Annotated in this window: 417 protein-coding genes, 4 tRNA genes, 1 other RNA gene and 1 pseudogene (1 of these 423 running past the window's edge); 204 read left to right on the plus strand and 219 right to left on the minus strand. The window is 67.3% G+C overall.

Annotation, left to right across the window (positions count from 1 at the left end):
- Positions 1 to 704: the 3' portion of an amino acid ABC transporter substrate-binding protein gene (locus tag ACG01O_RS07890; RefSeq protein WP_394383279.1), read on the plus strand. Its footprint begins 208 nt before the window's first position; the window shows 704 of its 912 coding nt (coding positions 209–912); its start codon lies beyond the left edge, outside the window; it ends in the stop codon at positions 702 to 704.
- 63 nt (positions 705 to 767) lie between these two features.
- On the opposite strand, the gene ACG01O_RS07895 is transcribed toward ACG01O_RS07890, so the two are convergent.
- Together ACG01O_RS07895 and ACG01O_RS07900 are read right to left on the minus strand one after the other, a co-directional pair.
- Positions 768 to 2108, minus strand: coding sequence for a sigma-54-dependent transcriptional regulator (locus tag ACG01O_RS07895; RefSeq protein WP_394383281.1), 1341 nt, complete (start codon positions 2106 to 2108; stop codon positions 768 to 770).
- Positions 2101 to 3993 carry a sensor histidine kinase gene (locus tag ACG01O_RS07900; RefSeq protein WP_394383283.1) on the minus strand — a complete coding sequence of 631 codons (1893 nt, stop codon included), beginning with the start codon at positions 3991 to 3993 and terminating at the stop codon, positions 2101 to 2103. Before ACG01O_RS07900 ends, ACG01O_RS07895 begins: the two co-directional genes overlap by 8 nt.
- A gap of 296 nt (positions 3994 to 4289) precedes the next feature.
- On the opposite strand from ACG01O_RS07900, the gene ACG01O_RS07905 reads away from it, so the two are divergent.
- From ACG01O_RS07905 to ACG01O_RS07920, 4 genes are read left to right on the plus strand one after another with little or no spacing between them, the layout of a single operon-like run.
- Complete coding sequence (locus tag ACG01O_RS07905; RefSeq protein WP_394383286.1) at positions 4290 to 5213, plus strand: branched-chain amino acid ABC transporter permease; 924 nt, start codon at positions 4290 to 4292, stop codon at positions 5211 to 5213.
- 13 nt (positions 5214 to 5226) lie between these two features.
- Positions 5227 to 6309, plus strand: coding sequence for a branched-chain amino acid ABC transporter permease (locus ACG01O_RS07910; protein WP_394383289.1), 1083 nt, complete (start codon positions 5227 to 5229; stop codon positions 6307 to 6309).
- A 13-nt stretch (positions 6310 to 6322) separates the two neighbouring features.
- Positions 6323 to 7108, plus strand: a complete 786-nt coding sequence (locus tag ACG01O_RS07915; protein WP_394383291.1) for an ABC transporter ATP-binding protein — start codon at positions 6323 to 6325, stop codon at positions 7106 to 7108.
- Positions 7109 to 7125: 17 nt separating this feature from the next.
- A complete protein-coding gene (locus tag ACG01O_RS07920) occupies positions 7126 to 7848 on the plus strand; it encodes an ABC transporter ATP-binding protein (RefSeq protein WP_394383293.1) in 723 nt (240 codons plus the stop codon).
- Positions 7849 to 7977: 129 nt separating this feature from the next.
- Here the strand turns inward: ACG01O_RS07920 and ACG01O_RS07925 are convergent, their stop codons facing one another.
- From ACG01O_RS07925 to ACG01O_RS07935, 3 genes are all read right to left on the minus strand, one after another.
- Positions 7978 to 9030: a Leu/Phe/Val dehydrogenase gene (locus ACG01O_RS07925; RefSeq protein WP_394383294.1), complete on the minus strand. Its 1053-nt coding sequence runs from the start codon at positions 9028 to 9030 to the stop codon at positions 7978 to 7980.
- 94 nt (positions 9031 to 9124) lie between these two features.
- Positions 9125 to 9853, minus strand: a complete 729-nt coding sequence (locus ACG01O_RS07930; RefSeq protein WP_394383296.1) for a 2OG-Fe dioxygenase family protein — start codon at positions 9851 to 9853, stop codon at positions 9125 to 9127.
- 11 nt (positions 9854 to 9864) lie between these two features.
- Positions 9865 to 10893 carry a CDP-6-deoxy-delta-3,4-glucoseen reductase gene (locus ACG01O_RS07935; protein WP_394383297.1) on the minus strand — a complete coding sequence of 343 codons (1029 nt, stop codon included), beginning with the start codon at positions 10891 to 10893 and terminating at the stop codon, positions 9865 to 9867.
- 77 nt (positions 10894 to 10970) lie between these two features.
- On the opposite strand from ACG01O_RS07935, the gene ACG01O_RS07940 reads away from it, so the two are divergent.
- Positions 10971 to 11831: an SDR family oxidoreductase gene (locus ACG01O_RS07940; protein ID WP_394383299.1), complete on the plus strand. Its 861-nt coding sequence runs from the start codon at positions 10971 to 10973 to the stop codon at positions 11829 to 11831.
- An 8-nt stretch (positions 11832 to 11839) separates the two neighbouring features.
- On the opposite strand, the gene ACG01O_RS07945 is transcribed toward ACG01O_RS07940, so the two are convergent.
- Positions 11840 to 12418, minus strand: a complete 579-nt coding sequence (locus ACG01O_RS07945) for a rhomboid family intramembrane serine protease (protein ID WP_394383301.1) — start codon at positions 12416 to 12418, stop codon at positions 11840 to 11842.
- 96 nt (positions 12419 to 12514) lie between these two features.
- Positions 12515 to 12599, minus strand: a tRNA-Leu gene (locus tag ACG01O_RS07950).
- 90 nt (positions 12600 to 12689) lie between these two features.
- Between ACG01O_RS07950 and cysM the strand changes: the two genes are divergently transcribed.
- The 3 genes from cysM to ACG01O_RS07965 are packed head-to-tail and all read left to right on the plus strand — an operon-like array spanning position 12690 to position 14348.
- Positions 12690 to 13586 (plus strand): cysteine synthase CysM, encoded by an 897-nt coding sequence (gene cysM / locus ACG01O_RS07955; protein WP_394383302.1) that lies wholly within the window; start codon positions 12690 to 12692, stop codon positions 13584 to 13586.
- Positions 13583 to 14116 carry an NUDIX domain-containing protein gene (locus ACG01O_RS07960; RefSeq protein WP_394383304.1) on the plus strand — a complete coding sequence of 178 codons (534 nt, stop codon included), beginning with the start codon at positions 13583 to 13585 and terminating at the stop codon, positions 14114 to 14116. Before cysM ends, ACG01O_RS07960 begins: the two co-directional genes overlap by 4 nt.
- Positions 14117 to 14120: 4 nt before the next feature.
- On the plus strand, positions 14121 to 14348 hold the full coding sequence (locus ACG01O_RS07965) for a sulfurtransferase TusA family protein (RefSeq protein WP_394383306.1): 228 nt from the start codon (positions 14121 to 14123) through the stop codon (positions 14346 to 14348).
- On the opposite strand, the gene galU is transcribed toward ACG01O_RS07965, so the two are convergent.
- Positions 14345 to 15238, minus strand: a complete 894-nt coding sequence (gene galU / locus ACG01O_RS07970; protein ID WP_394383308.1) for a UTP--glucose-1-phosphate uridylyltransferase GalU — start codon at positions 15236 to 15238, stop codon at positions 14345 to 14347. The genes ACG01O_RS07965 and galU overlap by 4 nt on opposite strands.
- Before the next feature lie 85 nt (positions 15239 to 15323).
- On the opposite strand from galU, the gene ACG01O_RS07975 reads away from it, so the two are divergent.
- The gene (locus tag ACG01O_RS07975) at positions 15324 to 16274 is read left to right on the plus strand and encodes an NAD(P)-dependent oxidoreductase (RefSeq protein WP_394383310.1); all 951 of its coding nucleotides are present in this window, start codon (positions 15324 to 15326) and stop codon (positions 16272 to 16274) included.
- Positions 16275 to 16335: 61 nt separating this feature from the next.
- Here ACG01O_RS07975 and ACG01O_RS07980 read toward each other — a convergent pair whose 3' ends face one another.
- Entirely contained in the window at positions 16336 to 19149 is a 2814-nt protein-coding gene (locus ACG01O_RS07980; RefSeq protein ID WP_394383312.1) for a valine--tRNA ligase, read from the minus strand.
- Between the two features lie 194 nt (positions 19150 to 19343).
- Here ACG01O_RS07980 and ACG01O_RS07985 point away from each other — a divergent pair, with 194 nt between their 5' ends.
- The 4 genes from ACG01O_RS07985 to ACG01O_RS08000 are packed head-to-tail and all read left to right on the plus strand — an operon-like array spanning position 19344 to position 21886.
- Positions 19344 to 19799: a Spy/CpxP family protein refolding chaperone gene (locus tag ACG01O_RS07985; RefSeq protein ID WP_394383314.1), complete on the plus strand. Its 456-nt coding sequence runs from the start codon at positions 19344 to 19346 to the stop codon at positions 19797 to 19799.
- Positions 19799 to 20086, plus strand: a complete 288-nt coding sequence (locus ACG01O_RS07990; RefSeq protein WP_394384195.1) for a 4Fe-4S dicluster domain-containing protein — start codon at positions 19799 to 19801, stop codon at positions 20084 to 20086. The genes ACG01O_RS07985 and ACG01O_RS07990 overlap by 1 nt, the downstream gene beginning before the upstream one ends.
- A 7-nt stretch (positions 20087 to 20093) precedes the next feature.
- Positions 20094 to 20813, plus strand: coding sequence for a response regulator transcription factor (locus tag ACG01O_RS07995; RefSeq protein WP_394383317.1), 720 nt, complete (start codon positions 20094 to 20096; stop codon positions 20811 to 20813).
- On the plus strand, positions 20810 to 21886 hold the full coding sequence (locus ACG01O_RS08000; protein ID WP_394383319.1) for a HAMP domain-containing sensor histidine kinase: 1077 nt from the start codon (positions 20810 to 20812) through the stop codon (positions 21884 to 21886). Before ACG01O_RS07995 ends, ACG01O_RS08000 begins: the two co-directional genes overlap by 4 nt.
- Here the strand turns inward: ACG01O_RS08000 and ACG01O_RS08005 are convergent.
- Positions 21879 to 23375 carry an amidase gene (locus ACG01O_RS08005; RefSeq protein ID WP_394383321.1) on the minus strand — a complete coding sequence of 499 codons (1497 nt, stop codon included), beginning with the start codon at positions 23373 to 23375 and terminating at the stop codon, positions 21879 to 21881. The two genes, ACG01O_RS08000 and ACG01O_RS08005, sit on opposite strands and share 8 nt — an antisense overlap.
- An 85-nt stretch (positions 23376 to 23460) precedes the next feature.
- On the opposite strand from ACG01O_RS08005, the gene ACG01O_RS08010 reads away from it, so the two are divergent.
- The gene (locus ACG01O_RS08010; RefSeq protein WP_394383323.1) at positions 23461 to 24687 is read left to right on the plus strand and encodes a phospholipase D-like domain-containing protein; all 1227 of its coding nucleotides are present in this window, start codon (positions 23461 to 23463) and stop codon (positions 24685 to 24687) included.
- A gap of 63 nt (positions 24688 to 24750) precedes the next feature.
- Here the strand turns inward: ACG01O_RS08010 and ACG01O_RS08015 are convergent, their stop codons facing one another.
- Positions 24751 to 25728, minus strand: coding sequence for a GMP reductase (locus ACG01O_RS08015; protein ID WP_394383325.1), 978 nt, complete (start codon positions 25726 to 25728; stop codon positions 24751 to 24753).
- A gap of 156 nt (positions 25729 to 25884) precedes the next feature.
- On the minus strand, positions 25885 to 27195 hold the full coding sequence (locus ACG01O_RS08020; RefSeq protein WP_394383327.1) for a DUF3422 family protein: 1311 nt from the start codon (positions 27193 to 27195) through the stop codon (positions 25885 to 25887).
- Positions 27196 to 27327: 132 nt separating this feature from the next.
- Between ACG01O_RS08020 and ACG01O_RS08025 the strand changes: the two genes are divergently transcribed.
- Positions 27328 to 28473 carry a beta-ketoacyl-ACP synthase III gene (locus tag ACG01O_RS08025; protein WP_394383329.1) on the plus strand — a complete coding sequence of 382 codons (1146 nt, stop codon included), beginning with the start codon at positions 27328 to 27330 and terminating at the stop codon, positions 28471 to 28473.
- Between the two features lie 29 nt (positions 28474 to 28502).
- Here the strand turns inward: ACG01O_RS08025 and ACG01O_RS08030 are convergent, their stop codons facing one another.
- Together ACG01O_RS08030 and ACG01O_RS08035 are read right to left on the minus strand one after the other, a co-directional pair.
- Positions 28503 to 30041: a methyl-accepting chemotaxis protein gene (locus tag ACG01O_RS08030; protein WP_394383331.1), complete on the minus strand. Its 1539-nt coding sequence runs from the start codon at positions 30039 to 30041 to the stop codon at positions 28503 to 28505.
- Positions 30042 to 30051: 10 nt separating this feature from the next.
- Entirely contained in the window at positions 30052 to 30852 is an 801-nt protein-coding gene (locus tag ACG01O_RS08035; RefSeq protein ID WP_394383333.1) for a transporter, read from the minus strand.
- A 97-nt stretch (positions 30853 to 30949) separates the two neighbouring features.
- On the opposite strand from ACG01O_RS08035, the gene sbcB reads away from it, so the two are divergent.
- Entirely contained in the window at positions 30950 to 32386 is a 1437-nt protein-coding gene (sbcB, locus tag ACG01O_RS08040; RefSeq protein ID WP_394383335.1) for an exodeoxyribonuclease I, read from the plus strand.
- A gap of 33 nt (positions 32387 to 32419) precedes the next feature.
- Here the strand turns inward: sbcB and ACG01O_RS08045 are convergent, their stop codons facing one another.
- On the minus strand, positions 32420 to 33775 hold the full coding sequence (locus ACG01O_RS08045) for an amidohydrolase family protein (protein ID WP_394383337.1): 1356 nt from the start codon (positions 33773 to 33775) through the stop codon (positions 32420 to 32422).
- Between the two features lies 1 nt (position 33776).
- The gene (locus ACG01O_RS08050; protein ID WP_394383339.1) at positions 33777 to 36869 is read right to left on the minus strand and encodes an amidohydrolase family protein; all 3093 of its coding nucleotides are present in this window, start codon (positions 36867 to 36869) and stop codon (positions 33777 to 33779) included.
- 128 nt (positions 36870 to 36997) lie between these two features.
- Here ACG01O_RS08050 and ACG01O_RS08055 point away from each other — a divergent pair, with 128 nt between their 5' ends.
- Complete coding sequence (locus tag ACG01O_RS08055; RefSeq protein ID WP_394383340.1) at positions 36998 to 37930, plus strand: GGDEF domain-containing protein; 933 nt, start codon at positions 36998 to 37000, stop codon at positions 37928 to 37930.
- 115 nt (positions 37931 to 38045) lie between these two features.
- Positions 38046 to 38318, plus strand: a complete 273-nt coding sequence (locus tag ACG01O_RS08060) for a flagellar basal body rod protein (protein ID WP_394383342.1) — start codon at positions 38046 to 38048, stop codon at positions 38316 to 38318.
- A gap of 38 nt (positions 38319 to 38356) precedes the next feature.
- Here the strand turns inward: ACG01O_RS08060 and ACG01O_RS08065 are convergent, their stop codons facing one another.
- Entirely contained in the window at positions 38357 to 38809 is a 453-nt protein-coding gene (locus ACG01O_RS08065; protein ID WP_394383343.1) for a MerR family transcriptional regulator, read from the minus strand.
- 63 nt (positions 38810 to 38872) lie between these two features.
- Here ACG01O_RS08065 and ACG01O_RS08070 point away from each other — a divergent pair, with 63 nt between their 5' ends.
- Positions 38873 to 40111, plus strand: a complete 1239-nt coding sequence (locus ACG01O_RS08070) for an NADH:flavin oxidoreductase/NADH oxidase family protein (protein WP_394383345.1) — start codon at positions 38873 to 38875, stop codon at positions 40109 to 40111.
- Between the two features lie 76 nt (positions 40112 to 40187).
- Here the strand turns inward: ACG01O_RS08070 and acnB are convergent, their stop codons facing one another.
- The 6 genes from acnB to ACG01O_RS08100 all read right to left on the minus strand — a co-directional run bounded on the left by acnB (position 40188) and on the right by ACG01O_RS08100 (position 46390).
- The gene (gene acnB / locus ACG01O_RS08075; protein ID WP_394383347.1) at positions 40188 to 42785 is read right to left on the minus strand and encodes a bifunctional aconitate hydratase 2/2-methylisocitrate dehydratase; all 2598 of its coding nucleotides are present in this window, start codon (positions 42783 to 42785) and stop codon (positions 40188 to 40190) included.
- 29 nt (positions 42786 to 42814) lie between these two features.
- The gene (locus ACG01O_RS08080; protein WP_394383349.1) at positions 42815 to 43234 is read right to left on the minus strand and encodes a type II toxin-antitoxin system VapC family toxin; all 420 of its coding nucleotides are present in this window, start codon (positions 43232 to 43234) and stop codon (positions 42815 to 42817) included.
- Positions 43231 to 43476, minus strand: a complete 246-nt coding sequence (locus ACG01O_RS08085) for an AbrB/MazE/SpoVT family DNA-binding domain-containing protein (protein ID WP_394383351.1) — start codon at positions 43474 to 43476, stop codon at positions 43231 to 43233. The genes ACG01O_RS08080 and ACG01O_RS08085 overlap by 4 nt, the downstream gene beginning before the upstream one ends.
- Before the next feature lie 106 nt (positions 43477 to 43582).
- On the minus strand, positions 43583 to 44218 hold the full coding sequence (locus ACG01O_RS08090; protein ID WP_394383353.1) for a hypothetical protein: 636 nt from the start codon (positions 44216 to 44218) through the stop codon (positions 43583 to 43585).
- Between the two features lie 116 nt (positions 44219 to 44334).
- Complete coding sequence (locus ACG01O_RS08095; RefSeq protein ID WP_394383355.1) at positions 44335 to 45345, minus strand: HpcH/HpaI aldolase/citrate lyase family protein; 1011 nt, start codon at positions 45343 to 45345, stop codon at positions 44335 to 44337.
- A 58-nt stretch (positions 45346 to 45403) separates the two neighbouring features.
- Positions 45404 to 46390 carry a malate dehydrogenase gene (locus ACG01O_RS08100; RefSeq protein WP_394383356.1) on the minus strand — a complete coding sequence of 329 codons (987 nt, stop codon included), beginning with the start codon at positions 46388 to 46390 and terminating at the stop codon, positions 45404 to 45406.
- An 86-nt stretch (positions 46391 to 46476) separates the two neighbouring features.
- Here ACG01O_RS08100 and ACG01O_RS08105 point away from each other — a divergent pair, with 86 nt between their 5' ends.
- The 10 genes from ACG01O_RS08105 (at position 46477) to gntR (ending at position 55594) form a co-directional block, all read left to right on the plus strand.
- On the plus strand, positions 46477 to 47193 hold the full coding sequence (locus tag ACG01O_RS08105; protein ID WP_394383358.1) for a GntR family transcriptional regulator: 717 nt from the start codon (positions 46477 to 46479) through the stop codon (positions 47191 to 47193).
- A gap of 93 nt (positions 47194 to 47286) precedes the next feature.
- A complete protein-coding gene (sdhC, locus tag ACG01O_RS08110) occupies positions 47287 to 47715 on the plus strand; it encodes a succinate dehydrogenase, cytochrome b556 subunit (RefSeq protein ID WP_394383360.1) in 429 nt (142 codons plus the stop codon).
- A gap of 24 nt (positions 47716 to 47739) precedes the next feature.
- The gene (gene sdhD / locus ACG01O_RS08115) at positions 47740 to 48099 is read left to right on the plus strand and encodes a succinate dehydrogenase, hydrophobic membrane anchor protein (protein WP_394383362.1); all 360 of its coding nucleotides are present in this window, start codon (positions 47740 to 47742) and stop codon (positions 48097 to 48099) included.
- Positions 48099 to 49889: a succinate dehydrogenase flavoprotein subunit gene (gene sdhA, locus ACG01O_RS08120; RefSeq protein ID WP_394383364.1), complete on the plus strand. Its 1791-nt coding sequence runs from the start codon at positions 48099 to 48101 to the stop codon at positions 49887 to 49889. Before sdhD ends, sdhA begins: the two co-directional genes overlap by 1 nt.
- A 29-nt stretch (positions 49890 to 49918) precedes the next feature.
- The gene (locus tag ACG01O_RS08125; RefSeq protein WP_394383365.1) at positions 49919 to 50623 is read left to right on the plus strand and encodes a succinate dehydrogenase iron-sulfur subunit; all 705 of its coding nucleotides are present in this window, start codon (positions 49919 to 49921) and stop codon (positions 50621 to 50623) included.
- Between the two features lie 5 nt (positions 50624 to 50628).
- Entirely contained in the window at positions 50629 to 50904 is a 276-nt protein-coding gene (locus ACG01O_RS08130; protein WP_394383368.1) for an FAD assembly factor SdhE, read from the plus strand.
- 27 nt (positions 50905 to 50931) lie between these two features.
- Positions 50932 to 52242 (plus strand): citrate synthase, encoded by a 1311-nt coding sequence (gltA, locus tag ACG01O_RS08135; protein WP_394383370.1) that lies wholly within the window; start codon positions 50932 to 50934, stop codon positions 52240 to 52242.
- 61 nt (positions 52243 to 52303) lie between these two features.
- A complete protein-coding gene (locus ACG01O_RS08140) occupies positions 52304 to 53227 on the plus strand; it encodes a ribokinase (protein WP_394383372.1) in 924 nt (307 codons plus the stop codon).
- A 21-nt stretch (positions 53228 to 53248) separates the two neighbouring features.
- On the plus strand, positions 53249 to 54559 hold the full coding sequence (locus ACG01O_RS08145) for a TRZ/ATZ family hydrolase (protein WP_394383374.1): 1311 nt from the start codon (positions 53249 to 53251) through the stop codon (positions 54557 to 54559).
- A gap of 6 nt (positions 54560 to 54565) precedes the next feature.
- The gene (gntR, locus tag ACG01O_RS08150; RefSeq protein WP_394383376.1) at positions 54566 to 55594 is read left to right on the plus strand and encodes an HTH-type transcriptional regulator GntR; all 1029 of its coding nucleotides are present in this window, start codon (positions 54566 to 54568) and stop codon (positions 55592 to 55594) included.
- A gap of 45 nt (positions 55595 to 55639) precedes the next feature.
- Here gntR and ACG01O_RS08155 read toward each other — a convergent pair whose 3' ends face one another.
- A complete protein-coding gene (locus tag ACG01O_RS08155; protein ID WP_394383378.1) occupies positions 55640 to 58480 on the minus strand; it encodes a gluconokinase, GntK/IdnK-type in 2841 nt (946 codons plus the stop codon).
- Between the two features lie 228 nt (positions 58481 to 58708).
- Between ACG01O_RS08155 and purL the strand changes: the two genes are divergently transcribed.
- Positions 58709 to 62677 carry a phosphoribosylformylglycinamidine synthase gene (gene purL, locus ACG01O_RS08160; protein ID WP_394383380.1) on the plus strand — a complete coding sequence of 1323 codons (3969 nt, stop codon included), beginning with the start codon at positions 58709 to 58711 and terminating at the stop codon, positions 62675 to 62677.
- A 93-nt stretch (positions 62678 to 62770) separates the two neighbouring features.
- On the opposite strand, the gene ACG01O_RS08165 is transcribed toward purL, so the two are convergent.
- Positions 62771 to 64105: an MFS transporter gene (locus ACG01O_RS08165; RefSeq protein WP_394383382.1), complete on the minus strand. Its 1335-nt coding sequence runs from the start codon at positions 64103 to 64105 to the stop codon at positions 62771 to 62773.
- 155 nt (positions 64106 to 64260) lie between these two features.
- Between ACG01O_RS08165 and cyoA the strand changes: the two genes are divergently transcribed.
- The 7 genes from cyoA to ACG01O_RS08200 all read left to right on the plus strand — a co-directional run bounded on the left by cyoA (position 64261) and on the right by ACG01O_RS08200 (position 71126).
- Positions 64261 to 65295 carry a ubiquinol oxidase subunit II gene (gene cyoA, locus ACG01O_RS08170; protein ID WP_394383384.1) on the plus strand — a complete coding sequence of 345 codons (1035 nt, stop codon included), beginning with the start codon at positions 64261 to 64263 and terminating at the stop codon, positions 65293 to 65295.
- A 3-nt stretch (positions 65296 to 65298) separates the two neighbouring features.
- Complete coding sequence (gene cyoB / locus ACG01O_RS08175; protein WP_394383385.1) at positions 65299 to 67329, plus strand: cytochrome o ubiquinol oxidase subunit I; 2031 nt, start codon at positions 65299 to 65301, stop codon at positions 67327 to 67329.
- 17 nt (positions 67330 to 67346) lie between these two features.
- The gene (cyoC, locus tag ACG01O_RS08180) at positions 67347 to 67970 is read left to right on the plus strand and encodes a cytochrome o ubiquinol oxidase subunit III (RefSeq protein ID WP_394383387.1); all 624 of its coding nucleotides are present in this window, start codon (positions 67347 to 67349) and stop codon (positions 67968 to 67970) included.
- A complete protein-coding gene (cyoD, locus tag ACG01O_RS08185) occupies positions 67970 to 68362 on the plus strand; it encodes a cytochrome o ubiquinol oxidase subunit IV (RefSeq protein WP_394383389.1) in 393 nt (130 codons plus the stop codon). Before cyoC ends, cyoD begins: the two co-directional genes overlap by 1 nt.
- 175 nt (positions 68363 to 68537) lie before the next feature.
- The gene (locus ACG01O_RS08190; RefSeq protein ID WP_394383391.1) at positions 68538 to 69245 is read left to right on the plus strand and encodes an SURF1 family protein; all 708 of its coding nucleotides are present in this window, start codon (positions 68538 to 68540) and stop codon (positions 69243 to 69245) included.
- Positions 69245 to 70579, plus strand: a complete 1335-nt coding sequence (locus tag ACG01O_RS08195; RefSeq protein ID WP_394383392.1) for an ATP-binding protein — start codon at positions 69245 to 69247, stop codon at positions 70577 to 70579. Before ACG01O_RS08190 ends, ACG01O_RS08195 begins: the two co-directional genes overlap by 1 nt.
- Entirely contained in the window at positions 70563 to 71126 is a 564-nt protein-coding gene (locus tag ACG01O_RS08200) for a response regulator transcription factor (protein WP_394383394.1), read from the plus strand. Before ACG01O_RS08195 ends, ACG01O_RS08200 begins: the two co-directional genes overlap by 17 nt.
- Positions 71127 to 71195: 69 nt before the next feature.
- On the opposite strand, the gene ACG01O_RS08205 is transcribed toward ACG01O_RS08200, so the two are convergent.
- Genes ACG01O_RS08205 through ACG01O_RS08220 form a run of 4 tightly spaced genes read right to left on the minus strand, consistent with a single transcriptional unit; the run spans position 71196 to position 73556 of the window.
- Positions 71196 to 72227: an LLM class flavin-dependent oxidoreductase gene (locus ACG01O_RS08205; RefSeq protein ID WP_394384198.1), complete on the minus strand. Its 1032-nt coding sequence runs from the start codon at positions 72225 to 72227 to the stop codon at positions 71196 to 71198.
- The gene (locus tag ACG01O_RS08210; RefSeq protein ID WP_394383396.1) at positions 72224 to 72694 is read right to left on the minus strand and encodes a GNAT family N-acetyltransferase; all 471 of its coding nucleotides are present in this window, start codon (positions 72692 to 72694) and stop codon (positions 72224 to 72226) included. Before ACG01O_RS08210 ends, ACG01O_RS08205 begins: the two co-directional genes overlap by 4 nt.
- A 56-nt stretch (positions 72695 to 72750) precedes the next feature.
- Positions 72751 to 73305 carry a GNAT family N-acetyltransferase gene (locus ACG01O_RS08215; RefSeq protein ID WP_394383398.1) on the minus strand — a complete coding sequence of 185 codons (555 nt, stop codon included), beginning with the start codon at positions 73303 to 73305 and terminating at the stop codon, positions 72751 to 72753.
- Complete coding sequence (locus ACG01O_RS08220) at positions 73302 to 73556, minus strand: DUF2917 domain-containing protein (RefSeq protein ID WP_394383400.1); 255 nt, start codon at positions 73554 to 73556, stop codon at positions 73302 to 73304. The genes ACG01O_RS08215 and ACG01O_RS08220 overlap by 4 nt, the downstream gene beginning before the upstream one ends.
- Positions 73557 to 73688: 132 nt before the next feature.
- Here ACG01O_RS08220 and gcvA point away from each other — a divergent pair, with 132 nt between their 5' ends.
- Positions 73689 to 74630 carry a transcriptional regulator GcvA gene (gene gcvA, locus ACG01O_RS08225; protein ID WP_394383402.1) on the plus strand — a complete coding sequence of 314 codons (942 nt, stop codon included), beginning with the start codon at positions 73689 to 73691 and terminating at the stop codon, positions 74628 to 74630.
- Here the strand turns inward: gcvA and ACG01O_RS08230 are convergent.
- The 3 genes from ACG01O_RS08230 to ACG01O_RS08240 form a co-directional block, all read right to left on the minus strand.
- Positions 74609 to 75322, minus strand: coding sequence for a YebC/PmpR family DNA-binding transcriptional regulator (locus tag ACG01O_RS08230; RefSeq protein WP_394383404.1), 714 nt, complete (start codon positions 75320 to 75322; stop codon positions 74609 to 74611). The genes gcvA and ACG01O_RS08230 overlap by 22 nt on opposite strands.
- Positions 75323 to 75413: 91 nt before the next feature.
- Positions 75414 to 75701 carry a DUF2695 domain-containing protein gene (locus ACG01O_RS08235; RefSeq protein ID WP_394383406.1) on the minus strand — a complete coding sequence of 96 codons (288 nt, stop codon included), beginning with the start codon at positions 75699 to 75701 and terminating at the stop codon, positions 75414 to 75416.
- Between the two features lie 22 nt (positions 75702 to 75723).
- The gene (locus ACG01O_RS08240) at positions 75724 to 76806 is read right to left on the minus strand and encodes a S1C family serine protease (protein ID WP_394383409.1); all 1083 of its coding nucleotides are present in this window, start codon (positions 76804 to 76806) and stop codon (positions 75724 to 75726) included.
- A 75-nt stretch (positions 76807 to 76881) separates the two neighbouring features.
- On the opposite strand from ACG01O_RS08240, the gene ACG01O_RS08245 reads away from it, so the two are divergent.
- Genes ACG01O_RS08245 through upp form a run of 5 tightly spaced genes read left to right on the plus strand, consistent with a single transcriptional unit; the run spans position 76882 to position 80462 of the window.
- On the plus strand, positions 76882 to 77496 hold the full coding sequence (locus ACG01O_RS08245; RefSeq protein WP_394383411.1) for a DUF4124 domain-containing protein: 615 nt from the start codon (positions 76882 to 76884) through the stop codon (positions 77494 to 77496).
- A 7-nt stretch (positions 77497 to 77503) separates the two neighbouring features.
- Positions 77504 to 78220: an acetyltransferase domain-containing protein gene (locus ACG01O_RS08250; protein WP_394383413.1), complete on the plus strand. Its 717-nt coding sequence runs from the start codon at positions 77504 to 77506 to the stop codon at positions 78218 to 78220.
- Entirely contained in the window at positions 78220 to 79020 is an 801-nt protein-coding gene (locus ACG01O_RS08255) for a polysaccharide deacetylase family protein (protein WP_394383415.1), read from the plus strand. The genes ACG01O_RS08250 and ACG01O_RS08255 overlap by 1 nt, the downstream gene beginning before the upstream one ends.
- A 23-nt stretch (positions 79021 to 79043) precedes the next feature.
- A complete protein-coding gene (gene rlmB / locus ACG01O_RS08260; RefSeq protein WP_394383417.1) occupies positions 79044 to 79796 on the plus strand; it encodes a 23S rRNA (guanosine(2251)-2'-O)-methyltransferase RlmB in 753 nt (250 codons plus the stop codon).
- A 33-nt stretch (positions 79797 to 79829) separates the two neighbouring features.
- Complete coding sequence (gene upp, locus ACG01O_RS08265; RefSeq protein WP_394383419.1) at positions 79830 to 80462, plus strand: uracil phosphoribosyltransferase; 633 nt, start codon at positions 79830 to 79832, stop codon at positions 80460 to 80462.
- 55 nt (positions 80463 to 80517) lie between these two features.
- Here upp and ACG01O_RS08270 read toward each other — a convergent pair whose 3' ends face one another.
- Positions 80518 to 81699 carry an acetylornithine transaminase gene (locus tag ACG01O_RS08270; RefSeq protein WP_394383420.1) on the minus strand — a complete coding sequence of 394 codons (1182 nt, stop codon included), beginning with the start codon at positions 81697 to 81699 and terminating at the stop codon, positions 80518 to 80520.
- Complete coding sequence (locus ACG01O_RS08275) at positions 81696 to 82334, minus strand: DJ-1/PfpI family protein (RefSeq protein WP_394383422.1); 639 nt, start codon at positions 82332 to 82334, stop codon at positions 81696 to 81698. Before ACG01O_RS08275 ends, ACG01O_RS08270 begins: the two co-directional genes overlap by 4 nt.
- 72 nt (positions 82335 to 82406) lie before the next feature.
- Here ACG01O_RS08275 and ACG01O_RS08280 point away from each other — a divergent pair, with 72 nt between their 5' ends.
- Entirely contained in the window at positions 82407 to 83366 is a 960-nt protein-coding gene (locus ACG01O_RS08280) for a GlxA family transcriptional regulator (RefSeq protein WP_394383424.1), read from the plus strand.
- A gap of 2 nt (positions 83367 to 83368) precedes the next feature.
- On the opposite strand, the gene ACG01O_RS08285 is transcribed toward ACG01O_RS08280, so the two are convergent.
- From ACG01O_RS08285 to ACG01O_RS08295, 3 genes are read right to left on the minus strand one after another with little or no spacing between them, the layout of a single operon-like run.
- Positions 83369 to 83908 (minus strand): chromate transporter, encoded by a 540-nt coding sequence (locus ACG01O_RS08285; RefSeq protein WP_394383426.1) that lies wholly within the window; start codon positions 83906 to 83908, stop codon positions 83369 to 83371.
- Positions 83905 to 84453, minus strand: coding sequence for a chromate transporter (locus tag ACG01O_RS08290; RefSeq protein ID WP_394383428.1), 549 nt, complete (start codon positions 84451 to 84453; stop codon positions 83905 to 83907). Before ACG01O_RS08290 ends, ACG01O_RS08285 begins: the two co-directional genes overlap by 4 nt.
- The gene (locus ACG01O_RS08295) at positions 84450 to 85457 is read right to left on the minus strand and encodes a D-2-hydroxyacid dehydrogenase family protein (protein ID WP_394383430.1); all 1008 of its coding nucleotides are present in this window, start codon (positions 85455 to 85457) and stop codon (positions 84450 to 84452) included. The genes ACG01O_RS08290 and ACG01O_RS08295 overlap by 4 nt, the downstream gene beginning before the upstream one ends.
- Before the next feature lie 81 nt (positions 85458 to 85538).
- Here ACG01O_RS08295 and ACG01O_RS08300 point away from each other — a divergent pair, with 81 nt between their 5' ends.
- The 7 genes from ACG01O_RS08300 to ACG01O_RS08330 all read left to right on the plus strand — a co-directional run bounded on the left by ACG01O_RS08300 (position 85539) and on the right by ACG01O_RS08330 (position 94616).
- The gene (locus ACG01O_RS08300) at positions 85539 to 86048 is read left to right on the plus strand and encodes a DUF1993 domain-containing protein (RefSeq protein ID WP_394383431.1); all 510 of its coding nucleotides are present in this window, start codon (positions 85539 to 85541) and stop codon (positions 86046 to 86048) included.
- Positions 86049 to 86200: 152 nt separating this feature from the next.
- Complete coding sequence (locus ACG01O_RS08305; protein ID WP_394383433.1) at positions 86201 to 88012, plus strand: O-linked N-acetylglucosamine transferase, SPINDLY family protein; 1812 nt, start codon at positions 86201 to 86203, stop codon at positions 88010 to 88012.
- A complete protein-coding gene (locus ACG01O_RS08310) occupies positions 88013 to 90373 on the plus strand; it encodes a type I secretion system permease/ATPase (protein ID WP_394383435.1) in 2361 nt (786 codons plus the stop codon).
- Complete coding sequence (locus ACG01O_RS08315) at positions 90370 to 91569, plus strand: HlyD family type I secretion periplasmic adaptor subunit (protein WP_394383436.1); 1200 nt, start codon at positions 90370 to 90372, stop codon at positions 91567 to 91569. Before ACG01O_RS08310 ends, ACG01O_RS08315 begins: the two co-directional genes overlap by 4 nt.
- Positions 91570 to 91635: 66 nt before the next feature.
- Positions 91636 to 93051 carry a TolC family protein gene (locus ACG01O_RS08320; RefSeq protein ID WP_394383438.1) on the plus strand — a complete coding sequence of 472 codons (1416 nt, stop codon included), beginning with the start codon at positions 91636 to 91638 and terminating at the stop codon, positions 93049 to 93051.
- Positions 93052 to 93090: 39 nt separating this feature from the next.
- Entirely contained in the window at positions 93091 to 93504 is a 414-nt protein-coding gene (locus ACG01O_RS08325; protein WP_394383440.1) for a sugar 3,4-ketoisomerase, read from the plus strand.
- Positions 93505 to 93512: 8 nt separating this feature from the next.
- Entirely contained in the window at positions 93513 to 94616 is a 1104-nt protein-coding gene (locus tag ACG01O_RS08330; protein WP_394383441.1) for a DegT/DnrJ/EryC1/StrS family aminotransferase, read from the plus strand.
- 130 nt (positions 94617 to 94746) lie between these two features.
- Here the strand turns inward: ACG01O_RS08330 and ACG01O_RS08335 are convergent, their stop codons facing one another.
- The 4 genes from ACG01O_RS08335 to ACG01O_RS08350 form a co-directional block, all read right to left on the minus strand.
- Positions 94747 to 95922 carry a radical SAM protein gene (locus ACG01O_RS08335; RefSeq protein ID WP_394383443.1) on the minus strand — a complete coding sequence of 392 codons (1176 nt, stop codon included), beginning with the start codon at positions 95920 to 95922 and terminating at the stop codon, positions 94747 to 94749.
- 149 nt (positions 95923 to 96071) lie between these two features.
- On the minus strand, positions 96072 to 96773 hold the full coding sequence (locus ACG01O_RS08340) for a class I SAM-dependent methyltransferase (RefSeq protein WP_394383445.1): 702 nt from the start codon (positions 96771 to 96773) through the stop codon (positions 96072 to 96074).
- On the minus strand, positions 96770 to 97381 hold the full coding sequence (locus ACG01O_RS08345; RefSeq protein WP_394383447.1) for an HAD family hydrolase: 612 nt from the start codon (positions 97379 to 97381) through the stop codon (positions 96770 to 96772). The genes ACG01O_RS08340 and ACG01O_RS08345 overlap by 4 nt, the downstream gene beginning before the upstream one ends.
- Complete coding sequence (locus tag ACG01O_RS08350) at positions 97378 to 98334, minus strand: ATP-grasp domain-containing protein (RefSeq protein WP_394383450.1); 957 nt, start codon at positions 98332 to 98334, stop codon at positions 97378 to 97380. Before ACG01O_RS08350 ends, ACG01O_RS08345 begins: the two co-directional genes overlap by 4 nt.
- Positions 98335 to 98453: 119 nt before the next feature.
- On the opposite strand from ACG01O_RS08350, the gene ACG01O_RS08355 reads away from it, so the two are divergent.
- Both ACG01O_RS08355 and ACG01O_RS08360 read left to right on the plus strand, forming a co-directional pair.
- Entirely contained in the window at positions 98454 to 99794 is a 1341-nt protein-coding gene (locus tag ACG01O_RS08355; RefSeq protein WP_394383452.1) for a hypothetical protein, read from the plus strand.
- A gap of 2 nt (positions 99795 to 99796) precedes the next feature.
- A complete protein-coding gene (locus ACG01O_RS08360; RefSeq protein WP_394383454.1) occupies positions 99797 to 100471 on the plus strand; it encodes a hypothetical protein in 675 nt (224 codons plus the stop codon).
- Positions 100472 to 100556: 85 nt separating this feature from the next.
- Here the strand turns inward: ACG01O_RS08360 and ACG01O_RS08365 are convergent.
- A tRNA-Ala gene (locus ACG01O_RS08365) sits at positions 100557 to 100632 on the minus strand.
- A gap of 44 nt (positions 100633 to 100676) precedes the next feature.
- On the opposite strand from ACG01O_RS08365, the gene ACG01O_RS08370 reads away from it, so the two are divergent.
- The 3 genes from ACG01O_RS08370 (at position 100677) to ACG01O_RS08380 (ending at position 102651) form a co-directional block, all read left to right on the plus strand.
- Positions 100677 to 101573: an alpha/beta hydrolase gene (locus ACG01O_RS08370; RefSeq protein ID WP_394383456.1), complete on the plus strand. Its 897-nt coding sequence runs from the start codon at positions 100677 to 100679 to the stop codon at positions 101571 to 101573.
- Between the two features lie 73 nt (positions 101574 to 101646).
- Positions 101647 to 102066: a rubrerythrin family protein gene (locus tag ACG01O_RS08375; RefSeq protein ID WP_394383458.1), complete on the plus strand. Its 420-nt coding sequence runs from the start codon at positions 101647 to 101649 to the stop codon at positions 102064 to 102066.
- 6 nt (positions 102067 to 102072) lie between these two features.
- Positions 102073 to 102651 (plus strand): DUF3501 family protein, encoded by a 579-nt coding sequence (locus tag ACG01O_RS08380; RefSeq protein WP_394383460.1) that lies wholly within the window; start codon positions 102073 to 102075, stop codon positions 102649 to 102651.
- Positions 102652 to 102739: 88 nt separating this feature from the next.
- On the opposite strand, the gene ACG01O_RS08385 is transcribed toward ACG01O_RS08380, so the two are convergent.
- From ACG01O_RS08385 to ACG01O_RS08415, 7 genes are all read right to left on the minus strand, one after another.
- Positions 102740 to 103360 (minus strand): DUF6198 family protein, encoded by a 621-nt coding sequence (locus ACG01O_RS08385; RefSeq protein ID WP_394383462.1) that lies wholly within the window; start codon positions 103358 to 103360, stop codon positions 102740 to 102742.
- On the minus strand, positions 103357 to 103575 hold the full coding sequence (locus ACG01O_RS08390) for a DUF2788 domain-containing protein (RefSeq protein ID WP_394383464.1): 219 nt from the start codon (positions 103573 to 103575) through the stop codon (positions 103357 to 103359). Before ACG01O_RS08390 ends, ACG01O_RS08385 begins: the two co-directional genes overlap by 4 nt.
- A gap of 11 nt (positions 103576 to 103586) precedes the next feature.
- Positions 103587 to 104381, minus strand: coding sequence for a DUF2189 domain-containing protein (locus ACG01O_RS08395; RefSeq protein WP_394383466.1), 795 nt, complete (start codon positions 104379 to 104381; stop codon positions 103587 to 103589).
- An 80-nt stretch (positions 104382 to 104461) separates the two neighbouring features.
- Positions 104462 to 105511: a tRNA 2-selenouridine(34) synthase MnmH gene (gene mnmH, locus ACG01O_RS08400; RefSeq protein ID WP_394383468.1), complete on the minus strand. Its 1050-nt coding sequence runs from the start codon at positions 105509 to 105511 to the stop codon at positions 104462 to 104464.
- On the minus strand, positions 105508 to 108096 hold the full coding sequence (locus ACG01O_RS08405) for a [protein-PII] uridylyltransferase (protein ID WP_394383470.1): 2589 nt from the start codon (positions 108094 to 108096) through the stop codon (positions 105508 to 105510). Before ACG01O_RS08405 ends, mnmH begins: the two co-directional genes overlap by 4 nt.
- 16 nt (positions 108097 to 108112) lie before the next feature.
- A complete protein-coding gene (gene map, locus ACG01O_RS08410) occupies positions 108113 to 108931 on the minus strand; it encodes a type I methionyl aminopeptidase (RefSeq protein WP_394383472.1) in 819 nt (272 codons plus the stop codon).
- 12 nt (positions 108932 to 108943) lie between these two features.
- Complete coding sequence (locus ACG01O_RS08415; RefSeq protein ID WP_394383474.1) at positions 108944 to 109768, minus strand: undecaprenyl-diphosphate phosphatase; 825 nt, start codon at positions 109766 to 109768, stop codon at positions 108944 to 108946.
- A gap of 126 nt (positions 109769 to 109894) precedes the next feature.
- Between ACG01O_RS08415 and ACG01O_RS08420 the strand changes: the two genes are divergently transcribed.
- The 3 genes from ACG01O_RS08420 (at position 109895) to ACG01O_RS08430 (ending at position 112756) form a co-directional block, all read left to right on the plus strand.
- On the plus strand, positions 109895 to 110536 hold the full coding sequence (locus ACG01O_RS08420; RefSeq protein WP_394383476.1) for a TetR/AcrR family transcriptional regulator: 642 nt from the start codon (positions 109895 to 109897) through the stop codon (positions 110534 to 110536).
- 42 nt (positions 110537 to 110578) lie between these two features.
- On the plus strand, positions 110579 to 111232 hold the full coding sequence (locus tag ACG01O_RS08425) for a protein-L-isoaspartate O-methyltransferase family protein (RefSeq protein WP_394383478.1): 654 nt from the start codon (positions 110579 to 110581) through the stop codon (positions 111230 to 111232).
- A 177-nt stretch (positions 111233 to 111409) separates the two neighbouring features.
- On the plus strand, positions 111410 to 112756 hold the full coding sequence (locus ACG01O_RS08430; protein ID WP_394383480.1) for a TolC family outer membrane protein: 1347 nt from the start codon (positions 111410 to 111412) through the stop codon (positions 112754 to 112756).
- Positions 112757 to 112768: 12 nt separating this feature from the next.
- Here the strand turns inward: ACG01O_RS08430 and ACG01O_RS08435 are convergent, their stop codons facing one another.
- Positions 112769 to 113293 (minus strand): Lrp/AsnC family transcriptional regulator, encoded by a 525-nt coding sequence (locus tag ACG01O_RS08435; protein WP_394383482.1) that lies wholly within the window; start codon positions 113291 to 113293, stop codon positions 112769 to 112771.
- A 109-nt stretch (positions 113294 to 113402) separates the two neighbouring features.
- Here ACG01O_RS08435 and ACG01O_RS08440 point away from each other — a divergent pair, with 109 nt between their 5' ends.
- Positions 113403 to 114311 carry an EamA family transporter gene (locus tag ACG01O_RS08440; protein WP_394383483.1) on the plus strand — a complete coding sequence of 303 codons (909 nt, stop codon included), beginning with the start codon at positions 113403 to 113405 and terminating at the stop codon, positions 114309 to 114311.
- On the opposite strand, the gene ACG01O_RS08445 is transcribed toward ACG01O_RS08440, so the two are convergent.
- On the minus strand, positions 114280 to 115143 hold the full coding sequence (locus tag ACG01O_RS08445) for an MBL fold metallo-hydrolase (protein WP_394383484.1): 864 nt from the start codon (positions 115141 to 115143) through the stop codon (positions 114280 to 114282). The two genes, ACG01O_RS08440 and ACG01O_RS08445, sit on opposite strands and share 32 nt — an antisense overlap.
- Positions 115144 to 115198: 55 nt before the next feature.
- On the opposite strand from ACG01O_RS08445, the gene ACG01O_RS08450 reads away from it, so the two are divergent.
- From ACG01O_RS08450 to ACG01O_RS08470, 5 genes are read left to right on the plus strand one after another with little or no spacing between them, the layout of a single operon-like run.
- Positions 115199 to 115522: an ArsR/SmtB family transcription factor gene (locus ACG01O_RS08450; protein ID WP_394383486.1), complete on the plus strand. Its 324-nt coding sequence runs from the start codon at positions 115199 to 115201 to the stop codon at positions 115520 to 115522.
- On the plus strand, positions 115519 to 115947 hold the full coding sequence (locus ACG01O_RS08455) for a YeeE/YedE family protein (RefSeq protein WP_394383488.1): 429 nt from the start codon (positions 115519 to 115521) through the stop codon (positions 115945 to 115947). Before ACG01O_RS08450 ends, ACG01O_RS08455 begins: the two co-directional genes overlap by 4 nt.
- Before the next feature lie 10 nt (positions 115948 to 115957).
- Positions 115958 to 116374, plus strand: coding sequence for a DUF6691 family protein (locus ACG01O_RS08460; protein ID WP_394383490.1), 417 nt, complete (start codon positions 115958 to 115960; stop codon positions 116372 to 116374).
- A 16-nt stretch (positions 116375 to 116390) separates the two neighbouring features.
- Positions 116391 to 117170: a peroxide stress protein YaaA gene (gene yaaA, locus ACG01O_RS08465; RefSeq protein ID WP_394383492.1), complete on the plus strand. Its 780-nt coding sequence runs from the start codon at positions 116391 to 116393 to the stop codon at positions 117168 to 117170.
- A complete protein-coding gene (locus ACG01O_RS08470) occupies positions 117167 to 118009 on the plus strand; it encodes a 2OG-Fe(II) oxygenase (protein WP_394383494.1) in 843 nt (280 codons plus the stop codon). The genes yaaA and ACG01O_RS08470 overlap by 4 nt, the downstream gene beginning before the upstream one ends.
- Positions 118010 to 118060: 51 nt before the next feature.
- Here the strand turns inward: ACG01O_RS08470 and ACG01O_RS08475 are convergent, their stop codons facing one another.
- Positions 118061 to 118615, minus strand: a complete 555-nt coding sequence (locus ACG01O_RS08475) for a LuxR C-terminal-related transcriptional regulator (protein ID WP_394383496.1) — start codon at positions 118613 to 118615, stop codon at positions 118061 to 118063.
- A gap of 81 nt (positions 118616 to 118696) precedes the next feature.
- Between ACG01O_RS08475 and ACG01O_RS08480 the strand changes: the two genes are divergently transcribed.
- From ACG01O_RS08480 to ACG01O_RS08500, 5 genes are all read left to right on the plus strand, one after another.
- Positions 118697 to 119404: a CoA transferase subunit A gene (locus tag ACG01O_RS08480; RefSeq protein WP_394383498.1), complete on the plus strand. Its 708-nt coding sequence runs from the start codon at positions 118697 to 118699 to the stop codon at positions 119402 to 119404.
- Positions 119405 to 119406: 2 nt separating this feature from the next.
- A complete protein-coding gene (locus tag ACG01O_RS08485; RefSeq protein ID WP_394383500.1) occupies positions 119407 to 120045 on the plus strand; it encodes a 3-oxoacid CoA-transferase subunit B in 639 nt (212 codons plus the stop codon).
- Positions 120046 to 120149: 104 nt separating this feature from the next.
- Entirely contained in the window at positions 120150 to 121925 is a 1776-nt protein-coding gene (locus tag ACG01O_RS08490) for a DUF1800 domain-containing protein (protein ID WP_394383501.1), read from the plus strand.
- A 12-nt stretch (positions 121926 to 121937) separates the two neighbouring features.
- Positions 121938 to 123323 (plus strand): DUF1501 domain-containing protein, encoded by a 1386-nt coding sequence (locus ACG01O_RS08495; RefSeq protein ID WP_394383502.1) that lies wholly within the window; start codon positions 121938 to 121940, stop codon positions 123321 to 123323.
- Between the two features lie 26 nt (positions 123324 to 123349).
- Positions 123350 to 125134: a gamma-glutamyltransferase family protein gene (locus ACG01O_RS08500; RefSeq protein ID WP_394383504.1), complete on the plus strand. Its 1785-nt coding sequence runs from the start codon at positions 123350 to 123352 to the stop codon at positions 125132 to 125134.
- A gap of 32 nt (positions 125135 to 125166) precedes the next feature.
- Here ACG01O_RS08500 and ACG01O_RS08505 read toward each other — a convergent pair whose 3' ends face one another.
- Positions 125167 to 125658, minus strand: coding sequence for a disulfide bond formation protein B (locus ACG01O_RS08505; protein WP_394383506.1), 492 nt, complete (start codon positions 125656 to 125658; stop codon positions 125167 to 125169).
- Positions 125658 to 126122 (minus strand): RidA family protein, encoded by a 465-nt coding sequence (locus ACG01O_RS08510; RefSeq protein WP_394383508.1) that lies wholly within the window; start codon positions 126120 to 126122, stop codon positions 125658 to 125660. Before ACG01O_RS08510 ends, ACG01O_RS08505 begins: the two co-directional genes overlap by 1 nt.
- A gap of 83 nt (positions 126123 to 126205) precedes the next feature.
- On the opposite strand from ACG01O_RS08510, the gene ACG01O_RS08515 reads away from it, so the two are divergent.
- Positions 126206 to 128671 (plus strand): DNA internalization-related competence protein ComEC/Rec2, encoded by a 2466-nt coding sequence (locus tag ACG01O_RS08515; protein ID WP_394383510.1) that lies wholly within the window; start codon positions 126206 to 126208, stop codon positions 128669 to 128671.
- A gap of 42 nt (positions 128672 to 128713) precedes the next feature.
- Here ACG01O_RS08515 and ACG01O_RS08520 read toward each other — a convergent pair whose 3' ends face one another.
- The 6 genes from ACG01O_RS08520 to ACG01O_RS08545 all read right to left on the minus strand — a co-directional run bounded on the left by ACG01O_RS08520 (position 128714) and on the right by ACG01O_RS08545 (position 134890).
- Positions 128714 to 129094 carry a VOC family protein gene (locus ACG01O_RS08520; protein WP_394384200.1) on the minus strand — a complete coding sequence of 127 codons (381 nt, stop codon included), beginning with the start codon at positions 129092 to 129094 and terminating at the stop codon, positions 128714 to 128716.
- A gap of 160 nt (positions 129095 to 129254) precedes the next feature.
- Positions 129255 to 129860: a TetR/AcrR family transcriptional regulator gene (locus tag ACG01O_RS08525; RefSeq protein ID WP_394383512.1), complete on the minus strand. Its 606-nt coding sequence runs from the start codon at positions 129858 to 129860 to the stop codon at positions 129255 to 129257.
- Positions 129857 to 130948, minus strand: a complete 1092-nt coding sequence (gene mltB, locus ACG01O_RS08530) for a lytic murein transglycosylase B (protein WP_394383513.1) — start codon at positions 130946 to 130948, stop codon at positions 129857 to 129859. Before mltB ends, ACG01O_RS08525 begins: the two co-directional genes overlap by 4 nt.
- Positions 130945 to 132978, minus strand: coding sequence for a transglutaminase TgpA family protein (locus ACG01O_RS08535; RefSeq protein ID WP_394383515.1), 2034 nt, complete (start codon positions 132976 to 132978; stop codon positions 130945 to 130947). The genes mltB and ACG01O_RS08535 overlap by 4 nt, the downstream gene beginning before the upstream one ends.
- Positions 132975 to 133952 carry a DUF58 domain-containing protein gene (locus tag ACG01O_RS08540; RefSeq protein ID WP_394383517.1) on the minus strand — a complete coding sequence of 326 codons (978 nt, stop codon included), beginning with the start codon at positions 133950 to 133952 and terminating at the stop codon, positions 132975 to 132977. Before ACG01O_RS08540 ends, ACG01O_RS08535 begins: the two co-directional genes overlap by 4 nt.
- Entirely contained in the window at positions 133952 to 134890 is a 939-nt protein-coding gene (locus tag ACG01O_RS08545; RefSeq protein WP_394383519.1) for an AAA family ATPase, read from the minus strand. Before ACG01O_RS08545 ends, ACG01O_RS08540 begins: the two co-directional genes overlap by 1 nt.
- Positions 134891 to 134921: 31 nt before the next feature.
- Here ACG01O_RS08545 and ACG01O_RS08550 point away from each other — a divergent pair, with 31 nt between their 5' ends.
- Both ACG01O_RS08550 and ACG01O_RS08555 read left to right on the plus strand, forming a co-directional pair.
- Entirely contained in the window at positions 134922 to 135857 is a 936-nt protein-coding gene (locus ACG01O_RS08550; RefSeq protein ID WP_394383521.1) for a histone deacetylase family protein, read from the plus strand.
- Positions 135858 to 135951: 94 nt separating this feature from the next.
- On the plus strand, positions 135952 to 137235 hold the full coding sequence (locus ACG01O_RS08555) for a mechanosensitive ion channel family protein (protein WP_394383523.1): 1284 nt from the start codon (positions 135952 to 135954) through the stop codon (positions 137233 to 137235).
- 39 nt (positions 137236 to 137274) lie between these two features.
- On the opposite strand, the gene ahr is transcribed toward ACG01O_RS08555, so the two are convergent.
- Genes ahr through ACG01O_RS08570 form a run of 3 tightly spaced genes read right to left on the minus strand, consistent with a single transcriptional unit; the run spans position 137275 to position 139682 of the window.
- Positions 137275 to 138288: an NADPH-dependent aldehyde reductase Ahr gene (ahr, locus tag ACG01O_RS08560; protein WP_394383525.1), complete on the minus strand. Its 1014-nt coding sequence runs from the start codon at positions 138286 to 138288 to the stop codon at positions 137275 to 137277.
- A 22-nt stretch (positions 138289 to 138310) separates the two neighbouring features.
- Positions 138311 to 139234 (minus strand): CE1 family esterase, encoded by a 924-nt coding sequence (locus ACG01O_RS08565; protein ID WP_394383527.1) that lies wholly within the window; start codon positions 139232 to 139234, stop codon positions 138311 to 138313.
- Complete coding sequence (locus ACG01O_RS08570) at positions 139227 to 139682, minus strand: GNAT family N-acetyltransferase (RefSeq protein ID WP_394383529.1); 456 nt, start codon at positions 139680 to 139682, stop codon at positions 139227 to 139229. The genes ACG01O_RS08565 and ACG01O_RS08570 overlap by 8 nt, the downstream gene beginning before the upstream one ends.
- A 144-nt stretch (positions 139683 to 139826) precedes the next feature.
- On the opposite strand from ACG01O_RS08570, the gene ACG01O_RS08575 reads away from it, so the two are divergent.
- Positions 139827 to 140138 carry a hypothetical protein gene (locus ACG01O_RS08575; RefSeq protein WP_394383530.1) on the plus strand — a complete coding sequence of 104 codons (312 nt, stop codon included), beginning with the start codon at positions 139827 to 139829 and terminating at the stop codon, positions 140136 to 140138.
- Positions 140139 to 140183: 45 nt separating this feature from the next.
- Here the strand turns inward: ACG01O_RS08575 and ACG01O_RS08580 are convergent, their stop codons facing one another.
- Both ACG01O_RS08580 and ACG01O_RS08585 read right to left on the minus strand, forming a co-directional pair.
- On the minus strand, positions 140184 to 141725 hold the full coding sequence (locus tag ACG01O_RS08580; protein ID WP_394383532.1) for a fumarate hydratase: 1542 nt from the start codon (positions 141723 to 141725) through the stop codon (positions 140184 to 140186).
- Between the two features lie 21 nt (positions 141726 to 141746).
- On the minus strand, positions 141747 to 142376 hold the full coding sequence (locus ACG01O_RS08585; RefSeq protein WP_394383533.1) for a TIGR00645 family protein: 630 nt from the start codon (positions 142374 to 142376) through the stop codon (positions 141747 to 141749).
- Positions 142377 to 142495: 119 nt separating this feature from the next.
- On the opposite strand from ACG01O_RS08585, the gene acs reads away from it, so the two are divergent.
- Entirely contained in the window at positions 142496 to 144457 is a 1962-nt protein-coding gene (gene acs, locus ACG01O_RS08590; RefSeq protein WP_394383535.1) for an acetate--CoA ligase, read from the plus strand.
- A gap of 187 nt (positions 144458 to 144644) precedes the next feature.
- On the opposite strand, the gene xdp1 is transcribed toward acs, so the two are convergent.
- The 4 genes from xdp1 to ACG01O_RS08610 form a co-directional block, all read right to left on the minus strand.
- Complete coding sequence (gene xdp1 / locus ACG01O_RS08595) at positions 144645 to 145523, minus strand: exosortase-dependent surface protein XDP1 (protein ID WP_394383537.1); 879 nt, start codon at positions 145521 to 145523, stop codon at positions 144645 to 144647.
- 156 nt (positions 145524 to 145679) lie between these two features.
- Positions 145680 to 148490, minus strand: coding sequence for an XrtA/PEP-CTERM system TPR-repeat protein PrsT (gene prsT / locus ACG01O_RS08600; protein ID WP_394383539.1), 2811 nt, complete (start codon positions 148488 to 148490; stop codon positions 145680 to 145682).
- A gap of 69 nt (positions 148491 to 148559) precedes the next feature.
- A complete protein-coding gene (locus ACG01O_RS08605; protein WP_394383541.1) occupies positions 148560 to 149222 on the minus strand; it encodes a retropepsin-like aspartic protease family protein in 663 nt (220 codons plus the stop codon).
- Entirely contained in the window at positions 149222 to 149710 is a 489-nt protein-coding gene (locus ACG01O_RS08610) for a YajQ family cyclic di-GMP-binding protein (protein ID WP_394383543.1), read from the minus strand. The genes ACG01O_RS08605 and ACG01O_RS08610 overlap by 1 nt, the downstream gene beginning before the upstream one ends.
- A 40-nt stretch (positions 149711 to 149750) precedes the next feature.
- On the opposite strand from ACG01O_RS08610, the gene murB reads away from it, so the two are divergent.
- Together murB and ACG01O_RS08620 are read left to right on the plus strand one after the other, a co-directional pair.
- Positions 149751 to 150830: a UDP-N-acetylmuramate dehydrogenase gene (gene murB, locus ACG01O_RS08615; protein WP_394383545.1), complete on the plus strand. Its 1080-nt coding sequence runs from the start codon at positions 149751 to 149753 to the stop codon at positions 150828 to 150830.
- On the plus strand, positions 150830 to 151645 hold the full coding sequence (locus tag ACG01O_RS08620; RefSeq protein WP_394383547.1) for a DNA ligase: 816 nt from the start codon (positions 150830 to 150832) through the stop codon (positions 151643 to 151645). The genes murB and ACG01O_RS08620 overlap by 1 nt, the downstream gene beginning before the upstream one ends.
- Positions 151646 to 151837: 192 nt before the next feature.
- Here the strand turns inward: ACG01O_RS08620 and argG are convergent, their stop codons facing one another.
- The 3 genes from argG to ACG01O_RS08635 are packed head-to-tail and all read right to left on the minus strand — an operon-like array spanning position 151838 to position 153992.
- Complete coding sequence (gene argG / locus ACG01O_RS08625) at positions 151838 to 153154, minus strand: argininosuccinate synthase (protein WP_394383549.1); 1317 nt, start codon at positions 153152 to 153154, stop codon at positions 151838 to 151840.
- A 14-nt stretch (positions 153155 to 153168) separates the two neighbouring features.
- The gene (locus tag ACG01O_RS08630; RefSeq protein WP_394383551.1) at positions 153169 to 153435 is read right to left on the minus strand and encodes a GNAT family N-acetyltransferase; all 267 of its coding nucleotides are present in this window, start codon (positions 153433 to 153435) and stop codon (positions 153169 to 153171) included.
- Positions 153432 to 153992, minus strand: a complete 561-nt coding sequence (locus ACG01O_RS08635) for a YaeQ family protein (RefSeq protein ID WP_394383553.1) — start codon at positions 153990 to 153992, stop codon at positions 153432 to 153434. The genes ACG01O_RS08630 and ACG01O_RS08635 overlap by 4 nt, the downstream gene beginning before the upstream one ends.
- A gap of 106 nt (positions 153993 to 154098) precedes the next feature.
- Here ACG01O_RS08635 and ACG01O_RS08640 point away from each other — a divergent pair, with 106 nt between their 5' ends.
- From ACG01O_RS08640 to ACG01O_RS08650, 3 genes are all read left to right on the plus strand, one after another.
- Positions 154099 to 154761, plus strand: coding sequence for a hypothetical protein (locus ACG01O_RS08640; RefSeq protein WP_394383555.1), 663 nt, complete (start codon positions 154099 to 154101; stop codon positions 154759 to 154761).
- A 77-nt stretch (positions 154762 to 154838) separates the two neighbouring features.
- Complete coding sequence (locus ACG01O_RS08645; RefSeq protein WP_394383556.1) at positions 154839 to 156878, plus strand: M3 family metallopeptidase; 2040 nt, start codon at positions 154839 to 154841, stop codon at positions 156876 to 156878.
- 143 nt (positions 156879 to 157021) lie between these two features.
- Positions 157022 to 158005 carry a hypothetical protein gene (locus ACG01O_RS08650; RefSeq protein ID WP_394383558.1) on the plus strand — a complete coding sequence of 328 codons (984 nt, stop codon included), beginning with the start codon at positions 157022 to 157024 and terminating at the stop codon, positions 158003 to 158005.
- 63 nt (positions 158006 to 158068) lie between these two features.
- Here ACG01O_RS08650 and ACG01O_RS08655 read toward each other — a convergent pair whose 3' ends face one another.
- The 10 genes from ACG01O_RS08655 to ACG01O_RS08700 all read right to left on the minus strand — a co-directional run bounded on the left by ACG01O_RS08655 (position 158069) and on the right by ACG01O_RS08700 (position 169471).
- Positions 158069 to 158839, minus strand: a complete 771-nt coding sequence (locus ACG01O_RS08655) for an ABC transporter ATP-binding protein (RefSeq protein WP_394383560.1) — start codon at positions 158837 to 158839, stop codon at positions 158069 to 158071.
- Between the two features lies 1 nt (position 158840).
- On the minus strand, positions 158841 to 159956 hold the full coding sequence (locus ACG01O_RS08660) for a succinylglutamate desuccinylase/aspartoacylase family protein (RefSeq protein ID WP_394383562.1): 1116 nt from the start codon (positions 159954 to 159956) through the stop codon (positions 158841 to 158843).
- Between the two features lie 6 nt (positions 159957 to 159962).
- Positions 159963 to 160649 carry an ABC transporter permease gene (locus ACG01O_RS08665; RefSeq protein WP_394383563.1) on the minus strand — a complete coding sequence of 229 codons (687 nt, stop codon included), beginning with the start codon at positions 160647 to 160649 and terminating at the stop codon, positions 159963 to 159965.
- Positions 160646 to 161338, minus strand: a complete 693-nt coding sequence (locus ACG01O_RS08670; protein WP_394383565.1) for an ABC transporter permease — start codon at positions 161336 to 161338, stop codon at positions 160646 to 160648. Before ACG01O_RS08670 ends, ACG01O_RS08665 begins: the two co-directional genes overlap by 4 nt.
- Before the next feature lie 85 nt (positions 161339 to 161423).
- Positions 161424 to 162209, minus strand: a complete 786-nt coding sequence (locus tag ACG01O_RS08675; RefSeq protein ID WP_394383567.1) for a lysine/arginine/ornithine ABC transporter substrate-binding protein — start codon at positions 162207 to 162209, stop codon at positions 161424 to 161426.
- A 33-nt stretch (positions 162210 to 162242) separates the two neighbouring features.
- Complete coding sequence (locus ACG01O_RS08680) at positions 162243 to 163193, minus strand: alpha/beta fold hydrolase (RefSeq protein WP_394383568.1); 951 nt, start codon at positions 163191 to 163193, stop codon at positions 162243 to 162245.
- 22 nt (positions 163194 to 163215) lie between these two features.
- On the minus strand, positions 163216 to 163956 hold the full coding sequence (locus tag ACG01O_RS08685; protein ID WP_394383569.1) for a sulfurtransferase: 741 nt from the start codon (positions 163954 to 163956) through the stop codon (positions 163216 to 163218).
- A gap of 42 nt (positions 163957 to 163998) precedes the next feature.
- The gene (locus tag ACG01O_RS08690; protein WP_394383570.1) at positions 163999 to 165102 is read right to left on the minus strand and encodes an HD-GYP domain-containing protein; all 1104 of its coding nucleotides are present in this window, start codon (positions 165100 to 165102) and stop codon (positions 163999 to 164001) included.
- Complete coding sequence (locus tag ACG01O_RS08695; protein ID WP_394383571.1) at positions 165099 to 167114, minus strand: hybrid sensor histidine kinase/response regulator; 2016 nt, start codon at positions 167112 to 167114, stop codon at positions 165099 to 165101. The genes ACG01O_RS08690 and ACG01O_RS08695 overlap by 4 nt, the downstream gene beginning before the upstream one ends.
- Positions 167111 to 169471, minus strand: a complete 2361-nt coding sequence (locus ACG01O_RS08700; protein ID WP_394383572.1) for a hybrid sensor histidine kinase/response regulator — start codon at positions 169469 to 169471, stop codon at positions 167111 to 167113. Before ACG01O_RS08700 ends, ACG01O_RS08695 begins: the two co-directional genes overlap by 4 nt.
- A 150-nt stretch (positions 169472 to 169621) precedes the next feature.
- Between ACG01O_RS08700 and ACG01O_RS08705 the strand changes: the two genes are divergently transcribed.
- The 5 genes from ACG01O_RS08705 to feoB all read left to right on the plus strand — a co-directional run bounded on the left by ACG01O_RS08705 (position 169622) and on the right by feoB (position 177968).
- Positions 169622 to 170788, plus strand: a complete 1167-nt coding sequence (locus tag ACG01O_RS08705) for a response regulator (protein WP_394383574.1) — start codon at positions 169622 to 169624, stop codon at positions 170786 to 170788.
- 3 nt (positions 170789 to 170791) lie between these two features.
- On the plus strand, positions 170792 to 171994 hold the full coding sequence (locus tag ACG01O_RS08710) for a transporter substrate-binding protein (protein WP_394383576.1): 1203 nt from the start codon (positions 170792 to 170794) through the stop codon (positions 171992 to 171994).
- Positions 171991 to 175743 (plus strand): response regulator, encoded by a 3753-nt coding sequence (locus ACG01O_RS08715; RefSeq protein ID WP_394383578.1) that lies wholly within the window; start codon positions 171991 to 171993, stop codon positions 175741 to 175743. The genes ACG01O_RS08710 and ACG01O_RS08715 overlap by 4 nt, the downstream gene beginning before the upstream one ends.
- Before the next feature lie 97 nt (positions 175744 to 175840).
- Positions 175841 to 176101 carry a FeoA family protein gene (locus ACG01O_RS08720; RefSeq protein WP_394383580.1) on the plus strand — a complete coding sequence of 87 codons (261 nt, stop codon included), beginning with the start codon at positions 175841 to 175843 and terminating at the stop codon, positions 176099 to 176101.
- Complete coding sequence (gene feoB, locus ACG01O_RS08725; protein WP_394383581.1) at positions 176094 to 177968, plus strand: ferrous iron transporter B; 1875 nt, start codon at positions 176094 to 176096, stop codon at positions 177966 to 177968. Before ACG01O_RS08720 ends, feoB begins: the two co-directional genes overlap by 8 nt.
- 57 nt (positions 177969 to 178025) lie before the next feature.
- Here feoB and ACG01O_RS08730 read toward each other — a convergent pair whose 3' ends face one another.
- The 5 genes from ACG01O_RS08730 to nth all read right to left on the minus strand — a co-directional run bounded on the left by ACG01O_RS08730 (position 178026) and on the right by nth (position 180948).
- Complete coding sequence (locus tag ACG01O_RS08730) at positions 178026 to 178970, minus strand: peptidylprolyl isomerase (RefSeq protein WP_394383583.1); 945 nt, start codon at positions 178968 to 178970, stop codon at positions 178026 to 178028.
- 53 nt (positions 178971 to 179023) lie between these two features.
- The gene (locus ACG01O_RS08735; protein WP_394383585.1) at positions 179024 to 179494 is read right to left on the minus strand and encodes an EVE domain-containing protein; all 471 of its coding nucleotides are present in this window, start codon (positions 179492 to 179494) and stop codon (positions 179024 to 179026) included.
- A gap of 283 nt (positions 179495 to 179777) precedes the next feature.
- On the minus strand, positions 179778 to 180077 hold the full coding sequence (locus ACG01O_RS08740) for a cell division protein ZapA (RefSeq protein WP_394383587.1): 300 nt from the start codon (positions 180075 to 180077) through the stop codon (positions 179778 to 179780).
- Positions 180074 to 180289 carry a DUF904 domain-containing protein gene (locus ACG01O_RS08745; protein ID WP_394383589.1) on the minus strand — a complete coding sequence of 72 codons (216 nt, stop codon included), beginning with the start codon at positions 180287 to 180289 and terminating at the stop codon, positions 180074 to 180076. The genes ACG01O_RS08740 and ACG01O_RS08745 overlap by 4 nt, the downstream gene beginning before the upstream one ends.
- Before the next feature lie 14 nt (positions 180290 to 180303).
- Positions 180304 to 180948 (minus strand): endonuclease III, encoded by a 645-nt coding sequence (nth, locus tag ACG01O_RS08750; RefSeq protein WP_394383590.1) that lies wholly within the window; start codon positions 180946 to 180948, stop codon positions 180304 to 180306.
- A gap of 130 nt (positions 180949 to 181078) precedes the next feature.
- Here nth and ACG01O_RS08755 point away from each other — a divergent pair, with 130 nt between their 5' ends.
- Positions 181079 to 183346, plus strand: coding sequence for an Orn/Lys/Arg family decarboxylase (locus tag ACG01O_RS08755; protein WP_394383592.1), 2268 nt, complete (start codon positions 181079 to 181081; stop codon positions 183344 to 183346).
- Positions 183347 to 183425: 79 nt separating this feature from the next.
- Here the strand turns inward: ACG01O_RS08755 and fabI are convergent, their stop codons facing one another.
- Positions 183426 to 184208 carry an enoyl-ACP reductase FabI gene (fabI, locus tag ACG01O_RS08760; protein ID WP_394383594.1) on the minus strand — a complete coding sequence of 261 codons (783 nt, stop codon included), beginning with the start codon at positions 184206 to 184208 and terminating at the stop codon, positions 183426 to 183428.
- Between the two features lie 262 nt (positions 184209 to 184470).
- Here fabI and rimP point away from each other — a divergent pair.
- The 13 genes and pseudogenes from rimP to ACG01O_RS08825 all read left to right on the plus strand — a co-directional run.
- Positions 184471 to 185010: pseudogene (rimP, locus tag ACG01O_RS08765) on the plus strand (ribosome maturation factor RimP); the annotation flags it as partial.
- A gap of 92 nt (positions 185011 to 185102) precedes the next feature.
- Complete coding sequence (nusA, locus tag ACG01O_RS08770) at positions 185103 to 186581, plus strand: transcription termination factor NusA (RefSeq protein WP_394383596.1); 1479 nt, start codon at positions 185103 to 185105, stop codon at positions 186579 to 186581.
- Between the two features lie 50 nt (positions 186582 to 186631).
- Positions 186632 to 189640 carry a translation initiation factor IF-2 gene (gene infB, locus ACG01O_RS08775; protein WP_394383598.1) on the plus strand — a complete coding sequence of 1003 codons (3009 nt, stop codon included), beginning with the start codon at positions 186632 to 186634 and terminating at the stop codon, positions 189638 to 189640.
- A 98-nt stretch (positions 189641 to 189738) separates the two neighbouring features.
- Positions 189739 to 190122, plus strand: coding sequence for a 30S ribosome-binding factor RbfA (rbfA, locus tag ACG01O_RS08780; protein WP_394383600.1), 384 nt, complete (start codon positions 189739 to 189741; stop codon positions 190120 to 190122).
- Positions 190115 to 191098, plus strand: coding sequence for a tRNA pseudouridine(55) synthase TruB (truB, locus tag ACG01O_RS08785; protein WP_394383602.1), 984 nt, complete (start codon positions 190115 to 190117; stop codon positions 191096 to 191098). The genes rbfA and truB overlap by 8 nt, the downstream gene beginning before the upstream one ends.
- A 25-nt stretch (positions 191099 to 191123) precedes the next feature.
- On the plus strand, positions 191124 to 192947 hold the full coding sequence (typA, locus tag ACG01O_RS08790) for a translational GTPase TypA (RefSeq protein ID WP_394383604.1): 1824 nt from the start codon (positions 191124 to 191126) through the stop codon (positions 192945 to 192947).
- Positions 192948 to 193058: 111 nt separating this feature from the next.
- Positions 193059 to 193937 carry a DMT family transporter gene (locus ACG01O_RS08795; RefSeq protein ID WP_394383606.1) on the plus strand — a complete coding sequence of 293 codons (879 nt, stop codon included), beginning with the start codon at positions 193059 to 193061 and terminating at the stop codon, positions 193935 to 193937.
- Positions 193934 to 195052 (plus strand): enoyl-CoA hydratase/isomerase family protein, encoded by a 1119-nt coding sequence (locus tag ACG01O_RS08800; protein ID WP_394383608.1) that lies wholly within the window; start codon positions 193934 to 193936, stop codon positions 195050 to 195052. Before ACG01O_RS08795 ends, ACG01O_RS08800 begins: the two co-directional genes overlap by 4 nt.
- Entirely contained in the window at positions 195049 to 197010 is a 1962-nt protein-coding gene (locus tag ACG01O_RS08805) for an acyltransferase family protein (protein ID WP_394383609.1), read from the plus strand. The genes ACG01O_RS08800 and ACG01O_RS08805 overlap by 4 nt, the downstream gene beginning before the upstream one ends.
- Positions 197007 to 198041: a tRNA dihydrouridine(20/20a) synthase DusA gene (gene dusA, locus ACG01O_RS08810; protein ID WP_394383611.1), complete on the plus strand. Its 1035-nt coding sequence runs from the start codon at positions 197007 to 197009 to the stop codon at positions 198039 to 198041. The genes ACG01O_RS08805 and dusA overlap by 4 nt, the downstream gene beginning before the upstream one ends.
- A 33-nt stretch (positions 198042 to 198074) precedes the next feature.
- Positions 198075 to 198641: a methylated-DNA--[protein]-cysteine S-methyltransferase gene (locus ACG01O_RS08815; protein WP_394383613.1), complete on the plus strand. Its 567-nt coding sequence runs from the start codon at positions 198075 to 198077 to the stop codon at positions 198639 to 198641.
- A gap of 83 nt (positions 198642 to 198724) precedes the next feature.
- Positions 198725 to 199975: a DEAD/DEAH box helicase gene (locus ACG01O_RS08820; RefSeq protein WP_394383614.1), complete on the plus strand. Its 1251-nt coding sequence runs from the start codon at positions 198725 to 198727 to the stop codon at positions 199973 to 199975.
- Positions 199965 to 200435: a CYTH domain-containing protein gene (locus ACG01O_RS08825; protein WP_394383616.1), complete on the plus strand. Its 471-nt coding sequence runs from the start codon at positions 199965 to 199967 to the stop codon at positions 200433 to 200435. Before ACG01O_RS08820 ends, ACG01O_RS08825 begins: the two co-directional genes overlap by 11 nt.
- Before the next feature lie 37 nt (positions 200436 to 200472).
- On the opposite strand, the gene ACG01O_RS08830 is transcribed toward ACG01O_RS08825, so the two are convergent.
- Together ACG01O_RS08830 and ACG01O_RS08835 are read right to left on the minus strand one after the other, a co-directional pair.
- Positions 200473 to 201468, minus strand: a complete 996-nt coding sequence (locus ACG01O_RS08830) for a recombination-associated protein RdgC (RefSeq protein WP_394383617.1) — start codon at positions 201466 to 201468, stop codon at positions 200473 to 200475.
- Positions 201469 to 201573: 105 nt separating this feature from the next.
- Positions 201574 to 202215, minus strand: a complete 642-nt coding sequence (locus ACG01O_RS08835) for a DsbA family oxidoreductase (protein WP_394383619.1) — start codon at positions 202213 to 202215, stop codon at positions 201574 to 201576.
- Between the two features lie 138 nt (positions 202216 to 202353).
- On the opposite strand from ACG01O_RS08835, the gene ACG01O_RS08840 reads away from it, so the two are divergent.
- The 5 genes from ACG01O_RS08840 to ACG01O_RS08860 are packed head-to-tail and all read left to right on the plus strand — an operon-like array spanning position 202354 to position 207285.
- Complete coding sequence (locus tag ACG01O_RS08840; protein ID WP_394383621.1) at positions 202354 to 203646, plus strand: hypothetical protein; 1293 nt, start codon at positions 202354 to 202356, stop codon at positions 203644 to 203646.
- A gap of 4 nt (positions 203647 to 203650) precedes the next feature.
- The gene (locus tag ACG01O_RS08845) at positions 203651 to 204103 is read left to right on the plus strand and encodes a hypothetical protein (protein ID WP_394383623.1); all 453 of its coding nucleotides are present in this window, start codon (positions 203651 to 203653) and stop codon (positions 204101 to 204103) included.
- Positions 204100 to 205764 carry a diguanylate cyclase domain-containing protein gene (locus ACG01O_RS08850; RefSeq protein ID WP_394383624.1) on the plus strand — a complete coding sequence of 555 codons (1665 nt, stop codon included), beginning with the start codon at positions 204100 to 204102 and terminating at the stop codon, positions 205762 to 205764. Before ACG01O_RS08845 ends, ACG01O_RS08850 begins: the two co-directional genes overlap by 4 nt.
- Before the next feature lie 16 nt (positions 205765 to 205780).
- On the plus strand, positions 205781 to 206659 hold the full coding sequence (yghU, locus tag ACG01O_RS08855; RefSeq protein ID WP_394383626.1) for a glutathione-dependent disulfide-bond oxidoreductase: 879 nt from the start codon (positions 205781 to 205783) through the stop codon (positions 206657 to 206659).
- Positions 206656 to 207285: a glutathione S-transferase family protein gene (locus ACG01O_RS08860; RefSeq protein WP_394383628.1), complete on the plus strand. Its 630-nt coding sequence runs from the start codon at positions 206656 to 206658 to the stop codon at positions 207283 to 207285. The genes yghU and ACG01O_RS08860 overlap by 4 nt, the downstream gene beginning before the upstream one ends.
- A gap of 28 nt (positions 207286 to 207313) precedes the next feature.
- Here the strand turns inward: ACG01O_RS08860 and ACG01O_RS08865 are convergent, their stop codons facing one another.
- The 7 genes from ACG01O_RS08865 to ACG01O_RS08895 form a co-directional block, all read right to left on the minus strand.
- Positions 207314 to 208309, minus strand: a complete 996-nt coding sequence (locus tag ACG01O_RS08865) for a succinylglutamate desuccinylase/aspartoacylase family protein (RefSeq protein WP_394383630.1) — start codon at positions 208307 to 208309, stop codon at positions 207314 to 207316.
- Positions 208306 to 209157 (minus strand): PIG-L deacetylase family protein, encoded by an 852-nt coding sequence (locus ACG01O_RS08870; protein ID WP_394383632.1) that lies wholly within the window; start codon positions 209155 to 209157, stop codon positions 208306 to 208308. The genes ACG01O_RS08865 and ACG01O_RS08870 overlap by 4 nt, the downstream gene beginning before the upstream one ends.
- A 31-nt stretch (positions 209158 to 209188) precedes the next feature.
- Positions 209189 to 210076: a DMT family transporter gene (locus tag ACG01O_RS08875; protein ID WP_394383634.1), complete on the minus strand. Its 888-nt coding sequence runs from the start codon at positions 210074 to 210076 to the stop codon at positions 209189 to 209191.
- Positions 210077 to 210140: 64 nt separating this feature from the next.
- Entirely contained in the window at positions 210141 to 211310 is a 1170-nt protein-coding gene (locus ACG01O_RS08880) for an esterase-like activity of phytase family protein (protein ID WP_394383636.1), read from the minus strand.
- Between the two features lie 65 nt (positions 211311 to 211375).
- On the minus strand, positions 211376 to 212692 hold the full coding sequence (gene aptA, locus ACG01O_RS08885) for an omega-aminotransferase AptA (protein WP_394383637.1): 1317 nt from the start codon (positions 212690 to 212692) through the stop codon (positions 211376 to 211378).
- 38 nt (positions 212693 to 212730) lie between these two features.
- Positions 212731 to 213648 (minus strand): DMT family transporter, encoded by a 918-nt coding sequence (locus tag ACG01O_RS08890; protein WP_394383639.1) that lies wholly within the window; start codon positions 213646 to 213648, stop codon positions 212731 to 212733.
- Entirely contained in the window at positions 213648 to 214433 is a 786-nt protein-coding gene (locus tag ACG01O_RS08895; protein ID WP_394383641.1) for a ferritin-like domain-containing protein, read from the minus strand. The genes ACG01O_RS08890 and ACG01O_RS08895 overlap by 1 nt, the downstream gene beginning before the upstream one ends.
- A gap of 42 nt (positions 214434 to 214475) precedes the next feature.
- Here ACG01O_RS08895 and ACG01O_RS08900 point away from each other — a divergent pair, with 42 nt between their 5' ends.
- Positions 214476 to 215000, plus strand: a complete 525-nt coding sequence (locus ACG01O_RS08900) for a gamma carbonic anhydrase family protein (protein ID WP_394383643.1) — start codon at positions 214476 to 214478, stop codon at positions 214998 to 215000.
- Entirely contained in the window at positions 214997 to 215953 is a 957-nt protein-coding gene (gene hslO, locus ACG01O_RS08905) for an Hsp33 family molecular chaperone HslO (protein ID WP_394383644.1), read from the plus strand. Before ACG01O_RS08900 ends, hslO begins: the two co-directional genes overlap by 4 nt.
- On the opposite strand, the gene ACG01O_RS08910 is transcribed toward hslO, so the two are convergent.
- From ACG01O_RS08910 to mutS, 8 genes are all read right to left on the minus strand, one after another.
- Positions 215947 to 216462, minus strand: a complete 516-nt coding sequence (locus ACG01O_RS08910; RefSeq protein WP_394383646.1) for an AAA family ATPase — start codon at positions 216460 to 216462, stop codon at positions 215947 to 215949. The genes hslO and ACG01O_RS08910 overlap by 7 nt on opposite strands.
- Positions 216459 to 217082 (minus strand): nicotinamide riboside transporter PnuC, encoded by a 624-nt coding sequence (pnuC, locus tag ACG01O_RS08915; RefSeq protein ID WP_394383648.1) that lies wholly within the window; start codon positions 217080 to 217082, stop codon positions 216459 to 216461. Before pnuC ends, ACG01O_RS08910 begins: the two co-directional genes overlap by 4 nt.
- A complete protein-coding gene (locus ACG01O_RS08920; RefSeq protein ID WP_394383650.1) occupies positions 217082 to 217375 on the minus strand; it encodes a septum formation initiator family protein in 294 nt (97 codons plus the stop codon). Before ACG01O_RS08920 ends, pnuC begins: the two co-directional genes overlap by 1 nt.
- Before the next feature lie 3 nt (positions 217376 to 217378).
- A complete protein-coding gene (gene eno / locus ACG01O_RS08925; RefSeq protein ID WP_394383652.1) occupies positions 217379 to 218665 on the minus strand; it encodes a phosphopyruvate hydratase in 1287 nt (428 codons plus the stop codon).
- Between the two features lie 81 nt (positions 218666 to 218746).
- A complete protein-coding gene (locus ACG01O_RS08930) occupies positions 218747 to 219034 on the minus strand; it encodes a DUF1330 domain-containing protein (protein ID WP_394383654.1) in 288 nt (95 codons plus the stop codon).
- Between the two features lie 71 nt (positions 219035 to 219105).
- Positions 219106 to 219963: a 3-deoxy-8-phosphooctulonate synthase gene (gene kdsA, locus ACG01O_RS08935; protein ID WP_394383656.1), complete on the minus strand. Its 858-nt coding sequence runs from the start codon at positions 219961 to 219963 to the stop codon at positions 219106 to 219108.
- Positions 219963 to 221612 carry a CTP synthase gene (locus ACG01O_RS08940; RefSeq protein ID WP_394383658.1) on the minus strand — a complete coding sequence of 550 codons (1650 nt, stop codon included), beginning with the start codon at positions 221610 to 221612 and terminating at the stop codon, positions 219963 to 219965. The genes kdsA and ACG01O_RS08940 overlap by 1 nt, the downstream gene beginning before the upstream one ends.
- Before the next feature lie 93 nt (positions 221613 to 221705).
- Positions 221706 to 224315 carry a DNA mismatch repair protein MutS gene (gene mutS, locus ACG01O_RS08945; protein WP_394383660.1) on the minus strand — a complete coding sequence of 870 codons (2610 nt, stop codon included), beginning with the start codon at positions 224313 to 224315 and terminating at the stop codon, positions 221706 to 221708.
- 9 nt (positions 224316 to 224324) lie between these two features.
- Here mutS and ACG01O_RS08950 point away from each other — a divergent pair, with 9 nt between their 5' ends.
- Positions 224325 to 225926 carry a tyrosine-type recombinase/integrase gene (locus ACG01O_RS08950; RefSeq protein ID WP_394383662.1) on the plus strand — a complete coding sequence of 534 codons (1602 nt, stop codon included), beginning with the start codon at positions 224325 to 224327 and terminating at the stop codon, positions 225924 to 225926.
- Complete coding sequence (locus ACG01O_RS08955) at positions 225926 to 226600, plus strand: helix-turn-helix transcriptional regulator (protein ID WP_394383664.1); 675 nt, start codon at positions 225926 to 225928, stop codon at positions 226598 to 226600. The genes ACG01O_RS08950 and ACG01O_RS08955 overlap by 1 nt, the downstream gene beginning before the upstream one ends.
- 97 nt (positions 226601 to 226697) lie before the next feature.
- On the opposite strand, the gene ACG01O_RS08960 is transcribed toward ACG01O_RS08955, so the two are convergent.
- The 3 genes from ACG01O_RS08960 to ACG01O_RS08970 form a co-directional block, all read right to left on the minus strand.
- On the minus strand, positions 226698 to 227012 hold the full coding sequence (locus tag ACG01O_RS08960; RefSeq protein WP_394383666.1) for a single-stranded DNA-binding protein: 315 nt from the start codon (positions 227010 to 227012) through the stop codon (positions 226698 to 226700).
- Positions 227013 to 227094: 82 nt separating this feature from the next.
- On the minus strand, positions 227095 to 227733 hold the full coding sequence (locus tag ACG01O_RS08965) for a hypothetical protein (protein ID WP_394383667.1): 639 nt from the start codon (positions 227731 to 227733) through the stop codon (positions 227095 to 227097).
- A 71-nt stretch (positions 227734 to 227804) separates the two neighbouring features.
- Entirely contained in the window at positions 227805 to 228824 is a 1020-nt protein-coding gene (locus tag ACG01O_RS08970; protein WP_394383669.1) for a hypothetical protein, read from the minus strand.
- A 1237-nt stretch (positions 228825 to 230061) separates the two neighbouring features.
- Between ACG01O_RS08970 and ACG01O_RS08975 the strand changes: the two genes are divergently transcribed.
- A complete protein-coding gene (locus tag ACG01O_RS08975; RefSeq protein ID WP_394383671.1) occupies positions 230062 to 231336 on the plus strand; it encodes a hypothetical protein in 1275 nt (424 codons plus the stop codon).
- A 29-nt stretch (positions 231337 to 231365) separates the two neighbouring features.
- On the opposite strand, the gene ACG01O_RS08980 is transcribed toward ACG01O_RS08975, so the two are convergent.
- The 10 genes from ACG01O_RS08980 to ACG01O_RS09025 all read right to left on the minus strand — a co-directional run bounded on the left by ACG01O_RS08980 (position 231366) and on the right by ACG01O_RS09025 (position 242277).
- Positions 231366 to 234536: an efflux RND transporter permease subunit gene (locus tag ACG01O_RS08980; protein WP_394383672.1), complete on the minus strand. Its 3171-nt coding sequence runs from the start codon at positions 234534 to 234536 to the stop codon at positions 231366 to 231368.
- On the minus strand, positions 234533 to 236080 hold the full coding sequence (locus ACG01O_RS08985; RefSeq protein ID WP_394383674.1) for an efflux RND transporter periplasmic adaptor subunit: 1548 nt from the start codon (positions 236078 to 236080) through the stop codon (positions 234533 to 234535). Before ACG01O_RS08985 ends, ACG01O_RS08980 begins: the two co-directional genes overlap by 4 nt.
- Entirely contained in the window at positions 236077 to 237312 is a 1236-nt protein-coding gene (locus ACG01O_RS08990; protein ID WP_394383676.1) for a TolC family protein, read from the minus strand. Before ACG01O_RS08990 ends, ACG01O_RS08985 begins: the two co-directional genes overlap by 4 nt.
- Positions 237313 to 237390: 78 nt before the next feature.
- Positions 237391 to 237774, minus strand: a complete 384-nt coding sequence (locus ACG01O_RS08995; protein ID WP_394383678.1) for a hypothetical protein — start codon at positions 237772 to 237774, stop codon at positions 237391 to 237393.
- 70 nt (positions 237775 to 237844) lie between these two features.
- On the minus strand, positions 237845 to 238180 hold the full coding sequence (locus tag ACG01O_RS09000; RefSeq protein WP_394383680.1) for a copper-binding protein: 336 nt from the start codon (positions 238178 to 238180) through the stop codon (positions 237845 to 237847).
- Between the two features lie 12 nt (positions 238181 to 238192).
- Positions 238193 to 238651: a DUF411 domain-containing protein gene (locus tag ACG01O_RS09005; protein ID WP_151124970.1), complete on the minus strand. Its 459-nt coding sequence runs from the start codon at positions 238649 to 238651 to the stop codon at positions 238193 to 238195.
- Positions 238648 to 239145: a cupredoxin domain-containing protein gene (locus ACG01O_RS09010; RefSeq protein WP_151124969.1), complete on the minus strand. Its 498-nt coding sequence runs from the start codon at positions 239143 to 239145 to the stop codon at positions 238648 to 238650. Before ACG01O_RS09010 ends, ACG01O_RS09005 begins: the two co-directional genes overlap by 4 nt.
- Before the next feature lie 14 nt (positions 239146 to 239159).
- Positions 239160 to 240527: a multicopper oxidase family protein gene (locus ACG01O_RS09015; protein ID WP_151124968.1), complete on the minus strand. Its 1368-nt coding sequence runs from the start codon at positions 240525 to 240527 to the stop codon at positions 239160 to 239162.
- Between the two features lie 14 nt (positions 240528 to 240541).
- Entirely contained in the window at positions 240542 to 241942 is a 1401-nt protein-coding gene (locus tag ACG01O_RS09020) for a TolC family protein (RefSeq protein ID WP_394383682.1), read from the minus strand.
- Positions 241939 to 242277: a hypothetical protein gene (locus tag ACG01O_RS09025; protein WP_151124966.1), complete on the minus strand. Its 339-nt coding sequence runs from the start codon at positions 242275 to 242277 to the stop codon at positions 241939 to 241941. Before ACG01O_RS09025 ends, ACG01O_RS09020 begins: the two co-directional genes overlap by 4 nt.
- Positions 242278 to 242511: 234 nt before the next feature.
- On the opposite strand from ACG01O_RS09025, the gene ACG01O_RS09030 reads away from it, so the two are divergent.
- Positions 242512 to 242772 carry a hypothetical protein gene (locus ACG01O_RS09030; RefSeq protein WP_231067674.1) on the plus strand — a complete coding sequence of 87 codons (261 nt, stop codon included), beginning with the start codon at positions 242512 to 242514 and terminating at the stop codon, positions 242770 to 242772.
- Positions 242773 to 242837: 65 nt separating this feature from the next.
- On the opposite strand, the gene cueR is transcribed toward ACG01O_RS09030, so the two are convergent.
- Positions 242838 to 243293, minus strand: a complete 456-nt coding sequence (cueR, locus tag ACG01O_RS09035) for a Cu(I)-responsive transcriptional regulator (protein WP_151124990.1) — start codon at positions 243291 to 243293, stop codon at positions 242838 to 242840.
- A 180-nt stretch (positions 243294 to 243473) separates the two neighbouring features.
- Here cueR and ACG01O_RS09040 point away from each other — a divergent pair, with 180 nt between their 5' ends.
- From ACG01O_RS09040 to ACG01O_RS09070, 7 genes are all read left to right on the plus strand, one after another.
- Positions 243474 to 243752: a heavy-metal-associated domain-containing protein gene (locus ACG01O_RS09040; RefSeq protein ID WP_151124964.1), complete on the plus strand. Its 279-nt coding sequence runs from the start codon at positions 243474 to 243476 to the stop codon at positions 243750 to 243752.
- A 60-nt stretch (positions 243753 to 243812) separates the two neighbouring features.
- Positions 243813 to 244316 carry a hypothetical protein gene (locus tag ACG01O_RS09045; RefSeq protein ID WP_151124963.1) on the plus strand — a complete coding sequence of 168 codons (504 nt, stop codon included), beginning with the start codon at positions 243813 to 243815 and terminating at the stop codon, positions 244314 to 244316.
- Between the two features lie 15 nt (positions 244317 to 244331).
- Positions 244332 to 244571, plus strand: coding sequence for a DUF2933 domain-containing protein (locus ACG01O_RS09050; protein ID WP_394383685.1), 240 nt, complete (start codon positions 244332 to 244334; stop codon positions 244569 to 244571).
- Positions 244552 to 245217, plus strand: a complete 666-nt coding sequence (locus ACG01O_RS09055; protein ID WP_151124989.1) for a methyltransferase family protein — start codon at positions 244552 to 244554, stop codon at positions 245215 to 245217. The genes ACG01O_RS09050 and ACG01O_RS09055 overlap by 20 nt, the downstream gene beginning before the upstream one ends.
- A gap of 19 nt (positions 245218 to 245236) precedes the next feature.
- Positions 245237 to 245488, plus strand: coding sequence for a DUF2933 domain-containing protein (locus ACG01O_RS09060; protein WP_394383687.1), 252 nt, complete (start codon positions 245237 to 245239; stop codon positions 245486 to 245488).
- Between the two features lies 1 nt (position 245489).
- Entirely contained in the window at positions 245490 to 245792 is a 303-nt protein-coding gene (locus ACG01O_RS09065; protein ID WP_394383689.1) for a hypothetical protein, read from the plus strand.
- Positions 245793 to 245880: 88 nt separating this feature from the next.
- Positions 245881 to 248343: a copper-transporting P-type ATPase gene (locus tag ACG01O_RS09070; protein ID WP_394383690.1), complete on the plus strand. Its 2463-nt coding sequence runs from the start codon at positions 245881 to 245883 to the stop codon at positions 248341 to 248343.
- Positions 248344 to 248382: 39 nt separating this feature from the next.
- On the opposite strand, the gene cadR is transcribed toward ACG01O_RS09070, so the two are convergent.
- Positions 248383 to 248838, minus strand: coding sequence for a Cd(II)/Pb(II)-responsive transcriptional regulator (gene cadR / locus ACG01O_RS09075; RefSeq protein ID WP_394383692.1), 456 nt, complete (start codon positions 248836 to 248838; stop codon positions 248383 to 248385).
- Positions 248839 to 248914: 76 nt separating this feature from the next.
- Between cadR and ACG01O_RS09080 the strand changes: the two genes are divergently transcribed.
- Positions 248915 to 251296 (plus strand): heavy metal translocating P-type ATPase, encoded by a 2382-nt coding sequence (locus ACG01O_RS09080; protein WP_394383694.1) that lies wholly within the window; start codon positions 248915 to 248917, stop codon positions 251294 to 251296.
- 75 nt (positions 251297 to 251371) lie between these two features.
- On the opposite strand, the gene ACG01O_RS09085 is transcribed toward ACG01O_RS09080, so the two are convergent.
- On the minus strand, positions 251372 to 251803 hold the full coding sequence (locus ACG01O_RS09085) for a MerR family transcriptional regulator (protein WP_394383696.1): 432 nt from the start codon (positions 251801 to 251803) through the stop codon (positions 251372 to 251374).
- A 402-nt stretch (positions 251804 to 252205) separates the two neighbouring features.
- On the opposite strand from ACG01O_RS09085, the gene ACG01O_RS09090 reads away from it, so the two are divergent.
- Complete coding sequence (locus ACG01O_RS09090; RefSeq protein ID WP_394383698.1) at positions 252206 to 252541, plus strand: YnfA family protein; 336 nt, start codon at positions 252206 to 252208, stop codon at positions 252539 to 252541.
- Between the two features lie 66 nt (positions 252542 to 252607).
- Here ACG01O_RS09090 and arsA read toward each other — a convergent pair whose 3' ends face one another.
- The 6 genes from arsA to ACG01O_RS09120 all read right to left on the minus strand — a co-directional run bounded on the left by arsA (position 252608) and on the right by ACG01O_RS09120 (position 257053).
- Positions 252608 to 254638: an arsenical pump-driving ATPase gene (gene arsA, locus ACG01O_RS09095; protein WP_394383700.1), complete on the minus strand. Its 2031-nt coding sequence runs from the start codon at positions 254636 to 254638 to the stop codon at positions 252608 to 252610.
- A gap of 15 nt (positions 254639 to 254653) precedes the next feature.
- Positions 254654 to 255022 carry an arsenite efflux transporter metallochaperone ArsD gene (arsD, locus tag ACG01O_RS09100; protein ID WP_394383703.1) on the minus strand — a complete coding sequence of 123 codons (369 nt, stop codon included), beginning with the start codon at positions 255020 to 255022 and terminating at the stop codon, positions 254654 to 254656.
- Positions 255023 to 255085: 63 nt separating this feature from the next.
- Positions 255086 to 255733, minus strand: a complete 648-nt coding sequence (locus ACG01O_RS09105) for an aquaporin (protein WP_394383704.1) — start codon at positions 255731 to 255733, stop codon at positions 255086 to 255088.
- A gap of 2 nt (positions 255734 to 255735) precedes the next feature.
- Positions 255736 to 256224, minus strand: a complete 489-nt coding sequence (locus ACG01O_RS09110) for an arsenate reductase ArsC (protein WP_394383706.1) — start codon at positions 256222 to 256224, stop codon at positions 255736 to 255738.
- Complete coding sequence (locus ACG01O_RS09115; protein ID WP_394383708.1) at positions 256224 to 256721, minus strand: arsenate reductase ArsC; 498 nt, start codon at positions 256719 to 256721, stop codon at positions 256224 to 256226. The genes ACG01O_RS09110 and ACG01O_RS09115 overlap by 1 nt, the downstream gene beginning before the upstream one ends.
- Before the next feature lie 11 nt (positions 256722 to 256732).
- Entirely contained in the window at positions 256733 to 257053 is a 321-nt protein-coding gene (locus tag ACG01O_RS09120) for an ArsR/SmtB family transcription factor (protein ID WP_394383710.1), read from the minus strand.
- A gap of 234 nt (positions 257054 to 257287) precedes the next feature.
- On the opposite strand from ACG01O_RS09120, the gene ACG01O_RS09125 reads away from it, so the two are divergent.
- From ACG01O_RS09125 to repC, 5 genes are all read left to right on the plus strand, one after another.
- A complete protein-coding gene (locus ACG01O_RS09125) occupies positions 257288 to 257929 on the plus strand; it encodes a hypothetical protein (RefSeq protein ID WP_394383712.1) in 642 nt (213 codons plus the stop codon).
- Between the two features lie 65 nt (positions 257930 to 257994).
- A complete protein-coding gene (locus ACG01O_RS09130) occupies positions 257995 to 258582 on the plus strand; it encodes a helix-turn-helix domain-containing protein (protein ID WP_394383714.1) in 588 nt (195 codons plus the stop codon).
- A gap of 174 nt (positions 258583 to 258756) precedes the next feature.
- Positions 258757 to 258963, plus strand: coding sequence for a helix-turn-helix transcriptional regulator (locus ACG01O_RS09135; RefSeq protein WP_394383715.1), 207 nt, complete (start codon positions 258757 to 258759; stop codon positions 258961 to 258963).
- Positions 258956 to 259840, plus strand: coding sequence for an AAA family ATPase (locus tag ACG01O_RS09140; protein WP_394383717.1), 885 nt, complete (start codon positions 258956 to 258958; stop codon positions 259838 to 259840). The genes ACG01O_RS09135 and ACG01O_RS09140 overlap by 8 nt, the downstream gene beginning before the upstream one ends.
- Positions 259837 to 260919: a replication protein C, IncQ-type gene (repC, locus tag ACG01O_RS09145; protein WP_394383719.1), complete on the plus strand. Its 1083-nt coding sequence runs from the start codon at positions 259837 to 259839 to the stop codon at positions 260917 to 260919. Before ACG01O_RS09140 ends, repC begins: the two co-directional genes overlap by 4 nt.
- A 508-nt stretch (positions 260920 to 261427) precedes the next feature.
- Here repC and ACG01O_RS09150 read toward each other — a convergent pair.
- Positions 261428 to 262141: a hypothetical protein gene (locus ACG01O_RS09150; RefSeq protein ID WP_394383720.1), complete on the minus strand. Its 714-nt coding sequence runs from the start codon at positions 262139 to 262141 to the stop codon at positions 261428 to 261430.
- A 166-nt stretch (positions 262142 to 262307) separates the two neighbouring features.
- Between ACG01O_RS09150 and ACG01O_RS09155 the strand changes: the two genes are divergently transcribed.
- The 12 genes from ACG01O_RS09155 (at position 262308) to brxL (ending at position 287026) form a co-directional block, all read left to right on the plus strand.
- Complete coding sequence (locus ACG01O_RS09155) at positions 262308 to 262517, plus strand: hypothetical protein (RefSeq protein WP_394383721.1); 210 nt, start codon at positions 262308 to 262310, stop codon at positions 262515 to 262517.
- A complete protein-coding gene (locus ACG01O_RS09160) occupies positions 262514 to 263314 on the plus strand; it encodes a hypothetical protein (protein ID WP_394383723.1) in 801 nt (266 codons plus the stop codon). The genes ACG01O_RS09155 and ACG01O_RS09160 overlap by 4 nt, the downstream gene beginning before the upstream one ends.
- Positions 263304 to 263867 carry a BREX protein BrxB domain-containing protein gene (locus ACG01O_RS09165; RefSeq protein WP_394383725.1) on the plus strand — a complete coding sequence of 188 codons (564 nt, stop codon included), beginning with the start codon at positions 263304 to 263306 and terminating at the stop codon, positions 263865 to 263867. The genes ACG01O_RS09160 and ACG01O_RS09165 overlap by 11 nt, the downstream gene beginning before the upstream one ends.
- 39 nt (positions 263868 to 263906) lie before the next feature.
- Positions 263907 to 267368: a BREX system P-loop protein BrxC gene (gene brxC / locus ACG01O_RS09170; RefSeq protein ID WP_394383728.1), complete on the plus strand. Its 3462-nt coding sequence runs from the start codon at positions 263907 to 263909 to the stop codon at positions 267366 to 267368.
- An 82-nt stretch (positions 267369 to 267450) separates the two neighbouring features.
- Positions 267451 to 270831 (plus strand): Eco57I restriction-modification methylase domain-containing protein, encoded by a 3381-nt coding sequence (locus tag ACG01O_RS09175; protein WP_394383730.1) that lies wholly within the window; start codon positions 267451 to 267453, stop codon positions 270829 to 270831.
- Complete coding sequence (locus ACG01O_RS09180) at positions 270831 to 272558, plus strand: ATP-dependent nuclease (RefSeq protein ID WP_394383732.1); 1728 nt, start codon at positions 270831 to 270833, stop codon at positions 272556 to 272558. The genes ACG01O_RS09175 and ACG01O_RS09180 overlap by 1 nt, the downstream gene beginning before the upstream one ends.
- Positions 272558 to 274465 (plus strand): ATP-dependent helicase, encoded by a 1908-nt coding sequence (locus ACG01O_RS09185; RefSeq protein ID WP_394383733.1) that lies wholly within the window; start codon positions 272558 to 272560, stop codon positions 274463 to 274465. Before ACG01O_RS09180 ends, ACG01O_RS09185 begins: the two co-directional genes overlap by 1 nt.
- A gap of 18 nt (positions 274466 to 274483) precedes the next feature.
- The gene (locus tag ACG01O_RS09190; RefSeq protein WP_394383735.1) at positions 274484 to 276172 is read left to right on the plus strand and encodes a DUF262 domain-containing protein; all 1689 of its coding nucleotides are present in this window, start codon (positions 274484 to 274486) and stop codon (positions 276170 to 276172) included.
- Between the two features lie 49 nt (positions 276173 to 276221).
- Complete coding sequence (locus ACG01O_RS09195) at positions 276222 to 281156, plus strand: AAA domain-containing protein (RefSeq protein WP_394383737.1); 4935 nt, start codon at positions 276222 to 276224, stop codon at positions 281154 to 281156.
- Positions 281153 to 282643: a hypothetical protein gene (locus tag ACG01O_RS09200; protein WP_394383738.1), complete on the plus strand. Its 1491-nt coding sequence runs from the start codon at positions 281153 to 281155 to the stop codon at positions 282641 to 282643. The genes ACG01O_RS09195 and ACG01O_RS09200 overlap by 4 nt, the downstream gene beginning before the upstream one ends.
- Positions 282644 to 282653: 10 nt before the next feature.
- On the plus strand, positions 282654 to 284978 hold the full coding sequence (gene pglZ, locus ACG01O_RS09205; protein WP_394383740.1) for a BREX-1 system phosphatase PglZ type B: 2325 nt from the start codon (positions 282654 to 282656) through the stop codon (positions 284976 to 284978).
- A 2-nt stretch (positions 284979 to 284980) separates the two neighbouring features.
- The gene (brxL, locus tag ACG01O_RS09210; RefSeq protein WP_394383742.1) at positions 284981 to 287026 is read left to right on the plus strand and encodes a protease Lon-related BREX system protein BrxL; all 2046 of its coding nucleotides are present in this window, start codon (positions 284981 to 284983) and stop codon (positions 287024 to 287026) included.
- A gap of 741 nt (positions 287027 to 287767) precedes the next feature.
- Here the strand turns inward: brxL and ACG01O_RS09215 are convergent.
- A complete protein-coding gene (locus ACG01O_RS09215) occupies positions 287768 to 288670 on the minus strand; it encodes a hypothetical protein (RefSeq protein ID WP_394383744.1) in 903 nt (300 codons plus the stop codon).
- Between the two features lie 793 nt (positions 288671 to 289463).
- Between ACG01O_RS09215 and ACG01O_RS09220 the strand changes: the two genes are divergently transcribed.
- From ACG01O_RS09220 to ACG01O_RS09245, 6 genes are all read left to right on the plus strand, one after another.
- Positions 289464 to 289661, plus strand: coding sequence for a hypothetical protein (locus ACG01O_RS09220; protein WP_394383746.1), 198 nt, complete (start codon positions 289464 to 289466; stop codon positions 289659 to 289661).
- 3 nt (positions 289662 to 289664) lie between these two features.
- Positions 289665 to 289820, plus strand: coding sequence for a hypothetical protein (locus ACG01O_RS09225; RefSeq protein ID WP_394383748.1), 156 nt, complete (start codon positions 289665 to 289667; stop codon positions 289818 to 289820).
- 287 nt (positions 289821 to 290107) lie between these two features.
- Positions 290108 to 290410 carry a hypothetical protein gene (locus ACG01O_RS09230; RefSeq protein WP_394383750.1) on the plus strand — a complete coding sequence of 101 codons (303 nt, stop codon included), beginning with the start codon at positions 290108 to 290110 and terminating at the stop codon, positions 290408 to 290410.
- A gap of 804 nt (positions 290411 to 291214) precedes the next feature.
- A complete protein-coding gene (locus ACG01O_RS09235; RefSeq protein ID WP_394383752.1) occupies positions 291215 to 291799 on the plus strand; it encodes a hypothetical protein in 585 nt (194 codons plus the stop codon).
- Positions 291800 to 292223: 424 nt separating this feature from the next.
- Positions 292224 to 293240 (plus strand): hypothetical protein, encoded by a 1017-nt coding sequence (locus ACG01O_RS09240; RefSeq protein WP_394383754.1) that lies wholly within the window; start codon positions 292224 to 292226, stop codon positions 293238 to 293240.
- 82 nt (positions 293241 to 293322) lie between these two features.
- Positions 293323 to 293886, plus strand: a complete 564-nt coding sequence (locus ACG01O_RS09245) for a patatin-like phospholipase domain-containing protein (protein ID WP_394383756.1) — start codon at positions 293323 to 293325, stop codon at positions 293884 to 293886.
- A 67-nt stretch (positions 293887 to 293953) separates the two neighbouring features.
- Here the strand turns inward: ACG01O_RS09245 and ACG01O_RS09250 are convergent, their stop codons facing one another.
- Together ACG01O_RS09250 and ACG01O_RS09255 are read right to left on the minus strand one after the other, a co-directional pair.
- On the minus strand, positions 293954 to 294244 hold the full coding sequence (locus ACG01O_RS09250) for a hypothetical protein (RefSeq protein ID WP_394383757.1): 291 nt from the start codon (positions 294242 to 294244) through the stop codon (positions 293954 to 293956).
- A 63-nt stretch (positions 294245 to 294307) separates the two neighbouring features.
- The gene (locus ACG01O_RS09255; RefSeq protein ID WP_394383759.1) at positions 294308 to 295123 is read right to left on the minus strand and encodes a hypothetical protein; all 816 of its coding nucleotides are present in this window, start codon (positions 295121 to 295123) and stop codon (positions 294308 to 294310) included.
- Between the two features lie 310 nt (positions 295124 to 295433).
- Between ACG01O_RS09255 and ACG01O_RS09260 the strand changes: the two genes are divergently transcribed.
- Positions 295434 to 296924 carry a hypothetical protein gene (locus tag ACG01O_RS09260; RefSeq protein WP_394383761.1) on the plus strand — a complete coding sequence of 497 codons (1491 nt, stop codon included), beginning with the start codon at positions 295434 to 295436 and terminating at the stop codon, positions 296922 to 296924.
- 32 nt (positions 296925 to 296956) lie between these two features.
- Here ACG01O_RS09260 and ACG01O_RS09265 read toward each other — a convergent pair whose 3' ends face one another.
- The 4 genes from ACG01O_RS09265 to ACG01O_RS09280 all read right to left on the minus strand — a co-directional run bounded on the left by ACG01O_RS09265 (position 296957) and on the right by ACG01O_RS09280 (position 300065).
- The gene (locus tag ACG01O_RS09265; protein ID WP_394383763.1) at positions 296957 to 297385 is read right to left on the minus strand and encodes a DUF5615 family PIN-like protein; all 429 of its coding nucleotides are present in this window, start codon (positions 297383 to 297385) and stop codon (positions 296957 to 296959) included.
- Positions 297386 to 297464: 79 nt separating this feature from the next.
- Positions 297465 to 298142 carry a DUF433 domain-containing protein gene (locus ACG01O_RS09270; RefSeq protein ID WP_394383765.1) on the minus strand — a complete coding sequence of 226 codons (678 nt, stop codon included), beginning with the start codon at positions 298140 to 298142 and terminating at the stop codon, positions 297465 to 297467.
- A gap of 441 nt (positions 298143 to 298583) precedes the next feature.
- Positions 298584 to 298898: an energy transducer TonB gene (locus ACG01O_RS09275; protein ID WP_394383767.1), complete on the minus strand. Its 315-nt coding sequence runs from the start codon at positions 298896 to 298898 to the stop codon at positions 298584 to 298586.
- Between the two features lie 219 nt (positions 298899 to 299117).
- Entirely contained in the window at positions 299118 to 300065 is a 948-nt protein-coding gene (locus ACG01O_RS09280) for an inositol monophosphatase family protein (protein WP_394383769.1), read from the minus strand.
- A 109-nt stretch (positions 300066 to 300174) separates the two neighbouring features.
- On the opposite strand from ACG01O_RS09280, the gene ACG01O_RS09285 reads away from it, so the two are divergent.
- Positions 300175 to 300909 carry an RNA methyltransferase gene (locus ACG01O_RS09285; RefSeq protein ID WP_394383771.1) on the plus strand — a complete coding sequence of 245 codons (735 nt, stop codon included), beginning with the start codon at positions 300175 to 300177 and terminating at the stop codon, positions 300907 to 300909.
- 105 nt (positions 300910 to 301014) lie between these two features.
- Positions 301015 to 304326, plus strand: a complete 3312-nt coding sequence (locus tag ACG01O_RS09290; protein WP_394383773.1) for a two-component regulator propeller domain-containing protein — start codon at positions 301015 to 301017, stop codon at positions 304324 to 304326.
- 25 nt (positions 304327 to 304351) lie between these two features.
- On the opposite strand, the gene mog is transcribed toward ACG01O_RS09290, so the two are convergent.
- Together mog and yjgA are read right to left on the minus strand one after the other, a co-directional pair.
- The gene (gene mog, locus ACG01O_RS09295; protein WP_394383775.1) at positions 304352 to 304939 is read right to left on the minus strand and encodes a molybdopterin adenylyltransferase; all 588 of its coding nucleotides are present in this window, start codon (positions 304937 to 304939) and stop codon (positions 304352 to 304354) included.
- The gene (yjgA, locus tag ACG01O_RS09300; protein WP_394383777.1) at positions 304932 to 305465 is read right to left on the minus strand and encodes a ribosome biogenesis factor YjgA; all 534 of its coding nucleotides are present in this window, start codon (positions 305463 to 305465) and stop codon (positions 304932 to 304934) included. The genes mog and yjgA overlap by 8 nt, the downstream gene beginning before the upstream one ends.
- A 79-nt stretch (positions 305466 to 305544) precedes the next feature.
- Between yjgA and pmbA the strand changes: the two genes are divergently transcribed.
- From pmbA to ACG01O_RS09330, 6 genes are all read left to right on the plus strand, one after another.
- The gene (gene pmbA / locus ACG01O_RS09305) at positions 305545 to 306912 is read left to right on the plus strand and encodes a metalloprotease PmbA (RefSeq protein ID WP_394383780.1); all 1368 of its coding nucleotides are present in this window, start codon (positions 305545 to 305547) and stop codon (positions 306910 to 306912) included.
- Between the two features lie 59 nt (positions 306913 to 306971).
- Positions 306972 to 308123, plus strand: a complete 1152-nt coding sequence (locus ACG01O_RS09310; RefSeq protein WP_394383782.1) for an ABC transporter substrate-binding protein — start codon at positions 306972 to 306974, stop codon at positions 308121 to 308123.
- A 65-nt stretch (positions 308124 to 308188) separates the two neighbouring features.
- The gene (locus ACG01O_RS09315) at positions 308189 to 309070 is read left to right on the plus strand and encodes a branched-chain amino acid ABC transporter permease (RefSeq protein ID WP_394383784.1); all 882 of its coding nucleotides are present in this window, start codon (positions 308189 to 308191) and stop codon (positions 309068 to 309070) included.
- An 8-nt stretch (positions 309071 to 309078) separates the two neighbouring features.
- Complete coding sequence (locus ACG01O_RS09320) at positions 309079 to 309933, plus strand: branched-chain amino acid ABC transporter permease (protein WP_394384204.1); 855 nt, start codon at positions 309079 to 309081, stop codon at positions 309931 to 309933.
- Between the two features lies 1 nt (position 309934).
- Positions 309935 to 310702, plus strand: coding sequence for an ABC transporter ATP-binding protein (locus ACG01O_RS09325; protein ID WP_394383786.1), 768 nt, complete (start codon positions 309935 to 309937; stop codon positions 310700 to 310702).
- Complete coding sequence (locus tag ACG01O_RS09330; protein WP_394383788.1) at positions 310699 to 311412, plus strand: ABC transporter ATP-binding protein; 714 nt, start codon at positions 310699 to 310701, stop codon at positions 311410 to 311412. Before ACG01O_RS09325 ends, ACG01O_RS09330 begins: the two co-directional genes overlap by 4 nt.
- A gap of 10 nt (positions 311413 to 311422) precedes the next feature.
- Here ACG01O_RS09330 and ACG01O_RS09335 read toward each other — a convergent pair whose 3' ends face one another.
- The 4 genes from ACG01O_RS09335 to ACG01O_RS09350 all read right to left on the minus strand — a co-directional run bounded on the left by ACG01O_RS09335 (position 311423) and on the right by ACG01O_RS09350 (position 313912).
- On the minus strand, positions 311423 to 311767 hold the full coding sequence (locus ACG01O_RS09335) for a protein tyrosine phosphatase family protein (protein WP_394383790.1): 345 nt from the start codon (positions 311765 to 311767) through the stop codon (positions 311423 to 311425).
- A gap of 10 nt (positions 311768 to 311777) precedes the next feature.
- Entirely contained in the window at positions 311778 to 312224 is a 447-nt protein-coding gene (locus tag ACG01O_RS09340; RefSeq protein WP_394383792.1) for a GatB/YqeY domain-containing protein, read from the minus strand.
- Between the two features lie 98 nt (positions 312225 to 312322).
- Positions 312323 to 312535, minus strand: a complete 213-nt coding sequence (gene rpsU, locus ACG01O_RS09345; RefSeq protein ID WP_012346814.1) for a 30S ribosomal protein S21 — start codon at positions 312533 to 312535, stop codon at positions 312323 to 312325.
- Between the two features lie 156 nt (positions 312536 to 312691).
- Positions 312692 to 313912, minus strand: a complete 1221-nt coding sequence (locus tag ACG01O_RS09350) for a BaiN/RdsA family NAD(P)/FAD-dependent oxidoreductase (RefSeq protein ID WP_394383796.1) — start codon at positions 313910 to 313912, stop codon at positions 312692 to 312694.
- Positions 313913 to 314140: 228 nt separating this feature from the next.
- On the opposite strand from ACG01O_RS09350, the gene ACG01O_RS09355 reads away from it, so the two are divergent.
- The 3 genes from ACG01O_RS09355 (at position 314141) to ACG01O_RS09365 (ending at position 320121) form a co-directional block, all read left to right on the plus strand.
- Complete coding sequence (locus tag ACG01O_RS09355) at positions 314141 to 315154, plus strand: sensor domain-containing diguanylate cyclase (protein WP_394383798.1); 1014 nt, start codon at positions 314141 to 314143, stop codon at positions 315152 to 315154.
- Between the two features lie 105 nt (positions 315155 to 315259).
- The gene (dnaE, locus tag ACG01O_RS09360; RefSeq protein ID WP_394383799.1) at positions 315260 to 318805 is read left to right on the plus strand and encodes a DNA polymerase III subunit alpha; all 3546 of its coding nucleotides are present in this window, start codon (positions 315260 to 315262) and stop codon (positions 318803 to 318805) included.
- A 29-nt stretch (positions 318806 to 318834) separates the two neighbouring features.
- The gene (locus ACG01O_RS09365) at positions 318835 to 320121 is read left to right on the plus strand and encodes a patatin-like phospholipase family protein (protein ID WP_394383800.1); all 1287 of its coding nucleotides are present in this window, start codon (positions 318835 to 318837) and stop codon (positions 320119 to 320121) included.
- Here the strand turns inward: ACG01O_RS09365 and ACG01O_RS09370 are convergent.
- Positions 320095 to 320388, minus strand: coding sequence for a ComEA family DNA-binding protein (locus ACG01O_RS09370; RefSeq protein ID WP_394383802.1), 294 nt, complete (start codon positions 320386 to 320388; stop codon positions 320095 to 320097). The genes ACG01O_RS09365 and ACG01O_RS09370 overlap by 27 nt on opposite strands.
- Positions 320389 to 320400: 12 nt before the next feature.
- Complete coding sequence (locus ACG01O_RS09375) at positions 320401 to 322149, minus strand: ABC transporter ATP-binding protein (RefSeq protein WP_394383804.1); 1749 nt, start codon at positions 322147 to 322149, stop codon at positions 320401 to 320403.
- A gap of 33 nt (positions 322150 to 322182) precedes the next feature.
- On the opposite strand from ACG01O_RS09375, the gene ACG01O_RS09380 reads away from it, so the two are divergent.
- Positions 322183 to 323322: a glycosyltransferase gene (locus tag ACG01O_RS09380; protein WP_394383806.1), complete on the plus strand. Its 1140-nt coding sequence runs from the start codon at positions 322183 to 322185 to the stop codon at positions 323320 to 323322.
- On the opposite strand, the gene ACG01O_RS09385 is transcribed toward ACG01O_RS09380, so the two are convergent.
- From ACG01O_RS09385 to gyrA, 13 genes are all read right to left on the minus strand, one after another.
- The gene (locus ACG01O_RS09385; protein WP_394383808.1) at positions 323273 to 324235 is read right to left on the minus strand and encodes a glycosyltransferase family 2 protein; all 963 of its coding nucleotides are present in this window, start codon (positions 324233 to 324235) and stop codon (positions 323273 to 323275) included. The two genes, ACG01O_RS09380 and ACG01O_RS09385, sit on opposite strands and share 50 nt — an antisense overlap.
- Entirely contained in the window at positions 324232 to 325224 is a 993-nt protein-coding gene (locus tag ACG01O_RS09390; RefSeq protein ID WP_394383810.1) for a glycosyltransferase family 32 protein, read from the minus strand. The genes ACG01O_RS09385 and ACG01O_RS09390 overlap by 4 nt, the downstream gene beginning before the upstream one ends.
- Positions 325221 to 325934 carry a glycosyltransferase gene (locus tag ACG01O_RS09395; RefSeq protein WP_394383812.1) on the minus strand — a complete coding sequence of 238 codons (714 nt, stop codon included), beginning with the start codon at positions 325932 to 325934 and terminating at the stop codon, positions 325221 to 325223. Before ACG01O_RS09395 ends, ACG01O_RS09390 begins: the two co-directional genes overlap by 4 nt.
- A 102-nt stretch (positions 325935 to 326036) precedes the next feature.
- A complete protein-coding gene (lapB, locus tag ACG01O_RS09400) occupies positions 326037 to 327179 on the minus strand; it encodes a lipopolysaccharide assembly protein LapB (protein ID WP_394383814.1) in 1143 nt (380 codons plus the stop codon).
- Positions 327169 to 327471 (minus strand): LapA family protein, encoded by a 303-nt coding sequence (locus tag ACG01O_RS09405; RefSeq protein WP_394383816.1) that lies wholly within the window; start codon positions 327469 to 327471, stop codon positions 327169 to 327171. The genes lapB and ACG01O_RS09405 overlap by 11 nt, the downstream gene beginning before the upstream one ends.
- Before the next feature lie 16 nt (positions 327472 to 327487).
- Positions 327488 to 327787: an integration host factor subunit beta gene (locus ACG01O_RS09410; protein ID WP_056202110.1), complete on the minus strand. Its 300-nt coding sequence runs from the start codon at positions 327785 to 327787 to the stop codon at positions 327488 to 327490.
- Between the two features lie 106 nt (positions 327788 to 327893).
- On the minus strand, positions 327894 to 329606 hold the full coding sequence (gene rpsA, locus ACG01O_RS09415) for a 30S ribosomal protein S1 (RefSeq protein ID WP_394383819.1): 1713 nt from the start codon (positions 329604 to 329606) through the stop codon (positions 327894 to 327896).
- Between the two features lie 163 nt (positions 329607 to 329769).
- Positions 329770 to 331770 (minus strand): bifunctional 3-phosphoshikimate 1-carboxyvinyltransferase/cytidylate kinase, encoded by a 2001-nt coding sequence (locus tag ACG01O_RS09420; protein ID WP_394383821.1) that lies wholly within the window; start codon positions 331768 to 331770, stop codon positions 329770 to 329772.
- Positions 331770 to 332666, minus strand: coding sequence for a prephenate dehydrogenase (locus tag ACG01O_RS09425; RefSeq protein WP_394383822.1), 897 nt, complete (start codon positions 332664 to 332666; stop codon positions 331770 to 331772). Before ACG01O_RS09425 ends, ACG01O_RS09420 begins: the two co-directional genes overlap by 1 nt.
- Before the next feature lie 3 nt (positions 332667 to 332669).
- Positions 332670 to 333767, minus strand: coding sequence for a prephenate dehydratase (pheA, locus tag ACG01O_RS09430; protein WP_394383824.1), 1098 nt, complete (start codon positions 333765 to 333767; stop codon positions 332670 to 332672).
- Positions 333760 to 334857, minus strand: coding sequence for a 3-phosphoserine/phosphohydroxythreonine transaminase (serC, locus tag ACG01O_RS09435; RefSeq protein ID WP_394383826.1), 1098 nt, complete (start codon positions 334855 to 334857; stop codon positions 333760 to 333762). Before serC ends, pheA begins: the two co-directional genes overlap by 8 nt.
- Before the next feature lie 9 nt (positions 334858 to 334866).
- Positions 334867 to 335460 (minus strand): DUF2059 domain-containing protein, encoded by a 594-nt coding sequence (locus ACG01O_RS09440; RefSeq protein ID WP_394383828.1) that lies wholly within the window; start codon positions 335458 to 335460, stop codon positions 334867 to 334869.
- A 1-nt stretch (position 335461) separates the two neighbouring features.
- The gene (gyrA, locus tag ACG01O_RS09445) at positions 335462 to 338101 is read right to left on the minus strand and encodes a DNA gyrase subunit A (protein WP_394383829.1); all 2640 of its coding nucleotides are present in this window, start codon (positions 338099 to 338101) and stop codon (positions 335462 to 335464) included.
- A 266-nt stretch (positions 338102 to 338367) separates the two neighbouring features.
- Between gyrA and ompA the strand changes: the two genes are divergently transcribed.
- The 6 genes from ompA (at position 338368) to ACG01O_RS09475 (ending at position 343566) form a co-directional block, all read left to right on the plus strand.
- Positions 338368 to 339024: an outer membrane protein OmpA gene (gene ompA, locus ACG01O_RS09450; protein WP_394383831.1), complete on the plus strand. Its 657-nt coding sequence runs from the start codon at positions 338368 to 338370 to the stop codon at positions 339022 to 339024.
- A 76-nt stretch (positions 339025 to 339100) separates the two neighbouring features.
- Positions 339101 to 339802 (plus strand): bifunctional 2-polyprenyl-6-hydroxyphenol methylase/3-demethylubiquinol 3-O-methyltransferase UbiG, encoded by a 702-nt coding sequence (gene ubiG / locus ACG01O_RS09455; RefSeq protein ID WP_394383832.1) that lies wholly within the window; start codon positions 339101 to 339103, stop codon positions 339800 to 339802.
- A gap of 17 nt (positions 339803 to 339819) precedes the next feature.
- Positions 339820 to 340485, plus strand: coding sequence for an HAD family hydrolase (locus tag ACG01O_RS09460; protein ID WP_394384206.1), 666 nt, complete (start codon positions 339820 to 339822; stop codon positions 340483 to 340485).
- Positions 340486 to 340498: 13 nt separating this feature from the next.
- Positions 340499 to 340871: a transfer-messenger RNA gene (ssrA, locus tag ACG01O_RS09465) on the plus strand.
- Between the two features lie 323 nt (positions 340872 to 341194).
- Positions 341195 to 342481 (plus strand): hypothetical protein, encoded by a 1287-nt coding sequence (locus ACG01O_RS09470; protein WP_394383834.1) that lies wholly within the window; start codon positions 341195 to 341197, stop codon positions 342479 to 342481.
- Positions 342478 to 343566, plus strand: coding sequence for a hypothetical protein (locus tag ACG01O_RS09475; protein ID WP_394383836.1), 1089 nt, complete (start codon positions 342478 to 342480; stop codon positions 343564 to 343566). The genes ACG01O_RS09470 and ACG01O_RS09475 overlap by 4 nt, the downstream gene beginning before the upstream one ends.
- A 187-nt stretch (positions 343567 to 343753) precedes the next feature.
- Here the strand turns inward: ACG01O_RS09475 and ACG01O_RS09480 are convergent, their stop codons facing one another.
- The 8 genes from ACG01O_RS09480 to lexA form a co-directional block, all read right to left on the minus strand.
- Positions 343754 to 344947, minus strand: a complete 1194-nt coding sequence (locus tag ACG01O_RS09480; protein ID WP_394383838.1) for an AAA family ATPase — start codon at positions 344945 to 344947, stop codon at positions 343754 to 343756.
- Positions 344944 to 345411, minus strand: coding sequence for a CHC2 zinc finger domain-containing protein (locus ACG01O_RS09485; RefSeq protein ID WP_394383839.1), 468 nt, complete (start codon positions 345409 to 345411; stop codon positions 344944 to 344946). Before ACG01O_RS09485 ends, ACG01O_RS09480 begins: the two co-directional genes overlap by 4 nt.
- A 49-nt stretch (positions 345412 to 345460) precedes the next feature.
- The gene (locus tag ACG01O_RS09490; protein ID WP_394383841.1) at positions 345461 to 345712 is read right to left on the minus strand and encodes a helix-turn-helix transcriptional regulator; all 252 of its coding nucleotides are present in this window, start codon (positions 345710 to 345712) and stop codon (positions 345461 to 345463) included.
- A 154-nt stretch (positions 345713 to 345866) separates the two neighbouring features.
- Positions 345867 to 346553: a hypothetical protein gene (locus ACG01O_RS09495; protein WP_394383842.1), complete on the minus strand. Its 687-nt coding sequence runs from the start codon at positions 346551 to 346553 to the stop codon at positions 345867 to 345869.
- Between the two features lie 174 nt (positions 346554 to 346727).
- On the minus strand, positions 346728 to 348164 hold the full coding sequence (locus ACG01O_RS09500) for a hypothetical protein (protein ID WP_394383843.1): 1437 nt from the start codon (positions 348162 to 348164) through the stop codon (positions 346728 to 346730).
- Between the two features lie 131 nt (positions 348165 to 348295).
- Positions 348296 to 348853 carry a hypothetical protein gene (locus tag ACG01O_RS09505; RefSeq protein ID WP_394383844.1) on the minus strand — a complete coding sequence of 186 codons (558 nt, stop codon included), beginning with the start codon at positions 348851 to 348853 and terminating at the stop codon, positions 348296 to 348298.
- Positions 348854 to 349031: 178 nt separating this feature from the next.
- Entirely contained in the window at positions 349032 to 350354 is a 1323-nt protein-coding gene (locus ACG01O_RS09510; protein ID WP_394383846.1) for a tyrosine-type recombinase/integrase, read from the minus strand.
- A 209-nt stretch (positions 350355 to 350563) separates the two neighbouring features.
- Positions 350564 to 351235: a transcriptional repressor LexA gene (gene lexA, locus ACG01O_RS09515; protein WP_394383848.1), complete on the minus strand. Its 672-nt coding sequence runs from the start codon at positions 351233 to 351235 to the stop codon at positions 350564 to 350566.
- Between the two features lie 146 nt (positions 351236 to 351381).
- Here lexA and ACG01O_RS09520 point away from each other — a divergent pair, with 146 nt between their 5' ends.
- Entirely contained in the window at positions 351382 to 352236 is an 855-nt protein-coding gene (locus tag ACG01O_RS09520; protein ID WP_394383850.1) for an asparaginase, read from the plus strand.
- 21 nt (positions 352237 to 352257) lie between these two features.
- Here the strand turns inward: ACG01O_RS09520 and ACG01O_RS09525 are convergent, their stop codons facing one another.
- The 3 genes from ACG01O_RS09525 to ACG01O_RS09535 form a co-directional block, all read right to left on the minus strand.
- Positions 352258 to 353709 (minus strand): esterase-like activity of phytase family protein, encoded by a 1452-nt coding sequence (locus ACG01O_RS09525; RefSeq protein WP_394383852.1) that lies wholly within the window; start codon positions 353707 to 353709, stop codon positions 352258 to 352260.
- A gap of 162 nt (positions 353710 to 353871) precedes the next feature.
- A complete protein-coding gene (locus tag ACG01O_RS09530) occupies positions 353872 to 354306 on the minus strand; it encodes an organic hydroperoxide resistance protein (RefSeq protein WP_394383854.1) in 435 nt (144 codons plus the stop codon).
- Positions 354307 to 354341: 35 nt separating this feature from the next.
- Positions 354342 to 354830: a MarR family winged helix-turn-helix transcriptional regulator gene (locus ACG01O_RS09535; protein WP_394383856.1), complete on the minus strand. Its 489-nt coding sequence runs from the start codon at positions 354828 to 354830 to the stop codon at positions 354342 to 354344.
- 129 nt (positions 354831 to 354959) lie between these two features.
- Here ACG01O_RS09535 and ACG01O_RS09540 point away from each other — a divergent pair, with 129 nt between their 5' ends.
- Positions 354960 to 355322 carry a DUF1304 domain-containing protein gene (locus ACG01O_RS09540; protein WP_394383857.1) on the plus strand — a complete coding sequence of 121 codons (363 nt, stop codon included), beginning with the start codon at positions 354960 to 354962 and terminating at the stop codon, positions 355320 to 355322.
- Positions 355323 to 355329: 7 nt separating this feature from the next.
- Here ACG01O_RS09540 and ACG01O_RS09545 read toward each other — a convergent pair whose 3' ends face one another.
- The 9 genes from ACG01O_RS09545 to ACG01O_RS09585 all read right to left on the minus strand — a co-directional run bounded on the left by ACG01O_RS09545 (position 355330) and on the right by ACG01O_RS09585 (position 365931).
- A complete protein-coding gene (locus ACG01O_RS09545; protein ID WP_394383859.1) occupies positions 355330 to 357282 on the minus strand; it encodes an ATP-binding cassette domain-containing protein in 1953 nt (650 codons plus the stop codon).
- A complete protein-coding gene (gene prmB, locus ACG01O_RS09550) occupies positions 357279 to 358151 on the minus strand; it encodes a 50S ribosomal protein L3 N(5)-glutamine methyltransferase (protein ID WP_394383861.1) in 873 nt (290 codons plus the stop codon). Before prmB ends, ACG01O_RS09545 begins: the two co-directional genes overlap by 4 nt.
- Complete coding sequence (locus ACG01O_RS09555; RefSeq protein WP_394383863.1) at positions 358148 to 359320, minus strand: PilT/PilU family type 4a pilus ATPase; 1173 nt, start codon at positions 359318 to 359320, stop codon at positions 358148 to 358150. Before ACG01O_RS09555 ends, prmB begins: the two co-directional genes overlap by 4 nt.
- A gap of 2 nt (positions 359321 to 359322) precedes the next feature.
- Positions 359323 to 360147 carry a 2,3,4,5-tetrahydropyridine-2,6-dicarboxylate N-succinyltransferase gene (gene dapD, locus ACG01O_RS09560; RefSeq protein ID WP_394383865.1) on the minus strand — a complete coding sequence of 275 codons (825 nt, stop codon included), beginning with the start codon at positions 360145 to 360147 and terminating at the stop codon, positions 359323 to 359325.
- On the minus strand, positions 360147 to 361349 hold the full coding sequence (dapC, locus tag ACG01O_RS09565; RefSeq protein WP_394383867.1) for a succinyldiaminopimelate transaminase: 1203 nt from the start codon (positions 361347 to 361349) through the stop codon (positions 360147 to 360149). Before dapC ends, dapD begins: the two co-directional genes overlap by 1 nt.
- A 66-nt stretch (positions 361350 to 361415) precedes the next feature.
- Entirely contained in the window at positions 361416 to 362891 is a 1476-nt protein-coding gene (locus ACG01O_RS09570; protein WP_394383869.1) for a protein kinase domain-containing protein, read from the minus strand.
- Positions 362891 to 363667, minus strand: coding sequence for a metallophosphoesterase family protein (locus ACG01O_RS09575; protein ID WP_394383871.1), 777 nt, complete (start codon positions 363665 to 363667; stop codon positions 362891 to 362893). The genes ACG01O_RS09570 and ACG01O_RS09575 overlap by 1 nt, the downstream gene beginning before the upstream one ends.
- Positions 363668 to 363766: 99 nt before the next feature.
- Positions 363767 to 364729, minus strand: a complete 963-nt coding sequence (gene argF / locus ACG01O_RS09580) for an ornithine carbamoyltransferase (RefSeq protein WP_394383873.1) — start codon at positions 364727 to 364729, stop codon at positions 363767 to 363769.
- On the minus strand, positions 364726 to 365931 hold the full coding sequence (locus ACG01O_RS09585; protein ID WP_394383874.1) for an aspartate aminotransferase family protein: 1206 nt from the start codon (positions 365929 to 365931) through the stop codon (positions 364726 to 364728). The genes argF and ACG01O_RS09585 overlap by 4 nt, the downstream gene beginning before the upstream one ends.
- Before the next feature lie 150 nt (positions 365932 to 366081).
- On the opposite strand from ACG01O_RS09585, the gene ACG01O_RS09590 reads away from it, so the two are divergent.
- Together ACG01O_RS09590 and ACG01O_RS09595 are read left to right on the plus strand one after the other, a co-directional pair.
- A complete protein-coding gene (locus ACG01O_RS09590; RefSeq protein ID WP_394383876.1) occupies positions 366082 to 366420 on the plus strand; it encodes a DUF3579 domain-containing protein in 339 nt (112 codons plus the stop codon).
- The gene (locus ACG01O_RS09595; RefSeq protein ID WP_394383877.1) at positions 366417 to 367337 is read left to right on the plus strand and encodes an alpha/beta fold hydrolase; all 921 of its coding nucleotides are present in this window, start codon (positions 366417 to 366419) and stop codon (positions 367335 to 367337) included. Before ACG01O_RS09590 ends, ACG01O_RS09595 begins: the two co-directional genes overlap by 4 nt.
- 123 nt (positions 367338 to 367460) lie before the next feature.
- Here ACG01O_RS09595 and rpsT read toward each other — a convergent pair whose 3' ends face one another.
- Positions 367461 to 367757 (minus strand): 30S ribosomal protein S20, encoded by a 297-nt coding sequence (rpsT, locus tag ACG01O_RS09600; protein ID WP_394383878.1) that lies wholly within the window; start codon positions 367755 to 367757, stop codon positions 367461 to 367463.
- Between the two features lie 118 nt (positions 367758 to 367875).
- Between rpsT and murJ the strand changes: the two genes are divergently transcribed.
- The 10 genes from murJ (at position 367876) to ACG01O_RS09650 (ending at position 376978) form a co-directional block, all read left to right on the plus strand.
- Complete coding sequence (gene murJ / locus ACG01O_RS09605) at positions 367876 to 369438, plus strand: murein biosynthesis integral membrane protein MurJ (protein ID WP_394383880.1); 1563 nt, start codon at positions 367876 to 367878, stop codon at positions 369436 to 369438.
- Entirely contained in the window at positions 369438 to 370295 is an 858-nt protein-coding gene (locus ACG01O_RS09610; protein ID WP_394383882.1) for a SirB1 family protein, read from the plus strand. Before murJ ends, ACG01O_RS09610 begins: the two co-directional genes overlap by 1 nt.
- A gap of 85 nt (positions 370296 to 370380) precedes the next feature.
- Complete coding sequence (locus ACG01O_RS09615) at positions 370381 to 371439, plus strand: AI-2E family transporter (RefSeq protein WP_394383884.1); 1059 nt, start codon at positions 370381 to 370383, stop codon at positions 371437 to 371439.
- Positions 371440 to 371445: 6 nt separating this feature from the next.
- Positions 371446 to 372144 carry an HdaA/DnaA family protein gene (locus tag ACG01O_RS09620; RefSeq protein ID WP_394383885.1) on the plus strand — a complete coding sequence of 233 codons (699 nt, stop codon included), beginning with the start codon at positions 371446 to 371448 and terminating at the stop codon, positions 372142 to 372144.
- Complete coding sequence (locus ACG01O_RS09625; RefSeq protein ID WP_394383887.1) at positions 372125 to 372793, plus strand: histidinol-phosphatase; 669 nt, start codon at positions 372125 to 372127, stop codon at positions 372791 to 372793. The genes ACG01O_RS09620 and ACG01O_RS09625 overlap by 20 nt, the downstream gene beginning before the upstream one ends.
- Positions 372790 to 374391, plus strand: coding sequence for a polynucleotide adenylyltransferase PcnB (gene pcnB / locus ACG01O_RS09630; protein WP_394383888.1), 1602 nt, complete (start codon positions 372790 to 372792; stop codon positions 374389 to 374391). Before ACG01O_RS09625 ends, pcnB begins: the two co-directional genes overlap by 4 nt.
- Positions 374388 to 374864 (plus strand): 2-amino-4-hydroxy-6-hydroxymethyldihydropteridine diphosphokinase, encoded by a 477-nt coding sequence (folK, locus tag ACG01O_RS09635; protein WP_394383890.1) that lies wholly within the window; start codon positions 374388 to 374390, stop codon positions 374862 to 374864. The genes pcnB and folK overlap by 4 nt, the downstream gene beginning before the upstream one ends.
- Positions 374865 to 374884: 20 nt before the next feature.
- A complete protein-coding gene (locus ACG01O_RS09640) occupies positions 374885 to 375241 on the plus strand; it encodes a DMT family protein (protein ID WP_394383892.1) in 357 nt (118 codons plus the stop codon).
- 69 nt (positions 375242 to 375310) lie between these two features.
- A complete protein-coding gene (locus tag ACG01O_RS09645; RefSeq protein WP_394383893.1) occupies positions 375311 to 375958 on the plus strand; it encodes a DUF47 domain-containing protein in 648 nt (215 codons plus the stop codon).
- 9 nt (positions 375959 to 375967) lie between these two features.
- Complete coding sequence (locus ACG01O_RS09650; protein WP_394383895.1) at positions 375968 to 376978, plus strand: inorganic phosphate transporter; 1011 nt, start codon at positions 375968 to 375970, stop codon at positions 376976 to 376978.
- Here ACG01O_RS09650 and ACG01O_RS09655 read toward each other — a convergent pair.
- Positions 376972 to 377397: an NINE protein gene (locus ACG01O_RS09655; RefSeq protein WP_394383897.1), complete on the minus strand. Its 426-nt coding sequence runs from the start codon at positions 377395 to 377397 to the stop codon at positions 376972 to 376974. The two genes, ACG01O_RS09650 and ACG01O_RS09655, sit on opposite strands and share 7 nt — an antisense overlap.
- Positions 377394 to 377939, minus strand: coding sequence for a GNAT family N-acetyltransferase (locus ACG01O_RS09660; protein ID WP_394383900.1), 546 nt, complete (start codon positions 377937 to 377939; stop codon positions 377394 to 377396). Before ACG01O_RS09660 ends, ACG01O_RS09655 begins: the two co-directional genes overlap by 4 nt.
- A gap of 177 nt (positions 377940 to 378116) precedes the next feature.
- On the opposite strand from ACG01O_RS09660, the gene rpsP reads away from it, so the two are divergent.
- The 9 genes from rpsP to ACG01O_RS09705 all read left to right on the plus strand — a co-directional run bounded on the left by rpsP (position 378117) and on the right by ACG01O_RS09705 (position 384424).
- A complete protein-coding gene (gene rpsP, locus ACG01O_RS09665) occupies positions 378117 to 378386 on the plus strand; it encodes a 30S ribosomal protein S16 (RefSeq protein ID WP_394383902.1) in 270 nt (89 codons plus the stop codon).
- Positions 378387 to 378482: 96 nt separating this feature from the next.
- Positions 378483 to 378998, plus strand: a complete 516-nt coding sequence (rimM, locus tag ACG01O_RS09670) for a ribosome maturation factor RimM (RefSeq protein WP_394383903.1) — start codon at positions 378483 to 378485, stop codon at positions 378996 to 378998.
- 12 nt (positions 378999 to 379010) lie between these two features.
- The gene (gene trmD / locus ACG01O_RS09675; RefSeq protein ID WP_394383905.1) at positions 379011 to 379763 is read left to right on the plus strand and encodes a tRNA (guanosine(37)-N1)-methyltransferase TrmD; all 753 of its coding nucleotides are present in this window, start codon (positions 379011 to 379013) and stop codon (positions 379761 to 379763) included.
- A 131-nt stretch (positions 379764 to 379894) separates the two neighbouring features.
- Entirely contained in the window at positions 379895 to 380248 is a 354-nt protein-coding gene (gene rplS, locus ACG01O_RS09680) for a 50S ribosomal protein L19 (protein ID WP_394383907.1), read from the plus strand.
- A 120-nt stretch (positions 380249 to 380368) separates the two neighbouring features.
- Positions 380369 to 381052 (plus strand): CoA pyrophosphatase, encoded by a 684-nt coding sequence (locus tag ACG01O_RS09685; protein WP_394383909.1) that lies wholly within the window; start codon positions 380369 to 380371, stop codon positions 381050 to 381052.
- Positions 381053 to 381075: 23 nt separating this feature from the next.
- Entirely contained in the window at positions 381076 to 382065 is a 990-nt protein-coding gene (locus tag ACG01O_RS09690; protein WP_394383911.1) for a CobD/CbiB family protein, read from the plus strand.
- A gap of 12 nt (positions 382066 to 382077) precedes the next feature.
- A complete protein-coding gene (gene cobT, locus ACG01O_RS09695) occupies positions 382078 to 383106 on the plus strand; it encodes a nicotinate-nucleotide--dimethylbenzimidazole phosphoribosyltransferase (RefSeq protein ID WP_394383913.1) in 1029 nt (342 codons plus the stop codon).
- Between the two features lie 3 nt (positions 383107 to 383109).
- On the plus strand, positions 383110 to 383871 hold the full coding sequence (gene cobS / locus ACG01O_RS09700; RefSeq protein ID WP_394383915.1) for an adenosylcobinamide-GDP ribazoletransferase: 762 nt from the start codon (positions 383110 to 383112) through the stop codon (positions 383869 to 383871).
- Positions 383872 to 383890: 19 nt separating this feature from the next.
- Complete coding sequence (locus ACG01O_RS09705; RefSeq protein WP_394383917.1) at positions 383891 to 384424, plus strand: histidine phosphatase family protein; 534 nt, start codon at positions 383891 to 383893, stop codon at positions 384422 to 384424.
- On the opposite strand, the gene ACG01O_RS09710 is transcribed toward ACG01O_RS09705, so the two are convergent.
- From ACG01O_RS09710 to ACG01O_RS09725, 4 genes are all read right to left on the minus strand, one after another.
- Complete coding sequence (locus tag ACG01O_RS09710; RefSeq protein ID WP_394383919.1) at positions 384399 to 386399, minus strand: S9 family peptidase; 2001 nt, start codon at positions 386397 to 386399, stop codon at positions 384399 to 384401. The genes ACG01O_RS09705 and ACG01O_RS09710 overlap by 26 nt on opposite strands.
- A 148-nt stretch (positions 386400 to 386547) precedes the next feature.
- On the minus strand, positions 386548 to 387426 hold the full coding sequence (locus ACG01O_RS09715) for a Tim44 domain-containing protein (protein WP_394383920.1): 879 nt from the start codon (positions 387424 to 387426) through the stop codon (positions 386548 to 386550).
- A gap of 46 nt (positions 387427 to 387472) precedes the next feature.
- Positions 387473 to 388186 carry an SDR family NAD(P)-dependent oxidoreductase gene (locus tag ACG01O_RS09720; protein WP_394383922.1) on the minus strand — a complete coding sequence of 238 codons (714 nt, stop codon included), beginning with the start codon at positions 388184 to 388186 and terminating at the stop codon, positions 387473 to 387475.
- 1 nt (position 388187) lies between these two features.
- The gene (locus tag ACG01O_RS09725; protein ID WP_394383924.1) at positions 388188 to 388799 is read right to left on the minus strand and encodes an RluA family pseudouridine synthase; all 612 of its coding nucleotides are present in this window, start codon (positions 388797 to 388799) and stop codon (positions 388188 to 388190) included.
- 61 nt (positions 388800 to 388860) lie between these two features.
- Here ACG01O_RS09725 and ACG01O_RS09730 point away from each other — a divergent pair, with 61 nt between their 5' ends.
- The gene (locus ACG01O_RS09730; protein WP_394383926.1) at positions 388861 to 389847 is read left to right on the plus strand and encodes a quinone oxidoreductase family protein; all 987 of its coding nucleotides are present in this window, start codon (positions 388861 to 388863) and stop codon (positions 389845 to 389847) included.
- A 3-nt stretch (positions 389848 to 389850) separates the two neighbouring features.
- Here the strand turns inward: ACG01O_RS09730 and ACG01O_RS09735 are convergent, their stop codons facing one another.
- The 9 genes from ACG01O_RS09735 to ACG01O_RS09775 form a co-directional block, all read right to left on the minus strand.
- Positions 389851 to 391317: a hybrid sensor histidine kinase/response regulator gene (locus tag ACG01O_RS09735; protein WP_394383928.1), complete on the minus strand. Its 1467-nt coding sequence runs from the start codon at positions 391315 to 391317 to the stop codon at positions 389851 to 389853.
- Positions 391318 to 391380: 63 nt separating this feature from the next.
- Complete coding sequence (locus tag ACG01O_RS09740; RefSeq protein ID WP_394383930.1) at positions 391381 to 392193, minus strand: DUF2189 domain-containing protein; 813 nt, start codon at positions 392191 to 392193, stop codon at positions 391381 to 391383.
- Positions 392177 to 392668 (minus strand): signal peptidase II, encoded by a 492-nt coding sequence (lspA, locus tag ACG01O_RS09745; protein WP_394383932.1) that lies wholly within the window; start codon positions 392666 to 392668, stop codon positions 392177 to 392179. The genes ACG01O_RS09740 and lspA overlap by 17 nt, the downstream gene beginning before the upstream one ends.
- Positions 392669 to 392670: 2 nt before the next feature.
- Entirely contained in the window at positions 392671 to 395502 is a 2832-nt protein-coding gene (gene ileS / locus ACG01O_RS09750; protein ID WP_394383934.1) for an isoleucine--tRNA ligase, read from the minus strand.
- Positions 395503 to 395575: 73 nt separating this feature from the next.
- Positions 395576 to 396610: a bifunctional riboflavin kinase/FAD synthetase gene (locus tag ACG01O_RS09755; protein ID WP_394383936.1), complete on the minus strand. Its 1035-nt coding sequence runs from the start codon at positions 396608 to 396610 to the stop codon at positions 395576 to 395578.
- A gap of 5 nt (positions 396611 to 396615) precedes the next feature.
- Positions 396616 to 397347 (minus strand): pseudouridine synthase, encoded by a 732-nt coding sequence (locus ACG01O_RS09760; RefSeq protein WP_394383938.1) that lies wholly within the window; start codon positions 397345 to 397347, stop codon positions 396616 to 396618.
- Positions 397348 to 397383: 36 nt separating this feature from the next.
- Positions 397384 to 398511: an acyl-CoA dehydrogenase family protein gene (locus ACG01O_RS09765; protein ID WP_394383939.1), complete on the minus strand. Its 1128-nt coding sequence runs from the start codon at positions 398509 to 398511 to the stop codon at positions 397384 to 397386.
- A 17-nt stretch (positions 398512 to 398528) separates the two neighbouring features.
- Positions 398529 to 399728 (minus strand): acyl-CoA dehydrogenase family protein, encoded by a 1200-nt coding sequence (locus ACG01O_RS09770; RefSeq protein WP_394383941.1) that lies wholly within the window; start codon positions 399726 to 399728, stop codon positions 398529 to 398531.
- A 142-nt stretch (positions 399729 to 399870) separates the two neighbouring features.
- Positions 399871 to 400170, minus strand: a complete 300-nt coding sequence (locus ACG01O_RS09775) for a c-type cytochrome (RefSeq protein ID WP_394383943.1) — start codon at positions 400168 to 400170, stop codon at positions 399871 to 399873.
- A 60-nt stretch (positions 400171 to 400230) separates the two neighbouring features.
- Here ACG01O_RS09775 and ACG01O_RS09780 point away from each other — a divergent pair, with 60 nt between their 5' ends.
- From ACG01O_RS09780 to ACG01O_RS09840, 13 genes are all read left to right on the plus strand, one after another.
- Positions 400231 to 400491: a TIGR04438 family Trp-rich protein gene (locus tag ACG01O_RS09780; protein WP_394383945.1), complete on the plus strand. Its 261-nt coding sequence runs from the start codon at positions 400231 to 400233 to the stop codon at positions 400489 to 400491.
- Between the two features lie 124 nt (positions 400492 to 400615).
- Positions 400616 to 401599 (plus strand): tetratricopeptide repeat protein, encoded by a 984-nt coding sequence (locus tag ACG01O_RS09785; protein WP_394383946.1) that lies wholly within the window; start codon positions 400616 to 400618, stop codon positions 401597 to 401599.
- 79 nt (positions 401600 to 401678) lie between these two features.
- The gene (lgt, locus tag ACG01O_RS09790; protein ID WP_394383948.1) at positions 401679 to 402494 is read left to right on the plus strand and encodes a prolipoprotein diacylglyceryl transferase; all 816 of its coding nucleotides are present in this window, start codon (positions 401679 to 401681) and stop codon (positions 402492 to 402494) included.
- Positions 402495 to 402497: 3 nt separating this feature from the next.
- Positions 402498 to 403226 (plus strand): DNA polymerase III subunit epsilon, encoded by a 729-nt coding sequence (gene dnaQ, locus ACG01O_RS09795; protein WP_394383950.1) that lies wholly within the window; start codon positions 402498 to 402500, stop codon positions 403224 to 403226.
- Between the two features lie 55 nt (positions 403227 to 403281).
- A tRNA-Val gene (locus ACG01O_RS09800) sits at positions 403282 to 403356 on the plus strand.
- Between the two features lie 46 nt (positions 403357 to 403402).
- A tRNA-Val gene (locus ACG01O_RS09805) sits at positions 403403 to 403477 on the plus strand.
- A 110-nt stretch (positions 403478 to 403587) separates the two neighbouring features.
- Entirely contained in the window at positions 403588 to 403764 is a 177-nt protein-coding gene (locus ACG01O_RS09810; protein WP_394383952.1) for a DUF2256 domain-containing protein, read from the plus strand.
- Positions 403761 to 405299: a cryptochrome/photolyase family protein gene (locus tag ACG01O_RS09815; protein WP_394383954.1), complete on the plus strand. Its 1539-nt coding sequence runs from the start codon at positions 403761 to 403763 to the stop codon at positions 405297 to 405299. The genes ACG01O_RS09810 and ACG01O_RS09815 overlap by 4 nt, the downstream gene beginning before the upstream one ends.
- Entirely contained in the window at positions 405296 to 406495 is a 1200-nt protein-coding gene (locus tag ACG01O_RS09820; protein ID WP_394383955.1) for an FAD-binding domain-containing protein, read from the plus strand. Before ACG01O_RS09815 ends, ACG01O_RS09820 begins: the two co-directional genes overlap by 4 nt.
- 122 nt (positions 406496 to 406617) lie before the next feature.
- Positions 406618 to 406995, plus strand: a complete 378-nt coding sequence (locus ACG01O_RS09825) for a response regulator (protein ID WP_394383957.1) — start codon at positions 406618 to 406620, stop codon at positions 406993 to 406995.
- 74 nt (positions 406996 to 407069) lie between these two features.
- Positions 407070 to 410558 (plus strand): response regulator, encoded by a 3489-nt coding sequence (locus ACG01O_RS09830; RefSeq protein ID WP_394383959.1) that lies wholly within the window; start codon positions 407070 to 407072, stop codon positions 410556 to 410558.
- On the plus strand, positions 410558 to 411406 hold the full coding sequence (locus ACG01O_RS09835; RefSeq protein WP_394383961.1) for a CheR family methyltransferase: 849 nt from the start codon (positions 410558 to 410560) through the stop codon (positions 411404 to 411406). Before ACG01O_RS09830 ends, ACG01O_RS09835 begins: the two co-directional genes overlap by 1 nt.
- A 5-nt stretch (positions 411407 to 411411) precedes the next feature.
- Complete coding sequence (locus ACG01O_RS09840) at positions 411412 to 412629, plus strand: hybrid sensor histidine kinase/response regulator (RefSeq protein ID WP_394383963.1); 1218 nt, start codon at positions 411412 to 411414, stop codon at positions 412627 to 412629.
- Here the strand turns inward: ACG01O_RS09840 and ACG01O_RS09845 are convergent.
- The 27 genes from ACG01O_RS09845 to mutL all read right to left on the minus strand — a co-directional run bounded on the left by ACG01O_RS09845 (position 412601) and on the right by mutL (position 443495).
- Positions 412601 to 413530 carry an ACP S-malonyltransferase gene (locus ACG01O_RS09845; protein ID WP_394383965.1) on the minus strand — a complete coding sequence of 310 codons (930 nt, stop codon included), beginning with the start codon at positions 413528 to 413530 and terminating at the stop codon, positions 412601 to 412603. The two genes, ACG01O_RS09840 and ACG01O_RS09845, sit on opposite strands and share 29 nt — an antisense overlap.
- 108 nt (positions 413531 to 413638) lie before the next feature.
- Positions 413639 to 414481: a triphosphoribosyl-dephospho-CoA synthase MdcB gene (gene mdcB, locus ACG01O_RS09850; RefSeq protein ID WP_394383967.1), complete on the minus strand. Its 843-nt coding sequence runs from the start codon at positions 414479 to 414481 to the stop codon at positions 413639 to 413641.
- Positions 414478 to 415155, minus strand: coding sequence for a malonate decarboxylase holo-[acyl-carrier-protein] synthase (gene mdcG / locus ACG01O_RS09855; protein WP_394383968.1), 678 nt, complete (start codon positions 415153 to 415155; stop codon positions 414478 to 414480). Before mdcG ends, mdcB begins: the two co-directional genes overlap by 4 nt.
- An 11-nt stretch (positions 415156 to 415166) precedes the next feature.
- Positions 415167 to 415868, minus strand: coding sequence for a biotin-independent malonate decarboxylase subunit gamma (locus ACG01O_RS09860; protein WP_394383969.1), 702 nt, complete (start codon positions 415866 to 415868; stop codon positions 415167 to 415169).
- Complete coding sequence (locus ACG01O_RS09865) at positions 415868 to 416728, minus strand: biotin-independent malonate decarboxylase subunit beta (protein ID WP_394383971.1); 861 nt, start codon at positions 416726 to 416728, stop codon at positions 415868 to 415870. Before ACG01O_RS09865 ends, ACG01O_RS09860 begins: the two co-directional genes overlap by 1 nt.
- Positions 416725 to 417039 carry a malonate decarboxylase acyl carrier protein gene (gene mdcC, locus ACG01O_RS09870; RefSeq protein ID WP_394383973.1) on the minus strand — a complete coding sequence of 105 codons (315 nt, stop codon included), beginning with the start codon at positions 417037 to 417039 and terminating at the stop codon, positions 416725 to 416727. The genes ACG01O_RS09865 and mdcC overlap by 4 nt, the downstream gene beginning before the upstream one ends.
- Before the next feature lie 8 nt (positions 417040 to 417047).
- Complete coding sequence (gene mdcA, locus ACG01O_RS09875) at positions 417048 to 418718, minus strand: malonate decarboxylase subunit alpha (RefSeq protein ID WP_394383975.1); 1671 nt, start codon at positions 418716 to 418718, stop codon at positions 417048 to 417050.
- Positions 418719 to 418728: 10 nt separating this feature from the next.
- Entirely contained in the window at positions 418729 to 420087 is a 1359-nt protein-coding gene (locus tag ACG01O_RS09880) for a TRAP transporter large permease (RefSeq protein WP_394383976.1), read from the minus strand.
- Entirely contained in the window at positions 420084 to 420656 is a 573-nt protein-coding gene (locus tag ACG01O_RS09885; protein ID WP_394383978.1) for a TRAP transporter small permease, read from the minus strand. The genes ACG01O_RS09880 and ACG01O_RS09885 overlap by 4 nt, the downstream gene beginning before the upstream one ends.
- Before the next feature lie 5 nt (positions 420657 to 420661).
- Complete coding sequence (gene dctP, locus ACG01O_RS09890) at positions 420662 to 421681, minus strand: TRAP transporter substrate-binding protein DctP (protein ID WP_394383980.1); 1020 nt, start codon at positions 421679 to 421681, stop codon at positions 420662 to 420664.
- Positions 421682 to 421798: 117 nt separating this feature from the next.
- Positions 421799 to 422725: a LysR family transcriptional regulator gene (locus ACG01O_RS09895; RefSeq protein ID WP_394383982.1), complete on the minus strand. Its 927-nt coding sequence runs from the start codon at positions 422723 to 422725 to the stop codon at positions 421799 to 421801.
- Between the two features lie 26 nt (positions 422726 to 422751).
- A complete protein-coding gene (locus ACG01O_RS09900; RefSeq protein WP_394383984.1) occupies positions 422752 to 423330 on the minus strand; it encodes a DUF4337 domain-containing protein in 579 nt (192 codons plus the stop codon).
- A gap of 3 nt (positions 423331 to 423333) precedes the next feature.
- A complete protein-coding gene (locus ACG01O_RS09905) occupies positions 423334 to 423828 on the minus strand; it encodes a dihydrofolate reductase (RefSeq protein ID WP_394383986.1) in 495 nt (164 codons plus the stop codon).
- Positions 423825 to 424631, minus strand: a complete 807-nt coding sequence (locus ACG01O_RS09910; protein ID WP_394383987.1) for a thymidylate synthase — start codon at positions 424629 to 424631, stop codon at positions 423825 to 423827. Before ACG01O_RS09910 ends, ACG01O_RS09905 begins: the two co-directional genes overlap by 4 nt.
- 85 nt (positions 424632 to 424716) lie before the next feature.
- Positions 424717 to 427488 (minus strand): XrtA/PEP-CTERM system TPR-repeat protein PrsT, encoded by a 2772-nt coding sequence (prsT, locus tag ACG01O_RS09915; RefSeq protein WP_394383989.1) that lies wholly within the window; start codon positions 427486 to 427488, stop codon positions 424717 to 424719.
- Between the two features lie 177 nt (positions 427489 to 427665).
- Positions 427666 to 428463 (minus strand): PEP-CTERM sorting domain-containing protein, encoded by a 798-nt coding sequence (locus ACG01O_RS09920; protein ID WP_394383991.1) that lies wholly within the window; start codon positions 428461 to 428463, stop codon positions 427666 to 427668.
- 203 nt (positions 428464 to 428666) lie between these two features.
- On the minus strand, positions 428667 to 430478 hold the full coding sequence (locus tag ACG01O_RS09925; RefSeq protein WP_394383993.1) for an ABC transporter transmembrane domain-containing protein: 1812 nt from the start codon (positions 430476 to 430478) through the stop codon (positions 428667 to 428669).
- Positions 430479 to 430516: 38 nt separating this feature from the next.
- Entirely contained in the window at positions 430517 to 432685 is a 2169-nt protein-coding gene (locus ACG01O_RS09930) for an acetyl-CoA hydrolase/transferase C-terminal domain-containing protein (RefSeq protein WP_394383995.1), read from the minus strand.
- 45 nt (positions 432686 to 432730) lie between these two features.
- The gene (locus ACG01O_RS09935; protein WP_394383997.1) at positions 432731 to 433912 is read right to left on the minus strand and encodes a DegT/DnrJ/EryC1/StrS family aminotransferase; all 1182 of its coding nucleotides are present in this window, start codon (positions 433910 to 433912) and stop codon (positions 432731 to 432733) included.
- Positions 433913 to 433932: 20 nt separating this feature from the next.
- Positions 433933 to 434979 (minus strand): lipocalin-like domain-containing protein, encoded by a 1047-nt coding sequence (locus tag ACG01O_RS09940; protein WP_394383999.1) that lies wholly within the window; start codon positions 434977 to 434979, stop codon positions 433933 to 433935.
- Positions 434976 to 437528, minus strand: a complete 2553-nt coding sequence (locus ACG01O_RS09945) for an FtsX-like permease family protein (protein ID WP_394384002.1) — start codon at positions 437526 to 437528, stop codon at positions 434976 to 434978. Before ACG01O_RS09945 ends, ACG01O_RS09940 begins: the two co-directional genes overlap by 4 nt.
- Positions 437518 to 438171: an ABC transporter ATP-binding protein gene (locus ACG01O_RS09950; protein ID WP_394384004.1), complete on the minus strand. Its 654-nt coding sequence runs from the start codon at positions 438169 to 438171 to the stop codon at positions 437518 to 437520. The genes ACG01O_RS09945 and ACG01O_RS09950 overlap by 11 nt, the downstream gene beginning before the upstream one ends.
- A complete protein-coding gene (locus ACG01O_RS09955; protein ID WP_394384006.1) occupies positions 438168 to 438377 on the minus strand; it encodes a type II toxin-antitoxin system antitoxin in 210 nt (69 codons plus the stop codon). The genes ACG01O_RS09950 and ACG01O_RS09955 overlap by 4 nt, the downstream gene beginning before the upstream one ends.
- 10 nt (positions 438378 to 438387) lie before the next feature.
- Entirely contained in the window at positions 438388 to 439272 is an 885-nt protein-coding gene (locus ACG01O_RS09960) for an SPFH domain-containing protein (RefSeq protein ID WP_394384007.1), read from the minus strand.
- A 75-nt stretch (positions 439273 to 439347) separates the two neighbouring features.
- On the minus strand, positions 439348 to 440295 hold the full coding sequence (miaA, locus tag ACG01O_RS09965) for a tRNA (adenosine(37)-N6)-dimethylallyltransferase MiaA (protein WP_394384008.1): 948 nt from the start codon (positions 440293 to 440295) through the stop codon (positions 439348 to 439350).
- Positions 440262 to 441581 carry a pseudouridine synthase gene (locus tag ACG01O_RS09970; RefSeq protein WP_394384009.1) on the minus strand — a complete coding sequence of 440 codons (1320 nt, stop codon included), beginning with the start codon at positions 441579 to 441581 and terminating at the stop codon, positions 440262 to 440264. Before ACG01O_RS09970 ends, miaA begins: the two co-directional genes overlap by 34 nt.
- A 12-nt stretch (positions 441582 to 441593) precedes the next feature.
- On the minus strand, positions 441594 to 443495 hold the full coding sequence (gene mutL / locus ACG01O_RS09975; protein WP_394384011.1) for a DNA mismatch repair endonuclease MutL: 1902 nt from the start codon (positions 443493 to 443495) through the stop codon (positions 441594 to 441596).
- A gap of 223 nt (positions 443496 to 443718) precedes the next feature.
- On the opposite strand from mutL, the gene ACG01O_RS09980 reads away from it, so the two are divergent.
- From ACG01O_RS09980 to ACG01O_RS10000, 5 genes are all read left to right on the plus strand, one after another.
- The gene (locus ACG01O_RS09980; RefSeq protein WP_394384012.1) at positions 443719 to 444345 is read left to right on the plus strand and encodes a PEP-CTERM sorting domain-containing protein; all 627 of its coding nucleotides are present in this window, start codon (positions 443719 to 443721) and stop codon (positions 444343 to 444345) included.
- 118 nt (positions 444346 to 444463) lie between these two features.
- Positions 444464 to 445111, plus strand: coding sequence for a DedA family protein (locus ACG01O_RS09985; protein WP_394384014.1), 648 nt, complete (start codon positions 444464 to 444466; stop codon positions 445109 to 445111).
- A 63-nt stretch (positions 445112 to 445174) separates the two neighbouring features.
- Entirely contained in the window at positions 445175 to 448531 is a 3357-nt protein-coding gene (locus ACG01O_RS09990) for a S41 family peptidase (protein ID WP_394384016.1), read from the plus strand.
- 64 nt (positions 448532 to 448595) lie between these two features.
- Positions 448596 to 449963, plus strand: coding sequence for a cache domain-containing protein (locus tag ACG01O_RS09995; protein WP_394384018.1), 1368 nt, complete (start codon positions 448596 to 448598; stop codon positions 449961 to 449963).
- On the plus strand, positions 449960 to 450589 hold the full coding sequence (locus ACG01O_RS10000) for a response regulator transcription factor (protein ID WP_394384019.1): 630 nt from the start codon (positions 449960 to 449962) through the stop codon (positions 450587 to 450589). The genes ACG01O_RS09995 and ACG01O_RS10000 overlap by 4 nt, the downstream gene beginning before the upstream one ends.
- Positions 450590 to 450596: the final 7 nt, after the last annotated feature.

Below are 450596 nucleotides of genomic sequence, written 5' to 3' on the forward strand. Positions count from 1 at the left end.
TGGGTGCCGTGCGCCAGAAACTGCAGTTGCCCGATTTGGAGGTGCGCCGCGTGGAGGTGGCCTCGGCCACGCGCATGCCGCTGGTCATCAACGGCACGCTGGACCTGGAATGCGGCATCACCACCCACACCGCCGAGCGGGCGCGCAGCCAAGCCTTCTCGTTGACCATCTTCGTGGCCGAGACCCGGCTCATGACGCGGGGCGGCGAGCGGGTGCGGGGCCTGTTTGACCTGCGCGGGCTGCCGGTGGCCTCCACCATCGGCACCACCAGCATCCAGCACCTGGCCAAGGTGAACGAGCAGCAGGGCCTGGGCATTCGCATCCTGGGTGGCTTGGACGACCCGGAGGGCTTCCAGATGCTCAAGAGCGGCCGGGCTTCAGCCTTCCTGATGGACGACGTGTTGCTGCGCAGCTTGCTGGCGCAGCAAGGCCCGGGGGCGGATGACTACCGCATCTCCGACCAGGCGCTGACCGTGGAGCCCTACGCCATCGGCCTGAAGCGAGGCGACCCGCAGTTCAAGGCGCTGGTGGACGAGGTGCTGACGGGCCTGTACCGCAGCGGCGAAATCCACGCCATCTACCGCCGCTGGTTCGAGTCGCCCCTGCCGCCGTCGGGCCTGAACCTCAAGCTGCCGATGAGCGCGGCCTTCCGGCGGGTGATTGCGAACCCGACGGATTCGCCAGACCCTGAGCGATATCGCTGAACGGAACGGCTCGCGGGCTGAGCCGCATTGCCGGCGTTCAGCCGGCGCAACCCGGGCGAGGGGTCAACGGAAGGCATCCAGCTGGATGCCATGCCGATTCAGCTTGTCGTACAGCGTCTTTCTTGGCGTGCCCAGCAGCTCCATCGCGGCGGGCACCTTGCCGCCGCAGCGGCGCAGGGCCTGTTCGATCAACGTCTTCTCGATCAGGTCCATCTGTTTGGCCAGGGGCAGGCTGGGCAGGGCCTGCAGCGCGGCTTGGGGGTCCAGGTCGTCCAGCGCGAGCACAAAGCGGTCTGCCGCGTTGCGGATCTCGCGCACGTTGCCGGGCCAGTCGTGCGCCATCAACTCGCGGAGCTTTTCAGGCGTCAGCTCCGGGGCGGTGCGTTCGTAGCGGGCGCAGGCCTGGGTCACGAAGTGCTCGAACAACAGCGGGATGTCCTCGCGCCGCTCACGCAGCGGCGGCAGGTTCAGCGTGGCGATGTTGAGCCGGTAGTACAGGTCGTTGCGGAACTCGTTGCGCTGCGCCTGCTCCCGCAGGTCGCCCTTGCTGGCGGCGATGAAGCGCACATTGACCGGCAGCTCCTCGTTGGAGCCCAGGCGCTCGATGCGGCGCTCCTGCAGCACGCGCAGCAGCTTGATCTGCAACGCGATGGGCATGGTTTCAATCTCGTCCAGCAGCAGCGTGCCGCCGTTGGCGTGTTCGATCTTGCCGATGCGGCGCTTGGCCGCACTCGTGAACGAGCCGGGCTCGTGGCCGAAGAGTTCGCTCTCGAACAGCGCCTCGGGCAGGCCGCCGCAGTTGATGGCGACGAAATGCCGGTCACGGCGCGGGCTTTGGTCATGCAGGCAGCGGGCCACCAGTTCTTTGCCGGTGCCGGTCTCACCGACGATGAGCACATCGGCCGAGGTGCCCGCCAGGTTCAGCACCTGGCGGCGCAGTTGCTGCATGGCCGGGCTTTGCCCCAGCAGTGCGGCCTCGATGCCACTGGCGCGCTGCAGCTGGGCGCGCATTTCGTCGGCCGAGTGCCGCAGCGTGCGCAGGTCCAGCGCCCGCCGCGCAACGTCGATCAGCCGCTCGGGCGCGAAGGGCTTCTCGATGAAGTCGTAGGCCCCGGCGCGCATGGACTGCACTGCCATGGCCACGTCGCCATGCGCGGTGATGAGGATGGTGGGAATGCCGGCGTCGGTGGCCTGCACATGGGCGAGCAGGGCGCGGCCGTCCATGCCGGGCAGGCGCACATCGGTGATGACGATGATGGGTGCGCCCGGTTGGATGTGGGGCAGGGCTTCTTCTGCGCTGCGGCAGGGAACGACCGTGAAGCCCTCCAGCTCCAGCGTTTGCGTGAGGCTCACGCGCACCGGCAGGTCGTCTTCGACGAACACCACCTTGTAGCCCTCAAACATCGTGTGTCTCCGGTGTGGCCGTCCAGGTGTCCACGGCCAGGTCGAACTCAAAACTCATGCCCCTCAGCTCGCCGGTCGCGCGCTCGGCGCGCAGGGTGCCGCCCATTTCGTGCACGATCTTGGCCGAGATCACCAGCCCCAGGCCCAGCCCTTCGCCGGCGGGTTTGGTGGTGAAGAAGGGTTCGAACAGGCGCGGCAGGTCGGCGTCGCTCACGCCGGGGCCGCTGTCTTGCACGCGCACGCGGGCACGGCGGCCTTGGTCCAGCGCGTCCACGGCCACGTGCAGCTGCCGCACCGGTTCGTGCTGCATGGCGTCCAGCGCGTTGCCGATCAGGTTCACCAGCACCTGCTCCAGCCGATTGCCATCGGCCAACACGCGCAGGCCGGCGGGCAGGTCGAGCTGGGCGTGCACGTCCAGGCTGCGGCTGCGGTGCTCCAGCAGCAGCAGCGCGTTGCGCACGCAGTCCAGCAGCAGCACTTGGCCGGCCACCGGCTCGTCGGCCTTGCGGGCAAAGCTCTTGAGCTGGCGCGTGATGCGGCTCATGCGCTCGACCATGTCGTCCATGATCTGCAGGTTGCTGGCCACCGCGTCGGTGCGGCCGCCCTCCAACAGGCGGATCGAGTTGCGAGCCAGGGCGCGCAGCGCGGTGAGCGGTTGGTTGACCTCGTGCGACAAGCCGGCCGACATTTGACCCAGCACGGCCAGCTTGCTGGCTTGCAGCAACTCGCCTTCGGTCTGCAGGCGCTGGGCGATCTGGGTCTTGAGGGCGTCGTTGGTCTGGCGCAGTTCGGCGGTGCGGCTGTCCACCAATTGCTCCAACTGGGCATGGGCTTCCCGCAGGGCTGCCTGCGCCTGGGTGAGTTGGTGCAAGGCGCGCCGGCGCGACGACAGGTACAGCACCAACAGCCCGATGCTGGCGCCGAAGGCTGCGCCGCCCCAGGCCGCGTACTGGGCGCGTTGCCGCACTTCGGTCAGGTCGGACAGCGCCACCAGGCGCAGCCCCAGCGGCAGGATCTGGCGCTGCTGGGCCAGCATCGGCTTGGCGGCCGTGGCGGGGGCTGGGCCGCCCGGAGGCGGCACGGCGAGCTTGACCTGCTGGCCTTGGTGCACCTCCAGCGTGGCGGGCAACTCGAGGTCGGGGCCGATGGCCTGCGGGTAGCGGGCACTGGCCTCCAGGGCCTTGCGGCGGGACGGGTCGGCATGGTCCAGCACGGCGTATTTCCAGGCCTGCACCGAGCTCATGATGACCACATCCTGCTCGTCGGCCACCAGGATGCGTTCGCCTTGCGAGCGCAGGCCCAGGTCCACCCAGGTCGCTTCCAGCGGCGCGAGGTTGAAGCGCACCACCACCACGCCCGCCACCGCGTTGGACTGCCGCAGCGGGTGCAGCAGGTAAAAGTCTGTGCTGCCGGTGTGCGGATCGGCCGCGAAGAAGTGCACCCGCCCTTGCGCCACCGCCTCGGCCAGGCGCACCGGCGGCGTGAGCGGTTCACTGGCGGCCAGCACTTCGCCTTGCGGGGTGGCCACAAAAATCTGGTGTGTGCCGGCCCGCACGTTCACCCGGGCCAGCATTTGGTGCGCGGCCTGGCGGGCCGCCTCGTCGCCCGGGCTTTGCATCAAGGTTTGCAGCGTGGGCGCGATGGCCAGCAGGCTGGGCAGCGACGCATGGCGGCCCAATTCGGCGGCCAGGTTGGAGGCGTACAGCTCCAGCCGTTCGGTGCTGAGTGCAGACAGCTGGTCGCGCCCGCTGCGCTCGCTGATGCGGTGCGCCAACGCAAACCCCAGCAGCATCAGCAGGCCGGTGAGGAAGAAATGAAAGCTCGGTCGGCTCAACAGCCGGAGCAGGCGCAGCGCGCGGGGGCGGAGAGGGTCAGACGCAACCATGTCGGGGCCACGTAGTGTGCCCATGGTGCGCCAGCGTTGACAGGTGCGAATGCGGTTTTTTCGGCCCTGGCGAAGAACCGCCCGCGGCGTGTGCGGTTTGTGCGGATTTCCGCCCAGTTTCAGTGGGGCGACACTCGTGATTTCTGTCCTTGACCACCCGCGTGGGTCGCATCAAACGCTTGGCGGTTTGGAACCGTCGGTGAATACCCTTGAAACGCCAGGATTGGCACGAGGGTTGCGATTTATGACGGGTCGCGTGGCGCATGCTGCGCCCAACAAACCCTTCTGGAGCCCTCATGGAGACTCTGATTCAACAGATCATCAACGGCCTGGTGCTGGGGAGCATGTATGCCCTCGTCGCCCTGGGTTACACGATGGTCTACGGCATCATCAACCTCATCAATTTCGCCCACGGCGAAATCCTCATGGTCGGCGCCATGGTCAGCTGGACGCTGGTCACCGCGCTGGCGGATTCCGGGCTGCCGGGCTGGCTGCTCATGATCATCGGGTTGGCGGCCGCCATCGTGGTGTGTGCGGTGCTGAACTACTCGGTGGAGAAGATCGCGTACCGCCCCTTGCGCAACGCGCCGCGTCTGGCCCCGCTGATCACGGCCATGGGCATGTCGCTGCTGCTGCAGGTGCTGGCCATGATCATCTGGAAGCCCAATCCCAAGCCCTTCCCGCTGCTGCTGCCCACCACGCCGTTCGACCTCGGCGGCCCGGTGATCACGGTCACGCAGTGCCTGATCCTGGGGCTGACGGTCGCCATCCTGGCGGCGCTGATGTACCTCGTGAACTACACCAAGCTGGGCCGCGCGATGCGCGCCACGGCGGAGAACCCGCGCGTGGCCGGGCTCATGGGTGTGAAGCCGGACTTCATCATCTCCACCACCTTCGTCATCGGCGCCGCCCTGGCGGCCGTGGCCGGCCTGATGTGGGCGGCCAACTACGGCACCGTGCAGCACACCATGGGCTTCATGCCCGGTCTGAAGGCCTTCACGGCTGCGGTGCTGGGCGGCATCGGCAACCTGGCGGGTGCAGTGGTGGGCGGCGTGCTGCTGGGCTTGATCGAAGCCATCGGCGCCGGCTACCTCGGTGACCTGACCGGCGGTGTGCTGGGCAGCCATTACGCCGACATCTTTGCCTTCGTGGCCTTGATCCTCGTGCTGACGCTGCGCCCCTCGGGCCTGCTCGGCGAGCGTGTGGCCGACCGCGCCTGAACGGAGCCCTGACATGCAATCCAAGAAACTCTTCACCTTCCTGGCGGCGGCCGTGGGCCTGCTGCTGGTGCCGCTGTTTGCGCAGCAGCTGGGCAACGGCCCGGTGCGCATCATCGACCTGGCGCTGCTTTACGTGCTGCTGGCCCTGGGCCTGAACATCGTGGTGGGCTACGCCGGTCTGCTGGACCTGGGCTACGTCGCGTTCTACGCGGTGGGTGCCTACATGTTCGCGCTGCTCTCCAGCCCGCACCTGGCCGAGAACTTCGAGAACATCCTGGCGGCGTTCCCGAACGGCCTGCATTCGCCAATCTGGCTGGTCATCCCGATGGCCGCAGGCTTGGCGGCGCTGTTCGGCGTGGTGCTGGGTGCCCCGACGCTGAAGCTGCGCGGCGACTACCTGGCCATCGTGACGCTGGGCTTCGGCGAAATCATCCGGGTGTTCATGAACAACCTGGAGTACCCGCTCAACATCACCAACGGCCCGCGCGGCATCGGCCAGATCGACTCCTTCCACTTCTTCGGGGTGGACCTGGGCAAGTCGCTGGAGGTGTTCGGCTTCACGCTGCCCTCGGTCACGCTGTACTACTACCTGTTCCTGGCGCTCGTGGTCATCAGCGTGATCATTTGCTATCGCCTGGAGCAGTCGCGCATTGGCCGCGCCTGGATGGCGATTCGTGAAGACGAAATCGCGGCCAAGGCCATGGGCATCAACACCCGCAACCTGAAGCTGCTGGCCTTCGGCATGGGCGCCACGTTTGGCGGTGTTGCGGGCTCGATGTTCGCGAGCTTCCAGGGCTTCGTCTCGCCTGAGTCGTTCAGCCTGCAAGAGTCGGTCATGATCGTTGCGATGGTGGTGCTTGGCGGCATCGGCCACATCCCGGGCGTCATCCTGGGCGCGCTGATGCTGTCGGCGCTGCCGGAAGTGCTGCGCTACGTGGCCGGTGACATCCAGAGCATGACCGGCGGCCGCATCGACGCCTCCATCCTGCGCCAGCTGCTGGTGGCGCTGGCCATGATCGCCATCATGCTGATCCGCCCGCGCGGCCTGTGGCCGTCGCCCGAGCACGGCAAGTCTGCCCCCACCCCCGTGAAGTGAGGAGGCCCGCACCATGAGCACTCAAGACAACATCGTTCTCAACGTCAGCGGCGCGTCCAAGCGCTTCGGCGGCGTGCAAGCCCTGTCCGACGTCGGCATCCAGATCCGCCGCGGTCAGGTCTATGGCCTGATCGGCCCCAACGGCGCTGGCAAAACCACGTTCTTCAACGTCATCACCGGCCTGTACACCCCCGACGGCGGCAGCTTCTCGCTGGGCGGCACGCCCTACAAGCCGCAGGCGGTGCACCAGGTGGCCAAGGCCGGCATTGCGCGCACGTTCCAGAACATCCGTTTGTTCGCGGAAATGACCGCCATCGAAAACGTGATGGTGGGGCGGCACATCCGCACCCAGTCGGGCTTGCTCGGCGCTGTGTTGCGCACGCCCGCATTCAAGGCCGAGGAGGCCGCCATCCGCGCCCGCGCACAGGAGCTGCTGGATTACGTCGGCATCGGCAAGTACGCCGAGTTCAAGGCCCGCACGCTGAGCTATGGCGACCAGCGCCGCCTGGAGATTGCACGCGCCCTGGCCACCGACCCGCAGCTGATCGCGCTGGACGAACCGGCCGCTGGCATGAACGCCACCGAAAAGGTGGTGCTGCGGGAGCTGATCGACCGCATCCGCAAGGACGGCCGCACCATCTTGCTGATCGAACACGACGTGAAGCTGGTGATGGGCCTGTGCGACCGCGTGACCGTGCTGGACTACGGCAAGCAGATCGCCGAAGGCACGCCGGCCGAGGTGCAGAGCAACGAGAAGGTGATCGAGGCCTACCTGGGCGCCGGTCACAAGGCCCACTGACCCCGCGGAACCAAGACATGACTCAAGTGAAGCAAACCCTGCTCAAGGTCAGCGGCCTGAAGGTGGCCTACGGCGGCATCCAGGCCGTCAAGGGCGTCAACTTCGAGGTGCGCGAGGGCGAACTGGTGTCGCTCATCGGCGCCAACGGCGCGGGCAAAACCACCACGCTGAAGGCCGTCACTGGCCTGCAGCCCATTGCTGCAGGCGAGGTCACCTACCTCGGCGAGCCCATCAAGGGCAAGGGCGCCTGGGACCTGGCCAAGAAGGGCTTGGTGATGGTGCCGGAAGGCCGTGGCACGTTCACACGCATGACCATCGTCGAGAACCTGCAGATGGGCGCCTACAACCGCAACGACGGTGAGATCGAGGCCGACATCGACAAGGTCTTCGCGCTGTTCCCGCGCCTGAAGGAGCGTGCCAAGCAACTGGCCGGCACCATGTCGGGCGGTGAGCAGCAGATGCTGGCCATGGGTCGCGCGCTGATGGCCCGCCCCAAGGTGCTGTTGCTGGACGAGCCTTCCATGGGCCTGTCGCCCATCATGGTCGACAAGATCTTCGAGGTCGTGAACGACATCCACCAGCAAGGCGTCACCATCCTGCTCGTCGAGCAGAACGCCAGCCGTGCGCTGCAACTGGCCAACCGAGGCTACGTGATGGAGTCGGGCGAGGTCACGATGGACGGCGAGGGTCAGGCCCTGCTGAACGACCCGAAGGTGCGTGCTGCCTACCTGGGCGAGTAAACAGCCCACCCCCGAGGCGCTCACGCGCCTCCCCCTCAAGGGGGCGCCGCCAGTGGCCTGGCAAAGCCAGTTCCACGGCGGCTGCTGGATGAAAAAACGCCCGGCACTGCCGGGCGTTTTGCTTGAAGGTCAGAGAGTCCGAACCAGCTTGCTGCGCGCCCAGTCGTCCGCCACGCGCGCGGGCGTCGAGTCGGCGGCCTGCACGCGCTGCAGCAGCTCTTCCACGCGCTCGGCGATCTTGCTGACCTCGGCCATCACGGCGGTCTCTTCGCCTTCGTTGCGGTACTCCCGCGCCACGCTGATGATGCCGCCGGCGTTCACCAGGTAGTCCGGCAGGTAGCAGATGCCGCGGCGCTGCAGGGCGTCGCCATCGGCCGGCGTGGCCAGCTGGTTGTTGGCGGCGCCGGCAATCAGCTTGGCACGCAGCGTGGGCACGGTCTGCTCATTGAGCGAAGCGCCCAGCGCGCACGGCGCCAGCACGTCCACGTCCGTCGAGAGGATGTCGGCCACGCCCACGGCGGTAGCGCCGAACTGGGCCACGGCGCGCTCCACCTTGGCTGCGTCCACATCGGCCACCACCAGCTTCGCGCCTGCGCGGTGCAGGAACTCCGCCAGGTGCCAGCCCACGGCGCCCAGGCCTTGCAGCGCCACGCGCACGCCGTCCAGCGAGCTGCGGCCCAGCACCAGGCGGGCACCGGCTTGGATGGAGACGAACACGCCCCAGGCCGTCTTGGGGCTGGGGTCGCCGCCGAAGGCGCCTTCACGCGGGATGCCGCTGACGAAGGGCGTCACGGCTTGCATGCCGCGCATGTCGGCGGTGGTGGTGCCCACGTCTTCGGCCGTGATGTAGGCGCCTTGCAGCGACTGAACGGCGCGGCCAAAGGCGGCGAAGAGGGCGGGGCGGTCGAACGCGCCCTGCGGCTTCAGGATCACGGCCTTGCCGCCGCCAAACGGCAGGTCGGCCAGCGCGTTCTTCAGGCTCATGCCTTGCGACAGGCGCAGCGCGTCATTCAGCGCCGCGGCTTCAGATTCGTAGTGCCACAGGCGGCAGCCGCCGAATGCGGGGCCGCGCGCGGTGCTGTGAACGGCCAGGATGGCCTTGAGGCCCGTGGCCGGGTCGGTGGCGAGCAGCACGCGCTCGTGGGGGGCTTGCTCGGGCAGGCCGAAGAGGGAGGTCGTCATCTTGAAGGGCGCTGGGTAAGCGCAGCAGTGAAAGAAGAACGGCCACGCTTGTGGCGTGGCCGAGCTCAATTTTACGGAGGCTGGGTGGGGCCGGTCACGGCCCTTGGAAGCCGTCCCTTCGCAAGGTGATGACCAGGGTGTCGCGCCAGCCGCGCTCGCCCGGGTCCAGCGGCTGGATGGGCGTGGTTTCGTGGATCACGCGCTCGTCGTCCAGCAGCAGGGTGGTCCAGGGCTGGGTCATGGTGAAGCGCTGGCCCGCCGGGCCGTGGGCCTCGAACACGCGGGACTCGCCGCCCTTGATCTGGTGGCGGCCCACCATCAGCACGGCCACCAGGTCCACGCCGTCCCGGTGGGCGCCCTCGGGCGTGGGGCGGCCGATGCCGTCGCTGGTGTCGATGCGAAACGGGTGCGCCTCGATGAACCACGGCCGCTCGCCCTTGAGCGCCGACGTGACGCGGGCCAGGCCCACGAGCAGGGCGTTCCAGGCGGGCGAAGTCACCATCTCCTGCGCCAGCGGCACGTACCAGCGCTGGATGCCGCCGTGCAGGGCGTTGTAGTCCAGAGGCTGCCAGTGCGCGCGGTGGGGGCTGAGCGTCACCGCATCCCCGTCCACGACGAAGCAGCCGTGGCGGCGGAACCGGTAGCGGCCGCCGTCGCGCAGGTAGCCGTCAGGCGGCAGGTCGTCCCAGCAGGGGCGCAGGGCTTCGAGGCCCTCTGCGCTCACGCCCAAGACGCCAAGGGATGCGGGCGCCAGCACGGCCTCGCCATCCCGCTTCAGGGTGCCGACGACATCGGCCGGGTCGGTCCAGGGCGGCTCGAACATCGTGCGCCGCCTCAGCCGGCTGCGTGCTTGTCGGCTTCGGACGTGAACGCGTCCGCGTAGAACTCGTCGCCGGGCAACTGACACTGCGCCACGAAGTCGCGCTGCGCCGACTCCACCATGATGGGCGCACCGCAGGCATACACCTGGTGACCGGACAGGTCGGGCAGGTCGGCCATCACGGCGCGGTGCACGAACCCGGTGCGGCCCGTCCAGCCTTCATCGGGCTCGGACAGCACGGGCACGTAGGTCAGGCCCGGGATGTCGCGCGCGGCCTGCTCCGCCCAGGCGTGCAGGTAGAGGTCGGCCTGCTTGCGAGCGCCCCAGTACAGCACCATGGGGCGGGTGCTGCCGATGTGCTGCGCGCGCTCGATGATGGCCTTGATGGGGGCAAAGCCCGTGCCGCTGGCCAGCAGCACGATGGGCTTGTCGCTGTCTTCCCGCAGGAAGAAGCTGCCGAAGGGCCCTTCCATGCGCAGGATGTCTTTTTCCTTCAGCGCGCTGAACACGTGGTCGGTGAACTTGCCGCCGGGCATGTGCCGGATGTGCAGCTCGATCTGGCCTGGCAGGCTGTGCGGCGCGTTGGCCATGGAGTAGCTGCGACGGGCACCGTCCCGCAGGATGAATTCAACGTATTGGCCCGCGCGGAACTGGAAGTTCTGGTTGGCCGCCAGTTGCATCGTCAGCACCGCCACGTCGGCGGCGGGGCGGCTGATGCTGACCACCCGCGTGGGCAGCTTCAGCACCGGGAATTCGCCGGCGCCGGGCACTGTGCGGGCTTCCAGCGTGCAGTCGGTTTGCGGGCGGGCGCAGCAGGTCAGGACGAATCCGCTGGCTTCTTCTTCGGCCGACAGCGCCTTGGCCTGGTGCGGGCCATGCTCCACACGGCCGTCCAGCAGCTTGCACTTGCAGGAGCCGCAGGCGCCGTCCTTGCAGCCGTAGGGCAGGCCGATGCCGTTGCGGATGGCGGCGGCGAGCAGCGTGTCGTCGCCTTCGGTCGCGTACACGCGGCCAGCGGGTTGGATGGTGATCTGGAAGGACATGGGTTCCTGAAAAGGCAGCGGCCCCGCAGAGATGCCTCGGGGCCGTAGACTGCGCCGCATTTTGCCGTACCCCTGAGATGACCCCAAACCTGTTGATCATTGGCTGCGGCGACGTGGGGCTGCGGGTGCTGCGGCACTGGCCGGGTGCGGGCCGGGTTCGGGTGCTGACGTCCAGCCCGAATCGCGTGGCCGGGCTACGGGCCGCCGGGGCCTTGCCGCTGCGGGGCAACCTGGACGACGCGTCCAGCCTGCGCCGTTTGGCGGGGTTGTCCAACCGGGTGCTGCACCTGGCGCCGCCGGCCCCTCAGGGGGTGACGGACGAGCGCACCCGGCGCCTGCTGGCGGCTCTCAGCCACCGGCCGCCCGAGGTGCTGGTGTACGCCAGCACCACCGGGGTTTACGGCGACTGTGGTGGCGCCTGGGTCGATGAAACACGCACGCTTCGCCCCGGCACCGACCGGGCTCGCCGGCGCGTGGATGCCGAGCGGCAACTGCGGGCCTTCGGCCGCTGCACCGGCACGCGCGTGGTGCTGCTGCGCATCCCGGGCATTTACGCGCCCGATCGCGAAGGCGGCCACCCGCGCGAGCGCCTGGCGCGCGGCACGCCCGTGCTGCAGGCGCAAGACGATGTGTTCACCAACCACATCCACGCCGACGACCTGGCGCGGGCTTGCGTGCGCGCCTTGTGGGCGGGGCGGCCCCAGCGGGCAGTCAACGTGTGTGACGACAGCCAACTGCGCATGGGCGACTACTTCGACCTGGCGGCCGACCTCTGCGGTCTGCCGCGGCCCGCACGCATCTCACGCGAGGCGGCGGCGGAGCAAATGAGCCCGATGCAGATGAGCTTCTGGAGCGAGTCGCGCCGGCTGCGCAACGCGCGCATGAAGCAGGAACTGGGGCTGCAGCTGCACTACCCGACGCCGCGCGACGGGCTGTAGGCGCGCGCTCAGCGACGGCGGCTGCTGCGCCAGTGGCGGATCAGCAGCCAGGCGCCCAGCATGCCGCCCAGGTGCGCAAAGTGCGCCACGCCGCTGCTGCGGCCGAAGCCCATCACCAACTCCAGCCCGCCGAAGATGGCGACGAAGACCTTGGCCTTCATCGGGATGGGCGGAATCAGCGGCACGATGATGCGGTTCGGGAACAGCATGCCGAAGGACAGCAGCAGGCCGAAGATGGCCCCCGACGCCCCGACCGTGGGTGCGCCGGTGCCAATCGCCCAGGTGAACAGCAACTGCACCAGCGCCGCGCTCAGCGTGCTGGCCAGCAGGATTTGTGTGTAGCGGCGGGCGCCCCAGACCCGCTCCAACTCGCCGCCAAACATCCACAGCCCCAGCATGTTGAACAGCAGGTGCGTGAAGTCGCCGTGCAGGAATGCGTAGGTGAGCAACTGCCAGGGCATGAAGGCGCCGGTGGCCAGCGGCCAGAGCTCGAACCACCAGGCCAGACCCGGGGCCAACTCGAACAAGCAAAACACGCCGACGCAGGCGAGCAGGAACGCTTTGGTGACGGGAGGCAGGGGCGGCATGAGGGTCGGGGTCAGCGCGCGGAGAGCGCGGGGCCGGCGAGGGAGTCGCGGCTTGCCGATTCAGTGTATGCCAGGGGGAGAGCTTGCCGTTTCGCCTGGTGCCCGGGGCCGGACTCGAACCGGCACACCTTGCGGCGGGGGATTTTGAGTCCCCTGCGTCTACCGATTTCGCCACCCGGGCCCGTCGGAAACAGCAACGCGCTTTCGGCGCGAGGGGCGCATTATGCACCGACGCAGGCGCGGTCTGAGGCGTCGCTGCCACAATCCTTGCATGACCTATCCGACCCTTGAAGATGTCATCGGCGCCACGCCCCTGGTGCGACTGCAGCGTTTGCCCGGCGCAGAACCGCGCGGCAACGTGGTGCTGGCCAAGCTGGAGGGCAACAACCCGGCCGGCTCCGTGAAGGACCGCCCGGCCATCAGCATGATCCGCCGGGCCGAAGAGCGCGGCGAAATCAAGCCCGGGGACACGCTCATCGAAGCCACCTCGGGCAACACCGGCATCGCCCTGGCCATGGCGGCCGCCATTCGCGGCTACCGCATGGTGTTGATCATGCCGGAGGACCTCTCCATCGAACGCGCTCAAACCATGAAAGCGTTCGGGGCCGAACTCATCCTGACGCCCAAGGCAGGCGGCATGGAATACGCGCGTGACCTGGCCGAGCAAATGGCCCGTGAAGGCAAAGGCCGGGTGCTGGACCAGTTCGCCAACGCCGACAACCCGCGCGTGCACTACGAGACGACCGGCCCCGAGCTGTGGACGGCCACGCAGGGCCGCATCACCCATTTCGTCAGCGCCATGGGCACCACAGGCACCATCACCGGCGTGTCGCGCTACCTGAAGGAGCAAAACCCGGGCGTGCGCGTGATCGGCGCGCAGCCGGCTGAGGGTTCCCGCATTCCGGGCATTCGCAAATGGCCCGAGGCCTACCTGCCCAAGATCTACGACCCCCAGGGCGTGGATGAACTCGTGTTGGTGAGCCAGAGCGATGCCGAGGACATGGCGCGTCGGCTGGCGGCCGAGGAGGGCCTGTTCGCCGGCATCTCGGCTGCGGGTGCGTGCTGGGTGGCCTTGCAGATCGCGCGGCGCGTGGAGAACGCGACCATTGCGTTCATCGTCTGTGACCGCGGCGATCGTTACCTCTCCACGGGCGTATTTCCCGCATGAAGCTGCCGCGCTTCTGCCCCGATTGCGCCAGCGAGCTGGCGTGGATGGCGCGCGCAGAAGATGGCGGCGAGAAGACGCGCCTGCGTTGCCCGGCCTGCGAGTTCACGCACTGGAACAACCCCACGCCGGTGCTGGCGGCGGTGATCGAGTGCGCCGACCGCGACGGGCAGGTGCTGCTGGCCCGCAATGCCGCCTGGCCCGGCCGCTTTTTTGGCCTCGTGACGGGCTTCCTGGAGGCCGGCGAGGCGCCCGAAGACGGCATTCGCCGCGAGATTGCCGAGGAAACCTCGCTGCAGGTGACGGCGCTGAACCTGCTCGGCGTGTGGGACTTCCAGCGCATGAACCAGATCATCATTGCCTACCACGCGCAGGCGCAGGGCGAGATTTGCCTGTCGCCGGAGCTGGCCGAGTACAAGCTGCTGGCGCCGCAAGACGTGCGGTGCTGGCCCCAGGGCACGGGGCAGGCGTTGGCGCAATGGTTGCGCAGCCGCGGCATCGAGCCGCAGTGGATGGACCTCAAGCGAGAATAGACAGATGGACGTTCAACGTGAGATCGACACCCGGGGGCTGAACTGCCCGCTGCCCATCCTCAAGGCCAAGAAGGCGCTGGCGGAAATGCAGAGCGGCGAGTTGCTGCGCGTGGTGGCCACCGACCCCGGTTCCATGCGCGACTTCCAGGCCTTTTCCCGGCAGACCGGCAATGCGCTGGTGGCGCAGGACGTGGCCGGCGCCGAGTTCGTGCACGTGCTGCGTCGGCGTTAAAGCGCCAGCCCCTGCAAGAACTCGCGGAAGCCGGCGCCCAGTTGCGGGTGCGCCAAGGCGAGTTCCACATTGGCCTGCAGGAAGCCTTCTTTGCTGCCGCAGTCGTAGCGCTTGCCGTCGTAGCGGTAGGCAAACACCTTTTCCCGGCGCAGCAGGCCGGCGATGCCGTCGGTGAGCTGGATCTCGCCGCCCACGCCGCGCGGCTGGTTCGCAATTTCATGGAACACGCCAGGCGTGAGGATGTAGCGGCCGGCCACGCCCAGGCGTGACGGGGCGGCCTCAGGGGCGGGCTTCTCCACGATGCGATGCACGTCCATCAGCTGCTCGCCCACGGCCGTGCCGGCCACGATGCCGTAGCGGCGCGTGTGCTCGGCCGGCACCTCTTGCACCGCGAGGATGGAGGCGCGCCACTCCGCAAATTGTTCGACCATTTGCTTCAGGATCGGGCGGTCGGGCGTGGGGCCCACCATCAGGTCGTCGGCCAGCAGCACGGCAAAGGCCTCGTTGCCGATCAGCCGCTGGCCGCACAGCACCGCGTGGCCCAGGCCCAGGGCCTGGGGTTGGCGCACGTAGATGCACTCCATGTCGTCGGGCTTCACCGAGCGCACCACGTCCAGCAGCTCCTGCTTGCCGGCTTGTTCCAGCGCCACCTCCAGCTCGAAGGTCATGTCGAAATGGTCTTCGATCGGGCGCTTGTGGCGGCCGGTCACGAAAATCATCTCCCGCACGCCTGCGGCGTAGGCCTCTTCCACGGCGTACTGGATGAGCGGCTTGTCGACCACCGGCAGCATTTCCTTGGGCTGCGCCTTGGTGGCGGGCAGGAAGCGTGTGCCCAAGCCGGCAACCGGGAAGATGGCTTTGGTGATCGGGGCAGGGGTCGGCGTGGGCATGAACGTAAACTGAAACGACAAGTTCCAAAGATTCTGTCATGCGGGTTGTGACCGTCTGTGCAGGACGCCGCCGGGAGGCCACGACATGACCGTTCTCATCCTTGAACCGCTGGAAGCTGACGTGGTGCAGTGGCTGGCCGAACGCCACGATGCGCGGTTCGCGCCTGAGCTGGTGGGGGACACCGAGGGCCTGGTTCAGGCCTTGCAAGCCGCACGTGCCTTGATCGCCCCGCCCGAGGTCGGCATTGACGCGGCGCTGCTGCGCCGGGCGCCCACGCTGCGCGCCATCGGCCGGGCCAGCGGCGGGGCGGACAACGTGGACGCCGACGCCTGCCGCGCGGCGGGGGTGGACGTCGTGCGCTCGCAGGCCTCCACGGCCAGCGCCGAGGCGGAATTCGCGATCGGGGCGTTGTTGAGCCTGCTGCGCCGCTTGCCGGTGCAGGGCAGCGACGGCTTGCTGGTGGGCCGCGAGCTGGGCTGCTCCACCATCGGGCTGCTGGGGCTGACGCCCACGGCGCGGGTGCTCACGCAGCTGCTGCAGGCGTTTGGCGCGCGGGTCATCGGCTACGACCCGTCCTTGCACCCCAACGACCCCTTGTGGGCTCGCTGGGGCATCGAGGCCGTGGGCCTGAACGCGTTGGCCGAACAGTCCGACGGGCTGGTGCTGCTGCTGCCGTACTTCGATCGCTACCGCGGCCTCTTGGGCGAGCGGCAGCTGGACCAGGCGCGGCCCGGTCAGGTGCTGGTGGTGTTGAGCCCATCGGGCCTGGTGGCCGAGGCGCCGCTGGCCCGGGCCTTGCGCCAGGGCACCGTGCGTGCCGCGTGGTTCGATGGACTGGAGCCCGGCTGGCTGGAGCCCGGCAGCCCGTTGCACGGCTTGAGCACCGTGCAGGTGACGCCCCGTGTGGCGGGCACGACCCGAGAGTCTCGGGTGCGGGCGGCCTGGGCGGTGGCCCGGGGCATCGACGCTTTGCTGTCGGCGGCCGATGCGGAGGCGGCAGCCGCGCAGGATTACGGCGCGCGGCTGCCGGTTTAACTAGCCCGCGGGCTTCACCGGAGCGTCAGGCCCGCTTGTCAGGCCTGACGGCTGAACCCGATCAGCCGGCCAGTCGCGCCAGCTGTTCGCTCAGGCGGGCCACGGTTTCCTTGAAGCCGGCCACGCGGCCGCGCTCTTGTTCCACCACGGCAGCCGGCGCGCGGGCCACAAAGCTCTCATTGCCCAGCTTGGCCTCGGCCTTGGTGATCTCGCCCTGCAAGCGGGTGATCTCCTTGGTCAGGCGGGCGCGCTCGGCCTCGACGTCGATCTCCACCTTCAGCGCCAGCTTGGCCGCGCCGTGCACCAGCACGGGCGAGGTGGCGCTTTGCTTGGCGAACTCGGCCTCGTCGGCAATCAGCTCGACGGCGCTGAGCTTGGCCAGCACCTTCAGCACGGCGGCGGCCTCGGTCAGGAAGCTCAGGTCACCGCCCACCAGCAGCGGCACGCGCTCGGCGGGGCTGAGGTTCATCTCGCTGCGCAGGCTGCGGGTGGTGCCCACCACGTCCTTCAATTGCGCCACCCAGGCGTCAGCGGTCGCGTCGATGCGCTCCGGCTGGGCGACCGGGTAAGTCGCCTGGCCGATGTAGTCCACCGTCTTGCGGCCGGCGATCGGGGCCACGGCCTGCCAGAGTTCCTCAGTGATGAACGGGGCGATCGGGTGCAGCAGGCGCAGCGTGGTTTCTAACGTGCGGATCAGTGTGCGGCGCGTGGCGCGCTGCTGGCTTTCATCGCCGGTCTGGATCTGCACCTTGGCGATCTCCAGGTACCAGTCGCAGTACTCGTCCCAGACGAAGCTGTAGATCGCGTTGGCCACGTTGTCCAGGCGGTACTCGGCGAAGCCCTGGGCAACAGCGGCTTCCACGCGCTGCAACTCGCTGGTGATCCAGCGGTCGGCCTGGCTGAAGGTGTTGTAGCCCGGCGGGCAGTTGCCGTCGGTGTGGGCCAGGCCGCAGTCCTGCCCCTCGGTGTTCATCAGCACGAAGCGCGTGGCGTTCCAAAGCTTGTTGCAGAAGTTGCGGTAGCCCTCGCAGCGCTTGGTGTCGAAATTGATGTTGCGGCCCAGCGTGGCGTAGCTCGCCATCGTGAAGCGCAGCGCATCGGCGCCGTAGGCCGGCATGCCGTCCGGGAACTCCTTCTTCACACGGGCGGCCACCTTCGGAGCCGTCTCGGGCTTGCGCAGGCCGACCGTCGACTTGGCGGTCAGCGTCTCCAGGTCGCAGCCCTGGATCAGGTCCACCGGGTCCAGCACATTGCCCTCGGACTTGCTCATCTTCTGGCCCTGCGAGTCGCGCACCAGGCCGTGGATGTAGACGTCCTTGAACGGCACCTGGCCGGTGAAGTGGGTCGTCATCATGATCATCCGGGCGACCCAGAAGAAGATGATGTCGTAGCCGGTCACGAGCACCGACGACGGCAGGAAGAGCTCTTGCTCCAGCGTCTTCTCGGGCCAGCCCAGCGTGGAGAAGGGCACCAGGGCCGACGAGTACCAGGTGTCCAGCACGTCGGGGTCGCGGCTCAGCTCGCCGGTGTAGCCGGCGGCCGTGGCCTTGGCGCGGGCTTCGTCTTCGCTGCGCGCGACGAACAGCTCGCCACCCGTGCCATACCAGGCCGGAATCTGGTGGCCCCACCAGAGCTGGCGCGAAATGCACCAGTCCTGCAGGTTGTTCATCCAGTGGTTGTAGGTGTTGACCCATTGCTCCGGATGGAACTTGACCGCGCCGGTGTCCACTGCGGCGATGGCCTTGTCGGCAATGCTCTTGCCGTCCGCGCCGGGCTTGGTCACGGCCACGAACCACTGGTCGGTCAACATGGGCTCGATGACCTGGCCGGTGCGCTCGCAGCGCGGCACTTGCAGCTTGTGCTTCTTGACCTCGACCATCAGGCCCAGGGCCTCCAGGTCGGCCACGATCTTCTTGCGGGCGACGAAGCGATCCAGGCCGCGGTAGACCTCGGGCGCGTTGTCGTTGATCTTGGCCTGCAGGTCCAGCACCGAGATCATGGGCAGCTTGTGGCGCTGGCCCACGGCGTAGTCGTTGGTGTCGTGGGCGGGGGTGACCTTCACGACGCCGGTGCCGAACTCGCGGTCCACGTAGTCGTCGGCGATGACGGGGATCTCACGGTCGGTCAGCGGCAGCTTCACGAGCTTGCCGATGAGGGCTGCGTAGCGCTCGTCTTCCGGGTGCACCATCACGGCCACGTCGCCCAGCATCGTCTCGGGCCGCGTCGTCGCGACGACCACCGAGCCCGAACCGTCCACCAGCGGGTAGCGGATGTGCCACAGCGAGCCGTCCTCCTCCTCCGAGGCGACTTCCAGGTCCGACACGGCGGACTGCAGGATCGGGTCCCAGCTGACCAGGCGTTTGCCACGGTAGATCAGGCCTTCGTCGAACAGGCGAACGAAGGTTTCCACCACCACCTTGGACAGCTTTTCGTCCATGGTGAAGTACTCATGGCCCCAGCTCACCGAGTCGCCCAGGCGGCGCATCTGGCTGGTGATGGTGTTGCCGGACTCTTGCTTCCAGTCCCACACGCGGGCGACGAAGTTCTTGCGGCCCAGGTCGTGGCGGCTCTGGCCCGCGGCCTGCAGCTGGCGTTCCACAACGATTTGCGTGGCGATGCCGGCGTGGTCGGTGCCCGGCACCCACAGCGTGTTGTGGCCCTGCATGCGGTGGTAGCGCGTCAGCGAGTCCATCACCGTCTGGTTGAAGGCGTGGCCCATGTGCAGCGTGCCCGTCACGTTGGGCGGCGGCAGCTGGATGCTGAAGGACGGCTTGGCCGGGTCCAGCGTCGGCGCATACAGGCCGGCGGCTTCCCACTTGGGGCCCCAGTGGGCTTCCAGGGCGGCGGGTTCGAAGGACTTGGCAAGTTCGGTCACGGGCAGGTCTCGGCTGGCGCTCCGTGCGGCGGCGCACGGGGCTTGTCTCAGGGGAGGGGAGCCGGCGATTTTAAGGGTCACCCCCGATACAAAACGAAACCCGGCGATACCGCGGCGAGATGCGCCGCGGCGGGCCTCCCGGAATCATGGAAACACCTCAACCCCCGGGCCTCGAGCGCCCTCAGAGCCACTCCATGAACTTCCTTCGCCGCTGGCATGCACACCACGAATTTCGCCACCACTTTGGGCACGGCCACCACGGCCATCGCGGCCACCCTTTCGGCCGCCACGCTGACGCTGGCGGCTTTGCCGACCACCTCGTCGACCGCGCCGCCGCCAAGCTGGACCTCGATGACGAGCAGCGCCGCCGCCTTGCCGCCTGGGTGGCCCAGCTCCAGCAGCAGCGCCAGGCGCTGAAGGGTCTGGCGCGCGGCCCCGAGCTGACGGGCCTCTTGGCCGGTGATCAGTTCCCGCGCGAGTCGGCCCAGCAGCTGCTGGACGCCAAGCTGGATGCGCTGCGTGCGGCCGGCCCGGGCGTCATCGGCGCGTTTGCTGAGTTCTTCGATGCGCTGGACGCGGAACAGCGCCAGGTACTGCGCTTCACGATGCGCCGCTTCGGCCTGGCGCGCCGCCGGGGAGATGCCGCGTGATGGACGTGCACTGCGGAAAGCAGCCGCCCGGGCGCTTTGAGCCCCACATCGACCGCAACCGGTGCGAAGGCAAGGGTGACTGCGTGGCCGTGTGCCCGCACGGCGTGTTCACGCTGGGCACGCTGGGCTTGTTCGACCGGCGCTCGCTCAGCCTGTTGGGCCAGCTCAAGGGCTGGGCACACGACTGGCAGCAGGCCTTCACGCCCCACGCCGACGCCTGCGAGGCCTGTGGCCAGTGCGTGACGGCGTGCCCGGAGCGGGCCATCACGCTGGTTCGGGCCAAATAATTGCGCCATGCACCGATTGCTGCTCCTTGACGACGACGAAGCCCTGGCCGGGCCGCTGGCCCAGTACCTGGCCCGGTTCGATCTCCAGCTGCACGCCGTCACGCGCCCGAGCGAGGCACTGGCGCGGCTGGCGGCGGAGCGGTTCGATGCGCTCATCCTCGACGGCATGCTGCCGGAGATGGACGGCTTCGAGTTCTGCAAGCGGCTGCGCACCGGCACCGACCCCTGGCGAGACATGCCCGTGCTGATGCTGACTGCCCGCGGCGACCTGACCGACCGCGTGGTGGGCCTGGAGCTGGGCGCGGACGACTACCTGCCCAAGCCCTTCGAGCCGCGCGAGCTGGCGGCGCGGCTGCAAACCATCTTGCGGCGCACGCGGCTCACGCCGGTGGCAGCCCCGGCGCCTCAGCCGGCCGCCTCGCCCAGCAAGCTCAGCTTTGAGGGGCTGGAGATCGACACCACCCGCCGCGAAGTGCGCTGCGCCAGTGGGCTGATCGAGCTCACCGGCACCGAATACGAGCTGCTGCTGATGCTGGCCCGCGAACCGGGGCGCGTGTTCTCGCGCGACGACATCCTGAACCGATTGCGCGGGCAGGAGGCCGACCTCTACACCCGGGCGGTGGACATCCTCGTGAGCCGCCTGCGCCGCAAGCTGGAGCCGCTGGCTGCGCTCAAGACCTTGCGCAACGCCGGCTACTGCTTCGCACTGCCGCCGAGGCTGGCATGAGGCGCCACCCCTACGACCACCGCTGGCGCGAGCGCTGCGAGCGCAAGCAGAAAAAGCGCATGCAGCGCATGAGCCGGGACTGGGAGTACCGCTGGCGCGTGCGCCACCGCTGGCACCAGCGCTGGCACCATCAGCACAAACGCTTCAAGCATTCGTTGGGTGCGAGGCTCATCACCATCTTCGTGATGCTGGCGCTGGCCAGCAGCGCCATCTGCTGGACGGCCATGGGTAGCCCCTACGGCCTGCTGTGGGCGGTGCCGGCCCTGCTGCTGGTGACGGGGCTGGCCTTCGGCATGATCCGCCACATGGTGTGGCCGCTGCATGCGCTGGCGGTGGGGGCCGAGGCCTTCCGGCGCGGCGAGTTCTCGCACCGGGTGCCGGTGATTCACGGCGACGAAATTGGCGATCTCGCGCTGCGCTTCAACCAGATGGCGGCCGACATCCAGGCCATGCTGGACGGCAAACGGGCCTTGCTGCTGGCCCTCAGCCACGAGCTGCGCAGCCCGCTCACCCGGGCCCGGCTGCATGCCGAGCTGGTGGAGGAGGGCCCCTCGCGCGACGCCCTGATGCAGGAACTGGGGCAGATGCGCGACCTGATCAGCGCCTTGCTGGAAAGCGAGCGGCTGGACAGCGGCCACAGCGCCTTGCAACTGGCGCCGTGCGACCTGGGCGCCTTGGCGCAAGAGCAGGCACAACCCGGCTTGGCGGTGTGCGCCGACCCGGACCTGCCCGTGCTGCAACTGGACCGCCTGCGCGTGCAGTTGCTGCTGCGCAACCTCGTGCACAACGCGCTGCGCCACAACGACCCGACCCTGGGCGAGGTGCAGCTCAGCGTTCGCCGCGAGGGCGACGCGGTGCGTGTGACGGTGCGCGACTTCGGCCCCGGCGTGCCCGAAGACGCGCTGCCTCAGTTGGGCCTGCCGTTTTACCGGCCCGATGCCGCCCGCACGCGGCACGAGGGCGGTGTGGGCCTGGGCCTGAGCCTGTGTCGGCTGGTGGCTGAGGCCCACGGCAGCAGCCTGGAGTTGCGCAACGCCGAACCGGGCCTGGAGGCACAGGTGCGCTTCAGCTGAACGCCGGCGGCAGCCGGTGAAACCACGGCTGCGCGGCTTCCAGCTCGGCGGCCAGTTGCAGCAGCAAACCCTCTTGCCGAGGCGGCGCCACGAACTGCACGCCCAGCGGCAGGCCGTCGCGCGTCCAGTGCAGCGGCAGGGACACCGCCGGGGTGCCGGTGAGGTTCGCCAGTTGGGTGAAGGGCACGTGGCGCAGGCTGTCGGTGGCGATGCGCTGGATCAGCCCATCCAGCGCGCCGCTGCGCTTGAGCAGCCCCAGCAGGCCGATGCGGCGTGCGCTGTCCAACAGCACGCGCTGCAGCGCAGGCAGGTCGCCGGTGCCGTGCAGCACCGGGGGCGCGGCCAGCGTCGGGGTCAGGTACAGGTCGAAGCGCGCATGCAGCGCTGCGAGCGCTTGCGCAAACCCGTGCCAGCGCAGCAGCGCCTGGGTCATCTGGCTGGCGCTGGTGGCCCGGCCCAGGGCGGCGATGAGGCGGGTGAGGGGCTCGAACCCGCGCTCGTCGGCCCCCTGCGCGCGGGCGCGGTCCAGCGCGGCGGGCACCTGGCCCAGGTAGATGTGCAGGTAGCTGTGCGCCAGCGCGCGGCCGTCGAGGGCCGGGGACGCCGGTTCGGTGTGGTGCCCCAGCGCCTGCAGCAGTGCCACGGTGCGCTCCACGGCGAGCCGGGCTTCGTCGTGCACCGGTTCACCCAAAGGGGAGTCGTGGCACCAGGCCACGCGCAGGCGGCGCAGCGGGTGCCGCGACTGGGCCACAAAGCCGGGGTGCGGCACGGGCAGGGCCGCAAGGTCGCCAGGCTCAGGGCCGGCCAGCACCTCCAGCGCCAGCGCCGTGTCGCGCACCGAGCGGGTCAGCACGCCTTCGGCACTGGCGCCAAACCACACCTCGCCCGCCGCCGGCCCCGAGGAAATGCGCCCCCGGCTGGGCTTGAGCCCCACCAACCCGCAACACGCCGCCGGAATGCGCAGCGAGCCGCCGCCATCGTTGCCCGCTGCCAGGGGTACGACACCCGCGGCCACGGCCGCGGCCGCACCGCCGCTGCTGCCGCCCGGCGTGCGGCGCACATCCCACGGGTTGTTCGTTCGGCCGAAGGCAACCGGGTCGGTGACGCCTTTCAAGGCCAGCTCGGGGGTGTTCGTCTTGCCGAAGATGATGCCGCCCGCCTCGCGCAGCCGGCGCACGACATGCGCGTCAGCCGTCGCCGGTGGTAGCGCTGCCAGGGCGCGGCTGCCCCACGCGGTGGGGTGGTCTGCCACGGCGTGCCCGGCGTCTTTCACCAGCAATGGCACGCCCGCGAGCGGGCCCGGGCGTGGGGTGGTGGTGGCGCGGCGTGCGTCGGCCTCCATCAAGTGGCACACCGGGTTCAAGGCGGGTTGCACTTGGGCCAGGCGCTGCAGAGCCAGGTCCAGCAAGTGCGGGGCCGTCACGCGGCCGGCAGCGTGCTCGGCCGCCAGAGCGGTGGCATCCAGTCTGCGGTAGGTGGCGAAATCCATGACGACCAGCCCGGCTGACGGTGCGCCGCTACAGTGCGCGCGGCGCGTTGTGCGCTACTTTGCCGCCTGAATGCGGCGTTCGCTCATGCTGTTTTCCCGCCGATTGTGGGTGGCTGTTGCGTTGGCGTTGTCGGGCGCTGCGGCCCAGGCCGATTTCGCCATTCCCGGTTACGAGTTGGTGCACACGGTGCCGGTGGAAACCACGCTGGCCACGCCCGATTTGCGGGACCCCGTGACGGTGTGGCGCGAGATGTTCGACGCCGCCCGGCAGCGCATCGACATCGCGCAGTTCTACGTGTCGGGTGAGCCGGGCGAGCCGCTGGACGCGGTGATGGAGCGACTGGAAGCCGCCGCCGCGCGGGGCGTGAAGGTGCGCTTTTTGTTGGAAGACAAAGGATTGCGGCTTTCGGTGCCGGCGACGCTCGCGCGGCTGCGCGCCATTCCGGGCATCGAGTTCCGCGTGCTGGACTTCAGCAAGCTCAGCCCGAGCGGGATCATCCATGCGAAGTATTTCGTGGTGGACGGCCAGGCGGCGTTCGTCGGCAGCCAGAACTTCGATTGGCGGGCGCTCAAGCACATCCATGAAACCGGGTTGCGCATCACCGAGCCGCGGTTGGTGGGCCAGGTGCAGGCCGTGTTCGACCACGACTGGCAGGCCCAGGCCCAACTGGCGGCGGGGCAGCCAGTGGCAGCGCCCGCACCTGCGCCGGGTGCTGTGCCGTTCGATGTGATGCAGCCGGCGTTTCTGGTGGCCAGCCCCCGGGCCCACAACCCGCCGGGCGTGGGCGATGCCGAGGAGGTGCTGCCGCGCCTGCTGGCCGCGGCCCGGCGTGAGGTGCGGGTGCAGTTGCTGGACTACGCGCCGCTGAGTTATGCGCCCGGCCGAAGGCCGTTCTATGCGGTCATCGACAACGCGGTGCGCGCGGCGGCCGCGCGTGGGGTGCGGGTCAAGCTGATGGTGTCGCACTGGAACACCGAGGCGCCGGCGATTCAGCACCTCAAGAGCCTGGCGATGCTGCCCGAGGTGGAGGTGCGGGTGGTGACCTTGCCGCAAGCGCAGCAGGGCTTCATCCCGTTCGCGCGGGTCATTCACACCAAGGCCATGGTCATCGACGACGAAGTGGCCTGGGTGGGCACCAGCAACTGGGCGGGCGGCTACCTGGACAAGTCGCGCAACCTGGAAGTGGTGTTGCGCAACCCGGCGATGGCGGGCCGGCTGGCGGCCCTGCATGAGCAAACCTGGGCGTCCACCTACGCGCAGCCGCTGGACGTGAACCGGCAGTACCCGAAGCCGGCCAAGGGCGAGCCCTGAGCGGCGCGGGTTGAGCGCGGAGCTCGCGCCCACGCGCTCGGTGAAAGCCTGCTGCGCAGGCCTTCACATGAACAAATGTTCACCCGCGTTCTCACCGCCCAGGATGACGTAGTTGACCTTTTTGAGGTCGGACAACTGCGTGCCGCCCGCGTACGAGATAGAGCTTTGCAGGTCTTCCTGCATCTCGCGCAGCGTGTCGGCGAGGTGGCCCTTCACCGGTTCGAGGATGCGCTTGCCTTCCACATGGCGGTACTCGCCCTTGTTGAAGTCGCTCGCGGAGCCGTAGTACTCCTTGTAGCGGCGACCGTCCACTTCGACGGTGGCGCCCGGAGATTCCTCGTGGCCCGCGAACAGCGAGCCCACCATCACCATGCTGGCGCCGAAGCGCACGCTCTTGGCGATGTCGCCGTGGTGGCGAATGCCGCCGTCAGCCACGATGGGCTTGGTGGCCACCCGGGAGCACCACTTCAGGGCCGACAACTGCCACCCGCCGGTGCCAAAGCCCGTTTTCAGGCGGGTGATGCACACCTTGCCCGGGCCCACGCCCACCTTGGTGGCGTCCGCGCCCCAGTTCTCCAGGTCGATCACGCCTTCCGGGGTGCCCACGTTGCCGGCAATCACGAAGGCCGACGGCAGGTGCTGCTTGATGTGGGCAATCATGCGCTGCACGCTTTCGGCGTGGCCATGCGCGATGTCGATGGTGAGGTAGTCGGCGCCAATGCCCTCAGCGGCGAGTTGCTCCACCAGCGCGTGGTCGGCCGGCTTCACGCCAACACTCAGCGACACCATCAGGCCTTGCTCTCGCATGCGCCGGGCGTAGGCCAGGCTGTCCAGGTCGAAGCGGTGCATCACGTAGAAGTAGCCCTCCCGGGCCAGCATCTCGGTGATGGGCTCGTCCACCACGGTCTTCATGTTGGCGGGTACCACCGGCAGCTTGAAGCGGTGGGGGCCGAACTGAACGGACGCGTCGCAGTCGGAGCGGCTTTCCACGCGGCATTTGCGCGGCAGCAGCAGGATGTTGTCGTAGTCGAAGATTTCCATGGTCCAAGTCGCATTGATCGGCACGCGTTGGCGCAGTGCGTGCCTGTCTGCGAGCGCTTGACTTGGCTCCGGCCGGTCTCCGTGGCGACGAAAGACCAAAAAAAACCGGACGCCAAAATTTGGGCCCGGTGATTGATTCTACGCGGCTGCTCGCGCTCAGTGCCCGAAAAACCGCTGGTGGATGCGGCGCGTCGTCCACCACACACCGGCCAACACCAGCGGGATGGCCGCGCCCACCGCCAGCTCGGGGCTCACCGGCAGCCAGCCCTCGTGCTTGAGCGCTTTGAAGCCATAGGCCAGCAGGCTGACCACGTAGTAGGTGATGGCAGCGAGCGACAGCCCTTCCACGGTGGCTTGCATGCGCAGCTGCGTGCGTTGGCCTTCGCCCAGTTGGGTGAGCAACTGCTGGTTCTGGGCCTCGGTGGCAATGTCCACCCGCGTGCGCAGCAGGGCGCTGGTGCGCGAAATGCGCTGCGACAGCCGCGCTAGGCGCTGCTCGGTGGCCGTGACGGTGGCAATGGCGGGCGAGAGGCGGCGCTGCATGAACTCGCCCAGGGTTTGCGTGCCGGCAACCTTGCCCTCGCGCAGTTCGTCCAGCCGGGCCTGCACGATGCCGTGGTAGGCCTGCGTGGCACTGAACCGGTACTGTTGTTCGGCGGTGGCGTGCTCGATGCGGGCGGCCGTGGAGATGAGGTCGTCCAGCAGCTCGGCTTCCGAGGCGCCCCGGGCTTGCAGCCGCGCGGTGATGCCGGCCAGCGTGCTTTCCACTTCGGCCAGGGTGGGCGCCAGCGCCTTGGCCGCAGGCAGGCCGCGCAGGGCCATCAGCCGGTAGGTCTCCAGCTCCAGCAAGCGCTGTGAGATGCGGCCCACGCGCGTTTCCGGCGTGCCCGGTTCGGCCAGCACCACCAGGTGCTCGAAGCCGCTGGCCCGCAGTTGGAAGTCCGTCACCACCATCGAGTGGCCGCCGCCCATGGTGGAGGCCACCACCGGGTGCTCACCAAACCACGCACCCGCTTCCGGCAATGCCAGGGGCGGCAGTGTGAGCGTGCGCTGCAGCAGCACCATTTTGATGGCCGCAAAGGTGCGGCCGGGCAGGGCGGCCAGCCACTCCGCCGAGACGGCCAGCGGCAGGCCGTCCAGCGCCTCCGGGCTGGCGGGCAGGTCAGCGGGCAGCGGTTGCACCACCGAGTAGCGCGTGAACTCGCTGTGCCGCTCCCATTTCACCGAGAACCCGCCGCAGCGCAGGCGCAGAAAGTTGCCGTTCAAGGCGTCCTCCGGCAGCCCTGCCTGGCCGGGCAGTTGCCGCAGGACGGCCAGCTCGTCCTGTCGGGTCACGCCCTCGTTGAGCACCGCCACGTAGACGATGGCCGCGGGCAGCCGGATGCGGGCCTGGGGCCGCGCGTGCACCTCGTTGTGCAGCACATGGCGCAAGGGGTCGTCGGCGGGTAGGGTGCTGAGGTCGGACATGGCAGCCTTGGAGACGAAGGGCGGTGAACCGGCAGGGTGGGGCACGGCGAGCCGAGCGCGGGTTGCACCAGGGTGGGTCGATAAAATCATGCCCTTGTTCCAACACGGGGCGGCGGCGAGCCCTTCTCAATCATGCAAGCTTCATTCCCAACGGTGGTCATCAGCGGCACCGGCCTGTACCGCCCGCCGCACGTCATCACCAATGCCGAGCTCGTGACGGCGTTCAACGCCTACGCCGACCAGCAAAACGCCCTGCATGCCGACGCCATCGCCCGGGGTGAGCGCCAGCCGATGACGCACTCCAGCGTGGAGTTCATCGAGAAGGCCTCGGGCATCCAGCAGCGCTACGTCATCGACAAAGAGGGCGTGCTGGACCCCACGCGCATGTACCCGCGCTTTGCGCCGCGTGGCGACGATCAACTCTCGCTGATGGCTGAGATCGCCGCCGACGCGGCCCGCCAGGCGCTGGCCCAGGCCGGCAAGACGGGCGCGGACATCGACGCGGTGCTGTGTTCGAGTGCCAACATGCAGCGCGCCTACCCGGCGATGGCGGTCGAGATCCAGCAGGCGCTGGGTGCCGGCGGCTACGGCTTCGACATGAACGTGGCCTGCTCGTCGGCCACGTTCGCGCTGGAACAAGCCTTCAACGCGGTGCGCTCTGGCGCCAGCAAGTGCGTGCTGGTGGTGAACCCGGAAATCACCTCCGCCCACCTAGAGTGGCGCGACCGCGACTGCCATTTCATCTTCGGCGACGTGTGCACGGCGTTGATCGTGGAGCGCGCCGACACCGCCAGCGGCCCGGACCAGTGGGAAATCCTGGGCACGCAGCTGGCCACGCAGTTCAGCAGCAACATCCGCAACAACTTCGGCTTCATGAACCGCGCCGAAGACCGCGACCCCAACGCCCGTGACCTGACCTTCTATCAAGAAGGCCGCAAGGTGTTCAAGGAAGTGGTGCCCATGGCCGCCGCCCACATCGAGGCGCACCTGGAGAAGCTGGGCCTGGAGCCGACGCAGATGCGCCGCTTCTGGCTGCACCAAGCCAACCAGGGCATGAACCAGCTGGTCATCAAGAAGCTGGTGGGCGCCGAGGCCTCGGCCACCGCCGGCAGCGAGATCGCGCCGTTGATCTTGAACGAGTACGCCAACACGGCGTCGGCCGGCTCCATCATTGCCTTCCACCACCACCGGGCCGACTTGAACGCGGGCGATGCCGGCGTGATTTGCTCGTTCGGTGCCGGCTACTCCATCGGCAGCGTGGTGGTGCGCAAGCGCTGAGTGCCGCCCGGTGCAGCCAGGCGGCCGCGTCAGCGCGGCAGCTTGAACTGCGCCACCAGCGTGGCCAGCCGTGCGGCCTGTTCTTTCAGGCTTTCGGCGGCGGCCGCGCTTTCTTCCACCAAGGCCGCGTTCTGTTGCGTGGTTTGGTCCAGCACGTGAATTGCACCGTCGATTTGGCCGATGCCATCGCTTTGCGCGTGGCTGGCGTCGCTGATCTCACGGATCAGGTCGCTCACCTTGGTCACCTCGGTGACGATGCTGCGCACCGTCTCGCCGGCGCGGCCCACTTGCACCGTGCCGGTTTCCACCCGCTCCACGCTGCTGCCGATCAGGGCCTTGATCTCTCGCGCCGCCGTGGCGGAGCGCTGGGCCAGCGTGCGCACCTCCGACGCCACCACCGCAAAGCCGCGGCCCTGCTCGCCAGCCCGCGCCGCTTCCACGGCGGCGTTCAGCGCAAGGATGTTGGTCTGGAACGCGATGCCGTCGATGACCCCGATGATGTCGGCGATGCGGCGGGAGCTTTCCGAGATCTGGCCCATGGTGTCGATCACTTCGCCCACCGCGCTCCCCCCGCGCTGCGCCACCTCGGCGGCCGACTGCGCCAGCTCGGTGGCGCGTCGGGCCACCTCCGCGTTGTTGCGCACGGTGGCGGTCAGCTCCTCCATCGCCGCGGCGGTTTCCTCCAGGCTGCTGGCCTGCTCTTCGGTGCGGTGACTCAGGTTGAGGTTGCCCCCGGCAATTTCGGCGGAGGCGGTGGCAATCGACTCTGCGCTCTCACGGACCTGGCCCACGATATGGGCCAGCCCGCTGCCCATTTGTTCCAGGGCGGTCAGCAGGTGGCCGGTTTCGTCGCGGTCATGCCCCTCCACATGCCGGCTCAAGTCGCCCGCCGCCACGGTTTGCGTGTGGCGCATGGCGCGGTGCAGCGGGCGCGTGATGTGCCCGGCTGCCACGATGCTGAGCGCCATCAGCAAGCCGATGCCGAGCACCGTGGCCCCAATCAGCAGCCATCGCGCGGTGGATGCCGCGGCGGCGCCTCCAGCGTCGGTTTCGCGGGCGTGGTTGTGGATGACATCGCTCAGCTCGGCCATGTCCTCTTCCAGCACCTTGAAGGCGCGGTTGAACCCTGGCATGCGGCCCTCCGCACCGGCGAGGTCTTTGTCAGCCAGTTCCACCACATCGTTGGCGGCACGCAGGTAGGCCGTCATCAAGCCCTTGGTTTTCTCCACCGCAGCGGAAATCGCTGGGCTCAACGCGAGGGCCTTGAGTTCGTCGAACTGTTCGTTGAAGGTCTTGGTGTGTTCCGCCAGGTCTTTGCGCACGCTGGCCACTTCGGCCGCATCGCCTTTGGTGCCCGCCAGCATGGCTCGCAGCACGTCGCCCCGCAGGGCGTCGTGCATCATGTCAGCCTCCAGCTGCGACCGCAGCGCGGTGTTGGACGCCGACACCGCCGTGGCGGTGCCGGTCATCATGCCCAGGGCCACAAAGCCCACCCCGCCCACCAGGGCGACGAAAAACGCGCTCATCAAGCTCAGCGCCATCAGGCGCCCGCGGATGCTCAGCTTCATGGAGGCCTCCTCAGAAGCGGGTCGACAGACCGACGGTCCAACTCCAATCAGGCGCGGCGGCGTTGACACCCCGCGACACGGCGGTGTCCAGCTGCAGATCGCGCGTCAGCAGCCAGGCCACGCCCGCGTCCAGCGTGACCACCCGCCCGCCGTGGCGCGCTGCGGCGAGCTGCTGGCCTGACAGCTCCACAAATCCGCGCAGCGTGTCGGTGAAGGATTTGCCCACCACGGCCGCCAAGATGGCGCCGGTGTAGTGATGGCCGTTTTCGTCGCGATCGCGGTACAGGCCGGGCATCACGCCGAGGGTCCAGCCGCCCGCGAATTCCCATTCCGCCACCATGCGCAGCGAGGGACGCACGCCCTGACCCCGAAATGCACCGGAGCCGCTGTCCAGGTCCGCGTGCAGCAGCCAACCGATGCCCGGTGTGCCCGCCGCCTCGTCGCCATCGCGTTGGTGCCATTTCACGCCGACGGCCAGGTCAGACCAGCCTCGCGTGGTGCTGGAGCCGGTGCTGTCGGTGCTGCGTTGTCGCAGCCGTCCATCGGTCTCGAATCGCAATTCCCATGCGTCTGCCACGCCGATGCGCAGCAGCGTGGGCGTGCTGCCCAGTCGCGTTCGGGTGCCGCCTTGGCGGTCGCGCTCCCACGCCAAGCTGGTTTCCAGCTGGATGCGGCCTTTGCCGACTACATCGCTGGATTCCACGAAATCGGGTCGGTCGGTGGCGATGGACTCGTCATCGGCCCACGTGGGCAGGCTGCAAGTCAAACCCAGGGCCCACAGGCCCAGGCCTAGCGCTGAACGGGTATTCACATTGGACTCCCTGAACCATTCGGCTTGCACTCCACTCTATCGAAGCGTTCGCAACTTGGCCAATCTGGCGTGTCAGGCCTTGCGCTATCGTGACGGAATGAGCGAATTGAGCTTTTTCTGGCACGACTACGAAACCTTTGGCCGCGTGCCGCGCCGCGACCGCCCTGCGCAGTTCGCGGGGCTGCGCACCGATGCCCAACTCAACGAGGTGGGCGAGCCGCTGATGCTGTATTGCCAGCCCGCGCCCGATTACTTGCCCGACCCCGAGGCCTGCCTGCTGACGGGCATCCTGCCTCAGCACTGCGCCGAGCGCGGCGTGCCCGAGCACGAGTTCGCCGCCGCTATCGAGACCGTGTTGGCCCTGCCCGGCACGGTGGGCGTGGGCTACAACTCCATCCGCTTCGACGACGAAGTCACCCGCCACCTCTTCTGGCGCAACCTCATCGACCCCTACGGCCGCGAGTGGCAAAACGGCTGCGGCCGCTGGGACTTGCTGGACGTGGTGCGCTGCGCCTACGCGCTGCGCCCGGACGGCCTGGAGTGGCCCAAGCATGAAGACGGCCGCCCCAGCTTCAAGCTCGAACACCTGACCGTGGCCAACGGCGTGGCCCACGAGGCGGCGCACGATGCGCTGTCCGACGTGCGCGCCACCGTGGCGCTGGCGCGCAAGCTGCGCAACGCCCAGCCCAAGCTGTGGGATTTCTGCGTCAAGCTGCGCAGCAAGCAGGCCGTGTGGGACGAGATTGGCGTGGGCAAGCCCTTCCTGCACATCAGCGGCATGTACGGCCCCGAGCGCGGCTGCATCGCACTGGTGTGGCCGCTGGCCCCGCACCCGACGAACAAGAACGAGCTCATCGTCTGGGACTGCGCGGCGGACCCAACCGAGCTGCTGACGCTGAACGCGGAGGCCATCCGCACCCGCATGTTCACCAAGCAGGACGCGCTGCCCGAGGGCGTGACGCGGCTGCCGATCAAGACCATCCACGTCAACAAGAGCCCCATCGTCATCAGCAACCTCAAGACCTTGAGCCCCGCGATGGCCGAGCGCTGGGGGCATGACGTCGAAGCGCAGCTCGCCAACGCCCGCGTGTTGGCGGAGAAGGGCCGGGCGCTGGACGGCCTGTGGCTGGAGGTCTTCCAGCGCGAGCCCTTCGCCGCAGCGGATGTGGACGAAGACCTGTACGGTGGCTTCATCGGCACCGAGGACCGCCGCGCACTCAACCGCGTGCGCACCATGACGCCGGAGCAGTTGGCCGAGCGCGCCGCGCAAGGCAAGCTGGCGTTTCAGGATGCGCGGCTGGACGAGCTGGTGTTCCGCTGGCGCGCGCGCAACTTTCCCGTCACCCTGTCTGCGCAGGAGATGGAACGCTGGCAGGCCCATTGCGGGGCGCGGCTGCACGAGGGTGAGGGCGGCGCCCAGACGCTGGCGAACTTCATGGAGCGCATCGATCAACTTGGCGAAACGGCCGAGGACGAGCGCAGCCAGGACATCCTGGGCGCGCTGTACGACTACGCCGAACAGATCGCGCCTTGACCTGAGCCCGGGCGTGGCTGCGCCCCGGGGCGTTTAACGGTTGAGGTACTTGTCCCGCAGCGCCGTCTGCCGGTCGCTCAGTTCCACCTCACGGCCGCGCACGAACACGCGCTCGATGCGGGTGCTGGGTTCCAGCGGGTCACCGTCGGCGATGAAGAGCGTGGCCAGCTTGCCGACCTCCAGCGAACCCAGCTTGTCAGCGATGCCCAGGATCTGCGCCGGGTACAGGGTCACGGATTTCAGCGCTTCGTCGTCGGACAGGCCGAAGGCCCGTGCGTGCGCGGCCTCGAAGGGCAGGTTGCGGGCGTTGGACGAGTCGCGGCCGCCCTCGGCGATGCAGTAGCGCACGCCGGCGGCGGCCAATTGAGCCGGCAGGCTGAACAGCGCATCCGGCGGGTCGTCACGGCGCATGGGCAGGCGCAGCAGGCCGCCGATGATCACCGGCACCTGGCGTTCGCGCAGGGTGTCGGCCACGCGCCAGGCGTCGGCGCCGCCGTGGAGGATGAGCTTCAGGCCATGGCGCGCGGCAAAGTCCAGCGCGAAGCGAATCTGTGCGAGGTCGTCCGCGTGCATCACCACCGGCCGCGCCGGCGTGGCGCCCGGTGCGGCCGGCAGCACGGCGCGCATGGCCTCCCAGCGCGTGTCCACCGGCGTGGTCGGGTCGGCGGCGCGGGCCAGGGCGTAGGCTTTGGCGGCATCGAAGGCGTCGTCCAGTTGCTTGAGCCGGGCCTCGGTGGAGCGGCGGATCTCAGCCAGTCGGGCCTCAGGCTGGTTCGGGAACAGCGCTGCGTTCAGGCGCAGGCGTGGCACGGCGATGTGCAGCCCGAACTCGGGCACCAGGGCCATGTCTTGCCAGTTCCAGCCTTCCAGTTGCAGCAGGGCGGAGGTGCCGGTGATCAGCCCCGTGCCTCGTGCGCCGGGCACGGAAAGCGCCGTCAGCACGCCGCCGGCGCGCGTGACGGGCAGCAGGTCGCTGTCGGCGTTGAAGGCCACCAGCGCGCGGGCGTTGGGGTTCAGCGCGCCGGCCTCGGCCACGTCGGTGGAGGCCAGCACGGACTGGATTTCCGCCAAGCCCAGCACGGTGTGCGCCGCGACGAAGCCGGGGTACACGTGCCGCCCTCCGAGGTCGACCGTGCGGGTGCCGGGCGGCGTGGCCAGGTCCGCACCCCCGACGGCGCGGATGAGGCCGCCCTCGATCAGCAGGCTGCCGTCTGGCACAGCGGGGCCACTGACCGGGTGCAGTGTGGCGTTGCGCAGCAGCAGCGGCTCGCGTTGCGCGGGAGGCGGGGTGTTGGGCGAGGCCGCGGTGGTGAGCGTGCTGCCGAGCAGGACCGTGAGCAGCGTGGTGACCAGCGCGGCGCGCCGTGCAGTGCGGGTGGCGTGCTTCATGTCAGTGCGCATCCAGGGTGCATTCATGCCAGGCGTCACCGCCGAAATAGCTGTGCCGGTTGCGGTTGGCTTGGTGCAGCCAGCTCTGCAGGGCGAGGTGGTCCATCACCGCCGCCACGGGCGACGGCGGGCGCGCGTCCGGCGCCGGGCCCGCATTGGCGCTGGCGGCCTTGGCGCGTTCCGGCAAGGCCAGGGCCACGAGCCGTGCGCGCTCGGCCCGGTCCCGTTCGCGCAGCTGCGCGTCATCGGCCAGGCTGAAGTAGCGGCGGCCGTCGATCCAGGTCTGTTCGGCCTTGGCGGCGTTGGAGAGCGGGTGGGCGCTCCAGACCACGAAGTCGGCATCCTTGCCCACCTCCAGCGAGCCGACGCGGGCGTCGATGCGCAACTGCCGGGCGGGGTTCAGCGTCACGAACTTCAGCGCATCGGCCTCGCTCATGCCCCAGGCCTTGCCGCCGTAGCGCAGGGCCTTGGCGGCTTCGGTGTTCAGGTGGCGGGCCAGCTCGTCGCTGTCAGAGTTGAAGCTGGTCAGCACCCCGGCGCGGTGCGTCATCGCGCCGTTGTACGGAATCGCGTCCTGCACCTCGACCTTGTAGGCCCACCAGTCCGAGAAGCCGGAGGTGCCGGCGCCGAGCGCGGCAATCTCGGGCGCCACCTTGTACGCCTCCAGCACGTGCTGGAAGGTGGCCACTTCCAAGCCGAATTCCTTGGCGAGTGTGGCGAACATCAAGATCTCGTCTGCCCGGTAGCTGTGGATGTGGATGACGCGTTTCCTCTCCAGCAGCTCCACCAGCGTGTCCAGTTGCAGGTCGCGGCGGGTGGTGGGGTCGGCCTTGCGCTGCTCGCGGTAGCGCTGCGCGGCCAGGAAGGCATCGCGCATCGTCTGTTCCACGCCCATGCGGGTGGCGGGGTAGCGGACGTCGTCCGCCGGCACCGGGAAGTTGGCCCGCTTGACGTTTTCGCCCAGGGCGAACTTGATGCCCGGCTTGGCGCCTTCGAACTTCAGCGCCTCGGCGCCTTGCCCCCAGCGCAGCTTGATGACCTGGTTTTGCCCGCCAATCGCGTTGGCCGAGCCGTGCAGCAGGTTGGCGCTGGTGACGCCTCCGGCGAGCTGCCGGTACAGGCTGATGTCCGTCGGGTCCAGCACATCACCCACGCGCACTTCGGCCGTCACGGAGTGGGCGAACTCGTTCACGCCGTGCTGGATGGCGGTGTGAGAGTGCGCGTCGATCAGGCCGGGCGTGACGTGCTTGCCGGTGGCGTCGATGACGACGGCATCCGCCGGTGCGCTGAGCTGCTGGCCCACGGCGGCAATGCGGCCGTTGCGCACCAGCAGGTCGGCGTTGACCAGCGTGCCGGCGGCGCCACTGGTCCAAACGGTGGCGTGGCGCACCAGCACCGCGGTGGGTTGCTCCGGCGGCGCAGCGCGGCCGAACACACCGGCGGGGTAGGTGCTGAGCCCAGGGCTCGGTGGCGTGGCGTCCTTGGGGCGTGGGGTGGGCTCGTGGGCGGCGACCCGCCGGGCGCTGAAGGCTTCGGTGCGGCCGTCGGCTCGTGTCAGCGCACCCATCAGTTCGGCGCCCCGGCCCTCCAGGCGCAGCGGCTCACGTGCCGCGCCATCGCAGGGCCAGCGCAGCAGCAATTCGGTGCCCCGCTGTTGCAGCTCGCAGGCCTTGCCGTCCACCTGCAGGCTGGGTTGGCTGCGGCCGCCGGTGATGACCCAGGTCGACTCGGCACCGCCCGGCGCCCGTGCCAGCCAGCGGCCGCGGGCATCGAAGCGCTCGCCGGCCTCGGTGCGCTGAGGCTGCCCGTCCACAAAGGTCAATTCCACCGTGGCCTCGTCGTCGGCGAACAGGTCGCCCTGCGCCACCACCAGGTGGGCCCACTGGCCGGGCGCGAGCCGGCCCAGGCGCGGTTGGTCCAGCAGCCGGGCGGGCGTGGTCGTCAGGGCGGCCAGTGCGGCGTCGGGCGACAGGCCGCGTTGCACCGCCTGCCGCAGGCGCGGCCAGAACTCTTTGCGGGGGTCTTTCAGCCCTCGGGCGGTCAGCGCGAAGGTGACGCCGGCGGCCTGCAGCGCGGCCGCATTGCCAGGCGCGCGTTCCCAGTGCTGCAGCACCTGCAGGGGGACATCCAAGGCGCTTTCAGGTTGTTCCACTTCGGGCGCGGCGGGGTAGGTCAGCGGCACGATCACTGGCAACCCCAGGGCTCGCAGTTGCGCCGCCATGCGGTATTCGTGGCCCGTGCCTTGCGCTACCAGGCGCAGCCCGAATTCATCGCGCAGCCGGGCGATGCGGGGCAGGTCTTCTTCGTCCAGCGCTTCATGGATCGCCGGCTGGCGGCCGGCCAAGACCGGCGCGAGTGCGGCCAGTGCCGGGCTGTGCTCGCGCCGCTCGCCCGCAGGTGCGGCTTGAGCGGCCCAGCGGGCGTTGAGCAGGGTCTGTCGCTGCAGGGCCACGCTGCCCATCAGCGAGGTGGGGTAGTCCAGCCGCAGCGCACCCGGCGCGGGCGGCGCATCGAAATCGAACCCGTTGTATTCATGGGCCAAGTGCTGGGCCACATCCGCGGCCAGCACCGATTGCCGGGCGTCGCCTCCGTCGCGCAGGCTGATCAGGGCACTCTGGCCACGGAACACCGCGCCAGCGGGCGGCGTTGACAGCGCGGCGGTGAAGCCTTGGTCGCGCAGGGCCCGCACCTCGTCGGCCCGCATCTCCAGCGCTGCGGCCTGGTGGAAATCGGCGCGCACCCACCGCTGCGAGGGCGTGAGGCCTTTGCCTCGGGGCGCTTCGATGCGGCGTTGGCCGAGGCTGCTGGCGGCGTCAATGAAGCCGGCGTACACCGTGCGGCCGGGCAGGGCCCAGATGCGGGCGCCGGCGGGGGGCTTCACGTCGCGGCCCACGGCCACGATGACGCCGTCTTTCATCACCAGCGTGCCCTGGTCGATCACCTGCCCGGGCGCCAGCACCAGCCGAACGCCGGTCAGTGCGTGCCAGCGCGGGGTGCCGTCGCGCAGTCCTTGAGGGATTTCACTGAGCTGTTGGGCGGTGGCCGGCCAGGCAGCGGCCAGCAGGCTCAGACGGAGCAGGGCGATCCAGCGCATGGGTGCGTCTTGGGTGGGCCGCGGCGCGGCGAAGCCCCGGACTTTAGAGGCGTGATGTGTGTCATGGCCGAAAGTCAGGAGTCCTGCCATAGTCGGGTTTAGGACATCACGACCCCACGGAGACCTGAATGAGCAGCGCTGCATCCGCCCACCCTGAAGACGCCACGTCCGCCCGCCTGCGCGCGCTGCTGTTGCGGGCGCCGACCGCGGCGGCTTTCGTGGCCGGGCAGCGGTTCGAGGTGGTCAGCGAGGAGTTCGCGCACCTGTTCGGTTTTGCGGATGACAGTGAACTCGCGGGCCGCGACACCCGCTCGGTGCACACCAACGACATGGCCCACGCCGGCCTGTACGAGCGCGCCGCCGCCGCTTTCGCGGCCGGGCAGCCGCTGGACGAAGAGATGGAGTACGTGAAGCGCGACGGCCACCGGTTTTGGGGCCGCCTGCAAGCCTCGCCGGTGAATTGGGACACGCCCGCGGGTGAAGCGCTCTGGATCGTTGAGGATGTGACGGCCGCGCGCGCACAGCGCCTGCAGCCCACCTGGACGGCCAAGCACGACACCGTGACAGAACTGGCCAATCGCCGTGAGTTCGAGCGCCGCCTGGCCGAGCATGTGGGCAGCCGGCGCAATGAGCCGGTGTCGGTGCTGTGGCTTGACGTCGACCAGTTCCGAAACGTCGTTCAAGGCATGAGCACCGAGGTGGGCGACCATTTCCTGTACGGCCTGGGCCAGATGCTGATCAGCAAGGTGCGCGCGTCGGACCTGGTGGCCCGGCTGGAAGACGACCACTTCGCCATCCTGCTGCCCGACTGCGATCAGCACTATGCGCAGATCATTGCCGAGAAGGTGCGCGCGTCGGTGGCGGGCTACCGGTTGCGCTGGGGCCTGCACCGCACGCGGGTCAAGGCCTCGCTGGGCGTTGTGCAAATTCAGCCGTCTCTGGCCACGGTGGATGCCGTGCTGGGCGCGGCGGCGCTGGCCTGCACCGAGGCCAAGGCCGCCGGCGGGGACAGCGTACGGGTGTTCGTGTCAGCCGGCGGGTTTGAGGAACTGGCGGGCTGAATTCACGCCAGTGCGGGCTGAGATCGGTTGAACAGCCCTGTTTTTTGCGCTTTGTTCTAAAGTTCTCGGGCGCGCTGCCGATGTACGGCGCATCCGCTTTTGAATTGAGCCCGCCATGAACGTCCCGCTGTCCACCGCCCTGTCCGGCATCTCCGCCGCCAACGAGCGACTGCGGGCCTCGTCGGCCAACATCGCCAACCTGGCGGCCAGCAACCAAACCCGTGCCAGCGTGGAGCCCACGAACACCGACAAGGTGCCGGAGCGCGAGATCAACCCGGCCAACGAGATCGTGGAGCAGCAGTCGGCGTCCTACGCGTTTGTGGCCAACCTGAAGGTGCTGCAAACGCAGCTGAACACGACGGGCGCGCTGCTGGACATCAAGGCTTGAGCGGCGGGCGCATCACAACTACGCCTCGACAAGCGGCCTCAGGCCGCTTTTTCTTTGTCTCGGTGTTTGCCGTTGCCGCTGCGGTTGCTGTTGCGTTTGGCGGTGGGCGCCGCAGCACCGGGCAGCGTGAGGCAGCGGCCCGCCGACCATTCCGCCTGCAACTGCGCCCGCAGCGCTAAGGTCTCGGCGCGCTGGCGGGCCAAGTCGGCGGCGAGGCGATCGATCTGCGCCAGGCGCTCGTCCAGCCCCTGCAAGATGAGGTCATGCGGCAGGCCTTCCTGGCTGGCGGCGAAGAGTTCGCGCAGTTGGTCCAGCCCGAAGCCCAATCTCTGGCCGAGCTGGATCATTTGCAGCCGCTGCTGGTCGCGCTCGCCGTACTGCCGGTAGCCGTTTGCGCCCCGTTCGGCCGCGGGCAGCAACCCGCTGGCCTCGTAGAACCGAATCGCCGAGGCGGCCAGACCCGTGGCGCGCGCGAGTTCACCGATTTTCATGCTTGACCTTCAAGTGGACTTGAAACCTAGTATGCGCGGCATCCGTCACTTTCGCGTGTTGCCATGTCCGTCAGCCCTGTGTTCCAACCCTTGCTGTTGCCCAACGGCCGCTCGCTGCCCAACCGGCTGGTGAAGGCCGCCATGGAAGAGGGCCTGGCGGCTCCCGGCCAACTGCCCGGGCCCGAGTTCGAGCGTCTGTACCGGACCTGGGCCGAGGGTGGCGTGGGCCTGATGTTGACCGGCAATGTGATGGTGGATGCCCGCGCGCTGACCGGGCCGGGCGGTGTGGTGCTGGAGGCCAGCAGCCCGCTGGAGGGCTTCCGCGCCTGGGCCGGTGCGGCGCAGACCCACGGCGGGCAGGTTTGGATGCAGATCAACCACCCGGGCCGGCAGGTGCTGGCGGCGATGGGAGAGGTGGCGTTGGCGCCTTCTGCCGTGGCGCTGGACCTGGGCAAGCATTCCGCCATGTTTGGCTCGCCGCGGGCCATGACGGAGGCCGAGATCGCCGAGGTCATCGCGCGCTTCGCTGCCACCGCGCGGCGTGCCGCCGAGGCCGGCTTCGATGGCGTGCAGGTGCACGCAGCGCATGGCTATCTGATCAGCCAGTTCCTGTCTCCGCTCACCAACCGGCGCAACGACGCGTGGGGCGGCAGCCTGCCGAACCGTGCACGCTTGCTGGTGGAGGTGGTGCGCGCGGTGAAGGCCGCTGTGCCGGCAGGCTTTGGCGTGGGCGCGAAGCTGAACTCGGCGGACTTCCAGCGCGGCGGCTTCAGCGAGGCCGATGCCCGCGAAGTGGTGCTGCTGCTGAATGCCGAGGGGCTGGACCTGTTGGAACTTTCGGGCGGCAGCTACGAGAGCCCGGCCATGCAGGGGCGCACGGCCGATGGGCGCACGCTGGCGCGCGAGGCCTATTTTCTGGAGTTCGCGCAGCAGCTGGCGGCGGTGGCCACCATGCCGCTGATGACCACCGGCGGCATCACCCGCCTGCCTGTGGCGGAGCAGGTGCTGGCCAGCGGCGTGGCCTTGGTGGGGCTGGGCACGGCGTTGGCGATGGTGCCCGAACTGCCGCGCCGTTGGCAGGCCGGCGAGCCTGCGGTGGCGCCACGGCCTGACGTGGCCTGGAAAGACAAGGCCCTGGCCAGCCTCGCCACCATGGCCCTGGTGCGACGTCAGTTGCAGCGCATGGCGGTGGGGCGGGCGCCGCAGGGCAGCGGTTCGCCGCTGTGGGCGTTGATCACCGACCAGTGGCGCACCCGTCGGCTCACGCGCCGCTACCGGGCCTGGCGCGCGGCCGCCCGCTGAGCTTCGCGCGCGCGCCGAGCAACAAAAAGCCCGCCGGGCTTGCGCGCGGCGGGCGGTGCGGTGAGACCGTTCAGGCTCAGCAGGTCGGGGCCGTGGCCTTGGCGGCGTCGGCGTATTCCTCGATCTGGTCGAAATTCATGTAGCGGTAGACGCTGGCCTTGTCGGCGTCGATCACGCCCATCTCCTTCAGGTACTCCTCCTTGGTCGGCAGGCGGCCCAGGCGGGATGCGATGGCCGACAGCTCCGCCGAGCCCAGGAACACGTTGGTGTTCTTGCCCAGGCGGTTCGGGAAGTTGCGGGTGGAGGTGGAGATGACGGTCGCGCCTTCACGCACTTGCGCCTGGTTGCCCATGCACAGCGAGCAGCCCGGCATTTCGGTGCGCGCTCCAGCGGTGCCGAAGGCGGCGTAGTGGCCTTCCTTGATCAGCTCGCTCTGGTCCATCTTGGTCGGCGGGGCGACCCACAGCTTGACCGGGATGTCGCGCTGGCCGCCCAGCAGCTTGGCCGCGGCGCGGAAGTGGCCGATGTTGGTCATGCACGAACCGATGAAGGCTTCGTCGATCTTGGTGCCGGCGACTTCGGACAGGAACTTGGCGTCGTCCGGGTCATTCGGGCAGCAGACGATGGGCTCCTTGATGTCGGCCAGATCGATCTCGATCACGGCGGCGTACTCGGCGTCCTTGTCGGCTTCCAGCAGGTTGGGGTTGGCCAGCCAGGCTTCGACCTTCTCGATGCGGCGCTGCAGCGTCTTCGCGTCAGCGTAACCGTCGGCGATCATGTTCTTCATCAGCACGACGTTGGAGGTCAGGTACTCCTTGATCGGGGCCGGGTTGAGCTTGATCGTGCAGCCGGCGGCCGAGCGTTCAGCCGACGCGTCGGACAGCTCGAACGCTTGCTCGACCTTCAGGTCCGGCAGGCCTTCGATTTCCAGGATGCGGCCCGAGAACACGTTCTTCTTGCCGGCCTTGGCGACGGTCAGCAGACCGGCCTTGATGGCGTACAGCGGGATGGCGTGCACCAGGTCGCGCAGCGTCACGCCCGGCTGCATCTCGCCCTTGAAGCGCACCAGCACCGATTCCGGCATGTCCAGCGGCATCACGCCCGTGGCAGCACCGAAGGCCACCAGGCCCGAGCCGGCGGGGAAGGAGATGCCGATGGGGAAGCGGGTGTGGGAGTCGCCACCGGTGCCGACCGTGTCGGGCAGCAGCAGGCGGTTCAGCCAGCTGTGGATGACGCCGTCGCCCGGGCGCAGTGCCACGCCGCCGCGGTTGCTGATGAAGGCCGGCAGCTCGCGGTGGGTCTTGACGTCCACCGGCTTCGGGTAAGCGGCGGTGTGGCAGAAGGACTGCATGACCAGGTCGGCCGAGAAGCCCAGGCAGGCCAGGTCCTTCAGCTCGTCGCGGGTCATCGGGCCGGTCGTGTCTTGCGAACCGACGGTGGTCATCTTGGGCTCGCAGTAGGTGCCCGGGCGCACGCCCTGGCCTTCCGGCAGGCCAACCGCGCGGCCGACCATCTTTTGCGCCAGCGTGAAGCCGGCGTTGGATGCGGCAGGCGCTTGCGGCAGGCGGAACAGCGTCGAGGCGGGCAGGCCCAGGAACTCGCGCGCCTTGGCGGTCAGCGAGCGGCCGATGATGAGGTTGATGCGGCCGCCGGCGCGCACCTCGTCGAACAGCACGTCGCTCTTGAGCTTGAACTCGGCGACGGTTTCGCCGTTCTTCACCAGCTTGCCGTCATAGGGCAGCACGTCGATGACGTCGCCCATCTCCAGCTTGCTGACGTCCACTTCGATGGGCAGCGAGCCGGAGTCTTCCTGGGTGTTGAAGAAGATCGGCGCGATCTTGCCGCCCAGCGTCACGCCGCCGAAGCGCTTGTTCGGCACAAAGGGGATGTCTTGGCCCGTGGCCCAGATCACCGAGTTGGTGGCGGACTTGCGCGAGGAGCCGGTGCCGACCACGTCGCCCACGTAGGCCACGAGGTTGCCCTTCTTCTTCAGGTCCTCGATGAACTGCATCGGGCCGCGCTTGCCGTCTTCCTCGGGCTTGAAGGCCGCATCCGGGCGGGTGTTCTTCAGCATCGCCAGGTAGTGCAGCGGAATGTCCGGGCGGCTCCAGGCGTCAGGAGCCGGCGACAGATCGTCGGTGTTGGTTTCGCCGGGCACCTTGAAGACGGTGACGGTGATCTTCTTCTCGACCTCGGGGCGGGAGGTGAACCACTCGGCATCGGCCCAGCTCTTCATCACTTCCTGGGCCTTGGCGTTGCCGGCCTTGGCCTTGGTGGCGACGTCGTTGAAGTAGTCGAACATCAGCAGGGTCTTCTTCAGACCTTCGGCCGCGACGCCGGCGACTTCGGCGTCGTCCAGCAGTTCGATCAGCGGATGCACGTTGTAGCCGCCCACCATGGTGCCCAGCAGCTCGGTGGCCTTGGCCTTGGAGATCAGGCCGACGGCGATGTCGCCGTGCGCGACGGCGGCCAGGAACGAGGCCTTGACCTTGGCGGCGTCGTCCACGCCCGGGGGCACGCGGTGGGTCAGCAGGTCCAGCAGGAAGGCATCTTCACCAGCCGGCGGGTTCTTGATCAGCTCGATCAGCTCGGCCACCTGCTTGGCGTCCAGGGCCAGGGGGGGAATGCCGAGCGCGGCGCGTTCAGCAACGTGTTGACGGTAGGCGGTGAGCATGGTGTTCTCCAGTTGAAATCAAGCCGAAATCAGGCGCCGGGCACGATGACCCTGAGCCCTTTGAAATAGTCGCGAAAAAAGCCTTGGTCGCGAGTGATGAGCGCCTGGCACTGCAGCAGGGCGTGGGCGCCGATGAGGAAATCCGGAACGGTGCGCGGGCCGGCGGCCAGTTGGCCGGTGGTGCGCTGGCGCTCTTTGTAACGCCGTTGCATCTCGCCTGCACGCACGGCCGCGCGGGATTCGATGGGGGAGTAGACGATGCCCACGCCTTCCAGCGCGTCGAGCAACTCGGCCCCGAACCCCAGGCCCGACACCACTTCGCTCAGCACGACATCGCACGCCACGACCGGGCCGCGCGCCAATGCCTGGCGCAGGCAGTCCTCCGCCGCCTCGGCACCGGCGTCACCGCCGAGGAGGTCGATCAGTACGGAGGAGTCGATGGCGATCACGGCTCGACCGGATCGCCTGGGGCGCGACCGCGGAGGTCGCGCATCACGTCGTCGGTGGTGACGCCGTCAGGCAGCTTGAAACGCCCGCGCAGCTTGGCGAGCGCGTCGTCGACGTTCTTGCGAAGGATGATGCGCCCGCCGTCCAGCTCCACCTTGAGCGTGGTGCCTTTGGTCAGCCCGAGTGCGTCTCGGACGGCTTTGGGCAGCGTGATCTGCCCGCGTTCGGCAACGGTGGCTTCCATGGGGCCTCCAGCGGCTGAGTGGCGCTGAAGGCACGTCGCTCAGGTATGCATCAGAAAGTATGTATTCATTCTACATACCCGAACTTCGGGTTTCAACTGAGACAGCTCACTTGCTCAGTTTGGTGGGCTTGGCGCCGTTGGCGGGCTTCGCCGGCTTGGCGGCCGGGGCGGGCGCAGCCGCCGTTTCCGGGGCCGTGGGCGTGATGCCCAGGCCGCTGCGGGCGGCTTCGGCGGCGTCGGCCTCCGGGTCGGCCAGCTTGGCAGCCTTGGCGGCAGCGATGAGCTTTTCCTGCTCCGGGTGCACGCAGTCGTCGAGCAGGCGCTGACCGATCTTGGTGTCCAGCAACATCGACTTGTTGGCGATCTGGATCATCAGCGTGCGGCCGGTCACGTCTTCCAGGCGCAACGCGCCGGTGGAGGACAGCACGGGCTTCATCGTGATGACCTGCTTCTTCCAAGCGACGTTGATGTAGCCCGCCACCTTGGGGTGCTTGTCGATGTGCACCGATTCCTTGAACTCGCAGGCGTACTCGCCCAGGTAGGCGCGCTCGGCGGCAGCCAGTTGCGGCTCGTCGGCGTCGGTCAGCACGGGCTCCGGCGGCGGCGCCACGGGCTTCTTGACCGCAGGCGCCTTGGCCGCTGGTTTGGCAGCCGGCTTGGCCGGGGTGGTTTGCGCCAGGGCGGGCAGGGCGGCAGCGAGAACGAGGGCAGCAGCGGCGCTGCGGAGCACGGGGTACGACATGGCGATGCGGAAAAGAGAGTGAACAGGGCGGCCGGCATCTTGGGGCTTGCACCCGCGGCCGGCGGTGAACAGATGTGTCGATTGTCTGCGCCGCGCGGGGCTGCACGGCTGCTGCTTTACCCCAGGGCGCTTGAAAAGAACGCGTGTTGCGCGGCGTCAGGCAGCGGGCGGCCGGTGCGCTGTGCGCGCTCCAGCACGGTCCAGAAATAGCGGAAGCTGGCGCGGTCGTGCAGGCGGTCGCGGAAGGAAATGGGGGCCCAGTGCGCGGCTTGGGCTTGCAGCAGCAAGTCGGTTGCTTCCGTGATTTCGTCGTCGGCCGGCGCAAACGCCGAAAGGATGGGGCGGATCTGGTCCGGGTGGATGCTCCACATCCGCGTGTAGCCCATCTCGCGTGCGGCGCGCTGAGCGGCAGCAGCCAAGCGCTGCGTGTCGCGGAACTCTGTCACCACGCAATGCGACGGCGTCTTGCTGGCGGCGTGTGCCGCGGCCGCCACTTCCAGCTTGGCCCGCACCACCAGCGGGTGCTCGAACTGCCCGGGCAACTCCATGGCCGATTTCGGGATGGCGCCGCCATGGGCCGAGACGAAGTCCATCAGCCCGAACGAGAGCGACTCGATGCGCGGGTGCGCAGCGATGCGAAACACATCACGCAGCGCACCGTGGGTTTCGATCAGCACCTGCAGCGGCAGCTTGGGTCGGCCGTGGTGTTCGCAGGCGGCGTCGATGGCCGCCACAGCGCGCTCCACGTCCTCGGCGCTGTCGGGCTTGGGCACCATCAGGTAGGCCAGGCGGTGGCCCGCGCGGCCGATCAGGGTGTCGACATCGGCCTCGAACGCCGCGTGGCCCCAGGGGTGCACGCGGGCGCCCACGCGGCCGAAGCGGTTGTCGGCGCTGTTGGCAATCTCCGCGATCAGCAGCGCGTGTTCGGCCTCGCCGCCCACCGGGGCGCCGTCTTCAGCGTCCAGCGTGATGTCGAACACCGGGCCGAGTTCAGCCTGCAGCGTCAGGCTCTTGCGCATCCGCGCCTCCACGCCGCAGTAGTGGTCCACCACCGGCAGGGTGGGGCGGGCGGGCTCGTGGCCGAACAAGGCCAGACGGGGGTGCAGCGGTGCAGTGGAATCGGTCATCGGCAATGAAAAAGGGCCGGCAAGCCGGCCCTTTGCAACGAGAGGCTCAAGCCCCGGATTACAGCAGGTGCTTGACGCCGTCCTGCTCGTCCGTCAGTTCCTTCAGCGTCTTGTTGATGCACTCTTGCGAGAAGGCGTCGATCTCGATGCCCTGGACGATCTTGTACTCGCCGCCTTCGCAGGTGACGGGGTAGCCGAACATGACTTCCTTGGGGATGCCGTATTCGCCACCCGACGGGATGCCCATCGTGACCCACTTGCCGTTGGTGCCCAGGGCCCAGTCGCGCATGTGGTCGATGGCAGCGTTGGCGGCCGAGGCGGCCGACGACAGGCCACGAGCGGCAATGATGGCCGCGCCGCGCTTGCCAACGGTGGGCAGGAACACTTCACGGTTCCACTGCTCGTCGTTGATCAGGTCCTTGACCGACTGGCCGTCGATCGTGGCGTTGCGGTAGTCGGCGTACATCGTGGGCGAGTGGTTGCCCCACACGGCCAGCTTCTCGATGGAACCCACGGCCTTGCCGGTCTTGGCAGCGATCTGCGAAGCGGCGCGGTTGTGGTCCAGGCGCAGCATGGCGGTGAAGTTCTTGGCCGGCAGGTCCGGGGCCGACTTCATCGCGATGTAGGCATTGGTGTTGGCGGGGTTGCCGACCACCAGCACGCGCACGTTGCGCGATGCAACGGCGTTCAGGGCCTTGCCTTGCACCGTGAAGATCTGGGCGTTGGCGGCGAGCAGGTCAGCGCGCTCCATGCCGGGGCCGCGCGGACGGGCGCCCACCAGCAGGGCGTAGTCGGTGTCCTTGAATGCGGTCATCGGGTCGCTGTGGGCTTCAATGCCGGCCAGCAGCGGGAAGGCGCAGTCTTCCAATTCCATGATCACGCCCTTCAGCGCGTTCTGAGCCTTTTCGTCGGGAATCTCCAACAGCTGCAGGATCACGGGCTGGTCTTTGCCCAGCATTTCGCCGGATGCAATGCGGAACAGCAGGGCGTAGCCAATCTGGCCGGCAGCGCCGGTAACGGCGACGCGAACGGGTTTCTTGCTCATGAAAGTCTCCGAAGGGGCAGTTGAAAAGCGAAAAGCTGGGCTAAACCGGTCAAGTGTACGGGCATACCCTGTGCTGCAATGCGGGCATGCCCAAGTCCGCCGCCCCGCTTTACGAGCAGATCCGTGAATTGATCGTGGCCGCTTTGGCCGGCGGCGAATGGCGCCCCGGCGACGCGCTGCCCAGCGAGGCTGCGTTGGCCGCCCGCTTCCAGGCCAGCCCGGGCACGGTGCGGCGGGCGCTGGACGAGCTGGCCGCAGCGCACGTGGTGGAGCGCCGCCAGGGTGCCGGCACGTTCGTGGCCACCCACACGGCGCCGCGCGACGCCTACCGGTTCTTGCGGCTGGTGTCGGACGAAGGAAAAAAGGGTTTCACCCGCCGGCTGGTGCACTGTCGCCGGGCGCGCGCGTCGGCAGAAACCGCGCGCATGCTGCAACTGCGCACGGCCGAGCCCGTGATCGAAGTACGGCGGCTGTTGCTGCGCGGGGACCGACCGGCCGTGCTGGATGACCTGTGGTTGCCTGAGCGCCACTTCAAGGGCCTGACGAGCGACGTGATCAACGGCTACGCCGGCACGCTGTACGCGCTGTTCGAAGAGCGCTACCAGGTGCACATGGTGCGTGCGGAAGAAAAGCTGCGCGCCGTCTCGGCGAGTGAAGAGGCGGCCGGATTGCTGGCCGTGGCGCCTGGGCATCCGCTGCTCAGCGTGGACCGAGTGGCCTACACCTACGGCGGTCGGCCGGTGGAGCTGCGGCGCGGTCTCTACCACACGGAATCCGACCATTACCGCAACGACTTGAACTGAATCTGACAATGCCGCACTGCAGCAACCGCGAAGCTCGGCCTCCGTGTTGGCCCTAGAATCTTTCGGTTTCACATTGATTACGCAGGCTCGACCATGACGGACAGCGCCAAGACCCGCCCGGTCTTCACCAATATCCACGTCACGCAAATCGTCAGTTACCGCCTTCCGCCTGCTGGCATTGTTTCCATCCTGCATCGCATCAGCGGCCTGCTGATGTTTTTGCTGCTGCCCTTCGTGGTCTGGATGCTGGACAACAGCCTCAGTTCGGAAATCTCGTTCGAAGCGTTCACCAACGTTTTCGTGGCGGGTGTGGCGGGTATCCCTGGCTGGTTTGTGAAACTGGTGGCCTTGGGTTTGATCTGGGCTTACCTCCACCACTTCATTGCCGGCGTGCGCCACCTCTGGATGGATGCCACCCACAGCGTGAGCAAGGCTCAAGGCCACAGCTCGGCCGTGGTGACGCTGGTGCTGAGCGTGCTGCTGACGGTGGCGCTGGGCGCCAAGCTGTTCGGCCTGTACTGATCCCATCGCACAAGGACAACAACAATGAGCACATTCGGCTCCAAGCGCCTGGTCGTGGGCGCGCACTACGGACTGCGTGACTGGCTGGCCCAGCGCGTCACGGCCGTTCTGATGGCCCTGTTCACGGTCGCCCTGCTCGTGCAGGTGCTGATGCCCGGCGCTCTCGGCTACGACCGTTGGGCAGCGATCTTCTCCCAGCAGTGGATGAAGGTTCTGAGTTTCGTGACCATCCTGGCTCTGGCCTATCACGCCTGGGTGGGCGTGCGGGACATCTGGATGGACTACATCAAGCCGGTTGGCATTCGACTGGCCCTGCAAGTGTTTTCGATCGTGTGGCTGCTTGGCTGTGCCGGCTGGGCAATCCAGGTGCTGTGGAGACTGTGATGACGGCAAAGATTTCGACCCGCAAGTTCGACGTGGTCATCGTCGGGGCCGGTGGCTCCGGCATGCGCGCCTCGCTGCAATTGGCGCGCGCTGGCCTGAACGTGGCCGTGCTGTCCAAGGTTTTTCCGACCCGTTCGCACACGGTGGCCGCCCAAGGCGGTATCGGCGCGTCGTTGGGCAACATGTCTGAGGACAACTGGCATTACCACTTTTTCGATACCGTCAAGGGCTCGGACTGGCTGGGTGACCAGGACGCCATCGAATTCATGTGCCGTGAGGCGCCCAAGGTCGTGTACGAACTTGAGCACTTCGGCATGCCGTTCGACCGCAATGCGGACGGCACCATCTACCAGCGCCCGTTCGGCGGCCACACCGCCAACTACGGCGAAAAGCCGGTGCAGCGCGCTTGCGCGGCGGCGGACCGCACCGGTCACGCCATGCTGCACACGTTGTACCAGCAGAACGTCAAGGCCCGCACGCAGTTCTTCGTCGAATGGATGGCGCTGGACCTGATCCGCGACGCCGAAGGCGACGTGGTTGGCGTGACCGCGCTGGAAATGGAAACCGGCGAGATCCACATCCTGCACGCCAAGACGGTGCTGCTGGCCACCGGTGGCGCAGGTCGCATCTTTGCGGCCTCCACCAACGCCTTCATCAACACCGGTGATGGCCTGGGCATGGCGGCGCGCGCTGGCATCCCGCTGGAAGACATGGAGTTCTGGCAGTTCCACCCGACCGGCGTGGCCGGTGCCGGCGTGTTGCTGACCGAAGGCTGCCGTGGTGAAGGAGCGATCCTGCGCAACGCCAACGGCGAACGCTTCATGGAGCGTTATGCCCCGACGCTGAAGGATCTGGCACCGCGTGACTTCGTGTCCCGCTGCATGGACCAGGAAATCAAGGAAGGCCGTGGCTGTGGTCCCAACAAGGACTACGTCGTGCTGGACATGACCCACCTGGGCGGCGAGACGATCATGAAGCGCCTGCCGTCAGTGTTCGAAATTGGCCACAACTTTGCCAACGTCGACATCACGAAGGAGCCGATCCCGGTTGTGCCGACCATCCACTACCAGATGGGTGGCATCCCGACCAACATCCACGGTCAGGTGGTGGTGCCGAAGAACGGCAACCCCAACGAGGTCATCAACGGCCTGTACGCCGTGGGCGAATGCTCCTGCGTCAGCGTGCACGGCGCCAACCGTCTGGGCACGAACTCGCTGCTGGACCTGTTGGTGTTCGGTCGTGCCGCCGGCAACCACATCGTGGACTTCGCCTCGCGCACCAAGTCGCACAAGCCGCTGCCGGCTGATGCCGCAGGCCAGTCGCTGTCTCGCGTGGCGCGTCTGGACAACAGCAACTCGGGCGAATACGCCCAGGACGTGGCGAACGACATCCGCTCGGCGATGCAAAAGCACGCGGGCGTGTTCCGCACGCAGGCCTCCATGGACGAAGGCGTTGTCAAGATTGCAGCACTCGCGGAGCGCGTGAAGGCGATCACGCTGAAGGACAAGTCCAAGGTGTTCAACACTGCGCGCATCGAAGCGCTGGAAGTGGAAAACCTCATTGAGTGCGCGCAAGCCACCATGGTGTCGGCGGCCGCCCGCAAGGAAAGCCGCGGTGCGCATACGGTGAACGACTACGGCGACTCCCCCGAGTATCCGAACGGCCGTAACGACGCCGAATGGATGAAGCACACGCTGTGGTACTCCGAAGGCAATCGTCTGGATTACAAGCCCGTCAACCTCAAGCCCCTGACGGCCGAATCCATTCCGCCCAAGGTCCGGACGTTCTGATCCCGGCTGGCCTGACGAAAGCAAACATCATGACCAAGCGCACCTTTCAGATTTACCGTTACGACCCGGACAAGGACGCCAAGCCGTACATGCAGACCCTGGAGGTCGAGCTCGACGGTTCCGAGCGCATGTTGCTGGACGCCTTGATGAAGCTCAAGGCACTGGACCCGACGCTGAGCTTCCGCCGCAGCTGCCGCGAAGGCGTGTGCGGCTCGGACGCCATGAACATCAACGGCAAAAACGGCCTGGCGTGTCTGACCAACATGCGCACGCTGCCGCAAACCGTGGTGCTCAAGCCGCTGCCGGGTCTGCCCGTGGTCCGCGACCTGATCGTGGACATGACGCAGTTCTTCAAGCAGTACCACTCGATCAAGCCCTACCTCGTCAACGAGAACATTCCGCCGGAGACCGAGCGTCTGCAGTCGCCGGAAGAGCGTGACGAGCTCAATGGCCTGTATGAGTGCATCCTGTGCGCGAGCTGCTCCACGAGCTGCCCGAGCTTCTGGTGGAACCCCGACAAGTTCGTGGGCCCGGCTGGTTTGCTGCAGGCCTACCGCTTCATCGCGGACAGCCGCGACCAAGCCACCAACGAGCGCCTGGACAACCTGGAAGATCCGTACCGCCTGTTCCGTTGCCACACCATCATGAACTGCGTGGATGTGTGCCCGAAGGGTCTGAACCCCACGAAGGCCATCGGCAAGATCAAGGAACTGATGGTTCGCCGCGCGGTCTGACAGCCATGAGCGAGATTGCAACCCCGATGATTGACGAGCGCGCGCTGTCCAAGCTGCGCTGGCGCTGCCGTCGGGGCTTGCTCGAGAACGATTTGTTCATTGAACGATTCTTTACGCGTCATGCCGACACCGGTATCAGCGTCACGCAAGCTGACGGCTTGACGATGTTGATGGATTTGGCCGACAACGACCTTCTCGATCTCCTGCTGTGCCGCAAGGAACCCAGTGGTGACCTGGACGTCGAGTCCGTTCGCGAAGTGCTCGCCGACCTGCGCACCTGAAGTTTTCAAAACCCTAAGGACTGACCTATGACCCCGTCCGACGTCAAAGCCACCCTGTCGTTCTCCGACGGCAGCCCCTCGATGGATCTGCCCCTGTACAAGGGCAGCATCGGCCCGGATGTCATCGACATCCGCAAGCTGTACGGCCAGACTGGCAAGTTCACGTACGACCCGGGCTTCCTGTCCACGGCCTCGTGCAATTCCACGATCACCTACATCGACGGCGACAAGGGCGAGCTGCTGTACCGCGGCTACCCGATCGAGCAACTCGCAGTGAACTGCGACTACCTCGAGACCTGCTACCTGCTGCTGTACGGAGAGCTGCCGAACGAAAGCCAGAAGGCTGACTTCGAATACAAGGTCATGCACCACACGATGGTGAATGAGCAGATGCAGTTCTTCCTGCGTGGCTTCCGCCGTGACGCCCACCCGATGGCCGTCATGACGGGCCTGGTGGGTGCGATGTCGGCCTTCTATCACGACAGCACCGACATCAATAACCCCGAGCACCGTGAGATCGCGGCGATCCGCCTGATCGCCAAGATGCCCACGCTCGTGGCCATGGCCTACAAGTACACGATCGGCCAGCCGTACATCTACCCGAAGAACGACCTCTCGTACGCCGGCAACTTCATGCGCATGATGTTTGCCACGCCGTGCGAGGAGTACAAGCCCAACGACGTGCTGGTGCGCGCGATGGATCGTATCTTCACGCTGCACGCCGACCACGAGCAAAACGCGTCGACCTCGACCGTGCGCCTGTGCGGCTCGTCGGGCACCAACCCGTTTGCGGCCATCGCCGCTGGCGTGGCTTGCCTGTGGGGCCCGGCTCACGGCGGCGCCAACGAGGCCTGCCTGAACATGCTGGGCGACATCCAGAAGAACGGCGGCGTGGCGCGCATTGGCGACTTCATCAGCAAGGTCAAGGACAAGAACTCCGGCGTCAAGCTGATGGGTTTCGGTCACCGTGTCTACAAGAACTACGACCCGCGCGCCAAGCTGATGCGCGAGACCTGCCACGAAGTGCTGAACGAGCTGGGCCTGCAGAACGACCCGTTGTTCGAACTGGCCATGAAGCTGGAAAAGATTGCGCTGGAAGACGAGTACTTCGTCGCCCGCAAGCTGTACCCGAACGTGGACTTCTACTCGGGCATCGTGCAGCGCGCCATCGGAATCCCGGTGCCGCTGTTCACCGCCATCTTCGCGCTGGCTCGCACGGTCGGCTGGATCGCCCAGCTCAATGAGATGATCGGCGACCCCGAGTACAAGATCGGCCGTCCGCGCCAGCTGTTCGTCGGCGCCGCACAGCGCGACGTGAAGCCCATCGGTCAGCGCTGATCGCTTCTCGCCTCAAGCGAACCCCTCGGTGCCCCCGAGGGGTTTTTCATTTGGAGTCCTGATGTCCGTTCCCGAGATCCTGGTGCTTGGCAGCGTCAACCGTGACCTGATCGTGCACGCGCCGCGGCTGCCCCTGCCGGGGGAAACCTTGCGCGGCCAGCGTTTTGGGTCGTGCCTGGGCGGCAAAGGGGCGAACCAGGCTGTGGCCGCAGCCCGTTTGGGCGCGCGCGTCGCGCTGGCGGCACGGGTGGGCCTGCAGGAAAACGGCGCCGCCATGGTGGCGCAACTCCAGGCGGAAGGTGTGGACACGCGTGCCGTGGCGCAGCCGGCCGACGAAGTGCCCGGCGTGGCCCTGATCGTGGTGGGCGCTGACGATGCCGAGAACCAGATCGTCACCGTCGCCGGCTCCAACGGCACCTTGCCGCTGGCGCAGGTTGAAGCGCTGGCTTTGGATGGCCTGCGCTGGTTGGTGGCGCAGCAGGAATTGCCGCTGCAAAGCGTGGCCCGCGCGTTTGAGCGGGCCCGTGCAGCCGGCGTGAAAGCGCTGCTGAACGCTGCGCCTTACCGCCCAGGCTGCGAATCGCTGCTGCCGTTGGTGGACGTGCTGGTTGTCAACGCCCTGGAAGCCCAGGCGCTGGTGACGACGCTGGGTGGTGGCACGGCCGAGCCCGAGGCGTTGGCGCGCACGCTGCGGGCCCAGGGGCCATCGGCCGTGCTGGTGTCGTTGGGTTCTGACGGCCTGTGCTGGGTTGACGCGCAGGGCGCGCGGCGCGTGCCGGCCCGGCCCGTGAAGGCTGTCGACACGGTCGGCGCTGGCGATACCCTCGTGGGTGCGCTTGTCACGGCCCTGGCCGAAGGCCAGCCCATCGGGACGGCGCTCGCATTCGCCCAAGCTGCCGCAGCGCTGGCCGTGTCCCGCCCAGGCGTGCAGGACGCGATGCCGCGTCGCGAAGAAGTCGAGCAGCTGCTCGCGCAAGATCACTGAATCCCACAAGGAGAACAAGAGATGTCCCAGACCCTGCTGCTGCCCCATTGGATCCTGACCATGAAGTCCGGCGAAGACACGCTGGAGAACCACGGCCTGCTGATCGATGGCGAGCGCATCGCTGCGATCGGCCCCCATGCCGACTTGCTGGCCCAATACCCGAACGCCACGCGCGTGGACCTGCCCGAGCAGATCCTGATCCCCGGCCTCATCAACGGCCATGCGCACTCGGCCATGACGCTGCTGCGCGGCGTGGCGGACGACGTGCCGCTGATGGACTGGCTGCAAAACCACATCTGGCCGCTCGAGAAGAAGTGGGTCAGCGAGGCCTGGACCTATCTGGGCAGCAAGCTGGCGGCCGCCGAAGGCCTGCGCAGCGGCACGACGTACATCAACGACATGTACTTCTTCCCGACCGCGATGGCCCGTGCCGCCGTGGACTCGGGCGTGCGTGCCGCCGTGTCGATGAACGTGATCGACTTCCCCACGGGCTATGCCTCGGGCCCGGACGACTACATCGCCAAGGGCGTGGCCGCGTACGAGCAGTACAAGGGCGAGAAGCTGCTGGACTGGACCAGCGCCCCGCACGCGCCGTACACCGTGTCGGACGAGACCTTCGTCAAGCTGCGTGATCTGGCCGAGAAGCTCGACATCCAGATGCACTGCCACATCCACGAGACGGCGGGCGAGGTGAGCGACGGCCTGAAGGCCCACGGCGTGCGCCCGATCGCGCGGCTGGACAAGCTGGGCCTGTTCAACGAGCGCATGATCGCTGTGCACATGGTGCACTTGGACGAAGCCGAGATCGAACTGATGGCCAAGAAGGGCGTGCACCTGGTGCACAACCCGAATTCCAACCTGAAGCTGGCCTCCGGCGTGATGCCGTTGAAGGCGCTGGAAGCTGCGGGCGTCAACACGATCCTTGGCACGGACGGCGCCGCGTCCAACAACCGCCTGGACATGTTTGGCGAGATCCGCTCGGCCGCGCTGCTGGCCAAGGGCATCACCGGCGACCCGACGGTGGCCTCGGCCCGTACGGCGCTGGAGATGGCGACCATCCGCGCCGCCAAGGCCATGGGCCGGGCGGACGACCTCGGCTCGCTGGAGGTCGGCAAGCTGGCCGACGTCGTGGCCGTGTCGCTGGACAGCCTGGAGTGCCAGCCGGTCTACAACGCCGCGGCGCAGCTGGTCTACGTGGCCGGCCGCGAGCACGTCAGCAACGTGTGGGTCGGCGGCCGCCAACTGCTCAAGGATCGTCAGCCCACCACCATCGATGTGCCCAGCCTGCTGGCCGAGGTGCGCGATGTGGTCGGCCGCATGAAGGCCGGCTGACCGGCGATGGCCGGAAGCTCCGGGCGGCGCACCCGCGCCACGGGCCGCGTCACGCTGGCGGACGTGGCGCGTGAGGCGGGCGTCAGCCCCATCACGGTGTCGCGCGCCTTGCGTGGTGAGCGGGCGGTGGCCCCGGAGTTGGTGGCGCGTGTGCAAGCCGCGGCCACCGCGCTGGGCTATGTGCCCGACCCGGCCGCACGCGCGCTGGCTTCGGCCCGCAGCGCCAACGTGGCGGTGCTGATCCCCAAGCTCAGCAACACGGTGTTCGTGGACTTGTTGGACGCGGTGCAGCACACGTTGGTGCCGGCGGGTTACCAGACGCTGATCGGCGTGACGCACTACGACGCGGCCACGGAAGAAGCGGTGTTGCGCAGCGTCCTGGCCCACCGGCCTGCGGGGCTCATCGTCACCGGCAGCGACCGCAGCGCGGCAGCCCACGCCTTGATCCGCGGCAGCGGCCTGCCGTGCGTGCGGGTGATGGACCTGGGCGCCGACGAAGGCGGCCACAGCGTGGGCTTCTCGCAGCGCGAGGCCGGCCGGGCGTTGACGCAGCACTTGCTGGACAGCGGCCGGCGCCGCATTGCCTACGTGGCCGCGCAGCTGGACCCGCGCACGCTGGAGCGGGGCGAGGGCTACCGGGCCGCGCTGGCGCAGGCGGGGCTGGCCGACCGCGTGGTGCAGGTGTCGAGCCCCGAGCCCTCCTCGATGGCGCTGGGCGGCGCGCTGCTGGCGCGCGTGCTGCGCGAGGCGCCGGAGACGGACGCCATCTTCTTCTGCAACGACGACCTGGCCCAGGGCGCCTTGCTGGCCGCGTTGCGGCTGGGCATGGCGGTGCCGGGCCGGCTGGCGATGGCAGGCTTCAACGACCTGCCGGGCAGCGACCAGATGGTGCCTCCGTTGACCACCGTGGCCACGCCGCGCCGGGAGATTGGCACGCAGGCGGCCCAGATGCTGACGGCGCTGATGCGTGGCCAACCCGTGGACCCGCCGCACCTGGACCTCGGCTTCGAGGTCGTGCGTCGCGCCAGCACCTGAGCGCTTTGCGTCAGGGCCCCGAGCTGATGCTTGAGGCGTGACCCGTCAGGCGATTTCCACGTCCAGCCGGTAGTCGCGGCCCGCTTCGATGTGCCGCACCACGCCGTCCGCCAGCGGCTCACCATTCAGCAGCACGCGGTGCACACCGGTGCGGCGCACCCGCAGCGTGAAATGCGCGCCGCGGAATTCACGTGTCGCGTCCAGCCGGTCCCAGCATGAGGGCAACTGCGGCTGCACCCGCAAGCCCTCGGCGCAGCCGCTCAACCCGCACAGGCCCTCGATCACGCTGCGGTAGGCCCAGGCCGCCGTGCCGGTGTTGAACAGCTGGCTGGAGCGGCCCGCGGTGCGTGGGTACTGGGCGTGCGCACCGCGGTAGTAGTTCGGAATGAACACCGGCATCTGGCCGCGCTGGCGCAGGTCGGCTTCGTCAGGCCCCGGGATCATGCGGCGCAGTGCACTGAAGGCGCGGTCGGCCTCGCCGATGTCGTACATCGCATGCACGTAGAAGCTCGCCGCGTGGTTGTAGACGGCGCCGTTCTCGGCGGAGCCGGGATGCTTCTGCGTCACCCGGCCCACATCGCTGCGCATGCGGGAGTAGGGCGGGTTGAACATCGCCATGCCGTGCGGCGTGTCCAGTTGCGCGTCGATGGCGGCGAGCATCCGGCGGCGCTGGTCGTCGTTGGCCGCGCCGCTGAGCAGCGCCCAGGACTGCGGGTTCAGGTAGATGCGCCCTTCGGCGTCGGCTTGGATGCCGAAGCGCACCCCGTCGTCGGTGATGCCGCGGGCGAACCAGTCGCCGTCCCACAGGTGGCGGTTGGCCGCGTCGTTCAGCTCCTGCGCGGCGCTTTGCCAGCGCGTGGCGGCCTCGGTGCGGCCCGCGTCGGCGCACACGCCGGCCCAGAGCTTCATGGCATACGCCGCAGCCACCGTCAGCCAGCCGGACACGCCACGGCCCTGGTAGCCCACCATGTTCATCGGGTCGCACCAGTCGCCCTGCGCAATGAAGCTCAGGCCGCGCGCATCGCGGTCTTGGTGCAGCCAGGCCATGGCCGCGTCCAGCCGCTCGGCCACGGTGCGGCCGTTCACCAGCGCGTCCAGCAGGGCGAGGTCGCCCGTCTCGCCCACGTAGGCCTGCAGGCACACGGGCAGCCACACGCAGTGGTCGGTGTGCGGCACCTGGTTGATGTACTTCAGCTCGGCGCCTTCCACCAGCAGGATGCCGTCGGGCATGGCGCCGTTGTCGCGCTGCTGGCTCAGCGCGTGCAGCAGCGCGCCGCGCGTGACGGCCGGGGCCAGGTAGGCCATGCCGAGGTGGTCTTGCAGGTAGTTGCGCGTCTGCGGGTCGGTGCTGAGGCGGTTCACATCGCCGTGATAGAAGACCTGGCGAGGCAGCCAGTGGTTCACGAAGCGGTCGAAGTCGGGGTCGGGCGACTGGATGCGCAGGCCGCCGCGGCCGCGGTCGATGTAGGCGGCGTAGGCCTCGCGCGCCCGGGCGAAGCCGTTGGCGCTGAGGTAGGTGTCGCGCACCCGGGCGATCTCGGCGTCGTCCAGCGCCGGGCCGAACAGGAAACGGTAGGTTTGCTGGTCGCCCGGCTCCAGCGGCAGCCGGTACTGCACGCAGGCGGCGGGTGTTTCGTAGCGGGCGTCGCCGCAGGCCAGCTGCTCGCCTTGCAGGGCGCTCGGCGCATGCAGCCCGCCTTCGCCCTCGAACGCGGCTTGGCAGGCTTCCCAGGCGTCGGGCGTGCTTTCGCACAGGAAGTAGGTCTGGTCCTTGAGGTGCAGGTTCTTGAAGTGGTCGGCCACCTTTTGGTAGGGCGTCACGCTGCGGGCGACAACGCCGCCCAGGTCGGCCCGCCACTCGGCGGACTGGTTCATCCACGACATGTTGCCGATCGGGAAATACGGCACCACGCTGAGCCGGCGGGGGCGGTCTCTCAGGTTGGTGATGCGCAGCTCCCACAGCTCGACCACGTCTTCCGCGGGCAGGCCCAGCGTCATTTCCACGCGCACGCCCCCGTGTTCCACGGTCCAGCCCAGCGCGTGTCGGCCCACGGTGAAGCGGAACTGCGCGACGGGCGCTCGAACGGGCTCGTAGGGGGCGGAGAAGAGGGTGCCGGTCTCCTCGTCCTTCACGTACACGAAGCGGCCCGGGTGGTGCGCGTAGTACGCCTGCTCGGGCTGCATGAAGGTCTTGGCCTCGAGGTTGGGCGCGTGGGCGTACTTGGCCGGCTCGGGCTGCATGAACTGCGCGGTGGCGTAGCCGCGGCAGGTGGCGTGAATCATCATGCGGCGGTTCCACAGGAAGCCGCCGGCCAGGGGCAGGGCGGTGGGGCTGTGCAGTTCGCAGCGTGCGCCGTCATCGGGGTGCGTGAGCCACGCCGGCCCGGCAGCGCTTGCCGTCAGCCACTGCTGGATGTCGGCCACCAGGGCTTCGATGGGGCGCGTGGCGTCCAACTGCAGCACACCGGCTTCATCGATGGGGGGCTCCAGCGTTTGGAACTGGCTGGCCACGAGGCGGGGGTCGAAGAAGTGCCCGGGCCGTTCGGCCACCCGCCGCTCGGCGTCCTCGCGGGGCAGGCTCAGGAACACGAAGCGCAGGCCCGGGCTCGCCGCACGCAGTTGCTCGCGGTAGCGGCGCTTCAGGGCGGAGCAGGTGAGCACCTGCGGCGGCGCGCCGCGCAGGCACTGGGCCAGCGCCGCCAGCCAATCGGCCCGGTCGTCGTCTGACAGCGGGTCACCCTGCGCCATCTTCTGGCGACTGTGCGCGCTGTGGAAGGCGTCGCCTTCGGTCCAGGGCAGGTTCAGGGCCTGCGCCAGCGGCGCGGCCAGGCTGGACTTGCCGCAGCCGGCGACGCCCATGAGCACGAGGGAGGTGGGGGCAGACATGGGCGACGTGAGGGTTGAGCGGCTGATCGTGGAGGCCGTTGTAGGCATTGGATAGCGCTATCCTAAAGCGCATTTCTGAGGTGGCGATGCGCGTCAACCCGGTGCTCGGCGGTGCGGGCGGTGAGCGCCTCAGTAGAATCCCGCCCGCCGCACGCCGTTCCGAGCCTCCGGGCCGGCGCCCCCGAGAACCGCGAGCCCCGACTCGCGCCCAGCCTGCTTCCGGACTCCATGGCCCTGACCTCGCATCTGACCCACTTCGAGGGCGGCAACGCCCTTTCCGACTTCCGCGCTCAGGCCCTGTTGGCCCGGCTGCAAGAGGTCAGTGCCCGCATCACCGGCATCACGGCCCGTGCGGTGCATTGGGTCTGGACCGACGCGCCCCTGCAAGACGCCGACCGTGAGCGCTTCGCCGCGCTGCTGACCTACGGCGAGCCAGCCGTGGCCGACGCCACCGGCGACTTGGTGGTGGTGACCCCGCGCTTCGGCACGGTCAGCCCCTGGGCGTCCAAGGCCACCGACATCGCCCGCAACTGCGGTCTGGTGCTCAAGCGCGTGGAGCGTGTGGTGGAGTACCGCATCGCCACCAAGAACAGCTTGCTGGGCCTGGGCGGCGCCAAGCCGCTGACGGCTGACGAACTGAACGCCTGCGCCGCACTGCTGCACGACCGGATGACCGAGTCGGCCTGCTTCAGCCGCGACGAGACGCAACACCTGTTCGACGAGCGCACCGCCGAACCGCTGGCCCATGTGGACGTGCTGGGCGCCGGTCGCGCAGCGCTGGAAAAGGCGAACGTTGAGTTCGGCCTGGCGTTGTCGGGCGACGAGATCGACTACCTGGAAACCAACTTCAAGAAGCTGGGCCGCAACCCCAGCGACGTGGAACTGATGATGTTCGCGCAGGCCAACAGCGAGCACTGCCGGCACAAGATCTTCAACGCGAGTTTCACGGTGGATGGTGAGGCTCAGCCGCTGTCGTTGTTCGGCATGATCCGCAACACCGAGAAGCTGAACCCGCAGCACACGGTCATTGCTTACTCCGACAACGCCGCCGTGATGGAAGGCCATGCCATCCAGCGCTGGATGCCGGCGCCCACGGCGGGCGCGCCCTACGCGGCGCGGGCGGAGCAGGCGCAAGTGCTGATGAAGGTGGAAACGCACAACCACCCGACCGCCATTTCGCCCCACCCGGGCGCGTCCACTGGCGCGGGCGGTGAAATCCGCGACGAAGGCGCCACCGGCCGCGGCTCCAAGCCCAAGGCGGGCCTGACGGGCTTCTCGGTGTCCAACCTGCACCTGCCGGGGCTGAGCGAACCGTGGGAGCAGAACCCGGTCGGCAAGCCGGCCCACATCGCCAGCGCGCTGGACATCATGATCGAAGGCCCGCTGGGCGGCGCGGCTTTCAACAACGAGTTCGGCCGGCCCAACCTGGCCGGCTACTTCCGCGTGTTTGAGCAGACCGTCGCCGGCGTGCGCCGCGGCTACCACAAGCCCATCATGATCGCGGGCGGTCTGGGCACGATCCGCTCGGACCTGACCAAGAAGATTGAGTTCCCGGCCGGCACGCTGCTGATTCAGCTCGGTGGCCCGGGCATGCGCATCGGCATGGGCGGCGGCGCCGCGTCGTCGATGGCGGCGGGCACGAACACGGCCGATCTGGACTTCGACTCGGTGCAGCGCGGCAACCCGGAGATCGAGCGCCGGGCGCAGGAAGTCATCAACCACTGCTGGGGCCTGGGCGCCGAGAACCCGGTGCTGGCCATCCACGACGTAGGCGCGGGTGGCATCTCCAATGCCTTCCCTGAGCTGGTGAATGACGCCGGCCGCGGCGCGCGATTCGATCTGCGCAACGTGCCGCTGGAAGAGTCGGGCTTGGCCCCGAAGGAAATCTGGTGCAACGAGAGCCAGGAGCGCTACGTGCTGGCCATCGCGCCGGAAAGCCTGCCGCAGTTCCAGGCCTTCTGCGAGCGCGAGCGCTGCCCGTTCGCGGTGATTGGTGTGGCGACCGAAGAGCGTCAGTTGCAGCTGGTGGATGACCTGGCCGGCGACGACCATCCCATCGACATGCCCATGGACGTGCTGCTCGGCAAGCCGCCCAAGACCCACCGCAACGTGACCCGCGTGGCCCGCGATGGCGGCGCGCTGGACCTGACGGGCGTGAGCCTCGAAAAGGCCGCGTTCGACGTGCTGCGCCACCCGACCGTGGCCAACAAGCGCTTTCTGGTGACCATTGGCGACCGCACCGTGGGCGGCCTCAACCACCGCGACCAGATGGTGGGCCCGTGGCAGGTGCCGGTGGCGGACTGCGCCGTCACGCTGGCGGACTTCAACGGCTTTGCCGGCGAAGCCATGAGCATGGGGGAGCGCACGCCGCTGGCGTCGGTGAACGCGCCCGCCTCGGGCCGCATGGCCGTGGCCGAGGCCATCACCAACCTGTTGGCCGCGCCCATCGAGCTGCCGCGTGTGAAGCTCAGCGCCAACTGGATGGCCGCCTGCGGCGAAGCCGGTGAAGACGCAGCACTGTTCGACACCGTGAAGGCGGTGGGCATGGAGCTGTGCCCGGCGCTGGGCGTGTCCATCCCGGTGGGCAAGGATTCGCTGTCCATGCGTACCAAGTGGGACGCCAACCAAGTCACCGCGCCGGTGTCGCTGATCGTGTCGGCCTTTGCCAGCATCGGTGATGTGCGGGGCACGCTCACGCCGGAGTGGCAGCGTGAAGACTCCTGCCTGATCCTGGTGGACTTGGGCAACGGCAAGCACCGCCTGGGCGGCTCCATCCTGGCGCAGACGCTGAACCAGTTCGGCAACGACGTGCCTGACCTGGACGATCCGCAACAGCTGGTGGCGCTGGTCCACGCCGTCAACGAACTGCGCGGCCAAGGCAAGCTGCTGGCCTACCACGACCGCTCGGACGGCGGCTTGTGGGCGGCGGCCTGCGAAATGGCTTTTGCCAGCCAGACCGGCCTGAGCCTGAACGTGGACCTGCTGGTGACGGAAGGCGACGGCATCACCGACAGCCGTGCGGACACGGGTGACTCCAAGAACTGGGCCACCCAGGTGGGTGCACGCCGGGACGAGCTGACGCTCAAGGCACTGTTCGCTGAGGAACTGGGTGCGCTGATTCAGGTGCGTGCGGCCGACCGCGACGCGGCGCTGCAGGTGCTGCGCGCACACGGCCTGTCCAAGCATTCGCACGTGGTGGCCAAGCCGAACGCGGCGCGTCAGATGGAAGTCTGGCGCGATGCCAAGAAGGTGTTCGGCGCCGACCTGGGCGCGCTGCAGCAGACCTGGGACGAGGTGAGCTGGCGCATCGCCCAGCTGCGCGACAACCCGGCCTGCGCCGACGCCGAGCACGCTGCGGCGGGCCAGGCCAGCGACCCCGGCATGCACGTGCACCTCACGTTCACGCCCGAAGCGCCTGCCGTTATCACCGGCGCGCGGCCCAAGGTGGCCATCCTGCGCGAGCAGGGCGTGAACTCGCACGTCGAGATGGCGTATGCGATGGCGCTGGGCGGCTTCGAGAGCTTCGACGTGCACATGAGCGATCTGCAGTCAGGCGCAGTGAAGCTGGACGGCTTTGCGGCCTTCGTGGCCTGCGGCGGCTTCAGCTATGGCGACACGCTGGGCGCGGGTGAAGGCTGGGCGCGCAGCATCATGTTCAACCCGGTGTTGGCCGAGCAGTTCCGCACCTTCTTCGCGCGGCCCGACACGCTGGCCCTGGGCGTGTGCAACGGCTGCCAGATGCTGGCCGCGCTTGCGCCCATCATTCCGGGAGCCGACGCCTGGCCGCGCTTCACGCGCAACCAGAGCGAGCAGTTCGAGGCGCGCCTGTCGATGGTGGAGGTGCTGGAGTCTCCCAGCGTGTTCTTCCAGGGCATGGCCGGCAGCCGCTTGCCCATCGCGGTGGCGCACGGTGAGGGCTTTGCAAACTTCGCCCGCCAAGGGGATGCGGCCAAGGCCATCGCGGCCATGCGCTTCGTCGACAACCAGGGTGCCGCCACTGAGACCTACCCGTTCAACCCGAACGGCAGCCCGGGCGGCTTGACCTCGGTGACCACGGCCGACGGCCGCTTCACGGCGCTGATGCCGCACCCGGAGCGCGTGTTCCGCAACGTGCAGATGAGCTGGACCTCGGGTGACCGTGCCCAGCACAGCCCGTGGCTGCGCATGTTCCAGAACGCACGAAAGGCGCTGGGCTGATCGGCGGCGGGGCCGCCGGTGGGCGGCGCCCACCAGCACTCACCAAAACAAAGCGGGCCCGAGGGCCCGCTTTTTTGTGGGTTCAGTGTCGGTTCAGTCTTGCACAACCGCGGCGCTGCGCAGGCGCTTGTTCACGCGCAGGGCCACCAACGTGCAGGCCACGCCCGACAGCAGATACACGCTGACGGCCCCTAGGCCGAAGCGCGACGACAGGTACAGCACGGCCGCCGGCGCAAAGGCCGCGCCCAGCAGCCAGGCCATGTCGGCGGTCAGGGCTGCACCGGTGTAACGGAAGTGCGGAAGGAAGTTGGACGTCACCGAGCCCGCCGATTGGCCGTACGACAAGCCCAGCAGCACAAAGCCGATCAGGATGAAGGCCGCCTGGCCGGGCTTGCCGCCGCCCAGCATGAAGGGCGCGAACAGCGCGAACACGCCGATGGCCAGCGCCAGGGAACCGAGGAAGCTGCGGCGCCCGATCTTGTCGGCGATCAGGCCTGACATCGGCATGGCCGCGGCAGCAAACGCGGCACCCAGCAGCTCCATCTTCATGAAGTCGGCCGCGCCGCCCGTGCCTTCGAACAGGTGAACCCACGACAGCGGGAACACCGTGACGAGGTGGAAGAGGGCGTAGCTGGCCAGTGCCGCGAAGGCGCCGATCACGATGTGGTGGCCTTGGGCCGGCAGCAACTCGCCCAGGCGGGCCGGGTCCAGCTCATGCTCTTCCATGCGCTGTTCGTATTCATGCGTCACCACCAGGCGCAGTCGGGCGAAGAGCGCCACGACGTTGATGGCGAAGGCCGTGAAGAACGGGAAGCGCCAGCCCCAGGACAAGAAGTCCTTGGTGTCCAGGCTGCCGTACACGTACAGGAACACGCCCGAGGCCACGAAGAAGCCCAGCGGCGCCCCCAGTTGGCCCAGCATGGCGTACCAGCCCCGGCGGTGGGCCGGGGCGTTCAAGGCCAGCAGGGAGGGCAGGCCGTCCCACGATCCACCCAGCGCCAGACCTTGACCCACGCGGCACAGGGCCAGCAGGGCGATGGCGGTTTCGCCAGCCTCGCGGTAGGACGGCAGCAGACCCATGGCCACCGTGGAGCAGCCCAGCAGGAAGAGGGCGGCCGTCAACTTGGCCGAGCGGCCGAAGCGGCGCTGGATTTCCATGCCGATCAGCGTGCCCACCGGGCGCACCACGAAGGCCAGCGCGAACACCAGGAAGGCGTACAGCGTGCCGGTCAGCCCGTCTGCAAACGGGAAGAAGAGTTGGGGGAACACCAGCACCGAGGCGATGCCGAAGACGAAGAAGTCGAAGTACTCGGACGCTCGGCCAATGATGACGCCAACGGCGATGTCACCCGGGGCCAGATCCGCGTCGGAACGGCCCAGAACCGGCCGGGAATTGGGGGCTTGGAAGGTACTGCTCGCGATGCCCATGATGGCGTGTCTCCGTTTGTGCCTAGGACAAAATGTCCAATCGTTGATTTAGCTCAATCAACTTACATTCCGTCGCTGCCCGCAAGATCGTTAACCCTCGCGTGCCTCTCAGGATGTACCCCAATCACACTCTCCTTCGCCGCGCGTCGGTCCCCATGCTGGGACTTCTTCTCGCGGGCTGCAACGGTGTGGTGATGAAGCCCCACGGCGACATCGCCCAGCAGCAAGCCAACCTCATCGTCACTTCCACGCTGCTGATGCTGCTGATCATCGTGCCGGTGATCGTGCTGACGCTGTACTTTGCCTACCGATACAGGCAATCCAACACGGAGGCGACCTACACGCCGGATTGGGACCATTCCACCCGGCTGGAGCTGGTCATTTGGGGTGCGCCGCTGCTGATCATCATTGCGCTGGGCGCGATCACCTGGATCAGCACCCACAAGCTCGACCCCTTCCGCCCGCTGGACCGCATTTCGGAAGAGAAACCCCTGGCCGCTGACGTGAAGCCGCTGGAGGTGTACGCCGTGTCCATGGACTGGAAGTGGCTGTTCATCTACCCGGAGCAAGGCATTGCCACCGTGAACGAGCTGGCCGCGCCGGTGGATCGCCCGATTCACTTCCGGTTCACCTCCACGACGGTGATGAACACCTTCTACGTGCCCGCGCTGGCCGGCATGATCTACACGATGCCCGGCATGGAGACGCAACTCCACGCCGTCATCAACAAGCCCGGCGTGTACGACGGCCTCTCGGCCCACTACAGCGGCGCTGGCTTCTCGGACATGCGCTTCAAGTTCCATGGCCTGTCGGACGACGCGTTCGCGCAGTGGGTGCAGTCCAACAAGGCTGGCGGCAACACGCTGACGCGGGCGGACTACCTGCAACTGGAACAGCCGAGCACCAAGGAACCCATCCGCCGCTTTGCCAGCGTGGAGCCGGGCCTGTGGAGCGCCATCGTCGACCGCTGCGTGGACGGCAAGAAGATGTGTTCCAGCCAGATGATGGCCATCGACGCGGCCGGCGGCGCCGGCAAGGGCGGCGTGGCCAGCACGATGCGCAGCCCGTGGCGTGACGCCGACGGCCTGCAGCGCGACCGCACGGTCGTGGCTGCCCTGTGCACGCCCACCAACCCGCTGGGCCTCCCTCTCGACACCGCGGACGCCTCGGCGGCCGTGAAGAAGAACTGAGCCATGTCCAATCCTGCTGCACAACATCAGGCGCTCGACACGCTGCACCCCATCCTCGGCCGCCTGGGCTGGGATGCGATTCCGCTGCACGAGCCCATCCTCATCGGCACCTTCCTTGCCGTGGCCCTGGGCGGCCTGGCCGTGCTGGCGCTGCTGACCAAGTTCCGCCTGTGGGGCCCGCTGTGGCGTGACTGGATCACCAGCATCGACCACAAGAAGATCGGCATCATGTACATCGTGCTGGGCGTGGTGATGCTGCTGCGCGGCTTTGCCGACGCCATCATGATGCGCGCCCACCAGGCCATGGCCTTCGGCGACAACGCCGGCTTCCTGCCGCCGCACCACTACGACCAGGTCTTCACGGCCCACGGCGTGATCATGATCTTCTTCGTCGCGATGCCCTTCGTGACCGGATTCATGAACTACGTCGTGCCGCTGCAGATCGGCGCGCGCGACGTGGCCTTCCCGTTCCTGAACAACTTCAGCTTCTGGATGACCGCCGGCGGCGCCGTGTTGGTGATGATCTCGCTGTTCGTGGGTGAATTCGCCAAGACCGGCTGGCTGGCCTATCCGCCGCTGTCGGGTTTGATGGCGAGTCCGGACGTTGGGGTGGACTACTACCTCTGGTCACTGCAGATCGCGGGCGTGGGTACCACGCTGTCGGGCATCAACCTGATCGCCACCATCATCAAGATGCGCGCGCCGGGCATGACCATGATGAAGATGCCCGTCTTCACCTGGACGTCCCTGTGCACCAACGTGCTGATCGTCGCCACCTTCCCGGTGCTGGCGGCCACGCTGGCCCTGCTGACGGCAGACCGCTACCTCGGCACCAACTTCTTCACGAACGACCTCGGCGGCAACGCCATGCTGTACGTGAACCTGATCTGGATCTGGGGCCACCCCGAGGTCTACATCCTGGTGCTGCCGGTGTTTGGCATCTTCTCGGAAGTTGTGTCCACGTTCAGCCGCAAGAAGCTGTTCGGCTACGCGTCCATGGTCTACGCCACGGTGGTGATCACCATCCTGAGCTACCTGGTGTGGCTGCACCACTTCTTCACCATGGGCTCGGGCGCCAGCGTGAACAGCTTCTTCGGCATCACGACGATGATCATTTCGATCCCGACGGGCGCCAAGATCTTCAACTGGCTGTTCACCATGTACCGCGGGCGCATCAAGTTTGAAGTGCCCATGCTGTGGACCATCGGCTTCATGGTGACCTTCGTCATCGGCGGCATGACCGGCGTGCTGCTGGCGGTGCCCGCAGCCGACTTCGTGCTGCACAACAGCCTGTTCCTGATCGCCCACTTCCACAACGTCATCATCGGCGGCGTGGTGTTCGGCGTGTTCGCCGGCATCAACTATTGGTTCCCCAAGGCCTTCGGCTTCCGCCTGGACGCCTTCTGGGGCAAGGTGTCGTTCTGGTGCTGGTTCATCGGCTTTTGGGTGGCCTTCACGCCGCTGTATGCGCTGGGCCTGATGGGCGTGACCCGTCGCGTCAGCCACTTCGACGACATGTCGCTGCAGCCGTACTTCGTTGTGGCCGCCATCGGTGGCGCCATCGTGGCCGCGGGCATCGGCGCCTTCCTGGTGCAGATCGCCGTCAGCATCTGGCGCCGCAAGGAACTGGCCGACGTGACCGGCGACATCTGGGGTGGCCGCACGCTGGAGTGGTCGACCTCCTCGCCGCCGCCGGACTACAACTTCGCCTTCACGCCCATCGCCCATGAAATGGACGCCTGGCACGACATGAAGCAACGCGGCGTGGCGCGCCCGACGCAAGGCTTCGTCGCCATCCACATGCCCAAGAACACGGGAGCCGGTGTGGTGATCGCCATGCTGGCCACGGCCATGGGCTTTGCGCTGATCTGGCACATGTACATCCTGGCGGCGCTGGGCCTGTTGGCCACCGTGGTGGCCAGCATCGTGCACACCTTCAACTACCACCGCGACTATCACATCCAGGCCGATGCGGTGGCCCGCACGGAAGCCGAGCGCACCCGCGCGCTGGCCGCGGCCGCCCACGCAGCCTGACCTGGAGACAAGCTGACATGACTGCATCTGTTGCCACGCACGTGAACGGCGCGCCGGTCTATTACGACCACGCGGGCGCCCACCACCCGCCCAACAGCACCATGCTGGGCTTCTGGCTGTACCTGATGAGCGACTGCCTCATCTTTGCAGTGCTCTTCGCGGTGTACGCCGTGCTGGGCCGCTCGTACGCCGCCGGCCCCTCGGGGGCGGACCTGTTCGACCTGCCGCTGGTGGCGCTGAACACGGCTTTGCTGCTGTTCTCGTCCATCACCTACGGCTTCGCCATGATCGGCATGCAGGCCCGCCGCAAGGCGCAGGTGCTGGGCTGGTTGGCCGTGACCGGGCTGCTGGGGCTGGGGTTCCTGTTCATCGAAATCTATGAGTTCCAGCACCTGATCCATGAAGGCGCGGGCCCGGGGCGCAGTGCCTTCCTGTCCAGCTTCTTCACGCTGGTGGGTACGCACGGCCTGCACGTCACCTTTGGCTGCATCTGGCTGGTCACGCTGATGTTCCAGGTGAACAAGCACGGCCTGACGGCACCCAACCGCCGCCGCCTCATGTGCCTGTCGATGTTCTGGCACTTCCTGGACGTCGTCTGGATCGGCGTCTTCACCTTCGTGTACCTGATGGGGTCGATGTAATGGCTGCCCAACACCACACCGGTCATCACGACGACGACCACTTCGACGGCGAGCAGGACTTCCACGTCAGCTACAAGGGTTACGCCACGGGCTTCATCCTGTCGGTCATCCTGACGGCGATTCCCTTCTGGCTGGTCATGGCCAAGGTGCTGCCCGGCCCCAAGGTCACCGGCCTGGTCATCCTGGCCTTTGCGGCGGTGCAGATGGTGGTGCACATGGTGTACTTCCTGCACATGAACGCCAAGGTCGAGGGCGGCTGGTCCATGCTGGCCTTGCTGTTCACGGTGGCGCTGGTGGTCATCATGCTGGCCGGCTCGGTCTGGGTCATGTACCACATGAACGCCAACATGATGCCCACGCCGGACCCGGCGGCCATGCGCAACATGCCCTGAACGTGAAGCCCCTCGTCCGGCCCCGCCTCACGGAACGTGGGCGTGCCCAGCCGGCCCCCTCAGGGGGCGGCGATGCCTGCGGCTTCGAGCCGCAAGCACATCGCCAGGGCGGGCCGGCTTGGGAGCGGCCCCGCGCGCGACCCGCGCAACCCGCCGCGCGCGTGGAGCAGGCCCGATGAGTCGTCTCGCGCGCATCGCCCTGATCGTTGCCGCAGCGCTGGCCAGCCTGGGCTTCGTGGCCTTGGCGGCCTGGCAGTTCCAACGCCTGGGCTGGAAGCAGTCGCTCATCGCTCAAGTCGAGCGCCAGTCCCAGGCGGCGCCTGTGCCGCCCCCGGCCGCGGATGCCGCCGTGAGCCGCGCCGACGAGTACCGCCGCGTGCGCCTGGTCGGGCGTTTTGAACCCACCGAGGCCTTGGTGCAAGCCACCACTGCGCTGGGCGGCGGTCATTGGGTGCTCACCCCGCTGCGGCTGGAGGACGGCCGCGCCGTGTTGGTGAACCGCGGCTTCGTGCCGCCGGAACAGCGCGACCCCGCGCGCCGGCTTGCGCCGGTCGGCCCAGTGGAACTCGTCGGGCTGCTGCGCTTGACCGAAATCACCGGCGGCCCGCTGCGCGCCAACGTTCCCGCAGAAGGGCGCTGGTACTCGCGGGACGTGGCCGGCATTGCTGCCCAACTGGGCGTGGCCGGGCCCGTGGCGCCGTACTTTGTGGACGAGGTGGCCGATGCCGCCCAGCCCGGCCGCTGGCCGCGCCCGGGCCTCACGGTGCTGCACTTCGCCAACAATCACGCGGTCTATGCCATCACCTGGCTGGCGCTCGCGGCCATGTCCGCCGCTGCGGCGGTGTACCTGTGGCGCGAAGAACGCCGGCGCGTGCCCGCCTGATGTCCACCCCAGCCCCCACCGCCGAAGCCGTGGCCGTGGCGCCCGAGCGGCGCGCCGGACAGGCCAACCTGCGCCAGCTGATCGAACTGCGCTGGCTCGCCGTGGGCGGGCAACTCGCCACGGTGCTGGTGGTGCACGCGGGCTTGAGCATCGCGCTGCCGTGGGCCGAGATGCTCAGCCTGCTGGGCATCCTGGTGGCGTTCAACCTGTTCAGCCTGTGGCGGGCGCGGCTCACGCAGCCGGTGTCGCAGATCGAGCTGTGTGTGGCGTTGTTGGTCGATGTGGGCGTGCTCACCGGCCAGCTCTACCTGGCCGGCGGCAGCGACAACCCCTTCATCTACCTCTACCTGCTGCAAGTGGCCGTGGCCTCGGTGCTGCTGCGGCCGGTGTATTTGCTGGCGGTCATCAGCAGCGCGGTGTCGGGCTTTGTGATGCTGATGCAGTGGCACCGCCCGCTGGCGCTGGACCCCAACTTCCCCACGCTGCTGTCGCCCAACTACCTGGGTGGGCTGTTGCTGTGCTTCTTGCTGAACGTGGGCCTGGTCAGCGTGTTCATCGTGCGCATCAACCGCAACCTGCGGCAGCGTGATGCCGAACTGGCGGCCTTGCAGCAGCGTGCGGCCGAAGAGGTGCACATCGTGCGCATGGGCCTGCTGGCCAGCGGAGCGGCGCATGAACTCGGCACGCCCCTGGCCACGCTCAGCGTCATCCTGGGGGACTGGGCCCACATGGCGCCGTTCGCGGCCGAGCCCGAGCTGCGGGAAGAAATCGAGGAAATGCAGCGCCAGATCCTGCGCTGCAAAGCCATCGTCAGCGGCATCCTGATGTCCGCCGGCGAGATGCGCGGCGAGGCCCCGGCCTTGACCCGCTTGCCGGACTTCGTCGCCAAACTCGCGGCCGACTGGCGCCACGCCCACCCGCAGGCCGAACTCAGCCTGCAAGCTGACGCCTTGCCCGCGCGGGACATCATTTCCGACACCGCACTGCAGCAGGTCGTGGGCAACCTGCTGGACAACGCGTCCGAAGCCGCCCCCGGCTGCCCTCTGACGTTGCGCGCCACCTGCCCCGACGACGGCAGCTTGAGCCTGAGCGTGCTCGACGCCGGCCCCGGCTTCAGCGCCGACATGCTGGCCCACTTCGGGGACCCCTACCAAAGCAGCAAGGGCCAGCCGGGTCGGGGCATGGGGCTGTTCCTCAGCGTGAACGTGGCCCGCACGCTGGGCGGGCGGCTGCAAGCCCGCAACCGGCCGGAAGGCGGCGCCGAAGTGGTGCTCACGCTGCCCTTGGCGTCCTTGCTCCCCCGACAATCCGCGCCCCATGCCCCAAGCCGCTGAACACGACCGCCTGCTGCTCATCGTCGAAGACGACGACAGCTTTGCCCGCACGCTGGCGCGCTCGTTCGAGCGCCGCGGCTGGCGGGTGCGGCGCGCCACCGGGCTGGACGACCTCAAAACCCTGCTGGACGCCTTGCCCGAGGACGAAGAACTCGGCCACGCGGTGGTGGACCTCAAGCTCGCCGGGGGCGCGTCGGGCCTGGCCTGCGTGCAGCATTTGCACGTCTGGGACCCGGAGGTTCTGATCGTCGTGCTCACCGGCTACGCCAGCATCGCCACCGCCGTGGAAGCCATCAAGCTGGGCGCCTGCCACTACCTCGCCAAACCGGCCAACACCGATGACATCGAGGCCGCTTTCGCCCGCAAGCAGGGCGACGCGGAGGTGGAAGTGACCGAGCGCCAAACCGCGTCCATCAAGACCCTGGAGTGGGAACGCATCCACGAGGTGTTGGCCGAGACCGACTTCAACATCAGCGAAACCGCCCGCCGCCTGGGCATGCACCGCCGCACGCTGGCGCGCAAGCTGGAAAAGCAGCGCATCAAGTAAGCCCGGCACGCCGCGACGGCTGTCGGCCAGCGCGCACGGCCTGAGCCCCCTCGGGTTGCCGAATGCCGCTCAGCCGATCAGTTCGTCCAGCAACACATAACTGCGCCGCCGCAGCGCATGACTGTGCACGGCGCAAGCCACGATGAACTCGTCGGCCCCGGTGCGCTCGGCCGTGGCGCGCAGGCCGGCCCGCACCGTGTCGGGCGAGCCCACGAGGGACTCGCTCAGCATGCGCTCCACCTGCATCTGTTCGGCCGGCGTCCACAGCGCATCCATGCTCGCCACCGGCGGCGGCAGCTTGCCGCGCCAGCCGCGCACCATGCCCAGAAACCGCTGCTGCACCGAGGTGAACAGGTGCCGGGCTTCCTCGTCGGTGGGCGCCACGATCACGTTCAAGCCCACCGCGGCGTGGGGCCGTGGGTGGCGCTCGCTGGGGCGGTAGGTGCTGCGATAAATCTGCAGGGCCTGCATCAGCATCTCCGGCGCAAAGTGCGATGCGAACGCGAACGGCAAGCCCAGGTAGGCCGCCAACTGCGCGCCATAGAGGCTCGACCCCAGCAGCCAGATTGGCACCGCCGTGCCCTGGCCCGGCACGGCACGCACCGGGGCGTCCGCCGCTGCGGGGCCCAGGTAGCTTTGCAACTCCAGCACGTCGTTCGGGAAGCCGTCTTCCCCGGTGCTTTCCAGGCTGCGGCGCAGGGCGCGCATGGTGGGCCGGTCCGTGCCCGGCGCACGGCCCAGGCCCAGGTCGATGCGACCCGGAAACAACTCGGCCAGCGTGCCGAACTGCTCGGCAATCGTGAGCGGCGCGTGGTTGGGCAGCATGATGCCGCCGGCCCCCACGCGGATGCGCGTCGACGCCGCCGCCAGCTGCCCGATCAGCACTGCCGTGGCCGAGCTGGCCACGCCCTCCATGTTGTGGTGCTCGGCCACCCAATAGCGCTGGTAACGCAGGCCATCGGCCAGCTTCACGAGGTCCAGGCTGTTGAGCAGGGCCTGGCGGGTGGTGTCGCCGTCCACGACGGGGGCGAGGTCCAGGATGGAAAGCGGGGGCAGAATAGACATGGCGGCATCTTGCCGAGGCTGGCGTGGCCTTGTCAGCGCGGGGCCTCTGGCGCCAGGGCTTTGCCCATGAACACGCTCAGCGGGTGGTCCGGGTAGTCGCCAAACGGGCCGCGCCGCTCGTATCCCTCGCGGACGTAGAACGCCAGCGCCTCGGGCTGATATGGCCCGGTCTCCAGCATCAACTGCCGGCAGCCGCGCTCACAGGCCGCCCGCTCCAGCGTGCGAATCAGCGCTTGCGCCACGCACTGGCCGCGCGCCGCCGGGCGCACGAACATGCGCTTGATCTCGCCGTACGCATCGCTGAGCACCACGGCCGCGCATCCCACCGCCGTGCCTGCTTCATCTCGCGCCACGGCGAACAGCACGTGAGGCTGGCACAGCGAGCTCAAGTCCAGCGCGTAGCGCGCCTCGGCGGGGTAGAGGCTGTCTTGGTAGGCGTCCAGCTCCGCGATGAGGGCAATGACCTCGGGCTGGTTGGCGGTTTCGAAGGCAATCAGGAGCATGGGGCGAAGCTTCTCATGCCACCAGAGGCCCAGGCCCAGCCTGGGCGCCCGCGCCTTCAGAGAGCATGAACCGCCCGAACGAGTTGCGGGGCGTCGGGATGCGCGCGCAGCCGCATGCCGAACTCCCGCGCCAGCGCCAGCATGCGCCGGTTCTCGGCCAGCACGTCGCCGAACAGTGTGTGCACGCCTTGGCGGCGGGCGTCGGTGATGAGGTGGGCCAGCAGGCGCCGTCCCAGGCCGCGCCCTTGCAAGTCGTCAGCCACGGCGATTGCGAACTCGGCCACCGCCGGGCGTGCCGGGTCGCGCATGAAGCGCGCATCGGCAATGACCACCGACCCTTCGGCCAACGGCAGTTCCACCACCCAGGCCCGGTGCAGATGTTGATCCACTTCGGTCAACAGCTTCAGCAGCGCAGGGCTCAGTCGGTGCAGCCCGATGTGGAAGCGCTGGTGGCGCGAGTCCAGCGACAAGCCGTTGAAAAAGCGCTCTTCGGCCGCGGCGTCGTCGTGCCGGAAATGGCGCACGGTGGCTCGCTCGCCGCCGGGCAGTTGCCAGGTCTGCGGCGCCTGCGCGCCAGCGAGCGCCGCGGGGCTCTGCGCTTCAGTGGTCACGGCCGGGCCTCGGTCGCCAGCCGCAGGTCCAGCACCGCCGGGCCGCTCAGCGCGCTGATGGTCACGCCCTCGCCGTTGGGCACCACAAAGCACTGGCCAGGTTCCAGCACAAAGTCGCGCCTGTCGTGGTCCACGGTGATCCACAGCGTGCCGGCCGCGCTGCACAGGTGGGTGGCGCGCGCATCGGGCAGGCGCGAGGTTTGGCCACGTTGCAGCAGCAGCCGGGTCTTGGGTGGGGTGTCGATCAGCATCGTGGGCTCCTCATCCGGCCGCACTGCATGCGGTGAAGTCATGCTTGCGGTGCGACCGCGTGGCATGGATAGTGGCTGCCAGCGCCGCACCCGACAAACGATGATTCGGAAGGCTTCGCATTCCTTCAGTGCATGCAAAACAAACCGCTCGATCACCTGCCGCCGCTGCAACTGCTGGCCGCTTTTGAGGCCGCCGCGCGCCACCTGAGCTTCACGCAGGCGGCGCAGGAGCGCTTCGTCACGCAGTCGGCCATGAGCCGGCAAATCCGCGTGCTGGAAGAAGCCTTGGGCGTGCCGCTGTTCGAGCGCCGCCACCGCGCGCTCGCGCTGACCGAAGACGGCCAGCGCTTGCACGCCGCCTGCGCCACGGCGCTGAACACCCTGCGCGTGGCCGTGCGCACCGTGCGCGAGCCGCACCAGCGCCAGGTGTTGGCGTTGACGACGACGCCGGGCTTCGCGTCGCTGTGGCTGATCCCGCGCCTCACGGCCTTCACCCGTGCGCATCCGGGCATTGATGTGCGGCTGGATGCCGGCTTGGGCAACCGCAACCTGGCCAGCGAGGGCTTCGATCTGGCCATTCGCTACAGCCCCGTGACCGCGCCGCAGGGCCAGGCCTTGTTTGCCGAGGCCATGCTGCCCGTCTGCAGCCCGCGCCTGGTGGGCGAGCTGGGCCTGCCGCTGCGCAAGCCGGCGGATTTGGCCCGTCACACGCTGCTGCACCTGGCCATGGACGGTGACAGCGCCGGCATGCCCGCCGAGTGGGAGCCGTGGCTCAACGCCTGGGGCCTGGCCGACCTGCGGCCGGCGGCGCGGCTGAGTTTTTCCAGCTATTCCGAGGCCATTGCCGCCGCCGTGGCGGGGCAGGGCGTGGCCCTGGGGCGGCGGCCGCTGGTGGACGCGCTGCTGGCCAGCGGCCAGCTCGTCACGCCGTTTGACGCCGGCATCGCCTCGGCGCGGGCCTATCGCCTCATCGTGGACCCGGCTGCGCGTTCAAGGCCGGCGGTGAAGGCCTTCGAGCAGTGGCTGTTGAAGGAGTGCGGCGCGGCAGAGGCTCAGCCCGCCAGCCCGGCGTAGACGTTCTGCACGTCGTCGTTGTCGTCCATCGCGGCCAGGAAGCTTTCCACCTCTTCCAGCTGCTCGGCCGTCAGGGTATCGGCCGCGATGGGGTTCTTGGGCCGGTAGCCCAGCTTGGCGCTCAGCACCGTGAAGCCGTGGGCGGGCAGGGCGCGGCTGACGAGGTCGAGGTCGGTCGGGTCGGTCAGAAAGACGGTCACGCCGTCTTCGTCCGCCGGCAGCAGGTCCTGCGCGCCGGCCTCGATGGCGGCCATGTCGGCATCGGCACCCGGCGTCGCCGGTTCGGCTTCGATGAGGCCGAGGTGGTCAAAGTCCCAGCTCACCGAGCCCGGCGTGCCCTGCTGGCCCTTGCGGAACAGCACGCGCATGTCCGACGCGGCGCGGTTGGTGTTGTCGGTCAGCACCTCCACCATCACCGGCACGCGGTGCGGCGCAAAGCCCTCGTAAATGACCTGCTCGAAGTGCACGGTCTCACCGGTCAGCCCGGCGCCCTTCTTGATGGCCCGGTCCAGCGTGTCCTTGGGCATGGACACTTTGCGCGCCGCCTCGACCGCCATGCGCAGCTTGGCGTTGTCTTTGGGGTCGGCGCCGTTGCGCGCCGCAATCATGATGTCCTTGGCCAGCTTGCCAAACAGCTTGCCCTTGGCGTTGGCGGCGATGTCTTTGTGCTTGGCTTTCCATTGGGCGCCCATGGGGTGTCCTGTCGCTGGTTGGGTTGAGCCCGTCGCGGCGTGGCCGAGTAAGGCGGGGCGCTACTGTACGGGGTAGTTCATCGGCGCAGCTTCACCGGCTCTGCTCCCAATGATCTGCAGCATTGGCCAGGACTTCGCAGTCGCAAAAGCCGCCGTGTTCGCGAAGCCAGGAGAGAACCTTGTCTTTCGGCTGCCGCCGCTCCAAAAGCCAGGATGTCGTGAATCGCAGGCTGTGGTCGCAGCCAGACTGCTCGACGCCGGCGTCAACCGCATCAAACAGCGATTCAAGCAATCCGTCGGCGATGGGAAAGGCGTCCCGTGCTAGCTGCTTTTGTTGAATCTTCCAGGCCTTCTTTCGATCTTGGTCGGTGGTGTTCATGTCGCTTCCTCCCACGGTCAGGCTAGTCCGAACTGCCCAGTGTGGCGGCCACTTTCCTCGTTTGCCCAGCCCGCCACACGGTGAGCGTCACCTTCTCCCCAATCTGCCGCGTCTCCAGCACCGACAGCATGTCATCCAGGTCCGCCACCGCCTGCCCGTCGACGGCGGTGATGACGTCCCCCTGCACGATGCGCCCGCTGCGGTCGCGGCCGAAGGGTTTCAGGCCGGCGGCGGCGGCCGGGCTGCCGTCGGCCACGTTGACCAGCAGCACGCCCTTGGGCGCGCCCAGGGCTTTGCCCAGGTTGTCGGGGCCGGAGGTCACGCCCAGCACGGGGCGGATGAAGCGGCCGTCGCGGATCAGCCGCGGCACGATGCGGTTGACCTCGTCCACAGGGATGGCAAAGCCGATGCCAGCGCTCGCCCCGCTGGGGCTGTAGATGGCGGTGTTGACGCCAATCAGCCGCCCGGCGGAGTCCAGCAACGGGCCGCCCGAGTTGCCGGGGTTGATGGCTGCGTCGGTCTGGATGGCGCCCTTGATGGTGCGGCGGGTGACGGACTCGATCTCGCGGTTCAATGCCGAAACGATGCCGGTGGTGAGGGTCTGGTCGAGCCCGAAGGGGTTGCCGATGGCGTAGACCTTTTGGCCCACCTGCAGTTCGCGGCTGGTGCCCACGGGAATGGCGGGCAGCTTGGTCGCCGGGGCTTCGATGCGCAGCACGGCGAGGTCACGGTCGGGGAAAGCGCCGACGAGCTTGGCGGGGAAGCTGCTTTGGTCGGCCAGCGTGACGGTGGCGCGGTCACCGCCCTGGATGACGTGGAAGTTGGTGACGATGTGGCCCGTGTCGTCCCACACAAAGCCGGTGCCCGTGCCGCTGGGCTGCTCGCTGGTGCGCAGCGAGAAGAAATCTCTTTGCACGGACAGCGTGGTGATGTGCACCACCGACGGGCTGATGCGTTTGAACACGCTGATGTTGTTCAGTTCCTCGGCGTCGAGCGCGCCGCGCGCGGCGACGGCGCGGGGCTGCGCCGGTGTCTTGGCTTCGGCATTGACGGTGCCGGCCGCCAGGCCGAGGATGCAAGCAAGGGTCAACAAGTGCTGGGTCATGAACCGAGCCAGGGAGCGATGGTGATGCGACGTATTTTGGTGGGGGCCGCGGCCCGGCGTTGGCGTGAGGCGTGCATGGCCACTTGGGCTGCGGTTGCAACGTTGGCCTTGTGGGCCCCGCAGGCCCAGGCGCAGCAGGTGTGGAAGTGCGAGGTGGACGGCCAGGTGCGCTTCAGCGACAAGCCGTGCCCGGGCACGGGTCAGCCGCTGGCCGAGCGCAAGCTGCAGGCGAATGTGGTGGAAGCCCTGAAGCCCGAAGTGGTGCACGCTGCGATGGGGCGCCCGCCCTTGGCGCCGGCCGACGGCGCGGGCGGGCCGCCGGCCAATGTGTGCCCCAGCGAGGGCGAGATCCGCAACATGGAAACGCGAGCCTCCTCCAACTCGCTGGGCGCGCCTGAGCGGCAGTTCATGCAAGACGAGGCCCGGCGCGCCTTGCAGTGCCGCGCTGGGCAGGGCCGCTACACCGAGGCAGACTGGGCCGTCAGCCGCGAGGCCCAGGCCGCGCAAAGCCAGTTGAGCGAGCGCGCACGGCAGGAGGCCCGGGCCCGGGCCGAGGCACGGCACAGTGCGGCGCACGCGGTGGAGGGCGACCGCATCGCCCAGCGGCGGCTGGAAGAAGAGAAGACGCAGCGGCGTAACCAGGAGCTGCAGCAGCGGGGCCAGAATCCGGCGTCCGCGCCCCGCCCCTGAGTTGTTGATGCCCTTGCCCCAGACTGGTTCCGAACGCAGCGACCGCCTTGATGCCTTGCGTGGCTTCGCCATCGTCTGGATGGCGGTGTTCCATTTTTCGTTCGACCTGAACCACTTCGGCTGGATTCAGCAGAACTTCTACCGCGACCCGTTCTGGACTTGGCAGCGCACGGCCATCGTGAGCCTGTTCCTGTTCTGCGCGGGGGGCGGGCAGGCGCTGGCGATGCAGGCCGGGCAGGGCGCGCGGCGGTTTTGGCGGCGCTGGGCACAGGTGGCCGGCTGCGCGCTGTTGGTGTCGGCCGGGTCGTGGGTGATGTTCCCGAACAGCTGGATCAGCTTCGGCGTGCTGCACGGCATGGCGGTGATGCTGCTGCTGTTGCGCCTGGGCTTGAGCCGCCTGCCCAACATCGTGCTGCTGGTGCTGGCCGCGTTGGCGGTGGCGGCGCCGCAGGGGGTGGCGAGCGCGCTGTTCGACACCCGCTGGACGAACTGGGTGGGCTTGGTGACGCACAAACCCATCACCGAAGACTACGTGCCCGTGCTGCCCTGGTTGGGCGTGATGCTGCTGGGCTTCGTCGTGACCCGCGCCCGGCCGGCCGTGTGGCATGGCCCGGCGCCGCGCCCGCTGGCCGTGCTGGGGCGGTGGTCGCTGAGCTTTTACATGGTGCACCAGCCGGTGCTGATCGGCGCGCTGACGGCGGCGCAGTTCTTCAGGGGAGCGTGATGAAAACCAAGGTCTGGCTGCTGCTGGCAGCCTGGGGGGTGTGGGCGGCCGGTGCCGCAGTGGCCGCGCCGTTTGTGTGGCCGAACGGCGCGAAGGCGGCCGTGAGCCTGGGCTATGACGACGGGCTGGACAGCCAGCTGGATCACGTCATTCCCCAGCTGAACAAGCGCGGCCTGCGAGCGAGCTTTTACGTGCCCATCAACGGCCCCACGCTGCCCGGCCGTCAGAACGAATGGAAGGCCGCCGCGGCCGCGGGCCATGAACTGGGCAACCACAGCCTGTTCCACAGCTGCTCCGCCACCGGGCCGGGGCGCGAGTGGGTGCAGCCGCACCGCAACCTGGACCGCCAACTGGCCGCCGCCGTGCAAGAACAGGTGCTGGCCGCCAACACCTGGCTGCAGGCGCTGGACGGGCAAACGCGCCGCACCTTCACGCCGCCGTGCCTGGACATGAAGGCCGGCGGCCAAGACTTTGTGGCAGCGCTGAAGCCCCATTTCGTGGCGTTTCGCGCGGCCGGCCCGGGCCTGTTGACCGACACCACGCAGTTGGACCCGTACGCCATGCCGGTGTACTTCGTGGAGGGCTACTCGGGCGAGCAGCTGATTGCGCTGGTGGAAAAGGCCGCGGCGCAAGGGGCGATGGTGTCGCTGCTGTTCCACGGTGTGGGCGCCGAGCACCTGAGCGTGACCCGCGAGGCGCACGACCAGTTGCTGGACCACCTGGCCCAGCACCGCGCGCGCTTCTGGACGGACACCATGGTCAACATCAGCCAGAACGCGCGCCGGCAGGCCAGCCGCTGAGGCGAACCGCCGACAATGCGCCCATGAGCTCTCCCAAGTCCGTCCTGTTCGGCTTTCATGCCGTCACCGTCCGCCTCAAGACCCACCCCGACTCGGTGGCCGAGGTGCATTTCGACCCGGCCCGGCGTGACCAGCGCATGCGGGCCTTCATCGAACGGGCCAAGGACGCCGGCGCCAAGCTGGTGGAAAGCACCGACGAGCGCCTGAGCCAACTGGCCGGCAGCCCGCGCCACCAAGGCGTGGTGGCCCGCGTGGCCACCATCGCCCAGCCGCATTCGCTGGACGACGTGCTGGACGCCGTGGAAGGCCCGCCGCTGGTGCTGGTGCTGGACGGCGTGACCGACCCGCACAACTTGGGCGCCTGCCTGCGCGTGGCCGACGGCGCCGGCGCGCACGCCGTGGTCGCCCCCAAGGACCGGGCCGTGGGCCTGAACGCCACGGTGGCCAAGGTGGCCAGCGGCGCGGCCGAGACCGTGCCCTACCTGATGGTCACCAACCTGGCGCGCACGCTGAACGAACTGAAGGAGCGCGACATCTGGGTGGTGGGCACCTCCGACCAGGCCGAGCGCTCCATCTACGACCTGGACTTCACCCGCCCCATCGCCTTCGTGCTGGGCGCCGAGGGCGAGGGCATGCGGCAGCTCACCGCCAAGACCTGCGACGAACTGGTGCGCATTCCCATGGCCGGCGCGGTGGAAAGCCTGAACGTGTCGGTGGCCTCGGGCGTGTGCCTGTACGAGGTGCTGCGCCAGCGCACGGCTGCGGCCCGTCGATAATTCCGACTATTCAGTAGAAATAAGGAACGCGTCATGGCCGTCATCGAAGTCAAGCACCCCCTCGTCAAGCACAAGATCGGCCTGATGCGGGAGGCGGACATCTCGACCAAGAAGTTCCGCGAACTGACCGGTGAAGTGGCGCGCCTGCTGACCTACGAGGCCACGGCCGACTTCCCGCTGGAGAAGGTCACCATCAACTGCTGGAGCGGCCCGGCCGAGATCGACCAGATCGCCGGCCGCAAGGTCACGGTGGTGCCCATCCTGCGCGCAGGCCTGGGCATGCTGGACGGCGTGCTGGATATCCTGCCCAACGCCAAGGTCTCCGTCGTCGGCCTGGCGCGTGACCATGAAACCCTCAAGCCGGTGAACTACTTCGACAAGTTCGTCGGCAACCTCGAAGCCCGCACCGCGCTGATCATCGACCCGATGCTCGCCACCGCCGGCAGCATGATCGCGACGGTGGACCTGCTGAAGGCGCGCGGCTGCAAGGACATCCGCGCCCTGGTGCTGGTGGCCGCGCCCGAGGGCGTGAAGGCCCTGAACGACGCCCACCCCGATGTGCGCTGCTGGACGGCCGCCATCGACAGCCACCTCAACGAGGTGGGCTACATCATCCCGGGCCTGGGTGACGCCGGCGACAAGATCTTCGGCACGAAGGAGGGTTGACCCCTCGCTTGGTGCACCGAGTCGGCTTGGGGCGGCCCGGCGCTCGGCCCCAAACTCAGGCCAACACCTGCCTCAGCGCCTCGCGCAGCAGCGCCAGCCCTTCGTCCACTTCGTCCGCGCTGATGTTCAGCGCCGGCATCAGCCGCAGCAGATGCGGGCGCGGCGCGTTGAGCAGCAGGCCGACCGGTGACAAGGCCTGAGCGGCCGCCACCACGGCGGGTGCGTCGTTGGACGGCAGTTCCACCGCACGCAGCAAGCCAAGCCCGCGTTCGCCGACCAGGCCGTGGTCCCGCACGATGGCCTGCAGCCCGGCGCTGAGTTGCTCGGCGCGGGCGCGCACCTCGGCCAGGAATGCCGGCCGGCACACCTCGTTCACGATGGCCAGCCCCACGGCCGCCATCAGCGGAGCGCCGCAGAAGGTGCCGCCCTGGTCGCCCGGCTCGAAGCAGTTCAGCCCTTCCCGGCAAAGCAGGGCCGACAGCGGCACGCCGCCGCCCAGGCCCTTGGCCAGGGTCAGGATGTCGGGCTCGACGTCGTAGTGCTGGAACGCAAATGCCTGGCCGCAGCGTCCCACGCCGGTCTGCACCTCGTCCGCGATCAGCAGCACGCTGCGCTCGCGGGTCAGCGCGCGCAGCTCGCGCACAAAGCCTGGGTCGGCCAGCACCACGCCGGCCTCGCCCTGCACGAACTCGATCATCACGGCCACGGTCTGCGGCGTGATCGCCTGGGCGACCGACTCGATGTCGTTCAACCGCGCCTTGGCAAAGCCTGTGGGCATGGGGGCGTAGATGCGGTCCCAGCCCGGCTTCCCGGACGCGCTCATCATGGCCAGCGTGCGGCCGTGGAAGCCCTGCTCGAAGCTGATCACCTCGTGCGCGCCGCCGCGGTGGCGGCTGCCCCAGCGGCGGGCCAGCTTGACCGCGCCTTCATTGGCTTCCGCACCGGAGTTCGCGAGGAACACGCGGTCGAAGCCGCTCACCCGCACCAGCGCCGCCGCCAGGTCCAGCATCGGCCGGTTGAAGTAAGCCGGGCTGGGGTTCAGCAGGCGACGCGACTGGGCCAGCAGCGCCTCGGTGATGAGCGCCGGGCTGTGGCCCAGGCTGTTGACCGCCCAGCCCTGAATCAGGTCCAGGTGGCGCTTGCCCTGTTCGTCCATGAGCCACGCGCCGTGGCCTTCCACGAACACCGTCTCCGGCCGTTGCGTGATGGTGATGAGGTCGTGTCCGAGGAGGCTCATGCGGCGTCCTTCCAGTCGTAGTCCATCTGCCGGGCGGTGCGCAGGGCCAGGTCTCGGCTGTGCAGTCGCTCGACGAGGTGCAGGCTCATGTCGATGCCGGCGGAAATGCCGGCCGACGTCACCACGGGGCCTTCGTCCACCCAGCGCACGCCCTCGCGCACCGAAACCGCCGGGCGCAGCGCGCGCAGGTCGTCCAGGTCTTCCCAGTGGGTGGTGGCCGCCAGGCCGTCCAGCACGCCGGCTTGGGCCAGCAGCAGGGCGCCGGTGCAGACGGAGGCGAGCAGGCGCGTGCTGCCACGCTGCGCAGCGATCCACGCCAGCGTCTCTTGCTGCCGCAGTTCGGCGCTCACCACGCCGCCGGGCACGATGGCGCAGGTCAGCGGCGGGTGATCGGCCAGCGTGGCGTCGGGCGTCAGCGCGAGGCCGGCGCGTGCGCGCACCGGTGTGCGGTTGCGGGCCAGCGTGGTCACCGCGAACAGCGGGTCAGCCCCGGCCGCCTGGCTGCGGGCACGCACGCGCGCGGCGGTGGTGAACACCTCGTAGGGGCCGGCCATGTCCAGCAGCTCCACCTCGTCAAAAACCAGAATGCCGATGTGCATGGGGTTGCGGCCTCCTGCCGCGATGGGGTTGTTCATGGCCGGCAGTGTGCGGCGCACGGGTTGTGGCCGCCAGGACGCAGTTCCCACCTTTTCTGCCACACTGGCCGCATGACCTGTCGCATCGCCTTCGTGCTGTTTCCGGGCTTTCAGCAGCTGGACCTGGCCGGCCCCATGGCTGTGTTTGAGGTGGCGCGGTTGGAGCGACCGGGCAGCTACCAGTGGCGGTTGGTGGCCAGCACGCCGCCCACGGCGCGCAGCTCGGCGGGCGTGGAGTGGCCGGTGCAGGGCCTGCCGCGGTCGCTGGGGGAACTGGACTTGGTGATGGTGATTGGCGGCGACGGGGTGGACGCCGCCTGCCAAGACGCCACGCTCATGGCCTGGCTGCGGCGAGCGGCGCGTTCCGGCGCCCGCATGGCCAGCATCTGCAGTGGCAGCCTGGTGCTGGCGGCCGCCGGCCTGCTGGATGGGCGCTCGGCCACCACGCACTGGTCCCGCGGCCGGCAGTTCGCGCAGGACTACCCCCGGGTGCAACTGGAGCCCGACCGCATTTACGTGCGCGAGCCCGCCCAGCGCGGCACCGGCTTGCCCGAGGTGTGGACGAGCGCGGGCATGACGGCTGGCATCGACCTGTGCCTGGCCTTGCTGGCGCACGACCTGGGCGAAGACGTGGCCCGCGAGGCCGCCCGCCAACTGGTGGTGGAACGCCGCCGCCCGGGCGGGCAGTCGCAGTTCTCACCGCTGCAAGACCTGCAGCCGCCGGACGGCCGCTTCGCCCCTCTGCTGGACGCGGTGCGCAACGACCTGGCGGCAGACCACAGCGTGGAAGCCCTGGCCGCCCGCGCCTGCATGAGCCCACGGCACTTCGCCCGCTGCTTCCGGGCCGAAACCGGCACCACGCCAGCCCACGCCGTGGAGCGCCTGCGGGTGGAAGCCGCTCGCGCCGCGCTGGAGGCGGGCGCCACCTCGGTGCTGCGCGTGGCGCAAACCTGCGGCTTCGGACAGCCCGAACGCATGCGCCGCGCGTTCGTGCGGCTGACCGGCCGGCCGCCGACGGCCTTCAAGCCGTGAAATCAGACCAACCCCAGCGCCCCCAGCACCCCGCCGCCCAGCACCATCCACACCAGGCTCAGACGGGACTTCACGGTCAGCAGCACGGTGACGGCGATGAGGGCGAGGGTGCCCAGGCGGTGGTCGTCCACGCGCAGGAAGGGCAGGGCCAGCAGCCAGCCGGTGGCGATGATGAGGCCGAGCGTGAGCGGCATCATGCCGGCGGAGAACGACCGCAGCGCGAGGTGCTGGCGGTTGGCGCGCGCCCAGCGGGTGGCCGAGAGCGTGAGCAGCGTGGACGGCAGCATGATGCCGGCCATGGTGGTGAGCGCGCCGGGCAGGCCGGCCACGTGCCAGCCCAGCACCGCCACGAACAGGATGTTGGGCCCGGGCGCGGCCTGGGCCAGGGCGATGGAGGTGGTGAACTCGGTTTCGGTCAGCCAGCCGGTGCGGTCCACCAGAAAGCGGTGCATCTCGGGCACGGTGGTGATGGCCCCGCCGATGGACATGGGCGACAGGGCCAGGAAGTGCAGGAACAGGCGCAGGTAGTCGTCCCAGCTCATTTGAGCCTCCACCACGCCAGGGCCATGCCCGCGCCACCCACCAGCGCCAGCACGCCAATCAGCGGCCAGCGCAGCAGGCCGATCAGCACAAAGGCCGCCAGGGCGAGGCCCAGGGCGGCATGGCGGCCCAGCGGGCTTTGGTTCAGCGCCGTCAGCAGCTTGAAGCCCGTGGCCAGCACCAGGCCGGCGGCCACGGCGCCCATGCCGCGCAGGGCGTTCACGGCCAGCGGCACATCGCGCAACTGGCCGTAGGCGGCGGCCAGGCCCAGCACGATGACCGCGGGCATGGACAGCATGCCGGCCAGCGCCGCCATGGCGCCCCGGGTGCCGAAGAAGCGGTCGCCCACCATCATGGACAGGTTCACCACGTTGGGGCCGGGCAGCACCTGGGCGATGGCGAGGGTCTCGACGAACTCCTCACGCGTCATCCACTGCAGGCGTTCCACCAGCTCACGCTGGGCCACGGCCAGCACGCCGCCAAAGCCCTGCAGCGCCAGGCGCGTGAAGGCCAGGTAGAGCTGGGTGGCCGAGGCCGGGCGGTTCACCGGTGAACCTTCAGCGCCTCGGGGTTGACGATGTTGCTGGGCTGGCCGCCAATGAAGTTCAGCACGTTGTCGAACGCGGCGTCGAAGTACATCTCGTAGCTGTCCTGCTCGACGTAGCCCACGTGCGGCGTGCAGACGGCGTTTTCCAGGCGCAGCAGCGGGTGGCCTTGCAGGATGGGCTCGGTCTCGAACACGTCGATGGCGGCCATGCCGGGGCGGCCGCGGTTCAGGGCCGACACCAGCGCGCCTTCGGTCACCAGCTCGGCCCGCGAGGTGTTGACGAAGAGCGCCGTGGGTTTCATGCCCGCCAGGTCTTCGGGGGTGACGATGCCCCGGGTGGTGTCGCACAGGCGCAGGTGCACCGAGACCACATCGGCTTCGGCAAAGAAGGCCTGGCGGCTGTCGGCGGCGCGGTAGCCGTCGGCCTCGGCGCGCAGGCGCGAGGCCTCGCTGCCCCACACCATCACCTGCATGCCGAAGGCCCGGCCGTAGCCGGCCACCAGCTGGCCGATCTTGCCGTAGCCCCACACGCCCAGCGTCTTGCCCCGCAGCACCATGCCCACGCCGAAGTTGGCGGGCATGGAGGCGGCCTTCAGGCCGGCTTGCTGCCAGGCGCCGTGCTTGAGGTTGCCGATGTACTGCGGCAACCGGCGCATGGAGGCCATGATGAGCGCCCAGGTCAACTCGGCCGGCGCCACCGGGTTGCCGCCGCCTTCGGCCACGGCAATGCCCAGGCGGGTGCAGGCGTCCACGTCGATGTGGCTGCCCACGCGGCCGGTTTGGGAGATGAGCTTGAGCTTGGGCAGCTTCTCCAGCAGCTGGCGGGGGAAGGCGGTGCGCTCGCGGATCAGCACCAGCACCTCGGCGTCGCGCAGCCGCACCGACAACTGGCCGATGCCTTTGACGGTGTTGGTGAACACCTTGGCGTTCAGGGGCTCCAGCTTGGCTGCACAACGCAGTTTCCGGACTGCATCCTGGTAGTCGTCAAGAATGATCACGTTCATACGGACGTCGATTTTGCCCTGCGGTCTGCAGGGCTCGGCTCGAGGTGGCAATATGGGTTTCCCTCAATGGAGACTTCACCAATGACGACCCTTTCCATGCATGACGCCAGCGCGCCGGTTTTCGCCAAGATGCTGGGCAACATGCTCTCGTGGCTGGAAGCCGCCAAGGCCCACGCCGCGGCCAAGAACTTCTCGACCGACGTGTACCTGACCCTGCGCCTGGCGCCGGACATGCTGCCGTTCACCAAGCAGATCCAGATCGCCAGCGACGCCGCCAAGGGTGCCGTGGCCCGCTTGGGCGGCGTGGACATTCCGAAGTTCGACGACAACGAGGCCACGCTGGACGAACTGGCCGAGCGCATCCGCAAGACGCTGGCGTTCGTGCAGTCGGTGCCGGCGGACAGCTTTGCCGGCAGCGAAACCCGCGAAATCACCATCCCCCGCCGCGTGGGCGACCCGCTGAAGTTCGACGGCAGCACCTACCTGCGCCACTTCGCGCTGCCCAACTTCTACTTCCACGCCACCACCACCTACGCGCTGCTGCGTCACGCCGGCGTGCCGCTGGGCAAGACGGACTTCCTCGGCGCCTGAGCGCCTGCCAGCCGGGAATTGCTGCGCAAAACGCAGCCAATTCCCCTGGCCTGCGGCGGGGTGGCGGGCTGAGAATCAGGGGAATCTCCCATCAAGCCGCTCGCCGCATGGACATGTCGACGCCCCCCGCCGCTCAGCCGCAAGGCCCTGCCATGGTTGAGCATTGGCTGGCGCAGGCCCGCAGCGGCCAGTGGCCGATTGCCCAGTTGCTGGACTGCGCCAGTCGCCTGCAAGCCGCAGGCGCGCTGGAAGCGGCGGCGCTGCTGTACCAAACCTGGGTGTCCAGCACCGAGTCGCCGGTGCGGCACGTGGCCTTGTTCAACTGGGGGGCGGTGTTGGGCGAGCTGCGCCGCCCGAAAGACGCTGAAGCCGTGTACCGCATGGCGCTGGCCGTGGCGCCCAACTTCGCCCAAGCGCGCCTGAACCTGGGCCATCAGCTGGAACACCAGGGACGCGAGGCCGAGGCCCTGGCCGAATGGGCCACGGTGTACGAGGACGAAAACCCGGTCAGCCTGGGTGCCGAGCCCCTGACGCTGCGCCTGCACGGCATGAACAACGCCGCGCGGCTGCTGGAGCAGCAAAAGCGCTACGTGGAGTCAGAAGCGCTGATGCGCCGCTCGCTGACGCTGGAGCCGCGCCAGAGCGATGTGGCCCAGCACTACGTGCACATCCGGCAAAAGCAGTGCGCCTGGCCGGTGTACGACACCTTCGGCGAGGTCACGCACAACTTCCTGCTGATGAGCACCTCGCTGCTGGGCATGCTCGACGAGAGCGACGACCCGGTGCTGCAGTTGCTGACGGCGCAGCGCTACGTGCTGGAACGCCTGCCCAAGGTGACCGCGGCGCCCTTGCACAAGGGCCGCAAGCGGGAAGGGCGCATCCGCATCGGCTACCTGTCGGGCGATCTGCACATGCACGCCGTGGGCTTGCTGACGGCCGAGTTGTACGGCCTGCACGACCGCAGCCGCTTCGAGGTGCATGCCTTCAGCTGGAGCCGCGACGACGGCTCGCCGCTGCGGGCCCGCATCAAGGGCAGCATCGACCACTACCACCCCTTGCACGGCGTGCCCGACCGCCAGGCGGCCGAAATGATTGCCGAGGCCGGCATTGATGTGCTGGTGGACCTGCAGGGGCTGACGAACGGCGCCCGCGCGGCCATCCTCACGCACCGGCCGGCGCCCATCCAGGTGAGCTACCTGGGCTTGCCGGGCACCTCGGCGATTCCGGGCGTGGACTGGATCTTGGCGGACCGCTTCGTGATGCCGCCCGAGTCGCTGCCGTACTACACCGAAAAGCCCATCTACCTGCCCCATTGCTACCAGGTGAGCGACCGGCAGCGCGAGGCCAGCGTGCCGCCCACGCGGGCGCAAGCCGGGCTGCCGGAAGAAGGCTTCGTGTTCTGTGCGTTCAACAACAACCACAAGATGAGCGAGCCGGTGTGGCGCTGCTGGATGCGCGTGCTGCGGCAGGTGCCCGGCAGCGTGCTGTGGCTGCTGGCGGACAACCCCTTTGCCCAGGCCAACCTGACCCGCGTGGCCGCGGAAGAAGGCATCGCCCCCGAACGGCTGGTGTTTGCGCCCCGCGCGCTGCCGGCCGACTACCTGGCGCGGTTTGCGGTGGCCGACCTGTTCCTGGACACCTTCCCGTACAACGCCGGCACCACGGCCAGCGATTGCCTCTGGATGGGCACGCCCATCCTCACCCGGTCGGGCAAGACCTACATCTCGCGCATGGCTGGCAGCCTGCTCACGGCCGTGGGCCTGCCGGACCTGATCACCACCAGCCTGGACGAGTACGAGCAGCGCGCGGTGCAGATCGGCAACCAGCCGGCGCGGGCGGCTTCGTACAAGCGCTACCTGCGCGAGCACGGGCGGAGTTCGCCGCTGTTCGATGTGCCGGGCATCGTGCGCGACATGGAAAACGAGTTCGAGCGCCTGGCGCTCGACGCGCGCCAGAAGGCCTAAATGCCGCAACGTCACGACCCCTTCTTCGACGGCCAGCCCCAGGCGGCCGGCTTGCGGCTGGCCGCCAACGGCGAGCCGCCGCCCGCGCCGGACCCGCTGGAGAACCTGGCCAGCCAGCCCGAGGGCGACCCACTGCTGCAAGCCCTGTCGTGGCTGACGCGCCACCACGGCAAGGCCCGCTCGCCCGAGTCGCTGCGCGCGGGTGCACCGGTGGAAGGGCTGCTGACGCCGGATTCCGCCATCCGCGTCATGCGGGAGGCGGGCTACAACGCCGGCCTGCTGCGCAAGTCCATCGACGACATCAACGGCCTCCTACTGCCGGCAGTGCTGCTGCTGGGCGGCGGTGACGCCTGCGTGCTGGTGCGCCGACTGGATGACCCGGCCGCCGTGGCGCCCGGCAGTTGCCGTTACGAGGTGGTGTTCCCGGGGCCGGAGGCGGCGGCGGTGCCGGCCACCACGGCCGAGCTGGAGCCCGAGTACAGCGGGTTCATGCTGGCGGTGTCGCCGCAGGACGAGGCGCACCGTGGTGCGCCCGAGGCTTCGCTGCTGCACCTGGGTGACCGGGGGCTGGATGCGCACTGGTTCTGGGGCACGATCAAGCGGTTCACGCCGTACTACCGGGCGTCCATGCTGGCGGCCCTGCTGTCCAACGTGCTGATGCTGGTGTCGGGGTTGGTGACCTCGGTGGTGTACGACAAGGTCATTCCGCACCAGGCCATGGTGACGCTCTGGACGCTCGCCGTCGGGGCTGCCGTGGCGCTGCTGTTCGACCTGTTCGCGCGGCAGCTGCGCTCGCACCTGATCGACCTGGCTGGCCGCAAGGCGGACCTCGTCATCAGCGCCAAGCTGTACCGCCAAACGCTGGGCGTGCGCATGGAGCACAAGCCCGCCTCGGCCGGGGCTTACGCGGCCTACCTGGCCCAGGTGGAGATGGTGCGGGAGTTCTTCACCGGCGCCACGCTGTCGGCGCTGTCGGACCTGCCGTTCCTGGTGATCTTCATCGGCATGACGTTTGTCATCGGCGGGCCCCTGGGCTGGGTGCTGGTGCTGGCGGTGCCGCTCATCTTGGGCCTGTCGTGGGCGATCCAGGGGGCGTTGCGCAATGCCATGCGCACCAACATGCAAGAGGCGGCGGACCTGCACGGCACGTTGGTGGAGTCGCTCGAAGGCCTGGAAGACCTGAAAACCTCGGGCGCGGAAGGCCGCTTCCTGCGCCGCTACGAGCGCACCACGGCCATCGTGGCAGACACGGCGCTCACGTCGCGCGCGCTGTCCAGCTGGAGCATGAACCTCTCCACCACGCTGCAGCAGGTGATCAACCTCGTGATCCTGGTGTGGGGCGTGTACCTCATCCATGACGGCGTCATCACCGCGGGGGCGTTGATCGGCTCCGTCATGTTTGCCAGCCGCGCGATTGCGCCGCTGGGCAGCCTGGTGAGCCTGGCCACCCGCTACCAGGGTGCGCGCGCGGCGATGTTGTCGCTCAACCAATTGATGAACGCGCCGGCCGAACGGGACGGTGCCCGCAACTACGTGCCGCTGGCCCAGGTGACGGGCAAGGTGGGCCTGCACGATGTGGGCTTTGCCTACCCTGCTGCGCCGACATCCCATGGCCAAACCACCGGGGGCACGGCCTCGCCCAAGGTGCTGCGCAACGTGACGCTGCGGCTGGAGGCCGGCGAGCGCGTGGCCATCCTCGGGCGCATCGGCAGCGGCAAGTCCACCATCTTGCGGCTGTTGGGCGGGCTGTACCAGCCGGCGGAAGGCATGGTGGAGGTGGATGGCATCGACCTGCGCCAGATCGACCCGGCCGAGTACCGCGCGCGGGTGGGCTTTGTGAGCCAGGAGCCCCGCCTCTTCTTGGGCACGCTGCGTGACAACGTGCTGATGGGCCGCGGCCACCTGGACGCCGCCCGCCTGGTGGAAGTGGCCAAGTTGACCGGGCTGGATCGCGTGGTGGCCAGCCATCCGCTGGGCTGGGACTTGCCGGTGGGCGAGATGGGGCAGTTGCTTTCCGGCGGCCAACGCCAGTTGGTGGCGCTGGCCCGGGCGTTGGTGACGCGCCCGCAAATTTTGTTGATGGATGAGCCCACCAGCTCCATGGACGCGCAAAGCGAAATGGCCTTCCTGCGCCAGTTGCGCGACGCGGCCGGCAACGCCACCTTGGTGGTGGTGACGCACCGCCCGGCGGTGCTGGAGTTGGTGCAGCGCATCGTGGTGGTGGATGGCGGCCGGGTGGTGATGGACGGCCCGCGCGACCAGGTGCTGGCCGCCTTGTCGGGTGTGCGCCCCACGGCGCCCAGTGAGGGCGTGCACATGCATCCGTCGGCGCAGCCGGTGCAGCGATCCGCCAGCGTATGAACAGCCTGAGCAAGGAAGAGGGCGCCTTCGTCAGCGCCATCCACGCCGCGCACATTGACGAGCCGCTGCCCCGGGCGACCTGGGCGCTGTATTTGCTGTGCGTGGTGGTGGTGGCCGCGATTGCGTGGTCGGCCCTCACCCATGTGGACGAAATCACCCGCAGCGACGGCCGCGTGGTGCCCGACGGCCGCGAGCAGGTGATTGCCAGCCTGGACGCCGGCATCCTGCGCGAGCTGAAAGTGCGCGAGGGTCAAGAGGTGCAGGCCGGTCAGGAGCTGGCGCTGCTGGACCCGACCCGTGTGGAAGCCCAGCAAAACGAAAGCCAGGCCCGATTGCTGTCGCTGAAGGCCGCCGCGGCGCGCCTGGAGGCCGAGGCCAACGGCCGCACCACCGTGCGCTGGCCAGCCGACATCGACCCCAAGGGCCGCTACGCCCAGGTTGAGTCCGAGGCGTTCGACGCCCGCAGGCGTGTGCTGGACGAGGCCGTGGGCTCCATCAACCGCAGCCTGGGCATGATCTCCAAAGAGCTCAAGCTGGCGCAGGACATGGCGCGCAGCGGCTTGATGAGCGATGTGGAGGTGATGCGGCTGTCGCGCCAGGTCAATGAGATCGAGCAGCAGCGCGCCGAGCGCGTGTCTCGCTACCGCCAGGAGGCCAGCCAGGAACTGGCCAAGGTGCAAAGCGACATGGCACAGATGGACGAGCAGATGGTGGTGCGGCAGGACGCGCTGACGCGCACCGTGCTGAAGTCGCCCGTGCACGGTGTGGTGAAAAGCATCAAGGCCGGCACCATCGGCGGCGTGATCGGCATGGGTGCGCCCATGCTGGAGATTTCGCCCATCGGGCCGCAGGTGCTGGTGGAGGCACGCATCAAGCCGCGCGACATCGGCTTCGTGCGGCTGGGGCAAACGGCCGAGGTGAAGCTGGCCGGCTACGACTTCAACACCTACGGCGGCCTGGAAGGCAAGGTCACCTACATCAGCCCCGACGCCGTGACCGAAGGCGACAAAACCGGCGAGGGCCACTACCGGGCCATCGTGACCGCCGAGCGCAACAACCTCAAGTACAAGGGAGAGGCGCTGCCGGTCATTCCGGGCATGACGGCCACGGTGGAAATCAAGACGGGCGAGCGCTCGGTGCTGAGCTACCTGCTGCGGCCCATGCTCAAGTCGCAGGAAGCGCTGCGCGAGCGGTAAAGCCGGGCCGGTGGCCCGCTTTTTCGGGCTTTGCCCGCGCGGGGAGGGTGGTCTAGTGACGGGACCATGTCGTACCTCCTCCGCTCCCTGTTGGTGCTGGCCTTGGCGGCGTCCGGTTCCTGGGCTCCGGCACAGACCCGTCCGCCCAAGAAACCCGCTGCGCCGGCCGCGGCCGTGCCGGTGGAGGCGCCGCCGTCCAGTCGCTGCAACGAGGACGATGCCGGCCTGTCGCGCATGGGGCGCGACATGAACACGCTGGAAACGGGGAGTGGCGACCCGCGATCGGAACTGCAGGCCTTGGTGGGCAAGACGCTGTCCCGCAGCAAGGGCGTGGGGGCGTTGCGCGCCTATTCAGAGGCCGCCCGGCAGGATTTGCTGGACGCCCAGGCGCAGTCGGGGCCGAGTGCTTCGTTGAACATCTCCACCACCGGCGTTCGGCTGAGCACCGGCTCGTCGTACACCGCCACCGGGGGGCAATACGCCGCCACCCTGAGCGCCGGTATGCCCTTGTGGGACGCTGGCCGCGTGGCCAAGCTCAGCGAATGGCGCAAGGAGCTCGCCACGGTGGCTGAGCAAGGCCAGCGCAGCTCCGAAGAGCAATTGGCGCTGACGGTCGTGTCCCTGGCGCTGGACCGCAGCCGCTACGTGCTGCAAGGGCAGGTGTACACCCAGTACGTGCGCAAGATGGCGTGCCTGGTGGATGCGCTGGAAATCATCACCAAGGCGGACCGCGGCCGCGCGAGTGAACTGGTGCAGGCACAGAAGAGCTTGCAGCAAGCCGACATGTCGCTGGAGCAGACGCTCTCCGCCCTGCGGCAAACCGAGGTGCGCTTGAAGCGCCTGGTGGGCGAGCCCCTGCCGCCGAGCATTGGCATGACACCGGCGCTGTCCTTGATGCCGGACCTGGAGCAGATGCAGTCGGACATCCTGATGGGGCCTGACATTGCGCAGGTGGAGGCGCAGGCTCGCTCCCAACGCAGCTTGGCCGAAGCCGTGATCGCGGGGCAGCGGCCCAGCGTCAACCTCACCGGCAGCATGGCGGCAGCATTGCGGCCCACCGCCTCAGGCGATGTCCGCACCACTGACATCGGCGCGGGGGTCAGCATCACCATTCCCATCCTGCAGCCGGGCGCTCAGGCCCAGGCCAGCGCGGCCATGCAGCGCTACCGCGCCACTGTGCTGCAGAAAGACGATGCGGTGGAAGCCAAGCGCTACCGCCTCTTGGAGATGCACGAACTGGGCACCTCCACGCTGGACCGCGCGCGGCGCATCGTCGAGATCCTGCGCAACAGCGACCGCGTGCGCGCCTCCACCCTGCAGCAGTGGCAGCAGCTGGGTCGGCGTTCGCTGTTCGACGTCATGGCCGCTGAGAGCGACTACTACTCCATGCGCGTGGCGCATGTGAACGCCATGTTCGACGCCCAACAAGTGGTCGCCCTGATCTGGAGCATGGGCCGTGGCGTGGTGACGCCGCTGCGCTGAGGCCATACTTGATGCCGACTCCCGCAAGAGGCTGAACCGATGTCCATTGACCGCTGCCAGATTTTTGATCTGCCCAAGATCCACGACCCGCGGGGCAACCTGACCTTCATCGAAGGCGGCGTGCACGTGCCCTTCGACATCCAGCGCGTGTACTACCTCTACGACGTGCCCGGCGGCAGCGAACGCGGCGGGCACGCGCACAAGAAGTTGCACCAATTCATCATCGCGATGTCGGGCAGCTTTGACGTGGTGCTGGACGACGGCAAAGACAAGAAGCGGGTTCACCTGAACCGCAGCTACCAGGGGCTGTACGTGTGCCCCATGATCTGGCGGGAGTTGGATAACTTCTCGTCGGCCTCGGTGTGCATGGTGCTGGCGTCGACGAAATACGACGAGTCGGACTACCACCGCGACTACGCGGAGTTCATGCGCGACCGCTGGGGTGCCAAGTGACGCCTGCGGTGCGTGTCCCCTTCCTGGACCTGAAGCGGCTCAATGCCGCACACGACGCCGGCATTCGCGCCGGCATCGAGCGCGTGCTGCAGTCGGGCTGGTATGTGTTGGGTCAAGAAGTCGCTGCGTTCGAGCAGGAGTTCGCCGCCTACTGCGGCACCCGTCATTGCATCGGCGTGGCTGACGGGCTGGATGCATTGACGCTCATCCTGCGCGCATACGGCATCGGGCCGGGCGACGAGGTATTGGTGCCGTCCAACACCTTCATCGCCACCTGGCTGGCGGTGTCGGCCGTAGGCGCCACGCCCGTGCCGGTGGAGCCGCGGGCGGCCACCCACAACCTGGACCCGGACCGCTTGCAGGCGGCCATCACGCCCCGCACCCGGGCCGTGATGCCGGTGCACCTGTACGGCCAGCCTTGCGAGATGGACGCCATTCAAGCCGTGGCGCAAGCCCATGGCTTGAAAGTGATTGAGGACGCCGCCCAGGCGCATGGGGCGCGTTGGCGTGGTCGGCGTGCCGGGGCGTTGGGCGATGCCGCGGGCTTCAGCTTCTACCCTGGCAAGAACCTCGGAGCCCTGGGCGACGGCGGTGCCATCACCACCGACGACGACGAACTCGCCGAGCGGCTGCGCCTGCTGCGCAACTACGGCTCGACCGTGAAATACCGGCACGAGGTGCAGGGCGTCAATTCACGCCTGGATGAGATGCAGGCAGCTGTGCTGCGCGCCAAGCTGCCGGCGCTCGATGCCGACAACGCGGCCCGTGCCCAGGTGGCGGCCTGGTACGACGAACTGTTAGGCGGCGCCGACTTGGTTCGCCCCGCGGTGGCGCCGGGCGCCGACCCCGTTTGGCACTTGTACGTGGTGCGCACGCCGCGCCGTGCCGAGGTGCAGGCGGCGCTGACCGCTGCGGGTATCGGTCACCTCGTGCACTACCCCACCGCGTGCCACCAGCAACCGGCTTACGCCCGGTCAGACGGCACCGTGTGGCCGGCATTGCCGATTGCCGAGGCCTTCCAGCACGAGGTGCTGAGCTTGCCGATGGCGCCTTACCTGAGCCGCGGGGATGTGGAACAGGTGGCGGGCGTTCTTCGAGCGGTGCTGGGCTGACGGCTGGGCGACAACCGCCCGCTCTCGCTGTGTCAGGGCAGGCCCCGGCCGGGGCCTCACGACTTGCCGACGTGCGGCAGCTGGCGCGGCACGTTGCGCGGCACCTTGAGCGGTGCCGCTCGAGCGCCGCTCAGCTGTGCGCAACGATGCCCCGCACCTGCGCTTCGAGCTCGTCCGTCGAGCAGTCCGCCGCGTTGGAGCACGCCTGGCAGGCGGGGGGCACGCGGCCCTCGAGCAGGGCTTGCCGGAACGCGCGGATGTCCGGCCCATCCAGTCCTTCGCCGGGGCGATGCAGGTTGCCCACCGGCGGCATGTCCGTCACGCAGCACGGGAAGATCGACCCGTTGGCAGCCACGGTGAATCGGGTCCAGGGTTGGGTGCACATCTTGGTGCGGCGTCCCGCTGGGGCTGCGGTGGCTGCGGCCGGCGTGGTCGATTCACCCGTGTTCAGCTGGGCCACCAACTGGTTGATGCGCTCGATCAGGTGCGGTTGCACCGACAGCGTGTAGCGCTTGGCCGTTTGCGCGAAATTGATGGCCTTTTGCAGCGTCTCGACCGAGCGGACGAACCGGGCTGGGTCGTGCAGGCCGATGGGGCGGATGTTGTTGACCGTCACTGCTTCGAACTCGTACAAATCCGATAGCGACAGGTGCTGGATCGGCAGCTCTGCCAGCATCACGGCGAGGTCGTACACGCCCTCGGCCGCTTCGGCGTAGACGGTGGCGTTCACGGTGAGGCGCGGCATGCGCACGCCGTGGGTCGTGCACCAAGTCTTGAGTCGCAGGATGTTGTAGACGATCAGCGACAGGTCTGATTTGCTGCGCACGGTGCGCGTCAGGTCGCGGTCTGCCGTGTCGATGGAAATCATGATGCCGTCCAGCTGGGCCAGCACCGCGAGCTCCGCCTCGCCGTATTTCAGGGCGAAATTGCTGTTGATGTGGATGAAGCTGTTCGGGTTGGCGGCTTTGCCGGCCGCAATCAGTCGCGGGAGGTCTTGCACCCAGTCTTTGTGGAAGGTGGACTCCCCGGTGCCGGCCAGCAGCAGTTCGCTGAAGCGCTCGCGTGCAATCAACGCCAAGGTCTGTTCCAAGGTGTTGGCTGGCATGTCCATGTCGCGGCCGGGGATCTGGTCGTCCCCAGGGTTGGACTTGCTGCAGTACTTGCACCGCAGATTGCAGCGCGACGTGTACTCCACCATCAACCCTTGCGGCCGCGCCTGCAGCAGTGCCGGGTCGGTCACCGACGGCATGGCCTGCATTGGCACCGGCCGGGGCATCTGCACGAGAGGGACGGTGGCAACGTTCATGAACAGTCCTCGCCTGATTGAAGCTGCTTGATTGGACGCTTGTGCGGCCGTGCTGAAGGCATGAAAACCCAGGTGCAGCCGGGATTGTTCCCGGGCCAGAGCGCGTTGTCGCGGTTTTTCGGGGGGGGGCGGGCGGTGCGTGCTCGGCCTCAGGCCGCGACAACGTAGATTTCGGCCGCGATGTCGGGATAGCGTTCACCCAGGTGCATGAAGGCGTCGAGCATGGCGGGCGTCCAGTCGCGGTCGATTTGCGCGTTGGACACGGGCTTCAACCAGTAGCCGCCGAACACCTGAAGTTGCATGCCGGCTTGGGTGAAGCAGGCGCGAAAGGACTCGGGGTTGAACACCCGTTGGTGGCCGTGGCGGTGGTCGAGCTCACTCATGGCGTCTTCCTGCGGCAGCAGCCCCATCAGTACAGCGGCCTGGCGGTGCAAGGACCGGGCGTTGGGCACCGCCGCGAAGACCTTGCCCCCTGGAGCCAGCCAGGTGCGCACCAGCTTGAGCACGGCCACGGGGTCCGTCACGTGCTCGAGCACGTGGCCCAACACGATGGCCTGGAACTGACGGCCAGGATCGAAATCCTCGAACAGCGAGTGGTGGACCTTGGCATGCGGAAAGCGTTGGCGCAGGCCGTCGCAGTACACGTCCGAGCCCTCCAGCAGATGCAGCTCGCTGCGTTCGGCGGCGATGAGTTCCGTCATGACGCCCTCGGCAGGTCCCATCTCCAGCAGCGCACCGGCGGGCAGGTACCGCCGCGCGATGGACCAGCTATGCCGGATCATGCTGCCATTGCAGCCCAAGGCGTAAATGGAGTCCCGTGCGATGGCGTCGAGCGTGTCGGTCTGGCTCATGAGGGCAGGGCCGCCAGCGCGGCGGCGAAGTCAGGGTAGGAGGGCTGGCCGCGGCGCTGCCAGAAGGCGGCCGAACGCATACCGCCGGCCAGCGCCGCGAAGGGTACGCCCGCGGCAGCTGCTGCATCGGCGTCGGTTTCGGCATCGCCAATGAAGCCCTGTGCTCGCAAGCGCCCCAACTCGGTGGCCTTGCAGCGTGCAGCGTCGTGTGGCGATACCACGATCAGGTCATCCACCAGGTGCAGCAGCCCCAGGCGTTGCACTTGTTGGTGCACCATCGCGCGGCAGCGGCGGGCGGTCAGCACGACGGCCCGTACGCGCCGTGCGGTCAGGCTCTCTGCCACGGTGGGCAGCAGGCGGTCGTAGCCCAGCCAGGGCCAGGTTTCGATGTCGCGGGCCCAGGCTTCGGCGCGGGCATGCGGCGATGGGTGGCCCAAGGCTCGGAGGGCGCTCACGTTGGAGGCCCCTTCGCGTTTGGCGGCCCAGTAGCGGGGGATGAAGTCTTCGTCCAGCGCATCGCCACCGCACACGTGGCGCATCAGTCTCTGATGGCGCGGCGCGCAGGACACAAGCGTGCCGTCCAGGTCGAGCGCGATCACAGGCTTCACAACGGGCTCAGCATCTCAAAGTACTGCCGCGTTACCGCGCAGCGCGCATGGTGCCGCTGCAGCCGCTGCTGCCATTGCGCATCACCCAACTGCTGCGCGAGATGTGCGCCGTGAAAATCGCTGCCGTTGGCTGCGCTCATGGCTGTGCCAGCGCCCAGTCGGGGGTTGATGTCCGTCACCGCCAGGCGGTCGCCGTCGGCCATGGCTTGGAAGCAAAACGGTGTCTCCACACCGGTGGCGCGCACCAGCGCCTGGGCCAGCGCCTCCATGCCGGCATGAGGCGCGATGCGGGCTTTGGTGCACACGCCGCTCTTGGTTTCCATGCGCTCGCGCACTGACACGAACACATTGCCGCCGCCAAGCGGAAAGCAGTCGGCGGTGAATTCGGGGCCGGCCAGGCCCTCTTGCAAAAATGCGCCAGCCGGCAAGGTGCAAAGCATGCTGGGCTCCGCCACTTCCCAGGTGCCTCGGCCGCCAAAGCTGCCAGGTTGCTTCGCAAACACGCGCTGGCCGCGGGCCAGTCGTGCGGCGGCAGCATCGACGGTCAGGGTTCGCGGGCTGTCGATCTCCCATGCGGCGAGCGCGTCGGCATAACGGTCTTTCGCCAGCGCCAATGCCGTGAAACCGGCATGGGGGGCCAGCACCGTTGCGTTGATCTGGTGCCGGTGCTCGGCCGCGAAATGAATCTCCGGGTCGATGATGGGCAGATAGTGCGTCACGCCCTCGGCCTCGACGAGGGCCTGCAATTGCTGCAGGTAGGCGGGGCCGGCCTGGAACAGGGGCCAACGCACGTGGGTCGAGGCCAGTTGCGCCGCCGTGCACCAGGGCTGCTCGTTCGTGTCAGCGGTGATCAGGCGAACGTGCGGGAACTGCTGCGCCAGCGCCAGCGCATAACCCCATGCCGTGCCCGTGCCCGCGGCTGTGATGAGAAAGGTGGCAGGGCGGTTGCTCATCGGGCCATTGTGGAGGCGGGGTGCCTGACTTGAGCACCGGAGATGTCCGGTAATTCCCGGCTTATGCGGGTGTGCGCGCCCACTAGACTGGCCAGCCGTTGCACGCTGCCGACCCGACGATGACCTCTTTCCTGGAGCTGGTGAACCGCCTGGAGGCGCTCCAGGCGCAGGGGCAATGGCCGGCGGTGTTGATCGAGATCAGCAACACCGTCATCGGCTTGCTGAGTGACCCGCGGGCCAAGGGGCTGGTGTTCGGGTCCGCAGAGATGGACCGTTTCTGCCTGGCCGCCGGCGCGCTGGCTGCGCAGCAATTTCAAATCCAGCCGGCAGGCCAGATGCAGGCCGGGTTGGCGGTGCACGTGGCGACGGAGCTGTACGACGGGCAGGGCGGCCATTCGCTCGCGCTCAAGGACGTGATTCGCGCCCGACCAGACCTCCACCACGTGGTACTGGTTACCAACCTGCATGACCGTGAGCTGCCGCTGGCCCGCTTCGCGCACGACCTGGGCCCCTCGGTGCAAGTGGCGCAAGCGCCGGCGGTGCCTCTGCCTCACAAGCTGCAGTGGCTGCAAACTCAACTGGCAGCCTTGCGCCCGGGCCTGTTGACCCTGTTCCACCACCACTACGACGTAGTGGCCGTGGCGGCCGCGCAGCCCGGTGTGGCTGGCGAGATGGCCTACTTTCACCACGCGGACCATGACATGGCCTTGGGCGTGTTCCTGCCGCACGCGCTGCATGTGGACTGCACCAACCTGTCGCATCACAAGTGCCAGCATTACCTCGGTGTGCACAACCCCGTGTACTGGCCTTTGGTGGCGCCTGACCTTGGCGCGCGCCAGGGGCACACCTTCATGGCGGGCGGGGCGCTGCGCACCTGTTCGCACGGCTCAGCCGGCAAGTTCACGGCGCCAGGGCGTTATGGGTATTTCGAGCTGATCCACCAGCGGCTGGCCGAACTGCCGGGGGACCACCTTCACATCGGTCAACTGCCCGACGAGGTGTTGGGAGCCGTTCGCCAGCGGCTGACGGCGGCCGGGTTGGAGGCATCACGCTTCCGGCACCAGCCGCCCGTGCCTGGGCTCTGGGCTTTCCTGCAGCAAAGTGATGTGGACCTCTGCATCTCGTCCTTTCCCATTCAGGGCGCCAAGGGTCTGGTGGAGACGGAAGGTGCCGGCATCCCGGTCCTGATGCACGAGAGTGGCATGTCCAAGCACCACTCCACGCGGGAGTTGATCTACGAAGACGCCCTGTGGTGGGACACGCCGGAGCGCTTCATGCAGGTGCTTCGAGAACTGACGCCGGCGGCGTTGCAGGCGCAGGCCGCCGCTGCACGTCGTTTCTATGAACAGTGGCACCACCCGCGCGAGCTGGCGTACGCCCTGTCCAACGCACGCCGCACCGCAGCCTGCCCGCCTGTGCGCCACCCACCGTGCGACACCCTGGCCCTTTACCTGCGCTGACCATGATCGACCTCGTCTGCGCCACGCGCGCCACGCCTGAACAGTTCTGGAACAAGGCGGCGCTGGGCCTGTCGCTGCGCCGGCTGACGCATGAAACCCGGCTGCGGCCGCGCATCTACTTCGAGAACCGCCGGGGTCTGCCGTCGCTGTACAACGAGCGCCTTGCGGCCGAGGACGCAGCGCCGGTGCTGGCGTTCATCCATGACGACGTTTGGTTGGACGACTTTTTCTTTTTCGAGCACACCATGGCTGCGGTCCATGCGTTCGACGTGGTGGGCGTGGCCGGCAACAAGCGGCGCGCGCCCATGCAGCCGTCGTGGGCGTTCCCGACGCTGCAGTTCCAGTGGGATGACCGGGCAAACCTGAGCGGCACGGTGTCGCACGGGCCGGGGCCGTTCGGCACGCTGTCGGTGTTCGGGCCGGTGCCGGCGGAGTGCGAGCTGCTGGACGGTGTGTTGCTGGCCGCGAAGCGCGACACCTTGCGCGCGGCGCACGTGGGCTTCGACGAGCGGTTCGACTTCCACTTCTACGACATGGACTTCTGCCGCACCGCCCGCGCTGCGGGCCTTCGGCTGGGCACCTGGCCCATCGCGCTGACCCACCAGAGCGAAGGTGGCTACAGCGCCAACGGCTGGGTCGAGACGTACAACAAGTACATCGCCAAATGGGGCAACTGAGCGGGCAACCGGTGCGTGTCGCCCGGCGTCGCGCCGGCTGCGCCAACGAAAAGGGCGCTCCGAAGAGCGCCCTTTTGAAGTTTGGTGGTGGAGAGGAGGAGGATCGAACTCCCGACCTCGTCATTGCGAACGACGCGCTCTCCCAGCTGAGCTACCCCCCCACACGCGCTGCGAAGTATAGCCACGTGCGCGGGGCTTGCCGGGCATGACGCGTCGGTCCAGCCACATGCGGTCGAGCGTGAGCGGCGACGGCTGCGCCGGCTGGCTCACCCCGCATGACGATGCCGCCTTGGCGCGTTGGGCCGCAGCCTCGGCGCTGGTGCGCGAACGGGCGGCGTGCCAGTTGGATGTGCCCTACGGCAGCGCGCCCCTGCAGACCTTGGACGTCTTCGCCCCCGACCCGTTGTTCTCCGCCGGGCGCGCGCCCGTGCTGGTGGTGTTGCATGGCGGTGGCTGGCGGGCGCTGGACAAATCGCACTACAGCTTCCTGGCCGCCAGCTTTGCCGATGAAGGGGCGCTGGTGGTGGTGCCCAACCATGGACTGTGTCCGCAGGTCAGCCTGGACCGCATGGCCATGCAGCTGACCGAAGCCCTGGCCTGGGTTTGGCGGCATGCGGCTGACCATGGTGGCGACCCCACGCGCATCGTTGTGGTGGGGCATGACTCGGGCGGGCACCTGGCCGCGATGCTGAGTGCCTGCGATTGGAAGCTCGTGGGCCGCGACCTGCCTCGGCGCATGGTGAAGGGGGCGATGTCGGTGTCGGGCCTGCATGATTTGTCACCGCTTGCCCTGCATCGGGGCGGACCGTCTGATCTGGGCCTGGATGCCCAGGCGGTGCGGCGGCTGAGCCCGGTGAACTTCCCGGCGCCCACGGCGCCTCAAACGGTGCTGACCGTGGTGGGCGCGTTGGAGCCCGAGGCCCGCCAGCAACAGGCCCGCGCCTTGCAGCAGGCCTGGGGGCCGCGGGCGGTGCCCGTGTGCGAGGTGATGCCCGGCTGCGATCACTTTTCTGTGCTGTACGACCTGGCCGACCCGCAGGGTCGCACGCACCAGTGGGTGCGGCAACTGCTGGGCTTGCGCTGGTACAGCGGGCTGCTCTGAAGCAGCTCTGCGCGCGCGGTTGTTGGGGCTTCTGGGCGAAACTCCCAGGCTGAAGTCAGGCACGGAGAGTGAGATGGAGTTGAAAGGATCGCGGACCGAGGACAACCTGAAGGCCGCGTTTGCGGGCGAGTCCCAGGCCAACCGCCGCTACCTGTACTTCGCAGCCCGGGCCGACATCGAGGGCCACAGCGACATCGCCGCGCTGTTTCGCTCCACGGCGGACGGCGAAACCGGCCATGCCCACGGGCACCTGGAGTTCCTGGAGGCCGTGGGCGACCCGGTGACCGGCCTGCCGATCGGCAACACGCGCGCCAACCTGCAGGCGGCCATCGCCGGCGAAACCTACGAGTACAGCGAGATGTACCCGGGCATGGCCAAAACCGCCCGCGACGAGGGCTTTGACGAAATTGCCGACTGGTTCGAGATCCTGGCCAAGGCGGAGCGGTCGCATGCGAACCGCTACCTCAAGGCCCTGGACGGCTTCACGGACTGACCTGCCGTGGCCATCACCCCCGAGAGCCTCTTGACGCTGGAGGCCTACGCCCGCTGCCGGGCGGCCGAACGGCCGGCCATCGCCGCCCACCGCCGCTTGCGCAGTGTGCAGCTGACCGAGCACCTGCTGGTGCAGTTCGAGGACGAGCGCACCGTGCGCCACCAAATCCAGGAGATGCTGCGCATCGAGAAGATCTTCGAGCCCGAGGGCATCCAGCAGGAGATCGACGCCTACCAGTCGCTCGTGCCGACCGGCCGCAACTGGACGGCCACGATGCTGCTGACCTACCCCGACGCCACCCAGCGCCGCGAGGCGCTGCGCCAGTTGATCGGCGTGGAAGACCGCATGTACGTGCAGGTGGGTGCCACGCCGCGCGTGTATGCCATTGCTGACGAAGACCTGGACCGTGAAACCGCCGAGAAGACCTCGGCCGTGCATTTCCTGCGGTTCGAATTGAGCGATGCGCAGTGCGCTGCGGCCCGGCAGGGCGCCGAGTTGCGCGTGGGGTGCGACCACGCGCACCTGGTGGCCGAGCTGCGCCTGACGGCCGGCACCGCGGCCAGCTTGGTGGCTGACTTGGGCTGACCGGCGCTCGCCAGCCCCGCACGAAACCCCGTACGGAGTCCCGTACGACGCCCGGTGCAAGAGCCCGCGGGCGGCTCGGCGGGCAGGCTCAGGTGGCCACGTAGCGCCCGGGCCGGTGGTTGATGGCCAGCGCGGCATTCATGGCCGCCATGCCCAGCAGCGACATGCCCACCCGCTCGGCCGGCACCCAGGGCAGGGCGGCCAGCAGGATGGCGGCGTCCAGCCCGGCTTGCACGTAACCGGCACGCCAGCCACGGCGGTCTTGCAGCCACAGCACCAGCACGTTCAGCCCGCCGAGAGAAGCCCGGTGGCGGAACAGCATGATCAGGCCCGCCCCTACCAGCAAGCCGCCCCCCACGGCGGCGAACACGGGGTGGATGGCGCTGATGCGCAGCCAACCGGGCAGGGCCTCGGCCAGGGCCGACAGCAGGGCCACCGCCACCAGGCTCTTGACCGTGAACGCCGGCCCGAGGCGCCGCCACGCCAGCGCGTAGCAGGGCAGATTGATGGCGAAAAACATCAGCCCGAACGGCCAGCCCCAGGCGTAATGCAGCACAAACGCCAGGCCCACCGTGCCGCCGCTGAGCAGGCCGGCCTGCTTGAACAGGGCCACGCCCAGGGCCGCGAACAGGGTGCCGGTGAGCAGTGCCTGGGCGTCTTCGAACAGGCTGTGCCGCAGCGTGCGGCTGTTGATGGGGGCGGCGCTCATCCGATCATTCCGGACAGGAAGAACTTGATCACGCCCTTGGCGGCAAAGCCCACCAGCCCGAAGCCCAGGCCCAGCAGCAGCACGAAAGTGCCGAAGCGCCCGGCCTTGGACTCGCGCGCCAGCTGCAAGATGATGAACACCATGTACAGCATGAAGGCCGAGACCCCGAAGGTCAGCCCGAACTGCGCAATCTCCGCTTCTGTGTAGCCCCACATCGTGCGTGCCTTCAGTCGGGGCGGCGGACGACGAGGTCACGGTAGGCATGCCAGCTGGCATGGCCCAGCCACGGGGCGATGACGACCAGGCCGACCAGGGCCGTGGCCATGCCGACCAGCGTGAGCGCCAGGATGAGGGCGGCCCAGAGGGCGAGCGGCGCCGGATGCTCCAGCACTACCTTCCAACTCGTGAACACGGCGCCCAGCACGCCCAACTTTTGCGCCGGGAGGTCCACCAGCGCAGGAATCGCCACCACGGTGGACGCGAACACCGGTGCGGCCAGCACGGCGCCCAGCATCAGCCAGGTCTCGAAGAGGTTGGACGCGTCGTTGAGCACCACCTTGATCAGAAAGTCGCGCGGGTGGTGAATGGGGTCGGTGGCGAAGCTCGTCACGAACGCGGCCGAGCACAGCACCCAGCCGGTGCCGGCAAAGCCCAGCAGGATGCCGAAGATGATCAGCCGCCCGTCGCGCGGCCGCCAGGCCTCGCGCACGGTGCGCCAGCCGGGGCGACCACCCCGGTCACGCTCGCGGCTGAGTGCGTACAAGCCCGTGGCCAGGATGGGCGCCACGATCAGGAAGCCCGTGAACGCGCCGGCCAACAACCAGAACCGGTCGCGCGCCAGCGCGAACAGCACGGCCCCGAACGCCGCCATGACCAGCCCGTGGGCCAGCGACGCGCCGGGCGTGTGCCACAGGTCTTGCCAGCCACGCGCCAACCAGCCCAGCGGGCGCAGGGCGGGGATGGGTCGGACTCCGAAGGCCTGCGACTCGCGCAGGGCCTGTTCGCTGTAGCGGTTGGGCATGGCAGCGGGCAGTGTCGCTTCGCGAACCGGGCCTTGCCTTGATCCGGCGCAAGCCGGCGTGAGTCTGCGTGCGGTGCCGGTCAGCCCAGCAGCGTGCGCGCCACCTGGCGCAGCGTGTCGGGGGCGCCGTCGGGCACCAGCACCGGTTGCACCTGGGCCAGGGCAGGGAAGTGCCGGCGCAGCGAGCTGGCGTAGCCGGGGTCGTAGTGCTCGCGCATCAGGTTGGCGAACACGCCGGGCCAGTCGCCTGCGCGGGCCTGGGCTTGCCAGGCCTCCACCCGGGCATGCCCGCGCAGCGGCACCAGGCTTTGCAGCAGCGCGCAAAAGCCGTCCACGTCGGCGGCGAAGTGGGCGTAGTCCTGCAGCAGCAATTCCACGCGGCCCGGCTCGGGCATGTCCAGCCACATCGGCTCGCCTTGGCCGTGCATGGCGGCCAGCAGCGGGGCCGGCAGGGTGATGCGGCCGATCTTGCGGCTCTCGCTTTCCACGAACACGGGGCGGCTCGGGTCCAGCCCGCGCAACGTCGTCCACAGGGCGGAATCGAACAGCTTTTGCGAGGGCTGCGGGCGTTGCGGCAGGCTGCCCAGCACCGAGCCGCGGTGTGCAGCCAGGGCTTCCAGGTCCAGCACCTGGGCACCCTCAGCAGCCAGCGCGTGCAGCAGGCGGGTCTTGCCGCAGCCGGTCAGGCCGCACAGCACGCGGTAGCGGAAGCGGGCGGGCAGCAGGTCCAGGTCGCCGCGCACCTGCTCGCGGTAGGCCTTGTAGCCGCCCACCAGCTGGCGCGAGCGAAACCCGATTTGCCCCAGAAACCAGTGCAGCGACAGCGACCGCTGCCCCCCGCGCCAGCAGTACACCAGCGGACGCCAGGTTTTGGGCCGGCCGCCGGTGCGCTCGTCCAGCAGGCGGGCCACGTTGCGGGCCACCAGGGTGGCGCCCAAGCGGCGGGCCTCCAGCGGGTCTTGCTTGTACAGGGTGCCGACGATGCGGCGCTCCTCGTCGTCCAGCACCGGCCAGTTCTCGGCGCCGGGCAGGTGGTCTTGCGCGAACTCGCCCGGCGAGCGCACGTCGAGGATGGCGTCGAACCGGTCGAGTTCGGCCAGCGCGTCGCCGATGGAGATGGTGTAGCTCACGAGGGCAGCGACACCGCGTCCAGCAGTTCGCTCTCGATTTGCAACTGCGCCTTGTTCTGCTGCAGCGCGGGGCCGTCCAGCAAGAAGGTGTCTTCCACGCGCTCGCCCAGCGTGGACACCTTGGCCAGTTGCAGGTTGATGCCGTGGCGGGCCAGCACACGGGCAATGGCGTACAGCAGGCCGGCGCGGTCGCTGGTGGAGATGGTGAGCAGCCAGGCGGTGGCGCGCTCGTCCGGCCGCAGCGAGATGCGCGGCGTGTACGGAAAGCTCTTGACCCGGCGCGACAGCCGCCCGCGGCGCGGCTCGGGCAGCGGGCCACCGGCCTGCAGCACCGAGCTGAGCTTTTGCTCGACCATGGGCACGAGGTCGCGGTGGTGCACGTCGGCCTCGGGGCGGATCACCTGGAAGGTGTCCAGCGCATAGCCGTTTTGTGTGGTGTGCACCTTGGCATCCAGGATGCTGAAGCCGGCGGTGTCGAAGTAGCCGCAGATGCGGGCGAACAGGTCGGGCTGGTCGGGCGAGTACACCAGCACCTGCAGGCCTTCGCCGATGGGCGAGGGGCGGGCGCGTACCACCGGCACCTGCGTGTCCACATGCCGCCAGAGCGAGCGGGCGTGCCAGGCCAGTTCAGCGCCGTCATGCCGCGCAAAGTAGCTGACGGCCAGCCGCTTCCACAGCGGCTCTTCGGTGCCGGGCAGCTGGGCGTGCAGGGCCAGGTCTTGCCGGGCCTCGGCCTTGCGGGCCTCGATCTCGGCGTCCAGGTTGATCTTGGCGCCGCCCAGGGCCCGCAGCGTGATGCGGTACAGGTCTTCCAGCAGCTTGCCCTTCCAGGCGTTCCAGACCTTGGGGCTGGTGCCGCGGATGTCGGCCACCGTCAGCAGGTACAGCGCGGTCAGGTGCCGCACATCGCCCACCTTGGCCGCGAAGGCGGCAATGACGTCGGGGTCCGACAGGTCTTCCTTCTGCGCCACGCGGGACATGGTCAGGTGGTGCTCCACCAGGAACACGCACATCGACGTGGCTTGCGCGCTCAGGCCATGCGCGCGGCAGAAGCGCTTGACCTCGACAGCGCCCAGCTCGGAGTGGTCGCCCCCACGGCCCTTGGCCACATCGTGGAATAGGGCGGCGATGTAGAGCTGCTCGGGTGCGTCGAACTGGGCGGCCAGTTGCGAGCAGAAGGGGTATTCGTGCGCGTGCTCCGGAATGAAGAAGCGCCGCACGTTGCGCAGCACCATCAGGATGTGCTGGTCCACGGTGTAGACGTGGAACAGGTCGTGCTGCATCTGCCCCACGATGGCGCGGAACACCCACAGGTAGCGGCCCAGCACCGAGGTCTGGTTCATCAACCGGAAGGCATGCGTTTGCCCTTCCGGCTGGCGCAGCATGGCCATGAAGGTGGCGCGGTTGATCGGGTCGCGCCGCCAGGCCGCGTCCATCAGGCCACGGGCGTTGTACAGCGCCCGCAGCGTGCGGGCTGACAGCCCCTTGATGCCCGGCGTTTGCTGGTAGACGAGGAAGGTGCGCAGGATGGCGTGCGGGTCACGCTGGTAGAGGTCATCGCTCGCCACTTCCAGCATGCGGCCGCGGTCTAGGAAGTCAGCGTGGCCGTCGATGGGGCGCAATCCGCCTTGCTGCAGGCCGTTGATCTGTTCTTCCAGGTTCAGCAGCAGGATCTGGTGCAACTGCGTGACGGCCTTGGCCGCCCAGTAGTAGCGCCGCATCAGCACTTCCGAGGCCCGCTGCGCGCCGGTGCCCTCGAAGCCGAAGCTCTGGGCCACGGCGGTTTGGAGGTCGAACACCAGCCGGTCTTCACGCCGCCCGGCCACGGCATGCAGCCGCGCGCGAATCAGCTTGAGTTGGCCTTCGTTGCGCTGCAACTGCCGGCTCTCGAACGGCGTGATCAGGCCGCGGGCGCTGAGCGCCTTCCAGGTCTTGCCCAGGCCGGCCGCACGGGCCAGCCACATCAGCATTTGCAAGTCGCGCAGACCGCCCGGGCTTTCCTTGCAGTTGGGCTCCAGCGCGTAGGGCGTGTCGTCGAACTTGGTGTGGCGCTGCACCGATTCCAACGTCTTGGCGCGGAAGAAGGCATGCACGTCCATGGCCTGCATGAAGCGCCGGGTCAGGGCCTTGAACAGCTTGCTGTCACCGGCCAGCGCCCGTGCTTCGAGCAGGGCGGTCTGGATGGTGACGTCGGCCTGCGACTCGCTCAGGCACTCGTCCAGCGTGCGCACCGATGAGCCGATTTCCAGCCCGATGTCCCAGCACGCGGTGATGAAGCTCTCGATGGCTTGCTTGACGGGCCCCGGCACATGGGCCTCGGTGCCGTTGGGCAGCAGCACGAGCACGTCCACGTCGGAGTGCGGGAACAGTTCGCCGCGGCCATAGCCGCCGACGGCGGCCAAGGTGCTGCCACCGGGCATGCCGGCGGCGTCCCACAAGCCGCGCAGCGTGTCGTCCACATGCCGGGCCAGGCAGCGCAGCAAGGTTTGCGCGCTGGCCTGCGTGGGCCTGGCGGCCAGAAAACCTTCGATCAAGGCCTGCTTGCCGGCCTTGAACTGCTGACGGCGCTCGGCGATGGTGGTCACGGCGGTCCGGCGGCGTTCAGGCGGCGGTGACGCCTGCCGTGATGAAGGCGGGCGGCGGCGGGCTGCCGGCCGACACCGTGAGCACCTCGTAGCCGGTGTCCGTCACGGCGATGGTGTGCTCCCACTGGGCAGACAGCGACCGGTCCTTGGTGACGATGGTCCAGCCGTCGCCGAGTTCCTTGATCTCGCGCCGACCGGCGTTGATCATGGGCTCGATGGTGAACACCATGCCGGGCACCAGTTCGTCCAGCGTGCCGGGGCGGCCGTAGTGCAGCACCTGCGGCTCTTCATGGAACACCTGGCCGATGCCGTGGCCGCAGAACTCGCGCACGATGGAGAAGCCGGCGTTCTCAGCAAAGGTCTGGATGGCGTGGCCGATGTCGCCCAGGCGCGCGCCGGGTTTCACCTTGGCGATGCCCTTCCACATGGCTTCGTAGGTGAAGCTGCACAGGCGCTTGGCGGCGATGGAGCCGTCGCCGACGACGAACATGCGGCTGGTGTCGCCGTGCCAGCCGTCTTTGATGACGGTGACGTCGATGTTGACGATGTCGCCGGCCTTCAGCGCCTTGTCGTTCGGGATGCCATGGCAGACCTGGTTGTTGACCGAGGTGCAGATCGACTTCGGGTACGGGATGTAGCCCGGCGGGCAGTAGTTCAGCGGCGCGGGAATGGCCTGCTGCACGTGCACGATGTGGTCGTGCGCCAGGCGGTCGAGTTCGTTGGTGGTGACGCCCGGCTTCACGTGGGCCGTGAGCATGTCCAGGACTTCGGACGCCAGGCGTCCGGCGATGCGCATGCCGTCGATGTCGGCTGCGGTCTTGATCGTGATGGGCATGCCCGAATTATCTCAGTCGGCCCACACCACCGTGCCCGTGGCCCAGGTGGCCAGCACGACCAGGCCGAAGGCGATGCGGTACCAAGCGAAGGGCACGAAGGTGTGGCTGGACACGTAGCGCAGCAGCCAGCGCACGCAGGCCCAGGCAGCCAGGAAGCTGACGACGAAACCGACCGCAAACATCGGGAAGTCAGCCATCGACAGCGCATGGCGCTCTTTCCACAAACTGTACCCGCCGGCGGAGATCAGCGTCGGGATGGCGAGGAAGAAGGAAAAGTCGGTGGCGGCCTTGCGGGACAGGCCCAGCAGCATGCCGCCGATGATGGTGGCGCCGGAGCGACTGGTGCCCGGAATCATGCCCAGGCATTGCACGAGGCCCACCTTGAGCGCGTCCAGGGGTGTCATGTCATCCACCGACTGCACGCGGGCCACGGGCTGGGCGCCTTTTTCGACCCACAAAATGATGAGCGCGCCAACGATGAAGGCGCCCGCCACCACCGGAGCGTTGAAGAGGTGGGCCTTGATCGCTTTGTAGACCGTCAAGCCCACCACGCCGGCCGGAATGAAGCCGATGGCGATGTTGGCCACGAAGCGGCGCTGGGCGGGGCTGCTGGCAAGGCCGCTGAGTGCCTCGCGGATGCGGGCCCAGTAGACGATGAACACCGCCAGGATGGCGCCGCTTTGGATGGCGATGTCGAAGACCTTGCTCTTGGCGTCGGTCATGCCCAGCAGACTGCCGGTCAGGATGAGGTGGCCAGTGGAGGAGATCGGCAGGAACTCTGTCAGCCCCTCGACGATGCCCATGACGGCGGCTTTGATCAGCAGGATGGCATCCACGTAACGGCTCTCCAGGGCGGCGAACAAAGCCGCGCAGTGTAGCCACGCCCTGTGACCGCACCTTGCCGCGAACTGGCCGCCGCCGCTACATTACTGACTGATCGGTCATTAACGCAAAGCCCGCTTTTGTCAGCCCCTTCGCCCCGCCAACGCCGCAAGGACGCGCGCCCCCAGGAATTGCTGGACGCGGCGCTGGCGCTGTTCGTGGAAAAAGGCTTTGCGGCCACGCGCAGCGAAGAAATTGCGGCGCGGGCCGGGGTGGCCAAGGGCACGCTGTACCGCTACTACCCCAGCAAGGACGAGCTCTTCAAGGCCATGGTGCGCGACAACCTGTCGGTGCACATCGCCGAGTCGGCCGCGCAGGCGGCGCAGTACGAGGGCCCGATTGCGAACCTGCTGGCGCAGATGATGCAAGCCTGGTGGGCCAAAGTGGGCCACGGCAACGCCGGCGGGGTCTGCAAGATCATGATGGTGGAGGCCCGCCACTTCCCGGAGCTCGCCCGTTTTTATGTGGACGAGGTCATCACGCCGTCCAAGGCGCTGATCGGCGGGCTGGTGCAGCGGGGCATTGCCCGGGGCGAATTCCGGCCCGTGCCGGTGGAGCCCACGGTGCACATGCTGATCGCGCCCATGCTGCACATGCTGCTGCACGAGCACTCGTTTGGCGCCCATGACAGCTGCCACGAGGCCATGAGCGCCGAGGACTTGCTGGACGCCCAGATGGCGCTGTTGCTGCACGGCCTGCTGGCGCAGCCGCCGCGCACCTAGAATTTTGCTTTTCTTGCCGTACCGCGCCCTTCGGAGAACCAGATGAACGTCGAACAAGCCCGCTTCAACATGATCGAGCAGCAAATCCGCCCCTGGGATGTGCTCGACACCCGGGTGTTGGACCTGTTGCGCGTGGTGCGCCGTGAAGACTTCGTGCCCGAGGTGCACAAGGCCCAGGCCTTTGTCGATGTGGAGCTGCCGCTGACGGCCACCCGCCGCATGCTGGCGCCCAAGGTGGAAGCGCGGCTGCTGCAAGAACTTAAGCTCCAAGGCCAGGACAAGGTGCTGGAGATCGGCGCCGCCACGGGTCACCTGACCGCGCTGATGAGCCGCTTCGCCCAACGCGTGGTGGCCGTGGAGGCCGACGAAACCCTGGCCACGCAGGCGCGGGCCAACCTCAAGCGTGCCGGTGTGCTCAACGCCACCGTCCTGACGCAAACCGGCGCCGAAGGCGTGGCGGCCGAGGCCCCGTTCGATGCCATCCTGCTCGCCGGTTCGGTCGCTTCGGTGCCGCAAGGCCTGTTGCAGCAACTCAAGGTGGGCGGCCGCCTGGCGGCCATCGTCGGCGGCGAGCCGGTGATGCGCGCCGTGATGATCACCCGCGTGTCGGAAGGCGACTTCCGCACGGTGGAGATGTTCGACACCGTGGCCGGGCGCCTGCCGGGCTTTGCCGAAGCGCCGGCCTTCAGCTTCTGATCGCGTGGTGCAAGCCGGGCTCCAGCGCTCCTCGCCTGCGGCGGGTTGCAGCCCGTCGTCGGTTTTCGACCGTTGCCGCCCCCAGTGGCGCAGGTCGTCGCATGGCTTCAGTCACCGCCGGGCTTTGAGCCTATAAACCCGGCCGCGTCTCACTCATTGCCTCAGCCAAGGATTCCCATGCCCTTTGTCACTGCCTCCCGCCTGACCCTGCAACCGTTGGCCCTGGCGGCCGGACTTTTGCTGGCCGGTGCGGCCCAGGCGCAGAGCCTGCAAGAGCTGTACGACGCGGCACGGGGTTACGACGCCTCGTACCTGGCCACCCGCGCCACGGCCGAGGCCGCGTCGGCCCGTGCCGCCCAGGCTGAGGCCCTGCTGCGCCCCACGCTGGGTCTGCAGGCGGCTGGCACGCATGCGCGGGTGGACCCACCGTCGGGCAACTCGGTCAGCAGCACCACCGTCACTGCGGGCCTGCAGGGCAAGTACTCGGTCTACAACGCGGCCAACCCGCCCACCATCGACAAGGCACGGCGTGCCCAAGCCGTGGCGCAAGCGGACCTGGAAGCCGCCGAGCAAGACCTGATGGTGCGCCTGGCCACGGCGTACTTCGATGTGCTGGCCGCGAAAGACGCACTCTCCACCACGCAAGCCAACAAGAAAGCGATTGCCGAGCAGCTCGCATCGGCCAAGCGCAACTTTGAGGTGGGCACCGCCACCATCACCGACACGCGTGAAGCGCAAGCCAAGTACGACCTGGCCGTGGCGCAGGAGCTGGCCGCGGACAACGACTTGCGGGTCAAGCGCGTGACGCTGGACCAGTTCGTGGGCCGTGTGGGGGTGGAGCCCAAGGGCCTGGCGCAGCCCGTGGCGCTGCCGGCACTGCCGAGCGACAACGTGGACACCTGGGTCGCCACCGGCGACGACCAACATCCCGCCATCCGCAAAGCCCGCCTCGGCTTGGAGGTGGCGCAGCTGGACACGCAAATCGCCCGTGCCGGCGAGCGGCCCACGCTGGACGCCAGCGCCACACTCGGCGGCCAGAACCTGCACAACAGCCTGAACGGTGCCGCTGCCACCGCTTCCGGCGTGGGCACCACGAAAAACGCCAGCATTGGCCTGACGCTGACGTACCCGCTCTACACCGGCGGCCTGACGCAAAACCGCATCAAGGAAACCCTGGTGCTGGAAGACAAGGCCCGCAACGACCTGGACTTCGCTCGCCGCAGCGTGTCCGAGGCCACGCGCCGTGCGTTCTTCGGCGTGCAGTCGCTCAAGGCCCAGGTGGCCGCGTACGAGGCAGCCGAGTCGTCCACCAAGCTGGCGCTGGAGGCCACGCAGCTGGGCTACAAGGTGGGTGTGCGCGTGAATCTGGATGTGCTCAATGCCCAGACGCAGCTGTTCTCCACGCAGCGCGATCTGGCCAAGGCCCGTTACGACGTGGTCGTCAACGGCCTCAAGCTGCGTCAGGCCTCGGGCCAACTGCGCCCGGAAGACCTCAGCGCCGTGAACTCCCTGCTGGTGCGCTGACCGCCGCGCGCCTCAGCCCCGCGAAGCCCCGCCTCGGCGGGGCTTTTTCATGCCCGGCCGCTGTTCCGCCGCCAGGGTGGGTGCGGCGGGCGTGGTGGGCAGGGGTTGCAGCGGTGCGTGTTCGCGCACCGTGCGCAGGATGATGGCGGTGGAGGTGGGCGTTTGCTGGCACAACCGCGAGAGCACCTCGCGCAGGTGCGCGACGTCGCGCACGGCGATCTCGAAGATCCAGCTGTCCTCGCCCGTCACGCCATGGGCGGTCAGCACTTCGGGGCTGCGCTCCAGCGCCTGCAGCAGGCTGGCTTCATCGGTGTTGCCGATGCGGATGACGGCGCGAATGCCATAGCCCAGCTTGCCGGCATCCAGCACCGCGCGGTAGCCCAGGATGACGCCAGCGTCTTCCAGCTTGCGCACCCGCTCGGTCACCGCGGGCTGGCTCAGGTGCACGCGGCGGCCGAGTTCGGCCATCGGCAGCCGCGCGTCGGCCTGCAATTCGGCCAGGATGCGGTGGTCATGGGCATCCAGTTCAATTGCCATGAAATGCTTGGTGGAAGTGGCTCAATACCTTCAATCTTAGTTTTTGTGCGCGGCTTGGCCTTGAGACATGGCTGTATCGGGCGCGTCGAAATTTCTACGATGCCCGGCCATGAACACGTCTTCGCTGACCCACCCCGCCCGCACGGGCCTGAGCCCCCGCCTGTGGCTGTGCCTGGCCGCCACCTGGTTGATCTGGGGCTCCACCTACCTGGCCATCAAGTGGGCGTTGGTGAGCCTGCCGCCCTTCCTGCAGATGGGCAGCCGCTTTCTGGTGGCCGGTGCGGCCCTGGCCGGTTGGATGCGGTGGCGCGGCGTGCCCTGGCCCAACCGCCGTGAATGGGGCCACGCGGCCGTGGTGGGGGCGTTGATGCTGGGCGGCGGCATGGGGGGCACGGCCACCGCCGAGCAAACGGTGGGCTCGGGGCTGGTGGTGGCCTTCATCGCGGTCATGCCCTTGCTGATTGCCGGGCTGCAACTGTTGTGGGGCGAGCGGCCCGCTCGGCTGGAATGCCTGGGCATGGCCTGCGGTCTGGCCGGCGTGCTTCTGCTCACGCAGGGGCAGGGCTTCGAGGCCTCGCCGGCGGGGCTCGTGGCCATCAGCGTGGCCTGCGCTTGCTGGGCGCTGGGCAGCGTGCTGTCGCAGCGCGTGTGGCCCCTGGCGCCAGGCGCCATGGGTTTTGCCAGCGAGATGTTGGCGGGCGGCGCGGTGCTGATGGCGTTGAGCCTGGCCACCGGCGAGACCTGGCCGCAGGCGGTGGCGCCGCAAGCTGCGTGGGCCTGGCTGTATCTCGTGGTGTTCGGCTCGCTGCTGGGCTTCAACGCCTACATGGTGCTGCTGGCCGAAGCCCCGGCGGGCCTGGCCTCCAGCTATTCGTTCGTGAACCCCGTGATCGCGCTGCTGCTGGGCGTGGGCCTGGCGGGCGAGACCATCACGGCCGGCGAGTGGCAGGCCGCCGGCGTGGTGTTGGTGGGCGTGGTGCTGCTGCTCACTGCCCGCGCGCGTTCGGCAGGGCGTTGAGCGGGATGCGCAGGTAGCGCACGCCGTTGGATTCCGGCTCCGGCAACTGGCCGGCGCGGATGTTCACCTGCAGCGAGGGCAGGATCAGCGCCGGAGCGCTCAGCGTCGCGTCGCGGGCGCGGCGCATCGCCACGAAGGATGCTTCAGTCGTGCCGTCGTGCAGGTGGATGTTGGCGGCGCGTTGCTCCTCCACCGTGGTTTGCCACTGGGCCTCGCGGCCTTGCGGGTAGTCGTGGCACACGAACAGCCGCGTCTGCGGCGGCAGGGCCAGCAGGCGCTGTGCCGAGCGGTACAGCTGGGCCGCATCACCGCCGGGGAAGTCGGCGCGGGCGCTGCCCAGGTCCGGCATGAACAGCGTGTCGCCCACGAACACCGCGTCGTCGATCTGGTAGGCCAGGTCCGCCGGCGTGTGGCCCGGCACCAGCAGCGCGGTGATGGTGTGGCCGCCCAAGGGCAGGGTGTCGCCGTCGCCCAGCAGGCGGTCGAAGCCGTCGTCCGTCACGGGCTGGTTGAAGAAGCGGCCAAACGTGGCTTGCACGGTGCGGATCAGCTCGCCGATCACGATCTGGCCGCCCGCCTGGGTGCGAAGGTAGGGCGCGGACGACAGGTGATCGGCATGGGCGTGGGTTTCCAGAATCCACTGCAGGCGCAGGTTGTGCGTGCGCAGGTGGGTCAGCAGCGCGTCGGCCGAGCGGGTGCTGGTGCGGCCGGAGGCGGCGTCGTAATCCAGCACCGGGTCCACGATGGCGGCGTCGCGGGTGTCGGGGTCGTGCACCACGTAGCTGACCGTGCCGGTGGCGGGATCGTGAAAGGCTTGGATGGCGACCGTCATGGCGGGTGTCCTTCGTTGGAGGTGTTTCATTATATTGATTGATATAATGTTTGCCATGCCGAATTCCACCGCTTTGGACCCTGCGCGTTTGCGCGATGCCGCGGCGCAGGCTGTGGCCACGCTGAAGGCGCTGGGCAACCCCGAGCGTTTGCTGCTGCTGTGCCAGCTCTCACAAGGTGAGTTATGCGTCAGCGAGCTGGAAGCGGCGCTGGACATCCACCAGCCCACCTTGTCGCAACAGCTGGGCGTGCTGCGGCGCGAAGGCATGGTGGAGACCCGGCGCGACGGCAAGAAGGTCATCTACCGCGTGGCCGACCCGCGCTTGTTGACCCTGTTGCAGACGCTCTACAGCTTGTACTGCCCGAAGGAGGGCGCATGAACCTGAATTGGACTGCATTCACGCCCGGCACCGCGTTGGCCGGCGGTGTGGTGATTGGCCTGGCGGCCTCGATGCTGGTGCTGCTGGGCGGGCGCATTGCCGGCATCAGTGGCATCGTGGGCGGCCTGATGCGCCGCGTGCCGGGCGAGCGGGCCTGGCGCTTGGCGTTCGTGCTGGGGCTGGTGGCGGCGCCGTGGCTGTACGGCATGTGGCGCGGGCCGCTGGCGGTGCAGATCGATGCGGACTGGGGCACGCTCATCGCGGCCGGGCTGCTGGTGGGCATCGGCACGCGTTACGGCGCGGGCTGCACCAGCGGGCATGGGGTATGCGGGCTGTCCCGGCTGTCGGTGCGGTCGGCGGTGGCCACGGCTGCCTTCATGGTCGCAGGCTTTGTGACCGTGGCGGTGGTGCGCCATCTGTTCTGAGGAGTCGAGCATGAGCGTCATCGTGGGCCTGCTCAGTGGGCTGATGTTTGGGCTGGGGCTGATCGTGGCCGGCATGGTGGACCCGGCCAAGGTGCTGGGCTTCCTGGACCTGGGTGGGGCTTGGGACCCGTCTCTGGCCTTCGTCATGGCCGGGGCGATTGCGGTGGGCTTGCCGGCGTTCACGCTGGCGCGCCGCCGCCGGGAAACCTTTCTGGGCTTGCAGATGCAGCTGCCCACGTCGCAGTTGCTGGACCGCCGGCTGGTGCTGGGCAGTGTGATGTTTGGCGTGGGCTGGGGCCTGGCCGGCCTGTGCCCGGGGCCGGCCCTGGTGGTGGCCGGTGTGGGTGCGCCCAAGGCGCTGGTGTTCGTGGGGGCGATGCTGGCCGGCATGGGCGTGTTCGAGTGGCTGGAGGCACGGCGCGGCTGAGCCAGAATCCGCGGCCATGCTGTTCCTGCTTTCGCCTGCCAAATCGCTCGATTACGACACCCCCACACCGCCCGAACTGGCGGACGCGCTGACCCGTCCGCAGTTCCTGGGCGAGACCGGGCAGCTCATCGAGGTGCTGCGCACCCAATCGGTGACGGACGTGCAGGCGCTGATGGACCTTTCCGAGCCGCTGGCACAGCTCAACGTGGACCGCTACGCCGCCTGGCGCCCGCGCTTCACCGACCGCAACAGCAAGCCCGCCGTGCTGGCCTTCAATGGCGATGTCTACGACGGCCTGGACGCCAAAACCCTGAGCGCGGATGACCTCGCCTGGGCCCAGGCGCATGTGCGCATGCTCTCGGGGCTGTACGGCATCCTGCGGCCGCTGGACCGCATGCAGCCCTACCGCCTGGAAATGGGCACCCGGCTGGCCACCTCGGCCGGTGCGTCGCTCTACGAGTTCTGGGGCGACCGGCTGGCCGACCACCTCAACCGGCTGGCCAAGGCCGAGAAGGCACCGGTGATCGTGAACCTCGCGTCGCAGGAGTATTTCCGCGCGGCCGACCGCAAGGTGCTCAAGCCCCGGGTGGTGGAGTGCCAGTTCGAGGACTGGAAGAACGGCGACTACAAAATCATCAGCTTCTTCGCCAAACGGGCGCGGGGCCTGATGGCGCGCTACGCCATCCAACACCGCCTCGAAACGCCTGAAGCCCTGAAGCAGTTCGATCTGGACGGTTATCGTCTGGCCCCTGAAGTGTCGAGTTCCGACCGATTCGTGTTCCGTCGCAAGCCATGAGCCAACAAGTCATCACCCCCGAACTGTGTGAGTGGATCACCGAGCAGACCGCTGCGGGCCACTCGGCCGAAAGCATCCTGGGCGCCATGCTGGGCAGTGGCTGGGACGAGTCCATCGCCCGCCTGGCGCTGGCCCGCACGCTGGGCCAATCGGCCACGCTGACGCCCCCGCCCGGCGCCACGCCCGGGCTGCCCGAGCCGGAGCTCACCCGCTTCGCGCCGGTGGTGGATGCCGGCGACCGCCAAGTCAAGGTGCTGATGGCCCTGCGCCAGCCCCGCGTGGTGCTGTTCGGCGATGTGCTGTCGAACGAGGAATGCGACGAGGTCATGGCCCTGGCCGGCAAGCGCCTGGCCCGGTCTGAAACCGTCGCCACCGGTGGGGACGGCAGTGAGGTGAACGCCGCCCGCACCAGCGACGGCATGTTTTTCGAGCGCTGCGAGACGGAGCTGATCCGCCGCGTCGAGACCCGCATCGCCACGCTGCTGCGCTGGCCACTGGATCACGGCGAAGGCCTGCAGGTGCTGCGTTATCGCCCGGGCGCTGAATACCAGCCGCACTACGACTATTTCGAGCCCTCGCATGTCAGCACGCCCAACATCCTCAAGCGGGGCGGGCAGCGCGTGGGCACGCTGGTCATCTACCTGAACACGCCGACCGCAGGCGGCTCCACCATCTTCCCGGACATCGGTTTGGATGTGGCCCCGGTCAAGGGCAACGCCGTGTTCTTCAGCTACGACCGGCCGCACCCCTCCACGCAAACGCTGCACGGCGGCGCGCCGGTCATCGAAGGCGAGAAGTGGGTTGCCACCAAGTGGCTGCGCCAAGGCGTGTTCACCTGAACCTGGTGAACGCGCAGCCGGCCGTTTGAACTGACGGCCGCGGCCCGTGATTCAGGCCGACAGCAGCTTGTGGATGAGCTCCGGCGTGCTGCTGGCTTGGTACTTCTTCATCAGCCGGCCGCGGTAAATGTCCACGGTGCGGGGGCTCACGCCCAGGTGTCGGCCGATCAGCTTGCTGGTTTGCCCCTCCACCAGCAGCGCGGCGATCTCGCGCTCGCGCGGCGTCAACTCCGCCGTGATCTGGCGTTTGGCCGAGAGGTCTTCAAAGCTCCAGATGCCGCGGGCATGCGGGTCGGCCGGGTCGAGCGCGCGGCCCGTCACGTGGCACCAGAACAGTTCGCCGTTGCCCAACCGGCGCATCACCCGGTCGTCGGCGTAATGGCCTTGCGCGTCGAGGCTCGCCACGATGCGCTCGCCCGTGCGCTGGAACTCCGCCGCGCTGGGGTACATCACCGCGAAGCTTTGGCCGATGAGTGCCTCGCGCGTGGTACCGAACATTTGCAGCACCCGGTCGTTGCAGTCCACGATCTGGCGCTGCGCCGACAGCACCAAGCCGATGGGCGCGTGCAGGAAGGCGCTGCGGTAGTCGAGGGCGGCGGGTTCCACTTAGGCGATCTTGCGTAATCGACGGCGCGAGGGGCGCGATAGTACCCTTGCGCCCGTTGCCAATCGCAGGAGAACTTCGGCATGAACAAGGTGTACCCGAGCGCTGACGAGGCGCTGCGAGGCGTCGTGCAGGACGGGCAGTTGCTCGCCGTCGGCGGCTTCGGTCTGTGCGGCATTCCTGAGGCCCTGATCGCGGCGCTGCGTGACAGCGCGGTGAAGAACCTCACCGTCATTTCCAACAACGCGGGCGTTGATGGCTTCGGCCTGGGCCAGTTGCTGGAAACCCGCCAGATCAAGAAGATGATTTCGAGCTACGTGGGCGAGAACAAGGAGTTCGAGCGCCAGTACCTCGCCGGCGAACTGGAGCTGGAGTTCACGCCCCAAGGCACGCTGGCTGAAAAGCTGCGCGCGGGCGGCGCGGGCATTCCGGCGTTTTTCGTGCGCACCGGCGTCGGCACCATGATTGCCGAAGGTAAAGAAGTGCGCGAGTTCGACGGCGAGACCTACATCCTGGAAAAGGCACTCGTGCCGGATGTGGCGCTGGTCAAGGCCTGGAAGGCCGACAAGAGCGGCAACCTCGTGTTCCGGCGCACCGCGCGCAACTTCAACCCGGCCGCCGCCATGGCGGGCAAGCTGACCATCGTGGAAGTCGAGCAGATCGTGGAGACGGGCGAGATCGACCCCGATGCCGTGCACCTGCCGGGCATCTACGTGCACCGCATCGTGCTGAACGCCAACCCCGAGAAGCGCATCGAGAAGCGCACGCTCAGCGAGAAGAAGGAGGCCTGACCATGCCCTGGACCCAAGACCAGATGGCCGCCCGCGCGGCCCAGGAGCTGGAAGACGGCTTCTACGTGAACCTCGGCATCGGCATCCCGACGCTGGTGGCCAACCATGTGCCCGCGCACAAGGAAGTCTGGCTGCAAAGCGAGAACGGCATGCTGGGCATCGGCCCCTTCCCGACCGAAGACGAGGTGGACGCCGACCTCATCAACGCCGGCAAGCAAACCGTCACCACGCTGCCGGGCAGCAGCATCTTCGGCAGCCACGACAGCTTTGCCATGATCCGCGCCGGCAAGATCAACCTCAGCATCCTGGGGGCCATGCAGGTCAGCGGGCAGGGCGACCTGGCCAACTGGATGATCCCGGGCAAGATGGTCAAGGGCATGGGCGGCGCCATGGACCTGGTGGCCGGCGTGAAGCGCGTCATCGTGCTGATGGAGCATGTGGCCCGCAAGAAGGACGGCACCGAGGACCTGAAGATCATTCCGCAGTGCACGCTGCCGCTGACCGGCGTGCGCGTGGTGGACCGCATCATCACGGACCTGGGCGTGTTCGACGTGGTGCCCGAGGGCCTGAAGCTCGTGGAGCTGGCGGACGGCGTGACGCGTGAATTTGCGCAAAGCAAGACAGGCGTTCCGTTGCTGTGAAGTAAAGCCGCAGGCTTGTCCCTTTTTCAGGGACATGAACGGGTCGACGCACGTCGACCCGTTTGCGTTTGGGGGACGATCCAGCCCCCGAGGAGACAAGCCCCATGCTCGAAGACCCCTTGCACGCGCCGCCGGCGCCGGCCGCGACCCTGACGGTGGACGCAGATCCGCCCACGGCGCCTTCCACGCTGCCTGAAGCCCGGCTGCGCGCAGCCGCCGCACCGGGCACTGTGGCCGCCGTGGCGGCCTCCGCCTTGCTGGCTGCCTGTGGTGGCGGTGGTTCAGCGAGTGCGCCCACGCCCACCCCCACGCCGTCTCCTCCGCCCCCACCGCCGCCTCCGCCGCCCCCCCCGCCGCCCCCCACCATCACCGATGCGGACGCGGCCCGGTTCCTGGCGCAAGCCGGCTTCTCGGCCTCGGCGGCCGACATCGCCACCGTCAAGGCCAACGGTTATGCCGCCTGGCTGGATGCGCAATTCGCCATGCCCGTGGCCAACGGTCATTTCGACTGGATGGCCGCCAACGGCTACGCGGTGGTCGACCACCGCAACGACTTCGGCGGGGTGGACAACACCCTGTGGCGCAAGCTCATCACCGCGCCGGACCAACTCCGCCAACGCGTGGTGCTGGCGCTCAGCGAGATCTTTGTCATCTCCATGGCCGGCTTGCCGGTGCCGTGGCGCGGCTTTGCCGTGGCGGCCTACGTGGACATGCTGGAGCAGCGCGCCTTCGGCACCTACCGTGACCTGCTGGGCGCCGTGTCGCTGTCCAACGGCATGGGCGTGTACCTCAACATGCGCGGCAACCAGAAGGAAGACCCGGTCACGGGCCGGGTGCCGGACGAGAACTACGCCCGGGAGGTGATGCAGCTGTTCAGCATCGGGCTGGTCCAGCTCAACGCTGATGGCAGCGCCAAGGTGGATGCCGCCGGCAAGCCGCTGGAGACCTACAGCCAAGCCAATATCACCGACCTGGCGCGGGTGTTCACTGGCTGGGATGTGGACGGCTACACCGCGGGCGACCCGGCCTTCATGAAGAAGCCCATGATCAACCTCCCGGCGCGGTTCTCCACCGGCGCCAAGAAGGTGCTGAACGTGGACATCCCGGCGTCCGCCGATGGCCCGACCGCGCTCAAGACCGCGCTGGACACGCTGGCCAACCACCCCAACGTCGGCCCCTTCATCGGCCGGCAACTCATCCAGCGCCTGGTGTCCAGCAACCCGAGCCCGGCCTACGTGGCCCGCATCTCGGCCGTGTGGGCTGACAACCGCGCCGGCGTGCGGGGCGACTTGAAGGCGGTGATTCGCGCCATCCTGCTCGACACCGAAGCCCGCACCGCCTCCGCCGCTCCGGGCAGCGGCAAGCTGCGTGAGCCGCTGCAGCGCTTCATCCAATGGGCGCGCACGTTCAACGCCGATTCGCCCAACGGCCTGTGGAACATCGGCGATACCTCCAACCCCGCCACGCGGCTGGGGCAGAGCCCGCTGCGCAGCCCGTCGGTGTTCAACTTCTTCCGCCCGGGCTACGTGCCGCCGAACTCGCAGTTGGGCACCGGTGGCGTCACGGCGCCTGAGTTCCAGCTGTGCAATGAAAGCGCGGTGGCGGGTTATCTCAACTTCCTGCAAACCTCGATCTCCGCGGGCGTGGGCGATGTGAAGCCCAGCTACACCGCCGAGCTGGCCCTGGCCGGCGACGCCGCAGGCCTGGTGGCCAACCTGGCCACGCGGCTGGGTGGCGGCGGTATTTCGGCCGCCACGCAAACCACCATCGCCACGGCCGTGGCCACCATCTCGGCGGCCACCGACGCCGGCAAGCTCAACCGTGTGCAGGCGGCCATCTTCTTGCTGATGGCCTGCCCCGAGTACCAGGTCCAAAAATAAGGGGTGCATGCCATGAAGCTCAACCGACTCCCCGAACTCCAGCGCCGCGAGTTCCTGCGTCGCGCCGGCGCCCTGGGATTGGCCGGCAGTGCCGCGCCCTGGGCCCTGAACCTGGCTGCCCTGGGCGAGGCCGCCGCCGCCGCCGCGCCGGGCGACTACAAGGCCTTGGTGTGCGTGTTCCTGTACGGCGGCAACGACTACGGCAACACCCTGGTGCCGTACGACACCGCCAGCTACAACGCTTACGCCACCATCCGCCAAACCCTGGCCACCCCGCGCGACCAACTCGCCGCCACCGCGCTCACCCCGGTGGCCGGTGGGCGGCAGATGGCGCTGGCACCACAGCTCGGCAAGCTCAAGGGCCTGTGGGACAGCGGCCAACTGGGCGTGCAGCTCAACGTGGGCACGCTGATCCAGCCCACCACGCTGGCGCAGTACAAGGCGCAGAGCGTGCCGCTGCCGCCCAAGCTGTTCTCGCACAACGACCAGCAGAGCGTCTGGCAAAGCAGCTCGCCCGAAGGCGCCACCTCGGGCTGGGGCGGCCGGCTGGGCGACTTGTTCCTGGGCAGCAACGGCACGGCCACCTTCACCTGCATCAACGCGTCGGGCAACGCGGTGTTCATGTCGGGCAAACAGGCGGTGCAGTACCAGGTGTCCACCACCGGCGCGGTCCCGGTGAATGGGGTGCTCAAGCCGGTGTATGGCTCGCAAGCCTGTGCCGATGCGCTGCGCACGCTCATCACCGCCGACCGCAGCCACTGGATGGAGGCCGAGCTCAACCGCGTCACGGCACGCTCCATCAGTGCGCAGGCGGTGGTGAGTGCGGGGCTGGCGGCTCAGCCGGCGCTGCAAACCCCGTTCAACACTGCCAGCAGCCTGTCGGCGCAGTTGCAGATGGTGGCCAAGCTCATTGGCGCCCGCGCCAGCCTCGGGGCTTCGCGGCAGGTGTTCTTCGTGTCCATCGGCGGCTTTGACCTGCACGACTTCCTGGTGGACCAGCACCCCGGCCTGCTCACCGCGGTGAACGACGCGCTGGCCAGCTTCTATGCCGCCACGGTGGAGTTGGGCGTGTCCCGCCAGGTCACCACCTTCACCGCCAGCGACTTCGGCCGCACGCTCACCAGCAATGGCGACGGCTCGGACCACGGCTGGGGCAGCCACCATTTCGTGATGGGCGGGGCGGTGCAGGGCGGGCGCTTCTGGGGCGCGCTGCCGTCTGTCAGCGTGAACGGGCCGGACGACGTGGGCCAGGGCCGCCTGCTGCCCACCACGGGGGTGGACCAGCTCGCCGCCACGCTGGCCACCTGGATGGGCATTGCGCCCACCGACCTGCCGCGCGTGCTGCCGCAGATCACCAACTACACGCAGCGCGACATGGGCTACTTCGGGGCGGCGTGAGGGCCGGGCTGCCTAAGATGCCGGGCATGCAACGCACCGTTCTTGCCCTGCCGCTTGCCCTGCCTCTTGCCCTGGTTCTGGCTGGCAGCCTGCCGCTGGCCCAGGCCCTGGATCAACCCGAGGCTGCCACCCGTCGCACCGAGAAGCCCGCGGGCCTCTCGGCGCCCGCGCAGCGTTTTGCCGTCACGGCCGCCAACCCCTTGGCGGTGGAGGCGGGCGTGGAAATCCTGAAGGCCGGCGGCTCGGCCTTCGATGCCGCCGTGGCGGTGCAGGCCATGCTGGGCCTGGTGGAGCCGCAGTCCAGCGGCATCGCCGGCGGCGCCTTCTTGCTGCATTGGGACGGCCGCGAGGTGCAGGCCCTGGACGGGCGGGAGACCGCCCCCGCCGCGGCCGCGCCCGACCTCTTCCTCAAGCCCGACGGCAAGCCCCTGCCCATGCGCGAGGCCATCCTGAGTGGCCTGTCCACCGGCACGCCCGGCGTGCTGGCCATGCTGGCCCAAGGGCACGCCACCCACGGCCGCCTGCCGTGGGGGCGCTTGTTCGAGCCCGCCATCCGCCGGGCCGAGCAGGGCTTTGCCATCAGCCCGCGCCTGTTCGAACTCTTGGGCAGCGAGGCCGCGCTGAGGGCGGACGCCCAAGCGGGCAGCTACTTCTTCGACGCCTCCGGCGCGCCCAAGCCCGTGGGCACGGTGCTGAAGAACCCGGCTTATGCCGCCGTGTTGCGTGCCGTGGCAAAGCAGGGCGCCAAGGCCTTTTATGAAGGCCCGGTGGCCGCCGACATCGTGCGCCGGGTGCAGGCCCATGCCCGCCCGGGGCGACTCACGGCGGACGACCTCGCCGGCTACCGCGCCGTGGTGCGCGCACCGCTGTGCAACGACTGGCGGAGCTACCGTGTCTGCGGCTTCGGCCCGCCCACGTCCGGCCACCTCACGCTGATGCAGATCCTGGGCCTGCTGGACACGCAACCGGCCGCGCGCGCCGCCACCGGCTTGAACGCCGATTGGATGCACGCCTACGCCGAATCCGCCAAGCTCGCCTTTGCCGACCGCGCGCAGTTCATCGGCGACCCGGCCTTCGTCACGGCGCCGGGGGGCGATTGGCTGTCGCTGCTGGACCCGGCCTACCTGAAGCAGCGCGCCCAGCTCATCGGCGCTACAGCGATGGCACCGGCCCGGGCCGGCCAGCCGGGCGCAGTGAAGCAGGCCCTGGCCCCGCAGGCCGAGCAGCTGGAGTCGGGCACCAGCCACATCAGCGTGGTGGACGCCCAAGGCCATGCGGTGGCCATGACCACCAGCGTGGAATCGGCGTTCGGCAGCCGCGTCATGAGCGATGGCGGCACGGGCCTGGCCGGCGGCTTCATCCTGAACAACCAGCTCACCGATTTTTCGTTGAACCCCGTGGGCGCCGACGGCCAGCCCGTGGCCAACCGGGTGGAAGCCGGCAAGCGGCCGCGCTCCAGCATGGCGCCCACGCTGGTGTTCGACGCGCAAGGCCGCCTGCTGATGGCCGCCGGCTCGCCCGGCGGGCCGGTCATCATCCATTACGTGGCCAAGGTGCTGACCGGGGCCTTGGCCTGGGGCTTGCCAGCCCAACAGGCGGTGGACCTGCCCAATTTCGGCCACTTCAACAGCGGCTCGCTCATCATCGAGCGTGGCGCGCTGACGCCCGAGCAACTGGCCGACTTGCGCGGCCGTGGGCACACCGTGGTGGAAACCGACCTCACCAGCGGCCTGCAAGTGCTGCAGCGCACGCCGGCGGGGTGGGTGGGCGGCGCCGATCCGCGCCGCGAAGGGGTGGTGCGCGGGGAGTGAGCCCCCGCGCATCTTTCGGCTGAAGCGGCCGCTCAGCGCTTGCTGAGCACCAGCAGGCCAGCCGCTGCCAGGCCGCCAAATAGCAAGCCGCTCCACACCTCGTAAGGCAGGCCCAGCAGCCGGTAGGCGGCAGCCTCGGCGCAGTTCGCCGTGATCATGAACACCGAAGGCCACAGCTCTTCGAGGTTCAGGGCGGTCACGATGTTGTCAGCCAGACCCATGGCGCAGCTGGCGGTTTGCGACGCCACCTCGTGCTGGAACACCGCCGCCGTCACGCCCGCGGCGCACAGCAGCAGCACCAGCACCAGCGCCGCCTGGCGCAGCGTGCGGCGCGCCTGCACCAGCCAGCCCAGCAACGAGAACGTGCCGATCAACAGGAAGACGCCCCGCTGCAGCACGCACCAGGGGCAGGGCTTCACACCGAACTGATGCTGGGCAATGAGCGCCACACCCACGGCCGCAAAGCTGGCAGCGGCCATGCCGGCCAGCACGCGGGCCGGCAGTTTGGAAGGTTGGATGAACATCAGCCGGTGATCTCGGCGATGAGTTCGATTTCCACGCAGGCGCCCATGGGGATCTGCGCCACGCCGAAGGCGCTGCGGGCGTGCTTGCCCGCGTCGCCCAGCACGGTGGCCAGCAGCTCGGAGCAGCCGTTGGTGACGAGGTGCTGTTCGGTGAAGTCGGGCGTGCTGTTGACCAGGCTCATCACCTTCACGATGCGCACCTTGCCCAGGTCACCCGTGGCGGCTTGCAGCGTGCCCAGCAGGTCAATGGCCACGGCGCGCGCTGCAGCCTGGCCGGTGGCGGTGTCCACGTCCTTGCCCAGTTGGCCGACCCAGGGCTTGCCGTCTTTCTTGGCGATGTGGCCGGAGACGAACAACAGGTTGCCGGTGCGGGTGAACGGCAGGTAGGCGGCCGCCGGCACAGCCAGCGGGGGCAGGGTGATGCCGAGTTCGGCGAGCTTGGCTTGGATGGCAGAGGAGCTCATGCGGGGAAGCGCGGTGGCGCGAGGAAAAAACGGCGGCATGCTACACCCCGCCCCCCATTGGGCGGGGTGCGAAGGGGTGTGCGGTGCGGCGGCAAGTCGGGGCGTGGACGCTGGTGGCGGTGGGCCTGGCCTGGTTGGCCGGGCTCGCGGCCCTGCACAGCTGCGCCAGCCTGCCCACGCCCGTGGCGCAGCTGGGTGTGGCGGCGCTGGCGCTGGCCTCGGGCGCCTGGGCCCTGTGGCAGCCCCGCCAGACCTGGGCCTGGGCGCTGTGCGCCGGGCTGCTGGCGTTCTCGCAAGCGGCGTGGCGCGCTGAAGCGCGTTTGCACCCCGAGCTGCACCCGGCGTGGGAGGGGCGCGACCTGCTGCTCACCGGCCGAATCGACTCGCTGCCGCTGGCGGTGGTGGGGCAGGGCGGCGTGCCCGGCTGGCGGTTCGAGTTCGCGGTGCAGGCCGTGGGCCCCAGCGGCACGGCGCTGCCGCCCGAGGTGCCCCCGCGCGTGATGCTGCTGGCCTACGACGCCCCGCCCATCACGGCCGGCGAGGTCTGGCGCTTCACGGCGCGGCTCAAGCGCGCGCACGGGCTGGCGAACCCCGGTGGGTTCGACGCCGAGCTGTGGCTGTTTGAACAGGGGCTGAGGGCCACAGGCGTGGTGCGCAGCGCCACCCGGCTGGAGGCCGCGCCCTGGTGGGAAATCGACGCGGCTCGCCAGCGGCTGCGGCGTGCGATTCGGGAGCGGGTGGCCGACCCCGGCATGGCGGGCGTGCTCGCAGCCTTGAGCCTGGGTGACCAGAACGCGATCGCCCATGCGGACTGGGCTCTGCTGCGGGACACCGGCGTGGCCCATGCCTTCAGCATCAGCGGGCTGCACGTGACCATGTTCGCGTGGCTGGCCGCCGCCGGCGTGGGGGCAGCGTGGCGGCGCAGCGGGCGCCTGTGCCTGCGCGTGCCGACCCCGATGGCGGCGCGCTGGGCCGGGGTGCTGGCCGCGTTCGGGTATGCGGTGTTTTCTGGCTGGGGTGTGCCGGCGCAGCGCACGGTGGTGATGCTGGCGGCGGTGGCGGCCCTGCGCGGCCTGGGCCTGCGTTGGCCCTGGCCGCTCGTGCTGCTGGCGGCCGCAGTGGTGGTGACGGCGGTGGACCCGTGGGCGCTGATGCAGCCGGGCTTCTGGCTGTCCTTCGGCGCCGTCGGGTTGCTGATGGCCGCAGGCGACGCCCCGGCGCAGGGCTGGCGGGCGCATCTGATGGCGGCCCTGCGCACGCAGGCGGTGGCCACGGTGGGCCTGGCGCCGTTGAGCCTGATTTGCTTTGCCCAGCTGTCGGCCGTGGGCTTGCTGGCCAATCTGGTGGCCATTCCGGTCATCAGCTTCGTGGTCACGCCGCTGGCGTTGCTGGGCGGCGTGTTGCCGCCCTTGTGGACGCTGGCCGCCTGGGTGACGCAGGCCCTGCTGGCCTGGCTGCACCTGCTGACGGCGCTGCCCGGCGTGGTGTGGTGGTTGCCCGCTGCGCCGCTGTGGGCGCAGGCGTTGGCGCTGCTGGGCGCGGCGCTTTTGATCCTGCGGCTGCCGTGGCGGCTGCGGGCGGTGGGCGTGGCCATGATGGTGCCGCTGCTGTTTCCTGCGGTGCCCCGGCCGGCCGAAGGCGAATTCGAGCTGCTGGCGCCCGACATCGGCCAGGGCAATGCGGTGCTGGTGCGCACGGCCGGGCATGTGCTGCTGTTCGACGCCGGCCCCAGCTATGCGCCGGGTCAGGATGCCGGCGAGCGGGTGCTGCTGCCGCTGCTGCGGTCGATGGGCGTGGGCACGCTCGATATGTTGATGCTCAGCCACCGCGACGGTGACCACGTGGGCGGCGCGGCGGCGCTGATGCGCGGGCTGCGGGTGACGCAGTTGCGCAGTTCGCTGGAACCCAGCCACCCGCTGAATGCCGCGGGCGTGCCGGCTTCGCGCTGCGAGGCGGGGCAGACCTGGATGTGGGACGGCGTGCGGCTGGAGGTTCTGCACCCGACGCCGGCGCACTATGGGGCGGGCCTGCGGCCCAACGACCTGTCGTGCGTGTTGCGCATTACGGCCGCATCCGGTCACCGAGTGCTGCTGGCAGGCGACCTGGAGGCGGAGCAGGAGCGCCAGTTGGTGAAGCGGGAGGCACAGGCGGGGCGCGACCTGCGTGCCGACGTGCTGCTCGTGCCGCACCACGGCAGCAAAACCTCGTCCTCCGCCGAACTGTTGGCGGCGGTGCAGCCCCAGGTGGCCTTGGTGCAGGCGGGCTACCGCAGCCGCTTCGGGCACCCCGCGCCGCCGGTGCTGGCGCGCTACCAGGCGGCCGGCATCGCCGTGCAGGTGTCACCCGCTTGCGGCGCCTGGCGCTGGCGCAGCGACCAAGCGCTGAGCATGGCGCTGTGCGAACGCGACCGCCTGCGCCGCTACTGGCACGACCGCCCGCCGCCCGCCGCAGGGCTGGCCGGCCCGGACGCACCGGGGCTGCCGCCAGACGCGCTGCTGCCCGCGGACCGCGTGGAAGACGCCGCCCCGGCGCAGGAGTTCTGGCCCTGAGGCGACGGGCCCGCGCGGGCGGTTGGCCCAAGCCCGCGTCGGTCAGTCGAAGCTGCCTTGGTAGGCCGGTGCGGCGTCGGCCCGCGTGTTGAGCTCGAACATCACACCGCCGGGCGCCCGGCAGAAAAAGCGCGAGCCGCGCTCGTGTGAAATGACGCCGGTTTCCATCGCCACGCCGTCGGCCTGCATGGTGGCGTGCAGCGCCTCCACATCAGCCCGCGTGGGCAGCTCGAAGCCGACGTGGAAGGTCTGCGGCCACTGCGGGGCCACGCCGCTGCCGTTCTCGATGACGACATCGAAGCCGGGCCGCTTCAGGATGCAGTAGTCGTCGTTCAGCGCGATGCGAAAGCCCAGGTACTTCGCAAAGAAGGCGGCGGTGTCGGCCGGGGCCTGGGAGGGAAAGCTCAGGTGGTTGAGCTTCATCGGGGTGGGGGTGTGAGCGGGTGTGTGCGTGGGTGTCGAATGCATGAAAAGCTCCGTGGAATCAAGGGCTCCATGGTCGGCCGCCGGCGCCGGGCCGGCTACTCGCATGCGGCAGCACCCCGCTGCACAGGAGCGGGCTGTGGGCAGGGCGCCCGCGGGCTCACATTCGTGGCAGGCCGAGGTAGCCCAGCACGGCGCGGCTCAGGCGCTGTTGCAGGTCGGCCGCGGCGGCTTCGCCGCGTTCGCCGCGGTGGCCGGCGGCGTCGGTGAGTGCGCGGATCAGGTGGCCAACGTCATCTGCCGCTGCGGCGAGGTCAGGCACGCGGGGCAGGTCCGGGCGGGTCAGGATGGCTTGAATCAAGGCCGTAAAGCTGCTCTTGCCGGCCAGGGCTTGCCGGGTGTCGGGCCGCTCTTCTTCCACGTCCAGCAGCCGGGCCAGTTCGGGCCGCTCCAACTGCTGCCGCACCGCGGCGGCCAGCAGGTGCTCCAAGGCCTCGCGCCCGCTGGGGGCCTGCAAGGCGGTGCCGGCATCGTCTGCAAACCGGGCTTTCTCGCGCTGCATCAGCGCGATCAGCAAGGCCTCCTTGCCCGGAAAGTACTGGTAAAGCGACCCGATGCTCACGCCCGCCCGCTCAGCCACGGCATTGGTGTTGAAGCCCGCGCGGCCTTGGGCTTCCAGGATCTGCGCCGCGGCCTCCAGGATGCAGGCCACGGTTTCCACCGCGCGCAGTTGCGTGGGGCGCTTGCGCGGGCGCAGGGGGCTCACGGCGTGGCGGGGGCGCTGCCGCGGCGGGCCTTCACCGCATGGCCCAGTTCGATCACCGCCAGCGCGTAGTAGGCCGACCAGTTGTAGCGCGTCACCACCCAGAAGTTCTGCGTGCCCAGCAGCACCGTGGGGGGCTTCTTGGGGCCGTTCTGCAGCTCGATGACGGCGAGCGGCCCGGCATGGTCACGCGCGGCGTCGGAGGGCTGGGCCCCGGCCTCGAGCAACTCGGCCGCCGTGAAGCTGGGTTTGATGTCCGGCGCCAGCAGGCGCCGGCGCGTGATCGGGTCGGCCGGCAGGCGAACGCTGTAGTGCGTGGTGTCGCCGGCCTTCCAGCCGTACTCGGCCAGGTAATGCGCCACGCTGCCGATCGCGTCCACCGGGCTGGCCATGAGGTCGATGCGGCCGTCGCCGTCGAAGTCCACCGCGTGCTGACGCCAGCTGCCGGGCATGAACTGCGGCCAGCCCAAGGCCCCGGCGTAGCTGCCACGCACCTCGGCGGCGTCCAGGCCGTTCTCGCGGCACAGCTTCAGGAACTCCGCCAGTTCGTTGCGGAAGAACGCTTGCCGCTCGGCTGCACGGGGGTGCTCGGCGGGGAAGTCGAACGCCAGCGTGGCCAGCGCGTCCAGCACCTTGAAGCCGCCGGTGATGCGGCCGTAAAACGTCTCCACGCCGATGATGCCGACGATGACCTCGGCCGGCACGCCGTAGCGGCTCTCGGCGCGCGCCAGCGCCGCTTCATGCTCCGCCCAGAAGGCCACGCCGGCGTCCAGGCGCTTGGGCTCGATGAAGCGGTCACGGTAGGCCGTCCAGTCTTTGGCCGTTCCGGCCTTGGCGGGCAGGATGAGTTGCTTCACGCGCGGCAGGTCCAGCGCCTGGCTGAGCTGCTCGCGCAGCGCGGCGGCGTCCCAGCCTTGCGCGGTGGCGAGCTCATCGGCAAAGGCCAGCACCGCGGGGCGGGGGCCGAGGGCCTGAGGGGCGGCCGGCGCGGGGGCGGTGGCGCGGCGGTGTTTGGGGTGGGGGGCTGCGTGGGCGGCCAGCGTCCAGGCCATCGCAAGCGTGGCCATCAGGGGCAGGGTTCGGAACTTCACGCGCGCAGCATACGGGCAGCCTGCCGGAACGCGGCCCAGCGCGGTGGCTGGGTGTCTCGGGCGTAGCGCGCGCGTTCCAGCTGCTCCAGCCACTGGGCGGCGGGCTCCGCTTTTTGCCCGTGTTGCTGGCGCAGCGCGCGGGCCCAGGCGGCCGGGCCTTCGTGTGCGGCCACGGTCACGCCGGCGCGCAGCAGCAGGCGTTGGATGCGGGCGCGCTGGCGGCTCCAGGCGTCGTGCGGCTGGCTGCTCCAGCGAATCCACCCCGCACCGGCCAGCGCGCCCGCCAGGATGACGCCGGCCAGGGCCTGGCCCAGAGCCGTCCAGTCGGGCTGGCTGAAGCCCAGTTGCTTGAGCAGGTCGAACTGGTTCTGGCGCGAGTAATTCAGCACCAGCTGTTGCCAGCGGTTGTTCACGGTTTCCCAACCCTGGCGCAGCGCGCGCCAGAGTGTGGGGTTGAGCTGGCCCAGCACGCCGGGCTCGGGCCGCAGCGCCAGCCCTTGCACGACCCGGTTGGGCGCCACGGCGGCGGTGGGGTCGCTGCGCACCCAGCCGGTGCCCTCCACCCAGTACTCGGCCCATGCGTGGGCGTTGGCGTTGCGCACGACGTAGTAGCCGTCTTGGGGCTCGGCGTCCCATCCTTGAAAGCCGGTCACGATGCGGGCGGGCACGTCCATCGCCCGCATCAACACCACAAACGCCGAGGCGAAGTGCTCGCAAAAGCCCAGGCGCCGGTCGAACCAGAACTCGTCGATGAGGTGCGGCGAGTTCACGCCGTAGCGGCCGGGGGTGAGGGTGTAGGTGAAGTCCGCCTGCTGGATGTGCGCCAACAAGGCCGCGGCCAGCGCCTGGGCACGCGGGCCGGGCTCCAAGTTGCGGAACTGCGGCTGCGCGGCCAGCTGCGTCGCCCAGGTCAGGCTGCGCGGGTTGGAGGCCGGGGGCAGGTCGGCGTCGGGCGCCAGTTGCAGCCGGGTGCGGCGGGCGCCGGCCTGCCAGTCGGTGTGGGCCACGGCCTCGAAGCGCAGCCGCTCGGTGATGGGGCGGGGCGCCAGCCATTGCAGCTCGGGCCCGCGGGTGAAAGTGAGCTCGGACACGGCCCACTCGGTGCCCACCGTGCCAGGGGCCATTTCCAGCACGGGCAACACCGGAATGCGCAGCGGCTCCAGCGTCATTTCGTAGCGCAGGGCCGGGCCGCGGGTGGTGAGATCGTCGCGCCCGCGCAGCCAGTTCACGGCGTTGCGGGCGTCGGGGGCGCGCCAGGTTTTGCCGTCGAAGCGGGTCAGCACCGGGCCGCGCAGGTAGCGCTGGTCGGGCGTGGGCACGGGGCCGTTGAACTTCAGGCGCAGTGCGATGCTGTCGTCATTGGCGATCTCGTTCATGGCGCCGAACTCGAGCTGGTTGGACAGCCCCGTCTTGCCAATCGATTCCGTGGGCACGCCCCACAGCGGCGCGATGCGCGGAAACAGCACGAACAGCAGCACCATCACCGGCAGGCCCAGCGCCGTGGTGCTGGCCGCCCGACGCGCCGCCACGCCGATGCTGGGCAGCCCTTGCAGCTCGGTGGACGGCATCTGCGCCAGCACCACCGCCGCCAGCAGGCCCCACAGGGCCACCAGGCTCCACACCGCCATCAGCAGCGCCTGCGAGTACAGGAACTGCGTGAGCACCAGGAAGAAGCCCAGGAAGAACACCACGAAGGCGTCGCGCCGTGCGCGCAGCTCCATGGTCTTGAGCGCCATCAGCATGACAAGCAGCGTCACGCCGGCCTCCCGGCCGATCAGCGTGCGAAAACTGAGCCAGGTCAGGCCGCAGTACAGCACCACGATGGCCACCAACCACCAGCGGGAGGGCAGGGGGCTTTGCCGCGCAGCCAGCACGGCGCGCCAAAGGAGCACGCCGGACGTGATCGCCGTGCTCCACCACGGCAGGTGCTCAGCGTGCGGCGCAATCACGGCGGTGATGACGGCCAGCAGGAAGAAGCTGTCGCGTGCATCACGCGGCAGGCGGGCCCAGAGGTCGCGCAAGCGGTTCATGCGGGGTGGGCGGCGAGGGCCTGCAGGCAGGCTTGGCGGTGGGCGGGGCCGAGCGCGGGCGGCCATTCCTGGCCCCCCAGCCGCAGGCCGAAGGGCTGCCCGGCACGCTCGGCGGCCAGCACCCAGGCGGTCAGGCGGGAGAGGCGCGCCTCCGGGTCGCGGCCGGTGGTGTCGCGCCAGTCCAGCCACAGGTCCCGCGCCAGCGGGCTTTCGGTGTCGCGCACCCACAGCGGCAGGCCGTGGTCCAGCGCCAGCGCGGACTTGCGCCAAAGAATTTGCTTCATCGAGTCGCCGCGCCGGTAAGTGCGCACGCCAGCGAAGTCGCTGCCGGAGGCTGCCAAACGGGTGGACATGGCCTCACCCGCGCCGGCTTCTGCCTGGGCCGGGAAAGCCACCGCCGGGCTTTCCGCCCGGGGGTAGACCCAGACCGGGCTGGCCGGGCGCCAGTAGCTCCACGCGCGGAAGAACCCCAGCGGAAAGCGCGTGGTGATGATGAGCCGGGGCAGGGCGTGGCGGCCGCGCCGCGCGGCAGGCAGCCGCAGGTGCACGGTGGCGTGGCCCAGCGCGGGCACGTCGACCCAGGCGGGCTCGGTGGCGCCCGTGTCGAGCTGCGCGCTGATGGCGATGCCGAATCGGGCACCCGACGGGTTGTGCAGGCGCAGCTCCAGCGCGTAGTCGTCGCCCGCGTGCACGGGCTCGGGCGGCTTCAGGTCCAGCTGCAGGCCGCGCAGGTTGGCGTGCGTGGTGTGCATGGAGGCCAGGCCCGCGCCCGTCAGTGCAAAGGTGAGGGCGTAGCCCAGGCTGATCTGCTCGTTGATGCTGGCCAGCAGCAGCACCGCCAGCGTGCCGCAAAACGCCACGCCGGCCCAGGTGGGCACGATGTAGACGTTGCGCTGCGTGGTGTGGTGCGTGTCGGCCACGGGCTGGCGGGCCTGCCACCAGGCCTGCCAACGGGCGCGCAGGGCCTGCAGCATCACGGCAGCGGGGTGGCCTCGATCATGGCGCGCACCTGCTCGCGCGCGCCGCGGCCGGCGCCAGCGCGGGGTTGCAAGCGGTGGGCAATGGTCTGGGGCAGGATGGCTTGCAGGTCGTCCGGCGAGACGTAGTCGCGCCCCTGCAGCAGCGCCCGGGCCCGCGCCGCGCGCAGCACCGCGAGGCCCGCGCGGGGCGATAAGCCTTCCACGAACCATTGGCCCGAACGGGTGGCCGCGATCAGCGCCTGCAGGTAGTCCAGCAGCGGCGGCGCGGCGTGGATGGCCTTCACGGCGGCCTGCACCTCGATCAGATCGGCCGGCGTCATCACCGGCTGCAGCGCCTTGAGCTGCTCGCGGCTGTCGCCGCCCATCAACAGTTCGCGTTCCGCTGCCGCGTCGGGGTAGCCCAGAGAAATGCACATCAGGAAGCGGTCCAGCTGCGACTCCGGCAGCGGGAAGGTGCCGAGCTGCTCGCTGGGGTTTTGCGTGGCAATGACGAAGAAGGGCGCGGGCAGCGGGTGCGTCACGCCTTCCACGCTCACCTGGTGCTCTTCCATCGCCTCCAGCAGGGCGCTCTGCGTCTTGGGGCCGGCGCGGTTGATCTCGTCCGCCAGCAGCACCTGGGCGAACACGGGGCCGGGGTGGAACACGAAGCCGTTCTTGTCGCGTTCGTAGACGCTGACGCCGAGCAGGTCGCTGGGCAGCAGGTCGGCGGTGAACTGCAGGCGCGAGAACTTCAGGCCGAGCGAAATGGCCAGCGCATGCGCCAGCGTCGTCTTGCCGACGCCCGGCAGATCCTCGATCAGCAGGTGGCCGCCCGCGATCAGGCAGGCCAGGGAGTCCGCGATCTGCGCGGGTTTGCCCTTGATGACCGTGCTAATCTGGTTTTGCAGCGCCGCGAGCTGCGTGGCCAAGGTTCGTGATGGGGCTTGCGTCATGGGCTGCACCATAGCAAGAGACAAGCAATCCATGCCGACCGCGTACTTCAATCCCCCCGAATGCCGACGCCATGACATGGGCGCCGGGCATCCCGAATGCCCCGAGCGCCTGTCGGCGATCGATGACTGGCTCATCACCACCGGGCTGAACACCGCCCTGCAGCACGAAGACGCCCAGCCGGCCGACCTGAAGGACGTGGAGTTGGCCCACACCCACGGCTATGTGGCCGAGATTGGTGCCGTGCTGCGCCGCTGTGCCGAGCAAGGCGAGCGCTGCGCGGTGGACCCAGACACCTCGGCCAACCCGCACACCTGGGCCGCCGCGCTGCATGCGGCAGGCGCTGCGGTGCGGGCGACGGACCTGGTGATCGACGGCGGCGCGGACAACGCCTTTTGCTCGGTGCGCCCGCCGGGCCACCACGCCACGCGCGACCAGAGCATGGGCTTTTGCTTCTTCAACAACGTGGCGATTGCGGCGCGGCATGCACTGGATCGGCGCGGCATCGACCGCGTGGCCATCGTCGACTTTGACGTGCACCATGGCAACGGCACGGAAGACATCATTGCGGGCGACGACCGCGTGCTGATGGTGAGCCTGTTCCAGGACCCGCTCTACCCCTACAGCGGCGCCGTGCCCAAGGGCACGAACATGGTGAACGTGCCGATTCCGCCGTACACGCAGGGCGGCGAGGTGCGGGAGATCGTGGAAGCCATGTGGCTGCCGGCTCTCGAGCGATTCAAGCCGCAGATGATCTTCATCTCGGCCGGGTTCGATGCCCACCGCGATGACGACCTCGGCCAACTGGGGCTGGTGGAGGCCGACTACGAGTGGATCACGCTCAAGCTCAAGGATGTGGCGGCCCGCCATGCCAAGGGGCGCATCGTGTCGGTGCTGGAGGGGGGCTACAACACCCAGGCACTGGCGCGCAGCGTGGCGGCGCACCTGCGCGCGTTGGCGGACCTCTGAACGGGCCGGCCCCCGCGCCATCGCTGCCCTCGTTTTTTCTTGAACTGCTGTTTTTGCCCGCCGGACAACCCGGGCGGGCCTGTCGATGAACGCCATGCACCAACCTTTGAGCCTGAATGAACTGCAGGCCTTGCTGACCCGCGTGTTCAGCCCCGACGCCCTGGCGGAGTGGCTGCTGCTGCTGACCTGCCTGCTGCTGGCGGGCGCGTTCAGCTGGGCGATGTCGCGCGCCGCCACACGGCGCGACAACAGCGTGCTGTTCGGCAACGGCGTCGTGGACGGCGCCTTGTTCCCCCTGCTGGCGCTGGCCCTGGCGGTGGGCGCGCGGCGCCTGCTGCCGCTGTGGGGGCTGCAGCCGGCGCTCTTCAAGCTGGCGCTGCCGGTGCTAGTGTCGCTGGCGGCCATTCGCGTGATTGCGCGGGTGCTGGCGGCGGCGTGGCCCGATTCGGCCCCCATCCGGTTGGTGGAGCGCATCGGCTCCTGGCTGGCGTGGATCGGGGCGGTGCTGTGGGTGACGGGCTTGCTGCCGGTCATCATGGACGAGCTCGACGACATCGGCTGGAAGTTCGGCGCAGTCAAGCTCACGCTGCGCAACCTGATCGAAGGCGGGCTGACCGCGGCCTTCGTGCTGGTGGTGGCCTTGTGGATTTCAGCAGCCATCGAGGCGCGGCTGATGCGGCGCGAGACGATGGACCTGTCCAGCCGCAAGATCGCAGCCAGCGTGATCCGCTCGCTGCTGTTGCTGGTGGGGGTGCTGATTGCCCTGTCGGCCGCGGGCATCGACCTCACCGCGCTGGGCGTGCTGGGTGGCGCCTTGGGCGTGGGGCTGGGCTTTGGCTTGCAGAAGCTCGCCGCCAACTACGTCAGCGGCTTCGTGATCCTGGCCGAGCGCAGCCTGCGCATCGGTGACATGGTGAAGGTGGACGGCTTCGAGGGCCGGGTGTCCGACATCAAAACCCGCTACACCGTGATCCGCTCGCTCGGCGGCAAAGAGGCCATCGTGCCCAACGAGATCCTGATCACGCAACGGGTCGAGAACTCGTCTCTGGCCGACCCGCGGGTGTTGCTGTCCACCGTCGTGCAGGTGGAGTACGACTGCGATGTGCAGGCCGTGATGGCCGCGCTGGTGGCCGCCGTGGGCGAGGTGCCGCGTGTGCTGCCCGACCCCGGGCCCTCAGCCCAGCTGAGCCGGTTCGCGGACAGTGGCCTGGAGTTGACCGTGTACTTCTGGATCGGCGACCCCGAGAACGGCAGTGGGGGCGTGCGGTCGGATGTGAACCTCGCCGTGCTGCGCACGCTGCAGGGCCTGGGCGTGGACATTCCGTACCCGCAGCAGGTGCAGCGCCAGCCCAAGGGCACACCGCCTGCAACGACTTGAGCGGCAGGCCCCGCGTGTCAGGCGGCGGGGCCTTGCGGTTCAGAAGTCGGCGTCCAGCACCACGCGGTAGCGCGCCTTGCCACTGCGCAGGTGGTCGATCGCGTCGTTGACGCGGCTCATCGGGAAACGCTCCACCTGCGGCAGGATCTGGTGCCGCGCGCTGAACTCCAGCATCGTGGCCAGCACCGATGGCGGCGGCGTGGGCGAGGCCGACAGGCCTTTTTGCCAGCTCAGCAGCCCACCGCTCTTGAGCGCCATGGCCTCGGTCACCACGCCCACCAGGTGCATGCGGCCCTTGGGGGCCAGGGTGGCGATCAGGGCGTCCCAGTTCAAAGCGGCGCCCACGGTGATGAGCAGGAAATCCAGGCTGCCGGCGGCGGCTTTCAGCTCGGCCTTGTCCACGCTGGACACGGTTTTGTGCGCGCCCAGCGCCAGCGCCTCGTCGCGCTTGCTGGCCGACGAGGTGAAGGCCGTGACTTCACAGCCCCAGGCCCGCGCGAACTTGACGGCCATGTGGCCCAGGCCGCCAATGCCCACCACGCCCACGCGGTCGGTCGGTTGGATGGCGTGCAGCACAAAGGGCAGGAACACGGTGCCGCCGCCGCACATCAGCGGGCCGGCGGCGGCCGGGTCCAGCGCGTCGGGAATGGGCACGGCCCAACTCCAGTGCGCGCGCAGCCGGTCGGCAAAGCCGCCGTGGCGGCCGATCAGCGTGGGCTGGCGCTTGCCGCACAGGTGCTGCTCGCCGCCCAGGCAGAAGTTGCAGTGCGTGCAGCTGCTGCTGTGCCAACCCACACCCACGCGCTGGCCCAACTGGCGGCCCTTGGCCCGGGGGCCCAGCGCGGTGATGCGGCCCACCACCTCATGCCCCGGCACGACCGGGTAGCTGGCAGGGAACCACTCGCTGTCGATCATGGCGAGGTCCGAGTGGCAGATGCCGCAGTGCTCGACCGTGATCTCGACGTCTTCATCGCCCAGCGGGCCGGCGTCGAACTCGAAGGCTTGCAGCGGGCCACCGGCGGTGTGGGCGGCGTAGGCGCGGAAGTGGGTCATGGGCGGTCCTTGAGGTGTGGACTTACTGTAGCGAGTGCGCCTTGAAAAACTGCCAGATGGTGGCGGTGGCGTCGAGTTCATGGTGCGGCCAGATGTGGCCCAGGCCGTTGACGCGCAGCAGGCGCACATCCGATCCGGCCGCGCACGCCCCGTAGCGAATGGTGTGCACGCCGCCCGCCGGTGGGTCTTGCACCAGCTTTGGCTGGCAGCGGTTGTGCGCGGCCCAGCCGGCCAGGGCCTCGGCCACGCTCTCCACCCACTCGGCACCGCGGTCGCCGTGGCCCTCGTAGGGGTTGGTCAGGTCGGCCAGCCCGTGGATGGTGAGCACCGGCACGGCGCGACCCGGGCAGGGGCCGAACCAGCGCAGGCCGCCCACCGGCCCAATGGCCGCGATGCGGTCGTTCAGCCGGCAGCCCAGCAGCGACGACATGCGCCCGCCGCCCGAGAAGCCCGTGGCGTAGACGCGGCTGCGCTGGATGCACACGCGGGCGGCGAGGTGCTCGATGACGTCGGCCACGTACTGCACATCGTCGCCTCGCCAGGTGGCCACCGGCACGTTCCAGCGCGAGTCTTCGCCCTGCAGCGTGGCCACCACGAACCCTTCGCGGGCTGCCAGGGTTTCAAAGCCGGTTTCGCGGGCGCGACCGGTGGTGTTGCCGCCGGTGCCGTGCAGGTCGAACACCACGGGCAGCGCGGCTTGGCCTTGCGTAATGGCTGGAGTAATGGCTGGAGTAATGGCTGGAACGAACAGGCGGTAGACCCGCTTGCGCCCGCCGGACACCAACTCACGCAGCTCGCCGTTGACGGGCGTGAGCGTGCAGGCCGAGGCTTGTGGGGCCTCCTGGGTCTGCGCTGGGGCCTGGGCTTCGGCCAGCGGGGCGAGGGTGATCAGCAGCAGGTTCAGCACCCACAGGCGCAGGGCGGTGAGCATGGTGCGGTCAAACATCCTGGGCGTAGATGAGAAAGCCTTGGTGCTGGGCGACGCGGTCGTACAGGGCTCGGGCGGTGATGTTGGTGGTGTGGGTTTGCCAGTACACGCGCTTCACGCCGGCCGCGCGAGCGGCGGCGTCCACCGCTTCGATCAGCGCTCGGCCCACGCCGCGGCCACGGGCCTCGGGCGTGGTGAACAAGTCCTGCAAGTAGCAGGTGGGTTCGATGCGCGTGGTGCTGCGGTGGAACAGGTAGTGAACCAGGCCCAGCAGGGCGCCGTTTGCGCCTTCAGCCACCAAGGCGTAGACGGGCTCGGCCGGGTCGAAGAAGCGGCCCCACGTGGTTTCCGTGACGGCGGCGGGCAGGGCGGTGTCGCCCGCGCGGCCGTAGAAGGCGTTGTAGCCGTCCCAAAGGGGTTGCCAAGCGGCGCGGTCGGCCGGCAGTACGGCTCGGACGTGGATCATGGGTCGGGCGTCTCCGTGAAAAGTTCGCCGCATTGTTTCCGATGCCGAGGCGCACGCGGCGCGTCACAAGTCTGCACGCTTCTCCACACTTCGCTCATGTTCAGCGGGCACGATGGGCCGGTGTGTGTTGAACCGGAGCCCTGAATGAAGACACCCCTGTGGATGTGCAGTTTGTTGCTGGCGACCCTGGCCGCCAGCGCCCAACCGCCGGGAGGCCCGCCGCCCGGGGGCGGAGGAGAAGGCGGTGGCGCGAAGGGCGAGCGCCGAGGCCCGCCGCCGGAGGCGCTGGCCGCGTGCAAGACGGCCAAGTCCGGAGCCGATTGCAGCTTCTCTCACGAGAGCCGCACGGTGAAAGGCAGTTGCTGGGCGCCGGAGGGGCGCCCGCTGGCCTGCCGGCCCAAGGATGCGCCGCCGCCCCCGCCGGCCGGTGCTTCGGCACCACCGCCGCCGCGCTGAGGCGGCCTGACCGCCGCCCGACGGCCGCCGGGCCGGTTCGGCGCGTCAGCCCGCCGTGACGGGAATGGACACGGCCTTGCCGGAGGCGATGCGGGCCTTCCAGTCTGCCGGGCCGGTGATGTGGGCGCTGGTGCCGCTGGCGTCCACCGCCACCGTCACCGGCATGTCCACCACGTCGAACTCGTAGATGGCTTCCATGCCCAGGTCGGCAAAGCCCACGACCTTGGCGCCCTTGATCGCCTTGCTGACCAGGTAGGCGGCGCCGCCCACGGCCATCAGGTAGGCGCTCTTGTGGTTCTTGATCGACTCGATGGCCACCGGGCCGCGCTCGGCCTTGCCCACCATGGCGATGAGGCCGGTCTTTGCCAGCATCATGTCGGTGAACTTGTCCATGCGCGTGGCCGTGGTCGGGCCGGCCGGGCCCACGACTTCATCGCGCACCGGGTCCACCGGGCCGACGTAGTAGATGACGCGGTTGGTGAAGTCCACGGGCAGTGGTTCGCCCTTGGCCAGCATGTCCTGGATGCGCTTGTGCGCAGCGTCGCGGCCGGTCAGCATCTTGCCGTTCAGCAGCAGGGTGTCGCCGGGCTTCCAGTTGGCGACTTCAGCCGGCGTGAGCGTGTTCAGGTCGACGCGCTTGCTCTTGTTGTAGTCGGGCGCCCAGTTCACGTCGGGCCACAGGTCCAGGCTCGGCGGCTCGATGTAGCTGGGGCCGCTGCCGTCCAGCACGAAGTGCGCGTGGCGCGTGGCCGCGCAGTTCGGGATCATCGCGATGGGCTTGCTGGCCGCGTGCGTGGGGAAGGTCTTGATCTTCACGTCCAGCACCGTGGTCAGGCCGCCCAGGCCTTGCGCGCCAATGCCCAGGGCGTTGACCTTCTCGTACAGCTCGATGCGCAGCTCTTCGAGCTTGTTCTGCGGGCCGCGCTGCAGCAGCTCGTACATGTCGATGTCTTCCATCAGCGCCTGCTTGGCCAGCAAGGCGGCCTTCTCGGCCGTGCCGCCGACGCCGATGCCCAGCATGCCCGGCGGGCACCAGCCAGCGCCCATGGTGGGCACGGTCTTCAGCACCCAGTCGACGATGTCATCGCTGGGGTTGAGCATGTAGACCTTGCTCTTGTTCTCGGAGCCACCGCCCTTGGCCGCGACGATGACGTCCACCGTGTTGCCGGGCACCACCTCCATCTGCACGACGGCGGGCGTGTTGTCCTTGGTGTTCTTGCGGGCAAAGATGGGGTCGTCCAACACCGACGCGCGCAGCTTGTTGTCGGGGTTCAGGTAACCCTGGCGCACGCCTTCGTTGATGGCGTCTTCGATGCTGCCGGCAAAGCCTTCCCAGCGCACATCCATGCCGATCTTCAGGAAGACGTTGACGATGCCGGTGTCCTGGCAGATGGGGCGCTTGCCTTCAGCGCACATGCGGCTGTTGGTCAGGATCTGCGCGATGGCGTCCTTGGCCGCCGGGCTTTGCTCGCTTTCATACGCTCGGGCGAGGTGGGCGATGTAGTCGGCCGGGTGGTAGTAGCTGATGTATTGCAGCGCCGCGGCGACGCTGTCGACCAGATCTTGGTAGCGGATGGTGGTGGACATGGGGGCTCCAGGGTTCGGGGTTCAGTGCGCGTCGTGCTTGTCGGGCGCGGGCAGCAGTCGGTCGGTGTAGGCGATGGCCATGGCCGACAGCAGGAAGGCGACGTGGATCAGGGTCTGCCACATCAGGGTCTTCTCGGTGTAGTTGTCGGCGTTGATGAAGGTCTTGAGCAGGTGGATGGAGCTGATGCCGATGATGGCCGTGGCGAGCTTGACCTTCAGCACCGACGCGTTCACGTGGCTCAGCCACTCGGGCTGGTCGGGGTGGCCGTCCAGGTCCATGCGGGACACAAAGGTCTCGTATCCGCCCACGATCACCATGATCAACAGGTTGGAGATCATGACGACGTCGATCAGGCCCAGCACCACCAGCATCAGGATGGTCTCGTTGAGCTTGGCGATGGGCTCATAGCCGATCACGTTCACGCCGGCGGCGTCCTTGATCGCCGCACTCTTGTAGCCAATGCTCTTCACGAGCAGTTCCAGCGCATGCTGGTCGCCCAGGGCGGCTTCGATCAGGTGCACCAGCTCCGTCCAGAACTGAAACACGTACACCGCCTGCGCCAGGATCAACCCCAGGTACAGCGGCAACTGCAGCCAGCGGCTGGCGAAGATCAGGCGGGGCAGGGGACGCAGTTGGGGATCAGGGCGCATGGGCAACTTCAAGGTGAAAGCAGCTGAAATTCTAGGGGCGCCGTTCGTGACAAAGTCGTCAGGGCATCGTCAGTCGACCCCCGCACAGTCCGCCGCAAGCACTTTCAGGAGACTGTTTCATGAGCACGCTGAACACCTACGCACCCAGCCCGGAATGGGTGGCCCAGGCCCACGTCAAGGGCGAGGCCGGCTACCAGGCGCTGGTGGCGGAGGCCGAGAAGGACTACGCCGGTTACTGGGCTCGTCTGGCCCGTGAACTGATCACCTGGCAGACGCCTTTCACCAAAACGCTGAACGACAGCGAGGCGCCGTTCTTCAAGTGGTTCGAAGACGGCAAGCTCAACGTGTCCTACAACTGCCTGGACCGCCATGTGGAGGCCGGCAAGGGCAGCAAGACGGCGCTGATCTTTGAAGCGGACGACGGCACCGTCACCCCCGTCACCTACGCCGAGCTGCTCGCCAAGGTGAGCCAGCTGGCCAACGCGCTGAAGGCCCGCGGCATTCAGAAGGGCGACCGCGTCGTCATCTACATGCCGATGTCGGTCGAGGGTGTGGTGGCCATGCAGGCCTGCGCGCGCATCGGCGCCACGCATTCGGTCGTGTTCGGCGGCTTCTCCGCGCAGAGCCTGCGCGACCGCGTGCAAGACGCCGGTGCCGTGGCGCTGATCTGCGCGGACGAGCAATGCCGCGGCGGCAAGGCGTTGCCCCTCAAGGCCATCGTGGACGAGGCATTGGCCGACAACAGCTGCCCCACGCTGAAGGACGTCATCGTCTACAAGCGCACCGGCGGCAACATCGGCTGGGTGGCTGGCCGCGACCTGTGGCTGCACGAGCTGACCGCCAGCCAGCCCGCGACTTGCGAGCCCGAGTGGGTGGAGGCGGAGCACCCGCTGTTCCTGCTGTATACCTCCGGCTCCACCGGCAAGCCCAAAGGCGTGCAGCACAGCAGCGGCGGGTACCTGCTGCACGCGGCGCTCACCACCAAGTGGACCTTCGACCTGAAGGACAACGATGTGTTCTGGTGCACGGCCGACATCGGCTGGGTCACGGGCCACAGCTACATCACCTACGGCCCGTTGGCGTTGGGCGGCACCGAGATCGTGTTCGAAGGCGTGCCGACCTACCCGGACGCTGGCCGCTTCTGGCAGATGATCCAGAAGCACAAGGTCACGATCTTCTACACGGCGCCCACCGCCATCCGTTCGCTCATCAAGGCGGCGGAATCGGACGACGCAGTGCACCCGAAGAGCTACGACCTGTCCTCGCTGCGGCTGCTCGGGTCGGTGGGCGAGCCCATCAACCCCGCCGCCTGGGAGTGGTACCACGAGCACGTGGGCGGACGCCGCTGCCCCATCGTCGACACCTTCTGGCAGACCGAAACCGGCGGCCACATGATCACGCCGCTGCCCGGCGTGACCAATCTCGTGCCGGGTTCTTGCACGCTGCCCTTCCCGGGCATCACGGCGGCCATCGTGGACGAAACGGGCAACGACGTCCCCAACGGGCAGGGCGGCATCCTGGTCGTCAAGAAGCCGTGGCCCAGCATGATCCGCACGATCTGGGGTGACCCGGAGCGCTTCAAGAAGAGCTACTACCCGGCGGAGCTCAAGGGCTACTACCTGGCGGGTGACGGCGCCATTCGCGACGCGGAAACGGGTTACTTCACCATCACCGGCCGCATTGATGATGTGCTGAACGTGTCCGGCCACCGCATGGGCACGATGGAAATCGAGTCGGCGCTGGTGAGTTGCACCGAGCTGGTGGCCGAGGCGGCGGTGGTCGGTCGTCCGGACGACACCACGGGCGAAGCGATTTGCGCGTTTGTCGTGCTGAAGCGTCCTCGCCCCAGCGGTGATGAAGCCAAGGCCATCGCCAAGCAACTGCGCGACCACGTGGCCAAGGAAATCGGTCCCATCGCCAAGCCCAAGGACATCCGCTTCGGCGACAACCTGCCCAAGACCCGCTCCGGCAAGATCATGCGGCGCTTGCTGCGTTCGGTCGCCAAGGGTGAGAGCGTCACGCAAGATACCTCGACGCTGGAAAACCCGGCGATCCTGGAGCAACTGGGCCAAGCGTACTGACCCCGCGCAGCGGCCTGCGCCGCGGGTGGCCCTGCGGCGCATGGCGCTGCAGGGCAACGCGGGTTCTTGCTCGGGGTTTTGCCGGCGATGACGGCGCGGCCCCTGGACGAATCTCGCCTCGTGCAAGTGGTGGGGGCAAAGAAAAAGGGCACTCTTTCGAGTGCCCTTTTCGCTATGCAGCGTGTCTTTAGACTGCCGACGACTTGCGGCGGCGCAGGCCGAACATGCCCAGCAGCGCGCCACCCACCAGGGCCAGCGATGCCGGCTCCGGCAGACGCTTGCCGCCGCAGTCCGCGCCCTTGACGGACGAGCAGGTCGTGCCTGTTACGCCGAACAGCTTGAAGTAGTCGTCGCCATTCGTCAGCGTTCCAGCATCGCGCGTTTGCGAGGCCGTGCTGGTGAAGGCCGAGTTGTAGGCGCTGATCAGCCACCAGCTGGAGCCCTTGTTGGAGCTGCCGCCCGCGCCCGATCCGTTGGCTTGGCTGGTGTTCACCACGTTGTAAATCGGCGTGGTGTCGACGGCCATGTCACCGTAGTTACCCACCAGTTCCCAGCCCGTCATGGACTTGGCGGTCTTGCCTTCCAGGCCCGTCGGGTTGCCAGCGCCGGTCCAGCGGAACAGCGACACGTCCACCGAAGAGCTGCTGTTGGTCCAGCCCAGGCCAATGCTGCTCAGGATGACGCTGCTGCTGAACTGCAGCAGCACGCCTTCGGTGTTCACCACGTTGTCGATGGCGTGATTCGGGGTGCCGCAGCCACCCGCGCCGTTGTCGTTCGTCGAGCACACACCCTGACCGGAACCGTTTTGGTTGGTCAGCGTGGCTGCTGCCCAGGTGGAAGCGCCAGAGGCCGCGCCGAAGTTGGCGTTTGTGGCGTAGAACGCAGCCAGTTGCACGGTGGCCGTGCTGGCGACGGCATCCTTGCTGGTGATCGTGGTCGTCCCGGCCGTGCCGATCGGCGTGATCGTCTGGTTCTCGAACGTCCAATTGGCCGAAGCTGCACCGGACAGGCACAGACCTGCGATCAGGGTGGCCCAGGGCGTTGCGCGGAAGGTCTTGACGGTCATGGTGTTGCGGGGATCAGAATTTGACTGGACGATCTGAAGCACTTTTCGTGCCATGGTGTGGATGCGCTTGCAAATCAGTGACTTGCCCTGGCATCCCCCTAAATCGTTGAAAAATTGTAAGGAGCGCCGACACCCGCGGCGATGCCTCGGGCCCCCTCACTTGAGTGAGGCTAGCAGTTTTTTTGCGTCGTCAACGCTGCTCAGGCTGCGCGGCGACTGCAATGCCGCCTCCAACTCCACGCGGGCTTCGGCCGGCCGCTGTGCGCGGGCGAGTGCCGCGCCGAGGTGATATCGGATTTCACCGTCATTAGGTGCCCGCAGGCGGGCATCGCGCAAAAACTGCAGCGCGCGGTCGACGTTGTTGCCCTGAACGAGGTGGGCCCAGCCAGCCGTGTCGAGGTAGGTGGCGTTGCGACTGTCAAGCTTCAGTGCGCGCTCTGCCGTGGCTACGGCCGCCGGGTCTTTCAGGGCGATCAGCACGTTGGCGAGGTTGTTAAGCGCGTCGGCCCGGTTGGGTTGCAGCTTGATCAGGGCTTCGTAATGGCGGCGCGCGGCGCCGAAGTCTTTGGCGCGCACATTCATTTCAGCCAGGCCACTCAACACGATGGCGTCGCCTGGCGAGCGCTTGAGCCAGGCGTCGCCCGCGTCAAGCGCCGGCTTGAGCTGGCCCTGGCTGGCCAGGGTCTTGATCCACTTGAGCAGGCTGGCGCCGGATTTCTCGAGGTCGTGCGCTTGTTTGAAGGCGTCGACCGCGGCCATGCCCTGGCCCCGTGCCAGCGCCACGTCGCCCAGCAGCGTGTAGCCCAGGGGATTCTTGGGTGCGTTCTGAATGATCTGCCGCACGCGCTTTTCGGCCTTGGCCGGATCTCCCTGCGAGAGCTCCACGCTGGCAAGCAAGCCTTGGGCGGGCAGCGACTCGGGCGTGCCGCTGAGGGCCTTGTCCAGGCTGTAGGCGGCGCCGGCGAGGTCGCTGACCAAGATCTGCTGACGCGCCACGTCGATGAGCTTCGGCGTGTCAAAGGCGGCGCGGCGCGATGCATTCGTGAGCGTGGCGCGGGCGCCGGCCGGGTCGCTGTTGGCGGCCTGGGCGGCGGCGTAGGCCTGCAAGGCTTCAACGTCGTCCGGCGTTTTGGCCAGCAGGGTCTTGGCCGCTTCCACCGCGCGTGCCGGCTGGCCTTGGCGAAGCAGCCAGGCCACGAGGGCGAAGTTGGGGCGCGTGTCTCGCGGGCCGCTGGCGGCGGCGCTTTCCTCCAGCCATTTCAGCGCGTCGTCGTTCTTGCCCCAGAGCTCGTTGACCAGCGCCAACTCGAACAAGAGGTTCACGTTGCGCGGCTCGGTGCGCAGCAGCGTGCGCAGGCGGCGGTCGGCCTCGGCGTGGCGGCCGGCGAGGGCATCCAGCCGGGCCAGGCCCAATTGGGCGTCCACCAGCTTCGGGTCCAGCTTGGCGACCTGTTCATAGGCGGCGCGGGCGCCGACGTAGTCTTTGGCCTGCGTCTTGGCAAAGGCCTGCACCATCAGCACGGTGGGGTTGCTGGGTTGCGCTTTGGCCAAGGTGTCGGCCGTGGCCAGGGCCTTGTCCAGCTGGTTGTTGCGCAGGTGCACGGTGACCAGGGCCAGGCCCGCCGCGGTTTGGCGGGGGTCGGCCTTGTAGGCGCGGGCCAGCTCGTCGGCGCCGGTGGGCGCGTTGCCACTCTGAAGCAGCGAAAGACCCAGCACCGTGCGGTACTGCGGCGAGTCTGCGGCTTTGAGGGCGTCTTGCATCAGCGCGGCGGCTTTGGCGTGCTTGCCCTGCCCCATGTAGGCCGAAGCGAGCATCAGCAGGGCCTGGCCGTCGCCCGGGCGGGCCTTGACGTAGCCTTCCAGCAAGTCGGCCGCGCGGCCGACGTTGGGCTCGGCCAAGGCAATCTGCGCGAGCAACTTGTTGAGCGGGTTGCCGGCCTGTTGCTTCACGGCCAGTTCCAGGTAGGGCTTGGCCTTTTCCAGCTCGCCCAGCGTGAAGTGCGCCAGGCCGTTGAGCATCAGGAACTGCGGGCGGAAGCGGATGTTGGCCACCGGCACCGGGTCCAGCAGGTCGGTGATCTTCTTGAGCGCCGCCTTCATGGCGACGGCATTTCCGGCTCGCTCGGCCAGCACGGCGCGCAGGTAGGTGCCGCGCGGGTCGTTGGGCTTGAGCTTTTGCAGTTCGTCGAGTTCGGCCGCGGCGTCGGTGTCGCGGCCCAGGTCGATCAGCAGGCCCGCGCGGGCCAGGCGCGTCTCGGCATGCTGGGGCTGCACTTTGACGGCTTTGTCGTACTGTGCCAGCGCCTGGGCGATGTCGTTCATCGCGTGGTAGACCGAGGCCTTTTGGTACAGGGCCTCCACGTTTTGCGCGTCCAGCTTCAGGGCCTGGTCGGCCGCGGCCATGGCTTCGGGGAACTGGCGGGCGCGCACGCGCAGCGGCACCTCGGCCACCCAGCTGCTGGCATCTTTGGGGTTGAGCGTGCGCGCCTCGGCGACGGTGGCCAGCGCGGTTTTGGCGTCGCCGGTGTCGGACTGCGCGACGGCGCGCTCCAGCAGCAGCGCTTGCTTGATGCCCACCGGCAGGCCGTTGGGCGCCAGGCGCGGGTCTTCGAGCATTTGGGGTTGCTTGCCCTGCGCCATGAGTGCGGCGGCCAGACCCAGGGCCACCTCGGCACGGTCCACGCCCAGGCGGATGGCTTCGGCAAACGCCACTTCAGCAGCGCCCGGCTCGCTGTTGGCCAGCAGCGCTTTGCCGAGCAGCACGTGAACCGACAGCTGGGTTTTGTCGGCCTGCAGGGCGTTCTTGAGCTGGATGATGGCCCCGCTGATGTCGCGCTTCTCGTAGCGCTGCAAGGCGTCTTCGTAGAACCGCGACGCCTTGGCCGCGTCTTGCGCCTGCGCCACCGGCGTGCCGGACATCAACAGGGCGGCCAGCAGGCCGGAGAGCAGGGCGGGGCGAGGGGTCATTGAGGCGGGCCGGCGGCAAACGAAGGGCGCCGGATTCTTGCAGATGGCCCCGCGCTGTGGGCGCCGGCCTCAGTAGCGCAGGTCAAGGGTCATGACGTCGTTCTCGCGGCGCATCTGAAATCGCGTCAAGAAGCTGTTGCCCAGCAGCACCTGCGGCATGGCACCGGGCACCACGATGGCCTCCACGTTGCGAAGTTCCACGTCGCCGATGCGGACGGTGGCCAGTTGCACGCCGTAAGCCGCTGCGATGCCATTCGCCGTTTGCGTGGCCACGCGGCGGCCGGTCTGGTACTTGAGCCCCAGGCGATCGGCCTCGCCTTGGCTGAGCGCGACGAACGTGGCGCCGGTGTCCACCATGAACTGTGTCGCCCGGCCGTTGATCGCGCCCGTGCTGGTGAAGTGGCCGCCTGAGCCCATGGGCAGCACGATCTGCCGGCCAGCCGTACTTGCATTGGGTGCCAGGCGGGCGGGGGCCGCGCCGAGCGTCAATTCAAGTCGCTGGCCGCCCAACTCGACCGTGGCACGGCCATCGTCCAGCGCCAGCAGCTTCACGCCTTGCGCGGAGCCGCCGACCTGCACCGTACGCGGCTCACCGTCGATCAGCAGCAGGGCGCTGCGCGCGCCCATCGTGCCTTGCAACTGCACACGGGTGGCAGACGCTTGCGCCAGCGCGCCGGTCCAGGGCGCGCATGCGGCGAGCAGCGCCAACGCAGCCAGTGGGCGGCGCAGCATCAGTCGCGGAAGTTGGTGTAGTTCAGCGGCGTGTCGGGGAAGGACTTGCGCAGGTGGTTGATGCCGGTCTGCAGATCGTCGCGGTTCTTGCCGGTCACGCGCACCACGTCGCCTTGGATGCTGGCTTGCACCTTGAGCTTGCTTTCCTTGATGGCCGTCACGATCTTCTTGGCCAGCGGCGCGTCGATGCCTTCCTTGATCTTGTAGACCTGGCGCACCTTGTCGCCGCCGAGCTTTTCGATCTTTTCCTGCTTGTCCAGGAAGCTGATCAGCACGTCTTGCTTGGTGAGCTTGCCGTACAGCACGGTCTCGATCTGTTCGAGTTGGAACTCGCTGTCGCCTGTGGCGTGGATTTCCTTGTCCTTCAGTTCGACCTTGGCACCGGTGCCTTTGAAGTCGAAGCGGGTGCCGATCTCTTTGATGGCGTTGTCCACCCCATTGCGGATTTTCACGTGGTCGGGTTCGAGGACGGCGTCAAAGCTGGGCATGGCAAATCTTGGGAGAGGTTGAATCAGCGAAAATTTTCCCATGCCCGCATCCCCGCTGTCCGCTGAGTCTTCAGCCCCCGACACCTCCGGCCTCGTCATCGAGGCTGGCGTGAACCTCAAGCCCTACAACACCTTCGGCCTGCCGGCCGTGGCGCAACGCCTGGTGCGCATCCGCGAAGCCGCCGATGTGCGGCGCGTGGTGGACCACCCCGAGCTGGGCCGTGCGCCCAAGTTCGTGCTCGGGGGCGGCAGCAACCTGGTGCTGACCCGGGACGTCGACGCCGTGGTGTTGAAAGTGGAAATTCAGGGCATCCGCTTGCTGGAGACCCGAGAGGACGCCTGGATCGTGGAGGCCGGTGCCGGCGTGGCCTGGCACGACCTGGTGTGCTGGACGCTGGACCATGGCTACCCCGGCTTGGAGAACATGGCGCTGATTCCCGGCACGGTGGGTGCTGCGCCGGTGCAAAACATTGGCGCCTACGGCATTGAAGTGAAGGACCGCCTGGAAGCGGTGGAGGTGATGGACCTCATCACTGGCCGGCCGGCGCTGTTGCCGGCCGATGTGTGCCGGTTCGGCTACCGCGACAGCGTGTTCAAGCACAGCGATTTCGGCGGGCTGGCGGGCAAGAGCGTCATCACCCGCGTGCGGTTCCGCCTGCCGCGGCCGTGGCAGCCGGTGCTGGGCTACCTGGAAATCGAGCGCAAGATGGCTGAAACGGGCATCACGCAGCCTGATGCGCGACAGATTTTTGACTGGATCGTGGCCGTGCGCCGGGCCAAGCTGCCGGACCCCAAGGTCATTGGCAACGCGGGCAGCTTCTTCAAGAATCCGGTGGTGTCGGCCGAGCAGTGCAAGGACATCATCGGCCGCGACCCGGGCATCGTGCACTACCCCATGCCGGACGGCAGCGTGAAGCTGGCGGCCGGCTGGATGATCGATGCCTGTGGCTGGAAGGGCAAAACGGTGGGGGGTGCTGCGGTGTACGACAAGCAGGCCCTGGTGCTGGTCAACAAGGCCGATGCGCGAGGAGCAGAAGTGGTGACGTTGGCTCGGGCGATTCAGGAAAGTGTCTACGGGCGGTTCGGCATCCGTTTGGAGCCGGAACCGGTGGTGCTGTGATGCTGCGCCGGCGAACCCTGCTGGCCGTGTTGGGCGCAGCCGGGGCGCCGGCGTGGGCGCTGGAGCCCTTGCTGGCCCGCAATGCGCCAGCCCGATTGGACCCGCGGCCTTACCTCGTCAGCGAAAAGCTCGACGGCGTGCGGGCGCTGTGGGACGGGCAGCGGCTCACGTTCCGCAGCGGGCGCCCGGTGTCGGCGCCGGCGTGGTTCCTGGCCGCACTCCCCCAGGAGGCGCTGGACGGCGAGTTGTGGATGGGGCGCCGCAGTTTCGATGCGCTGTCGGCCGCCGTGCGGCGTCAGGAGCCAGTGGACGCGGAATGGCGGCAGATTCGCTACTGCGTATTTGAACTGCCAGCGGGCGCAGGGCGGTTCGAGGAGCGCGCCACACGGTTGCAGACGTTCGCCAATGCCGTGATCCAGCCGGTTCAGCACCTGAGGCTGGATTCACCCGCCGCCTTGCAGGCGCACCTGCAAGCCATGGTGGCGCAGGGGGGAGAAGGCCTGATGCTGCACCACGCCGACGCGCCGCTGGCCACCGGCCGCAGCGATTGGTTGCTCAAGTTGAAACCTCAGGCGGATGCTGAGGCGACCGTGGTGGGGGTGGAACCGGGCCAGGGGCGCCTGGCCGGACTCATGGGCGCTTTGCTGGTGGAAACGCCGGAAGGCGTGCGGTTCCGGCTGGGCACCGGGTTCAGCGACGCGCTTCGCCGCAACCCGCCGGCGGTGGGCAGCCGGGTCACCTACCGCTACCGCGACGTCACACCGGCCGGCAAACCGCGGTTCGCGAGTTTCCTGCGCGTGGCCGACGATTTCTGACGGAACGCCGCGCTGGGCGCGGCGCCTGACTCACAGCCAGCGCAGCAGGCGTTCCAGCCAGCGGGGCAGCGGCGGGTTGGGGATGTAGTTCTGGCGGTACTGGCTGTGCATGGCAGGGCTCCTCAACGAATACTGTGCATTTATACAGTATTTGCTTCTGGTCTGCCAAGTGCCTGTTTGCCGGTTGAACCCTTACTCCAGGCGCGGCAGGCCGCCGCCGGACAGCAGGCCGGTGCCGGTGTAGATGCCCAGCTTGCTGCGGGTGTCGGTGATGTCGAGGTTGCGCATGGTCAGCTGGCCGATGCGGTCGGCCGGGCTGAAGGGTGCGTCTTCCACCTTTTCCATGGACAGGCGCTCGGGCGCGTAGGTCAGATTGGGGCTCCGGGTGTCCAGCAGCGAGTAGTCGTTGCCACGTCGCAGTTCCAGGGCCACTTCGCCGGTCACGGCGCGGGCCACCCAGCGCTGGGCGGCTTCGCGCAGCATGATGGCTTGCGGGTCGAACCAGCGGCCTTGGTACAGCAGACGGCCGAGCTTCATGCCGTTGATGCGGTACTGCTCGATGGTGTCTTCGTTGTGGATGCCGGTGACCAGGCGCTCGTAGGCGATGTGCAGCAGTGCCAGGCCGGGGGCTTCGTAGATGCCGCGGCTCTTGGCTTCGATGATGCGGTTTTCGATCTGGTCGCTCATGCCCAGGCCGTGGCGGCCGCCAATCTTGTTGGCTTCGGCCAGCAGGGCCACCGGGTCACGGTACTCGACGCCGTTGAGCGCCACCGGCACGCCTTCTTCGAAGCGCACCGTCACCTCTTCGGCCTGGATGGCGACGTCTTCACGCCAGAACGCCACGCCCATGATGGGGTTCACGATCTTGATGCCGCTGTTCAGGTGCTCCAGGTCCTTGGCCTCGTGCGTGGCGCCCAGCATGTTGGAGTCGGTCGAGTAGGCCTTCTCGGCGCTCATCTTGTAGGCGAAGCCGTTGGCGGTCATGAAGGCCGACATCTCGGCGCGGCCGCCCAACTCGTCGATGAAGGTTTGGTCCAGCCAGGGCTTGTAGATCTTCAGCGACGGGTTGGTCAGCAGACCGTAGCGGTAGAAACGCTCGATGTCGTTGCCCTTGAAGGTCGAGCCGTCGCCCCAGATGTTCACGCCGTCGGCCTGCATGGCGGCCACCAGCATGGTGCCGGTCACGGCGCGGCCGATGGGCGTGGTGTTGAAGTAGGTCACGCCGGCCGTGCTGATGTGGAAGGCGCCGGCCTGCAGCGCGGCAATGCCTTCGTGCACCAGCTGGGCGCGGCAGTCCACCAGCACGGCTTTTTCAGCGCCGTACAGCATGGCCTTGCGCGGGATCTCGTCGTAGTCCGGCTCGTCGGGCTGGCCCAGGTTGGCCGTGTAGGCGTAGGGCAGGGCGCCCTTCTTCTTCATCCAGTGCAGCGCGGCCGAGGTGTCGAGGCCGCCGGAGAAGGCGATGCCGACCTTTTGGCCGACCGGAACGGATTGCAGGATGGTGGACATGGAGAGTCTCTTCTTCAGGCGAGGAGGGTTTGCCACTCGGGGTGGCGCTGGATGTAGAGGTGAACGTAGCTGCAGGCGGGCACGACCTTCAGGCCCTGATCGCGGGCCCAGACCAGGCCGGCCTGCACCAGCTGCGCGGCCAGGCCTTGACCGCGGTAGGCATCGGGCACGCCGGTTTGGGTGAAGGTGATGCGGTCACCGCCACGGTGGTAGTCCAGCACGCTGACCGGGGTGGTGGGCAGCGTGAAGCGCTGGCGATCCGGCTCGTGCTGCGGGGTCATGCGCTGGCGACCTTCAACGCGACCGGGTGGATCTCCACGTTGGCCGTGGCGGTGGACACGTAGACGCTGCCGTCCTGGATGCTGATCTGCAGCTGCATGCTGCGCTCGGCCAGTTGGGCCAGGGCTTGCGACTGGTCGGCCGGGATTTGCCAGACGGTCAGCTTGGGCGCGCGAGTGAGCTTGTTTTCCAGGTTGCGCCACCAGACATCGGTGCTGGATGCGAAGCTGTACACGCTGACGCGCTCGCTGCGGCCGTGGGCCTTCATCAGGCGGCGGTCGTCAGGCTGGCCGAGGTCGATCCAATGCACCACGTCGCCGGTGAGGTCCAGCTGCCAGAGGTCGGGTTCGTCCACGTCGGACAGGCCTTTGGTGAACTCCAGCCGGCCGCGCAGGTCGTCGGCCGGCACGTTCAGCGCGAACGCCAGCACGCGAATCATCAACCGCTCCTCGGTTTCGCTGGGGTGACAGGCGAGGGTGAGGTTGTGGTCGCCGTAGACATGGCGATCCATGTCGGCGATCTGCAGTTGGGCTTTGTAGATGGTGGCTTTGAGCGCCATGAAGCTGGGGAGACTGAGGGCAGCCCGCCATTATCGCGGTGAAGCCTCGTGGCATGATTCCGGCTTCAGCTTCTGAACCTTCGCAACCCCGCGTTGCGCGCTCGCCATGAAACGCATCCTCCTTCCGCTGGCCCTGGTTGTCGCCGTCTCCGCCCAGGCCCAGATTACGAACAACACCAAGGCCAAGGTCGACCCGAAGAACAACAAGGTCAGCAACCCGGTCGTTGAAAAGCCCAAGGTCAAGCTGATGTCGCGCGACGAACTGCGCGCCTGCCTGGACCAGCAAGACGCCAACAGCAAGGAAGCCGAAGCCATCAAGACCGACCAAGCGGCCTACAAGGCCAACGCGGACAAGCTCAAGGCCGAAAAGGGCACCTTGGAAGCCGCCGAAGGTGTGCTGGCCAAGCAAGTGGCGGATGTGAAGGCCGAGCGCGACGGCATCCTGAAGGCCCACGAAACCCTGACCGCCGAGGCCCCCAAGCTCGACAAGGCCGAGCTCAAGGCCCGCAACGAGGCCTATCAGGCCCGCGCTGCAGCCTTCGGCCCGATGGTGGACGCCCTCAAGGCGGCCGACGCCGAGCAGGGCGTGAAGCGCAAGGCGTTTGCCGAGAAGGTGGACGCGCTGGACGCGCAGTTCAAGGCCATCGAAGACCGCACGGAGAAGCACTTCGACGCCAGCGACAAGTGGAAGGCCGAGTGCCAGAACAAGCCGTACGACGAAAACGACGAAAAGGCCATCCGCAAGGAAAAGGCGGCCGCCGGCAAGTGATCGCGCCGCGCTGTTGACACCACGCACAGGGCCGCACCCCATCCCGGGGGCGGCCCTGAATTCTTTCTGGAGTTCCCATGAGCAATCCTTTGATGCAGCCCTGGACGGGCGCACACGGCCTGCCGCCGTTTGACGCCCTGCAGGCGGAGCACTTCGCACCCGCGTTCCAGGCCGCGCTGGCCCAGCACCTGGCCGAGATCGAGGCCATCGCCAGCCAGGCCGAGCCGCCGAGTTTTGACAACACCGTGGCTGCGCTGGACGCCTCGGGCCGTGCCCTGACGCAGCTGGAGCACCTGTTCTACACCCTAGCAGCTTCCGCCACGTCGCCCGCGCTGCAGGCGGCACAGCGCGAATTGGCCGGGCCGCTGGCCGCCCACAGCAGTGCGGTGTTCATGCACCAGGGCCTGTTCCGCCGGGTCGACAGCCTGTACCAGCAGCGCGCCGGCCTGGGGCTCACCGCCGAGCAAGTGCGACTGCTCGAGCGCATGCACCTGGACTTTCAACGCGCTGGCGCGCAACTGGCGCCGCAGGCCCGCGCCCGCTATGCCGAGGTGATGACCCAGCTGGCCAAGCTGAACACCCGCTTTGCCCAGAACGTGCTGGCGGCTGAAAGCGACTACCAGCTGCGCCTGACCGACGAGGCCGACCTGGCCGGCTTGCCCGACTTCGTGCGCGCCGCAGCGCGACAGGCGGCGTTGGACCGCGGGCTGGACGCCGGAGTGCATGTCATCACCTTGTCGCGCTCGCTGATCGTGCCCTTCCTCACCTTCAGCGCGCGGCGCGACCTGCGCGAGCAAGCCTGGCGTGCGTGGGTGGGCCGGGGCGACGACACCGGCGCCACCGACAACCGCGACATCTGCCGCGACATCCTGGCCCTGCGCGCCGAGCAAGCGCGCCTGCATGGTCATGCCTGTTATGCCGATTACGCACTGGAAGACACCATGGCCCGGAGCCAACAAGCCGTGTTGGGCCTGTTGGAGCGCGTGTGGCACCCCGCGCTGGCCGCCCAAGCGCGCGAGCGCGAAGCCGTGCAAGGCGCGATGGCGGCGGCCGGCGCCAACCACCCGCTGGAGGCGTGGGACTGGCGCTACTACGCCGAGCAGGCCCGCCGGGCCCGGTTCGATCTGGATGAAGCCGAGGTCAAGCCTTACTTCGCGCTCGAGCGCATGGTCGCCGCCATGTTCGACTGCGCCAGCCGACTCTTCGGCCTGCAGTTCAAGGCCCGGCCCGACATTGCCGGCTACCACCCGGATGTGCGCACCTACGAGGTGCTGAATGCCGACGGCTCGCTGCGCGGCCTCTTCATGCAAGACAACTTCGCCCGCCCCACCAAGCGCAGCGGGGCCTGGATGAACCCCTTGCGCAACCAGAGCCGCGCCCTCGGTGCCACGCCCATCATCCTCAACAACAACAACTTTGCGCGCGGTGCCGCGGGCGAGCCCACGCTGCTGAGCTTTGACGATGTGCGCACGCTGTTCCACGAGTTCGGTCACGGCTTGCACGGGCTGCTGAGCGATGTGGCGTACGAGCGCCTGGCGGGCACGCAGGTGCTGCGCGACTTCGTGGAGTTGCCCTCGCAGCTGTACGAGCACTGGATGGCCGAGCCCTCGGTGCTCAAGCAGTTTGCGCGGCACTGGCAGACCGACGAGCCCCTACCGGACGCGCTGCTGGCCAAGCTTCAGGCAGCACGCCAGTTCGGCCAGGGCTATGAAACGCTGCGCTACACCGCCAGTGCGCTGGTGGACTTGGCTGCGCACGCGTTGCCCGAGGCGCCGGCCGATGTGGTGGCCTTCGAGCGCGACACCCTGGCCACCTGGGGCCTGCCGGCCGAAGTGGGGATGAACCACCGGCTCACGCACTTCCAGCACCTGTTCAGCAGTGCGGGGTATGCGGCGGGCTACTACGTGTACCTGTGGGCCGAGGTGCTGGATTGCGACGCGTTCGATGCCTTTGTGGAGGCGGGCGACGCGTTCGACCCCGAGGTGGCCGCACGCCTGCGGGCGTGCATCCTGTCGGCCGGCAACAGCCGCGAGCCGGGAGAGGCGTTCCGGGCGTTCCGTGGGCGCGACCCGGTGGTGGAGCCCATGCTCAAGGACCGCGGGCTGCTGCTCAACTGACGCATTTGCAACCTGCCGCAAGGCAGAGCTTGCACTTTGCAAGATGGGGGATGGCGCGCGACGTCATCCGGTGTCACATGGGTCACGTTGAATCGATCCGTCGCCGGCCACCCGCGCTGGCGGCTTCATTCAGGGAGACGCCCATGTCAACGATCTTGTCTCGTGCCGGCCTCGTGGCGGCGGTCGCGTTCGGTGTGGCCGCCTGCGGTGGCGGCGGTTCCAGCAGCCCGGTCACGCCGGACAGCCCCGACCAAAACGTGCTCGGCCTCAGCGCCAGCAACTACCTGGCGGTCGGCCAGGCCAGCATGTCCAGTGCCTTCTACCTGGGCAATGCCAGCGGCTTGGTGAGTGGCAGCGCCAGTGGGCGTGTCGGGGGCGCCGGCGCGCTGCGCCACGCCCAGGCGGCTGGCCGACCCCAAGCCCTGGCCGTGGTGGGGCCGATCGCGGTGCCGTGCGACCAGGGTGGCAGCCTGTCCGTCACGTTCTCGGACCTGAACAACAACGGCGAGTTCGAGGTGGGAGACAGCCTGTCGCTCGATGCCGCCGCCTGCAAGCTCGACGGCGCGGTCACCCAAGGCCGGGTGGACCTGAGTCTGCAAAGCCTCACCGGGGTGTATGGCAGCCGCAGCTTCAGCGCAGGCCTGACGCTCAAGCTCACGGCCTTCGGGGTCAGCCAGGGCAGCAATTCCCTGCTGGGCGACGGCAGCCTGACGGCCAGCTTCAGCCAGACGGTGGCCGGCACGAGCGAATTCGGCCTGACGGTGCCGCGCTTGAGCTTGACCGGGCGTGTGGCCGGTCAGAGCTTCTCAACCACGCTGACCGATGTGCAGCTGAGCCTCAAGGAAGACACCGTCAACGGCAGTGCCCGCATCCGCTTCACCTACGGTGGTACCTTGCTGAGCAGCGTGTTCGACAACAAGCAGGTGCAGGTGTCCACGCCCCAGGAGCTGGTGATTCAGGGCTCGGATGACTACCCCAGCAGCGGCGTGTTGCTGGTGCGTGGTAAGGGCAACTCCACGCTGCGCATCACCGCGGTGAACGCGGTGCAGGCGCGGCTGGAACTGGACGCCGAAGGTGACGGCGTGTTCGAGGCCAGCGTGCTGAAGAACTGGGCTGACTTGCGCTGAGCTGCTCAGTAGCAGGCTCCACGGCGGCGGGCCGACCCGAGGCCGTGCCGCAGCGCCCGGGGCTTACTTCAACCCGCCGCTGAGGAATTGCTGCAGCCGCTCGCTTTGCGGGCGCAGCAGCATCTCCTTGGGGTTGCCTTCTTCCTCGACCCGGCCTTGGTGCAGGAACAGGCAGTGGTTGGACACCTCGCGGGCGAAGCCCATCTCGTGGGTGACGACGATCATCGTGCGCCCTTCGGCGGCCAGGTCGCGCATGACCTTGAGCACCTCGCCCACCAGTTCCGGGTCCAGGGCGGAGGTGGGTTCGTCGAACAGCATCACCTCGGGGTCAACGGCCAGGGCGCGGGCAATCGCCACGCGCTGCTGCTCGCCACCGGACAACTGCGCCGGGTACACCTGCGCGCGGTGTCCCACGCCCACGCGGGCCAGCAGGGCTTGCGCGCGTTCGATGGCTTCGGCTTTGGGCTTGCCCAGCACGTGCACCGGGGCTTCGATGACGTTCTCCAGCACCGTCATGTGGCCCCAGAGGTTGAAGTTCTGGAACACCATGGCCAGCCGGGCACGCCAGCGTTGCAGTTGCACCGCTTCGGCCGCCTTGAGGCTGCCATCGCGGTCGCGCACCAGCTTCAGGGCCTCGCCCCCCAGGCTCAGCGTGCCTTCGTTGGGCTGCTCCAGCAGGTTGAGGCAGCGCAAAAACGTGCTCTTGCCCGAGCCGGACGAACCGATCAGCGTGACGACATCGCCCCGGCGGGCCGACAGCGACAGCCCCTTGAGCACCTCGCGCTCACCAAAACGCTTGTGGATGCCATTGGCCTGCAGTTGAAACTCGCTCATGTCAGGCTCCCAGCAGCTTGCCGGTGCGCACGGCGTGTTTGCCGGCCACCTTGGCCACGCGCATGCCGGCGTTGGCGAAACGCAGGAAGTCGCGGGCGAAGAACAAGCCATCGCACGGGCTGCGCAGTTCCGTGACCTGGGCCGTGATCGGGTCGATGACGTGGGCCAGCACGTCGCCCGCCAGCACCTCGGCGCCCACATCCTTCACGAAGGTCAGCACGCCCGCCACGGGCGACTTGATCGGCATGCTGCCCGCCAGCGGGCGGGCGTCGCCTACCGCGTCCGGCAGCGCCGGCTTGTCGCCGCTGATCAGGCCGCGCCAACGCAGGAAGTCGACGATGTGCGCCGCATCGGCGGCGGCCAGTTCGTGGGTCACGTCGGCGGCGCCGCGCAACTCCACCGTGACCGACATGCAGGCCTGCGGGATGGGGAAACGGTCGCCGAAGTGCTGCTTCCACTTCCACCACACCTGCGAACAGGCCTCGTCGAACGGGTTGTCGCCCGAGTCTTGCGCCAGCAGCGTGACCCGCGAGCGCAGAAAGCGCGCCAGCGCTTCGCACTCGGGCCAGCACGGCGTTTCGGTGTAGAGGTGCAGCAGGGCTTGCGCGTCGCAGTGCAGGTCCAGCACGATGTCGGCATCGCAGGACAAGCCCATCAGCGTGCGGCGCAGCGATTGCAGCTCGGTGTCCACCGGCGCGGCCAGCACCGCCGCCTTGAGCGCGCGGCGCAGCACGGCGACGTTGCTGGCAGCGTCAGCGCCGAGCTGCCCTTCAACCTCGGCGGCCACGGCCGCGATTTGGTCGGGGTAATGGCGGTTGAAGTTCTCGCCCGACATCAGCTCGAAGCGGCCCAGGTGCGCGTGCAGCAGGAATTGGCTCAGCCCGATGGGGTTGGCCATCGGCACCAGCACGATTTCGCCGGTGATCTGGCCGGCGGCTTCGAGGGCGTCCAGCTGCAGGCGCAGGTGGTGCGCGGTCAGCATGCCGGGCAGTTCGTCGGCATGCAGCGACGCCTGGATGTAGGCCTTGGCGCCGCCCGGGCGGCCGTAGTGCAGCGACACCAGCTCGCGTTGCGTGCCGGGGGCGGGAGAAAGCAGGGGGTGATGGACAGCGTGCATGGTCGTTCAGCGGTTCATCATGGGCTTGAGCCAGCGGGCTTCGGCCCAGCGGAACAGGCCCACCAGCGCCAGCGTGAGCACGAAGTAGAACGCGCCCGCCGTGATGAAGGCTTCAAAGGGAAGGTAGTGCTTGGCGTACACCTCGCGGGCCGCGCCGGTCAGGTCCAGCAGCGTGACGACGCTGGCCAGCGAGGTGCCGTGGAGCATGAAGATGGCTTCATTGCCATAGGCCGGCAACGCGCGGCGCAGGGCGGCGGGCAGCACGATGCGCCGCAGCATCAGCCCGCGGCTCATGCCCAGGGACTTGGCCGCTTCGATCTCGCCGGCCGGCAGGGCGCGGATGGCGCCCGCAATGATTTCGGTCGTGTAGGCCGCCGTGTTCAGCGAAAACGTCAGCCAGGCGCAGAAGGTGGCCGACGACAACCACGGCCAGGCCCAGCTGTCGCGCACCGCCTCGAACTGCGCCAGCCCGTAGTAGCACAGGAACAGCTGCACCAGCATGGGCGTGCCGCGGAAGGTGTAGGTGTAGACCCACACCAGCCGCGACGACCAGCCGTGGAAGACCGTTCGCACCACGGCTAGCGGCAGCGCCAGCACCAAGCCGCAGCCCAGCGACAGCAGCAACAGCTTCAGCGTGACGCCCAGCCCGGTCAGGTACAGCGGAAGGTTCTCGCCGATGGTCTCGAAGTTCACAGTCGGCCCTCCTTCACGCCCACGGCCAGGCGCTTTTGCGCCCAGGCGAAGGTCAGCTCGGAAGCGCTGGTGAACAGCAGGTAAATCACGGCCACGGCCAGGTAGAAGCTGAAGGGCTCACGCGTGGTGCCGGCTGCTTGCTGGCCGCGCGTCATCAGGTCTGACAGGCCGATGACCGACACGATAGCCGTGCTCTTGATCAGCACCAGCCAGTTGTTGGAAATGCCGGGCAGCGCGTGGCGCAGCATCTGCGGCAGCGTGATGCGCCACAGCACCTGGCGCGGACTCATGCCAAAGGCCAGCCCGGCTTCGCGCTGGCCGGGCGGCACGGCCAGGAAGGCGCCGCGGAACGCTTCGGTGAGGTAAGCCCCGAAGATGAAGCCAATGGTCAACACGCCCGCCACGAAGGGGTCGATGTCGATGTAGTCCTCGTGCCCCAGCATGGGCGCCAGGGTGTTCACCCCCAGCTGGCCGCCGTAGAACACCAGCAGCATCAACACCAGGTCAGGCACGCCGCGAATCAGCGTGGTGTAGGTGCCCGCCACGGCGCGCGCCACGCGTGAGCGCGACAGCTTGGCCAGCGCACCGGCCAGGCCCAGCAGGGCAGCAATGCCCAAGGACGACAAGGCCACGGCGAGGGTGACCGTGGCGCCGTCGAGCAGGCTGGGAAGAAAACCGTGAAGCAACATGGGGCAGGGGGCCGGCGGCGGGGAAGGGCGCAGGCGTCAGGGGTCAGCGTGCAGCCCGGCGTTCAGGTGCCGGGCCACCGTGCGCTCACTGCTTGGTGCGGGGCGCGATGTCGTAGTCGAAATACTTGTCGGCCAGCTTCTTGAACGTGCCATTGGCCTGAACGGCGTCGATGGCGGCGTTGAACTTTTTGCCCAGCGTGGCCTCGTCGGCCTTGCGCATGCCCACGCCGGTGCCGGCGCCGAAGATTTTGTCGTCCAGGATGGCGGCGCCCGCGAACGCGAAGCCCTTGCCTTCGGGCTTCTTGAGGAAGCCGAAGTCGCCGGCCGGCGAGTCCATCAGCGTGGCGTCGATGCGGCCGCTCTTGAGGTCCAGGAACACCTGGTCTTGCGAGGCGTAGCGCACGATTTCGCTCTGCGTGAAGGTCTTGGCCGCATAGGTTTCATGCGTGGTGCCGCGTTGCACGCCGATCTTCTTGCCCTTCAGGCCCGCAGCGGTGGCTTCCAGCTTCACGCCGGCCTTGGCAATCAGGCGGGCCGGGGTGTTGTAGTAAGGCTTGGAGAAGGCGATGACCTTCTGGCGCTCTTCGGTGATGGAGACGCTGGCAAAGATCGCATCGACCTTGCGCGACTGCAGCGCCGGAATCAGGCCGTCGAAGTCTTGCTGCACGAGCGTGCACTGGGCCTTCATTTCGGCGCAGTAGGCCTGGACGAGTTCAATCTCGAAGCCCTTGAGCTTGCCGTCAGCGCCGATCTCGGAAAACGGGGGGTAAGCGCCTTCCACGCCAATGCGCAGCTTCTTCCATTCCGGAGCCTGGGCCTGGGCCAGCGTGGCCGCCAGGGCCAGGGTGGACAGGAGGGCGAATTTCTTCATCTCAAACCTCTTCTAGAGCCGGGTGAGGGGTGTTCAGTGGGCCACCTGGGGCAACCAGGCGCGCAAGGCCGCAAGGGTAGCAGCCGGGTCTTCCTCATGAGGCACGTGACCCAGCCCCGGGAAAACCACCAGCTGGCTGCCGGCAATCGCGTGCTCGAACTCGCGGCCCCATCGCAGTGGAATCAGCCGATCGCGCTCGCCCCAGAGGATGAGCGTGGGCAGGTGCAACTCGGGCAGCCGCTCCACGGGGCCGGGCGCGAGTTGATCCACCCGGTCCAGCAGCGCGCGGCGGTTGCCTTCACGCAACGTCAGTTCGTAATAGCGATCCACCAACGCGGCGCTGACCCGGGTCGGGTCGCCGTAGACGTCTTGCACGCTTTGCTCGACCGCGCGGCGCGGCAGCACCCAGCGCATGCCTTCCCGCAGCACGGGCATGCGTGCAATCCGAAAGCCCAGCGGGATGTGCTCGGGCTGGAAGTTGAAGCCGGCGGCGTCGATCAGCACCAGCCCGGCCACGTGTTCCGGCGCGGCCAGGGCCACCTGCCAGGCGATCTCGCCGCCCAGCGAGTTGCCCACCAAAATCGCCCGCCCCAGCCCCAGGCGGCTCATGAACTGCCGGATGAACGCAACGTAGCGGGCGTCGGAGTAGTCGCGGTCGGGATTCGGGCCGGTCAGGCCAAAGCCGGGCAAGTCCAGGCTGATGACACGCCGCGTCGTGGCCAGGTCGGCCACCCAGCCTTCCCAGGTGTGCAGGCTGGCGCTGGTGCCGTGAATGAGCAGCAGCGGCAGCGGGTCGCGTGCGGGGCCTTGATCGCGGTAGTGCACCTGCAGGCCGTCCACGTCGAGGAAGTCCGACGGCGGCGGAGCCCAGCGGGGCGTCAGGCTGTCCAGCGGCCGGTCCGGCGCCTTGCTGACGGCAAAGGCCATCGCCGCCAGCATCAGCACGATGCCGAGCGCCTTGAGCGCCCACTCGCCGAGTTTCATGCGGTGCTGCCGTGGACCCCGGTCAGGCAACCGGGGTCAGGTCGGGCGCAAGGGATTCGCGCTCGTCGAACACGAAGCAGCCACCGTGGTAGTGCTTGCCGCCGGTTTCTTCAAAGTACTTCAGGATGCCGCCGTCCAGCTGCCAGGCGATGAGGCCGTGGTCTTCCAGCACCATGGCCGCCTTTTCGCAGCGGATGCCACCGGTGCAGTAGCTCACCACCGTCTTGCCGGCGAGCTCGTCCCGGTGGGCGGCCAGCGCGTCGGGGAAGTCGCTGAACTTGTGCAGGCGCCAATCGATGGCGTTGTCGAAGGCGCCGTGGTCCACCTCGAAGCCGTTGCGGGTGTCCAGCATCACCACCTCGCGGCCGTCGTCGTCGTGGCCTTGATCCAGCCAGCGCACCAGGGTTGCAGCCGGCAGCGCGGGGGCACGGGGGGCTTGGTCCGGGCGAACGGTCGGGCGGTTCATGCGGATGATCTCGCCCTTGACCTTCACCTTCAGGCGCTGGAAGGGCTGGTGCTCGCTCCAGCTTTCCTTGGGCGTGAGGGCCGCGAAGCGCGGGTCGCTCCGCAGTTCGGCCACCCAGGTGTTCACGTCGGCCGCCGGCCCGGCCAGGAACAGGTTGATGCCCTCTTCAGCCAGCAGCACCGTGCCTTTGAGGCCCAACGCCTCGGCCCGTGCGTGCAGGCGGTCTCGCAGGGCGGCCGTGTCGGCCAGCGAGACGAAGAGGTAACAGGAAATGTTGAGGATGGGGCCGTGCTGCATGAGGCCCCGGATTATCCGGCACCGTGGCGTGGCCCCGGGGCGTCAGTCGGCCCAGCGAGCGGCAATGGCCTGCACTTCGTCCACACAGGCCAGCAGGGCCTGCACCACGCGTGGGTCGAAATGACTCCCGGCGCCGTCGCGGATGTAGGCCAGCGCCTCCTCGTGCGTCATGGCCCGTTTGTAGGGCCGCACGCTGATGAGCGCGTCGTACACATCGGCCACGGCCATCAGCCGCGCAGCCAGCGGAATGGCCTCGCCCGCCAGGCCGTCCGGGTAGCCACTGCCGTCCCACTTTTCGTGGTGGTGGCGGGCAATCTGGCGGCCGAAGGTGAGCATCAGGCCGGCGTCATCGCCCAGGCGGTCCACCGCGCGCTGCAGCAGGTCGGCGCCGTGCTCGGCGTGGGTCTTCATGACCTGCCATTCATCGGGCGACAGCTTGCCCGGCTTGAGCAGGATGCCGTCGGGGATCGCCACCTTGCCGATGTCGTGCAGCGGCGCGGCCTTGGCCAGCTCGTCGATGGCGGCTTCGGTCAGGTCTGCCGGGCCGTCGGGCTGGGCAGCGATCCAGCGGGCCAGCGTGCGCACGTACTCCTGCGTGCGCTGGATGTGGTTGCCGGTGTCTGCGTCGCGGAACTCCGCCAGCCCCACCATCACGAAGAGCGTCGTGTCGCGCAAGCGTTCCACCTCGCGGCGGCGGGCTTCCAGTTCGTCGCTGAGCTGGGCGTTGTGGCGCAGCAGGTGGTCTTCGGCGAGCTTGAGTTGCAGGTGCGTGCGCACCCGCGCCAGCACGGTGGCCGGGTTGAAGGGCTTGTGAATGAAATCGGCGCCGCCCGCGTCGAACCCCGCGCTTTCGTCCTCCGGGCGGGTGAGGGCGGTCAGGAAGATGACCGGCACCCGGCGTGTGGCGGGGTCGGCCTTGATGCGGCGGCAGACTTCGTAGCCGTCCATCTCCGGCATCATCACGTCCAGCACGATCAGGTCCGGCGCCTGGCGGCGGCAGATCTCCAGCGCCTTGGCCCCACTCACGGCGAGCTGCACGCGGTATTCCGGCTTCAGCACCTGGGCCAGCAGCGTCAGGTTGGCGGGCGTGTCGTCCACCACGAGCACGGTGGCCTGCGGCGTTGGCAAAACGGCAGAGGGCGTCATGGCTTGTCCTGCAACTCGCCGCGCAAGGCGGCCTGGGCTTCGTCGAAATCAAAGCGCTGCATGGCACCCACCAGGGCCTTGGCCTGGCGGGCCGGCAGTGCATCGATCAAGGCAGATTCATGCTGCTCCCACAGCGTCAGGGCGTTGCTGTCCGCGTCGCCCAGCAGGGAGTCGAGTTCGCTGATCAATACCGCGGCGTCGGTGCCGGGGATGGTCGGGTCCACGGGTTCGGGCAGTGGCAGGTCCACCGGCAGCGGGCGGTCCAGGTCCAGCAGCCGGCGCAGCATGTGGGGCAGCAGCGGCTTGCCGCACAGCGCTTCGGCGCCCTGGCGCTGGGCGCGTTCGCGCAGCACCGGCGTGTCGAACGCGCTCAGCAGCACCGTGCGGCGGGCCTGCGGCGGGCCGTCTTGCGCGAGCTTCATCAGCAGCTCGCCGCCTTCCATGTCGGGCAGCACCCAGTCGATGATGAGCAGGTCGTAGGGCTGGCTGGCCGGTGTGGCGGCCAACCGGGCGAGCGCCTGGCGGCCCTGGGAGAGCAGGTCCACCCGCGTGGTGGGCGCCAGGGCTTTGAACAGGGCCAGCAGGTCATCGTGCCCGCCGCTGTGGGCGGCCTGCACCAGCAGCACGCGCCGGGCCGGGGGCAGGGGCTGCAGCTTGAACTCGGGGCAGGGTGAGGGCGGCAGCACCAGCTCGAACTCGCTGCCCCGGCCGGGGGTGCTGCGCGCGTTGAGGTCGCCGCCCATGCGCAGTGCCAGCGCCCGGCACACCGCCAGGCCCAGCCCGGTGCCGCCAAAGCGCCGGGTGGCCCCGGCTTCGGCCTGGGCAAACGGGGTGAACAGCCGCGCCAGCTGCTCCGGGGGCATGCCCATGCCGCTGTCGCGCACTTTCAGCACCCAGCCGCCGTCGGCTGACAGGCTGGCGCTGAGCTTGACCTGGCCCGCGGCCGTGAACTTCACGGCATTCACCAGCAATTCGGTCACCAGCTGTGTCAGCCGCACCGCGTCACCGCGCCGGGCGCCGGCCTCTCCCAGCAGCTCCGGCGAGGCGATGTCGCAAATCAGCTCCAGATGCTTGGCCTGGGCGGCGGGGCGCACGGCGTCGAACGCGTGGGCCAGCACCTGTTCCAGATGCAAGGGGTCGGTGGCCAGCTGCATGCGGCCGGCGTCGAGGTCGGCGTAATCCAGCAGGCCGTCGATCAGCTTGACCAGCGATTCGCCCGCCTTGGCCACTTCTTGCAGGCGGCTGCGTTGCTCAGCGGCCAGCCGGCCCTGCAGCATCAGCCGTGTCAGGCCCAGCACGGTGTTCATCGGGGTGCGGATCTCGTGCCCGATGTTGGCCAGGAAGTCAGACTTGGCACGCGAGGCGCCCTCGGCAGCCGCGCGCGCCTCTTCCATCTCGGCCAGGCGAGCGGCCACCAGTTCGTCGGCGGTGGCGTGCGGGCCTTGCACTGGGGCCAGCCGCGTGAGCTGGGCCAGTTGCCGCGACAGGCCCCACAGCGCCAGGCTGAACATCAGCTGGCACAGGCCGAGGTTGGCGATCAGCGGCCAGCTCTCGATCAGCCACTGCGGGGGCTCGCCCGCAAAACGCAGCAGCGTCGGGGGCGCCAGCATCATCAGCAGCAGGCCCAGCGCAATGATCAAGGCCTGCCGTGCGCGCCAGCTGGTGTACAGCAGCAGGCACGCCCCCATGGCCCAAGGCGTGAGCGTGCCCAGCGTGTACAAGCCCGGCCCGGGGTCGGGCTGCAGCGTGAAGCTCAGCATCGTGAGGCTGAAGTACAGCGCCAGGATCAAGGTGGCCAGGCGTTGCCACAGCCGCAGCGACTGCGGTTGCTGCCACACCAGGGCGGCCAGCACGGCAAAGCTACCGGCCAGCACCGGATAGCCAATCGCGTCAGCCGCCTGCAGCACGCCCAGTGCGGCCTCGCCCGCCCAGGCCAGCAGGGCCGAACCCACGACCAGCAGGAACAGCCAGCGCGTGCCGCGCGGGCCGAGCACCACCACGACGGGCTTCATGGCTGGGCCTCGGCCGGCGCGCGGTCGCGGTCGAGCTCGCGGTCGAGTGCGGCGGCAGCGGCGTCGAAGTCCATCACCCCCAGCGCCGCATCCACGCCCTGGCGGGCCTCGGGCGACAGCGCAGCCGCACGGCCGTGGGCCTGCCACCAGTCCAGCGCCCGGCTGTCGCTTTGCGCCAGCAGGTCGCGCAGGGCTTGCAGGTCTGCCGGGGTGCCGCTGGGCGCCAAGGGCGGGGCCGCAGGCGCCAGCGTGTCGGCGGCCGATGCCAGGGTTGCCTGCAGGGCCGCCAGCGCCGCGCACACGCCCTGCAGTAGCGGGGTGGCGTGGCCCGCGTCGGCAGCGGCGGCACTCATCTCCAGCGCCAAGGCCGCCCGGTGCAGCGGCCGCGCCCCCAGCGTGGCCGCCAGCCCTTGCAGGGTGTGCGCGCCGCGGCGCAACTCGGCCCATTGGCCGTCGGCCAGCCAGCCGGACCAGGCGCCCAGCCCGTCGGCGTATTGGTCGCTGAAGGCTCGCAGCGTGCGCTGGTACAGCGCGGCGTGCCCGTCGAATTGGCGCAGGCCCAGGGCGTGGTCCAGCACCAGTTCCGGCGCGGCGGGGGCGGCTTGGGGGAGGAAAGGTTGCAAGCTGCGCACCAAGTGGGTCATGTCCAGGGGTTTGGTGATGTGGCCTTGCATGCCGGCGGCCAGGCATTGCTCACGCTCTTCGGCACCGGCAAAGGCGGTCATGGCCAGCACGGGCAAGGCCTCAAAGCCGGGCTGACGCCGCAACTCGCGTGTGGCAGCCCAGCCGTCCAGCACCGGCATCTGCAAATCCATCAGCACGACGTGGAAGGCGTCGGGCGCCTGGCCCAGCAGTTGAGCCAGGCCGTCCTGGCCGTGGATGGCGGGGGTGACCGCCGCCCCCACGCTGGTGAGCAGGCGCTGGGCGATGTCGCGGTTCACGGGGTGGTCTTCCACCAGCAGCACCCGCAGGCCGGCCAGCGGGAGGTGGTCTGCCACCGTCGGGCGGTCGTCCGGTTCGTTGCACCAGGCGCGCAGGTCTCCGGGCGTCAAGGGGGACGGCAGCACAGCGCGGGCCCCGAAGCTGCGGGCTTGGAGCAGGTCGTCATCTTGCCCCGGGCCGCTGAGCACCGCCACGCGCAGGGTGGGGTGGTCGCGCCGGAGCAGCGCCAGCAGTTCCAGGCCTTGCGCGCCCGGGCCGGGCAGCCGCCAGTCGAGCAGCACGCTGTCGAACGGCTGCCCCGCCTGGTGCGCTTGTGCCAGCAATTCCAGGGTTTGGGAAGCGTGGAGGCCGCGCGCGACGCGGTCGGCGCCTGCGAGGTGGCCGATCAGCGCCTGGAGGCTGTCACCCGCCGCTCCGGCGCCCTGCGCCAGCAGCAAGCGTTGCGGCCGCGGCGCCTGCGGCGTTTGGCCGTGCCCATCCAGGGGCAGGGACAGTTGAAGCGCGACTTCGGTGCCGCGGCTCACGGCGCTCTGGGCCTGGAGCCGCCCCCCCATCAGGGCGACGAGGCGGAGCGTGTGGGCCAAACCGAGCCGGGGTGCGGGGCCGGTGGGCCGGTTGGCGGCATCGTCCACCGGGAACGCAGCCTGCAGCTGCTGCGCACTCATGCCGATGCCCGAGTCCTGCACGGCCAGGGTCAGCTGCACGTGGGCCCGGTCTGGGTCGAGTTCGCCCTGCACGCGCAAGCGCACTTCGCCGGCGAGCGTGAATTTCAGGGCATTGGTCAGCAGCGTGACGAGCACCCGCTGCAAGCGCGCCGCATCGCCCAGCAGTTGGCCTGGGAGGTGCAGCAGGTCCGGTGAGACCCAGTCGCAAATCAGCGCCACCTCGGGCCGTGCGTGAGCGGGGCGCACCTGTTCCAGCGCCTGGGCCACCACGTCTTCCAGCCGCAGCGGATGGCGGGCCATCGTGGCCTGGCCTGATTCCAGGGCTGCCACATCCAGGGCGTCGTGCAGCAAGCCCAGCAGCGCCTGCGAGGCGGCGTCGGCCTGCTGGAGGAGGTCGCGCTGTTCGGCGGTCAACCGGGTTTGAAGTGCCAACTGCGTCATGCCCATGACCGCGTTCAGTGGCGTGCGCACCGCATGGCTGAGCTGGGTCAGCAGTTGGTTGCGAACCTCACTCGGGGCCGGAGAGGCTGGGGCGGCGGCCACCAGCGCGGGGGCGTCGGGCATGACCTCCGTGCTGCGGTGGGGCGCGCGCTGGCGCAACAGCAGCGGCGCGGGCAGCAGCACCGCATTGAGCAGCAGTGCCAGCGCAGCCGGGCCCTGGTGGCGCATCGGCCACAGCAGCACCAGGCAGGCGCCGAGCAGCCCGGTGGCCGCCCAGGGCAGCGCAAGGGCGAGTCGGCGCGGGAGCACGGGCGCGTGCGAAGGGCTGTCAGGGGGCACGCCCGAATTATGAAAGCGCTCGGCACCCGGCAAGCGCCTCCGCAGGGCCGATGGCCCCTGGGGAAAGCCCAGGTCGGGCGGTCACGATGGCGCCGAAGTCAGCGGTTATCCTGAGATGTCATGCCACTCATCCTTGTCGTCGACGACCAGCCGAGCAACATCCACGCGCTGTACCAGCTGCTGGTGGATGAGTGCGAGGTCTCGATGGCCACCAGCGGTGCCGAGGCCCTGGCGTTTTGTGCCCAGCAGCTGCCCGACCTCATCTTGCTGGACGTGCTGATGCCGGAAATGAGCGGCTACGAGGTGTGCGACCGCCTGAAGGCCGACCCCCGCACGCGCGGCGTGCCCATCATCTTCGTGACCGTGCAAGGCGGTGCCGAGGACGAAGCCGAAGGCTTTGCCCATGGCGCGGTGGACTACATCCCCAAGCCTTTTGTGGATGTGGTGGTCAAGGCCCGGGTGCGCACGCAACTGGCCCTGAAGCTGGCGTCCGAGAGCTTTGCGCGCTCGCAGATCGAGTTGTTCCAGCGCGACAAGCTGGCCTCGGTGGGGCGCACGATTTCGGGCATTGCGCAGGAGTTGAGTTCGCCGCTGGGCAATGCGCTCATCGCCGCGTGCACGCTGCAAGACGACTTGGCGCAGCTGCGCAGCACGATGCAAGGCGGTCAGTTGCGCCGCAGCGACCTCGACAAGCACCTGCGCGTCAGCGATGAAAGCGTGGGCCTGGTGCTCTCCAACCTGCAGCGCACCCTGTCCATCGTCGACTCGTTCCTGCAGTCCACGGCTGACAACTTCGGTGACCAGCGGCGCAGCTTCTCGTTGCTGGAGTTGATCCACGAAGTGGTGGCGGGCCTGGCGCCGGCGCTGGAAGCGCAGCAGGTGCGTTGCGAGCTGGATGCGGGGGAGGACGTGCACCTGCTCAGCTTCCGCGGCGCACTCGCCAAGGTGCTGGGCACCCTGATCCACAACGCCATCAAGCATGCCTACCGCGAAGCCGGCGGCGTGGTGCGCTTGCGGGTGCGCCCCTCCGGCGCGGATCAACTCCAGATCACCGTGCAAGACCATGGCGTGGGCATTCCGCCGGGCTTGCTGGGGCGCGTGTTCGACCCGTTCTTTTCCACCCGTTTTGGCGTCAATCGCAACGAGCCGGGGCTGTACATCGTGCGCAATCTCGTGACGTTTGCGCTGGGCGGGCAGATCCAGGTGGATTCCACACCCGGCGTGGGCACGACGGTGCGGCTGTCGGTGCCACTGATTTCTCCGGAGGCCCGGCGCGCGGCCGGATAGCCGATGAAGCCCGGGCTGGCACGCTGGACACGCTGGGGCAGCTTGCTCCTGGTGTTGGTGTTGCTGGCCTCACTCGCGGTCCAGGTGCTGCGTCCCGGTGCGACGCGGGCGCCCATCGTCATCGGGCTGTTGCTGGCGCGTTCCGGGCAGGCCTTGCCCCAGGACGCGCCCCTGGCAGCGGCCACCCGGCGTGTGGTGGCCGAGCTCAACGCCAGCGGTGGCCTGCTGGGGCGGCCGGTGCAGCTGCTGGAAGAAGACACCCAGGGCGATGCCCGGCGGGCCGCGTCGGCGGCGCAGCGGCTCATTCGCGAGCAGGGCGCCGTGGCGCTGTTCGGTTGCGGGTCAGCCGAGTGCCGGGATGCCGTGCGGCCGGTGGTGGAGGGCTTGGGGCACCTGCTCTTCTACCCCCTGGCGCATGAAGGGCTGTCCATCTCGCCCCACATCGTCTACACCGGTGCGCTGCCCAACCAGCAGGTGCTGCCCGCCTTGAGCTGGGCGATGGAGCGGTTTGGGCCCCGCGTGTTCGTGTCCGCGGTCGGCGATGTCGAAGGCGAGCGGCTGCGTCAGGTGTTGCAGGAATTTGTGCGGCTGCGCGGCGGGCAATGGACCGGTGCGGTGGTCGTGGCGCCCGGCCAGCGGGACTTTGAACCCGCCATCCTCGCCGCGCAGCGCGCGCGTCCGGATGTGGTGGTGAGCCTGCTGCGCGGGACCGCGCATCGGCAGTGGGTGGATCAAAGCCTGGCGATGCAACTGGGCGGCGTGCCGCTGCTGGCGCTGCGGGCCCGCGAGGCGGACCTGCGCGGTCAGGACGGCGGCCGCATGCGCGAGCAATTCACCGCCTGGAGTTACCTGTCGGCCCCTGCGGGCGAGCCGCCGGGCACCGGCAGCGATGACGAGGCCGCGTCCGCGGCGCTCGCCGTTCAGCTGTGGGCGGCCGCCGTGCGAGACGGCGGCAGCGTGCGCACGGACGCGGTTGCGGCGCATGTGCTGCTGCAATCCGTGCCGGGCCCGCAAGGCGTGGCGGCCTTGGATGCGCGCAGCCGGCACCTGTGGCGGGCGCTGCGCATCGCCCAGGTGGCGCCCGACGGCGGCTTGGACGAGGTGGCCCATTGGCCGCGCTACATCCGCCCGGAGCCCTGGCCGTCCTTCCGGTCGGTGGACGCCTGGCGCGCGCTGCTGGCCAGCCCGCAGCGGGGGGCGCCATGACCTGGGCCCGCTGGACAACCGTGTGGCGCGTGGGGCCGGCCTTGCTGCTGGGCTTGTTGTTGCTGGCCCTCGTGCCGCTGGGGACCGTGGGCTGGTGGCAGCTGTCGAGCTTTCAGCAGCAACTGCAAGCCACCGTGGTGGACAACCTGCTCGTCATCACGCGCAAGAAGGTCAACGAGATCAACGACTACCTGGCCGAGATGCAGGTGGACTGCCGGCTCGTGGCGCATGCGGGTGACACCGTGTCGCGCCTCACGGGCGGCGGGGCGGGCGGTGCAGCGTTTTTCGAGCGCCTGTTCGATTCGGGCAAATATGTGAGCCTGATGCTCGTCACGCCCGACGGCGCCGTGAAGTACGACCTGCACGTGCCGGCGGCCGTGCGGGCCGATCGGCTGGATGTGGGGCGACTGGGCGCGACCGGTCTGATGGCCGCGCACCGGCGCGCGTTGCAGCAACTGGATCCTCAGATCACGCCGCTGGAGTCGCTGCCCGGCCAGACGGGGCCAGCACTGTTCATGGTGCACCCCGTGGTGGCGGGCGACCGGGTGCTGGGCACGGTGGTGCTGCAGCTGGACATGGCGCGCTTGCTGCAAGCGGCTTCCGAACGCTCCGGCCTGGCGCTGGCCGGCGAGACCGTGCTGGTGCGCCGCGTGGGCAACGAGGCGCACTTCCTCAGCGACCTGCGACGCCCGTTCCGCGAGGGTTTGAGCCGGCATGTGCCGTTGTCGCTCGAGGATGCGCCGCCCGCGGTGCGCGGCCTGCGGGGCGAGAACGGCAGCGGGCTGGCGCGCGATTACTCGAACACCGAGGTGGTGTCCGCGTGGCGCCACCTGCCGGCGCTGGACTGGGGCATCGGTGTGAACCTGGATGCGGACGCCGCTTTCGCCCCGGCGCGGGCGCTGCGCGACCGGCTGCTGCTGGCCTTGCTGGTGGCCCTGCTGGCGGCCACGACGCTGGCCATCCTGCTGCGCCGCCGGCTGGTGGAGCCTGTGGAGACGCTCAACGCCGCGGTCGCGCGCATCGCCGGGGGGCAGCTGGAGGAGCGCGCGCCGGTGCGCGGCTTCAGCGAATTCCGCGAGCTGGCGAACAATTTCAACGCGATGACTGAGCAGCTGGTGGTGGAGCGCCACCTGCTCGAGTCGCATGTGGAGGAGCGCACGCGCGCCTTGCACGAGAGCGAGCGGCGTTTCCGTGGCGTGTTCGAGCGGGCGCAGGTGGGCATCGCGGTGTGCGACGCGCAAGGCTTGATCCAGGAGGTCAACCAGGCGCTCACCGCCATGCTCTGCCGCGACGTGGGCGAGTTGCGCGGCGCCAAGCTGGCCGACTTGCCCGACTTCCGCAGCGGCCGCGTACTGGGCGGCGAAATCGGCCGGCTGGCGTCGTCGCGGGCGGACCACCTGCGCTTCGAGCGAGGCTTTGCGCTGCCCGGCGGCGGCGAGCTGTTCGTCGACGGCAGCGCCAGCGCCATTCGTGACCCGGACGGCCACCTCGTCAGCGTGGTGCAGATGCTGATCGACGTGACCGAGCGGCACCGCGCGGAGGTGGAGTTGCAGCGGGCGCGCCTGGCCGCCGAGGCCGCCAGCCAGGCCAAGAGCGACTTCCTGGCGAACATGAGCCACGAAATCCGCACGCCCATGAACGGCGCGCTGGGCATGCTGAACCTGCTGCTGCGCACCGACCTGTCGCCCCGCCAGCTGGACTACGCCAGCAACGCCCGCACCGCGGCCCAGGCCTTGCTGGCGGTCATCAACGACGTGCTGGACTTCTCCAAGGTCGAGGCCGGCAAGATGGAGCTGGACCCGCACCGGTTCGAGCTCAGCGAGTTCATGCGCGAGCTGGCGGTCATCCTGTCGGCCAACGTGGGCAGCAAGGACATCGAGGTGCTGTTCCGCCTGGACCCTCGCTTGCCGCAGGCCCTGGTGGGCGATGCGGTGCGGCTGCGCCAGGTGCTGCTGAACTTGGCGGGGAACGCGCTGAAGTTCACCGAGCACGGCGAGGTGGTGCTGGTGCTGACTTTGCTGTCGGAGCAAGACGGGCGCGCGCGTCTGCGCTTTGAAGTGAGGGATACCGGCATCGGCATTGCGCCGGAGAAGCTCCGGCACATCTTTGACGGGTTCAGCCAAGCCGAGCAGAGCACCTCGCGCCGCTACGGCGGCACGGGCCTGGGCTTGGCCATCAGCCGCCGGTTGGTGGAGCTGATGGGCGGCACGTTGGGCGTTCACAGCACCCTGGGCAAGGGCAGTTGCTTCGACTTCGAACTGACCCTGGACGTGGCGGCGCCTGCCGATGCCGAGGCCGATGCCACGCAGCGCGGCTTGAAGGTGCTGATCGTGGACGACAACCCCATGGCGCGCGATGTGCTGTTGGGCATCGGCCAGAGTTTGGGCTGGGAGTGCGACGTGGCCGCCAGTGGCGAGCATGCGCTGGATCTGGTGCACGAAAGCGCGCAACAGCCCAAGGCCGGTTACCAGCTCATCCTGATGGACTGGCGCATGCCGGGCCTGGACGGGTGGGAGACGTCGCGCCGCATTCGCGAAAGCCACGAGACCGACGCGCCGGTCATCATCATGGTCACGGCTCACGGCCGTGAACTGCTGGCCGACCGCAGCGAGCAGGACATGGCGGTGCTGGGGGGCTACCTCGTGAAGCCCGTGACTGCATCCATGCTGCATGATGCGGTGGCCGAAGCCACCCGGGGCGAGCCCTCGCCGCGCCAGGCGCCTGCGCCGGTGCAAGCCCGCTTGGCGGGCATGCGGCTGTTGGTGGTGGAAGACAACGCCTTCAACCGCCAGGTGGCGCAGGAGCTGCTGGCCGCGGAAGGCGCGGAGGTGACGCTGGCCAGCGGCGGGGTGGAAGGCGCGCACTTGGCGTTGAATGCCGTGCCCGCGTTCGATGCGGTGTTGATGGATTTGCAAATGCCCGACATCGACGGCTTCGAGGCCACGCAGCGCATCCTGACCGGGCGGCCCGAGGCGGTCGTGATCGCCATGACCGCCAATGCGATGGATTCCGACCGCCAAGCCTGCCTGGCCGCCGGCATGCGCGACCACGTGGCCAAGCCCATCGATGTGGAGCAACTGGTGGCCAGCCTGCGGCGGCACCAGCGGCCGGCCGCGCCGGCACCGGCCCGCGCGCCTCAGCCGCGCCCGCTGCTGGAGCCCGAAGTGGCGCTGCGCCGCCTGGGCGGGCGCCAGGCCTTGTACGAGCGGCTGGTCGCCTCGTTCCGGCAGGATGGCCCGGCGGAGTTGAACGCGCTGAGTGCCGCCTGGGTGCAGCAGCGGCTCGACGACGCGCAACGCGGCCTGCACACCCTGCGGGGGCTGGCTGGCGCGGTGGGGGCCTCGGCCCTGGCGGAGGAGGCCGGTCGGCAGGAACAGGCGCTGCGCACCGGTCAGACCCACGCGGTGGATTTGCCCGTGCTGCAGGGGCTGATGGCCCGCAGCCTGGCGGTCCTGCAGCCGGTGGGGGCCGCCGCGGAGGTCCGCCCACCCGCCTCACCCACGACAGAAGCGCCCGCCGGAGCGCCGGATCTGACCGTGCTGCGCCAGCTGCTGGCCGACCGCAACATGCGTTCGGTGGCGATGTGTGAAGCCTGGCTGCGTGCGCAGGGAGCGGCGCCGGGCGCCTCGGCGCAGGCGATGGCGCAAGCCGTGGCGCGGCTGGACTTTGCGGGCGCCTTGGCGCTGTGCGAGCAGCTGCTGGCCGACCGGCCGAGCGTGCCATCCTCGAAGCCGCCCGCCGTTGGTTGAGCGCGCCCGCCGGTTTCTGCCCCGAACCCTTTGGGCCCGAGGCAATGGCGCTTACAATGAGAATCATTCTCAACAAACCGACTGACGTCGCCCCGCCATGCTCGAGTCGTTGCCGTCCAGCCTTGCGGCTGCCCCTGCCGGGCAGGCGCTGACCGTCGAACAGGTCCGCGCCCCCCAGCATTCGCCCGAGTGGGCGGGTTGGCTGGCGGATCTCGGCTTCCTGCCGGGCGAAGCGGTTCGGGTGTTGCGTCGGGGTGCTCAGCGCACCGGCAACCTGGTGGTGCGGGTCGGGCAGTCCACGTTCGCACTGCGCCACGCCGAGGCTGAATGCATCGCCGTGTCGCCGCGCCATGGCTGAGTCTGTCGTTCATGTGCACCGCGGCGGCAAGCTCGTCGCGCTCGTCGGCAACCCCAACTGCGGCAAGACCGCGCTGTTCAATGGCTTGACCGGCAGCCACCAGAAGGTGGCGAACTACGCCGGCGTGACGGTGGAACGCAAGGAAGGCCGCCTGCTGACGGCCGCCGGCAAGACCCTGCGCCTGCTGGACCTGCCTGGCACCTACAGCCTGCACCCTCGCTCGCCGGACGAGCGGGTCACCTGCGACGTGCTGGCCGGCCGGGCCAAGGGCGAAAAGCGGCCTGACCTGGTGATTTGCGTGCTGGACGCCACCAACCTGCGCCGCAACCTGCGCCTGCTGTTGGCGGTACGCCGCATGGGCTTGCCGGTGGTGGTGGCGCTGAACATGGCCGATCTGGCCGCGCGGCGTGGCTTGCACGTGGACGCCGAGGCGTTGTCCGCCCAGCTCGGGGTGCCGGTGATTCGCACCGTGGCCATTCACAAGGAAGGGCTGGACGCCCTGCGAGCGCTGCTGGACCAGCCGGAGGTGTGGCACGGCGGCCCGGTGGCCGCGCCGACGGAAGCGCCAGCGGATGACCACCGCACGGTCAAGACCATGTTGGAGGCCCTGAAGCTTGACCAGGACCTGCCCACCCTGCCCAGCGACCGCGTGGACCAGGTGCTGCTACACCCCGTGGGGGGCACGGCCATCCTGGCGGTGCTGTTGTTCCTATTGTTCCAGGCGGTGTTCTCGTGGGCTGAGCCGCCGAAGGATCTGATCGAAGCCGGCGTGGCCTGGTTGGGGCAGCAGGCGGGCGGGGCCTTGCCTGAGGGCTGGTTCCGCAGTTTGATCGTGGATGGCGTCATCGCCGGCTGCGGCAGCGTGCTGGCCTTCCTGCCGCAGATCCTGATCCTGTTCTTCTTCATCCTGGTGCTGGAGGAGTCAGGCTACCTGCCGCGCGCCGCCTTGTTGCTGGACCGGCTGATGGGCAGCGTGGGCCTGTCCGGGCGCAGCTTCATTCCGTTGCTGTCCAGCTTTGCCTGTGCCATTCCCGGCATCATGGCCACGCGCTCCATCTCCAACCCACGGGATCGCCTCGTCACCATCCTGATCGCGCCGCTGATGACCTGCTCGGCCCGGTTGCCGGTGTATGCGTTGCTGATCGGTGCGTTCGTGCCGCAGCGCGAGGTGGCGGGTTTTGAGCTGCAGGGGCTGGTGTTGTTCGGCTTGTACGTGGCCGGCATCCTGGGGGCACTGGCCGTGGCCTGGGTGCTCAAACGCTTCACGCAAACGGGCCGGCTCGTGCGCCCGCTGATGATGGAGCTGCCCAGCTACCACTGGCCCCATCCGCGTTCCATCGCCATCGGGCTGTGGCAGCGTGCGGTGGTGTTCGTGAAACGCGTGGGCGGCATCATCTTGTTGCTGACGGTGGCGCTTTGGTTGCTGGCCAGCTTCCCGGCACCACCGGCGGGTGCCACCGGCGCCCCCATCCAGTACAGCGTGGCGGGCTGGCTGGGCGCGGGCCTGGCTCATGTGTTCGAGCCCATCGGGTTCAACTGGCAGATCAGCCTGGCCTTGGTGCCCGGGCTGGCCGCCCGTGAGGTGGCCATCGGAGCGCTGGGCACGGTGTACGCGTTGTCGGCCACCGGTGACGAGGCGGCGCAAGCGCTGGCGCCGCTGATCGCCCAGCAATGGAGCCTGGCGACCGCGTTGTCGCTGCTGGCTTGGTATGTGTTTGCACCGCAGTGCATCGCCACACTCGCGGCGGTGAAGCGTGAAACCGGCGGCTACAAGCTGCCGCTGATCATGACCGGCTACCTCTTCGGGCTGGCCTACGCGGCGGCGTTCATCACGTACCGCGTGGCGCTGGCGCTGGGAGCCGGCTGACGCTGCAGCAGCGCCGGCCGGGTGCGCCCGGCCATGGTGCGCCGCAATGGGGTCGGCTCAACGGGGCACTGGGCGCGTGGGAACGCTGGCGCTGCACACGTCGATGTGGCCCGCGCTGTGCACGAACCAGCCGCCGCGGTAACGCCGGGCATCCAGCAACCGGGTCCAGGTGGCCGACTCGGTGCGCAGCACCTGCAAGGCCGGCCGTTCCGCCGCCGGCACCTCGGCCATCAGGCGAATGCGTTCAATGCCCGTGCGCTGCTCCGGTTTGTCATAAAAGCCCATGGCGGCCGTGCCGCGAGGCAGGGCGGACAGTAACTCCATCCCCTTGATGACCCGCCCGACGACCGTGATGTTCAGGTCCAGGCCGCGTGGGGCCTGGCCGATCACGACGTAAAGCTCGGCGCCATTGCTGGAGTCGACCGCGTCACTGCGCCCGGCGCCCACGGTGCCGTAGCAATGGGCCAGCCAGGCCCGGCCGCTCTTCGGGTCGGCCGCGACGGCGAAGCCTTCGGCAAAGCCAGTGCGCGGGGCCCAACCATCGACATCCGGAAGCCGGGTGAAGCCGGCCGCGCGGCCGATTTGGTCGATGGGCACCGAGAACTCCGCGGGCAGCCGGGCGCTCGCACCGGCCGGCAGTGGGCGCGCCTTGGCGGGGTCGTCCGCGTCGGGGTCGCCCCACTGCGTCACGAAGTTGTCCTGCACGCGCACGACGAACAAACCGTCCCAGTACCCGCCGCGGGCCAGGGCTCGGATGTTGGCCGCGTGCGCGGGTGCAAAGCGCGGGGCCAACTCGATGATGACCTGGCCGCCCGCCAGGTCCATGAGCAGGGTCTGCTCGGGGTCGAGCGCGCGCCAGTCACTGGCGGGAGACGCGGCGAGGATGTCCTGGGCCGACGGGCGTGGCGCCGCAGCTGCGGGTGCTTTGCGCGGCGCAGCCGCCGCCGTGGTGAGGAGGCCGGCGCTCAGCAGCGCGGCCAAAACAGAGCGAAGGTGTGGCATGGCGCGCAGCTTAGCGGCTGCGCTGCGGGCGTCGGCATGTTGCCGTCTGCAGGTCAACCCGCAGCCGATGCCGCGTGCAGGCGCGCCAGCACGGCGCGCCATTCGTCGGAGGTGACGGGCGTGATGGACAGGCGGCTGCCTTTTTCCAGCACCCGCAAGGTGGCCAACTCGGGCGCGCCTCGCAGTTCTTTCAGGCTCAGCAGGCGCGTGGTTTCGCGCCACCGCACGTCCACATGCAACCAGCGGGGCGATGCGGGGTCGGACTTCGGGTCGTGGTAGGGGTTGGCCGGGTCGAACTGTGTGGCGTCGGGGTAGGCGGCGCTGGCCACTTCGGCCAGGCCGGCGATGCCGGGCTGCGGGCACGACGAGTGGTAGAACAACACGCCGTCGCCAATCCGCATCGCGTCGCGCATGAAGTTGCGGGCTTGGTAGTTGCGCACGCCCGTCCAGGGCAGGGTGCCGGCCCGCTGCAGATCGAGGATGGAGGCCTCGTCAGGCTCGGACTTCATCAGCCAGTAGTTCATCGGCCGTGTGAAGCAAGGGAAGGAGAGGGGTGTCCACCGCGAATCCTGGGGGCCGAGATCCTGAACACCCTGGGGTATACAGGTGGGCGAGGTCAGCCGGACTTCGGGTTCATCTGACGCGAGACGCTCACGCCCGTCCGGAATTTTCCAAGCCCTTGCTCAAAGAGCATCGGATGAAGGAAATTAAAGCCCCGGGGACTGCGATGGACGGGGTGGATTCTAAGTCGCCGCACGAGGGGCGCGGGCGGTGCGGACTTTGTGTGCCGTGTGCGCCGAAGCCGGGTCAGAGCAGCTGACCGTCGTGCTCCAGCGCGTCGTCCAGGCGCTTGACCAGCGCATCCAATTCCGGCGTGGACACGCGGGCCGTGGGAACGGCGTCCCGTGGGGCGTCGGCCAATTGGTAGGCGAGGTTCAGCGCGGCCAGCACGGCGATGCGCTCGCGGGCCTTGACCTTGCCGGCATCGCGGATGGCGCTCATTTCGCGGTCCACTTGGGCCACCGCCGCCGCCAGCGCGGCTTCGCCACCTTCCGGGCAGCCCAGCAGGTAGCTCTGGCCCATGATGGTCACTTCCATCTGCTTCATGGCTGCGACTCCTCTTTCGGCGTGTCGGCCGGCAGGCGTTCCAGCAGGGCATCCACGCGGGCGCGCGCAGCGCTCAAGCGGGAGCGCAGGCTGTCACGCTCCTGCGTGATGGCGGTCAGTTGCACCTGCAGCAACAGGTTGGTGCGCAGGATTTCGTCGTGGCGCACCAGCAGGCGCTCCACGCGGTCGGTCAAATCGGTCAGGCTGGCCATGGGTGGGCAGAAGGTCAGGCGGTCGTGGATTTTAGGAGGCGTCCGGTGTCGCACTCGGCGGTGACGGCACAAACACTGCAGAGCGGCTTGCGCGCTTGGCAGACGTAGCGGCCGTGCAGGATGAGCCAGTGGTGCGCATCGACCCGGTATTCCGCCGGCACGCGCTTGAGCAAGCCCATCTCCACCGCAAGCGGCGTTTTCCCCGGCGCCAGGCCGGTGCGGTTGCTGACGCGGAAGATGTGCGTGTCCACCGCCATGGTGGGCTCGGCAAAGGCCACGTTCAGCACGACGTTGGCCGTCTTGCGGCCCACGCCGGGCAGGGCCTCCAGCGCCTCGCGCGAGCGCGGCACCTCGCCGCCGTGCTGTTCCAGCAAAATTTGGCAGGTTTGCAGCAGGTGGCGTGCCTTGCTGCGGTACAGCCCGATCGTCTTGATGTGCTGCTCCAGCCCATCCAACCCCAGGGCCAGAATTTGCGCGGGGGTGTTGGCCACGGCGAACAGCCGGCGGGTGGCCTTGTTCACGCCCACGTCTGTGGCTTGGGCGGACAGCAGGACGGCGGCCAGCAACTCGAACACGCTGGCGTATTGCAGTTCGGTTTGCGGGTGGGGGTTGGCTGCGCGCAGCGTGGCGAAGAATCGTTCAATCTGGGCGGCATTCATGCCAGCATTGTCCGGCCGCTTCACCCGCGGTGCGCTGGCGGTGCCGTGGTGTGCTGGCTGCAGGTTTCGTCATGTCGCGGCCCTACACTTCGCGGCTTCGTTTTTTGGTGCCCGCCCGCTGGAGGCCGCAATGATCCGTTTTCACTTTCCCGTCGTCATCATTGACGAGGACTACCGCTCCGAGAACACCTCGGGTCTGGGCATTCGCGCACTGGCCGAGGCCATTCAAAAAGAAGGCATGGAAGTGCTCGGCGTGACGAGCTACGGGGACCTGTCGCAGTTCGCGCAGCAGCAAAGCCGCGCCTCGGCCTTCATCCTGTCCATCGACGACGAAGAGTTCACCCCCGGCCCCGATCTGGACCCGGCCGTGCTGAACCTGCGCAAGTTCATCGGCGAGATCCGCTTCCGCAACCCGGACATCCCCATCTACGTGTACGGTGAAACGCGCACCAGCCAGCACTTGCCCAACGATGTGCTGCGCGAATTGCACGGCTTCATCCACATGTTCGAGGACACGCCCGAGTTCGTGGCTCGCCACATCATCCGCGAGGCCAAGAGCTACCTGGACGGCTTGGCGCCCCCGTTCTTCAAGGCGTTGATGGACTACGCTGCCGACGGTTCTTACTCGTGGCACTGCCCGGGGCACTCGGGTGGTGTGGCGTTTCTGAAGAGCCCGGTGGGACAGATGTTCCACCAGTTCTTCGGCGAGAACATGCTGCGCGCCGACGTCTGCAACGCGGTGGAAGAACTCGGCCAGCTGTTGGACCACACCGGCCCGGTGGCGGCATCGGAAAAGAACGCGGCACGCATCTTCAATGCGGACCACTGCTTCTTCGTCACCAACGGCACCTCCACGTCCAACAAGATGGTGTGGCACCACACGGTGGCGCCCGGCGATGTGGTGGTGATCGACCGCAACTGCCACAAGAGCAACCTGCACGCGATCATCATGTGCGGTGCGATTCCGGTGTTCCTGCCGCCCACTCGCAACCACTACGGAATCATCGGCCCCATCCCGGAGAGCGAGTTCAGCCCGGAGGCGATTCGCGCCAAGATCGCGGCCAACCCGCTGCTGGCGGGTGTGGACCCGGACAAGGTCAAGCCGGCGATCCTGACCTTGACGCAGAGCACCTACGACGGCGTGCTCTACAACACCGAGACCATCAAGAAGAACCTCGACGGCTACATCCCGACGCTGCACTTCGACGAGGCTTGGTTGCCCCACGCGGCGTTCCACGACTTCTACGGCCAATTCCACGCGATGGGCAAGAACCGCCCGCGCCCGAAGGAGGCCGTGGTGTACGCGACCCAATCCACGCACAAGCTGCTGGCCGGCATCTCGCAGGCCTCGCAGGTGCTGGTGCAGGACTCGCAAACGGTGAAGCTGGACAAGCACCTCTTCAACGAGGCGTACCTGATGCACACGTCGACCTCGCCGCAGTACTCGATCATTGCCAGCTGCGACGTGGCGGCCGCCATGATGGAGCCTCCGGGTGGCACGGCGCTTGTGGAAGAGAGCATCAAGGAGTCGCTCGACTTCCGCCGCGCGATGCGCAAGGTGGAAGGCGACTACGGCGACGACTGGTGGTTCAAGGTCTGGGGCCCTGACTTCCTGCGCACCGAAGAAGGCAGCGAGCCGGTGTCGGCCGACTGGATGCTGCATGCCAACGAAGACTGGCACGGCTTCGGTGGCCTGGCCGAAGGCTTCAACATGCTGGACCCGATCAAGTCCACCATCATCACCCCGGGCCTGGACATGGAAGGCCGCTTCGCGTCCAGCGGCATCCCGGCGTCGGTGGTGACCAAGTTCCTGGTGGAGCACGGCGTGGTGGTCGAGAAGACGGGCCTGTACTCGTTCTTCATCATGTTCACCATCGGCATCACCAAGGGCCGCTGGAACACGCTGCTGACGGCGCTGCAACAGTTCAAGGACGACTACGACAAGAACGCGCCCCTGTGGCGCATCCTGCCGGAGTTCTGCGCAGCCAACCCGAAGTACGAGCGCATGGGCTTGCGCGACCTCTGCCAGAGCATCCACCAAGCCTACGCCGAGGGCGACATTGCGCGACTGACGACGGACATGTACCTGTCCAACCTGCAGCCGGCCATGACGCCGACCGATGCCTATGCCCACATCGCCCAGCGCAAGACCGAGCGCGTGGGCATCGACGAACTGGAAGGCCGGATCACGACCTCGCTGCTGACGCCGTACCCGCCGGGCATCCCCCTCTTGATCCCTGGCGAGCGCTTCAACAAGAAGATCGTGGACTACCTCAAGTTCACGCGCAGCTTCAACGCCAAGTTCCCGGGCTTTGCGACCGATGTGCATGGCCTCGTGCACGAGGTGGACGAGGAGACGGGGCGTGGCCACTACTACGTCGACTGCGTGAAGCAGTGATTGACCCGGCTGCCGCCCCATTTGAGCGGTGCAAAAGAAAAGGGCCCCGAGGGGCCCTTTTTGTTTGGTGCGGTGAGGTTTATTCGCCGCCCGCCAGCGCAACGTGGCTGAAGCCGCCGTCGACGTACATGATTTCCGCGCTCACGCCGCCGGCGAGGTCGGACAGCAAAAAGGCTGCGGCGTTGCCGACGTCGTCGATGGTGACGTTGCGGCGGATCGGCGCCGCTGCGGCGAATTGGTTGAGCAGCTTGCCGAAATCCTTGATGCCCGACGCGGCCAGGGTTTTGATCGGGCCAGCCGAGATGCCGTTCACGCGAACGCCCTTGGCGCCCAGGTCGTAGGCGAGGTAGCGCACGCTGGCTTCCAGCGCGGCTTTGGCAAGGCCCATGGTGTTGTAGTTGGGCACGAATCGCTCGGCGCCCAGGTAGCTGAGCGTCAACAACGAGGCGCCGGCGCGCAGACGCGGGGCGGCCAGCTTGGCCATGGCCGGGAAGCTGTAAGCCGAGATGTCATGGGCGATGCGGAAGTTTTCGCGCGTCATGCCGTCGAGGAAATTTCCGGCAATTGCGTCCCGAGGTGCGAAACCGATGGAATGCACAAAACCATCGAATTCAGGCCAAACCTCGCCCAATTGCTGGAACAGGGCCTCCATTTGCTCATCGCTGGTGACGTCGCAGTCGTACACCAGGTTCGAGCCGAATTCCGCTGCGAACTCGGTGATCCGGTCCTTGAAGCGCTCACCTTGGTAGCTGAACGCCAGCTCGGCGCCTTCGCGATGGCAGGCGCGGGCAATGCCGTAGGCGATGGAGCGGTTGGACAGCACGCCCGTGATCAGCAGCCGCTTGCCGGCAAGAAAGCCCATTCATGTCTCCTCGAGGTCTGGAACAGCCTGCGATTCTGGCACGCAGCCGAGGTGATGCCTTGCCGGCACAGGACTTGCACCGTACAATCCGAGCTTCACCTGAAATGAACCGCAGCGTTGGCGAGCCTGGCGTTGCTGTTTGCGAGCTCCGGACGATATCCCCCGGTGCAGGATTCAGGTGAACGAGTGGGCGGATTCATCCTGCCCATTTTTTTTGCTTTTTCGATTTCGCTGCTTCCCGCATCAGGAAACCATCAGACGCATGAGTTGGCAAACCGCTGTAGAGACGACCGTGACCGGCTTGGGTTACGAACTCGTGGACTGCGAACGCAGTGCCGGCGGATTGCTGCGCGTGACGATTGACAAGCTGCCGGCGCAAGCCGATGCGGGCGAGCTGATCACGGTGGACGACTGCGAGAAGGTCACGCGCCAGCTTCAGTATGTGCTGGAGGTGGAGGCGTTCGAGTACGCCCGGCTGGAGGTCTCCTCGCCGGGGCTGGATCGCCCGCTCAAAAATGCCGCGCACTACGCGCGCTTTTCCGGCCAGGAAGTCGACATCACGCTGAAGCTGCCGTTCCAGGGGCGCAAGAAATACCGCGGCGTGCTGAGCGCGCAGCCGGGTGCAGAAAGCGATCAGGCGTGGCGCTTGGTGTTCGATGACGGTGCCGCTGAGCAGGCGCTCGACTTCACGCTGGATGAAGTGCGCGACGCTTGCCTGGTGCCTGCCTTCAGCTTCAAGGGCCGAGGTGGCGAGCCGGCGCCGGATCGCAAGCCCGGTCAGCGGGGCGTGATCAAGCCGAAGAAGTTGCCCAAGGACGCAGCAGCAAAGAAACAAGCGGGCGAGCCCAGCGAGGCGGCGCCCGGCCCGAATAAGGTTGACGGAGGTCTCAAGCAATGAACCGCGAAATGTTGATGCTGGTGGACGCGATCTCGCGCGAAAAGAGCGTGGAGCGCGATGTCGTGTTCGGTGCGGTTGAAGCCGCACTGGCCTCGGCCACCAAGAAGATTTACGGCGGTGAAGCCGACATTCGCGTCGCTGTGGATCGCGATTCGGGCGAGTACGAGACGTTCCGCCGTTGGCACGTGGTGCCCAACGAAGCCGGCCTCCAGAATCCGGACGCCGAAATCCTGCTGTTCGAGGCGCAGGAACAAATCGCCGACATCGAGGTGGACGACCACATTGAAGAGCCGGTCGAGTCCGTGCCGATCGGTCGTATTGGTGCGCAGGCCGCCAAGCAAGTCATCCTGCAAAAGATCCGCGACGCGGAGCGCGAGCAGCTGCTGAACGACTTCATGTCGCGCGGCGAAAAGATCTTCGTCGGCACCGTCAAGCGTCTGGACAAGGGCGACATCATTGTCGAGAGCGGCCGCGTGGAAGGCCGCCTGAAGCGCAGCGAGATGATCTCGAAAGAGAACCTGCGCACCGGTGACCGCGTGCGCGCGGTCATCCTCGGCGTGGATCCCACCCAGCGCGGCCCTCAGATCATGCTGTCCCGCTCGGCGCCCGAGTTCATGAAGGAACTCTTCGCGCAGGAAGTGCCGGAGATCGAGCAAGGCCTGTTGGAGATCAAGAGCTGCGCCCGTGACAGCGGCTCGCGCGCCAAGATCGCCGTCGTGAGCCACGACCGCCGCGTCGACCCGATCGGCACCTGCGTCGGCGTGCGCGGTTCGCGCGTCAATGGTGTGACGACCGAACTCGCGGGTGAGCGCGTGGACATCGTGCTGTGGAGCGAAGACCCGGCTCAGTTCGTCATCGGCGCGCTGGCTCCGGCCAACGTGCAGTCCATCGTGGTGGATGAAGAGCGCCACGCCATGGACGTGGTGGTGGACGAGGAAAACCTCGCCATCGCCATCGGCCGTGGCGGTCAGAACGTGCGCTTGGCGTCTGAGCTGACGGGCTGGCGCATCAACATCATGTCGGCCGAAGAATCGGCCGCCAAGCACGAGCTGGAAACTGAATCGGTCCGCAAGTTGTTCGTCGAGAAGCTCGACGTGGACGCGGAAGTCGCCGACATCCTCATTGCCGAAGGCTTCACCAGCCTGGAGGAAGTCGCCTACGTGCCGATGCAGGAAATGCTCGAAATCGAAGCCTTCGACGAAGACACCGTCACCGAGCTGCGCACCCGTGCCAAGGATGCGCTGCTGACGATGGAAATCGCCAAGGAAGAGAAGGTTGAAGAGGTGTCCCAGGATCTGCGCGACCTGGAAGGCGTGACGCCTGAGCTGCTGGCCAAGTTGGCCGAAGGCAGCATTCACACCCGCGACGACCTGGCCGACCTGGCCGTGGACGAATTGGTCGAATTGGCCGGCCTGGACGAAGCGGCCGCGCGTGCATTGATCATGAAGGCCCGCGAACACTGGTTCAACGCCTGATCACCCACCCCACGCCGCGCCGCACCGAAAGCAATCTGAAGGATCCCCACATGGCCGTGACTACCGTCGCCCAATTTGCCGCCGAGCTGAGCAAGCCGGCGGGCACGCTGCTGGAGCAGCTGCAAGCCGCGGGCGTCAAGAAGTCTTCCGTTGACGACTCGCTCAGCGAGTCCGACAAGGAACGCCTGCTCGACCACCTGCGTACCGCCCATGGCACCGCAGGCACCGAACGCAAGAAGATCACCCTGGTCAAGAAGTCGACCACGGAGATCAAGCAAGCCGATGCCTCGGGCAAGGCTCGCACCATCCAAGTCCAGGTCAAGAAGACCCGCACGTTCATCAAGCGCGATGACGCCAGTGACGAGGGGGCTTCCGGTCCGGACGACGCCGAACTGCTGCGCCGCGAAGAAGAGGCCCAGGCTCAAGCCGCCGCGCTGCGTGCCCAGGAAGAAGAGTTGGCCGCCAAGGTGAAGGCCCGCGAGGACGCCGAGCGGGCTGCCCGCGAGGCCGCTGCTGCGGCCAAGGCTGCGGCTGAAGCCGCTGCTGCGGAAGCCGCTGCCAAGGCTGCGGCTGAGGCCGCCGCTGCGGCTGCCGCCGCGAAGGCTGCTGAAAAGGCTGAGGACCCGGCCGAAGCGCGCGCTCGCAGCGCGGCTGCTGCGGCGGCGGAAGCTGCCGCCATCAACAAGGCGGCCGCGGCCAAGCGCGCCGCCAAGTCCGTCCCGGCCGTTGAGGCACCGGTTGCCGCAGCCCCCGCGCCTGCGGCGCCTGTTGCTGAAGCAGCCGTTCCGGCCGCGGCAGCCCCTGCAGCCGAACCGCCCAAGCCCGCGCTGCGTGTGGTGAAGGCCGTGGATGCGGCCGCCGAAGAAAAGCAGAAGCAAGACGACCTGGCGCGTCGGCGCAAGGCGGCTGAAGAAGAGGCCGCCAAGATCCGCGCGATGATGAACGCACCCAAGAAGGTGCTCGTCGCGAAGAAGCCCGAGGAGCCCAAGCCGGCGGAAGCTGCGGGCATCAAGGGCACCATCCACAAGAAGGCGGGCGCCCCGACGCCGGCGTCTGCTGCGCCGAGCGCGGGTGCTGGCAAGCCGGGTGACAAGAAGTCGGTCAAGTCCGAGAAGCTGTCGTCCAGCTGGGCGGATGACGCCGCGAAAAAGCGGGGTCTGAAGACCATTGGCGCCGGCCCTGCGGGTGCCGGCCGCCCCGGTGGTGGCAACTGGCGTGCGCCGGCGCGTGGCGCGGCGGGCCGTCGTGGTGACCGTGGCGCCAACGGGCAGTCGACGTTCCAGCCGCCGGTGGAACAGCAAGCGCAAGAGGTGCACGTTCCGGAAACCATCTCGGTGGCCGATCTGGCGCACAAGATGTCGGTCAAGGCTGCCGAGGTCATCAAGCAGTTGATGAAGCTCGGCCAGATGGTCACCATCAACCAGCAGCTGGACCAAGAAACGGCCATGATCGTGGTCGAAGAAATGGGCCACAAGGCGTTCGCCGCCAAGCTGGACGATCCGGATGCTTTCCTCGAAGAAGAGGGCAGCGGCTCGGAGCAGCACGAAGCCCTGCCGCGTGCACCGGTGGTCACGGTCATGGGTCACGTCGACCACGGCAAGACCTCGCTGCTGGACTACATCCGCCGTAGCCGCGTGGCCGCAGGCGAAGCTGGCGGCATCACGCAGCACATCGGCGCGTACCACGTGGAAACGCCGCGCGGCATGATCACCTTCCTGGACACCCCGGGTCACGCGGCTTTCACGGCCATGCGGGCTCGCGGTGCCAAGGCGACGGACATCGTCATCCTGGTTTGCGCGGCGGACGATGGTGTGATGCCCCAGACCAAGGAAGCCATCCACCACGCCAAGGCGGCCGGCGTGCCCATCGTGGTCGCCATGACCAAGGTGGACAAGCCCGACGCCAACATCGAGCGCGTGAAGAGCGAACTCGTGGGTGAGGAAGTGGTGCCGGAAGACTTCGGTGGCGATTCCCCGTTCGTGGGCGTGTCGTCCAAGACCGGTCAAGGCATCGACGAACTGCTGGAGCAGGTGCTGCTGCAGGCTGAAGTGCTGGAGCTCAAGGCCCCGGTCGAATCCATGGCCAAGGGCCTGGTGATCGAAGCCAAGCTGGACAAGGGCCGCGGTCCGGTGGCCACGGTGCTGGTGCAGAGCGGCACGCTCAAGCGCGGCGATGTGGTGTTGGCCGGCTCGACCTATGGCCGCGTGCGCGCCATGCTGGACGAAGACGGCAAGGCCGCGACCGAGGCAGGTCCTTCGATCCCCGTGGAAATCCAAGGTTTGACCGAAGTGCCGCAGGCTGGTGACGAATTCATGGTGCTGGGCGATGAACGCCGTGCCCGTGAGGTGGCGACCTTCCGTCAAGGCAAGTACCGCGACGTCAAGCTGGCCAAGCAGCAGGCGGCCAAGCTCGAAAACATGTTCAACGAGATGGGCCAGGGCGACGTGCAGACGCTGCCGCTCATCATCAAGGCCGACGTGCAGGGCTCGCAGGAAGCGCTGGCCGCTTCGCTGCTCAAGCTCAGCAACGCCGAGGTCAAGGTGCAGATCGTTCACGCGGCGGTCGGCGGCATCAGCGAAAGCGACATCAACCTCGCCATCGCGTCCAAGGCCGTCATCATCGGCTTCAACGTGCGTGCCGATGCCGGTGCGCGCAAGTTGGCCGAGGGCAATGCCGTGGACCTGCGCTACTACAGCATCATTTACGACGCTGTGGACGACGTGACCAAGGCCATGTCCGGCATGCTGGCCCCCGAGCAGCGCGAGGAAGCCCTCGGTACCGCCGAGATCCGCGTGGTGTTCGTGGCCTCCAAGATCGGTACGGTGGCGGGTTCGATGGTCACCAGCGGCTTGGTGCGCCGTGGCGCGCGCTTCCGTCTGCTGCGCGACAACACCGTCATCTACACGGGTGAGGTCGAGTCGGTGCGCCGCGAGAAGGACGACGTGCGCGAAGTCAAGGAAGGCTTCGAGTGCGGTATCAAGCTCAAGAACTACAGCGACATCGCCGAGGGTGATCAACTCGAGTTCTTCGAGATCAAGGAAGTGGCCCGCACGCTCTGAACGCCAACCCCGAGGGTTAACCCCGCCCCTCGGGGCGGGGTTTGTTCTTTATCGACGGTCTGCGCCTGAAACGCGAACCGTCTGAACAGGAAACCGCCATGCGACACAAACGCGCCATACCCAACCGCTCCTTCCGCGTTGCCGACCAGATCCAGCGCGATCTGGCGGAGCTCATCCGCGAGTTGAAGGACCCGCGCATCGGCATGGCCACCATCAGCGCGGTCGAGGTCACGCCGGACTACGCCCACGCCAAGGTGTTCTTCTCGGTGCTGGTCGGCGACCCGGCTCAGACCCAAGAGGCACTGAACGAGGCCGCGGGCTACCTGCGCAACGGCCTGTTCAAGCGCCTGCAGATTCACACCGTGCCGACGCTGCACTTCCAGTTCGACCGCACGACCGAACGTGCGGCCGAGATGAGCGCGCTCATCAGCAAGGCCAACGCGACGCGTGCGGCCGACGAGGGCGAGGAGCCGAATGAGTGAGTCGGGCGTGAACGCTGAGCTGGCCGCAGCGCCCGCGGAGCGCCCGGCACGCGTGCGCGTGCAGCGCCGGCCGCTGCATGGCGTGTTGTTGCTCGACAAGCCGTTGGGCCTGTCGAGCAACGACGCGCTGCAGAAGGCCAAGTGGTTGCTGCGTGCGGAAAAAGCGGGTCACACGGGGACGCTCGACCCGCTGGCCACCGGCCTGCTGCCGCTGTGCTTTGGGGCCGCTACCAAGTTCAGCCAGCTGAGCCTGGATGCCGACAAGCGTTACCTGGCCACCCTGGCCTTGGGCGTTCGCACCACCACCGGTGACGCCGAAGGTGAGGTGCTGGAGCGACGCGATGTCGACGGCATCACGCAGGCGCAAATCGCCGCCGCGTGCGCCGGGTACGTGGGTGAGATCGATCAGATGCCGCCGATGTACTCGGCCCTCAAACACGAAGGCAAGGCGCTGTACGAATACGCGCGCCAGGGCATCGAAATCGAACGCAAAAGCCGCCGGGTCACGATTCACGCCATCGACATCGTGGCCATGCACCCTGGCACCGTGACACTCGACGTTCGCTGCACCAAGGGCACCTACATCCGGACGCTGGCCGAGGACATCGGCGCGGCGTTGGGCGTGGGCGCCTCGCTGGCGGCGCTGCGGCGCACTGGCTCAGGCAGCTTGACGCTGCAGGGCAGCGTGACGCTGGCCCAGATCGAAGCGTTGCCGGACGACCAGCGAGCCGGCCTGCTCACCTCACCCGACTGCCTGCTGGCAGACGCTCCCGAATTGCGCTTGACCATGCCAGACGCCGTGCGATTCCTCTCGGGCTTGCGTCGCCGTGTCGAGGCGCCGGATGCCGAGCGCGTGCGCGTGTACGGCCCTGAAGCGCATGCCTTTCTCGGCAGCGCCCACATCACTGCCGGCGAGCTGATCGCCGATCGTCTGTTGACCCCGCCGGAGGTCCAGGCGCTGCTCGAGAAGCATTGAACCGGTTTTACTGAGAAGCACCACCATGACCACCCCGATCCGCAACATCGCCATCATTGCCCACGTTGACCATGGCAAGACCACCATGGTGGACCAGCTTCTGCGCCAAAGCGGCACCTTCGCCGACCACGAGAAGGTCGTCGACACCGTGATGGACAGCAACGCCATCGAACGCGAGCGCGGCATCACCATCCTGGCCAAGAACTGCGCGGTCAGCTGGGGCGGCACGCACATCAACATCGTGGACACCCCCGGACACGCGGACTTCGGCGGTGAAGTCGAGCGCGCGCTGTCCATGGTGGACGGCGTGGTGCTGCTGATCGACGCCCAGGAAGGCCCGATGCCGCAGACCCGCTTCGTCACGAAGAAGGCGCTGGCTCTGGGCTTGAAGCCCATCGTTGTGGTCAACAAGGTGGACAAGCCGGGCGCCAAGTGCGATGCCGTCATCAACGCTGCCTTCGACCTGTTCGCCAACCTGGGCGCGACGGACGAACAGCTTGACTTCCCGGTCGTCTACGCCTCGGGCATCAACGGCTGGACTTCGCTGACCGAAGGCGCACCCGGCGAGAAGTGGGGCCCGGACATGTCCGCCCTGTTCGAGACCATCCTGAAGCACGTGCCGCCGCAGTCCGGTGACGCCAGCGCGCCGCTGCAACTGCAGATCTCGGCGCTGGACTTCTCGACCTTCGTCGGCCGCATCGGCGTGGGCCGCATCAGCCAGGGCACCATCAAGCCGGGCATGCAGGTCACCGTGATGGAGGGCCCCGGCGGCAAGGCCGTCAATGGCCGCATCAACCAGGTGCTGACTTTCCACGGTCTGGACCGCGTGCAAGTGACGGAAGCCGGCCCGGGCAACATCGTGCTGATCAACGGCATCGAGGAGATCGGCATCGGCGTGACCGTGACCGACCCGGCCAACCCGGCCCCGCTGCCCATGCTGAAGGTGGACGAGCCGACGCTGACGATGAACTTCTGCGTCAACACCAGCCCGCTGGCCGGTCGTGAAGGCAAGTTCGTCACCAGCCGCCAGATCTGGGACCGCCTGCAGAAGGAACTGCAACACAACGTGGCGCTGCGCGTGTCCGAAACCGACGAAGACGGCATCTTCGAAGTCTGCGGCCGGGGCGAACTGCACCTGACCATCTTGCTGGAGAACATGCGCCGTGAAGGCTACGAGCTGGCCGTCTCCAAGCCGCGCGTGATGTTCAAGGACATCGACGGTGTGAAGAGCGAGCCCATGGAAATGGTGACCGCCGACGTCGAAGAGACCCACCAGGGCGGCGTCATGCAGGCGCTGGGCCTGCGCAAGGGCGAGATGATCAACATGGAGCCGGACGGCAACGGTCGTGTGCGCCTGGAGTACCGCATCCCTGCGCGTGGCCTGATTGGTTTTGCCAACGAGTTCATGAACCTGACCCGCGGTTCGGGCCTGATTTCGTCCATCTTTGACGGCTACGAAGCCCACAAGGGTGAGATCGGCGGCCGCAAGAACGGCGTGTTGATCTCCATGGACGACGGCGAAATCTTCACCTACGCCCTGGGCAAGCTGGACGACCGCGGCCGTATGTTCGTGAAGCCCAACGACCCGGTCTACGAAGGCATGATCGTCGGCATCCACAACCGCGACAACGACCTGGTCGTGAACGCCACGCGCACCAAGCAGCTGACCAACTTCCGCGTCTCCGGCAAGGAAGACGCGATCAAGATCACGCCGCCCATCGACCTGACGCTGGAATACGGTGTGGACTTCATCGACGACGACGAGCTCGTCGAGATCACGCCCAAGAGCGTGCGCCTGCGCAAGCGCTACTTGAGCGAGAACGAGCGCAAGCGTGCAGCGCGCGCTTAAGCGCGGCCAGCAGGCTCGCGTTCCGCGGGAAAGTTGACCTCCCCGGCCTCCTCCAAGAGGGGGCACTAGTCAGATGACTGCCCGCGCCCCTCTTCAGGGGCGCTCTTCTTGATGAGTAACCGTCGCGCTGTGTTGCTGATGCTGCTGGTCACGCTGATGTGGAGTTCGGCGGGCGTGGTCACGCGGCATCTCGACGCAGCGCGCGGCTTCGAGATCACCTTCTGGCGCAGTGCATTCAACGCGCTGGCGCTGGTGCTGATCCTGGGCGTGATGCGGGGACGCGGCTTGTTCAGCCGCTTGCGCGATACGACCGTCTGGACGTCGGGCGTCTGCTGGGGCGTGATGTACACGGCCTTCATGGTCGCCCTGTCCTTGACGACCGTGGCCAACGTGCTGGTCACCATGTCCCTCGGCCCCTTGCTCACCGCGTTGCTGGCGCGGGTGTTTCTGAAGCAGGCCATCGCGCTGCGCACCTGGATCGCCATCGCGGTGGCCAGCATTGGCATTGCGTGGATGTTCGGCCAGCAGGCCGATGCGCGTGGCGGGCTCGCGGGTGTGGCCGTGGCCTTGGCGGTGCCTCTGGCGGCTGCCGTCAACTGGTGCCTGCTTCAGAAGGCAGGCGAAACGGACGGCGCCGACATGCTGCCGGCCGTGCTGCTCGGGGCGGTGTTGTCGGCCGGCGCCACGCTGCCCTTGGCCTGGCCGTTGCAGGCGCAGACCCATGACCTGGCGCTGCTGGGCTTTCTGGGCGTGTTCCAACTGGCGGTGCCTTGCCTGCTGGCGGTGCGTTTGACGCGCGAACTGCCCGGGCATGAGTTGGCCCTGCTCGGCCAGGCGGAAACGCTCTTGGGCGTCCTCTGGGCTTGGGTGTTCGCGGGCGAACACCCTGGCACCGCTGCACTCATCGGCGGTAGCCTTGTCCTGCTGGCGTTGCTGGCCAACGCGTGGCTCGCGCCGCCCTCGGATTCCTTGGTATCGAAAAACACATGAACGACTTGCTTCCGCCCCTCGTGTCCGACGGCCAGATCGTGGCGTCGGTGAATGGCTGCCTGGGCCTGATCACCCTGAACCGGCCGCAAGCCCTGAATGCCCTGTCGCTGGGCATGGTGCGCGACATCACCACCTTGCTGCAGCACTGGGCGAGTCGGCCCGAGATCCAGGCCGTGGCCGTGCTGGGCGCGGGGCGCGAGGGCAAGCCGCCGGCGTTCTGTGCGGGGGGCGACATCCGCTTCTTCCACCAGGCCGCCCATGCCGGTGACGCCTCACTGGAAGACTTTTTCACCGAGGAATACCGGCTCAATCACCTCATCCATGCCTACCCGAAGCCGTACATCGCGCTGATGGACGGCATCGTCATGGGCGGCGGCATGGGCATCAGCCAGGGTGCCAAGCTCCGCGTGCTGAGCGACCGGTCCAAGCTCGCGATGCCTGAGACCGGCATCGGCCTGTTCCCGGACGTCGGCGGCGGCTACTTCCTCGCCCAGTGCCCCGGCCATGTGGGCGAATGGATGGCACTCACGGGCCATGCGATTGCCGCCGGAGACGCCATCGAATGGGGTCTGGGTGACGTCTACGTGCCTGCTGCCCAATGGCCGGACCTGGTGGCCGCGCTCACCACTCGCCCGCAGCCCACGGCCGAGCACGTGGTCGCGACCGTGATGGAGCGGGCCGACCTGGCGCCTGCGTCCGACCCCAAGGCGGCTGCCGAGCGCATCGACCGCCACTTCGGCGCCGCGTCGGTGGCCGAGATCCTGGCCTCACTTGACGCCGCCGGTGATGACTGGGCGCGCGACACCGCTCAGACGCTGCGCAAGCGGTCGCCCGTCATGATGGCGGTGGCGCTGGAACTGGTGCGCCGGGGCCGTCACCTCAGCCTGGCGGAGGACCTGCGGCTGGAACGCGACCTGGTGCACCACAGCTTCCATCTGCGTGGCGGCGCCACCGAGAGCGAAACCGTGGAAGGCATTCGCGCCCTTGCCGTGGACAAGGACCACGCGCCGCGCTGGCGCCCCGGCAACGTCGCCGACGTGGACCCGGCCGAGGTGGCGCGGTTCTTCGTGAGCCCGTGGGCGGCGGCTGAACATCCGCTGAAGGATCTGAAGTGACCCGCCTGGCGGAGCCCGCAGGCGTGGCGCACCGCTTGAACCTGGGCATCCAGGGCCTGCGCGGGGTGGCCATCCTGTTGGTGCTGCTGAACCACGCCGAAGTGCCCGGCTTCGGTGGCGGCTTCGTCGGCGTCGACGTGTTCTTTGTGATCTCTGGCTACCTGATTGGTGGCCTGCTGCTGCGCGAACTGGATCGAAACCAGCACATCGACCTGTGGGCTTTCTACGGCCGCCGCGTGCGGCGGTTGCTGCCAGCCGTGGCGGTGTTGATGGCAGTCACCTTGGTCGGGGTGCGCTGGCTGTACGCCCCCCAGGAGCAAGACGAGCTTTTTTCCTCGATGCGTGCCGCGGCGCTGTACGCCATCAACCTCTGGTTCGCCAGTCGCCCGACTGACTACTTCGGTGGCCATACCGAAGCCAATCCGCTGCTGCACCTCTGGTCGCTGGCGGTGGAAGAACAGTTCTACCTGTTCTGGCCGTTGCTGCTGATCGCCACCGCCCGAATCGCCCGGCTGGGCGCCCGGGCGGCGACCACGGCACTGGTGTTGGGGCTGGGGAGTCTCAGCTTCACGGCTTGCGTGTGGATGTCCCTGGTCAACTACAAGTACGCCTTCTTCCTGACGCCGTTTCGCATCTGGGAATTCGCCGTCGGCATGGCGGTGATGCTGATCGCCCCCAAGGTCACTGCGTGGCGGCCTGCGGTCGTGTCGGCGCTCGGTGCGGTGGCCGTGGTTGTGCTGGCGGTTGTGTCCTGGGGGTTTGAAGGGCGCATGCGATACCCAGGGGCCTGGGCAGCCATTCCGGTGCTGTGCGCGGCTGGTTTGCTGATCGTCGCTCAGCAGCAGCAATCGACCTCGGTGGGCCGCTTGCTGCAGATGCGTTGGCTGCGCTGGGTGGGAGACAGTTCCTACTCGATCTACCTGTGGCACTGGCCCGTGCTCATCTTGTTGACCATGCTGGTGCCGCAGCCCGGCGCGTGGTGGACGGGCGGCGCCATCGCGTTGTCGATTGGTCTGGGCTGGTTGTCTTACCGTGGCGTGGAGCAGCCCTTCATCCATGTCCGGCTGCAGGGCTGGTCACCCAAGCAAATCAACGCGGCAGGACTGGCGCTGTGTGTGCTGCTGGTCGGTGCCACACAAGGCATTCGGCGCCAGGTCACGGTTGGGCCGGAGCAGCAAGCGTTCATCCAGGCCGCGCGCTGGGACCAGGTCGAGAAGACAGGTTGCCTCGTGTTGGCTCCGGCTGTGGACCAGCCGCCTTGCGAGTTCGGTCCGGCGGATGCCCAGCGCACCGTGGTGCTGTTCGGTGATTCGCATGCCGCCCAATGGTTTCCCGCCCTGCGGCGGCTGGCCGACGAGCAAGGGTTTCGCTTGCACGTGTTGACCAAATCCGCGTGCCCGTCCGTGTCGGCGCACGTGGCGGTGTACACGACGTTCGCCCCCTATCGCGAGTGCGACGTCTGGCGCGAGCGCATGTTCGAAAGGGTTGAAGCCCTGAAGCCAGACGTCATTTTGCTGGCCAACTCGACAGGCTACGAGTTGTCCCTGGACATCTGGAAATCTGGCTTGGCGGACACCGTGACCCGGTTGAAACGAACCGGTGCCGCCATCGGCTATCTGCGTGACATTCCCTTTCCGGGCTTTGATGTGCCCCTGTGCCATGCACGGGCGGCTTGGCGCGGCTGGTCGTTGGGGGAGGCCTGCACCTATGCGGCCGCGGAAGAAGAGCGCCGGATCGGTGGCTGGGTGAGGACCGAACTCGCCACGCTGAGCCCGCACGGCGTGCGCTATATCGACCTCAGCGCCCACCTGTGCCAGTCCAGCGCTTGCCCCACTTCGGCGGAGGGCCGGGTGTTCTTCAAGGATCGGAATCATTTGACTGAAGCCTTCTCAAGCGACCTTGCCCCAGTGCTGAAGCCGATCCTATCTGAACTCATTCCTCCCAACCCTTCGCCATGAACCCGATGCAGTCCGAAGGCCTGGGCATTGCCAGCCCCTGGCGCCTCTCCGTGGCGCCCATGATGGACTGGACGGATCGGCATTGCCGTTACCTCCATCGTCTGATCACCCGCCACGCCTTGCTGTACACCGAGATGGTGACCACGGGCGCGTTGATTCATGGCGACCAGGGGCGGCATCTCGACTTCAACGCCGAGGAGCATCCGGTGGCATTGCAGCTGGGCGGCAGTGAGCCCGACGACCTGGCCGCGTGCGCCAAACTGGCCGAGCGCTGGGGTTATGACGAGGTGAACCTGAATTGCGGCTGCCCGAGCGAGCGTGTTCAGAAAGGGGCCTTTGGTGCCTGCCTGATGAACGAGCCGCAGTTGGTGGCCGATTGCGTGAAGGCCATGCGGGATGCCACCGCGCTGCCGGTCACGGTCAAGCACCGGATCGGTATCGACAAGATCGAGAGCTACGAGTTCGTGCGCGACTTCGTGGGCACCGTGGCCGCGGCTGGCTGCGAGGTGTTCATCGTCCACGCGCGCAACGCCTGGCTGCAGGGCCTCAGCCCGAAGGAAAACCGCGAAATTCCGCCGCTGCGCTATGAGATCGTGGCCCAGCTCAAGTGTGACTTCCCGGGGCTCACCATTGCCGTCAACGGCGGCCTCAAGACGCCTGACCAGATTGCCGAGCAACTGCGCGTGGTGGACGGCGTGATGATCGGCCGCGAGGCTTATCACGAGCCGTGGAGCATGTCGCAGTGGGATTCGCGCTTCTTCGGCCAGCCCGACCCCGCGCCCGACCGCGAAGCCGTGGAAGACGCGTGGCTGGACTACCTGGACCGCGTGCATGCGTCCGGGCGCTCCTGGGCGCATGCGATGCGCCACGCGTTGGGCCTGTGGAACGGCACACCCGGCGCGCGCCGTTGGCGCCAGGTGTGGAGTGACCATCGGCTCAAGGCCTTGCCGCCGCGCGACGTGGCGGCGCAGGCGCGTGCGGCGCGGCTGTCGGGCGTTGCCGCCGAAAGCGCGGTGCGCGGAGCCGCGTGACGCACCGTGTCGAGTGACGGTTCGCCTCAGGGAATGACCGAGGCCGCCCTGGCTGGCGGCTTGGGCGCTTGCGTGTTTGACACCGATCTGGGCCCGTGCGGGTTGGTCTGGAGCGAGTTGGGCGTGGTGGCCAGCCGCTTGCCGCCGGTCAGCTGGGCCGACCTCGAGCGCCGGTACCCCCAAGCCCAACCCGTGCAGGAAGCGAACCTCCCGGACGCGATGCAGCGCGTGGTGGCCGGTGTTCGCGACCTGTTGGCCGGCCGTCGGGCTGACTTGAGCGACGTGGTGCTGGACGAGCGCGACGTGCCGGCGTTTCATCGGCAGGTGCATGCGCTGACGCGGGCCATTCCCCAGGGCGAGACCCGCACCTATGGCGAGTTGGCCGTGGCGTTGGGGCAGCCAGGCGCGGCGCGCGCCGTGGGGCGGGTGCAGGCGGAGAATCCGTTTCCGCCCATCGTGCCTTGCCACCGCGTGATGGGCGCCAGTGGCGCGCTGACTGGCTTCTCTGCGCCCGGCGGCGTGGTCACCAAGCAGCGGCTGCTCGTGCTGGAGGCCCGCGCCGTGGGCCAATGGGCGGGCGAGCAACCCGCACTGTTCTGACGCGGACGGCAGCAACCTGCACCCCGCTGCATGAGCCTGCGGCAGGCGATGTCAGAGGGCGGCGGCAGCGCCGACAATCGGGCATGTCCTTTTCTTCCCTGGGCTTGACCCCTGCCTTGCTGCGCGCGGTGCGCGAGCAGGGCTACCACGCACCCACGCCCATTCAGGTGGCGAGCTTGCCCCCCATCCTGGCTGGGCGCGACGTGCTGGCCTTGGCGCACACCGGCTCCGGTAAAACGGCCGCCTTCGCCTTGCCGTTGCTGCAGCGCCTTGCCAGCGCGCCGCCGGGTGCCGGGCCTCGGGCCTTGGTGCTGGCGCCCACGCGCGAGTTGGCCATCCAAACCGCGACGCTGCTGCGCGAGTTGGCGGCGCGGCTGCTGCATCGGCCCCGCGTGGCGTTGGCGTTCGGCGGCGTGTCCATCAACCCCCAGCTCATGGCACTCAGAGGCGGCTGCGATGTGATGGTGGCCACCCCGGGCCGACTGCTGGACTTGCTGGACCACAACGGCCTGCGCCTGTCGCAGGTGGAACTGCTGGTCCTTGACGAGGCCGACCGCCTGCTGGCTGCGGGCTTTGCGGAAGAGCGCGAGCGCGTGCTGGCGCAGCTGCCTGCACGGCGCCAGACCCTGCTGTTTTCGGCCACCTGCCCGCCGGCGGTGCAAACCATGGCGGCGGACCTGCTGGTCGACCCGGTGCAGGTGCGGGTGGACGAAGCCCCGCCGCAGATCGTGCAGCGTGCCCTGCAACTCGATCGCGCCCAGCGTTTGCCGGCGCTGCGGCAGTTGCTCAAGACCGCCGGATGGCGCCGCACGCTGGTGTTCGTGGCCAGCCGCTACACGGCGGACCTGGTGTCTGACAAGCTGTTCGCCCACGGTTTCAAGGCGGGCGTGCTGCATGGAGAACTGAGCCAGGGAGCGCGCCGTGATGTGCTGGCGGCGCTGAAAGCCGGCACGGTGGATGTGCTGGTGGCCACGGACGTGGCGGCGCGCGGCTTGCATGTCGATGGGCTGGACGCGGTCGTCAACTACGAGCTGCCCCGCTCGGCGGCGGACTACACCCACCGCATCGGCCGCACCGGTCGCGCGGGCGCCGAGGGCACCGCGGTGAGCTTCATTTGCGCTGACAGCCCGGAGAACGCCGAAAGCCATTTCCGCCTGATCGAGAAGCGCCAGGGCCAGCGGGTGTCGCGTGAGCAACTGGAGGGCTTCGCGCCGCAGGCGGTGGCCACCGAGGCGCAGGCCACCGGCGGCATCAAGAGCGCCACCCGCAAGAGCAAGAAAGACAAACTGCGCGAGGCGGCCGCCCGCGCCGGAGGCACACCCGATGGGCATTGAGATCGAGCGCAAGTTCCTGGTGGCGGACTCGGGCTGGCGGGAGGCGGTGACGCAGTCCACGCGCTTCAGCCAGGGCTATCTCAGCCGGGATCCGGCCCGCACGGTGCGGGTGCGTGTGGCGGGGGACGCCGCCTTTCTCACCATCAAGGGCCGCACGCAGGGCGCGAGCCGCGCGGAGTTCGAGTACGCCGTGCCGGTGGCCGATGCCCAGGCGCTGCTGGCGCTGTGCGACGGCCCGGTCGTCGAGAAGCTGCGCCACCTGTGCCTGCACGCGGGCATGACCTGGGAGGTGGATGAATTCCTCGGCGCCAACGCCGGCTTGGTGGTGGCGGAGCTGGAATTGCAGTCGGAAGACCAGGCCTTTGAGCGACCCGCCTGGGTGGGCCAGGAGGTCACCGGAGACGGCCGTTACGTGAACGCCAACCTGGCGGTGCACCCGTTCAGCACCTGGGTGCGCTGACGTCTCTGAACCGCCGGCTCGGGCGTTCAGCGTCGGTTCACCAGGGCGCTTCGCCCTCGGCCAGCGGTTCGGCAGACAAGGCCTGCGCCGGCGTGGCACCCGGGGCCGCCGCCGCAGAGGCGGGCGTCCCGGCGGCCGCAAAGTCGTGTTCGCCGCCCAGGCCTTCGATCAGCGCCGGGATCAAGCCGCTGAGCTCGCCCGTGGCCAGCGCCATGTCGGCGTCGAAGGCTTCGTCGCCGCTGGCTTCGGCACGGCCCTCGAAGGCGAGGTCCAGGAAGCTGATCTTCTTGATGCCGAACGCCTCGGTCAGCGTGAAGGCCACGCGGTCCTTGTAGCTGAGCGCCAGGCGCGTGGGCATCTTGCCGCTGGTCAGGTGGGCGCGCACCTCGTCGATGTCCAGCGGGTGGCGCGCATAGCGAACCACCGGCTTTTCTTCGTCGCTGCCCTTGAGCTCGCACTCGCGCTCGATCTGGAAGCCTTCGGGCGTCACGCCGTCCAGCAGCCAGGCCGCCATGCACGCGGCCGGGCTTTCGGCCGTCTGCACCAGGTGCAGCGACAGCCCGGGGCTGGCCTGGATGAGCAGGGTGATCACTTCGTCGGCGCGGCTGCTGGAGCCCGCGTCCACGAACAACAGGCCCTGGGCCGGCGCGATCCACACCTGGGTGGCCGACGTCTTGGTGAAGGCGCGCGGCAGCAACTCGTGCGTGGCCTGCTCCTTGAGGTCCTTCTTGGCCTTCTTGCCGGGCTTGCGGCCGGTGGTTTCCTCGATGTGCTCGGCCAACTCGTCCACGCGCTCCTGCACCACGGAGGAGGGCAGCAGGCGCTGTTCGCGCTTGAGCTTGATGAGCCAGTGGCCGTCCACCACTTCCACCAGCGGTGCGTGCTCGATGCCGCGCGGCGGGGCCCAGCCTACGGCGAGCGGCTGGGTGGGGGCGCAGGCGAGGAAGGGCTCCTTGGCCAGTTGTTCGGCGAGCTGCTGGGCGTCGGTCTGCCAGCCTTCGCCAATGCGGTAGGTGATCAGGTTCTTGAACATGGCGCTTGAGAAACAAGAAGCCCGCCAGCGGCGGGCTTGGGGTGTCGGGAATCGGACGGGATTGTCTCAGGTCTGCCCGGCCGACTTGCGGCGGTGGCGGCGGAATCAGGCGCCGGCCATCACCTGGCGCAGCAGCTTCTCGAACACCTCGACGGACTGGCCGCCCTGGATCAGGTGCTGCTGGTTCAGCACGATGGCGGGCACGCCCGAGATGCCCTGGCGCTGGATTTGCTGCTCGGCGGCGGCCACTTCAGCGTCGAACTCGCGGCTGGCCAGCACGGCTTGGGCTGCATCTGTGGGCAGGCCCACGGCGGTGGCCACGTCCAACAGCACAGCGGTGTCAGACACATCGCGGCCGTGTGTGAAGTAGGCCTGCAGCAAGGCCAGCTTGAGCTGGCGCTGGGCGGCCGGGCCGTGGTGCTCGCCGGCCCAATGCAGCAGGCGGTGGCCGTCGCGGGTGTTGTAGATGCGGCTGCGGGCCTGCATGGCGAAGGTGAAGCCCAGCTCGGCCCCGCGGTCGCGGATCGCCTGGCGGGTGCCGGCCATCTGTGCGGGTGAGGCGCCGTATTTGCGGCCCAAGTGCTCGTCGATGTCTTCGCCCTCGGGCGCCATGTCGGGGTTGAGCTCGAAGGGGTGGAAATGCAGGTCCAGCGTCAAGCCGGGGATGCGTGCCGCGGCAGCCTCCAGCGACAGCAGGCCAATCGCACACCAGGGGCAAACGATGTCGGAGATGAAGTCAATGCGCATGGCGCGGAATTGTCCGGCGCCGCCGCGCGACCCGGCGGGCCGCAAGGCCTTCAAGAATGTGACGAGGTTGCGCATCCGCCTCCGCGTGGTGGGGCCACGGGTGGTGCGCAGGGGGCGCCTTCCTGCAAACTCGCCGTCATGGCGAGATCTTTGTGCAAACGTTGGCCGGCGCGCCTGGCGATGCTGACCGTGGCCCTGCCTGCGCTGGCCTGCGCCCAGGTGGAGGGCGGCGCGGCGGCGTCGCCGTTGCGCGTGTCGGGCTTCGGCACCTTGGGCTTGGTGCATGTCGATGCGCCTGATGGCTGGGGCTACCGGCGGGAGATGACCGAGGCCGCTGACAGCGGCCGTTGGCGGCACGATGTCGACTCGCGCCTGGGTTTGCAGCTGAACTACGCCTGGAGCCCGCAGTTGGAAGGCGTGGTGCAGGTCTTGGCGCGCAAGCGCGGCCAGCACGCCAGCGACCAAGACGCCGTGGAGTGGGCCTACCTCAGCTACCGGCCCACGCCGGACTGGAGCCTGCGTCTGGGCCGCGTGAACCTGGACGCCTTCTTGATGGCGGACTATCGCAACGTCGGTTACGGCTACCTCACGGCGCGACCGCCGGTGGATCTGTACGCCCCGTTGCCCACGGCGTTGGACGGCGGCGACGTGGCGCGCAGCTGGATGCAGGGCGACGCCCAGTGGCGCGCCAAGGTGGCCGTCGGGTCCTCGCACTTCGGGGACAGCGACCTGCAACGCCCGGGCTGGCTGCGCCGTGTGGTGACCGCCATGGTCTCGCGCGAGGAGGGCGGTTGGCTGCTGCGCGCCGGCGCCGCACGCACCACGCTGCACACCGACACCACAGACTCGCAGCCCGCCATCGACGCACTGACGCAGCTGGCCGCCATTCCGATTCCGAGCATTGCAGACGGCGCCCGTGACCTGCGCCAGCGCCTCGGGGCCTCGCCCCTGCGCGGCACCTTCCTGGAGCTGGGGCTGCGCTATGAGCAGGGCGACTGGCAGTACAGCGCCGAGTGGGTGCGCACCATCGCCATGCCGCTGAGCCGGCGCACCTCGGCCTACGCCACTGCGGGCCGCCGCGTGGGCGACTGGACGCCTTACGTGGGCTACGGCCAGTCGCGCGACGAACTGCCGCTGCTGGCCACGCCCAGCTGGGCCCCCGTGCTGACGCCCATCGTGGGGCCGGCCGCTGCGGCGGGCGCCCAAGGCCTGGCGCAGGCGGTGGTGAACGGCATGAACGCATCGCGCGTGGTGCAGTCCACCTGGACGCTGGGCGCCCGTTGGGACCTGCACCCCCAGGCCGCGCTGAAGCTGCAGTGGGACCAGGTGCGCACCGGTGCGCAGGGCTCGGGCCTGTGGAGCGGCGCACCGGCCGGCGCGCCGGCCACCACCAGCCGTGTGGCCTCGGCCGTGTTGGACTTCATCTTCTGACGCCATGAGCCGCCTGACCCGCCCCTCACTGCGCGCGCTGCTGGCCGTGGCGCTGGCCTGTCTGTGGGCCTTGCCGGCCCGCGCAGACTTCTATGTCGTGGTGCACACCAGCAACCCGCAGCGCAACCTCACGCAAAAAGAAGCCGTGGACCTGTTCATGGGACGCAGCCGGGCGTTCTCCAACGGCGACTTCGCGCTGATTTTTGACCTGCCCCGCGACAACCCCCGCCGCGCCGCGTTCTACGAGGCGCTGACCGGCATGAGCGTGGCGCAGGTCAACAGCTACTGGTCGCGCCTGATGTTCTCCGGCCAAAGCGTGCCGCCGCAAGCCTTGCCCGACGAAACCGCCGTGGCCAACCTGCTGCGCCGCAACCCCAGCGCCCTGGGCTGGCTGAGCAAGGAGCCCAGCGATGCCGGGCTGCGCACGGTGCTGGTGATCAAAGAGCCTGCGAAGTGACGACTCCGCTGTCGACGAATCCGCCGAAGGCCGCTGCGGCCACGCCGGCCCGCCCTTCATTCCGAGTGCGCGGGGCCCACAGCCTGCAACTGCGCTTCATGGCGCTGATGTTCCTGGCTGCGGCCGTGCTGGCGCTGGGCGCAGCCACCCTGGCCTACCACTTGGGGCAGGCTCGCGCGCTGAACAGCAGCCGCCAAAGCGTGGAGGCATTGGCCACCGCGGTGGAGAAAACCCTGGCCATCGGCGCCTACGCCAAGGACCCCGTGCTGCTGCAGGAGGTGGCCGACGGCTTGGCGCGCAACGAGTTGGTGGACACCGTTGCCGTGGTGGCGGCGGATGGGCGTGCCCTGGTGCAAGCGCAGCGCGCCGGCGCGCCCCGGCACCCGCCGGCCCATGCCAGCGTCATCTTGCGGCCGCTGGTGTCGCCGTTCGACGCCCACGAGCAGTTGGGGCAACTGCAGGTGCACTTGAACGACGCTCAGGTGCAGGCCGACGCCGACCGCGAGGCCTACACGCTGGCGGCTGCCATGGCAGGGCAGGCCGCGTTGCTCGCTTTGGTGCTGTACCTGTTGGCCGCGCGCTTGGTGTCTCGGCCCATCGTGCGATTGGCCAGTGCCCTGCGGCGCATGACGCCCGGGTCGGGTGAGCGGCTCGACACGCCCGCTGGCCACGCGGCGGACGAGATTGGCGTGCTGATTGCCGGCGCGAATGCGCTGTTGGAATCGAACGAGCGCGCCTTGCTGACCGAGCGGCATTTGCGCGCCGAGGTGGAGGCCATGGAGGCCCAGTACCGGCAGATCTTCGACTCCAGCAGCGCCGGCATCTTTGTGCTGAACGAAGGCGGCCGGCTGATCAACGGCAACCCCACGGTGTCGCGCGTGGTGGGCATGTCGATGAAAGAGCTGAAGGGGCTGAGCGAGTCGGACTTCATCGAACGCGTGTTCCACCGGCCGGATCAGGTGCGCCAGATGATCGACGACGCGGTGCGCAACGGCGAAACCGTGTCGGCCGACCTGGAGCTGGTGCAGCAGGGCGAAGAGTCGCGCTGGGTGCACTGCCTGATTTCGGTTCAGCACGCCCAAGCGCAAACGGTTGAAGGGGTGATCTACGACATCACCGACCGCAAGACCGACGAAAACGCGGTGCGCCACCAGGCCGAGCACGATGGCCTGACCCAACTGAAGAACCGCGCCGCTGGCCAAGCCACGCTGGAGCGGCTGGTGGTGGACGCGCAGGCCCGCGGGGCGCCGCTGTGCGTGGCCTGCATCGACCTGGACGGCTTCAAGCAAATCAACGACACGCTGGGCCACGCCAGCGGCGACGAGGTGCTGGTGGCCTGTGCCGAACGCATGCGCGTGGCGGTGCGCCGCTCGTCTGACCTGGTGGCACGCTTGGGCGGCGATGAGTTTTTGGTGGCGCTGCGCGATGTGGGTCCGGGCGACGAGGTGCTGGGCCGCGTGATGCGCGAACTGATCGACGGGCTCTCGCAGCCCATCACCCTGAGCACCGGCCGCGTGGCGCGCGTGGGCGTGAGCATCGGGGTGGCCTGCCTGCTGCGCCATGGCCGCGACGTGAAGGCGCTGGTGGATGCCGCCGACGAGGCGCTGTATCACGTGAAGCGCAACGGGAAAATGGCTTTTGCGCTAGCGTTGACGGCTTGATCCACCGTCAACGCCCATGACCGCTTACACCCCGCCCCAGGTCTGGACCTGGGACACCGCCAGCGGCGGTGCCTTCGCCAGCATCAACCGCCCCATCGCCGGCCCCACCCACGAGCGAGCCCTGCCCGTGGGGCAGCATCCGCTGCAGCTCTACTCATTGGGCACGCCCAATGGCGTGAAGGTCACGGTGATGCTGGAAGAGCTGCTGGCCCTGGGCCACACCGGCGCCGAGTACGACGCATGGCTGATCCGCATCCATGAGGGGCAGCAGTTCGGCAGCGGCTTCGTGGCGGCCAACCCCAACTCCAAGATCCCTGCGTTGATGGACCACAGTGGTGGGCCCGGCGTCGCGCCGGTGCGGGTGTTCGAGTCCGGCGCCATCCTGGTGTACCTGGCCGAGAAGTTCGGCAGCGCCTTCCTGCCCCGCGACGGCGTTGCCCGCGCAGAGACGCTGAGCTGGCTGTTCTGGCAGATGGGCAGCGCGCCCTTCCTGGGCGGCGGCTTCGGCCACTTCTATGCCTACGCGCCGGAGAAGCTGGAGTACCCCATCAACCGCTACGCGATGGAAGTGAAGCGCCAGATGGACGTGCTGAACCGCCACCTCGCCGAGCGCGAGTACCTGGCGGGCGACGCCTACACGATCGCTGACATGGCGGTGTGGCCCTGGTACGGCGCGCTGGCCAAAGGCCAGCTGTACGGGGCAGGGGAGTTCTTGTCGGTGCATGAATACACGCACGTGCTGCGCTGGGCGGACCAGATCGCCCAGCGCCCGGCGGTGCAGCGGGGCCGCAAGGTCAACCGCACCTTTGGCGACCCCGCCAGCCAGCTGCATGAGCGGCACGACGCCAGCGACTTCGACACCCGCACGCAAGACAAGCTCCTGCCCCAGCCATGATCACCCTCTACGACTGCGCCACCGCGCCCAGCCCCCGCCGCGCCCGCATCCTGCTGGCGGAAAAGCGCGTGCCGCACACCACGGTGCAGGTGGACCTGCGCGCCGGTGAGCAACTGGGCGAGGCTTTCCGCCGCATCAACCCGCAATGCACCGTGCCGGCCCTGGTGACCGGCGAAGGCCCGGTGTTGACCGACAACGCCGCCATCGCGGCCTACCTGGAGGCGCGCTTTCCGGAGCCCCCGCTGCTGGGCCGCACCGCGCTGGACAAGGCCGAGATCGCCAGCTGGCAGTGGCGTGTCGAGTTCGAGGGGCTGATGGCGATTGCCGAAGCCCTGCGCAACAGCACCCCTGCCATGGTGAACCGCGCCTTGCCCGGGCCGGTGGATTACGCGCAGATTCCGGCCCTGGCCGAGCGCGGCTTGGCGCGGCTGCATCACTTCATGGCCAGCTTGAACGCCCACCTGGAGGGGCGCGAGTTCATCGCGGCCGGTCAGTTCAGCATCGCCGACATCACCGCCGTGGTGGCTGTGGACTTTGCGCGGGTGGTGAAGGTGAAGCCCGGCGAGGAGCACCCGCACCTGCTGCGTTGGCGAGAGGCCATGCAGGCGCGCGGCACGATGGGCTGACCGGCCTCGCCGGGGCTGCCCGGCGTGTTCAGGCGCCGTTGTGGGGCAGCAGGCGGTCGCTCGGCCGCGCCAGGTAGAACCATTCCGTGCCCGGCTGCGACTTCACGTTGGGGAACACGATGCGCCCCTCGCTGGGCGCCAGCACGGCTTCGCCACTGGCGCGGGTGCCAATGGTCTGGCCGCTGGCAATCGCATCGAAGCTGGCCCACTCGCGGGCGAACTGGTCGCCCATGTCTTCGCGGTCGATCACTTCGTACAGCTGCAGCACTTCAGGCGGCTGTGCGGGGCGGTGCGGCTCCACCGCGTCGGCCGTCACCATGCCCAGGAACACCAGCGTGCGCAGGATGGCCAGGCGCGCCACCTCGGGGCCGTTCGGGTCCAGGTGCTGGCCGCACTCCAGCGTGATGGCCCAGCCGCCCGTGGAGCGCATGTACTCGGTGGTGCCCACGCCGTAATGCGGGTCGATGATGAGCGAGGTGCGGCGCGAGCCGTCGTGGTCGCGCAGCTGGCGGCGCTGCAGGCCCAGCGCGTAGGTGGAGAGCCAGCCTTCCACGATGCGGCTCACGCCCAGAGCGGCGGCCAGGGCCGATTCGGTGGCTTCCTGCGTGAAGGGCTCCAACTCGCCCGTGTTGTTGCGCGGGCCGACCATGGCGAACGCCGGGCCGTTGCCCTGGAAGCTGTGCAGGTCCAGGATGCCGTCGTGCTGCGCAATCAGCGGGCACAGCACGCGGGCGATGCGGTCTTCGTAGTCGTGCGCAATGACCGGCGGGCGCAGGTTGCGGTTCAGGTTGCGGTCGCCCTCGCGGCGGTTCAGCTGGTTGGCCAGCGGGTTCACGATGGGCACGAAGGTCAGCGTGCCGCGTTCCAGCACCAGCTCGCCGGAGTCGAGCTTTTGCATCAGGCCGGCCATGGCGTGGGTGCCATGAACCTCGTTGCCGTGCACGGCAGCGGTCACCAGCAGGCGCGGGCCCGGTTGCAGGCCGGCGTACTGGTGGATGCGAAGGTGGCGGGTGGGCGTGGTCATGGCGTCAGCAGGGCAGAAGAGAGGGGGCGGTCGGCGGGCAGCAGCCGGCGGGGCAGTTCGGCCACGGGCTGGCCGGCACGGTAGGCCACCAGGCGGTACAGCGTGGCAAAGGCGTAATCCGGCGGCGCCTCGCCGGCACCCAGCAGCAGTTCGCCGCCGCGGCGCACCGCGTCGGCCAGAAACGCGGGCAGCCGCAGGTGGTAAGGGTTGCGCTCAATCTCGCCGGTATGGCGCTCCAGCGCGGTGATGAGGCGGGCGGTGTCGGCCAGGCTGGTTTGCACCAGCGTGTTCGGATGCGCCTGGGTGGACCAGAACTCGGTGTGCGCCAGCACGGTGTCCGCCCGGAGGGCGGCCAGCGCTTCCATCACCGCACGGCACACGCCGCGGTGGCTGGGGTTGTCGTCCAGCGCGTGCGGGGCCAGCACCAGGCGCGGCTGGTGCTGCGCCAGCACATCGACCAGGGCCTGCACGTGGGCGGTCCACAAGGTGGGGTCTCGCTCGGCGGTGTCGGCGCGCACATCGCTCAGGCCGTCCGTCCCGACGCGGACGCAGTCAAAGCCGAGCACGCTGCAGGCGTCTTGCAGTTCGGCCCAGCGGGCGTCGCGTCGGTCGGGGTTGCTGCCCAGCGTCACAGCCACGTTGGTGACGCGCCAGCCGGCTTCCTGTTTCAGGCGCAGGGGCAGGGCGCCGACGATGCACTCGTCGTCAGGGTGGGGCGCAAACACCAGGCAGTGGCCGGGGGCGGCCTCAAGAGCCGGCGCGGTGTGGCGGTCGGGCGGCGCGCCCAGCAGGGCGGCGAATTGGGTCAGGTGCTCGCCCCAGCGGGCGAGGTCGGCTTCCAGCGGCATGCCGGCATCCTAGTTCACGGCTTGGGCGGCATCAGCGCTGGGCGGCACGGGCGGGCCAGGTGGCCAGCAGCACGCCCAGCAACGCCAGGCCGTACGCCATGGCTTGCAGCGCGGACAGGCCTTCGCCCAGCAGCAAGCCGATGCAGGCCGTGCTGACCGGCAAGAACACCATGAACACGCCGGCCTGGGCCGCCGGCAGGCCCCGAAGGCCCGCCATCCACAGCCACACGGTGATGACGCTGGCCGTGGCGGCGTAGTAGCCCAACAAGCCCCAGTCTTGCCAACGCGGCCCGCTGAAGTCGAAGCTGAAGCCCTGCCAAAGGGCCAGCGGCGTCACCAGCACCAGCCCCCAGAGGTTGATGAGGGCGCTGATGCGCTTGGGGCCCAGCCCGGCGGTGAGTTTTTTGCCGATCACCACGTAGCAGGCTTCGCAGAACACCGCGGCCAGCAGCAGCAGGGCGCCCAGCGGCGTGGTGTCGGCCCCGCCGTGCTTGCCGGTGGCCACCAGCGCAATGCCGCCCACTGCACAGGCGATGCCGGCCAGGGTGCGCACACTCAGGCGTTCACGCAGCACAGCCCAGCTGAGCAGCGCCACGGCCGCCGGGATGCCGGCCATGATGACCCCGGCCACCACGGCCGAGCTTTGCCGCAGGCCGAACAGCATGCAGATGGAGAACAGGAAGTTGCCGAGGAACGATTCCAGGAACAACAGCAGCCGCGAGCGGGCGTCCAGCGGGGCCTCGTGGGCGGGCTTCTTCAGCCACGGCAGCATCAACAGGGCGGCCATGCCGAAGCGCAGGCCGGCCAGCAAGAACACCGGGAATGCCGCCACCAGCAGCTTGGACAGACCCACGTAGCTGCCAACCAGGCTGGTGCTCGCGGCGAGCAGGCCGTAGGCCCGCCAGGGAATGGGATGCATGGACAGATTTTCGGGCCGAGCGCGGGAGACGCCCGCGTTCAGCCTCGCGTGGCCGCGCGAGGGATCAATCGAGGGTCAGCGCGACGAACTGCGTGAACTGCTCGGGGTTGAAGTTGTTGTCCGACACCAGCACCAGCGTGCGCTTGCCATTCACCGTGGGCCCGAAGGTGATGCCCTCGATGTTGTCCACCGCCAGCGGCGTGCCGTCGTCGTTCTTCAGCGTGGACAGGTCCAGCAGCAATTGGCGCCGGGCCAGTACCACGTCGCGCCCCTTGAGGGTGGGCCAACCCGCCACGTTGGTGGCGCCGGTGGTGTCGATCAGGAACAGGCGGATGGTGTTGCTGGTGGGCCTGCCCGTCAGCGCGGCATGGCCGGGCGTGGCCGCGCCCACCGCGAAAGAGCGCTCGATGGCAATGAACTGGTGGTCAGACAGCGCCAGCAGGTCGGCCACGCCGTTGGTGGCGAAGTCGCCGGCTTTGGCAGGGGCGAACACGACCGGGCCCACTTCGTAAACGTACTCGGCACCGGCCGCGCCGGTGTCCAGGTCAAATGACAGCATGCGCGCGCGGCTGGGGCGGTTCACGGCCGTGGGCAGGTCGTCTTGCGCCAAGGCGTTTTCGGTGATGGTCCAGAGCGTTTTGCCGTCGGGCGTGAGGGCAATGCTCTCGAACGCGAGATTGTTGTAGACGCCCATGTCGCCGGCGGCAATGCCGCCCACGCTGCCCGCCGGCAGGTAATGGCTCGGCACCGGGAACGCACCCGCCGGCGCGCCGTCCGGCTTCATGCGCCGCACCGTCGGCGCCTGGAAATCGCCGTTCTTGCGCTGGCCTTCGTTGCACCAGTAGATGAGCTGTCGGCGCGCGTCCAGGCGCAGGCCTTCGGGGTCGACACGGTTGCGGCCGAAGGGGCGGCCATCGAGGTCTTGAATCGTGGTCATGGCCACGAAGCGCACACCGTCGCTGCCCGGCGTGGCGGTGCGCCGGAACTGGCTCAGGTCCAGCGCCAGTTCGTAGAAGCGGGCCGGTGCCACCTCGCTGCGGTCATCGCTGATGGCGAGGTAGCGGCCAGTTGCGGGGTTGTAGTCCAGGCTGGACAGACCGCCCACGGCCGCCCCCTGGAACGGCGTGCCCGTGGGCACGATCTGTTGACCGAGGTAGCTCAGCGTTTGCGCATGGGCGCCCAGGCCCAGCAACGAAAAGGCCGCAACAGCGGCCAGGTGGAACAACGACTTCATTCTTTTCCTTGGTGCCGCTCGCGCCCCGCGCGGCGGCCGTGGATGTGCCTGCCGATTGGGCCGCTTCAGGCAGCCCGGCGCAGCGCACTGCGCAGCGTGTCGATGATGCGTTCGATGTGGCTGCTTTCAATGATGAGCGGCGGCGACAGCGCAATCGTGTCGCCCGTCGTGCGGATCAACAGGCCCTGGTCCCAGCAGTCCAGGAACACGTTGAACGCGCGCTTGGCCGGTTGGCCGTCCAGGGGCTTGAGCTCGATGCCACCCACCAGGCCGATGTTGCGCACGTCGATGACGTTGGGCTCGTCGCGCAGCGAGTGCAGGGCCTGGGCGAACTCGTCTTGCATGCGGGCGGCGCGGGTCAGCAAGTCGCCGTCGGCGTAGGTGTCCAGCGTGGCCAGGCCCGCGGCGCAGGCCAGCGGGTGGGCCGAGTAGGTGTAGCCGTGGAAGAACTCGATCAGGTGCTCGGGCCCGGTCATGAAGGCGTCGTGGATCTTCTGCTGCGCGAAGACCGCGCCCATCGGCACGCAGCCGTTGGTGATGCCCTTGGCCACCGTCATCAGGTCGGGCGTGACGCCGAAGGTCTGCGCGCCGAAGGGGTTGCCGGTGCGGCCAAAACCGGTGATGACCTCGTCGAAGATCAGCAGGATGCCGTGCTTGTCGCAGATGTCGCGCAGGCGCTGCAGGTAGCCCTGCGGCGGGATCAGCACGCCGGTGGAGCCGGCCACGGGCTCGACGATGACGGCCGCGATGGTGGACGCGTCGTGCAGTTGCACCAGCCGCTCCAGGTCGTCAGCGAACTCGGCGCCATGCTGCGGAATGCCGACCGAGAACGCATTGCGCGCCGGGTCGTGCGTGTGGCGGATGTGGTCCACACCCGAGAGCAGGCTGCCGAACATCTTGCGGTTGGCCACCATGCCGCCCACCGAGATGCCGCCGAAGTTCACGCCGTGGTAGCCACGTTCCCGGCCGATCAGTCGGGTGCGGGCGCCTTCGCCGCGCACGCGGTGGTAGGCGATGGCCATCTTGAGCGCCGTGTCCACCGACTCGGAGCCCGAGTTGGTGAAGAACACGCGGTTCATGCCGGCCGGTGCGATTTGCGCCAGGCGCTCGGCCAGCTCGAAGGCCTTGGGGTGGCCCATCTGGAAAGGCGGTGCGAAGTCCAGTTCGGCCGCTTGCTGCTGGATGGCCTGCACGATCTTGGGCCGGTTGTGGCCGGCATTCACGCACCACAGGCCGGCAATGCCGTCCAGCACCTCGCGACCCTTGTCGTCGCGGAAGAACATGCCATCGGCCTGGGTCAACAGGCGCGGGGCCTGTTTGAACTGCCGGTTCGCAGTGAACGGCATCCAATAGGCATCCAGCTTGGAAACATCAGCGCTCATGCGGGGCTCCTGTGCATCTGCGGCGGGCAGTCTAAAAGCTAATTTGACGGAGTGGTCAGAATTTGCCGACGCCTGAGGGTTCCCACCAGCGGCATCAGCTGCACCAGCAAGATGCAGCCCAGCATCAACCCGCAACCGAGCAGGCCGGCGGCGTTCAGCCGTTCGCCCAACAGCGCATACCCAAAGGCGGCGGCAAACAGCGTCTCTGACGAGAGGATGATGGCGGCGTCGGCCGCATGCGCGTAGCGCTGGGCCACCACCTGCGCCGTGAACGCCACGCCCACCGACAGCACGCCGGTGTACAGGATGGGCCCGGCCGCGGCTTCGATTCCCGTCCACCCGTCTGGCTCCATCACGAAGGCTGCGACGAGCGACAACACCCCGCACACCGCGAATTGACCACTCGCCACGAGAAAGGGCGCACCCATGCGGTCCGCCCAGCGGCCGACCATCAGCACGTGCACCGCCCAGGGCACGGCCGAGCCCAGCACCCACAGGTCGCCCAGGCCGATGCGCAATTCATGCGCGCCCGACAGCAGGAACGCGCCCACCAAGCAGCCCGCAGCCGCAGGCCACACCGACCAGTGCGCCACCTGCCGCAGCAGCAGCCACGACAGCACCGGCACCAGCGGCACGTACACGGCCGTGAGGAAACCGGCATTGGTGACGCTGGTGAACTGGATGCCCACCTGCTGCATCACCGCGCCCAGCGTCATCAAGCCGCCGAGGCCGGCGATGTGCCAGCCGTCCAGCCGCGACAGCGGCCGGCCCTCGCGACCCAGGCGCCGCCACTCCAACACGGCCAGCGGCAGCACCACGGCCGATCCGATCAGGAAGCGCACGCCCGTGAACAGCAGTGGGCCCACATCGGCCATGCCGTGGGCCTGGGCCACGAAGGCCGAGCCCCAGATCAGGGCGACGAGGGTCAGCAGGAGGTTGGCTTGAAAGCGGGACATCAATGGCCTTGTTGCAGGGCGGTCAGTTCCGCCTCGTCGAAACCGGCCGCACGGCGGGCTTCGAGGTTGAAGGGCGCGCGCAGGCGGGGCGCCTGGTAGCGGGCGGCCAGTTCGGCATAGGTGCTGACCGGCTCCAGCCCGCGTTGCTCGCACACGTACCGGTACCAGCGGTTGCCCGCCGCCACGTGGCCGATTTCGTCACGCAGGATCACGTCGAGGATCGCGCCCGCCGCGTGGTCGCCCGCACCCACGAGCTTGGCGCGCACGGCGGGCGAGGCATCCAGGCCGCGGGCCTCCAGCGTGCGGGGCACCAGGGCGATGCGGGCCAGCAGGTCGTGCTGGGTGCGCTCGGCCATGTCCCACAGCGCGTTGTGGGCGTCGAAGTCGCCGTAGTCAAAACCCAGCGTCAGCAGGTGGTTGCGCAGCAGCGTGAAGTGCGTGGCTTCTTCCTGGGCGATGCGAAGCCAGTCGCGGTAGAAGGCCTCGGGCATGCCGGGGAAGCGCCAGCAGATGTCGAGCGCCAGGTCGATGGCGTTGAGCTCGATGTGCGCGATGCTGTGCACCAGCGCGGCAACGCCAGCCGGCGTGCGCATGGAAGGCGGCTTCAGGCGAATGTGGGGCACGAGCTGTGGCCGTGCCGGCCGGCCCGGAATGCCCGGCGGCGCGTCGATGAGTGCAGTCGGGTTGACCGGCAGGGTGGTGGGCAGGGCCAGCGTGGCGGCAGCTTTCGCGGGCGCGTCGGCGGTCAACAAAGGGCCGAGCGTGGCCAGACGAAGTTCGGACATTCCCGCAATTTTAGAATTCGCGTTTTTGCAGGGAGGCCCGCGATGGCGATTTACCAGCTCGACGAGCACATCCCCGACGTGGCCGACAGCGCCTGGGTGGCAGACAGCGCCGAGGTGATTGGCCGCGTGACGTTGGGCGAGGACGTCAGCGTCTGGTTCAACGCCGTGCTGCGCGGCGACAGTGACTCGCTGACCATCGGCGCCGGCAGCAACATTCAAGACAGCTCGGTGCTGCATGCCGACACAGGGTTCCCGCTCGTCATCGGCGAGCGCGTGACCGTGGGCCACCAGGTGATGCTGCACGGCTGCACGATCGGCGATGAAAGCCTGATCGGCATCGGGGCGGTGGTCTTGAATGGCGCCCGCATCGGCCGCAACTGCATCGTGGGCGCCGGCGCGCTGGTGACCGAGGGCAAGGAATTCCCCGACGGCTCGCTGATCGTCGGCGCACCGGCCAAGGTGGTGCGCGAGCTGACTGAAGCGCAGATTGCCGGCCTGAAAGCCAGCGCCTCCCATTACGTGAACAACGGCCGCCGCTACGGCGCTGGCTTGAAAAGAATCCGATGAGCGAACTCCATAAATTCCTGTTCGATGGTTTGCCCGTGCGCGGCATGCTGGTGCGTCTGACCGACGCTTGGCGCGAGGTGCTGGCACGGCGTGAGCCCGGCCAGGAATACCCGCCCGAACTGCGTGACCTGCTGGGCCAGATGAGCGCAGCGGCGGTGCTGATGCAGGCCAACATCAAGTTCAATGGCGCGGTGGTGCTGCAGATTTTTGGCGATGGCCCGGTGAAAGTGGCCGTGGCCGAGGTGCAGCCGGACTTGGCGTTTCGCACCACGGCGAAATGCGTGGGCGAGGTGGCACCAGGCGCCTCGCTGGAGGCCATGGTGAACCTGCGCGGCCAGGGCCGCTGCGCCATCACGCTGGACCCGAAGGACAAGCTGCCCGGCCAGCAGCCCTACCAGGGCGTCGTGCCGTTGCACGGCGATCAGCGCGAGCCGCTGCAAAAGGTGAGCGAGGTGCTGGAGCACTACATGCTGCAGTCCGAGCAGTTGGACACCAAGCTGGTGCTGGCAGCCAACGGTGACATCGCGGCCGGCTTGCTCATCCAGCGCCTGCCGGTGGAAGGCGAAGGCAACCTGGAAGGCAAGAAGAACGAGGACGACATCGGCCTGTCCGATGCGTTCAACCGCATCGCCATCTTGGCCGGCACGCTCACCTCAGAAGAGTTGCTGACGCTGGACGCTGACACCATCTTGCGCCGGCTGTTCTGGGAAGAAACCGTGACGCGCTTTGAACCCCAGGCGCCGCGCTTTGCCTGCACCTGCTCGCGCGAACGCGTGGGCCAGATGCTGCTGGGCCTGGGCCGCGAGGAGGTGGACAGCGTGCTGGCCGAGCGCGGCGACGTGGAGATCGGCTGCGATTTCTGCGGTCGGCACTACCGCTTTGATGCGGTGGATGTGGGTGCGCTGTTCACACCGGCCGGGCAGCAGCCCGAGGGCGGCGCAACGATTCAGTGAGCGGATTGCACGGCCTGGATGGCCGTAAGTGCGGTCGCCAGGCGCTCGGTGGGGGTGCCGGCGATGTCGACCCAGGGCAGTTGGGCGGCGCGCAGCACGTGGCGCAGGCGCTGGTCGATCGCCTCGCGCACGGCCGGGCCGTCGCGCAGGAAACCGTCCGCCTGCCACGGCAGGTCGGGCGCGCACAGCAGGGTCAAGGCGCACTGTCGGTGCTTGGCCAAGGCCGGCGCAAGCAGGCTGTCGTCGGCAAAGTAGTGCTGGCTGAACACGGCCGTCATCAGCGGCGTGGTGTCGCAGATGACGTGCGGGTGTGTGCGGGCGGCCTCGGCGATTTGGGCCGCTTGCGCGGCTGCGATGGCCGCCTGTTCGTGCTGGGCCGGTGTGCGTTGATGTTGCAGGCACCAGGTGCGCAGGTACTCGGGCACCAAGGCAGCCTCCAGCGACGCGGCCAACTGCGCCGCCAGCGTGGACTTCCCCGTGCACTCCGCGCCCAGCAAGGCGACGATCAAGCCGGCCTCCGCGCCTGCCGCCACGCGCGCCAGCCCATCACGCTCATCGGGATGAATCCGGCGTAAAGGACCACCGTCAGCCAATAGCCCTTCAGGCCGAACAGCACGACGCTAACGGTGTTGACTACGATCCAGGTCGGCCAGTTTTCCTCGTACTTGCGCGCCAGCAGCCATTGGCCGAGCAGGCTGGCCACCGTCGGGAAGGCGTCCCAGTAGGGCAGGGGGCTGTCGGTCATGCGCGCCAGGAACAGGCCCAGCAGCGGCCAGGCGGCGAGCGTCAGCAGCACCGGCCGCTGCAGGCCGGCCCAGCCGAGGCGGCGCACCTTCAGCGCTTGCCCGTCGGCTGCGCGGCCGAAGCGCCATTGCCACCAGCCCCAGCCGGCCAACGCTGCGAACAGCAGTTGCAGGCCGGCTTCACCGTAGAGCTTGCCGTCCAGGAAGAGCGCGAAGTACATCAACGAGCTGATGAGGGCCAGCGGCCAGGCCAGCAGGTGCACGCGCATGTTGCACACGACCATCCACACCGCCAGCACGAATGCGATGAGTTCCAGCCAGGAAATCGGGCTGCCGAGCGCGGTGAACGCAGGCGCCAGCAGCGCCGCCCAAAGCGTGGCCAGCATCAGCGCTTGCCGGCGGAGGCGGCGGTGGGCGTGACGGGGATGAACACCTCGTCGGACTTGATCATGCCCAGCTCGAAGCGGGCTTTTTCTTCCACCATCTCCAGGCCTTCGCGCAGGTCACGCAGTTCGGCCTGAAGCTGGGCGTTGCGCGCGCGGGCCTTGTCGTTGTCCGCGTGCGCTGCCGCCACCTCCTCCCGGAGGTGGGCGACATAGGGAAGGCTGCCCCGACCCATCCAGAGTTGGGCTTGGATGGCCACCAAGAAGGCGACCAGCACCAGGGCCAGGACCTTCAAGGCTTACTTCAGGTTGTAGAACGCGGCACGGCCGGGGTACACCGCCACATCGCCCAGGTCTTCTTCGATGCGCAGCAGCTGGTTGTACTTGGCCATGCGGTCCGAGCGCGACAGCGAGCCGGTCTTGATCTGGCCCGCGTTCAGGCCAACGGCGATGTCGGAGATGGTGCTGTCTTCGGTTTCGCCCGAGCGGTGCGACACGACGGCGGTGTAGCCGGCGCGCTTGGCCATCTCGATGGCGGCGAAGGTTTCGGTCAGCGTGCCGATCTGGTTGATCTTGATCAGGATCGAGTTGGCGATGCCCTTCTCGATGCCTTGCTGCAGGATCTTGGTGTTGGTCACGAACAGGTCGTCACCCACGATCTGCACGTTCTTGCCCAGGCGGTCGGTCAGGATCTTCCAGCCATCCCAGTCGCCTTCGGCCATGCCGTCTTCGATGGAGATGATGGGGTACTTGTCGACCCAAGTGGCCAGCATGTCGGTCCACTCTTGCGAGGTCAGCTGGATGCCGCCTTCGCCTTCGAGCACGTACTTGCCGTCCTTGTAGAACTCGCTGGCAGCGCAGTCCAGGCCGATGGCGATCTGGTCACCCGCGCGGTAGCCGGCCTTGTCGATGGCTTGCAGGATCAGCTGGATGGCCGCTTCGTGGCTTTCCACGCTGGGGGCGAAGCCGCCTTCGTCACCCACGGCGGTGGAGATGCCCTTGTCGTGCAGGATCTTCTTGAGGGCGTGGAACACCTCGGCACCCCAGCGCAGGGCCTCGCGGAACGACGGTGCGCCCACGGGAATGATCATCAGCTCTTGCAGGTCCAGGCTGTTGTTGGCGTGGGCGCCGCCGTTGATGACGTTCATCATCGGCACGGGCAACTGGTTGCCGTTCATGCCGCCGAAGTAGCGGTACAGCGGCAGACCCGACTCTTCGGCCGCAGCGCGGGCCACGGCCATGGACACGGCCAACATGGCGTTGGCGCCCAGGCGGCTCTTGTTCTCGGTACCGTCCAGGTCGATCAGGGTCTTGTCGAGGAAAGCTTGCTCGGAGGCGTCCAGGCCCAGCACGGCTTCGCTGATCTCGGTGTTGATGTGCTCGACGGCCTTCAGCACGCCCTTGCCCAGGTAGCGGCCCTTGTCGCCGTCACGCAGTTCGATGGCTTCGCGCGAGCCGGTGGACGCGCCCGACGGCACGGCGGCACGGCCCATCACGCCCGACTCCAGCAACACGTCGCATTCGACGGTGGGGTTGCCGCGGCTGTCGAGGATCTCTCGGCCGACGATGTCAACGATGGCGCTCATTCAGTGTCTCCAGGAAGTGAAAAATTCAGGGCGGACGGAGTGTGCCAAGCGGGCGTTACCGCGTCACATCAATCGAGGGGTTCAGATGCCGTCCACCACCACCATGCGCATCACGCCGGCTTCCAGGCGCAACGACTTGGCATGTTGGTAGGTTTCGGAGTCGTAAAAGGCTTTGGCTGCAGCGCGGTCTTTGAAGCCGAGCAGCACCAGGCGCGACGGGGTCCACGGGCCTTCCAGCACCTCGAATTCACCGCCCCGCACCAGCACCTCGGCACCGTGCTCCTGCATGGCCTTGGTGCTCCATTCGCGGTACTTGGCCATTTGCTCGGGGTTGGTGACGGTGACGTCAGCAATGATGTAGGCGGCCATGCGGGGTTCGGTGAGAAAGGGCGTTGTGGGTTGAAGCGGTCGACACCCTGCGGGCGTCGAAGCCGGGGGGCTCAGCAGGAGAAATCGTTCTCCAGCAGCGGCTGTTGCTTGACGACGCGGTCCAGCGCCACCAGTTGCTCCAGCAGTGTCTTCATGTGCTTGAGCGGCACAGCGTTCGGGCCGTCGCTGAAGGCTTCGGCCGGGTTCGGGTGGGTCTCCATGAACAGGCCCGCCACTCCCACGCCCACGCCAGCGCGGGCCAGCACCGGCACCATCTCGCGGGCGCCGCCGCTGGAGCCTCCGAGGCCACCGGGCTTCTGCACCGAGTGGGTCACGTCGAACACCACCGGGGCGCCGGAATTGCGCATCTCGGCCAGGCTGGTCATGTCGGCCACCAGGTTGTTGTAGCCGAAGCTCACACCGCGCTCGCAGGCCAGGAAACGGTCTTGCGACAGCCCCACCTCCGCTGCCGCAGCGCGTGCCTTGTCGATGACGTTTTTCATGTCCCACGGCGCCAGGAACTGGCCCTTCTTGATGTTCACCGGCTTGCCGCTTTGGGCAACGGCGCGGATGAAATCGGTCTGGCGGCACAGGAAGGCCGGCGTTTGCAGCACGTCCACGACGGCCGCGACGTCGGCCACCTGGCTGGCGTCATGCACATCGGTCAAGATGGGCAGGCCGGTCTGGCGACGCACTTCATCCAGGATCTTCAAGCCCGCATCCATGCCCACGCCGCGCTTGGACGTGCCCGAGGAGCGATTGGCCTTGTCGAACGAGCCCTTGTAGATCAGCGGGATGCCCAAGCTGTCGCAGGCTTCCTTCAGGCGGCCGGCCACGTCCAGCGTGATCTGCAGCCCCTCGATGGAGCAGGTGCCAGCGATCAGGAAGAAGGGGCGGTCGAGGCCGACCGAGTAGCCGCAGAGTTCCATCACGATGCCTTTGCCTTGTGGTCCAGCGCAGCCTTGATGAAGGCCGTGAACAACGGGTGGCCGCCCCAGGGGGTCGACTTGAATTCCGGGTGGAATTGAACGCCCACGTACCAGGGGTGCACGTCGCGCGGCAGTTCCACCATCTCGGTCAGCTTCTCGCGCTGCGTGATGGCCGAGATGATCAAGCCGGCCTTCTGCAGGCGGTCGAGGTAGTGCTCGTTGGCCTCGTAGCGGTGGCGGTGGCGCTCGTTCACCACGGGGCCATAGATGTCATGCGCCAGCGTGCCGGCCTTGACGTCGGAGCTTTGTGCGCCGAGGCGCATGGTGCCGCCGAGGTCGGAGTTGGCATCACGTTTTTGGATGCTGCCGTCGGCGTCTTGCCATTCGTCGATCAGGGCGATGACGGGGTGAGGCGTTTCGGGCTCGAACTCGGTGGAGTTGGCGCCCTCCAGGCCGGCCATGTGGCGGGCGTACTCGATGGTGGCGACCTGCATGCCCAGGCAAATGCCGAGGTACGGCATCTGGTGCTCACGGGCGTACTGGGCGGCCAGGATCTTGCCCTCCACACCGCGCTTGCCGAAACCGCCGGGCACGAGGATGGCGTCGTACTGCGACAGGCTGGACACCGTCTCGGGCGTCAGCGTTTCGCTGTCGACGTACTCGATCTTCACGCCCGCGTGGTTGTGGATGCCGGCGTGGCGCAGCGCTTCGTTGAGCGACTTGTACGAGTCCGACAGGTCGGTGTACTTGCCGCACATGGCGATGGTGACTTGCGTCTTGGGGTTCTCGACCTCGAACACCAGGCTGTCCCAACGCTTCAGGTCGGCCGCCTTGGTGTTGAGCTGCAGCTTGGTGCAGATGAGCTGGTCCAGCCCCTGCTCGTGCAGCACGCGCGGCACCTTGTAGATGGTGTTCACGTCCCACATCGAGATCACGCCGTACTCGGGCACGTTCGTGAACAGCGAAATCTTTTCGCGCTCGTCGTCCGGAATGCGGCGGTCGGCACGGCAGATCAGTGCGTCGGGCTGGATGCCGATTTCACGCAGTTTCTGCACCGTGTGCTGGGTGGGCTTGGTCTTCAGTTCACCGGCTGCGGCAATCCACGGCACGTAGGTCAGGTGCACGAAGGCCACGTTGGTCGGGCCCATCTTCAGGCTCATCTGGCGCGCGGCTTCCAGGAAGGGCAGGGACTCGATGTCGCCCACCGTGCCGCCGATTTCCACGATGGCCACATCCACCGCGTCCGGCGTGCCATGGCCGGCACCGCGCTTGATGAATTCCTGCATCTCGCCGGTGATGTGCGGGATCACCTGCACCGTCTTGCCCAGGTAGTCGCCGCGGCGTTCCTTCTCCAGCACCGACATGTAGATCTGGCCGGTGGTGAAGTTGTTGGCCTTCTTCATCCGCGTGGTGATGAAGCGCTCGTAGTGGCCGAGGTCGAGGTCGGTTTCTGCGCCGTCATCGGTGACGAAGACTTCGCCGTGCTGGAAGGGCGACATCGTGCCGGGGTCGACGTTGATGTACGGGTCCAGCTTGATGAGGGTGACTTTGAGGCCGCGCGATTCGAGGATGGCAGCCAGGGAGGCCGACGCGATGCCCTTGCCGAGAGAGGACACCACACCGCCGGTGACGAAGACGTATTTGGTCATGTCTTGCAGCAGCCCAGAACAGGCTGCTGTGGTGGGAAATTGCGATTGTAAATGCTCCGACTCACCCCGGCCTTCGCGCTGCGCGGGCTGCGTTCAGCCTCGCGCGATGGCCTTCAGGCGGTACAGCGCGTCCAGCGCTTCACGCGGTGACAGGGCGTCCGGGTCGACCGCCGCCAGAGCCTCCACCAAGGGGCTCGGCTCCGATGCCGGGGGCGGCGCCGGCGGAGCAGCGAACAGGTCGAACTGGTCGTCAGCCGCGTTTTGGCGAGCTTCCAGCGCTTCCAGCGTTGCGCGGGCCTGGCGCACCAGGCTGGCGGGCATGCCGGCCAGCTTGGCCACCTGCACGCCGTAGCTGCGGCTCGCCGGGCCCGCCTGCAGCTCGTGCAGGAACACGATGTCTTCGCCGCTTTCCACGGCCGACACGTGCCAGTTCTGCGCCTGCGGGTGTTTGGCCGGGAACTCGGTCAGCTCGAAGTAGTGCGTGGCGAACAGCGTGAAGGCGCGGGTTTTGTCGTGCAGGTGCGTGGCAATGGCCGAGGCCAGCGCCAGGCCGTCGAACGTGGACGTGCCGCGGCCGATTTCGTCCATCAGCACGAGGGACTGGTCGGTGGCCGAATGCAGGATGGCCGCACCTTCGGTCATCTCCAGCATGAAGGTGGACTGTGCGTTGGCCAGATCGTCGGCCGCGCCGATGCGGGTGTGGATGGCGTCCATCGGACCCAGCCGGCAACTGGTGGCGGGCACGTAGCTACCGATGGCGGCCAGCAGTGCAATCAGCGCCACCTGTCGCATGAAGGTGCTCTTGCCGCCCATGTTGGGGCCGGTGATGACCAGCATGCGGGTGCGGGCGTCCAGCTTGCAGTCGTTGGGCATGAACTCCGCGCCGCCGGTTTCGGCCAGGCGGGCCTGCACCACCGGGTGGCGGCCGGCTTCGATCTCCAGGCAGGGCTGCGGCACGAACTCCGGGCGGCACCAGTTCAGCGTCGCCGCCCGTTCGGCCAGGGCGGCCAGCGCATCGAGCGAGGCCAGCGCGCGGCCCAATTGGGTCAGTGAATCCAGCCGGCCCATCAGCGCGTCCACCACCTGCTCGTACAGCAGCTTTTCACGGGCCAGCGCCCGCTCCTGGGCGGACAGCGCCTTGTCTTCAAACGCTTTCAGTTCGGGCGTGATGTAGCGCTCGGCGTTTTTCAGGGTCTGGCGCCGTTGGTAGTCCATCGGCACCTTGTCGACCTGGCCTTGCGTGACCTCGATGTAGAAGCCGTGCACCCGGTTGAACTGCACGCGCAGGTTGGCAATGCCGGTGCGCGCGCGCTCGCGGGATTCCAGGTCGAGCAGGAAGCCGTCGCAGTTCTGCTGAATGCCGCGCAGCTCGTCGAGTTCGGCGTCGAACCCATCGGCCATGACGCCGCCGTCCCGAGGCAGCAGGGCCGGCTCGGCCGCGATGGCGCGCTCCAGCAACTCCAGCACGTCGCTCGGCGGCGTCAGGGCTGCGGCCGACACGCCCAGCAGCGCGGGCGGCAGGGTGGCGCGCAGTGGCGGCAATGCCTGCAGCGTGGCCCGCAGGCCGGTGAGCTCGCGCGGGCGCACCTGGCGCAGGGCGATGCGTGCGGCAATGCGCTCCACGTCGCTGATGGACTTGAGTGCTTCGCGCAGCGGCTCGAAGCCATGGGCCTGCAGCGCGGCGATCGCATCGTGCCGGGCCACGGCTTCGTCGCGATCGCGTTTGGGGTGTAGCAACCACTGGCGCAGCGTGCGGCTGCCCATGCCGGTCTTGCAGGTGTCCAGCAGCGAGAACAGCGTGGGGCTGGTCTCGCCGCGCAGCGTGTGGGTCAGTTCCAGGTTGCGCTGCGTGGCGGGCGGCAGGTCCAGCAAGTCGCTGGCCCGTTGCACACGCAGCGAGCGCACGTGTGCCAAAGCGCGGCCCTGGGTGTGTTCGGCAAACGCCAGCAGGGCGCTGGCTGCGGCGTGGGCCAGCGCCAGTTCCTGGGCGTTGAAACCCTGCAGGTTGGCCACGCCCAGTTGGTCGCACAGCTTGCGCTGACCCAGGGTGCCGTCGAACTGCCAACTGGGTCGGTTGGTGACCGGAAAGCGCGCCCGCATCACCGCCGCGGGTTGCTGCTCGCGGTTGACCAGAATTTCAGCCGGCATCAGCCGCGCCAGCCACCCCGGCAGCTCCACGTCACTGCATTCGGCCAGGCCGATTTCGCCTTGTGTGAGTGACAGCCAAGCCAGCCCATGACGCTTGCCTTGCACGCTCACGCTCAGCAGCACGGCGTCTTGCTTGTCTGCCAACAGTTCCGTGTCGGTGATGGTGCCGGGGGTGACGACTCGCACCACCTTGCGCTCCACCGGCCCCTTGCTGGCCCCGACCTCGCCCACCTGTTCGGCAATCGCCACCGCCTCGCCCAGCTTGATCAGCTTGGCCAGGTAGCTCTCCAGCGCATGCACCGGCACGCCTGCCATCACCACCGGCTGGCCCGCACTCTGGCCGCGGGTGGTGATCGTGATGTCCAGCAGCGCGTGGCACTTGCGGGCGTCGTCGTAGAAGACCTCGTAGAAATCGCCCATCCGGTACAGCAGCAGCGTGTCCGGGAAGTCAGCTTTCAGGCCCAGGTACTGGGCCATCATCGGCGTGTGGCCAGCCAAGTCCTTGTCGGAGTTCGCTTTTTCTTTATCTGACAGGGACTTACCTTCGATGAGCATTGCAGAGAGTTGCAGCCGATTGCCGCAAAAGGGGAGGTTTTGCGGCTGTTTTGTAGCTACGGCGTAGCTTCGTCTGCTGCTACAACCGAACCTGATGATGGAGACGCCTCGACCGTGACGAAAAAGAGAGCCACTAACAAGCCGACGCCGAAGACCGTATTAGACAAGAGGACGGTGGCCGACTGCACGTTCGATGCCATCCCGGTGTTTGACGCCTCGGGCAAGCAGACCGGCACGGTTCCGAACGAGGCGCAGGCGTTCTACGACATCCACGACACGCACAAGGATGCGCCGACCGGATTCCGCCTGCGGGTCAACCGGTCCGTGAAGACCTACGTCCTGGTTCAACGGGTCGCGTCCAAGGTGAAGACGGTCAGTGTCGGCCGGCACCCTGACCTGCTCCTGGGCGCAGGTGTAGCGCCGGACCGGAACGCGCGCTTGGTCGCGGCAGAACTCTCTGCTCGCTTGCGACGCGGCGAGGACATCAATCAGACGAAGCGCGAGGAGCGCCTTGCGACCCAGAAATCCGAAGTGACTCTACGCGTACTGTTCAGCCGATGGATGGCCGACTACGTGGCCAGCGCCAAGCGCGACCCTCGCGAAAACACCATCGCGGCGGTGGAAAAGGCGCAGCAGCGGCTCGGACACAAGCTGCTGGACACGCCCGCTGACGCGCTGACCTGGCGGGACCTCGAAGTCTTCTTCGTAGACAAGGCGACCAAGAAGGGGCATCTCACAGCGGCTGAGCAGACCATCCGGTGGGTCTCCGCCGTCTACAACAAGGAAAACCATCGCATCACCTTGGACGCGCTGCAGGCCAAGTCGCAGCCATCGCTCTATGCGAACCCGGCGGAAATCTTCATCAAGACGGGGGCGCTTCGCAACAACGCCGAGCTTGAACGCGACTACGACAAGAAGGGCGTCCGCAGGCCACTCAGTGGCCAGCGGGAGCACTTCAGAAAGTGGTTGGACTACGTCGTGGCAGCGCGAGATGACTTGAACAAGTCCCGCACCGGCGCGGACTACATGCTGTTGACGGTTGTCCTTGGGATGCGCCGCAACGAGACGGCAGGGCTGCTCTGGAACGACCGATTGTCCAAGGCGCCAGAGCCGGGCCATGCGCTGCGTGGGTACAACTTCATCGACCTTGACCACGCTGTCGCTGTCCTGAACGTAACCAAGAACCGGTATGCGCATCGCATCCCAATTCCGGGCTTCGTCCTTCAGATGCTGAGAGAGCGACGCCTGCTGGTCGGGGACTCGCCCTATGTGTTCCCGCGCGTCTCACGGTCGAAGCTTGCGAAGGCAGCCCACTACAACGACCCGCGCTCGTTTCTTGATGAGGTCAAGAAGGCCATCAAGGTCAACTTTTCCACCCACGACCTTCGCAGGACGTTTGGCAACATCGTGACAGAGATGGGCTTGCCGGACCGCTTGGCAAGGCAACTGCTCAATCACAAGAGTGGCGGCGTCGTCGCCCGATACGCGGACCAGTCACTGGAGCAACTCAGGCCGGTGATGGAGGATGTCGAGGACGAAATGCTGGCCTACGCAACGACAAGCCCCAAGCCGAAGCGCGAACGGCACTTCAAGACCAGGAGCTACGCCTGATGCTCGCCCGCGCATCCTCTCCCTCGTTCCGTGATGCTGCCCTCGAGCGGCAGCTCGGCCCAGAGTTCTTGATGAACGTCGAGCAAGCCGCTCTGTACTTGTCAGTGTCAGCGTCAACGCTGAACCATTGGCGCTCGGACGGAAAGGGGCCACGCTTTGTCAAGCTCTGTGGTTCGACGCGCGGTGCCATTCGATACCGCCTCGTGGACCTGCGAGACTACGTTGACAAGAACACGTTCTCAAGTGTGGCGGAGGCCGAGCTGTCCAGCGCGATGTCGCGGGTCAGCGCATTCTGGGATGACTGGAGGAAGCCGCACCCATTTGTCGCCAAGGGGCCTCACTTCCTACTCGATTCGGCGTTGGCAGACAGGGAGACGTTCCTGGCGGTTCTGTGCGACCCGTATGCGCGCGTGCGATGGCTCAGGCCGGGGACCGCATTGAAGCGGCCTTGGTGCCGTCCTGAGCGACGAGCAGAGCTGCTCGCGGCGTTCCTGAACTCGGAGCAAGGCGCAGGTCAATCGCAGGACGTCGAAGCCGCATACAAGAAGGCGCTCTGCGCTATTCCCGAGCAGCTGTGGGGAAGTCATCCAGACTTGACCCTTTCAGCGTTGATGGAGACGGCGTCTGGTGGGCCATACCCCATCGAAGTCGTGGAGCCGACGGTGAGGGATTGAGTCACTGCCTTGAGTGATGCGCTTGAAGGTCGAAAAAGGGGACTCTGCTGTTACAGAGTCCCCAATGAGAGATGACCGAGTGTCCTGATGTTCGTAGTTAGCCAGCCGCCTGGGCGGTCACGGCGGACGGCTTGGCAATCTTGGCCGCCTCGAAAGCGATGATGAGCAGGGTTCCAGTCGGCTTGCCTTCACGCGAGAGGTAGAAATCGGTCTTGAGCTTGCCGGTCACTTTGACGAAGTCGCCTTTGTCGAATGACGGCCGGTCTTTTCCCATAACCCTCACTGAGTACCAGGTTGGCTCGGTGTCTACTCCGCGCTGCGACTCAGCCAGGCGAAATTCGACGTAAGCGCGCTGGCTTGTCTTGCTCTTCTTCACTTCTGGCTGGGTGGCGACGTTTCCAAAAACTTGCATGCATGTGTCCTCGTGTCAGACGGAACGGTCCGTCCACACGTGTAGCAACTGCATTGTGACCACCTCAAGCTGCCGACACGTCTCAGTGCACCGCCTGCAGCGCGACCTCATCAGGCAGTGCTGGCACCACCACTGACAGGCTCACGGCTTCGACCCTCGAGTGCTCGAACACACTCGGAATCGCGTCGGGCGCAGACAGCACCACAACGGCCATCGGCAACTCTGCGAGCAGTTCGGCCGACAGCGCTGGTTGCGCATGGCACAACTCGCGCAGCGGTGCGAGCTCATCGGCGGTAGCCGCCCCGGGTAGCACCCAGCCGGCGCTTTCACCTTCGTCACCGAGCATGAAGGCGTAAGGCTCCCTTTGCAGTGCATCGAGGTACAACCGAACCTCGTCGCACCACAGCGGAAGAACGAACCGGTGCTGGTGGCCTCCCACCTGATGCGTGAACAGCGCATATCCACTCCCGCTAGGAGAGCTGAACGCGCTGGCCCGGTGACCGACTTGGTGGACCTGTGACGAAACGAGCAGCTCAAACATAGCGTGGTCGACATCACCGCACAGCATCCAATGACCACGAATCTGGTCAGCGACGGTCTGCCGGTCTTGCTGCAGACCGTCTTGAACCTCGGCTGGCGTCATGATGGTTGCCGGGAACAAGCGTGCGCGTTGGCCAGTTTGTCGGGCCGGCGGGTACGTCAACGTCTTCAGGGAATTCATTCTTTGGCCTCGTGTGCGCGGTATTGCGCATCACGTGTAGCGACCGCTGACCTGTCGCTGCGCAGCGCCCGTCACCCGGAGCGTTCACGGGCCTGTCGCGGGCCTGTGGACTTCAGCAGGGGACTTGACGGCGCCGTCCATGCGCCGTCCGTTGATGGCCGACGCCATGGCAGGTAGTTGTCGTCGAGCCAGCCCGCAGTGGAGTGCTGGTTTCGTCCATCGACGCGGACCTTTGGCAACCAGACCGGCAGGTCCTGAACGATGACGCGGCCGACCATCACCTCGCGCAGCGCCTTGTGTGTGGGCCCCATGGGCACCTCGACGGCCTTCCAGACCTCGTACTCGTCAGGCTGCTCGCTGGCCTTGAGCTGACAGCGGCCGTCGTTCAGGCTGAGGGCGTCCTGGTCGCGCTTAAGTGCTGCAAGCGTCGCACTGACCCTGTTGCGGATGCGCGGTGTTCGGCAGTAGACAACCACTTGACGCAGGACGGCGCCGACCGTGGTTGAGCGACCGATGCTGAGCACCTCAGCGCATAGCGAGGCCGCCCGCTGCGAGCCGCGGGCGCTGCAGTCGACCTCGATGGCAGTCAGCCCCTCTGCTTCCAGCACAACGGCGTCAGGGCGCAACGAAATTCGGCGTGCTTTGCCACGCACGGTAGCCGTGGCTGCAAGCAGGCCACCTCGCATTGGCGAGCCCGGAACTGCGCCCTCATTGAGCTTGGCCAGCAACTCGCGTTCGGTCAGCGCCTGCAGACCGCGTTGCTCGGCGCAAAGCACCAGACACTGGGCCCAGAGCAGGTGCTCCGGGTTGGTCATGTCGCTCACCCGGCGCACCGAAGCCTGGGCCTCGATACAGCGCTCGGCCAGCCATGCTGCGCCTCTGGCAGTGAGGCCATAGGTCGTCTGGAACCGTGCCGTCTTGTAGCGCCGCAGCAGGTCGGCCTTGACCATCCCTCGGACCGCGCGCTGCGCAGCCCCCAAGGCCGTCTTGAACGGCCGCTCGGGGTAACACGCGACGGCAACATCCAGCGTACGGATGACCCTGAATCGATTGGCCAGGGACAGCGCGACGGTCCAGCTGCGTACCTGCAATTGGTCGGTGGACAGCTGATTGGACAGACCGCGTCGGAGCGTGCCCCGCGACGTCCGTGGCAAAGCATCGCTGCCTACAGTGGCCGGTGTACGTGTGTCACCGGGGCAAGCAGCATCTGCCCCCTCAGCGCCGACCTTTTGGGCCACGGTGTTACCCGCGTTACTCTCCTGCGAGGCCATAGAGGATGCCGCTGTGGTTGCGGCTGGTGAATCTGTGGTGTCGGGACAGGTGTCCCTGGGGTGCGAGCGCATGTGGTCGGCTTCCGCGAACAAGTTTTCTGGAGCCTCTGCGCGCTCGTCAGTGCGGGCGACGGCAGCGGCCGGCTCTGTCGTGTAGCCACCAGCGCAAACCGGGCGTGACACCCGCTGGCGATAGCCTGCACACCTCGCCGCTGCCGTTCAGATGTCGGTGCGGTCCTGGGCTGGCCGCACGGCCGTGCGAGGGCATTGGGCAGCTGTGCTTTCCCCTCGTACGTCCTCACGCGCCTTGGGGCGCGCGTCGGTCACGTTTTCGTCGCGACGTCCCTCAAAGGCACCGTTCCGTCGCCCGGCTTCGCCGGTGCGAACCGCCGCCGCCCCAGAACGTATTTTCCGAAGGTGACCGCTTCTTCAGGGGCGGCTTGCCCAACTGTGCTTTCGGCAGGACGTGCTGCCACGGCTTGCCCCAGGTGCGGGGAGGCAGCCGTCTACCACCCGCACCCGGGGGCCCTGCCTGCCAGGCGCCGCAAGCGACGCCCGTGCGTCCGAGGTCGACCTGCGCGGGGTCGGCGGCGGTTCGCACCGCCTCGCCGGCCCAGTCGCGAGCAACTCCTTCCTCCCTGCCGCTCGTTCGAGGCCGAAGGTGACCTCATGCACGACGCAGCAGTTCCACCGAGGGCCGCCACTGGACGCGGCGCCGTCCGCCATCTGGTTCCATCAATGCTGACCCTTTGGTCCCGTCGGGCCGGGTGTCAGTGAAAGCCGAGCTTCCAATGGTGAGGGCATCATCAAACCGGAACTCCCTGCACGCCCCGCGGTAGCCTGAAGTGTCACCGTCGGCGGGCCACATCAATATTGCGAAGGCGTCCACCAACCCGCTGGCAACGAGAACCTGCTGGCAGACAATGGTGGCGGACGCCGTGGCGAATCTGAGGATGTGAATCTCGGATTGAAGTCATCTCACCTGTGGCCACCGCGCTGCTGCCGCAACTCCCTGCTGTGTGGCTTCAGACAGCCGCCATCTCCCGACGACCTCATCATGGCAACACTTGTCCCGCAACTCGACCAACTCGTCCATCACTACAAGGCCGACCCGGAGTCCGTCTACAACACTTGGTACGCCGGCAGTGATGCCCGGATGAAGGCCTTCCGCGCCATTCGGCTGGGCGTGAAGGACGTGGTCTCGGCCATCGCTGGGGGAACCTTCGGCAACGACTTCAAAGGGTCTCCGCTCGAAGTTGTCTTGACCGCCATCACCGAACAAAAGCAGGTGTTCGAGGGCGCCGCCCACCCGTTCTACTGGAAGCCAAAGCTGCGCATCCCGGACATTTACGAGAACGAAGCCAACAAGAAGGCCTTCGGCCTGTTCTTGAACGCATGTCTGAACGCAACGAAGGAGGAGCAGGTCCTCACGGAAATGAGCAAGCTGGCGGCGCTGTCCATCAAGGGCCTGGGCCCCGCAGTCGCCAGCATCGTCTACTTCCTGCACCCGACGCTGGTGCCCCCCTTCAACACCGCCATCGTCAACGGCTTCAATGCGCTTTATGGCGCCAAGCTCAAGCTCGGCTCGTGGGAGAGCTACTTCGCCATGCGCGAGGCAATGCAGCGGACCAACGAACAGTACCGGAATCTCCTGTCCAAGGACCTGGGCGCGCTGGCTGGACTGCTCTTTGAGATTGGCTCAAACCGACTGGTCGTTGAAGGCAACGCCGAGCAGGCGCTGCAAGAGGTGCAGGAGAAGGCTGCCAGGGCTTCGAAGAAGCGGCACCAGCAGGCGATAGCTGACCAACGTGAGGCATCTGAGCACACCCAGGCTCAGCACGTCCTCATCCGCATCGGCCGGGCACTGGGCTATGACGTTTTCGTTGCGCGCAACGACCGCAGCCGTACGTGTCACGGTGAAAGCTTCGCGATGCTGTCGTTGTCGACGCTGCCGTCGCTGAACCTTCCGCCCGACGTGCAATCGACAGTCGAACTCATCGACGTCTTGTGGTTCGTCAAGGGCGAGCCCAAGCTCGTCTGCGCCTTTGAGGTCGAGCAGAGCACGTCCATCTACTCGGGCATTCTTCGCATGAAGGACCTGGCGTTCTCCGTGCCTGACCAGCAGGCGCACTTCTACCTGGTAGCGCCTGAGGTCCGGGAGCAGGAGGTCGTCGCCCAGATGCTGCGCCCGGCTCTGCAAGGCGGCGGGCCGGCGTTTCGCCTGGGCTACATCCCCTCCGGAGAGCTCAAAGAGCAGTGCGACGCGCTATGCCGCTACGGCGTGGACAGCTCGGTGCTCTTGAAGCTTGCGCGGTCACACAACCTGGCGTGACGCCAGGAAGCTGCGGCACCGCTTCGTCTTCATGTCGCCTCGGCGGCACTCAACTGCTGGCTGTTTGAGCGCGCTGCGGCGCGATGCCTGCGTCGATGCAGCAGATACCAAGCAGCCGGCACCACCAGCATCGACAGCAGCGGCGCGGTCACCATGCCACCGACCATCGGCGCGGCGATGCGCCCCATGATTTCCGAGCCGGTGCCGTGGCCCCACATCATCGGCACCAAGCCGGCCATCACGATGGCCACGGTCATGGCCTTGGGACGCACGCGCAGGACAGCCCCCTCGCGGATAGCGGCCAGTAGCGTGTCTTCGTTGTCCGGCTCACCCGCAGCCAGGCGCTGCTTGAGCGCGTTCTCCAGGTAGACCAGCATCACCACGCCGAACTCGGCCGCCACCCCGGCCAGCGCGATGAAGCCCACGGCCGTCGCGACCGAGATGGAGTGCCCCAGCAGCCAGACCAGCCAGAAACCGCCGACCAGCGAGAACGGCACCGCAGCCATCACCAGCACCGCGTCCGCCGCATTGCGGAACAGCAGGTAGAGCAGCACGAAGATGACGGCCAGCGTGGCAGGCACCACGACCTTCATGCGCTCGGTGGCTCGCTCCAGGTACTCGAACTGCCCCGACCAGGAGATGGCGTAGCCCGCCGGCATGACGACCTCCTCCGCCACGGCCGCCTGCATGTCATGCACCACCGAACGCAGGTCGCGCCCGCGCACGTCGACATAAACCCAGCCGGACAGCCGAGCGTTTTCGCTCCTCAGCATCGGCGGGCCTTCCTCCAGCCGGACATGGGCCACATCCTGCAGCAGCAGTTGCGCGCCCTTTTCGGTCACGAAGGGCAGCGCGCGCAGGCGCTCCAGCGAGTCGCGAATCTCGCGCGGGTAGCGCATGTTGATGGGGAAGCGCTCGCGGCCACTCACCACCTCGCCGACGTTCTCGCCGCCAATGGCGTTGGCGACAATGGCCTGCACGTCGGCGACCGACAGCCCATAGCGCGCAGCGGCTGCGCGGTCCACGTCGATGTCGATGTAGCGTCCGCCGGTCAGCCGTTCGGCCAGTGCCGACGAAACGCCGGGCACCTTCTTCACCACGGCTTCAATCTGCGTGGCCAACTTGTCGATGGTGGCCAGGTCGGTGCCAGCAACCTTGATGCCGACCGGGCTCTTGATGCCGGTGGCCAGCATGTCGATGCGGTTGCGGATGGGCGGCACCCAGATGTTGGACAGGCCGGGCACCTTGACCGCACGGTCCAGCTCCTCGACCAGCTTGTCCGGCGTCATGCCCGCGCGCCACTGCTCGCGCGGCTTGAACTGGATGGTGGTCTCGAACATCTCCAGCGGCGCCGGGTCGGTCGCGCTGTCGGCGCGGCCGGCCTTGCCGAATACGCGCTCGACCTCTGGGACGGTCTTGATGAGCCGGTCTGTCTGCTGCAGCAACTCAGTGGCCTTGGAGACCGACAGGCCCGGAAGGGCCGACGGCATGTAGAGCAGGTCACCTTCGTCCAGCGGCGGCATGAACTCGCCACCCAGCCGCATGACCGGGATGGCGGTCAGCGCCAACACCAGCCCCGCAATGAGCAGCGTGGCCTTCGGAAAGCGCAGCACCGCCTCCAGCGCCGGGCGGTAGAGGCGCATCAGGAAGCGGTTCAGCGGGTTCGCGTTCTCGTGCGGAATCTTGCCCCGCACAAGCAGGCCCATCAACACCGGCACCAGCGTCACAGACAGGGCTGCGGCCGCCGCCATCGTGTAGGTCTTGGTGAAGGCCAGCGGCGAGAACATCCGGCCCTCCTGTGCCTCCAGCGTGAACACCGGCAGGAAGGACAGCGTGATGACCAGCAGCGAGAAGAACAGCGCCGGGCCAACCTCCACGGCGGAATCGGTCACCAGCGCCCAGCGCTCCGGCGTGGTCGGCATCCGGCCGTGCTTGTGCTCGAACGCCTCGATGTGCTTGTGGGCTGCCTCCAGCAGCACCACCACGCCGTCGAGCGCCGCGCCGCAGGCCAGTGCGATGCCAGCCAGGCTGAGGATGTTGGCGTTCAGGCCCTGCCAGTGCATGACCACGAACGCGATGCCCACCGCGATGGGTAACGAGATGACCGCCACCAGCGCTGAGCGCAGGTGGAACAGGAAGATGGCGCAGACCACCGTCACCGCGATGAACTCCTCGGTCAGCTTGAGCTTGAGGTTGTCGATGGAGCGGTCGATGAGCTTCGAGCGGTCGTAGGTCTCGACCACCTCGACACCCGGCGGCAGGCTGGGCTTGAGCTGTTCGAACTTGGCCTTGACCCCTGCGATGGTCGCCCGCGCGTTCTTGCCCGAGCGCATGACCACGACGCCACCGGTCACTTCGCCTTGCCCGTCAAGCTCGGCGATGCCACGGCGCATCTCCGGCCCAACCTGGACGATGGCGACATCGCGCAGCAGGACAGGCGTGGCACCGGTGAGCGCGACCGGGATGCCGCGGAAATCGTCGAGCGACTTCAGGAAGCCGCGTGAGCGCACCATGTACTCGGTCTCTGCCAGCTCGACCACCGAGCCGCCGGACGACTGGTTGGCCTTCTGCAGCGCCTCCATCACCATGCCCTGTGTGACGCCGACCTGGCGCATGCGGTCCGGGTCGAGCACGACCTGGTACTGGCGCACCATGCCGCCGATGCTGGCGACCTCGGCCACGTCCTGAATCGTCTTGAGCTCGAACTTCAGGAACCAGTCGTTCAGCGCCCGCAGCTGGGCGATGTCGGTTTTGCCGGTCTTGTCGACCAGGGCGTATTCGTAGACCCAGCCCACACCGGTCGCGTCAGGCCCCAGCGCCGCGGTGGCACCCGCCGGCAGGCGGCTCTGCACCTGGTTGAGGTACTCGACCACGCGCGAGCGCGCCCAGTACGGGTCGGTCTTGTCGTCGAACAGGATGTAGACGAAGGAGTCGCCGAAGAACGAGTAACCCCGGACCGTCTTGGCGCCCGGCACGCTGAGCATCGTCGTCGTCAGCGGATAGGTCACCAGGTCCTCGACGACCTGTGGCGGCTTGCCCGGGTAGCTGGTGCGCACGATGACCTGGGTGTCCGAGACGTCCGGGAGGGCGTCCACCGGCGTGTTGGCCACCGAGAACAGCGCGGCGGCGACCAGGAACGCTGTCGCGATGAGGACCAGGAAGCGGTTCGCGACTGACCAGCGGATGAGGGCGGCAATCACTTGGCACCTCCCAGGCGATGGACCGAGACGAGCTCGTAGTCATCGCCCTTCTTCTTGAACTCGAAGTGCACGGCGTCGCCTGGCTTCACCTCGGAGAAGGCCTTGGGGCTGGGCTTGTTGAAGCCCATGGTCATCGCAGGCCACTTGAGCTCGGCGATGGCGCCGTGCGAGATGGTCAGACTGTCGGCCTCTACGCTCTCGACCTTGCCTTGCGCCATGTAGCTCGCAGCGGCAGGGGCAGCAGCCGGCAATGCAGATGATGTGCCCGGTGCAGATGCCTGGGTGGCGGTGGGCTTTGCCGCTGGCTCGGCGGCAGCCAGGCTGCCCAGCACAGAGCGCAATCGCGCCTCGGAGTCCACCAGGAACTGCCCGCTGGCCACCACCTGGTCGCCCTCGGCCAGGCCTTGCACCACCTCCAGCTGGTCACCGAGGTCGGCCCCTAGCTTCACCTCACGCGGCTCAAAGGCCCCGTTGTCCTTGCGCACGATGGCGACTGCACGCGTGCCGGTACGGATGATGGCCTCGGAGGGCACCACCAGCCGCGACGCAGTCGGGCCGGCCACCTGCAGGCGCAAAAGCATGCCGGGGACCAGCTTGCCGCCGCGGTTGTCGACCTCGAAGCGGGCCTGCAGCGTGCGCGTCGTGGCGTTCACCTGGGGCAGGATTTCCTGCATCGTTCCCGTGAACGTCTGGCTGGGGTCGGCCTGCAGCGCTGCGGAGACCTTCTGTCCGCGCTTGAGTTGCACGGCCTGGGCCTCGGGCACTTCGGCCACGGCCCAGACCTTCTCCAGGCCGGCGATGCGGAACAGCGTCATGCCGGGGGATACGGCGACGCCTTCACGCACCCCGAGTTCGGCGATGACGCCGCCGGCTGGTGCGACCAGGGTGTAGCGGGCGTTGGGCGTCCCGCCGTCTTCGGCCTGGCGGACCAGGTCGGGTGGGATGGACATCGCCCGCGTGCGCTCTCGGGCCGCAGCCACCAGCTCCGCCGATGCGCCCGAGCGCTTCAGCGCGATGAGCTCGTTCAGCGGCCCCAGCCATTCCGGTGCGAACACGGTGCCCAGCGCCTGTCCCTTGGCCACGCGCTCCATCGGCGCGCGTACAGCCAGGCGCTCCAGGTAGCCGGCGGTGCGCGTCTGCACCGCGACGTTCAGGCGCTCGTCGAACTGCACCGCGCCGACCGCGTCGAAGGATGTGCTGACATCGGCCCGCTTCACGACTGCGGTGCGGATGCCGAGGTTCTGCTGCACCTGCGAACTCACCTTGACGCCGGTGTCGCTGGCTTCGTCGGCGTAGACGGGCTGCAACTGCATGTCCATGAACGGCGACTTGCCCGGCTTGTCGAATCGGGCACTTGGGTTCATCGGGTCCTGCCAGTACAGCACCTTGCGCTCGCCGGAGGCGGATGCCGCAGCAGCAGGGGTCTGGGCCTGCGCACCGACGCCATGCGAGGCGACGGCGCTGCTGCGGCCCAGATAGAAGGCGCCTCCGCCAATGACAAAAGCTGCAGCCAGGGCCACGACAGAAAGTTGGACGCGGCTCATTGCGCTGCTCCTTGGGAAATCGGCTTGAACACGAGTTGCGCTTGGGTCTTGGCCAGGTCGCGCTGGAGGTTGAGAAGCTTGCGTTGCACCTCGACCTCGGCATGGCGAGCCTCGAACAACATCACAAGGCTGGCCTGGTTGGCGCGGTAGGCTGCGAGCGTGGCGACGGTGCGCTGCTTCAGCGGTTCGAGGACAGCGGTCTGGAAGCGCTCGACGCGCTCCTGCAGGCGTCGCGCGTCGCTGGACAGCGCGGCGTACTCGCCCGCGGCAGCACGGCGGGCCTCTTCGGCGTCGGCCTCGGCCTTCTCGACCAGGGCCAGCTTGGCCGCGGTCTCGCGGTCTTGGCGAGCCGCTGGTGCCACCGGGAGCGGAATGCTCACCCCGAAGGACATCAGGTCCGGGCGCCCGACCCGCTGGCCGTAGGACACCTCATAGCTCCAGTTCGGCTTGCGGTTCAGACGCGCCACTTCAACCTCCTGGCGGGCCACGTCGATGTCGCGCTGCTTGGCGACGACGAGGGGGTGCGCGGCCACAAAGGCGTCGGACGTGGGCGCGATGGCCAGGTTCGGTGCGGCGAGTTCTTCGGCAGGTTCTCCCGTCCAGCGACTCAGGCCGGCGACGGCCGCTGCCCGCTGCTGACGCGTGTCGGCGGATTCATCCTCGGCAGCACCTACGGCGCTGGTCAGCCCCAGCACCTCGGCACTGTTGCCGGACAGGGTCGCGAGGCGTCCCTTGCCAGTCTCGAGCTCCTCGCGGGCGTGCTTCTCGTTCAGCGCGGTGAGCTTGAGCGCTTCGCCGGCGTAGTAGGCCTCGATGTAGGCCATTGCGGCTTGCATGCGCGCGTCGGCTGCAGCGACACCTTCCATCACCGATTCGCGACGATGCATCGCGCCGGAGACGGCCTCGCGTGCCGAGCGCTTGTCGGCCGACACCCACTCCTGGGCGATGCCGATGCGCTTCATCGTCATGTCCTCGGCGTTGGTGCTGAACCGGCCGTTGCCCGTCACGGGCAGGTTGTCGATGCCAAAGGTCAGCATCGGGTCGGGCTGCTGCCCGGAGGCACGAGCCATCTCGGCGGCGCTCATGGCGCCGGCTCGGGCCGCGCGCGCCATCTGCGAGCGCTGGACGGCCAGGTCCAGCGCCTGGTCAAGCGTGAGGGGGGTGGCAACAGCCCCGAGGGCTGGCAGCAAAGCGGCAGCCAGGGCGACTGCGCGCAGGATGTTTTTGGGCACGGGGAACTCCGAAGACGAACGGGAAGGACGCTGACCTGCGGACACACCGCAGCAGCACCGGTCAGTCGACGGAGTGGCTCAGACTCGGAATCGGAGCGTGGTGAGGAACAGAGGGTCCGGGGGCGGATGCACCTCGGACGACGCGGTGGCAGGCACGGCGTGCGCCTCCAAAGCGTCCAGTACGAACGGCAACTCAAGCACCTGGATGACCGCCACCAGGACGACGGCCGGCAACTTGACCGCCTCGAAAGTCTTGGCGGGATTGGCCGAGTGCTCGTGGCAAAGCGCCGGCTGCTGCGTGTCCATGCCCTCGCATGGCTGGCCCGCCTGCACCATGGCAGCCATCGCTGCGGCCCCCACTTCCTGCGGGCAGACGTAGCTCGCCAACGCCAGCTGCGAGAACAGCAGCGACAACACCACGAAGAACGCGGTGGTCAGGCGGTGGAGACGCAGGCTGAGCATAGATGGCGACAGCTTAGAGGGGCTGAGGCAGGCAGGCCTTGACCTAAGACAAGTCCCGCCCGGCTTCGGCTTACTTCGCCACTTCGATGGCGGTCACGGTCAGTGCGCCGTTGAGGTTCTCGGCAGCGAACTTGACCTTGTCCCCCGATTTGATGCTTTCGAGCAGCTTCGGGTTCGCGACCTTGAAGAGCATCGTCATGCCGGGCATGTCGAGGTTGGCGATGGGGCCGTGCTTGAGCGTGACCTTGCCCTGCTCCTTGTCCACCTTGCGGACTTCACCGTCGCTCGCCGGTGCGACTGCGGCTGCACCCTCCGGATGATGGGCGGAGTGGTCCGCAGTCGACTGGGCGTGGGCAGTGGTCGCCAGAGCGAACAGGACGGCTGCGGTGATGTGAATGAGTTTCATGGATAGATTCCTTCAAGCTTTGGGGTAGGCGGCGAACACGGTCTCGTGTCCGCTCTTGTCGATGAGAAAGACGTTGTAGGGGTCCTTGCGGGCGCCCATTTCCATGCCGGGTGAGCCTGGCGGCATGCTGGGTACGGCCAAGCCGACGGCCTTGGGTTTCAAGGCCAGCAGGCGCTTGACCTCGTCGGCCGGCACATGACCTTCCAAGGTATAGCTTCCAACTGTCGCCGTGTGGCAGCTGCCGAACCTCTCAGGCATCCCGAGTCGCTGCCGAACAGCGCCGGTGTCTTCGACCAACGTCAACTTGACTGGGAACCCAGCAGCCTTCAGATGGTCGGCCCAGGCGCCGCAGCAGCCGCAAGACGGGTTCTTGAAGACCTCGACTTGAGGCAGCGAGGTCGCCGCAATGGCCGGGAGCGAGGCGAGCGCCGTCGCACCCCAGGCCAGAGAGATGAGACGGCGCCGGTTCACTTGACGACGACCTTGCCGACCATGCCGGCTTCGAAGTGGGCGGGCATCAGACAGGCGAACTGGTACTCGCCGGCCTTGGTGAACTGCCAGACGATGTCGCCCTTCGCGCCGGGCTTGACGTGCGCCATGTTCGCGTCGGCGTGTTCCATGTTCGGGAACTTGCGCATCATCTCAGCGTGTTCCTTCAGCTCCTCGACGGTGCCCAGGACCATCTCGTGCATCACCGCCCCATTATTGGTGGCGATGAATTTCACGGTTTCGCCCCGCTTGATGGTGACCAGGTCAGGTGTGAAACGCATCGTGTCACTCATGTCGACCTTGATGGTTCGGGTCACTTTCTTCGGGTCGCCTTCGCGGCCGAACGCGCGCTCTTCAACCTTGGATGCGTCGAAGACATGCGCCTTCATCGGGTGACTTTCGTCGCCATGGGCGTAGGCGCCCGCAGAGTTCAGGGCAGCCAGGGCGGCGATGGTGACGATGTGCAGCTTCTTCATGGGAATTCTTTCTCTCAGTGGCCGGTGTGGCCGTTGGGTTTGCGAACTTGCAGAGTGTTGGCATCGGCGACGGGTGCTGTCGCTCGGGGTGCCTCGGAGACGTCGGCGGTGTATTCGGATGCGACGGTGCCGGCCGGGTGCTGATACCAGCCCGGGTCCTTGTAGTCGCCAGGGGCGAGGTTGTCGCGGACCTTCACGACGCTGAACATGCCACCCATGCCGACGGGGCCGAAGGGCCCGGTGCCGGTCATCATTGGCAGCGTGTTGTCGGGGATGGGCATCTCCATCTCGGCCATGTCGTGCATGCCACGCTCGCCCATCACCATGTAGTCGGGCACCAGGCTCGAAATCTTCTTGGCGACGTCCCGGTGGTCCACACCAATCATCGTGGGCACGGCGTGGCCCATCGCGTTCATGGTGTGGTGGGACTTGTGGCAATGGATGGCCCAGTCGCCGGCGATGGCATCGAATTCGATGGCCCGCATCTGGCCCACGGCGATGTCGGTCGTGACCTCGGGCCAGCGCGCCGACTTCTGCACCCAGCCGCCATCGGTACCCGTCACCTCGAAGTGAGGCCCGTGCATGTGGATGGGGTGGTTGGTCATCGTCAGGTTACCGACCCGGATGCGGACCTTGTCGCCCGTGCGCGCGACGAAGGGGTCGATGCCCGGGAAGGCCCTGCTGTTCCAGGTCCACAGGTTGAAGTCGAGCATGGTGTTGACCTTGGGCGTCGCGCTACCAGGCTCGATGTCATAGGCGTTCAGGATGAAGCCGTAGTCGCGGTCGACCTTGAACTGCTTCTGGTCCTTCGGGTGGACGATGAAGAGACCCATCATCCCCATCGCCATCTGCGTCATCTCGTCGGCGTGCGGGTGGTACATGAAGGTGCCCGAACGCTGCAGCACGAACTCGTACATGAAGGTCTTGCCGACCTGGATGGGCGGCTGCGTCAGGCCCGTCACACCGTCCATGCCTGAGGGCAACAGGATGCCGTGCCAGTGCACCGAGGTGACCTCCGGCAGCTTGTTGGTGACGAAGATGCGAATGCGGTCACCCTCGACGGCCTCGATGGTCGGGCCGGGGCTGGAGCCGTTGTAGCCCCAGAGATTGGCCTTCATGCCGGGCGCGATTTCGCGAACCACCGGCTCGGCGACAAGGTGGAACTCCTTGACGCCATTCTTCATGCGCCACGGCAGAGACCAGCCGTTGAGGGTCACGATGGGCTGAAAAGGGCGGCCATCGGGGGGAGCGGGGGGCGGCAGGGTGGCAGCTGAGGCCTGGATGACGGCCTCGGGCAGCAGCGCTGCGCCGGCTTTGCTGACGGCCGCTGCACCGAGGAGGGATGCGCCAGCGGCTTTGAAAAAGGTTCTACGGTTGCTCATGCTTGTTGTCCTTCTCAGTGGCCGCCAGATTGGCTCGATTCGGTCGCCTTGGCGGCGCCGACGCCGCTACCACCGCTTGGCGAGCGCCCCGTGACCGCGGTTTGCAGGTTGGTCTCAGCCAACCAGTAGTCGCGCAGTGCCTCGACGGCCCCGACGACGCCGGTCACCTGGTCCTTGGAGTCGGACAACAGGTCAAACACGCTGGCCAGCATCCCGTTGTAGCGAAGCAGGTTCTCCTCGGAGATGCGCTTGCGCAGCGGCACCACCTCGTCCCGGAAGTGCTTCGCCACGTCATAGGACGTCCGGTAGGCCGAGTACGACTCGCGCACTTCGGAGCGGGCCTTGATGGCTACGGCTGCAGTCCGGTTCATGGACTGCATATAGGTCGCTTCCGCACGAGCCACACGCGCAGAACCGAAATCGAAAATGGGCAGCTCCAGTTCGATTTCGTAGCCTTGACTGAGTGCCTCGCCCGTGGCGCTCTTGTTCTGGTAGCCCATATGCAAGACGTTCACGAAGCGGGTGGCCTTGCTTAGCCCGAGTGACTTGGCAGTCGCCTCGGTCGAGCGTTTGGCCATCAGCACGTCCAGCCGCTTGTCCATGGCGGTCTGCTCGGCATCCTTCGGCTCCGCGGGCGCCGCAGGCAGGTCGGGCAAGCGGTCCGGCAGCTTCACGTCGAGCTGCTCGCCGGAGAGGCCGAGCGCCCGCACCAGCGCCTCGCGCGCCGCGACGGCCTGGTGCCGCGCCTTGGCCAGGTTGGTGACGGCGTCCGAGTAGAAGGACTGCTCACGCATCTGCGCCAGCTTGCTGAAGTTGCCCGCCAGGACCATGCGCTTGGCGAGGTCGTTGGAGGCATCGGCGGCTGCCTTGACCTGGGCGTAGTAGCCGACCAGCTGCTGGGCCGCCACGGCTTCGAAGAACGCCTTGCGCGCCTCGGCTGCCGCACCGACGGACTCGTAGGCCGCTTGCAGCTGAGCCTGTTCGAACCGACGCTGCTCGACCTGCTTGGCCAGCGGCATGGTCAACAGCCCCAGGACGTTGAAGACGACGGCACGGTCGATTTCGACCACGCCGTTGCCACTCAGCCGCCCGAAGGTGAAAGAGGGGTTGGCCAAGCGTCCAGCGCGAACCAGGTCGGCCTCGGCGATGCCCAAATCGGCGTAGCTGGCCTGCAGCTCCTTGTTGTTCAGGAGCGCGACCTCAACGGCAGCATCTGCGGTCAGTGGCTGCTTGAGCAGTTCCGCGACGCGCGTTGCAGCCGAATCAGCCTGGTCAGCAGACCGCTGATAGGACGGCGACTGGCCGATGCGGTCCTTAGTGAGCTTGTCGACGGAGTCGAACCCGCCGTCCTGCGAGAAAGAAGCGCAGCCCGTCAGCACAAGGCCTGCCATTGCAACAGCAGTCAGCCGAATCATGGCTTGCCTCCCTGCATCGGATGGCCCATCCCCGGCATGGACTTCATGTCATGCGCGGGCATGGCGGCATTCGGCGTGGCCGGAGGGGCGGCCGCGGGGGCGGCTTGGCTGGCCTGGCTGGGTTGAACGCCCTGCTTGGCAGCCGCCGCGCCGACAGCATGGTTCAAGGCTCGCCAGTCGCCTGGTTCGAGGTCCTTGAACGGCTTGTAGTCCGCGAAGGCTGAGGTGTATTTGAGCTGAGCGGCGGGTTTGGTCGGCTCAGCGGGCTGGGCAATGGCCAGCATCGGGACACAGGCACTGATACCTGCGACCCACAACAAGGTGGATTTCTGCATGGATTGAACACATCTGACGGACCGAGCGGAACACTCGGAAATGCCTCGCACGCTGGACGCGCGAGTCCCTGTCAGCCTGCTAAGGCAGGCTTGGCGGGGTCAGATGGCTCTGGGAGGGCGGTCCTGACCTTCCGACTGGAAGTCGGGCGCAGGCGCATTGAGAGCGGGAAACACGACGGAAGCCACGGGCATGGCATCCGGGGCGGACGGCAGCTCCATCACCATCGCTGCTGCGTGACAGCCGCTGGCACAGATGTGGCAGCTGTCACTCTTGGCTCCATCGTCGACAGTGGTTACGCCCTTGTCTGCGTGCCTTTGGTCTGCGTGGTCGTCAACGTCGTCGCCGTGCATGCCATGGTGCGCGTGGCCGACTTCGGCCGCGACTTCATTCGTCTGTCCCGGTTCTGCACAAAGCATGGTCGCGGCCACCGCACCCCGGAAGGGGAGCAGCACGCAAACAAGCAGCAGAACGAAGATGCGAAAAAGTCTCACTGACAGAAGCCTAGCAGATGTTGGTCAAGTCAATATGTCAAATAGGGCCGAAGTTTAGCTTTCACGCGTCAGTTCCCATGTTTGCTCGCCACCTGCACAAGGTCCGAGTGGTGGGCGTGGCCGTCTCCACAAGACATCTCGGACGCGAGCGAGTCGATGATGGGGCACTCAGGTCGGTCATCACCCTTGCAGCCATGCACCAGATGTTCGAGAGCTGCTTTCATGGCCAGAAGTTCCTTGGCCTTCTTGTCCAGTTCCTGAATGTGTTGTAGGGCCAGCGCCTTGACCTCGCGGCTGGGCCGCCCTCGGTCATGCCAAAGACCCACGAGTTGTCCCACTGTCTGCAGTGAGAAGCCCAGGTCACGGGCGTGCCGGATGAAGCGAAGCGTCTCCACATCGGCAGCACCGTACTGGCGATACCCAGAGTCGGTCCGCTGGGCCGCAGGCAGCAGTCCCACCTCTTCGTAGTTGCGAATCATCTTGGCAGACACGCCAGATGCAGTCGCCGCCTGACCGATGTTCATCATCAACAAGTTCCTTGAGTCCTTGAGCCGACATCTCGGTCAGTCTAAACCTTCCCCCTGCGGGAGGGTCAAGCCGTTCTGGCAATGAGATGACGGAGGTCAAACGGGGGCCGCGCCTCGCTTGACCTTCCTGTAGAGGGAAGGTTCAAAGTGACCTCACCAACAGCGAAGGAGCTTGTGATGTTCACTTACCAAGTCAACGACATGACCTGCGGTCACTGCGTCAGCGCCATCACGAAGGCAGTCCTGGCAGTCGATAGCGGCGCGACGGTCGAAGTAGACCTTGCCGAACACATCGTGCGCATCGAGTCGTCCAACGCAGCAGACGACCTGCTCAAGCAGGCCATCCAAGGCGCCGGCTACGAGCCCATCGCCGTCAAGCCGACCGTTGGGCGTCCCGCAGCGCAGCGCACCGGTGGTTGCTGCTGCGTTACCGGCGCTGCTCGGTGCAGCGCTTGATGCCGGTCAATTGAAGCCCGGCAAAAGCTGCCAACCGTGTCACATCTTCAGGAGATAACCATGCGTTCGATTCTCGTTCTCGCTACCGCCGCCACGTTTGCCGCCGGTGCGTTCGCCCAGGCCGCCCCGTCTGACAAGGACCATGCGGCACATCATCCCGCAGGCGCTTCGGCACCTGCCGCCTCTGTCAAGGCACCAGCGAAGCCCGCAGCAAAGGCGGCACAGAGGCCGGCTACCGCAGCCAGCACCCCGTCGCCTGCGCAGATGGACACCATGATGAAGTCGATGCAGGAGATGCACGACAAGATGATGGCGGCCAAGACCCCGGAAGAGCGCCAGGCCCTGATGGCCGACCACATGAAGGCCATGAAGGACGGCATGGACATGATGGGGCAGATGAAGGGCGGCAAGTCCTCGATGGGGATGGGTGGCATGGGCGCCAAAGGCGGCATGGAGGGCATGCAGGGTCACCACGACATGATGTCTCAGCGCATGGACATGATGGAAATGATGATGCAGATGATGATGGACCGCGAGGCAACTCGCTCCGCGCCTGCGAAGTGACACCCAGGGGCTGCCATGGACCACGACCATCACGACGTGCCGCCTTTCTGGCGCCCACCTGCTGGACTGACGCTGCTGGTAGCCCTTGCGGTCGGCGGCTTCTTTCTGGTCAAGGAGCACACCGCCCACTTGTTGGGTGCTCTGCCCTACCTGCTCTTGCTGGCCTGTCCGTTGATGCATGTCTTCATGCACCACGGCCATGGTCACCAGCACGGGCAACCAAGGAGTACGGATGATGACCAACGTCGGCAATGACTACGGCCTTTGGGGCATGGTTCTCGTCAATTCCGTCGTCTTCGTCGGGTTCGCATACAGCTTCTTCAAGCCGACGAACCTGCGGGACTGGCGCAGCTTTGGCGCGTACAGCGCCTTCGTGGTTGCCCTGTTCGCCGAGATGTACGGATTCCCGCTGACCATCTACCTGCTGTCGGGATGGCTGGGTACCAAGTTCCCGGGCGTGAACATCTACGGGCACGACGCCGGCCACCTGTGGTGGGTCCTGACCGGCCGACAAGGTGACCCGCACTTCGGCGTTCTGCACATCCTGAGCTTTGTCTTCCTCTTTGCCGGGTTTACCTTGCTGTCAAACGCCTGGCATGTGCTGTACCACGCTCAGCGGCGGCATCAGCTGGCCAAAGCTGGCCCGTATCGCCGGGTTCGACATCCCCAATACATCGGCTTCGTGGCCATCATGTTCGGGTTCCTGCTGCAGTGGCCGACCTTGCTGACGCTCGCAATGTTCCCGGTGCTCGTGGTGATGTACGTGCGCCTGGCGATTGCGGAGGAGCGTGACTCCGAGAAGGCCTTCGGCCAGGCTTGGCGCGACTACGCGTCCCAGACCCCGCGCTTCATCCCCAAGCTGTCGGGTTGGAACTCCGACCGACCGGTCAACAGTCATTGAAAGCAGCTCGGACCGCACCATGAACCAGAACCCTACCCCTCCTTCCCGCTGGCGTTCACCGATGGGCATCTTCATGCTCATTGCTGGAGCGGTCGGCATCTACTACCTCCTGACGGAGCACCTGACGCACTTCACCCAGGCGATTCCATTCTTGTTCCTCCTGGCGTGTCCGCTGATGCATCTGTTCGGACACCACCACGGTGGGCACGGCGGACATGGAGGCCATGGCGACCAGAGCCAGAGCGACGCCAAGCCCGACAAGCGGGAGTGACGTGACCGGGGGCAGTCGCCCAACGGGCGCCTTGAAGGCGGCCGAACTGGCCTCCGGCCTGGGGGCCATCGTGCTGGGTGCTGGGCTGGCCCTGGTGCTGCCCGACTGGCTGCGCAACTACGCGCTGCCGCTGCTCGTCGTCGGCGTGGTCGTCCACGGACTCGGCATGAGCCTGAAATACCGATTGGAGCGCCGGGACGGCCCACCCTTGTGGTGGGAGCGGACGCTGTTTTGGCTGTGTTGGGCCTGCCTCGTTGGGCTCGTCGTCTGGATTGCTGCCGCAGCCATCGCTGTTCAGCCGTGAAGTCGGGTTTCGAGTGCCGTCGACAGAAATCCGCTTGACCTTCCCATTCGGGCAAGGTTGAAACTGCGAACAAGAACAGGAGTACGCCATGCGGTCATCGAACACAGAACATCGCGCCCATGCTGGGCATGAACACGTCCACCCCGCCGCGGAGCAGCCTTTGGCCGACGGTCACGGACCGGTGGCGAGCCATGACCACCAGACCCATGTTGGCGATGGTGGTCACGCAGGTAACGCGGGTAACGCAGGTAACGCGCATGCGCAGGACGACGTCACCCATCACAACGCGGAGCCCGGAACACATGTGATGCCCGATGGCACGGTGATGAAGGGTTCGCACTGCGACCACGCGCACCATCCCGCAGGTCACGACCACGTCGGGCATGAGCACCACCACTCGGCCGCCACCTTGCCGGCACTTCAGGGCGACCTGAGCCAGGTCGAATACACCTGCCCGATGCACCCGCAGGTGCGCCAGATGGGCCCCGGAAACTGCCCCCTCTGCGGCATGGCCCTGGAGCCGGTGCTGGCCACGGCCGAACAGGGCGAAAGCCCCGAGTTGCGCGACATGACGAAGCGCTTCTGGATTGGCACTGCGCTCACGGTGCCGGTCTTCGCGCTCGAGATGGGAGGTCACTTCTTCAATGTCCACCAGTTCATCGCGCAGCAGGCTTCGAACTGGGTGCAACTCGTGCTGGGGACGCCCGTCGTGCTATGGGCGGGGTGGCCGTTCTTCGTGCGCGCGGTCGCGTCGGTGAAGAACCGCAACCTCAACATGTTCACGCTCATCGCCCTGGGCACCGGCGCCGCATGGCTGTACAGCATCGTCGGGACGTTGATGCCCACGCTGTTCCCCGCCGAGTTGCGCCTGGCGGACGGCGCGGTGCTCATCTACTTCGAGGCCGCGGCCGTCATCACCGTGTTGGTGCTTCTCGGGCAGGTGCTCGAACTGCGAGCGCGCGAGAAGACGTCCGGCGCCATCAAGGCGCTGCTCGGCCTGGCCCCCAAGACCGCGGTGAAGGTCAACGCCGACGGCAGCGACGAGACGGTGCAAGTCGATGCCATCCAGGTTGGCCACCTGTTGCGTGTGCGCCCTGGTGAAAAGGTCCCGGTCGACGGCGAACTCACTGAGGGCAAGGGCAACGTCGACGAGTCGATGGTGACGGGGGAGCCGATACCGGTGGCCAAGGCCGTAGGGTCCAAGGTCACGGCCGGGACGTTGAACCAGACCGGTGGCTTCGTGATGCGCGCCGAGAAGGTCGGCGCCGACACGCTGCTGTCCCAAATCGTGCACATGGTCGCTGCTGCCCAGCGCAGCCGTGCGCCCATCCAGCGCATGGCCGACCAGGTGGCGGGCTGGTTCGTGCCCGTGGTCATGCTGGTGGCCGCGCTGACCTTCGCAGTCTGGCTGGTCTGGGGGCCCTCGCCGGCGTTCAGCTATGCGCTTATCACCGCAGTGGCCGTGCTCATCATTGCCTGCCCCTGTGCGCTGGGGCTGGCGACGCCGATGTCCATCATGGTCGGCGTGGGCAAGGGCGCGCAGCACGGCGTGCTCATTCGTGATGCCGAGGCACTGGAAAAGATGGAGAAGGTCGACACGCTGGTGGTCGACAAGACGGGAACGCTCACTGAGGGACGCCCGAAGGTCGTTCACATCGAAGCAGCGGCTGGCTTCGGCGCCGATGACGTGCTGCAGAGGCTGGCGAGCGTCGAACGGGCCAGCGAGCATCCCTTGGCGATGGCCATCGTGATGGACGCGCAGGAACGCAAGCTGACGCTGTTGCCGGTCACCGACTTCGACTCGCCGGTGGGCAAGGGCGTCATCGGGACCGTCGATGCAAAGGTCGTTGTGTCTGGCAGCGCGAAGTTCCTGGCCGAACACGCCATCGACTCAAGCCGCCTTGCCGCAGCAGCCGAAGCGCAACGGCAGAAGGCTGCCACGGTCATCTTCGTAGGCATCGGAGGCCAGCTGGCCGGTTTTGTCGCGATTGCCGACCCTATCAAGGCCACGACACCGCAGGCGCTGAAGGCCCTCCAGACCGCTGGCGTGCGGGTGGTCATGCTGACGGGCGACGGCAAGACGACGGCCGAGGCTGTGGGCCGCGAACTGGGTATCGACGAGGTGGTGGCGGAAGTCTTCCCCGAGGACAAGGCAGCCGTGGTCAAGCGCCTGCAGGGCGAAGGCCGGGTGGTGGCGATGGCAGGTGACGGCGTCAACGATGCTCCGGCTTTGGCCCAGGCCACGGTCGGGGTCGCGATGGGCACCGGAACCGATGTGGCGATGGAAAGCGCCGGCATCACGCTGCTCAAGGGTGACCTGATGGGCATCGTGCGCGCCAGGACCTTGTCCCAGGCCACCATGAGGAACATCCGGCAGAACCTGGTCCTGAGCTTCGCCTACAACGTGGCGGGCATTCCGCTTGCGGCGGGCGTGCTCTACCCGTTTTTCGGGCTGTTGCTCTCGCCGGTAGTTGCTGCGGCGGCGATGGCGCTGTCGTCGGTGAGCGTCATCGCGAACGCGCTTCGCCTTCGTACTGCGAACGTGGAATAGCCTCGAGCGGGGTTGGATGTTCCCGCCTGCCTGGGTTGTTCACACCGTGTGCACCGAACGCAGGTGGTTCGAGGTTCGCCCCTCGGCAGACACCACGTCCTTGGACGCCTGGGTCAGCTCGGACAGGATGCCGCACTCCTGCGCGGTACGAGCTTCGCAGCAGCGCTGGCGCAGCTCCTTCAACTGCCGTTCCAGCGTTCGCAGCTCGCGGATGCGCCGCGAAACGTGTCCGATGTGCTCGTCCAGCAGGTCGTTGACATCGCCGCAGCTCTCTGCCGGAGCGTCCTTGAACTTCAACAGCGCCCGTACTTCATCGAGCGACATGTCCAGGCTTCGGCAGTACCGGATGAACTGCAGGCGTTCCAGGTGCGGCGTTTCGTAAATGCGGAAGTTGCCCTGGGTGCGCGCAGGACTGGGCAGCAGGCCCTCGCGCTCGTAGTAGCGGATGGTCTCGATAGCGGTGGCCGAGGCCGCCGACAGTTCGCCGATTTTCATGAGGTGCTCCCAGGCGCGTGCGGCGGCAGTGTAGGGGTCTTGACTCTGTAGTGGCTACAGGGATTCAAATCCCATCATGCCTGAAAGCACCACTCAAAAATCGCTGCCGACTATCGCCCTTGTGCCGTCACGCCACTCGCCCGACCCTGTGCAGGAGGCGCCCTCGGCGTGCGGTACCGGCTGCTGCGACCACACCGCGACGGTAGCCCAGCACTCGCACTTGCACCCGCACGGTTCTGCCAGTGGCCAGGCTCACGTCCAGCTTCAACCTCCGGATTCTTCGGACTGCTGTGCGGCGGGCGCTTGTTCGGCCGAAGTTCAACCGGCGCGGGTCTCTGCCGCCGACGCCACGGGCCTGCTGCTGCGTATTCCCGCCATGGACTGCCCCGTCGAGGAAGGGCAGATACGCCGTGCGCTGGAGCAGTTTCCCCAGATACGGCGTCTGGCCTTCGACCTGCCGGGGCGCACGCTGGCGGTGGACGCGCCGGCTGATGTCTGGAGCGCGGTGACGGACGCCATCCGAGGGGCCGGCTTCCAAGCAGAATCCGTGTCGGCTCCGCCGTCGAACGAGGCGACCGCCCAGGCCCAGCGCAAGGAACTTGTCCAGCTCGTCGTCGCGCTGGTGGTGGCCATCGGTGCCGAGCTGGTGCATTTCGTCGCGCCCGACACCCTGGTCTGGAAGGGCGTCGGCCTGGCCGTTGCGGCCCTTGCCATCGGCCTGTCCGGCCTGTCGGTGTTCCGCAAGGGAGTCAGTGCGCTGCTGCGTGGCCAGCTCAACATCAATGCGCTGATGAGCGTGGCGGTGGTGGGGGCGGCCGCCATCGGCCAATGGCCGGAAGCCGCGATGGTGATGGTGCTGTACTCGCTGGCGGAGCTTATCGAGGCCCGTGCCGCCGAACGAGCCCGCAATGCCATCGCGGGGCTGCTGACCTTGTCGCCTGCTCAAGCCGAGGTGCGCCAGGCAGATGGGTCCTGGTCCGCCATCGAGGCCAAGGGGGTGCCTGTCGGTGCCATCGCCCGGGTGAAGCCCGGGGAGCGCTTTGCGCTGGACGGGCGCGTTACAGCCGGCAAGGGCGCCGTCGACCAGTCGCCGGTCACCGGCGAGAGCATCCCGGTCGACAAGGCCATCGGCGACGAGGTGTACGCCGGCACCATCAACCAGAACGGGTCGCTCGAGTTCGAGGTGACCAAACCTGCCTCGGACACGGTGCTCGCACGCATCATCCAGGCCGTCGAGGAAGCGCAGGGCAAGCGCGCGCCGACGCAGCGTTTCGTCGACCGCTTTGCAGCCGTATACACGCCCGCCGTGTTCGTTGCCGCGCTGCTCGTGGCCGTGGGCTCGCCACTGCTGCTGGGCTGGCCCTGGTTGACGGCGGTCTACAAGGCGCTGGTGCTGCTGGTGATTGCCTGCCCCTGCGCACTGGTCATTTCCACGCCGGTCACCGTGGTGAGCGGCCTGGCGGTTGCGGCACGCCGGGGCATCCTTATCAAGGGCGGTGTCTACCTGGAGGAGGCCCGAAAGCTCAAGACGGTGGCGCTCGACAAGACCGGCACGCTCACCGAAGGCAAACCGAGGCTTGTGGCCCACGAGGTTCTGACCAAGGCTCTGCCCGAGGCGCAGGTGCTGCGCATTGCTCGCAGCCTAGCAAGGCGTTCCGACCATCCCGTGTCGATGGCGATTTCCAGCGGTCTCGAAGGCGCCGAATTGAACGTGGACGGCTTCGGCGCGGAACTGGGTCGTGGCGTTCACGGACACCTCGACGGGCACGCGTACGTGCTCGGCAACCACCGCTGGATGGAAGAGCGGGGCCAGTGTTCGGCAGGGCTGGAGGCCCTGATGCACACGCATGAGGCGCTGGGGCGGACCTGCACGGTGCTGGCCAACGACCAAGGCGTGCTGGCGTACTTTGCGGTCGCCGACACCGTCAAGGAGACCAGCCGTCAGGCCATCGCCGAGTTGTCGGCCCTTGGCATCCAGGCCGTGATGCTCACGGGGGACAACGCGGCAACTGCCGCAACGATTGCCCAGCAGGTCGGCATCACGCAGGTGCGGGCCAATCTGCTGCCGCACGACAAGCTGGCGGCCATCCATGACCTGGCTGCCCACGGCCCGGTCGCCATGGTCGGCGATGGCATCAACGACGGGCCCGCCCTGAGCGCGGCAGCGCTGGGCTTCGGGATGGGCGGTGCCGGCACCGACATCGCCATGGAGGCGGCCGATGTGCTCATCATGAACGACGACCTGCGCAAGGTGCCCGAGACCATCCTGCTGTCCGGAAGGACCTACGCGGTGCTCTGGCAGAACATCACTTTGGCACTGGGCATCAAGCTGGTGTTCCTGCTGCTCGCGCTGGTCGGCAGCGCCACCATGTGGATGGCAGTGTTCGCCGACATGGGTGCCAGCCTGCTGGTGGTCTTCAACGGCATGCGCCTGCTCAAAGGCGTCAAGCGGACCTGAGTGGCGTACTTCGGGCTTCGGCCGCTAGCCGCAGCATCCGCGCGTAGCCGTTCCGGATGCTGGTGACGCTGTCTTCTACTGCGCCTCTCCCGATGAGCCCAGGTCCTCCAGGATGGTGCAGTCCAAGGCCGCACCTCCGACGCAGGCCGCATCGCAGCTGTTGACGAAGGCCGACAGCTGGCGCTCGAGCGCTTGCAGCTCCGCCAGCTTTTCACGAACCTGCACGAGGTGACGGGCCGCGACCTCCCGTACTTCGACGCAGGGCCGGCCCGGCTCGTCCACCAGTCCGACCAGTTCCCGGACCTGCTCGATGGAGAATCCGAAGTCGCGGCAGCGCCGGATAAAGCTGAGCCGCTGTGCTGTGGCTGCGCCATACGTCCTGCGCCCGCCCTCGGTGCGCTGCGCGGCCTGCAACAGCCCAATTTCCTCGTAGTAGCGGATGGTCGGCACGGTGCAGCCGGCCTGCCTTGCCAGCAAGCCGATGGAAATGGACGCGGTGGGATTCATGCCATGCAGCATAGGCGTGCTCGTTCAGGTGCCTGCACAGGGTGCATCCGGGGAACACCTGTCGCTGCAACCGCAAGCGGCGCTTTTCGATGCCGTGCGCCGCGTCCACCACCACCTTGCGGCCGTGGCCAGCGCAACAGCCAGGAGAACCACCCCCAGGGGCAGCAACTCGTCGGCAGACGCCAGCAGTGCAGCGCCAGCGGCGGCGAAAGCCCCGGCGACGCCAGCCACACCAAGCAGCGGGATGGCACAACAAGCTGCACAAGCAGCGCCTAGACCCAAAGCAGCCTTCCATGACTTCATGAGCAAACACCGGGAGTGGAAAGACCCGAAAGATGGAACCTCAAGCTACTTGAGGAGCAAGCACTTTTTGCGGTGAATCGGGTGTCGACAATGGAGGTCATGGACATCCTCAAGACCCTTGCCCTCTTTGTAGTCACGGCTGTTGCCGAGATTGTTGGCTGCTATCTGCCCTACCTGTGGCAGAAACAGGGCAAGTCAGCCTGGTTTCTGGTACCCGCCGCATTGAGCCTTGGGCTGTTTGCCTGGTTGCTGTCGCTGCACCCTACGGCGTCCGGCCGGGTGTACGCAGCCTATGGCGGCGTCTACATCATGGTCGCCGTGATGTGGCTGTGGGCAGTCGATGGCGTGCGGCCAAGCGCCGCTGACCTGCTCGGCGTAGCCGTCAGCCTCGCCGGCATGGCCATCATCATGGTCGGTAGCCGTTCCAATGCCTGAACGGACCGAGATGCCTGACAGGAGCTGCCTCAGGCGGCTTCGCAGCGCCAGCCCACTGCGCTCCGGCTAGCCGCCGACTGCCTTTAGGGTGTGGTCGAGGCACTTGGCGATGTCTGCGGCATCCAGAACTTCGCCCGGCTTGGCCTTGAGCTCCACCTGAACGCCGTCGGCACCAGCCTGAACGGCGATGGCTTCGAGCTTCTCGTACTGCGGCGAAGGGCAGGCGCAATTCCCCGAGGCGCACTTGCCGAACTCTTCCATCACAGCCTGCTGCTTGTCGGCTGGTGTCGACGCGTTGATGTGAAGGCCGTCGGCCGACGGGTCGATGCGGTAGGTCATCTCGTTGGCTCCTTCGACAAGTTCCGAGAGGGCGGCGGCGCCAATCGGCGGAGTTTGCTGCCATGACAGCAGCGCGCAGCGCGTGGAGAGGGTCTGCCGGACCCGTTCGATGTAGGGCACCTCGTAGTGGCCTCGCTGCAGTAGCACCGGGTCTTGTGTGCCACTGGCGAGCAGGCTCTGGTTGATGACCCAGGCGTAGGGCTCAATTTCCGCTCGCCGCAGGTCGGCCTGTAGGCGTTCGGCCTCGTGCACCGGCGTGGCTTCGGCCAGCGTCACGATGAGCACCCGAGTGAAGGCTGGGTCTCGCAGCCGCGGGAGCAGGCTGCGCACGGCCTCAGGCATATCGCCCTGCGTGCGGTTGACTTCACGGTGGTAAGCCTCGGCCGAGTCCATCAGCAAGATGGTGTGGCCTGTGGGCGCCGTGTCTAGCACCACGAAGGCATCCTTGGCCATATCGACGGTCCTGGCGAAGGCTCGGAAGACTGCAATCTCCTCGGTGCAGGGTGAGCGCAGGTCCTCCTCCAGCATCGCCTTGGCCTGGCCGTCCAGGTTCGCTCCGGCCTTGGCCAGCACCTCCTGGCGGTACTGCTCGACCTCAAGCGCCGGGTCGATGCGCTCGACGCTCAGGTTCTCGACCGCCTCGCCGAGCGCCCAGCTGACGTGTGCAGCGGGGTCGGTCGTGGACAGCACCACTCGATGGCCGCGCTGTGCCAGCGCAACGGCGATGGCCGCCGCCACTGTGGTCTTGCCGACGCCACCCTTGCCCATCGTCATGACAAGGCCGTGGCCGCCTGCTTCGAAGTCCCGGACGATAGGGGCGAGCCCTGCGGGCATGGTTTCGAGCGCCCCTGCGGGGACGGTCTCAGCCTTGATGTCTTCGGGATGCAGGAAGGCGCGTAGCGATGCCAGGCCGACCATGCCGCGGGGGATGAAACCAGTGGCACTGCGGTCGAGGCATGCCAGGCCGGCTGGCATACCCGACACGGCCTGAGCATGGCGACTTGCCATCGCCTGGGCGACGGCGTCAGAACTGCCGTTGGCGTCGAAGACACCGTTCAAGGCCAGCACCTGGTTGCGGACCCCAAGGTCGGCCAGCTCATGCCGGGTTCGTTCGGCTTCACGCAGTGCGGCCGTCTCGGGGCGCGCCACGAGCACCACCGTCGTCATGGTCGCGTCCTTCAAGGACTCGACGGCCGCCGCGTAGGTGGCCTTGTTCTTCTCCAGACCCGCAAGCGGCCCCAGACAGGAGTTGCCGGTCGTGTTGCTCGACAGGAATTCGCTCCAGGCCGACGGGAGGGTCAGCAGGCGCAGCGTGTGCCCGGTCGGCGCGGTGTCGAAGACCACCCGGTCAAAGTCTCGGGCGTAGCTGCCACCTGCCAGCAACTCGGCGAAGGCATCGAAGGCTGCAATCTCGACGGTGCATCCACCGGAGAACTGCTCTTCCATGCTGCGGATGGCCGCTGCGGGCAGGATGCCCCTGTACGGGCCGACCATGCGCTCACGGTAGGCCGCCGCGGCGGCTTCGGGGTCCACGTTCAGCGCAAACAGCCCGGGCACGCCTCCCACAGCCGTGGGAGCAGCGCTCAGCGGCGTCTCCAGCACCTCGTCCAGGTTGGACGCTGGGTCGGTGCTGACAAGCAGCACGCGATGCCCGGCTTCGGCCAGGCGCACCGCGCTGGCACAAGCGAGTGAAGTCTTGCCGACGCCACCCTTGCCGGTGAAGAAGGCGTATCGCGTGTCGAGCGGTGGCAGGGCCATGGCGTCAACAGACGATTAGCAGCACTTGCCAGGCGCACAGCCGCAGTCACCCAGCTTGACGCGGGGCTTCTCGGCAGTGGGTACGGGCGCCTGCAGCTTCTGCTGCAGCTGCGCCTTGGTCGGGTACATCCCCGTGGAGACGACGCGGCCATCGACGGTCACGATGGGCAAGCGGTCCATGCCGGCTTCTATTTCCTTGACCACCGTCGGATTCGCTGCGAAGGCGGCGGCGTCGTGGCTCAGGCTGTGGCGCACCACCTCGATGCCCCCGTCCTGCAGCGCCTGAAGGTCGGCGTTGAACTGGACCAGGACAGGGTCAACGCTCACGCCGCACACGCCGGTCGGGCAGCACATCGCGGGTTCAAAGACTTCGAGTTTGCTCATGATGATTTCCTTTGCTTCACTGAGCATGGTCGGTACACATGCCCAGCAGGGTATTGATGCCGCTCAAGCGTCGAGGCCGCGGTGAACCAGGGCACCCAGGCCTGCACCGACCAACTGGGCGGCAACGAATCCCGGCACGCTCGCTGGCGAGATGCCCGCAAAGGTGTCGCTGAACATCCGGCCGAAGGCGGCCGCCGGGTTGGCGAATGAGGTCGATGAGGTGAACCAGTACGCCGCGCCGATGTAGCAGGCCACCATCGCGGCGACCTTCGGCGCGGGCGCACGCAGGATGACTAGCAGCAGGCCTGCGGTCGCCACCACCTCGGCAATCCACTGGCCCGAACCGCCACGGACCTTGGTCGAGAACTGCAGCAGCGTGGCATCGAACATCGCGTCTGCCAGCAAGGCGCCCAAGACCGCGCCGACGAGCTGGGCGACCACGTAGGGCGCGAACAGCGTCTTCGGCAACGCGCCGCGCAGGGTCATGACCAGCGAGACGGCAGGGTTGAAGTGCGCGCCGCTGACAGGGCCCAGCACCTCGATAAGGATGTACAGGCCGCCCACCGTCGCGGCGGTGTTCGCGAGCAGGGCGATGGCCACGTTCCCACCGGCCAGGCGCTCGGCCATGATGCCGGAGCCGATGACCACGGCCAGCAGCAGTGCGGTGCCCAGGACTTCGGCAAAGAGGCGCCGCTGAAGGTCGAATCGCATGCTCAGCTCTTGTAGGCCTCGACGAGCGCGGTCTGGAGCTCGGCATTGGTCATGGACTCCAGCGGCAGCGACAGCAACTGCAGCATGCGGTAGCCGATGGCCTGGCGGGTCAACTCGAAGGCCTGTGCCTTCAGTTCTTCGGCTGCGTTGGACGGGTCCGGGTAGCCCCAGTGCACCTTCACTGGGCTGCCGGGCCAGTACGGGCACTGCTCGGCGGCAGCGCTGTCGCAGACCGTGATGACGATGCGCATCTCGGGCGCCTCGGCGCCGACGAACTCCTCCCAGGACTTGCTGCGCACGTAGCTGGTGTCAATGCCAGCGTTGTTCAACGCCTGCAGGGCGTAGGGGTTGATGCGGCCGCTTGGCGCACTGCCCGCGCTGTAGGCGCGGACGTCCTTGCCCAGCTTCTTGGCCCAGTGGTTGAGCATGCCTTCGGACAGCACGCTACGAGCCGAGTTGTGCGTGCACAGGATGAGTACGTTGATGGTCATTATTTGGTTCCGATGTCCTTGATTTCGCGCTGGATGGCCATCTTGTCGAGGCTGGCCATCGGCAGGGCCAGCATCAGCTGAATGCGGCGCTTCATGGTGATGAAGGTGTCGAGGAAGGCCTTGCGGATGGCTTCATCTGAGCCTTCGACAGCTGCCGGGTCGGGCATGCCCCAGTGAGCGGTCATGGGCTGCCCTGGCCAGACCGGGCAGACCTCGCCAGCGGCCTGGTCGCACACCGTGAAGACGAAGTCCAGGTGCGGGGCATCGGCCGTTGCGAACTCCTCCCAGCTCTTGCTGCGGAAGCCGTCGGTCGGGTAGCGGTGGTCGGCCAGGGTTTTCAGGGCCCAGGCGTTGACCTCGCCGCGCGGGTGGCTGCCGGCGGAAAAGGCGCGGAAGCCTTGCTCCTTGCCCAAGTCGTTCATCAAGGCCTCGGCCAAGATGGAGCGGGCAGAGTTCCCCGTGCACACAAAGAGTACGTTGTAGGTCTTGTCGGCCATCGCCGGGCTCCTTAGCAGTTGCAGGAAGGCGTGTCGAGCTCGCAGGGCTGGCCCTCGCAGCAGTTCGACGTCAGGAAAGCCAGGACACCGTTCATGCGGTTGAACGACGCCCGGTAGATAAGGTTGCGGCCATCGCGGGTTTGGCTAACCAACTCCGCATGCAGCAGCTCCTTGAGATGGAAAGACATCGAGGCCGGCGAGATGCTCAGTTGCTCGGCCAATGCACCCGGGGTTAGACCGGCACGGCCAGCCACCACCAGGGCGCGGAATGCCTTCAGTCGGTGGACTTGGGAGAGGGCGCCCAGGGCTCGGGCTACGGTGTCGTCATCCATTGCATTTCAATTATCAAAGAAATATTTGATGATTGTGTGACAGGCGGGCTTGGTAGGACGATGCTGCCGCCCTCTCGAAGCGTTCGCCGCGCTCCAGCATGGTTGGCCGCCACCTCTACCCCTGCGATGAAAGAGCCTGTCCTTCAGCGGCAGACCGTCCCGTCCGCTGGGATGGCCCGGCCCGTTGAGCTGAGTGACTACACGTGGTGTCCCCTCACCAACCTGGAGTCATCCATGCACAAGAAGACCCGCGGCAAGACCGCCTACCTGTACCGCTCGAGTTGGGTGCCCAAAGGCGCCAACAACAACACCCACGGCTACTCTCAGCAGACCTTCGTCGGGAGCCTGCCGGTCCATGCCTGCACGCTGCCGGATGAGCTGGCATCCAGACTGACCGAGCTGGAGCGTGCCTATGTCGAAACCACGATTTGCCGCCCTGCCCGGGAGGCGGCCGAGCGAGCCCGCCGTGATGCCGAGCAACGTGAAGCTGAGCCGCTGTGGCGACTGGCTGAGGCCGCGCGCTTTGCCAGTGAGGCTGCTGAGCGCAGCCAGCGTCGACGCGTTCACCGGCAGCGCGTTCAGGAGGTGACCGAGGCCCTCGCCAAGGTGCAGGTCCTCGACCCCATCGATACCAAGGTGCCGGAGAAACGCGCTGACCCTCTGCAGGAGGCACTGAATGCCGTTCGTGCGGCCGCGACGGCCGTCCGCGGCGGCGCCTACGGTCGCGCACCCGAGAACGGCGTGCGGTCCACGCGACCCTACCGGCTCTGGTCTGAAATCTACGAAGCGGTCTGTGGAACCGACGGCGGTCCGACCAACGGTAGCCTGATGCGAGCTCTGCAGGACCGAGGGTTCGCCAAAAGCCGTCAGCGCTGACCAATCGAGGAGCCGGTGACTACACGTGGTGCATGCAGGTGCATGCGCCATAGGACATCTCTCACATGAGCAACTTGAAACCCCAGTTCCATACCCAAGAATCCGCGGAGCAGCGCGTCGCTCGGCTGTATGCGTCGCCTGGCGGCCCGCTCGTCGGTTGGCTGTACGACGAGTGCCGTCGTCGCGGCCAGGAGTACCGGCAGATGGCCGACGAGTTGGGGGTGACCTACGGGTACATCAACCAACTCCGTAGCGGCGTCCGTCTGGTGCGGCAAATCAGTGACGAGTTCGCCGTCAACTGCGCCCGCTATCTCGGCGTCCCTCCCGTGGTCGTCAAGATGATTGCCGGCCGGATTCCGATGAGCGACTTCGTCCACCCGCGCGAGCCGCTGGAAGACGCAGTGAACCGTGCCATGGCCCAAATGCTCGACGACCCGGTCGCCAGGCATGTGCTTCCGGCCGACATGTCGCAGCTGAGCCTGGAGGCCAAGCAATCGCTCGTCGCGATGTACCTCGAGTGCTCCGGCCGCGACCTGCTCGGCGCCCGCCAACTCCCCGAGTTGGTTCGATGGCTACAGCGGGCAGCCACCATTCACGACGAATCGTGCGCGGAGGCCGTACGTGGTCACAGGGACCTGGCAGAAGTGGATTGAACCGGACCTGACGTACCGGGTGATTGAGGGGCGGGCTGCGGCTCGCCCCTTCCCTTTCTGAAGGCAATAAAAGTCGAGGCTAGACGTGCCAGCTGGGGCCGATTCGATGCGCCAGCGGGCACGAGCGGGCGCTGCCGGTCGTCACGTGCTCTGCACACCGGCGTGGAGCATTCAATGCCCGAAACCAAACCCGTCCTCGAACTCGGGGACCTCGCAAACTTGCTGGGCCGCAGCCCAGAGACCATCCGCAAGGACATTCACCGCAACCCCGCCGCCGTCCCGCCGCGGCTGGTCATCGCCGGAACCCGGCTGCTGCGCTGGCGCGCGGTCGACGTTCAAGCGTGGCTCGCCCAGTGTGTCGAAGGAGCCCGCGATGTCTGAGCAGGCTCTGAAGAACCCCTTTTCCAGTCCGCTGAATATCGCGCACATGCTGCGCAATCCACCGCCGACGCTGGACCACGTGCTGCCTGGGCTGTTGGCCGAGACGGTGGGCCTCGTGGTCGGTCCCGGCGCCGTCAGCAAGACCATGTTGGCCCTTCAGATGGCGATTGCCATGGCCACCGGCACGCCGCTGCTGGGCGGCCTTGTCGGCGGCGCTGGTCCCCGCAGCGCTGAGCCTGCGCGGGTGGTCCTGGTTATGGCCGAGGAATCGGCGCACGTGGTCTGGCACCGTCTGCACGCCATCGCCAGCGTCCAGTTGGCTGCCACCGACATTGACCCTCACCACGCGGCCGACCTTCTGAGCCAAAACCTGGTCATCCATGCTCTGGCAGGTCAGGAGCAGGTGAACTTGCTGGGGGAGTGCTGGGAGAAGACGCCAGCCGGCGAGATGTTGCGGCGGGCTTGTGAAGGCGCTCGCCTGGTCATCCTCGACCCCATCCGCGACTTCCACAACGCCGACGAGAACGATGCCACCGCCATGAAATGCCTGGCTCGTCATATCGGGAGCTATGCCTGTTCAACGCACGCGGCGTGGCTGCTGGTGCACCACACCAACCGCGCTGCGGCGCTGCAGGACTATGGGGGCTCGGCAGATGCCGCGCGAGGCTCGACAGCGCTGCCGAACGCCGTACGTTGGCAACTCAACCTCAGCCGGCCCACGCGCGCGACCGCCAAGCAGTTTGGCATCGCCAAGGAGCAGCTGCACCGCCACGTTCTCCTGGACATCCCGAAGGCCAACTACGTCGCCACGACCGACACCATGGTGCTGACGCGCGGTCCACATGGCGTGCTGATGTTCTCGGAGGAGACGGCATGACCCGCGCCGCAAAGAAGAATGCGTCGGCGGCGCCGAGGGTGGTGCGGCTGTCGCACCCGTTCGGTCTCTGCCAGCTGTTTCGACCGCTGGCCAAGGATGGGTCGCCACGGCCCGTGTTGAACGAGACCTACCAGTACGGTGAACTGAGCCTTCGCTTCAGCGCACGGGAAGCACTGGGAGTGCCAGAGCAGACGCTGCTGCTGGCCCTACTGGAGCTGGCCCAGGAACAGCATCGCCGCCGCCCTTCGGAACATCGCCTCGACCAGGCCGACCGCAGCGAAGTAGGCTCTCTGCTGTGGGCGTCCCTGCACGTCCAGGCCGAGACCGAGGCAGCTCAGGACCTGCCGCCCACGCTGAGGCTGGAGTGCTCATGGAGCGAACTGCACCGCCGTTGCGGCGCTGCGAGCGTGGGCGGCTCCGCGAACGACGCTCGTCGCGAGTCCCTGACGCGCCTCTGCGAGGTCACAGTCTGGGAACGCGACGGCGTCACCCGCACGGTGCGCTCGTGCCGCTTGGTAAGTTGGCTGGTCGGCGACAACCAGCGCGTTCATGTGGCCCTGAACCACCGCCTCGCCGCAGCCCTGCTGTCGCCGGGGTACGCGCAGGTACTCCTCTCGGAGCGGCTGTCCCTGCCGTCGCACACAGCGATGCTGGTGCACGCGTTTCTGTCGACCTGCCTCGGTCAGGGTAAGTCGATTTCCATCGGGTACGAGACCTTGGTGGAAAGACTGTGGCCGTCAGGCGGGACGCCGGTTCCGGCGAGAAAGCGCAACCGCCGCCTCAGCGACGTCAGGTCGGCAGTGGACGCCATCGGCCGCTTGGAAAACTGGAAGGTTGAGCTGGCGTCGACCGTAGCGGAGGTGACCCGGATGCAGTCGAGCGCCTGCGCGTCGAATGGCATGCCGACTGCCGGCGCGGAGCCCACGGAGCCGCGCCGGCCGACGCGAGCCGCACGCGAAATGACGAGGCCCAGTCATTTCGCGCTGCATTCCTCGTCATATGGCGAGCAGCCGTTCTGGCAAAAGCTGAGCACCGACAACGGTTTGCCGCGAAATGACGAGGCTCGTACTACCTTGTAATAGACAGAAGTGTGGGCCATGGCAGGGCGCGGCCAATGGCCCGCTCCCTGCCTTTGCCGGAGTGCTTCGAGCCCTGGCGGGGGCGGCTGCCTTAACCACCAACCCGCTGACCCTGGAAATGGTCGGCACCCCCATCTTGCCGCGCGGCAAGACGCCTACCGGTGGCCCTTGGCAGGATGACCGTCGTTACCCTGGTTACCGCCATCCATGCACAGAGACAGCGGGCAGCCCGATGGCTGCGCCCTTCACCGAATGCCGCTGCGCGGCTTTGTGCATGGGCAATCAGATGGCCTGCCTGGCCGAGGGCTGAAGTGACAGAGTCAGTTTCGAGACTGGAAACCGTGCAAGGGACACACGCCGGTGTCCCCGGAGCGCCCTTGCCGTGGCTGGGCAATAGCCTCTCGCTGAAATCTTGCCGCGCGGCAAAACCTGCGTTGCCAAGTTTGATGCGCTGAAGAAGTGGGCGGGACAGCTGATGCTGTCCCGCCCGAAGTACGCCGCTGCGCGGCTACGGCAGCGGAGAGTGGATGACCTCTGTGCCAGCGGAAGACGCCCCGGTGGGTAGGGTATGCATGGCGCGCTGATAGGTCTCCATCAGCAGCACCGCATTCACACCCCTGGCCGCGACCATCACACGGATGTGTGTCGGCTGTCCTTGGCTGGCGGGCGGTATGACGGCGTGCGGCGCCATCAACTTCATTCCACCCAGGACCATGCCGAACACCGCCTCCTCGGCTGATACAGCCTTGGGAGTCGCGCTTTTCATCAGGTCCTTCGGCCGACCGAACAGCCCACCACCAGCTAGGAACGTCAGTCCGGTAGTCGACATCGGGGACTCGACCAGCATGAGCAATCGGTCCTGCTCGATGGCCTCGCGCAGCCAATCCATCGCGCCAAGCTCCCACATGGGGACGACCCAACGCCACTGGACGTCACCAGCCTGCGTGACGAGCACGCACATCGGCAGTCCACGGTCGAGCTCTATGACCATGAACCGCATCGGCTGTGGCCCGCTCTGGCTGGCCATCAGCTCGATGTCCTCGTCACTCAGCACCGCCTGCAGCGCCCACCCTCGGGCGCGAAGGCTCGGGTACTGCTCCGCTGCCGTGGCGGCCACGTCCTCGGGGGAAAGCAGGGCCGCCGGACGAGCGCGATGGCAGTTGCTGTACAGCTCGTTGAGAAATTTCAGATGGGCCGCCGAATGGCCAGTGCCTTGTCGCATAAGCGCTCCAAAAAATTGTCCTGTGGAGCAACGTGTAGCGACGCACGTGCATTCGTTGGTTCCTGACGCAGAGGGATTTCCATCGGCGGCTTGCCTGGCCTGTGGTTGTGTCAAGAATTTGCAGTAAGCTGGCATTCCGATAGCGGTTTACTCACAGGAGCCATCCATGGCAACCGGCAAGTCCGAGGTCGTCAGTGTTCGCGTAGAGCCCCACATCAAGGCGGCTCTGCAGTCGGCTGCCGACCGCGAAATGCGCAGCCTCGCCAACATGGTGGAAGTCATGGTGGTCGCCTACTGCCGCGCGCAGGGGCATCCGCTCGAAGGCGTACCCGACGAGACGCTACCCAACACCAACATGCGAGGTAGCGCTGCGTGAGTGAGCAACGCCAGGCCCTCCTGACCCAGCTGGGCTTCCGTTTCGGCCTGAACGGTCCGCATGCCGCGCGGACCATGATGCTGGACGACCTGCGCCTGCTGCTGGCCCACACGGCAGCCGATGCCGAAAGGACGGATTACGTCTCAGCGGTGGTCGAAGCCAACGTCCTTGGCAAGGCCACCCGCAAGGCGCGCGAACTCGCGCTGCGGCACCTGGCCACCCTGTACGCGCTCGACACGGCCAACCCCATCTTTCGTGCGCTGCGACGCCTGTGGGCGCTCAACGAGGCCGCCCAGCCGCTGCTGGCCCTCGCCGTTGCCCTGGCGCGTGACCCTCTGCTGCGAGGCTCCCAGCCCTTCATCCTGCCGCTCGCTTCCGGAGCTCCTGTGACGCGTGATGCGGTCGAGGCCCACCTGAGTGCGGCCGACCCGGACCGGTTCAGCCCCGCCTCTCTGAAGTCCTTCGCCCAGAACGTGGCAGGCACCTGGACGGCATCTGGCCACCTGCACGGCCGGGTGCGCAAGACCCGGGCCGTCGTACAGGCGAACCCGGAATCCATCACGCTGCTGTTGTTCCTGGGCTACTTGGAGGGGCGTACCGGGCAGCGCTTGTTCTCCTCCGATTGGATGAACTTGGTCAGTGGCTCACCTGATGAGCTAGAGGCACTTGCAAACTCGGCGTCACATCGGGGCCTGCTCGTCTTCATGAACGCCGGCGGCGTCAAGGAAGTGCGCTTTCCCGGGTACCTCACGCCCGCAGAAGAACGAATCCGCCAGGAGGTCTCCCATGTCATCTAAGGTCGCCAAGCTGGTGTCCGCCTACCGCCAGCACCTCACCGTACCGTGGCAGGCGGGGCTCGCGGCCATCCAGCGGGTCATCTTCGCGGTCTACGACAAGGCAGACGAGCTGCGGTTGCGCGCCAACGTCGAGGAGTTCGCCTTGGCCACCCAGCAGGCCGGCAAGCGCTGGCTGCTGCTGGACCTGACCAATGCCTTCCCCGAGTGGATGGCTGCCCAGGAATACCGCGACGCGTACTTCGAGTCTCCGGAAGACTTGGCGGGCTACCAGACCGGCGAGCTGACGGAATTCGTCGCCGACCTCAACGCCAAGCTCAAGACCCGCATCGAAGCCGAGGCCGGCCCCGACACCGTGGTGGCGCTGCTAGGCGTCGGCACGCTGTTCGGTCTCGCTCGCGTCTCGTCCGTGGTCGAAGGCGTCAAGGAGGCCGTCGACGGACGATTGCTGGTGTTCTTCCCCGGCGAGCACCACCCCGAGAACCACACCTACCGCCTGCTCGATGCGCGAGACGGCTGGAACTATCTGGCCGTGCCGCTGCTGGCTGAGGACTGAACGAACACGACACACCGAAAAACCAGAGCAAGGACCACCATGCTGAACAGGGACATCTACAACAAGGCGCCGAAGGAAAACAGGCTCGTCAACAACGGCGTCGCTGAAGTCTCGGAAGACCACACCGAAGCTGCTCAAGCCATCCTGCGCTACGAGCTCGAGACCTTCGTCTGCGACGGCCAGTACGAGAAGGGTCTGGAGACCATCCTCGACAAGTTCCTGGTGAACCTCGACGCCGGCACCGAGCAGCCAGGCGTCTGGATTTCCGGCTTCTATGGCAGCGGCAAGTCGCACCTGGCCAAGATGCTGCGCACGCTGTGGACCGACTACCAGTTCAGCGACGGCGCCACCGCCCGCAGCCTCGCCAAGCTGCCCACCGGCGTGTTCGAGCACCTCAAGGAGCTCAGCACCCAGGGCAAGCGGCACGGCACGCTGCACGCGGCCGCAGGCAAGCTCGGTGCGGGCGCCGGTGACAAGGTCCGCCTGGCGCTGCTCGGCATCGTGTTCAAGTCCAAGGGCCTGCCCGAGCAATACAACCAGGCGCAGCTCGTGCTGTGGTTGAGCCGCGAAGGCCTTCTGCCCTCGGTCGAGGCCGAGCTGAAGGCCGCTGGCCGCTCGCTGGCCCAAGAGCTGCCGCACATGTACGTGTCCGGCCACTTGGCGAAGGCGCTGCTGAAGGCCCGCCCGGACCTGGCACACACCGAAGCCGACGCCCGCAAGTTGCTCAAAGAGCAGTTCCCCCAGGTCACCGACGTCACCAGCGAGCAGATGACGACTGCCATCGAGGCGGCGCTGGCCGTGGATGGCAAGTTCCCGCTGACGCTGGTGGTGCTAGACGAGGTGCAGCAGTACATCGGCGCTGACGCCGAGAAGGCCTTCCAGGTGCAGGAGGTCACCGAGACCCTGTCCAAGCACTTCAACGGCAAGCTGCTCTTCGTGGGCACCGGCCAGTCCGCCCTGTCAGGCATGCCCAACCTGCAGCGCCTGATGGGCCGCTTCCCGGTGCAGGTGATGCTGGGTGACTGGGACGTCGAGAACGTCACTCGCCAAATCATCCTGGCCAAGAAGCCCTCGGCGCAGCCTGAGGTCGAGCACGTCTGGCGCGCCAATCTCGGCGAAATCTCGCGTCACCTGCGCGGCACCAAGCTTGAGCACGTCACCGACGACGAGGACGTGATGACGTCCGACTACCCGCTGCTGCCGGTGCGCCGCCGCTTCTGGGAACGTGTTCTTCGGACCATCGACACCACCGGCACCGTCTCCCAGCTGCGCAGCCAACTGCGTGTGGTGCATGAGGCGGTGCTGGCGACGGCAGATGCGCCGCTGGGCCATGTTGTCTCCGGCGACTTCCTGTACGACCAGATTGCCGCGAACCTCGTCTCCACGGCGCAGTTGCCTAAGGAAGTGTTCGAGAACGTCCAGCGCTTCGCGGCCGGCGACGCGCACGCCCAGCTCAAGGGCAAGCTGCTCAAGCTCATCTACCTCATCAACAAGCTGCCTGCCGATGCCGCAATGGACATCGGGCTGAAGGCGACCGAAGAGGCTCTGGCCGACCTGCTGGTGACCGACCTGTCCGCCGGTTCGTCCGAACTGCGCAAGCAGCTGCCCGCGCTGCTGGACGAGCTGCAGAACAAGGACCGCTTGGTGATGGCCCTGGCCGGTGGCAGCGGCACCGAATACCGCCTCCAGACCCGCGAGTCCAGCGCCTGGTACGACGAGTTCCGCGCGCAGGAAGCCGAGTTGAAGGCCGCGCCGCAACGTGTCGAGCAGAAGCGGGCCGACCTGCTCAAGGGCCGCTTCGGTGAAGTGCTGAAGAAGGTCCGCGTCGTCCAGGGCAAGGACAACGTCGAGCGCCGACTGACACCCACCTACGACGACAGTCTGCCCAAGGACCACGACAAGAGCCTGTACCTGTGGATTCAGGACGGTTGGCAGACGGAAGAGAAGTCCGTCATCGCCGAGGCCAAGGCCAAGAGCGCCGACAACCCCACACTTTTCGCCTTCCTGCCGGCTCAGCACAAGACCGAGCTGACCAACGCCATCGTGGCGCTGGAGGCGGCGCGCACCACGCTGCAGAAGAAGGGCAGCCCGTCCACCGAGGAAGGCCGCGATGCCCAGCGCTCGATGGAGAGCCGCCAGCGCACCGCTGAGAAGGAGCTGGCCGAGCTGCTGGAACAACTGCTGGCCGGCGTGCGGGTCTTCCAGGCCGGCGGTCAGGAAGCGCAGGACGGCAACGACCTGGCCGACCGCATCAACCGCGCCGCCAAGTCCTCGGCCATCCGCCTCTACAGCCAGTTCGACGCGGCCGACCACGACCTCTGGAGCAAGGTGCTCGACGAGGCCCGCAAAGGCAACCTCGAGGCCATGAAGTTCGTGGGCCACACGCAGGAGGCCGACAAGCACCCGGTCTGCCAGAAGCTGCTGGCCTACATCGGCCCTGGCAAGAAGGGCGCCGAGATTCGCGACAACTTCGAGGCGCCGCCCTTTGGCTGGCCGCGCGACGCGATTGACGGTGCGCTGTACGCCTTGCTGGCCACCGGCCACATCAAGGCGACCGATGCGGCGTCGAAGGCCGTGGACGCCAAGAGCCTGGACCGCGCCAAGCTCACGCAAACGAGCTTCCAGCGCGAAAGCGTCAACATCACGCCGCCGCAGCTCATCAAGATTCGCTCGCTGTTCAGTGCCGTGGGCGTTCCCTGCCAGCCCAAGGAAGAGCTGGCCAAGGTGCCCGCCCTGTTGGCCAAGCTGCGCGACCAGGCGAGCAAGGCCGGTGGTCCCGCGCCCGCGCCCGAGGCCCCGAAGCTGGCCGCGCTGGAAGCCATCGAGGCCCAGACTGGCAATGCGCAGCTGCTGGAGCTGTTTACCCGCTATGACGAACTGGTGGGCCTGTCCAAGACCTGGACCAAGACGGCCGACGACATTGCCAAACGCCTGCCGGTGTGGCGAAAGCTCAATGACCTGCTGCGCCACGCCAAGGCGCTGGGGCCCTACGCCACGCTGAAGGCCGAGGTGGACGCCATCGCGGCGCAGCGCAGCCTGCTGGCCGACCCAGACCCCGTGCGCCCCTTGCTGGACAAGACGGTGGACCTGCTGCGTCAGGCGCTGAACGCCAAACTCGACGGCTTCCAACAGACCTTCGCGCTGCAGCAGGCCCAGCTTCATGCTGATGCGGACTGGAAGAAGCTCAACGATGCGCAACGTGCAGACCTGAGCGGGCAGCACCACCTGTCGGCACCCGGCGTACTGCAGCTCGGTACGCCCGAACAATTGCAGGATGCTCTGGACGATTGCGACCTTGAGCACTGGGTGTCCAAGACCCAGGCGCTGCCCAGCCGCTTCGAAGCTGCACGCCATGCCGCCGTGCAGCTGCTGAAGCCCAACGTCGTCCACGTCACCCTGCCCAAGCGCACGCTGAACGACCAAGCCGAGCTGAAAGCCTGGCTGGCCGAGGTGGAGGCCCTGCTGGACGCCAAGCTGAAGCAAGGTCCCGTGGCGCTCTAAGCGGAGACAAGAGGAGGCCAGGTCACACCGGTACCCGTTACCCCGTTACCTGGGTTACGTCGAAAACAAGACACAGAACACCATGTCGACCCACAGCATCAACAACCAGCCCCTGGCCAAGCCCCTGCGCAGCCAGCTCGAAGCCACCGTCAAGTCCGCCCGCGACGTCGCCGAGAAAGGCGCCCACGCCGCCCTGAGCCAACTGGCCGTGGGCGAAGCCAGCGCCCCCAGCTACCTGACAGACGACCTCAAGGCCCTGCGCCGCCGCCTGCGCGCCCACGGCCGTGCCCTGGGCGACAAGAAGGCCAGCGACGACACCCAGCCCCTGCAGCACCTGGTCTGGGAAATGGCCTACGAACACTGGCACCGCATGCTGTTCGCCCGCTTCCTGGCCGAGAACGGCCTGCTGCTGTGGGAGCCCGGTGCGGCCGTGTCGCTGGACGACTGCGAAGCCCTGGTGCAGGAAGCCGACCCGGCGATGAACCTGGGCGCAAAGACGAAGTGGGAGCTGGCCGGCAAGCTGGCCGCCCGCATGCTGCCGCAAGTGTTCAAGCCGCAGAGCCCGGTGTTCGAGTTGGCCTTCGCGCCCGAGCATCAGCGCGAACTGGAGCGCCTGCTGGCCGGGCTGCCGGCCGAGGTGTTCAAGGCCAGCGACAGCCTGGGCTGGGTCTATCAGTTTTGGCAGGCCAAGCGCAAGGACGAGGTCAACGCCTCGGAGGTGAAGATTGGTGCCGACGAGCTGCCCGCCGTCACCCAGATGTTCACCGAGCCCTACATGGTGGACTTCCTGCTCCACAACTCGCTGGGTGCCTGGTGGGTGACGCGCCACCCCGGCCAGACCTGTCCCGTGCCGATGACCTACCTGCGCACGCTGGACGACGGCACACCGGCGGCCGGCAAGTTCGAGGGTTGGCCTGAGCGGCTAAAAGACTTCAAGCTGCTTGACCCCTGCTGCGGCTCGGGCCACTTCCTGGTGGCGGCATTCCTGTTGTTGGTGCCCATGCGCATGGCGGCCGAGGGCCTAAGCGCGATGTACGCGGTGGACGCCGTGCTGGCCGACAACCTACACGGCCTGGAGCTGGACCCCCGCTGTGTGGAACTCGCCGTCTTCGCGCTGGCCCTGGCGGCCTGGCGCTTTCCGGACGAGAACGGCAACCCACTGGGCGTGCGCGCCGACATGCCTGCGCCACAGGTGGCCTGCTGCGGCCTGAAGGTGGCCGCGAAGCCTGAGGACTGGATGGCCCTGGTGCCGGATGATGCGCCGAATGCTGCCTACCTGCGGCAGGAACTGCGACTGCTGCATGCCAGCTTCGCCCAGGCGCCGTTGCTGGGCAGCCTGCTGGACCCGGCACGAAGCCTGAAGAACGACTTGGCGACGTCCAGCTTCGACACGTTGCGCGACCTGCTGGAGCGTGCGCTGGCCACCGAGCGACCAGCCACGCTTTGGGGGCAGGCCAGTGAGTTGCAGGATGACAGTTGGGACCTGGCGCTCGCAGCCAAGGGGCTGCTGGACGCGGCCCGGGTATTGGATGGACGCTATCACCACGTCGTGACCAACGTCCCGTATCTTGCGCGAGGAAAGCAATGTGACGCGTTGAGAAAGTTTTGCGAAGAGCACTATGCGGAGGCTAAGAATGACCTTGCAAATGTGCTTCTAGACCGGTGTTTTGAGTTGGCTCATCCGTCCGGGGCGGGGCTGGTTCAGGTTGTGATGCCACAGAACTGGCTATTCCTAGGAAGCTACACAAAGCAACGGCGCCGCCTCTTGCTTGAGCAGACGTGGGCCAATGTCGCGCGTTTAGGAATGGCTGCTTTCCAGGAAATGGATTGGTGGGCGTTCAATGTGGTGCTGCTGTCTGTAGTTTCTGGCTCACCAGCTCAAGGTCATCAAATTTCCTCTTTAGACACGAGCTCAACTCGCGTGCCCGATGTCAAAGGAAAGATACTGCGAGAAGGCGTGGTTACGCGGGTCACTCAGTCTGGGCAGATAGCAAACCCGGACTCGCGCCTCACGCTCGAGGAGCCGACTGGCGAGAGCTTGCTTCAGGAATATGCAGACGGCGTAGTTGGCATTCAGACCGGCGACTTTTCCCAATTTGGTCGCCAGTGGTGGGAAGTGAAAACTGGAGGCGATTGGCAGTTTGAGGCGACCACTGTCAATGATACAGAGCCATATGGTGGGCGACTCTGTGCGATTTACTGGCAGGAGTTCAAAGGTGTCCTAGCCGAACGGCAGAAGACCGGCGAATCGTTCGTTCGAGGTTGGCAAGCTTTCGGCAAGAAGGGCATTCTTGTAAGCTCGATGCGGCACCTTCCCGTCTCACTTTACGACGGCAACTTGTTCGACAACAACGCAGCGGTTCTGGTGCCCAAGGACGAGTCGAATCTTGCGGCCATTTGGGCTTTCTGCTCATCGGCTCAATTTCACGATTCTGTCCGCAAAGTTGACCAGAAACTCAATGTCACGAACGCAACGTTGGTGAAGGTTCCTTTCGACCTGACTTATTGGAAGGAAGTGGCCTCCGAGCAATATCCAATCGGACTTCCCAGGCCGCAATCCCACAACCTCACCCAATGGCTGTTCCACGGCCACCCGCAGCCCGCCACCGACCCGCTGCAAGTCGCCGTCGCCCGCCTGGCCGGGTACCGCTGGCCGTCCGAGACCGATACGGCGATGGAGCTGGCCGACGAGGCCCGGACGTGGATTGCGCGCTGCGAGAAGCTGGCCGAGCACACCGACGACGACGGAATCGTCTGCCTGCCCTCGGTGCGCGGCGAGGCGCCCGCGCATGACCGCCTGCTCAAGCTGCTGATTGACGCCTGGGAGACCGTGCAGCCCGGCAGCTGGAAGCCCGCCGTGCTCGACAAGCTGCTGGCCGATGTCGACTGCGCCGGCAAGGGCCTGGACGTCTGGCTGCGCGAGAAGTTCTTCGAGCAGCACGCCAAGCGCTTCCACCACCGCCCCTTCATCTGGCATGTGTGGGACGGCCAGAAGGACGGCTTCGCCGCGCTGGTGAACTACCACCAGCTCGACCACAAGAAGCTGGAGCGCCTCATCCACACCTACCTGGGCGACTGGATTCGGCAGCAGGAGGCCGGCGTTCGCGACCGCATTGACGGCGCGCAGCAGCGCCTGGCCGCAGCCCAGGACCTGAAGCGCCGCCTGGAGCTCATCCTCGAAGGCGAGCCGCCCTACGACATCTTCGTGCGCTGGAAACCGCTGGCCGAGCAGCCCATCGGCTGGAACCCCGACCTCAACGACGGCGTGCGCCTGAACATACGCCCCTTCATGACCGCCGAGGTGCTGCGCCACAACAAGAAGCCCAAGCTCAACATCACCTGGGACAAGGACCGCGGCAAGGATGTGGAAAGTGCGCCGTGGTTCAAGACCTTTGGCGGCGACCGCATCAATGACCACCACCTGACGGTGGCGGAGAAGCAACGGGCCAGGGGGGCTGCCTGATGCTGTTGACCAGCCTGAAGATTGAACACTACCGCGGCATCAAGGCCCTTGAGCTCGCGCTTGGCCCTACCACCGTCTTGGTGGGAGAGAACAACTGCGGCAAGACCACGGTGCTGCATGCGCTTCGAGCCTGCTTGTACACCCTGCGTTCGGCCGGGCGAGCTTCACCATTCGAAGAATTCGACCTCCACTTCGACAGCAAGGCTGCAGACCCTACTACCGCGCCACCTATCGTCATCACACTGACCTTTGAAGAGGCGAATGCCGGCGAATGGTCGGATGAGGTCGAGCAGCGGCTTGGCGGTGACGGCGGTGTGATTGCACTGATGCCACCCGACGACCGAAGCCGGGTTCAGTTGCGTGTCACGGCACAGTACTCGCCAGTGACGCAGGAAATCGAGACCGTCTTTGAGTTTCTCGACGCTGCTGGCAATCCTCTGCCCGCCAAGAATCGCGGCCGACTGACAGGCCTGCAGCAATTGCGACCGCTGTTCTACCTGTCGGCCTTGCGTGACGCCGGCAAAGAGTTCTCGCGAACTTCCCAGTTCTGGTCGCCCTTCGTCAAAAACTCCCAAATCGACGACGCGACCAAGGCGGCCATCGAAGCGCAGCTCGAGGACATCAACGCCCAAATCATCGAGGCGCATGGCACCTTCAAAGGGGTACGCGAGCATCTGGCCAAGGTTCAAGAGTTGGTCGCGCTTGGCGGGCAGGATGTCGTCAGTGTTGACGCTGTGCCGGCACGGGTGTTCGACATGCTGAACCGAACCCAGGTCAGCATCGCGTCGTCCACCGGAGCGCGACTGCCTATCGGGCGGCATGGCGAGGGTACGCAGAGCTTGACCGTGCTGATGCTGTTCGACGCGTTCCTGAAGTCCGAACTGGCCCGGAAGCAAGGCGTCAAGGAATCAAAGCCCATCGTCGCGCTGGAAGAGCCCGAGGCTCATCTGCATCCGAACGCGGTCAGAGCGCTTTGGAAGACCATCCGCGATATCGACGGTCAAAAATTCATCGCAACGCACTCGGGTGACCTGCTGTCCGAGGTCGAGCTGACGTCGATTCGGCGAATCTACAAGTCCCGTGGCCAAGTGAAGGTCGGAGCCATCGTTGCAGGTGTCCTCGACGCTCGCGACCAACGAAAGTTCGATTTCCTGGTCCGCAGAACTCGAGGCGAATTGTTCTTCGCTCGCTGCTGGCTGCTCGGGGAGGGGGAAACGGAAGCCATCTTGTTCTCCGGCGTGGCAGAGGTTCTCGGTCTGGACCTAGAACAAGCAGGCGTCAGATGCGTCGAGTATCGGCTGGGCGACATCGACTACTTCCTGGATGCAGCCAACGCACTTGGAATCGCATGGCACTGCTTGACTGATGCTGATGCGCAGGGCGCCAGCGACGCGCAAAAGGCCGTCGACAGAATTCCGGAGACGCCTAAGCGGACGTGGCGACACATGTCCGTGCTGGTCGGCTCAGCATCGATTGAGCCATATCTCGCTGCAAACGGCTTCCTGGACGTGTACGAGGCCATCGCTGTGCCAGCGAAGAAGGCTGCCAAGCTGACAGCCGCACCAGGGACTCCAGGGTACTCGGACCAAATCATCAAGTGCATCCCTGACAAGCCCAGCGCCGCATACGCAGTGGTGGAGGCGATGCGCCAACGGGGCGCTGCATCGGTGCCGAAGGCTCTGCGAAGCGCCGTCATGAAGGCAATCGCCCTTGCGAGGAGGCCGTGATGGACTATTTGAAGAAACTCAACCCCAATCAGCTGGCCGCTGCGCAGTGGAACGAGGGCCCCTTGCTGGTACTTGCGGGGCCTGGGTCCGGCAAGACCGCGACCTTGACCGCCCGTGTCGGGCGGCTGGTTGAACAAAGTCGGGACGAGGCCTTCCGGATTTTGTGCTTGACCTTCACGAGGAAGGCGGCAGCTGAGATGCGCGAGCGGCTGCTGAAGCTGGTGCCAGATGCGAAAGAGCGAGTGCTGCTGACGACCTTCCATTCGTTCGCCACCGACATTCTTCGGCAACACGGAAGTCACTTTGGGCTGAGCCCGGATTTCGAGATTCTTGAGGAATCAGAGCGAGTCGGCCTCATCAAGTCGGTACTTGCGGAGAAGGCAGACGAACTCACAAAGTTCGTCTCTGCCGAGCGGGCATTGACTGCGGTCGACTTCCTGCTTCGGAACGTGACGCCTGATGCAAAGGTCCCAACTCTGCTCAAGGACCCTGAGGCAGGCCAACAACTCCAGGTGCTGTTCGCCCGTTACAAGGAGCTCTTGAAGCAGCAGAACTGCTTGGACTATGGAGCCATCCTGTACTTTTGCGAAGAGTTGCTCCGAGAGCGGCCCCGAGTCAGCAAGCAACTGCGCACGGTATATCGCTTCGTCTGCGTCGACGAGTTTCAGGACACCAATGTCGCCCAGTACCGCGTACTGCGTGCTCTGGCGCCTGAGAAGTCCGCCAACGTCTTTATCGTGGGGGACGATGACCAGGTCATCTATCAGTGGAACGGGGCCAGTCCGACCAGGGTGCGAGAGCTTGAGCAGCACTACGACCTGACGACCATCCAGCTGCCCGAGAACTACAGATGTCCGCCGGAGGTGGTGGCCTTGGCCAACGCGCTCATCGTCCACAACGGCGAACGCTCTGCAGACAAGAAGCCACTGCTCTCAATGAAGGCTGACTCGGGAGCGGACCCCATCGAGCTCTTGGCCTTCGAAGATGACCATCAGGAGGCTCGAGGCATCGCCGAACGCATCAAGGCAAGGCTTGCAGCCGGGGCTCGCCCTGCCGATGTGGTGGTGTTGGCCCGTGCGACCAAGCTGCTGGAGCGTGTTCAGAAGGCTCTGGGCGAGGTTTCAGTTCCAAGCCACGTGCAACGGCGGAAGTCTCAGTTCGAAAGCGCACCTCTCCGATTCATAGCGTCGGCTTTGAAGCTGGCGTTGGTGCGGTCAGATGATGATTTGGCCGCAACAGTCACGAAAGCGCTGTCGGACTGTGTCGAGCAAGACTCGAGCGAGGAAGACCTGGCCGGCTTCTCCGCTCAACTCAATGGCGACCAACTGGAAGCACTTGGAGCGCTCGTTACAGACAGCGCAGCAGTCCCTTGGCCGCTGCAGCAAGCCGTCTCCGCTCTGGTCCGCGGCCACTACGCGAAATTCATCGAAGAAGCGCTGGCCTATTTCGACTCCGTCGAGAGCGAAAGCCGAGACAGCGGTGACGAGCAGTACGCCGAGTACCCGTCGGAACGGGCGGTTTGGCAGAGCATCATTCGCGAGATTGGAGGCGAGGAAGATGCCTATGCGCTTTCGCTGGGCCAGTTTCTCCAAGAACTTGCGCTGGCCAATAAGACACCGGAAGCGCCAGCCAACTCAGTGCGCTGCTTGACCGTCCACAGCTCCAAGGGCCTTGAGTTTCAGCACGTTTACCTTGTTGGCATGTCCGAGGACCAGCTGCCATCGTTCCAAAGCAAGAAGTCTGGCGATGACAGTCGCGAAATGCAGGAAGAGCGTCGCAACTGCTTTGTCGCCATCACAAGAACCATTGAAACGCTGACCATGAGCTACGGAGAGAAGTACAACGGATGGCGCAAGGCGCCATCGCGGTTTCTCTTCGAAATGGGTCTGTTGGCGTCGGGAAGCTGAGAAAGGTAGGGGGTTAAGTTGTCCAAGAAAATCAGCGGCGCAGAGTTCCCTCTGGCCAAAATCTTCAGCTCGGACTTCGACTATGTCATCCCGAGCTATCAGCGCCCCTACGCCTGGACGACAGTTCAGGCAGGTGAGCTCTTCTCCGACCTGCATGACTTCTACTGCAAGGAGGACAAGGAGGACACCTACTTCCTGGGCAGCATCGTGCTCATCAAGGAGGAAGGAAAGCCGCACGCGGAGGTAATAGACGGTCAGCAACGACTGACGACGCTGACCCTCCTGCTGGCCGCGTTGACCCACCGCGCCTCGGGGCAGATTCGCGATGCATTCCACCGCTACCTGTGCGAGCCGGGCAACGTCTTGGAAGGCCTTGCTCAGAAGCCCCGGTTGACACTCCGTGAGCGTGACAGTGCATTCTTCAAACGCTACGTGCAAGACGTGGCCCTGGACGAACTCCTGGCCCTTGACCCAGCCCAGCTGGAGAACGAGTCCCAGCGGAACATCCAGGCCAATGCGCGCCTGTTCTTGCAGCGGCTGGATGCGGCCTTCGGTGCGGACGCGACGGCGGCCACACAGTTCGGCGGCTTCCTCGTGCAGCGTTGCTTCCTGGTTGCGGTCTCGACGCCGAGCCAGCAGTCCGCGTTTCGGGTCTTCTCCGTGCTCAACAGCCGCGGCTTGGACCTGCTGCCCACAGACATCATCAAGTCTGACGTCATCGGCAAAGTGAAGCCTACTCTTCGGGAGGCCTACAACAACACCTGGGAAGAATTGGAGGTGGAAACGGGGCGGGATGGCTTCGCCGAGGTCTTCGGACACATCCGCATGATTTACGCGAAGGACAAGGCGCGCCGGGCCTTACTCGAGGAGTTTCGGGAGCGGGTGACCGCCAAGGTGCCGTCTGCCGAAGACTTGGTCACGGAGGTTATCGAGCCGTACACCCAGGCCTATTTGGTGGCCAAGCACGCGCAGTACGTCTCCACGTCGAATGCCGCTGAAATCAACGCCTTGTTCCGTTGGCTGAACCGCATCGACAACTCGGACTGGCTGCCCAGCGCGATGAAGTTCCTCGCCGAGCACGAGTCCGATGCGAGCTACGTGCACTGGTTCGTCAAGCGGCTGGAGCGGCTTGCGGCATGCATGCATGTGTGCGGCTATGACGTGAACAGTCGAATCGAGCGCTATGGCCGGGTCCTCTCTGCGCTGGAGAAGCCCCATTCGATGGCTTCGCCGGTAACGGCCATCGAACTCACCGACTACGAAAAGAGCAGCTTCCTGGCGCAACTGCAGGGGGAGGTCTACCTGATGACGGCTCGGCGTCGGAACTACCTCATCCTTCGCCTTGACTCCTTCCTCGCCGATGGGGCGGCCACCTACGACCCCTCCATCCTGACCATCGAGCACGTCCTGCCGCAGACCGTGGCCAAAGAATCAGTGTGGGCGGCCCAGTGGCCCAACGTGGCCGACCAACTGCGATGGTTGCACCGCCTGGCCAACTTGGTGCCGCTCAATCAGCGTCGCAACTCCCAAGCGCAGAACCATGATTTCGAGCGCAAGAAGAAGGCCTACTTCGCAGGCAAGCAAGGGGTGTCGTCGTACGTTCTCACCACGCAAGTGCTCAGTACGCCGAGTTGGACACCCTCAGTGGTCGAACAACGCCAGAAGGACCTGATGGAAGTCCTTTCGACATCCTGGGACCTGAAGTGATGGCAACGCGTTCGAAGCCGTAAAGGCCGGCGCAGGGAGGAACACGACCATGGACATTCGTCTCATCGAGAAAGCCGGCGTTCCGGCCTCGGAAATCGATGCGCATCAGCGTATCCAGAAGGCCTTCGACGCGGCAGCGTTCTCCAAAGGGTGGCGGGGCTACGCTTCTTTCAAGCTGCCTCGGGGAGGACCTGGAGCAGGAGACGACGACTTCGACCTTGTCCTCGTCACCCACACCCACATCGTCGTTCTTGAGCTGAAGAACTGGCGGGGCAGCAAGCTCACAGCGCGGGGCGGCAACTGGTATGTCGATGGCCAGCCGCGCGGGCGCTCGCCGGTTCCCCTGGTCAACCTCAAGGCCAAGCGCCTGGGCACCACGCTCAACACCCGTGTCGGTCCAGCGAAGACGCCGCTGGTGCTGTCCTTTGTGGTCTTGACAGGAAGCATCACGGAACTCGACCTTTCGGAGGAGCCAATGGAAGCCGAGTCAGTGCTCTTCTTGGACGAGCTTCTCGATTGGGCAAAGCAGGCCGAGTACCAGAAGTTCATCACCCGCCCGGCCCGCATCAACCCTCTTGGCTTTCTGAACGCCTACGACCTGTTTTTTGAAGGACAGAAGGGGCGTCCGGCAGGTTTCAACATCCATGGCTACCGCCCGGAGGCTCAACCGCTCTGGGAGCACCCGCGGAAGCTCTACGCCGAGTTCCGCGCCAAGGAAAAGCAGGACCCGGACAAACTTGCCTTGCTCCGGCAGTGGGATTTCGGGGCGTTGGGTAGCGAGCTCATTGGCGAAGGTGAGCGCGGATTCATCGGCCTGCGCGAGCAGCGGGTTTTTGAGCATGTCGAGCCGCGCAACGAAGAGCTCTCGCGCAGCCTGCTCAGGCCGATTGCGCGTATGGCGGAATCCGACGTCACCCGCGACTTCGCAGAACTCTATGCCTTGCCGCCAAAAGTCACCCGACTGAGCGAGTTTGTCAATTCGGGGCTGCCGAAGCTGGCTCCGTCAGAGCGTGTGGTGCTGGTGAAGGCCATGCTGCAGCGGTTTGCCGACTTGCATGACCTGAACGTGGCCCATCGTGACATCGGTGCCCACTGCCTGTGGGTCGAGCGCCCAGCCAAGGTGGTGATTTCGGGCTTTCCGGCGGCCTACTACCCAACGATGGCGACCATCGGCACATTCCGCGAGCGGGTGCAGGTGGAGCGCTCCAATCTTCCCGAGGATTCCGGTCAGTTGGAAGGTGCCACGCCGTTCAGGCGTGACATCTACATGCTCGGCGTCCTTGCACATCTGATGCTCCATGGGGAGCGTCCACCACGCGTGGACGGCCATTTCGTCTGGGAGCCAAGGGCGTCAGATGCCTTCGGTGGGGTGTTTGACGCTGCGCTCAAGACGGCACTCAGCGCAGAGCCCAAGGTTCGCTTCGAGACCGCCCGGGACATGCTGGAGGCTTTCAACGAGGCGTCCAAGAAGGACAGCGAACAGGTCATCGACCTGGCTGCCTTCGAGGTCTACCGAGCCAAGAGTCGGGTTCGTGACTACCCGGAGGAAGGGGAGCCCCTCACCGATGACGATGACTTGCTCGCATTCCGAAGCACCTTTGAAGGCCAACCGGTCCTGGTCAAGGAATGGCATGGTGTTGAGCCGGACCTGAAGCGTCCGGACCAGGCCATCCGCCTGCTCTCCTTCCTGGAGCGGGCGAGGAACCTCCGCGCGGCAGCGCTTCCAGGTGTGGCCGGCGTGCTTGACAGCGGCCTGAGCCGGCGCAGCCTGCTGGTGGTTCAGCGCTGGGTGGAAGGTGAAACTCTGGCCGAATGGCTGAAGCGGCCTCAGGAGCGTGACGCGCGATTGGGCGTGGCCCGGGCATTGACCAGCACCCTGGCGCAGATGCACGCCTTCGAGTGGCCGCATGGCGACATCAAGCCGGACAACATCGTCGTGACCGGTGAAGGACGTCCGGTGCTTGTCGACATGCTGGATTTCAGGAGGTCTGCCAGCGACGCCTACTCCACGGCTTACCTGCCTTCGGACTACAAGACTTTGTCCCCGCTTGCTCGGGACCGCTATGCCCTGGCAGCGGTTCTGGACGAGTTGCTGGTGCAGGGCCAGGATGAAGCTAGCCTGCTGGGCTTGGAGCGCGTGCGAGAAGAGATTCAGCGCCTGCTCACGGAGCGGCTGGTCTCGGCGCTTGAGCCCTTGCAGAGCGCTTTGGATGGCAAGGGGCAGTCGACCGACCTGCCGGACGTCGAACCGTACCGCATTGCCATTCGCGGGCTCGCCGGCACGGGCGTACAGGCAGGTGAACTGCTGGGCGACAACGGGTACTTCTATCTCACGATGGAGAACTCCCGGAAGAACCCGGGTTCCAGGTTGATTCATTTGACAGGGGCTGGCGTCAAGCTGACCGTGGAATGGCAGCCCCAAGAGCGTCGAGCTGCTTGGGTCACGGTCAAGCCGGCCGACCTGTCGCAGCTCATCTGGGCGCAGGACAAGTGCCTTGGACGGATTCGAGCCAGGCTAGTCGTGTCCGACGGTCCCAGAAATGATGCTTCTGACCTCGAGCCATCGCTGGAAATCTGGGACGAGGAGTTCAGCGACCAATCGACGCAAGAGGCTGAGGATGAGCGGTCTTCTGACTCACCAGCCGCTACTGTGTCGGACAAGGGTCCAGGTGACGACGGCGCGGAGCCTGCTTCGGCCGCAAAGAAGGAGCCTGAAATTGACGTCGAGGAGCTCTGGCGCGGCCTACTTGCAGCGGAAGAGGAGTCGCTGCCGGTTGCCACCGTCGTTGGTGAAGCACGTCGCAATCCGCAGCGCGAGCATCAAATGTTGCTGCCCTGCGCGCTGGACGGGGCAGGCTTTGACCCGGACATTGATGACCACACCTGGGTCGAGCGACAGAACGCGGAGGGACTGTGGCGCCGCTGCGGCGACCTGGAACTGCGAGACACCTCCTTGGGTGCGAATGCCGAACTCGCCATCGAGCGTTGGGGCGGCAAGCCGCCGAAACTGGGCGACAAGCTCAGGCTGCGCAGCAACATGGAAAGCGCGTCGCTCTCGCGCCGTGCTGCCGCTGTCGAACGCATCTTGGAAGGGCGCTCTGTAGTCCCTGACCTGATGGCCTACTTCCAGGCATCGGGTACCCAGCCGCTGCCGATGGAGTTCCACCGTCCTCCCGAAGAAGCATTGGATGCATACGCGCAGGGCAGCAAGCGGTTGAACGACAGTCAGAAGGAAGCCTTCCGCAAGGCGTTGCAGTTCGGACCCCTGAGCTTGCTTCAAGGGCCACCAGGCACGGGCAAGACGTGGTTCATCGCTTCGCTGCTGCACTACCTGGTGACGAAAGAAGGCGCGCGGCGCGTCTTGGTCGTGAGTCAGGCACATGAAGCCGTCAACAACGCCTTGGAAAAGGCGCTCGAGCTGTTCGAGGCCAAGGGCGTCGCTTTCGACGCTGTGAGGCTGGGGCACGAGTCCGTGGTCTCGGAAACCATACGGCACCTGCACTCTTCGTCGATTGAGCAGTCATATCGAGAGCGCTTCAAGGCTGAGTACAAAGAGCGCGTTGTCCGCCTCGCCACGGAAATGGGTCTGCCAGCGGAGTTCGCGGCGGCCGCTGTGAAGCTGCACGTCAACGTCGGTCGTCTGGTCGACCAGATTTCGGCATTGGTATCTGAACTTCCGGCTCCCGCTCGAGGCCGCAACGGGGATGCCGACCAGGAGGCCTCCGCCGAGGAGGTGGCAGCGCAGCGCGGCCGGCAACTGACGGAAACTTTGCAGGAAATCTGCAAACGGGACTATCAATACGACGTTGGCGAAGTGCAGCTTGGCGAGGTGTTGGACGACCTCTACGGCCAGTTGGCAGACCAGTACGAGGTTCAATCTCCGCAGGCGGTCGAGCGTCTTCGACGCCTCCTGAAGATGTCGGACGACTGGCTCAAGACGCTCGGCGAGCCTGCTGCGAACTTCGTCGAGTTCTTGGCCAAGTCACGGACTGTCGTTGCTGGGACGTTGGTCGGCATCGGTCGTAGGGCGGCCGGCGTTATCCAGAACATGTACGACTGGGTGGTCATCGACGAGGCTGGCCGTGCTGCTCCGAGTGAGTTGGCCGTCGCGATGCAAACTGGACGGCGCATCTTGCTGGTGGGCGACCACAAGCAGCTGCCACCAACGTTCGAACAAGAGGTGCGCGAGACGGTGTCTAGGAAGCTCGGCTACGCGCCTGACTCCCGAGCGTTTGCCAGTGACTTCGAACGTGTTTTTGACTCCACGTATGGGCTGACAGTCGGCGCTTCGCTGAAGGAGCAGTACCGCATGGCTCCCACCATCGGAGAGCTGGTATCGGAAGTCTTTTACGGCAGCCGCCTTGCGACGGGCCGCGGTCCCTCCTGGCTGGACACCAGTCTGCTCCCAGTGCAACTGCGTCACGAGGTCTGCTGGGTGGATACCTCAACGCTTGGGCGCAGCGCCTTTGAGAGTGCCTCGCCAGACCGCATCGATTGTTGGAACGACGCCGAAGCTGGCGTGGTCATGGGTGTGCTTCGTGCCCTGTTGCAAAACCAGGGGCTGGTTCGGGCGTTGAAGGAGGGACTTCAACCCGGTGACCCCATCGTGGGCGTCATCTGCATGTACTCGAAGCAGCGCGAGGTGCTGAATCGCCTCAAAAGCGAGGCCCGCTGGATTCCGGCAGACCTTCGGCGACTGGTCAAGGTCGACACCGTCGACAGCTACCAAGGCAAGGAGAACCGCATCGTCATCCTGTCGACGGTTCGCAACAACGCCCAGCAGACCCCAGGCTTCTTGCGGAGCCCGAATCGCATCAACGTGGCCATGTCGCGTGCGATGGAACGCCTCGTGGTCGTCGGCGCTGCGCCCATGTGGAGAGGCAAAAACGAGGGGACACCGTTGGGGCAGGTTCTGAAGAAGATTGAGTCGCTGTGTGCAGCCGACCGGGCCACCATCGCCAAGGCTCAGGAGTTCCGCGCATGAGCATCGACCATATCCCCTTCAACAGAATCACCTTCGCTCTGCCAGTGCAGCCGTTCAAGGTGACCGCGTTCATCTCCACGCAGGAACGCCTGCCCGCGGTCACCGAGTTCGTGTTGCGGCTTCTGCACACCTGCGGGCGCGTGTCGTTGGCCGGCTTCCGGGATTACTTCGGGTTCTCCGAGGCTGAAGCGCTTTCTGTCATCGAGTCACTGGACCGGCAAGGCTACGTCACGTTGTCCGAAGACCAGCTGACGCTCAGTGAAGAGATGCGGCAACGCTTTGAGACATCGCCCGACGATTGCCCATGGGTGACCAAGCTGAAGCGCCGCACGGATGTCGTTCCGTTCGACTTGTTGACGTTTTCAATGCTTGGGCGAGCCGACTTTGCGTTCGCCTCGGCGAACTGGGTGAAGCTGAACCCGCCAGCTGAGCTCGTCGGCAACAGTCTGGAAAAGGCTCGTCATGCGTACCGGGAGAGCTTCGTCCGAATCGAGCGTGAGACGGCGCGGTCACGTGGCGAGGAGCGAGAGCGGTCCTATGGCGTCCACTCGATTGAAAGCGTTGAAGCTCGGAAACCAGGTTTTGTGCCGCTGACCGTGAGTCTGGAGGTTGATGCGAAGAACGCAGTGACGGCTAGGCTGCCGAACGAGTTCGAAGCGGGGGCCAGCCTGGAGCTGCTGACGGAGTTCAGGGAGCGCGTTGCGGCTTCTTTGGAGAGCCACGCTCAAGTTGGCGAGGACGGCGTGCAAGAGTTCCTCGCGTTGTTCGAGCTCGACTTCCTTCGTCCATACGCACTGGAGGCCGACCTGAACGCACACAAGCTGGCCACGGACATCGAACGTGGTTTGAGCGCTCCAGCAGGGATTCAGCCGCTTTTCGGCGGCGTGTATCTCAAGAGGAATCGCGACGCGGTCCTGAGCCACATTCATGAGGCGCGAGGTGGGCACAAGGGGCAGCCAAGCTTCCAGAGCTCACTCGGTTGGCTCGCACCGGACTACGCGCTGTGGGGTCGCGGCGATGATTTCAAGCAGTCCGTGGACGCCTTTCGGAAGGCCATCCGGAGCATCGGCAAGGGTGATGACCTGTACGTGTTCGACAGAGCGGAGGAGCGCCAAGAGGCAGCCGTGAGAAGCATGTATACCGGTACAGGCCTGGTCGAACTCCACCTCATGCGGCCGCCACCCGCTTCGTCAGCACGCTGGCATGCTTCCCTCGAACTGATGCTGTATCCCGGGAGGTTCGCAGTGGTGCTACTTCACGCGGCGCTGCCCTCGTCGCCCGGTGCGCGCGTGCCCTTCGGATTCATTTCGACCCGTCCGAAGCACTTGCGACTGGTCCATCAGCTCATGCTCGATGCCGGAAACGGAAACCGTTACGCCGGGCGTTGGAGTCCAGGCCGCGATAGTGGCCCAAGTCGGCCGCAGACCCTTTTCGCCGCGTGTTCCTTCCTCGCGTATTCAGACATCCAGCTGTCGTCTACCCCATGACGGGTCTCAAATGAATCTCAAGTCGAAACTCGCCGAGGCGCTGCAGGCTGCGGCCAAGGTCAATCGGTCTCTGATGACCGCTCCTGCTGCGGTACTTTGGCCCGACCCTGACCGTCAGTGGCAGAAGGTCATCCCATCGCTTGCCGAGTGTGTTCCTGGTCTATTGACCTTGGGGGACTACGAGCCGGAGGCGAATCGAGGCCCAAGCATCTGGCTGAAGGCCGTTGTCGGCGGTGCGATACCGTTGCTCAAGCCCGGAGCGCTTCCCGTCATCTACTTGCCCGGCATCAGCAAAGCCGACCTGAGGGCCATCGAGTCATGTCCACGGGACCTGCAGCCGCTTGCAGAGTTGCAGTATCGCGGGACGTTCTGGGCTCAGGTGAACGGAAAGGACTGGACCGTCAACGCCTTCCTGACGTCCAAGGCTGGTGGCCTCGGGCTGGACGTCGCTCAAGACAAGGCGACCCAGGAGGCGTTGACCCAGGTACTCAATGCCGGCGTGCTGATGGAGACTGCGGTGGCGGACCTCCAGGGGCGCTCCATCAACTCGGAATGGTTGCTCAGCCTGTTGGCACCGAACCCCACCCGCGACCTACTGCTGTGGATGAACGAACCGTCTGTTGTTCAGCGTCAGTGGGGTGATGTTCTTTGGAGCGTTTTCATCAAGCGCTGCAGGTCCGACTTCGGCTTCGACCCGGTGGCCGATGGGGTGCTGGTGGCCGCCGAGCGCCTGGCCAAGGGGGAAGGCAAATGGGTTGCAGTCGCCGTGCTGTACCGCGACTCGTTCGCCTGCTTCCCGAACGTGTACCCGCTGCTGGCGAAGGTCCAGCCGCCGCAGATGGGCCTGTTCCCAGACCAGGAACTGCTGGCCGGCTACCCGCAGGCCAACGAGGAATGCGAAAACGCCCTGCGCTACGCCTTGGCAGCCTGCGCGAGCATGGACGCGGCCCAGGCGCGTACAGCGGTTGCTACCGCAGAGAAGGAGCACGGGCAGCGTCGAGGCTGGCTGTGGTCGCGCATGGGGCGCTCGCCGTTGGCTGCCGCACTCGAGCATTTGGCAGAAGTTGCCCAGCGAAGCGCGGTTCTCCCAATCGGACAAACACCAGCGGAGCTGGCGGCCAGCTACCAGCAGTCGGGATGGCAGGTCGACCAGGCGGCACTGAAAGCACTCGGCTGCGTCCAGGCAAAGAGCGATGCTGAACCCGTTGGCGCGGCCTTGCGTGCGATGTACCTGCCCTGGCTCGAGGAATCTGCCAGGAGGCTGCAGGAAGCGGTCAAAGACACTGGTGGCTTGAAGGCGCTGTCGAGTCCGAACAACGGAACGCTCACGGAGGGGACATGCACGGTTTTTGTCGACGGCCTGCGGTACGACGTTGCCCGACTGCTGGAGCAGCGCCTTTTGCCGCTTGGCAAAGCCAGCGTTGAGGCCAACTGGACCAGCATGCCCTCGGTTACAGCTTCCGGAAAGGCGTGGTGCTCGCCGGTGGCAGGTTTCATCGCCGGCACAGCAGACGATGTTGACTTCGAGCCCAGGGTGGCCGCCGACGGCAAGCCGCTCTCGGCTCACAATTTTCGGAAACTGCTGAGCGAACAAGGTGTCTCGCCTCTTGAGAAGCACGAGACCGGGGACCCACAGGGCCGAGCATGGACCGAAGCCGGCGACCTCGACCACTACGGGCACGAGCACGGCGTACGCCTGGCTCGCGACATGACGACCCAGCTGGACCAGGTCGTCGAGCGCATCACCGAACTTGTCGATGCCGGCTGGAAACGCATCCGCGTCGTCACTGACCACGGTTGGTTGTTGCTCCCCGGGGGGCTTCCGAAGTCTGAATTGGCGAAGCACCAGGCCGAGACCCGCTGGGGTCGATGTGCTGTCCTCAAGGACAGCGCCCATGGCACGCCGCTGACCTTCGGCTGGGACTGGTGCAAGGATGTGCAGGTGGCCTACGCCCCTGGGGTGACCAACTTCATGGCCGGCGCAGACTATGCGCACGGCGGTATCAGCTTGCAAGAATGCCTCGTCCCTGTCTTGCAGCTGGAATGCGCCGGTACGGCTTCACCAGGTGCTGCCGTGACGATTCAGTCGGTCACATGGAAGGGCCTGCGGTGCACAGTGGTGGTGGCCGGTGCCTCGGTGGGCCAGCGGGTGGACATCCGCACCAAGGCGGCTTTGGCTTCCAGTTCGCTTGCAGCGAGCAAGCCCCTTGATGGTGGGAAGGCCAGCCTGGCGGTGGCCGATGACGAGCAAATGGGCGCAGCAGCCGTGGTGGTGGTGCTTGGGGCCGACGGCGAAGTCGTGCAGAAGCAGGCGACCACGGTGGGAGAAAAGTGACGATGCAACTCGACGAATTGGACCGAAAGGCTACGGCCGCTTACGAGGGCTACGTGGTTCGCAAGGACTTGGTGCGCACGTTCAGCCGCCAGTTTCCGGTGCCGACCTATGTGGTCGAGTTCCTGCTCGGCCGCTACTGCGCCACGACGGACGAAGCCGAAATCCAGGAAGGCCTGGACATCGTGCAGCGGCAGCTGGGCTCTCGCACCGTGAAAGCCGGCGAGGAAGAGCTATTCAAGGCCAGGGCCCGGGAATCGGGCTCCGTGAAAATCATCGACATCATCACGGCCAGGCTTGATTCCAAGACTGACTCCTACGTCGCCACCTTGCCCAGCTTGCGGTTGAACGAGGTTCGACTGACTCCAGAGATGGTGAAGGACAACGAGCGCATGCTGACCGGCGGCTTCTATGCCGAGGTCACCTTGGGCTACGACGCTTCCATCGCACAGGAGAAAGGTGGCCGCCCTTTCGGCGTCGATGCGTTGCGTGCCATCCAGCTTTCCAAACGCGAAGTCCTGGAAGCCCTGGCCAAGTGCCGCGAACAGTTCACGACAGCCGAGTGGCGCGACCTGCTGCTGCGCAGCGTCGGCTTCGAACCTGAAACGCTGCCCGAGCGGGCCAAGGATGCCCTGTTGCTGCGTATGGTCCCCTTCGTCGAGCGCAACTACAACCTGGTCGAGCTGGGGCCGCGTGGCACCGGCAAGTCGCACCTGTTCCAGCAGGTGTCGCCCTACGCGCACCTCATCTCCGGCGGCAAGGCCACCGTGGCCCGCATGTTCGTCAACAACGCCAGCGGCCAGCGGGGCCTGGTATGCCAGTACGACGTGGTGTGCTTCGACGAGGTGTCGGGTGTCTCCTTCGACCAGAAGGACGGCGTCAACATCATGAAGGGCTACATGGAGAGCGGCGAGTTCTCCCGTGGCAAGGAGAGCATCCGCGCTGACGGCTCCATCGTGCTGGTGGGCAACTTCGACGTGGACGTGGAGCACCAGCAGCGCATCGGACATCTGTTCGGCCCGTTGCCGCCCGAAATGCGTGACGACACGGCCTTCATGGACCGCATCCACTGCTTCCTGCCAGGCTGGGACGTGCCCAAGCTCAACCCGGGGCTGTTCACTCAGCATTTCGGCCTCGTCAGCGACTTCCTGTCCGAGTGCTTCACACAGCTGCGCAACCAAAGTCGCGTGTCCACCCTGCAGGGGCGGGTGTACTGGGGCGGAGCACTCTCCGGCCGAGACCTCAACGGCGTCAACAAGACCGTGAGTGGCCTGCTTAAGCTGCTGTACCCGAACGCGGACACGCCGGTCAGCGACGAGGACCTGGAATGGGCCGTGCGTCTGGCGCTGGAAGTGCGGCGGCGGGTCAAGGAACAACAGAAGCGCATCGGCGCGGCCGAGTTCCGCAACACGCACTTCAGCTACACGATGGGCGCTGAGGGCGTGGAGAAGTTCGTCAGTACACCCGAGCTGCAGAGCCAAGGCGGCATCGGCGACGAGCCATTGGAATGCGGCCAGATTTGGACGCTGAGCCCCGGCGGACAGGATGAGCACCCAGGGCTGTTCCGCCTTGAGGCCACAGAGGGGCCGGGCAGCGGCGTGCGGGTGCTCAACAACCCGGTTCCGGCCCCGTTCAAGGAATCGATTCGCTGCGCCGAGCAGAACCTTTACGCCCGCTCACAGCAGCTGGTTGGCGACCGGGACCCGCGGTCACACGAGTTCTCGGTGCAACTGCGAGGCTTCGACGCGGCCAAGTCCGGCGCCAAGACGGGCGTGGCTGCGCTCATCGCCCTGTCCAGCGCGTTGCTGAAGAAGTCGGTACGCGGTGGCTTGGTGGTTGCCGGTGAGGTGACGCTGGGCGGCACCATCGAGCCCATTCACAACGCCGTCACGCTGGCCGAAATCGCAGTCGAAAAGGGTGCCAAATCCCTGCTGCTCCCGGTCTCGTGCCGTCGGCAGTTGTTCGACCTGTCCGACGAGATGGCGACCAAGCTCGATATCGAGTTCTATCAGGACGGGCGGGATGCGTTGTTGAAGGCGCTGGCCGATTGACGCCGCTAATTTGCCGGATGGCCACCGTCAATGCTCACTGACTTTGCCATCGCCGATTCCACAACCCTCCAGTGCCTGCGAGGTGTTAGTGAAGTTGTGATTGGCGGCGACGCTCTTGCACTGGGCCCGCTGGTCGAGACATTGATGTTCCGGCGAAGGAGCATCAGTCCAAGTCTTCGCCTCAAGGTCTCAGTTCCGCCAGAAGTTGGGAGTGCGCTTCGTCAACTTCCGGCAGACCGAACCTGGAGCTTCAGGCAGTCTGGCGCAGTCGGTGTTTTGCGAGCACAACACGGGACGCCATCTGAGGCGGACGAACTGGAATCGCAGCGATTCCTGCTTGCACTCCTTCGCGCCGCCACCTCCGCAGGAATGCCCAGACCGGCGGCCCAAGCCATCGCCGGCGCGGCAGGCGAGCTCTTGGACAACATCACGCAGCACGCGGGCACAGGTGAAGACGCTCTCGCGGCCTTCAGTACGGAGGCCGGCTCGCTCTGGCTTTCTGTAGGTGATGCCGGGCAGGGCATGTTGCCCACGTACTCGAAGTACCCGGTTGTCACGTCAGCGAAGGATGCCCTGCAAATGGCCGTCGTGGAGCATCGTTCGTCTACTGGTGAACCTGAGAGAGGGCAGGGCTATCGAGACTTGCTGCGTGCGCTTGGCTCGCTTGACGCGTCTTTGCGAGTCCGAACCGGAGACGCGAGCTTGGAATGCGAAGGGGTGGCAGGCTCTCGCCCATGGGTTTCACGTGAACAGGTGCAACTGGTCGGCTGCGTTGTCAGTGCCCACCTGCGGTGGTAGAACTGGTGGCCTCAGGTCAAGCACTTGCTGGGGCGAAGGCGTCAGGGTCAAGCTTGATGAGTGGTACCGTCGCTCGGCGGCGCTGACTAGCCGCTTGAATAGTGCTCCGATGGGTGCTTCTGGACTACCCTGCCGGGGTCGATACCGTAGCACTTCATCTGCTCCGAACGTCGGCTCTTGGCGATGCATTGCCTTGAAGTAGGGCGTTGCATCCAGCCAAAGGACTTGTTCGAAGGACTTCTCTAGTCGATGGGCATGTTCCGCCGCACCCCGCACAGCGATGAGAAGCGGCCTTCCGACGCTGGCCCGGAGCTTCTCCAGGCGAGCAATGTAGCGGTCGGCATCTACTCCGAGCTTTGCGCCTGTCAGGAACTCAAATGCGATGGATGTCACTTCAGGCCGAGCCGCGATGAAGGCAGCCCAACGCTCGAAGTCGAAATCCGTTCGACCGTTGATGTGCAGGGCGGTTGGAAGTCCGGCCTCGTTCATCGAGTACCACATCCAGGCAATTCGCTTCATCGCATGCAAATTGTCCTGCCGCGGTGAGTCCAGGTAGAGACTGTAGTTCGGGGAGGTCGCGAAAATTGCTCCAGCTTCCTTCATGGCCTTGAAGGTCTCGCGAAGACCTGACAGGCCCCACGACCGTTCAACATAGCGGTCGTCCTCGATGCCAGTGAGCACCCAGCCAGTCTTGGCGACTACTCCGTGGTCACGCTTCAACTCTGCTGCTGTCTTAGCCCTTGTCTTGCGACCTCGTCCTGTGAGGGCTCGAGTCAGCGGGATGGCCGCGAAATCCAGCTCGACCGGCCGGCGCTGAGCGACCTGCCCCTCAAGAATGGTCACCATCGACGGCAACTTCGGGAGTTCCGGTGTCGCCTTCCGAGGAATGTTCTCCAGACCGAAGCCGCGAACTTCGCTGAACCTTCGCGCGAATGTCACTGGTCTCTTCGGGCAGACCAAATCGCACTTGGTGTCGTCGACGCACCTGCAGTGGTCCATGCAAGTGAGTAGGGTGGTGCCATTCGGCAAGTGCAATCCACCACAGGTGGTTTTGTCAGCACAGCCTTGGCAGCCGAGTAGTGGTTGCGCCGAACCGATGTCCTTGAGGAGCCACGCTCCATCGTGAGCTTCGCGCGGCAACATCGGTCAGACCTCGTACTCGATGTCGGTTACGCCGACTGCATCTAGGTTCTGGTAGACCCTCCCAGGCATGACTCCCTCATGCTGGTCCAGGACATCAAGTAGGCCGGGCGATGGCGCTTCCACTGTAGCCACCTGACAGATGTCCCTGGTGACGGCAACTCCGCCGTTCATCATTCTGCGGACGAGAACTTGGTCGCCTGGGCGAAGCACATGGCCAGCCTCGGTTGTCGCTCGAAATACCTCTCGCGCAGTGCCTCCGGACCCAGCGAACAGGTCCATGGTGCGGCCGAAAAACTGGCGGCTCCAGGCCTTGGTGTGCTGTTGGCGTTTGCTGCGGATGAAATCAACCCCCATACGTGAGACCCCCGATGACAGGTGAGTACAGCTTGCGTTTGCCTACCTTTCGTTCGCGAAGTAGGCCCAATGTGTGGAGCGAGACCAGACGATTGTTCCACGCAGTCACCACGCCAACCTCGTTAGCTAGCTGACTGACAGCTTGGGCGTCAGCCTCGCCGGCTTGCAGTACCAGGCGCAAGGTTTTGGCAACTTTCTCGTCCAGCTGCCCGCGGACTACAGGGCAGCTGAGTTGGCCACCTTTGAGTTCGGCTGCAACGTATGGCAGGTGCATGGCCTCGGCGACCAGGTCAGCCTCCGCCAAGGCGTCTTCAGACAGATTCCCGAGAACGAAGGCTGAGCCTTGGCAGGACGCAAGCGCTTGAATGCCTTGGATGAGCCGTCGAAGTGCGCTTCCGCCGAGCGCTTCAACCTCACGGAAGTCAAGGACGACCGGCTCACCTTGGACGTGGTCCAGGAGAGGCCCTTTGACGGCCTCTACACAGCGGTCGCCACCTGATACTCCGGTCAGGATAGACCGGCCCGTCAGGGCCTGAAGTTTGAGATGCTGCATTTCATTCACTCAGTCATGTGAGTGAGTGAAATATACATCCTCTGGTCCAGGAGTCAAGGCCCTACAGCAGAAGCCTGCAGTTCCGAAGGTGGCGGTGGGCCCCGGGCTCGCTCCGATACGGCAGGCCACCTTGGGCGTTGAGCACAAACCTGCCGACCCAGGGCCGATAGCGTGGGCATCGAAATGCAGGTGTTTGGCCCACGCTCCGCCTGAGCGAAAGATAGAGACATGACGTGAGCCACACCGGCAACACCCCAGAGCTGGACGCTCTCATGCTTGAGGGCGCCGAGAACCTCGAGGACCTGGGCGACTCCCGACTGCGCGAGTACGCGGTCTACGCGCTGAAGGATGAGGCGGGCCACGCCAAGCAGCAACTTGAAGGAGTTGGCTGCGATGGCTGGCGGCAGCCTGCCCGGACCCGCGAGCGCCACGCAGAGGTCCTTGCCCGCAACGAGGGCGCCGGACTGGTGCAGATGTTCATCGAAACGACAGAAAGCCTTGAGCGCGAGCTCAGGGTACGTGCGATACCGAACTGAAGCTCTCATTGAGCTTCTGCCGCCCTTCGCGGCGGCCATCGGGCAGAACGCGGCGGCCTAGCGCCGACGGCCCCCAGGGACCTCGTTGCTACAAGTTGTGCCATTCGTCCGTTCGCACTCCTTGTGATTTCTCCTCGGATACAAAAGCCCGTACCGACCATATCGGCACGAACTTGAGGCCTCTTGAGGGGCTGCTTGCGGGTGCCGAGAAATGGTCCACAAACAATTCTTGCGGTGCGCAGTCGAGCCCTCTGTACGTTGCAGCTACGACCGTTCGGCGGCTATAGTGGCACCCGTCGCAACGACAAGTTGATGGCTGAGGCTTAGTCAGACATCAAGCGAGCAGATGCTCGCAGCTCCAGGCCCATGGCCCTGTTGAGCACCGCAGCGAAAGCTGCCTTCCCCCCATGTGGAAGTACCGGCCGCAGTGACCTTCGAGGTCGCTTGCGTGGCGCCATGCGCCCCGGTTCTTTCACAATCTGCACGCAGCACATCCGCCGGCATCCCCGCTCGCACCGGACCCGGAGGCTCTGCTGTATCCGTTCTCTCGTACGGTCAACACGAGCGGCGGGCATAACCCCGCAGGAAATGGTCTCGAGGCGCCGAAAGGCCTCGGCAGGCGAAATCACCTGCATTCATCGAGGCGCACCGCCTCCCAGACACCTCCTGGGCTCCTCGCCCCGACCGGCCTCCGGCCGCTGTCCGCAGCCGGCCCGCAGCGCAGCGGCCTGGAGTTCAGTCGACACCATCGCGGCCAGTCCTCGAACTGGCTGCCCCAGGCCACACGGCCAAAGGAACAACACCATGAAGAACGAAACCTCGAACCCCCGAGGCAACACCGTCCGCTGGAGCGCCAACAAGCGCAGTTTCACCATCGACCTGCTCCCGGGCATGAATCTGGGCGACATCAAGGCCATGACCCAGAGAGCGGTCGACCAAGCCGACGCGCAGCGAGCGGAACGCCGGACGGCGGCGATGGCCCTGGCCAGTGTTCGGCATTGCCCCGTGCTCGTGATGGCGTTGGTCGCCCGCTCCATCCAGCGCGACGACAGCCTCGACCAGATGTGCCGGCTCATCGGCCTGCGCTACGGTCAGCTGCGCTTGCTGGTGGAGGGCAGCCACGACGTCGCCCGGCAATCCCCTGAGTTCTACCGAGCCTGCGCCACCTATCTGTCCTGCAGCACCTTGAGCATCGAGCTCCTGGCCGGACGCGTGGAGCGCGAAGACCTGGTGTCACCTGGCAGTCCAGATGACCAGCACTGGCAAACGGCCCGCGAGACGGCGGATGGCATCGCACTGCGTGCCTTGCAGACATTGGCCGATGTGAACAGTCGCCTGCCGGACCCCAAGGTGTCCTGCCTGCCCGAGTGGCTGAGCAAGGCGAACTGACCAACTCGGCCGCCGACCAACACTGCTGCTACGTTGGTCGGTTGACCCAGTTCAGGTGGGCTTTGATTGCCATCGGTGATGGTGCCCGCCACAATGAGAACACATTGACCGGCCCAATTCTGCGGCCGAGATAAGCAAGCCCCGGCGAACGCTGCGAGGCAAGCAAAGGACCGAGGCACCTGGCCTCGGTGGGGCAAGACCCCCGCGGGACCACCGACGGCATTGACCGTCGGTCGCGAGAACGCATCCACCCCCTTGCACCGTCACATCGACATTCTCGGCATTCGCCGGGAGGACGTTGCCAGACCAACCGACTCTCGGCCTCCCGAGGACGGTTCCTGACAGTCGAGCAAGGGGACGTTGTCAACAGCCCTACGCAGACGAGTCAACGAGCTCGGCTCGTGGGGCACCGCGCAAAGTCACCATGAAAAACTTTCCCTTCCCGAATCACCGCAACGCCGGCCTGCAGCCCGAGGATGCCCACATGCGCCAACGACTGTGCACGAAGGCGCTGCACGAATTGCACCTGCACGAGGAAACCACCGAGCCCAACACCTGGCAGGCACTGGTCAGCTGGGCCACGCTGAACCAAGACCTGGCAGACAGCCGGCGACCGACAACGCATGGCATCGATGGCCTGTACCTGCAGCATGAGGTTCTGCTCCCGAACGCTGAGGCCGCCGCGATGTTCCTGGCCACCGTTGCGATGCAGGAGCTGGCGCTTGAGCCCCAGCGTGTCGAGCAGCTCACCGAGACACTGCCTGACCACCGGGTGACGTTGGTGGGGTACTGCGACTGCAGCGCTCTGGAGCTGACGAGGCGCAGCTCTTCTCTCATCCTTGGTGCGCGGGCCTTGCTGGGCGGGTACGAAGGCTATGAAGAGGTCCAGGCTCCGCTGGTTGATGAGCCCGGGGTGATTCGCACCAATCTCATGCACTGCTTCACCCGGGACCTGAAGGCACCGGTGAAGCCACCTCGGCGGCTCAATGCGCTTGCCGAATGCATCCAAGATGCCGTGAAGATGCGTTCTGTGCTGGCACCGTGGGTGCTTTCGTGGACGGACGCCACGGCACAGGCAGGCGTATCTGACGGAGACCGCGTCGGACCGGGCCGCGATATCAACCTGGTGATTGCCCAGGACGCGCCCTGCGTAGACCACCTTGCCTGGCTGCTAGCCACCGTGCCGGACCTTCATGTCGCCGCTGAGACCCTCCGAAGCGCCGCTCACTACACCGGTAGGCGGCTGCCTCCGGGCCTCATCGAGCGCATGACGCCGCCGCTCGACGTCCGACAGGTCATGGCCGACCGCCTCTGCGCGCTTTGCGATGCCCTGGAGGACATGGCCTGTGACGCCAAGGCCGCGCGTGACGCGGTCATCCGCACGCTGCCTGGCAACCGAGCGGCGACCAGTCGGTCTGGGAAGGGCCTGAAGACCCTCTGAACCTCATCTGTGCCACCGAAGCCGGATTCGCCCTCGGTGGCTTGTGCCGAATTCAATCAACTTCGAACTGAGACATCTATCCATGAACACCCAAGTCACCGCCCCTGACATGAACGCTGCCGACGAAGTTCGGATTCGCCGTCGCTATGCAGAATGCATGCACTGCGGGTTCGAGCCCGCCGGCGAGGAACGCGGCGAGTACGGCATTGACATTGACGCATCCCTGCGTCGTGGAGCCCTGCTGTGGCACATCGGCGAGCGTCGTGGCACCACAGACAATGACCGCCGCAAGCCCTTCTCGTCCGGTTTCATCGCGGAGCAGGCAGCGCATCGCTACTTCATGCTCGTGGAGACGGCACTCGAGGGCCTCAAGGGTCGATTCACCGAGGGGGACTTCAACACCATCCTGAACGCGGAGTGCTCGCCCATCTGGAACTGGGACACGTGGAACTCGGTGGCGACCATGGTGGCCGACACCTTTGGCGTCGACTCGCTGGATGACCTGGAGGAGGACGGTCATCTTCGCGTGCTGCTCGAGAAGCTGCTGTCACTGACGCCGTTGGAGAACGCGGCCGTGGTGGACGTCTGCGAACGCGTCTGGCGTGGGCACGACAACCCGCTGTTTGGGGCGGGCAGCGAGCGCTAAGCCGTCGCGGTGACCTCGAAGGCCTGACGGCGGGAACTCCTGCCGTCAGGCCTTTCCCCTCGCGGGGTCAGGCACCTCTGAGCTCGTCAGTGCGGTCCTCCGCGGAAGGCGATACCGCAAGTGGGGTTCCGTCCTCGCACACCGGCTGCGGCGATTCGACCAACATCTGGTCGCGCGCAAGAAGCGCGGCGAGCTGCTCCTCCGCCGAGTCGCCGGCCGACCAGACGTCTGCGGCAGACTCCAGCGCGGCGTTGTACTCAGCCACCGTCGTCGGAGCGGCGACCCCTTCAACGGGCAATTCCGCGAAGGCCGCCCGCTCCTTGGGTGTCAGGCGTATCCGGTCTTTGTATCTCAGCATCGGCATGGTCCTCGTGGGGCGGATTGCCCGTCGGTTTGTGGTCTGGCGGTTTGCCGATGGCTGTCAGCGCTTGGCCCAGTTGTGGAGCATGTCCTGGGTGTTGGCCTCCACATCAAACTGCCTGTGGAATTTGCGCAAGTCATTGCCGCGCAGGAACTGCTTGTGCACCTCAAGCTTGGGAACAGCCGGGTCGACGACGACCTCGCCCTCAAAGGCGAAGAGCCCCAGCACGGCCTCCTTGCGGATGGTTGCCGTGATGAAGCCCGGAATCTCCTTCTTGGATTGGCAGTTCAACGTCGCGAAGCGCATGGGCTCTGTCATGTCCCGCGTCCAGGAGAAGCCGTCCTCGAAATGGTCGATGCCAGTCGACACACCACGGTAGACCGTGAGGGTCTCAGGCAGGCTGTCGTACAGCGCGTTCATGTCCTCGTCGTCGCTGGAGGACAAGTCCAGCAAAGTGTGCCGGTCTGCCGCCTGGAACATCTCCCGAACCTGTGCGGTCGTGAGGACGACGCAGGCCATCATGCCGCGCGCGCCCGATTGCCATGCGACCGACAGCACCGCAGCCCAGACCTTGCTCGATATCCGCCCAGCTTTGTATTCGGCCCACATGTACATCGCGTACTCGAAGGTCAGGACGATGTTGAACTTTTTCCACTCGAAGTAGGTGTTGAGGTACATGCTGAAGAAGTTGTCGACCTCTTCATCCCGCGCATAGGGAGCCAGGTTGCGCTCAAAGATTTCCAGCGCGTTGCCGTAGAGCGGTCGCGCCGGGTCGGCGATGCGCGCCAGCCAAGTGTCGGTCTCGATGGTCTCGGTCGTGTTCCGCAGGCGGCCGGTCTCCCGGTCGACGAGCGTGGCGCGGTAGGTGAATTTCAATGTCTGCTCCGTCGTGTTGTTCAGCGACGTGCAGGCCTGGTGATGGCAAGAGGGAGGACCCATGCACGCACCGGGCGCAACTACCTCGCCTCGTCGTTGGTATCGGCATCGAGCTGAACTACTTGAGGGGCGGGCGAGCCGTCAACGAGGCGCTCCTTCGTGTACCCTGTAGTCCGGTGCCCGTCGCGCGCCTTCCGTCCGCATCGGAGAAGCAGCCCCAGCGACATCCCTTGATGAATTGACCGACCAGACACCTCTTTGCAGGCGCTGGGCGAGCGGACCGTCTGCCTTGAGCCTGCCAGGAGAGCCCGTGTCTGAAGCACCCAAGTACACCCCGAGCCCGGCGTTCGACCGGGCTGCCCATGCCCTCGACCTCGCCGCCGAGTCCTTTTGGTTCAACCGGGAGCCGGCTGAGCAGGTCGAACGGTTGGAGGCGCGCATCAAGTTCGCCGCCAAGCTGCTGGCCAAGGCGGCCGACATTCCCCACAGCCGCGCGTTGGACGTGATGGCGCAGGCGCTGCGGTTTCCGTTCTGGCACCACCTGAGCGCCCACTTGGGCCGCGCTGCGGACTTCGCCCCTGGACCACTGCCTGCGGGCTGGCTGGATGCGCTGAGTACCGCCGTCCTGCTCGCGGCCAGGGCAGAAGCGGAGGTCACGATGCCTTCCGCACAGCTGGATGCGTTCGAGGCATTGGGCGAGATGCTGGCCATGCTGACCGATGCGCCCAAGCAGAAGGTGCTGGACAAAGTGTCCGCCGGGTTGTGCGCAGGTCGAAGCTGGCGCGAGGTGCGGCAGCGTAGCCCTCTGGACGCCAATGCACCGTTGTACCGATTCGCCGTCCACGAACTGGATGCCGAGGGCGGTCTGGGCGGCTGCTTCGAGGAAAGCCCAGCCTGCCGGCAGTTGGTCGAACAGCTCGACGACAACTGGCAGGGCTACGACGGGTTTCCCAAGGCACAGAAGAGGCGCGCCCGCGGCTGGGTAGAGGCCATCCTGGCCATGCAGCCCGGCTTCCTGGAAGCCAGCCTGGCCCTAGCCTGGATGCAGAAGAACGCTGGCGAGCCGCAGGCGTTGACCACCGCCAACGCAGCGGTTCGCCGAGCCGAGGCACTGATACCTAAGGGCTTCAAAGGACGCATCCTCTGGGGCCACCTGGGCAACCGCTTCTATCACCGGCTGCTTTGGCTCCAGCTCCGGCTGCACCACGAGCGAGGTGCTAGCGACGCCGCCGCACGGGTGGCGCGCAAAATGCTGCGGCTGAACCCCAACGACAACCTGGGCGTGCGCTACGCCCTGCCCTTTCTTCTGCTGGAGCAGGGCGAGGTGGCAGCCGCCAGGCGCTCGCTCAAGGCAATCTCAGACGAGTCCGGCCTGACCGCCGCCGCGACGCGGGCCTTCGTCGCCTTCGCAGAGGAAAGGCCCGCCGAGTTCCGGCTCGAGTTGGCCACGGCACTGTTCACGCTGCCGGTGCTGCGCGCCTTCCTGCTCAACGACAACAAGGCCTTGCCGGAGGGCGAGTCCGGCTACCGGCACATGCAGCCGGACATGGAAACCTTCGCCGAGCTGGCCTGGCCGAGCTACTGCATCCTGCCCGGCCTGCGCAAGGCTTGCCAAGCCTTCCTTGCCGAGCCCGAAGTCCAGGCCGCCGAGCGCGAGTTGGCGGCGTACTGGAAGGGATACTGGGAGGTCAGGCGGACCCCGGGTGCTGAGCGCCGGGGTTCGGCTGAAGGGTGGAGTCGCTTGCTCTCGGAATGCATCGACCGGACAGCGCCGACAGCTTCGAAGCGTAGGCCGGTGTAACCAGGGGCCCTTCGTGTGCCCACGTGAACGAGTTACGCGACAGGAATGTCGTAGAACACGACCCGGACGCTGGCCCCGTCGTCTTCCAAGGTGACTTCAATGGCTTGGTTGACGAGGTCGTCTCGTCCTTCCAATTGCTCGAGCGCGACCTGGAACAGTGCGCGCTGCAGGTCCAGGTCCATGCCGCCTGACGCGGCGCAGTTCAAGCAGACGAGCCCGGCATGAATGGGCTGCTTGGCATGCAACCCACCCGGTTCGTTGGGGCCTTCACCGCGGAAGTCCCTCGAGTTGTTCGTCACCAAGGTGTAGTCCTCGGCGATGACCAGAGTCATCAAGTGCCAGTCCTTCGTGCCGGCCAAGCCGCGGTTGCGAACGCAAGTCGACTCGATGAACCCGGCTGCATGCGCATCATCGACCAGCGTTGGTGAGAGGCACTCGTCAATCAGAAACTTGATGGGCATGTCCGCGCAAGGTCACCATGTCGACAACATGAATGGCCGCACGAAAGCGGCCTGGCGCTATTGCAGGGGAGGGCGCTTCTCAAGTTGACGCAGCTCGGACGCGAGGGAGCCTGACGACTTTCGTCTCGCGCACCTTCCAATCCGGGTGGGTGTCTCCCAGGCTGCGCCGGCGGCCGCGGCGTGGGTGCACGAGTTGGTAGACCTTGGCAGCTTCCACGAGTCTGGGCGTCACGAATGGGTACGAGTCGCGGACTCTCTCCATCGAGATGCCCTTGTCCAGGGAGGCAGTCACCATGTCGATGGGTACTCGGGTGCCAGCGAACACTGGCAAGCCACCCATGATGTCGTCTGAGGCCTGGATGGCGGCCTCGGCCTCATCGACTGTGCGAGCACGCTTCATGGCGTTCTCGACGAACGAGGAGACATCCACGACCTGACCAAACTGCACGTTGACCAGCCAGTCGGCCTGCTTGAGTGCTTCCTGCAGTGCCAAGATGTGGTCCCGATTGCGCCGGGCGACCACGCGCTCGGTCAACTCTGCCACCACACGACGACGCAGCGGTGCGGCATAGATGCCGTCGGTGACGAAGTAGAAGTGCGCAAACGCCGACGCCAGTCGAGCGAAGCGCCGGCCGTCATCTGCGCGCACCAGCGCAGCGGGCACGAGGTGCTCGTCAAACACGCGGTTCATGTCGCGGTCGGTCAGCTCAGCGATGTACGCGGCTTCCGCACTGGGGACGAAGACGGTCGAGGTCATGTCAAATACTCCGATGCATCGGAAGTATAGGCCGGCCAGCAGTTGAACTGCAACCTGACACTGATACCTGGGTGTGCCATTCCTGGCGCTCCGTCACCTGTCGTCGCCGCGAGCCGTAGCCAAGGCTTGAGCGTGACAAGGCACGTGCTCGAAGGGAAGCCGATGCCCCTGCTTGTTTTGTAGCTACGGGGTAGTCAAATGATGTAACAACGTCCTAAGTTGTTGATATTATTGGATATGCAAGTAATGCTGCATCATGGGCGTGTGCGGGGCGAGGTCGGAGGCGGTGTCGGCTTTCATGGGGCCGCGCATTATCTGGCCGCCAGAAAGCACAAGGCCCGCTTGCGCGGGCCTTGGATGTTCCCCATGAGCGTCGGTCAACCGACTGGCAATTCATGCGGAGGCGATCGCCCATCCGTTGGGATGGGCAGGGCTGCGGTCTCAGTCTTCCGACTTGAACACCAGCTTGACTTCGTGCGTCTGGGGCGCGCCGGTGCCTTCGAACTTCCACTGGCTCAGCGCGTCGACGGCGGCGCGGTCGAAGACGCGCTTGGGTTCGGCTTCCACCACGTCCACGTTGGACACCTTGCCGTCGCCGGCGATGGCAATCTTGGCGCGGACGCTGCCCGAGCTGATGTTCTTCTTGACGGCCTCGGCGGGGTACTCGGGCGCGACCTTCTTCAGAACCTTGGCATCGGCGTGGGCCAGGGAAGCGGCGGCAACGAGGGCGAGGGCGACAGCGGAACGAACAAACATCTGGATCTTTCGGGCGGGTTGACGGGTTGACAGAGCGACTCGTGATCGCGGTGCGGGGCGCATTCTGTCTGCCGCCGCCCCCGTGGATAAGGGGTCAAGGCGTGCCTTTGTCACGGTCGGGTCTGCGGGTTATTCCGTAGGTGTCGCGCCTGCGGAATTCGTCACGGCCGGACATGAAAAAGCCCTCGCGAGGAGGGCTGTTTTAGAGGAGCTGCAGGGTCAGACCGGTGCGTCGCCGGCGTCGTCCTTCTTGATGCGCACGGGGCCGCGCTTCTTGGCGGGTGCGGGCGTTGCGGCGGGCTTCGGTGCGTCAGCGCCGTTGCTGCCTTCCGCGGGGGCTGCCAGGTCTTCTTCCTTGATCACGCGGGTGTAGGGGGCCAGCGTCGTCACCAGTTGAGCGTAGATCTTGGGGTTGCCGGCCACCACTTCACGCTGGTGCAGGAAATCGGCCTCGCCCGTGAAGTTGCCGATCAGGCCACCGGCCTCGGTCACGATCAACGAGCCGGCCGCCAAGTCCCAGGGCTGCAGGCCGGTTTCAAAGAAGGCGTCGTAGTAGCCGGCGGCCACGTAGCAGAGGTCAAGTGCTGCGGCGCCCGGGCGGCGCAGGCCGGCGCACTGCTGCATCACTTCCTCGAACATCTTCACGTAGCGCTTGAAGTTGTCGCCGCGGCGGAAGGGGAAGCCGGTGCCGATCAGGGCGTCGCTCATGCGGGTGCGGCGCGACACGCGCAGGCGGCGGTCGTTCAGGAAGGCGCCGCGGCCCTTGCTGGCGTAGAAGAGGTCGTCGCGGGTGGGGTCGTACACCACGGCCTGCTGCACCACGCCGCGGTGGGCCAGCGCGATGGACACGCAGTACACGGGCATGCCGTGGATGAAGTTGGTGGTGCCGTCCAGCGGATCGATGATCCAGACGAATTCCGAGTGCTTGGCGCCGTGGGTGCGGCCGGACTCTTCGGCCAGGATGCCGTGGTCGGGATAGGCGCTCAGCAGCGTCTCGATGATCACCCCTTCTGCAGCGTGATCGACTTCGGTCACGAAGTCGTTCGGGCTCTTGGTGTTGATGCGCAGAGCCTCCAGATCCAGCGACGCGCGGTTGATGATGGCGCCGGCTGCGCGGGCCGCCTTGATGGCGACGTTGAGCATGGGATGGAGGGACGTTTGCTGCATGCGGGCACTCGCTGGGTGAAGAAGGGGCTGACGAAGGAAAAGAGCGGCCGAGGCCGCAGGGCCGCCCCGGATAATCGCGCGATTCTAGCCGCACACCCCGTAAAAACCCGTGGAATCCACACGCTTCATCCTGATCAACACCAGCCACGCAGGCAATGTGGGCGCCACGGCACGGGCGATGAAGGTGATGGGCTTTGCAGACCTGGTGCTGGTCGCGCCGCGGTTTGCCGACGTGTTGTGCCACGAGGAAGCGATCGCGATGGCCAGCGGCGCGGCCGACATCCTGGCGCGCGCCCGGGTGGTGGGCACGCTGGCGGAGGCGCTGGATGGGGTGGATTTCGTCTGCGCCACGGCCATGACGCCGCGCGACTTCGGCCCGCCCACGCATGAGCCGCGCGCGCTGTTCTCGGCATTGGCGGCGCGCCCGCAAGCGCCTCGACTGGCCTTGCTGTTCGGGTCCGAGCGCTACGGCATGAGCAACGAGGATGTGTACCGCAGCCATGCCGTGCTGAGCATTCCCACGCATCCGGAGTACGGGTCGCTTAATTTGTCGCAGGCGGTGCAGTTGCTGGCCTACGACTTGCGGCAAGCCCTCGGCGGCTTCGGCGTGCAGGCGCGCACGCCCGACGTCACCCGGGCGGACGCGCAGGCGGTGCAGGGGCTGCTGGAGCACCTGCAGGCGGCGCTGGTGGACATCGGGTTCCTGGACCCGCAAGCCCCGCGCAAGCTCATGCCGCGGCTCAATCAGCTCTTCAACCGGGCCGAGTTGACGCAGGAGGAAGTGCACATCCTGCGGGGCATTGCGCGGCAAATGCAGAAGCGGTCGTCCGGCGCCGAACCCTGAGTTGCAAAGGGCCGGTACCGAGCGGTGCCGCACTGCATCAAAATCGGCCGCATCGCGGGGTTGAGGCGTTGTGACCCCTGTTCTGACCTGCGGCCGGACGTGCGCGTGTTCAACCGTTTGTTCCACCTTCTCGCATCGCTGAACCCGGTTCGGTGGCGGCATCGCCTCACCGTGGCGGGGGCGTGCCTGCTTTGGGCCGGCATCGCGACCTTGCACGCAGGAGATGCCGCAGCTGCGCCGGAGCGGCGTTGGTCGAACCTCGCCGACGTCACCTTTCAGCACCTTGGCCAAGACCAAGGCCTGCCGAATGCGATTGCCACGGCCGTGGCCGAAGACGGGCAGGGCTTTCTCTGGGTGGGCACGCTGGGCGGCCTGGCGCGTTGGGATGGCTACCGCTTCAAGGTTTACAAGGGCTCGCCCGGGCAGCCCGGCGGCCTGCCGGACAACTACGTGCAGTCGCTGTTCGGAGACGCCGCGGGGCGGCTGTGGGTGGGCACCAGCGCGGCCGGGTTGCTGCGGTTTGACCCCGCCACCGACCGTTTCGTCCCCGTGCCGGTGGGCGGCGCCCAAGGCCTGAGCCATGTGAGCATCCGGCAACTGCTGGATGACGGGGCCGGCGGCTTGTGGGTCGTGACCGACGGCGGCCTGGATCACCTGGACCCCTCCACCGGCCGCATCGAACGGGCCAGCGCGCCGGGAGGCTGGGCGGCGACGGCCGGCGCGCCGGTGTGGACCGCCCTGCGGGACCGGCGTGGGCAAATCTGGCTGGGGACGGCCGCTGGCCTGTTCCGCCGGCCGGCTGCGGGCGGGCCGATTGAGGCGGTGCCGCTGGTGCCGGGGCGGGTGGTGCAGCCGCTGGCGCTGACCGAAGACAGCGCCGGCCGAATCTGGGCGGGCGCGCGGCACGAAGGTGTGTTCCTGCTGGGCGATGGCGGCCGCGCTGGCGCGGTGGCCGTCCGCGAGTCCCAGGTCGCCGAGAAAGACGACTTGTTGCTCAACAGCGAGATCACGCGGTTGCTGGAGGTGCAGCCGGGCGAGATGTGGGTGTCGACGTTGGGGCAGGGCGCGGTGGCGGTGGACACGGCCACGCTGGACACGCGCCGGCTGCGCCACGTGCCGGCCTGGCCCGTGAGCCTGGCGGACAACGCGGTGCGCACCCTCTACCGGGATCGGGCTGGGCAGATCTGGGTGGCGTCCAACCGCGGGCTCAGCCGGTACGACCCCCGGCAAGACGGCGTGCTCACGCGGCTGGGCGTCAGCACGGACATGCGCGATGCGCTGGATTCGCGCTTCCTGAGTGGCGAAATCAGCTGGATCTTGCCGATGCCCGAAGGGCGGGTGTGGCTGGCCACGCACGTGAGTGGCGTGGATGTGCTGGACGACACCGGCCGCCGGGTGGGCGGCATCCGGCCGGATGCGAGCGCGCCCACTGCGGCCTTGCCGCCCGACATGGTGCTGGGCATGGCCCGCGTGCCGGACGGCTCCGTCTACATCGCCACCAAGCGCGGGCTGTACCGCGCCGATGCGCAGGCCCGGTCGGTGCAGCGGGTGACGCTGCAAGGGCGCGATCCGACCGCGTCGACCTGGACCTTGCTGGCCGACGGTGCCACGCTGTGGGTTGGCGGCCAGTTCGACGGCCTGTGGCGGCTGGATTGGGCGACCGGCCGCAGTGAGCCGGTGCGCCCCGCGCCTCCCGGATTCACCGACGAACGCATCATGGTGCTCGCCCGAGGCGAGGCCGGGCCGCTGTGGGTGGGCACGCGCAACGGGTTGAACCGGTTTGATACGGCGAGTGGCGCGGTCGAGCAGTTCCCCGCCGGAGTCGGCCAGGCGCGCGGCCTGTCTGCCGGGTTCGTGACCGCCTTGCTGCCCGACGGGCGGGATCGGCTTTGGGTGGGCACGTACGGCGGGGGGATCGACGTGGTGTCGACCGCGCCGGGCGGTGCCGTGCAGCACCGCATCGGCCGGCCGCAGGGCCTGCCGGATGCAACGGTGAACGCCTTGTTGCTGGACTTGCAGGGCCAAGTCTGGGCCAGCACGGACGATGGCTTGGCGCGCATCGATTCGCAGTCCTTGGCCGTGCGCACGTTCCGCCGTGCCGAAGGCGTGGTGTTCCCGACCTACTGGACCGGCTCGGCCGCGCGAACCGAGCGCGGCGACCTGCTGTTCGGCGGCTCAGGCGGCATGACCGTGGTGCGGCCCGAGCGGCTGCGCAGCTGGGATCAGAAGCCAACCGTGCTGGTGAGCGAGGTGCTGATCGGCGGGCGCCCCGTCTCGCCAGCGACCTTGGGCGGGTTGGAGGTGCCAGCCGGCGCCAACAGCTTGTCCGTCGAATTTGCGTCCAGCGACTTTTCAGCGCCCGACCGCAACCAATACGCCTACCGGTTGGAAGGCTACGACGCCGACTGGCGTGTGGCCGAGCCGTCGCGCCGCCTGGCTTCCTACGCCAACCTGCAGCCGGGAACCTACACCTTGCGCCTGCGGGCGTCCAACCGCGATGGCGTCTGGGTCGAGCAGGACCTGCGCCTGCCGGTGCGCGTGCAGCCTGCGTGGTACCAGACCTGGTGGTTCCGCGCGGCCTTGGCGGTGGCCCTGGTGCTGGCATTGATGCAGGTGGTGGCCATGCGCACGCGGCTGCTGCAGCGGCGCCAAGGGCAGCTGGAACACAAGGTGCGCGAACGCACGGCTGAACTGCGCGCCTTGCATGAGGCCTTGCAGGAGAAGTCCGCCCAGCTGCAGCTCAGCAGCGTGACCGATCCGCTGACCGGCTTGCACAACCGGCGCTACCTCGTCGATCAGGTGGCGCCTGAACTGGTGGTGGGGCTGCGGCGCATGCAGGAGACGCTGGCTGCCGGCGGGCAGCCCGCCGAGGCCGACACCGTGTTCCTGCTGCTGGACATCGACGGATTCAAGCGCGTGAACGACCGGCACGGCCACGCGGCCGGGGACACGGTGCTGGTGCAGTTCGGCGCGCGGCTGCGCTCGGTGCTGCGCGAAACCGATGTGCTGGTGCGCTGGGGCGGCGAGGAGTTTCTGGCCGTGGCGCGCGGCACCGACCGTGCGCGCGCCGAAGAGCTCGCGGAGCGCATGCGCACCGTGGTGGCCGCCACGCCGTTCGAGCTGCCGGACGGGGCGCGAATGGACGTGACGTGTTCGGTGGGCTTCGCCTGCTTGCCTTTCGAGCCCGAGCGGCCGCTGGCCCGGCAGTGGCAGCAGGTGGTGAACCTGGCCGACTTGGGGCTTTACGCCGCCAAGCGCTCGGGCCGCAACGCCTGGGTGGGCGTGCACGCGGCCAGTGGCCGGGGGGCGCGGGGCGCCCGGGTGATTGGCGGCTTGGGCCTGAGCAGCAGCCGCGCGCTGGACGCCGTGCAGGCCGTCATCGAAGACGCCGCCGACGCCGAACTGGCCGCCGGTTGAGGCCTGCCGCGCGTTTGCCGCGACCTCAAGCGCTGCGGCTGGGCCGCTGGGCGGACTTCGGCCGGAAGGCCTTGCAGACCTCGTCGCGCGTTTCCAGGTAGGGGCCGCCGATCAGGTCGATGCAGTACGGCACAGCGGCAAAGATGCCGCTGGCCTGGGCGTGGCCGGCCAAGGTTTCGGCAATCGCCTTGGGCTGCCCGGGCAGGTTGATGATGAGCGCCTGCCCGCGGATCACCGCGACTTGGCGCGACAGGATGGCGGTCGGTACAAAGTGCAGCGAGATCTGCCGCATCTGCTCGCCAAAGCCCGGCATCACCCGGTCGGCCACGGCCAGCGTCGCCTCGGGCGTCACATCGCGCGGCGCGGGGCCGGTGCCGCCGGTCGTCAGCACCAGGTGGCAGCCGGCGTCATCCACCAACTCCACGAGTGCGGCCGAAATGCCGGCCTGCTCGTCTGGGATCAGGCGCGGTACGAACTCGATCGGGTTGCGCAGTGCGGAGCTGAGCCAGCTTTGCAGCGCGGGCAGGCCTTGATCGACATAAACGCCGGCCGATGCCCGATCGCTGATGGACACGATGCCGATGCGAACCGGCTCCGGCGTTGGCTCACTCATCGCCCACGGGCTCCGCGGCCTTGATGAACTGGAACAGCTCGCGGAAGGCGCGGCCGTTGCGCTTCTCCGGCTCGCCGGACGCGTCCTTGCGGGCGGCGCGCACCAGGCTGCGCAGTTGCTGGATGTCGACGTCCACATGCGCGCCCAGGAAGGCTTGCAGGGCGTCGTCGCTGGCCAGCAGCTGTTCGCGCCAGCGCTCGGACTGGTGCAGCCGCAGGCTGTCTTGCGCGTGGCCCAGCTTGAAGGCCGCAACGGCCTCGCGCACCGGCTCCGGGTCGATCTTGCGCATCAGCTTGCCGATGTATTGCATCTGGCGGCGGCGGCCCTCGAAGTTGGTGATCTTCTTGGCGGCCTTGAGCGCGTCGTACAGGATTTCCGGCAGCGCCAGGGGCTCCCAACGGCTCTCGGGCAGGGCCAGCAGGTCTTCGCCCAGCTTCTGCAGCGCGGTCATGTCGCGCTTCATCTGGGACTTGCTGGGGCGGTCGAAGCCGTCTTCGTCTTCGAAATCTTGGAGTTGGTCTTGCATCGGGGGCGGCTTTGGCGCGGGCCTATCATTGTCGCCCACTCGGTTTTCCTGTGCGCCGACCCGTTTCGGCGCGAGCTTCATGTCCCAGCCCCAAGACGGTTTCGCCTACAGCCCCGCCCAGTTCCAACAGTGGATCGAGGACGCTTTGTCCGAGGCCAAGAAGCTCGGGGCCAGCGACGCGGGTGCCGAGGTGTCGGAGGGCTGCGGCCTGTCGGTGTCGGCCCGGCTGGGCAAGCTGGAAAACGTCGAACGCAACCGCGACAAGTCGCTGGGCATTTCGGTGTACCTGGGCAAGCGCCGCGGCAATGCCAGCACGTCCGACTTCTCGCCCCAGGCCATTCGCGACACGGTGCGCGCGGCCTACGACATCGCCCGCTTCACGGCCGAAGACGACTTTGCCGGCCTGCCGGACGAGGCCGACCTGGCGCTGGACGCTGCGCAGCGGCCGGAGCTGGACTTGTTCCACCCCTGGGCGCTGGACGCGGCGCAGGCGGCCGACTTGGCGCTGCGTTGCGAAGCGGCCGCGCTGTCGGTGGACAAGCGCATCACCAACAGCGAGGGCGCTGGCGTGTCTGCCCAGCAGTCGCATTTCTGGATGGGCAACACGCGGGGCTTCCGCGGCGGATATGCCAGCTCGCGGCACTCGCTGTCGGTGGCGCCCATCGCCGGCCGCGGCAACGACATGCAGCGCGACGCTTGGTACACCTCCATGCGTGACGCGGCCGATCTGGCCTCGCCCGAGGCGGTGGGCCGCTATGCCGCCGAGCGCGCGCTGTCGCGCCTGAAGGCGCGCAAGGTGGCCACTGCCGAGGTGCCGGTGCTGTTCGAAAGCACGGTTGCCATCGGCCTGCTGGGCGCGCTGGTGCAGGCCACCAGCGGCGGCGCGCTGTACCGCCGCACCAGCTTCCTGCTGGACAGCCTGGGCCAGCCCGTGACGGCCGCGCATGTGGATGTGGCGGAGGACCCGCACGTTCGCAAGGGCAAGGGGAGTTCACCGTTCGACGACGAGGGCGTCGTCACCCGTGCCCGTTCGGTGGTGGACGGCGGCCTGCTGCAGGGCTATTTCCTGTCCAGCTACTCGGCGCGCAAGCTTGGCATGCAAACCACCGGCCATGCGGGCGGCTCGCACAACCTGCGCATGAGCAGCCGCGCAACCGCACCGGGCGATGACCTCACCACCATGATCCGCCGCCTCGGCCGCGGCCTGTTGGTGACCGAGCTGATGGGGCAGGGCGTCAACTACGTGACCGGCGACTACTCGCGCGGCGCCAGCGGCTACTGGGTGGAGAACGGCGAGATTGCCTACCCGGTTCATGAAGTGACCATTGCCGGCAACTTGAAGGACATGCTGCGCAACATCGTCGGCATCGGTGCCGACGAGTACACGATGGGCACCAAGACGGTCGGCTCCATCCTGGTCACCGGCATGAAGCTCGCCGGCAACTGACGGTCGCCGACCTATCATCGAACGCTGCCCCCAACCCCGATTTCCGGAGCCCTTCGCAGATGAACTTCCGTACGCTCAAGCCCGTGGCCCTGGTCATGGCCGCTGCCTTCGCCGCGGCCGCGCAGGCGGCTGACATCAAGCTCGGCGTGGCCGAGGCGCTGTCGGGCGGTGCCGCCCAATACGGGCAGAGCATCCGCGCCGGCTTCCAGCTCGCGGCGGACGAAATCAACGCGGCCGGCGGCATCAACGGCAACAAGCTGGTGCTGGTGATCGAAGATGAGCAGGGCAAGAAGGAAGAGGCGATCAACGCCTTCAAGAAGCTGATCTTCCAGGACAAGGTGCTGATGCTGTTCGGCCCCACGCTGTCCAACTCGGCCCAGGCCGCCGACCCGATCGCACAGGCGTCCAAGGTCGTGGTGTTCGGCACCTCCAACACGGCCGATGGCATCACCTCCATCGGCGACCACGTCTTCCGCAACTCGGTGACGGAGGCGGACGTGCTGCCGGTGACGCTGGCCACCGCGAGCAAGAAGCTCGGCATCAAAAAGGTGGCCGTGCTCTACGGCAACGACGACGTCTTCACCAAGAGCGGCTACGACAACTTCAAGAAGGCGCTGGACGCCCAGAAGATCGCCGTGACCACGACCGAGACCTTTGCCAAGGGCGATGTCGACTTCAAGGCCCAGCTCACCAAGATCAAGGCCACCAACCCCGACGCGCTGGTGCTGTCGGCCCTGATTGCCGAGGGTGCACCCATCATGGTGCAGGCCCGCCAACTGGGCCTGAACGTGCCGGTCATCGGCGGCAACGGCATGAATTCGGTCAAGGTGTTCGAGCTGGCCAAGGGCGCGTCGGACGGGTTGTGGATCGGCAGCCCCTGGTCCATCGAGAACCAGACCAAGGAAAACGGCTCGTTCATCGTGGCCTACACGCAGAAGTACAAGTCGGCGCCGGATCAGTTCGCCGCGCAGGCCTACGACGCGATGTACATCACCGCGCAGGCACTGAAGAAGGTCAAGCTCAGCGGTGACCTCGCGAAAGACCGCACCGCGCTGCGCAATGCGCTGCCCGAGGTGAAGTGGACCGGTGCCACCGGGGGCTTCAGCTTCCGCCGTGCACTGGACAAGGCCGGCAACCCGGCCGGCTACGACGCCGAGCAAACCGCCATCGTCAGCGCCACCAAGGGCGGGCGCTACGCCATCGAGAAGTAACGGCCACTTCAACGCCATCGGCCCGCGGCCTCCGTCGCGGGCCGCATCGTTTTCGGACCCTCACCGTGCTTGAACAGCAACTCTTCAATGCCCTGTCGCTTGGCAGCGTCTATGCGCTGTTCGCGCTCGGGTTCACGCTGGTGTTTGGCGTGCTGGGGGTGGTGAACCTCTCCCATGGTGCCGTCTTCATGGTGGGGGCGTACACCGCGCTGCAAGCCGTCACGCGGCTGCACCTGCCGCTCGCGGCGGCGCTGGGTGTGGCGTTTGTGGCGTCGGGCCTGCTGGGCCTGTTGATTGATCAAGCGGTGCTGCGCCCGCTGCGGGCGCGCAACGCGCCGCACCTGATCCCGATGATCGCCACCATCGGCCTGGCCATCGCGCTGAACAGCCTGGCCCAGGGTCTCTTCGGCGCCGAGAACCTGCGCTTCCCAGCGGAAGTGCTGCCGCAGGACACGCTCACCGTGGCGGGCTTGCATGTGACGGTGCTGGAGTTGGCCATCATTGCGCTGTCGTTCGGGCTGATGGCTGTGCTGCTGCTGGTGCTGCGGGGCACGCAGTTGGGCCGCGCATTGCGCGCCATTGCCGAGAGCCCGAAGGCTGCGGCGCTGCTGGGCATCAATGTCGGCGGCTTGTTCCTGCTGACCAGCTTCGTGGCCGCCGGCCTTGGGGGCGTGGCGGGCGTGTTGATTGGCCTGTATTCCAACGCGCTCTTTCCGCTGATGGGCCAGCCCATCCTGCACAAGGGCATCGCTGTGATCATTTTGGGCGGCATGGGTGACATCCGCGGCGCGATGCTGGCAGGGCTCTTCCTGGGCTTTGCCGAGGTGCTGTCGGTGGCCTACATCGGCTCGACGATGCGCGATGCGGTCGCCTTCGGCCTGCTGTTTGCCGTGCTGCTGCTGCGACCCAAGGGTCTGTTCGGCAGCGTCAATGAACGCAAGGTCTGACTGTCATGTTGGAGAGCTTCGACAGCTTTTGGGCGGTCTACAGCAACCTGGTGCTCACGCTGGGCACGAACTCGCTGCTGGCTCTGTCCATTTACCTCACCCTGTCCTGCGGCATGCTGGCCATGGCCAATGCGGCCTTCATGGGCATCGGTGCTTACGCCGCGTCGCTGCTGACGATGAATGCTGGTGCGCCGTTTCCGGTCGCGTTGGCGGGTGGCATGGCGGCCCCGGCCCTCGTGGCCTTCGTGATCGGCGGCCCGACCTTGCGCCTGTCGGGCGTCTACCTCGCGATGGCCACGCTGGCCTTCGGCGAGGTGGTGCGCATCTTCGTGCTCAACACCGAGGGCTGGACCGGCGGCGCGCTCGGCCTGAATGGCATTCCGCCGTTGACCCAGTGGTGGCATGTGACCCTGGCCCTGGCGCTGGCCTGCGGGGTGCTTGCGCTGATGCGCCGGTCCAAGGTCGGGCGGGCGTTTGAAGCGATCAAGCTCGACGAAACCGCCGCGGGCCTCATGGGCATCGACGTCAACGCCCACAAGCTGCTTGCCTTCGTGCTGGGGGCCATGCTGGCGGGTCTGGCGGGGGCGCTGAACGCGCATCTCACCTTCTTCATCGGGCCGAATGAATACGGGTTCGACCGTGGTGTGGAGATCCTCACGATGACCATCCTGGGCGGTATCCACGGCCTGATGGGCCCCATCTCCGGTGCGGTCATCCTCACCCTGCTGCCCGAGTTGCTGCGCAGCTTGGCGGACTTCCGCAACGTCGTGAACGGCCTGATCCTGGTCGCCATCGTGCTGTTCCTGCCGCGCGGCTTGTGGGACCCGGCGCGGGTGCGTGCGTGGTTGGGTCGGGGGCGCTGAGATGCTGAAGCTGCAATCCGTCTCGCGCCACTTCGGTGGCCTGAAAGTGCTGCAGGACGTCAGTTTCGATGTGCCGCAGGGCGGCATCTTCGGGCTGATCGGCCCCAACGGCGCGGGCAAGACGACGGTGGTGAACCTCGTGACCGGCCTGCTGCCACCGACCTCGGGCGACATCCTGTTCAACGGCGCCAGCCTGGTGGGCCGCAAGCCGCACCAGATCACGGCTGGCGGCATCGCGCGCACCTTCCAGAACATCCGCGTCTTCAAGGAGATGACGCTGCTGGAGAACGTGATCGTCGGCATGCACGGGCGCTTGGGCTACGGGCCAGGCGGTTGGCTGCTGCGGCTGCCCCGGTTTCGGGCTGCCGAGCGTGCGGCACGGGATCGGGCGCGGGAGCTGCTGTCGTGGATGAAGCTGGACCACAAAGCCGACGACATCGCCGACAACCTGAGCTACGGCGAGCAGCGCAAGCTGGAACTCGCCCGCGCACTCGCCACCGAGCCCAAGCTCTTGCTGCTCGACGAACCCGTGGCCGGCATGAACGGCGCCGAGAAAACCGAGCTGATGGCCGAAATCCGCAACATCCAGGCGCGCGGCTACACCATCTTCATGATTGAGCACGACATGCGCTTTGTGATGGGCTTGTGCGACCAGATCGCCGTGCTGAATTTCGGCCGCATCATTGCCCAGGGCGGGCCGGACGCGGTGCGCAACGATCCGCAGGTCATCGAGGCCTACCTGGGTCGCGACGACGAGGTGGCCGCATGAGCCTGCTCAGTGTTCGGGGGCTGACCGTCAACTACGGCCATGTCGAGGCGGTGCGTGGCATCGACTTCGACCTCGCGGCCGGGCAGATCACGACCTTGGTCGGGGCCAATGGGGCCGGCAAGTCGACGACGCTGATGGCGCTGTCGGGCCTGGTGAAGAAGGCCGCCGGGCAGGTGGTGTTCGACGGCCATGACATCTCGGCTGTGGCACCCCACCGCATCGTGGGCAGCGGCTTGGTGCAGGTGGCCGAGGGCCGGGCCACGCTCATGACCCTCACTGTGCGGGAGAACCTGGAACTGGGCGCCTACACCCGACGCGACGGCGCAGCCGCTCGCGCGCGAGACATCGACCATGTCTACAGCCTGTTTCCCCGGCTGGCCGAGCGGTCCACGCAATTGGCGGGCAGCCTCTCCGGCGGTGAACAGCAAATGTTGGCCATCGGCCGCGCCCTGATGGCCAAGCCGCGCCTGCTGCTGCTGGACGAGCCCTCCATGGGCCTGGCGCCGCTCATCGTGCAGGACATCTTCCGCACCTTGAAGGCCATCAACGCCGACGGGCTGACGATCTTTCTGGTCGAGCAGAACGTGAAGCAGGCGCTCAAGCTCGCCCAGCGCGCCTATGTGCTGGAGAACGGGCGCATCGTGCTGCAGGGCAGCGGCGCGGAATTGCTGGGCGACCCGCGCGTGCAGGCCGCCTACTTGGGGCACTGAGCCCGCAGGCTCAGCCCAGTTGCTGGGCTTGCAGGAACAGCCGCGTGGAGCGGGCGCCCGACCGGCAGAACGCCAGCATCGGGCGCGGCAGTTCCGCCAGCAGGTCCGCGAACGCGGCGATTTCCTCGGGCGACTGGTAGCCACCGGCCACGGGCAGATGGCGATACACCAAGCCTGCCGCGGTCGCGGCGGCTTCGATTTCGGCCGAGGTCGGTTGGCCCGGGCCGTGCTCGAAATCGGGGCGGTTGTTCACCACGCTCTTGAAGCCCAACGCTGCGGCTTCCGCCATGGCTTCGGGCGTGAGTTGCGGCGCGACGCAGACGTCGGGCGCCACGGCTTGCAGCGGCAGGCTCATGCGAGGCTCCTTACTTGGCCAGTGCGGCCTTCACGGCCGCGGACACGGTGCTCATCTCGGCCGTGTTGCCAAGGGCCGCCTTGGCCGCAGCCATGACCTTGCCCATGTCGCCCGGGCCGCTGGCGCCCAGTTCGGCCACGATGGCGGCCACCTTCTCGGCCACGGCTTCAGCCGACAGGCGCTCGGGCAGGTAGACCTGCAGCACGGCGAGTTCGGCGCTTTCCTTGGCGACGAGGTCGTCACGGCCGGCGGCGGCGAACTGGCTGATGGAGTCTTTGCGCTGCTTGATCAGTTTGTCGACGATGGCCACGAGGCCGGCGTCGTCCACCGTGATGCGCTCGTCCACTTCCTTCTGCTTCACGGCCGCCAGCAGGCCGCGGATGGTCAGCAGGCGGTCGCTTTCCTTGGCGCGCATGGCGGCCTTCATGTCTTCGGTGATGCGGTCTTTCAGGCTCATGGGAGGTCCGATTTCAAAAAACAAAAACCCGCGACAGCGTCCTGTGGCGGGTTTTGGAGTTCACCGGAACTGAGGGCTCCGGGTCGCGTCAGAGCCGATCAGTACAGCTTCTTGGGCAGCTGCATGCTGCGCACGCGCTTGTAGTGGCGCTTGACGGCGGCTGCCTTCTTGCGCTTGCGCTCAGCGGTGGGCTTCTCATAGAACTCGCGGGCGCGCAGTTCGGTCAGCAGGCCCAGCTTTTCGATGGTGCGCTTGAAGCGACGCAGAGCGACGTCGAACGGCTCGTTTTCCTTGACGCGGATGGTGGTCATGTAATTCCTTCAGATTGCGCTCGGTGTTCGCGGCTGAGGTTCAGCAGCAGGTTCCGGATTACTGCCTGGCCTTGAAAGGCTAGCGAATCGACGCGCGGGGTTTGCCAGCAAAGCCGAGGATTGTAGCCGGGAAATTGCTTGACTGCCAATATCTGTTCAAGCCAGCGCGGTCGTGGGCTTCAGCGCGTCGGCGCAGGCCGCACCGCTGGCCCAGGCCCACTGGAAGTTGTAGCCCCCCAGCCAGCCGGTCACGTCCACCACTTCGCCGATGAAATGCAGGCCTGGCACGCGGCGGCTTTCGAGCGTTTGGGAGCTCAAGTCCTGGGTGCTGACGCCGCCGCGCATCACCTCGGCCTTGCGCCAGCCTTCATCGCCGGTGGGGCGTTCGGTCCAGCCGTGCACCGCTTGGCCCAAGCGCTGCAAGTCGGCGTCGCGGCATTCCGCGAGCGGCTTGGTTGGGGGCAGATGCGTGCGCTCCAACCAGGCGGCGGCCAATCGCTGCGGCAGGTGTTGCGCCAGTTCGGTGCCCAGTTGCTTGCGTGACGCCGACTTGGCGTCGATCAAGGTTCGTGCGAGATCCGTGTCCGGCGCGAGATTGATTTGAAACTCGGGCGCGGCCGGGTCGAGGTAGCTGGAAATCTGAAGAATGGCCGGCCCGCTGAGTCCGCGGTGCGTGAACAGCAGGTCTTCCAGGAAACGCGTTCGGCGTTTCCCCGTGCCGCAGGACACCTCTACCGGCAGCGCCAACCCGGCCAAGGCTGTCAGTGGCGCCCAGGCCTCGGCGTCGAACGTGAGTGGCACCAGGGCGGGCCGGGGCGTGACGATGGCATGGCCCAGTTGCTGCGCCAGCCGCAGGCCCCAATCGCTTGCGCCGATCTTCGGGACCGGCAGCCCCCCGGTGGCGACCACCACTTGCGCGGCCTGCACGGTCCCGCGGCCGGTGTCCAGCTCGAAACCGCCACCAGCTTGGGGGCGCACCGCCGCAACGGTGCAGGGTTGCCAGCGCTCCACGCCGCCGGCGGCACATTCCTTCAGCAGCAGGTCGATGATTTGCTCGGCCGAGTCGTCACAAAACAATTGCCCTTTGTGCTTTTCATGGAACGCAATGCCGTAGCGCTGGACCAGTTTGATGAAGTCCTGCGGTGTGAATCGAGCCAGGGCGGAGCGGCAAAACGCCGGGTTCTCCGACAAGAAATTGCCGGGTCCGACCTCTCGGTTGGTGAAATTGCAGCGGCCGCCGCCAGAAATGCGAATCTTTTCGGCCACCTTGGGCGCGTGATCGATCAGCAGCACCCGCAGGCCACGCTGGCCTGCGCGCCCCGCGCAAAACAGCCCGGCGGCGCCAGCGCCCACGATGACGACGTCAAACTGCGGCATAAACCTCCCTTGATTCAGACGCCATTGTCGCGTTCGGTCGTTCTGAATCTCGTTAGCATTCCGTCCCAACAAGCTGTTGCGCCTCATTTCATGCCGAAAGGGAGGGGGCCCGGTTCGAGGGGGGAGGGGCGGGTTGCCCTGCGACACAACGCCCCACTACATTCCTTCTCAATCTGCGCCCACCGCCCATGGGCGTGACGGCGCCGCCCACAGAATCAAAGCGTTTTCATGGATTCCACCGCCACCCCTTCCGCGACCGAGCCCGCTGCTGGTGGTTTGGCGCATTGGCTGGCCTCGCACGCCGAGTTGGGCGGCGAGGCGCTGGCCGGTGTCGTGGCGCTGGTGGAGCGTCTGGGCAATCAGGTCGCCATCAAGGCGGCCGCCAGCGGGCGCTATGTGTTTGCCACGCCCGGCTTGGCGGAGCTGTTCGAGCAAGACGAAGTGACCGGCCGCACCGACGCCGAGCTGTTGCGCGCGGACGAGACCACGGCGCTGCGTCGGGTCGAGCAGACGGTGATGGCTCAACGCGGCCCGGTGGTCAGCGAGCACAAGCTGGACATCCACGGCCGGCGCCGGGAGTTCAGCGTCACGCGGCTGGCGCTGGGGGCGGATTTCTTGCTGTCGGTCTGGCACGAGCGCACGGAAGAGCGCCAGCGCGAAGCGCAGCTGCAACGGGCGTTGGCCCAGATCGAGCAGCAGCAAGCGGCGATGGAGCAGGTGCGCCGTGAGATGCAGCAGGGCAGCGGGCGCGACGAGGTGTCGGGCCTGTACCTGCGGGCGCAATTCGATGACCAGTTGCTGCGTGAAATTGACCTGTCGTCGCGCGAGCACCGCGAGTTCGCCCTGGTGGTGATCGCGCTGGACGCCTCTGAAGCCATGGAGCGCCTGGGCGACGCCGCCCAGCAGCGCTTGCTTGAAGGTGTGGGCCGCGTGCTGCGCGCCAACACCCGGGCGATGGACTCGGCCTGCCGTATCGGGCCGCAGCGCTTTGCGGTGCTGCTGTCCGGCGTGGGGCTGGCCACGGCCCATGCGCGCATGGAGCAGTTGCGCCGCCAGTGCGCGGCGCAAATCGTGGTGCTGAACGGGGAAGACCTCGGCTTGACCATCTCCATGGGCGTGTCCAGCTTCCCGCACACCGCATCGAAGCAAGACGACCTGATGTCCGCGAGCGAGGCCGCCGTGCTGGAAGCCCAGCGCCGCGGCGGTAATCAGGTGGTGCTGGCCTCCATCGCCTTCAGCTGACGGCGTACGCCAGGCGCCCTCGCGGCCGGGCGTGTGAACCGCCTGGGAGATCTCATCCCCGCTGCGTTTACCTTGGGGCACCGAGCCGCTTTCTACAATGGCTCGATGCCTGACACCGACGCCGTTTTGCCCTTTGTTCACCTGCGCATGCACACCGAGTTTTCGGTGGTGGATGGCACGCTCCGCACCGACGATGCGGCGGCCGCCGCGGCCAAGGACGGGCAGGTGGCGGCGGCCATCACCGACCTGGCCAACCTGTTCGGGGGCATCAAGTTTTATTCGGCCATGCGCAAGAAGGGTGTGCAGCCGATTCTGGGGGCGGACTGCTGGCTGGAAGCCGAGGCCACTGACAAACCGCCCACCCGGCTGCTGCTGCTGGTGCAGAACAAGCAAGGCTACCTGAACCTCAGCGAATTGCTGTCGCGCGCGTGGATCGACAACGTGCAGCGCAACCAGGCCTGCTTGAAGCTGGAGTGGCTGCAAGAGTTGGGCGAGGGGCTGATCTGCCTGTCGGGGGCTCAGCACGGCGGGCTGGGCCAAGCGCTGTTGCAGGGCGACACAGTGCGCGCCCGTGAGTGGGCGGAGCGGCTGTCGCGCCTGTTCCCGCAGCGCTTCTACATCGAGCTGCAGCGGGCCGGCCTGCCGGGCCAGGAAGCGCTGGTGCAGGCCAGTGTGCCGCTGGCGGCCGAACTGGGCCTGCCGGTGGTGGCCACGCACCCGATCCAGTTCCTGGGCGAAGAAGACTTCGAGGCCCACGAGGCGCGCGTGTGCGTGGCCGAGGGCGAGACGCTGGCCAACCCCAAGCGCATCAAGCGCTTCCTGCCGAGCCAGTACTTCAAGACGCAGGCCGAGATGCGGGCGTTGTTCAAGGACATCCCGAGCGCGATCGAGAACACGAGTGAAATCGCCCGGCGTTGCTCGCTGACCCTGGTGCTGGGCAAGCCGCAGTTGCCCAACTTCCCCACGCCGCTGCTGGAAGACGGCACGCCCATGCCGATGGAGCAGTACTTCCGGGAGCTGAGCCACGACGGCCTGAAGGACCGGCTGATCCACCTCTTCCCCAACGAGGAAGAGCGCGAACGCGAGCGGCCGCGCTACGTCGAGCGCCTGGACTTCGAGCTCAACACCATCATCAAGATGGGCTTCCCGGGCTACTTCCTGATCGTGTCGGACTTCATCCGCTGGGCCAAGGAAAACGGCTGCCCGGTGGGCCCCGGCCGGGGCTCGGGTGCCGGCTCGCTGGTGGCCTATGCGCTGCTCATCACCGACCTGGACCCGCTGCGCTACAACCTGCTGTTCGAGCGCTTCCTGAACCCTGAGCGCGTCTCGATGCCTGACTTCGACATCGACTTCTGCCAGGGCAACCGGGACCGCGTCATCGAGTACGTGAAGGACAAATACGGGCGCCCGGCCGTGAGCCAGATTGCCACCTTCGGCACCATGGCGGCCAAGGGGGCGCTGCGCGACATCGGCCGCGTGCTGGGCATGGGCTTCGGCCATGTGGACTCCATCGCCAAGCTGGTGCCGGCGCCGCCGGGCAAGACGGTCACGCTGGCCGAGTTGCCGCCGAACTTCGACCCCGAGAAGGCCAAGATGGTCTACGCCCGCCACGAGTCTCCGGAGATCGGCGAGCGTGAGAAGGCCGACGAGGAAGTGGCCGGCTTGCTGAAGATGGCCGCCCGCGTGGAGGGCACGGTGCGCTCCATCGGCATGCACGCCGGTGGCGTGTTGATCGCGCCGGGCAAGATCACCGACTTCTGCCCGCAGTACCAGCAGCCCGGCTCCACCAGCGCCGTCAGCCAGTACGACAAGGACGACGTGGAGGCCATCGGCCTGGTGAAGTTCGACTTCCTGGGTCTGGCCACGCTCACCATCTTGGAGTTGGCCAAGCATTTCATCGTGAGCCGCCACGAGGACCGCAAGGACTTCGACTGGGCCACCGTGGCGCTGGACGACCGCAAGACCTTCAAGCTCTTCGGCGACGGCCTGTCCGAGAGCGTGTTCCAGTTTGAATCGCCCGGCATGCAGCGTCTGCTGAAAGACGCCAAGCCCTCGCGCTTCGAGGACTTGATCGCGCTGGTGTCGCTGTACCGCCCGGGCCCGATGGATCTGATCCCGTCGTTCGTGGCCCGCAAGCACGGCAAGGAAGTCATCGAGTACCCGCACCCCTTGCTCGGGCAGGTGCTGGAAGAGACCTACGGCGTCTTCGTGTACCAAGAGCAGGTGATGCAGGCGGCCCAGGTGCTGGGCGGCTACAGCCTGGGTGGCGCGGACATGCTGCGCCGCGCCATGGGCAAGAAGAAGGCCGAAGAGATGGCCATGCACCGCGAGATCTTCCGCAAGGGCGCGGCCGAGAAGGGCATCGACCAGGCCAAGGCCGACGAAGTGTTCGACCTGATGGAGAAGTTCGCAGGCTACGGCTTCAACAAGTCGCACGCCGCCGCGTATGCGCTGCTGAGTTACCACACCGCGTGGCTCAAGGCGCACTACACGGCCGAGTTCTACGCGGCGAACATGACCATCGAAATGGACGACACCGACAAGCTCAAGGTGTTGCTCAACGACGCCAAGATCTTCGGCATCGAATTCCAGCCGCCCTGCGTGAACAAGGGGCAGTACCGCTTCGAACCCTTGTCCAACCGCCTGGTGAACTACGGCCTGGGCGCCATCAAGGGCACGGGGCGTGGCGCCATCGAGGCCATCATCGCGGCGCGCGAGGCGGGCGGGCCCTTCCTGAGCTTCTACGACTTCTGCCTGCGGGTGGACCGCAAGTCGGTCAACAAGCGCGTGGTGGAAGCGCTCATCAAGGCGGGCGCGTTCGACAGCCTCAACCCTGAGCGTTCCAAGCTGCTGGCCAGCGTGGCGCGCGGCTACACCCACGCGGAAACCACCGAAGCCAATGCCGACCAAGGCGGACTGTTCGACTTCGGCGACTCTCACGCCTCCAGCACGGCCGAGCCCGACCTGGTGCACGCCGAGCCGTGGAGCATCAAGGAGCGGCTGTCGCAGGAGAAAACCGCGATCGGCTACTACCTGTCGGGTCACCTGTTCGACCAGAGTGGGGCCGAGGTGCGGCGCATCGTGAAGCGCCAGATCGCTGACCTGGTGGATAGCCGGGAGCCCACCATGGTGGCTGGCATCGTCAGCGGCATGCGCATCATCAACGGCCAACGGGGCCGCGTGGGCATCTTCAAGCTGGACGACAAGAGCGATGCGATCGAGGCAGTGGCCAACGAGGAACTGCTCAACGCCAACAAGGAGTTGCTGGTCGAAGACGAGCTCATCATTGCCCAGGGCAAGGTGCAGAACGACCGTTTCTCCGGTGGCTTGCGCATGAACGTGCAGGCCGTGTGGAGCCTCGCTGCGGCGCGGGCGCGTTTCGGGCGCCACGTGTTGCTGACCGATGCCGGCTCGGCCGGCTTGATCGACGAACTGGTGCAACGCTTCCCGCCCCGCGTGGTGGAAACCGAAGAAGGCAACACCCGCAAGCTCGGCCTGCCGGTGCGGGTGGCGCTGCGTGTGGAGCCCACAGCCCAAAGCGTGGGCGCGCGCTGGCTGGTGGAGTTGGGCGAAGCCAGCCGGTTCTGGCCGGCCGACGATGCGCTCACCCGTTTGGGGGCCTCGGCTGAGGTGATCTACGAAGCCGGTTGAAGCCGGGGATCGGCGATGATTTCAGCCCCATGCTGCACGCCGTTCCCAAGCCCGTAGCCACCGGCGGTCGCACCCAGCCGGTGACCGGGTTGATCCTCACCGGGGGCGGTGCCCGTGCGGCCTACCAGGTGGGCGTGCTGGCGGCCATTGCGCAACTGCGCCGCGATGCCGGCGTGCAAGGTAACCCGTTCCCGGTCATCAGCGGCACCTCGGCCGGGGCCATCAATGCGTCGGCCCTGGCCTGCCATGCGGACGACTTCGACGGCGCGGTCGATGGCCTGCTGCACCTCTGGCAGGGGCTGCATGTGGACCACATCTACCGGGCCGACGCCTTCGAGGCCGTCAAGAGTGGCGCACGCTGGCTGTCCATGCTCAGCCTGGGGTGGGCGCTCGCGCGCTGGACGCGCAGCCGCCCCCGCAGCCTGCTGGACAACGACCCGCTGCGCAGCCTGCTGTCGCGCTACCTGAACATGGAGCGCATCGACGCCATGCTCAGCGACGGCCACTTGCGGGCCCTGGCCCTGACGGGCTCCAGCTACACCTCGGGCCAGCACGTCACGTTCTTCCAGACGCACCACCACGTCGTGCCCTGGCTGCGCGAGCAGCGCATGGCCGTGCAGGCGCGGCTGACCTTGAGCCACCTGATGGCGTCGTCGGCCATTCCGTTCATCTTCCCCGCGGAACTGCTGGACCTGGAGGGCATGACCGAATGGTTCGGCGACGGCTCCATGCGCCAGAGCGCACCGATCTCGCCGGCGGTGCACTTGGGCTCGGAGCGGGTGCTGGTGATTGGTGCAGGCCGGATGAAGGAACCCGAGGGGCGGCGCACGGGGGCGACCGATGTGCACCCCAGCATGGCGCAGATTGCGGGCCATGCCCTGTCCAACATCTTCCTGGATGCGCTGGCCGTGGATGTGGAGCGACTGCGCCGCATCAACCGCACGCTGGCCCTGTTGCCGCCCGAGGCGCGAGCCTCCACCGCGTTGCGCCCCATCGACCTGTTGGTCATCGCGCCCAGTCGGCGGCTGGACGACCTGGCCAGTGAACACCAGTCCAGCTTGCCGCAGTCGGTGCGCGCCATGTTGCGTGCGTTTGGCGTGAGCGGGCAAGGCAAGGCCATGAGCGGCTCGGCCCTGGTGAGCTACCTGCTGTTCGAGCCCAGCTTCATTGGCGAATTGATCCACCTGGGCATGAGCGACACGCTGGCCAAGCGCGCCGAAGTGCAGCGCTTTTTCGGCTGGCCGGCGCGGGCGCCGCAGATGGACCCGGCGCTGCTGCGCCGCAGCCGCTCAGCCGGTTTCGCGGCCGGCTGCTGAGGGGTAGGGCAGGCCGCCCACCCGCAAGCCGGCGGCGGACAACTTCCGTGCGGCCGCGGCCTTGATGCCGGGCACCCGCTGCATCAGGTCTGCCCAATCGGCGAACGGGCGCGCTGCCATCAGCTTGTGCGCCAAGGCCGGGCCCACCCCGGGCACCGACTCCAGCGCAGCCCGCGACGCGCGGTTCACCTCGACCTCATCCGGCTGCGCCCCTGCAGGGCAGGCCATGGCCGCCAGCAGCGCCATGGGCAGCAGGCGGCGCTTCACGGCGGCTGCCCCTCAGACCTCGCCCGCCTGGGCCCGCACCATGCCGGCATAGGCCCCGTCACGCGCCATCAACTCGGCGTGGGTGCCGCTCTCCAGCACGCGGCCGCTGCCCAGCACGTGGATGGCGTCGGCGTCGCGGATGGTGGACAGCCGGTGGGCGATAACGATCAGCGTCTTGTGGCCTGTCCAGGCGCTCAAGGCCTGCTGCACGGCGCGCTCGCTCTCGGTGTCCAGCGCCGACGTGGCCTCGTCAAAGATCCAGATGGGGGCTTCCTTGTACAGCGCGCGGGCAATCGCCAGGCGTTGGCGCTGGCCGCCGGACAGCTTGCTGCCGTTGGCGCCCACGGCGGTGTTCACGCCATCGGGCAAGGTCTGCACGAAGTCCCACAGGTGGGCGGCTCGTAAGGCGGCTTCCAGCCGCGCTTCGTCACGGGGCTGGGCATAGGCGATGTTGTGGGCCACCGAGTCGTCGAACAGCACGATGTCTTGCGACACCACCGCGAACTGGCGGCGCAGTGACAGGCGGCTGAGTTCCTCCATGTTGCGGCCGTCCAGCAACACCGCCCCGCTGTCTGGCCGGCCGAAGCCGAGCAGCAGGTGCACGATGGAACTCTTGCCCGCGCCGGAGGCGCCCACCAGCGCGGTGGTCTTGCCCGCGGGGAAGTGCAGGTTCAGGCCGTCCAGCGCGGGTTGGCTGGCGCCGGGGTAGGTCAGCCGCACGTCTTGCATCACCAGGTCGCCCTGGGCCGGTTGGGGCAGTTCATGCGGGCCGCCGTCGGACTCCTTGGTCTCGTCCATCAGCTCGAAGCAGCCCTTGGCAATCACGGTGGCGCGGGTCAGCGGCGCGGCCAGGTCGGAGAGGTGGCGCAGGCGCGAGGTGAGCAGCATGAGCGCTGCGATGAACTCGGCAAACGCCTGAACCCCCGTGCCTTCGCCCCGTGCCTGCCAGAGTGCGATGCAGATGATGAACGACAGGCCCACGCTGGCCACCAGCTGCGACAGCGGCTGCGACAAGGCACCCGCGGTCACGGTCTTCATGGTGTTGCGGCGCACGTCATCGGACACCGCCTGGAAGCGATCGCGCTCGTGGCGTTCGGCGCCAAACTGCCGCACCACCCGCCAAGCGCGGGCCAGGTCGTCCACCTTGTTCACCAGCAGCAGCTGCGCGTCGTAGGAGCGTGACGCCATCAAGCGCACGCGCTGGTTGACCTTCTTCATCACCACGGCCATCAGTGGCGTGACGACCAATGCCAGCAGGGTGAGCTTCCAGTTCAACACAAAGAGGTACACCAGGATGGCCGCGGCGGGCAGCCCGTCGCGCAGCACGCTCATGCCCACATCGCCCACCAGCTGCAAGATCTGCTGCGGGTCGTTCACCACTTTGCTGACGGCCGTGCCGGGCTGAACGCGGGTGTAGACCTGTGCGTCCAGGCGCAGCAAAGCGTTGACGAGCGCGGTGCGGAAGTCCATCACGCTGCGCGTGAGCGTCCAGTTGAAGAGGTACTGCCCGGCGAAGCTGAACAGACCGCGGAAGACGTACAGCCCGATGAGTGTGACCGGCACCATCCAGAGCGGGAAGGCATCTTTCTGGAAGCCCTCGCCGAAGGCGTAGCCAATCAGCTTGGGCAGCATGGGCTCGGTGGCAGCCGCCCCGATGTAGGCAACGATGGTGAGCACGGCGCCCCAGCGGTGGGGGTAGACGAAGCGGCCCAGGCGGCGCATGACCGTTGGAGTGGCGGAGGCGTTGGTGTCAGGCGACATGGGGCCGGATTGTCCCTCCTACACTGCCGCCCCATGCCGAGCCCGCTGCCGCCTGTTGACCGTATCAAGGTCGTCCATTTCGTCACCGGCGGGTTCTCGGGGGCTACCCAGGTGGCGGTGGACCTCTGCCTTTCGGCGCTGCAGGGCGAGCGGTTCTGGCCCATCCTGATCCTGCGGCGCAAAGCCCACACGCCGATGGACCGCGTGCAAGCTTTGCGTGCCGCCGGCCTGGAGGTGCACGTGGTGGACAGCCATTGGTTTCGAGGGCAGACCGTGCGGCAGTTGGCGGCCTTGTTGAAGCAGCTTCAGCCCGCAGCCCTCTTGGCGCACGGGTATCCGGAACACCTGATCGGCCGAGAGGCTGGCGTGAGTGCTGGCGTGCCGGTGCTGATGCAGGTGGAGCACAACTCCCGCGAGCGCTACACCCCCTGGACCCGGCGCTGGAGCCTCCGCCTGGCGCAGCACAGTGCCGCGCTGGTGGGGGTGAGTGAGGGGGTGCGGGGTGTGTTGCTGGCGCAAGGGCTGCCCGCCGACAAGACACATGCCATTCCCAACGGGGTGGACCTGACCCGATTTGCCGATGCGCTGCCGGACGGTGTGCGCGAAGCGGGTGTGGTGATGTCAGCCCGCTTCGCGCGGCAGAAAGACCAGGCGTGCCTGGTGGCCGCGTTGGCGGTGCTGGCCGAGCAGCACGGCTTGCGGCCGAAGGTGTACCTGGCTGGCACGGGGCCGCGGCTGAAGCAAATTCAGGCGCAAGTGGTGCGCTTGGGCTTGCAGGGGCAGGTGACGTTTCTGGGGCACCACGCTGACATGCCGGGGCTGCTCAAGTCTCAGTGCATCTACGTGCTGGCCACCCATTTCGAAGGCATGCCCCTGGCGTTGGTGGAGGCGATGGCGTCGGGCTGCGCCTGCATTGCGTCGGATGTGGTGGGCGTGCGCGGGGTGCTGGAAGACGGCGTGACGGGGTTGTTGGTGCCGGAGGGGCAGCCCGAGGCCTTGGCGGAGGCGTTGCGGGTGCTGCTGTGCGACCCCACGCAGGCGGCGCGCTTGGGCGCGGCGGCCCGCGCTCGTGCGCTGCAGGCGCATGGCCTGCCCTTGATGCGGGAGCGCTACGAGGCGCTGATCAGCCGTTTTGCCACCACTGAAGCGCCCGCAGCCATCGCCCGCGCTTGAGGTAGGCCCGCAGCAGTTCGGCGCGGCCCAGCGGCGAGCTGCGGTTGAAGCGCTCGGCATCCAGGGCCAGACCGTCCAGTGCTGCTCCGCCCAACTGCAGCCGGCGTCGGCGGGCGCGCAGCAGCGTCCGGGCGCAGAAGTGCGCGATTTCGAAGCGCGTGCTGTCTTGGAGGTCGGGCAACTCAGCGGCCAATCCATCCAGGGCCCAGGTCCAGTCGTCGAGTCGCCGCTCGTCCAGTTGGCTGAGCAGGCTGCCACCGCGTTGGCGGTAGGCGATCCAGACCTGGGCCGTGTGCACGTGGCGTGGCGTGTGCAGCAGCAGGCGCGGGTACACGGCCATGTCCTCAAACACGCGGCCTTCGGGAAAGCGCAGCGTGGTCGGCCAGCAGTCGCGCCGGACGATCTTGCTCCACGGGTGGAATTGGCCGTGGACGAAGAAGCCGCGCAGGCGCTGGTCGATGTCTTGCATCAGCACGCCCTGGGGCCCTTCAAAACTCGCGATATGGCGGTGGCGCGGCTTGATGGAGGCGGTGCTGGGGCCGTCGTCAAAGACGCGGAAATCCGCGCTGATGAGATCGGGGGCGTGGGCCTGGATCAAGGTCCGGAGTTCTGCCAGGGCACCGGGTTCGACGAGGTCGTCCGGGTCGATGAACCAGAGATAGTCGCCGCGCGCTTCCTCCAGCAGACGGTTGCGCGCCGCACTGACGCCGCGGTTGCAGTCTTGGCGAATCACGCGCGCCTTGGGCAGCAGGCGCTGCACGCACGCCGCCGAGCCGTCGGGTGAGGCGTCGTCCACGAACACGAGTTCTACGCCGGCGTCCAACTGGGGGTGCAGGGACGCAATGCAGGCCGGAAGCCAGGCCTCCACGCCGTACACCGGGAACAGCAGGCTAAGCCAGGGTGTGGCGTTCACGGGCGGCGGCCGATGAGGTGCCGCAAGGCACTGAAGGGTGACACCCAGCCCCGCAGCCAGTTGCGCTCGGTGAGGGCACGGTCGCCACCGCGCAGCTTCAGCACGGCCGGCAGCAGCCGGGGGCAGGGGGTCAGCGCCAAACGCACGAAGTGGTGGCGCTTGCGCCACCCCACCGCGGCCAGCCATGCAAACGGTCCGTCCTCCGCGCGCAGCAAGGCGAGCCGGGCGAGGTCGGGCTGCACGTCCAAGAGGTCGCTTGCCGCAACATGCATGAGGAGGTAGCGCTGGAAGTCGTCGGTGAGGGCCTGGGTCACGGCGGCATGGCGTCCTTGCGCACGCAGGCGTGCCAGTACGGCCTCGGCGCCGTCGTCGAGCGCGCGGTCCAAGGCCTGGGCCCAGGCGGTGACGAAGCGGCCGCCCGCGGCCGAGGCCATCAGCCAGTTTTCGATGATGGGGAGGTCCGGCCGGGTGGAATAACGATCGATGTAGAAGCCCACGTAGTCCGCGCCGCTGCGCTGCTGCGTGCTGTGGAGCCAGGCCAGATCCCGGCTGATCAGCATGGACGCGTCCATCCAGATGCCGCCATGGCGGGCCAGGAGTTGGACACGCGCCCAATCAGCTTGTCGGTAGGCCGGCAGGGTGTCGAAGTCCGCTCGAAGCTCGGGCAGCCAGCGCTGCAGGCTGGTTCGGTCCAGCAGTCGCACCTCGTGATCAGGCGCAAATTGCCGCCAGTTGGCCAGGCAAGCCTGGATGAACGGTGGGACCGGCGCGGCCTGCCAGTAGGTCCAGATCACGCGAGGAATGGGCGTGTCGCTGCGGGGCGCTTGGGCGCCGACCACCACCAGCCGCGTCTGGGCCGGCACGCGAGCCCGAAGCACGGTGATCAGTTCCCACACGAAAAGCAGGCTGAGGATGGTCAGCACCGCCCATGCGGCCCAGGCCATCACACTGGTCCAGCTGACCCAAGCCGTGACCGGCGTGGCGTTCATTCGCGCCAGTGGTCCGCAATCCACGCCGCGGGCCGGGCGTGTCGCCAATTGCCGTTGCTGCGTCCGGCCAGGGCATCCGGCGGGTTCATCACGCCGTGGAAGATCAGGATGCGTGCGCCGTCCGGGATGAACGGGTCACGCCAGTAGCTGGTGGGCCAGGCCGGGATGCAGTGGTACTTGTAGCTCGCGCACCAGGCATCGTTCCAGTACTGGAGCTTGCCCTGGCGGTGCAGCACGGCCGACAGGAAGGCCTGTTCGTTGCGGAACTCGGCCTTGGCCTTGGCCTGGTCGGCCACGAATTCGGTCAGCACATTGAGGTGTGCACCCAATTCCCAGCGGTACACCGAGGAGTTGCCCGTCACGCGCCAGGGGCGCTTCCAGTCGTGAATGATCAGGAACTCGCCGGGCACCTCAAAGAACGGCGTGATGTCGTCGACGATGACCACATCAAGGTCCAGAAACAGCGCGGTGCCGCGCAGGCCGTACTCGTTGACCAGCACGGGGCTGAAGGTGGTGAGCTTCTTCCAGCCGCGCTCGGGCTCGCCGTTGGGCAGCGTCATCTCGGGGATGGGGAAGCAGGCCACCTCAGGGTGGATGCCTTCGGTGCGGTCCGTGAGGCAGACGAAGCGGAAGTCGCCGCGCAGGTGGCGGCGCACCATGGCGTACAGGCGGTTGACGTACTCGGGGCCGTACTTGGTGCCCCACTTCATGCAGACGATGTGGCGCATCACAGCGACCGCCCGGCCGTCCGAAGGACGCGGTGCGCCCCCTTGGGGGGCAGTGCTCGAAGAGCGCGAGGGGGGATCATGGCTTCAAAGCTCTTCCACGTGACGGGGAGGGTAGGTGTCCCAATTGAGGCAACCGGGGCATTGCCAGAAGTAGTGCGCGGCTTCGAAGCCGCAGGCCGCACAGCGGTAACGCTGCAAGGGCTTGGTGGCCTTTTCCAGGGCCTGGACCATGGGTCCGGCTTCGTCCGCCGGCAGTGCCGCGGCGTTGAGTTTGAGCAGGTCGGTGGCAGCCGACAGGGCCGGTTGCTCGCGCAGGTGCGCCGCAAGCCGCTCGCGTTGGGGTTCGGGTTGCAAGGTGGCCAGGGCGCGCAGCAAGTGCATGCTGGGGGCGCGCTGGTACTGCTCCAGCAGCAGGTCGATGGCCCGTTGCGGCTGGCCCAAGGACTTGGCCGCGGCAGCGCAATCGGCCGCGACGAGGTTGAAAGCCGCAGGATTGGCCGCCAGCAGCTGCGTGAAAGCCGCCAGTGCCGCTTCAGGTTGGCCGGCCTTGAGCAGCAGTTGTCCCTGGAGCACGTAGGCGCGGGCGCTTTCCGGCGCGCGGCGCTGGGCTTGGTCCAGCAACGCCGGCACCAGGTCGCCATGGCCTTGCGACTGGGCCACCAGCGCTTGTTCGCACAGGTAATGCGCGATGCAGCCTGAGAAAGAGCCGGTGCCAGCCGACTCCAGCTCGGCGGCCACCTCGGCGGCCTTGGCCCAGTCGCGCGAGCGTTCGTACAGCGACAGCAGGGCCAGGCGCGCCTCGCGCTCGAAGGCGGTGCCGCGCAGCTCGGCGTACGCAGCCTCGGCGCGGTCAAAGAGGCCGGCCTTGAAGAAGTCTTGCGCGAGCTCGTGCTGGGCACGGTCGCGGTCGGCCTTGGGCAGGTCGCCCCGGCGCAGCAGGTGCTCGTGCACGCGCACGGCACGCTCGGTTTCCCCGCGCCGGCGGAACAGGCTGCCGAGCGCGAAGTGCAGCTCTGAGGTGTCGGGGTCGTTCTGGACGGCTTCGATGAAGGCGTCGATGGCCTTGTCCTGCTGCTCGTTCAGCAGCAGGTTCAGCCCTTTGAAATACGCCTTGGGCGATTCACGCTGCTCGAGCTTCCATTGCTTGGAATCGAGCTTGGAGGCCAGCCAGCCGAGAACAAAGACGACGGGCAGGACGAAGAGCAGCCAGCGTGGATCAAACTCCATCTTGATGGGCGGCGTAAGGCGTGGAAGGGGTGTCGGAGGCCGTGTTGGCCGTTGTCGGGGCCTGAGCTTCGACGCGTTGCACCACACGGCGGTGGCGCCACCAGGCGGGCACCATGGCCAACACGCCGAAGGCGGCGCCGAAGCCAAAGGCGACGAGCACGATGATGACCTGCGGTGCGCGCCACTCGTGGCCGAAGAACCAGCGAATCGTGGCTTCGTCCTTGTTGTTCAGCGCGAACGCGAACAAGGTGAAAAACAGCAGGGCCCGCAGGAGCCAGACAAGGGTGCGCATGGCCGGGACCTCGGGGTCAGGCGTCGGTCACCGGGAGGTGCTTGTCCACCGCTTCGCGCAGGGCCTTGCCGGGCTTGAAGTGGGGGGCGAGCTTTTCCGGAATCATGACCTGTTCGCCACTGCGCGGATTGCGGCCGACGCGGGGCGGGCGGCGGCTGATGGAGAAGCTGCCGAAGCCGCGAATCTCGATCCGGTGGCCGCGGGCCAGCGCATCGCTCATGGCGTCGAGGATGGTCTTGACCGCGAACTCGGTGTCGCGCTGGGTCAGTTGGCCAAATCGTTCGGCGAGCACGGCGACGAGGTCGGAGCGGGTCATGGCAGAGATTTGCAGGAATCAGAATTGAAACAGGCTCGCTGGCGAGGCCGGCGAGCCTGTGGGAAGCATACCCGGCCTGCACGCAGGCCGGGTGGTCAACGAGAGCTTAGTTGCCCTGGTTGTCCAGCTTGGCGCGCAGCAGGGCGCCCAGGCTGGTCGTGCCGGCGTTTTCACGCTCGTTCGACTGGCTCAGACGCTGCATGGCTTCTTGCTGGTCGGCGCTGTCCTTGGCCTTGATCGACAGCTGGATGTTGCGGGTCTTGCGATCCACGTTGACGATCACGGCGGTGACTTCGTCGCCTTCCTTCAGCACGTTGCGGGCGTCTTCCACGCGGTCGCGGGAGATTTCCGAAGCGCGCAGGTAAGCCATCACGCCGTCAGCCAGTTCGACTTCAGCACCGCGCGGGTCCACGGTCTTGACCTTGCCGGTCACCGAAGCGCCGCGGTCGTTGATGGTGGTGAAGGCGGTGAACGGGTCGCTGTCCAGCTGCTTGATGCCCAGCGAGATGCGCTCGCGCTCGACGTCCACAGCCAGCACGACGGCTTCGACTTCCTGGCCCTTCTTGAAGTTGCGAACGGCGGTTTCGCCGGACTCGTCCCAAGACAGGTCGGAGAGGTGCACCAGGCCGTCGATGCCCTGGGCCAGGCCCACGAACACGCCGAAGTCGGTGATCGACTTGACCGGACCCTTGACCTTGTCGCCGCGCTTGACGTTCTCGGCGAACTCTTCCCACGGGTTGGCCTTGCACTGCTTCATGCCCAGGGAGATGCGACGCTTGTCTTCGTCGATTTCCAGGACCATGACTTCGACTTCGTCGCCCAGCGAAACCAGCTTGCTGGGGGCGATGTTCTTGTTGGTCCAGTCCATCTCGGAGACGTGCACCAGGCCTTCGATGCCCGGCTCGATCTCGACGAACGCGCCGTAGTCAGCGATGTTGGTGACCTTGCCGAACAGGCGGGTGCCGGTCGGGTAGCGGCGGGCCACGCCGAACCACGGGTCGTCGCCCAGTTGCTTGATGCCCAGCGAGACGCGGTTCTTCTCGGCGTCGAACTTCAGGACCTTGGCCGTCAGTTCCTGGCCGACCGTCACCACTTCGCTCGGGTGACGGACGCGGCGCCATGCCATGTCGGTGATGTGCAGCAGGCCGTCGATGCCGCCCAGGTCCACGAACGCGCCGTATTCGGTGATGTTCTTGACCACGCCCTGGACGATTGCGCCTTCCGACAGCGTTTCCAGCAGCTTGGCGCGCTCTTCACCCATGGAGGCTTCCACCACAGCGCGACGCGACAGCACAACGTTGTTGCGCTTGCGGTCGAGCTTGATGACCTTGAATTCCATGGTCTTGCCCTCGAACGGGCTCATGTCCTTCACCGGGCGGGTGTCCAGCAGCGAGCCGGGCAGGAAGGCGCGGATGCCGTTGACCAGAACGGTCAGGCCGCCCTTGACCTTGCCGGAGACGGTGCCGGTCACGAAGTCGCCAGACTCCAGGGCCGTTTCCAGGCTCAGCCACGAGGCCAGGCGCTTGGCCTTGTCGCGCGACAGGATGGTGTCGCCGTAGCCGTTTTCGATGGCGTCGATGGCGACGGAGACGAAGTCGCCGACCTGGACTTCCAGTTCGCCTTGGTCGTTCTTGAATTCTTCGATGGGCACGTAGGCTTCAGACTTGAGGCCTGCGTTGACGACGACGAAGTTGTGCTCAACGCGAACGACTTCGGCCGAGATCACTTCGCCAGCGCGCATGTCGGAGCGCTGCAGCGACTCCTCGAACATTGCGGCAAAGGATTCCATGCCGGAAGCGGCGGTTTGGGTTTGGGACATGTTGATTGATCCTGGTGCGGCGGGGAGCCCCGACGCGGCGTGCAGACGAGCTGCGGGTTAAGTTGTTGACATCGCCCCTCTCGGTGAACTGACGTTCGGAGGGAAGAGAGGCGGGCCGTGGCTTCTCAGGCCGGGGCCGACTGCAGCGGAATCGAATTCCGCGTCAGAACGGCCGGCGCTGTTGCCACCAATCCAGCACTTGGGTCACCGATTCCTCGATGCCGAGTGCCGAGTTGTCCAGCAGCAGCGCGTCTTGTGCGGGAGCCAGCGGCGAGGTCGCGCGGTTTTTATCCCGCTCGTCCCGCGCCTCCAAATCTTCGCGCAAGCCCTCGATATTAGCGGGAATTCCCTTGGAAATCAATTGCTTATATCGCCGCTCGGCGCGCGTGGCGGCGCTGGCGGTCAGGAAGATCTTCAGGGGCGCATCCGGGAACAAAGCGGTGCCCATGTCGCGCCCGTCCGCCACGAGGCCCGGCAGGCGGCGAAAGCTCAGCTGCAATTGGTGCAGCGCGCTGCGCACTTGCGGGTGCACCGCCACCTGCGAAGCCAGCAGCCCGGTCGCTTCGGCGCGCAGGCGGGCGCTGACGTCTTCGGAGCCCAAAAAGATGTGGCCGTCCTGGAAGCGCAGGTCGAGGCCCGGCACCAGCGCGGCCACGGCATCGCCGTCGTCCAGATCGACGCCGGCGCGGCGCGCGGCCAGGCCGGCCACACGGTACAGCGCGCCGGAATCCAGCACGCCGTAGCCCAAGGCCTTGCCGACTTCATCGGCCAGCGTGCCTTTGCCCGATGCTGTTGGCCCGTCGATCGTGATCACCGGGATGTCGGCGGCGTCGGCGGTGACGGTGGCGAACAGGGTCTCGAAGTAGTCTGGAAAGGTCTTGGCGACGCAGTGCGGCTCCAGGATGCGCACCGGGACGGCCGCGGGCGTGACCAGGCCGTTGAAGGCAGCCAGCGAGAAGCACATCGCCACACGGTGGTCGTCGTAGGTGTGGATGGCGGCGGCCTGCCAGTGGGCAAGCGGCTGCACTCGGATCCAGTCCGGGCCTTCATCCACCGTGGCGCCGAGCTTGCGCAGTTCCGTCGCCATCGCCGCGATACGGTCGGTCTCCTTGACGCGCCAGCTGGCAATGTTGGTGAGCGTGGTGGGGCCGTGGGCGTAGAGCGCCATGACAGCGAGCGTCATGGCGGCGTCGGGAATGTGGTTGCAGTCGAGCGTGATGCCCTTGAGCGGCCACGCGCCTCGGCGCACCTCCAGCCAGTTCGGGCCGGCCTGGACCTCGGCGCCCATGGCGGCGGCCGCTTCGATGAACCGCACGTCGCCTTGCAGGGACTCTCGGCCCACGCCTTCGATGCGCAAGGGCGTGTCGGTGGCGGCAATCGCGCCCAAGGCGACAAAGTACGACGCAGACGACGCATCGCCCTCCACGAACACTTCGCCCGGCGAGCGGTACTTGCTGCCGGCGGGAATGACAAAGGCTTCCCAGCCCTCGCGCCGCACCGCAATGCCGAAGCGGGCGAGCAGGGCCAGCGTGATCTCGATGTAGGGCTTGGAGATGAGCTCGCCAATGACCTCGATGCGGATGTCTCGCGTGGCCACCAGCGGTAGCGCCAGCAGCAGCGCCGTCAGGAACTGGCTGGACACATCGCCGCGCACGCGCACCGGGGTGTCGAGTGCCAGAGGGGAGGGGCCGTGCAGGCGCAGCGGCGGGTAGCCGGGGTTGCCGAGGTCGTCGATGGCGCAGCCGAGTCCGCGCAGGGCGTCCACGAGGTCGCCGATGGGGCGTTCGTGCATGCGCGGCACGCCCGACACTTCAAAGCTGCCGCCCTGCGTGGCAGCCAGCACCGCGAGTGCAGCGGTCAGTGGCCGCATGGCCGTGCCGGCATTGCCCAGGAAGAGCTTGGCCTGCTTGGCCAGCAAGTTGCCGCCCAGGCCCACGATGCTGACCGTGTCGCCCTCCTGCACCACGCCGCAGCCCAGCGCGCGCAGGGCCTCCAGCATGACGGCGGTGTCGTCGGACGCGAGCAGATCGCGCACCACCGTGCGTCCTTCGCTGAGGGCGGCCAGCAGCAGCACGCGGTTGGAAATGCTTTTGGAGCCGGGCAGGCGCACCGTGCCCGCGGCACCGCGCAAGGGCGGCAGGTCGAGGAAGGGGATCTTGAACATCACTTAGCCGTCGGGCGGCCGGGAGGAACAGCGGGGGAGGGCAGGCTCCAGGCCTCGCGGCCTTCGGCAATCGGGCGCAGCGCGGCTTCGAGCGCGGGCGCGTCGCCGGCTTCGATCAAGGCTTCGAGCTGGTCCAGCGTGGTGCGGAATCGCTTGGACTGGGCCAGCACTTCGTGCTTGTTGGCCAGCAGGATGTCGCGCCACACGGCCGGATCGCCCGCCGCAATGCGCGTGAAGTCACGAAAGCCCGGACCGGCCAGGCTCAGGTAATCCCGTGCAGCGGGTTGTTCGGCAATGGCCTGGAAGAACGCGAACGCCAGCAGGTGCGGCAGGTGGCTGACGGCGGCGAACGCGGCGTCGTGGTTGTGCGGCCGCATCTTCAACACTGTGGCGCCCAACGCCGACCACACATCCGTCGCGCGCTGCACCAGCACCGGGTTGGTGAAGGGCTGCGGCGTGAGGATGACTTGGCGGCCCTCGTACAAGGTCGCTTCAGCGTGTTGAACGCCGCCCGACTCCTTGCCGGCAATCGGGTGGCAGGGCACAAAGCTGGCGGCCCGTTCACCCAGCGCGCGGCGCGAGGCTTCGATGACGTCGCACTTGGTGGAGCCCACGTCCATGAACAGCACGCCGGGGTTCACCAAATGACGGATGGCCTTCAGCGTGCTTTCCGTGGCGGACACAGGCACGGCGATCAGCACGATGTCCGACCCCGACACCGCCAGCAGCGCTGACTCGGCCGCGACGTCAATGACGCCCAATTTCTTGGCCTGCTCCGTGGTGGACGGCGACTTGCTGTAGCCCACCACCCGCTTGACCAGGCCCGCGCGCTTCATGGCCAGGGCGAAGCTGCCGCCCATCAAGCCGCAACCGATCACGCCAAGTTGCTGAAACATGCGTCAGGCCTTCACGGGGTAGGCGCCCAGCATCTTGAAGAAGGCGCACGACGCTCGCAGCTCCGCCAGTGCCGCTGCCACGTTGGGCTGGCTCGGGTGGCCGTCGAGGTCGATGTAGAAGTAATAGTCCCACTGGCCGGTGCGGGCCGGGCGGGATTCCAGGCGGGTCATGGACACGCCGTGCGTTTTCAGCGGCACGAGCAGGTCGTGCATGGCGCCTGGGCGGTTGGGCACGGAGACCACCAAGCTGGTGCAGTCGCGGCCGGTGGCCGGCGGCGTGGCCATGGTCTGCGGCAGGCAGATGACGGCGAACCGCGTTCGGTTGTAGGGCTCGTCCTGAACGGCGTGCGCCACGATGTGCAGGCCAAACAGCGTCGAGGCGCGTTCGCTGCCCAGCGCTGCCCATGCTGGGTTCTCTGCTGCCAAGCGCGAGCCTTCAGCATTGCTCGACACCGCGCGGCGTTCAACGTCAGGCAGGTGCTTGTTCAACCAGTTCTGGCACTGCGCCAAGGCCTGCGGATGCGCGAGCACGGCTTCGATGCCGTGCATCGACGGCTCCTTGCGCATGAGGTTGTGGCGGATGAGCAGGCTCACCTCGCCCACCACGTGGCAGGGCGTGTGCAGGAACAGGTCCAGCGAGCGGGTGACCACGCCTTCGGTCATGTTCTCGACACCCACCACCCCGAACTGTGCGCTGCCTGACGCGGTCGCGTGGAACACCTCGTCGAAGTTGGCGCAGTAGGTCATGTCGGCGGCGCCGCCGAAGTATTCGATGGCCGCCTGCTCGCAGAACGTGCCGACCGGCCCCAGCACCGCCACGCGCTGCGGGGATTCCAGCGCGAGGCACGCCGACATGATCTCGCGCCAGATCGCCGACACATGCTCGGCCTTGAGCGGGCCGGGGTTGGCGGTGCGGATCTTGTCGATGACTTGCGCCACGCGGTCGGGCCGGAAGAATGGCGTGCCTTCGGCGCGCTTGATCTCGCCCACGCGCTCGGCCACGCGGGCACGCTCGTTCAGCAGTTGCAGCAGTTGTTTGTCGAGGCCGTCGATCTGGTCGCGCAGCGCGAGCAGGGCCTGCGAGGCGATGGGTTCAGCCATGACGGGCCTCGAATTCCTTCAGGAAGTTCACCAGCGCTTGCACGCCCTCCAGCGGCATCGCGTTGTAGATCGAGGCGCGCATGCCCCCGACCGACTTGTGCCCCTTGAGTTGCAGCAGCCCAGCGGCTTTGGCCTCGGCCAGGAAGCGCTCGTTCAAGGCGTCGTCCTTCAGGTAGAACGGCACGTTCATGCGCGAGCGACAGTCCGCTTCCACGCGGTTCTCGTACAGCGAAGAGGCGTCCAGTGTCGTGTAGAGCAGGGCTGCCTTGTCGATGTTGCGCTGCTCCATGGCGGCCAAGCCCTGCAGGCCGGCGTACGTGAATTGCTTGACCCACTGGAACACCAAGCCCGCCACGTAGATGGCGAACGTGGGCGGCGTGTTGAACATCGACTGGTTGTCGGCCACCGTCTTGTAGTTGAAGGCCGAGGGGCAAATGTCCAGCGCATGGCCCAGCAGGTCGTCCCGCACGAACACGAGGGTGAGGCCGGCCGGGCCGATGTTCTTCTGCGCACCGCCAAACGCCAGGCCCACGCGGCTCCAGTCGATCGGGCGGGACAGCAGATGGGACGAGCAATCGATGACCAGCGGCACGCCGTTGTCGATGCGAGGCAGTTCGTGGAACTCCACGCCATCGATGGTCTCGTTGGTGCAGACGTGCACGTAGGCGGCGTCGCTTCGCAAGCTCCAGGTGTTGGCGCTGCCGGGAATGTTGCGGCCCGAGCCTTCAGCGACGACCTGGACGTCCGCATAGCGCCGCGCTTCGGCCGCGCTCTTGCGCGACCACGAACCCGTCACCGCCACGTCCACCTTGCCGCCGCGGCTGAGGTTCAGCGGCACGATGGCGTTCTCGCCCAGGCCGCCGCCCTGCATGAACAGGATGCGGAAGTTGGCTGGCACGGCGAGCAGTTCGCGCAGGTCTGCTTCCGCTTGCTCGTAGATGGAGATGAATTCCTTGCCGCGGTGGCTCATCTCCATCACGCTCATGCCGCTGCCGCCCCAGTCCAGCATCTCGGCGGCCACTTGCTGCAGGACAGGTTCAGGCAGGGTCGCCGGGCCGGCGGAGAAGTTGAACGGGCGTTGGACTGGCATTGAGGCGGGCTACTTCTTGGGCGCAGAGGCGGGGGCGGGGGCAGCAGGCTTGGCCGGCGCTGCGTTGCCCGGTGCGGGCAGACCCAGCTGCTTGGCGAAGTTGGCTTGAAGCGTCTTCAGGCGGCCTTCCAGCGTCGGCGCGGCTTCGGCCATGACCTTTTGCGCCACGGCCTTTTGCAGCTCGAAATTGGCGGTGTCGAACTTCTGGCTGACCGGGGATTCTGCCCAGGCCAGGATCTGCTTCAGTTCGTCCTCGTTGAAGCGTTCGTCCAGCAGCGCCGAAGCCGTGCCGGGCAGCGCCTTGGTGACCTTGTCGCGCACATAGGGCACGTTTTCGTCGAGGAACTTCTTCAACTCCGCGTCCAGGCCCTTGGCCAGTGCATCGCGCTTGTCCTGCGGCACTTGCTGCAGCGCCGCGCCCACGCCCTGAATCAGTGGCGTGAGAGGTTGTTGAACCATGTTGCGAGACAGGGCATCAGCGCGGCTTTGTTGCAGCGCCACGATCTTGTCGATCAGCGCCTTCTTGGCGGGCGTCGGCTCAGCCAGCACGGAGCCGGTGGCCAGGGTCACGGCGAGGGCCAGGCCCAGCTTGCGAAAGGTCATGTCAGTCCTTGGGGGATTCCGGGGCTTCCGAAGCGTCGGCGCCGTCGGCAGCGTCGCTCGCGTCAGATTCGTTGGCGTCGTTTTCCACGATGCGCTGCAGGCCCGACAGCTTGGCGCCGTCGTCCAGGGCGATCAGCGTCACACCTTGGGTGGCACGACCGAGTTCACGAATTTCAGCAACGCGGGTGCGCACCAGCACGCCCTTGTCGGTGATCAGCATGATCTCGTCTTCCGGGCGCACCAGCGTGGCAGCCACCACGCGACCGTTGCGCTCGCTTTGCTGGATGGCGATCATGCCCTTCGTTCCCCGCCCGTGGCGGGTGTACTCGACGATGCTGGTGCGCTTGCCGTAGCCGTTTTCGGTGGCAGTCAGCACGCTTTGGCTTTCGTCCTCGGCCACCAGCATGGCGATCAGGCGCTGATCGGGTTCCAACATCATGCCGCGCACCCCGCGGGCGGTACGGCCCATCGGGCGCACATCGTCCTCGTCGAAACGCACGGCCTTGCCGCCGTCGCTGAACAGCATGACATCGTGGCGGCCGTCGGTCAGCGCGGCGCCAATGAGGTGGTCGCCCTCGTCCAGGTCGACGGCGATGATGCCGGCCTTGCGCGGGTTGCTGAAGTCCTTCAGCGAGGTCTTCTTGACCGTGCCCATGGCCGTGGCCATGAAGATGAAGTGGTCTTCAGGGAAGCTGCGGAACTCGCCGGTCAGCGGCAGCACGACGGTGATCTTCTCGCCCTGTTGCAGCGGGAACATGTTCACGATGGGCTTGCCGCGCGAATTGCGCGAGCCCTGCGGCACCTCCCAGACCTTCAGCCAGTAGACGCGGCCGCGGTCGGAGAAGCACAGGATCCAGTCGTGCGTGTTGGCGATGAAGAGCTGGTCGATCCAGTCATCGTCCTTGGTCGCTGTCGCCTGCTTGCCGCGGCCGCCTCGGCGCTGCGAGCGGTATTCGCTGAGGGCCTGGCTCTTGATGTAGCCGGTGTGGGACAGCGTCACGACCATGTCGGTTGGCGTGATGAGGTCTTCGGTGCCCAACTCTTGCGCGTTGTGCTCAATGACGGAGCGGCGCGCGCCCAGCTTGGTCTGGCCGAACTCGGTCTTCAGCTGGGTCAGCTCGTCGCCGATGATGGTCGTCACGCGCGACGGCGTGGCCAGGATGTCCAGTAGATCGGCGATCTCGGCCATCACGTCCTTGTACTCGCCGACGATTTTGTCTTGCTCGAGGCCCGTCAGGCGCTGCAGGCGCATCTGCAGAATTTCGCCGGCCTGTGCTTCGGACAGGCGGTACAGGCCGTCCGGCTGCATGCCGAACTGGGCTTCCAGCCCTTCCGGGCGGTAGGCCGCGCTGCCACCTTCGGCACGCGACAGCATCTCGCGCACCAGCGACGAATCCCAGCTCTTGCTCATCAGGGCCGCCTTGGCCACCGGCGGCGTGGGCGAGGTCTTGATGGTCTCGATGAATTCGTCGATGTTGGCCAGTGCGACGGCCAGGCCTTCCAGCACGTGGCCGCGCTCGCGGGCTTTGCGCAGTTCGAAAATCGTGCGGCGGGTCACCACCTCGCGGCGGTGCTCCAGGAACACGACGATCATGTCGCGCAGATTGCACAGCTTGGGCTGGCCGTCCACGAGGGCGACCATGTTCATGCCGAAGCTGTCCTGCAGCTGGGTCTGCTTGTAGAGGTTGTTCAGGACGACCTCGGGCACTTCACCGCGCTTGAGCTCGATGACGACCCGCATGCCGGACTTGTCGGACTCGTCCTGGATGTGGCTGATGCCCTCGATCTTCTTCTCGTGCACCAGTTCTGCGATGCGTTCGAGCAGGCTCTTCTTGTTGACCTGGTAGGGGATCTCATCAACGATGATCGCTTGGCGATTGCCCTTGTCGATGTCTTCGAAGTGCACCTTGGCGCGCATCACCACGCGGCCGCGGCCGGTGCGGTACCCATCGCGAACGCCAGCCAGGCCGTAGATGATGCCGGCGGTGGGGAAGTCCGGGGCCGGGATGATTTCCATCAACTCGTCGACCGTGCACTCCGGGTTCTTCAGCGCGAACAGGCACGCATCCACCACCTCATTGAGGTTGTGCGGCGGGATGTTGGTGGCCATGCCCACGGCAATGCCGGCCGAGCCATTGACCAGCAAATTCGGCAGACGCGTGGGCAAAACCAGCGGTTCTTTGTGGCTGCCGTCGTAGTTGGGCCCGAAATCGACGGTTTCCTTGTCGATATCGGCCAGCATTTCATGGGCGATTTTGTCCAGCCGGATTTCCGTGTATCGCATCGCCGCGGCGTTGTCGCCGTCGATCGAGCCGAAATTCCCCTGGCCGTCGATCAGCATGTGGCGCAGGCTGAAAGGCTGGGCCATCCGCACGATGGTGTCGTAAATCGCTGAGTCACCGTGCGGGTGGTACTTACCCATGGTTTCACCCACCGCTTGTGCCGACTTGCGGTACTTCGCGTTGTAGGTGTTGCCCATCTCGTTCATCGCGTACAGCACACGGCGGTGCACCGGCTTGAGGCCGTCCCGTGCGTCGGGCAGGGCTCGCCCGACGATGACGCTCATGGCGTAATCCAGGTACGAGCGGCGCATCTCCTCTTCGAGGCTGATGGGCAGGGTTTCCTTGGCAAACTGGGTCATGCGGTGGGACTCACGCGTGCGCTGCACTGGCGCAACGACGGTTGGGTGTAAGAGAAAGACGGAAATTCTAAGGGCGGCACCCCTTGTAGCAGCAGCGCAACAGCGCCGGCACGCCTACGGATGTAGGCCGCCACAATGCGTTGGGCCCGGTGCTCGCATGGCACAATCGTCGAGTCCCTAGGAGAAACCCTAGAGTTTCTTCTGAGGTTAGAGGTTCGAGTACTGACTCTCGCAGGGCAACTGCGGCATTCCTTGAGAGGAGAATCATGAAGAAACTGAATCGCGTGGCGTCGCTGTTTGCGATGGCTGCGGTCGCCGCTGCTGCATCGTCGGCGTCGGCACAAGCCATCGACAACTGGCGCGCAACCGACGGCACCGTTTGGAAGAACGGCACCAACGAGTACTGCTGGCGCGACAATTTCTGGACGCCGGCGACGGCTGCCAAGGGTTGCGACGGCGAAATCAAGCCGGCCCCGAAGGTCGAGGCTCCGAAGCCTGTCGCTCCGCCGCCCCCGGCTCCCGCTCCGGTCGCTCCGAAGCCCGTGACGCCCCCGCCCGCTCCCGTGAGCGAAAAGGTGACGTTCGCTGCTGACGCCTTCTTCGACTTCGACAAGGCTACGCTGAAGCCCGAAGCCACCGCCAAGCTGGATGACCTGGTTAGCAAGACCAAGGGCATCAACCTGGAAGTCATCATCGCCGTGGGCCACACCGACTCGGTGGGCAGCGACGAGTACAACCAGAAGCTGTCGATCCGCCGCTCGGAAGCCGTCAAGGCCTATCTGGTGAGCAAGGGTGTCGAGCCGAACCGTGTTTACACGGAAGGCAAGGGCGAGAAGCAGCCCGTGGCCGACAACAAGACCGCTGAAGGTCGCGCCAAGAACCGCCGCACCGAGATCGAAGTCGTCGGTACGCGCAACAAGTAAGTCCAAGCGCCCTCGGGCGCTTTGCGCAAAGCCCCGCACGCTCGCCGTCGGGGCTTTTCTTTTTTCTGCATTCGTCATGACGATCAACGCCGACCCGCAAGAGCTCGCCAAGTTTGGTGAGCTGGCTCACCACTGGTGGGACCCCGAGAGTGAATTCAAGCCACTGCATCAAATCAACCCGCTGCGGCTGGGCTGGATTCAGCAGATGTGCCCATTGGCCGGCAAGCGGGCGCTCGATGTGGGCTGTGGCGGCGGCATCCTCAGCGACAGCATGGCCCGTGCCGGCGCGCAAGTGCTAGGGATCGATTTGTCCACCAAACCGTTGCGTGTGGCTGAGTTGCATGCCATGGAGGCTGGTACCGAAGGCGTGGAATACCGGGAGATCGCGGTGGAGGCGCTGGCGGCCGAGCAGCCGGGTTGCTTTGATGTCGTGACCTGCATGGAGATGCTCGAACACGTGCCGGACCCGGCTTCGGTGGTACGTGCATGCGCGAGCCTGGTCAAGCCCGGCGGCTGGGTGTTTTTGTCCACGCTGAACCGAAACGCGAAGGCCTTTTTGCTGGCCATCGTGGGCGCGGAATACGTGATGAACATGCTGCCGAAGGGCACGCATGAATATGCGAGGTTCTTGAAGCCGTCCGAGCTGGCGCAATTCTGTCGAGACGCTGGCCTCGAGCTGCAGGCCAGCCGCGGCTTGAGCTACAACCCGGTGACCCAGCGCTACAGCCTGGGCAGCGACACCGACGTCAATTACATGCTGGCCTGCCGCCGGCCCTAGTGGCCGTGTCGGTGGACATGCGCGAAGGGTGGTGGGCGAACGTCGTCCTGTTCGATTTAGACGGCACCCTCATTGACAGTGCGGCGGATCTGGGCCGCGCAGCCAATGCCATGCGGCTCGCGCGCGGTCTCTTCGAGCTGCCTTTGGCGCAGTACCGGCCCTATGGAGGGTCAGGCGCGAGGGGCATGCTGGCGCAGGCCTTCGGCGTCGCCCCTGGTCATGCGGACTACGAAACGCTCAAGGTTGAGTTTCTGGATCGCTACGAACTGCTGATGCATGAGACCACCTGCGTGTTTGACGGGGTCGATTCGGTGCTCCGTGGGCTGAAGGCCGTGGGCGTCCGCTGGGGCATCGTGACCAACAAGGCCACTCGTTTCGCCGAGCCACTTGCTGCGCGGCTTGGCCTGCATGCGGAGGTGCTCGTGTGCGGCGACAGCACACCCCACGTGAAGCCGCACCCAGCGCCGCTGCTCGAGGCGGCGCGCCGGATCGGTGTGAATCCAGAGTCCTGCCTGTACGTGGGTGACGATGCGCGCGACATCGTTGCGGGCCGGGCGGCAGGGATGTCGACCGGCGTGGCCCGATGGGGATACCTGGGGGCTGAAGAGGCTCCCGAGGCATGGGGTGCAGATATTCTTTTCAGCGAGCCGGCTGAGCTCTTGAAGCGGCTCCGGCTGCCCTAAAATGCGAGGTTCTGGGGCCGACCTGGTTTCGACGTGGGTGCGGATCCGGAGTGGGGCATGCCGAGCACCAGTTCGCTCGTAAATCCACTGGAACAAAAGTAACTGCAAACGACTCTACGTTCGCACTCGCCGCTTAATTGCGGTTGAGCTTCTCAACGGCAGGCCGATGGGCCGGGCTGAGTTCCGCAAGGGATGAGGCTGAGAAGTCATTCACATCGGCTGGCGTTGGGCCGGGTCACTCGGTTCAACGTGAGATTCAGTGACTGGCGGAAAAGCTAGCGTGCCACTGCGCGAGTTGACCGTGAGATTGAAATCAGCCGGCTAAGCATGTAGATCTGCCCGGTGATGGCTTGCGGACGGGGGTTCAATTCCCCCCGGCTCCACCATCAATGAAAGCAAAAAGGCCCGTGTCGGTGACACGGGCCTTTTTCATTTCAAGTGAGCCGGGGTCACACAAACACTGCCACTTTGATCCGATTAGGACTGCGATCGACGTCGAATCAATGCGCCAGTTGTACGCATAGTTGTACGTTAGTGGCGAACACTTGGACAGCCTGACAGGCGGTCGCATCGCTAGCTTTACACCCACCACTGGCGCTGATCGCTCAGGCTGATCTGCATCGTTCGCCGCTGGCGGTGTCAGCTGACTTTGCCGGTAAGTGGTCTACCAGGCCTCCCTAGAATGCCGCGACGTTTTACGGGGAGTCACATGTCGACCGCTACCAATGAAGCCAAGGCTGAGTTTGCACATGACCTGCAGGTGGGGCTCGCTCGATCGAGCGTGCCGGAATTTGGAGAGTTGCCTCTTGTCGGCATGGCCGCAAAGCTAGCGGTGAACATCCGTGGTCTCGGTGCCATCCAAGGAGAAGTGCTGCGTCAGGTCGCGGACCACTTCTTTGACATCCCAGCTCTAGCGCTGCGGCCAGTGCTCGACATCCTCGCCGAAATCGGCTACGTCGACCTAATCACGACAGGCAAGACGATCAACTCTGTCATCCCCAACGTTCCACACTTCGCCTCCGTGTATGGCGGCCTGGGTGAGTACGTAGGAACGATCAATTTGACGGAGCACGAAGAAGTCGCGATCGCCGTCCTGAACGAACTGAAAAGCAAGCCGGAGAAGCGCGACGCGATGATTGGACGCCTCGGCGCGTCAATGCCGGTATTCAGCCGCGTGGAGCTCATTGCCAAGACTGGGGGGCTCGTTGTACCGAAGCGCGCTCGTGGGCAGGATGTCCTTGTCAGTCCCTACTACTTCGCCGACAGCTTAGACGCCCTCGCGTCGCACGCTGCGGCGGGTGGCGCAAATATTGTTCAGCGACTGCTCGACCTGCTGAAGAAGGCACAGGGTTGGCCACTTTCGATGATCCGTAGTCGTGGCGAAATCAATGGCACGAAGCTAAGTCCGACTGAGCTCCAACTTCTGGAAGAAATGGTTGCGGATGGCGTCCTCCGACCACCAAGCCTGAAGAACCCAACGGTCAACGAGCACTTCGTCTTCACCCCGCGGCCTGGGGCAGGCGCCATGAATGGAAGTGCCCGAGAAATTTATGAGCGCACAATGGCAATCGTTGCAGCTGTGCGAAAAGGTCAGCTGTTGCCGAGTCGCTTTGCTATCAAATACCCAGCTGCCCTTCTCGATAAGCTAGCTTCCGAGAAGAAGATCGGTGCCAGTACAGAAGCCGCCTTGCAATACACCAATCTGGTGACCCTTCGAGTTGGCAAGCTCGTGCCCCGTCCACAAGCCGGCTGGTACGAGTTTCAGCTGATCGATACACCGGAGAACGCGCAAGCACTTCAAGATGCCATTTCGATTTTTAGGTCGGGCGAGCCACTGTCAAGTGGCGTATCGGACGACGCCCGAATTGCCCTGCAGCGTGACGAGACTTATATACAGTCCATCGTGGCATCAACCTCCCTTCGCCAAATTGCAAGACCGCCTCTTGATGAACAGGCGCGCGCTCAAATGGAACAACTGCTGCTGGATCTTCGATGATGAAAGATGCCATTCAGAAACAGAAGGCCGTGCGCTATTGCGTGGCGCACGGATATATCCCGTATATGGAGTGCCTAGTTCGTTACGGTGAGGACACAGCCGCCAAGCCTGCCGACATTACTGACGTCGATGTACTTGGCGTCCGTCCGGCAGGGGAAGTGCGTGAACGCCGAGTTGTTTTCGATTGCAAAACACTCGCTAAGACAAGCGGCGTTGGCCGGGCACTCTGGGCGAGCGGACTGCTTCAACTAGTGCAGGCAGACGAAGCGTTTGTAATCCTCGTCAAACCTGCCCCCGATGGCCACCGACTAGCTGCGAGAAAAATCGGCGTTCACTTGTTCGCAGAAAAGATTTTCGACGAATATGCGCGTTCATCGTCAACGAATTACTTGGAAGGAATCACGTATCTCGACAACCTTGCCGCGTGGGATGCGCTGTGGAATCTGCGCACTCAGCTCCCACGGGTGGCACCGCTTGTCGAATATTTGTCTAGTGAAGCTGCGTTTGAACGGAGCGCAACCGCAGGTTTTCGCACCCTTCTTTCGAGACTGAAATCCGCCGAGGGGGAGTTTGACGTGACCAAGCCTGTTCACCGACTACTGTACGGCATGGTTATTAGCCAAGCAATCACGTTCTTAAGCGCGATCGTGCGAGAGTTCAGTACAGTTTTTGATCAGAGCATGGATTTGGATGCTTTTCAGAGCGCGTTGAGAAATCACGTTTGGGGTGGGCGAGAGGGCTACGAACTTCGAAAGCGCTTACATATAGCGCTGCAGGTAAGCAGAAACGAAGAGGTCGGAGACTTCCAACTCCCAGGTTGGGATAAGTTTGTCGAGCTTGTCAGAGCTCTTCTAGATGCGCCGATGTTGGCCGGGACCCCCGCACTGCCCGTGAAAGACATAGCCTTTCGAGAGATGGGCACGGCAAGCGCACTGGCTGACGCGCGAATCAAGGCAGAGCTTGGTGCGAACCCCCGGGCACGACAGTTCGCCATGGGAGTAAATCGCTACGTCGGTTCGCTCTCGCGCCTGTTGAAAGACTGTTCGGACAACTTTACGACCGGTATTTCAAAGGTAACGGCGTAGCAGGCCGCCCAAGTTGCCTGCGGATCGCTTCAATCCTTGCAGTTCGCGGTTAGCTGCAGTCCGGCACGGTCGACTGCTGAGCGGGAGTCGTCTGGCTGGACGGCGTCAACAACTTCAGCCCACGGCTCACGCGCCGCACGTAGTCATCGAGCTGATCTTGTCAGCGAGAAAACGGACGACTGACCGGTTACTTGGAAAGGGTGCCAACCGTGCCAACGTTGTCCCGCCAACAATGTTCGGCCTCCTTGGCATCCTTGAGTTTCTTGGCCGCCGCTTCGGCAGTCATGCTCCATAGCCAACCAGCGGATTCCTTGCGCGACTCAACACCCAGCTTGGCTTTCGCACGCTTGATCGTGCGCTCGCTATGTCCGGCTTGTCGCGCTTCGGCAAGGATGTACTTCGCCGACTTCGGCCCATGGGCCAGCTCGCTGCGCAGGAACCCGCACGCGTCCTCAAAGGCTGACGCATCGCCCTCTTCAACCTGATCCGTTTCCGCATCTGCCAGCAGCTCGCGCGCAGTGCCGTCGACGGCCTGACCCCAGTCAATCAATGTTGCATGCACACCGGGGTATTGGCTCAGCTCGATCTGCTCGATGCCGTACTCAAAGCCTCCGTCATCGGGGCCAATGTTGGACTTGCTGCGTACAAGCAGCCGCCGGTCGTCTTCGCCGCCGCTGCCTTTAACCTTGGCTGCGCACAGCACGACCCGCGCAACAGCCCCAAACGCCATGGAGCCCACCACACGCTCGGTCGGATCACGGCCCGCCGACCCCTTGCTGAAATGCGAGATGCCCAGGACCGCCGCGCCCAGAGCTGCGCCCAGGTCTACCAGCGGTTGCAGCGCGCGCCGGACTTCGGTGTTCTTGTGGCTGTCACCGGCGACAGCCGAAACGACGGGATCGACGACCAGCAGCCGAACGTCACCGATCTGCTCAGCCTTCGCAAGAAGCTGCGCCATGTCCCGCGCTGGGTCGAAAGGCAGCACCTCTCGCCCGATCCGGGCGCCGGTGACGAAGAACACCCGCGAGGGGTCAGCGCCCATGGCCAGCAGGCGCGGCAACAGCGTGTCGGCGGGGTCGTCCTCGCCACTCCACATCAGCACATTTCCAACCGGGCATTGCGAGCCATCGGGCCAACGCCCGCCACTCGTCACTGCCGCTGCAAAGGCCAGCGCAATCGTCGTCTTGCCCTGCCCCGGCGCGCCAGCCAAAACGTGGAACTTGCCCAAAGCGAGCCACTCTTTCCAAAGCCAGGACACGGGCTCAGGCTTCAGTGATGCCGCACAGGTCAGGATTACGCCGTCTTCCAAGGGCGGCGGCCTCGTTGCGCTGAGCATCTTGTCGCGGTAGGCGTCCAATTGGTCCCAGTCGGCCGGGTTCATGCTGCGTGCTCCTGCATGATGTTCTCGATGACGCGCACCGCATCCAGCAGTCGCTTGCGGCATGCGGCGTCTGGAAGCACACCCTGGATGGACAGCCCCGTCATGGCGACGACCATCGCCTCGCGCTGGAGCAGCTTCAGCGCCGCCGATGCGGACAGCGTGCGCTTAACGGCGGGCCGAGTGCATTCCGTGCCGTCATCCACCATCGCGCCCAGCTTCTCGGCCGCCTCAGCGAAGTCCCATTGATGGGCCTGCATCGCGTAGGCCAGCACGTCGCCGCCGTGGACCTCGCAGGCCATGCACTTAAAGGCACCGCTTGACGCTTTGATACGCATGGAGTCGCTGCCGCCATGGAAGACGCATCGCGTCGTCTTCCAGGGGCCAGGGCCTTTGAGCGTGAGCCCTTCGACCTCATAGAACGTCAATGGGTCGGGCAGCAAACTGCGGTCGAACTTCTTGCCCATCAGTGGCCTCCCGCATGGACAACCGACGCGAGCGAGTCAGGTCGGTAAATCATTGGTCGCCACCCTGAGCCTGAATCCAGGCGCGCACGTCGGCAGCCTTCCAGCGCGTGCAGCGCTGGCCCAGTCGGATGGGTTGCGGGAACTCGCGGGCGGCAACCTTGCGGTACAGCGTTGCCGACGAGAGGCCCGTGGCCTGGGCTACGGTTTGGATGCGCAACAGCGCATCAGGCAGTTGCACAGCGTCAAGCTGCTGAGGGTTGCGGTCATTGCCGCGAGTGGGTTCGAGAGCGTTGTGGAGCATGTGCGTCCTTGTGGTTTGAACGGACGCAAATGTCGAATTTGGGCACCGGCCGGAATAGCTGGTAAGGGTCGGAATTAGGCCTGCTGCCCCCCTTCAGAAATAGGCCGGCCATTGAGCAAACCCGCATGGATGCTGGGCTTCAAAGGGGCGGCCTTTAGCCGCTGCGCTTTCGACGGCCGGCAGCCTTGTCCGGATTTGCGACCGTCGCAATGCGTTGGACCGCCTCGTCAGAAAGTCGAAAATTGGCCTGTAGGTACCGCACAAGGCGCGCCTTGAATGTCACTGCCTCGTCACCGTAGCCATTGAGGACCGCCCGAAAGGCAATGTTCGCGGCCTGCAATTCTTCGGGCAGGTCGGATGGGTCAATGTCGGTCTCAGCCGGCGGCGCCTCCACGGCTTTGATCGCCACTCTCTGGGCCGGCTCCTCGAAGTCGTAAACCGACTCCATCACGTTGCAGCGCAGCCAGTCGCGCAACTGGGCACGGGAGAAGGCCTGATCGGAAAATTTATGCAGTTGGGCGGACACGAATGCAATGAACAGGCCATCGTTGGCTGGTTTGGCCGTCGCCGACTGTGCCGCCAGATCCACACTGACCAGGCACCCTTTGGCGGAAGTCGGCGGGGCCAAGCGAGATCCTGGCGCCAGCCGCCCCCGCGCAACTTTGAAGGCTGTGACGGTCTGCTGGTAGTCATGCTCAAGGCGCGCGAGCACGACGCTCACCTGCCGAAGGTGCGCGGAGTCGGCTTTCCAGGCCTCGTCGGGCTCATAGCCCAAGATCAACGCAGCCGCTTGCCGACCGGAAAACTTCGCTGCGTAGTCCCAGTGCGATAGATCCGTCATTCCTCCCCCTCTTGCTCCTGCCTGGCCCGGGCGTGTTTCCACCCGTCGGCCGAATGGGATTGTCGCGCGCCTCACTTAGGAGCGTCCCCTTAGGACCGCTCCCTTAGGACTGCTTCCTTAGGACCGCTTCCTTAGGGGCGCTTCCTAAGGGGCGCTTCCTTAGGGGCGCCGCCTTCAGTCTTTCTGCTTAGCCGCTGCTCGCACGGCTTGCCATTCGGAGCGCTTGTACCAAGGGTCACGCTGCAAAAAGAATGAGTTGGGCAACAGGCCTTGAGGCATATCGACGCCGAGCACGATGAAAGCGAGCCGCTCGGCGAGCCGCGCAAAGTGCCAATGAGCCTCGGCAATAGCCTGTGCGCTGTATTCCTGCCGCAGGCCATGCGCAAGCGAATCGCGTATCTGCTTTAGGCCCGGCAGCTTCGTAGTACCCCGCAACGGCCAAAGATCAGACATGCAGGCGGCGAGCTTCGGATGAGCAGCCTGAAATTTCTCGAATCGAACGTTGAAGCTCGGACCGCTGCCTTCAACCGATTTCGCAAATCCTTCGATCCGGGCCGCAACACCCGCCGCATTTGGACTGCTGGACGTCTTCACGCGGCCAGCCAAATCAAGCAGGCCCGCCATCACCTCAGAGTCAGTTTCACGAAGCTTCTTCCGCTCATCGTTGGTAAGCTTCTCCAGCGCAATGACTTGCTCCAGGGCGCTAAACAGCGCCAAGAAGTTTCCAGCAGCGGTTCTTTTGACATGCGGCGCCAGCGCTACGGATATCAGAGTGACGGCCTCCTGGGTGTCCGCTGGCGCCGCGAGAAAACTCTGCACGAACGCCTGCGCGCAAGCGTCAAATTCATTTCTGAGGCAAAGGTCCGCCACCGGCTCTTCAGCCATGTCAGGGGCGAGATTGGGGTCTAGAGGATCGAACCACATCGTCTCGTTGCCGTCGCGCCTCTCCCAAATCCACCCATGCAGCGTTATGGCCTGCCTTGTGAGGATGGAAAGAGGCCTCAGCACGCTCCTTATCTTCTCGACCAAGCTATCCATCGGAATCGCAGTCGCCTCGTCGTATCGAACTTCGGCCGCGAAGCTAGCGCGGATCTCGGCGGCGACGCCCTTGTCTTCGATGTGATGGATGCTCCAGAACTTGAGGAATCGAACTGCGCCAAGCTCCGCTGTCTGCAACTTGAAGAGTTCCACTGCCATTTCTGGTGTTGCGGTGTAGTCGACCTCCGCCTGATAGTGCTTTTTGAAGAAACGCACCGGCGACAGCACAAATAGGACTCTCGACCGCTCGCTTGGCCAGCTACTCGCCTTTATCCAGAGCTGCCCTACGTGGTTGATGTTGAACTCTCCCCGCGCATGTCTTCTGCGAGTAGCGCCGGCCGGAATCGAGCGATACCAGAGCTCTTTGATCTCAATTCCATTTGGGCCACTGGCGCTCCGAAGCGAGCAGGGGTTCTCCAGTGCTGGCGGCTCGCTATCGCTCAGCGGAATCTCGATTGAGATCGACGCGGGCAAGCCGCCGGCAGCGGGCTCCGTTATTCGGCAGTCGACCTCTAAGGTCAGTCCGCTCCTATCTGTTATGACAGCGTCGAACGCCGCGTCTCTTAGGTACATGCTGTTCCGCTTCTTGTGATAGCCACTGTCGCCACTACGCACAACGGCGCTGTGCGGCTGGCGTATGCGGCGGCCGCCTCCAGCCAGCGGTTGAAGTCGGCTCGTGTCGATTGCCCGCCGCCACGTGCTCTCTAGAAAATGAGTAGCTTGTAGCCGTCGCACAGCTTCTCGTAATAGAAGCCGTCGACCTCGATATCTTCCCTGTCACACGCTTGGCTCAGGTAGGTTTCCACGTCCTTCTCATCCGCGCCACGAAACACGCCAGCGCACGCCACGTACCGCACGCTCAGCCCATCGAACGACTGCTTGCGGGCCGAGAACACCTTGTTCGCGTCCTTGCACATACGGTCAATGCAGGCGCGGTAGTCGTCCGCTTGCTTCAGCTCAACGAAGTACCACTGGTCTTTGGCCTGACGCTTCAAACGAAAACCGATATCCAACGCCATTCGCGACTGGCCGAGCTTTGTTCTTCGGTCCGTATCGAAGGGGTGCTCCATGTCCCACTCAGCAATCTTGTCGTCGGCGTGTGACAAGAACAGAGCCAATTCGACCTGCCACCATTTCTCCCACCCGGACACGCCGAACTCATGCACCTTGTCCAGGGCTTCGATGACCCGCTTATCGTCGAAGAACTCGAGCAGCACTTCTGCGATCTTGTCTAGGTCGTCGCCGCTGTCGCGCTTCGGCATGGGCTCTCCTGAGGCCTAAGGAGGCTGAATCGTACGTATGGAAAACCTTATAGGCGTACGTACGGAGCTCGTACGTACGACAGCCTTGCATCACCTATAGGCGGTGCTGCACCGACGATCTATCGAGTCCGTACAGCAAGAGGCGGTCGGCCTATAGAGCACCGCCCTATAGAAATTTCTATATGGAACCCTGTAGCTGGGCCTCTGCAACAGGGAATGCAATGACCTCGGCTCCATCCCGTAGGCGGTCCAAATAATCCGCCCACGCCTGCATCATGGTCCGACGCTGATCGAGGTATTGCGTACGGTTGTACGCGCGCCCTAGCGAGTCAGCCACGGCATGCGCAAGCTGCGCCTCGATGACTTCCGGCGCAATGTGCAGCCGCTCGGCGATCATGGTTCGGGCCGTTGCCCTGAAGCCATGCGCTGTCATATCGTCATTGCCATAGCCCATGCGACGCAGGCCACTGCGTACGGTGTTCTCGCTCATGCAACGCTGGCTACTCGTCAGCGCCGGAAATGCGTACCGGCTGTGTCCAGTGAGCGGGTGCAGCTCCTTGAACAGTTTCACAGCCTGGCTAGCCAGCGGGACAACATGCGGCGGCCCATCTGCCTTGTCCGCTTTGGTCCGCTTCATCGTTGCGCCCGGGACCGTCAGGGTCGCCCCCTCAATGTCCAACCAAGCCCATTCGATGTGACGCAGCTCGCCAGGCCGGAGCAACAGCAGCGCGGACAGCAGCAGTGCCGCGCGGGTCACCGGTTGACCGCGGTACTCGCTGATATCTCGCATGAGCTTGCCGACCTGCTTGGGATCGGTGATGGCGGCATGGTGGCGCGACTGGACCGGCCTGAGGGCATCACGCAAGTCAGCCGCAGGGTTGCGCGTGCAATCGCCCGTGGCGATGCCGTAGCGGAACACCTGCCCGCAAGCGTCTTTGACACGATGAGCCGTCTCGATGGCACCGCGCGCCTCGATCCGCCGGAGGCATTGAAGCAGTTCCGGTGCCTCGACCTCGGCGATTGGGCGCTTGCCAATCCAGGGGAAGGCGTCTTGCTCCAACCGGATGCGCGTTCGTTCGGCATGGCCGGCGCTGACCTTGGCCTCATGGACGGTGCTGAGCCATTCACGCGCGACGTATTCGAACGTTCCAGGGAGTGGGAGGCCGGCGTCGGTCAGGCGAGCCGCTTCAACCTTCCGTGCTTTGGCGTCCTTGTCGGCCTTTCGCTTGTCGCTGGGGTCGGTTCCTGACGCGATCAACGCCAACGCCTCACGCCGCCTTTGGCGGGCGGCGGCTAGCGTGACCTCGGGATAGGTGCCGAAGCTGAGCCGGTTTGGCTTGCTATCAAAGGTGTACCGCAGGCGCCACCAGCCGGCGCCGCTGGGCTGCACCTCCAGCACCAGCCCACCACCGTCCCCGATGGTCTTGGCCTTGCCGGCCGCCGCGACGAGCTTGATCGCCGCTTGGATTGCCTTGTCGCTCAGTTTCTCGATGCCAGCCATTCTGTACAACTCCCTTGAAGAGCTGCTCACTTTGGAGCAGTTGTTCAGATTGTTGTACGGCCGGCGGTGCTACGCAAGGCCCCGTCATGAGAGGACATGCAAAGAAAAGGCTCCTAAGTCGTTGATTTACTTAGGAGCCTTAGCGGTCGTGAACCCTTGTGGTTCACTGGTCTGGTGGAGCCGGGGGGAATTGAACCCCCGTCCGGCTTTCAGTTGAAGCCTTGGCCGCGGATCAGGCCGACGGCGAGCCCCTCGATGGCGAAATGCTCGCTGGCTTCGTCCACACGGATGGGTTGGAAATCGGCGTTTTCCGGCAGGAGTTCGATGCCGTCCGCATTGCGCTTGAAGCGTTTGACGGTGACTTCCTCGCCAACGCGTGCCACCACGATCTGGCCGTTGCGGGCGTCTTTGGCAGACTGGACGGCCAGCAGGTCGCCGTCGAGGATGCCGATGTCTTTCATGCTCATGCCTTTGACCTTGAGCAGGTAGTCAGGCCGCTTGGCGAACAGACCCGGCTCCACCGTGTAGGTTTGTTCGACGTGTTCCTGCGCCAGGATGGGCGCGCCGGCCGCAACCCGACCGATCAGCGGCAAGGTGAGTTGCGCGAGGGCCGGAATGGGCAAAGAAAATTGCCGTGATCGGTTCAGTTCGCTCAGCGTGTCGGACTTCAGGCGAATGCCGCGGGAGGTGCCGCCCACCAGTTCGAGCATGCCTTTGCGGGCCAGCGCTTGCAGGTGTTCTTCAGCCGCGTTGGCCGACTTGAAACCGAGTTCAGAGGCAATTTCCGCGCGGGTGGGGGGTGAGCCGGTGGTTTCGATGGCGTGACGGACCAGGTCGAAAATCTGCTGTTGGCGGGCGGTAAGCTTGGGGCGGTCTTGCACGAGCGGCCTTTGAGGGCGCTGGAAATTTGTCCAGCACCTGTATTTTCATCCAGGAAATCAGCAAATTGCAAACGGAATCCGAATTGATCGTCATTTTGGGGACGGGTGGAACGATTGCCGGAACGGCGGCTTCGTCCAGTGACGGTGTGGGATACACCGCGGCGCAGTTGCGGGTGGAGGACCTGATGGCTGCCGTGCCCGGCTTGGCGGGGCGGCAGATCGAGGCCCAGCAAGTGGCCCAACTGGACAGCAAGGACATGGATTTCGGCACCTGGCAGGTGCTGGCGCAGGCGGTGCAGTCGGCGCTGGACCGGCCCGAGGTGCGTGGCGTGGTGGTCACGCACGGCACCGACACTCTGGAAGAAACCGCCTACTTTTTGCACCGGGTGTTGGCCCCGGCCAAGCCCGTGGTGCTGACGGCCGCCATGCGTCCGGCCACGGCGTTGGCACCTGATGGGCCGCAAAACCTGTTCGACGCGGTTCAGGTGGTCGCAACGCCAGGGGCGCGGGGGGTGATGTTCGCGTTTGCGGGCCGGGTGCACGATGCAGTGCAGGTGCGAAAGACGCACAGCTACCGTGTGGATGCGTTCGAGTCGGTGGATGGCGCTCTGGTCGCCCGGGTTGAAGAGGGCCACGTGCGGCAGTTGAGCCGCTGGCCAACCGGTGTGCCGCTGGGGCTTGACCAGGTCTCGGCCCCGGTTGCGCGATGGCCCTGGGTGGAGATCGTGTTGAACGACGCGGGCGCGGATGGCAGCGTGGTTCGTGCGCTGACCGCGGCTGGGGTGCGGGGCATCGTTGCGGCGGGCACCGGCAACGGGACGCTGTCGGCCCGTTTGGACGTGGCCTTGCGTGAGGCGCAGGCGCAGGGCGTGCGAGTCGTGCGCAGCACGCGGTGCGATGCTGGGCCTGTGATGGACTTGCCCGGCTTGCTGCCCACCGCGGGGGCGCTGAGCCCGGTGAAGGCCCGAGTCGAGATGATCCTGGGCCTCTTGCAGGCTTGACTGCGGCGCCGCTGCGGTCGGTCAGCGGGCCTTGCGCCGGGTCAGCGCCAGCAGGCCCAACCCCGCGGTCATCAGCGCCCAGTGGGCCGGCTCAGGAACGGGCGCGGCGTAGTTGGCGATGTTGGCCGTGTAGGCGTGCAGCACGCCCGGCAGCAGTTGGTAGTCGCCGGTGAGCGTGGCCGAGGCGCTGTTCGCGGTGAAGAAGCAGCCGGTGGTTTGGCCCATGGGGCACTGGATGGACTTGGCGTAGGGGTCCGCATCCGTCATGCGGAAGTAGACGTCGAACTGCGTGCCCGCGCCGTTCTGGGTGACGCTGTAGTCGTTGTCGGTGCCCGCCAGAACGAGGTAGCGGCCGTCGGCCAGGCGTGGGCCCACGGCCAGGCCTTCCCATTTCTCGGGTGACTTGTTGCCCAGCGCAGCCAGCGTGTTGGCATCCAAATCCATCACCTGAGCGCCCTTGGCCACCGCCACCAGGCCGCTTGGGAGTGCGCCGGACGAGGGCAGGTTGATGCCGGTCACATCAGTGGCCCCGCGCAGGTCAACCTCGAAGACGTTTTTGTCGGCGCCGCTCAGCGTGGCGCCGACGCCGATGCCTCGGTTGTTGCGCTCCAGGACCAAGAAGCGGTTTTCATCCAGCGCCACCAGCGCGGAGCTGCCGCGGCCCTGGGATGCGCTGGCCAGGGCGTAGGCGTACTGACCCACAGCTTCACCGGAGGCGATGTCGTACTTGATGATGCGGGTGTACAGGCCTCGGGTGTCGCTGCTGGCGTTGTAGCCGTCCGTCACCAGGCCGTTTTGCAGCATGGCGTAGGCGAAGCGTCCGTCCGGCGTGATGGCCAGGCCTTCGAGCCCTCGGTTGCCCAGGCGGCCTTGTGTGAGTTGCGGGGTGCTGCCGGCGGGAGGCAGGGCGTTGTAGTCCACGCCAGCGGTGGTGCGCGGCACCAGGTTGGCCGGGGTCTTGAACGCGCGAATCAGTTGGCCGCTGCGGCTGAACTCGTAGACCGATGGGCCATATTCATCGCTCACCAAGAAGTTGCCGGTGACCGGGTTGACGACAAATCCTTCCGGGTCGAACGAGCGGCCGAGCACGTTGCCCACGGTCGGGGCCTGGCCGTTCAAGGTGCCTGCGGCACTGGAGAACTTGACGGTTTCCAGGATGCGGAAGTTGGAGATGGCGCCGGTGTTGGCGTTGACATCCACGGTGAACCGCTGGACGCGGGTGTCGTAGGGCAAGACACCGCCGCCGGGGCCACGGTCCGACAGACCCCACCATTCGTTGCGGTTGCGGTCGTAATAGATGTCGGAGAAGAAGCCGACGCGGCGGTCCAGGTCGGAGCCGCTGCTCAGGTCCAGGCTGTTGCCGGCCAGGGTCAGGCCGTTGACGAAGCTGACGCCGGTCAAGGCCGTTTGAGCATGGGCTGCGGGAGTGGCGGCCATTGCGGCCAGGGTCAGGAGCGTCGCTTGCAGTCGCATGGGGTGGTTCGATGGGGGTAGGTCAACCGAGCAGGCTACGCAGCACCCATGAAAAGCCCATGAAAAGCCCATGAAAAGCCCATGGAACGCTCATGAAAAAGCCGCGGACGGTGCCGCGGCTTCGGCGCCCTGCAGGGCAGGGCAGTGCGAGGCGGGAGGGCCTCAGGCGATCGTCAGCGTGACGTCGATGTTGCCGCGGGTGGCGTTGGAGTACGGGCAGACCTCGTGGGCCGTGGCCACCAGGGCCTCCAGCTGCGCGCGGTCCATGCCGGGCACCGAGATGGTCATGGCGACCTGGATGCCGAAGGCGCCCGGCTTGTTGGCGTGGGGGCCGATGCCGACTTCGCTGGTGATGCTGACTTCGGCGGGCAGGGCAATCTTCTGGCGGGCCGACACGGCCTTCATGGCGCCGATGAAGCAGGCCGAGTAGCCGGCAGCAAACAGTTGTTCGGGGTTGGTGCCCGCGCCGCCGGCTCCGCCCAGTTCCTTGGGCGTGGACAGGGTCACGTCCAGCGCGCCGTCCGACGACTTGGCAGTGCCGGCGCGGCCGCCCGTGGCGGTGGCAGTGGCGGTGTACAGGGCTTTTTCGATGGCCATGGTGGCTCCTTGGGGTGGGTCAGTGGGAAAAGAAATCAGGCGGCGGCGTCGGCGGCCTGGTGGAGTTGCTGGCGCAGCTGCGTGAGCCGTTGCGTCAGCGTGATGACTTCGTCCAGCTCGCAGGCGCTGGCGCAGGCCAGTTGGCTGGGGATGTCCAGCGCCTGCTCGCGCAGTTGCCGGCCTTGTGGTTGCAGGTAGATGTCGACCCGGCGTTCGTCGTCGCTGGCGCGACGGCGTTCGATGTGGCCGAGCGCTTCCAGGCGCTTGAGCAAGGGCGTCAGGGTGCCGGAGTCCAGCGACAGGCGTTGGCCCAACTGCGAGACGCTCAGCCCGTCAGCCTCCCACAGCACCAGCAGCACCAGGTACTGTGGGTAGGTGATGCCCAGGGGCGCCAGCAGCGGCTTGTAGATGCGCGTCATGGCCAGTGAGCTGCTGTACAGCGCAAAGCACAACTGGCGGTCCAGTTGCAGCCACTCGGCGCGCGGGTCGGCGGCGGGTGGGGTGGGTGGCTTGCTGCGAGGCATGAGCGAAAATGTAGTTGGCAATTTAATTGCACACAAGTTAAGTGGTCATTGGGTCTTTTGGGTGACACGGGCGCATCACGCGATCTGAGACCATCCGCGCCCAATCAATTGCAGACGAGGAGATGGACGATGGAGATGGCCGCAATCGCACTGGCAGCCCTGGTGGCGCTGCTGCACCTGTACTTTTTGGTGCTGGAGATGTTCTTCTGGACCAAGCCGCTCGGCCGCAAGGCCTTCGGGCTGGACAAGGACTTTGCCGAGCGCAGCAAGGCGCTGGCGGCCAACCAAGGCCTCTACAACGGCTTCCTGGTGGCGGGCCTGGCGTACGGGTTGGTGCTGGGCGCCGCCGGTGCGGGCAAGCCCTGGCTGCTGTTCTTCCTGGGCTGCGTGGTGGTGGCCGGCCTGTTCGGCGCGGCCACAGCCTCGAAGAAGATCTTGTACGTGCAGGCGCTGCCAGGTGCTCTGGCCCTGGCTGCGGTGCTGGCGCTCTGACCGCGAATCAGCTCGCGCTCATCGCCTCGATCTGCTCGCCCAGCTCCAGCCAGCGCATCTCGTCGGCTTCAAGCTGGTCGGCAATCGCCTTCAAGCGCTTGCCCATCTCGGCAATGGCCGAGGCGGCGGCGCCTTCGGCCAGTTGGGCCTCAATCTCTGCGCGTTCCTCGGCGAGGGCGTGCAGGCGCTTGTCGATGGCTTCCATTTCCTTCCGCAGCGGGCGGGTCAATTCCGCCAGCTTGGCGCGGGCCTGGCCTGAGGCCTTGCGGTCTTCACGCGAGGCCGGTGGGGGCGCTGCCACCACAGCCGCAGCGGCAGGGGCGGGCGCCGGCGCGGGGCCTTTCTTGGCGGCGCGAGCGGCTTCCTTGCTCTGATCCAGCAGCCACTGCTGGTAGTCGTCCAGGTCGCCGTCGAAAGGCTTGACCTTGCCGTCGGCCACCAGCCAGAACTCGTCGCAAACCTCGCGCAACAGCGCCCGGTCGTGGCTGACCAGCATGACTGTGCCTTCGAACTCGTTCAGCGCCAGAGACAGCGCCTCGCGGGTGTTCAGGTCCAGGTGGTTGGTCGGCTCGTCCAGCAGCAGCAGGTTGGGGCGCTGCCACACCAACATGGCCAGCACCAGCCGCGCCTTCTCGCCGCCGGAGAGGCTGCCCACTTGCTGGTTGACCATGTCGCCGGTGAAGCGGAACTGGCCCAGGAAGTCGCGCAGCTCCTGCTCGCGGCCCGGCGGGCCAACGTCGCGCGCGAGGCGCACCATGTGCTCCAGCGGGCCTTCGTCCAGCCGCAGCACGTCCAGCTCCTGCTGGGCGAAGTAGCCGATGGACAGGCCCTTGCCCTCGGTCAGCTTGCCGCCCATCGGCGCCTGCGCGCGGGCAATCGTTTTGACCAGCGTGGACTTGCCTTGGCCGTTGGCACCCAGGATGCCGATGCGCTGGCCGGCCAGCACCGAGCGGTCCACGCCGCGCACGATGATCTTGTCACCCTCGTCGGTGCGGTAGCCCGCGCTGAGCTCGTCGAACATCAGCATTGGGTTGGGCAGGTTCAGCGGCTCGCGGAACTCGAAGTTGAAGTCGGCCGAGGCCAGCACCGGCGCGAGCTTTTCCATGCGCTCCAGCGCCTTCACGCGGCTTTGCGCCTGCTTGGCCTTGCTGGCCTTGGCCTTGAAGCGGTCGATGAACTTCTGCAGGTGGGCGACCTTCTCTTGCTGGCGCTCGAACGCGGCCTGCTGCAGCACCATGCGCTCGGCGCGCTGGCTCTCGAAGCTGGTGTAGTTGCCGCCGTAACGCACCAGCTTGCCTTCGTCGAGGTGCAGCGTGACCTTGGTGATCGCGTCCAGGAACTCGCGGTCGTGGCTGATGATGATCAGCGTGCCGTCGTAGCGCTGCAGCCAGGCCTCCAGCCAGACCAGGGCGTCCAGGTCCAAGTGGTTCGTGGGCTCGTCCAGCAGCATGAGTTCTGCCGGGCACATCAGCGCGCGGGCCAGTTGCAGGCGCATGCGCCAGCCGCCGGAGAAGCTGTTGACGGGGGCGTCCAGCTGCTCGGTCTTGAAACCCAGGCCCATCAGCAGCGCCTGGGCGCGGGAGCGGGCGTCGAAGGCGCCGGCGTCGGCCAGCGCGGCATGCGCCTCGGCCATCGCGTGGCCATCGTTGGCCTTCTCGGCTTCGTCCAGCGCCACGCGGGCAGCCACCAGGGTCAGGTCGCCCTGCAGCACGAAGTCGGTCGCACCGTCTTCGGTCTCGGGCATGTTCTGGGCCACTTCGGAGCGGCGCCAGTGCTTGGGCACCTCGACTTCGCCCTTGTCATTGCCCAGGCGGCCGGTCAGCAGCGCGAACAGGCTGGACTTGCCGGCGCCGTTCCGGCCCACCAGGCCGATCTTCTCGCCGGGTTGCAGCGTGGCGGAGGCGCCGTCCAGCACCACCTTGACGCCGCGGCGCAGCGTGATGTCGCGAATCGTGATCAAAGCAAATTCTCTTTCGTCACCAGCAGCACCTGGTCGGCGCCTGATGAGGTGTCCATCCACACGACTTCCAGGGTCGGGAAGGCGGCTTCAAAGTGTTCGCGCTCGTTGCCGATCTCCAGCACCAGCACGCCGGTGTCGCTCAGTGCGGCAGGCGCGGCGCGCAGCAGGTCGCGGATGAAGTCCATGCCATCCGTGCCGCCCGCCAGGGCCAACTCCGGCTCGGCCCGGTATTCATCAGGCAGCGCGGCCATGCTGGCGCTGTTGACGTAGGGCGGGTTGCACAGGATGAGGTCGTACGGGCCGCCGCCTTGGTTCACCGCGCCTTGCAGGCCGTCGCCTTGCAGCAGGCGGATGCGGGCGCCCAAGTCATGGCGCGTCACGTTGAGCTGCGCCACGGCGAGGGCGTCGGGGCTCAGGTCCAGCGCGTCCACCTCCACCTCGGGCCAGGCCATGGCGGCCAGCACGGCCAGGCTGCCGTTGCCGGTGCACAGGTCCAGCACGCGGCGGCTGTCGGGGTGCAGCCAGGGGTCAATGCTGGCGTCGGCAATCAACTCGGCAATGAAGCTGCGCGGCACGATGGCGCGCTCGTCGATGGTGAACGGCACGCCTTGCAGCCAAGCCTCGCCCGTGAGGTACGCCGCCGGCTTGCGCGTCGTGATTCGCTGCTCGATCAAGCCCTCGATGGCGGCCAATTCAGCCGCGTTCAGCTCGCGCTGTTCGTGCTCGTCCAGCGCGTCCAGCGGCAGGCCCAGGCGCCACAGCGCCAGCCAGGCGGCTTCGTCGAACGCGTTCGTCGTGCCGTGGCCAAAAAACAAGCCCGCCTGGGTAAGGCGGGCGGCTTGGGTGTCGATGCAGTCGATGAGTTTCAAGAGCCGTGGACGTCCAGGGTGATTTCGGTGAAGGTGGCCTCGTCGCCGGCCTTCTCTTCCTTGCGCGGAGCCGAGGCCGGCATGCGCGCAGCCGAGCCTTCGTTTTGCAACCGCCACAGCAGGTTGGTGGGCGAGTCGGCGAAGGCCAAGCCTTCTTCGCGGGTGATGGCGCCTTCGGCGATGAGTTTGGCGAAGTGCTCTTCGTAGGTTTGCGAGCCTTCGGCGATGGATTTCTCCATCGCATCCTTCACGCCGGCAAAGTCGCCTTGCTCGATGAGTTCGGCAATGAGCTTGGTGTTCAGCAGAATTTCCACCGCCGGCACGCGGCCACCTGCGGCCGAGCGCACCAGACGCTGCGACACGATGGCCTTCAGGCCCGCAGCCAGGTCGTTCAGCAGCGCCGGGCGGGCCTCGGGCGTGTAGAACGACAGGATGCGGTTCAGCGCGTGGTAGGTGTTGTTACCGTGCAGCGTGGCCAGCACCAGGTGGCCGGACAGCGCGTAGCTGATGGCCGAGGTCATGGTCTCGCGGTCGCGAATTTCGCCGATCAGGATGCAGTCCGGCGCCTGACGCAGGGCGTTCTTCAGTGCCACCTGCAGCGAGGCCGTGTCGCGGCCGATTTCGCGCTGGTTCACCACCGAGCGCTTGTTGCTGAACAGGTATTCGATCGGGTCCTCGATGGTGAGGATGTGCCCGGTCATGGTCTGGTTGCGCATCTCCAGCATCGACGCGAGCGTGGTGCTCTTGCCGGTGCCGGTGGCGCCCACCATCAGGATGAGGCCGCGCTTTTCCTTGACCATGTTGCCCAGGATGGGCGGCAGGCGCAGGGACTCGAGTGTCGGAATCTCGTGCGGGATGTGACGGAACACGCCCGCAATCGAGCCGCGCTGGCGAAACCCTGACAACCGGAAACTGCCCACGCCGCGGATGCCCACGGCCATGTTGAGTTCGCCGGTGTTGTCGAGTTCCGCCAGAGAGGCCGGGTCGATGACCTCGGCGATGAGCTGGCGCGGCTGGGGCGGCGTCAGGAGCTGATCGGACAACTGCACGGTCTGCCCGTTGATGCGGATCAGCACCGGCATGTTGGCCGACAAATAACAGTCCGAAGCACCCTTGTCGGCCATCAGCCGCAGGATGCGCTCCATGTTGCCGCCACCAGGACCGCTCATGTTCAGTCTCGCAGGAGTTCGTTGATGCTCGTCTTGGAGCGGGTCTGTGCATCGACCCGCTTCGCGATGATGGCGGCGTACAGGCTGTAGCGGCCGTTGTCCTTGGGCAGCGAGCCCGAGATCACGACGGAGCCGGCGGGGATGCGGCCGTAGGTGACTTCGCCGGTGGTGCGGTCGTAGATCGGCGTGCTCTGGCCGATGTACACGCCCATGGAGATGACCGAGTTCTCTTCCACGATCACGCCTTCGACCACCTCGGAGCGCGCGCCGATGAAGCAGTTGTCTTCAATGATCGTCGGGTTGGCCTGCAGCGGCTCCAGCACGCCGCCGATGCCCACGCCGCCGGACAGGTGCACGTTCTTGCCGATCTGGGCGCACGAGCCGACCGTGGCCCAGGTGTCCACCATGGTGCCCTCGTCCACGTACGCGCCGATGTTCACGTAGCTGGGCATCAGGATCACGTTCTTGGCCTGGAAGCTGCCGCGGCGCGCCACGGCCGGCGGCACCACGCGCACGCCGGTGGCACGCAGGTCGGCTTCGCTCATGCCGGCGAACTTGGTGGGCACCTTGTCGAAGAAGGTCAGGTCCTTGTCGCCCATCACACGGTTGTCGTTCAGGCGGAACGACAGCAGCACGGCCTTCTTGACCCACTGGTGCACCGTCCACTGGCCCACGCCTTCGCGCGTGGCCACGCGCAGGCGGCCGGCGTCCAACTCGCCCAGCACCTGGTCCACCGCTTGGCGCAGCTCGGCCGCGTTGTTGAGATCCAGCGAGGTCCGGTTGTCCCAGGCGTGGTCGATCAGGCTTTGCAAATCAGCGGTGTTCATCAGAGAGCTTTGGTGAAGGAGACGATGCGGTGGGCGGCTTCGAGGCACTCGGCCTCGTCAGCCACCAGGGCCAGCCGGATGCGCCCGGCGCCCGGGTTGACGCCGTGGGCGTCGCGGGCAAGCAGGCTGCCCGGCAGCACGGTCAGATTGTATTGAGCGAGCAAGCCCTGGGCGAAGGCGACGTCGTCCCCCCAGGGCACGGCCGCCCACAGGTAAAAGCCCGCATCGGGCAGGGCCACGTCCAGCACCTGCGCGAGCAGCGGCGTGACCTGGGCGAACTTCTGCCGGTAGCGGGCGCGGTTGTCCACCACGTGGGCTTCATCGCCCCAGGCGGCGACGCTGGCGGCTTGCACGATGGGGCTCATGGCGCTGCCGTGGTACGTGCGGTAGAGCAGGAATTTCTTGAGCAGCGCAGCGTCGCCCGCCACGAAGCCCGAGCGCAGCCCGGGGACGTTGGAGCGCTTGGACAGCGAGGTGAACGCGATCAGGTTCTTGAAGTCGCTGCGCCCCAGCTTCGCGGCTGCTTCCAGGCCGCCGAGCGGCGCTTCGTCGCGGAAGTAGATCTCGGAGTAGCACTCGTCGGACGCAATGACGAAGCCGTAGCGGTCGCTCAGCTCGAACAGCGCCTGCCACTCGGCCAGCGGCATCACCGCGCCGCTGGGGTTGCCGGGCGAGCACACGTACAGCAGCTGGGTGCGCGCCCAGGTGGCGTCGTCGATCTGGCGCCAGTCCACCGCAAAGTTGCGGGTGGGGTCCGCATTCGCGAACGCCACTTCAGCACCGGCCAGCAGCGCCGCGCCTTCGTAGATTTGGTAGAACGGGTTGGGGCACACCACCGTGGCGCCAGCGCGAGACGGGTCCACCACCGTTTGGGCGATGGCAAACAGCGCTTCGCGCGAGCCGTTCACCGGCAGCACCTGCGTGCCGGCGTCCACCGTCAACCCGTAGCGGCGGTGCAGCCAGGCGGCGATGGCTTCTCGCAGCGCGGGCGTGCCGGCGGTGGCTGGGTAGGCGGCGAGGCTGGCCATCGAGGCCTGGATGGCTTCACCAATCAGCGCGGGCGCCGGGTGGCGGGGTTCGCCGATGCCGAGCGAAATCGCCGGCAGCGCGGGGTTGGGGGTGATGCCTGCCGTCAGTTGGCGCAGGCGTTCGAACGGGTAGGGGTGCAGCCGGTCGAGCCGCGGATTGGTCGGAAAACGCATCCGGCCATGATAGGGCGCCCACCCCGCAGCGGTGGCGCCGCCGGATTCCTCAGCGGTGAAGTGCGCCTAGCTGGCGGCCGGCTCGCGCACCACGGTGACGGTGCAGTCCGATTCGGCCACCACCTGACCCGACACGCTGCCGAGATAGCGACGCAGCGCCGAGGAGCCGCGCGCGCCCATCACGATGTGGTCCACGCCATTGCGGTGGGCGAAATCGATGATGGCACCTGCCGCGTCTGGCGCCTCCAGCACGTGAAAGGTCAGGCGTCCGTCTTCCAGGTCGAGCGCCTTGCTGATCGGCCGGGCCCAATGCTTCAGCGCGATGAGCTGCTTCACGTGCACGCTCTGGCCCTGCTTGTCGGTCAGTTCGTCGATGCCGATGCGGTTCACCCGCATCACGCTGACGCAAGCCAGCCGCGCGCCGGACTCGGTCTGCACGATGCGGCGCACGGTTTCGCACAGCTGGGCGAGCAACTCGGGCGTGGCGTTGTCCACGTCGACCGCGGCCATCACGATGGGGCTGCGCGCCAATTGCTGACCCGCCGGAGGCGGTGGCGGCGCCTCGGCGCCCAGCGCGAAGAACCAGCGCTTGAGGCGGCGCATCGCGCCACTGCCCTGAAGCTTTTCCGCCCGTGCGGTCAGGGCCACGCCCGCAGGCTCGCGCAGGTCCAGTGCCAACTGGGCCGCGCTTTGGTAGCGGCGGTCGGGCTTGACCTCCAGACAGCGCAGGATGACTTCTTGCAGCCATGGCGGCAGCTCGGACCGGATGGCGCGCGGCGGCACCGGCTCCACGTAGAGCCGCCGGCGCAGGCCGCGCACGGAGTTCGGTTGGCCAAACGGCCGCTCGCCGGTGGCCAGGTGGTACAGCATCACGCCCAGGGCGAACAGGTCGCTGCGCGGGTCGTTGCGCACGAACTGCACCTGCTCAGGGCTCATGTAAGGGCCGGTGCCCATGGGCAAGGTGAACTCTTCTTCCAGCAGGTCCGGCAGGTGCTCGTGCCGGCTGAGGCCGAAGTCCACCAGCACGGCGGTGCCGTCGGGCCGGAACATGATGTTGCTGGGCTTGATGTCCAGGTGCACCACGTGCTGGCGGTGCAGGGCGGCCAGCGCCGTGGCCACGCGGGCGCCGATGTCGGCCACCTCCTCGGGAGGCAGCGGCGCGTCGTCCAGCCGCGGGCGCAGTGTGTCGCCCGGGATGCGCTCCATCACGATGAAGGCCTGCCGCGTCCAATCGCCCCGGGCCACGAAGCGCGGCACGTGCGGGCCGCTGAGCTGCGGCATCAGCATCTGCTCGACCTCAAAGCCGACGATGGTGGCCGGGTCTTCTCCGCCCTTGATGCGGGGCACCTTCATCAGCAGGTCGTCCGCGGCGGCCGTGCCGTCCGGTTTGAGCCGGGTAACGCGCCACAAGTTGGCCATGCCGCCCTGGTGCAGCCGGGCCTCCAGCCGGAAGCCGTCCAGCACCTGGCCGGCTTCCAGCGGGGCGTGCGCGGGCGGTGGTGGTGGGGAAGAGGGCAGGGGTGTGGGGGCGGAGGTGCTCATCACTCGCCCCGCGTCAAGCGCCGGGCCAGGCGCTCGGCAATTGGGGCAGGCAGCCCGCTGGCCAGCACGCCCGCGCAGGCGGCCTCCACGTCGTACGCCACGCGCTGAAAGGTGACGCGGGCGTCATCCAGTTCCGACGGGCCAGGGTCCAGCAGGGCGTAGCAGGCGGCGGGGTTGCCGTCGCGGGGTTGGCCGCAGGAGCCGGGAATGATCAACCACTGGCGGTGGGTGGGCAGCGGCATGGCTGCACCCGCCACGGGGCGGAAGTCACCGGCCTTGCCGGTGCCGGACAGGTGGAACAGCATGGGGTCATGCATGTGGCCGCAGACCTGGATGCGCGCCGCGTGCGCATGCAAGCTGCGCACGGCTTCAGCACGGCCTTGGATGTACTCCCAGCCGCCGGGGTCGAACGCGTTCGCATGCACGAACAGGCATCCCGCCTCGGGCGCCTGCGCGCGCAACGGCAGCTTGGCGAGGAAGTCCAGTTGCTCGTGGTCCAACTGGGCGCGGGTCCACTCGATGACGGCCCTGGCGTCCGGGTGCATGCCGGGCTTGCTGCCCTGAACCACGGCTTCGTCGTGGTTGCCGAGCACCACGCGGGCGCCGTCAGCCGTCAGTTGCCGAACCTGATCGACCACCCACGCCGGGTCTGCCCCGTAGCCGACGAAATCGCCCAGCAAGGCGAAGTGGGTCGCGCCCTGCGCGCGGGCATCGGCCAGCACCGCTTCCAGGGCTTGGCGGTTGGCATGGATGTCGGTGATGAGGGCCCAGCGCATGGTGTTCAGCTTGCCATGACGCGCTGACGCCGAACCAACATCCGACGCAGGGAATTCCTGGGGGTGAAGAGGCGCCCCGCGTCGGCGGAGCGCGCCCGATCAGCCGATGCGGCCGAGCAGCAGGTACTCCATCAAGGCCTTCTGCACGTGCATGCGGTTCTCGGCTTCGTCCCACACCACCGACTGCGGGCCGTCGATGACGTCGGCCGTGACTTCCTCGCCGCGGTGCGCGGGGAGGCAGTGCATGAACAGGGCGTCAGGCTTGGCGCGGGCCATCATGTCGCGGTCCACACACCAGTCGGCGAATGCGGCGCGCCGGGCCTCGTTCTCGGCTTCGTAGCCCATGCTGGTCCAGACGTCGGTCGTGACCAGATCAGCGCCCTCGCACGCCTCGTGCGGGTCTTTGAACACGCGGTAGCAGCCGGCGTCCTTCACGCCGGCCACGGCGGGGTCGATTTCATAGCCGCTCGGGGTGCTCACATGCACCTTGAACCCCAGGATCTCGGCGGCCTGCAGCCAGGTGTTGGCCATGTTGTTGCCGTCACCCACCCAGGCCACGACGCGGCCTTTGAGGCAGTCCATGTCGATGGCGCCCCGGCGGTCCATGCCGCGGGCTTCGATGAAGGTGAACAGGTCCGCCAAGATCTGGCAGGGGTGGTACTCGTTGGTCAGCCCGTTGATGACCGGCACGCGCGAGTGCGCGGCGAAGCGCTCGATCTTGCTTTGCTCGAAGGTGCGGATCATCACGATGTCAACCATGCGGCTGATCACGCGGGCCGAGTCCTCCACCGGCTCGGCACGGCCGAGCTGGCTGTCGCCGGTCGTCAGGTGCACGACCGAGCCGCCCATTTGGTACATGCCGGCCTCAAAGCTCACGCGGGTGCGCGTGCTGGCCTTCTCGAAGATCATGGCCAGCGTGCGGTCTTGCAGGGGCTGGTATTTCTCGTAGTTCTTGAAGCGGCGCTTGATGATGGCGGCGCGGTCGAACAGGTGGGCATATTCCTCGGCCCGCAGGTCTTTGAACTGGAGGTAGTGGCGCATCAGCGAATCCCCGGGCTTCATGGCTTGGGCTGCGCCAACAGGGCGCGGATCAGGGGCACTAGGATGGCGGCGATTTGACGGGCCTCGTCATGCGTGAGGATCAGCGGCGGCAGCAGGCGCACGACGCGGTCGGCCGTGACACTGATGAGCAGGCCGGCTTCCAGTGCCTGGCCCAGCAGCGGGCCGGCCGGGCGGTCCAGCTCGATGCCCAGCATCAGGCCCTGGCCGCGAATCTCCACCACACCGGCCACGCCGGCCAGACCCTCGGCCAGTGCGGACTGCAGCGTGGCGCCCACCGCCTCGGCGTTGGCGAGCAGACCGTCTTCTTCCATGATCTTGAGCGTTTCCACGCCCGCCCGCATGGCGAGCGGGTTGCCGCCAAAGGTGGTGCCGTGGTTGCCGGCCTTCAGCACGTCGGCGGCGCGCGGTCCGCAGACGACCGCACCCACGGGCACGCCCGAGCCCAGGCCCTTGGCCAGCGGCATCACGTCCGGCTGGATGCCGGCCCACTGGTGAGCAAACCATTTGCCGGTGCGGCCGATGCCGCACTGCACCTCATCCAGCATCAACAGCAGGTTGCGCGCGTCACAGATACGGCGCAGCGCTTGCAGGAACTCGACACGGGCCGGGTTGATGCCGCCTTCGCCCTGGATGGTTTCCAGGAAGATGGCCGTGATGTTGGGGTTGGCGTCCAGTGCGGCTTCGACGGCGGGCACGTCGTTCAGCGGCACGCGCACGAACCCCGGCACCAGCGGCGTGAAGCCGGCATGGATCTTCGGGTTCGCGGTGGCCGACAAGGTGGCCAGCGAGCGGCCATGGAAGGCGCCTTCGAACACCAACACGGCGGGGTTGTCGTTGCCACGGTCGTGGCCGAACTTGCGTGCGATCTTCAAGGCGGCTTCGTTCGCTTCCAGGCCGCTGTTGCAGAAGAACGCGTTGGTCAGGCCGGACAGCGCGCACAGCTTGTCGGCCAGTTGCTCTTGCAGCGGGATGCGGTAGTAGTTGCTGGTGTGGATCAGCTGCGTGAGTTGGTGCTGCAGGGCGGGCACCAGGCGCGGGTGGTTGTGACCCAGCGTGTTGACCGCGATGCCGGCCAAACCGTCCAGCAATCGTCGGCCCTGCGTGTCCCAGACCCAGCTGCCTTGACCGTGCGACAGGGCAACGGGCAGGCGGCCGTAAGTCGGCATCACATGGCTGTCAGAAGGGACGGTAGGGGCGCTCATCAGGTCTCCAGAGCAGATTGAGAAAAAGGAACGTTTGATTCTAGGGTGCGGGCTTGCGCGTTTGCTGCGGCGCAGCAGATGGCGCGCTGGCAAGGCACAATAGGGGTCTTTGCCCGCGGCGCATGCCGTGGTGCGCAGCCTCACTGCCTCATGACCGTTGTTCCCAAGCCGCGCGAAGTTTTCATCCAAGGCGTGACCCTGGATGGGAAGACGTTTCGCCCGAGTGATTGGGCGGAGCGACTGGCGGGGGCGATGTCCTGTTTCCGCCCGGGTGGCGTTCGCGCCGGGATCGGGGCTTACATCGGTTATTCGCCGTTTTGTGTGCCCACGGTCATCAACGGGGTCAAGTGCGTGATCGTGAACGAAGAACTGCGTCGGCTGGAGCCGATGGCTTGGGACTTTGTCATGAACTTTGCGCGTGACAACAACCTCCAGGTCGCCGATGCGTGTCTGTTGCCCGACGCGCCAGGCGGTGGCAACGGCGCGTGACCGTCCGGCCTGGCGATGGCCTTGGTGCGGCGGTTCCTGCCTTGGAGCCGGCCCCCGCGAACGCTGAAAACGGTTGGCTGACAGCCACCTCCGATATTTCTGGCACGACTGAATCGGCCGAGCCGCCGACCTGGGTGTTGGTGCGCGGTTGGTCGCGCAACAGCGGCCACTGGGGTGCGTTTCCGCGCTTTTTCGAACGTGAGTTGGGACTCGTGCAGCCGGGCGCCCGGCTGGTGTTGCTGGATCTGCCGGGCACGGGCGCCTGGAGTCAACAGGCCAGCCCGACCCGGGTCCGGGACATCGTCAAGCTGTGTCGCGACGAGCTGCAGCGGCGTGGCGTGGCCGGGCCGGTGTCGCTGTTGGGCATGTCGCTGGGGGCTGCAGTGATTGCCGACTGGGCGACGCGTTATCCCTCCGAAGTGGCGGCGGGCGTGTTGATCAACCCGAGCCTGCGGCCATTTAGCGAGGTGTTTCGGCGGTCGATGCCGATGGAATACCTCGCGCTGTTCCTGCTGTCGTTCGGGCGTTTCAACTGGCGCCGGCGGGAAGAGCGCGTGCTGCGACTGACCACGCGCCTCACTGCGCCGCAAGCCGTCATGGAGCGTTGGCTGGACCTCCAGCGCCAGCACCCCGTGGGCGTGCGAAACGCGGTTCGTCAGTGGTGGGCGGGTCTGCGCTACCGCGCGAGCCGCGCGCGACCCGGTGCGCCGATGCTGCTGTTGTGCAGCCGGGCTGATGGTTTGGTGGATTGGCGCTGCTCTCAGGCCATCAGTCGGGCTTGGGGTGCGCCGCTGCGCCTGCACACGAAAGCAGGGCACGACCTGGCGCTGGATGACCCTCTGTGGGTGGCAAGGAGCGTGGTCGACTGGCTGCGCGACCGCTCGCTGAACGGCGTGGAGCCCGGGGAGTGGCATTGAGGCGCAAGCGAGCGCCTGAATGACGGAGGGTGCCGTCGCGCCACTGACCCATTGGGGGTGGTGCCTGAAATGAAAAAGGCCCGCATTCGCGGGCCTTCCTCTGCACCAGAGCTGGATTGGTTTTTAGGCGGCGAGCGCCTTGATCTTGGCGGACAGGCGGCTCTTGTGGCGAGCAGCCTTGTTCTTGTGGAAGATGCCCTTGTCGGCGACGGAGTCGATGACAGCTTGGGCGGTCTTGAACAGTTCGGCGGCCTTGGGCTTGTCGCCGGCCGTCACGGCCTTTTGCACGTTCTTGATGACCGTGCGGAATTTGGAGCGCAGCGCGGTGTTCGCGGCGTTGAGCTTGACGTCCTGGCGGGCGCGCTTGCGACCCGACGCCAGGCGAACCGTCTTCTTCTTGGCTTTGGAGCTGGTTGCCATGCTGTATCTATACCCAGTTGGTGCAAAGACAGCGAGTGTAGCACGCGTTATTGAATTTGGCCAATAGCTTGGGTGAGTTGCACTGATGCGTCAAGGGGCGCCACAGATAATCCCCTGCATGAATCTGTTGCGCGCCGCCTCCACCATTTCTCTTTTGACCCTGGCGTCGCGCATCACCGGATTGATTCGAGAACAGCTGACGGCCGGGCTTTTCGGCGCCACGGGCATGACGGACGCCTTCTTGGTGGCATTCCGAATTCCGAACCTGCTGCGCCGTCTGTTTGCGGAAGGGGCCTTCTCCCAGGCCTTCGTGCCGCTGCTGGCCGCGAGCCGCGCGACTGACGGCGACGAGGCCACGCACCGGCTGGTGGATGCTGTGGCGACCGTGCTGTTGTGGGCGCTGCTAGCCACCACGGTGGTGGGCATCTTGGCCGCACCGCTGCTGGTGTGGCTGCTGGGTGCCGGGCTGCCGACCCGGGCCTTTGATGCGTCAGTGGTCATGACGCGGTTCATGTTTCCGTACATCGGCTGCATGTCGCTGGTGGCCTTGTCGGCCGGCATCCTGAACACCTGGCGCCGTTTCGTGGTGCCGGCGGCGTCGCCCGTGCTGCTGAACTTGAGCATGATCGCCTGCGGCTGGACGCTGGTGGGGCCGTTGGAGCGCGCGGGTTGGCCGGGCATCTACGGCATGGCGGCCGGGGTGATGCTGGGCGGGGTGCTGCAACTGGCCGTGCAATGGCCGGCGCTGGCCAGCATTGGAATGCGCCCGCGCATGTCGTTGCGCTGGCAAACCTTTCAGAACTCGCGGGCGCATCCTGGGGTGGGGCGCATGTTGGTGGCCATGGGCCCCGCGTTGCTCGGGGTGGGTGTGTCTCAGTTGTCTCTGATGATCAACACGCAGATTTCCAGCAATCTGGGGGAGGGGGCCACCTCCTGGCTCAATTACGCCGACCGCTTGATGGAGTTTCCGATTGGTCTGCTCGGCGTGGCACTCAGTGCGGTGCTGACGCCACAGCTCTCGGCAGCCCAGGCCGCGGGTCAGACTGAGCGCTACAGCCGTTTGCTGGATTGGGGCCTGCGCATGGTGATGTTGCTGGCCTTGCCCTGTGCGGTGGCGTTGCTGGTGTTTGCTCAGCCGCTGACGGCTGTGCTCTACCACCGCGGCGCGTTCACCGCGCAAGACGTGGCGCACACCGCGCAATCGGTGATGGGCTGGGGTGTGGGCTTGCTCGGCTTGATTGCCGTCAAGGTGCTGGCGCCAGGTTTTTACGCCCGCCAGGACACGGGCACGCCGGCCAAGATTGCCGTTGGCGTGCTTTTGCTGACCCAAGCCCTGAACCTGGCCTTTGTGCCGTGGTTCGGTGTGGCGGGTTTGGCGCTGTCGATCGGCGTGGGGGCGCTGGTGAACGCGACCTGGTTGTTGCGCGGGCTTCAGCGCCTGGGCAGCTACCGTCCCGAGCCGGGTTGGTGGGGGTTCGCGCTGCGCAGCGTCAGTGCCTGCGTGGCCATGGGCGTGGTGCAGTGGCAGCTGTCGCTGCGGCTGGACTGGATCGGGCTGGGCCAGCATGAGGTCATCCGCTGCCTGTGGATGGCTGGGAGCTTGGGTTTGAGCGCAGCGGTGTACTTCGGTGTGCTGTTCCTGGTGGGGTTGCGCCCCAAGGCCCTGGGGCGGCCGAGCTGATGCAATTCGCCGCGCCATCGCCGTTGGAGTATTTCGCCAGCCTCGTGGCGGACGACGGCAGCCTCAACCTGCTGGAAGCGGCCATCAGCCTGGCGCAGGACGAGCAGCCGGATCTGGATGTTCAGTCGGTGCTGGCTGAGGTCGATGCACTGAGCCTGCGTCTGCGGCGCCGCCTGACGCCTGACACCGTGCCGGCCGAGCGCCTGCGCCTGCTCCTGCAGTTCTTCCACGGGGAATTGGGATTCGCCGGCAACCTCAACGATTACTACGCCGCCGAGAACAGCTACGTGCATCGGGTGTTGGTCACCCGACGCGGCATTCCGATCACCCTGGGCGTGTTGCTGCTGGAATTGGCCGAGCAAGCGGGGCTGCGTGCATCCGGCGTGGCTTTTCCCGGCCATTTTTTGGTGAAAGTTCGGATGGGGCTGGGGGAGGTGGTGATCGACCCCTTCACGGGCGATGAGCTGTCCACCAGCCGCCTGGATGAGCGGCTGGCGGTGTACCGCCGGGCGAGCCAATGGCCGGCCGATCTGGATTTGCCGCTGGAGTTTTTCCTGCGGCCAGCGGCGCCTCGGCAGATCCTGGCTCGCATGCTGCGCAACCTTCGGGAAGTGCACCGCGCGGCGGGCGACATGCCGCGTCAACTGGCGGTGCAGCATCGGCTGGTGTGCCTGTTGCCGGACGACCCGGTCGAACGGCGCGAGCGCGGTGGGTTGCTGGAGCAGGTGGGCGACATGCAGGCGGCGGCCGACGATTTCGGGGTCTACCTGCAGCAGCGGGCCGATGCGGCCGATGCCGAGGACATCCGTTCGCGACTTGCCGCACTGCGCCGCAGGCCGCCCCAGGCGCTTCAGTGACAATGCGCGCCCCTTGCCCTTTCGACGTCAGCGGCCGGATGCGCCAGCGCAGACCTGCGATGCCGATTTATTGGACCTTTGTGTCATGACCCTCAGCAAAACCCAACGTGCGGCCTTGGCCTGGGGTGGCGTGGCCGTGGCTCTGGCGCTGCTGCTGTGGCTGCTGGCGCCGGTGCTGGCCCCGTTCATCGCGGCGGTCGTCATGGCCTATGCACTCGCACCGGCCGTTCAAGCGCTGGCTGACCGCCGGGTGCCCCGCACGGTGGCGGTGGTGTTGGTCGAGCTGCTGTTCGTCGCGGCGCTGCTGGCCTTGGTGTTGCTGGTGCTGCCCATTCTGAGCAAGGAGTTGCCGGCGCTGCGGGAGCAGATTCCAGCGCTGGCCAAGTTGTCCAACGACAAGCTGGCCCCTTGGCTGCAGCAGCATGGCGTGAACCTGCAGCTGGACCCGGCCAGCATCAAGGCCTTCGTGTTGAAGTACCTGGATGCGAACTTTGAAGACTGGCTGGCTACGGCGCTCAGCTCGGCCCGCATTGGCGGGAGCTTCGTTCTGGCCCTGGTGGGCAATGCCGTGCTGCTGCCCGTGGTGTTGTTCTACCTGCTGCACGACTGGCCCGTGCTGACGGCGCGCGGCCGCGCACTGGTGCCGACGTCGGCACGGGAGTCCGTGGAAAGCTTTCTGGGCGAGTGCGACGCGACGCTTGGGCAGTACCTGCGGGGCCAGTTGCTGGTGATGGTGGCGCTGGCGGTGTACTACAGCGCGGGGCTGATGCTCGCGGGGTTCGATCTCGCCTTGCCGATTGGCGTGTTCACCGGTCTGGCGGTGTTCATTCCCTACCTGGGGTTTGGTCTGGGCTTGGTGCTGGCGCTGCTGGCCGGCATGTTGCAGTTCGCCAGCGTGTACGGCCTGGCCGCGGTGGCGGTGGTGTTCGGTGTGGGGCAGTTGCTGGAAAGTTTCGTGCTCACGCCGCGCTTCGTGGGCGAACGCATCGGCATGAGCCCCTTGATGGTGATCTTCGCCTTGCTGGCCTTCGGTCATCTGCTCGGCTTCGTGGGCGTGTTGGTGGCCTTGCCCCTGTCCGCTGTCGCGGCTGTGGCCGTGCGCCGCATGCACCGGGCCTATCTGCAAAGCTCCTTGTTCCATTGATCCTGCATGCGGCAGATTCCTTTGGCGCTGCTCGCGCCACCCGCTCATAGCTTTGAGAATTTCCTGCCCGGCGCAAACGCCGAGGCCGTGGCCTACCTGCTCGGCCTGGCGCCGGGTGACCCGCCGGTGTTGCTGTGGGGGCCTACCGGCTCCGGCAAGACGCATCTGCTGCAGGGCCTGGCTGAGCGTTGGCAAGCCGCCGGCCAGCGTGTGGCCTGGTACGACGCCGACACGCCGTTGCCCTGGGAGCTGCCGGCCCACGAAAGCTTGCTGCTGCTGGATGACTGCCAGCGTTTCGATGCCGGGCAGCAGCACGCAGCGTTCGCGTTGTTCGTGGCCTCGGCGGGGCAGGGCTACAACGTCGTGGCCACGGCGGACGCGCCAGCCGTGGACCTGCCGCTGCGCGAAGACCTGCGCACGCGCCTGGGTTGGGGGCCGAGCTTCGCCCTGGAGCCGCTGCGGGAAGCCGAAATGCGCGCCGCATTGCGGCGGGAGGCCGATCGCCGTGGCTTGCTGCTGGGCGACGATGTGCTGTCGTACCTGCTCACCCGATTCGAGAGAAACCTCAAAGGCCTGATGGCCCTGCTGGAGCGGCTGGATGCCTTCGCCCTGGCCAACAAGCGGGCGCTCACGCTGCCCCTGTTGAAGGCCATGCTGGCCGATGAAAAGATGGAAGCGGACCCTGATGAACCTGACACTGTTTGACCTGGACGGGACGCTCATCCCGATGGATTCCGACCATGCCTTCGGTGGCTTCATGGTCGACGTGGGCTGGGTGGACCGCGAGGCCTGGGGGGCACGCAACGATGAGTTCTTCGCCCAGTACAACGCCGGCACCCTGAACCTGCCGGCCTACATCGACTTCGCCACCTCGGCCTGGCGTGCGCGACCGTTGGCCGAGGCGTTGGCGATGCGCGAGCGTTTCATGGCCGAGGTGATGCGGCCGGCGCTGCAACCCCAGGCCAAGGCCTTGATCGAGCAGCATCGTGCGGCCGGCGACTTGATGGCCATCGTCACGGCAACCAACGTGTTCGTGACGGAGCCGATCGCCGAAGCCTTCGGCGTGGAGCACCTGATTGCCGTCAACCTCGCGCGTGACGCGCAGGGCTGCTACACCGGTCAAATCGACGGCGTGCCAAGCTTCCGCGAGGGCAAGATCGAACGCGTCCATGCGTGGCTGCAAGGGCAGGGGGCACAATGGTCGGACTTCGAGCGGATCACTTTTTACAGTGATTCCACGAACGATCTCCCCTTGCTTGAACGGGTCAGCCACCCCGTGGCCACCAACCCCAGCCCCTCTCTGGCCAAGATTGCCACCGAGCGGGGGTGGGCCCAGTTGCAACTCTTCGCATGATCAAGAAGTTCATCGACAAACTGCTCGGCAAGCCGGCGACGGCCGGCGGCAAAAAGGGCAACCCGCTCGGTCAACGGGTGGAGGTGCCAGCCGAGGTGCATGGCATCAACCCGGACCTGCTCGACGACCGGGCCGTCAAAGTCGTCAAGACGTTGACCGACGCGGGTTTCGAGGCCTATATCGTGGGCGGCGCGGTGCGCGACCTGCTGCTGGGCCTGCGGCCGAAAGACTTCGACGTCGCCACCAACGCCACGCCGGAGCAGGTCAAGGGCCTGTTCCGCCGCGCTTTCATCATCGGCCGACGCTTCCGTATCGTGCATGTGGTGTACGGCCGGGGGCGTGAGCACGAGGTGATCGAGGTGTCGACCTTCCGTGCCTTGCCGACGGAATCCGAAGCCGTGCAGGGCAACGAGAAAACGGCCAAGGGGGCGCTCGATGGCAAGTCCCATGCGGTGGATGCCAGCGGCCGCGTGCTGCGGGACAACGTGTGGGGCCCCCAGGTGGAAGACGCGGCTCGGCGTGACTACACCGTCAACGCGATGTACTACGACCCGCAGCGCCGTTTGGTGGTGGATTACCACGGCGGGCTGGCTGACGCCAAAGCCAAGTTGCTGCGCATGATCGGCGACCCGGAGACCCGCTACCGCGAAGACCCTGTGCGCATCATCCGTGCGGTGCGTTTCGCGGCCAAGCTGGGTTTTGCGGTCGAGGCCAAGACGCTCGCGCCCATCCGCAGTTCGGCGGCTTTGTTGGCCAACGTGCCGGCGTCCCGCTTGTTCGACGAAATGATCAAGCTGCTCCAAACCGGGCACAGCCTGGCCAGCTTGGAGCAGCTGAAGAAACTCGGACTGGCTCGCGGCGTGTTTCCCGTGCTGGACGCGATGTTGACGCCCGAGGGGGACCTGCCGGCTGGCACGCGCGGCGAGTTCATTCGTCAGGCGTTTGAAGACACCGATCGCCGCGTGGCCGATGGGCGTGGCGTGAGCCCCAGCTTCATGCTGGCCTGCATGTTGTGGCACGAGGTGCTGGACCGCTGGACGCAGACCCGCGCCGCAGGCGAGGCACCGGTGCCGGCTCTGTCGCAGGCGATTGACGGCGTGTTCGATGCGCGCATCGGCGACATTTCCGGTCGCGGCAAGCTCGCGGCGGACATGCGCGAGATTTGGATGATGCAAACCCGCTTCGAGCGCCGCAGCGGTTCGGGCGTGTTCAGCCTGGTGGAGCAGCCTCGCTACCGGGCCGGCTTCGATTTCCTGCGCCTGCGGGCCGATGTGGGCGAGGTGGACCCCGCACTGGCGGACTGGTGGGAAGACTTCGCGCTGGGCAGCGACGACGACCGTCAGGCCTTGCTGGCCGATGCGCGTGCCAGTCAGCAGCGCGGGCCACGCGCTGTGCGTGCGCCTCGCGCGGCGGCGTCGTCCCAAGGAGCTTCCAGCACGCCGGACACGGATGGTGACGGTGGCGCACCCGATGACGGTGAAATCGACGCTGACGGGGCGTCGCCTGCCCGCAAGCGCCGTCGTCGCCGCCGCAAGCCGGCCGGTGCGGGTGGTGGCAATGCCGGCGGCGCGCCCGCGGGCGGGTCGTCGGGCGAGTGAGCACGCGGGCCTACGTCGGCCTGGGGGCCAACTTGGGTGGCGATCTGCGCCAGACCTTGCTCAGCGCGGTGGGCGCACTGGATGCGCTCCCGCAAACGCGGCTGGCCGCGGTGTCCAGCGCTTGGCGCAGCGCACCGGTCGATGCCGGCGGGCCTGATTTTTTGAATGCGGTCGCGGCACTGGACACGGACCTGGAGCCCTTGGCGCTGCTGGATGCCTTGCAAGGCATTGAACTGGCGCACGGGCGAGAGCGTCCGTATCGCAACGCGCCGCGCACCTTGGACCTGGATCTGCTGGCCTACGGTGACGTCACGCTGGACACGCCGCGCCTGACCTTGCCTCATCCGAGGGTGGCTGAACGCGCATTCGTGTTGCGCCCCTTGTGGGAATTGGCGCCTGGCATGTGGGCGCAACCTGCGGACGGTGCATGGGCGTCGCAGCGCATTGAATGCTGCGGCCCCCTGCTGGGCTGAGACCCGAGGAAGGAATCGCGATGTTTTCTGGCGTGGCAGGTTGGCAGACGGTGGGGCTGCTGCTGCTGTCCAACGTCTTCATGACGTTCGCGTGGTACGGGCACTTGAAAGGCCTGTCGACCAAGGCTTGGTGGGTCGCAGCCTTGATCAGCTGGGGCATTGCGCTGTTCGAGTACCTGCTTCAAGTGCCGGCCAATCGCATTGGCCACGGGGCGGGGTTCAGCCTCGCGCAGCTCAAGATCACGCAGGAAGTCATCACGCTGGCCGTGTTCGTTCCGTTCAGCGTGTACTTCATGGGCGAGCCCATGAAGCTGGACTTTCTCTGGGCTGCGATGTGTTTGATGGGGGCGGTCTACTTCGTGTTCCGTTCGGCGTGATGACGGTCGCGTGAACAATTCGTGACAGGCCCGGTAAACTCCGCGCCTTCCCGAAATCCAAGGACGGCCATGTTGTTTGGCAAGCTGCTGCCCCGTGAGGGCAATTTTTTTGAGCTCTTCAATGAGCATGGTGGGTTCATCCTCGAAGGCGCGCGCGCTTTCCAGAAGATGATCGAGAACTACGCCGACCCGGTGCTGCGCCAGCAACATGCCGACGAGGTCGACAAGGCCGAGCATGCAGCCGATCGCGTCACCGCTGAAGTGAATCGCCTGCTGCATCGCACCTTCATCACGCCCATCGACCGCGAGCAGATTCACAGCCTGATCAACGCGATGGACGACATCCTGGACCTGCTCCAGGACTCGTCGGAAACGCTGTCGCTGTACGACGTGCGGGCCGTGCCCGAGCAGGTGCTGCAACTGGCGACCCTGTCGGTGCGCTGCTGCGAGCGCGTGCAGCATGCCGTGACGCTGCTGCCCAACCTCAGCAAGCCGGCCACCACCGAGGCGGCGCTGAAGACCTGTGAAGAGATCGACCGCCTCGAGTCGGACGCCGACCGCGTGATGCGTGCGGCCATGTCGCGCCTGTTCCGCGAACAGGAAGACGTGCGCGAGCTCATCAAGCTCAAGGCAATCTACGAGCAGCTGGAATCGATCTCCGACCGTTGCGAGGACGTGGCCAACCTGATCGAGGGCATCGTCCTCGAGAACTCCTGATCCCCGCCCATGGCATCCGCTGAGATTGCCTTTTGGGTGGTGGCACTGCTGGTGGTGCTGGCCCTGCTGTTCGACTTCATGAACGGCTTTCACGATGCGGCCAATTCGATCGCGACCGTGGTGTCCACGGGTGTGCTCAAGCCGCAGCAGGCTGTGCTGTTCGCTGCGTTTTTCAACGTGGTGGCGATTGCCTTTTTCCAATTGAAGGTGGCGGCCACCATTGGCAAGGGCATTGTTGAGCCCGGTGTCGTGGATCACCACGTCGTGTTCGGCGCGCTGATTGGCGCGATCGCATGGAACGCGATCACCTGGTGGTGGGGCATTCCTTCCAGCTCGTCCCATGCATTGATTGGCGGCATTGCCGGCGCAGTGGTCGCAAAGGCGGGGCCGTCGGCGTTGGTCGCAGGGGGCATTGGCAAGACCGTGGCGTTCATCATCGTCTCGCCGCTGTTGGGCTATTTGCTTGGCTCGCTGATGATGGTGATCGTGGCCTGGGTTTGCCGCCGCAAATCGCCCCTGCGGATTGATCGCTGGTTCCGGCGTCTGCAGTTGGTGTCGGCCGGGCTGTACAGCCTGGGGCACGGTGGCAACGACGCGCAGAAGACCATCGGCCTGATCTGGATGCTGTTGATCGCGGCCGGCATGGTCAGCGCCGGAGATAAGGCGCCCCCGAACTGGGTCATCGTGGCCTGTTATGTCGCCATCGGTCTGGGCACGATGTTCGGCGGCTGGCGGATCGTTCAGACCATGGGCCAGCGCATCACCAAGCTCAAGCCGGTGGGCGGCTTCTGCGCCGAAACGGGGGGGGCGATCACGCTGTTCCTCGCCACGGCCATGGGCGTGCCGGTGTCCACCACCCACACCATCACCGGCGCCATCGTCGGCGTGGGTTCTGTGCAGCGCCCGTCAGCGGTTCGCTGGGGCGTGGCTGGAAGCATCGTGTGGGCTTGGATCTTCACGATCCCGGCCGCCGCGTTGATGGCAGCCATCTGCTACTGGATCAGCTTCGCGCTCTATTGAGCCAGCTGTGACTCGAAGTAGCGCTGCGCGCTGAAGGCGATGGTCGCCATCAGCGTGGTGCCGCCCAGGAAGAGGCAGAGCACCACGCCAATGATGGCCGGCCAGCCGCCCGCAGAGGCCTCGCGTCCGCCGTTGTGGCGCTCGTTCCACCGCTCGTCGGGGGTGAGGCCGTAAACGATGCCGCTCAGGAGCGCCGCCACCAGGCTGGCGCCCAGCAGCGGAATCAGCACCCAGGCCAGGCGGTCGTCTTGACCAAGATGCTGCATGCGTTGCATGCCGATCAGGCCGAGGATCGTGGGCAACGGGTAGGCCCATGCCCAGCGATCCCGCCATCCGTGCAGGTAAAACCGGTGGGCGCCGAGGCTGCCGAACACGAGCGCCAGCCAGGTGGCAATGGCTTTGTGCTTGACGGGTTTCATGCGGGCTCACCGGTGTCGCCGCGTCCCAAGGGGCGCTGCATCAGCACCACGTCGAGCCAGCGGCCGAATTTCCATCCGGCACTTTTCAGCACGCCCGTGTGCTCAAAGCCCAAGGCGGTGTGAACGCCGATGGAGCCGGCGTTTTGGGCATCACCGATCACGGCCAGCATTTGGCGAGCCCCAGCGGCTTCGCACCGGGCGATCAGCTCGGCCAGCAGCAAGCGGCCAACACCTTGCCCCTGGGCATCTGGGGCGAGGTAGATCGAATCTTCAATGCAATACCGGTAGGCCATGCGCGGCCGGAAGTAGTTGCCATAGGCATAGCCCAGCACTTGGCCACCTCGTTCGGCGACCAGCCAGGGCAATTGGCGCCCCAACACTTCCTGGCGCCGCCGGCCCATCTCTTCCACGGTAGGTACTTCCGTTTCAAAAGTCCCAGTGCCGTGTTGGACTGCGCGGGCGTAAATGGCTTGAATGGCGACCAGGTCGTCGTCGGTGCTGGGACGAATGGTGAGGGCAGGGCCGGAAGCGGCAGAGGTCATGGTGAGATGGGACTATTCCAGAGGCGTCAAGCGAGTTTATAATGCTGGGTTTTGGCGCTGGTCGCAGATGGCTGCGGCGTATCTACAGTGCCTCCCCCGGCAGGGGTTTCTGCCATTCGACTTGATCGCTCTTGAGTGTCTCCTCGTGCGGTGGTCGCCCAATTTTTAGGAAACATCATGGTTGTCATTCGTCTCGCTCGTGGCGGCTCCAAGAAGCGCCCCTTCTACAACATCGTCGTGGCCAACAGCAGCCAGCGCCGTGACGGCCGCTTCATCGAGCGCGTGGGTTTCTACAACCCCGTGGCCTCCGGCGCTGCCGAAAAGCTGCGCGTTCAGCAAGACCGCGTGAGCTACTGGATCGGTGTCGGCGCCCAGCTGTCGCCGACCGTGGCCCGCCTGGTGGGCGAAGCCAAGGCTGCTGCCGTGGCCCCCGCTGCCGCTGCCTGATTGAGCGTGGCAGGCAACAAGCCTCAGAAAGACGGCGCTTCGGCGCCGTCTTTTGCTTCTGGCGCCACTTCGGCTTGGCCGGATGATTTGATCCAAGTGGGCCGCATCCTGGATGCCTGGGGCATCAAGGGTTGGTTCAAGGTCCAGGCCTACTCCACCGATGCGGATGCGCTGTTCAACGCCAAACAGTGGTTCTTGAAGAGCGACGGACCCAAGCCGGGGCAGCGCACCTTGAAGATCCTGTCTGTGCGTGAGCACGGCGAGGGCATCGTGGCCAGTGCCGAAGGTGTGGAAGACCGCAACGCGGCCGAAGCGCTGCGGGGCTGGGAACTCTGGATCTCCCGCGCCGATTTCCCCCGTGCTGGCGATGGTGAGTACTACTGGGTTGATTTGATCGGCCTGGACGTCATCAACCGCGAAGGCCAGGCCTTGGGCCAGGTCATCGGCCTGATCGACACCGGCGCGCATGCCGTCCTGCGCATCTTGCCGCCAGGCATTCAGCAACCCGCCAAACCTGACCAAGAGCGACTGATTCCGTTCGTGGACGCGTTCCTGGACGGCGTGGATCTGGCGGCTCGCCAGATTCGGGTTGACTGGGGTCTGGACTACTGACGCGCGGTCGTCATGCGGTTTGACGTTCTCACGCTGTTCCCGGCGCTGTTTGCGCCTCACCTGACGCACGGCGTGACCCGCCGCGCGTTTGAGAGCAAGCAGGTCGACGTTCGGCTGTGGCCGCTGCGTGATTTCGCGGAAGACGCGTACCGGCGTGTCGACGACCGGACGTACGGCGGCGGCCCGGGCATGGTGATGCTGGCTGAGCCGCTGGAGCGTGCGTTGGCGGCCATCCGCAGCGACCGGGCCGAGGCGGCGCCCGAGGTCATCCACTTTTCGCCGACTGGTGCACGCATCGATCAAGCCTGCCTGCTGGCCTTGGCGCAAGGGCCTGGCGCCATCTTGCTGTGCGGTCGTTACGAGGGCATCGACCAGCGGGTGCTGGACCGGCATGTCACGCGTGAACTGAGCCTGGGCGACTTTGTGTTGTCCGGCGGCGAGTTGCCCGCGCTGGCGTTGCTGGATGGTGTGGCACGTCTGCAGGACGGCGTGTTGGGCGATGCGCAGTCGCACCTGCAGGACAGCTTCTCCGATGGGCTGCTGGACTGCCCGCATTACAGCCGTCCCGAAGTGCTGCCGGACGGCCGCGAGGTGCCCAAAGTGCTGCTGTCGGGCCATCACGCTGACATCCGCAAGTGGCGCCGCGAGCAGTCGCTTGCCCTCACCGCAGCGCGGCGGCCGGACCTGATCGTCGCTGCCCGCGAGGCGGGGCGGTTGTCCAAAGCGGACGAAGCGTTTTTGGCCAAAACTGGACAGAAACCCTAGGTGCGTGCTACATTGATGGGCTGTCCGGTCCTCTGGCAGGTTGAGTGAAGTGCGCGATGGGCTTGGCCCGTTCGGTGCGCTTTGCAAACCCAACCGATAAATAGCAGCCTGCCAAGATCCCAGGAGTACAGATGAACCTGATCCAAACCCTCGAGCAAGAAGAAATTGCTCGCCTGAACAAGACGATTCCCTCGTTCGCCCCTGGCGACACCGTGATCGTGAGCGTGAACGTCGTTGAAGGCACCCGCAAGCGCGTGCAGGCCTACGAAGGCGTCGTGATTGCCAAGCGCAACCGCGGCCTGAACAGCAGCTTCATCGTTCGCAAGATGTCGAGCGGCGAAGGCGTGGAGCGTACGTTCCAGCTGTACAGCCCGCTGATCGCTTCGATCGAAGTGAAGCGCCGCGGCGATGTGCGTCGCGCCAAGCTGTACTACCTCCGCGATCGTTCGGGCAAGTCGGCTCGCATCAAGGAAAAGCTGGCCTGAGCACGCGCCTGAGGTGGTGGACGCTCGGTTCATGCCGTCGTCCACGCCCGGAGCATCGGCCCTGTGCCGCCACAAGCCGCCTGGAGCATCGCTCTTGGCGGCTTTTGTTTTTTGTCCTGCATGAACCGCCCTGTCATCACCCAGCCGCAGTTGGCGCCGGTCACGCATGTGGACACGCAACTCCCAGCCGTCCAGCCTGATGGGCTGACGGTGGCGGCCATCCGTCAACGCTTGGCGAACCGGGGCGGGTGGACGCCTGAGTTCACCGGCGATGGTGCCCGGTTCACCGATCGGTCGCCGGCCGGGGCCGCGGTGCTGATGCCGTTGGTTCAACGCCCGGACGGTTTGCGACTGCTGCTGACTCGTCGCACCGACCACCTTCGCGACCATGCCGGGCAGATCAGCTTTCCCGGTGGGCGCACCGAGCCGGAAGATGCCAGCCCGGTGGAGACGGCGCTGCGCGAGACGGAGGAAGAGGTCGGTCTGAGCCGTCGCCACATCGACGTGGTGGGCGCCTTGCCCATCTATGCCACCGTGACCGCGTTCCAGGTCACGCCCGTCGTGGGTGTCGTGACACCGCCGTTCACGCTGGCACCAGATCCGGCGGAAGTCGCCGAGGTGTTCGAGGTGCCGCTGGCGTTCCTCATGAACCCGGCCCACCACCGCCATCACCAGTTCTCGTTCGGCGGGGTGGAGCGACGCTTCCTGTCGATGCCCTGGGCTGGGCCGGAGCGCGAGTACTTCATCTGGGGCGCGACGGCGGCGATGTTGCGCAACTTCTACCGGCTGCTCAGCGACGGCTGAGGGCGCCACTATCATCCCGGCCCATGAATTTCTTTGCGGTGCTGCTGGCTCTGCTGTGCGAGCAACTCAAGCCCCTCAGGCATGGCAACCGGGTCCACCAGTCGGTGATCGGCTGGGTGCGCTGGACCGGGCGCAACTTTGACGCGGGCGACGAACACCACGCCCTGCTCGTCTGGTGCATCACCGTGCTGGTGCCTGGGCTGGTGGTGGCCGCGATTTACCTCACGCTGCGCCACTTCAGCCTGCTGCTGGCGCTGTCACTGGACGTGCTGGTGCTGTACCTCACCTTGGGGTTCCGGCAATTCAGCCACTACTTCACCGACATCCGCGACGCGCTGGACCGCGGCGACGACGCCACCGCGCGGCAGCTGCTGGCCGAATGGCGGCACCTTGACGCCAGCGAACTGCCGCGCACCGAGCTCATTCGGCATGTGATCGAGCACTCTCTGCTGGCCGCCCACCGCCATGTTTTTGGCGTGTTTTTCTGGTTCGTCGTGTGCTCGACGCTGGGGCTCGGCCCGGCCGGGGCGGTGGTGTACCGCATGGCGGAGTTCGCCGGGCGCTACTGGGCGTTCAAGAGCCGCACGCTGGATGCACCCACCAACCCGAAGCTGCTGGCCTTGTCCCGGCAGGCGTTCAGCAGCATCGACCACCTGCCTGCGCGTCTCACTGCAACCGGCTTTGCCATCGTCGGCAACTTTGAAGAAGCGGTGAACGGCTGGCGCCGCGACGCCTCGCTGTGGATGCACGCCAACGAAGGCATCATCCTCGCGTCTGCGGCAGGCGCAGTGGGTCTCCAACTGGGCGGTGCTGCAGCGCCGGGCATCACGCCGGACCGCAGCAAAACCTTCGACGCCGGCTCTGAGCCCGACGCCACCGGCGCGGCGGGGTCCACAGCCGGCGCGCTGCCGCAACTGGGGCACCTCCAAAGCGTGGTGGGCCTGGTGTGGCGTTCCGTCGTGCTGTGGATGCTGCTGCTGGCGCTGCTGACCCTGGCCAATCTCGTCGGCTGACACCGACCCTCCATGATGAATTTTCCTGAGCTGCCTTTGCTGGCGGAGCCCGGCCTCGCCGCGCGCGTGCAACACCTGTTGGACCACAAAACCAAGCCGCTCGGCGCGCTGGGGCGCATCGAATCTCTGGCTTTGCAGATCGCGCTGATTCAGGGGGTGGAGAAGCCTCAGCTGGCCGACCCGCAGTTGGTGGTGTTTGCGGCCGATCACGGCGTGTCGCGTCGCGGGGTGTCGGCTTATCCGCGTGAGGTCACACCGCAAATGGTGGCCAATATGCTGGCCGGCGGCGCGGCGGTGTCGGTGCTGGCCCGGCAGCACGGCCTGACGCTGTCGATTGCCGACTGCGGCGTCGATGCTCCGCTCGCGCGCGGCGCACTCGATTTGCGCATCGGCCCGGGCACCGGCGATGTGACGGCGGGGCCGGCGATGACGGTGGACCAGGCCACGCAGGCCTTGCGCAACGGCATGGTCCTGGTGGAGCGGCTGCCCGGCAATGCGCTCCTGCTGGGTGAAATGGGCATCGGCAACACCTCCGCGGCCAGTTTGTTGATGCAGCGCTTGACTGGCTTGTCGCTGACCGATTGCGTCGGCCGTGGCACGGGCTTGGACGATGCGGGCGTGGCCCGCAAGGTGGCGGTGTTGGGCGAGGCGCTGGAGCGCCATGCCGGTGCGCAGTCGCCGCTGGACATCGCAGCCGCACTCGGCGGGCTCGAGATCGTGACCATGGCAGGCAGCGTCATTGCCGCGGCGGCCCAGCGTCGCGTGGTGCTGGTGGACGGCTTCATCACCACGGCTGCCGTGGCGCTGGCGCAGGCGCTGTGCCCGGGCGTGCTGCAGGCCTGTGTGTTTGCGCACCGCTCGGCGGAAGGGCCGCACAGCCGTTGGCTGGCCCATTGGGGCGTGAAGCCTTTGCTGGATCTGGATTTGCGCCTGGGCGAAGGCAGCGGTGCCGCACTGGCGTGGCCTCTGCTGCCGGCCGCCTGCGCCTTGCTAGCCGACATGGCCAGCTTTGAAAGCGCGGGCGTCAGCAACCGCGAGTAAGCCGTGCGCCTGTTCTGGGTCGCCCTGCAGTTCCTGACCCGCTTGCCGGTGCGCTTGAGCCGCTTCGAGCCGGCCTGGTTGAACGACTGCGTGCGGCATTTCCCGCTGGTGGGTGCCCTGGTGGGTGCTGTTGGCGCTGCGGTGTTGATTGGCGCTGCGCAGTGCTGGCCCGCGTGGGTGGCGGCGGTGCTGGCCTTGACAGCCACCGTGATGCTGACCGGCGGCTTCCATGAAGACGGGCTGGCCGACACCTTCGATGCGCTGGGCGGCGTGGTCACGCGCGACAAGGCGCTGACCATCATGAAGGACTCCCGCATCGGCAGCTACGGGGCCTTGGCCATGGGCCTGTCGTTATTGCTGCGGGCCACCTTGCTGGCGGTGCTGGCCGCCCGGCCTTTGGCGGGCGCGGCCGTCGCAGTCGTCATCAGCCATGCGTGGGCTCGGGCCGCGGCGGTGGGCGTGATGGTGACGCTGCCCTATGGCGGCGACATCGACCACGCCAAGGCCAAGCCGCTGGCACTGGCCGTGGCGCCCAGGAACTTCGTCATCGCGCTGGGTTGGTGCGGCCTGTTGGCTGCTGCGGCGTGGGCCTGGGGTGTGCCCGCGGTGCGTTTGCTGCTGGCGGCCGGCGCGGCAGCTGTCGCCGCGATGTGCATGCGCCATTGGCTGCAGCGGCGCGTGGGCGGCTACACCGGCGATGGCTTGGGTGCGACCGAGCAGCTGGCGGAAATCGCCGTGCTGCTGGCTTTCACGGCTGCCCTGTGAGGGGCGTGGCTTGACGGCGATGCTCACCATCTGGCGCCACCCGCGCCCGATCGGGGCGACAGGGCGGTGTATCGGTGCGCGCACCGACCTGCCGGTGGACCCTCGCAAGGCCAAGCGCCTCGCGCATCGCATCCGCGCCCATGCACGACGGCAGGGCCTGCCTCGCGACGTGGTGACGTCGCCGCTTCGCCGTGCCGCCGACGTGGGCCGGTGGCTGCAGCGTTGGGGCTTTCGTTGGCGGGTGGACGCTGCGCTGCGCGAAATGGACTTCGGCGACTGGGATGGCTGCCGCTGGGAGCAGATTCCCCCAACGGCTTTCGACGCCTGGATGACCGATTTCAACGGCTTTGGATTTGGCCCGGGCGAGTGCCTGCGCGAGTTGATGGCGCGGGCCGCCACGTGGCAGCCGCCGTGTGCCTTGGCCGTGGGCCACGCCGGCTGGATCACCGCTCGCCTTTGGGCTGCCCAGCAAAAAGGCCAGGTGCCAACCGCGGCGACCTGGCCTGTGCCGTTGGGCTACGCCCAGGCTACTTCAACACCGTTTGCTTCATGAAGAGCACGGTGGCGTAGAACTGGTAGTCCTGGTTGTCCTTCTTCTGGAAGCCGTGCCCTTCGTTCTCGGCGCGCAGGTACCAAACCGGCGTGCCGCCTTGGCGCACCGTGGCGACGATCTGCTCGGCTTCCGTGTAAGGCACGCGCGGGTCGTTCTTGCCTTGCACCACGAACAGCGGCTTCTTGATCTTGGCCGCATTGGTCAGCGGTGAGATCTTCTCCAGGTGGGCACGCATGGCCGGGTCGCGTTCGTCGCCGTATTCCACGCGGCGCAGGTCACGCCGGTAGCTTTCCGTGTTGTTCAGGAAGGTCACGAAGTGCGAGATGCCCACCACGTCAATGGCCCCTGCAATGCGGTCGGCGTAGTGCGTGGACACGGCCAGCGTCATGTAGCCGCCGTAGCTGCCGCCCGTGACCAGCACCCGGGACGCGTCGAGGTTGGGCTGGGCGGCAATCCAGTCGAGCAGGGCGCCGATGTCCTTCACCGAATCTTCCCGCTTGAAGCCGTTGTCCATGGCCAGGAAGCTCTTGCCGTAGCCGCTGGAGCCGCGCACGTTGGGCTGGATCACGGCCATGCCGAGCTCTTGAACGAAGTAGGCATTGCGCCCCAGGAACCCGACGGTGGCCTGCGACTCCGGGCCGCCGTGGATGCTGATGAGCACCGGCCGCTTGCCGGAGAACGACTTGGGCGGCGTGGTCATCAGGCCGGAGATGGAGGTGCCGTCAAAACTCTTCCAGCGGATGATTTGCTGCTCGCTGAACCCGGAGGTGTCCATGCCCGGGGCGGCGGCCGCACGCGTCCATTGCTGCACTTCGCCGGTGGGCGCCATCGAGTAGATCTGGCTGGGGCCTTGGGCGTTGCTGATCGAGAAGGCCAGTTCCGCGCGCCCGTGGTGGTAAGACGCGCTGCCGATGTTGCCGGCCGGCAGCTTGCCGGGCAGCGGCAATTCCTGCGCGGTGGCCGCATCGAACAGGTGGAGTTCATCGCGCCCGTCGACGTTGAACTGAGCCGCCAGGCGGCTGCCGTCGTCGGTGAAGGTGACGCCGTTCAGGTCCCACGGAATGTGGGCGCTGATGCGATCCATGCGGCCGCTGGCCAGGTCCAACTTCATCAACTCTCGGAACTCGCCGGCGCGGTCGCTGGCCATCCACAGGTGGCGGCCGTCGGGCGACCAGCCCAGCGGTGCGTAGGTGGCCTTGGGCTCAGCCCGGCCGACGGCCGGGGCCACCTGCTTGGGCACGCCGCTGTCCAGGTCCAGCATCCAGATCTGCGATTCGTTGGCGGAGATGTAGCGGGTCAGCGAGATCAGGCGCTCGTCCGGCGAAGGCCGGCCTGCCGACCAGCCGCCGCCGTCCAGTTCCGCCAGTTTGCGGCGGCCTTCGGGCTTGAGCGGGTCCATCACCCACAGGGTCGTCGCGATCTGTGCTCGCGTGCCGCCCTGGGCCGTGCGGTCGATGGGCACGCTGGAGTAGATGAGCTGCCCGCTCTTGCGCAGCCAGGTATTGAAGGCGTTGCGCTCGTCCGGGCGGGTCAGCAGCACGGGCTGTGCGTCTGGCGCGTTCAGGGCCAGGCGGTAGAGCTGCCCGACCTCATTGCCACCAGTGGCCCGTTCGAACACGATGTACTGGCCGCTGCGGGGCTCGTAGGTGGCGCGGGTCACCGGGTCGGCGCCTTCGGTCAACTGCACGCCCTCGCTCATGGGCGCCGTCACGCGGAAGATTTGCGCCGTGTTGCCGCCGGCCTTGCGGTGGCTCACCAGCATTTCGCGCTGGGTGGGGTGCCAGTCGGCAAAGCTGTGGCCGCGGAAGTCGTTGTAGCGGCCGATGGAATCGGCCAGCGACTGCGGAACCGGCGGGATGCCTTGCACCACGAGGTTCGCGTTCGGCGCGACCACCGCGGTGGGGGTGGGGCTGCTGGCACAAGCCGCCAACAGGGCGGCGCTCAGGGCGCAGAAGGAGGAGCGGAGGGCGTTCATGGAGCGACTTCCAAAAAGTGACGATGGGCGCAAGAAAGAGGGGCGCAAAAAGGCAAAACCAAGGGCGCAAAAAAAGGCGCAAAAAAGGGCGCTGCAGGCGCCCATTTTCGGTGGGTCCGACCTCAGGTCGAACCCGCTGTGCCACAGGTCATGCCGTGGCTTGAATGCCGGCGATCAGCCAGGCGTCGCCGGATTGCACCAGGTGCCACACTTCATCGAACGGCGCCGCGGCTTGTTCACTCTCTTCGCGGATCAGCCCCCAGAAGCGCACGGACACGATGCGCTGGCCGTCTTCCGTGGCGACGTCGATCACTGCCGCGTCCAGTTGCAGCACATCGGTACGCTGCGCTTGCGAGCCGCGCTGCAGCAACTCCGTCTGGATGCTGGCAAACATCTGCGGCGTGGTGAAGCGGCGCAGGTCGGCCTGGTCGCCAGCGTCGTTGGCGGCTTGCAGGCGAATGAACACCTGCTTGGCGAGGGGCGTGAAGCCTGCGGCATCGAAATCCGCCGGCAACGGGCTGGCACCCGCGGCCTGGGCTTGGGTGGGCAGCGCGGCGCCGCCGGTGGAGGCGGGCGCCGGCGCGTTCCACGCGGGCTCGTCTCGCAGGCTCATGCCAGGGGCACCCGCAAGCGCAGGCTTGGGGGCCGCGAACTTGCGCATCAGGAAGCGGATGGCCACGAACGCGACCAGCGCGAGCAGCAGCAGGGTCATGAAGTTGGCCAACTCGCCGCCGAAGCCGAAGTGGCTGGCCAGCGCGGCCAAGCCCAAGCCAGCCGCCAGGCCCGCAATGGGGCCCAGCCACGAGCGCTTGGGCGCAGCGGCCGGGGCCGCAGGCGCGGGTGTGGCCGGCTTGGCCGGTGCGGCTTGTTGCGGCGCGGCGGGCTGCGCTGGCGGGGTTTGCGGTGCCGGTTGGGTGGGCACACTGCGTTTCATGCCTCCGTTCGACAGGCGCTTGGCCTGCACGTCCTGCACCGGCAGGGCAAGGGCAAGGACGGCGGCCAGGGTGACGGCAAGGATGCGCTTCACGTGAATCTCCAATGGGATGAGCGGGCCACCGAGCGGGTGGCGCGTTTCAGGAGTTTCCGATCTCGCGGATGTCGGTGATGACGGTTTTTCCGAAGTCAGGTCGCAAGAGATGCCGAAGAATGGCCTGGGCTGCGCCCTCGGCCGACTGCAGCAGCCCCTGGTCTTTCAGACCTTGGAAACGGGCTTGTTCGCTGAAGTGCGCGGGGTCGGCGCCGCGCAGTTGCACCTGCATGTCGGTGTCGATCACCCCGGGCGCCAGGCTTTCAATGCGCACCTCGGGCTCTTCCAGGGCCAGTGCGCGGCTGAGGTGGTCCAGCCCGGCCTTGACCGCGCAGTACGCCGCGCTGCCAGCCATGGCGCGTCGACCCAGGCCGGACGACACGTTGAGGATGCGGCGGGTGGCCACGCCTTGAGTGCCTGCGAGGAAGGCTTGGCACAGCAGCGCGGGGGCCTCCAAGCCGACCCGCAGGGCGGCGGCCAGCCCGGCCGGATCGGACGTGGCCAGCGGGCCCGGCGGCGCCAGCAGGGCGGCGTTGTTGATCAGGGTCGCGCTGTGCCAGCCGGTCGAGGTGCGCAGCCAGGCGGTCAGGCGCTCGGCCACGGGCTCGGGGTCGGCCAGGTCGACGGCCCATTGCGGGGTGGCCAAGGTGGCGTCCGTGCGGCGCGCCAGGCCCAGCACGTGGTGGTCGGCGTGCAGCAACTGCCGGCACAGGGCCGCGCCCAGCCCGCGGGAACTGCCGGTGACGATGAACAAATGCATGTCAGAACTCCGGTTCGGATTGGAAATGGTGACCCGCGATTTGCAGCGCGCTGGCGTGCAACATCAGCCGCGAACGGGCGGCCGCGAGCTCCGGCGGCGCGTAGAGCGCATCGCCAAGGATGGGGTGGCCCAGCGCCGCCAGGTGCACGCGCAGCTGGTGGCTGCGGCCGGTGATGGGCTCCAGGTGCACGCGCGTGGTTTCGCCATCACACGCCACGGCCCGCCAAAGGGTTTGCGAAGGCTTGCCCTGCAGGTGGTCCACCTGCTGGCGCGGACGGTTCGGCCAGTCGGCCGACAGGGGCAGGTCGATGCAACCGCTGCCCGACAGCTGGCCGCCCACGAGTGCGATGTAGGTCTTGTGCACGCGCCGCTCGGCGAAATCTGCACTCAACTCGCGCTGGGCCTCGGGCCCGCGCGCGAACAGCAGAAGGCCGGAGGTTGCTTGATCGAGCCGGTGCACGATCAGGGCGTCAGGGTACAGCGCCTGCACCCGTGCGCTGGCGCAATCGGGTTCGGTGCGCCCCGGCACGCTGAGCAAACCCGAGGGTTTGTCGACGATCACCAGGCGGTCGTCGGCATGGATCACCCGCAAGGGGCCGAAGGGCAGCGTCATCACCAGCAGCAGGGGGCGCAAAGGGGTGGCACGATAGCCCACTCAGCAAGCGGAGCGCGCAATGACGAACAAGGCCGTGGTGATCGAGGCGCCGGGTGGTGCCGAGCAGTTGAAGCTCATCGACGTCGATGTGGGGGAGCCTGGCCCGGGTGAGATTCGCATCCGGCATGTGGCCTGCGGGCTCAACTTCATTGACGTGTACCACCGCAGCGGCGCCTACCCGCTGCCCCTTCCGGCCCGTTTGGGCATGGAAGGCGCTGGCGTGGTGGAGGCGGTGGGCGCGGGCGTGACGCACCTTCAACCCGGCGACCGGGCCGCCTACGCGAGCCAACCGCCGGGCGCGTATTGCACGGCCCGCGTGATGCCCGCCAAGTGCGTGCTGAAGCTGCCGGACGCCATCAGCTTCGAGACCGGCGCGGCCATGATGCTCAAGGGGCTGACCGTGCAGTACCTGCTGCGCAAGACGCTGCCCCAGGGCGGCCTGCAGCCGGGCGACGCGGTGCTGTTCCACGCGGCGGCCGGGGGCGTGGGGCTGATTGCCTGCCAGTGGGCGCGAGCCCTGGGCTTGAAGCTCATCGCAACCGCGGGCAGTGACGAAAAATGCCGCCTGGCGCTGGATCACGGGGCAGTCCACGCCATCAACTACCGCACCGAGGATTTCGCCGCACGGGTCAAGGACATCACTGGCGGCCGCGGGGTCAAGGTGGTTTACGACTCGGTGGGTGCCGACACCTGGGAGGGCTCGCTGAACTGCCTGGCGCCGTTTGGCCTGTTGGCGAGCTTCGGCGCCGCCTCGGGGCCGGTGCCGCCGATTGCGATCGGCATGCTGGCGGCCAAGGGTTCGGTCTACATCACGCGGCCGACGCTGTTCACGCACATCGCCACCCAGGCGGCCACGCAGGCGATGGGGGACGACTTGTTCGGCATGGTGGCCAGCGGGCAGGTGCAGGTCCGCATCGATCGGCGTTACGCGCTGGCCGATGTGGCGCAAGCCCACCTCGACCTAGAGGCGCGCCAAATCACCGGCAGCGCGGTGCTGCTGCCCTGAGGCTCAGAGGATGCGCCGCAGCGCCAGCTCGAAGCTGAAGCACGAGCCGATGCTGGGCTCGCTTTCCACGCGCACCTCGCCACCCATCAGGTTCACGAGCCGCTGCACGATGGTCAGGCCCAGGCCGGTGCCGCCGTAGCGGCGCGTGATGCTGCCGTCGGCCTGCATGAAGGGGTCGAAGATCAGGCTGATCTGCTCCCGGGTCATGCCGATGCCGGTGTCCGTCACCGACCCGCGCAGCCGCAGCACCGAGGGCGCATCGCCCGGCCGGCTGTCGGCCAGCGCCAGCTCAATGCGCACCTCGCCGTGCTCGGTGAACTTCAGCGCGTTGCCCACCAGGTTGATCAGCACCTGACGCAGCCGCAGCGGGTCACCCACCAGCCACGCGGGCACACCCGGCTGCACCCAGGTCTGCAGCGCGATGCGCTTTTCCTGCGCTTGCAACTGCAGCGGTTGCAGGCCTTCGGTCAGGCAGTCGTGCAAGCTGAACGGAATCTCTTCGATGACGATGCGACCGGCCTCGATCTTGGCGACGTCCAGCAGGTCGTTGATGATGCTCATCAGCCCCTTGGCGGACTGATGCGCCAGCGCGATGAAGCGGCGCTGGCGTTCGTTCAACTCGGTTTGCAACACGAGTTCCGTCAAGCCCAACACGCCGTTCATGGGCGTGCGGATCTCGTGACTCATGTTGGCGAGGAATGAGCTCTTGGCCTGGCTGGCCGCTTCGGCCGCCTCGCGGGCGGCCACCAGTTCCGCCTGGCTGGCCTTGAGGTCGGCGATGTCTCGGGCGTTGAGCAGCAGCACCGTGTCGCCCGTGACCGGGTCGCGCATGGGGCGTGCATCCAGCGCGTGCCAACGCACGCCGGCGAGTGTTTGCAACTCCACGTCCTGCCGGCAGGTTTCTCCGCGCAGCACCCGCCCGTGGATGCTCTGGGCATCGTGTGCATGCGCGAACAGGCGGGTGAATTCACTGCCGCCTTCCGGGGGCAAGGTATCGCCGAAGGTGATGGCAGCGGCAGGGTTGCGCATCAGCAGTTCGCCCGTGTGCAAGCCGAACACGGCGATGCGCACCGACGTGTGCTGCAAGGCCTCCACCCCGCGAAGCATCGCCATGTCCGCACCGCCCCCCAGCGAGTCGGCCGCGAACAGCATGACCTGGCGCCGGTCGGGGGTGCGGATGCCGCGGGACACCAGCATCACCGTGGTGGGCTCGCCTTTCGGGTAGAGCGTCCATTGCTCCCGCACGATCTTGCCCAGCGCGTGGTCCGCCGCCGTCACGGCCAGCCGCTCACGCACAGCGTCGCCGTGTTCGGAGAAATCACGCGAGAGGAATTCTTCGGCGCTGTCGGCGTGCCAGAAGCGCAGGGCGGCGGCGTTGGCCCAGAGGTTGCGCTGTTGTTCGGGGTCGTACACCCACAAGGGCACGTCGAGCCAGTCGTAATGGCTCAGGCTGGCGAAATCGAGAAGCATGGAGGGAGGCAAGCGGCGCGCGATTGTCACCGTTTGTCACACCTCGCCGCGTGAAGAGTTTCGCTAAGTGGCGTCTCGCGAACCCAGGGCTGCCCGATAGAGATGCCAGCTCGAATGCCCCAGCCACGGCCCCACCACCAGCAAGCCCGCGAAGTACGGCAGCATGGCCAGCACGACGAGCGTCGTGACCAGCGCGCCCCACAGCAGCATCACCAGCGGCTGGGTCAGGCACAGCTTGAGGCTGGCGAGCCCGGCGGTGACGGCATCGGTGTCGCGGTCGAGCAGCAAAGGCATCGCGATCACGCTGACTGCAAAGATCAGCCCGGCAAACACGGCACCCACGGCGAGGTAGGCCGTCACAAAGCCCAGCGTGTCTGCGCTGAGCAGTTTGTGCAGCGACCCGGCAAAGTCAGGCATGCCGTCAAAGCTCACCGCAAACACCACCAGGGCAGCGCGCCCCCAGAGCATTTCCAGGATCAGCAGGACGAAGCCGAAGATGGCGATCTGCTTGACGTTGGCCATCCAGGCACCCAGGGCGTCGTCCAGCGTGGGCGTTTCGGCACGTTCCAGCCGCAGGCTGACCTGGTACAGCCCCAGGCAGAGCAAGGGGCCCAGCAGCACGAAGCCCGCGCACAGCGCCAACGTGTAGATCGGTGCGTGGCGGAACACCATCAACACCGCCAAGCCCATCAGCGCAAAGCACGCGCCGAAGAACAGGCTGACGGCCGGCGCCCGCATGAAATCTCGCCAGCCCTGCCGCAGCCAGTGCAGCGGGGCAGTCAGCGCCAAGGGCTGGAGCTTGGGACCGATCTCGACCGCGGGTTCCGGAACGTAGGGGACGTAGCCGGGCGGGTGGGGCTCAGGAGCGTCTGACACGGCGCAGTTCATCCAGGATCAACAGGATGGCGCCGATGGTGATCGCACTGTCTGCGACGTTGAAGGCGGGGAAATACCAGCCGCCCGCGTGAACCTGGATGAAGTCGACCACGTAGCCGTGGATGGCGCGGTCGATGACGTTGCCCAGAGCCCCGCCCAGGATGAGCGTGAGCGCCCAGGCGAAGAGCATTTGCTGCCCGTGCCGGCGCAGCATCCAGATGATGAAGCCTGCGGCGAACAGCCCCAGCCCCAGGAAGAACCAGCGCTGCCAGCCGGACGCGCCGTGAAGGAAGCTGAAGGCGGCCCCGTAGTTGTGGGCGCGCACCAGGTCGAAAAAGCTTGTGACCGGGTGCACGTCGCCCAGTTGGAAGGCGCCCAGGATCAGGATCTTGGTGAACTGGTCCGCCACGATGATGACGGCCGCAATCAGCAGCCACTGGGTCAGGCTGACGCTGCCGCGGTTCTTGCCAGCCATGGTCAGGCCACCGTGCGGGTTTCGCCCGCGCCGTGCAGGTTGGTGTCGCAGCGGCCGCACAGCGTCGGGTGGGCGGCGATGCTGCCCACGTCGGCGCGGTAGTGCCAGCAGCGCTCGCACTTGGTGTGCGTGCTGGGCGTGACCGTCACGCCGAACTGGGCGGCCGACACCAGCTTCACGCCGGAGGTGATGAACACGAAGCGCAGGTCGTCGCCGAGCGAGCGCAGCAGGGCTTCATCTTGCTCATTGACTTGCAGCGTCAGTTCGGCCTGCAGCGAGGCGCCGACCGCGCCGGTGGTGCGCACGGCCTCGATCGCCTTGTTCACCTCGTCGCGGATTTCATGGATGCGCGCCCACTTGGCCAGCAGGTTCGTGTCCGTGGCGCCGAAGTTCCAGTAGGTCTCGGTGAAGATGGAGTCGCCCGCCTTGCGGTCGGCGAACACCTGCCAGGCTTCCTCGGCGGTGAAGCTCAGGAAGGGCGCAATCCAGCGCAGCATCGCGTTCGTGATCTGCCACAGCGCGGTTTGCGCCGAGCGGCGGGCCAGGCTCTTGGGCGCGGTGGTGTAGAGGCGGTCTTTCAGCACGTCCAGATAGAACGCGCCGAGGTCTTCCGAGCAATACACCTGCAGCTTGGCCACGACCGGGTGGAATTCATAGCGCTCGAAGTGCGCCAGGATGTCGGCTTGCAGTTCGGCAGCGCGGGCCAGGGCGTAGCGGTCCACCTCCAGCAGCTGGTCCGCCGGGACGGCGTCTGCAGCGGCGTCGAAGTCGCTGACGTTGGCCAGCAGGAAGCGCAGCGTGTTGCGCACGCGGCGGTAACTGTCCACCACACGGGCCAGGATCTTGTCGTCCAGGCCTAAGTCGCCGGAGTAGTCGGTCGCAGCCGTCCACAGGCGCAAGATTTCGGCGCCGTACTTGTCGCTCACCGCCTGCGGGGCCACCACGTTGCCCTGCGACTTGCTCATCTTGCGGCCCTGACCGTCCACGACGAAGCCGTGGGTCAGCAGGCCCTTGTAGGGCGCGCGGCCGTACAAAGCGCAGGCAATCAGCAGCGAGGAGTGGAACCAGCCGCGGTGCTGGTCGTGACCTTCAAGGTACAGGTCGGCTTCGGGGCCGGTGTCGTGCGCGGCGCCCTTGTGGCTGCCCTTCAGCACGTGCTCGAACGTGGAGCCGGAGTCGAACCACACGTCCAGGATGTCGTTGCCCTTGGTGTAGTGCTCAGCTTCCGCGCCCAGCCATTCGGCGGGGTCCAGCTTGGACCACGCTTCAATGCCATGGGCCTCCACCAACTGCGCGGCGCGCTCGATGAATTCGAGCGTGTTGGGGTGCGCTTCGCCGGTGTCCTTGTGCAGGAAGATGGGCAGCGGCACGCCCCAGCTGCGCTGGCGCGAGATGCACCAGTCCGGGCGGCCGGCGATCATGTCGTGCAGGCGGGCGCGGCCGTTCTCGGGGTAGAAGCTCGTCGCTTCGATGGCGGCCAGCGCGGTCTGGCGCAGGCTGTTGGGCGCCTTGTCGGTCGTGAACAGGCCGTCGCCTTCATCCATCCGCACGAACCACTGCGCCGCGGCGCGGTAGATGACCGGCGTCTTGTGACGCCAGCAGTGCGGGTAGCTGTGCGTGATCTTGGACTGGGCCATCAGGCGGCCGTTGTCCAGCAGCGTCTGGGCGACGACGGCATTGGCCTTCCAGATGTGCTGGCCGCCGAACAGCGGCAGGTCGGCCGCGTACGCGCCGTTGCCTTGCACGGGGTTCAGGATGTCGTCGAACTGGAGACCGTGGGCCACGCAGCTCTGGAAGTCATCCAGGCCGTAGGCGGGCGCGGAGTGAACCACACCGGTGCCGTCGTCGGCCGTGGCGTAATCCGCCAGGTAGACCGGGCTTTCGCGGTCGTAACCCGGGTGCACATGGGCCAGCGGGTGCTTGAACTTCAGCAGCTCCAGCTTGCGGCCCGGCACCGAGGCAACGACCGTGCCTTCCAGCTGCCAGCGCGCCAGGCATTTCTCCACCAACGCCTCGGCGACGACGAAGTAGCCCTTGGGCGTGTCGACCAGCGCGTAGGGCAGCTCGGGATTGAGGTTGAGCGCCTGGTTGGCCGGGATGGTCCAGGGCGTCGTCGTCCAGATGACGGTGAACGCCTCTTTGGTGAGCGGCGCCACGCCGAAGGCGGCGGCCAGCTTTTCGGGCTCGGCGCAGAGGAACGCCACATCGACCGCGGGCGACTGCTTGTCGGCGTACTCGATCTCGAATTCGGCCAGCGACGAGCCGCAGTCGAAGCACCAGTAGACGGGCTTCAGGCCGCGGTAGACGAAGCCGCGCTCGAACAGCCGCTTCAGCACTCGAATTTCGCCAGCCTCGTTGGCGAAGTTCATCGTCTTGTACGGGTTGTCCCACTCGCCCAGCACGCCCAGGCGCTTGAAGTCGGTGCGCTGGCCGTCGATCTGCTCGGTGGCGTAGGCGCGACTCTTGGCCTGCACCTCGTCACGCGGCAGGCCGCGACCGAAGGTCTTCTCGATCTGGTTCTCGATGGGCAGGCCGTGGCAGTCCCAGCCAGGGATGTAGGCTGCGTCGAAGCCCGCCAACTGGCGGGCCTTGACGATCATGTCCTTCAGGATCTTGTTGGCCGCGTGGCCGATGTGGATCTGACCATTGGCGTACGGCGGGCCGTCGTGCAGCACAAACTTCGGCGCGCCGCAACGCGCGTCCCGCAGGCGCTTGTACAGGCCTTGCTCTTCCCAGGCCTTGACCCAGCCGGGCTCGCGCTTGGGCAGGTCGCCGCGCATCGGGAAGGGCGTGTCGGGCAGGTTGAGCGTGGAGCGGTAGTCCGGGGTGGTCATGGCGTGCGGCCAGGGGGAGAACCTGGCGGTCAGGAAGCGGGAAGGGCGGCGACGAAGAGCGGCGGCTGCCGCATCAAATTCGGTCGCGGGTGGTCTGGCGGCTGACCGTGGCGTGCGGTGCCGTGTGCGCCGCGAGGAAGGCGCGTGCTGCTTCGGTGTCGGCCGCAATGGCGGCCGTCAGCGCCTCCAGCCCGTCGTAACGGGCTTCATCACGGAGTTTGTGCAGCAGATCCACGCGGACCATTTTACCGTAGCCGCCTTCGGGGCCCAGGTCCGCGGGCCAGGTCAGGCAATGCACTTCCAGCAGCACGCGGCCGGCGTCTTCGACCGTGGGGCGGTTGCCCAGGCTGGCCACGCCGGGCAGCGGCTCGGGCGTCAGGCCATGCACCTGCACGGCGTAAATGCCGTGGGCGGCCGGCTTGTCATGCCGAAAGCGCAGGTTGAGGGTGCGAAAGCCGTTGGCGGCGCCTGGCTGGGTTTCGCCAAGCTGGCGGCCGAGCTTGCGCCCGTGGGTGATGTGGCCGGAGATGGCATAGGGGCGCCCGAGCAAGGCGGCCGCTTTGTCCATCTGGCCCGCAGCCAGGGCGTCTCGCACGGCGGAACTGCTCACTCGCAGGCCGCGCACTTCATAGCTGAGCATGCGGGCCACGTCGAAGCCTTGCGTCTGGCCGGCGGCGTCCAGCGTGGCGTAGTCGCCCAGCCGCTTGGCGCCAAAGCGGAAGTCATCGCCCACCAGCACGTAGCGCGCGCCTAAACCCTGCACCAGCACGTCCCGGATGAATTCCTGTGCGGACAAGGCCGCGAGCTTGTCGTCGAACGGCAGGATGACGACCTGGTCGACACCGCAGCGCTCGAGCTCACTGAGCTTGTCGCGCAAGGTGGCGATGCGGGCCGGTGCCAGCTCGGGCTTTCCGAGCTTGGCGGCGAAAAAGTCTCGTGGATGGGGCTCGAAGGTCAGCACGCATGTTGGCAGCTGGCGGTGCCGGGCCTCCGACTGCAGCAGCGCCAGCATGGCCTGATGGCCGCGGTGCACCCCGTCGAAATTGCCAATGGTCAGCGCGCAGGCGGGGGCAATGTCGCGGTGGTGAATGCCTCGGAAAACTCGCATGGCCGTCATTGTCCCCAGACATCAGCCGGGCTGCTGACCCAGCGCCATTCCCCGGGCTTGAGGTCCTGCGGCAGCTTCAGCGCCCCGAACTGCGGGCGATGCAAGGCTTCCACCCGATTGCCTACGGCCGCCACCATGCGCTTGACCTGGTGGTACTTGCCTTCCACCAGCGTGAGCCGCAGCAGCGTCTCGTCGGCGATCTCGGCGCCCTCGGCCTTGCTGATCTCCGGCGGGCGCTGGAACTTGCCTTCCGGCTCTTTCAGCTCGACGCCGGCCAGCAGCTGCTCGACCATGGCCGTCGTCAATGGATGCTTGCAGCGTGCCTCGTAGACCTTGGGGACGTGGTGCTTGGGCGACGTGAGCTTGTGGATGAGCGTCCCATCGTCGGTGAGCAGCAGCAGCCCGGTGGTGTCTTCGTCCAGCCGGCCGATGGGTTGCACGCCGCGCTCACGCAACGGCGCCGGCAGCAGACTCATCACGCTGGGGTGGTGCTTGGGCTTTTGCGAGCACTCGTAGCCGGCGGGCTTGTTCAGCAGGACGAGTGCTTTCTCAAAATAGGGCCAGGTCACACCGCCGATCTCGAAACTCAAGCCTGCGGTGTCGAACTCGGCCCATGGGTCGTCGACCACCTCACCGTTGACCTGAACCTCACCGTGGTGGATGAGGCCCGCGCACAAACGCCGGGTGCCGAAGCCTTGGGAGAACAGGATTTGATCGAGGCGCTGGGGTTTGGACATGACCCGGATTGTCGGGCCTGGCCCCAGCGTCTGTCGTCAGGCGAACACGCCGGCTGTGTCCTGCATCCGGGCGCTGACCTCGCCCAGATGGTGCAGGGTGTCGCCCCACTGCATTTCCATGGCGGTCAGGCGCTTGAAGTAGTGGCTGCCGGCGTACTCGTCCGTCACCCCGATGCCGCCATGCAGCTGCGTGCACTGCTGGCCGACGAAGCGCATGGACTGCCCCAACTGCACCTTCGCTTGTGACAGCGCCCGGCGCCGGACGGCCGGTGCATCGCCCAGGCGCAGCGTGGCGTAGTAGCTCATCGACCGCGCGAGTTCGAGCTGCATCTTCACATCGGCTGCCCGGTGGCGCAGGGCCTGGAAGCTGCTGATGGCCACGCCGAACTGCTTGCGGGTGTTCATGTACTCGGTCGTCAGCGCCAGGTACTTCTCCATGACGCCCACGGCTTCGGCGGCTTGCGCGGCGATGCCGATGTCGGCCGCCAACTCCAGCAGGGCGTGGCCCTGGTCGGGGCCCGCGATCAGCTGGGCCGGCGTGTTGTCGAAGTGCACCTCGGCGGCTCGGGAGCCGTCGTGCAGCGAGTAGGCGCGGGTGTGGACGCCGGCCGCCGCGCGCTCCACCAGGAGGAGGGCGATGCCCTCGGCCGCATCGTCGCTGCCAGAGACGCGAGCGGGCACGATGAAGGCATCGGCCAGATCGCCGGCGGGAACGAGGCTCTTCACGCCGGTCAGGCGGCCGTCTGTGACACGGGTGCTGACGCGGTTGAGGCGGTAGCGCGACTTGGCTTCCTGGTGGGCCAACACAACAAGGGCCTCACCGCCGGCGATGCGTGGCATCCATTCGGCTTGCAGGGCTTCGGGCGCACGGGCGAGCACCGCGGGGGCAATCAAGGCGCCTTGGGCGATGGGCTCCAGCACGAGCCCGCGCCCCAGCTCTTCCATGACGACCATCGCCTCGACGGCGCCGAACCCCAGCCCGCCGTGGGCTTCCGGCACGGCCAAGGCCGTGAGGCCCAGGCCCGCCAGGCCATCCCACACCGCGCGGTCGAAGCCGCCTGAGCGCACGATCTGCGTCCGGCGATCGAAGCTGTAGTCCTTGTCGACAAAGCGGCGCACGGCGTCGCGCAGGGCTTCCTGGTCTTCGGTGAAATCAAAATCCATGGGATGTGTCTCCTCGGTCAGCCGAGCACCGTCTGCGCGACGATGTTGCGTTGCACTTCGTTCGAGCCGCCGTAGATGGTGGTCTTGCGGACGTTCAGGTAATTGCCCGTCAGCGGAATGGCGTGCGAGGCGCCGCCGATCCAGGCGCCACCCAGCCATTGGTCACCTTGCCACCCAGCTTCCATGGCGTCCAGCACGTGGGGGAGCGCCAGCGGGCCGCCGGCCAGCATCATGAGCTCGGTGTAGCGCTGCTGCAGCTCGCTGCCGCGGATCTTGAGCAGGCCGGCCACATCCAGCGGCTGCTTGCCGGTGCGCTCGCCGGACAGAACGCGCAGCACCATCATTTCCAGGGCCACCACGTCCACTTCGCACAGTGCGATCTGGTCGCGGAAGCGCGGGTCATCCATCAAGCCTTCCGCGGTGGCGATGCGCTTGAGACGCTCAAGCTCGCGTTTGGCGCGGTTCACATCGGCAATGTTGGTGCGCTCGTGCGAGAGCAGGTGCTTGGCGTAGGTCCAGCCCTTGTTCTCTTCTCCGATCAGGTTCTCTACCGGTACTTCCACGTTGTCGAACCAGACCTCGTTCACCTCGTGTTCACCGTCGAGCATGATGATGGGCTTGACCGTCACGCCGGGCGTCTTCATGTCGATCAGCAGGAAGCTGATGCCGGTCTGCGGCTTGCCTTCGCTCGACGTGCGCACCAGGCAGAAGATCCAGTCGCCGTACTGGCCCAGCGTGGTCCAGGTCTTCTGGCCGTTGACGATGTACTTGTTGCCTTGGCGCTCGGCGCGGCACTTCAGCGAGGCGAGGTCAGAGCCCGAGCCCGGCTCACTGTAGCCCTGGCTCCACCACACCTCGCCACTCATGATGCCGGGCAGGAAACGCTGCTGCTGCTCGGGCGTGCCAAAGGCCATGATCACCGGCGCCACCATCACCGGGCCGAAGGGCACGATGCGCGGCGCGCAGGCGAGGGCGCATTCCTCTTCAAACAAATGCCGCTGCACCGCGTTCCAGCCCGGGCCGCCGAACTGCTTGGGCCAGGCCCAGCCGTGCCAGCCCTTGGCGCCGAGGATCTTGGCCCAGCGCTGCAGGTCGTCCTTGTTCAGTCGCAGCGAATGCCGCACCTTGTGCGCGATGTCAGCCGGAAGGTGGGTGCGAACCCAGTCGCGCACCTCGGCGCGGAAGGCCAGTTCCGCATCGGTGAAGTTGAGGTCCATGTCTCGCGGAGTCGTGAAGGGAATGGCGTCGGTTTTAGCACGGTCGTTCGATTCCGCGCTGTCTTGCCTGGGACACCGGGGCTGGTGCGCCCGAAATGAAAACAGGCCCCGCAGGGCCTGTCGATTCATGCCGGGATGGGCATCACTTGATGGTCAGCACCCACTTGGCCAGCGTCTCGGCTTCAGCCGGGCTCACTTGGGCATTGGCCGGCATCGGCACCGGGCCCCACACGCCGCCGCCACCCTTGACGATCTTCTCGGCCAACTTCTTGGCGGCGTCTTTGTCCTTGGCGTATTTGGCTGCCACGTCCTTGTACGCCGGGCCCACCAGCTTCTTGTCCAGCGCATGGCAGGCCATGCAGTTCTTCTTCTGGGCCAGTTCCTGGTTGGCAAAAGCGGCCGGGGCAATGAGGGCCAGACCGAGGATGAGCGCGTTCTTCATGCTTACCTTTCAAAGGCGTTGGACTACAGTGCCCGCAAAGATACCTGAAGGAGCGACCGGATGGGGTTTGTGTTGTTGGGCGTGGCGCTGGTGGTGTTGCGTCTGGGTGGCTGGGTGAAGTTCCACAACGATGACTTGTGGGCTTGGGTGATCGTGCTGGCGCCGTTCGGGTTGGCGGTGCTGTGGTGGGCGTGGTCCGATGCCACTGGCCGGACGCAGCGCGACGTGATGCGCACGCTGGACCAGCGCCGGGAGGCGCGGCGCCAGCAGCAGATGGAAGCGCTGGGGCAGTCGCGTCCGTCGGCCAAGCGCAAGCGCTGAGTGGCGCCCGCCGTGCGGCACTCCTGGCCGTGACGAATTTCACGCCGGGTAAACCCGGCGCTCCAGTCGGCAGGTCTGTGCGTTGGACGCTCATCGTCACTGACGCCCCTGAAGGAAGGACCGCATGAACGTGAAATGGATGCCCTGGTTGCTCGCGGGCTGCATGCCCCTGGCCCACGCCGAACTGCTCAAGGACGCGCAGTGGCAGGCCTGGCTGGATGCTGGCAAGACCGCCGAGTTGGGGCGGGCAGCGCAATTGCGCGCCAAGGCGCAGTCGGACGACGATCAATCCACCATCGCCCTGGCCTTGGTGGCGTTGGACGACAACGACCCGAGTCGGATCGAAGCCAGCATTGCCACGTTGCAGGCCTGCGTGGAGAAGCGGCCGCAGGCCGCCTGCAGCTACGCCTTGGGCCGTGTTTACGGCCAACAGGCCATGACGGCCAGTGTGTTCAAGATGCCTGGCCTCGCCACCAAGACCAAGGAGCAGTTCTTGAAGGCGGTGGAGTTGGACCCGGCCCTGTTTGAGGCGCGGTCGGTGCTGACCCAGTTCTACCTGATGGCGCCGAGCTTTGCCGGTGGTGGGGTGGACAAGGCCAAGGCCTTGATCACGGACGTCCAGGCGCGACAGCCTGAGCAGGCGCGCTTGCTGCGCGCCATGGTGGCGGTGCATGACAAAGACTGGACGACCGCCGAGCGGGAGCTTCAGTCCACCAAGCCGGGCGCTGACCGCACCTTGGCCCGCGAACTGCGCGGGCAATGGACGCGGCTGGGACTGGAGTACGTCGAGCAGAAGAACTTCCCCAAGGCACAAGCCGCCTTCGAGTGGGTGCAGCGAGAGCACCCCACCCACGCGGCCGGCGCCTACGGCATGGGTCGCCTGTTGATCGAAACCGGCAAGTACGACGAAGCGATTCAAGCCTTGGAACGGGCCCGCGGGCTGGAGGGCAGTGAGCGCATGCCCATCGACCATCGCCTGGGCCAGGCCCTGCTGGCCAAAGGCGACAAGGCCGCCGCGCGCGTGGCGCTGGAGCGCTTCGTGCAGAACAAGCGAGCCAACCCGCGCAACGTCGAGGAAGCTCGAAAGCTGTTGGGTACGCTGGCCTGACGGACGGCCCCGGCTGAGCAACGCGCGCCCGTTGGGGCGCTGGCTATGATGCGCGCCGCCTTTGCTTCCCTCAGCGACCATGCTGGTTCACCCGCAGTTTGACCCGATCGCCCTCCGGCTCGGGCCCCTGGCCGTGCATTGGTACGGCATCACCTACCTGGTCGCGTTCGGCCTGTTCCTCTGGCTGGCTGGGCGCCGGGCCCGCATGCCGCAGCATGCGGCCGTGGGCTGGACCCGGCAGGACGTGGACGACGTGTTGTTCTACGGTGTGCTGGGCGTGGTGCTGGGCGGCCGGCTGGGCTACTGCCTCTTCTACAAGCCCGACTACTACGCCCAGCACCTGAGCGAAGTGTTCGCGGTGTGGAAGGGCGGCATGTCCTTCCACGGGGGGCTGCTCGGCGTCATCGTGGCCATGGGCGTGTTCGGGCGACTGCGTCGTCGAGGCTTCTTTGAAGTGGCCGACCTGATCGCGCCGTGCGTGCCCACGGGGCTGGCTGCGGGCCGCCTGGGCAACTTCATCAACGGGGAGCTCTGGGGCCGCCCGGCGCCCGCTGACCTGCCGTGGGCCATGGTCTTTCCGCAGGCCAACGACCCGGTCGGTGTGGCGCGGCATCCGTCGCAGCTCTACCAGTTCCTCGGTGAGGGCGTGTTCCTGTTCTTGCTGCTGTGGCTGTTTGCGCGCAAGCCGCGCGCCACGGGGCAGATTTCCGGTCTGTTCCTGATCGGCTACGGGGCTCAGCGCTTCGTCACAGAGTACTTCCGGCAGCCGGACGACTTCCTGGGCCTGCGGGCGCTGGACCTGAGCCAGGGCCAATGGCTGAGCCTGCCGATGGTGGTGGCTGGGCTGGTGATGTTTGCCTGGGCCACGCGCCGCAACCTTCGACCCGCGGGGTGACGCATGCGACAGATCTTTTTCGACACCGAAACCACCGGCCTGGAGGCTGACAAGGGCGACCGCATCATCGAAGTGGGTTGTGTGGAAATGGTCAACCGCCAGTTGACCGGCAACAACCTGCACCTCTACATCAACCCCGAGCGGTCCAGCCACGAGGACGCGTTGCGGGTGCACGGCATCACCGATGAGTTCCTGGCGGACAAACCCAAGTTCGCTCAGATCGCGGACCAGTTGTTGGAATTCCTGTCCGGCGCCGAGTTGGTGATTCACAACGCGCCGTTCGACATCGGGTTTGTGAACGCCGAGCTCAAGCGCCTGAACCGCGGGGTCATCACCGACCACGTGGCCAGCGTGCGAGACACCCTGCTGATGGCACGCGACCTGTTCCCGGGCAAGGCCAACTCGCTGGACGCGCTGTGCCGACGCCTGGAAGTGGACAACACCAAGCGCGTGCTGCACGGCGCATTGCTGGACGCGGAACTGTTGGCCGATGTCTACATCCGCTTGACCCGCGGTCAAGACGCGCTGCTGATGGACGACCACGGCGATGCGTCTGGCCAAGAGGGCCACGCAGCCGTGGCGGCCGTGGATTTGAGCCGTTTCGAGCTGCCTGTGCTGCGTGCCAATGCGGCTGAAACAGAGGCCCACACCAAGCTTCTGACCGACCTCGACAAGGCCGCCGGTGGACCTTGCAAATGGCGTTCTTTGGAACCCGCAGAAAACGTGGCATAATCGTGGGCTTCCCGGATGCCGGGACCGCAAAGCAGACGAAAGTCTGCTGCTTTCAGGGCGGTTAGCTCAGCGGTAGAGCACTGCCTTCACACGGCAGGGGTCGCAGGTTCGAACCCTGCACCGCCCACCACCACTGCGAAGTGGGGGTGATCCTGAAAGCGCGGGTCCAGAAATTCGGGCGGTTAGCTCAGCGGTAGAGCACTGCCTTCACACGGCAGGGGTCGCAGGTTCGAACCCTGCACCGCCCACCAAGTCGAAAGCCCCAGCAGATGCAAGGTCTGCTGGGGCTTTTTGCTTTGCGGCGCGGCCATTTGCGCAGAATTCGCGCGCCGCAGCGGGCGGCGCCATCTGCAACTCGTTCATGCGCCGTGATTCCACCGGGGCCAAAGGCAACAAGTCTTACCTGCCCAGCAAGCCCTGCCAGGCTTGTGGCCGGCCGATGGCCTGGCGCAAGGCCTGGGCCAAGAACTGGGACGAGGTGAAGTACTGCAGCGAACGCTGCCGCCGCGACCGAACGGCGTCCCGGAGTGCCGCATGAGCCACACGCTTCGGAACCTGGTGCTGGTGCTGGGCGATCAACTCGATCTGCAGGCTGCGGCCTTTGACGGCTTCTCTGCGGAGCACGACGCCGTGTGGATGGCCGAGGTGGCGGAGGAATCGACGCACGTCTGGAGCAGCCAGCCGCGCATTGCCGTCTTTCTGGCGGCCATGCGGCACTTCGCACGTGCGCTGGAGGCGGCCGGGCGGCCCTTGCACTACCGGCGGCTGGACGCCAACGACACCCAGCCGACGCTGGCCGCGCAGCTGCGGGCCGATCTCGCAACGCTGAAGCCCCAGCGCCTGCTGCTGACGCGACCCGGCGACTGGCGCGTGCTGCAGGCCCTGCAAGACGCCGCGCAAGCCGCCGGCGTGTCGATGGAGCTCCGCGAGGACCGCCATTTTTTCACCACGCCGCAAGACTTTGCGCGCCATGCGCAAGGGCGCAAAGGCCTGCGCACGGAGTATTTCTATCGCGAGCAGCGCCAGCGGTTCCGCGTGCTGATGGACGGCGACCAGCCGCAGGGTGGCGCCTGGAACTTCGACGCCGAAAACCGCGAGGCCTTCGGGCCGGAAGGGCCGGGCTTTGACCTGCCCCAGCCCCCGCACTTCGAGCCCGATGTGGTCACTCGCGAGGTGCTGGACCTGGTGCGGCGCCGCTTTGCCGACCATCCCGGCCGGCTCGATCGGTTTGCATGGCCGCTGACCCGGGCGCAGGCGCTCCAGGCCCTGCAGGCCTTCATCCACGAGCGCCTGCCGCTGTTCGGCCCCTACCAAGACGCCATCTGGCCCGGCGAGCCTTGGCTGTACCACGCCCAGCTGTCGGCCGCGCTGAACCTGAAGCTGCTGACCCCGCACGAGGTGGTGGCTGCCGCCGAGGCCGCCGTGCGGTCGGGCCGGGTGCCGATCGCCAGTGGCGAGGGCTTTATTCGACAGATTCTGGGGTGGCGGGAGTACGTGCGCGGCATTTACTGGACGCGCATGCCTGGCTACGCCGAGGGCAATGCCTTGCAGGCGCAGCATGACCTGCCCGCCTGGTACTGGACGGGCGACACCGACATGGCCTGCCTGCGCGACGCGTTGAAGCAAACGCTGGAGCATGGCTACGCGCATCACATCCAGCGCTTGATGGTGACGGGCCTGTTCGCGCTGCTGTACGGCGTGGAGCCCCGCCAGGTGCACGCCTGGTACTTGAGCGTCTACGTGGATGCCGTGGAGTGGGTGGAGCTGCCCAACACGCTGGGCATGAGCCAGTACGCCGATGGCGGCTTGATGGCCAGCAAACCCTACATCGCCACGGGCAAGTACATCTCGCGGCAAAGCCCCCTGTGCGGCAGCTGCCGGTACCGGCCGGACGAACGCGTGGGCGCGCGCGCCTGCCCCTTCACCACGCTGTACTGGGACTTCCTGCTGCGCCACGAAGCGCGCTTTGCCAACCACCCGCGGCTGGCCTTGCAGGTGCGAGGGCTGGCCCGGGTGGACGAGGCTGAGCGCGCGCGCATCCGTGCGCAGGCCGACGCGCTGAGGGTGCCATGACTTCACTGGCGCCGCTGCCCACCCTGGAAGCCGCCGAGGCGGCCTTGCGGGCCGTGAACCCCGAGGCTTACGCCCGAACGCGCAACCACCTGACCGGGGCGGTGACGGGCTTGTCCCCCTACCTGACCCACGGGCTGCTGACCGTGCCCCAATGCATGGCGGCGCTGGGCTTGCCGCCGCAGCACAAGCTGGCCTACGAGTTCGGCTGGCGGGAGTTCTTCCGCCACGTGTGGGCGCACCGGGGCGATGCGATTTTTGACAGCTTGCACGACGGCCCGTTGCCGGAGCAGGCGTACTGCCGAGACGTGCCCGCCGACATTTGCACCGCGGCCACCGGTGTGCCCGTGGTGGATGAGGCGGTTCGCACGCTCTACCGCACCGGGCTGCTGCACAACCACGCGCGCATGTGGCTGGCCAGTTATGTGGTGCACGGTCGCAAGGTGCATTGGCGCGCCGGCGCGGACTGGCTGTACAGCCACTTGCTCGATGGCGACCTCGCCAGCAACCACCTCAGCTGGCAATGGGTGGCCGCCACGGGCAGCCACAAGCCGTACGTGTTCGACGCCGCCAACGTGGCCCGCTTCGCGCCGCCACCCTGGCACAGCGAGGGCAGTGCGGTGGACCTCAGCTACGACGCGTGGGACACCCTCGCGCGCACGCCCCGCGCCTTGCCGGCCGGTGATGACCGCGCGGCCGCATCGGCGGTGCCGGAGCCGGTGTGCACACCCAGTCCCGCGATCGGCGGCCCGGTGCAAGCCGGGCTGCCGGATCCGGCAGCCTTTGGCCGAGATGCGCGCCCCATCTGGCTGGCCCACCCCTGGGCGTTGGGCCCAGCCCCAGCTGATACGCAGACGCTGGCGGTGGTGCTGCGCGAGGCCCACCAGGCGCGCCCCTGGAGCGAGCCGCGTTGGCACTGGGTGACGGAGCGCATGACCGAATTGGGCGGCACGGTGTGGGTGTGCGACGCCGCCGCCTTGGCCGCCTGGGTGGACGCGGTGACCACCGCAGGCCAGCGGCCCGAGCGCGTGCAGGCGGTGGCTGAGCCTCACATCACCCGCTGGCTACCGCCGGGGATCGCCCTGCACCCCGCGCCCCGGCACTTCCCCGAAGTGGCGCCGGTGTGTGCCTCGTTCTCAGCGTGGTGGCGCCGGGCCAGCGGCGAGGCGCTACCGCGTCGCCCACACGGCGGCGATTGAGCGCCGCGGGCCTGCTTTGGCCTGAGCGGCGGGTGCGCGGCCGAGGGGCCGGGGTTGGCACCGGCCTTGCTATTCCTGCGGTCGAGCGCCGGACGCCTGGCGCTGCCACCAGGGAGACTCATATGACGGCCAGCCCGCGAGAAGACATCCGCATCGTCCTTGTGGACGACGACCGCGACGCCTGCGAAACCTTGTCGGAGGTGCTGCAGTTCGACGGCTACAGCGTTCGCTTTGCCACCACCGCCCAAGAGGCCATCGCCACGGTGGAGGAGTACCAGCCGATTTGCGCGCTGGTGGATTTGGGCCTGCCCGATCTGGACGGCTGCGAGCTGTCGCGACAACTGCGCGACCGTTACGGCCCGGACCTCGTGCTCATTGCCGTCACTGGCCGCGTGGGCCAGCAGGCGCACGACAAAGCCATGGCATGCGGCATCGACCACGTGCTCAGCAAGCCGCTGTCGCTGGAGCGCCTGCGGTCGTTCTTCCCGCCCCGCGGCTGAGTTGACGGCAAAAGTTACCGATCCGGCCTGCCGCGGTGTGCGCGTGCAGGCACCCGTTCCCTGAAAGACCGCTGATGACCGAACGCCGGCCTGAGGAGGGTGAAGCCTTCCGCCGCATCCTCACCCGCAACCTGATCGTGCCCCTGGCCATGGGGCTGGGCAGCATCGTGGTGTTCGTTGGCCTGCTGTGGCACCTGATGGGGCTGCTGGGCTGGGTGGACCACACCCACCGCGTCGTGGCCAAAGCCCATGAACTCGCCACCTTGAGCGTGGACAGCGAAAGCGGGCTGCGCGGCTTTTTGCTCAGCGGGCAGGACGCCTTCTTGGCGCCCTACGGCGTGTCCCAGGCCAAGCTGGCCGGTGAGCTGCGCGACGCCGAACTTCTGGTGGGCGACAACCCCGCGCAAGTGGACCGTTTGCGCCGCGTGGCCTCTCTGTCACAGCGCTGGACACTGTTCGCTGAGAACCTGATCGACCTGCGCCGGCGGGGCGAGCCGGTGGAGGCGGCCATCCGCACGCAGGCGGGCAAGCAGCTGATGGATGAAATGCGGCGCGAGCTGCGCGCGTTCGGCGAAGCCGAGGCCCGCTTGCTGCGCGACCGCAACGAAGATGCCCAGGTGGGTACCTGGGTGTCGGTGGGCGGCTACATCGCGGTGCTGTTGCTGGCCAGCGGCTTGATTGCATGGGCCGGGCGGCGCGACATCCAGGCGCTGTCGCTGAACTACAGCGGCGCGCTGGACGATTTGGCAGCCACCGCGCGCGACAGCGAAGAGCGCGCCTGGCTGCGCGGCGCCCAGGCCGACTTGAGTGCGCTGCTGATGGGCGAGCGCCGTGTGGCCGGGCTGGGCGAGCGCACGCTCGGCTTCCTGGCCGAGCGCGTGCAGGCCTTGGTGTCGGCCGCGTTCGTGCGGGGCGACAACGGCACCCTGCAATGCGTGGCGGCCCAAGGGCTGAACGCCGCCGAGGCGGGCGAGCGAGACGCCGAGGCCGGCTTGCTCGGGCAGGTGTGGCGCAGCGGCCGCCTGATGCGCGTGCCTGCCCTGGCCGACGACTTCTTGAAGGTGCACACCAGCCTGGGTGACATGCCACCGCGCGAAGTGCTGCTGGTGCCTGCGCTGTACGAAGGCCGCGTCAACGCGGTGCTGGAGTTGGGGTTCGTGGACGAACCCAGCCCACGCGCCCTGGCCCTGGTGGAGCCCTTGCAAACACTGCTGGGGGCGCTGGTGGAGGCCGCCCTGGCCCGGCAACGCCTGCAAGACTCGGTGGAAGAAACCCGGCAGCTCAACGAAGAACTGCAGGTGCAGCAAGAGGAACTGCGCAGCGCGAATGAAGAGCTGGGCGAGCAGTCGCGCGTGCTCAGCGAGTCGCAGCTGCACCTGGAGACCCAGCGTGCCGAACTGGAGCAAACCAACCTGCGCCTGGCCGAGCAGGCCCACACCCTGGCCGCCCGCAATGCTGCCCTGGCCCAAGCCCAGGCCGAGCTGGAAGACCGCGCCCAGCAACTGCAGCGCGCCAGCAAGTACAAGTCGGAGTTCCTGGCCAACATGTCGCACGAGTTGCGCACACCGCTGAACAGCGCGCTCATCCTCTCGGGCCTGCTGGCCGAGAACAAGCCGGGCAACCTGACCGACGAGCAGCGGCGCTTTGCCAGCACCATCTACGCGGCGGGGCAGGACCTGCTGCTGCTGATCAATGACATCCTGGACCTCTCCAAGGTCGAGGCCGGCAAGCTGGACATCACGCCCGCGCCGCTGCACCTCGCCACCCTGGCGGAGAACCTGCGGCAGCTGTTCGGCCCGCAGGCCCAGCAAAAGCACTTGAACCTGGCCATCGACCTCGCACCCGGCCTGCCGGACAGCCTGATGACCGATGGCCAGCGGGTCGAGCAGATCCTGCGCAACCTGCTGTCCAACGCGCTGAAGTTCACCGAACGCGGCACGGTGGGGCTGCGCATCGAGCCGCGCCGGGAGGGCGTGGCCTTCCTGGCCAGTGACACCGGCATCGGCATCGCGCCGGCGCTACAGCAGCGGGTGTTCGAGGCCTTCCACCAGGGCGACGGCGCCTTGAACCGCCGCTTCGGCGGCACGGGGCTGGGCTTGTCCATCTCCCGGCAGCTGGCCAGCTTGCTGGGCGGCGAGCTGACCCTCAGCAGCGTGGAAGGGCAGGGCAGCCAGTTCACGCTGCTGCTGCCGTGGGCACCCCCGCTGCCGGCAGCGCCCCGGCGGGAGGTGGTGCTGGGCCTGGCGGTGCCGGCGCCGGCGGCCTTCTTGGCACTGCCCGCCCCCGTGGCCCCACCTACGCGGCCGCCTCGCCCCAGCGTGCCGGACGACCGCGCCGAGCTCCAACCCGGCGCTGCGCCGCGCCGTCTGGCGCTGGTGGTGGAAGACGACCCGGCCTTTGCCGGCATCCTGTACGACACCGCACACGAGTTGAACTACCGCTGTCTGGTGGCTGGCGAGGCGGGCGAAGCGCTGGCGCTGGCCAGTCAGCACCTGCCCCACGCCATCATGCTGGATGTGCGCCTGCCCGACGGCTCGGGGCTGGAGGTGCTGCAGCGGCTGAAGGAAGACCCGCGCACGCGGCACATTCCGGTGCACATCATTGCGGGCGAGGACTTCCGGCATGTGGCGCTGCCCATGGGCGCAGTGGGCACGGCCATCAAGCCAACCACGCGGGACGAGCTGCTGCGCATCTTCCAGACGCTGGAGCGCCACGGTGGCGACCGCCCACGGCGCCTGCTGCTGGTAGAAGACGACGCCCGCCAGCGCGAAAGCATCGCCCACCTGATTGCGGACGACGCGGTGGAGGTGGTGGCCGTGGCTCAGGGGCAGCAGGCCCTGACGCTGCTCGATGAGCAGCCGTTCGACTGCATGGTCATCGACCTGAAGCTGCCCGACATGGACGGCAGCGAACTGCTGGCCCGCATGGCCGCGCGGGGCCTCGAGAAAACGCCGCCGCCGGTCATCGTGTACACCGGCCGGCAGCTCAGCCGGGAGGAGGAGGCCGAGCTGAACCGCTACTCGCGCTCCATCATCATCAAGGGTGCCCGCTCGCCCGAGCGGCTGCTGGACGAGGTGACGCTGTTCCTGCACACGCAGGAGTCCCGCCTGTCGGGCGAGCGGCAAGACCTGCTGCGCACCGCGCGCAACCGTGAGCGGGTGTTCGAGGGCCGCAAGGTGCTGCTGGTGGACGACGACGCCCGCAACATCTTTGCGCTGACCAGCGTGCTGGAGCAGCGCGGTCTGACCGTGGAGCCGGCCCGCAACGGCGCCGAAGCGCTGGAGCGGCTGGCCGCGCAGGACGACATTGACCTCGTGCTGATGGACGTGATGATGCCGGTGATGGACGGGCTGGAAGCCACCCGCCGCATCCGCGAGCAAGCGCGTTGGCGCAAGCTGCCGGTCATCGCCGTCACGGCCAAGGCGATGCGCGACGATCAGGAGCAATGCCGCCGCGCGGGCGCCAACGACTACCTGGCCAAGCCCATCGACGTGGACCGGCTGGTGTCACTGCTGCGGGTGTGGCTGCCCGAACTGGGCCGCGCTGACCTTGGGCGCGACTGATGCCGGCGCGCCTGAGTCCTGAGGCCCCGTCGGTGCAGGATCTGGAAATCCGGCTGCTGATGGACGCGGTGTACGCCCGCTACAGCCACGACTTCCGCGACTATTCCGCCGCTTCGCAAAAGCGCCGTGTGCTGTACGCACTGGAGCAGATGCAGTGCGACAGCGTGTCGGCGCTGCAAGGGCGGGTGCTGCGCGATGAAAGCGCGTTTGCGCGCCTGCTGGACCTGCTGACCATTCCGTTCACCGAGATGTTCCGCGAGCCGGAGTTCTTTCTCGCGCTGCGCCGGCAGGTCGTGCCGGTGCTGCACACCTACCCCTCGCTCAAGATCTGGGTGGCGGGCTGTGCCACGGGCGAGGAGGTGTACTCGTTGGCCATCTTGCTGCAGGAAGAGGGACTGCTGGAGCGCAGCCTGATCTACGCCACCGACATCAACCCCGCGGCGCTGGAGCGTGCAAGGCAAGGCGTGGTGGCGCGGGCCGACCTGGCGCATTGCCAGCGCAACTACGAGGCGGCAGGGGGCACGGGGCGCTTTGTGAGCTACTGCACCGCCAGCACGCCGTCCAGCGACGTGGCGCAGTTCGACCGGGCGCTGGGCCGCCACCTGACCTTTGCCGACCACAGCCTGGCCACCGACCACGTGTTCTCTGAAATGCACCTCATTTGCTGCCGCAACGTGCTCATCTACTTCAACCGCACGCTGCAGGACCGGGCGCTGGGCCTGTTCACCGAGTCCCTGTGCCACCGCGGTTTTCTGGGGTTGGGCAGCAAGGAAAGCCTGGATTTCAGCGCGCACGGCCAGGCCTATGAAGCCGTGGCAGCGCGCGAGCGCCTGTTCCGCAAGCGATGAACCCCGTGACTGCTTCTGCCATGCCGGTGATGCCCGGCGCCGACGACGTTCAACTGCTGATCGTGGATGACCTGGCCGAGAACCGCCTGGCGCTGTCGGCGCTGGTGCAGGAAGAGGGCGTGTGCGTACACACCGCCGCGTCGGGCGAGGCGGCGCTGGACCTGCTGCTGCAGCACGAGTTCGCTCTGGCGCTGCTGGATGTGCAGATGCCCGAGATGAGCGGCTTCGAGCTGGCGGAGTTGATTCGCGGCAGCTCGCGCACGGCGCACCTGCCCATCGTGTTCGTGACCGCCAGCGACCGTGGCGCCGCGTGCAGCTTTCGCGGCTACGACAATGGCGCGGTGGACGTGCTCTACAAGCCGCTGGACCCGCAGGCTGTGCGCAGCAAGGTGCGGGTGTTCACCGAACTGCACCGCAACAGCCGGCTGCTGCGCCGGCAACTGGTGGCGGTGGAGGCGGCCCACGCCCGGCAAGAGCTGCTGCTGGCCGAGTTGCAGGCCACGCAAGACGCACTGCAGCGGGCGCTGCGCATGCGCGATGAATTCATGTCCCTGGTGTCGCATGAGTTGCGCACTCCGCTGGGCGTGATGACGCTGGACCACAGCGCGCGGCGCGACCGCTTGGCGCGCGGCGATTTGGCGCACTTCACGCCCGAGCGCCTGCAGGCCATGGCCGCCCGCGACGCCCGCCAACTGCGCAGCATGACGCGGCTGATCGACGACATGCTGGACACCTCCCGCATCCAGCACGGGCGCTTGTCCATCGCCCCGCGGCCGACTGACCTGGGCGAACTGGCACGCCACGTGGCGGACGACCTGGCCGGCCTGTTCGGCACGGTGCCGCTGGACGTGCAGGCCACAGACGGTGTGGCCGGATGCTGGGACGACGCCCGCATCGCGCAGGTGCTGGCCAACCTGCTGGCCAATGCCCTGCGCCATGGGCAGGGGCGCCCGGTGGCGGTGCAGGTCAGCTGGGCGGCAGATGGCCGGGCGCGGTTGGCCGTGCAGGACCAGGGCGAGGGCGTGCCCGCGGCAGACCAACAACGCATCTTCGAAGCCTTCGAGCGCGGCGCGGCCAGCGGCCCGGGCTTGGGGCTGGGTCTCTTCATCAGCCGGCATTTCGTGCACGCGCATGGCGGCGAAATCCGCCTGCACAGCACCGCGGGGCAGGGCGCCTGCTTCGAGGTGCTGCTGCCTACGAGCCCGCCTGCAGTTGCTGGGTGACCCAGTCGCCCGCGGCCTGCGCGCTGCGGAATTCGTCGACGGACCGCACCGGAATGGCGGGGTGACGCTCGCGCCACATGGCCGCCAACGTGCTGCCGGGGCCCACTTCCAGCACGCAACGCACGCCGCGCTCGGCGAGGGTGTCCATGGTGTCGTCCCAGCGCACGGTGTGGGCGATCTGGGCCGCCAGCGCGGGGGCCAACACCGACAACTGGCGGCTGGCCGTGCCGTGCCGGTTGGTGACGACCGCAGCCCTGGGCGCTCGCAGCGGTTGCTGCGCCAGGGTCTGCTCAAACACTTGCGCCGCCTCGGCCATGAGCGGCGTGTGGGAGGCCACGCCGATGGGCAGCCGCGTGCAACGCAGGCCCTCGGCCGACCAGCGGGCGGCGGCGACTTCGAGTGTCGGCGTGAGCCCGCCCACCAGCACGCGCTCCGGGCTGATGCGAATTGCCAGGTGCAAGTCCGCCTCGGCCTGCGCCCGGGCCAACGCGCCCGGCCCTTGCACCGAGAGCAGGCCGCCGGCCTGCCCCTGCGCACAGGCGGACATCAGCGCAGCCCGTTGCGCTGCGAGCGCCACGGCTGCGGCCGGCTCCATCACGCCAGCCGCGGCGTACGCCGCCAGCTCGCCCACGCTGTAGCCCGCCACCACTGCCGGTGCAGGCAGGTGGGGCGCCACAGCCTGCCAGGCGGCCAGGCTCAAGCCGGTCAGCAGCGGCTGGGCCACGGCGTTGGTGTGCATCCAGCCCGGCGTGTGCAGTTGCGTGCGCCAGTCAGCGCCCACGGCGGCGGCGAGGGCCTGCAGCGCGCCTGTTGCATGCACAGCGGCCGGGTCGGCTTCCAGCCAGGGCAGCATGGCCGCATGCTGCGCGCCTTGCCCGGGGAACAGCAGGGCCAGCGTCATTCAGCTGGCCAGAAGCTGTTCGCCGATCCCGGCGCAACGCTGCAATTGCGAGGGCCGCGGCGGTGTTGGGCTCAGCCAAGCGGGCATGGGGAATCTCACGTCGCGCGCTCAGCCCACGCGCTGCAGCCAGCAGGCTGCTGCCAGGGTGTCGGCCGCCCCGCCTGGGGACAGGCGGCGGCGCACAAACTCGTGGCCGATGGCCGCCGCCCGCGCCAGCCCGCTGGGCGCGGCCGCGCCGCCGCAGTGCAGAAAGTCTTGCGCGGTGGCCTGGGCCCAGCGCAGGCCGTCCAGCCCGCCCCGGTGGGCGAGGTTGCTGTCGTCCAGCGCGGCGATGACGGCGAACAGGGTGTTCACCCGCGCAGGCGTGGCGCCCAGCCCCTGGGCCAGTGCGGCACGCAGCGTGGGGGCGGCGGTGTCGAACAGCGCCGGAAAACCCAGTGCGGCCTCCGCCGAGGCGCTGCGCAGGTTGTAGCGCCGCGCGGCCATGCCGCCGGGCAGCGTGGAGGTGCGCTGGGCACGGGCCGTCAAGGCATCGCCCCAGCGGGCGAGCAACACCAGGCGCACCTCGGCCGGCGTGGCGCGCCGCCCCAGCGCCCCGGCTGCAGCGCACAACAGGCCCAGCGTGAAGATGGCACCGCGGTGCGTGTTGATGCCGCCGGTGGCTGCCAGCATGCGCGATTCAGCCGCGATGCCGGCCTGCTCCAGCGCCTCGAACGGCGCGCCCGCAGCGCCCAGCTCCGCAATGCGCACGAAGTAGCCGCGCAGCGCAAACAGGCTGCGCATGAAGGTGTGGGCGTCCATGTCCACATGGCTGCCCCGGTCGGTGAGGGTGACGAGGCCGGGCTTGGGCGACAGGGCCAGTTCGTCGTGCAGGGCCAGCGTGGCGGCACGGCCGATGTCGTGCGGCGTGAGCGGCCGCGAGGCGGCGGCGAGGCTGGGATGCGCGTTCATGCGGGCACCGCCGCGTGCGGCAGCAGGGCGCTGAGCCGGGTGATGGCGTCGGGGCCGTGCAGTCGCTTTACCAGCAGGGCGCGGGTGCGGCCCTCGCGCCAGGCCTGCCACTCGCGCCACGCCACGGCGGTGTCGCCGGGAAACACGAGTTCGCCGTCCAGCCGGGTCGAGGCGCTGAAGCTCGCCAGCGCGCTGGCGGCCTCATCAGCCTGCTCGGCGTCGCTGACGGCCAGCCAGACGTCCAGGTCGGAGCCGGGGCGCAGGTGGTCCAGCCCGGTCAGGTGCTGCCAGCCGTGGCTGCCGTAAACGCGCGCCGTGCAGCCCAGGTTTTGCAGCGTCTGGGCCAGTCGGCGCGCCGCTGCGCGGTCGGCCATGGGCAGTTGCCCCGCCACGCGCTCTAGCGCGGGGAATTCGTCGAGGTAGAGCACATCCGACAGCGGCAACTGCAGGGCCAGGCGGCGGCGCTGCCAGCGGTTGGGCGCGGACAGCCCCAGGGCGACATCGCGCGTGAGGGTGTCTTGCGGCTCGGGCTGACGCGTCACCACCAGCGGCAGGCCGTGCGTGGCCCAGTGCTGCAGGCAGGCGCGGGCGGGCGCATCCCACTCGCGCACCAGCACGCGCTGCCAGCCGGCCGGGGAGGGCCAGGCAACTTGGTGGCGGTGCAGCGGCGTCATGGTGGGCTCGCTCAGGCAGCGTCCAGCACCTGCTGGATGACGCGGGCCGCCAGCTTGCGGCCGCCGCGCGCGGCGCCGTCCTGCGCTCGGCAGTCGGTGGTGGGCGCGCTGGCCAGGGCCTCGCGCAGCGCTTCGGCCAGGTCCCCCTGCCAGAGCTGGCGCACGCCGCCCATGGCCACGTAGTTGCCCACGCCAGGCGCGAACACCGGGTTGGACTCGGACAGGTCCGCCAGCATCGCCTCGGGCAGCTTGGTGACGCGGGCCATGGCCGGCAGCCGCATGACGCGGATTTCCGCCTCGGGCAGCGCGTCGCAGGCATCAGCAATCAAGCCGGAGGTGATGAAGCCGCCGGAGAGGGCCTGGTCGTACACCAGGCCCAGCACGCGGTGGCCGCGCCTGCGTGCAAGATCCAGCGTCATGCCCAGGTGGGCCATGGCGCGGTTGATGCCCAGCAACTCGTCCCGGCGGCGCAGCTGCTGGCCTTGGGTGTCGATCAGCAGCAGGATGGCGCGGCCGGGGTGGCGGGTCATCGTGTCCAGCACGGCGCGGGCTTGGCGCAGGGCGAGTTGCACGCCGATGGGGGCGTGGTCGGTGGTGCCAATGACGGTGAGGGGCTCGCCGTCGAACGTGACCTCGCCGTGCAGGAAGTCGCCCTCGCGGGTGATGCCGTGACCGGCGCCGAAGAGTTGGGTGGTGAGGGTCTGCCAGTCCATCAGTGCGCTCCCAGGGCCAGCACGCCAGCCACGTCGAGGTCCGGCACGCGGGCCGGTTGGGCGACACCGAGGGCGGCCCACAACGCGGTGGCTTCGGCGCCGTCGAACGCGAGCCGTGCGCTGAGCTTGGCGTGCTCGGTTTCCAGCAGGGCGAGCGTGACGGGCTTTGACGCGTCCAACGCAGCGATGGCGGCCTTGCGGAAGGCGGCCACGTCGTCTTCCACCAGCACGTCGGCGTCGCCCGTCAGCCAGCGGTGCTTGCCGCCGGTGGTGCGCCACACCAGGGCGCGGTCTCGCGAGTCGAATTCCTCCACGCCGTGCGAGGCCTCGATCACCTCGGGGCCCGACATCGCCAGCCGGCCGATGTCGCTGATGACGATGTGGTCCGCGCAGCGCGCCACGATGCCCATGCCGCCAAAGCAGCCACCGCTGCCACCGATCAGCACGACGACCGGGATGCCGGCCGCGCGCACGTCCAGCAGCGCACGCATCACCTCGGACACAGCGATCAGCCCCGCGTTTGCCTCGTGCAGCCGCACGCCGCCGGATTCGGCCAGCAGCAGCACGGCGTCGGGCTTGTCCCGCAGCGCACGCTGCAGCAGGCCCACGAGCTTGGCGCCATGCACCTCGCCCACGCCGCCCCCCATGAACTGGCCCTCTTGCGCGGCGACGAACACCGGCCGGCCAGCCAGCGTGGCGCGGCCGATGGCCACGCCGTCGTCAAACGACGAGGGCACGCCCAGCTGGGCCAGGTGCGGGCTGGTGAGCTTGAGCGCGGGCGGCAGCCACTCGTGGAAGCTGCCTGCGTCCACCAGCAGCGCCAGCCGCTCGCGGGCCGAGCATTCGGCGTAGGAAATCATGGCTTCAACTCCTGCGCAGCTTGGTCCAGCCGCAGGCTGACCACGGCGGGCGTGGCACCCATGTCGTGGATGGACACCTGCACGCCGGCCAGCGCGTGGCGGGTGTGGAAGTCGCGCACCACTGCAGCCCAGATCGCGCCGAAGCCGCGTGCCGAGGTTTCGATGTGCACGCGGCAGTCGCTGCCGGGCGCGGGCTCCAGCAGCACCTCCAGGTTGCCCGAGCCCACCACGCCGACGAGCACTGGCGTGAAGGCACCGGCCGGGCGCGTGCCGGGGAAGGTGTAGTCCAGGGTTTCGAGTCCGGGTTGCATGTTGGAGCTCACCAGTTGCGGAAGCGCTTTGGCGGGGCGTAAAGGCCGCCGGAGGCGCGCACGAGGTCGCGCATGCTGCGGGCGGCCAGCAGGTTGCGGGTGGCGTCGCGCGGATCGATGCCAAGGTCGGCCGGGCGTTGGATGACGCCGCGGTCGCGCAGGTTTTCCACCACGCGGGCGTCTCGCGCCAGGCCCACGGCCGTGTAGCCGGCCACACCGCGGATGGCCTGCTCGCGCTCTTCGTCCGTGCGGCACAGCAGCAGGTTGGCAATGCCTTCTTCGGTGAGCACGTGGGTCACGTCTTCGCCGTAGATCATGATGGGCGGCAGGGCCATGCCGGCCTGCTGTTGCAGCGTCCAGGCGTCCAGCGTTTCGACGAAGGCGGGCTGCATGTGCTCGCGGAAGGTTTCCACCATCTGCACGACGAGCTTCTGCCCGCGCGGCGTACCGGCGGCGCCTGCGCGGCCGCGGCGGGCTTCTTCGCCGGCCTTCAACCAGGCCGGGCTGGCGTGGCGGCGGCCGCGGGCGTCGGCGCCCATGTTGGGCGCGCCGCCGAAGCCGGTGATGCGGCCCAGCGTGGCGGTGGAGCTGTTGCCCTGCAGGTCCATCTGCAGCGTGGAGCCGATGAACAGGTCACAGGCGTAATGGCCTGCGGCCTGGCAGAAGGCGCGGTTGCTGCGCAGGCTGCCGTCGGCGCCGGTGAAGAACACGTCGCTGCGGGCTCGGATGTAGTCCTCCATGCCCAGCTCCGAACCGAAGCTGTGCACCGACTCCACCCAGCCGGCCTCGATGGCGGGAATCAGCGCCGGGTGCGGGTTCAGCGCCCAGTGCTTGCAGATCTTGCCCTTGAGGCCCAACTGCTCGCCGTAGGTGGGCAGCAGCAGCTCGATGGCGGCCGTGTCGAAGCCGATGCCGTGGTTGAGCCGTTGCACGCCGTACTCGGCGTATATGCCCTTGATGGCCATCATGGCCATCAGCACCTGAATCTCGCTGATCTGTGCTGGGTCGCGGGTGAACAGCGGCTCGATGAGGTTGGGCTTGGGCGCGGGAATGACGAAGTCCACCCAGTCGGCGGGGATGTCGATGCGGGGCAGGGTGTCCACCACCTCGTTCACCTGCGCGATGACCAGGCCGCCTGAGAAGGCCGTGGCCTCGACGATGGCGGGCGTGTCTTCGGTGTTGGGGCCGGTGTAGAGATTGCCGTGCCGATCGGCCGCGTGGGCGGCCACCAGGGCGACCTTGGGCGTCAGGTCGACAAAGTAGCGGGCAAAAAGTTCCAGGTAGGTGTGGATGGCGCCGATCTCGATGCCGCCCGTGCTCACCAGTTTGGCCAGGCGCGCGCCTTGCGGGCCGCTGAAGCTGAAGTCCAGCCGCTTGGCGATGCCGGTCTCGAACACGTCCAGATGCTCGGGCAGCGCCAGCACGGACTGCACCATGTGCAGGTCGTGCACGCGGGCCGGGTCCACCTGCGTGAGCGAGCGGGCCAGAAAGTCAGCCTGCTTCTGGTTGTTGCCTTCCAGGCAGACGCGGTCGCCGGGCTGCAGCACGGCTTCCAGCAGGGGCACGGCGGCATCGGTGGCCACGAGGCGGCCTTGCAGGCGCGCCCCGAGGGCGTCGGCCGCGCGGGCCAAGCGCTCACGGCGCTGGCGGTCGCGCAGGTTCCAGGCGGGGGCGTTCATGGCGGCGGCCTCAGTGCTTGACCAGAGTGCCCATCACCAGGTCGGGCAGCCCGGTGGCGATGCTGGGGAAGATGCAGATCAGCACCACGGCCAGCAGCATCAGCACGACGAACGGCAGCACGCCCCAGATGATGTCGCGCAGCTCGATGTCGGGCGCGATGTTCTTGATGACGAAGATGTTCAGGCCCACCGGCGGGTGGATGAGGCCGGTTTCCATCACGATGGTCATCAGGATGCCGAACCAGATCAGGTCGAACCCCGCGGCCTTGAGCGGCGGCAGGATGATGGGCGCGGTCATCAGGATGATGCTGACCGGCGGCAGGAAGAAGCCGAGCAGGATCACCATCACCAGCACTGCCGTCAGCAGCACCCACTTGGAGAGCTGCATGCCGACGATCCACTCCGCCGCAGCCTGGCTGATGTGCAGGTAGCTCATCACGTAGCTGAACAGCAGCGACATGCCGATGATGAACATCAGCATGGTCGACTCCTTCAGCGTGGACGTGAGGATGGGCGCCACGTCCTTCGGCCGCCACACGCCGTAGATGGTGGCGATGAGCAGCAGGGCCAGCAGCGCGCCCAGGCCGGCGGTTTCAGACGGTGTGGCAAAGCCACCGTACAGCGCCACCATCACACCGATCAGCAGCAGCACGAAGGGCACGACGCGCGGCAGCATCTCGAACTTCTGGCGCGTGGTGAAGGTCTCGTGCGCCAGCAGGGCCGAGGCGGCGCCGCTGCGCTTGAACTCGGCCTCGGCCAGCGCGTGCTCCTGGCGGTAGCGCAGCGCGGCATACACCGCAAACAGCACCACCAGCAGCACGCCCGGGAAGATGCCTGCCAGGAACAGCCGCCCCAGCGACTGCTCGGCCGCCACGGCGTACAGGATCATGGTGATGGACGGTGGTAGCAGGATGCCCAGCGTGCCGCCGGCCGCGATGATGCCGGCCGCAAAACCAGGCGAATAGCCGCGCTTGCGCATCTCCGGAATGCCGGCGCTGCCGATGGCCGAGCAGGTGGCCGGGCTGGAGCCCGCCATGGCCGCGAACAGCGCGCAGGCAAACACATTGGCAATGCCCAGGCCGCCCGGGATGCGGCCCATCCACACGTGCATAGCGGCGTACAGGTCTTGCCCCGCACGAGACTTGCCGATGGCCGCGCCCTTCAGGATGAACAGCGGAATGGACAGCAGCGTGATGCTGGCCATTTCTTCGTAGACGTTCTGCGTGACCGTGTCCAGCGCCGACGCCGGCATGAAAAACGCCATGAACAGGGTGGCCACGCTGCCCAGCGCAAACGCAATGGGCGCGCCGGAGAACATGAACAACAGGGTGACGACGCCGAACAGGGCGCCGAGGGCGAGCATGCTCATCGGGCACCTCCGGCGGTGGGGTTGAACAGGCCGTTGAGGCGGGCGGTGAGTTGAACGAACAGTTGCAGGCTGAGCAGCGTCATGCCGGCGGCCATCAGGCCGTAGGGAATCCACAGCGGCGGGGCCCAGGAAGACGAGGTGGTCTGGCCCTCGACCCAGGCCTCGTGGAACAGCGTCCAGCTCTTCCAGGCGAAAAAGCTGCAGAACGCCGCGCAGAGCAGATCCACCAAGGTGAGCCGCAGTTGGTTGAGCGCGCGCGGCAACAGGCCGGCGATGGCCTCAATGCCCACGTGCCCGCGCAGCTGTTGCACGAAGGCGCCGCACATGAAGGTGGCACCCACCAGCAGGAAGACGGCGGCCTCGTCCTGCCAGTCGGTGGAGGCCTTCATCACGTAGCGCGAGACGACGCTGTAGGTCAGCACGCAGGAGGCGATCAGCAGGGCCAGCATGCCCAACACCACCATCGCGCGGTTGACGAAATCCAGCACCCGCGCCAGGGGCAACAGGATTTTGGGCGTGCGGGGGTCTATGCCGGCCACTGCGGGGCCGGTTTCAAAGCCGTGACTCATGGTGTTTAGAGCAGCTTTTGGGCTGCCTTGAGGATGGCGGCGCAGGACTCGTTCTTTTCGCCGAAGTCCTTCCAGGCGGTGTCGCGGGCGATGGCCTGCCACTTCTTCAGCGTGGGCTCGTCCATGTCGTACACCTTGGCGCCGGCCTTGGCGTAGATCTCGGCGGCAGCCTTGTCGTCGGCCTTGGCCGCTTCCATGGCGAAGGCTTCCATCTCGGCGCCCACGGCCATGACGATGTCTTGCTGGGCCTTGGGCAGCTTGCTGAACACCTCCTTGGAGATCATCAGCGGCTCCAGCATGAACCAGTAGGTGCGTTGGCGGCCCGAGGTGAGGTGCTTGGCGATCTCTTCGAGCTTGAAGGAGATGAAGCTGGTGGAGGACGTCATGGCCGCGTCCATGGCGCCGGTTTGCATGGCGGCGTAGATCTCGTTGGAGGGCAGCGAGATGACGGACGCGCCAGCGTTCTTCAGCATCATGTCCATCTCGCGGCTGCCGCCGCGCACTTTCAGGCCCTTGGCGTCGTCCGGCGTGACCAGCGGGCGGCCCCGGCTGGCCACGCCACCGGCCTGCCACACCCAGCTGACGATCATCACGCCCTTGTCGTCCAGCACCTTGGACAGGAGCTTGCCCACCTCGGCGTTCTTCCAGGCGGCGCCTTGCTCGTAGCTGGGCACGAGCGCGGGCATCAGGCCGGCGTTGGTTTCAGCCACCTCGCCACCCGCGTACGACAGCGGAACCAGGCTCATGTCCAACGCGCCTTTGCGCAGGGCGGAGAACTGGGCGTTGGTCTTCATCAGCGACGAGCCGGGGTAGACGGAGGCTTTGAGCGCGCCGCTGCTGCGCTTTTCCACCTCGGCCGCGAACTTGCGGCACAGGCGGTCGCGGAAGTCGCCTTCGGTGAGCGAGCCGCTGGGGAACTGGTGCGAAATCTTCAGGCTGCCGGCTTGCGCGAAGGCGCTGGGCAGGCAGGAGGCGGCGGCGGTGCCGGCGGTGGCGGCCAGCCAGTGGCGGCGGGTCAGTTGCATGGACTTGTCTCCGGGTTCCACCCTGGATGGGCGGTATGGGCGCAGTGTCTGGGCGCCCCCGAAGACGGTCAATCAACTTGCACGGTGGATCGTTACGCCACCTGCAAGGGTTGTGGGTTAACCCGAGGCCTTTTGCAGGTCCAACGCATGGCTGCGGCAGGCGGCCAACAGCGACAGCAGGTTGGGGTCACGCTCCCGCGTGCGCAGGAACACCACGCTGATCTTTTGCCGCATCTGGTACTGCGGCAACAGCGGCAGGAGGCGCACCGTGGGCGGCACCACGCTGCGGATGCGGCCGGGCAGCAGGGTGCACCCAATGCCACCGCCCACGAGGTTCATCAACGAGAAGATGTCGTTGGTGGTCATCACCACCTGCGGCGCATAGCCCGCCACGCGGAAGGCATCGACGAAGCGGTCACGCGTGACGTAGCCTTCGTTGAGCGAGACGAAACGACCGTCGGCGCATTGCGCGAGGTCGATCTCGGCGGCGTCGGCGTAGGACGACCCGGCGGGCGCTGCGAAGAACATCTCGTCCTCGAACAGCAACTGGCTTTCCACATCGGCAGCGCCTTCCGGCGCGCCCATGATGGTGGCGTCCAGCTCGCCCTCGCGCAGCTTGCGCAGCAACTCGCTGTTGGAGCCCAGCACCAGCTCCGTCTGGATGTCAGGCTTGCGCAGCCGCAGCGCCATGATGATGGCGGGCACGGTGCCACTGGTCAGCGAGTAGAGCGAGCCAATGCGGATGCGGTCGGCCGCGTAGCCCGCGATGTCGCGCGTGGCGCGGATGCCGCGGGACATGGTTTGCAGCACCTCGCGCGCCACATCGGCCAGGGCTTGGGCGGCATCGGTGGGCTGCAGGTTGCGGCCCTCCAGGCGGAACAGGCTACAGCGCGTGCCGGTTTCCAGCGAATGCAGGGCCCGATGCACGCTGACCGTGCTCACCCCCAAGCGCTCGGCCGCCCGCGCCAGGCTGCCGGCTTCCATGAAGGCCAGCAAGATCTCCAGCTTACGGAAGGTGATCTCGTCGTCGATGCGGTCCTGCATGGCGCGGCGCGGGCGGGTTCAGCGGGTCAGATGTGGGCTGCGGCCAGTGCGCCCAGTACGACGCCGATGCCGCCGATCACCAGTGTGGCCCCTTCCATCCAGCGGCGCTTGGTCAGCAGCGCGATGGCGGCAATGGCGATGGACACCTGCAGCGCCGTGGTGGCCTGCGCCCAGCGGTGGTGCTGGTGCATCTGGCCCTCGCTGAGCTCGTCAAAGTGCTTGGACTCCGCCTCCAGCGCCTCGGCCTTCTCCTTGATCTCCGCCTTTTCCTTTTCGTAGCGGGCGATCTTGTCCTTGTACTTGGCCTTCTGCTCTTCGCTGTTGCTCAGGTCCAGGGCCAGCTCGGAGAGGTTTTGCTTGCTGCTCTTGGACTGGTAGTAGGCCCACTGGTTGCTGGCTTCCGTCTTCTTGATGGCGGCGTCGTTCTTGTACAGCCCGGCGTTGGCTTGCGTTGCGCCCCCCATGTACGAGAAGAAGGCGCCCACCGTGGCCAGGATGGCGGTGATGACAGCGAGTTGGCCCGCAAAGCCCTTGGGCTCGTGTTGGGCGGCGTGCTCGAGTTCGTGGTCGTGCGGGCCGTGAACGTGGAAACCGTGTCCGGACATGGATCAATCCTTGCAAACGTAGTCGATGAATTCGTAGTGCAGCCCGCTCGCGCTGGTGTGCGCTTCTCGGGCTGCCACCGTGAACCGCTCGCGCGGCCACGGGGGGAAGTGGCGGTCGGCATCGGGGAAGCGGGCGTCCACCTCCGTGAGCGCCAACTGGTGGGCGTGGGGCATGGCGAGCGCGTAGATCTCGCTGCCGCCGATGACGCACACCTCGGGCACGCCTTGGCAGGCCGCCAAAGCGGCGTCGAACGACGCGAACACCTCCGCGCCGCCCAGCGCCGGCGTACTGCGGCTCACCACCAGGTTGCGCCGGCCGGGCAGCGGGCGGAATCGGGGCGGCAGCGAGTCCCAGGTCTTGCGGCCCATGATGACCGGCTTGCCCAGCGTGATCGCCTTGAAGCGCGCCAGGTCTTCTGGCAGGTGCCACAGAAGCGCGTTGTCCCGCCCGATGGCGCCGTCTTGGGCAACGGCCGCCACCAACACCACGCGCGTCATACGGCCACCGGCGCCTTGATCGCCGGATGCGGGTCGTAGCCGCTGAGCTCGAAGTCCTCGAACTCGTAGTCAAAGATGGACGCCGGCCGGCGCTTGATCGTCATGGTCGGGTAGGGGCGGGGTTCGCGGGCCAGTTGAGTCTGCACCTGCTCCACGTGGTTGTCGTAGATGTGGCAGTCGCCCCCGGTCCAGATGAACTCGCCCAGTTGGAGGTCGCATTGCTGGGCCAGCATCATCGTCAACAACGCATACGACGCGATGTTGAACGGCACCCCTAGAAAGATGTCCGCCGAGCGTTGGTACAGCTGGCAGCTGAGCTTGCCGTCGGCCACGTAGAACTGGAAGAACGCGTGGCAGGGCATCAGCGCCATCTTGGACAGATCGCCCACGTTCCACGCGCTCACGATGATGCGGCGGCTGTCCGGGTTGGTCTTGAGCGTGCGCACCACCTCGGCGATCTGGTCGATGTGGCCGCCATCGGGCGTGGGCCAGTTGCGCCACTGCACGCCATACACCGGGCCGAGGTCGCCATCGGCGCGGGCCCATTCATTCCAGATGGTCACGCCACGCTCTTGCAGCCACTTCACATTGCTGTCGCCGCGCAGGAACCACAGCAACTCCAGGATGATGGATTTGAGGTGGACCTTTTTCGTGGTGACCAGCGGGAAGCCCGCGGCGAGGTCGAACCGCATCTGGTGCCCGAACACGCTGCGCGTGCCGGTGCCGGTGCGGTCGCTTTTCTGCACGCCCTGCTCGAACACATGGCGCATGAAGTCTTCGTACTGACGAGGAGGCGTGTTCATGGGCCGGATTGTCGTTCGGCTCACGGTGGACGCACCGCAGGCCCACCCGCACTGGCGGGTGAGGCCTTGCTCGGGGGCGCCCGGCTCAGGTTTGACCGAGCGCTGCCTTGACCTTGGCGAGGCTGGCTTGGCCGAGTTTGTCGAGGCGGTTGGCGTCCACGCCGCGCAGCGCCTCGCTGGCGCCGGTGCGGTCGCCACCGGCCAGCAGCACTTCGGCCAGATGCACCTTGGGCGTGGCCGCTGTAGGCGCCAGGCGGCTGGACATGCGCAGCACGGTCACCGCTTCATCACGCTGCCCTGCAGCGGCCAGTGCGCTGCCCAGCGTGTCCAGCACGTTGGCGTTGTTGGGCAAGGCGTCCGCCGCCTTGCGGGCGTTGGCCAAGGCCTCGGGCTTGCGGGCCTGCACTTGCGCCCAGGCCAGGTCGTTCAGCAGCACGGGGTTGTTCGGCATCTTGGCGCTCAGCTGCTGCAGCAGCTCGACGGCCTGGGCGGGCTGCCCGGCCACCATCGCGCGTTCGGCCGCGGCCTGGATCACGGCGGTGCTGTCGGGCTGCTTGCGCATCAGCTCGGCCATTTGTTGGTCGGCGGGCACCGTGCGGCTCAACCGGTCCAGCGTCTTGATGATGCGCAGGTTGCCGGCCGGCGTCATGCCGGCTTTCACGGCACTGGCGTAGGCCTTGAGCGCGTCGTCGGGTTTGTCGGTTGCCACCAGCACATCCCCTTCCAACAGCAGACCCATGCCGGCCAGACCTTCTTGCTGGCCCAGTTGGCGCGCCACCGAGAGTGCTTCGTTGGCATTGCTGCGGCTCATCAAGCTGGCCAGCGCGAGGTAGGCGCCTGGGTCGTACGGGCGCTCGGTGATCAGAGCGCGCAGCAGCGACGCGGCTTCGGCCGTGCGGTCGTTGTTGGCTTCCAGCTGCGCCAGGCGCAAGCGCCAGTCCCCGCGCTGGGGGTAAGCCGCCGCGAGCTTGCGGTAGGCCTCCGTGGCCTGTTGCTGCTTGCCCAGGCGCTCGTAGGTGCTGGCTTGCACCTCCAGCACCGCCGCCGGCGCGTTGGTCATGGCAGCGCCCGACTCCGCCACGGTCAGTGCTTTCTCGGGCTGCCCGAGCCGCAGGTGCTCGTTCACCAGCGCCTCACGCAGGTTGGCAGAGTCGGGCACCGCCTTCACGCCCTGTTCCAGCACGCTAAGCGGTGTGTCGCCGGATTTGCCCGCCCCGCCCGTTTGCAGTAGCGAGGCGTAGTCGGCATAGACGTCTGCGCTGGTGTTGCCCGCCGCCACCGCCTTGCCCAGGCGGGCCACGTACTCCTGTCGCTGCTCGGGCGTCTTGGCCATGGTGCCCAGCGCCGTCAGTGCGGCTGGCAGGTTGGGTTTGGTGTCCAGCACGGCGAGCGTGGTCTTCCAGGCGCCTGTGCGGTCGTTCTGTGCCGACATCACGGCTGCGAGGTTGAGGCGCGCCTGCGCGTCTTGCGGCGCCGCGCTGACGGCGGCGTCGGCCATGCGCCGCGCCTGGTCCACGCGGCCCAGGCGCAGGCTGACGGCAATCACGCGGCCGAGCAGCAGGTGATCTTGCTTGGCAAGTTCCGCGGCGTGGTCCAGCAGCTTGGCGGCCTCGGCGTTGTCGCCCGCGGCAAAGCGGGCTTGGGCCAGGCGGATGACGCTGGTGGCGTCGTCCGGGTATTGCGCCACCACTTGGGCCAGCGTGGCCGCAGCGGCTTTCTTGTCGCCACGGGCGGCTTCCAGGTCGGCGCGCAGGCCGAGCATGGTGGCGTCGTTGGGCGCCAGCACCAGGCCCTGTCGCACCAGTTGCGCGGCGTCAGTGAGATTGCCGCTCCGCAGCTGGCCTTGCGCCAGCAGCCGCAAGATGGGCAGGGAGTCAGGCTGTCGCTTGTTCGCCGCCTGCAGGCGCTTGACGGCGCCTTTGACATCGCCGCTGCGCAACTCGGCCGATGCGGCCAACAGCGTGGCCGGCATGTGCTCGGGCGACACCTTCAGCACGCGCAGCGCGGCCGCCTGGCTTTCTTGCGGGCGATCGGCCTGGGCCAGCAGCAGGGCGTCAAGGTAGTGCGTCCAGAAATGATTCGGGGCCTTTTTCTTCAAGGCATCTCGCACCGCCGCGGCTTCACTGAACTTGCCGGCGGCGGCCAGGGTCTCGCCGTATTCGCCCTGCACGCCGATGTGCCAGGGCACGGCATCGTGTGCCTTCTTGATGGCCACGAGCGCCTGTGCAGGGTCATTGGCTGAACTGGCCAGTCGGCCCGTCGCGCGGAACACCCACCACGGCGCGTCCTGGGCTTGGCTGGCCGCCTGCAGCACCTTCATGCCTTCGGCAATTTGCCCTTCGCTGGCCAGCATCTGTGCGCGGGCGAGCGCCACGGCGGGGGAGTCCGCTGCGTGAGCGATCTGCTCCTTGGCCGCAGGCAGGCGTTTCAAGGCCGTCAGCGCCAGCGCGACGGTGCCGCGCAGCGTGCTGTCAGCTTGGGCGTCGCTCAGCTTGCGGTCCTTGAAGTCGCGAACCAGTTTGTCCATGTCGCCGCGGTCCAGCATCACCAGCGCGATTCGCGGCACCAGCTGATTGGCGTCAGCGCCAGCATCCACGGCCTTGCGCAACTGCTCTTCCACCGACGCCAGGTCGTGCGTGCGCTCCAGCGCATTGGCCAGTTGGATGCGCGCATCAGCGGAATTCGGCTGCGCCTGGACCGCGTTCTTCAACTCGATGACCGCGCCGGAAATCTCGCCTTTGGCCAGCAACTCCTTGCCGGAGGCCAGCGGGTCTTTGCGGCTGCAGGCACTCAAGGCGGCCAAGACAGCGACGGAAATCAACAGGGTTTTCGGGCGATACAGGCGGGCGTGTGACATGCGGTGCAACGGTGCAGTGACGACAGCGGAGAGTCGGTTGGGGGCGGTGGGCCGGGTGCGAACCCGTTGGGGGCGTCAAAGGCGCGTCCCCCGATCGGCAGTCGATTGTGATGCCACCGCCCAATGAAAAAAGGGCCGGCAGAGCCGACCCTTTCAGGTGCAAATCGCGCGGGCGAATCAGGCCTGCTTGCGACGACGAGCAGCGGCCAGGGCCACCAGAGCGCCGCCCACCAGGGCGAGGCTGGCCGGTTCCGGCACGCCGTTCGACGGCGGGGGAGCGATGGCGCCGAAACCGTCCAGGTAGACGTAACCTTCGTGGCCCGTGGGGGCGCAGTCGCTGGCCAGCACGGTCAGCTCGAAGGTGTGGCCGGACAGGCTGGCGTCAATCGCCAGCTGTTCGATTTGCCACTTCGGGGTGTAGTAGTACGTACCACCGTAGACGCTGAAGCGCGAATCGACGCCGCCGCCGCCGCCAACGGCGTTGTAGGTGCGCGAGATCAGCAGCGTGTTGGTGGTCTTGTCCACCAGTTGCAGCTTCATGGCAGCCGATTGCTCAGCCGAGTGACCGCCGTTTTCCAGCACCGCCAGCCAGGCGAAGAAGATGTTGGAGTCGGTGTAGTTCGTCACCGTTTGGCTTGCGACGGACACGTAGCCACCGCTGGTGGTGTCCTCGATCCGCAGCGAATACTTGCCGCCGTAAACGGTGTTGGCCATCAGATTGCCCAACAGCGGATCCAGGCCCGGGCTCACGACCTTCGAGTGCGAACCCGCGATGGAGGCGTCGTACGAACTGCCGCCGGGCAGGAACGCGCTCGGGTTGACGGAGCTCAGGTTTTGGTAATTGCGGAAGCCGCCACCAATGGTCCAGCCCGAAGTCGTGCCGGTTTCGAAGTCGCCATTGACGAAGCCACCGGCGTTTGCAGCGGTTGCGGCGGCCAGCATGGCCACGGCACCCAGCAGAGACTTGATGTTCATACGTTGTTCCAAGTTGCCTCTCGTCCGCCCTTCGAACGAGCACGGTGGCAACTAAGCAGCATGCGTGCCAGCTTTTTCAGCTTCGCTTAAGTATTTGTTTTTGAAAGACAAAAGTCGGAAGGGCCGTGGTTTTCCCTGGAGAGCTGTAAGGAAGCCCGACACGATGTCGTGGTTTATTTCACCTTCAATTTAGGGGGGGTGTGTTAGCCGCTGGCTTGGCCGGCGTCAGCCGGCTCCAGCCCGAACTGCATCGCGGCGAGCTTGGCGTAGAGCCCGCCTCGGGCCACCAGCTCGTCATGCCTGCCGATGTCGACGATGCGGCCAGCTTCCAGCACCACGATGCGGTCAGCCTTTTGGATGGTGGCCAGGCGGTGAGCAATGACCAGCGTGGTGCGGTGCTGCATGGCGGCCTCAAGAGCTGCCTGCACGACGCGCTCGCTCTCGGCGTCCAGCGCGCTGGTGGCTTCGTCCAGCAGCAGCAGTGGTGGATTCTTGAGCATGGCGCGTGCAATGCTGATGCGCTGGCGTTGCCCACCCGACAGGCGCACGCCGCGTTCACCCAGGAAGCTTTGGTACCCCTCTGGCAGCGCGCGAATGAAATCGTCGGCAAACGCAGCGCGGGCTGCGGCCATCACTTCCTCATCGGTCGCATCCGGGCGGCCGTAGCGGATGTTTTCCAGCGCGGTGGTGGAGAAGATGACGCTGTCTTGCGGCACCAGGCCGACGCTGGCGCGCAAATCCCGCAGGGTCAGGTCTTGCACCGGTACGCCGTTGAGCAGAATCTGGCCGTGTTGCGGGTCGTAGAAGCGAAGCAGCAGTTGGAACACGGTCGTCTTGCCCGCGCCGCTGGGGCCAACCAAGGCGACGGTTTCGCCCGGGGCGATGTCCAGACTGACGGCATCCAGCGCCGCGGTTTGCGGGCGTGAGGGGTAGTGGAACTGGATGTTCTGCAATGCGACCCGGCTGCCGCCCGCTGTGGCCGGCAGCGCGCGCGGCACCGTGGTTTCAGCCACCGGCGAGCGGGCTTCCATCAACTCCACCAGCCGCTCCGTCGCGCCCGCCGCGCGCAGCACATCGCCCCACACCTCGGCCAGCACCGCCACGCTGCTCACCAGCAGCGTCACGTACACCACCGTCTGCCCCAAATGCCCGGCGGTGATGCTGCCGGCGATGACGGCCTGCGTGCCCTGGTACAGGCCCCACAGCATCGCGCCAAACACCGCGGTGATGATGAAAGCCACCAGCAGGCTGCGCACCTTGGTGCGGCTGCGTGCGGTGTCGAAGGCGGCTTCGCTGGCGCGCGAGAACCGGTCGGACTCGGCCTGTTCCTGCGTGTAGCTCTGCACCACCGTCACTGCGTTCAGCACCTCGGCGGCGATGGCGGAGGTGTCGGCCACGCGGTCCTGGCTGGCGCGGGACAGCTTGCGCACCCGCCGGCCGAAGTACAGCGCCGGGGCCACCACCAACACCAATATGCCCAGCACCTGCCCCATGACATAGGGGTTGGTAATGATGAGCATCGCCAACGCGCCCAGGCCCATCACCGTGTTGCGCAGGCCCATGGACAGGCTGGAGCCCACCACCGTTTGCACCACGGTCGTGTCGGTGGTGATGCGGCTGAGCACCTCGCCGGTTTGGGTGGTCTCAAAAAATTCGGGGCTTTGCCGCAGCACGTGGCGGTAGACGGCGTTGCGCAGGTCGGCCGTCACGCGCTCGCCCAGCCAGGTCACCATGTAAAAGCGCGAGGCCGAGAAGATGCCCAGCGCCGCACCAACCCCGAACATTGCGAGGAAGTGCTCGCGCAACGCCATGAGCCGCTCGCCCGGGGCGCTGGCCGCCATGCCCGCGTCGATCAGGCCGCGCAGTGCCAGCGGAAACGCGAGCGTGGCCAGCGCGGCCAACACCAGGGTGACCAGGGCCAGCAGGATGCGCAGGCGGTAAGGCCGCAAGAAGGGCAGCAGGCCAGACAGGGAGCGGGCCTGCTTGGAGGCCGGACGGGCAGTGGATTCAGACATGGCCGGCAGTGTAGGGAGGGCCGCGCCCGGCCCGCGTCTCAAAAGCTGGCAGCCAGCAGTCGTTTCAGCAGCAGATCGCGCAACCCGTGGGCTTCGGCCAGCCCCAGCCGCTCCAGGTACGCCGGCGGCACCGCGCGGTGGGGGGAAAGGCTGGCCAGTGCGGTGTGCACCAACTCCAGCGGATGGTGGCTGGCGTGCTTGAGTTTGCGCAGCGCCCGCACGATGCGGATTTCGTCGGCATCCAAGTCGGTGCCGAACGGAAAGTCGGGCAGCGCGCCGGCCTCGCGCGCCGGGCGCAGCAAGGCCTTCAGCGCTTCAGGCGTGTTGTGGCGGGCGTGCTCGGGAAGTCGCCAATTCGGCGCCAGCTTGCCGTGGGCCTGGGCCTCGCGCATCAGCGCGTCCTGGAAGCGGCTGTCGGCGATGCACAGCAGGCGCTGGATGCATTCGGCGTCGCTCGCCCCGCGCAGGTCGGCCACGCCGTACTCGGTCACCACCAGGTCGCGCAGGTGGCGCGGGATGGTGCAGTTGCCGTGGCTCCACACCAGGTTGGATTTCAGGCCCGCCGCGTTGTCGTGCGTCGCGCGCAGGGCCAGCACCGAGCGTGCATCCGGCAGCGCGTGGGCTTGGGCCACGAAGTTGTATTGCCCGCCCACGCCGGACACCACTCGGCCATCGGCGGTGGCGTCTGACGACGCGGCGCCCAGCAGCGTCATCTTCATCGTGGTGTTGATGAAGCGCGCCTGGCGCCGCTGCGCGCGCTTCAGCGCCTCGGGGTGGCCTGGGCTGTCGTAGAGCTCGTTGATGACGCCGATGCGGCTCATGGCGATGCCGTTGCGCAGGGCGTCGGGCATGTCGCGCAGCCGCTCGTAGAACGCCCGCGGCCCGAGGAAGAAGCCGCCATGCAGCACGGCCGTGCCGCGCCACTGCGTGCCCAGCGCTTCCGGCGGCAATTGGCGCAGGTCGTTGGGCCAGCGCTGGTTGGCGCACTGCAGGGTTTGGGTGGCGTCGTCCAGCGTCAGCGCGGCATTCAGCAGGCCGATGGCCTGCCCGTGCGTCAGCGTCGTGGCCGTGAGCTGCGGCGCCCAGAGGCCGCGGGCCACCAAGGCGTGTGCAGCGGCGGGCGTGGGTGTGGCCGGCAGCTCGCCACGGTTGGCCAGGGTTTGCAGCCCCAGGTCGGGGTACACCGCGCGGCGGATCACGCCAGCATCCAGCAACTGCAGCAGCCCGTTGACGAACATCTCCGAGCAGCCGTACAGCCCCTGCTCGAACCGCCCAAGCTGCCGGGCCGCGTAAGGCGCCGCGGCATCGAGTGCAGCCAGGGCCTCGCGGAACTGGCTGTTGTTCCGGTCGCGCAGCAGCAGCGCCTGCGCAATGGCGTCGCCCAGCGAGCCGATGCCGATCTGCAGCGTGCCGCCGTCGGCCACCAGGCTCGCGGCGTGCAGGCCGATGGCGTTATCGGCCGTCGAAACGGACGGATTGGGCGGCGCAAACAGCGCGTGATGGCCCTCCGGCGCGTCCACGATCAGGTCGAAGAAGTCTTCCGTCACCTCGGCCGGGCCGGGCATGAAGGGCAGTTCGCGGTTCAGCACCGCCACGGTCAGCAAGGGCCGACCCTGGGCCCGGCATTGCTCGACAAAGTCTGCCGTCAGGTCGGGGTTGCACGACAGTGAGTAGCGCGGGCGGCCGTCAGGCCCGGTGCATACCGCCACCGCTTGCGCGATGACATTGGCGCCCTGGGCCAGCATGTCCCGCACCGCCAGGCTGTAGTTGCTGCAGATGAAGCCTTGCTGCGCGGCGTCGTTGCCAAGGTAGTCGCCGGTTTTAAGGAAGAACTCGCGCACCTCGATGTGGGCCGGCAAGGTCTGGGCGCGTGCGGCCTTCACGTACAGCAGGTCAGGGTAGTTGCCGAAGACGCGCGCCACCAGCGGGTCCAGAAAGTGCCGTTCCAGATCGCTTTGCCCCGAGGGCTTCTCCAGCGACAGCGCGGTCAGGATGCGCAGAGGGCGCGCCGCGTCCGCCGCCATGCGCTCGTACAGCACATTGACCCAGGCATTGGGCTTGCCGATGCCCAGCGGCAGCGCCAGGTGCACGGGGCCTTGCACGCGGTCCAGCACGAACTGGACGGCGGTCTGCAGGTCTTGCAGGTGCAGCGGGCTTGAAGCGGGTGTTGGATCTTGAGGGGCTCGGGCGGCTTCAGCGGCGTTCATGGCACCGAGTCTCCCCGAGTCAGTGCGCGCCCCGCTTGATTTGGCTCAGAGCAGGCGTTGCAACTGTGCGGCGGTGTGCGCCAGCTCAGTGGCCGTCAGGTCTTGGTGGCACAGCAGCTGCAGCAGCTCTCGGCGCCACGCGGTGCCCGCATCGCCCGGCAGGGCCGGGCAACCCGGCCAGGTGTGATCCCAGCGGAACACGGCACACCCGGCCGCGCGCAGGGCGGCGTAGGCCGCGTCGGCCCGGTCAGCGTCGGCCACCCACAGGGGCAGGGCGTACGGGGCGGCGCCGTCGGGCAGCACCGGCCACAGCGGCCGTGCGTGCGTCAGGGCATTGCCGGCCTGCAGCAGTTGGTTGAAGTGCGCCCGGCGCGCGCTCACGATGCGGCCGCGCGGCAGCCGCAGCAACGCCCGGTCCAGCGCGGTGACGGACTGGCCCGTGCGGCTCATGTCGCACGCGGCCAGCATGGCGGCTTCAGCCGCTGCCGGCGGCGTCAGCGCTGCGGGTGATGCGTGCGCGGCCACGGGCGCTGCGGTAGCTGCGCGGGGGCCGTTCTTCAAGCGAAACAGCGCGTCCAGCCCCATGTGCAATCCGGGCAGGCGGCGGTGCTGGGCGCCTCGCTCCAGCAGGTCCACCCCCGCTTTGACCTGTTGCCGCGCGCCGGCCGGAGCCAGCGGCATCGGGGCAAACGGCTGGGCTGACGCCAGCAGCCCCGCTTCTGAGACAGGAAAGAACTTGGTCAAGCTGGCCGTGGCCACATCGCCCCAGTGCCCCACGGGGCGTTCTCCCGCCTGGCCGAAGAAGCTGTGGGCGCAGTCTTCGATCAGCGCCAGGCCGTGGGCATCGCACCACGCCCGGACCCCGGCGAAAGATTGCGGCAGCCCGAACAGCTGCGCCGCGAGCAGCGCGCGGGTGCCGGGTGCGGGCTGCAGCCCGCTCAATTCCGGCAGGCCCTGGGCGTTGAGTGGGTAGTACTGCACCGCCGAGCCCGCCGCGCGCAGCGGTGCCACCAGCGTGGGGCAGTGGTAGCTGGGGGCCAGCACGCCGTCGCCGGGCCGAAGGCCCAGCACCTGCACGGCGGCGCCAATGGCCGCACGCCCGCTGGTCAGCACTTGGCGGTGGGGCAGAGCGTCCACCGCGGGCAGCGAGGTCGCCCGCGGGCCGCGCAGGTTGTCCCACCCAAACACAGGGCGAGTGGGCTGGCGGGTGGGCGTGTCAGAGCTCATGGCAGGGGGAAGGGCAGGGGTCAGGGCAAGGGTGGGCGGCCGGCATAGCCCGTCAGCTCCAGGTAGCCCCAGCCCAGGGCCTGCCCCCGGGCGGACGACAGCTTCGCCGCCCCCTCCCAGTACACCAGGCCCGAGCTCAAACGGGCGTCGATTTCTTGCGCGTCGAACGCGGCGTCCAGCTGCAGCTCCCCCATCGGGCAGCGCAGGCGCCAGGCCACCGGCCAGCGGCGGCCGGTGCTGGGGCTGGTCCAGTGCCGGGTGGGGGTCATCTGCACTTCGTCGGGGGTGAAGCTGCGGTCGGGCTGGCCGGCCCGGCGCCAGCTGCCGCCGGCCCATTCGCGCTCGCCGTTCTCGCGTCGCAGCTGAAACAGCGTCAAGGCGCCGCCGTCGTTCAGGTTGATGCCCAACCAGTCCCAGCCCACGGCCTCGCCCAGCACGCTGTCGCTCCACTCGTGGTCCAGCCAGGCGCGGCCGGCCAGGCTGTGGCGGCGGCCGTCCAGCGTCAAGGCGGCCTGTGTGGCCATTTGCGGGCGTGAGTAGTAGTAGCTGAACTGCTCGGGCGACGGGCCCTTGGCCGAGCGGCCTCTGTCGCCCTGCAGCAGCGGGGCGTCGGGGCAAGCCAGTTCCAGCTCCATCGTGAACCCCGGGCCGGAGAACACGGCGCGGTAGCCGTCGGCCTCGCGCACCAGCCGCCAGTCGCGCAGCTGCACGCGGCAGTCGCCCTGCGCGGCTTGCACCGCCCCGGGGATGCTGCGCAGCAGGCGCTGGGCATGGCGCTGTTTGCGCGCGCTCAGATCCGACAGCGCCACGTGGCCCAGCAGCAGTTGGCGTGCGGCCAGGCCGCTGGGGTGGTCGGCCGCCGCCGGGCCGGGCAGGCGGAAGAAGGTGAGCTGGTAGCCGTAGCGCGGGGGCGCGCCATCGCGGTCGGCCAGCAGGCCGGTCAGGTACCACCACTCGATGCCCTGCGCCGGGTGGGCGCCGAAGTCGGTGGGGAAGTTCAGGGCGGCCTGTGCCGGCAAGCTCAGCGGCAGAGCGGCCAGCAGCAGGTGGCGGCGTTGCAACGTCATGCGTCCTCCCGCACTGCGCGAATCGCATCGGCGCCCAGGGCGCGCCGCCCGGCCAACAGCGATGCGCCCACGGCCGCAGCAAAGGCCAGCCCCACCAGCGCAGCCAGCCGGGCCCAGGGCAGGTAGAGGTCCATGGTCCAGTGAAAACTCTGCGGGTTCACCACCTTCACGAGCACCAGGCTCAGGCCCAGGCCCAGCAGCAGCCCCGCCGCGGCGCCGGCCCCGGCGCTCAAACTGGCCTCCAGCCCCAGCAGCCGCATCAGCTGCCCGCGCGACAGGCCCAGGTGCCGCAGCAGCCCGAACTCGCGCCGGCGCGCCAGGGCTTGCGCACTTTGGCTGGCCATCACGCCAAACAGGCCCACGCCCAGCGCCACGGCTTGCAGCCAGACGGTGATGAGGAAGCTGCGGTCAAAGATTTGCAGAGACAGCGTGCGCAGTTCGCCCGCAGCAGCCAGTTCCACGTCGGCGCCGCCCAAGGCCCGTACGGCGGCCCGCGCGGCGTCCAGTGTGTGGCCGGCGCGCAGCCACAGCGCGGCTTCGGTGGCGGTGTCGTCGCCCGTGGCGCGGCGGTAGTCAGCCAGGTCCATCCAGAGCGCGGTGCTTTGGCGGGAGTAGTCGCGCCACACGCCCATCACCTGCAGGGCCACGGTCTGGCCGGTGTCGGCCCACTGGGCGGTGAACACGCGACCGGGCTGCAGGCCGTCGCGGTCGCGGCCGGCTTCGTTCGTCCACACGGGCAGGGCTTGCGGGTCGCGGGTGCCGGTCCAGGCTTGCACCTGGGGCAGCTGGCCGCTGCGCAGGTCGCGCGCGGTCAGGGCCACGGCGTCGCCCGCGGGCCGCAGCCGGACCCGCGCCGTGCGCTGCGGCGTGGCGCGTGCCACCTCGGCCAGTTGGCCCAGGCCCGTCACCACCGTGCTGGACAGCGGCGCCGGCAGCCCGTTGGGCGTGCGCAGCGCGCTGCGCACGTACAGGTCGGCCGGCAGGGCCTCGTCCAGCCATGCCATCAGCGACTGCCGGAAGCTGCCGATCATCACAGTCATGGCCACGGCCAAGGCCAGGGCCACCAGCACGCCAGCCAGGGCGCGGCGGGTTTCGCTCGCTTGGTCGCGCGTGCGCTCGCGGGCCAGCATCAGCAAGGCGCCGCCTCCCGCGCGGGCCAGCACTTGGGTCAGGCCACGCACCAGGCTGGGCACCCAGGCCAGGCCGCCCAGCAGCAGGCACAGCATGCCCAGGTAGGCACCCACCGGCGTGTCGCCCCACAGGGGCGGCAGCGCGGCCAGCCCGGCCCCGGCCACCAACAGGGCCGCCGCCACCCAGGCGGGCAGCGGGCGGCCCGCAGGCAGCCCCAGGCCCTTGAGCACCAGCGCCGGTGCGATGCGGCGCACCGTGAGCGCGGGGGCCAGCGCGGCCACGCCAGCGGCCAGCAGCCCCAGCGCCCCGTAGACGAGCGCGGGCAGGGCCAGTGGCTGTTGGAACAGCAGGCCGGCCGCGGTGGGGCCGTCGGCGGGCAGGCCCAGGTTGCTGCCCAGCAAGTGCAGGGCGCCTGCCGCCAGGCCGAGGCCCAGGGCCAGGCCCAGGGCCGTACCCAGCAGGCCGATCACTGCGCCTTCGGTCAGGATGAGGCGCCACCGCATGCGGGCCGACACGCCCAGCACGCCCACCAGGGCCCACTGCGGCAGGCGCTGCGCGGTGCTCAGCGACAGCACGGCAAACACCAGAAAGCTGCCGGTGAAGAGCGCCATCAGCGACAGCAGACCCAGGTTCACGCGGTACGCGCGGGTCATGTCCGACAAGCGGGCGCCTTCGTCGGCGGGGGCTTGGGCCACCCAGCGCGAAGGCAACTGGCGGGCCCAGGCGGCCGCGTCGGTGCCCGGCACCAGTTGCACGTCGATGCGATCCAGCGAGGCGAGTCGGCCGAACAGCCACTGGGCGTCGCCAATGTCCAGCACGCCCAGCGGCCCTTGCCCAGCGGCGATGCTGCCGCCCACCTGCAGCACGGCCTCTTTGGGCGGCAGGTTGCCGGGCTGCGGCACGCGCACGCGCAAGGCCTGGGCGTCCGCCGGCAAGCGGGCCCGCGCGGCGGCGTTCAGGTGCACGGTGCGCTCCGCCAGGGCTTCGGCGGGCTTGCCTTCGAGCTGCGGCGTCAGTTCCGGGGCCAGCGGCCGCCCCTCGGCGGCGCTGCCCAGCAGGGCGAGCGGGTCCAGCCCGATCAAGCGGATCGACATCGCACGGCCGTCCGCGCCCTGCACCTCGGGCCACAGGGCTTCGGCCTCGATCACCGGGTTGGCCGTGGCCACCTCGGGGCGGTTCAGCACTTCCGCCAGGTCGGCGTCGGTCAACGGCCCGGTGCTGGCCCGGAGGATGAAGTCAGGTTGGCCATTCACGCTGCGGGCGGCGCGCGTGAATTCCGCGAGCGCGGCGCCGTTGAGCAGGTGCACGCCGAACGCCAGCGCCACGCCCAGCGCCACGGCGAGCACGGCCAGGGCCACGCGCCCGGGGTGGTCACGCCAGGCGGGCAGCGAGATGTGGCGCCAGAGGCTAAGCGTCATGCAGGCCGTCCGCGTCGAGCCGCAGGCGCCGATCGGCGGCCTGGGCAGCCGCTTCGGAGTGCGTCACCAGCAGGCAGGCCGCACCGGCCTTGCGTGTGCAGGTGCGCAGCAGGTCCAGCACCTCGCCTGCGTGGCGGGGATCGAGGTTGCCGGTGGGCTCGTCGGCCAGCACCAGGCGCGGCCGGTGCACTAGCGCCCGGGCGATGGCCACGCGCTGCAGCTGGCCGCCGCTGAGCTGCCGGGGCATGCGCTGGGCCAGGCCGTCCAGCCGCACGGCCTGCAGCATGTGTTGCACGCGGGCGTCGTCGCGCTGGCCCAGCAGCCGCAGCGGCAGCGCGACGTTGTCGGCCACGCTGAGGTGGGGCAGCAAGTGAAACGCCTGGAACACGAACCCCAGCGCCCGGCGGCGCAGCGCGGCGCGGGCGTCGTCGTCCAAGCCCTCCAGGGCGTGGCCGTCCAGCACGATCTGGCCGGCGTCGGGCGTGTCCAGCCCGGCCAGGCAGTTCAGCAGCGTGGACTTGCCGCTGCCGGACTCTCCCAGCAGGGCCACGATCTCGCCAGCGGCCAGGCTCAGGCTGACCTCGGAAAACACCGCCACCTCGCCGTAGGACTTGCGCAGGCGGTGCGCACTCAGAAGACTCATGGGCCGGATTCTGGGTCCTGTCGCGAGGCGTTGGCTCGGCCGCGGGGCGGCGCGAGTTGGATGCCCCGCCGCGCCAGCGCTTCTCGCAGCAGCAATTCGGCCTGTGCATTGGCGCTGCGCAACTCCGACGCGGCCAGCCGCTCGACCTCGGCCCACAGGGCGGGGTCCACCCGCAGCGGGAAGGCTTTCTTGTCGGGGCTGGCCATCGGTTGGGCCTCAGCTGTAGAGCGTGCCGGTGTTCACCACGGGCTGGGTTTCACGGTCCGAGCACAGCACCACCAGCAGGTTGCTCACCATCGCGGCCTTGCGCTCGTCGTCCAGCACGACGATGTCGCGCTCGGACAGGCCCTGCAACGCGGCCTCCACCATGGTGACGGCGCCTTGCACGATCTTGGCGCGCGCCCCCACGATGGCCTCGGCCTGCTGGCGGCGCAGCATCACCTGCGCGATTTCCGGCGCATACGCGAGGTGGCTGAGCTTGGCGTCGATGACGTCCACGCCCGCGTCGGCGAAGCGGGCCTGCAGTTCGGCCTTCAGGGCTTGCGTGACGGCGTCTTGGCCGCCGCGCAGCGTGATGCTGTCGGCCGGCATTTCGTCGGCATGGTCGTAGGCATAGCTGGCGGCGAGGTGGCGCAGCGCGGCCTCGGCCTGAACGCGCACATAGGCCTCGTAGTCGTCCACCTGGAAGAGGGCTTGGGCGGTGTCCCGCACCCGCCACACCACCACGGCGGCGATCTCGATCGGGTTGCCGCGCTGGTCGTTCACCTTGATGACCGGGGCGTTGAGGTTGCGGTCGCGCAGCGACACGCGCTTCTTCAGGGCAAAGGGGTTGGCCCAACGCAGGCCGGCGACGCGGTCGCTGCCGATGTAGGCGCCGAACAGCGTGAGCGTGGCGGCCTGGTTGGGGTTGAGCATGTACAGGCCCGCCAGCGTGAGCACGCTGGTCACGACCAGCAGGATGCCTACCAGGGGTTGTTTCATTGCCAGGGCGAACGCGCCCAAAGCGGCGCTGCCCAGCGCCAGCACCAGCATGAGGTAACCGTCGTGGGCGCGCGCAGCGCGCTCAGAGACGGTGACGCGGGGCGCTGAATCGGAAGACATGGCTGACTCGTTTCAAAAGTGAATCAAAGTGATATCACTTTATGCGCGGAAGTTCAGCCACGCAAGGGGAATGTTTCAGCCCAGCAGCCGCTGCAGGCCAGCCAGCAGTTCAGGCACCGGCTGGGGGCCGTCACAGGCAATGACCTGCCGGCGCGGCATGCTGCGCAGCCACGTCACCTGGCGTTTGGCGAGCTGGCGGGTGGCCGCAATGCCGCGGTCCCGCAGGTCGGAGAAATCGCCGGAATCCAGCGCCTCCCAGGTCTGCCGGTAGCCCACGCAGCGCATGGAGGGCAGGGCCAGGCTGAGGTCGCCCCGGTCGCGCAGGCGGCGCACCTCGTCAACCAGGCCCTGGCTCATCATGGTGTCGAAACGTTGCGCCACGCGGTCGTGCAGCCAGGCGCGGCTGGCGGGCTCCAGCGAGAACAGCGGCCAATCTACCCCTTGCTCGCGCGACGCCGCGTGCAGCACGCTCAGCGGCTGGCCGGTGAGCCGGATCACTTCCAGCGCGCGCTGGATGCGCTGGCTGTCGTTGGGCGCCAGCCGGGCGCCGGTTTCGGGGTCGAGCTGGCTCAGCTCGGCGTGCAGCGCGGGCCAGCCTCGCTCGGCCGCTTCGGCATCCAGCGCAGCGCGCACCTCGGCATCGCCCTGGGGCAGGGCCGAGAGCCCGTCGAACAAGGCCTTGAAGTACAGCATGGTGCCGCCCACCAACAGCGGCAGGCGGCCACGCGCCTGGATCTCAGCGCACAGGCGCTTGGCATCCCGCACGAACTCGGCCGCTGAGTAGCTGTCCAGCGGGTCCAGGATGTCGATCAGGTGGTGCGGGGCCACGGCCTGTTCGGCCGGCGTGGGCTTGGCGGTGCCGATGTCCATGCCCCGGTACACCAGCGCCGAGTCGACGCTGATGATCTCCACCGGCAGCACCTCGGCAATCGCCAATGCCGCCGCCGTTTTGCCGCAGCCGGTCGGGCCGGCCAGGCAGATGGGCGGGGTCAGAACCGCTCCCACGGCGCCAGATAACGCCATTGGCCGACCGGCAGGTGGCCCAGCGGGATGCGGCCGATGCGCACGCGCTTCAGGCCCACCACCTTCAGGCCCACCAACTCGCACATGCGGCGGATCTGGCGCTTCTTGCCCTCGCGCAGCACAAAGCGCAGCTGTTGTTCGTTCTGCCAGCTGACCTTGGCGGGCTTCAGGGGCTCACCGTCCAGTTCCAGGCCATGGTTCAGCAGCGCCAGCTTGTCCGGCGCCAGGGCGGCGTTGGGCAGCGTGCCTTCGGGCACCTCGTGGGCCACGAACTCCACGCGCACGAGGTATTCCTTCTCGATGTCGGAGTCGTCGCCGATCAGTGCCTTGGCGATGCGGCCGTCTTGCGTCAGCACCAGCAGGCCTGTGGAGTCGATGTCCAGCCGCCCGGCCGGGGCCAGGTGACGGTGGTGGTTGGGGTGGGGCTTGATGCCGGAGGGGTCGTCCTTCCAGCGGTTCTCCTGCTGGAACAGCACCACGGCGGGCTCATAGCCGTCTTCGGCCTGGCCCGACACGTAGCCGATGGGCTTGTGCAGCAGCACGGTCACTTGCTGGGCTTGCGCCTGGCGGGCGGCGGGGTCGATCTCGATCTGCACCTCGCCCTGCACGCGTTGGCCAAGCACGGCCACCTTGCCATCCACCCGCACCCAGCCGGCAGCAATCCATTCGTCCGCCTCGCGGCGGGAGGCGAGCTTGAGCTCGCTCATGCGCTTGGACAGGCGGTCGCCGTCCTCGGAATCCACCTCGCGGGCAGGATTGCGCCGCGGCTGCGGCCGTTCGTTCGCGTGTTGGGGCGGTTCGAAGCCGGGGCCGCGGTTGGACACGCGACGTTGGTCCACACGGGGTGGGCGGTCGTCGCGGGGCCGCTCGGTGGGGCGTTCGCCGCGTTGAGCGCGATGGGCAGGTGCGTCTGGATTGAAGCCATCGGGACGCGGGCCGGGGCGCTGCATGGGGCGTCCGGGTCGTTCGTCACGGGCCCGGTCGCCCCGCTCGTCGCGGCGCACAGGCTCGCCGCGTGGGCCGGTGCCCTCGGGCCGGAAGCCGGTGGGTTTTGGGCGAGCCGGGCGGTCGGGGCGGTCTTGGCGTTGTGCCGCGGGCCGCTCGCGCTTTTGCTGCGCTTCCTGGAAGCGGGCCTCGCGCTCGGCGCGGTCTGCTTGCGCCTGCGCCAGCGTGGGCCGCGGCTTGGAGACGCCTTTGCCGCGCAGCGGACCGCGTTTTTCGCCATCGGGCGTGCGCGACTTGGCGGTCTTGCTGGCGGGTTTGCCCTTGAGGGTGATGGTGGCCATCTTGTTCTTCTTTCAGCGGCCGCGCAGGAACAGGGCGTCCAGCTCGCGCATGTCGAGCTGGCGCCAGGTCGGGCGGCCGTGGTTGCATTGGTCTGCGCGCTCGGTGGCTTCCATGTCGCGCAGCAGGGCGTTCATTTCATCCAGCGTCAGCTGGCGGTTGGCGCGCACGGCGCCGTGGCAGGCCATGGTGGCCAGAATTTCGTGTTGCGCGCGCTCCAACACAGAGCTCGCGTCGAACTGCGCCATCTCGGCCAGCAACTCGCGCGTCAGTGCCACAAGGTCGCTGGCGGCCAGCAGGGCCGGACGCGAGCGCACGGCCAGCGTGCGGCTGGACAGTGGTGCCACATCCAGCCCCAACTGCGCCAGCGTGGGCGCGTGCTGTTCGGCTGCGGCCACTTCTTCAGGGGTGGCGGCAAAGCTCACGGGGATCAGCAACGGCTGGCTCTCGATCAGCGCGGCGCCGAGCTTGGCTTTCAGCCGCTCGTACACCACGCGCTCATGGGCGGCATGCATGTCCACGATCACCAAGCCCTGGGCGTTCTCGGCCAGGATGTACACGCCCTGGATCTGCGCAATCGCGCGGCCCAGCGGCCAGTCGTGGTCGGGTAGTGGGGCCGGGGGCGCTGGCTGAACCGCTGGCTGGAATGCCGGTGCGCTCCCGGCGGGGCGGGTGGGCAAGCCGGGGTTGTGCGGCGCCCAGAGCGCTTCGTGCTGGCCCAGCGACAGGCGCACCTGCTCAGCCGACGGGGGCACGGGCGGGGTGAAGAGAGCATAGCCGGCGCGGGGTTCAGCGGCTTGCGGAGCGGGGCCGCCCAAGGTCCACGGGGCGGGTGAGGGCGACGCCACGGACAAGGCCGCTGCCGGCGATGCTGCGTCCGCCGCGGTGGCGCTTTGGGACTTGGCCAGCGCATCCACAAACGCGCGCCGCACGCTTTGATGTAACGCGCGGCCGTCTCGAAAGCGCACTTCGATCTTGGTAGGGTGCACGTTCACATCCACCAGCTCGGGCGCAATCTCGATGAACAGCACGTAGCTGGGCTGCCGGTGGCCGTGCAGCACGTCTTCATAGGCCGAGCGGATGGCGTGGCTGATGAGCTTGTCACGCACATAGCGGCCGTTGACCCACACGTACTGCTGGTCTGCCCGCGAACGCGCGGCTTCCGGCAGGCCGGCCCGGCCGGTCAGGGCCATCGGCCCGATGCTCAGTTCGAACTCCCGGCTGTCGGACACGAAGTCGTCGCCCAGCACATCGCGGATGCGCTGCTCGACCGAGGCAGCGCGCCACTGGTCGACCAGCTTGCCTTCGTGCCAGATGGCAAAGCCCACATCCGGCCGGGCCAGCGCGTGGCGCCGAACGGCTTCAACGCAGTGGGCCAGTTCGGTGGCGTCGGTCTTCAAAAACTTGCGGCGTGCGGGCGTCGAGAAGAACAGCTCGCGCACCTCGACGCTGGTGCCTCGGGCACGCGCAGCCGGTTGCAGTTCGCCGCTGCGGGCGTCCAGCCGGTGCGCGTGCGCGTCCGCCGCGGTGCGCGAGGCCAGGGCCATGTCCGACACCGAGGCGATGGCCGCCAGCGCTTCACCGCGGAAGCCCATGGTCGCCACCGATTCGAGGTCGTGCAGGTTGGCGATCTTGCTGGTGGCGTGGCGCTTGAGCGCCAGAGGCAGCTGCGCCACCGGAATGCCGCAGCCGTCGTCTTCCACCACGATGGACCGCACCCCACCGCCCATCAACTTCACCTGGATGTGCGTGGCGCCCGCGTCCAGCGCGTTGTCCACCAACTCCCGAACCACCGAAGCCGGCCGCTCCACCACCTCGCCCGCGGCGATCTGGCTGATCAGTTCGTCGGGGAGTTCATGGATGGGGCGCGGGGCCGGTGACTGCTGCTCGGGCTCAGCGCGGTAAGGGGCGTGCATCCTGAAATTGTAGGAGTCGCCGCCCGAAGCACGGGGGTGGGCAGGGAACGGGAGCGCCGACCCGAATGCATCCCTGATTCGCGGGTGTCGGAGAAATTTTCATTCTTCGGGTTGAGGATGGGCAGAACTGTCTGAGAGCCTTTATCCATCGGATGTAGGACGACATGGCATGCGAATTGCGTTAAGCGCCTGCTCCCTCTTCTCATCCTCAGGATTCAAAACAATGAAGAAGCTTTTTGCGACGGCCGCAGTGGCCACGATGACCGTTCTGGCCAGCACGTCGGCACACGCCACGCTCGTGCCGGTGGGCGTTCAAAACAACGTGACCGCTGCCACGGTCGCAGGCTGGGGCTTCACCCAGTGCTTCTCGGCCACCTATGGCACCTTGGGCCTGACGACGGCCGGCATGTTGTCGGGCTGCCAAGGTGACACGCTGATGCTGGCCGCTCGCCGCACCGGCAGCGCGGTTTATGAAGTGTTGGGCGCTGCCAGCTACGCCGACGTGACCTTCAACACCGGCACGGGCAACGTGACCCACAACGCCAACGGTATCGAGTGGTACTTCAACAACAACTGGTCCTGGGGTTTCGCTGCCGGTGGTGACCTCGTCAGCCGCAACTCTTGCGACACGGCGAGCACCAACGCGGCCCAGCGCCTGTGCTGGCACACCCATCAGGGGTACTCCGGCGGGTGGCGTGCCGGCACCTTCACGGGCCTGAACAACGACCAAGGTTGGGAGAAGGTCATCCTGGTGGCCAACGCCAACTCCGTGCCGGAACCGGCCAGCGTGGCGCTGGTGGGCGTGGCCCTGTTGGGCTTGGGCGCAGCCCGCAAGCGCAAGAGCGCTTGAGTTTTTGACGGTTCGACGTCAGGCGTACGGATCGCCTGACGGGCTGCCTGATCCCCGCACCGGCCCTGCGCCAGCGGGGATTATTTTTGGTCACGTGGCAGTTCAATAATCCCGCCCCATGGATTTCCTGCCCTTCCTTCTTGATTTCATCCTCCACGTCGACCGCCACTTGGCGGACTTCGTGCAGAGCTATGGCGCCTGGGTGTACGCGCTGCTGTTCGTGATCATCTTTGTGGAGACCGGCGTGGTGGTCATGCCGTTTCTGCCCGGCGACTCGCTGCTGTTCGTCGTGGGCGCCATGTGCGGCGTGGGCTTGATGGACCTGGGCACCTCGATGGCGCTGCTGACGGCGGCGGCGATTCTGGGCAACCAGAGCAACTACACGATCGGCCGGTACTTCGGGCCACGGGTGTTCCAGTGGGAGAACTCGCGCTTCTTCAACAAGGCGGCGTTCGACAAGGCACACGCGTTTTACGAGAAGCACGGTGGCTTCACCATCGTTGCGGCCCGGTTCATGCCGTTCCTGCGCACGTTTGCGCCGTTCGTGGCCGGGGTGGCGCAGATGACGCGGCGCAAGTTCACGATGTACGACGTCGGCGGCGGTGCCCTTTGGGTGTGTGGCATCACATTGATCGGCTATGTGTTCGGCAACGTGCCGTGGGTGAAGGCGCATCTGGACAAGATCATCTGGGCCATCATCCTCATCCCGGGGCTGATCGTGATCGGCGGCAGCCTGAAGGGGCGGCTGAAGAAGACCGCGGGCTGACTTTCGGGCGGTGTGCGGGGGCGGTCTAGAGTCGCGGGTTTCGCGACCTGATCGGAGATCCCGATGACCTTGTCCCGCATCGCCTTGGCGCTGACCTGCGCCTGGATGGCGGCCGGCACCGCCGCCGCTGCTGAGTCCACCCTGATGCTGCGCCAGCCGGCCGTGTCCAAAGACCGCCTGGCCTTTGTGTACGGTGGTGACCTGTGGCTGGCCGACCGCAACGGCGCCAACCCGCGCCGACTCACCAGCCATGCGGCCAGCGAATTCGCGCCGCGGTTTTCGCCTGACGGGCAGCGCATCGCGTTCTCGGCCACCTACGACGGCAACACCGACGTCTATGTGATCGGCGTGGAGGGCGGCGCGCCCAAGCGCCTGACCTGGCACCCGAGCGCCGATGTCGTCAGCGGCTGGAGCCCCGACGGCAAGCGGGTGCTCTTTGCCTCGCCCCGCGAGGTGTTGAACAACCGCAGCAACCAGCTCTTTGAGGTGAGCGTGGACGGCGGCGCGGAAAAGCAAGTGATGAAGGCGGTGGCCTTCGAGGGCGCGTGGTCGGCCGACGGCAAGAAGCTGGCCTATCGCCCCTACAACGCGGCCTACGCCGGCCCCAGCGGCTGGCGCCAGAGCCGGGGCGGCTCCACCCCGCCGGTGTGGATCATGGACATGGCCAGCCAAGCCTGGGAGCAGATTCCCCACGTGAACGCGACCGACTCCGCGCCGGTGTGGGCGGCCGGCGAGGTGGTGTTCATCTCCGACCGCAACGATGGCGCGGCCAACCTGTTTGCCTACAACCCCGCCAACAAGTCGCTGCGCCAACTGACCCGCGAGACCCAGTGGGACGTGCGCAGCGTGGACGCCGTGGGCCGCACGCTGGTGTACGAAGCCGGTGGCCGCATCAAGCAGATCGACCTCGCCGGCGGCGAGCCCCAGGTGCTGAACATCCAGGTGGCAGGCGCCGACCCGCAAGCGCGCGTGCAGTGGCGCGATGCCGGCAAGGCGTTGACGCAGGCTCGCCTGTCCAGCACCGGCAAGCGTGTGGTGGTGAGCGCGCGGGGCGAGGTGTTCACCGTGCCGGTGAAAGACGGCACCGTGCGCAACCTGACCGAGACCTCCGGCGTGCGTGAGAAAGATGCACTGTGGAGCCCCGATGGCCAGCGCGTGGCCTACATCTCCGATGCGCCGGGTATGCGGCATGAACTGGTGCTGCAAGCCCAGACCGGCCTGGGCGCGAAGGAGCGCTTCCTGCTGCCTGAGGCGGGCTACTTCACCTTGCTGGACTGGTCGCCCGACGGGCAGCAGCTGGTGCTGCAAGACAACCACCTGAGCCTGTACCGCCTGGGCCTGGCGGCCGGGGCGCAGCGCGGGCAGCTCGTGAAGCTGTCCACCGACGTTCGGCGCCTGGGCGGTGACGGCTTTGCCGTGTCGTTCTCACCGGACAGCCGCTGGCTGGCCTTCACCACCTCGGGTGAGAACTACATGGGCCGCATCGTGTTGCACGAACTGGCCACGGGCCGCAACCACACCGTGACCGACGGGCTGACCCACGCCGGCAACCCGGTGTTCTCGGCCAAGGGCGACTATTTGTTCTTCACCGCGTCCATCAACGCCGGCCCGAGCCGCGTGGGGCTGGACCTCTCCACGCAAGAGCGCCCCCAGCGCGCCGGTCTGTACGCCCTGGTGCTGGCGGCGGACGGCAAATCGCCGCTCGCGCCCAAGGCGGGCGATGAAGAGGCCAAGAAGGACGAGAAGAAGGACGACAAGCCGGGCGGCAGCAAGCCAGACGCCAAACCCGATGGGAAGGCCGACGCCAAGAAGGATGACAAGAAGGACGACAAGCCCAAGGCTGAGGCGGTCAAGCCCATCCGCGTCGACCTGAACGGCCTGGCCGACCGCGTGGTGGCCCTGCCGGTGGCCGAGCGCAACTACGCCGAGCTGGCCGTCGGTGCCGACGGCGCACTGTTCTACCTGCAGCGCCCGCAACCCGGCGCCAGCGTGGAGCCGCCGCAGGCCGAGCGCCGCGCAACGGGAGAGTTGTGGCGGTTCGACTTCGAGGAGCGCAAGCCCAAGCTGCTGCGCAGCGGGGTGGCCGAGTACTCGCTGAGCGAAGATCACAAGAAGCTGCTGCTGACCGTGGCCGGCGGCAAGCTGGAGGTGGGCGACGCCAATGACAAGGCCGACACCAAGGTGCTGGACCTTTCGGGCCTGCGCGCCCGCATCGACCTGCGGGCCGAGTGGAAGCAGATCTTCGACGAGACCTGGTGGATGCAGAAGGAGTTCTTCTACGACCCCGCCCTGCACGGGCTGGACTGGAAGGGCGTCTACAACCGCTACCTGCCGCAACTGGCGCATGTGCAGCGCCGTGAAGACCTGAACGACTTGCTGGTGCAGCTGATTGCCGAACTGCAGGTGGGCCACAACCGGCTGGGCGGCGGCGACACCTACCAGGAGCCCGCCGTGGGCGTGGGCCTGCTGGGCGCGGACTTCACCGTGGAGCAGGGCCGCTACCGCATCAGCCGCATCTACGCCGGCGACCGCCTGAACCCCAACGTGCGCGCACCGCTGGCGGTGGCCGGGCTGGTTGTGAAGGCGGGCGACTTTGTGTTGGCCGTGAACGGCCACGACCTGGACGCCACGGGCAACCTGTACGCGCTGCTGGAGAACACCGTGGGCAAGCAGGTCACGCTGAGCGTGGCGCAAGACGCGGCGGGCACGGGCCGGCGCGACATCGTGGTGGAACCCATCGCCAACGAAGCCCTGCTGCGCCGCTGGGCGTGGATTGAGGGCAACCGCCAGTACGTCGAGCGCAAGAGCGGCGGCAAGGTGGCGTACGTCTACATGCCGGACACCGGCGGCCAAGGCTACGAGCACTTCAACCGCATGTTCTTCGCGCAGATCGACAAGCCGGCCTTGATCGTGGACGACCGCAAGAACGGCGGTGGCCAGGCGGCCAACTACGTGACCGAGCTGCTCAGCCGGCCGTACCTGGCCAGCTGGAAGGACCGCGACGGCCTGGTGTTCGACACGCCGGGCGGCGCCATCTACGGCCCCAAGGCCATGCTCATCGACCAGGACGCCGGCTCGGGCGGTGACTTCATGCCCTACGCGTTCAAGCGCGTGGGTCTGGGTCCGTTGATCGGCAAGCGCACCTGGGGCGGGCTGATCGGCATCTCGGTGAACCCGCCGCTGATCGATGGCGCCTTCCTGACCGTGCCGTACTTCCGCTTCTACACGCCGGACGGCGAATGGCGCATCGAGAACGAGGGCACCGCGCCGGACATGGACGTGGAACTGGACCCGGCCGCCGTGAACCGGGGCGAGGACACCCAGCTGGACGCGGCCATCGCCGACGTGATGAAGCGGCTGGAAAGCTGGAAGCCCGTGCAGCGCAAGACGCCCCCGGCGCCGGCAACGCTGGGCAAGTGATGGCGGGGTGCCGTTCAGGTGAGGTCGTGACCGCGGGCCATGGCGCCCGCTGGGAGCGACCCGTTTGAAAGCCTGGGCGGCCCTGTCCCTGCGGGGGCGGCTTTTCTTGCTGGCGCTGCTGCCGCTGCTGGCCTCGCTCGCGCTGATTGCGCTGGCGGTGCGCCAGCAGGAGCGCGCGCTGGCCGAACGTGAGCATGCGCTGGTGCGGGCCAGCTACATGGAGGCCCGCCGCACCGAGCTCAAGCACTACGTGGACCTGGCAGTCAGCACGGTCAAGCCGCTGTTGGGGCAGCCGGGTGGGCAGGCGCAGGCGTTGGCCATCCTGAAGTCGCTGGACTACGGGCCCGACGGCTACTTTTTTGTCTACGACCTGCAGGGCCGCGTGCTGATGCATTCGCGCCAGCCCGACCTGCTGGGGCAAAACCTGTGGGAGCTGCGGGACCCCCAGGGCCGGCCCACCATCCAGCAACTGATTGGCCAAGCCCAGGCGGGCGGCGGCTACGTGGAGTACCTCTGGCGCAAGCCCTCCAGCAGCCAGCTGGCGCCCAAGCTGGGCTATGTGGTGGCGGTGCCCGAGTGGCACTGGATGCTGGGCACGGGGCTGTACTTGGATGGCATCGAGGCCACGATGGCCGAGCTGGAGCGTGGCGCGCGGCAGAACATCACCACCACCATGCTGTGGGTGGGCGCGGTGGCGGTGTTCGGCATTGCGCTGATCAGCGCCGGCGCGTTGGCACTCAACCTCAGTGAGCACCGCAGCGCCGAAGCGAAGCTGCGCGCGCTGGCGCGCGAGGTGGTGCAGAGCCAGGAAGACGAGCGCGCCCGGCTGGCCCGCGAGCTGCACGACGGCGTCAGCCAGGCGCTGGTGGCCACCAAGTTGTTGATCGAGTCGGCCCAGCACGAGCCTGCGGCTGCGGAGCGGCTTCAGGCCTTGGCGCTGAAGCGCCTGAACAGCACGCTCGCCGAGGTGCGCCACCTGTCGCACGCGCTGCGCCCGGCGCTGCTGGACACCTTGGGCTTGCCAGCCGCGCTGCAGCATCTGGCGGGCGAGTTCGACGCGGCCGGCGGCACGCCGTTTTCCGTCACGGTGGAGGGCGAAGAGGCGGCGCTGCCCGAGGCGGTGAACACGGCGCTGTTCCGCATTGCCCAAGAAGCGCTCAACAACGCCGCGCGCCACGCGCAAGCCCATGCGGTGACGGTGACGCTGCGCTTCGAGCCCGCCGGCGGGTTGGCGCTGGAGATTGCAGACGACGGCCACGGCTTTGATGCGGACGCCGCGCAGGCGGTGGCCGACCGCGGGCTCGGCCTGCGCAGCATGCGTGAGCGGGCCGATGCCCTGGGCGCGCGTTTGCGTTTGCAGGCGGCGCCCGGCGCGGGCTGTCGGCTTGCGGTGACACTGTCGGCCTCCGACTTGGCCCGCGCTGCTGCATGACTGTTTCGCCGATTCGCATCCTGCTTGTGGACGACCACCCGATGGTGCGCGAAGGCTTGGTGGCGCGCTTGGCGGCCGTGCCTCGCTTCGAGGTGGTGGGCGAAGCCGGTCACCGCACCGAAGCGCTGGAGCAGTTGAGCCGCACGGCCCCGGATGTGGTGCTGATGGATGTGGGGCTGAAAGACGTCAACGGCATCGTGCTGGGGGCAGAAATGCTGGCCGCCCGGCCCAGCATCAAGCTGCTGATGTTCAGCATGTACGACAACCCGGAGTACGTGCAGCGCGCCTTGCAAGCCGGCGCGCGGGGCTATGTGCTGAAGGATGCGCCGGCGACGGAAATCGTGTCGGCCATCGACGCCGTGGCGGCAGGCGGAACGTTCCTGAGCGCTGCGGTGTCAGGCCGGCTCTTCCGTGGGCAGAGCCCCAAGCCCGTGTTGACGCCGCGCGAGAGTGAAATCCTGAGCAAGCTGGGGCAGGGCGCGTCCAGCAAGCAAATTGCGCGTGACCTGGACCTGTCGGTGCGCACGGTGGAGGCCCACCGCCAAAGCATCAAACGCAAGCTGGCGCTGGACGGGCAGGCGGAGTTGATCCGCTACGCCGTCGAGCACGCCCGCAGCGGGAGCTGAGGCCGCA

The organism is Pelomonas baiyunensis, from assembly GCF_043555935.1.
Classification (GTDB): domain Bacteria; phylum Pseudomonadota; class Gammaproteobacteria; order Burkholderiales; family Burkholderiaceae_C; genus Pelomonas; species Pelomonas baiyunensis.

Coding starts and splice junctions, on each gene's coding strand:
- truB (WP_394383602.1), top strand. CDS start 190,115: ATGAGTGAGTCGGGCGTGAACGCTGAGCTGGCCGCAGCGCCCGCGGAG.
- purL (WP_394383380.1), top strand. CDS start 58,709: ATGGCCCTGACCTCGCATCTGACCCACTTCGAGGGCGGCAACGCCCTT.
- ACG01O_RS09950 (WP_394384004.1), bottom strand. CDS start 438,171: ATGAGTCTTCTGAGTGCGCACCGCCTGCGCAAGTCCTACGGCGAGGTG.
- ACG01O_RS09710 (WP_394383919.1), bottom strand. CDS start 386,399: ATGAACGCCCTCCGCTCCTCCTTCTGCGCCCTGAGCGCCGCCCTGTTG.
- ACG01O_RS08085 (WP_394383351.1), bottom strand. CDS start 43,476: ATGGAAGCCACCGTTGCCGAACGCGGGCAGATCACGCTGCCCAAAGCC.
- ACG01O_RS09080 (WP_394383694.1), top strand. CDS start 248,915: ATGCCTGAAAGCACCACTCAAAAATCGCTGCCGACTATCGCCCTTGTG.
- ACG01O_RS08385 (WP_394383462.1), bottom strand. CDS start 103,360: ATGAGCGCCGCCCCCATCAACAGCCGCACGCTGCGGCACAGCCTGTTC.
- ACG01O_RS09865 (WP_394383971.1), bottom strand. CDS start 416,728: ATGATTTCCTACGCCGAATGCTCGGCCCGCGAGCGGCTGGCGCTGCTG.
- ACG01O_RS09280 (WP_394383769.1), bottom strand. CDS start 300,065: ATGCAGCAAACGTCCCTCCATCCCATGCTCAACGTCGCCATCAAGGCG.
- ACG01O_RS08655 (WP_394383560.1), bottom strand. CDS start 158,839: ATGAGCGAGTTTCAACTGCAGGCCAATGGCATCCACAAGCGTTTTGGT.
- ACG01O_RS09970 (WP_394384009.1), bottom strand. CDS start 441,581: ATGGCCACCATCACCCTCAAGGGCAAACCCGCCAGCAAGACCGCCAAG.
- ACG01O_RS09530 (WP_394383854.1), bottom strand. CDS start 354,306: ATGGCCATCGAAAAAGCCCTGTACACCGCCACTGCCACCGCCACGGGC.
- ACG01O_RS08815 (WP_394383613.1), top strand. CDS start 198,075: ATGACCGAGGCCGCCCTGGCTGGCGGCTTGGGCGCTTGCGTGTTTGAC.
- ACG01O_RS09130 (WP_394383714.1), top strand. CDS start 257,995: ATGAGCAACTTGAAACCCCAGTTCCATACCCAAGAATCCGCGGAGCAG.
- ACG01O_RS07935 (WP_394383297.1), bottom strand. CDS start 10,893: ATGTCCTTCCAGATCACCATCCAACCCGCTGGCCGCGTGTACGCGACC.
- ACG01O_RS09340 (WP_394383792.1), bottom strand. CDS start 312,224: ATGAGCCTGAAAGACCGCATCACCGAAGACATGAAGGCCGCCATGCGC.
- ACG01O_RS09730 (WP_394383926.1), top strand. CDS start 388,861: ATGACGAACAAGGCCGTGGTGATCGAGGCGCCGGGTGGTGCCGAGCAG.
- ACG01O_RS09105 (WP_394383704.1), bottom strand. CDS start 255,733: ATGCGATTCGACCTTCAGCGGCGCCTCTTTGCCGAAGTCCTGGGCACC.
- nth (WP_394383590.1), bottom strand. CDS start 180,948: ATGAATGCCGCCCAGATTGAACGATTCTTCGCCACGCTGCGCGCAGCC.
- ACG01O_RS08100 (WP_394383356.1), bottom strand. CDS start 46,390: ATGAGCAAGAAACCCGTTCGCGTCGCCGTTACCGGCGCTGCCGGCCAG.
- ACG01O_RS08860 (WP_394383628.1), top strand. CDS start 206,656: ATGATCACCCTCTACGACTGCGCCACCGCGCCCAGCCCCCGCCGCGCC.
- ACG01O_RS09195 (WP_394383737.1), top strand. CDS start 276,222: ATGGACATTCGTCTCATCGAGAAAGCCGGCGTTCCGGCCTCGGAAATC.
- ACG01O_RS09275 (WP_394383767.1), bottom strand. CDS start 298,898: ATGTTTGTTCGTTCCGCTGTCGCCCTCGCCCTCGTTGCCGCCGCTTCC.
- ACG01O_RS09705 (WP_394383917.1), top strand. CDS start 383,891: ATGCTCACCATCTGGCGCCACCCGCGCCCGATCGGGGCGACAGGGCGG.
- ACG01O_RS07985 (WP_394383314.1), top strand. CDS start 19,344: ATGAACTTCCTTCGCCGCTGGCATGCACACCACGAATTTCGCCACCAC.
- ACG01O_RS08975 (WP_394383671.1), top strand. CDS start 230,062: ATGGCAACACTTGTCCCGCAACTCGACCAACTCGTCCATCACTACAAG.
- ACG01O_RS08710 (WP_394383576.1), top strand. CDS start 170,792: ATGAAGCCCGGGCTGGCACGCTGGACACGCTGGGGCAGCTTGCTCCTG.
- gcvA (WP_394383402.1), top strand. CDS start 73,689: ATGCAAAACAAACCGCTCGATCACCTGCCGCCGCTGCAACTGCTGGCC.
- ACG01O_RS08055 (WP_394383340.1), top strand. CDS start 36,998: ATGAGCAGCGCTGCATCCGCCCACCCTGAAGACGCCACGTCCGCCCGC.
- hslO (WP_394383644.1), top strand. CDS start 214,997: ATGAGCGAACTCCATAAATTCCTGTTCGATGGTTTGCCCGTGCGCGGC.
- ACG01O_RS08320 (WP_394383438.1), top strand. CDS start 91,636: ATGTCGTACCTCCTCCGCTCCCTGTTGGTGCTGGCCTTGGCGGCGTCC.
- ACG01O_RS09410 (WP_056202110.1), bottom strand. CDS start 327,787: ATGACCCGCTCCGACCTCGTCGCCGTGCTCGCCGAACGATTTGGCCAA.
- ACG01O_RS08985 (WP_394383674.1), bottom strand. CDS start 236,080: ATGAGCCGCGTCCAACTTTCTGTCGTGGCCCTGGCTGCAGCTTTTGTC.
- ACG01O_RS09690 (WP_394383911.1), top strand. CDS start 381,076: ATGAATTTCTTTGCGGTGCTGCTGGCTCTGCTGTGCGAGCAACTCAAG.
- dnaE (WP_394383799.1), top strand. CDS start 315,260: ATGCCTGACACCGACGCCGTTTTGCCCTTTGTTCACCTGCGCATGCAC.
- arsD (WP_394383703.1), bottom strand. CDS start 255,022: ATGAGCAAACTCGAAGTCTTTGAACCCGCGATGTGCTGCCCGACCGGC.
- sdhD (WP_394383362.1), top strand. CDS start 47,740: ATGAGCACATTCGGCTCCAAGCGCCTGGTCGTGGGCGCGCACTACGGA.
- ahr (WP_394383525.1), bottom strand. CDS start 138,288: ATGACCCACTTCCGCGCCTACGCCGCCCACACCGCCGGTGGCCCGCTG.
- ACG01O_RS08045 (WP_394383337.1), bottom strand. CDS start 33,775: ATGAAGCACGCCACCCGCACTGCACGGCGCGCCGCGCTGGTCACCACG.
- ACG01O_RS08295 (WP_394383430.1), bottom strand. CDS start 85,457: ATGAACGTGATCATTCTTGACGACTACCAGGATGCAGTCCGGAAACTG.
- ACG01O_RS09990 (WP_394384016.1), top strand. CDS start 445,175: ATGACCTTGTCCCGCATCGCCTTGGCGCTGACCTGCGCCTGGATGGCG.
- ACG01O_RS09825 (WP_394383957.1), top strand. CDS start 406,618: ATGACGGCCAGCCCGCGAGAAGACATCCGCATCGTCCTTGTGGACGAC.
- ACG01O_RS08845 (WP_394383623.1), top strand. CDS start 203,651: ATGAGCCGCCTGACCCGCCCCTCACTGCGCGCGCTGCTGGCCGTGGCG.
- ACG01O_RS08060 (WP_394383342.1), top strand. CDS start 38,046: ATGAACGTCCCGCTGTCCACCGCCCTGTCCGGCATCTCCGCCGCCAAC.
- ACG01O_RS07945 (WP_394383301.1), bottom strand. CDS start 12,418: ATGCCGCCCCTGCCTCCCGTCACCAAAGCGTTCCTGCTCGCCTGCGTC.
- yghU (WP_394383626.1), top strand. CDS start 205,781: ATGACCGCTTACACCCCGCCCCAGGTCTGGACCTGGGACACCGCCAGC.
- ACG01O_RS09090 (WP_394383698.1), top strand. CDS start 252,206: ATGGACATCCTCAAGACCCTTGCCCTCTTTGTAGTCACGGCTGTTGCC.
- mdcA (WP_394383975.1), bottom strand. CDS start 418,718: ATGAACGCCCCCGCCTGGAACCTGCGCGACCGCCAGCGCCGTGAGCGC.
- ACG01O_RS09960 (WP_394384007.1), bottom strand. CDS start 439,272: ATGTCTTCCGATTCAGCGCCCCGCGTCACCGTCTCTGAGCGCGCTGCG.
- ACG01O_RS09980 (WP_394384012.1), top strand. CDS start 443,719: ATGAAGAAGCTTTTTGCGACGGCCGCAGTGGCCACGATGACCGTTCTG.
- ACG01O_RS08105 (WP_394383358.1), top strand. CDS start 46,477: ATGCCCAAGTCCGCCGCCCCGCTTTACGAGCAGATCCGTGAATTGATC.
- gyrA (WP_394383829.1), bottom strand. CDS start 338,101: ATGACCCAGTTTGCCAAGGAAACCCTGCCCATCAGCCTCGAAGAGGAG.
- argG (WP_394383549.1), bottom strand. CDS start 153,154: ATGTCCACCATCCTGCAATCCGTTCCGGTCGGCCAAAAGGTCGGCATC.
- ACG01O_RS07925 (WP_394383294.1), bottom strand. CDS start 9,030: ATGACGACCTCCCTCTTCGGCCTGCCCGAGCAAGCCCCCCACGAGCGC.
- feoB (WP_394383581.1), top strand. CDS start 176,094: ATGGCTGAGTCTGTCGTTCATGTGCACCGCGGCGGCAAGCTCGTCGCG.
- pcnB (WP_394383888.1), top strand. CDS start 372,790: ATGATCAAGAAGTTCATCGACAAACTGCTCGGCAAGCCGGCGACGGCC.
- ACG01O_RS08305 (WP_394383433.1), top strand. CDS start 86,201: ATGGTTGAGCATTGGCTGGCGCAGGCCCGCAGCGGCCAGTGGCCGATT.
- acs (WP_394383535.1), top strand. CDS start 142,496: ATGAGCACGCTGAACACCTACGCACCCAGCCCGGAATGGGTGGCCCAG.
- ACG01O_RS08840 (WP_394383621.1), top strand. CDS start 202,354: ATGGCGAGATCTTTGTGCAAACGTTGGCCGGCGCGCCTGGCGATGCTG.
- ACG01O_RS09860 (WP_394383969.1), bottom strand. CDS start 415,868: ATGGACTGGCAGACCCTCACCACCCAACTCTTCGGCGCCGGTCACGGC.
- ACG01O_RS07910 (WP_394383289.1), top strand. CDS start 5,227: ATGCAATCCAAGAAACTCTTCACCTTCCTGGCGGCGGCCGTGGGCCTG.
- gltA (WP_394383370.1), top strand. CDS start 50,932: ATGACCCCGTCCGACGTCAAAGCCACCCTGTCGTTCTCCGACGGCAGC.
- ACG01O_RS09165 (WP_394383725.1), top strand. CDS start 263,304: ATGTCATCTAAGGTCGCCAAGCTGGTGTCCGCCTACCGCCAGCACCTC.
- ACG01O_RS09185 (WP_394383733.1), top strand. CDS start 272,558: ATGGACTATTTGAAGAAACTCAACCCCAATCAGCTGGCCGCTGCGCAG.
- ACG01O_RS08825 (WP_394383616.1), top strand. CDS start 199,965: ATGGGCATTGAGATCGAGCGCAAGTTCCTGGTGGCGGACTCGGGCTGG.
- ACG01O_RS08890 (WP_394383639.1), bottom strand. CDS start 213,648: ATGTCCCGCTTTCAAGCCAACCTCCTGCTGACCCTCGTCGCCCTGATC.
- prsT (WP_394383539.1), bottom strand. CDS start 148,490: ATGACCCCTCGCCCCGCCCTGCTCTCCGGCCTGCTGGCCGCCCTGTTG.
- gntR (WP_394383376.1), top strand. CDS start 54,566: ATGGCCGGAAGCTCCGGGCGGCGCACCCGCGCCACGGGCCGCGTCACG.
- ACG01O_RS09760 (WP_394383938.1), bottom strand. CDS start 397,347: ATGTCCAAACCCCAGCGCCTCGATCAAATCCTGTTCTCCCAAGGCTTC.
- repC (WP_394383719.1), top strand. CDS start 259,837: ATGACCCGCGCCGCAAAGAAGAATGCGTCGGCGGCGCCGAGGGTGGTG.
- upp (WP_394383419.1), top strand. CDS start 79,830: ATGGCCGTCATCGAAGTCAAGCACCCCCTCGTCAAGCACAAGATCGGC.
- ACG01O_RS09050 (WP_394383685.1), top strand. CDS start 244,332: ATGGACCACGACCATCACGACGTGCCGCCTTTCTGGCGCCCACCTGCT.
- cysM (WP_394383302.1), top strand. CDS start 12,690: ATGACCTATCCGACCCTTGAAGATGTCATCGGCGCCACGCCCCTGGTG.
- ACG01O_RS08285 (WP_394383426.1), bottom strand. CDS start 83,908: ATGAGCTGGGACGACTACCTGCGCCTGTTCCTGCACTTCCTGGCCCTG.
- ACG01O_RS08340 (WP_394383445.1), bottom strand. CDS start 96,773: ATGAGCCAGACCGACACGCTCGACGCCATCGCACGGGACTCCATTTAC.
- ACG01O_RS08390 (WP_394383464.1), bottom strand. CDS start 103,575: ATGTGGGGCTACACAGAAGCGGAGATTGCGCAGTTCGGGCTGACCTTC.
- ACG01O_RS07905 (WP_394383286.1), top strand. CDS start 4,290: ATGGAGACTCTGATTCAACAGATCATCAACGGCCTGGTGCTGGGGAGC.
- mutS (WP_394383660.1), bottom strand. CDS start 224,315: ATGCTCATCGAAGGTAAGTCCCTGTCAGATAAAGAAAAAGCGAACTCC.
- ACG01O_RS08555 (WP_394383523.1), top strand. CDS start 135,952: ATGCACCAACCTTTGAGCCTGAATGAACTGCAGGCCTTGCTGACCCGC.
- ACG01O_RS09240 (WP_394383754.1), top strand. CDS start 292,224: ATGAAAAACTTTCCCTTCCCGAATCACCGCAACGCCGGCCTGCAGCCC.
- ACG01O_RS08735 (WP_394383585.1), bottom strand. CDS start 179,494: ATGAACTACTGGCTGATGAAGTCCGAGCCTGACGAGGCCTCCATCCTC.
- ACG01O_RS08125 (WP_394383365.1), top strand. CDS start 49,919: ATGACCAAGCGCACCTTTCAGATTTACCGTTACGACCCGGACAAGGAC.
- ACG01O_RS09390 (WP_394383810.1), bottom strand. CDS start 325,224: ATGAACGCCACGCCGGTCACGGCTTGGGTCAGCTGGACCAGTGTGATG.
- ACG01O_RS09180 (WP_394383732.1), top strand. CDS start 270,831: ATGCTGTTGACCAGCCTGAAGATTGAACACTACCGCGGCATCAAGGCC.
- ACG01O_RS08865 (WP_394383630.1), bottom strand. CDS start 208,309: ATGACCACGCCCACCCGCCACCTTCGCATCCACCAGTACGCCGGCCTG.
- ACG01O_RS09555 (WP_394383863.1), bottom strand. CDS start 359,320: ATGAGCGGTCCTGGTGGCGGCAACATGGAGCGCATCCTGCGGCTGATG.
- ACG01O_RS08300 (WP_394383431.1), top strand. CDS start 85,539: ATGACGACCCTTTCCATGCATGACGCCAGCGCGCCGGTTTTCGCCAAG.
- ACG01O_RS08520 (WP_394384200.1), bottom strand. CDS start 129,094: ATGAAGCTCAACCACCTGAGCTTTCCCTCCCAGGCCCCGGCCGACACC.
- ACG01O_RS08875 (WP_394383634.1), bottom strand. CDS start 210,076: ATGCATCCCATTCCCTGGCGGGCCTACGGCCTGCTCGCCGCGAGCACC.
- ACG01O_RS08090 (WP_394383353.1), bottom strand. CDS start 44,218: ATGTCGTACCCCGTGCTCCGCAGCGCCGCTGCTGCCCTCGTTCTCGCT.
- ACG01O_RS08965 (WP_394383667.1), bottom strand. CDS start 227,733: ATGAATTCCCTGAAGACGTTGACGTACCCGCCGGCCCGACAAACTGGC.
- ACG01O_RS08660 (WP_394383562.1), bottom strand. CDS start 159,956: ATGCACGCTGTCCATCACCCCCTGCTTTCTCCCGCCCCCGGCACGCAA.
- ACG01O_RS09355 (WP_394383798.1), top strand. CDS start 314,141: ATGGATTCCACCGCCACCCCTTCCGCGACCGAGCCCGCTGCTGGTGGT.
- ACG01O_RS08900 (WP_394383643.1), top strand. CDS start 214,476: ATGGCGATTTACCAGCTCGACGAGCACATCCCCGACGTGGCCGACAGC.
- sbcB (WP_394383335.1), top strand. CDS start 30,950: ATGAGCGAATTGAGCTTTTTCTGGCACGACTACGAAACCTTTGGCCGC.
- ACG01O_RS09380 (WP_394383806.1), top strand. CDS start 322,183: ATGCCGAGCCCGCTGCCGCCTGTTGACCGTATCAAGGTCGTCCATTTC.
- ACG01O_RS08140 (WP_394383372.1), top strand. CDS start 52,304: ATGTCCGTTCCCGAGATCCTGGTGCTTGGCAGCGTCAACCGTGACCTG.
- ACG01O_RS08010 (WP_394383323.1), top strand. CDS start 23,461: ATGCTGTTTTCCCGCCGATTGTGGGTGGCTGTTGCGTTGGCGTTGTCG.
- ACG01O_RS09425 (WP_394383822.1), bottom strand. CDS start 332,666: ATGTTTCAGCAACTTGGCGTGATCGGTTGCGGCTTGATGGGCGGCAGC.
- ACG01O_RS09725 (WP_394383924.1), bottom strand. CDS start 388,799: ATGACGCTGCCCTTCGGCCCCTTGCGGGTGATCCATGCCGACGACCGC.
- cyoB (WP_394383385.1), top strand. CDS start 65,299: ATGTCCAATCCTGCTGCACAACATCAGGCGCTCGACACGCTGCACCCC.
- ACG01O_RS08315 (WP_394383436.1), top strand. CDS start 90,370: ATGAACAGCCTGAGCAAGGAAGAGGGCGCCTTCGTCAGCGCCATCCAC.
- ACG01O_RS08325 (WP_394383440.1), top strand. CDS start 93,091: ATGTCCATTGACCGCTGCCAGATTTTTGATCTGCCCAAGATCCACGAC.
- ACG01O_RS09895 (WP_394383982.1), bottom strand. CDS start 422,725: ATGCAGGACCGCATCGACGACGAGATCACCTTCCGTAAGCTGGAGATC.
- ACG01O_RS09375 (WP_394383804.1), bottom strand. CDS start 322,149: ATGTCGCCTGACACCAACGCCTCCGCCACTCCAACGGTCATGCGCCGC.
- ACG01O_RS08640 (WP_394383555.1), top strand. CDS start 154,099: ATGAAACGCATCCTCCTTCCGCTGGCCCTGGTTGTCGCCGTCTCCGCC.
- ACG01O_RS07990 (WP_394384195.1), top strand. CDS start 19,799: ATGGACGTGCACTGCGGAAAGCAGCCGCCCGGGCGCTTTGAGCCCCAC.
- ACG01O_RS09910 (WP_394383987.1), bottom strand. CDS start 424,631: ATGAACACGCCTCCTCGTCAGTACGAAGACTTCATGCGCCATGTGTTC.
- lspA (WP_394383932.1), bottom strand. CDS start 392,668: ATGGCTGGCAAGAACCGCGGCAGCGTCAGCCTGACCCAGTGGCTGCTG.
- ACG01O_RS08510 (WP_394383508.1), bottom strand. CDS start 126,122: ATGAGCTCCTCTGCCATCCAAGCCAAGCTCGCCGAACTCGGCATCACC.
- ACG01O_RS08500 (WP_394383504.1), top strand. CDS start 123,350: ATGCAACGCACCGTTCTTGCCCTGCCGCTTGCCCTGCCTCTTGCCCTG.
- ACG01O_RS08705 (WP_394383574.1), top strand. CDS start 169,622: ATGCCACTCATCCTTGTCGTCGACGACCAGCCGAGCAACATCCACGCG.
- ACG01O_RS08675 (WP_394383567.1), bottom strand. CDS start 162,209: ATGAAGAAATTCGCCCTCCTGTCCACCCTGGCCCTGGCGGCCACGCTG.
- ACG01O_RS09060 (WP_394383687.1), top strand. CDS start 245,237: ATGAACCAGAACCCTACCCCTCCTTCCCGCTGGCGTTCACCGATGGGC.
- ACG01O_RS08930 (WP_394383654.1), bottom strand. CDS start 219,034: ATGGCCGCCTACATCATTGCTGACGTCACCGTCACCAACCCCGAGCAA.
- ACG01O_RS08190 (WP_394383391.1), top strand. CDS start 68,538: ATGAGTCGTCTCGCGCGCATCGCCCTGATCGTTGCCGCAGCGCTGGCC.
- ACG01O_RS08570 (WP_394383529.1), bottom strand. CDS start 139,682: ATGATCCACGTCCGAGCCGTACTGCCGGCCGACCGCGCCGCTTGGCAA.
- ACG01O_RS09770 (WP_394383941.1), bottom strand. CDS start 399,728: ATGGACCTCAACTTCACCGATGCGGAACTGGCCTTCCGCGCCGAGGTG.
- map (WP_394383472.1), bottom strand. CDS start 108,931: ATGCCCATCACGATCAAGACCGCAGCCGACATCGACGGCATGCGCATC.
- ACG01O_RS09010 (WP_151124969.1), bottom strand. CDS start 239,145: ATGAAGAAGCTGCACATCGTCACCATCGCCGCCCTGGCTGCCCTGAAC.
- ACG01O_RS08065 (WP_394383343.1), bottom strand. CDS start 38,809: ATGAAAATCGGTGAACTCGCGCGCGCCACGGGTCTGGCCGCCTCGGCG.
- ACG01O_RS08620 (WP_394383547.1), top strand. CDS start 150,830: ATGCTGCGCCGGCGAACCCTGCTGGCCGTGTTGGGCGCAGCCGGGGCG.
- ACG01O_RS08605 (WP_394383541.1), bottom strand. CDS start 149,222: ATGCTGCGCCGCCCACTGGCTGCGTTGGCGCTGCTCGCCGCATGCGCG.
- ACG01O_RS09940 (WP_394383999.1), bottom strand. CDS start 434,979: ATGACGTTGCAACGCCGCCACCTGCTGCTGGCCGCTCTGCCGCTGAGC.
- ACG01O_RS09245 (WP_394383756.1), top strand. CDS start 293,323: ATGAACACCCAAGTCACCGCCCCTGACATGAACGCTGCCGACGAAGTT.
- ACG01O_RS08485 (WP_394383500.1), top strand. CDS start 119,407: ATGCCCTGGACCCAAGACCAGATGGCCGCCCGCGCGGCCCAGGAGCTG.
- ACG01O_RS07965 (WP_394383306.1), top strand. CDS start 14,121: ATGGACGTTCAACGTGAGATCGACACCCGGGGGCTGAACTGCCCGCTG.
- lapB (WP_394383814.1), bottom strand. CDS start 327,179: ATGGAGTTTGATCCACGCTGGCTGCTCTTCGTCCTGCCCGTCGTCTTT.
- ACG01O_RS08020 (WP_394383327.1), bottom strand. CDS start 27,195: ATGTCCGACCTCAGCACCCTACCCGCCGACGACCCCTTGCGCCATGTG.
- ACG01O_RS08015 (WP_394383325.1), bottom strand. CDS start 25,728: ATGGAAATCTTCGACTACGACAACATCCTGCTGCTGCCGCGCAAATGC.
- ACG01O_RS09660 (WP_394383900.1), bottom strand. CDS start 377,939: ATGACCTCTGCCGCTTCCGGCCCTGCCCTCACCATTCGTCCCAGCACC.
- ACG01O_RS09755 (WP_394383936.1), bottom strand. CDS start 396,610: ATGCGAGTTTTCCGAGGCATTCACCACCGCGACATTGCCCCCGCCTGC.
- brxC (WP_394383728.1), top strand. CDS start 263,907: ATGCTGAACAGGGACATCTACAACAAGGCGCCGAAGGAAAACAGGCTC.
- mdcG (WP_394383968.1), bottom strand. CDS start 415,155: ATGACGCCGCTGCACCGCCACCAAGTTGCCTGGCCCTCCCCGGCCGGC.
- ACG01O_RS09310 (WP_394383782.1), top strand. CDS start 306,972: ATGAACTTCCGTACGCTCAAGCCCGTGGCCCTGGTCATGGCCGCTGCC.
- ACG01O_RS09685 (WP_394383909.1), top strand. CDS start 380,369: ATGAACCGCCCTGTCATCACCCAGCCGCAGTTGGCGCCGGTCACGCAT.
- ACG01O_RS09440 (WP_394383828.1), bottom strand. CDS start 335,460: ATGACCTTTCGCAAGCTGGGCCTGGCCCTCGCCGTGACCCTGGCCACC.
- ACG01O_RS09115 (WP_394383708.1), bottom strand. CDS start 256,721: ATGGCCGACAAGACCTACAACGTACTCTTTGTGTGCACGGGGAACTCT.
- aptA (WP_394383637.1), bottom strand. CDS start 212,692: ATGAGCGCTGATGTTTCCAAGCTGGATGCCTATTGGATGCCGTTCACT.
- ACG01O_RS08505 (WP_394383506.1), bottom strand. CDS start 125,658: ATGTTCATCCAACCTTCCAAACTGCCGGCCCGCGTGCTGGCCGGCATG.
- ACG01O_RS09735 (WP_394383928.1), bottom strand. CDS start 391,317: ATGCTTCTCGATTTCGCCAGCCTGAGCCATTACGACTGGCTCGACGTG.
- ACG01O_RS08835 (WP_394383619.1), bottom strand. CDS start 202,215: ATGCGCATTGACTTCATCTCCGACATCGTTTGCCCCTGGTGTGCGATT.
- cobT (WP_394383913.1), top strand. CDS start 382,078: ATGATGAATTTTCCTGAGCTGCCTTTGCTGGCGGAGCCCGGCCTCGCC.
- typA (WP_394383604.1), top strand. CDS start 191,124: ATGACCACCCCGATCCGCAACATCGCCATCATTGCCCACGTTGACCAT.
- pglZ (WP_394383740.1), top strand. CDS start 282,654: ATGAATCTCAAGTCGAAACTCGCCGAGGCGCTGCAGGCTGCGGCCAAG.
- ACG01O_RS08270 (WP_394383420.1), bottom strand. CDS start 81,699: ATGAGCCTCCTCGGACACGACCTCATCACCATCACGCAACGGCCGGAG.
- ACG01O_RS08280 (WP_394383424.1), top strand. CDS start 82,407: ATGACCTGTCGCATCGCCTTCGTGCTGTTTCCGGGCTTTCAGCAGCTG.
- ACG01O_RS09055 (WP_151124989.1), top strand. CDS start 244,552: ATGACCAACGTCGGCAATGACTACGGCCTTTGGGGCATGGTTCTCGTC.
- ACG01O_RS09085 (WP_394383696.1), bottom strand. CDS start 251,803: ATGAATCCCACCGCGTCCATTTCCATCGGCTTGCTGGCAAGGCAGGCC.
- ACG01O_RS09920 (WP_394383991.1), bottom strand. CDS start 428,463: ATGAACATCAAGTCTCTGCTGGGTGCCGTGGCCATGCTGGCCGCCGCA.
- ACG01O_RS09765 (WP_394383939.1), bottom strand. CDS start 398,511: ATGGATTTTGATTTCACCGAAGACCAGGAAGCCCTGCGCGACGCCGTG.
- murJ (WP_394383880.1), top strand. CDS start 367,876: ATGAATCTGTTGCGCGCCGCCTCCACCATTTCTCTTTTGACCCTGGCG.
- ACG01O_RS08830 (WP_394383617.1), bottom strand. CDS start 201,468: ATGTTCAAGAACCTGATCACCTACCGCATTGGCGAAGGCTGGCAGACC.
- ACG01O_RS09015 (WP_151124968.1), bottom strand. CDS start 240,527: ATGAGCAACCGTAGAACCTTTTTCAAAGCCGCTGGCGCATCCCTCCTC.
- ACG01O_RS08740 (WP_394383587.1), bottom strand. CDS start 180,077: ATGAAGCAGATGGAAGTGACCATCATGGGCCAGAGCTACCTGCTGGGC.
- ACG01O_RS09655 (WP_394383897.1), bottom strand. CDS start 377,397: ATGAAACCCGTCAAGCACAAAGCCATTGCCACCTGGCTGGCGCTCGTG.
- ACG01O_RS09470 (WP_394383834.1), top strand. CDS start 341,195: ATGTCGACCGCTACCAATGAAGCCAAGGCTGAGTTTGCACATGACCTG.
- lgt (WP_394383948.1), top strand. CDS start 401,679: ATGCTGGTTCACCCGCAGTTTGACCCGATCGCCCTCCGGCTCGGGCCC.
- rplS (WP_394383907.1), top strand. CDS start 379,895: ATGAACCTGATCCAAACCCTCGAGCAAGAAGAAATTGCTCGCCTGAAC.
- ACG01O_RS08940 (WP_394383658.1), bottom strand. CDS start 221,612: ATGACCAAATACGTCTTCGTCACCGGCGGTGTGGTGTCCTCTCTCGGC.
- mdcC (WP_394383973.1), bottom strand. CDS start 417,039: ATGCAACCCGGACTCGAAACCCTGGACTACACCTTCCCCGGCACGCGC.
- cueR (WP_151124990.1), bottom strand. CDS start 243,293: ATGAACATCGGTCAGGCGGCGACTGCATCTGGCGTGTCTGCCAAGATG.
- dapD (WP_394383865.1), bottom strand. CDS start 360,147: ATGAACACCGCTGATTTGCAAAGCCTGATCGACCACGCCTGGGACAAC.
- ACG01O_RS08000 (WP_394383319.1), top strand. CDS start 20,810: ATGAGGCGCCACCCCTACGACCACCGCTGGCGCGAGCGCTGCGAGCGC.
- ACG01O_RS09900 (WP_394383984.1), bottom strand. CDS start 423,330: ATGTCCGGACACGGTTTCCACGTTCACGGCCCGCACGACCACGAACTC.
- ACG01O_RS07930 (WP_394383296.1), bottom strand. CDS start 9,853: ATGTTCGAGCCGCCCTGGACCGACCCGGCCGATGTCGTCGGCACCCTG.
- ACG01O_RS09815 (WP_394383954.1), top strand. CDS start 403,761: ATGAGCCACACGCTTCGGAACCTGGTGCTGGTGCTGGGCGATCAACTC.
- prsT (WP_394383989.1), bottom strand. CDS start 427,488: ATGTCACACGCCCGCCTGTATCGCCCGAAAACCCTGTTGATTTCCGTC.
- ACG01O_RS08070 (WP_394383345.1), top strand. CDS start 38,873: ATGTCCGTCAGCCCTGTGTTCCAACCCTTGCTGTTGCCCAACGGCCGC.
- ACG01O_RS07895 (WP_394383281.1), bottom strand. CDS start 2,108: ATGTTTGAGGGCTACAAGGTGGTGTTCGTCGAAGACGACCTGCCGGTG.
- trmD (WP_394383905.1), top strand. CDS start 379,011: ATGCGGTTTGACGTTCTCACGCTGTTCCCGGCGCTGTTTGCGCCTCAC.
- rpsA (WP_394383819.1), bottom strand. CDS start 329,606: ATGTCCCAAACCCAAACCGCCGCTTCCGGCATGGAATCCTTTGCCGCA.
- ACG01O_RS08165 (WP_394383382.1), bottom strand. CDS start 64,105: ATGGGCATCGCGAGCAGTACCTTCCAAGCCCCCAATTCCCGGCCGGTT.
- pheA (WP_394383824.1), bottom strand. CDS start 333,767: ATGGCTGAACCCATCGCCTCGCAGGCCCTGCTCGCGCTGCGCGACCAG.
- brxL (WP_394383742.1), top strand. CDS start 284,981: ATGCAACTCGACGAATTGGACCGAAAGGCTACGGCCGCTTACGAGGGC.
- ACG01O_RS09505 (WP_394383844.1), bottom strand. CDS start 348,853: ATGCCGAAGCGCGACAGCGGCGACGACCTAGACAAGATCGCAGAAGTG.
- ACG01O_RS09330 (WP_394383788.1), top strand. CDS start 310,699: ATGAGCCTGCTCAGTGTTCGGGGGCTGACCGTCAACTACGGCCATGTC.
- ACG01O_RS08200 (WP_394383394.1), top strand. CDS start 70,563: ATGCCCCAAGCCGCTGAACACGACCGCCTGCTGCTCATCGTCGAAGAC.
- ACG01O_RS08895 (WP_394383641.1), bottom strand. CDS start 214,433: ATGTCCGAACTTCGTCTGGCCACGCTCGGCCCTTTGTTGACCGCCGAC.
- ACG01O_RS09780 (WP_394383945.1), top strand. CDS start 400,231: ATGGGGTTTGTGTTGTTGGGCGTGGCGCTGGTGGTGTTGCGTCTGGGT.
- ACG01O_RS09135 (WP_394383715.1), top strand. CDS start 258,757: ATGCCCGAAACCAAACCCGTCCTCGAACTCGGGGACCTCGCAAACTTG.
- ACG01O_RS09575 (WP_394383871.1), bottom strand. CDS start 363,667: ATGCGCTGGGCCCTCATCACCGACATCCATGCCAACCGCCAAGCCCTG.
- argF (WP_394383873.1), bottom strand. CDS start 364,729: ATGAAGCCCGGGGATTCGCTGATGCGCCACTACCTCCAGTTCAAAGAC.
- ACG01O_RS08960 (WP_394383666.1), bottom strand. CDS start 227,012: ATGCAAGTTTTTGGAAACGTCGCCACCCAGCCAGAAGTGAAGAAGAGC.
- rbfA (WP_394383600.1), top strand. CDS start 189,739: ATGCGACACAAACGCGCCATACCCAACCGCTCCTTCCGCGTTGCCGAC.
- ACG01O_RS09175 (WP_394383730.1), top strand. CDS start 267,451: ATGTCGACCCACAGCATCAACAACCAGCCCCTGGCCAAGCCCCTGCGC.
- mutL (WP_394384011.1), bottom strand. CDS start 443,495: ATGCACGCCCCTTACCGCGCTGAGCCCGAGCAGCAGTCACCGGCCCCG.
- ACG01O_RS09985 (WP_394384014.1), top strand. CDS start 444,464: ATGGATTTCCTGCCCTTCCTTCTTGATTTCATCCTCCACGTCGACCGC.
- ACG01O_RS08005 (WP_394383321.1), bottom strand. CDS start 23,375: ATGGATTTCGCCACCTACCGCAGACTGGATGCCACCGCTCTGGCGGCC.
- ACG01O_RS09625 (WP_394383887.1), top strand. CDS start 372,125: ATGAACCTGACACTGTTTGACCTGGACGGGACGCTCATCCCGATGGAT.
- ACG01O_RS08350 (WP_394383450.1), bottom strand. CDS start 98,334: ATGAGCAACCGCCCTGCCACCTTTCTCATCACAGCCGCGGGCACGGGC.
- ACG01O_RS09955 (WP_394384006.1), bottom strand. CDS start 438,377: ATGGCCAGCCCCGACAAGAAAGCCTTCCCGCTGCGGGTGGACCCCGCC.
- galU (WP_394383308.1), bottom strand. CDS start 15,238: ATGCCCACGCCGACCCCTGCCCCGATCACCAAAGCCATCTTCCCGGTT.
- nusA (WP_394383596.1), top strand. CDS start 185,103: ATGAACCGCGAAATGTTGATGCTGGTGGACGCGATCTCGCGCGAAAAG.
- ACG01O_RS09460 (WP_394384206.1), top strand. CDS start 339,820: ATGCGCGAAGGGTGGTGGGCGAACGTCGTCCTGTTCGATTTAGACGGC.
- ACG01O_RS08670 (WP_394383565.1), bottom strand. CDS start 161,338: ATGTTGCTTCACGGTTTTCTTCCCAGCCTGCTCGACGGCGCCACGGTC.
- ACG01O_RS08470 (WP_394383494.1), top strand. CDS start 117,167: ATGAGCCAACAAGTCATCACCCCCGAACTGTGTGAGTGGATCACCGAG.
- mdcB (WP_394383967.1), bottom strand. CDS start 414,481: ATGAACGCGCATCCCAGCCTCGCCGCCGCCTCGCGGCCGCTCACGCCG.
- yjgA (WP_394383777.1), bottom strand. CDS start 305,465: ATGCAAGACCAACTCCAAGATTTCGAAGACGAAGACGGCTTCGACCGC.
- rlmB (WP_394383417.1), top strand. CDS start 79,044: ATGAGCTCTCCCAAGTCCGTCCTGTTCGGCTTTCATGCCGTCACCGTC.
- ACG01O_RS09885 (WP_394383978.1), bottom strand. CDS start 420,656: ATGAGTCACGGCTTTGAAACCGGCCCCGCAGTGGCCGGCATAGACCCC.
- ACG01O_RS08250 (WP_394383413.1), top strand. CDS start 77,504: ATGCCCTTGCCCCAGACTGGTTCCGAACGCAGCGACCGCCTTGATGCC.
- dusA (WP_394383611.1), top strand. CDS start 197,007: ATGAACCCGATGCAGTCCGAAGGCCTGGGCATTGCCAGCCCCTGGCGC.
- ACG01O_RS08565 (WP_394383527.1), bottom strand. CDS start 139,234: ATGTTTGACCGCACCATGCTCACCGCCCTGCGCCTGTGGGTGCTGAAC.
- ACG01O_RS09810 (WP_394383952.1), top strand. CDS start 403,588: ATGCGCCGTGATTCCACCGGGGCCAAAGGCAACAAGTCTTACCTGCCC.
- ACG01O_RS08800 (WP_394383608.1), top strand. CDS start 193,934: ATGAACGACTTGCTTCCGCCCCTCGTGTCCGACGGCCAGATCGTGGCG.
- dapC (WP_394383867.1), bottom strand. CDS start 361,349: ATGCGTTTTCCGACCAATCCGCGGCTCGACCGGCTGCACCCCTACCCG.
- ACG01O_RS08335 (WP_394383443.1), bottom strand. CDS start 95,922: ATGAACGTTGCCACCGTCCCTCTCGTGCAGATGCCCCGGCCGGTGCCA.
- ACG01O_RS09040 (WP_151124964.1), top strand. CDS start 243,474: ATGTTCACTTACCAAGTCAACGACATGACCTGCGGTCACTGCGTCAGC.
- ACG01O_RS08450 (WP_394383486.1), top strand. CDS start 115,199: ATGCCGAATTCCACCGCTTTGGACCCTGCGCGTTTGCGCGATGCCGCG.
- ACG01O_RS09835 (WP_394383961.1), top strand. CDS start 410,558: ATGCCGGCGCGCCTGAGTCCTGAGGCCCCGTCGGTGCAGGATCTGGAA.
- ACG01O_RS09720 (WP_394383922.1), bottom strand. CDS start 388,186: ATGCATTTGTTCATCGTCACCGGCAGTTCCCGCGGGCTGGGCGCGGCC.
- ACG01O_RS09945 (WP_394384002.1), bottom strand. CDS start 437,528: ATGACGCTTAGCCTCTGGCGCCACATCTCGCTGCCCGCCTGGCGTGAC.
- cyoA (WP_394383384.1), top strand. CDS start 64,261: ATGCTGGGACTTCTTCTCGCGGGCTGCAACGGTGTGGTGATGAAGCCC.
- ACG01O_RS09365 (WP_394383800.1), top strand. CDS start 318,835: ATGCTGCACGCCGTTCCCAAGCCCGTAGCCACCGGCGGTCGCACCCAG.
- ACG01O_RS09615 (WP_394383884.1), top strand. CDS start 370,381: ATGACCCTCAGCAAAACCCAACGTGCGGCCTTGGCCTGGGGTGGCGTG.
- ACG01O_RS08370 (WP_394383456.1), top strand. CDS start 100,677: ATGACGCGTCGGTCCAGCCACATGCGGTCGAGCGTGAGCGGCGACGGC.
- miaA (WP_394384008.1), bottom strand. CDS start 440,295: ATGGCGTTATCTGGCGCCGTGGGAGCGGTTCTGACCCCGCCCATCTGC.
- ACG01O_RS09820 (WP_394383955.1), top strand. CDS start 405,296: ATGACTTCACTGGCGCCGCTGCCCACCCTGGAAGCCGCCGAGGCGGCC.
- ACG01O_RS08095 (WP_394383355.1), bottom strand. CDS start 45,345: ATGACCGATTCCACTGCACCGCTGCACCCCCGTCTGGCCTTGTTCGGC.
- ACG01O_RS07975 (WP_394383310.1), top strand. CDS start 15,324: ATGACCGTTCTCATCCTTGAACCGCTGGAAGCTGACGTGGTGCAGTGG.
- ACG01O_RS09640 (WP_394383892.1), top strand. CDS start 374,885: ATGTTTTCTGGCGTGGCAGGTTGGCAGACGGTGGGGCTGCTGCTGCTG.
- ACG01O_RS07920 (WP_394383293.1), top strand. CDS start 7,126: ATGACTCAAGTGAAGCAAACCCTGCTCAAGGTCAGCGGCCTGAAGGTG.
- ileS (WP_394383934.1), bottom strand. CDS start 395,502: ATGACCACCCCGGACTACCGCTCCACGCTCAACCTGCCCGACACGCCC.
- ACG01O_RS09250 (WP_394383757.1), bottom strand. CDS start 294,244: ATGCTGAGATACAAAGACCGGATACGCCTGACACCCAAGGAGCGGGCG.
- ACG01O_RS09405 (WP_394383816.1), bottom strand. CDS start 327,471: ATGCGCACCCTTGTCTGGCTCCTGCGGGCCCTGCTGTTTTTCACCTTG.
- ACG01O_RS08310 (WP_394383435.1), top strand. CDS start 88,013: ATGCCGCAACGTCACGACCCCTTCTTCGACGGCCAGCCCCAGGCGGCC.
- rpsT (WP_394383878.1), bottom strand. CDS start 367,757: ATGGCAACCAGCTCCAAAGCCAAGAAGAAGACGGTTCGCCTGGCGTCG.
- ACG01O_RS09845 (WP_394383965.1), bottom strand. CDS start 413,530: ATGACGCTGGCCCTGCTGTTCCCCGGGCAAGGCGCGCAGCATGCGGCC.
- ACG01O_RS08755 (WP_394383592.1), top strand. CDS start 181,079: ATGATCCGTTTTCACTTTCCCGTCGTCATCATTGACGAGGACTACCGC.
- ACG01O_RS09785 (WP_394383946.1), top strand. CDS start 400,616: ATGAACGTGAAATGGATGCCCTGGTTGCTCGCGGGCTGCATGCCCCTG.
- ACG01O_RS08155 (WP_394383378.1), bottom strand. CDS start 58,480: ATGTCTGCCCCCACCTCCCTCGTGCTCATGGGCGTCGCCGGCTGCGGC.
- ACG01O_RS08880 (WP_394383636.1), bottom strand. CDS start 211,310: ATGAAGTCGTTGTTCCACCTGGCCGCTGTTGCGGCCTTTTCGTTGCTG.
- ACG01O_RS09620 (WP_394383885.1), top strand. CDS start 371,446: ATGCGGCAGATTCCTTTGGCGCTGCTCGCGCCACCCGCTCATAGCTTT.
- ACG01O_RS09925 (WP_394383993.1), bottom strand. CDS start 430,478: ATGTCTGAATCCACTGCCCGTCCGGCCTCCAAGCAGGCCCGCTCCCTG.
- ACG01O_RS08425 (WP_394383478.1), top strand. CDS start 110,579: ATGAACGTCGAACAAGCCCGCTTCAACATGATCGAGCAGCAAATCCGC.
- sdhA (WP_394383364.1), top strand. CDS start 48,099: ATGACGGCAAAGATTTCGACCCGCAAGTTCGACGTGGTCATCGTCGGG.
- acnB (WP_394383347.1), bottom strand. CDS start 42,785: ATGCTCACCGCCTACCGTCAACACGTTGCTGAACGCGCCGCGCTCGGC.
- ACG01O_RS08535 (WP_394383515.1), bottom strand. CDS start 132,978: ATGAACCGCTTGCGCGACCTCTGGGCCCGCCTGCCGCGTGATGCACGC.
- ACG01O_RS09155 (WP_394383721.1), top strand. CDS start 262,308: ATGGCAACCGGCAAGTCCGAGGTCGTCAGTGTTCGCGTAGAGCCCCAC.
- ACG01O_RS08455 (WP_394383488.1), top strand. CDS start 115,519: ATGAACCTGAATTGGACTGCATTCACGCCCGGCACCGCGTTGGCCGGC.
- ACG01O_RS09475 (WP_394383836.1), top strand. CDS start 342,478: ATGATGAAAGATGCCATTCAGAAACAGAAGGCCGTGCGCTATTGCGTG.
- ACG01O_RS07960 (WP_394383304.1), top strand. CDS start 13,583: ATGAAGCTGCCGCGCTTCTGCCCCGATTGCGCCAGCGAGCTGGCGTGG.
- mog (WP_394383775.1), bottom strand. CDS start 304,939: ATGAGTGAGCCAACGCCGGAGCCGGTTCGCATCGGCATCGTGTCCATC.
- ACG01O_RS09325 (WP_394383786.1), top strand. CDS start 309,935: ATGCTGAAGCTGCAATCCGTCTCGCGCCACTTCGGTGGCCTGAAAGTG.
- xdp1 (WP_394383537.1), bottom strand. CDS start 145,523: ATGACCGTCAAGACCTTCCGCGCAACGCCCTGGGCCACCCTGATCGCA.
- ACG01O_RS08795 (WP_394383606.1), top strand. CDS start 193,059: ATGAGTAACCGTCGCGCTGTGTTGCTGATGCTGCTGGTCACGCTGATG.
- ACG01O_RS09935 (WP_394383997.1), bottom strand. CDS start 433,912: ATGAGCTCTGACACGCCCACCCGCCAGCCCACTCGCCCTGTGTTTGGG.
- ACG01O_RS09265 (WP_394383763.1), bottom strand. CDS start 297,385: ATGCCCATCAAGTTTCTGATTGACGAGTGCCTCTCACCAACGCTGGTC.
- kdsA (WP_394383656.1), bottom strand. CDS start 219,963: ATGGAACTCTGCGGCTACTCGGTCGGCCTCGACCGCCCCTTCTTCCTG.
- cyoC (WP_394383387.1), top strand. CDS start 67,347: ATGACTGCATCTGTTGCCACGCACGTGAACGGCGCGCCGGTCTATTAC.
- serC (WP_394383826.1), bottom strand. CDS start 334,857: ATGCCAGTCCAACGCCCGTTCAACTTCTCCGCCGGCCCGGCGACCCTG.
- ACG01O_RS08220 (WP_394383400.1), bottom strand. CDS start 73,556: ATGCTGATCGACACCCCACCCAAGACCCGGCTGCTGCTGCAACGTGGC.
- ACG01O_RS09110 (WP_394383706.1), bottom strand. CDS start 256,224: ATGACCATCAACGTACTCATCCTGTGCACGCACAACTCGGCTCGTAGC.
- ACG01O_RS08685 (WP_394383569.1), bottom strand. CDS start 163,956: ATGCAGCACGGCCCCATCCTCAACATTTCCTGTTACCTCTTCGTCTCG.
- ACG01O_RS08995 (WP_394383678.1), bottom strand. CDS start 237,774: ATGCTCAGCCTGCGTCTCCACCGCCTGACCACCGCGTTCTTCGTGGTG.
- ubiG (WP_394383832.1), top strand. CDS start 339,101: ATGACGATCAACGCCGACCCGCAAGAGCTCGCCAAGTTTGGTGAGCTG.
- ACG01O_RS09150 (WP_394383720.1), bottom strand. CDS start 262,141: ATGCGACAAGGCACTGGCCATTCGGCGGCCCATCTGAAATTTCTCAAC.
- ACG01O_RS08680 (WP_394383568.1), bottom strand. CDS start 163,193: ATGAAACTCGGCGAGTGGGCGCTCAAGGCGCTCGGCATCGTGCTGATG.
- ACG01O_RS09610 (WP_394383882.1), top strand. CDS start 369,438: ATGCAATTCGCCGCGCCATCGCCGTTGGAGTATTTCGCCAGCCTCGTG.
- ACG01O_RS08585 (WP_394383533.1), bottom strand. CDS start 142,376: ATGCGCCCTGATCCCCAACTGCGTCCCCTGCCCCGCCTGATCTTCGCC.
- ACG01O_RS09905 (WP_394383986.1), bottom strand. CDS start 423,828: ATGACGCGCGTGGTGTTGGTGGCGGCCGTTGCCCAAGACGGCGCCATC.
- cyoD (WP_394383389.1), top strand. CDS start 67,970: ATGGCTGCCCAACACCACACCGGTCATCACGACGACGACCACTTCGAC.
- ACG01O_RS08395 (WP_394383466.1), bottom strand. CDS start 104,381: ATGCCCAACCGCTACAGCGAACAGGCCCTGCGCGAGTCGCAGGCCTTC.
- ACG01O_RS08145 (WP_394383374.1), top strand. CDS start 53,249: ATGTCCCAGACCCTGCTGCTGCCCCATTGGATCCTGACCATGAAGTCC.
- ACG01O_RS09350 (WP_394383796.1), bottom strand. CDS start 313,912: ATGCCGCAGTTTGACGTCGTCATCGTGGGCGCTGGCGCCGCCGGGCTG.
- ACG01O_RS08130 (WP_394383368.1), top strand. CDS start 50,629: ATGAGCGAGATTGCAACCCCGATGATTGACGAGCGCGCGCTGTCCAAG.
- ACG01O_RS08690 (WP_394383570.1), bottom strand. CDS start 165,102: ATGACGCCCTCTGCCGTTTTGCCAACGCCGCAGGCCACCGTGCTCGTG.
- ACG01O_RS09000 (WP_394383680.1), bottom strand. CDS start 238,180: ATGAAACTCATTCACATCACCGCAGCCGTCCTGTTCGCTCTGGCGACC.
- ACG01O_RS09510 (WP_394383846.1), bottom strand. CDS start 350,354: ATGGCTGGCATCGAGAAACTGAGCGACAAGGCAATCCAAGCGGCGATC.
- cadR (WP_394383692.1), bottom strand. CDS start 248,838: ATGAAAATCGGCGAACTGTCGGCGGCCTCGGCCACCGCTATCGAGACC.
- ACG01O_RS08635 (WP_394383553.1), bottom strand. CDS start 153,992: ATGGCGCTCAAAGCCACCATCTACAAAGCCCAACTGCAGATCGCCGAC.
- ACG01O_RS08435 (WP_394383482.1), bottom strand. CDS start 113,293: ATGGCAATTGAACTGGATGCCCATGACCACCGCATCCTGGCCGAATTG.
- ACG01O_RS09215 (WP_394383744.1), bottom strand. CDS start 288,670: ATGGTGACCATTCTTGAGGGGCAGGTCGCTCAGCGCCGGCCGGTCGAG.
- ACG01O_RS08745 (WP_394383589.1), bottom strand. CDS start 180,289: ATGGCCAGCCTGACCGATTTGACCGACCGCGTGGAGCGCCTGCTGGTG.
- ACG01O_RS08730 (WP_394383583.1), bottom strand. CDS start 178,970: ATGCCACACCTTCGCTCTGTTTTGGCCGCGCTGCTGAGCGCCGGCCTC.
- ACG01O_RS08720 (WP_394383580.1), top strand. CDS start 175,841: ATGCTCGAGTCGTTGCCGTCCAGCCTTGCGGCTGCCCCTGCCGGGCAG.
- ACG01O_RS08050 (WP_394383339.1), bottom strand. CDS start 36,869: ATGCGCTGGATCGCCCTGCTCCGTCTGAGCCTGCTGGCCGCTGCCTGG.
- ACG01O_RS07900 (WP_394383283.1), bottom strand. CDS start 3,993: ATGGTTGCGTCTGACCCTCTCCGCCCCCGCGCGCTGCGCCTGCTCCGG.
- ACG01O_RS08210 (WP_394383396.1), bottom strand. CDS start 72,694: ATGCTCCTGATTGCCTTCGAAACCGCCAACCAGCCCGAGGTCATTGCC.
- ACG01O_RS09775 (WP_394383943.1), bottom strand. CDS start 400,170: ATGAAGAACGCGCTCATCCTCGGTCTGGCCCTCATTGCCCCGGCCGCT.
- ACG01O_RS08955 (WP_394383664.1), top strand. CDS start 225,926: ATGCTCGCCCGCGCATCCTCTCCCTCGTTCCGTGATGCTGCCCTCGAG.
- ACG01O_RS08025 (WP_394383329.1), top strand. CDS start 27,328: ATGCAAGCTTCATTCCCAACGGTGGTCATCAGCGGCACCGGCCTGTAC.
- ACG01O_RS09570 (WP_394383869.1), bottom strand. CDS start 362,891: ATGAGCACCTCCGCCCCCACACCCCTGCCCTCTTCCCCACCACCACCG.
- ACG01O_RS10000 (WP_394384019.1), top strand. CDS start 449,960: ATGACTGTTTCGCCGATTCGCATCCTGCTTGTGGACGACCACCCGATG.
- ACG01O_RS09650 (WP_394383895.1), top strand. CDS start 375,968: ATGGCATCCGCTGAGATTGCCTTTTGGGTGGTGGCACTGCTGGTGGTG.
- infB (WP_394383598.1), top strand. CDS start 186,632: ATGGCCGTGACTACCGTCGCCCAATTTGCCGCCGAGCTGAGCAAGCCG.
- ACG01O_RS08375 (WP_394383458.1), top strand. CDS start 101,647: ATGGAGTTGAAAGGATCGCGGACCGAGGACAACCTGAAGGCCGCGTTT.
- ACG01O_RS09045 (WP_151124963.1), top strand. CDS start 243,813: ATGCGTTCGATTCTCGTTCTCGCTACCGCCGCCACGTTTGCCGCCGGT.
- ompA (WP_394383831.1), top strand. CDS start 338,368: ATGAAGAAACTGAATCGCGTGGCGTCGCTGTTTGCGATGGCTGCGGTC.
- ACG01O_RS08695 (WP_394383571.1), bottom strand. CDS start 167,114: ATGAAGCCCGTCGTGGTGGTGCTCGGCCCGCGCGGCACGCGCTGGCTG.
- ACG01O_RS09120 (WP_394383710.1), bottom strand. CDS start 257,053: ATGGATGACGACACCGTAGCCCGAGCCCTGGGCGCCCTCTCCCAAGTC.
- ACG01O_RS09420 (WP_394383821.1), bottom strand. CDS start 331,770: ATGTTCAAGATCCCCTTCCTCGACCTGCCGCCCTTGCGCGGTGCCGCG.
- ACG01O_RS08540 (WP_394383517.1), bottom strand. CDS start 133,952: ATGCTGCAGGCCCTGCGCGCCCGTTGGCAGGCCTGGTGGCAGGCCCGC.
- ACG01O_RS08245 (WP_394383411.1), top strand. CDS start 76,882: ATGGCCACTTGGGCTGCGGTTGCAACGTTGGCCTTGTGGGCCCCGCAG.
- ACG01O_RS07995 (WP_394383317.1), top strand. CDS start 20,094: ATGCACCGATTGCTGCTCCTTGACGACGACGAAGCCCTGGCCGGGCCG.
- ACG01O_RS09645 (WP_394383893.1), top strand. CDS start 375,311: ATGTTGTTTGGCAAGCTGCTGCCCCGTGAGGGCAATTTTTTTGAGCTC.
- murB (WP_394383545.1), top strand. CDS start 149,751: ATGCCCGCATCCCCGCTGTCCGCTGAGTCTTCAGCCCCCGACACCTCC.
- ACG01O_RS08495 (WP_394383502.1), top strand. CDS start 121,938: ATGAAGCTCAACCGACTCCCCGAACTCCAGCGCCGCGAGTTCCTGCGT.
- ACG01O_RS09880 (WP_394383976.1), bottom strand. CDS start 420,087: ATGAGCATGCTCGCCCTCGGCGCCCTGTTCGGCGTCGTCACCCTGTTG.
- rpsU (WP_012346814.1), bottom strand. CDS start 312,535: ATGACCACCATCCGCGTCAAGGAAAACGAGCCGTTCGACGTCGCTCTG.
- ACG01O_RS08440 (WP_394383483.1), top strand. CDS start 113,403: ATGAACACGTCTTCGCTGACCCACCCCGCCCGCACGGGCCTGAGCCCC.
- ACG01O_RS08240 (WP_394383409.1), bottom strand. CDS start 76,806: ATGACCCAGCACTTGTTGACCCTTGCTTGCATCCTCGGCCTGGCGGCC.
- ACG01O_RS08610 (WP_394383543.1), bottom strand. CDS start 149,710: ATGCCCAGCTTTGACGCCGTCCTCGAACCCGACCACGTGAAAATCCGC.
- ACG01O_RS08480 (WP_394383498.1), top strand. CDS start 118,697: ATGAACAAGGTGTACCCGAGCGCTGACGAGGCGCTGCGAGGCGTCGTG.
- ACG01O_RS08630 (WP_394383551.1), bottom strand. CDS start 153,435: ATGACCCCGCAGCACGAGCCGGATCGCCAGCGCTTCACGCTGCCCACC.
- ACG01O_RS09590 (WP_394383876.1), top strand. CDS start 366,082: ATGACCGTTGTTCCCAAGCCGCGCGAAGTTTTCATCCAAGGCGTGACC.
- sdhC (WP_394383360.1), top strand. CDS start 47,287: ATGACGGACAGCGCCAAGACCCGCCCGGTCTTCACCAATATCCACGTC.
- ACG01O_RS08255 (WP_394383415.1), top strand. CDS start 78,220: ATGAAAACCAAGGTCTGGCTGCTGCTGGCAGCCTGGGGGGTGTGGGCG.
- ACG01O_RS08820 (WP_394383614.1), top strand. CDS start 198,725: ATGTCCTTTTCTTCCCTGGGCTTGACCCCTGCCTTGCTGCGCGCGGTG.
- ACG01O_RS09025 (WP_151124966.1), bottom strand. CDS start 242,277: ATGCAGAAATCCACCTTGTTGTGGGTCGCAGGTATCAGTGCCTGTGTC.
- ACG01O_RS08275 (WP_394383422.1), bottom strand. CDS start 82,334: ATGAACAACCCCATCGCGGCAGGAGGCCGCAACCCCATGCACATCGGC.
- ACG01O_RS09235 (WP_394383752.1), top strand. CDS start 291,215: ATGAAGAACGAAACCTCGAACCCCCGAGGCAACACCGTCCGCTGGAGC.
- ACG01O_RS09525 (WP_394383852.1), bottom strand. CDS start 353,709: ATGCGACTGCAAGCGACGCTCCTGACCCTGGCCGCAATGGCCGCCACT.
- ACG01O_RS09490 (WP_394383841.1), bottom strand. CDS start 345,712: ATGCTCCACAACGCTCTCGAACCCACTCGCGGCAATGACCGCAACCCT.
- ACG01O_RS08545 (WP_394383519.1), bottom strand. CDS start 134,890: ATGACGCAAGCCCCATCACGAACCTTGGCCACGCAGCTCGCGGCGCTG.
- ACG01O_RS09020 (WP_394383682.1), bottom strand. CDS start 241,942: ATGATTCGGCTGACTGCTGTTGCAATGGCAGGCCTTGTGCTGACGGGC.
- ACG01O_RS08575 (WP_394383530.1), top strand. CDS start 139,827: ATGAAGACACCCCTGTGGATGTGCAGTTTGTTGCTGGCGACCCTGGCC.
- ACG01O_RS08195 (WP_394383392.1), top strand. CDS start 69,245: ATGTCCACCCCAGCCCCCACCGCCGAAGCCGTGGCCGTGGCGCCCGAG.
- ACG01O_RS08460 (WP_394383490.1), top strand. CDS start 115,958: ATGAGCGTCATCGTGGGCCTGCTCAGTGGGCTGATGTTTGGGCTGGGG.
- ACG01O_RS09585 (WP_394383874.1), bottom strand. CDS start 365,931: ATGAGCGCCCCTACCGTCCCTTCTGACAGCCATGTGATGCCGACTTAC.
- pnuC (WP_394383648.1), bottom strand. CDS start 217,082: ATGCTGGCCACGCTTTGGGCGGCGCTGCTGGCGCCTGCGTTCACCGCG.
- pmbA (WP_394383780.1), top strand. CDS start 305,545: ATGTCCCAGCCCCAAGACGGTTTCGCCTACAGCCCCGCCCAGTTCCAA.
- ACG01O_RS08870 (WP_394383632.1), bottom strand. CDS start 209,157: ATGCCGCTGGAAGCCGACCTCGCCCGCTGGGGCGAGCACCTGACCCAA.
- ACG01O_RS08650 (WP_394383558.1), top strand. CDS start 157,022: ATGTCAACGATCTTGTCTCGTGCCGGCCTCGTGGCGGCGGTCGCGTTC.
- ACG01O_RS08030 (WP_394383331.1), bottom strand. CDS start 30,041: ATGAAGCTGAGCATCCGCGGGCGCCTGATGGCGCTGAGCTTGATGAGC.
- fabI (WP_394383594.1), bottom strand. CDS start 184,208: ATGGGCTTTCTTGCCGGCAAGCGGCTGCTGATCACGGGCGTGCTGTCC.
- ACG01O_RS08580 (WP_394383532.1), bottom strand. CDS start 141,725: ATGTCCACCACCATCCGCTACCAAGATCTGGTCGACAGCGTCGCCGCG.
- ACG01O_RS07915 (WP_394383291.1), top strand. CDS start 6,323: ATGAGCACTCAAGACAACATCGTTCTCAACGTCAGCGGCGCGTCCAAG.
- ACG01O_RS08235 (WP_394383406.1), bottom strand. CDS start 75,701: ATGAACACCACCGACCAAGATCGAAAGAAGGCCTGGAAGATTCAACAA.
- ACG01O_RS09830 (WP_394383959.1), top strand. CDS start 407,070: ATGACCGAACGCCGGCCTGAGGAGGGTGAAGCCTTCCGCCGCATCCTC.
- ACG01O_RS08430 (WP_394383480.1), top strand. CDS start 111,410: ATGCCCTTTGTCACTGCCTCCCGCCTGACCCTGCAACCGTTGGCCCTG.
- ACG01O_RS09535 (WP_394383856.1), bottom strand. CDS start 354,830: ATGCCTCGCAGCAAGCCACCCACCCCACCCGCCGCCGACCCGCGCGCC.
- ACG01O_RS09480 (WP_394383838.1), bottom strand. CDS start 344,947: ATGAACCCGGCCGACTGGGACCAATTGGACGCCTACCGCGACAAGATG.
- ACG01O_RS09930 (WP_394383995.1), bottom strand. CDS start 432,685: ATGAACGCCGCTGAAGCCGCCCGAGCCCCTCAAGATCCAACACCCGCT.
- ACG01O_RS08715 (WP_394383578.1), top strand. CDS start 171,991: ATGACCTGGGCCCGCTGGACAACCGTGTGGCGCGTGGGGCCGGCCTTG.
- ACG01O_RS09335 (WP_394383790.1), bottom strand. CDS start 311,767: ATGAGCCTGCCGCTGCAAGCCGTGGCGCCCGACGTCTGCGTCGCGCCG.
- arsA (WP_394383700.1), bottom strand. CDS start 254,638: ATGGCCCTGCCACCGCTCGACACGCGATACGCCTTCTTCACCGGCAAG.
- ACG01O_RS09200 (WP_394383738.1), top strand. CDS start 281,153: ATGAGCATCGACCATATCCCCTTCAACAGAATCACCTTCGCTCTGCCA.
- ACG01O_RS09395 (WP_394383812.1), bottom strand. CDS start 325,934: ATGAAGTGGGGCACCAAGTACGGCCCCGAGTACGTCAACCGCCTGTAC.
- eno (WP_394383652.1), bottom strand. CDS start 218,665: ATGAGCGCCATCGTTGACATCGTCGGCCGAGAGATCCTCGACAGCCGC.
- ACG01O_RS09270 (WP_394383765.1), bottom strand. CDS start 298,142: ATGACCTCGACCGTCTTCGTCCCCAGTGCGGAAGCCGCGTACATCGCT.
- ACG01O_RS09540 (WP_394383857.1), top strand. CDS start 354,960: ATGGAGATGGCCGCAATCGCACTGGCAGCCCTGGTGGCGCTGCTGCAC.
- ACG01O_RS08360 (WP_394383454.1), top strand. CDS start 99,797: ATGATCGACCTCGTCTGCGCCACGCGCGCCACGCCTGAACAGTTCTGG.
- ACG01O_RS08445 (WP_394383484.1), bottom strand. CDS start 115,143: ATGACGGTCGCCATCCAAGCCTTTCACGATCCCGCCACCGGCACGGTC.
- yaaA (WP_394383492.1), top strand. CDS start 116,391: ATGCTGTTCCTGCTTTCGCCTGCCAAATCGCTCGATTACGACACCCCC.
- dnaQ (WP_394383950.1), top strand. CDS start 402,498: ATGCGACAGATCTTTTTCGACACCGAAACCACCGGCCTGGAGGCTGAC.
- dctP (WP_394383980.1), bottom strand. CDS start 421,681: ATGCAACTGACCCGCCGCCACTGGCTGGCCGCCACCGCCGGCACCGCC.
- ACG01O_RS09495 (WP_394383842.1), bottom strand. CDS start 346,553: ATGACGGATCTATCGCACTGGGACTACGCAGCGAAGTTTTCCGGTCGG.
- ACG01O_RS09500 (WP_394383843.1), bottom strand. CDS start 348,164: ATGTACCTAAGAGACGCGGCGTTCGACGCTGTCATAACAGATAGGAGC.
- ACG01O_RS07940 (WP_394383299.1), top strand. CDS start 10,971: ATGACCCCAAACCTGTTGATCATTGGCTGCGGCGACGTGGGGCTGCGG.
- ACG01O_RS09485 (WP_394383839.1), bottom strand. CDS start 345,411: ATGGGCAAGAAGTTCGACCGCAGTTTGCTGCCCGACCCATTGACGTTC.
- ACG01O_RS09140 (WP_394383717.1), top strand. CDS start 258,956: ATGTCTGAGCAGGCTCTGAAGAACCCCTTTTCCAGTCCGCTGAATATC.
- ACG01O_RS08550 (WP_394383521.1), top strand. CDS start 134,922: ATGCCGACCGCGTACTTCAATCCCCCCGAATGCCGACGCCATGACATG.
- ACG01O_RS08645 (WP_394383556.1), top strand. CDS start 154,839: ATGAGCAATCCTTTGATGCAGCCCTGGACGGGCGCACACGGCCTGCCG.
- ACG01O_RS09125 (WP_394383712.1), top strand. CDS start 257,288: ATGCACAAGAAGACCCGCGGCAAGACCGCCTACCTGTACCGCTCGAGT.
- ACG01O_RS09070 (WP_394383690.1), top strand. CDS start 245,881: ATGCGGTCATCGAACACAGAACATCGCGCCCATGCTGGGCATGAACAC.
- ACG01O_RS08490 (WP_394383501.1), top strand. CDS start 120,150: ATGCTCGAAGACCCCTTGCACGCGCCGCCGGCGCCGGCCGCGACCCTG.
- ACG01O_RS08355 (WP_394383452.1), top strand. CDS start 98,454: ATGACCTCTTTCCTGGAGCTGGTGAACCGCCTGGAGGCGCTCCAGGCG.
- ACG01O_RS08230 (WP_394383404.1), bottom strand. CDS start 75,322: ATGGGCGCCCAATGGAAAGCCAAGCACAAAGACATCGCCGCCAACGCC.
- rpsP (WP_394383902.1), top strand. CDS start 378,117: ATGGTTGTCATTCGTCTCGCTCGTGGCGGCTCCAAGAAGCGCCCCTTC.